This is a genomic window from Bifidobacterium callitrichos DSM 23973, from assembly GCF_000741175.1.
GTDB lineage: Bacteria > Actinomycetota > Actinomycetes > Actinomycetales > Bifidobacteriaceae > Bifidobacterium > Bifidobacterium callitrichos.
Genome location: NZ_JGYS01000001.1, coordinates 1 through 386721 on the forward strand (window position 1 = coordinate 1; position 386721 = coordinate 386721).

The following is a 386721-nucleotide window of genomic DNA, read 5'->3' on the forward strand; positions in this document are numbered from 1 at the left end:
CCACATCGTGTCCTGGGCGACCGACGCGCTCGACAAGGTACGAACCGCCGCATGGCGCGAGGCCCGGAAGAAAGGCGTCGCCAAAAAGGGCGCGAAGGACCCGGTCAAGGGCGCCAGATGGGCGCTGCTGAAGAACGAGGGCGACCTGACCGCCGGCCAGAAGGCCCAACTGGAATGCATCGCCAACACCAACGAGACCCTCTGGGAGGCGTACAAGCTCAAGGAACGCCTGCGCATGATCCTCAAACAGACCGCCGACAAAGCCGACCCCCTGCTGCGCCAATGGGCCGCGGACGCGTCCCTGTCCGGCATCCCCGGATTCGTCCAGCTCGGCGAGAAGATCGCCAGGCGCCACTTCGACATCCTCACGACCATCCGCAGAGGACTGTCCAACGCCAGGCTAGAGGCCGTGAACAACAAGATCAAGACCACCATCAAAATCGGCTACGGCTACCGCAACCTCGACAACCTCATCGGCCTCGTCATGCTCAAATGCGGCGGACTCAACCTACAACTCCCCGGACGCCAATAACCAGTAGGCCAAACCAGTGATCCACACCCACACAAACACCCGAAGAGCCTAAAAAAAAACGCTCTTGCACGCACAGGCCATCAGGTCCGTGAGAGACGGGACGGCGGCGACCCATATAACCATGAAATAACCATTAATCCTTATAACCATGGGGGTATACAGTCTGCACACCCTTTTGTATACAATCTGCGCCCTAAAGGGTATGCAGTTTGCGCCATCGTGGGTATACAGTCTGCGTACCCTTTTGTATACAGTCTGTATACCCTTTGTCGGTATCGATGGAATCGGGAGGACGGTTAGGGTATGCAAATCGTGCACCCTAACCGATGCCGCCCATTGTTCCTTATGCCCGGCGTAGGTATCGGCCTATTTCGGCGTTGTCCTCAGGGTAGGTTTGTTGCAGCAAGATACTTTGCACGGTTATCGCTTCGGCTATGCATAGTCGAAAGTCCCGAGCGTATCCGCTGTGAGCGCGGCCGCCGATAGGCATTATTAGCCCTTTGCCCTTTAGCTCCTTTATAGGCCGGTTCAAGTTTCTTGCCTTGCTGCTATCCCCGTATATTTCCTTAGCGAGAGCCGCACGGGAACGTTTACACAGCGCCGGGGGTAGCTCGTTGCCGTCCTTGTCCTTTGCCCCATAGTCGGCCGCACTATTCGCCATTACCGCAAGTACGTGCCGTGCAAGCGGAGTAAGTGAATACGGTTCGCCTAGACGGATGGCCCATTTCACTAAGTTATTGCCCATTGTTCGCAATCTCCGCCCAAGGGTCTAACGACATTGGGGGATGAAGACGACCACCCCCGGCTCTCTGCCGTACGGGCACGAATCCTAGACAACGATCTATGTAGTCGTCACCATATCGGCGTAAGAGTTTCGAGGGGGTGGCGGTCAGCAGCACGAGCACCGTGTTATAGGTGTGCGGCTTTACCGATATCCAGCGTTCACGCTCCAAGCGCTCAAGCCCCTCCCGCAATTGCACAATCACGGGCGCATTGCGACCACTAGTCAAGTCAAAATGCCACGGTAGCCCGACAAGGTGCGCCATCCTTGCATAGTCGAATTGCTGATATCCTTTGGTGCCCTTGACTTGTCTCGCAATGTACAAATACAGTTCCTTCACCGCGTAGTTCTTCAGTCGGCCGGTCTTATGGTCTATTGCGTCGCGCTTAGCCATCATTTCACCGCCTTTCCCATAGCGAGAACGGCGGCGGCGCTGCTGTTTTGCAGATCAGCGGCGGCGGAGACGGCGCGGCGGCGCGGCCTTGGTGCCGAGTCGGGGCCGTGCTGCTGCCTGATCGTGGTGTGCTCCTCGATAAAGCGCTTGAGATCAGCCACGGCATACATGTTGCGGGGCCGTCCCGCCCTACCGGTTCCGGGGACTGTCACCACAGGAAGAGCGCCTATAGCCGTCCACCTATCCACGGTCACGGCTTCCACGCCGAGCATCGCGGCGGCATTGGTTCGATTCACGAGCAAGGCGGGCACGCCCGAGGCTTGCTTAGACATGGTTGTTACTCCCTCATTGAGATGCGGGGGAGCGTCAGAGCGTCATACGTTTATGCCCTTAAGGCCGATGTGCGGGCACGTCTGATCTACTATCCCCCAAGATTCACGCCATTGAGGGGCGGAACTGAGGGGCACGCGGCGCGAGAATGGCCGAAGCGATCAACAGGGAGACGACGGGCGTGATGTCAAGTGGTTGCGGGCCGTCCGGGAATTGCAGCGTGGCGAGTTGCAGCAGCAGGACGGCGAGCAGCGCAAGCGCGGCGGCAACAGCGGCCGTGGGGGCCTTATACGCCCGGATGTCGGCAAGTTCGCGTACATAGTCGGCGCGGGCTTCCAGCATTCCAGCAGATACGTATTCCGTGGCGTATTGGATAAGTGCGGCTAAGGCGTGCGCACGCGCCCACTTGCGGGCGGTTGCAGCCGTTGCCGATGAATCCATGGTGAACAGTGCGATGGTTTCCGCGTTCGTTAGCTGTATGTCGTAATCGTCCATGAGATCAAGGGCGGCGGAAACGGAGATGTCGCCGTTTGCCATGCCGACGAACAGCGCGCAACGGTTGGCCGTATCGTCAAACGCATGCGACATAAGCGAGAATCCAGCACCCGGACGGTTGGGGGTGATGGTTCCGAACTGGATGACGGCGGGGGCAAACTTGATGGTTTGCAGCACCTTGGACAGTTGCGCCACGAGATCACGACACTGTGAGCCGTGGGCCGTCCCACCGTTTCGCAGCATGACGACACGAGCGATACGGCGGATATCGCTTGGCGTGACGGCATGCATGGTTTTCATGTGGACTAGATTACACGGGTTTTCCACCTAGACTGCACTATTCAAGACACGCATAGTTCGCTATTTTGAGGCGTTAGGGCACGCGGGGGGCACGGGGAGTGGTGTCACTATCCCAAAAACGTTGTAAAATAAGGCGTCAGAGATGATAACGGCAGAGACTTCTAATCTGTAGGTCGCCGGTTCGAGCCCGGCCGGGGTCACCGGCAAAGCCCTTGGAATCACTGTGTTCCAAGGCTTTTTCATTCCTTTTTCGGATCGCTTCGGGACAACATCGGACAACATCGGCAACTGTTTTTTTCGGAAACACCCCTAAGGGTGTAAGGGGTGCAAGAGCATCCTTCACGCTATAGACTGACCGTAAGTGTGCGCGACGAGAGATGCGCCGATGTCCGCCAATGGCGACGAATGCAAGGAGAAGGGTCATGCCACCATCACATCCGATGATCGAGGTGCGGCATCTGCGCAAGGAATATCCCACCGCGGATGAGACCGTAGTCGCGCTTGAGGATGTCAACCTCGCCATTCCCCGCGGCCAGATCTGCTGCATCTACGGCGAATCCGGCTCCGGCAAATCCACGCTGCTCAACCAGCTCGCAGGCATGGAGAAGCCCACGCGCGGAGGCGTGCGCATCGGGGGAGTGGTCGTCTCCGCACTAGATGAGAACGAGCTCGCCGCCTTCCGTCAGCGTCATCTGGGATTCGTCTTCCAGTCATACAACCTGCTGCCGAACCTCAACGCCGTCGAGAACGTCGCGATGCCGCTCATGTTCCGCGGCGTGCCGAAGGATCGTCGCGAGGCGGCGGCACGCGGCATCCTCAAGCGCGTCGGACTCGGCAAACGGCTCACGCACTATCCGACGCAGATGTCCGGCGGCCAGCAGCAGCGCGTCGGCATCGCCCGCGCGTTCGTCGCCAGACCCGAGGTGGTGTTCGCCGACGAACCGACCGGCAACCTCGACTCGAAGACCAAGGTCGACGTGATGGAGATGATCTGCTCGTTCGCACGCGACCTCAACCAGACCATCGTGCTGGTCACGCACGACGACAACATGGCGCAGTACGCCGACCGCATCGTCACCCTGCTTGATGGACGGGTCGTCGATGATCGACTCACCGGAAACTGACCGAATACGGAAACACAGGCACACGAAGCCAAGGAAGCAACCAAGGAAGAAGGAGAGACACACCATGACCACACGAGGAACGAAGGGCCCGGACTCCGGAGCCGCAGTGCCGATGGCGTCGGCATCACGTTCGGGCGCACGCATGCCGCGCACGCTGATCGCCCTGCTCATGACGCTCGCCATGGCGCTCATGCTCGCCGCCTCCCCGCTGGCGCCCGCGGTGCGCATCGCCCATGCGGAAGGCACGAACGTCGCCGCCGGACAGGCGGCGTCCGGCGGCTCCGGCGCAGCCTCGGGAGCCTCCGGAGCCTCGGGCGGTGAATCCGCCACACCGATCGCCGGTCCCGTGCCCAACGTCATCATCACCAACTTCACATACGGCGAGGGATCGGTCGCGGTCGGCAGCGACTTCACGCTTTCGTTCACGTTCCAGAACAAGGGCAAGGTGGCGGTGAGCAACATGGTCGTCACCGTGGATGGCGGTGAGAACTTCGCCATCGCCGGCGGCACGAACACGTTCTACTTCGACGCGCTCTCCGCCGGCCGTTCGGCCACGCAGAGCGTGCCGATGCAGGCCCTGCCGACCGCGAAGAGCGGCGCGCAGGGGGTGACCGTGAGCTTCCGCTACGAGTACGTGGACTCCGGCTCGCGCTCCTCCAGCTCCTCCGACATCAGGATCTCCGTACCGGTCTCCCAGCCCGACCGGTTCCAGCTCGACGCCCCCGTGCCGCCCGAGGACGCGATGGTCGGCAACGAGACCACCATCACGATGAACTACGTGAACAAGGGCAAGGGCGACATCGCCAACGTCGAGGCGTCGATCGAGGGCGACGGCTTCGACACCATGACCAAGACCCAGTACGTCGGCAACGTCGCCTCCGGCGCGAACGGTTCGATCGGCTTCGCGTTCACGCCCACGCAGTCCGGCGAGCTTCAGGCCAAGCTGCACATCGCCTATGAGGACTCCGACGGCAAGGCCCAGTCCAAGGACTTCCCGGTGACCGTGAACGTCGCCGACGCCGCCCCCATGCCCGACGACACGGCGATGGCCGTCGACGAGCAGTCGCAGCAGGGTGCGCCCGCGTGGGTGTGGGCTCTTGTCGCCGTGGTCGTGATCGGCGCGATCGTGCTCGTCGTCGTGCTCGTGCGTCGTCGTCGCAAGAAGAAGGCGAAGAAGAGCGAGATCGACGAGGAGTGGGACGAGTGGAACAAGCCCGACGGCGACGGCACGACGGGCCCGTCCGATCCGACCGTCCCCGTTCCGGCACCGTCCGCGGCCAGCCCCGCCGCCGATCCCGAGGCGACCCGGCTGATCGCCACGCCGCAGGCTCCACAGACCCCGTCCCCCGCCAAGGACGGGTCCGCGGATCAGGGCCAGGCGCGCCGCGCTCGCAGGGGACGCGCATGAACTTCGCCGACATCCTCAGACTGTGCGTGCAGAACCTGTTCCGCCGCAAGTCGCGCACGATCCTCACCGTCCTCGGCGTGATCGTCGGATGCTGCTCGATCGTGCTCATGGTCTCGTTCGGCCAGGGCATCAACGAGCAGAACGAGCGCAGCCTCAAGGCGATGGGCGACCTGTCGATCGTCACCGCGTACACGTCCGGCGGCGGCTACGGCATGGCCATGGCCTCCGGCGGCAGCTCGTCCTCCGGCGGTTCCGGCTCGGTCAAGCTTGACGACAAGGCGATCGAATCCTTCCGTTCGATCGCCGGCGTCGAAGGCGTCACCCCGGTGAAGAACCTGCAGTACACCGCCACGGCCAAGGCCGGCGCCGGCGGACGCTACATCGACGACGGCGTGCAGATCATGGGCATCGACATGAGCCAGCTCGACGCCATGGGGCTCAAGCTCACCGAAGGCGACAAGCCGGTGAACGAGAAGCAGATCCTCGCCGGCGAGCATGTGGTCTACGGGTTCATGGATTCGCTGCGCAACGGTGCGATGCGCAGCTACGCGGACGGCTCCTGCACCTACAGCGAGGCCACCGGCCAATGCGTGCCGACCGAAGGGGAGGACCCGTACTTCAACCTGCTCACCACGCCGATCACGCTCGTCACCGGCGCGAACTATCAGGGCGACCCCTACGTGCAGAACCTGTACTCGGGTGGCGCCGCGGGCATGGCCGGCGGGGCTTCCGGGGCCGGGGCGTCCGGCGCGGACGGCCAGTCGCAGAACGTCACCCTTGACTTCACGGTCACCGGCGTGCTCAAGGGCGACTACAACAAGGGCTACGCCACCACCGACGGCTTCGTCATGGACCTGAAGGTCATGCAGTCGCTGCTGAAGAAGATCGATCCGTCGTCCGCGGCCAAATCCATGACCTACGACCAGGCGCTCGTCAAGGTGGCGGACCTGAGTCAGGTGCCCGTGGTCGAGTCGCAGTTGAAGGCGATGGGCTACGAGACGTCGTCGTACGAGGACCTGCGCAAGTCGATGGAGGAGGGCACGCGTGTCATCCAGCTGATTCTCGGCGGCATCGGCGCGGTGTCGCTGCTCGTCGCCGCCATCGGCATCGCCAACACGATGGTCATGTCCGTGTCGGAGCGTACGCGCGAGATCGGCATCATGAAGGCGCTCGGCTGCTACGTGCGCGACATCCGCGTCATGTTCCTGACCGAGGCCGGTGCGATCGGCTTCTTCGGAGGAGTGATCGGCGCCGCGCTGAGCGCGTTCGTCTCGCTGGGCATCAACGTGGGCGGCATGTGGCTGTCCAGCATGTCGTCCTCCTCGTCCGACGGCTCAGGGTCAGGCGGCGGCGCGTCGTTCGGCACGATGGTCTGGCAGGCGATCGTCGGAGGCGAGGACGTGACCCGCTACTCGGTCATTCCGTGGTGGCTGTACCTGTTCGCGATCCTCTTCGCGACCTGCGTCGGCCTGCTGTTCGGATTCGGACCGGCCAACAAGGCCGTGAAGATCCCCGCGCTGGACGCCATCAAGAACGAGCAGTGAGCTCCTCGCGGATGCGTGCGATGATGCTCCCGACGGTCAGGCCGTAGCGTTCGTTCAGCTCGGCAAGCGGGATTCGGTCGGTGAACTCCTTGTCCGCGCCGAAGTTGAGGACGCGCGGGGAGCGCGGATCCCGGGCGGGATCGGATTGCGGCGCGTGGTGATTCGCGTAGTACGCGGTCACCTTCTCGCCCCAGCCGCCCTCGAGCTGACCGTCCTCCAACGTGACGACGAGCCGGTGATCCGCGCGCAGCGATTCCATCGTCACCGTGTCGAGCGAGGAGCACTGGCGTGGGTCGATGAGCGTCGCGTCGATGGGCGTGTCCGCGTAGGACAGCGTGTCGACCACCGCTTCGGCCAGTGGATACGTGTTGCCAAGCGCGATGATCGCCACGTCGGCTCCCTGATGGTCGATACGGTATCGCAGCATCTGCGCGGCATCGCCCGCCTCCGCAGTCGCGGATTCGCCGCGCAGCACCTCCTCGGGCGTCACTGCGCGTCCCAGCGCGCGCTCACGGTCGAGGATCGCCTGACCGGGCACGCGGATCACCACCGGGCCTTCCGGCGTGCCTTCCGCTCTCGTTGTGTCGGCTGGCATGGTCGCCCATGCGAGATCGGCCAGATAGTCGCGCGTCGAGGTCGGCACGAGCATCGTCACGCCGGGGATGTTCGCGAATATCGTCACGTCGTACGCGCCCGAATGCGTGTTGTCCGAACCGGACAGGCCGCCGAGGAAGTCGAGGACCGTCATGCGTGAGCGGTTGAGGCTCATCTCCTGGAAGAACTGGTCGTACGCGCGCTGGAAGAACGACGCGGTCGTCGCCACCACCGGCGTGCCGCCCGCCTTGGCGATGCCCGCGGCGAACGTCACCGCATGCGCCTCGGTGATGCCGGTATCCACGTAATGCGCGCCGGCGCGCTCGCGGAACTCGTGCGTGATGCCGTTCGAGCCCGGTGTCGCGGGGGAGATGACCACCAGCCCCGGCTCCGTGGGGAAACGGCGCTCCAGTGCGGCCATCGCGAGCTTGCCGTAATGCTTGCGCGGATCGTCCGGACGCCCGATCGCCCTGTCCGGCGTCTGCCAGTGCGACGCCTCGCACTGTCCCTCGTGCGGATCGTGGTCGGACAGGTTGCAGTGGTCCGAGTGCCACGGCTCGACGTGCGCGAGGTTGCCCGTCTCGTTGACGCCGGTATCGGTCGCGTGGGCGACCTCGCGGCTGGTGTCGTCCCCGGATTCGAGCCCCGCGCCCTTGAGCGTGTGGATGTGCACGACCACCGGGTGGTCGATGCCCTTGACCTCCTCGAACGCGGCGACCAGCGCATCCACGTCGTTGCCGTCGGCCACATACCGGTAGTCCAGTCCGAACGCGTTGAAGATGTTCGGCTGCGCGGTGCCGTTCGATTCGCGCAGACGCGCCAGCGGCCCGTACATGCCGCCGAAATCGCCCGCGATCGACATCTCGTTGTCGTTGAACACGATGATGAGGTTGCCGCCCTGCTCGGCCGCGTTGTTGAGTCCTTCGAACGCGATGCCGGAGCTGAGCGACCCGTCGCCGATCACCGCGATCACGTTGCCGATGCCGGCGTCGTCGTGGTTCGCCGCGGCCCGCATGTCGCGCGTCTTCGCCAATCCGCACGCCAGCGAGATCGACGTGCCGGTGTGACCGAGCACGAACTGGTCATGGACGCTCTCGTCCGGGTTCGTGAATCCCGTCACTTCGTCGAAGCGCGACGGGTTGAGGTACGCCTGCGCGCGTCCGGTGAGCATCTTGTGCACATAGCTCTGGTGCGAGACGTCGAAGACGATGCGGTCATACGGCGAATCGAAGACGCGATGCAGCGCGACCGTCGCCTCCACCATGCCGAGATTCGATCCGATGTGGCCGCCGTGCGCATGCCCATACGCGATCAGCGTGGAACGGATCTCGCCGCACAGCTCATGCAGCTCGCTATGGGACAGCGCCTTGACGTCGTCAGGGCCGATGATGCGGGACAGCACGTCGCAGCGCCCGGTGACCGCCGCATCGGGCCCTCCGCCAAGTCCGCCGTTGGCATCATCCACCGTACCGGTCATATCCATCCCCATACCTACCGTGCGCCCTTCCTCTCGAATGTCTTCCGAGGGCAACAGCCTAGACGATTCCCTCCGGCATTACACGCACGCATCGCAATGCGCCCAACATCTTCGTATATACATACACCCGCCGTATGTCTGGACCGCACATGGATCGAAACGGATCCTTACACGGCATCGCGATCGGACGTGAGACAATGAAACGGCAGGTGCGGCACCGAAGTCGCGCCGCACGCCGGAGTCATGCCCCATGCCGTCCCGTGTGCGGACATGTCGATCCGCCGCGCGATCGAAGGGCAACCCGAACGAAAGGAACTCCGATGAAGGCCGTATACGCAGCCGCAGTGAACAACGACAACCCGCTCTCCGCACTCGCCGTGGGCGATATGCCCGACCCCGAACCCAGGCCGTACTGGTCCAAGATCTCGGTCAAGGCCGTGACCGTCAACCACCACGACCTGTGGAGTCTCAGGGGCGTGGGACTCGCCGCCGAACAGACCCCGATGATCCTCGGCACCGACGCGGCCGGCATCCTCGACGAGGACATCCCCGTGCGCCACGGGCTCAAGGCCGGCAGCGAGGTCGTGCTCTACACGTTCGTCGGCACCGACGGCGCCGGCGTCATGCCGGGGGAGCGGCGCACGATCCTGTCGGAGAAGTACGCCGGCACGATGGCGGACAGGACGCAGGTGCCCAGCGCCAACGTCTTCGCCAAGCCCTCGAACCTCACCATGGTCGAGGCCGCTGCGCTCGGCACCAGCTGGCTGACCGCCTACTCGCTCGTCTTCACCGCCGCAGGCGTCAAACCCGGCGACACGATCCTCGTGCAGGGCGCGGGCGGCGGCGTCTCCACCGCGGCGATCCAGCTCGCGCACGCCGCCGGCCTCGAGGTGTTCGTCACCTCACGTTCCGCGGACAAGCGAGAGAAGGCGCTCGCGCTCGGCGCCGACGCCGCGTTCGAGACCGGCGCGCGGCTGCCTCGCAAGGTCGACGCCGTCATCGAATCGGTCGGCGCCGCCACATGGTCGCATTCGGTGAAGTCCGTGCGCCCCGGCGGCACGATCGCCATCTGCGGGGCCACCACCGGCGACCAGCCCGGCGCCGAACTGACCCGCGTGTTCTTCCAGGACATCCGCGTGCAAGGCAACACGATGGGCTCGCGCGAGGACTTCGCCCGCCTCCTGCGCTTCGTCGAGCACGCCGACCTGCACCCGGTCGTCGACTCGACCTTCGACGGCCTCGAATCCGCGCCCGAGGCGTTCGCGCGAGTGGTCGGCGGCGACATCTTCGGCAAGGTCGCGATCAGCCTGTAGGGCGCTTCCGCGCGGACCGCATAGAGGAGTACAGTAAGACCGTATTCTCAATAACGCGGAGGTAAATGATAATGACGGACACCAAGCCCGAAGTCGCCGTCGTCATGGGCTCTTCCAGTGACTGGGAGACCATGAAGCGCGCCTGTGACATCCTCGACCAGTTCGGAGTCGCCTACTTCAAGCAGGTGATCTCCGCGCATCGCACGCCGGAACTCATGGCCGACTTCGCGCACAACGCGCGCAAGAACGGTCTCAAGGTCATCATCGCCGGAGCCGGCGGCGCCGCCCACCTGCCCGGCATGATCGCCGCCCAGACCACCCTGCCCGTCATCGGCGTGCCGGTGCGCTCCCACGCGCTGTCCGGCTGGGACTCCCTGCTCTCCATCGTGCAGATGCCCGGCGGCATCCCCGTCGCCACCACCGCCGTCGGCAACTCCGGCGCCACCAACGCGGGCCTCTTGGCCGTGCAGATGCTCTCCGCATTCGACGAGGGGCTCGCCGCCAAGCTCGAGGACTACCGCAACGAACTCAAGGAGAAGGTGGCCGAATCCAATGCCCAGCTTGTTTGAGGAAACCCACGGCGCCACGCAGATGCTCCAGCCGGGCGCGACGATCGGCATCATCGGCGGCGGCCAGCTCGGCCGCATGATGGCGCTGTCCGCCAAGTACATGGGCTTCCGCATCGGCGTGCTCGACCCCACCCCGGACTGCCCGACCGCGCAGGTCGCCGACTTCCAGATCGTCGGCGAATACGACGACAAGACCGCCATCCACGATCTCGCCGAGAAGTCCGACGTCCTGACCTACGAGTTCGAGAACGTCGACGCCGAATCGATCGACGAGGTGCGCCATCTGGTCGCCGCCCCGCAAGGCACCGACCTGCTGCGCGTCACGCAGGACCGCATCAACGAGAAGACGTTCATCAACAAGCACGGCATCGAGACCGCTCCGTGGCGCGAGGTCAACGACTTCGACGAGCTCGAGGCCGCCATCGACGACCTCCACTACCCGTGCGTGCTCAAGACCCGCTCCGGTGGCTACGACGGCCACGGCCAGCATGTGCTCAGGAACGATATGGATCTGGAGAAGATCCGCGCCCGCGGCGATCGCGGCGGCGGCTTCCCGCCGTCCATCCTCGAAGGCTTCGTCGACTTCGCGTTCGAGGCGTCGATCCTCGTGTCCGGCAACGGCAAGGACTACGTCACCTTCCCGATCGTGCGCAACGACCACCGCAACAACATCCTGCACATGACGATCGCCCCGGCCGAGGTCGACCCCTCGATCGCCAAGACCGCGCACGAGATGGCGCTGGCCTTGGCGAAGGGCTTCGAACTGGCCGGCACGCTCGCCATCGAGCTGTTCGTCACCAAGGACAACCGCGTCATCGTCAACGAGCTCGCCCCGCGCCCGCACAACTCCGGCCACTACACCATCGAGGCGTGCTCGATCGACCAGTTCGACGCGCACATCCGCGGCATCGCCGGATGGCCGCTCATCCAGCCGAAGCTGCTGAGCCCGGCCGTCATGGTCAACGTGCTCGGCCAGCACGTCCTGCCCACGCGCGCGCAGATCGCCACGCATCCCGAGTGGAACGTGCACGACTACGGCAAGGCGCAGCTGCGCCACAACCGCAAGATGGGCCACATCACCGTCCTGACGGACGACACGGCCCGCACGGTCGCCGAGCTCGAGGCCACCGGCTGCTGGGATGATCTTCAAGCTTATGCGCGCCCGTTCGTCAAGCCCATGCCCGCTGGTGCTCCGGCCGCCGGGAAATCCGGGAAAGAGGCGTGACGGTTCGCATGGTTGAACACATCGAACGTCAGACCAAACAGAAGGACGCGATCCGAGCCGCGCTCGCCGACTGCGACGAGTTCATCTCCGCGCAGGACCTTCACCGTCGGCTTGAGGATTCGGGATTGCGGATCGGGCTGGCCACCGTGTACCGGCAGCTCAACGCGCTCGCCGACTCCGGCGCCGCCGACACGATCCGCCTCGACGGCCAGCAGCTGTTCCGCCTGTGCGGCGACGACGGGCATCACCATCATCTGGTGTGCCGCAAGTGCGGGCGGACCGTCGAGATAGACCCGCCGAGCGAGGCATGGCTGCGCAAGGTGGCCGAGGGCCACGGCTTCACCGTCGAAAGCCACACGCTGGAGGTCTTCGGCCTGTGCCCCGAGTGCCAGCGGGAGCAGTAAGCGACGGTCAGATAGCGGCATTAAACAGCGAGGCCTCGGCCATATGGTCGAGGCCTCGCTTATGTGGTGTGCAGTGCGGATTCGGACGATACGCGATCATGGCTCCTCGATGATGATGTGCTCGGGCTGCGGCTTTTCGATGAACATCGTCATATACCAAGGCATGTAGGTGATGGCCGGTTGATCGTCGTCGACGGATACGTTGTCTGCGCACAGCACGATCGCTTGGCCCAGCCCCCATTCCCTGACCGCCAGCAGATTGTTCAGGGCCGCATGCCTCGTGTAGTCCTTGCCTGATTTCGCTTCGATGGGAATGACCTGTCCGTTTTGCTCGATGAGAAAATCCACTTCGCCGATCCGCGCGCGGTCGTAATAGTAGGCTCGAGCCCATGGGCGAGCAATTCCTGGGCTATCAGATTCTCCAGGAAGCTGCCCCAGTTGATGCCGCGCATCACCGGTAAGCAGTTCGCGGCGCGCGTCTCCCATACCGAATGCGCTCAGCAGACCGACATCCGCCATGAACACCTTCATCAGGCTCCGGTGCTCGTTGATCTTCAGAGGGCTGACCGGTTCGGTCACGTTGCGGCAGGGAATGACCACGCCGGCGTCCGCGAGCCACATGAAATCGCTGGCGTAGCGTTCCATGCGTGCGCTTTTGGACAGGTCGGCGAGAACGAACCGCTTGTTTTTCTTGTCGAGCTGAGAGGGGATCGCGTCGAAGATGGAGCGGATGTGCATCTTGGTGGCGGCGTATTTGGCGATGTCCTGACGATACAGATCGAGAATGCCGCGCTGCACATTGAATACGGCACGCAGGTCATGTGTTTCGACGAAGGACGACACCGCGGCGGGCATGCCTCCCACGACCATGTAGCGACGGAACAATGTGAGCAGACGTTCATGCACGGGCGCCGGCACCGGCGTTTTGGATGTGAAGCATGCGTGGGTGCGATCGATGATGGGTTTCTGGATGCCGTTGGCGTAGAGGAATTCCTCCAGCGTCAGCGGGTACATGGTCAGCTTCTCCTCGTAGCCGACCGGGTATGAAGGGACCTCCTTGTATGAGACCCCGAGCATTGAACCGGATTCGATGTAGTCAAACCGTCCGTCATCCACGAGGAACTTGATCGCGGTGCGGGCTCTCGGACACTCCTGTATTTCATCTAGGAAGATCAGGGTGCGTCCGGGGGCGAAGGGACGGTTGCTGTAGACGGACAGGTTCGTGATGATGGTGTCGGCGTCGAGATCCCCGGCGAAGGCGTCAATGGCGCTCGGTGTCTCTAGGAAGTTGATTTCGAGCACTACGTCATAGTATTCCGCCGCGAACTGGCGAATGAGATATGTCTTGCCGACCTGCCGCGCGCCGTCGACGAGCAGAGCGCGTCTGCGCGGGTTTGCTTTCCACTCCACGAGTCGTTCCCAAACGGTTCTTCGCAATGTCATTGACGATCCTTGTTCTGTGACGTTTCACAAGTAATCGTATCTGTATATTGCGACGTTTTACGTTATATAAAGGATGGGTTATGCGACGTTATAATATATTTTCAGTGGATGATTTGCGACGTTTTTCATGATACGACATGATCCTATTGCACGAGTTCACCCATGCCTTGCGCTGTTGGTCGCATATGGTTACCGGTTTCGCTGCCCGTCGCCGTCGTGGGCACTGTCGATGACCTTCCGCGCGCAGCGGGGGCACGGGCCATAGATTTCCAGCTCATGGGCGACGTTGATGTAGTGCAGTTTGGCCGCCGCCTGATCGATCCACTGTTCCAGCCCTGGAATCTCGATTTCTATGGTCTTCCCGCAACTCCGGCACATGATGTGGTGGTGGTGACGATGGTCGGCGCAGGCGTGATACAGGGGGTTTCGCCGTTGATGTGAATGACGTCGAGCTTGCCTTGGCTGGCCATCATCTGCAGATTCCGGTATGCGGTGGTGGTGCCGATGCGCGTGCCTCGGTTGCGTAGTATGTCGGTGATTTCCTGGGCGGTGGCGAAGCGCGACAACTCCGACAGCGTCTGCTCGATCAGCATGCGTGGTCTGGTGATGCGGGGGTTGGGCGGCTGCGCTGTTCGCTCGTTGCGCTGTTGCTCCTCATGATCGCTCACTGCATTCCTCCCCTCCCCTGGATAGTGATAGTGGTTATCGTTTATGAGACAAGTCGAGTGGTGCTGCTGGGAATCCATGGGTCGGCCGCCACGACCGTATCGGTCCGGCGTGCCGGTGTCGCCATATCCGTAGGCTGGCGTGACATGATGATGCGCCCCGATCGGCGGAGAACGATGTATTCGATCGGGGCGCAAGTGGTGGTTCAGGGGCCGGCTCGGGACGACGCCGCGGGTATGGCTCAGTGAGCCAGGATCTCCGTGGCGATCTCCTTGCCGCTCATGGACGCCGGGTAGTAGGTGGGCCAGTTGTCCATCTCCTTCAGGGTCTCCTCTTGGGAGGCGTTACCCATGAAGATGTGGAAGTGCGCGGACTTGCCCGGTGCGATGCCGTGATCGGAGAACTGCACGACCTTCGGTGCGCCCTCGGGCACGTCGCCGGTGGCGGTGAACAGGAACCGCACGCCGCGGTTGCCCTTCTCGTAGTCGAGGATCCTGAATCCGTCGTACTTGTAGGTCGCGGTCGCGGTCTTGCCGCCGCGGGTGAAGCTCATCTGGTTGCCCTTGATGACGATCTTCTCTACGTCGGTCTTGTATCCGGTGTCGTAGTACTGCTTGTACTCCTCGGCGGTCATGTCGCCCTTCTTGGCCTTCGCCTCCATCACCGTGTCGAGCGTGCTGTCCTTGAGGAACGGGTACACCGACTGCCATTCGCCCTCGTAATCGGACAGGGTGCGGTCCTTGACGTCCTGCGTGAGGAAGAAGCCGTTCGTGGTGTCGGTCGCCAGCGCCTGCTTGGCGATCAGGGTGAGCCATCCGAGCAGCGTCTTCTGGTTCTCGGGTAGCTGCTCGGTGGCGGAGATGATCGTCTTGTTGCTGGAGATCGCGGCTTCGTTGAGCTTCTTGGCGAAGCCGCCCATCTCCTGCGGGTTGACGACGAGGATGTCCACGTCGTCGCCGGCCACGGTGTCCATCGCGCTCTTCAGATCGGCCGCGGAGGGCTCGGCCTCGCTGTTCATCGCGTTGGTGTAGGTTTCGGGGGTCTTGTCGGTCGCACCGATGTAATCAAGCAGGTAGCTGATGATCGACTCGGTCGCCACGTAGTTGCGTTCGACTCCCGCGGCGCGGCCCTTGTTCACGAGGGCGACGAAGTCGGCGTATTCACCGTTCCACTCGTTGAAGTGACGCTGCACGGTGGCGGCGGTCTTCGAGTTCTCTCCGGCCTCGGCGACGTAGGCGTCGTTGATCGCCTCGGCGGCCTTCAGCACGGCTTCGGGGCTGAACCACACGTGGGGGTTCGTGGAGCCGTGGTGATGGTGGTGATGACCCTCCTCGCCTTCGCCGCCCTCTTCGTGCTCGTGGGAGTGCTCCTCGGTGGCGGTGATGCCCATGAGGTCGCCCACGTTGACGATGCGCTGCCTGTTCTTGTCCAGCTGCGCCTTCTCGGCCCAGCCGTCGTATCCGGCGCCGTTGAGCACGACCACATCGGCCTTGGCGAGCTTGGCCAGGTCGGCGGCGGTCGCCTCATAGTCGTGCGGATCGGCGGAGGTCGAGTTGATCAGCGAGGTGACCTCCGCGCAGGAGCCGCCGAGCTGCTGGGCGAGCGAGCCCCACTGGTTCACCGAGGCGACCACCGTGAATGTCGTGTCGCAGGAGTCCTTGGCGCCGGCCGACGCTGCGGTCGCGTTACCTCCGGCTCCGTTCGAGGATGCCTCGTTTGGCCGCAGGAACGCCACGGCTCCCGCGATGAGCCCGGCGAGCAGCGCGCCGACGATGAACGCGACGATGACGTTGACCGTGCCGTTGCGGCGTGCGGTTCCGTCGACGGTCGGGGTGGTGTCCGTCTGGATGTTGTGATTGGTGTTGGGGCCGGGCTGACTGGTGTTCTGATCGGTCATGTCGGTCCTTCTTTCTACTTGTTTCCCTGATTCTTTGGTTTTTTGATTTCTTTGATTGGCGTTGTTGCGGCAAACCGTGTGGACTAGGCTTTGCCCTTACGGCTTCACGTATCCTTTGCGCACGGCTGGGGCGAGGTTCTGCGGAACCTGTACCGTCTCGCCTTCGGGGGTTATCACCGTGGCGAGCTGCGGTGCCTGCGCCTTCCACTGGGATCGGCGTGTGCGCGTGTTCGCGCGTGACTTCCTTTCTTTCGGCAGTGCCATCAGCCTTGCCTCGCTTTCCATCGGGGGTTCTTCTTGTTGATGACGTACAGATGCCCGCGCCTGCGCACGATGACGGAGCCGTCCTTGCGCGCCAGCGAGCGAATCGATGCCTTGACTTTCATGGTGTTGCTTCTTATCTACGGTTTGTGGTTCACCAGCTGGATTTGGTGACGCCGGGCAGTTCGCCCTTGTGTGCCTTTTCGCGCAGGTTGATGCGCGACAGCCCGAATTTGCGGTTGAAGCCGCGGGGGCGGCCGTCGATGGAATCGCGGTTGCGCAGTCTGGTGGGGCTGGCGTCACGCGGCAGGGCGTGTAGCTTGCGCATCGCCTCGGCGCGTTCCTCGGCCGTCAGGTGCGGGTCGACGCTGTCGTGCTTGTACTGCGCGCGTCGCTCCGCGAACTTGGCGACCATGCGCTCGCGTTGCAGTTGTCGGTTGATTTTGCTGGTTTTGGCCACTGTGATGCTCCTTGGGAATGGGCGGATTCATGTCTTAGGCAGATTTTTCGTTACTTAGGCACCTTGCCGTCGTGTCACGCACGGCCGATGGCTGTATTCGTACGGTTTTGCGTATGCGTTCCACGGCGGATGTGCCTAGGAAACGCAGAATCTGCCTAAGAAACGACGGCGTGGTGGATATGGAGACGGCTTATCGGGTTTCCCGGAAGACGACTCGTCTGCGTACCACCGGATCGAACTTCAGCAGTTCGAGTCGGTCCGGCGTGTTGCGTCGGTTCTTGCGGGTCGTGTAGGTGAAGCCGGTCCCCGCCGTTGACTTAAGGGTGATGACCGGTCGGATCTCCGATGATTTGCTTGACATGGTTGTCGCTTTCGTTGGTGTGGTTCTGCGGACGTGATCGTCGGTTGGTTGCCGTCGCGGGTTCAGCGTCCGTGTGACGCGCGGCGTTCGATGCGTGCCAAGGCCGCTTCGATGCCGATGCGGTCGATGGTCTTCATGCCTTTCGCGCTGACCGTCAGTGTGACGTAGCGCCCCTGCGAGGGAACCCAATACCGCTTGGATTGCAGGTTCGGGCTGAAGGTTCTGCGGGTTTTCCTATGCGAATGGGACACGGTGTTGCCTGTGGAGGCATGCGTGCCCAGCAGTTGACATTGTTTGGGCATGTCCACGAGTGTACCATAATGATAATCATTATCAACAAACGTGTGTCGTGAAAGGGAAACGCATGATTCATCCATCGCTGGGATATGGGGAAAATGAGGCCGGAAACGTCGAAGGCTTCACTCCGGTGGTGTTGCTCACCGGAGCTGACAGGCTGAGTCTTGACGCGGCGGTCTTCTCGCTGGTCGACTCGCATCCATCGGTCTGTTCCATCGTCTACGACGTGCGTCCGGACGAAGCCGCCGAATCTGGGATCGTTCTCGTGCGCAGCGTCTCGTACGCGGGTGTGGATGGCGTCCGGATCGGCGAGTCGGAGACGTTGTCTGTGGATGACTGCTGCCTGTCGTGCTCGGTCAAGCATGACGCCGGTCGGGCGCTTGGGCAATTGCGCGACCGTACCGACGCGTTCCTGATCGTCCTGCCCGTCGGCATGGAGGCGGTGCCGGTGATGCAGTATCTCGAGGACTCCTTCCGGCTGGACGCATGGGGCGAGGCGATGCGTGTCGCCGCTATCGCCGGTGTCGTCGGATTGGATGAATTCGAGGAGCGGTTCTTCGATGACGATCGCCTGTGCATGTATGGCGTGGGGGAAGAGGGTGTCTTCGACGATCGTTCCACGGGTGCCGTGGTCGTACGTCTGATTCACGAGGCCTCGCATGTGCTGCAGCTTCCCGTGGTCGGCGCCGGCTGCCTCACGCGCCATGTCGATGCGGTCGGCGAATGCCGCTGCCGCGAGATCGTCCGCGCCGTGGCGGCTCGCGGTGCCGTGGTGTACGAGGATGCGCACGATGTGTCGCTCGATGATCTGGTGGTGAGGTCGGAGGACGTCGTCGAGTCGGTCTGACGGCGTGTTCTCCTATAGGACTCCTATGGGACACGCCGATTACTAACGCAAATGATAATAATTCTCAATACGTGTTATGCTGTCGTGTCGGTGACCGGTTGAGGGAAGACCGAACGGCCTGTCCCAGGCCTCAGGGGTCCTTGGACCCTAGGCCTCTAGGCCCCAGTCTGGACCGATCGCGAAAGATGTCATTGCAGGTGCAATAGAGAGGAACGCATCATGACTGTCATGTCCAAAGCCAAGCGCGCGCTCGCGCTCGTCGTCGCTTCCGCCGCACTGTTCTCGGTGGCGGCATGCGGATCCGGATCATCCGCCTCCGCCGGAAACGCGGCCGACTCCGCCAAGTCCGATGCCGCCGCAAGCGGCAAGATCGAGGTCGTCGCCTCGATCAACCAGTGGGGCTCGCTCGCCCGCGACCTCGGCGGCGACCACGTCGAGGTCACCAACATCATGACCAAGACCGATGTGGAGGCCCACGACTACGAGCCCACCGCGCAGGACGTCGCCAAGTTCGGCTCCGCGAAGGTGGCCGTCGTCAACGGCGCCGACTACGACCCGTGGGCGTCGAAGGCCGCCGAATCCACCGACGCCACGCTGGTGGACGCCGCCGAGACCGCCGGCATCAAGGAGGGCGACAACCCGCACGTGTGGTTCTCCGCCGATGTGCGCGATTCCACCGCCGATGCGATCACCGCCGCCTACCAGAAGGCCGATCCCGACAACAAGGACGCCTACGCGGAGCTCAACAAGCAGTGGCATGACAAGGAGGACGAGCTCGAGAGCAAGATCGAGGAGACCTCGGCCAAGACCAAGGACCTGCCGTACGCCGCCACCGAATCGGTTGCCTGGTATCTGGCCGACGACCTCGGCATGAAGGATGCCACGCCGACCGGCTACGCGCAGGCGTCGGCCAACGAGAGCGAACCGTCCGCAGCCGACATCAAGGCGTTCCAGGACGCGCTGAAGGACGGCAAGTCCATCAAGGCGCTGGTCTTCAACTCGCAGGAGGCCAATTCCACCACCGACCAGATCACCTCCGCCGCCAAGGAGGGCGCCGTGCCGGTCATCGAACTGACCGAGCAGATGCCGCAGGAATATGATGACCTGCTCGATTGGATGAGCGCGCTCGTCGACGACTTCGCATCCGCGGTGAAGTAGTGAGGTAATCGGGGAAGAGCGGATCGAGAAGGGTCCACGGTCGAATATCAGGGGAAGGCCCCCATATGAATCAGGGTGTCTCGGGGATGGTCCGAGGCACCCTTTCCGTTAGAGTGAATGGTTGAGAAACCGTGTGGAAACCGTGTGGCCTATGGTTTTCCCAAGGTTAACGGAAGACAATATGCGACTGGACAACAGGTGAACCATGCTGTGCGGCGTCGTCGCACGGTTCCGTCATGCCATGTGGGGGCATGACCACATACACATATGAACGGCCATGAACGGAAACGGCAACCGAACGTAGGAGTGGAACGGGCAGTATGAAGCAGCAATCGGACGCGGAAACGATGGGTGACATGACGCGTGGGAGCAACGTCGCGGGCGCTGGACGCCGTTCCAGGGAGTTCCCCGGCTGGTTGTACGGTATCCTGTTCATCCTCTTCGACATTGCTGCCGTGGCGATCCTGGAGGTCGGCGTGAGTCTCGGCGCCTCCTCCCGCGTGACGCTCTCCAGCCCGGACGTCGGCTGGGACTTCGTCGGCAAGATGTTCAACGTGCACGGCCCGAACTTCGTCTTCCTGCTCAACGTCCTGCTGGTCGGCGTGCTGTATCTGGCGCTGCTCATGCTGTTCAACCGGTTCTGGATCGCGACTCCGGTGCTCGTTGCGGCCGCCATCGTCGTCGCGGTCATCGAGCATTTCAAGATCTCGATCCGATACGAGGCGATCCTGCCGTCCGACCTGAACTTCCTCAAGGCGGACGCCGGTAATCTCATGGGATTCATGCCGGCCGGCGCGCATTGGACGATCCTGCTGGCCATCGCGGTGTTCGCGGTGTTCGTCGGGCTGTTCGTGTTCCTCAACCACATCGACGCGCGTCGCGGCCGCATGTTCCGCGGTTCGGACCGTCAATCGAAGTCGATCAACGCGATCGCGCGACTGCTGCTCATCCTCGTGCCCGGCCTGTTCTTCGGCCTGTACGCGATGCAGGTGAGCACCGTCGGATCATGGGCGAAGAGCCTTGCCACCGCGATGGGCGACAAGCCCTCGATGTGGGATTCCGTCTACGACGCGCAGCGCAACGGCCCGCTCGTCGCGTTCATGCGTCAGGTCAATCCGAAGGTGATGGACAAGCCGTCCGATTACTCCGAGGAGACGATGAAGCAGGTCGTCGCGCGCTACGAGAAGGCCGCGAAACAGATCAACGCCTCCCGCAAGTCCAGCCTGACCGATTCGACCGTGATCTACGTGCTGTCCGAATCGTTCTCCGACACCTCCCGCGTGCCCGGGCTCAAGGTCAACAAGGATTCGATGCCGAAGATCCGTGCGATCAAGGAGAGCACCACCTCCGGGCTCATGCTCTCGTCCGGCTACGGCGGCGGCACCGCGAACCTCGAGTACATGGGCCTGACCGGCCTGTCGATGGCGAACTTCGACTCGTCCCTGACCAGCCCCTACCAGCAGCTCGTGCCCGGCGAGCACTGGACGCCGACCATCAACCAGATGTGGGGCGCCGCGAAGAACTCGATCGGTCTGCACCCGTACGAGTCGTCGATGTACTCGCGGGCCACGAACTACAAGAAGTTCGGCTTCTCGCACTTCTACACGCTCACCGGACCGGACGTCATCTCCCATCAGGACAGGATCGACGACAGTCCGTACGTCTCCGACGCCGCGACCTATCAGAGCACGCTGGAGGAGGTCGAGAAGAGCGACTCCAACCAGTTCCTGCAGGTCATCACCATGCAGAACCACATGCCCTACCACGAGTGGTACAAGGACAACGACTTCACCGCCGAATCCACCACCGGCGAGCCGCTCGGCAAGGACGAGCAGGAGTCGATCGAGACGTACCAGAAGGGTCAGGCGATCACCGACGAGGCCACCGCTGACTTCCTCGACAAGCTCGACAAGCTCGACAAGCCGGTCACCGTGGTCTTCTACGGCGATCACCTGCCTGGCATCTACTCGTCCGCCAGCGAGGACGACAACAACTCCCTCGCCCTGCATCTGACCGACTACTTCATCTGGTCGAACAAGGCGTCCGATTCGCAGGGCGTGAAGATCAACAACGCGGCCTACTCCTCGCCGAACTTCTTCGTGGCGCAGGCGGCCGAGCACATGGATGCGAAGGTCTCGCCCTATCTGGCGTTCCTGACCGAGATGCATGAGAAGATCGCCGCGATGGAACCGCCAGTCGTCAACAAGATCCAGGGCTGGGACCGCATCCCCGAAGGCCAGTCGATCTACCTCGATCACGCCGGCAACCCGATGGCGGAGAGTGATTTCGACGAAGAGACCAAGCAGCTCCTCGCCGACTACAAGCTCATCCAATACGACATCACCGACGGCAACAACTACCTGAAGGACACCGATTTCATGAGCCTGCCGTGACGTTTGCCACATGCGCACGCAGCGGGAACCACGTTGTGGCACGCCACCTACGCAAGGAACATTCGTGATGCCCTCGCGATGGCATCGTCCAGTGCCTTGAACCGTAAATTCGATGACAAACGGGGTTTGCGAACTGTGTCACAAGTCCGCAAACCCCGTTTGTCGTCATCTGCCTGTTACCGCCGATACCGTCATGGTCTCCGGCGGTCAGCGCTCCGGTATCACGCGTTCAGCGCCTTGGCGCCGATGTCGTGGCGGTAGAACATGCCCGTCGTGTCGAGTGCGTCGATGATCGCGTAGACCTTGTCCTGCGCGGCCTTGATGTCCGCGGCGGTGGTCTCGACGAGGAGCACGCGTCCGGAGGAGGCGACGAGGTTGCCGTCCGCGTCGTGGTCGACGCCGGCGTAGTAGACGTGCGAGGCGTCGTCGACCGGGATGGACGGGATGCGGGCGCCCTTGACGACGTGCGTCGGGTAGCCGTCGGCGGCGAGCACGACGCCGAGGGTGGCGTTCTCGCTGTCCCAAGTGAACTCCGGGGATTCCCCGACGAGGATGTCGGCGATGCCGCGTCCCAGATCGGAGGTGAGCTTCGGCAGGACGACCTCGGTTTCAGGATCGCCGAAGCGGGCGTTGAACTCGATGACCTTCGGGCCGTCGGCGGTGGCGATGAGACCCGCGTACAGGATGCCGGTGAACGGGGTCCCCTCCTCTGCCATGGCTTCGACGGTGGGGCGCACGATCGTCTCGATCGCCTGATCGACGACCTCCTGCGGAATCTGCGGCACCGGGCTGTAGGCGCCCATGCCGCCGGTGTTCGGTCCCTTGTCGCCGTCGTAGGCGCGCTTGTGATCCTGGGAGATCGGCATCGGCCAGAACCTGGTGCCGCTGACGAAGCTCATCAGGGAGAACTCCTGACCTTCGAGGAAGTCCTCGATGACGACCTTCGCGCCGGCGGAGCCGAAGCGATGATCGATGAAGATGTCGTCGAGCGCGGCGACGGCGGTGTCCTCGTCCATGGCGACGGTGACGCCCTTGCCTGCGGCCAGACCGTCGGCCTTGACGACGATCGGCGCGCCGTGCTCACGCACGTAGGTGACGGCCGGCTCGAGCGCGTCGAAGGTCGCATACTTCGCGGTGGGGATGCCGTGGCGCTCCATGAGTTGCTTGGCGAAGTCCTTGGAACCCTCGATCTGGGCGGCGGCCTTGTTCGGTCCGAACGCCTTGAGTCCGGCGGCGGCGAAGTCGTCGACGATTCCTTCGATGAGCGGCACCTCCGGGCCGACGAACGCCCAGTCGTAGTCGTTGTCCTTCATGAATTCGATCAGCGCCGCGTGGTTCGACTGGTCGATGTGCGTGGTGCGGATGCCGTCGAGATCCATGCCCGGGTTGCCGGGGGCGACGGTCACCTCCTCGACGCTTCCGCCGCGCTGAAGCGCGTGGGCGATGGCGTGCTCGCGCGCGCCGGAGCCGATGACGAGAACCTTCTGTCCCATGGTGATGTCCTTGTGTCCTTTCCGATGCTTCAATGCGATGAGGCTCCTCCTCTACGGGGGAACCTCATCGAAAACGTTGTGTGAATGCCGTCATCCGCGAACCGGAGGCTCCGGATGCGTCACAGACCCTTGTGCAGCTGCACGCGGGTGCCGTCGATGTCCTTGACGATCCTGCCGACGGTGTAGTGGCGCTCGTTCTCCGCGTCGAGCAGACGCTCGACCTCGGCGACCTTGTCCGGTTCGACGACAAGGACCATGCCGATGCCCATGTTGAAGATGTTGTACATCTCGAGCTCGTCCACCTCGCCCAGCTTCTGCAGCAGGCGGAAGATCGGCGGCACATCCCAGCTGGTGATGTCGAACGCGGCGGCCAGACCCTCGGGGATGATGCGCGGCACCTTCTCGACGAACGCGCCGCCGGTGATGTGCGCGACGCCGTGCAGCAGGTCGTCGCCGGCGAAGAGTGGCTTCAAGGGCTTGGCGTAGATGCGGGTGGGCTTCAAAATCTCCTCGCCCAGCGTCTCGCCGCCCAGCTCCTCGGGCTTGGAGTCGACGGTCAGGTCGTGGTCCTTGAACAGGATCTTGCGCACCAGCGAGTAGCCGTTGGAGTGGATGCCGGAGGACGGCAGGCCGATGAGCACATCACCTTCGGCGATCTTCGTGCCGTCGATGATCTTGGACTTCTCGACCACGCCGACCGTGAAACCGGCCAGGTCGTACTCGTCGGCGTCGTACATGTCGGGCATCTCGGCGGTCTCGCCGCCGACCAGCGCGGCGCCGGCGTCGACGCAGCCGTCGGCCACGCCCTTGACGACCTGCTCGAGCAGGGCCGGATCGTTCTTGCCGCAGGCGATGTAGTCGAGGAAGAACAGCGGCTCGGCGCCCTGGGCGAGGATGTCGTTGACGCACATGGCCACGCAGTCCTGGCCGATGGTGTCGTGCTTGTTCATCATCTTGGCGACCATGAGTTTGGTGCCCACGCCGTCGGTTCCGGAGACCAGCACCGGCTCCTTGTAGCCGAGGGAGGCGAGGTCGAACAGGCCGCCGAAGCCGCCGATGCCGCCGGCGCCCGGGCGGGCGGTGCGTGCGACGTGCGACTTGATGCGGTTGACGACTTCGTATCCGGCTTCGACGCTTACGCCGGCGTTCTCATATGCTTTTGGCATGTTGGGGTTGGCCTTTCTTGAGGGTTCTCTGAAGGGTTCTCGGGGGAAATCTGGTATTCGATCCGGTGCTCGCTAGACGAGGGCGTCCTCGGGCTCGTCGCCGTGCTTGGCGTCCTCGACGGGCGGCTGCACGGTGTTGTACTCGTTGCCGATGTACTTGCTCTTGTACAGCGCGAACTCGGGCAGGCGCACACGGTCTTCCGGCGTGAGGGACTTGAGGAAGTCGGCCTCGTAGTCGTCGAGCGCGGTGGGGTAGTCGCCGTTGAAGTAGGCGACGCACAGGCCGCCGTACGGAGCGTCGGCGTTGAGTCCGATCGATTCGATCAGACCGTCGAGCGACAGGAACGCGAGCGAGTCGGCACCGATGTACTGGCGGATCTCCTCCACTGACTTGTGTCCGGCGATGAGCTCGCGGGTGGTGGAGATGTCGATGCCGTAGAAGCACGGGTACTTGAGTGGCGGGGAGCTGATGCGCATGTGCACCTCGGCCGCACCGGCCTCCTTGAGCAGCTGGACGATGCGCTTGGAGGTGGTGCCGCGCACGATCGAATCGTCGATGACGACGACGCGCTTGCCCTTGACCACGCCGCGCACGGCGGACAGCTTCATGCGCACGCCCTGCTCGCGCAGCTCCTGCGTCGGCTGGATGAACGTGCGGGCCACGTACTGGTTCTTGATCAGGCCCATCTCGTTGGGTAGTCCGGACGCCTCGGCGTAGCCGGATGCGGCCGACAGCGAGGAGTTCGGCACGCCGATGACCATGTCCGCGTCGACGCCGGCCTCGGCGGCGAGCCTCGCGCCCATGCGCTTGCGGGCGGAGTGGACGTTGACGCCGTAGATATCGGAGTCGGGGCGGGCGAAGTAGATGAACTCCATCGAGCAGATCGCCAGCTGCGTGTTGTTGGTGTACTGCACGATGCGGTAGCCGTGCTCGTTGACCACGACGATCTCGCCCGGACGGATGTTGCGCACGAGTTCGGCGCCGACGACGTCGAGCGCGCAGGTCTCGGAGGCCAGCACGTAGGCGCCGTTCTTCATCTTGCCGAGGGAGAGCGGGCGGAAGCCGTTCGGATCGAGCGCGCCGATCATCGCGTTCTCGGTCATCAGCAGGTAGGCGAAGCCGCCGTGGACCGTGTTGAGCGCCTCCTTGAGCTTGTCCATGAAGGTGCGCTGCAGGGAGCGGCGGATGAGGTGCATGAGCACCTCCGTATCCGAATTGGAGTGGAAGATGGCGCCTTCGTCCTCGAGCTTGCGGCGCAGGGACGGGCAGTTGGTGAGGTTGCCGTTGTGGCACAGGGCCACGTCCCCGTCGTGGAAGCGGAAGATGAACGGCTGGATGTTGTCCGTGGTGCCGGATCCGGCGGTTGCGTACCGCACGTGGCCGATGGCGCGGTCGCCCTTGAGACGCTGGATCTCGCGCTCGTCTCCGAAGACCTGGGTCAGCAGACCCAGTCCGCGGTGTCCGATGAGGTGACCGTGATCGTTCGATACGATACCGGCGCCCTCCTGTCCGCGATGCTGCAAAGCGTGGAGTCCGAAGTAGGTGAGTCGAGCGGCGTCGGGGTGTCCCCATACGCCGAAGATGCCACATTCCTCATGAATGTCTTCGAGTTCAGCCGACAAGCCAAAGCTCCTTCTCAAACTGGGGGTTCACTAAGTGTTTACCCTACCAATTACCGGCTACATCGGGTGCGTTCCGTGCATCGCCGCCGCGGTTCAGCCACCGATTCTCGTCGCAGGTTTCCCCCGTTTTCTCCTCACCGCGTTTCCGTTGCATTCCGTTGTGTTCCTTCCCGACGCATCCTGACACGCCAGAGTCGAACAAATGTTCGACTTTTTGGTATGCTGGGGTGAGCATCGTTTCGATGTTGGTTTCCTGTCGGGCCGGCCCTCGAACAGCGCCGGCCCGCTTGTTCTCATGTGAAAGCGGGTGATGGCGATGGGTGGCGTCTCCGATGAGTCCGGCCGCGTCTACATCGCCATCGATCTGAAGTCCTTCTACGCCTCGGTCGAATGCGCCGCTCGCCACCTCGACCCGCTGACCACCCATCTGGTCGTGGCGGACGAGACGCGCACCGACAAGACCATATGCCTGGCCGTATCGCCCTCGCTCAAGGCGTACGGCATTCCCGGGCGCGATCGCCTCTTCGCCGTCAAACAGAGGCTTGCGCAGGTCAACGCGGAACGGATGCTCAAGGCGCCGGGGCATCGTTTCGTCGGTGAATCGTGGGATGCGACCGAACTCGCGCGTCATCCCGAATTCAAGGCGTCGATGATCATCGCCATGCCCCGCATGGCCAGATATCTGCAGGTCAGCGCGGACATCTACGCGATCTACCTCGAATATGCGGCCCCCGAACACATCCACGTCTATTCGGTGGATGAGGTCTTCATCGACGCCACGCCGTATCTGCGATCCTCCGGTCGCACGCCCCACGAGATGGCCCGGACCATCGTCGCGGAGATTCTGGAGAGGACTGGCATCACGGCCACCGCCGGCATCGGCACCAATCTGTACCTCGCCAAGATCGCGATGGACATCGTCGCCAAGCACATGCCTGCCGACGCCGACGGCGTGCGCGTGGCGGAACTCGACGAGGCGAGCTACCGGCGTCTGCTGTGGGGGCATCGACCGCTCACCGACTTCTGGCGCGTCGGGCGGGGGTACGCGCGGAAGCTCGAGAAGGCCGGTCTCATGACGATGGGAGACATCGCCCGGTGTTCGATCGGTCGCGCCTCCGACTACTACAACGAGGAACTGCTCTACCGCATGTTCGGTGTCAACGCCGAACTGCTCATCGATCACGCATGGGGGTGGGAGCCATGCACGATCGCCGACATCAAGGCGTACGAGCCGGATACGCACAGCACCAGCATCGGTCAGGTGCTCACCGGCCCGGCGGATCACGCCACCGCACTGCTGATCGTCAAGGAGATGGCCGACGCGCTCGCCCTCGACCTGACCGGCAAGGGCATGGCCACGAACCGCATCGCGCTCGCCGTCGGCTACGACTCCGGCAGTCTCGACCCGAATCGGCTCGACGACGGCGTCGAACCTCGTCTCCGGCGGCTCGCCGAACGTGCATCGACGGACTATCGGGGCCCATGCTCCATCGACCGGTATGGGCGCAGAGTGCCCAAGCCCGTCTCCGGGGAGATCGGACTGGGGGAATACACCGCCTCAGCCGAGCGCATACGCCGGTCGATGACCGCGCTGTTCAGGCGCATCGTCGATCCCGGTCTGCTGGTCCGACGTCTTACGGTGATCGCCGTCGACCTTGCCACGCCCGTCGATCTTGCTGCGGGAAAGCGGTATGAGCAGCTTGACCTGTTCTCGGACGTGGATGGAGATGGGAGCGCTTCGGTCGGCTTGGTCGGTTCGATCGGTAACTTCACGGAGAGAGCCGGCGGGGATTCCTGTGAAAGCGGCGATTCCGGGACCGCCGACGGTACGCCGACACTCCGTCCCGAACGCGCCGATCGCATCGAGGACATGCAGCGTGCGATGCTCGCCATCAAACACAGGTATGGGCGCAATGCCGTCGTCAAGGCGATGGACATGGAACCCGGCGCCACCGGGATCGAACGCAACAAGCAGATCGGAGGGCATCGCGCCAATGGCTTTGACTGAAACCCATCGGTACGACGACATCATCGCACTGCCTCATCACGTCTCCCGGAGGCATCCGCCGATGTCGAGACGCAACCGGGCCGCGCAGTTCATGCCCTTCGCGGCGCTCACCGGCTATGACCGGCTCATCGCCGATACGGCGAAACGCGCCGAAGCCGACATTGCCAAGGCCGAAGCCCAAGGCGATGACGATTTCGGCGCGTGATCGGATATGCCATGCATCGGGACATCGCAGAATGAGTGCTCAGCCGACGTGGCGCTCGAAGCGGTGGAATCCGGTGATCGCGTCGATCTCGGCCATCGCGTCGGCCGGGATCACGAAGCCCGCGGCCTTGAGATTGCTCTCCAGCTGACTCGGCTTGCTGGCGCCGTTGATCACGCAGCTGATCTCCGGATGCTGCAGGATCCACGCCATCGACAGCACCGGCAGGTTCGTGCCAAGCTCCTCGGCGACCTTGCGCAGACGCTCCACCTTGTCGAGGTTCTCGTCGGTGAGCAGATCGTTGATCTGGTGGTCGGGCTGCCACGTGGCGCGCGAACCGGCCGGAAGCGGCTGGCCCTTGCGGTACTTGCCGGTCAGCAGGCCCTGGGCGAGCGGCGAGAACGTGGTGATGCCGATGCCGAGCTTGCGGCAGGTGCCCATGATCTCGTGCTCGATGTAGCGGTCCTGCAGGTTGTACTGCGGCTGGACCACGGTGATCGGGTACAGGTTGTAGCGATCGATGATGCGCTGGGCCTCCTCGAGGCGCGCGGATCCCCACTCCTCGGACACGCCGTAGTAGAGGATCTTGCCCTGGGAGACGAGGTCGCTCAGTGCGCGAAGCGTCTCGGTCAGATCGGTCGTCGTGTCGAAGCGGTGGCAGTAGTAGAGATCGAGATAGTCGAGCTGCATGTTCCTCAGCGTCTGGTCGATGCTCTCGAAGATGTGCTTGCGGCTCAGGCCGCGGTCGTTGACGCCGGGGCCGGTGGGGAAGTAGACCTTGGAGGAGATGACCAGCTCCTTGCGCGGGTACGCCTTGAGCGTCTCGCCGAGGAAGCGCTCGGCGTCACCGCCCGAATAGGCGTCCGCGCAGTCGAAGAAGTTGACGCCGGACTCATAGGCGAGACGCACGATGTCTCGCGCCGTGTCCAGCTGCGCGTCGTTCGTCAGCTGGGTGACCCAGCTTCCCAGTGCGACCTCGCTGACCTTCAGTCCGGACTTGCCTACATTGCGGTACTTCATTGATGCTCCTTCCGCTGCAATCCGTTGCAGCACTGGTACGGCTCACATGGTTCCTGGTTCCGCCGGCGATCCGGGTATCTCCATCGCAACCGGCCGTGAACGCTAACACGTCCATGGAAACACCTCAACCACACTTGAACGCAAACCCACACCGCGCCACCGCGCGTGTTGCAAGGCGCCGTTGGGACAATGATGACCGTGGGATGGCTCACGATGGCTCCGTCCCGCACATTGGCATTCGCCTACGACCATGATTGGCTGACTGCCGGATTCAGCATCAGCCCTCTGTCGCTGCCACTGCGATCCGGCGTGTTCGTAGCCAAGCGCGACCCGCTCAACGGCATGTTCGGGGTGTTCGACGACAGCATGCCGGATGGTTGGGGAGAATTGTTGACCGATCGCATGCTACGGAAACGCGGTATTGATCCGTTCTCGGTCGGCCCGTTGACCCGATTGTCGATCGTGGGCACCGGCGGCATGGGAGCGCTTGAGTACGAGCCGGCCGCATCGATGGATGACAGCGTATTCCCGACGGATCTGGACGACATAGCAGCGGAATGCGCCAGCCTGTTGGAAACGGATTTTTCGGATGGTCTGGACACACTGTTCGCCCTCGGCGGTTCGTCCGGAGGCGCACGTCCCAAGATCCTGACGGAAATTGACGGCGAGGAATGGATCATCAAATTCCCGTCCTCCATGGATCCCGCGAATATCGGCGAACAGGAGTATGCGATCTCCCGATTGGCGGTCGCTTGCGGCATCGACATGCCGGAAACACGGCTGTTCCCATCGAAGCGGTGCGCCGGGTATTTCGGTACTCGGCGGTTCGACCGAGTGGGCGGGCCGAACCGTCCACGAACGAAGATCCATATGGTTTCGGCCGGAGGATTGTTGGAGACCTCCCACCGTCTCGCCAACCTCGATTACGGTCTGCTGATGCGGCTGACCATGCGCCTGTGCGACAGCGTGGAGGACTGCGAGCGTCTCTACAGGCTGATGTGCTTCAATGTATTCATCGGCAACCGGGATGATCATGCCAAGAACTTCTCATACCTGTATGACCGAGACAAAGGGGAGTGGCATCTGTCTCCCGGCTACGATCTGACCGAAAACCCCGGAATCAACAGCGAACACACCGCTGCCGTGAACGGCAAAGGGCGGGGAATCACGATTGGTGATCTGACGATGGTCGGCACACGTGCCGGCATCGCCCGTGCGCGGTGCATCTCCATAGCCAAGGACATCCGTGAACGTGTGGCCGATGCGGGATTCATGGCAAGTATGGGATGAACGCCTCACGGTAGACGGCGATGAGGCGGTCGAGGCTCATCGAGGCGTTGGCCGGGCTGGTCGAGGGCAGTGGCGTCATTGGCACGTCGATGCCGTTCGCCATCAACGTCGGCGCGATGAGACGGCGGTACAGCTGCGCGGCCTTGGCGCCGGTCGTGACGATGCGTGTGATCGGCGCGGCGGCGAGGATCGGCGTCGGATCGTTCGGCACAGCGTTGCGGATGCTCGCGTCGGACGCGCCCATGATGTCGCACGAGGCGATCACATCCCACAACGCGACGTGATGCCGCAGGGCGAACCCGCGACGCGACTGCGGCGTATCGCCCGCGATGTCCGTCGGATCGGCCGGATCGGCGAATACCGACTCCATCACCGGCCAGAACCGGTTGCGCGGATGCATGTAGTAGAACGACTCCTCGCGCGACTTCGGGCTCGGCATCGACCCCATCACCAGCACGCGCGACGTGCCGTCCCACACCGGCCCGAACCCATGCTCCACATGTTTCACACGTTGTTCCACGAGGTTGTCCATTGTTGTCATGTCTTTCACGGATGTACGAACACGGTCAGGGAGCCGGAGTGAAGATCGACGACCCGTGTCGGCTCGCCGCCCGAAACCATGCATGCTCATACGGTTCGTGCGTCCGTCCTCCGCCAGTCGCGGCGTGTTCTATGAGCGAACGGACGCGGATGAGCGAATAAGAGGCCGGTTTCCGCCAGAATGATGTGTCATCTGGCGGAAACCGGCCTCTTATGTCATGCGTCGATTATTGATGGCCTCAGGCGGCGAAGTACTCGACGCCGGCCTCGAAGATCGGCTGGTACTTGTCGCCGGGGACGTTCACGTACAGACCGCTGCCGGAGCGCTCCGAGTGACCCATCTTGCCGAACACGCGGCCGTCCGGGCTGGTGATGCCCTCGATCGCGAGCATCGAGCCGTTCGGGTTCACCGCGAGATCCATGCCGGGCACGCCGGACTCGTCCACGTACTGCGTGGCGATCTGGCCGTTGGCCCTAAGCTGCGCCAGCACCTCGTCGGAGGCGACGAAGCGGCCCTCGCCGTGCGAGATGGCGACCGTGTGCACGTCGCCGACCGACGTCTTCGCGAGCCACGGGGACAGGTCGGAGGCCACACGCGTGCGCACCAGACGGCTCTGGTGACGGCCGATCGTGTTGAACGTCAGCGTCGGGCAGTCGGCGTTCATGTCGACGATGTCGCCGAACGGCACCAGACCCAGCTTGATGAGCGCCTGGAAGCCGTTGCAGATGCCCAGCATCAGACCGTCGCGGTTCTTCAGCAGGTCGCGCACCGCCTCGGTGACGGCCGGGGCGCGGAAGAACGCGGTGATGAACTTGGCGGAACCGTCCGGCTCGTCGCCGCCGGAGAAGCCGCCCGGGATCATCACGATCTGGCTTTTGTTGATCTCCTCGACCAGCTTGGCGGTGGATTCGGCCACGGCCTCGGGCGTCAGGTTGTTGACGATGAGCGTCGAGACCTCGGCGCCGGCGCGTTCGAACGCGGCCGCGGAATCATACTCGCAGTTGTTGCCGGGGAACACGGGGATGATCACGCGCGGCTTGGCCACGCCGGCACCCGTGTACACGGTCTTCTTCGCGTCGTTGTCCTGCGCAACGTGGAAGTCGACCGTCTCGACGGTCTCGCCCTTCTCGGCACCGTAGGAACGGTACGGGAACACGGATTCGATGCCGCCCTCCCACGCGTTCTGCAGTTCGGCGAGGTCGATGGCCTCGCCGCCGGCGACGAACTCGTACTCGGAGGAGGTCACGCCGATCTCGCCCACCTCGACGAGGTTGGAGACGGCCGGGATCTTCTCGTTGTCCTTGAGCTCGACGATGAACGAGCCGTACGCCGGAGCGAACAGGTCGTCGATCGCGATGTCGTCGTTCAGGGTAAGGCCGATGCCGTTGCCCACCGTCATCTTGAACAGCGCCTCGGCGGTGCCGCCATAGCCCGGCGTGGACACGGCCAGCGCGGTGCCGAAGTCGGTGAGCTCTTCGATCAGGCCGAACGCGTCGAGCAGGGAGTCCTTGTCCGGCGTCAGACCGTCGGCGAGGTAGCGCGGCGCGATGCGCACGACGCGGTGTCCGGCGCCCTTGAACTCGGGGGAGGTGGCGCGCTTCATGTTGCCCACGGCCACGGCGAAGGAGATCAGCGTCGGCGGCACGTCGAGCGCCTCGAACGATCCGGACATGGAGTCCTTGCCGCCGATCGCGCCGGCGCCGAGGTCGATCTGCGCCATCAGGCGCCCAGCACGGCAGCCGTCGGCTTGCCCCAGCGCTCGGGCTCGTCGCGCAGCTTCTCGAAGTACTCCTGGAAGCTCAGGTATGCCTTCTCATGCTCGAAGCCGGCGGCGACCAGCTTGGCGAGCGATTCGACGACGGACAGGTATGCGCCGGTGAACTGGTTCCTCTCCATGATGTACGGGTTGAAGCCCCATGCCATCGCCGAGGCGGTGGTGGTCTCGCCGAACACCGGGAACTTGGCGACCATCGCCTCGTTCGGGGTGAGCTGCCTCGTGCCGCCGAACGGCATGAGCACGGTGCCTGCGCCGATCGTGGAGTCGAAGCGCTCGGACAGGCCCTTGTTGGACGCCACGTTGAGGTCGGTCACCAGGGCGTGCATGCGCTCGTTGAGGGAGCCGGAGCGCCATGCGGCCGGCACCTCGTACGCCTGCTGCGCCTCGACGTGCACGGCCTGATGCTTCGGCGCGCCGTTGGAGGCGAGGAACTCGCGCTTGAGGTTGACGATCTCGTCGCCGTTCCAGGTCATCACCATGCGCGGGTCCTCGGTGACGGTGGCGATCACCGTCGCCTCGAGGTTCTCCTCGCGGGCGTAGCCGAGGAACTCGTCGACGTCCTCGGCCGCGACGTCGACGGCCATGCGCTCCTGCGATTCGGAGATGGCCAGCTCGGTGCCGTCGAGACCCTCGTACTTCTTCGGCACGGTGTTGAGGTCCACGTACAGGCCGTCGGCCAGCTCGCCGACCGCCACGGACACGCCGCCGGCGCCGAAATCGTTGCAGCGCTTGATCAGACGGCAGGCGTCGCCGCGGCGGAACAGACGCTGCAGCTTGCGCTCGACCGGCGCGTTGCCCTTCTGTACCTCGGCGCCGTCGAGCTCGAGCGATTCGACGTTGTGCGCCTTCGAGGCGCCGGTCGCACCACCGATGCCGTCACGGCCGGTACGGCCGCCCAGGAGGATGATCCTGTCGCCGGGGGCGGGGGTCTCGCGGCGGACGTGGTCGGCCGGGGTGGCGGCCACGACCGCACCCACCTCCATGCGCTTGGCCACGTAGCCCGGGTGGTAGATCTCGTTGACCTGGCCGGTGGCCAGACCGATCTGGTTGCCGTAGGACGAGTAGCCGGCGGCGGCGGTCGTCACGAGCTTGCGCTGGGGGAGCTTGCCCTCGAGCGTCTCGGAGACCGGTACGGTCGGATCGGCGGCGCCGGTCACGCGCATCGCCTGATACACGTAGGAACGGCCGGACAGAGGATCACGGATGCAGCCGCCGATGCAGGTGGCCGCGCCGCCGAACGGTTCGATCTCCGTGGGGTGGTTGTGCGTCTCGTTCTTGAACAGGAACAGCCAGTCCTGCATCTCGCCGTTGACGTCGACCTTCACCTTGACGGTGCAGGCGTTGATCTCCTCGCTCTCGTCGAGGCCGGTGAGGATACCGTTCTTCCTGAGCCACTTCGCGCCGATCGTGCCCATGTCCATCAGACACACGGGCTTGTTCTCGCGGCCGAGCTCGCGGCGCAGCTCCAGATAGCGCTCGAACGCGTCCCTGACCGTGTCGTCGTCGATCGCGACGTCGGTCAGGCGGGTGCCGAACGTGGTGTGGCGGCAATGGTCGGACCAGTAGGTGTCGATCACCTTGATCTCGGTGATTGTGGGCTCGCGGCCCTCCTCGGCGAAGTACTTCTGGCAGAACTCGAGATCGGCCAGATCCATCGCGAGCCCACGCTCGTCGATGAAACGCTGTCCGGCCTCGGCGTCCATCTCGTTGAATCCGGCGATGACCTCGACCTTGCCCGGGGTGGGCACCTTGGTCTTCAGCGTCTCCTTGACGCCGAGATCTGCCTCGCGCGCCTCGACCGGGTTGATGACGTAGCGCTTGATCGCCTCGACGTCCGCGTCCGTCAGATCGCCCTCGAGGGCGTACAGCTTCGCGGAACGCACGGTCGGGCGCTCGCCCTGCGAGATCAGCTGAATGCATTCGGCGGCGGAGTCGGCGCGCTGGTCGAACTGGCCGGGCAGGAACTCGGTGGCGAACACCGAGGCCTTGCCGAAGTCCGGCAGGTCGGCGTACACGTCATCGACCTGCGGCTCGCTGAACACGGTGGGCGTGACCTTGTCGAACAGGGCCTTGTCGATGCCCTCCACGTCATAACGGTTGACGATGCGGATCCGCTTGAGGCCGGCGATGCCGAGAATGGTTTTGAGCTCGGTGTCCAGCTGCTGGGCCTCGACGTCGAAGCCGGGCTTCTTCTCCACGTACACGCGGAAAACCATGGGATTCCTTTCCACTGAAAGTTACTCGAAAACAGTGTTGCGAAGATGGAAGAACCGTAAGGGGTTCTGTGCGCAATCGAAACTGGCTCCCGTCGTCGGACCCGTACGCCCTGCAAGGCGTGACGATTCCATCAACGGGAGCCAGTGTACGGGTCACTCGGCGCGTTCGATGCCCTCGGCCTCGGCCAGCTTGAGCAGGCGACCGTAGATCTCCTCGTACGCGGGGATGATGTTGCCCAGATCGCGGCGGAACAGATCCTTGTCGAGGTGCTCGATCTTGCCGCTCTTGTCCTTGAGATCCCACAGGCGGCAGGTGTCCGGGGTGATCTCGTCGGCGAGCAGGATGGTGCCGTCGGAGGTCTTGCCCTCCTCGATCTTGAAGTCCACGAGCTGGACGTCGATCTTGGAGAAGATGTCCTTGAGGCCATCGTTCACGGCGCGGGCGATGCGGGAGATCTCGGCGAGCTCCTCCTCGGTGGCCAGTCCCAGCGCCACGATGCCGTCGTCGTTGATGAACGGGTCGTTCAGCGGATCGGACTTCAGGCAGAACTCGAGGATCGGCTTCTTGAGCGGGGTGCCCTCTTCGACGCCGTAGCGCTTGGCGAAGGAACCGGCGGCGGTGTTGCGCATGATGATCTCGAGCGGGAACATGTCCATCTTCTTCACCAGCTGCTCGGTGTCGGAAATGCGCTTGATGAAGTGGCTGTCCACTCCGCGGGCCTTGAGCAGGTCGAAGATGACGGAGGTGATGTGGTTGTTCAGGTTGCCCTTGCCGGCGATCTGTTCCTTCTTCTCGCCGTTGAACGCAGTCGCCTGGTTCATGTATTCGACCCAGAGCACATCCGGGTCATCGGTCGCGTACATCTTCTTGGCTTTGCCCTGGTAGAGCATGTCCAGTTTTTCCATTATCGCCTTCCAAATCGTGCTTGTGAAGCGGCATTTCTGGGTGAACTAACGGTAAAAAGGGTAGCAATCGGCGGTGACACTGCGGGGGTGCGTCGCGGGCTTACGCGAGCAGCGCCTCGGCCGTCGACTGGTCGGTGACGAGCGCGGAGATGAGCCCTCCGATCAGGCACGCGCGGATGGCCGGCGTCTTGACCGACCCCCATGCCACGCCGATGACCAGCGGGATGCGGTGGAGGCGTTCGATGTCGATCGAGATCGTCCGCTCGCACAGGTCGGTCGTGACGTGCCGCCCCTGCGCGTCGATGTGGTGGCCGCAGATGTGGCCGACCACGCCGTGGGCGTGCAGGTCTGCCGCCTTGCGCTGGTCGATGTATGCGTCGAAGATATGCCCGGAGCGTTCCGTGGTGACCGCGCCGACGCCGACGATCGCCACGTCCGCGCCGCCGCCCAAAGCCAGCGCGGTCGCGATCTGCGGTTCCTGACGCATCGCGCGTGCGAGCTCAGGACTCGACAGGATCATCGGCGCGGGCAGTATCGTGAACGTGCCGCCGATGCGCTGTGCGAGCATGCGGCAGATATCGGGGGAGTCGGTCATCGGATTGTCGGGGCTCAGGGTGCCGAGCATCTGTGCGACGTTCGATTTGGGCCAGTCGCACACCGGTACCTCACGCACGGTGGCGGCCACCGCATTGCCGTTCGACACGGTGATCAGCGAGTCGGGCGCACACGTCTCGGCAAACAGCGCGGCCGCGTAGCGGGGCACGATCGTTCTCGGGTCCTCGCCGGGCCGCACCTCGGCCACGCGCGCGTGCCTCAGGCCGTACCTGCGTTTGAGCCCATCCTCTAGGGAGCGCATGCGTTCGAGCGTGTGCCCGATCGTGATGTGCACGATGCCGCTTTCACGCGACTCCTTGAGCAGTCGGGAGACGGTCGGCCGGGAGTAGCCGATCTCCTTGGCGATTTCGGACTGGGTCTTGTCGTCCAGATAGTAGGCGCGGGCCACCTTGAGCATCAGATCGATGTGCTTGCGGGAGGTGGAAGTCGCCATCATGACGTCATCGTTGAACATATGTTCATGTTAGCTCCAATAGCATGGATTGGGCAAGATGGTATTTGAGTTGTTTTTCCTTGCGATTCCAGTATTTGTTGGTTGCTTGTATGGATGAACGATTGTGTCTATGAACATCTGTTCATTGGTGTCATGGTTATTCTGGCGTGTCGCACATAGATTGATAACCGTCAGCCGAACCAAGGGGAAACCCAAGGCGAGAAGAACCGGTGCCTCACAGCGGAAGACACCGCAGCAGACCACAACACAAAGCAACAAAGGAGTACAACCATGGCATTCGCACGTACGATCTTCGGAGACGTCGATCCCAGCACCCTCGGCGTGGTGGACTGCCACGACCACCTGATCCGCGTCGGCGCCGGCGAGGTCTACATTGACGGCGACCACCAGCTCGACTCCGTCGAGAAGGCCATCGAGGAGGGCGGCTACTTCGCCGAGGCCTCCAAGAAGTGGAGCCCGAACGGCGGCACCGTCGTCGACATGTGCCCGATCAACTGCGGCCGCGACCTGAACAAGCTGGCCGAGGTCACCAAGGCCGTCGACGGCCTGCAGGTCATCGCCGCCACCGGCTTCCACCGCGAACACGTCTACCTCGAGACCCAGTCCCACTGGATCAACCGCTACGACGTCGACAAGGTCGCCGAACTGGTCATCGCCGACATCCGTGAGGGCATCGACAAGAACGACTACTCCGGCCCGATCGTCGAGCGCACCCCGTACAAGGCCGGCGTCATCAAGGTCGGCACCGCGTACGGCAAGATCACCAAGTTCGAGCGCAAGTGCATGGAGGCCGCCGCCATCGCCGCCATCGAGACCGGCTGCCCGATCAACACCCACACCACCTACGGCACCTGCGGCCTCGAGCAGGCCGAGGGCTTCCTCGAGCTGGGCGTGCCGGCCAACCAGATCGCCATCGGCCACATCCAGCGCAACGCCGACGTGTACTACCTCGAGCAGATTTTGAAGCTCGGCGTCTACCTCGAGATCGACGGCACCAACCGCATCAAGTACCAGCCCGATTCCAACCGCATGATGGAGCTCAAGGCCTTCTACGAGGACGGCTTCGCCGACCGCATCCTGCTCGGCACCGACTCCGGCAAGCGCGGCTACCAGAAGGCGTACGGCGCCACCTCCGGCGTCGACTACAACCCGGCCGTCGACGGCCCGCGCATGGTCGACGAGGGCTTCGACCGCGAGTACATCGAGAAGCTGCTCATGAAGAACGCCCAGGAGTTCTTCACCTTCAAGAAGGAGGGCTGATCCACGATGACTGAGGCAACCGAAACGAAACTCCAGCGTCCGCGTCTGCAGATCGCACTCGACACCACTGACATGCCGAGCGCCCTGAGGCCCCTCAACAAGGCCATCAGCCAGATCGACGTCATCGAATGCGGCACGATCCTCATCATCGCCGAAGGCTCAAGGCCGTGCGTGAGATCCGCGCCCTCTACCCGGACAAGACGATCCTGGCCGACGTGCGCATCGCCGAGGCCGGCGCCCTGATCGCCCGCAACTGCTTCGAGGCCGGCGCCAACTGGGTGTCGGTCGTGGCCGGGGCCTCCCTGACCACCGTCGAGCAGGTCGTCAAGGTCGCCGACGAGTTCGGCGGCGAGGTGCAGATTGAGCTCGGCGAGGACTACGACGCCGACAAGGCGCGCAAGTGGAAGGAACTCGGCGCCAAGCACGTCATCGTCCACCGCTCGCGCGACGCCGAGGTCGCCGGCACCCTCAAGTGGGGGCCGAACGACATCGAGCGCATCAAGGAGCTGCACGCCATGGGCTTCACCGTCACCGTCACCGGTGGCGTGAACGTCAAGGACATCCCGTTCTTCCAAGGCGCTCCGGTCGGCGTGATCATCTCCGGCCGCGGCATCGTCAAGGCCGAGGATCCGCTCGCCGCCGCCACCGAACTGAAGAACACCATCAACGAGGTGTGGCCCGAGTAAGGCCGCCGCGGGATACCGGGGCCGCCCTCCAATGGAAAAGGGACATCCCCCTAGCCCGGGGATGTCCCTCACGAAACTCCCGACATTTTCGAACAATCCCAAGAATTTCCAACCCGATTATAGACACAAGGAAGTGCGACATGACCGCTAACGCCGCCAAGTCACCCAAGTACGATCTCTCCACCATCGGCGAAGGCCAGATCCGCCTCACCGTCGGACGCGGCGAACGACTGATGTTCACCCGCTCCGTCCACATGAACCCCGCATGCTCCGAGGCCAACGTCGCCGGCCTGCTCTCCCAACTCGGACGCGAAACCCTGTGGACCAGCTCCCTGCCCGAAGGCGACCTCGGCGACTACATCCTCGCCGAATACCGTTCCGTCGGCGTCCACATGGACACCATGGTCCGCCGTCCCGGCGGCCGCACCGCCCTGTACTTCATGGAGCCCGGCGAATACCCGATGCCCGCCAACGTCATCTACGACCGCGAATGGACCACCTTCCGCGCCACCGGCATCGACGACTACGACTGGGACGAGATCCTCAACACCAAGGTCATCTTCCTGACCGGCATCACCGCCGCCCTAACCGACACCACCGCCGAAGTCGTGCGCTACGCCGCCGACGAGGCCGTCAAGCGCGGCGTCGAGGTCATCCTCGACGTGAACTTCCGCCGCAAGCTGTGGAGCGGTGAGAAGGCCCGCGAGGTCCTCGAGCCCATCGCCAGGCAGGCGAGCGTCCTGTTCTGCTCCATTGCCGACGCCGAGAAGGTATTCGGCATCACCGGCACCCCCGAGGAGGTCACCGCCGAACTGCAGAACCGCTTCGGCTGCAAGTACGTCGTCTCCACCAACCACACCGAAGGCCCCTACCTGCGCGGCCGCGAGGGCTTCTACCCCTACCGCACCACCCCGGTGAACGTCATCGACCGTCCCGGCGCCGGCGACTCCTTCGTCTCCGCCACCATCCACGGCTATCTGTCCGGCGACATCCGCGAAGGCGTCAAGTGGGGCCAGTACGCCTCCAAGGTGGCCCTGACGCACAAGGGCGACCTGACCCGCGTACGCCCCGGCGAGCTCGACATCCCGCTCGGCACCGACATCGACCGCTGACGGCCGGGGAGCGTTGAACGTCATGACCTCACCAACCTCCGCCGCATCGTCGGCCGCCGCCGCGCCGATCGTCACCGCATACGAGCAGATCGACTCCCGCCCCCTCACCGGGCATCAGAAAAGCCTCGTCGCGCTCGCCGTCGTCGGCAACATCGCCGAGTTCTTCGACATCTTCATGGTCGGCTTCGTGATCGCCCTGCTGACCGGAGCCTGGAACCTGACCGGCGTACAGGCCGGCATCATCACCTCCTGCACGGGGCTCGGGACCGTGGCCGGCTCGATCCTGTGGGGACGCATGTCCGACCGCATCGGCCGGCGCGGCTCCTTCCGCTGGTGCGTGATCTTCTTCCTCGTGTTCACGGTGCTCACACTGTTCATTCCGAACGGCGCGTGGTACCTGTATGCGATCTGCCGTGTCGGCGTCGGCATGGGTGTGGGCGGCCTCAACATCACCTCCATCCCGTACGTCCAGGAGTTCGTGCCATCCAAGCAACGAGGTCTGCTCGCCGGCCTCGCCTCGGTGTTCATTCCGATGGGTCTGCTGCTCGGATCGATCTGCCAGCGCATCGTCGGCGACAACTGGCGTGTGCTCGTCTCGCTGAGCCTTGTGTCCGTGCTCCTGCTCGTCTGGATCCACTTCGTTCCCGAATCCCCGCGTTTCTACCTGCTCAAGGGGCGCAACGACGAGGCCCGCAAGTCGCTCGCCTGGGCGATGGACATCCCCGAGGACGAGGTCGGTGAACTGCCGGAGGTCAAGGTCGAGAGGAAGGCGTCCTACGGGGAGCTGTTCGCGCATCACCTGCGCCCGCTCGTCATCGTCTCGCTCGGCTCGTTCTGCTTCATCCTCGGCAGCTTCGCCATCCAGTCCTGGGGACAGACGCTGCTCAAGGACGCATTCGGATTCGACACCCAGATGGTCGCCTACCTGTTCATGGGCGTGGCCGTCGCCGACTGCCTCGGACGATTCGGCTCCGCATGGCTCGCCGACCGCATCGGCCGCCGCTGGACGATGTTCATGTACGGCATGATCGGTGCCGCCGCCTGCTTCGCCGCAGCGCTCTTCCATGACTCCGGCTGGGCGTTCTACGTCGAGGTGCTCATCATCATGATGTTCGCCGACGGCGTGTTCGGCATCATCAACGCCTTCGGATCCGAGCAGTTCTCCAACGAGGTGCGCTCCACCGGCATCGGCCTGGGCTATGGCCTCGGCGCGATCGCCAAGATCGTCGGCCCTTCCCTGATGGGCGTGCTCGTCGGCGGCAGCGCCGTCTCCCAGAACATCAGCCTGAACGTCATCACCACGGCCTTCACCTTCTTCGGATGCTGCCTCGTGGTCGGCGCGATCATCTACCTGTTCGCCCGCGAGACCAAGGGCAAGAACCTCGAGTCGCTCTGATCCGAGGCCCTGATTCCCGCTTCTGGTTCCCCCCTGATTTATTCCCTTATCCCCCATTTTTCCCAAAGGACTCATCATGACCGTCAACGCCGTAGGCATCTACGAAAAGGCCCTGCCCACGGGCCTGACATGGGAGGAGACCTTCGATCTCGTCCACGATCTGGGCTTCAACTTCCTTGAGTTCTCCATCGACGAAAGCGACGAACGCCTCGCCCGACTCGACTGGAACGAATCGGAGCGCGAGCTCTTCCGCAACGCCATGTGGAAGACCGGCAGTCGCATCAACACCCTGATGCTCTCCGGGCACCGCCGCTTCCCGCTCGGATCGGCCGATCCGGCCGTGCGCGCCAAGGCCCTCGACATGATGGCCAAGGCCATCGACCTGGCCGTCGACCTCGGCGTGCGCAACATCCAGATGGCCGGATACGACGTGTACTACGAGCCGAAAACCGAGTCGAGTCGCGAATGGTTCGTCGAGAACCTGCGCACCTGCGTCGAAATGGCCGCCAAGAAGATGGTCATGCTCTCCATCGAGACTATGGACGACCCGTTCCTCAACTCGCTGAGCAAGGTCGACTACCTCAAGACCCAGATCCACAGCCCGTTCCTCCAGGCCTACCCGGACGTCGGCAACCTCACCGCATGGCCGGAGAACGACGTCGCGCACGAGATCGAATCGAACATCGACAACATCGTCGCCGTGCACCTGAAGGACACCAAGCCGGTCACCCCCGACTTCCCCGGACAGTTCAAGGAGGTCCCGTTCGGCGACGGCACCGTTGACTTCGAGGCCGTGCTGCGCCTGTTCAACCGGCTTTGCTACAACGGCAGCTACACGGTCGAGATGTGGACCAGCAAGGCCGACGACCCGATCGCCGAGGTCAAAAAGGCCAAGGAGTACTTCGACTACCTCTTCGACAAGGTCGGCATCACTCAGGAGCCCGTCCTGCGCCGTGCCGCGTAATGGTCACCAACTTGGCTCCCCTTGTCAGGGAAGCTGGCCCGGGAAGCGGGTCTGGCAAGCAAAAGTGGAAAGACATTCGTCAATTCAAACAGTGGAAAGGAAATCCGATTATGGCTACTTTGGCTGATTATGGTCCGCAGGTGCGTGCCGAGGTCAAGCAGGTGCGTGAGGTGGTCTCGAATCTGCACCAGCAGCTGATCAAGTGGAATCTGGTCGTGTGGACGGCGGGCAATGTGTCGCAGCGTCTGCATACGGCGGATCTGATGGTGATCAAGCCGTCGGGCGTGCGTTATGAGAACCTGACGCCGAACTCGATGGTCGTCACCGATCTCGAGGGCAACGTGGTCGACGGCTCCGAGGCGCCGAGTTCGGATACGGCGTCGCATGCGTACATCTATCGCAACATGCCGGGCGTGTATGGTGTGGTGCACACGCATTCCACCTATGCGACGGCGTGGGCTGCGACGGGTCAGAACATTCCGTGTGGTCTGACGATGATGGGTGATGAGTTCGGTGGTCCGGTGCCGGTGGGTCCGTTCCGTCTGATCGGTTCGGAGGCGATCGGCAAGGGCGTGGTGGAGACGCTGGCGAAGTATCCGAAGTCTCCGGCTGTGTTGATGCAGAACCATGGTCCGTTCACGATCGGCAAGGATGCTGAGGCCGCGGTGAAGGCGGCGGCGATGACCGAGGAGGTGGCGCACACGATGTGGGCGGCGCGTCAGCTTGGTGAGATCATCGAGATCCCGCAGGCGGATATCGATAAGCTCAACGATCGTTACCAGAACGTCTACGGTCAGCACTGACCTGGCGGAGTGTCCGCGGCGTTGCTCCTCGGTCGACGTGCCTTCGCACGCCTTCCCTCGGTGCGCCTTGCGGACACACGCGCCAGGCCACCGCTGACTACGTCAGCACTGAGGGCTTGCAGCAAATCGTTCTCAATAACGAAAGTGTGAGCCTGCCGCACACAGACGCACAAACGAACAGGCGCCGGAATCGTTGAGATTCCGGCGCCTGTTCGCTTTTCATGTGCGATTGACAACGCGTCAATCCTCACACGTTTGTTATTGAGAACGATTCGCTGCAACGGTATGCAAGCGTCAACTCAGCATCGCTTCGATGTTGTTGCCGTCCGGGTCGTGGATGAACGCGGCGTAATAGGTCGGGCTGTAGTTCGGACGCGGTCCGGGCTGGCCGTTATCGACGCCGCCCGCGGCAAGACCCGCCTCATGGAACGCCTTGATCGCGTCCTCGCTCTTGGCACGGAACGCGACATGGGTCGGCACCACGGGGTTGCCGTCCTTCGGCGACTCCAGCCACACGCTGTCACCGTCCTCGGCGTTGGCGAAGCACACCGCACCCGGGAATTCATGCTTCTTCTCGTAGCCCAGCGGGGCCAGCAGCTTGGCGTAGAACTCCGCGCGCTCGTTCGCGTCGGCGACGAACAGTCCGATGTGATCGATCATGACAAACCTCCTTGTGGACGGGAAACATCCCGTAACCATTATCGGCCATGGAGCACAGGCATGGCATGCAAGGTCACGATTCGGCCTTAGGAGGGGGCTAGCGCACGTCGATCGTCAGCGCGTCGGCCACATGCGCGGCCCGGGAGCGCGCATCCGACTCGGATGCGCCGATCGCCAGCGCGACCGCCATACGGCGATGCCCATGCACCGCGGGCTTGGCGAAGATACGCAGATCGGTGCCCGGCTCGGCCAGTGCCTCGGCGAGGCCGGAGAACTCCGCCTCGCCATCGCCCTCGACGACGATCGCGTGGCTCGCCGCCACGGACCCGGCCGGCAGGGCCAGCGCCACGTGCCCCTCGGCGACCGGCAGACCGAGAATCGCGCGGGCGTGCAGCGCGAATTCGCTCAGGCGCTGCGAGGCCATCGTCACCATGCCCGTGTCATGCGGACGAGGGGAGACCTCGTTGAACAGCACACGACCGTCGGTCAGCACGAACAGCTCCACGCCGAACACGCCCCAGCCGGTCTCCCCAGTCGTCCTCGCCTTGGCCACCAGTCCCTCGACGGCCGTACGTGCGATGCGTCCGGCCTCGGCGAGCACGGCGTCCGTCGCCGAAGCCGGCTGCCACGACTCGCGGTAATCGCCCGACTCCTGACGTTGGCCGATCGGCGCGCACGTCACGATCCCGGCCGACGACGACACCGTCAGCACGGTCAGCTCGTAGTCCAACGGCGCCAGCGCCTCGACGATCACGCGCGACACATCGCCCTCATCGGCCGCGCGACGGCCCTCCTGCGCCTCCGTCCACGCCGCCCCGATCGCATCGGCCGATCGCACGACAGACTGACCGTGCCCGGACGAGCTCATCACCGGCTTGACCACGCATGGATAGCCGACCTCGGCGGCGCCCTCGCGCAGTTCGGCCAGCGAGCCGGCGAAACGATACGGCGTGGTGGGAAGACCCAGCTCCTCATGCGCGATCACGCGCAGACGTTCGCGATCCATGCAGATCGCCGCGATCTCGGCGCTCGGCACCACCTGGATGCCACGGGCGGCCGCATCCGCAAGCTCGGACGTGGCGATCGCCTCGACCTCCGGCACGACGATGTCCGGGCGAACCTCGTCGAACAATGCGCGCAGCTCGTCCGCATTCGCCATATCCAATACGCGATGCTCATGCGCGACCTGCTGCGCCGGCGCGCCCTCATACGAATCGGCGGCGCACACCCACGCGCCAAGCCGCATCAGCTCGATCGTGACCTCCTTGCCAAGCTCGCCCGAGCCGAGGAACAGCACGCGCGTCGGACGGTCGCCGAGCGGAGTGCCCAGCACGCGCTGCGAACCGGATTCGTGCGTGGAGGAAACGGAATCGTTGAGAATCTGTGCGTTATCGGTCATGTGCACATTCTCGCATCGCCCATAGAACACGTCGAAATCCGTCCGTCCGGCCCGGGAATCCACCCGCCATATGACATATGGCGCAGTGCAGCGCGTAACCGGTTATAACCAACGCGTATAGACGCGCCCTTGAGCATGAAACATGACCTGCCGTATGGTGGAACCACCGGTCGATGGAACACACGATCGGGCCAACGTCATAAACGTCATAGCAGAGTCAACATGCCAAGGGGTGTCTGAGGGGAAGAACATGGGCAGTGACACGCCGTCGTTCATCGAGCATCTGATCTCACGAAGGGCGGCCGGACTGCCCCCGAACCCGTTCGCCGAGGCCGACGCCCGCGCGGCCGCGGCGATCGCAGCCGGACGTCGCATCATCGACCTGTCCAAAGGCAATCCGGACGGAGCCCCGCCCTCGTTCATGCAGGATGCGCTCGCCCACGCCGCGCACGACCCCGCCTATTTCCGATACCCGCAGTTCGACGGCGTTCCCGTCTATCTCGACGCGATCCGTCATTGGTATGACAGCCGTCACGGCGTCGCCCTCGACACGACAACGCAGATCCTCGCCGTCGCCGGCGCGTCCGTCGGCATCTCCACGGTGATCGACGCACTGGTCGACGAGGACGATCTCGTCGTGGCGGTGGACCCGTACTACCCTCAGTACGAGGGCTCCACCGCCGTTGCGAAGGGCGATTTCACGTCGATTCCCGTCGACCCGGACCACGGGTATCTGCCCGATCTCGACGCCGTCGACCCGGCGCTATGGGATCGGGCGAAGCTTCTCATCCTCAACTATCCGAACAACCCCACCGGCGCCGTGGCCACACTGGCGTTCTATCGGCGGGCCGTGGTGCTCGCGCACCGTCATCACTTCGCGATCATGAACGACTTCGCCTACGCCGGCATCGAATTCGGCAGGGAGCAAGGCCACAGCCCCAGCATCCTTGAGATTCCGGGTGCGCTCGACGTGGCCGTCGAACTTGGATCCCTGTCGAAGATGTTCATGGTCGCCGGCTGGCGCGGCGGATGGATCGCCGGCAACACGCGGATCCTCGCCGCCGCCAAGGCTGTTCACCGTCAGACCACTGTGCTCGCCCCCAGCGTCATCCAACAGGCCGGAGCCATGGCACTGAACAGCGACCTGCATTCGGTCGCGCAGCTCGCCGCCGTCTACGGCCATCGGGCTCAGGTACTGACTCAGGGCCTGACCGAGGCCGGCATCGACGTGGCCGAGGTGCATGGCGGCCTATTCCTGTGGGCTCGGGTCCCGGAGGGCTTCGGCACCTCCTCAGAATTCACCACATGGCTGCTCGAACACGCCGGCGTCGCCGTGATCCCCGGATCCTGCTTCGGCCCCCATTCCGACGGCTACGTCCGCTTCAGTCTACTCAAGCCCGAGGCGGACCTCTACGAAGCCGCATCGCTCATCACGCGCGCACTGGCGTAACGACACAACCGAGGGGAGTGGTGGGCAAGCCAATGCATGATCGTAAAGACTTGGCCGGAGCGGCCCGGAGCGTGTCGTGCATTGGCTCGCCCACCACTCCCCGGCAATATGCACAATGCCGAACGATCAACGTAGTCGTACCATGGAGCAATGCGTGAACGTGAAATCAGGGAAGAGCACGAGGAAAGCATCGACCGTCCGCTGACCATCGCGCTGGTGGTGGACACGGTAGGCAATCAGGGCAACGGCACCTCCAATTCGGCGTTGCAATGGGCGGCCGAACTGCGGCGTCAGGGACATCACGTGCGACTCGTGGGCATCGGGGCGCCGGAGTATCCGGCGCACGTGAACAAGGTCCCGTTGGTGTCCTGGGTGGCGGCCAAGCAGCAGATGCAGTTCGCGCAGCCCAGCGACACGCTTTTCCGCACCGCCTTTCAGGGCGTTGACGTCGTGCATATCTACATGCCGTTCAAGTTCGGTCGTCGCGCGGCCAAGATCGCCCGGAGGATGGGCATTCCGGTGACGGCCGGATTCCATCTGCAGCCGGAGAACGTCCTGTATTCGGCTGGTCCGCTGCGCTATGTCCCCGGCATGGAGCGCTTCCTCTACTGGCTGTTCCGCCAGTGGCTGTACAAGCGCATCGATCACATTCACACGCCCACCGAGATGACCGCGAGCCTGTTACGCGAGCATGGCTACAAGGGTGTCATGCATGTGATCTCGAACGGGTATTCGCCACGCTTCGTCGCGCGTGAGCCCGTCGACCCGTCCGAGCCGGCACATGTGCCCTTCCGCATCGTTGCCTCCGGGCGTCTCGCGCATGAGAAGGATCAGATCACGCTGATCAAGGCGATCTCGATGAGCAGACACGCCAGCGACATCCAGCTGATCATCGCCGGCACCGGACCGCTCAAGCGTTATCTCACGTTCCGTGCGAACCGTCGGCTCAAGCGCAGGGCCGACATCGGTTTCCACCGTAATGCCGACATGCCGGCGCTGCTGCGCTCCTGCGACCTGTTCGTGCACTGCTCGATCGCCGACATCGAATCGGTGAGCGTGATCGAGGCGATGGCGAGCGGCCTTGTGCCGGTGATCGCCTCGTCGGAACTGTCCGCGGCGAGCCAGTTCGCGCTGCTTGATGAATCGCTGTTCCCGGTGCGTGACACCGCGATGCTCGCCCGGCGCATCGACTGGTGGATCGATCATCCCGATGAGCTCGCGCGATGGGGCGAGCGCTATGCGGTCCATACGCGCGAGCACTACTCCGTCGAGGCGTCCGTCCACAAGTTCGTCGACATGGAGCGCGAGGCGATCGCCACGGCGGGCGCATCGGCTACAGCAGTGCGATAAGCGCGTTGGTCTCCTCGTCGGTGGTGGCCCAGCTGGTGCAGATGCGCATCACGGTGTGCGTGTCGTCGGCCTTCTCCATGAAGCCGAGGCGCACGTGCTGTTCCAGCCGGTCGATGGTGGACTGGTCGAGCGTGATGAAGATCTGATTGGTGGGCGCGTCGAAGGTGAGCGTGTAGCCCTTGTCACGCAGCGCCTTGCGGATGCGGTCGGCCTGCTCATTGGCGTTGCGTGCGATGCGGAAGTACAGGTCGTCCGTGAACAGCGTGTCGAACTGCACGCCGAGGAGGAATCCCTTGGCGAGCAGGGCGCCATGCTGTTTGATGATTGTCAGGAAATGCTTCGGCGTGTTGCGTTTGGTGAAGACGACGGCCTCGCCGAACATGGCCCCCACCTTGGTGCCGCCGATGTAGAACACGTCGCAGATGTCCGCCAGCTCCGGCAGCGTCAGGTCGCATCCGGTCGCGGTCAGTCCGTATCCGAGGCGTGCGCCGTCGACGAAGAGCGGCATGTCGTATCGGTGCGCGACTTCGGCCAGACGCTCGAGCTCCGCCTTGGTGTACATCGTGCCGTATTCGGTGGAGATGGAGACGTACACGCATCCGGGGAAGACCATGTGCTCGTGGTTGTCGTCCGCATAGAACGTGGCGCAGTACTCGTCCAATTCGTCGGCGTCCATCTTGCCGTCGTGGTGGGGGAGGGTGAGCACCTTGTGCCCGGAGTATTCGATCGCCCCGGCCTCGTGCACGTTCGGATGCCCCGAGGAGACGGTGACGACGCCCGCGTAGGCGGGGGTGATCGCGTCGATGACGACCTGATTGGTCTGCGTGCCGCCGACCAGGAACCAAACGTCGGCATCCGGTTTGCCGCAGGCGGTGCGGATCTTGCATTTGGCGGACTCGCAGATCGGATCGGATCCGTATCCGGGGTAGAGGTTGTCGTTGATGCGGGCGAGCGCGTCGAGGATCGCGGGGTGCGCGGCGCGCGAATAGTCGTTTTCGAAGGAAAGCATGGTCACGAGTCTATGCCCGGGGCACGTCGGAAGGCGACCTCGGTGCCCGCGAGCCGGATCGGTTGGCAAGGAACGGCAAACGACGACAGGCGACGACAAAAAGCGGCCCCCGGAACCGAAGGGAAAAATTCCGGGGGCCGCCTGATATGGGGGAAGGAGGTGATGGAACGTTTCGCCTCATCCTGGTCGCCACGTTGGGGGAGCGTGGCGTTTTTAGCTCACACAGTACACATCGTTGGATGGATGCACGGCCCGGCGCCTGCGCCGTATGACCTCACCGTGCCTTGTCGCGAATCGTTATCGCCATATTCAGTTATTTCGAAGGCGTTGCGCCTGCGGTCTTACGACGTTCTGCGCTTCGTTGCGACCTGCCGAATTCTCGGCCGATCTTAAACTCCGGCCTTCACTTGCAGTATACCCTGATAATGAACATCGACACGCGGTCAGAAGGGCTGTAGATGTTGCTTGAAGCTAATCAGGAGTAGTGATTATTGAGTATAGGCGAAATAGAACAAAAACGAACATTGATGCAGTGTCTTTGTAGAGAAAGCGAACATTTTTCGTGTCGCTCGGTGTACTTGGACAAGCGCGACACGCCGAGGTTGGACAGCCTCGGAAACTCATGTATAGTATCCACTCGTTGTCCAACACCGACGCAAGCCGGTCAAGGAGAACGCCACATGGTGGATATAGCTCAGTTGGTAGAGCATCTGATTGTGGTTCAGAAGGTCGCGTGTTCGAGCCACGTTATCCACCCCACGAAATCCCCGAGGCGAAAGCCTCGGGGATTTTTCATTTCCGCGGACCGATCCACAAGGTGTCTTGCTCCAGAGCATGCGGGCCACGTGTGCCGTGTGTGGGGTATTCGCCGCGTGTGCGCCGCATGCCGTATGCACTCGAAGGGTACTCCGGCGTGTCGTTGTCGAGCTTGAACGTATTCTAGATTTCGTGTGTGCCAGCGGCATGCCTTATGTGACAGGCGTGCGGGCTGGGATATCCTGCGAATCGCATGCATCGCGCGCAGTAATGCGGCGGCGAGAGATGAGCGGGCCATCGGGCCGGTGGGCAGTGGCTGACTTTCCGATTCGGATGCGCATATGGGCGCGTCGGGGGAGTGCGGTTCACAGCGTCGCGGGCCTCACGAAAGCAAGAGATAACACTGAATCGGAGAATTCAAGTTGCCTACTATCGAACAGCTCGTCCGTAAGGGACGTTCGCCGAAGCCGAAGAAGTCGAAGACTTTGGCGCTCAAGGGCAGCCCGCTGCGTCGCGGCGTGTGCACCCGTGTCTACACCACCACCCCGAAGAAGCCGAACTCGGCACTGCGTAAGGTCGCCCGTGTCCGTCTGTCCTCCGGCATCGAAGTCACCGCCTATATCCCGGGCGAGGGCCACAACCTGCAGGAGCACTCCATCGTGCTCGTGCGCGGCGGCCGTGTGAAGGATCTGCCGGGTGTTCGTTACCACATCGTGCGCGGCGCGCTCGATACCCAGGGTGTCAAGGACCGCAAGCAGGGTCGTTCCCTGTACGGAGCAAAGAAGGCGAAGTAAGAGATATGTCACGTAAAGGACCCGCTAAGAAGCACGTCGTTCTGCCCGATCCGATCTACGGCTCGACCGTTGTGGCGCAGCTGATCAACAAGATCCTGCTCGACGGCAAGAAGTCGATCGCCGAGGACATCGTCTACTCCGCTCTCGACATCGTCAAGGAGAAGACCGAGCAGGAGCCGGTCGCCGTCCTCAAGCGCGCTCTGGACAACATCCGCCCGTCCCTCGAGGTGCGTTCCCGCCGTGTCGGTGGCGCCACCTACCAGGTCCCGGTCGAGGTCAAGCCGAACCGCGCCAACACCCTGTCCCTGCGCTGGCTGACCGACTTCTCCCGCGCCCGTCGCGAGAAGACGATGGCCGAGCGCCTCGCCAACGAGATCCTCGACGCCTCCAACGGCCTCGGCGCTTCTGTCAAGCGTCGCGAGGATACTCATAAGATGGCAGAGGCTAACAAGGCCTTCGCTCACTACCGCTGGTAATTCAAGTAGAACGAGAGTTAAGGAAAACTCATGGCGCTAGACGTCCTTTCGGATCTTCACATGATCCGCAACATCGGTATCATGGCTCACATCGATGCCGGTAAGACCACCACCACCGAGCGTATTCTGTACTACACCGGCAAGAGCTACAAGATCGGCGAGGTGCATGATGGCGCCGCGACGATGGACTTCATGGAGCAGGAGCAGGAGCGCGGCATCACCATTCAGTCCGCCGCCACCACCTGCTTCTGGAACCGTCAGACGCACGACACCGAGGACAAGTTCCAGATCAACATCATCGACACCCCCGGCCACGTGGACTTCACGGCCGAGGTCGAGCGCTCCCTGCGCGTGCTCGATGGTGCTGTCGCCGTCTTCGACGGCAAGGAGGGCGTGGAGCCCCAGTCCGAGACCGTGTGGCGTCAGGCCGACAAGTACGGCGTTCCGCGTATCTGCTTCATCAACAAGATGGATAAGCTGGGCGCGAACTTCTACTACTCGGTGGACACCATCAAGGAGAAGCTGGGCGCCAACCCGATCGTCATGCAGCTGCCGATGGGTGCCGAGAGCGACTTCACCGGCGTCATCGATCTGGTCGAGATGAAGGCCTACGACTGGAACACCGGCGACGAGCTGGGTGCCCACTACAACATGGACCCGATCCCGGAGGAGTACGCGGAGAAGGCTCAGGAGTACCACGAGAAGCTGGTCGAGGCCGCCGCCGAGGCGAACGACGAGCTGATGGACAAGTTCTTCGAGGAGGGCGACCTCTCCAAGGAGGAGATCCGCGCCGGTATCCGCGAGCTGACCATCTCCAAGCGTGCCTTCCCGGTCTTCTGCGGTTCCGCGTTCAAGGATAAGGGCGTTCAGCCGATGCTGGACGGCGTCATCGACTACCTGCCGTCCCCGGAGGACGTGCCGGCCATCAAGGGCTACAAGCCCGGCGACGAGTCCGTCGAGATTGACCGTCACCCCACCATCGACGATCCGTTCTCCGCGCTGGTCTTCAAGATCTCCACCCACCCGTTCTACGGCAAGCTCGTGTTCGTGCGCGTCTACTCCGGCGTTGTCAAGCCGGGCGACTCCGTCCTCGACTCCACCCGTGAGAAGAAGGAACGCGTCGGCAAGATCTTCCAGATGCACGCCGACAAGGAGAACCCGGTGGATGCCGCCGAGGCCGGCAACATCTACACCTTCGTTGGCCTCAAGAACGTCACCACCGGTGACACCCTGTGCGCCATCGACGCCCCGATCACCCTCGACTCCATGACCTTCCCGGAGCCGGTCATCCAGGTGGCCGTCGAGCCGAAGACCAAGGCCGATCAGGAGAAGATGGGCATCGCTCTGGCCAAGCTGGCCGAAGAGGATCCGACCTTCCAGGTCACCACGGACGAGGAGTCCGGCCAGACCCTGATCGCCGGCATGGGCGAGCTCCAGCTCGACATCATCGTCGACCGTATGCGTCGCGAGTTCAAGGTCGAGTGCAACCAGGGCAAGCCGCAGGTCGCCTACCGCGAGACCATCCGCAAGGCCGTCATGGATCAGGGCTACACGCACAAGAAGCAGACCGGTGGTTCCGGCCAGTTCGCAAAGGTCCTGATGAACTTCGAGCCGCTCGACACCACCGAGGGCAAGACCTTCGAGTTCGAGAACGCCGTCACCGGCGGTCACATCTCCCAGGAGTTCATCCCGTCCATCGAGGCCGGCGTCAAGGAGGCCATGGAGTCCGGTGTTCTGGCCGGCTTCCCGGTCGTGGGCGTCAAGGCCACCGTCACCGACGGCCAGATGCACCCGGTCGATTCCTCCGAGATGGCCTTCAAGCTCGCAGGCTCCATGTGCTTCAAGGAGGCCGCTCCGAAGGCCAAGCCGGTCATCCTCGAGCCGATCATGGCCGTCGAGGTCCGTACGCCTGAGGACTACATGGGCGAGGTCATCGGCGATCTGAACCAGCGTCGTGGCAACATCCAGTCCATGACCGACGCCACCGGCGTTAAGGTCATCGACGCCAAGGTCCCGCTGTCCGAGATGTTCGGCTACATCGGTGATCTGCGTTCCAAGACTCAGGGCCGCGCCATGTTCTCCATGCAGATGGATTCCTACGCCGAGGTCCCGAAGAACGTCTCCGACGAGATCATCAAGGCCCAGCGCGGCGAGTGACACGCGTGGCTACGTTGATTTGCGGTCAGTCTCCAGTCAGCGGTAATATCGTGTACCGCTGACTGGGTTCTGACTTCTCAATGTGGCACGAAACCCAGAAACCCAGTAAACCTACGAAACGTCCAGGAGGACAAAGTAATGGCAAAGGAAAAGTACGAGCGTACTAAGCCGCACGTTAACATTGGTACGATCGGCCACGTCGATCACGGTAAGACCACGCTGACCGCGGCCATCTCCAAGGTTCTGTACGAGGAGTACCCGGATCTCAACACCGAGTACGACTTCAACCAGATCGACTCCGCTCCGGAAGAGGCTGCTCGTGGTATCACGATCAACATCTCCCACATCGAGTACCAGACCGCGAAGCGCCACTACGCTCACGTGGACTGCCCGGGCCACGCCGACTTCGTGAAGAACATGATCACCGGTGCCGCCCAGATGGATGGCGCCATCCTCGTGGTCGCCGCCACCGATGGCCCGATGGCCCAGACCCGCGAGCACGTGCTGCTCGCCCGTCAGGTCGGCGTCCCGAAGATCCTGGTCGCTCTGAACAAGTGCGATATGGTCGAGGATGAGGAGCTCATCGAGCTCGTCGAGGAAGAGGTTCGTGACCTGCTCGACGAGAACGGCTTCGATCGTGACTGCCCGGTCATCCACGTGTCCGCCTACGGCGCTCTGCACGACGACGCTCCGGATCACGAGCACTGGGTCGAGCAGATCAAGAAGCTCATGGACGCCGTCGACGAGTACATCCCGACCCCGGTCCACGACCTGGACAAGCCGTTCCTGATGCCGATCGAGGATGTCTTCACCATCTCCGGTCGTGGTACCGTCGTCACCGGCCGTGTCGAGCGTGGCCAGCTGGCCGTCAACTCCCCGGTCGAGATCGTCGGCATCCGTCCGACCCAGAACACCACCGTGACCTCCATCGAGACCTTCCACAAGACGATGGACGCCTGCGAGGCCGGCGACAACACCGGTCTGCTGCTGCGTGGTCTCGGCCGTACGGACGTCGAGCGTGGCCAGGTCGTGGCCGCTCCGGGCTCCGTCACCCCGCACACCAAGTTCGAGGGTGAGGTCTACGTCCTGACCAAGGATGAGGGTGGCCGTCACTCGCCGTTCTTCTCCAACTACCGTCCGCAGTTCTACTTCCGCACCACCGACGTCACCGGCGTCATCGAGCTGCCGGAAGGCGTCGAGATGGTTCAGCCGGGCGATCACGCGACCTTCACGGTCGAGCTGATCCAGCCGATCGCTATGGAGGAGGGCCTGACCTTCGCTGTGCGTGAGGGTGGCCACACCGTCGGCTCGGGCCGTGTCACCAAGATCATCGACTGATTATCATCGGTTCGATCATCGACACGCTTGAACTAGCGTTCTAGGAGATCCCCCTTCGAGAGCAATCTCGGAGGGGGATTTTCCATATCAGAGATCGTATTGCACGGGGCATGCGCCATCGGTCGTGAGGCGCGCCACGCCACTGTATATACGTTGTGGCATAATTGCCAAGGCAAATTTTGGGCGCATCGCCCCAGCCCTAGAAGTTTGAATTTGAAAATAGGTGAGTAACTGTGGCACAGACTACCAATGACATCAAGAACGGTTCCGTTTTGAACCTTGACGGCCAGCTGTGGACCGTCCTGAAGTTCCAGCACGTCAAGCCGGGCAAGGGCCCTGCCTTCGTGCGCACCACCATCAAGAACGTCCTCTCCGGCAAGATCGTCGACAAGACCTTCAACGCGGGCATGAAGATCGAGTTCGAGACCGTCGACAACCGCAACCTGCAGTACTCCTACGAGGACGGTGACAGCCTCGTCTTCATGGACATGGAAACCTACGACCAGATCTATGTGCCGAAGGCCCTCGTCGACACCAAGTTCCTGCTCGAAGGCACCGACTGCGTCGTCTCCTTCCACGACGGCACTCCGCTGAACGTCGAGCTGCCGGCCTCCGTGGTCCTGACCATCACCCACACCGAGCCGGGCCTGCAGGGCAACCGCTCCAACGCGGGCACCAAGCCGGCCACCGTCGAGACCGGTGCCGAGATCCAGGTCCCGCTGTTCATCAACGAGGGCGAGAAGGTCAAGGTCAACACCGAGGACGGCTCCTACCTGGGTCGCGAGAACTGATTCCCACGGATCGGTTCTCCCAACGGGAAACTCGATACAACCAGTCGATACGGTAACCAAGCAGGCAACAGCTAAGCAAAGGACTTGAGAAGCTCATGGCACGTTCCACCGCCCGTAAGAGGGCTCTGAACACGTTGTACGAAGCGGACGAGAAGGGACAGGACATCCTGTCCCTGCTTGAGGAACGCATCCAGACCCCCGGCGCGCAGACGCCGCTGCCTGAATACGCCATCGAGATCGTCCGCGGCGTCGCCGAGCATCTGGATGAGATCGACGCCACCCTGGATACGCATTCCACCGGGTGGAAGGTCAAGCGTATGGGCGTGGTCGATCGCAACATTCTGCGTATCGCCACCTGGGAGATCCTCTTCAACGATGACGTGCCGGACAAGGTCGCCATCGACGAGGCGCTGTCGCTCGCCAAGACGTTGTGCGACGACGATTCCCCCGCATTCATCCACGGACTGCTGTCCGCCATCTGCACGGCTAAGGAAAAGCCGATCGACTGATTTTCCCTTCAACGCCTCCCCGCAATACGGGAGGCGTTTTTGTGAACGGAACGGAACGGTTCCGCGAACACGCCTTACGCCAGCGAGGCTTTGGATTGACACGTGTTTCCACCCGCGTGTGAGTCTGTGCTGGCCGATAACCTAAGTTACGAATACCCGAGTAGAAAAGGGGGTTTTGGTGAGCGAGAACGCGAACTATGGCAAGGACGATGCTGTCCTTGTGTTGGAGGATGGGCAGGTGTATGTGGGAGAGCCCTACGGTGCCCGAGGTGCTACCACGGGCGAGATCGTGTTCAACACGGGTATGACCGGATACCAGGAGACGCTCACCGACCCGAGCTACGACCGTCAGATCGTGGTGCAGACCTTCCCCCACATCGGCGACACCGGCGTGAACCATGAGGACCCGGAGTCCTCGCGCATCTGGGTCGCCGGATACGTCGTGCGCGATCCCTCCCCGAACGTGAGCAACTGGCGTGCCGACGGCAGCCTGGACGATGATCTCGTCGCCAACGGCATCGTCGGCCTTGCCGATATCGACACCCGCAAGCTGGTGCGCCATCTGCGCTCCGCCGGCGTCATGCGCGCCGGCATCTTCTCCGGCGACGCCCTGCTGGACGGCAACGGCCATCTCAAGGAGATCGACGAGCTGCTCGAACAGGTCAGGCAGACCCCGCAGATGCAGGGACTGAGCCTGTACGACGAGGTCTCCACCAAGGAGACCTACACCATCGAGCCGTGCGGCGAGTTCGAGGGCAAGGAGCCGCTGTACACCGTCGCCGCCGTGGACCTCGGCATCAAGGCGATGACCCCGCACCGCATGGCCGAGCGCGGATGCCGCGTGCACGTCGTGCCGTCCACCATCACGTTCAGCCAGATCGAGGAGCTCAACCCGGATGGTGTCTTCTTCTCCAACGGCCCGGGCGATCCGGAGCAGGCCGGACCGGAGGTCGAGCTGCTGCGTCAGGTGCTCGACGCGGGCTACCCGTTCTTCGGCATCTGCTTCGGCAACCAGCTGCTCGGCCGTGCGCTCGGCTTCGGCACCTACAAGCTCAAGTTCGGCCACCGTGGCGTCAACCAGCCGGTCAAGGACATGACCACCGGCAAGATCGAGATCACCGCCCACAACCACGGCTTCGCCGTCGACGCGCCGATCGGTGAGATGGTCGACGCCCCGTTCGAGAACGGCAGGTACGGCAAGGTGTTCGTCAGCCACATCGATCTCAACGACGATGTGGTCGAGGGCCTGCAGTGCGTGGACATCCCCGCGTTCTCCGTGCAGTATCACCCGGAGGCCGCCGCCGGCCCGCACGACGCCGCCTATCTGTTCGACCGATTCTGCGAGCTCATGAAGAACAATCCGCGCGACGAGCGCGCCAACTCCAAGGAAGGTAAGTGATATGCCGAAGCGCACCGACATCAAATCCGTGATGGTCATCGGATCCGGCCCGATCGTGATCGGTCAGGCCGCGGAGTTCGATTACTCGGGCACTCAGGCATGCCGCGTCCTCAAGGAGGAAGGCATCCGCGTCATCCTCGTCAACTCCAACCCGGCCACCATCATGACCGATCCGGAGATGGCCGACGCCACCTACATCGAGCCGATCGCCACGCCGATCCTCGAGCAGATCATCGCCAAGGAGCGTCCCGACGCGCTGCTGCCGACCCTCGGTGGCCAGACGGCGCTCAACGCCGCGATGGCCCTCGGCGAGGCCGGCGTGCTTAAGAAGTACAACGTCGAGCTGATCGGCGCCTCCCTCGAGGCCATCGACCGCGGTGAGGACCGTGAGTTGTTCAAGAAGGTCGTCGAGGAGGCCGGCGCCGAGTCGGCGCGAAGCGACATCGCCCACAGCCTCGAGGAGGTCGACCGCATCGCCGAAAGGTTCGGCTACCCGCTGGTCGTTCGCCCGAGCTTCACGATGGGTGGCCTCGGCTCCGGCATCGCCCACAACGAGGAGGAGCTGCACCGCATCGCCGGCGCCGGCATCCACTATTCGCCGACCGATGAGGTCCTGATCGAAGAGGGTATCGAGGGCTGGAAGGAATTCGAGCTCGAGCTCATGCGCGACCGCAAGGACAACGTCGTGGTCGTCTGCCCGATCGAGAACGTCGACCCGGTCGGCGTCCACACCGGCGACTCCATCACCGTGGCCCCCTGCTTCACGCTCACCGACCGCGAGTACCAGAAGCTGCGTGACATCGGCATCGCGATCATCCGCGGCGTCGGCGTCGACACCGGCGGCTGCAACATCCAGTTCGCCGTGCACCCCGAGACGGGCCGCATCATCGTCATCGAGATGAACCCGCGCGTTTCGCGCTCCTCCGCGCTCGCGTCGAAGGCCACCGGCTTCCCGATCGCCAAGATCGCCACCAAGCTGGCCCTCGGTTACACGCTCGACGAGATCCGCAACGACATCACCCAGTCGACGCCCGCCTCCTTCGAGCCGACCATCGACTATGTGGTCACCAAGGTGCCGCGCTTCGCGTTCGAGAAGTTCCCGGGCGCCGACCCCACTCTGACCACCTCGATGAAGTCCGTCGGCGAGACCATGGCACTGGCCGGCAACTTCCAGGAGTCCCTCGGCAAGGCCATGCGCTCCATCGACAAGCGTCACATGGGCTTCAGCTGGGACGGCGACAAGCCGACCGCCGAGGAGGTCGACGAGCTGCTCAAGGCCATCCACGTGCCCACCGAGCAGCGCTACCTGCAGCTCATGCGCGCCATCTGGGGCGGCGCCACCATCGAGCAGCTGTTCGAGGCAACCAAGATCGATCCGTGGTTCTTGAAGCAGCTCACGCTCATCAACGAGACCGCCCAGGCCGTGCACGAGGCTGAGACGCTGACCCGCAAACTGCTGCGCCGCGCCAAGCTCGCCGGCCTGTCCGACCTGCAGATCGCCCATCTGCGCGGTCTCGGCGACGAGGGCGAGAACACGATTCGCGAGCTGCGCTGGACCTACGGTCTCAAGCCCGTGTACAAGACGGTCGACACCTGCGCCGCCGAGTTCGACGCGGCCACGCCGTACTACTACTCCTGCTACGCGGACGAGAGCGAGGTCAAGCCGCGCGAGCGCGAGGCCGTGATCATCCTCGGCTCCGGCCCGAACCGCATCGGTCAGGGCATCGAGTTCGACTACACCTGCGTGCACGCGGTGCAGGAGCTCGGCAAGGACTATGACACGATCATGGTCAACTGCAACCCGGAGACCGTCTCCACCGACTACGACATCTCCGATCGCCTGTACTTCGAGCCGCTCACCTTCGAGGACGTGCTCGAGATCTACGAGGCCGAGAAGAGGATGGGACCGGTCAAGGGCGTCATCGTCCAGCTCGGCGGCCAGACGCCGCTCTCGCTTGCCGCGCGCCTCAAGGCCGCCGGCGTGCCGATCCTCGGCACCACACCGGAGGCCATTGATTTGGCCGAAAACCGCGAGCTGTTCGGCGAGGTCCTCAAGAAGGCCAGGATGAACGCGCCGCGCTACGGCACCGCCCTGAGCCTCGAGGAGGCGCAGGAGGCCGCGCACAACATCGGCTACCCGGTGCTCGTGCGTCCGTCCTACGTGCTCGGTGGCCGTGGCATGGAGATCGTCTACGACGACGCCCAGCTGGAGAAGTACGTCGACCGCGCCCTGGCCGAGGCCAAGGCGGACACGGTCGTCTCCGGACGTCTGCCCTCCCCGCTGCTCATCGACAAGTTCCTGCAGGACGCCATCGAGATCGACGTCGACGCGCTGTTCGACGGCAAGGATCTGTACATCGGCGGCATCATGGAGCACATCGAGGAGGCCGGCGTGCACTCCGGCGACGCCGCGTGCACCCTGCCGCCGTCCACCCTCTCCGACGACCAGATCCGCCGCCTTAGGGAGGGCACCTACGCCATCGCCAAGGGCTGCGACGTCAAGGGCCTGATCAACGTGCAGTATGCCTTCATGGCCAACACGCTGTACGTCATCGAGGCCAACCCGCGCGCCTCGCGCACCGTGCCGTTCGCCTCCAAGGCCACCGGCGTGGCGCTGGCCAAGGCCGCCGCGCGCATCATGGCGGGGGAGACCATCGCCGACCAGCGCGCCAACGGCCTGCTGTTGCCCAAGGGCGACGGCGGCGTCATGCACCGCGGCCAGCAGGTGGCGGTCAAGGAGTCCGTCCTGCCGTTTAAGCGCTTCCGCACGCCGGTCGGCAAGACCGTCGACATCCTGCTCGGACCCGAGATGCGCTCCACCGGCGAGGTCATGGGCTTCGACCGCGACTTCCCGCACGCGTTCGCCAAGAGCCAGCTCGCGGCGTACGAGGGCGGCCTGCCGACCCACGGCAACGTGTTCATCTCCGTCAACGACGCCGACAAGCGCCAGCTGCCGCTGATGGCCGTGCGTCTCGAGGAGCTCGGATTCACCATCTGGGCCACCGAGGGCACCGCCTCCGTGCTGCGTCGCTACGGCATCGAGTCGAAGATCGTCGACAAGATCTCCACCCGTGTGGATTCCGATCCGGAATCCCCGGTGAAGGTCATGCACGCCGAGGGCTCCGTCGGCAAGAACGTCGTCGAGCTCATCGAAGAGGGCAAGATCGACATGATCCTCAACACCCCGAACTCGCGCGGATCGCGCTCCGACGGCTACTCCATCCGAGCCGCCGCCATCGCCGCCGACCTGCCGCAGTTCACCACCATCACCGAGTTTTCCGCGGTGCTCCTGGCCATCGAGGCGGTCAAGCGCAACGATTACCAGATCATGAGCATCCAGGATCATTCCAAGCAGTTGTTCGAATTGGAAAGCAAGGATTTCTAAACACAGAATTCCCCAAGGTTCACACATATCAGGTTCACACCAAACGAAAGGAACCGCGATGAACGCCAGCACCCAAGAGGAACAGGATAAGGAACAACTTGCAAGGCGCTCGGACTTCGGTCTGCGCCTACGCAACTCGATGGACAAGTACGGTCCGTTGTGCGTGGGTATCGACCCACACCGAAAGCTCCTGACCGATTGGGGCTACAGCGTTGACGCCGACGGCGCGGAAATGTACTCCATGCGCATGCTGCAGGCTGTGAATGGCCGCGCCGCCGCCGTCAAGTTCCAGCTGCCGATGTTCGAACGGTACGGTTCGAAGGGATTCGCGGCGCTGGAACGCGTGCTGTACGCGGCACGGCAGATGGACGTCATTACGATCGTCGACTGCCTGCACGGCGGCCTGCCGACCACGATCTCGGCCATCGCCGACGCCTACTTCAAGCCCGAAGCGCCGCTGCGCGCCGACGCGATCACCCTGCTGCCGTACTACGGCGCTCGATCGCTGCAGGGGCTGATCGATGAGGCGCTCGACAATGGTCGCGGCGTGTTCATCGCCTCCCTGACCTCCAACGAGGAGGGCAAGAGCCTGCAAAGCGCCATCCGTCAGACCGGCGACTATGCGGGCAAGACCGTGGCCTACGGCATCGCGACCACCGCGCAGAAGCACAACGCCGACATCGACGGTATGGGTTCCGTGGGCCTGATCATCGGCGCGACCATCGGCCAGTGGATCAACGAGACCGGCGTCGACCCGGCCCGCTTCACCGGACCGATCCTGTCTCCGGGATACGGCTGGCAGGGTGCCGAGGCCAAGGACCTGCGCACCGTGTTCAAGGGCACCAAGGGCAACGTGCTGGTGACGGTCTCCCGCTTCATTGCCTCCCACGGCCCGGACATCTCCGCGCTGTCCGAGGCGACCGAGGCGATCGCGCTGGATGTGCGTCAGGCGCTGCTCGAGGCCACCCGAATCGGTGATAGGCACGAAGAACCGGAGGGGGAGAAGTCCTCTTCCACGGTGATCGATCTGGGCGCAAACGCCGCCGACACCGCCGACAAGCAAGGAGCACAATCCGTGACCGATACTTCCGCATCCTCCGACACCGCCGAAACCGCTGCCGCCGATACGACCGGCACCGCAACGCAGAGCGCATCCGCGCCGGCCTCGACCAGTACCGTCGAAACCGATACGCAGATCGATGACGCTGCCGTGCTGCACGGCAGCCGTCTGCTCGTGCTGACCGGCCCCGCCGGCGTCGGCAAGGGCACCGTCGAGGTGGCGCTGCGCAAGAAGCACCCCGAGGTGTGGGTGTCCGTCTCCGCCACCACGCGTGACCCCCGCCCCGGCGAGGTCAACGGCGTCAACTACTGGTTCATGAGCGAGGAGGAGTTCGCCGCCAAGGAGAAGGCGGGGGAGTTCCTTGAGACCGCGCTCGTGCACGGTCTGGCCCACTACGGCACGCCGCTCAAGCCTCTGGTGGACCACCTGTCCGTCGGCACCCCGACGATCCTCGAGATCGACCTGCAGGGTGCGCGCCGCGTCAAGCAGAAGGCCGCCGAACTTGGTCTCGAGGTGATGACCGTGTTCATCGCCCCGCCGAGCTTCGACGAGCTGGTGCGTCGTCTGACCGGCCGTGGCACCGAGACCGAGGAACAGCGCAAGCGTCGTCTGGAGACCGCGCACGTCGAGCTCGCCGCCGAAAACGAGTTCGATGTGACGATCGTCAACGACAACGTGCAGAAGGCCGCCGACGATCTGTGGAACGTCATCGCCAAGGAGTACGGCGCCAACGCCTGACAAGGCAATGAAACGCTCTGTATGAGATAGTGAAGGGGCTTCCTCTCGACGAGGAAGCCCCTTCACTATCTTCGGGGAAGCAAGCAGCAAGCGCCCTTTGTCTACTCCTTCTGCCGCGCGATGATCTCGTCGGCCAGCTTCGGCTTCTCCGTCAGCTGTCCGGTGAATCCGGGGCGGATATCCATGTGCAGCACGAGACTCGTGCGATAGCCCTGTTCGGCGAGCTTCTTGGCGGCCTCGCCCGCCACGTGCAGGATGTCGTCCAGATCGCCCTCGACGTCGGTGAACAGCGCGTTGGTCTCCTGCGGCAGACCGGAGTCGCGAATCACCGAGATCGCCTGCGCGACGTACGGGGAGACCTCGGAGCCGGTACCCGTCACCGACACCTGGATGGCGGCCACCGTATTGAGATACGGCTTGCCGGTTTCGGGATTGACCGGCACCTCCTGCCTGATCGCATTGCGGTCCGACACGGTGTTGAGCGTGGCGTCGGGAGTGGTGGAATCCTGCGGCATGCTTGTCGTCATGATCGATTCACCTCCATGCCCATGCGTGGTCCATCGGGCCGGAACCCTGACCAAGATCGAGCATCGCGTTCAACGCGCCGGTCAGATACTCCTTGGCATGGCGGATCGCCTCGGGCAGCGTCTCGCCCTTCGCGAGATTCGCCGCGATCGCCGAGCTCAGCGTGCAGCCGGTGCCGTGCGTGTTCGGATTGTCGACGCGCCTGCCCTCGAACCAGGTGATCGTGCCATCCGCTTCGGCCAGCACGTCGTTCGCATCGTTCGTGTGATGGCCGCCCTTGACGAGCGCCGCGCAGCCATAGCGTTCGGTCAGCGTCTTCGCCGCACGCTCCATCGAATCAGCGTCGGTGATCTCCATATCGGACAGCACCTGCGTTTCGGGGATGTTCGGCGTGATCACGGTCGCCAGCGGGAACAGCTTCGAGGTCAGGGCGGCGATCGCGTCGTCGCTGATGAGCTTCGCGCCGGAGGTCGCGACCATCACCGGATCAAGCACCACGTTCCTCGCGTGATGGAAGGTCAGACGGTCGGCGATCACGTCGATGATGTCGGTGGCCGAGACCATGCCGATCTTGACGGCGAGCGGCGGAATGTCCTCGAACACGGCATCGATCTGATCGGCGAGGATCTTGGGCTCGGTGTCCTGGATGGAACGCACGCCGGTGGTGTTCTGCGCGGTCAACGCGGTGATCGCGCTCATGCCGAACACGCCGTTGGCGAGCATGGTCTTGAGATCGGCCTGCATGCCGGCCCCGCCGGACGAGTCCGAACCGGAGATCGCGAGTACTGGGGGAAGGGTTGTCGTATGTTGTGCCATAGCCTCCAAGTCTAGTAGTCGAAGGCCGGAATATCACGCGGTTTTTCCTTGATTATTCGCCGTTCCTATGGTGTGATGGGGAAGGTTCCGCGAGAGGTTCGACATAAGGGACGGGAGGAATTATGGCCGGCAACGACGTGCTGCGGCGCGATGGCGTTCTGGCGCGCATCACCGGATTCGACGAGGGACGCGTCGCCTACTACGCGGTGATGCCGAACGGGCACACCACGCAGCTCACGTTCCCCCGTCAGGAGGTGTTCGACGTCGGCGACGTCCTGCTCGTCGGCGAGGACTTCTACACGAAGGTGCCGGCGGACGTGTGGCCGGTCAAACCGCGCGTCGGCATCGTGCGCCGCGCATTGGACGACTGCGTGGTATTGGAGACCTCCGACGGTCTGGAACTGCTGGAGGGCGATTACCCGCTCAACATCATGCCCGGCAACACCGTGGAGTTCACCGACCTGTTCGGCATCGAACGCGTGCTGTGGCCCACGGCCATCCGTCCCGGCGAATCCGACCACGATGACGACATCAAGCAGTACCGGATCACCCCCGGTGCCGATCCCACGCTCACCTTCGACTCGTTCGGCGGCTACGAACAGGTCATCACCCGCGCCAAGGAGCTCATCGAAACCCAGCTGGGCAACAGCGAGCAGATGCGCGCGATCGGCGCCAAACCCATCAAGGGCGTGATCTTCACCGGCGCGCCCGGCACCGGCAAGACGCATCTGGCGCGCATCATCGCCAACGTGGCCGACGCCCAGTTCTACCTCGTCTCCGGTCCGACGATCGTGAGCAAATACGTGGGCGACAGCGAGGAGACGCTGCGCATGATCTTCGCCGCCGCGCAGGCCGACCGGCGTGCGATCATCTTCTTCGACGAGATCGACTCGATCGCCTCGTCGCGCGACACCGACACGAACGGCGTCGGCAAGCGGCTCGTCGCCCAGCTGCTCACCCTGATGGACGGCTTCGAATCCAAGGGCAACGTGGTGGTCGTCGCCGCCACGAACCGCATCGAGGACGTGGACCCCGCCCTACTGCGCCCGGGACGCTTCGACTGGCAGATCCCGTTCCCGATGCCGAGCGAACACGACAGGCTTTCGATCCTTCAAGTGCAGGCACGCGCGCTCGCCACCGAGGGGGAACTGCCGCTCGCGGACATCGCGCGGCGCACCGAAGGATGGAGTGGCGCCGAGGTGTGCGCGATCTGGACCGAGGCCGCGCTCGTCGCCGCCAAGGACCGCCGCGGCGCGATTCGCGCGGCCGACCTTGCCACCGCGTTCGCACGCGTCGAACGCAGACCGGAGCTGCACGCACACCGGATGCCCTGAAAACGCAGATGAGCCCCTCGCATGCGAGGGGCTCATCGGGACGTCACCCGAGATATCACTCGGTAGATATCACTCGGTGGCGGTGGAGTACAGCTTGCCGCCCTGGGCGGTGTACTTCTCGCTCATCGCGTTCATGCCGGCGCGGATCTCCTCCGGGCTCAGCACGTTCGCGGACACGACGGTGTCGTCGTTGACGACGTTCGGGGTCGTGGTCGGGGTCACGCCGGCGATCGCCTCCTTGACGATCTGCTGCTGCGCGGCCTCGCCGCCGAACGCCTTGCGGATGTTCTGCGAGATGGCCATCGAGCAGAACTTCGGGCCGCACATCGAGCAGAAGTGCGCCATCTTGGCCGGCTCGGCGGGCAGCGTGTCGTCGTGGAACGCGATCGCGGTGTCCGGATCGTAGGAGAGGTTGAACTGGTCGAGCCAGCGGAACTCGAAGCGGGCCTTCGAGATCGCGTCGTCACGGTCCTGCGCGTGCGGGTGGTGCTTGGCGATGTCGGCGGCGTGGGCGGCGATCTTGTACGCGATCACGCCCTGCTTGACGTCGTCCTTGTTCGGCAGGCCCAGGTGCTCCTTCGGGGTCACGTAGCACAGCATGGCGGTGCCGTAGCGGCCGATCTCGGTGGCGCCGATCGCGGAGGTGATGTGGTCGTAGCCGGGGGCGGTATCGGTCGTCAGGGGGCCGAGCGTGTAGAACGGGGCGCCCTTGCACACGGCCTTCTCGAGCTCGATGTTCATGCGCACCGTGTCGAACGGCACGTGGCCCGGGCCCTCGATCATGACCTGCACGTCCTTGGCCCAGGCGCGTTCGGTGAGCTCGCCCAGGGTCATCAGCTCGGAGAGCTGGGCCGCGTCGTTGGCGTCCGCAAGGCAGCCGGGGCGAAGGCCGTCGCCCAGCGAGAACGCGACGTCGTACTTGGCGAAGATGTCGCACAGCTCGTCGAAGTGCGTGTACAGGAAGCTCTCCTGATGGTGGCGCAGGCACCAGTCGGCCATGATCGAGCCACCGCGCGAGACGATGCCGGTGACGCGGTTGGCGGTCAGCGGCACGTAGCGCAGCAGCACGCCGGCATGGATCGTCATGTAGTCGACGCCCTGCTCGCACTGTTCGATCACGGTGTCGCGGAACAGTTCCCAGCTGAGCTTGGAGGCGTCGTCCTCGACCTTCTCGAGAGCCTGGTACATCGGCACGGTGCCGATCGGCACGGGGGAGTTGCGCAAGATCCACTCGCGGGTGGTGTGGATGTCGTTGCCGGTGGACAGATCCATCACGGTGTCGGCGCCCCACTTGGTGGCCCATGTGAGCTTCTCCACCTCTTCGTCGATGGACGAGGTGACGGCCGAGTTGCCCATGTTCGCGTTGAGCTTGGTGAGGAACCGGGAGCCGATGATCATCGGCTCGGCCTCCGGGTGGTTGATGTTGCACGGCATGACCGCACGGCCCGCGGCGAGCTCGGAGCGCACGAGCTCCACGTCGCAGTTCTCGCGGGTGGCCACGTACTGCATCTCCGGGGTGACGATGCCGTGGCGGGCGTACCACATCTGGGTGATCGGGTGGTCCTTGGCGCGCATCGGCTGGTGCTTGCGTCCACGCCATTCCTTGCTGGCGCGGCCGCGCTTGATGGCGCGCTTGCCGTCATCCTCGAGGTTGCGGCGGCGGCCCTCGTACTCCTCGACGTCGCCGCGGTCGCGGATCCAGTCGATGCGCAGGGGCTTCAAGCCCTCCTTCGGATCGCACTTGGGGCCTTCGGTGTTGTAGTCGTGGAACGGCGGGTTCGGGCCCACGCCGGGGGTGTCGGACAGCTTGATCTCGGTGTACGGCACCTCGAGATCGTACGAACCGTACTCGTAGGAGAACGGCACGGACTTCGTCTTGCGGATGTGCGCCTTGTCGCGCTGCTTGGAGCCTCGGGCGGCGATGTCGACGCGCTGCTGCTTGGCGAGCTTCTGCGCCTCCTTGGCCTCCTTGGCGTTGGTGAACTTCTTTTCGGTGGCCTCGGCGCCCGGCTGTGCGGCGCCCTCCTGGGCGGCCTGCGTGTCGACGGCCGGGGTGTGGGTGACGATGCGCGGTGCGTAGCCGTGCTTCGCGTCCCCGCGCACGGCCTTCCAGCCCTCGACCATCGCACGGGTGGCCTCCTCGGGGTTCTCGGCACCGGCGATCGCGGACACCGCGAACCAGCCGGCCGCCTTCGTGCCGGCCAGCATGGCCATGTCGTCGGCGGTCACGCCGCCGCCGACGACCACCGGGAATTCGGAGGCTGCGCAGATCGTGTTGATCTGCTTGGCGTCCAGGGTCTTGCCGGAGCCGTCGTTGCCGCCCACGGAGGCCTCCGGCTTGGTGGTGGAGACGTGCAGCGGGCCGGCGCCGATGTAGTCGATGCAGCCGTCGGGCAGCTCGTTGATGAGACGCACCAGCGACTCGGTCTCGGCGGACAGACCCACGATCGCCTCGTCGCCCAGCAGGGCGCGGGCCTCGCGCGGCTCCATATCGGTCTGTCCGATGTGCACGCCGTCGACCTTGATACCCTTGCGGCGGGCCTGCCACACCACGTCGGCACGGTCGTCGATCACGAAGGCCACGGAGTCGGACTTGCCGTTGTCCTCGATGATCTGCGCGATGTCCTGCGCCATCGTCGTCAGCTCGGAGGCGTCGGCCTTCTTGGCGCGAAGCTGGATGAAGGTCGCGCCGCCGGTGAGGGCCTGATCGACCACGTCGGTCAGCGGTCGGCCCTTGCAGTCCTCCGGGCCGACCACGAAGTACGCGGACAGGTCGAAGCTGTCGCGCATCGACGCGTATGGGTATTCGTTGTTCATTGATTTGTTCCTTTGGTTGTTGGTGGAAGTGTCAGAACATGTGGATCTCGGAGGCGGCCACCTGATCGGCGGTCACGTTCCACAGGGCGTCGAGGAAGGCGACCTGGAACGAGCCGGGGCCGTTGGACTGCGTCTCGGCGATCTCGCCGGCGCGGTCGTACAGGGCGCTCGCCGCCAGCGCGGCGGTCAGCGGGTCGGCTACGGCGAGATAGGTGGCGGTCACGCCGCCGAGCGAACAGCCGGCGCCGGTGATCTTCGTCATCATCGCGCTGCCGCCGGGCAGCCGGTAGACGGTCCGTCCGTCGGTGACGAGATCGACCTTGCCGGAGACGGCCACGGCGGCCGTCTTGTCCGGGGCGGAGGCGGCGAGGAACTGCGCCAGACGTCTGGCTGGTTCGACGGCCGCGTCGACCTCGTCGACGGCCTCGGCGCCGGCCGGGCGGGTGGCGGGCTGGTTGCCGGGTTCGGCGTCGGCCGACAGACCCCACATGTCGGCAAGGGCGATGATCTCGGAGGCGTTGCCACGCACGATGGTCGGGGGAGTGGCGCGGAAGGCGCGCAGGATCTCGGTGCGGGTGCGGCCGATGCCTGCGGCCACCGGATCGAGCACCCACTTGTGCCCGGTCTTGTGGAAGGCGCGTGCGATCTTGGGCAGCGCGTCCTTGTAGAACGGCAGCAGCGTGCCCACGTTGATGTAGTCCGCGCCGGAGATCGGCGCCGTGTCGATCACGTCGTCGGGCAGGAAGCTCATCGCCGCGGCGCCGCCGGCCGCGAGCTGGGCGTTGGCCACGAGGTTGATCGTCACGAAGTTGGTGAACGACTGCGCCAGCGGGCGGGTGGCCCTCACCTGTTCGACGGCGGTTCGGATGCGGTCGCGCAGGTCGGCGAGATCGCCGTCGTCGTCGCCACAGCCGTCATAAGTGGAATCGATACCGCGTTCGTTGCGGATGGATGGCGAAACATCGCTCATATTCACTGCTCCCTACGCTGGTCTTAACCAACAGGTTCAAAGGGTCGGGCCATCGCCCATCTCAACCCGCCTAGTGGTGCGGGTTCCCCTGCATTTCGTTTGTTGTCTTCCGAAACTACGCGCCGATACGGACATGGTTGTTACAAAATCGCACAGACACGCCGAATCGGCCCGGCGTGGGTCTGGCGAGTCGCAGCTCGGCATGGTAAAGATCCGCGATCTCCCTGACGATCGACAGGCCCAGTCCGTTGCCGGGCCGGTTCTCGAGTCGGGACGCCCTCCCGCGATGGAACGGGATCAGCAGATCATCCAGATCGTGCCCGTCCGCCGACTCCGCAGCCTCCTCCGCCTCCGTGCTGTTGGTGACGGACAGCTCGACGCCCCCGCCGTCAATGCGCCGCACGTCGACTTCGATGTCGCCGCGGTCCACGTTGTGCACCACGGCGTTGCGGATGAGGTTGCCCGCCAGCAAGGCCAGCATCGTCGGGTCCGCATGCACCGTCGGCGCGGGGTCGATGCCGCAGCGCACGTCGAGGCCGCGTTCGTCGATCGCGTCCCACGAGGCATCCAGCGCGTGCTCCACAACCTCACCGAGCGACGTCTCGGGCGGTCGCTCATCGCCCGGATGCAACGCCATGCTCTGCACGCGCGACAGCGCCAGTAGCCCCTCCACCAGGTCGGCCGCGTTCCGGTCCGCCTCCAACGCCCGGCGCACCGCCGGCTCCACGTCCGCCGCGAACCGCCCCTGCGCGAGCGGGGCGTCCAGACTGGTTCCGATCACCGCGATCGGTGTGCGCAGCTCGTGCGAGGCGTTCGCGATGAACTGCCGCTGAGTGACCGCCGCCTGCTCGATGCGAGTGAGCATCGCGTTCACGTCGCCGGCCAGCGACGCCACCTCGTCCGAGCCGGCGATCGACACGCGCTCGCCGGTGGCCGCTGGGTCGAGCCGTCGCATCTGCGCGCCCAGCGAGGAGATGCGTCCGGCCAGTCTGCGGGAGATGAACCACGCCGCGACCATCGCCAGCACGGCGAACCCTGCGAACAGCGCCAGCGAGAACCACATGGCGCCCTGCATCATGGGCCCGCGCATGTCCGAGTCGCTGATCTCCATGATCGACCCCGGCGTCATCGGCCCGCAGCCCACGGCGTAGTCGGTGTAGTAGCAGCCGGTGGAGGACACATACAGTTCGCCGCCGTCGGGCGTGGGCAGCGTTCCGCCGCTGGCCACCTGATACAGCCGGTAGGACGACCGGTCGTAGATGCGGCCGAACAGCATGGTCTGCAACGCCAGGGCGATCCCGAGGAACACCGCCACCAGCAGGCCGATGGCGAGCGCGAGCTTGCCGCGGAAGGTGCGCGGGCGTAGATGGAACCGGCGTTTTCCGGACGGGCGGGACGGATCGGATGGGTCGGACGGGCTGGACGGGCTGGACGGGTCAGTCAGGCTGGACGGATGGTTCATGGCAGCCGGTATCCCTTCCCTCGCGCCGAGACGATGGCGCCCTTGCCGCCGGCGGCCTCGAGCTTGCGTCTGAGCGTGTAGACGAGCGTCTTGGCCGCCCCGGCGCTGGCCGTGCCGTCCGGCCATGCGGCGGCGATGAGTTCGTCGAGCGTGACCCATCCGCCGTCCGCTTCGACGATGCGGCGCAGCACTGCGAACTCCCGAGCGGTCAGGTCGAGCGGGGTGTCTCTCCAGTAGGCGAGTCGGCGGTCGTCGTCGATGACGACCGGTTGCGCGACGGCGCCGGAATCGTCGGAGGGCCCTGTTGGTGTGCGGCGTCTCGCGTCGTGGCGCAGCAGGGCGCGGATGCGCGCCGACAGCTCCCGGTAGACGAACGGTTTGGGCAGGTAGTCGTCGGCGCCGAGGTCCAGCCCCTCCACGCGCTGCTCCGGGCTGGCCGAGGCGGTGACCATGAGCACGCTCACGTCCAATCCGAGCGCGCGGATCGTCGTCATCACCGTGTCGCCGGACATGACCGGTAGATCGCGATCGAGCAGGACCACGTCGATGGCGTCCCGGTGCGCGGCGAGCAGTTCCAGCGCCTCGACGCCGGTTTCGGCCGTCCAGATGCGGTAGCCCTCATGCCGCAGTGCGTCGTCGAGCGAGGCGGCCATGCCCGTGTTGTCCTCGACGATCAGTATCCCCGCCATGATCTACCAGAGGTACTCCACGGGGTCGTCGGCGCTGCTTGACGACCAGCCTGCGCCGCCTTGCAGCCGCGCACGCGCGCGTCACCGAAATCGTAGCCGAGCTTGTCCTTCGCGTCCGTCCACCCCTCCGTCTGGAGCAGGGTCTGCCCGTCGTTGAAGTCCTTGACCGTGTAGCTCGGGGGCACCACGCCCTCGCGCCGCATGCAGTCGACGACCGCCTCGTCGACGTTGGCGTACAGGTTTGGGTTGCCTTGCTGCTGACCGTACAGTCCCTGCACATGGGAGAACCGCAGGTAGCAGTCGGCGTAGGCGTCGCGCCACCGCTCCTCCTGCTCGTCGGTGCCAACGGCGTGTTGCATGATGTCCATCATGCCGTTCGGGAATCGTTCGATCTTCGGCTCCGGGAAGCCGTGGTCGACCATGCACGTCTTGTAGTCCGACCAGACCTTCTCATAGATGGTCGTCGACACCCACCCCTCTTTCTTGGCCTGTTCGAGGAACGGGCGCTCGTAGTCCGACACGTACGGGTCGGCGAGCACCTCGTCGATGTATGCGGACAGCGAGCTCGCCAGACGCCCGTTGCCGTCGGCGTCGCGCAGCGTCGAGACCGGCCCCTGCTGCGGGGAATCCTGCCCCTGCGCCGACGAACCGTGATCCCCGGATGCGGATGATGCGGTCTGCGTGCCGTTCGTCGGCCCCGCGCAGCCCGCGAGCCCCGCGAGCAGCGCCGCCGCGGCCAGCGTCGCGGCCAGCAGGCGCGGGATGCGCGCAATTCCTTGCGATGATTGTCGTCCCATCTCAACCTCCTTGTCTGCAGAACCCCTGTGCCGCACGGCTTTGCAGCCTGTGCACCTTCCATCGTATGCGGCCCCGCCCTGACCTTCGCCTGACCGTGCGCGTGGACGGCGTGGAACGATGGAATCGGACACGACGCCGAAGCCGACGTCGGGATCGAAGCCCGATCGGACGCGAGGGCGAGCGCGAGGAGGGGAGGCCATCATGGCGAAGATATCGAAGACATCATCGGCATCATCGGGGCCGTCGACGGGGCGGGGAACGCCGCGCGGTACTTCACACGGCACCGTGCGCCGCAGGTTCCCCGTCGCCTGGCTGCTGATCGCCGTCATCCTCACCGCGGCCGTCAGCGTCGGCGCGGCCGCGTTCCTGCTGCCCGACCGGCACCCGGCGATACTGTCGAGCGCGAAGGAGGTCACCAGCGCGCCGGTCGGCATCCAGCGCTACGACGCGAACAGGCAGATCAGCGTCATCCCCACGCTCTCCGCCTCCCGCCAGGTGCTCATCAACACGTCCGGCACCGTGACCGCCGACCATTCCGGCGAGGGGCTCGTCTCCGGCAGAGCCGCGCTCGCGGTCGACGAACGGCCCATCGTCGCACTCGCCACCGCGACCCCGCTCTACCGCGACCTGAAATACGGCGACAAGGGCAGGGACGTGCGCGCGTTCAACGACGAACTCGCGCGGCTCGGATTCGGCGCGCCCGCCGACACCGACCGGTACACGACGCGTACGGTCAAGGCCGTCAAGGCCCTGTGGCGCGGGCTCGGCGTGACCTCGACTTTGGATGGCAACCTCGCCATCGCGGACGTGATCTGGCTGCCACAGCGCGAGGCGACCGTCTTCGACTGGAACGGCGTACCCGGCACCATGGTCACGGCCGGGACGCCGATCGGCCGGATCCCCGGTGCCCTGACCGCGATCAGCTTGAGGGACGGCGCCGCCGAGAACGCCGACCGGACGATCACCGTCTTCGGCCAGCAGGGCGTGCTCAAGGCCGGGGCCACGCGCATCGACGACCCGGAGTTCTGCGCGCGCGTCACCGCCTCGCCGGAATTCCGGATGTTCGCCCAATCCTCGTCGTCCAAGTCCGCGCAGGGCCAGTCGTCGGGCCAGTCATCTGGCCAATCCGCGTCGCAGGAGTCCGCGCAGGGGATCGACGCCACCGTGGCCCTGACGCAGCCTCTCGACGTGATGCGCGTGCCGGCCGCCGCCGTGTTCGGCGTCGACGGCAATACCGGATGCATCGCCTCCGACGGCAGAACGATCCCGGTGACGGTGATCGGCGCGGACCTGGGCGTGAGTCTCGTCAGACCCGCCGACGGCTCCGAACCGTCCGCCGGCCCCTCCACGGTGCAGGTGGGCGGGGCGATCAGGGGGCTGACATGTCCGCGAGGGTGACCGGCCACGACCTCGCCCACCGGTTCCCCGGCACGGACACGCTGTTCGAACACCTGTCGTTCACCCTCGAGGCGGGCACCACGACGGCGATCTGCGGGCCGAGCGGCTGCGGCAAGTCCACGCTGCTGTCGATTCTCGCCGGATGGGAGAAACCCTCCTCCGGCACGGTCACGCGCGACGGCGTGAACCGCGTCGGCTGGGTGTTCCAGAACCCGTACGGCGTCGCCGAACGCAGCGCGCTCGACCATGTCGTCTTCCCGTTGCTCGCACGGGGACTGCGCCGGCGTGAGGCGGAGCCGCAGGCGCTGGAGGCGATGGGCCTGTTCGACCTCGGGGCCGTCGCCGACCGCCCGTTCGCCGCGCTCTCCGGCGGCGAGGCGCAGCGGCTCATGCTCGCGAGGGCCGTCAGCTCGGCCCCGGACATGCTGCTCGTCGACGAACCCACGGCCCAGTTGGACACGCGCACCGCCCACAGCGTCTCGGGCGTGCTCGGCAACCTCGCCGGACACGGCATGATCGTCGTCGTCGCCACCCACGACCTCGCCACCCGCGACGCCTGCAGGCGGGTCATCGATCTCGCCGACTACGCGCCGGAAGAGGCGACGACGCAGTCGCGGCTAAGGAAGGAGCCGTCATGAGACTCGCGTCCATCCTCTCCGAGGCGATGCGCAACATCGGTTCCGGCGCCGCCCGCGCCGCGGTCTGGTTCCTCGCCGTGGCCGTGGCCGGCACGCTCATCGGCGGGTTCGAGGCGCTCGCCGTCATCGGCCAGGAGCGTGACGCCGTCACCCGCATCCGGGCCGCGGCGGACGTCACCACCATCGTCAGCCCCGTCTCCGTGATCGACGGCGCCGCCTGCGACCGTCTCGTCGACGCGGACGGCGGTCCGCAGGCCGCGGGCGCCATGCGCGAGGGCGACCAGATCACCCCGCGCTCGACCCCGGGACGCAGCATCGGCTCATACGAGGTCACCGCCGGCATGATCGGCCTGCTCGCGGCCGCCGACGCCGACCCCACCGGCGTATGGGTCTCCACGACCCTCGCCCACGACTTCGGCTGGGCCAGGGGCGTCACGATCGAGACCGACCACGGCGACATCCCCGTCGCCGGTGTCTTCGACTGGCCGAACGACGGACGCGACACCCGCTTCGCCTACGCGCTCGTCGTCCCCGCGGCGCCCGACGCCAAGCCGTTCAGTGAATGCTGGGCCAAGCAGTGGCCGCGCACCGACGCGGTCGAATCGCTGCTCACCACGACCGCCATCGCCGGCAAATCCACCACGCAGACTCTCCCCGGCACCACCATGCTCAACAAAAGCCTCGATCGCGGATGGAACGCCGCGGCGCTCTACGAGACGCGCATGACCCGCATGCTGCCCTGGGCGGCGCTCGCGGTCGGCCTCGTCATCGGCGTCGCATCCGTACGCCGTCGGCGTCTGGAATACGCGGGCGCCCTCCACTGCGGCCAACGCAAATCGGACCAGCTGCTCGCGGCGCTGATCGAGACCCTCGTATGGGCTGGCGGAGCCACGGCGGCGGGCCTGTCGCTGATCGCCGCGCTCTGCCTGCGCGCCTCCCCATCCGATCCGGCGGCGGTGCTCCTCGCCGCCGCCCGCTCGCCGCTCGCCCTGTTCGCCGGCGTCCTCGCCGCAACCGTCGTGAGCGTGCTCGCCGTGCGCGAATCCCGCCTGTTCCGCCTGTTCAAGGGGAGGTGATGCGGCGCGGAGGAGGTCCGGCCGCCACTGTCAGACTGTGCCGGTATCCTGAAGCGGTTGTAAAGACCCCAAACCGTTCATACCAGAAGGTGCATTGTGGCTCAGTCCAAACTTGATGAAGTCGTATCCCTCGCGAAGCGTCGCGGTTTCGTGTTCCCCGCCGGCGAGATCTACGGCGGAACCCGTTCCGCATGGGACTACGGTCCGCTCGGTGTCGCCCTGAAGGACAACATCAAGCGCGAATGGTGGCGTTCGATGGTCGTCACCCGTCCCGACGTCGTCGGCGTCGACACGTCCATCATCCTGCCGACCCCGGTGTGGGTCGCCTCCGGCCATGTCGCCGTGTTCAACGACCCGCTGGTCGAATGCCTCAACTGCCACAAGCGCAACCGCGCCGACAAGCTCCAGGAGAGCTACGCCGAGAAGCACGGCGACAAGCTGCCCGAGAACGGCATGGCCGACATCGTGTGCCCCGACTGCGGCACCCGCGGCAAGTGGACCGAGCCGCGCGACTTCAACATGATGCTGCGCACGCACCTCGGCCCGGTCGAGGACGAGAACAGCCTGCACTACCTGCGCCCGGAGACCGCGCAGGGCATCTTCGTCGACTTCAAGAACGTGATGACCTCCTCGCGCTCCAAGCCGCCGTTCGGCATCGCCAACATGGGCAAGTCCTTCCGCAACGAGATCACGCCCGGCAACTTCATCTTCCGCACCCGCGAGTTCGAGCAGATGGAGATGGAGTTCTTCGTCGAGCCCGGCACCGACGAGGAATGGCACCAGTACTGGATCGACGCCCGCACCCAGTGGTATCTGGACCTCGGCGTCAAGCCGGAGAACCTGCGTCACTACGAGCACCCGAAGGAGAAGCTGGCCCACTACTCCAAGCGTACCGTCGACATCGAGTACAAGTTCGGCTTCCAGGGCTCCGATTGGGGCGAGCTCGAGGGCGTGGCCAACCGCACCGACTTCGACCTGTCCGCGCATGCCAAGCACTCCGGCGAGGATCTGAGCTACTTCAACCAGGCCACCGGCGAGAAGTACGTGCCGTACGTCATCGAGCCGGCCGCGGGACTCACCCGCTCCCTGATGTGCTTCCTCGTCGACGCCTACGACGTGGACGAGGCCCCGAACACCAAGGGCGGCGTCGACAAGCGCACCGTCCTGCGCCTTGACCCGCGCCTCGCACCGGTCAAGGCCGCCGTCCTGCCGCTCTCCAAGAAGCCGGAGCTGCAGACCGTCGCCCAGGATCTGGCCGCCGACCTGCGCCAGCACGAGTGGATGATCGACTACGACGAGGCCGGCGCCATCGGCCGCCGCTACCGCCGCGAGGACGAGATCGGCACCCCGCTGTGTATCACTGTCGACTTCGACACCCTCGAGGATCACGCCGTCACCATCCGCGACCGCGACACGATGAACCAGGAGCGCGTCTCGCTGGACAAGGTCGCCGAGTACGTCGACTCCCGCATCGGCGAGCACCGCACCCGCGTGCCGATGAAGCCGGTCGCCATGGGCGGCGAGGCATGGCCCGACTCCGTGAAGATCAATGAGGCCGGCGGTCTGTACTGAGTTGACAGCCAACAGCGAAACCGTCATCGACGAGCGCGGCGACTCCCTTACGGGGGAGGATCCGCGCTCGCCGCGTCATACCGCCGCGCTCGACGCACCCGCACCGGCCATCAGGCCGGTCCGTCTCGGGCCGATCGACGTGCCCACCCCGGTCGTGCTCTCGCCGATGGCGGGCGTCACCAACTGGCCGTTCCGCGTGCTGTGCGAGGAGTACGGCCCCGACGGCCTGTACGTGGCCGAGATGATCACCGCCCGCGCGCTCGTCGCCCGCAACCCCAAGGCCCTGCGCCTGTGTCGGTTCGCGTCCACCGAGCGCGTGCGCTCGCTGCAGTTGTACGGCGTGAACCCGGCGATCGTCGAACAGGCCGCGCGGATCGTCGTCGACGAGCACATGGCCGACCACGTCGACCTCAACTTCGGATGCCCGGTGCCCAAGGTCACGCGCCGCGGCGGCGGCTCCGCCCTGCCATGGAAGACCGACATCTTCACCGAGCTCATCCGACGCGTCGTCAAGGTGTGCGAGCCGGCGAACATCCCGGTCACCGCGAAGATCCGCGTCGGCATCGATCACGAGCACGAGACGTTCCTCGAGGCCGGGCGCATCGCCCAGGAGGAGGGCTGCGCCGCCGTGACCCTCCACGCGCGCACCACCGCCGAATACTACGGAGGCCACTCGGACTGGAGCCGCATCGGCGAGCTCAAGGAGCATCTGACGATCCCCGTGTTCGGCAACGGCGACATCTGGGGCGCCGACGACGCCCTCGCGATGATCGCCGAGACCGGCTGCGACGGCGTGGCCATCGGACGCGGATGCCAGGGGCGCCCGTGGCTGTTCGCCGACATCAAGCACGCATTCGAGGGCTCCGACGAGCGGTTCAACCCGACCCTTGGCGAGGTGTGCCGCGTGATCGCCCGTCATGCGCGCTTGCTCGTCGAGTTCTACGACGGCGACGAGCGCATGGCAGTGCATGACCTGCGCAAGCACATCGCCTGGTACCTGAAGGGCTTCCCGGTCGGCGGGTCCACGCGCAAGGCGTTCATGGAATGCGAGAGCCTCGAGGACGTGGACCGTGAGATCGGCCGGCTCGACCCAACGGTCGAGTTCCCGCCCCGCGTGGTCGACAAGCCGCGCGGCCGCGTGCGCTTCGCCAAGAAGGTCCACCTGCCCTACGGCTGGCTCGAGTCGCGCACCACCAGCCACGAGGAGCGCGAGACCCTCTTCGGCGACGACCCGATGGACGCCAGTTACTAAGCTATAAATGTGCGCTACACGCGCGAAAATATCACACAATACGGCGTGGCCCTGCGCTAGTCTAGGGTGTAACCGTGAAGTGACAGGAGCACAACGTGAGCGAGATCGCCCAGAACGAGGAGTTGAACGACAGGACCAACATCAAGGTCGTCGGCGTAGGCGGTGCCGGTGGCAACGCCGTCAACCGCATGATCGCCGAGGGCTTGCAGAATGTCGAATTCATCGCAGTGAACACCGATGCCAAGGATCTGCTGCGCTCCGACGCCGATGTGAAGATCTCCCTGTCCGATCAGTCCAGCCGCGGCCTGGGAGCGGGCGCCGACCCCGAGAAGGGTGCCAAGGCCGCTCAGGACCACCAGTCCGACATCGAGGAGGCCGTCAAGGGCGCCGATATGGTCTTCGTCACCTGCGGCGAGGGCGGTGGTACCGGTACCGGCGCCAGCCCGATCGTCGCACGTGCAGCCCACCAGCAGGGCGCGCTGACCATCGCCGTGGTCACCCGCCCGTTCTCGTTCGAGGGTCCGCAGCGCTCCGCCTCCGCCGAACTCGGCATTGACAACCTGCGTCAGGAGGTCGACGCCCTCATCGTCATCCCGAACGATCGACTGCTGGAGCTGTCCGATCGTTCGATCACGATCATGGACGCCTTCAAGACCGCCGATTCCGCACTGCTCTCCGGCGTGCAGGGCATCACCGATCTGATCACTTCCAACTCCTACATTCACGTCGATTTCTCCGATGTCACCGCGATTCTGCGTGGCGCCGGCACCGCGCTGTTCGGCATCGGCTCCGCACGGGGCGAGGATCGCGCCACCCAGGCCGCCGAACTGGCCATCAGCTCCCCGCTGCTCGAGGAGAGCATCGAGGGCGCCCACGGTGCGCTCATCAACGTCGCCGGCCCGACCGACATCGGTCTGCAGGAGGCCTCCGCCGCCGTCGAACTGGTGCGCAAGGCCATCCACCCGGAGGCCCAGATCATTTGGGGTCTCGCGCTCGACGACGCCTATGGTGACGAGGTGCGTGTCACCGTCATCGCCGCCGGCTTCGACACCGCCAAGCAGGCCGCGGCCAATGCCGCCGCCGTGGGCATGCCCGTCGTGCCGCAGCGCGCCGCCGCCCAGGCCGCCCAGCAGCCCACCCGGCAGACTCCGGCCGCCCAGCCGCAGCAGCAGTCCGCTCCGGCCGACAATCCGGCTCCGGCACAGACCCAGAACCCCGCCCCGCAGTCGGCCCCGGTCGCTCCGGCCCAGCCGGCCGTGACGCAGACCGGTCAGATCCCGGTCCAGCAGCCGGTCGCTCCGGCCCAGCCGCAGCAGGTGCCGCCGAGCACGTCGCCGTTCACCTTCGCGCCGGCTCCCGGCTATCCGCAGCAGCCGTACCCCCAGTACCCGCAGACCACGTACACGCCGGACGCGAATGATCCGGGCGATCTGGACATCCCCGACTTCCTGCGCTGAAACCACCACGGACGAGACTAAAGAAAGGATTGAGGCATGGCTGGATTCATGAAGAACGCGATGTCCTATCTGGGCATGTCGGACGTGGCTGAGGACGATGACGATTTCGATGTCGCCGACGAGCCCGATACTCCGGTCTCCGCCGCGACGTCCGCGCCGGCGTTCGATTCGGATCGCGTGGTCACGCCGATGCCGGCGGCCAAGCCGGCCCAGTCCGGCCCCACGTTGTCCTCCGGCTCCACCACGCGTACGGCGAGCCCGTTCCAGAATCGCATGAACCGCATCACCACCATCCATCCGAAGTCCTATGAGGACGCGCAGATGGTCGGTCGTGCGATCCGTGACGGTGTGCCCGTCGTGCTCAATCTCACCGGCGTGCCCGAGGCCGTGGCCTATCGCATCGTCGACTTCTCTGCCGGTGTGGTGTTCGGCGTGCACGGTTCGATGGAGCGCGTCACCCCGCGCGTGTTCCTCCTGAGCCCCTCCCAGGTGAACATCAAGGTGGAGGAGCCCATCACCGCCAACAGCGCCCACGATCTGTTCACCGAGTGACCGGCGACCAGGGCGGGCGTCCACATCTGACGGACACGTTCATCGAAACGGGATCGGACCTTTACGCTCCGGTCCCGTTTCGCGTAATCGGACTTGATCCGGCTTGCATCCAGTCCGTTCACAGCGAACGTTGCGCGAACCTTCCATAAGGCTTGATACGGTGTCGTATATGCTTTTCATCATCTTGATGCGTCTGCTCGACGGTCTTATCGACGCCTACATCACCGTGCTGTTCATCCGCATGATCCTCGACTGGGTCGCGATGCTGTCCCCGATGTGGCGTCCGCGTGGCTTCGTCTACACGATCATCGACATCATCTATCGGATCACCGATCCGCCGCTCAACTGGCTGCGACGCTACATCCCGCCGCTCAGGCTCGGTCCGGTGGCGCTCGACCTGAGCTTCATCGTCCTGTACTTCCTGCTGGTGGTGCTGCGCGTGCTGATCTGATCGGGCCGCGTGCGAGGATATCGGGTGATATCGGGGGTATGTCGGCGTTTGCCCCCGATATTTTCACGGGATATGCCCTCAATCTTTTCGTAAAAGCCACGAAAACTCCATAAAGGCTCATGTCCGTGGTAAGGTCGTATCTGATACCAACGTAAGCGAGGCACAGCCCCAAAGCGAGGTGTAAGATTTATGGCTCTGTTGACGCCGAAAGACATCAGGGAGCGCACGTTCCAGACGGTGCGTTTCAAGGAAGGATATGACGTCGACGAGGTCGACGATTTCCTTGACCAGGTCACTGAAACCGTCGAAGCGCTCGGCAAGCAGGCCGTTGCGGGCGGTCAGGCGACTCAGTCGTTGGGTCCGGACGTTACCGCACTCAACAAGAAGATCTCCGATCTCAACGCTCAGGTTCAGCAGCTGCAGGATGAGAACAAGCAGCTGAAGGATGCAATGCAGCAGGGGGCCGGCAAGGGAGATCAGAACGCCCAGGTCGTGGCCGCCAAGCTGTCCGAGGCCGAGGAGTCCAACCGTGCGCTGACCTCCCAGAACGAGCAGCTCAAGGCGCAGACCGATCAGCTCAAGGCGCAGACCGATCAGCTCAACGCTCAGATCGACCAGCTGACCGCACAGGTCGCGCAGGCCTCCGGCAACCAGGATGCCGTCGCACAGCAGATCGCCGCCATCCAGAAGGAGCGCGACCAGTTCCGCTCCCAGAACGAGGATCTGTCCCGTCAGGTGGCCGCCTTCCAGCAGCAGGCCGCCGGCGTGCAGCAGCAGGCGCAGCAGATCGCCAACCTGACCCGCCAGCTCGAGGAATCCAAGCAGCGCGAGAACCAGCTGCGCGAGCAGGTCTCCAAGGTCGAGCCGAGCACTGAGACCGGCTCCCTGCAGAAGATCGCCGGCGCCGCAGCCGGTGCGGGCACTGAGCCCGAGCGCGCCACCGCCATGCTGACCCTGGCCATGCAGCTGCACGACCAGTACGTCGACAAGGGCAAGGCCAAGGCAAAGGAGATCTCCGAGAAGAGCCAGCGCGACTACAACGACCTTATCGGCAAGGCCAACGACTACAACGATCGCACCCGCACCGAGGCCGACGACTACAACAAGCGCGTCCACTCCGAGGCCGACGCCTACTCCGATCGCACCCGCTCCGAGGCCGACGCCTACTCCGTCAAGACCCGTCAGGATGCCGACACCTACCTCACCGAGAAGCACAACGAGGCCGATCAGTACGAGGCCGAGGTGCAGCGCCGCGCCGCCGACTACGACAAGAAGGTTCGTGCGGACGCCGTCGCGTACGACAAGAAGCTGCGCGCCGAGTCCGACGGCTACAGCAAGAAGACCCGTGCCGCCGCCGACGACTACGCCGATCAGGTGCGCACCAACCTCACCAATGAGTCCAAGCTCATCGAGGGCAACATCCAGGGTCTCAAGCAGTTCGAAGCCGAATACCGTGCCCGCCTGACCGACTTCCTCGGTCAGCTGGTCAATCAGGTCTCGGATACGAACAACTACAGCCGAACCGAGCAGTCCGGCGAGTGATTTCGGACTGAATCCGCTCTATGGAAACGATTCGAAAGGGACGGCTGCGCATACGCGTGGCCGTCTTTGCTTGTGTCGCCGTCGTCGCGCTGATCGTCGACCAGCTCACCAAACTGTGGGCGTTGGACGTGCTCGGCGACGGTCGTACGATTCCCGTCATCCCCGGTCTGCTGTCGTTCACGCTGGTGCGTAACCCGGGTGCCTCCCTCGGCTTCGGTTCGGGATCCACATGGATGATCTCGCTGCTCGCGATAGTCGCATGCATCGCACTGATCGTCGTGGCCGTGCGCACCATCTCCATGGCATGGACCACCGCGTTCGCGTTCGCGTTCGCCGGCGCCTTCGGCAATCTCATCGACCGCGTCGTCTATGCCGACGGGTTCCTCAACGGCAAGGTCGTCGACTTCCTCAACTACGGCTGGTCCGTCGGCAACGTGGCGGATGTGTATCTGGTCATCGCCGGCGTCGTCATCGTCGCGATGATCCTCGCGAACGTGCCGTTCAGCCAGAAGGACCTCGACGAGAAGCGGGGTGCGAGCGAGAAGGGCAGTGCGGCATGAGCCGTCTTGTCCCAGCCCCCGACGCGCTGGTCGGCAGGCGCTTCGACGTCGCGGTGGCGAAGATGCTGGGCGTCTCCCGCTCCAAGGCCGCCGAACTCATCGATTCCGGTCAGGCGCGCGTGCTCGACCGCAGCATCGCCAAGTCGGGCACGCTGCAGTCCGGTGAGACCGTGGAATTCGATCTCGCCGAAGAGCAGCAGACCCCCGAACCGATAGCCGATGACATGGCCGTCGTCTACGAGGATGATGACGTGGTGGTGGTCGACAAGCCGGTCGGCGTCGCCGCCCACGCCTCCGTCGGATGGACAGGCCCCACCGTGCTTGGCTCGCTGCGCGATCGCGGCGTGCACATCACCTCGTATGGCGCCGCCGGGCGCGAGGGCATCGTCTCCCGTCTCGACGTCGGCACATCCGGCTTGATGCTCGTATGCAAATCCGATCTGGCATACGTGGAGATGCGCCGTCAGTTCGCCGAACACGAAGTCGTCAAGACCTATCATGCGCTCGTGCAGGGTTCCCTCAAACAGGACAAGGCCACCATCGAGGCGCCGATCGGACGTGCGAAGGTGTCCGACTTCCGCTTCTGCGTGACGCCCGCCGGCAAACCGGCCGTCACGCACTGGGATGTGATGGAGCGATTCGGGGGAGAGGCGACGCTGGTGTCGGTCAACCTCGAGACCGGCCGCACGCACCAGATCCGCGTGCACTTCTCCTCGATCGGACATCCGCTCGTCGGCGACCACATGTACGGCGCGAACCCGGTGCTGGCCGAGGAGGTCGGCCTCGACCGCCAGTGGCTGCACGCGATGCAGCTCGAGTTCCGCCATCCGCGCACCCGCGTGTGGACGACCGTCACCTCGCAATACCCGGCCGATCTCGACCACGCCTTGGAGGTCATGCGCGCCCGCCACAAGAACGACGACGTGGTGGCCGCCGACTGACCTGCCGGGCGGGCCCGGCGGTATGCTGGAACGCATGGCTGATTCGGGAAACTTCGTTCATCTGCACAACCACACGCATTACTCGCTGCTCGATGGGGCGTCCAAGATCCCGGATCTGGCGAAGTATACGGCTGAACTGGGCATGCCGGCGGTCGCCATTACGGATCACGGCAACATGCATGGTGCGTACGAGATGTATACGAACTGCGTGGCCAACGGTGTCAAGCCGATCATCGGGATCGAGGCGTATGTGACGCCGGAGACGGCGCGTCAGGACAAGTCGCGCGTGCACTGGGGCACCGAGGAGCAGCGCAGCGACGACGTCTCCGGCGGCGGTCTGATCACGCACATGACGATGTGGGCGGAGAACGATGAGGGTCTGGTGAACCTCATCAAGGCGTCGTCGGTGGCGAACCTCGAAGGCCGAGTGCAGCGTTATCCGCGTATGGACAAGGAGGTGCTCGCGACCTATTCGAAGGGTGTGATTGCGTCGTCGGGTTGTCCGTCGGGCATCATCCAGACGAGGTTGCGTCTGGGGCAGTTCGATGAGGCGTTGCGTGCGGCGGGGGAGTTCCAGGACATCTTCGGGCGTGACAATTTCTATATCGAGCTGATGGATCATGGTCTGAGGATCGAGCAGCAGGTCACGTCCGGTCTGCTGGACATCGCCAGGCGGCTGAACGCGCCGCTGTTGGCCACGAACGATTCGCATTACGTGCATGCGGAGGACGCGGAGGCGCAGGATGCGATGCTGTGCATCAACTCGGGTTCGCATCTGGATGATCCGAACCGGTTCAAGTTCGATGGCACGGGCTATTACATCAAGCCCGCGGAGGAGATGCGCGAGTTGTTCCGCGAGTTTCCGGAGGCGTGCGATAACACGTTGGAGATCGCGGAGCGGTGCAATGTGATCTTTGATGATCACGAGGACGGTGCGTTCATGCCGCAGTTCGACTGTCCGGAGGGGTGGGATGAGGCGAGTCTGTTCCTCAGGAAGGTGGAGGAGGGGCTGGAGCGTCGGTATGACGGCAACGTGCCGGAGCATGTGTCCCGTCAGGCGGATTACGAGTGTGGTGTGATCTGTCAGATGCAGTTCTGCGGTTACTTTCTGGTGGTGGCGGATTACATCCAGTGGGCGAAGGATCACGGGATCATGGTGGGGCCGGGTCGTGGTTCGGCTGCGGGGTCGATGGTGGCGTATGCGATGGGCATCACGGAGCTGGATCCGTTGAAGCATGGTCTGATCTTCGAGAGGTTTCTGAATCCGGAGCGTGTGAGCTTGCCGGATATTGATGTGGACTTCGACCCGGAGGGGCGTCTGCATGTGATCGACTACTGCGGTGAGAAGTACGGGCGGGACAAGGTGGCGCAGTGCGTGATCTACGGTGTGATCAAGACGAAGCAGGCGTTGAAGGATTCGGCGCGCATCATGGGCTATGAGTTCGCGATGGGCACGAAGGTCACCGAGGCGCTGCCCCCGTCGAAGAACGGCAAGGACGCGAGTCTCAAGGAGATCTTCGATCCGACGTCGAAGCGGTATGCGGAGGCGCGTGAGTTCCGTGAGCTGTACGAGTCGGATCATGACGTGCACATGGTCGTCGACAAGGCGAAGACGATTGAGGGTCTGATTCGTCAGACGGGTGTGCATGCGTGTGCGACGATCATGGGTAGTGAGCCGATCACGGATACGTCGCCCCTGCTGGAGCGTACGGATGGCACGGTGACGACCACGTTCGAGTATCACACGTGCGAGACGCTGGGACTGGTGAAGATGGACTTCCTGGGGTTGTCCAACCTGACGATCATCCAGGACACGCTTCGGAACATCGAGGCGAACGGCAAGCCCGCGATCGACTACACGAGGATCCCGTTGGATGACAGGGCCACGTACGAGCTGCTGTCGCGTGGTGACACGCTGGGCGTGTTCCAGCTCGATTCCGACGGCATGCGCAGTCTGCTCAAGATGTTGAAGCCGGACAACTTCAACGACATCTCCGCTCTGATCGCGCTGTACCGTCCGGGTCCGATGTCGATGGAGTCGCATATCAACTACGCCAAGCGCAAGAACGGGTTGCAGAGGATCACGCCGATCCATCCGGAGCTGGACGAGCCGCTTCGTCAGGTGCTTGACGAGACGTATGGTCTGATCATCTATCAGGAGCAGGTGCAGTCGGCGGCGCGTATCCTGGCGGGGTATTCGCTGGGCAAGGCCGATGTGCTGCGGCGTGCGATGGGCAAGAAGAAGCCGGAGGTGCTGGCCAAGGAGAAGATCCCGTTCTTCGCGGGCATGAAGGAGCACGGCTATTCGGAGGAGGCGTCGCAGGCCGTGTGGGACGTGCTGGTCCCGTTCTCGGGGTATGCGTTCAACAAGGCGCATTCGGCCGCGTACGGTTTGATCTCGTATTGGACCGCGTACTTGAAGACGCATTATCCGGTGGAGTTCATGGCGGCCCTCCTGCAGGGTGCGAAGGGCAACAAGGACAAGACCGCGTTGTATCTGGGCGAGGCGCGGCGCATGGGCATCCAGGTGCTGTCGCCGGACGTCAACGAGTCCCAGTTCGCGTATTCGGCCGTGGGTGACGTGGTGCGTTTCGGTCTGGGTGCGATCCGTAACGTGGGCGAGAAGCCGGTGGCGGATATCATCGCGGAGCGTTCCGGCGGTCATGGCCGGTATGTGAACTTCATGGACTTCATCCGTCGCGTGCCCTTGACCGCGCTCAACAAGCGCCTTGTCGAATCCCTGATCAAGGCGGGCGCGTTCGATTCCATCGACCCCAACCGTCGCGCGCTCTACGAGATCCACGAAGCCGCCATCGATTCGGTCGTCAGCCTCAAACGCAAGCAGGCCGAGGGCCAGTTCGACCTGTTCTCCGACGATGAGGACGGTGGCGCCGAGGCGATGGGCGACGCGTCCATCACCGTGCCCGACGTGGAGGAGTGGGACAAGAAGACCAAGCTCAACTTCGAACGCGAGATGCTCGGCCTGTACGTCTCCGACCATCCGCTTTCCGGCATGTCCGCCGTGCTGGCGGGTCTGCGCGAGATGTCGATCGCGCACCTCATCGACCGTGCTCGCACCATGGGCGACGGCCAGCAGGTCACCCTCGCCGGACTCGTCACCAACGTGGACCGCCGCGTCTCCAAGAAGGGCAACGCGTGGGCGATCGTCACCATCGAGGATCTGGAAAGCTCCATCCAATGCCTGTTCTTCGGCAAAGTGTACGAAGCCGCGGCAGCCGAACTCACCGTCGACCAGATCGTCCAGATCCGCGGACAGGTGGAACTGCGCGACGAGACCGTCTCGCTGCGCGCCACCGAAATGCAGGTGCCGTCATTGGAGGCGGAGGACGAACGTCCGCTGGTCATCACCCTGCCCGAAGTGGCGGTCGACCGGCCGCACATGATGAAGCTCGGACAGGTGCTCACCAACCATCCGGGGTATTGTGAGGTCAGACTCGCGATCATGAACGAGAAGGGCGACGCCGAGGTCATGACCTTCGGCGACCGGTTCCGCGTCAAACGCGACACCTCGCTCTTCGCCGAACTCAAGATCCTGTTCGGACCTCGATGCCTGCCCGCCGCGTGAAAGCTCACACGTGTAGGATAAGGCGGTGAAGGGCGGTCCGGGGCAGACCCTCCCCGGACCGGCAGGCAGACCGGCATACGCATCGGCGCACAATCGTCGCACAGGTTGGGAGGACTTGTCATGACACTTGGGGAAGCAGCACTTCAATCGCCGGAAGTCACGTTGAACGACGCGAACCACACCGTCATTCCGCAGATCGGATTCGGCGTCTTCCAGATTCCGCCCGAGGACACGCAGCGGGCCGTCGAGGAGGCGCTCGCGATCGGCTACCGTCACATCGACACGGCCGCCGCCTACTACAACGAGAAGGAGGTCGGCGAGGCGCTCAAGGCCACCGGCATGGCCGGCAAGGTGTGGGTCACCACCAAGCTGCGCAACTGCGACCAGGGACGTGAACCCGCACGCATCGCCCTCGAACGCTCGCTTGACAAGCTCGGCCTCGACCACGTCGACATGTACCTGATCCACTGGCCGTTCGCCGCCGTCGACCTGTACCGCGAGACGTGGCGTTCGCTGCTCGAACTGCGCGACGCCGGACTCATCCGCGTGCCGGGCGTCAGCAACTTCCTGCCCGAGCATCTTGAGGCCATCATCGACGACTCCGGCGCGGCCCCGGCAGTCAACCAGATCGAGGTGCACCCGCGGTTCAGCCAGCCGGCGAACATCGCCTATTGCAAGGACCACGGCATCACCGTGGAGGCGTACAGCCCGCTCGGCCACGGTTCCGACATGAACGCGGAACCGGTGCTCGCCGCCGCGCAGGCGCATCAGGTCACGCCCGCCCAGGTCGTGTTGCGCTGGCACACGCAGGAGGGTCGCATCGTCATCCCGAAGTCCAAGCACCCCGACCGCATGCGTCAGAACCTCGCCGCGGCGTCGTTCGATCTCACCGACGCCGAACTGGCGGCCATCGACGCGCTCGACACGCCGGAGGGACGCGTGAGCGCGGATCCGGCCACGTTTGTTCAATCGCAGTCGTGGGCCAACCAGCACTCGCGCGGCAACATCTAGTCCTCTGTCGGATCGCCCCCGTTATGTGACGATGCACGACACACTCAAGGCCGTTCGGCCAAGCCTACGGTCGTGCATCGTCACATAACGGGGGCTCGGATAGTGACGAACTCACGTTCGCGCGCTGCTGGTTGAAAATCCCATTAAGCGCCAATCACCACGGTTTGGTGGTTTGGTTCTGGTTGGCCTTCTTGCTGGGGGTCTGCTGGGTGGAGGTGCTGGTGTCGGTGGACTGCTGGTTCGATTTGAGCAGCTGCTCCACCTGCGCCCTCTGCTGATCGGTGAGTGCCGGGCCATTGGAGGAGTTGTCCTGGTTGTTTGTGGCTGCGCCTGTATCGTCGGACCCACTGCCGGAGCCGTCCGTTCCGTTGCCGGACGAGGACGATCCCTGCTGTTCGGCGAGACGCCGCTCGATCAACGCGGTGAGCTGGCGGGAGATCTCTGTGTTCGTCTTCAGAGACGACCGCACGTTCGGCAGCAGCGCGGCTTCGAGCGTGGCGGCCTCCCTGAACTGGGCGTCGGTCTGCTGCTGACTCGCCTTGAGCGTGGCGAGGTCGGCGTCCTCCTTGTCCGCGGCCTTGATGTTGCGCGTCAGGGTGGCGGTCGCCTGATTGAACTGGCCGACCGCCACGAGGTTCGTCAGAGCGAGACCGGCCATGACCAGAGCCGCCACGGCCACGACGATGAGCAGGATACGCACGGGCAGTGCGGCCCGGGGTTTTGGCCCGGCCGTCCGTGCGGCGTTCGCGGCGTGCATATCGGTTCTATCGCTTCCGCGTGTCATATCAGTCTCCTCGACAGTACGATCTGTGCGCCGGCCTCCCATGCCAGCAGCAGAGCCATCACGATCGCCAACGGCCATACGACGGGCGTCGTACGGGTGCGGGACTTGGCTGTGGACGTGATCTTCCACTGGGTGGATGCCTTGGCCGACATCCCGTCCTTCATGGTTTTGGTGGCGGAGACGGGCAGATACGAGCCGCCCATCTCGTCGGCGATGTCCTTGAGGTTGCCTTCGTCCATCCTCGAGATGCCGGGCTGTCCGGTATCGGGATCCGTCACCCACTCCTGGGCGTTCTGGCCGTTCGACGTCTGTGCGCTCACCCCGTCATCGATCTTCGGGATCCTGCCGCCCTCCGTTGATCCGACGCCCACGGTGAACGCGTCGGTCAGATAGCTGCGCAGCGTCGAGAACGTGCGTCGCGTGCGCGCGGAGGTCTGCTCGCCGTCGGTGATCACATACAGTACGATCGCGTCGTCGGGATGCAGATCGCGCATCTGCTTCAATGTGGAGACCAACGAGTCGAGCGGCGCATCGAGCGACGAACCGCTCGACACGCTCGTCGCCTCGGGAGCGAGCGTCGCGGCCCAGTTGCGGATCGCCGGCGCATCCGGCGTGAGCGGCACGTCAAGCGTGCCGGACGCGCCGAACCGCATCGCGGCGAAACTCGCATCCGCATACAGGTTCGTCAGATCGTCCACGGCCCTGCGCGCCGCATCCAGACGCGTGATCGTCTCATCGGAACCGTATTTCGCATCCGAGACGGCCATCGAACCGGTCACATCGACCGCCACGACCACATCGGTGGCGTTCACCGCACGTGATGTGGTCGAAGAGACGACGCTCGGCGTGAGCATCATCAGCGCCGCGATCAGACAGACAAGCGTGCGCCTGACGCACGAGCCTATCGTCTCGTCGCCGGCACGCCCACGTGCATGCCGTACGATCTCGACGACGGCGAACACGATCATCAGCGCTGCGATCGCGCCGCCCGCAAGCCAGCCGAGCGCGGGGGAGAGGGTCAGCGACGTCAGTGCATGCAACGGATTCGTCATCGCTTCAACCTCCAGACGGTGATCAGCCACAGGCCGAGCGTGATGCTCAGGGCCAGCGTCCACCATTTCGGATCGTCGACGACGGCGGCCTGATGGGCCTGACGTTCCTGCGTCTCGCGTCTGCCGTCGATGTCACGCACCAGCTCGTCCACGCTCGACCCGTTCGCCTGGGTCAGGAAGACGCCGTCATGCGCCTCGATGAGCTGCCTCATGCGCATGGTCGTGTTCTCGCCCTCGCTGGCACGGGGGCCGGAGAACAGGCCGTCTACGGTGATCCCCGCCTGCGAGGTCAGATCCAGCGCCTGCTCGAGCGTATACGTGGGCGTGCCGGACACCACGTTATCGGTGGCGAGCACGATCGAGGCGGCGCGGCTGCGATTCGCCGATGCGTCGGCGGAGCCGGATGAACCGGAGGAGCCGTAGGTGAATCCGGGCAGCATCGCGGCGCAGGAGACGACGCCATCGCCGATCAGCGACGTCGTGTCCTTGCGGTTCTGCGTGCCCTCAAGCCAATCGGAGATCCTCTGATAGTCGGAGTCGCTCATCTTGTCGATATCATCCTGCGATTCGACGCCCTTGAGAATATCCGACGACTCCCTGAGCTGCCTGGAGACCAGATCGTAGTCGTCGGTCAGCGGAAAGACCGTACGCGAGGTCGAGTTGAAGATGCTCATCCCGATGCGCTCGCCCTGGAAGCGCGAGACGAGATCACGATACGTGTCGATCACCTGACGGTCGTACGGCAGCGTCGATCCGGACACGTCGAGACACAGGACGATGTCACGGCTTGCGGAACGCTCCTGACTGCTGTCCACCGTCGACGGACGCGCGATCATCGTGACCGAGAGCAGCGCGGCCGCCGCCAGCAGCGCCATCGCGACGCGGTTGAGCCAGCGCCACCGACGGAACAGGCGCGAGGCGAACTCGGTGTTGAGATCGTCATCCAACGAGAACACCCGTGCCGCATCGGATTCGTCACGCCCCCGGCGCGACATCGCGATCGTCAGGATGATGATCGCCGCTACGACGGTCACGCCTACCAGTGCGGCCCACGGCCATTGCCAGGACAGTTGCATCAGCGAGACCACCTTTCCACCAGATTCGACACCCATCCGGCGGCCTCCTCCACACTCGCCTCCCGGGCGGGGCCGTTGACCGTGCTATCCGCGAACTCCGGCGGATACAGCGCCGAAATCGTCAGACGCAGCATGTCGAACCCCTGCTTCGTCGACGACGTGCGCGGTTCGCGACGGATGTCGGCGAGCGTATGCGACTTGAGATCACGTCCCGACGCCTCGGACGCATAGTCGCGGGCGATGGACGCCAGTTCGGCGAACGCCTCGCCGCGTTCCAACGCTCCGGCCTGATGGCGCGACACCACGTCGTCGATACGCCGATGCCAACGTCGACGATCCTGCGCATCGGCATGCGCGCCACGCTGGCGCGCCGCGGCACGCACCCTTCTGGGACGGGACAGCAGCACCACGCCCACGACCAGTATGATCGCGGCCAGCACGCAGGCGACGGCGACGAGCGGCGTAGTCAGATCGATCGGACCGACGGGGGTGCCTAAAGCAACGTGTTCCGCGGCCGCGAAGACGAACGAACGCATGATCACGCCTCACCTCCCGACATCGACAGCGAGCCGCCGACCGCCGGATCGCGCGCAACGAGACGGACGCCGGAAGTGCCGGCCAGCGAGCGGGAGACCAACGCGACGAACGCGTCGAACATCGCCTCGCTGGAACCGGCATGGATCAGATGCCCTCCCACACGCGAGAGCTCATGCTCCAGCGAAGCCGCCAGAAACGCGCGATGCGTATCCACCTGTTCGGCCGCACGCGCGTCGACGAAGAACGCGGGCAGCCGTCTGCCGCCGAGCCCATCGAACACATGCGTTCCGGCCGCCACGGCGAACGGATTGACCGTCGCCACATCGATGAGCACCACCGGATGCGTGCGGGCGATGAGCCGGATCGACTTGATATGCCGTTCGACCAACGCCTGCTCGTCGGTGGCGATCACCACCAGCGCACGGCGATCCTTGATGCGCCGCGCGTAGTCGAGCAGTGCATCGATATTGCGACCATGACGCCACCTGCGGTTCAACGCGCCGTCCAGCGTGCGCTCGAACTGGGCGAACCCGCCGTTGAACGGCACTCGCGTGATGCTCGCCGCATCGCCGAACACCAGCGAGATGTCATCCGAACGGCGCAGCGACAACGCGGCGAACATGCGCAGCGCATTCGCCGCCACCTCATACGCGCGTTCCCCCGACTCGCATGAACCGGTCATCTCCAGACCGACATCAAGCAGCATCCACACGCGCGACGTGACCAGACGCTCACGATGCACCACCATCGGCCGGCCCATGCGGGCGCTGGTCTTCCATTCGATGAGACGCGCCTCGTCACCGGGCTCGTAGGCACGCACATCCATCAACTCGTCCGAGCCGCCCGCACGCCGAGAGGAATGCTCGCCCTCGATCACGCCCAGCGCCTTACGGACGGTGGGCATCGTCAGCTGCGTGCCCAACGCCTCGATCCTGGCCCTGATCGGATCGTCGATCATGGAACGGGGACCGCCTGGACGATGCGATCAACCACCTGATCGGCGTTCACGCCATCCGCCAGCGCCTCGAACGTCAGCAGCACGCGATGGCGCAGAATCTCACGCATGTGCGCCTTGAGATCCTCCGGCACCACGTAATCGCGGCCTGACAGCAGCGCGCTCGCCTGACCGATGCGGACCAGCGCGATGGAGGCGCGCGGCGAGGCGCCAAGCCTGACCAGCGACCCCAGACCCTGCACCGGATGCGAGCCGGCACCTCGGGAGGTCGCCGTCACATCGGCCGCATAACGCATGATCGCATCGGAGACATGCACGCGTCGGGCGGCATCGCGCAGGAACTCCACGTCACGGATCGACAGGCGCTCGGCGGTCAGCTGCGTGGGATCGAACACATCCGAGCCGCGACGGGTGAGCAGCGCCAGCATGCGCGTCTCCTCGTCCGGCGTCGGATAGGTCATCATCGCCTTCATCATGAAACGATCCATCTGCGCCTCGGGCAGCGTGAACGTGCCCTCCTCCTCGATCGGATTCTGCGTGGCGATCACCATGAACGGCTTCGGCAGCGCGATACGCTGGCCGCCGATCGTGGTCGCGCCCTCGGCCATCGCCTCGAGCATCGCCGACTGCGTCTTCGCGTTCGAGCGGTTGATCTCGTCGAGCAGCACGAAATTGGCGTGGATCGGACCGATCTGCGTGGTGAACTTCTGCGTGGCGAAATCGAAGACCTGCGTGCCGACCAGATCGGACGGCATGAGATCGGGCGTGCACTGCACGCGCTTGAACGTGCCGGAGACCGACGTCGCCAGCGTCTGTGCGGCGGTGGTCTTCGCCAGACCGGGCACGGATTCGATGAGGATATGGCCGCCGGCAACCAGTGTGAGGATCAGCGATTCACGCAGATTGTCCTGACCGACCAGCGTCTGCGCGAACCGTGAGCGGATGCGATCGGCAAGCGCCTTCGAGCGCGCGACATCATCGGCGCTCAGCGCGCTCGCCGACGCGGAGACCGGCGTCGGCGGCATCAGAGGCGATTGCGTAGGCTGCAGGGGCGTCTGCGGTTTGGGAGGGAAAAATGCCATGCGCTCCACTGTAACTAGGTGCGGTGACCGGGATCAGGGCAGCTGCCAGTTGACGGGGTCGGCGCCCATGGCGATGAGGGCCTGATTGGCCCGGGAGAAGGGGTGGGAGCCGAAGAAGCCGCGTGAGGCGGACAGTGGGCTTGGATGTGGGGATTTGATGATGACGGCGTTGGTCAGCAGAGGTTCCAGCGTCTGCGCATTGCGGCCCCACAGGATCGCGACCAGCGGACGCGGCTTGCCCGTCTGCGGATCGACGCGCGCGTTCAGGGCTCTGATCGCCGCCTCGGTGACCTGTTCCCAGCCCTTGCCCTGATGCGAGTTCGGACGGCCCACGCCGACCGTCAGACACCTGTTGAGCAGCAGCACGCCGCGTTCGGTCCATGGGGTCAGATCGCCGTTGCTTGGCATCGGCACCCCCAGATCGGAGACCAGCTCCTTATATATATTGATCAGGCTCTTGGGCAGCGGGCTGACGTCCGGGGCGACGCAGAAGCTCAGTCCCACCGGGTGCCCCGGAGTCGGGTAGGGGTCCTGACCGACGATCAGCACCTTGATCGAATCGAAGGGGATCGTGAACGCCCGGAGGATGTTATGGCTTGCGGGCAGCCAATGGCGTCCCGCGCGATTCTCCTCGCGCAGAAAATCTCCCATGTGGTGGATCGCCGGTTCGACATCCGCCAATGCGGCGGCCCAACCGGGTTCGACGAGTTCACTCAACGGTTTGACGCTCATGATGGTCTACTCTACGCGCTCCATGCGCCGTACACGAACGTGCACATCCGGTGGCGGCACGGGCGCATCATTGCGTATGGGGATGCGCTGACGTTACACTCTTGGATAGTTCACATGGATGGAGGAATGAGCAGTATGGCGAAGCGAGATCGAAAGCGGGACAACGGCGAATCCTATGAGCCGGACGTCTTCGACAATCCGCCGTCGGGCCCTGCCGGCGTCCATCGCGGCAACACATCCCTAGCCTCACGCCTGGTGCCGTTCGCGATCGTCGTGCTGGTGGCGGCGCTGTGCGGATTCGCCGCATGGGGATTCTTCTCCGGCGAAGTGAACAACATCACATGGCCGTGGTCCTCGCATTCCACCACGCAGAGCGCGGCCGACGCGTCGAGCGAGTCGAAGTCGTCGTCCTCCGACTCCACGGACTCCTCCGATTCATCCGATTCCTCGAAGTCCGACTCCTCGGCGTCAAAGGATTCGTCCTCTGATTCGTCCTCGAAGCAGGATTCCTCCGATCAGCAGACGAGCGATGCGCAGGCCCAGCAGGATGAGGCCGCCAAGCAGCAGGCGGCGCAGCAGCAGGCCGAGGCGGCCGCCCAGCCGAACAAGGCGACCGAGGTGCGGGTCGTCAACGGCACCAGAACCTCCGGATACGCCACCTCCCGGAAGAACACGCTCAATGCGGCCGGCTATACGAATGTCGTGGCCGCCAACCCGAGCGGCAGCCTGCCGAGCTCCACCGTGGTGTGGTACCAGTCCGAGTCGGACAAGGCCACGGCCGAGAACGTGGCCAGTACGCTGGGCATCTCCAATGTGCAGCAGGCGTCCGGCATCTCCGCCGCGATCGTGGTGGTGCTGATGAACTGAAATCCCATGAATCAGTTCCATGCGTGGAACCCGCCTTGTTGTTGTTTTGGGTCGCGTCTATACTGGCCCTTTAGTCGCGAGGCGGGGGGAGCGCGGTGTTGTGGTTGTATGTCCCTCCGTGTCGGGAGAGATATAGAGCTCACACAGCTAAGGGAAGTGCAAACATGGCGCAAGGAACCGTAAAGTTTTTCAGTAACGGCAAGGGGTATGGCTTCATCACGCCGGAAGGCGGAGGTGAGGACGTGTTCGTCCACTACTCGGTTATTCAGGGCGAGGGATTCAAGACTCTGGACGAGGGAGACAAGGTCGAATACGAGGCCGAGAAGGGCCCCAAGGGAATGCAGGCCACGAAGGTCACCAAGCTGTGAAAATGTGACCGCGTGCGAGTACAAGGCATCGCCCGCATATAAGTGAAGAGTTCGTGAGGTTGAGGATTCGGACCCCTCAGGTTCCCCCGGTCAGTACGACGGGGCTTTTTTCATGCCTTTTTTCCATCTTTTCCCTCGGCTGTTTCATGCCCAAAGCGCAATCGCCGAAACGAATGTTGGCACTCGACGATGCAGAGTGCTAATGTCTGGGTTAGCACTCGGAGGTCGAGAGTGATAACCCGCAGCTGACGGCGGGAGGTTGCTCCGGACCGTACGGGTGAATAACCGGAACCGAATAAAGCCATTTGGAGGAACACAACCATGGCAAAGATCATCGCGTATGATGAGGAAGCCCGTCAGGGCATGCTGGAGGGCCTCGACAAGCTCGCCAACACCGTCAAGGTCACGCTGGGCCCGAAGGGCCGCAATGTCGTGCTCGACAAGACCTACGGCGCTCCGACCATCACCAACGATGGCGTCTCCATCGCCAAGGAGATCGATCTCGAGGATCCGTACGAGCGCATCGGCGCCGAGCTGGTCAAGGAAGTCGCCAAGAAGACCGACGACGTCGCCGGCGATGGCACCACCACCGCTACCGTGCTGGCCCAGTCCCTCGTGCACGAAGGCCTGAAGAACGTGGTCGCCGGTTCCAACCCGATCGCGCTGCGTCGCGGCATTGAGAAGGCCGCCGACGCCATCGTCAAGGAACTCATCGCCGCCGCCAAGGACGTCGAGACCAAGGACCAGATCGCCGCTACCGCGACCATCTCCGCCGCCGATCCGGAGGTCGGTGAGAAGATCGCCGAGGCTCTGGACAAGGTCGGTCAGGACGGCGTCGTGACCGTCGAGGACAACAACCGCTTCGGTCTGGATCTCGAGTTCACCGAGGGCATGCGCTTCGACAAGGGCTACATCGCCCCGTACTTCGTCACCAACGCCGACGACCAGACCGCCGTGCTCGAGGATCCGTACATTCTTCTGACCTCCGGCAAGGTCTCCAGCCAGCAGGACGTCGTTCACGTCGCCGAGCTGGTCATGAAGACTGGCAAGCCGCTGCTGATCATCGCCGAGGACGTCGACGGTGAGGCTCTGCCGACCCTGATCCTGAACAACATCCGCGGTACCTTCAAGTCCTGCGCCGTCAAGGCCCCGGGCTTCGGCGACCGTCGCAAGGCCATGCTGCAGGATATGGCCATCCTCACCGGCGCTCAGGTCGTCTCCGATGAGCTGGGCCTCAAGCTCGACTCCATCGACACCTCCGTGCTCGGCCACGCCAAGAAGGTCATCGTCTCCAAGGACGAGACCACCATCGTTCAGGGTGCCGGCTCCAAGGAGGACATCGACGCCCGCGTTTCCCAGATCCGCGCCGAGATCGAGAACACCGATTCCGACTATGATCGCGAGAAGCTGCAGGAGCGTCTGGCCAAGCTGGCCGGCGGTGTCGCCGTCATCAAGGTCGGCGCTGCCACCGAGGTCGAGGCCAAGGAGCGCAAGCACCGCATCGAGGACGCCGTGCGCAATGCGAAGGCCGCCATCGAGGAGGGTCTGCTGCCCGGCGGTGGCGTCGCCCTCGTTCAGGCTGCCGCCAAGGCCGAGAAGGATGAGTCCGTCACGTCTCTGACGGGCGAGGAGGCCACCGGTGCGGCCATCGTGTTCCGCGCCATCGAGGCCCCGATCAAGCAGATCGCCGAGAACTCCGGTGTGTCTGGCGACGTCGTGATCAACAAGGTCCGCTCGCTGCCGGAGGGTGAGGGCTTCAACGCCGCCACCAACACCTACGAGGATCTGCTGGCTGCCGGCGTCACCGACCCGGTGAAGGTCACCCGCTCCGCTCTGCAGAACGCCGCCTCCATCGCCGGTCTGTTCCTGACCACCGAGGCCGTCGTCGCCAACAAGCCGGAGCCGAAGGCCGCCGCCCCGGCCGCCGGTGCCGACATGGGCTACTGATCGTCACCCCAAGGATAGACGGACAGTTACGTAGACGAATAGTCTGACGCAAGGGTCCCGGTTCCCGCTCATGGGAACCGGGACCCTTGTTGTCGTTCATGGGTTCACGCGGTTCATGGGTGTGTATGAGTTCGACGTGCGTGTCGGTCATGCCGGACCGTTCCCCGGCCGGAAGGCGCTAATGTGGGACATATGACTTTCGCTTTCGCACGATTCGCTGATCACGACGATTCGAGAACGTCGTCTTCGCGCCCGATCATGCTCCCGGTCGTGGCGGCGCTGCTGATGTGCCTTACCATGATCGTGCCGTCCATGGTGCTTGCTCCCGTCGCCGTGGCGGCGCAGACCGGAACGATGACCAACGAGATCACCGACCCGCAGAACCTGCTCGGCTCCAACGTCTCCACGGTCACCGACAAGATCAAGCAGACCGAGGAGACCACCGGAGTGCACGTGCATCTGCAATACGTGGAAAGCTTCGGATCAGACATCACGCCGTCCACATGGGCGAACCGCGTGCTGGAGGCGAGTAAGCCGGAACCCAACACCGTGCTGCTCGCGGTGGCCTCCGGCGACGGCAATCTCATTGTGGCTGTCTCGTCGAACTCCGACGAATGGCTGCGCGACGAGAACACCGTCGACGAGCTGAGCAAGGCGGCCACGGCCCCTCTGGCCAAGCAGAACGACCAGAACTGGTCGGGCGCGGCGATCGCCATGATGGACGAGATCGAACAGCAGAAGCGGACCTCGACCAACTCGCGCGCCATCAGAATCGGCGTCATCGTCATGGGCGTCGTGCTCATAGTGCTCGTCATCGTGATCGTGGTGACGCTGACCGTGCGTCGCCGTCGCAGGGGGCGCAGAGCCGCCGGCGGCTCCGGATCGAAGTCGTCGAAGAAGTCGGACAGGTCGTCGAAATCGCAGCCGGCGACCGGTGCCGGTGCCGAGCCCGCGGCGGAGGAGAAGGCCATGGCCGACCTGCTCAATGCGATCGAGAAGGATGAGAGGAACGAGGAGAGCGGCGGAGCCAGGCCGATGACCCGACGTCAGATGCGCGAGGCGCGCAAGGTCAAGCGGGGCCCGTTCGGCCGGAAGTAGGCAGGACAGGCCGCACATCGCCAGGCCGGTTCGATCGGCAAAGAACGCACAGACGCCTTTCAGGAAACCTCCAGACAGAGAGGCCAAGCTGGAAGCCATGAGCAAGCCTATTGAAGCAAACATCGTCGTCGTCGACGACGAGCCGTCCATCCGTGAATTGCTGGTCGCCTCGCTCCATTTCGCGGGCTTTGAGGTGAACACCGCAGCCTCCGGCTCCGAGGCCATCGAGGTCATCGAGAAGGTCAGGCCCGACCTCATCGTGCTCGACGTCATGCTGCCGGACATCGACGGATTCACCGTCACCCGCCGCATCCGTCAGGAGGGCATCGATTCCCCCGTCTTGTTCCTCACCGCACGTGACGACACTCAGGACAAGGTCATGGGACTGACCGTCGGCGGTGACGACTACGTCACCAAGCCGTTCAGCCTCGAGGAGGTCGTGGCGCGCATCCGCGCCATCCTGCGCCGCACCCGCGAGCAGGAGGAGGATGATCCGGTCATCCGTGTGGCGGATCTGGAGATCAACGAGGACTCCCACGATGTGACGCGTGCCGGTCAGACCATCGATCTGAGCCCCACCGAATACAAGCTGCTGCGCTACCTGATGGACAACGCCGGACGAGTGCTCTCCAAGCCGCAGATCCTCGATCACGTCTGGCAGTACGACTGGGGCGGCGACGCGGCCATCGTCGAAAGCTACATCTCCTACCTGCGCAAGAAGGTCGACGGCATCGAGGTCACCGACGAGAACGGAGAGAAGCATAAGGTCACGCCGCTTATTGAGACCAAGCGCGGCATCGGATACATGATTCGCGAACCGAAGTCATGATCGTACATCCCGCGAACACCGCCGGAACGTCGAAACCAACCGCAGCTGCAGGCGCTCCCGGAAGGCCCGCAGCCCCCGTCCCTGCGGCGGGCAAGGGCCCGTGGCATCGATTCACCCGACTGTTCCTCGACAGGATCGACCGCGTCTCGCTGAGCGCCAAGCTCGTCGCCTGCACGCTGGTCATCCTCATCGTCGGAACCGTCGGCATTTCGGCTACCATCCGCCAGCTCGTCAGCGGCTACATGCTGGAGAAGACCGACTCGCAGATCATCTCGCAGCGTGACATCGTCTTCCAGTACGTGCAGCAGAACCCCACACAGAACAGCGGTCTCAACAGCTACTTCGTGGAGGTCCGCTACGCGAAGGACGGCAAGCTGACGAACGTCTCCAGAACGCCATCCTACCCGGTGCTGGAGGGCAATGTCGTATCCATGCCCCAACTGCCGTCCAACGCGCAGATCACCGCGGACATGCTCGGCAAGCCGTTCACCACCAGCGCGAAGGTCGTCTCGCTGCAGACGATGAGCTCGAACTCGTCGGGCACAGTCCCCGGTACGGGCACGCCCGACGCCAGCGGGGGAGCTGCGGATGGCTCCGGATCGACCGGATCCGACGGCTCCTCCGACCAGTCCGCGAACGGCGCGGATCCCGGGCAGTCCCAGCAGTCGTCGCCGGACGGCCAGAGCTCTGATGCGTCGGGTTCCTCGCAGGCATCAGGGACACCGGTCACCAGCTCCCGCAAGACGCTGCAGGCGGCAAGTGCCCCGTGGCGCGTCGGCGTCTTCCAATGGGAGGACAAGGAGACGGGCGCATACAGGGGAGTCGTGTTCATCGGACTGTCCCTGGCCGATCAGATCGACACCATCAACACGCTCACCCGGTACTGCATCACGGTGGGCATCGCGATCGTGCTGCTCGGCGGATCCCTGTCGGCGCTGATCATCCAGCGCACGCTCGACCCGCTCAAGCGCATCGAGAAGACCGCCGCCAAGATCGCCGCCGGCGATCTGAGCCAGCGTGTCCCGTACGCGCCGGAGAACACCGAGGTCGGCTCGTTGTCGGCATCGCTGAACATGATGCTCACACGCATCGAACAGAGCTTCCACGAACAGGAACAGACCACGGCGAAGATGAAGCGGTTCGTCTCCGATGCCAGCCACGAGCTGCGCACACCGCTCGCGGCGATCCACGGCTATGCGGAGCTGTACACCATGCAGCGAGGCATGCCCGGGGCATTGGAGCGCGCCGACGAATCGATCGCGCACATCGAGCGTTCCAGCCAGCGCATGACCGTGCTCGTCGAGGACCTGCTGTCTCTGGCGAGACTCGACGAGGGTCGCGGCATCGACATGACCCAGACCGTCTCGCTCACCACGCTGGTCACCGATGCGGTCGACGACCTGCACGCGCTCGACCCGCAGCGCGAGGTCACCCGCGGCACGGTGGCGTTCGAGCCATCCAGCGACATGACGCATCCGAGCACCCTCGGCATCGAAGGCGACTCGATGGCGTCGATCACGATCACCGGCGACGCTTCGCGTCTGCGGCAGGTCGTCACCAACATCGTGGGCAATATCCACCGGTACACGCCCGATGATTCGCCCGCACGGGTGGGACTGGGAGTCGTGGCCGCGTCGATCACCCCCGAGCAGCTCTCCCGCATGCCCTCCAACGACGAATCGCTGCGGCGGTTCCTCGAGGCGGCCGAGGTCGGACACACGATGCACACCGGCACCAACTATGCGGTGCTGCGGTTCGAGGACCACGGACCCGGTGTGCCCGCCGAGTCTCGCGCGCAGATCTTCGAACGCTTCTACACGGCGGATCCCTCGCGCGCCCGCGAAAAAGGCGGCACTGGCCTCGGCCTTGCCATCGCGCAGTCCGTGGTCAAGGCGCATAGGGGACTCATCTGTGCCACCGAGACCTCGGGAGGCGGTCTGACGTTCACGATCATGCTGCCGCTGGGACCGGTGGATGCCAATGCGTCCAGCGAAGTCGGCGCTGCTGCCGCAACGGGCAAGAACGGCGGTGCGGCAGGCAGCGCCAAACAGGCTCGTCAGACCAAGCGAGGCAAGGACGGCAAAGGCGGCAAGGACGGCGGTAAGCGGGGATCGTGGTTCTCCCGTTCACGCTGATCGCGGTTTCCTTCGGCTTCGCCATCGGCGTGTGACGGGGTGATGCGGTAGAATAAATCGGCTTAGCAATACTGGAGTAGGAAAGTGAGAGTGTACGATGCCCACCGGTCGAGTTCGTTGGTTCGATGCCGCCAAGGGATATGGCTTCATCACCAGTGAGGAAGGCAAGGACGTGTTCCTGCCCGCGGCCGCGCTGCCGACTGGCGTCACCACGTTGCGCAAGGGCGCTAAGGTGGAGTATTCCGTCGTCGAAGGCCGCAAGGGACCGCAGGCCATGGATGTGAACGTCGTCGCCGCCGCGCCGTCGCTGGTCAAGGCCACGCGGCCGAAGCCGGACGATATGGCCGCCATCTGCGAGGATCTCATCAAGATGCTGGACTCCGCGGGCAACACGCTGCGCCGCCATCGCTATCCCTCCTCCGCCGAGAGCCGCAAGCTGGCAACCCTGCTGCGTGCGGTGGCGGACAACTTCGACGTACAGGACTGAAAACCGCATATGACCGATACGAGCGAAACCAACATCACCGACGACGAGGAGCAGGACATTGCCTCCCCGCAGCCGCGGATCGATCCTCGTGATCTTGCGCGCGCCGTGGCCATCGAGGTGGCCGAGGAGCCCGAACAGGTCGGTGATGTGGTGGACGCCATCGATTTGGGCGACGGCGTCACCGATTTCCGCATCGCCGCGCACATCCGCGGATACGAGGGCTGGCAGTGGTCGGTGACGCTGTACCATGACGAGGAACTCGATCACTGGACCGTCAATGAATCCTCGCTCATTCCCACGTCCGACGCGCTGGTTCCCCCGGCATGGATCCCGTGGAAGGATCGTCTGGAACCCACCGATCTGGCACCGACCGATTCGATCGGCACCGATCCCGACGACCCCCGTCTCGAGGAGGGATTCCGCAGGACCGATCCTGTCGTTTCCGTTGATGCGGCTGATGCGGTTGCTGACGCCGATGCCGCCGGTACTGTCGAAGAGCGACCGTCCAAGGACGGCGATGGCGACGGTGAAGGTGACGGTGATGGCAGCGATGAGCAGCGGGAGACAGCCGTCGATTCCAAGGAGGACGTCGATGAGGCGGTCGAGGAGTTCGATCTGTCCCGTCGGCATGTGTTGTCCTCGCTCGGCCGTGCGCAGGCCGCCAAACGCTGGTATGAGGGCCCGCGTGGCCCGAAGGCCATGAGCACGAAGACCGCTGATGGCAACCTGTGCTCGACGTGCGGGTTCTTCGTGCCGCTCAAGGGCGAACTGAACCTGCTGTTCGGCGTGTGCGCGAACAAGTGGAGCCCGGATGACGGTCGTGTCGTGTCCCTCGACCACGGCTGTGGCGAGCATTCGGAGATCGAGCCTCCGGAACCCAGTCGTCTGTGGGTGCAGTCGAAGCCCGCCTTCGACGATCTGCACATCGACATCATCGCCCAGCGCCCGCGCGAGGACCGTGCCCAGATCGAACTGCTCGAAGCGCAGGACGACGACACCGAAGACGTGAACGACGTCGACGTGAACGATGCGGATAAGGCGGCCGATGCCGCCGTCGATACGGACGCGCAGGACATCGCCGACGCGCAGGACATCGACGAGAACACCGAGATCGATGCCGATTCCGAGGACGTCGAGGAGAACACCGTCCCCGACGACGAGTCCGAGCCCGAGGTCGAGTCCACCGTCGATCTGAGCGGTGAGCCGGATATTCCGGGTACCGCGGATACCGCAGACGATGCAGGTGATGAGGATGAATCCGAAGAGGACGATTCCGAGGGGTCCGAGAAGAGTGATACCGAGGACGGCGGCGACAATACGTCCGACGGATTCAAGGACGATGATCCGGACTCCGTCGACAACGGCGATACCGTCGGCGACGATGACACCGTCGATGCCGGCGGTTCCGAGGAGTCCGAGCAGGTCGAATAGCGATCACGCCGATACGCACAAGGGCTGTGAATCGTTGGGATTCCAACGATTCACAGCCCTTTGTCGAACGTGCCCTCGGTGGGACTCGAACCCACACTGCGCAGATTTTGAGGCTGCTTCCTCTACCAATTGGGATACGAGGGCGATCCCGTGCTTCGACTCGGACATCGACCGCATTCATAGACCGATGCCCAAAAGCACTCGTGACAATGTACCACAACTCTCCGACCGCGTTCGCGCGACATGCCGGCCGAAGCCACGGCGCTGCGGCACGGAGACGAGTGCGGCCGACAGCGTACTCCAGCGTGGCTCACGACGAATGAACATTCGCGATCTACAATAAATTTGGAACGTTTCTCATGGAAAGGACCGAGGAGGGACCATGAACAACGAGACCTATCGTCAATTCGACCCGTGGCGTCCCGCGCCGCTCAAGGAGGAGTCGCGGACCCAGGTGATGACCAGCCACTACTTCAACATCGACAGCGTGACGCTCGAATCGGCGCAGGCCGGCAGCATCAAGCGTACCGTCGTCCACGTGAACAACGGCGATTCCGTGTCGGTCGTCGCTCTGACCGAGGATGGCAGAATCCCTCTGGTGGAGCAGTATCGCATCCCGATCCACCGTTGGACCCTGGAGATCCCCGGCGGCCACGCCAACACTCCGGACGAGCGTCCGCTCGACGTCGCCAAGCGCAAACTGCGCGAGGAGGCCGGATACGAGGCCAAGTCGTTCCGTCAGGTGATGCGCTACGCCAACACTCCGGGCTTCACCACCCAGTACACGTCCCTGTACTACGCGACCGGACTGACCTCCGTACCGGATGACCGCACCCAGATCGGGCCGGAGACCCCGCGTTCCGAGGTTCGCCTCTACACGATCGACGAGGCGTACCAGATGGTCGTCAACGGCACCATCATGGATGTGAACTCGATCATCGCGATCCTGCGCATGCATTCGGGACTCTCCGAGATCGAGGGCGACTGACCACTGCGATGAACGGCAACCGACGCCGGCACCGCACCGGTATTGTGCCGATGCAGTGCCGATATTGCGTTGCGGGCACGTCGTCCGCGGCCAATCGCGGTTATGCGTTAAAATCACGAAGCATACAGAATTCAGCCAAACAACGCACGTAGGAAAGGGACTGGCATGGTTGCTAGGAAGACCGCTGATCAGGCTCCGCAGATGGAACCGGTACTCACCGAGGAGGAGCTCGAGGCCGTGGCTCGCGGCGAAACCGACATCAAGGAGACGGCGGCTCCCGAAGTGGATGAGAACCGCAAGCGCACCGTCGTCGTGGCCGAGGACGAGTCCGTCAATCGCATGGACCTCGTCGGCATGCTCGAGGACAACGGATACGAGGTCGTCGGCGAGGCCGCCAACGGTGAGGAGGCCGTCGAACTGACCCGTGCCAAGCGTCCGGACGTGGTGTGCATGGACGTCAAGATGCCGCGAATGGACGGCATCACCGCCGCAGGCATCATCTGCGACGAGAACATCGCCCCCGTGGTGATGCTCACCGCCTTCTCCCAGCCCGATCTGGTCAAGAAGTCCACCGGCGCCGGCGCGATGGCGTACGTCACCAAGCCGTACGAGGAGTCCAAGCTCATCCCGGCGCTCGAGGTCGCGATGGGCCGCTTCGCCGAGATCAACGATCTGCTCGACAACGTCGAGCGCAGCGAGAACAAGCTCAAGGAGACCAAGGAGGAGCTCGCCAAGGCGCAGGCCGATCTGCAGAAGGCCCAGGACACGCTTGAGGAGCGCAAGCTCGTCGATCGCGCCAAGGGTCTGCTCATGGACAAGGCTGACTTCTCCGAGCAGGGTGCGTTCCGCTGGATCCAGAAGACCTCGATGGATCAGCGCATCCCGAAGAAGCGTCTGGCCATGGCCATCATCGCGAAGTACGGCGATCCCAAGCCTGAGCGCGACGAGCACTGACGGTTCAGGCCCCGATAAGCCCCGATAAGGAATCATGGCGGATATCGAATCCACTGAGACCACCGAGACGCGCGGAACGCTACTGGTCGTTGACGGCCATTCCTTGGCGTTCCGCGCGTTCTTCGCTCTTCCGGTCGAAAACTTCTCCACAGCCTCCGGTCAGGCCACCAACGCCGTATGGGGATTCGCCTCGATGCTCTCCCAGGTCATCGAGTCCGAAAAGCCCGATCGCCTCGCCGTCGCCTTCGACGTCAAGGGCGGCACGTTCCGCAATACGCTGCTGCCGCAGTACAAGGGCACGCGTGACGCCGCCCCCGAGGAGCTGCTCACCCAGTTGCCGCTCATCCAGCGGATGCTCGCCGCACTGGGCGTCACCTATATCGAGAAGCCCGGCTACGAGGGCGATGACGTGATCGGCACGCTCGCCACGATGGGCGATCACGCCGGATACCACACGCTCGTCCTCTCCGGCGATCGTGACGCGTTCCAGCTGATCGACGATCGCGTCACCGTGCTGTACCCCGGGCACCATTTCAAGGATCTCAAGCACATGACCCCACAGGCCGTCGTCGCCAAATACAAGGTGACGCCGGCCCAGTACCCGGATCTGGCCGCATTGCGAGGCGAGACCGCCGACAACATCCCCGGGGTTCCCGGCGTCGGCGATGGCTTCGCGGCCAAATGGATCAACCTGTACGGCTCATTGGACGGCATCCGTGAGCACGCTGATGAGATCGGCGGCAAGAAGGGCGAGGCCCTGCGCGCCAACATCGATCAGGTGATGCTCAACCGCAAGGTCAACGCGCTGGTGCGCGATCTGGATCTCGGCGTCACCGTCGATGATCTGACCTTCGGCGATCCCGATGTCGACGAACTCGACGCGCTGTTCAAGCAGCTCGAGTTCGGACCGCGCACGAAGAACCGTGTATTGAAGGTCTTCGTCAGCGGCCGCTCCGTGCACGGTACGGACGGCAAACGGACCGGAACCGGAGCCGCCGGATCGGCGGGAGCGAAGGCCGAGGACGAGTCAGGCCTGACGATTCCCGAGGCCACGCATGCCGCAGGCGCCGAGGACATCGCGCTGTGGGAACGCGAGAACCTGCCGGCTGCGGAGGATGGCGCGAATGATGACGCCGACGCGAACAACGTGCCGAACCTGATCATCCACGCGGAAGGCGACGACCGTCCCGGACGCGTCTCGCTCGAGGCGGTCACGCTGCTCGCCGCGGACCGGAACACGGCCCTCGTCCTCGATGCGCCGTTCGGCACCGACATGGCCGCAGCGTTGGAAGGACTGCTTGATCGTCATCGTTCGATCCTCGCGGTGCACGGGTACAAGGAGCATCTGCATCTGCTGGCGGCGTACGGGGTCGACGTGCCCCAGCCGGCGTTCGACACCAAGCTCGCCGGATACCTGATCCGACCGGATTTCCACGCGGACGGTCTGGAACAGGCCGCCTCCCAGTTCCTCGACCTGCATCTGGACGAGGAGCAGCCCAAGGCCACGCAGGGCCTGCTCGACTTCGACGCCGAGCCGGACGATTCCGCGGATTCCGGCGACGGCGAGTCGGACGAGAGGCGTAAGCAGGATGCGACGCTGCTGCGCCACGCCGCCATCGTCGCCGCGCTGACCCGTGAGCTCGGACCGAAGCTCGAGGCGTGCGAGCAGACGAAGCTGCTTTCCGCCATCGAACTGCCCGTCTCCCGTGTGCTGTTCGGCATGGAGAACGAGGGCGCGAAGCTCGACATGCGTCGTCTCGACGATCTGCGTGACATGTTCGCCGCCGAGGCGAATCAGGCGCAGGAGATCGCGTGGGACAACGCCGGATCGCGCGTCAACCTGCAAAGCCCCAAGCAGCTCGCCAAGGTGCTGTTCGAGGACATGGGACTGAAACCCACCAAGCGCACCAAAAGCGGTTCGTACACGACCAACGCGGATGCGCTGCAGACCCTGTATGTGCGCAACGCGGACAACGATCGCGCCAGCGGATTCCTCGGAGCACTGCTGCGCCATCGCGAGACCAACAAGCTTCGGCAGATCGTCGCCACGCTGATCGACGCGGTCAACCCGGCGGACGGGCGCATCCACACCACGTTCGAGCAGACGGTGGCCGCCACCGGACGCCTGAGCTCGGTCGACCCGAATCTGCAGAACATTCCGAACCGCAACGCGGCCGGACGCGAGATCAGATCCGCGTTCGTGCCCGGCGAGGGCTACGAATCGCTGATGAGCTGCGACTACTCGCAGGTCGAGCTGCGCATCATGGCCCACCTGTCCGGAGACGAGGCGCTGATCGAGGCGTTCCGTTCCGGCGCCGACTTCCACCGCTACGTGGCCAGTCTCGTCTACCAGCTGCCCGTCGACGAGATCAGCGCCGACCAGCGCAGCCACGTGAAGGCGATGAGCTACGGACTCGCCTACGGGCTGAGCACCTATGGCCTGTCCCAGCAGCTCAAGATCAGCCCGGGGGAGGCCGAAGGACTCAAGGCCAAGTACTTCGCGACCTTCGGCAAGGTGCATGACTTCCTGGAATCGTGCGTCTCCGAGGCGCGCGAACGCGGCTACACGGAGACGATGTTCGGCCGCCGTCGCTACTTCCCGGCGTTGAACTCGGTCAACCGCGTCGCACGCGACGCCGCCGAACGCGCGGCGCTCAACGCGCCGATCCAGGGCACGGCCGCCGACATCATGAAGATCGCCATGATCCATGCCGATGAGGCGCTGCGCTCCGCGGGTCTGAACAGCAGGATCATCCTGCAGATCCACGACGAACTCGTCGTGGAGATCGCGCCCGGCGAGGCCGAACAGGCCACACGTCTCGTGCGCGAGGCGATGGAGGGAGCCGTGTCCCTCGATGTGCCGTTGGACGTCTCCACCGGCATCGGATCGGATTGGCAGCTCGCCGCGCACTGAGCCATCACTGACTCAGCTCTGACCCATACGGGCCCGAGGAAGCCCGGACCAGATCAAGGGAGGACATCATGCCGAATCTCAAACAGGTCGTCGACGTACTTGAGAGCCTGTATCCGTTGCGATACGCCGAACAGTGGGATGAGCCGGGGCTCATCGTCGGAGATCCGGCCCGTCCGGTCACGCGCATCGTCTTCGCCGCCGATCCGACCTCGGCGATCGTCGACGAGGCGATCGCACATGGCGCCGACCTGCTCATCACCCACCATCCGCTGTTCTTCCGGTCGGTGCATCAGGTGTCCGGACTCGGCTTCCGCGGCGCCATCGTGGATCGTCTCGCACGCGCCGGCTGTGCGCTGTGGGTCGGGCATACCAACGCCGATGCGGCGTATCGCGGCGTCGCACAGGCCGCCGCGGACGGGTTCGGGCTCGTCGACCAGTGCCCGCTGGTTCCCATTGACGATCCCGCTTCGCCGCACGCCGTCGGTCTCGGACGTGTGGGACGTCTGGTCGAACCGGTCTCGTTCGAGGCGTTCGCCAGACGCGTGGCCACAGCCCTGCCCATCGATACCGCGCTCGGCGTGCAGGCGTGCGGCGATCCGGACGCGCCGGTCTCGACCGTAGCCGTGCTCCCCGGATCCGGCGACTCCCTGTTCGACGAGGTGCGCGCCGCCGGCGTCGACGTGTACGTGACCAGCGATCTTCGCCACCATCCCGTCACCGACGCCATCGAACAGGCGCGCTATGAGGCGTCGATGCGTGCCGCCGGCATCGTACTCGACAGGGGAGGGGAGCCGGGCGACGGACAGGTGCGCCCCTGCTTCGTCAACACCCCGCATTCGGCCATCGAATCGATGTGGTTCCGTTACGCCATCGAGGACGTTCCCACGGCAATCGAACGCGCCTTGGGGGAGCGGCCGGTCGTCGACTGGATCCGACGCAACACGGATCCGTGGACCTTCACCATCCATTCGGGACGGATCGTCACGCCACGCACGCCGGCCACGTCGGATACGGGTGTCGGCGACGGCAACGGCGATGCGAGGGAGGCTTGACATGGCGACGGATGCGCTGGACGCCAGTTCCGACGGCATCGACATGAACACGCCCGCGATGGTGATCGACAGCCGCGAGGTGTACCGCGGCGCGATCTTCCACGTGGACGACATGACCATCGGACTGACCACCAACACGGGCGGTCTCGTACGTATCAGACGGCAGGTGCTCCGGCACGCGCCATGCGTGGTCATGCTCGTGCACGATACGACGACGGACCGGTATCTGATCGAACGCGAATACCGTGCCGGTAGTGACATCTTCGCCTACGGACTGCCCGCAGGACTCATGGACTCGGGCGAGGACGTGGAGACGGCGGCGCTGCGCGAACTCGCCGAGGAGACCGGCGTCGTGCCGACATCCCGCGACGCACTCGACATCGACCACGTCGGCGACTACTACTCGTCGGAGGGGATGACTGATGAACTCGCGCACATCATGGTCCTCCATCTCGACTCATGGACGCATCGCGACACGCACTTCGACCCCGACGAGCACGTCGAATCCGCATGGGTGGACTGGGACGACCTTCTGTCCACGCGCATCACCGCGTCCAATTCGATCATCGCCATCCAGCACGAGACGATACGACGGCTCCGACACGAATCGAACCGTGTCTCCTGATCCCGCGTTCCACGCCGCTTCGTCCACGAAGAAACACCGACTGTTCATACAACAACACATTTCCATACGATTTGAGGTGCGATACTGGTGACTATGCAGATACGACCAGGTTTAACCTATCCGCTCGGCGCCAGCTACGACGGCGCCGGAGTCAACTTCGCATTGTTCTCTCAGGTTGCCGACAGCGTCGAGTTGTGTCTTTTCGACGACAACGACTATGAGACCCGCATCCAGATGACCGAGCAGAACTCGTACATCTGGCACAACTACATTCCCGGCCTCCAGCCGGGACAGCGCTACGGCTTCCGCGTGCACGGACCGTACGACCCCAATCAGGGTCTGCGCTGCAATCCCTCCAAGCTCCTGCTCGACCCGTACGCCAAGGCCATCGAAGGCAACATCGACGGTGACGAGAGTCTCTTCTCCTACCGGTTCTCCTCGCCCGACAACCCCTACAACGTCAACCTGCTCGACTCCGCGGCGCACACGATGAAGTCCGTGGTCGTCAACCCCTACTTCGACTGGGGCAACGACCAGCACCCGCGCATCCCGTACCACGACTCCGTGATCTACGAAGCCCACGTGCGTGGCATGACCAACCTCAACAGGGACGTGCCTCCGGACATCCGAGGCACCTACGCGGGCCTCGCATACCCGACGGTCATCGAGTACCTGAAGAAGCTCGGCGTCACCGCCATCGAGCTCATGCCGATCCACCAGTTCGTCAACGACTCCTTCCTGCAGGAGAAGGGGCTGTCCAACTACTGGGGATACAACACCATCGGCTTCTTCGCTCCGCACAACGCCTACTCGTCCGCAGGCGAGCGCGGCCAGCAGGTCAACGAGTTCAAGTCCATGGTCAAGGCCTACCATCAGGCCGGCATGGAGGTCATCCTCGACGTGGTGTACAACCACACCGCCGAAGGCAACCACATGGGTCCGACCCTGAGCTTCAAGGGCATCGACAACCGCTCCTACTACCGTCTGGTCGACAACGACCAGCAGCACTACTTCGACACCACCGGAACCGGCAACTCGCTGCTCATGCGTTCGCCGCACGCGCTGCAGCTCATCACCGACTCCCTGCGCTACTGGGTGTCCGAAATGCACGTCGACGGCTTCCGATTCGATCTTGCCGCGACGCTGGCCCGTCAGTTCCAGGAGGTCGACAAGCTCTCCGCGTTCTTCGACATCGTCGAGCAGGATCCGGTCATCAGCCGCGTCAAGCTCATCGCCGAACCGTGGGATCTGGGCTCCGGCGGCTATCAGGTGGGCGGCTTCCCGTCCAGCTGGTCCGAATGGAACGGCCGTTACCGCGACACCGTTCGTGACTTCTGGCGCTCGCAGCCGTCCACGCTGCCCGAGTTCGCGTCGCGCCTCATGGGCTCGTCCGACCTGTATCAGATGAACGGACGTCGTCCGGTCGCGTCGGTCAATTTCATCACCGCGCACGACGGTTTCACGATGAACGACCTCGTGTCGTACAACGGGAAGCACAACGACGCCAACGGCGAAGGCAACCGTGACGGCGAGTCGAACAACCGCTCGTGGAACTGCGGCGTGGAGGGTCCCACCACCATCCCCGACGTCAACGAGCTGCGTCAGCGTCAGATCCGCAACATGTTCTCCACGCTGCTGGTCAGCCAGGGCATTCCGATGATCTGCGGCGGCGACGAGGTCGAGCGTACCCAGCAGGGCAACAACAACGCCTACTGCCAGGACAACGAGATCTCGTGGACCGACTGGGATCTGGATGAGACGCGCGAGGACATGTTCGAGTTCGTCTCGAAGCTCATTCACCTGCGCCTCGATCATCCGGTGCTGCACCGGCGTCGCTTCTTCTCCGGACGTGAGCCGGGGGAGGACACCGAGACGATCCCGCAGGTCGAATGGTTCGATCACACCGGCTCCATCATGGACATGGAGGACTGGCAGAACACGCACGCCTTCTCGATGATGGTGTACCTCAACGGTTCGGATATCCCCGAGCTGGACTACTACGGCAACCCGATGGTGGACAACGACTTCATCCTCATCTTCAACGCGCACTACGAACCCATCCAGTTCACGCTGCCTGAGGAACGTTACGGCCACAAGTGGAAGCTGATTGTCGACACGCACAACCCGAAGGGTCCGGTGCTCAACTACGAGGCCGGGTTCACGATCACCGCGCAGTCGCGCAGCTTCATGCTGCTGATGAGCGCCGAAAAGCCCGTCCAGCCGCGCAACTTCTGATCGGTAGTCGATTTCTGTCCGTTTGTCGGCCCCCTCGTCAGAGGGGGCTGTCAGCGGCTGACTGGAGGAGAGAAGTCGACGGGGAACATCGGTGCGACACGCGGGTTGACGATTCGTCAAACTGTAGTAAACTCATCATCTGTTGTCTGATCGACACCTGCCCGGGTGGCGGAATGGTAGACGCGCTAGCTTGAGGTGCTAGTGCCTATTTTTAACGGGCGTACGGGTTCAAGTCCCGTCTCGGGCACGGATAACATACGGCTGAGGCCTCGTGGAAACACGGGGCCTCAGCCGTATTGCCGCTTCAGTTCCGTTTCCGGAATCCCGATCATCTCGAAGGCTCGTGGGCCCGGGGATTCAACGCCGAATCCGGTCGCAGTCGTGTTGAGTCCCGCGTATCCGGTGAACTCAACATGATTGTTCGCGTTTTGATCAGTTGCGTGATGCTGTTGTCTACTTCAGGTATTCATCGCTGTCGAAGTAGCCGGCGATGTACGGTCGGGCCGGCGGGATTTGGACCCGCGACATCCTGCTAGGGTTCGAGGTTTCTTGGCTCAGGCAGCTGGTCTTGGCTCACCTCGAAACCACTTCAATGATGGTCGTCACGGAAACGCTGCAATGTCATGTGATAGATGCCAACATGGCATTGATCTCACAGTCTTTGCGTCACCGTGAAATGTTCCAGCACCACAAGGGTGTCGTCGTCGAGAGGAAAGTTCGGGTCTCTGAACTCGGCACGGTATTCGTCAGAGTCCCAGAATATCTCGTGGGTGCGCCGCCATTCTGCCGCGGTCGTATCACCTTCGCCTTCGTCAATCGCATGCTGGTCAGTGACGTCGGCCAGCCGTATGACGGCCACATCGGTGGTGGCCAGCACTGCCACCCCATGGTCGTCGGAGTTCACCAGTACGGACCGGTTTCCGGTTCTCGGCAGTGGCTCGGCGCATTCGACATAGTCGAGGAGCAGTGCTGCAGTGGCGATCTTAGTGCCGTCGAGAATGAGTCCCACCAGCCGATCGCGTTCTGGTCCGGGCATCATGAATTCGGCCTTTGGTAGGTTTGCGAGGTCCGATGCTGAATGGAACGGGCGCAATTTACGCAATGTGGGCACACGGGATTGGCCGCGAATCCAGTCGGCGGCTTTCGGGTCGATGACGCGGGCAACCCATAGCAGATTTTCCCACTGGAAGTCGAGATACTCTCGTTCAGCGTTAGCATCCGGTCGAATAAGCGGTTCCTGATGGCTGCATCGGTTGCGCATATCCAGTAGTTGAACGATGTGTGTCTCGAATTCCTTGCGTCGACGCGATTTATAGTATGGCATACCGCCGTTGGCGCGGTCACGCAGTGCCTTCCATACGGTCGGCTCCAGTTTGCGCACCAGAAGGAACCGCCATGAATCCAGTGATAGTCCCGCAATCACGCGGTCCGGGGTGATGTTATGACCGGCGTAGCGGATACGTCGTTTGACGCGTTCGACGGCTTTGCAAAATTCGTAGTCGAAACCGAAATGATCTGTTTGGTCGAACCAGTCCTCCCGACCGCAGTCGGATGCAAGTCGCGTGGAAATAAAGTTGCGCAGCATGACCTCGACATGCGCGATGTCCTCAAGGTACGCTTTGGACATGCGTGTATTCCACACATACAGCGCGACCGGGTCCAACGCCGATTCCTCGTATCGGCGCATTCGTTCCGCGGAGAACCAGCTGCATAGATCGAAGGCTGTGACTTGCATATTCTCGGTCATAGTGTCTATACTATGCTGTGCAAGGCCCCGTGAAAGTCACTCATGCGAAACATCATGAAACTCCGGGGTCAACGTATATCCGCAGCGGCATTCGCGGTTCCTTTGATTTGGCTCTTCGGGTGTTTGTGTGGGTGTGGATGACTGGTTTGGCCTTCTGGTTATTAGCGTCCGGGGAGTTGTAGGCCGAGTCCTCCGCATTTGAGCATGACGAGGCTGATGAGGTTGTCGAGGTTCCTGTAGCCGTAGCCCATCTTGATGGTGGTCTTGATCTTGTTGTTGATGGCCTCGAGTCTGGCGTTGGACAGTCCGGAACGGATGGTTCTGAGGATGTCGAAGTGGCGTCTGGCGATCTTCTCGCCGAGTGGGACGGATCCCGGGATGCCGGACAGGAACGCGTCGGCGGCCCATTGGCGCAGCAGGGGCGCGGCCTTGTCCGCCGTCTGTTTGAGGATCATCCTGAGGCGTTCCTTGAGCTTGTACGCCTCCCAGAGGGTCTCGTTGGTGTTGGCGATGCATTCCAGTTGCGCCTTCTGCCCGGCGGCCAGGTCGCCCTCGTTCTTCAGCAGCGCCCAACGCGCGCCCCCTTGATCGGGTCCCTGGCGCCTTTCCGGGCCGTGCCGGTCTTTCTGGCCTCGCGCCATGCGGCGGTCCTGACCTTGTCGAGCGCGTCGGTGGCCCAGGAGACGATTGTGTGTGTTCAATTGAAAGTGGGCCGCCCGGGGATGCGTTCGGCCTGCGGGCACCAGCGGAACGCGCACTCGTCGATCCACCGGGCCCCGTCGCCGGTGATCACCCGGATGGAGGCACGCTGCTCCTCGGTGAGCGTCCGGAAGAACAGGTCGAACACCTTCTCCCCGTGCCTCTGGTGCATCCAGACCACGCGCCCGCGGTCGTGGTCGACGACGACCGTCATGTACCTGTGGCCCTTGCGGTAGCTGGTCTCGTCCACGCCGATGGAGCGCAGATGGTCGAACAGGCCAGCGCCCTGTTCGGCGCGCAGGTCGTCGGCGACCCTCTTGCACACGGGTCCCACGCTCTTCCAGTCGACGCGAGTCAGGGCCGACACGGCGCTGCGCGACGCGTGCACGCTCAGCCACGCGACCTGTTGTTCGAAGTCGTACGTGTACGCGCTCTTGCGTCTCGCCCACGGCACCATCGCGACCGTCACACCATGCCCGGCGCAGGTCACGCGCCGCGGCGCGTACTCCAGAAAAAGCCTCGCGCAGCCGATGTCGAGATGCCGCCATCGTCGCGTGGGTGTGTGTGTTCAATTGAAAGTGGGCCGTGTGAGCGTGTGGAAAGTCTCCGAATGAGCGGCAGGTTTTAGTCCATTTCAGCGTGTGGTGAGAGATGAACACCGGCCCGTCCTGCCCGGACTAGTTTCCCGAGTTGAAAGCAGACCATTCGGTTTCTCGGGAAAGGAAAGGAATGACGGTACCGGTGTCCGTGCAACAACGTATCAGGGTGCTTGACGCGCGCGGCGTGTCATGGAGAGGCATCGCGAAGGAGGTGGGCGTGGCCCGCGACACGGTCGCGAAATACGCGGGGAAGGAGGATTGCTCGCCCGGGCCGGAGCGTCACGTCTCGAGGCCGTCGAAGCTCGACCCGTTCAGGACGACGGTGGACGGTTGGCTGGAGGCGGACCGGTTCATGCCGCGCAAGCAGCGGCACACCGCCAAACGCGTGTACGACCGGCTCGTGGCGGAGAAAGGATACCAGGGCTCGTACTCGCCGGTGCAACGCTATGTGAAACGGTGGCGCGAGGAGCACCGGCTCCCGGAGGAGGGGTATCTCGAGCTCGAGTGGCATCCGGGCGAGGCGCAGGTCGATTTCGGTCTGGCCCAGGCCGTGATCGGCGGGAATCGCGTCGACGTGCATTGCCTGGTCGTCACGTTCCCGTGGTCGAACATGCGCTACTGCGTGGCGTTGCCGGGCGAGAACGCCGAATGCGTGTGTATGTGTTCAATTGGATGTTGAGGTTGTAGTCATGTAGTTTTTTCGGGTTTAGGCAGAAAGGCATGCCGACCACCCGTGGGCCTTAGCCTGATGGTGCTTCGAATCCATTCGGGAAAGGTCCGGAAAGGCAATGATCAGCATGCCCAAAATCCAGTCTATCCGTATGCGGCGCAGGAATGGCGAGTCCATCGCGTCGATCGCGCGCAGCGAGCAGGTCAGCGAGCCGACGGTGCGCAAGTATCTGAGGGTCGACGATTTATCGGCCAGGCCGCCCGTGAGGCGACGCCGTGGTTCGGTGATCGATGAGTGGGTTCCCGTGATCGAGGGGATGCTCGCCGAGGATCGGGAGACGTGGCATAAGCAGCGTCACACGGCGACGCGCATCCACGAGCGTCTGCGTGACGAGTACGGCGCCGCCGTGTCGTTGTCGACCGTTACGCGCAAGGTCGCGCAGCTCAGACGCGAGTCCGCGTTGGAGCGGGAGATGGGTTTCCTGGATCTGACGTGGCATCCGGGCGAATGCCAGGCTGATTTCGGCCAGGTCGACGTGCGCTGGCGTGGTTCGACGGAGCGGATGCGTCATTTCGTGTTGGATTTCCCGCATTCGAACATATCCCCGTGCCAGTTGATGCCCGGGGAGAACGCGGAGTGCACGTGCCAGGCGCTCCGTAACCTGTTCGAGTGGTTGGGCGGAGTGCCCCGGCGGATCGTGTACGACAACGCGGCCGGCGTGGGTCGCAGGGCATCCGGCGAAGTGCGTCTGACCCGTCTGTTCCAGGCGTTCCAGGCTCACTACGGGTTCGAGTACGCGTTCTGCAACCCGTATTCGGGTCATGAGAAGGGAGCGGTCGAGGCGCGGGTCGGCGCGGTGCGGCGCAGGCTGTTCGTGCCGGTTCCAAGCGTATGGAACCTCGAGAGCTTCAACCGGAGGTTGCCCGACAGGTGTCTGGAACTAGGGGCCAAGGAACACTATCGCAAGGGCGGCAAGGAGACGGACCTGTTCGCCGAGGACCGTGAGGCGCTGCTGCCCCTGCCGGCCAAACCCTTCGACGTGGTCACCTGGAAGCGCGTGAGGGCCGACAGGTACGGCAACATCGTCCTCGAGGGGCGCCACCGGTATGCGGCCGGTCCCGAGCATGCCGGCAGGGATATGATCGTCGGCCTGCGCGCGCTGGAGATCGAGATCCTCGATGCGGGCGGCGTCCACGTGGCCGCGCATCCCAGGGCCTACGGCGACAAACCCACCAGCAGCACCGACCCGTCAGGCCAGCTCGAGCTGCTGTGCACCCGTCCCGCGGCCTGGCGAAACAGCCGGGTGCGCGACGCGCTGCCCGACCCGTTGCGCGAATGGATCGACTCGCAGGACGAGGCCACGCGGCGCGCAAGCCTGCAGACGCTCAGACACGCGGACCATGAAAGCGGCTGGACGCACGCAGTGACGGGCATGCTCGAGATCCTCGAGGCCACCGGGGGCGTGGATCGGGCCGGCGTGTGCCTCGCCGCCGCCCGCCACGCCTCGGGCATGGAACCGGTCGAGTACGAGGATCCCGTCGATCTGAGCGAATACGACATCGCCTACACCAAGGAGACCGCATGAACCAGAAAACCGACATCGACCTGCTGCGGGAAAGGGCGCGCGGCCTGTTCATCTCCCAGGCGACCATCGACGCCACGCTCGAATGGGCGACCCCGCGCCAGATCGACGCCATCGACCGCATGCTCGCCACGGAACTGGCCAACCGGGAATCGTCCAAACGCGCCAGGCTCATGCGCCAGGCCAGGTTCCCCGTGCCCAAAAGCCTGGACGGATACGACTTCGCGAACGTGCGCCTGCCCGACGGATACGACAGGGAACAGATGACAGGACTCGACTTCATGGACAAGGCCCAGGACCTCGTGTTCTACGGCAGGACGGGAAGAGGCAAGACCCACCTGGCGACCGCGCTCGGCATGAAGGCCGTCGAGATGGGCAGAAGCGTGCGCTTCCGCCAGACCGCCGAACTGGTCCTCCAGCTCGGCAAGGCCAAACGCGACGGCACCCTCGACAACCTGCTCAAGGACCTCTCCAGAGCCGACCTGATCGTCCTCGACGAGTTCGGCTACGTGCCCTTCGACATCGACGGCGCACGACTCCTCTACCAGGTCATCGCCGGCAGCTACGAGCGGCGCAGCATCATCTTCACCACGAACATCGAGTTCAGCAAATGGGGCACGATCTTCGCGGACGACAAACTCGCCGCCGCGATCATCGACCGCATCGTCCACCACGGACGCCTCATCGAGTTCACCGGGCCAAGCCGACGCGTCAGCCAGGCCCTCATGTTCGGCAAAACCGACACCAGCCAATAAACCAACCAACCACCGGCCGGCACGCCCGACGCCGAAACCCGAAAAAAATCAGGGCTATTCGCTGTTTGTGGTGGGTTGTGGGGGGGGGGTAGGCGGTGACTGCTTTGAGGTCGAGTTTGCCGCAGGTCAGGTAGATCATGGTGGCGAAGTAGTCCATGTTCCTAAATCCGCGTGCTCGTCGTTTGACGTTCTGGATGACGCTGTTGACGCCCTCGAGGACCGCGTTGGTGTACGGGTGGGTGAAGTAGGCCAGGATCTCGTTCCAGTGCCTGCGGATCATGCGGGCGAGGTCCTTCATGGGTTCCAGTCGTGAGTGCATCATCCACGAGCACAGGCGGTGCAAGCGCACCCACGCCTCGCCTGACGTGCGGCTGGTCTCGTAGATGTCCTGCAGGGTCTCGCGCATCTGGCACGCCCGGCCGGTCTTCAGCCGCTGTTTCATGAGCGCGCGTTTGGTCTCCAACTGCAGCTCGCCCAGCCCGGACTCGTTGCGCAGCCACAGGTACTTCGTCCTCTTCAACAGCCCGTTGGAGCGTCCCTCGGCCTTCCGGACCTTGTCGACGGCCTCGTTGGCGTGCTTGACAACGTGGAACTTGTCGACGATCCGCTCCGCGTTGGGCAGGCATTCGCGGATGCCCTTCCGGAACCCCAGGCTCATGTCGCAGGTGACGAGCCGCACGTATCCGGGCACTCCGTTGTGCGCCGTGAAGTCGTCGACGAACCGCTTCACCGTGGACGAGTCCTTGCCGGCCGTCACGTTGATCACGTCGTGCTCGACGAGGTCGGCGACCACCGTGATGTAGTTGTGCCCCTTGCGGCTGGTCTCGTCGATGCCGATGGCCTCCACGCCCGTGTAGTCCTCGAGCCTGCGGGCCTCGTCCACGTAGTGCGCGATGAACCGCCACAGGCGGGTGTCGGTCTCGTCGACCTGCTCGGCGAGCGTGCTGACCGGCAGGTGGCGGGCCATCTCGACCGCCCACGCCTCGAACAGGAGCGTGAACCCACTGCCCGGTCTCGCCCACGGGACAGGCACGGTCCTCACGCCATGCTCCGGGCATGTCACGCGCGGCACGCCGGCATGGATGAACGCCTTGTACTGGAAGAAGTTCAGATGCCTCCACACGCGCCCGCGCGTGTCATGCACCGGGCACTCGTCCCGCCGGCACCCCGGCTCGGGACAACGGAACCGCGAGCCCGCCTCGAAACCGATCCCGATATGCAACTCCTGCCTGCCGTCGTCGCCGTCCCGGAAATCCACCGACTCGACCCTCCAAGGCTCCCGCAACTGAAGCGCGGCCGTGAACAAACGCGAGGTATCCATGCCTCCAACCTACCCGACAGACACCACACCGCACACCATCACCCACCACAAACAGCGAAAGGCCAAAATCAGTGACGAAACCCGAAACGCCGATTTGACGAAATACATGCGTGTGCGAGGGCCTGCGTATGGTGTTCGAGCATGCCGGCGCGGTCCCCTTGACGCTGGTTTTGGATAATGCGACCGGCGCCGGCCACCGGGTCGCCTGGGACAGGGTCACGGTCGTCAGGGTGTTCGAGCTGTTCGTGGCCCACTACCGGCTCGAGACCAGGTTCTGCAACCCGAACTCGGGCAACGAGAAGGGCAGCGTGGAGAACGCGGTCGGGTTCCTGCGCCGCAACATCATGGTGCCCCTGCTGAACGCGGAATCCTACGCCCAGCTGACCAGGTACATGCTCGAACGCTGCGACGCACTGGCCGGGAACAGCCATTACAGGAAGAACATCGACATCGGCGACCTGTTCGCCGAGGAGAAGACGGGGATGCAGCCCCTGCCCTCCAAACCGTTCGACGCGATCCGCTGGGAGACCAGGAAGGCCGACAAGGACGGGCGCGTGCGGATCGACGGCAATTATTATCTCGCCGGTCCCTCGTGGCGCGGCTGGACGCTGGACGTCGCCCTGCGCGCGTTCGACGTGACGATCCGCACCCAGGACGGGCGCACCTGCGCCAGACTGCCACGCGTGTACGGTGACGCCCCGGCCACGGTGCGCAACCCCGCCACGCTCCTGCCCGCACTGGGCCGCAAGACCAACGCGTGGCCCGATTCCACCATCCGCGGCGACTTCCCCGACAAGCTCAGGCTCGCGATCGACCGGATGGACGCCAAGGCGAGGCGGAACGCGTTCCGTCTCATCGCCAAGGCCAGCAACCAATCCGGTTTCGAGCCGGCGGTCCAGGCCGGCGAATACCTGGTCGAACAGGGACATCGACTCGACGAGGACAGCCTGACCGCCATGGCCCGGCGCATCGCCGCCGGCGAGCAGCCATACGAACAGACCGCGCCCGACCTGACCGGATACGACATCTTCATGAAACCCCATGAAACGACCATGAGGAAGGAGGCCTGACCATGGGAACCCACCGTCCGCCGGTCGTCATGCCCGACATGAAACGCAGGCGCGCGTCCACCGGCGAAAGAATCGAAACGGTCATGACCCTGGCCCGCCAACTGCCCCTGACCCGTCAGGTCCTCGCCGACCAGCTCGCCCAGGCAACGCCAAGCCAGATGGAGTTCATGGAATCATGGATGAACGCCGAGATCGACTCCCGGGAACGCTCCAAACGCACACGCCTGCTCAAAGCGGCCGGTTTCCCGGCCGACAAGGAACTCGACGGCTACGACTGGACCTCCATCCGCTTCCCCGTCGACTACGGGCGCGAACAGCTCACCGGCCTCGACTTCATCCATGAGCACGACGACCTCGTCCTGTTCGGCCCTCCCGGCACCGGCAAGACCCACCTCGCCATCGCGCTGGGACGGGCCGCATGCCGCAGGAGCACGCCCGTACGCTACTATACGGCCGCGGGCCTGGTCATGCGCCTGCTGCGCGCCCAGACGGACAACCGGCTCGACAGGGAACTCGCCATGATCGGCAAGGTCCCGCTCCTGATCATCGACGAGCTCGGCTACGTGCCCATCGACGAGGAAGGCAGCCGACTCCTGTTCCAGGTCGTCACCAACGCGTACGAGACCCAGAGCATCATCTACACCACCAACATCGAATTCAGCGGATGGGGCAGGATCTTCGGCGACCCCAACATGGCCGCCGCGATCATCGACCGCACCATCCACCACGGCAGGATGATCCGATTCGAGGGCGAATCCTGGCGCAAAACCCACGCCCTTATGCAATAACCAACAACCCGACAGGACCGGCCAACGCCCAAACGGCCTAAAAACAACCGCTCAAACGGACCAAAAAACACGCCGAAACGGCCCACCCCAGTTTGACAAAACACAGCGTGGGCAGACGGTCATACGGCCGGCCATGCCCGCCGCATTCGGCGCACCGGCCCATGTCCCTCGCATACGGGCGGACCGGGACGACGACGATCTCACGGCCGGCGCGATCCCGTTCGACGCGGGGCGTGCCGATCACGACATTGGCGGGCAGATGCAGCATGCGCTTGAGCGCGCCGGCTGATATGGTAGGCACAGGCGTTCCCCTGTTCTTCGGTTCTATTTCTTGGCGGAAACAAACCTAACAGGCGAACGCCCCTTCCATACCTGTATACACAAAAGCCCCGGCCACGACACCGAGGCCCAACACTCCACCACACAAACTGGCGAAGGCTCAAAAAGATCCGCAGGCGACGCCCCGACATCCTCAGGACGATGGAGCTTGACTACTCCAACGCTAGTCTCGAGGCGTTCAACAACCGCATCAAGGTCACCATCCGCATGGCCTACGGCTTCCACCACGTCACCAACCTCATGGCCCTGATCATGCTCCGATGCGGCGGCCTCAACATCCGACTACCCCAACCCACCAACTAACCCACGAAAACAACACAAGCCTCTTTTTCTTTCCTGCACAGTCAATTGAGGTTAAAGTCTGCGGTCATCGTTACCGAATCGTTACCACAGCGGCCTTCCGCCTCGAACGGTGAAACCCAAATTCCATGCGGGAGTAGGGCTCTCTGTCGGGCTAGCCGGATTTGAACTGGCGACATCCTTTTTGATAATTGTTGCTGTTTCTTTTATTCAGGTTCTCAAGAGTTTCCTCTTTATTTAAAATCCATGGAAACAACAACTTTTCCTTGTGTGTGAGAAGATACAATATAACGAATGGCTTCTTTTGTGTCCTGAACGGAATAGATCTTGTCTATATAAGGTAGCAATTTGCCGGTTTCTGCCAGCTCTTTTGCATAAGACAAATAATCATTTTGAGGCATAATAGGTCCAGCAAAATAAGAAAAATTCCTTGATATAAAGGAAAGGAGGAATGCTTTGCTTACTTGTTTCACATCTCCTCCCACACCTACGAAAATCCCGTTTGGTTTTAAAAGTCGTTTATAGTCTTTCATGGAATTGCAACCATTCACTCCTATAATTGCATCAAACTTTGTCTGCGTTTTCGTAAAATCTTCTTTTTTGTAGTCGATTACGTAATCGCACCCCATCTGTTTGGCTAGTTCAAGATTGCGGGTGCTGCATACACCAGTTACGTTTGCGCCCATACTTTTGGCTAATTGCACCGCATATAAACCGACGCCGCCCGAAGAGCCGTAAATCATAACTTGCTGTCCTGCTCTTACATTCCCTTTGCGAAGTGCGCCTAACGCGGTTTCAAAAGAAATGGAAATAGCAGATGCCTGTTCAAAAGTCATATTTTGAGGTTTTACGCAAACATGGTCTTTATCCATAAGAGCATATTCCGCAAAACCGCCTTTAGGAAATGTGCCTGCCGTTTTTCCGTATACACTATCTCCAACTTTCACATGGGTGATATTTTCCCCGACTTCGACAACTACACCTGCAATCTCTGCGCCGATTGGAGAACCTGCGAAGCCCATTAGAGTGGAAATTATTTGCGTCGAGAAAGAAACTTTTGAACTTAATGTTTTAAACCGTTCATAATCTGTGATACTTAAAGCGCAAGCCTTTACAGAAATGAGTACTTGATTGTCCTTTGGAGTAGGTTTATCTATTTCTTTTATTTGCAGTACATCCAAATCTCCGGTCTTCGTATAAATCAATGCCTTCATTTTTCTTCTTTCTGAAATACATGTTCAATCGTGTGGCATCCTGTGATCAAGACAGGCGCGTACTGAGCCTCCCAATGTCCGGCGCCATGCCGGTGCGGCATATCCTTGCGATTGGTCGTACCGCTCGGAATATGGCCGTCCTATGGCAGCGGCTCCTCAGACGTGCTTGCTGAAATCTTCGGTACCGGGATACATGAACTCATAGATGAGCGCTCCGTCACGGTGCAAGGTCTCTTTGCCGCCTTCGGTGACGGTCAGGTCTCCGGTCGCCTCGTAACGGACATAGCTGGGGTCCAGTCCCTTGAGCTTCAGCATCAGCACGGCCGGTGCCGACATCTTGCGCGCCTTGGCGTTCTGGGATTCCAGCACCTTGCGCTCCTCGAGCTCATATTCAATGTGCTTGCCGTTCACGTCGAACGTGTATTTGGAACGCCTGGGATAGTATTTGCCGCTGTCCGGATCTCGGTACTTCTCGATGAGCTGGTAATTGACATCCTTGGTGTTTTCGAAGACGATGTTGCCGTCCTTGTCTTGCAGGAACGCAATCGGGAAACGCTGGTAGCCGTATTTCTTGCTGGCCACCATGTCGAAGACCAGCAGCGAATGGTCCTCGAAGTTGTGACGGGCCCAGAGCCAGTTGTTCCACAAGCTCCAGAACAGCGCGCTGCCCCACTGATGGTCGTGGTAGCCGCGCCCATGCACCTCATGCGGCACGCCATCCAACGTAACGGTGCCGGTCACTTCACCCCGGGGGACGACGCAGAGCCACGTGTAATAATCGTCGCCGAACTCGAAGTAGGAGGTTCCGGGACGATACGGCTTGGACTGGCTTTTCAATGTGATGTCCACGCCGAATCCGTCATCCGACGAATCGACAAGGATCCGATAGGTTTCCAGGTCACCTTGGAACAGATTGCTCCCCAGCCGCACGTCGCAGGCCTCCTTGGCGAAACGGCACTGTTCCGGCCGGAACGCCGGATGCTTCTCGTAAGTCCTACCGTCCTTGGTCACCACCCTGGCCGTAAGGTGTGGACTATCCACACTCTCCTTGGTCCTCATGTTGTCTTTAGGGAAGAACTGGACGACCACGGAACTGCCATCGTCCAGAATCGAGTCGAAATACCACCATTCCCAATGGCCACGAGCGCTGGTATCACGTCGCCCATCCTCCCATTGCTCGACCTTGTCCGGGTTGATACCAAGCTTCACGAAGTCTTCCTTGGTGTCCATCAGTCGCACATCCGTCATGTCAGTCGTACCTTTCATCGATACTGTCCGTCGGTTTCCGGCGTCGCGTCCACCGCCGTATGCGAGCGGTCTCATGCCTATAAGTGAGACGATTCATATCGTCCACTATCAAGGCTAGGGCCCGGCGATCGTGTCGACGTCACGGTGACTGAGCCAATAATCGGCGATCTGACTCACCGGTGAAGATATCCCATCGGCGATTCATGGAATACTGGTTGAGACGATATGTTTCATACGATTCTCAACGAAGGGAGACATCGTGAGCCGGGGCTCTATGGAAAATGATCGCGTGCGCAGGCAGATCACCGAAGCTCTGTTCGCCCTGATGGAACGCAGACGATTTTCCGCCATCACCGTCACCGACATTGTCGCGGAGGCCGGGGTCGCCCGCGCTTCCTACTACCGCAATTTCAAATCAAAGGAGGACGTCATCAACGCATGGATGAGCGACCTGCACGACAGCATCCAGCCCTCCGACACCAAACCGAGGGAATACGACGTATTCGCCCGCGCCAACATCGCCGACGGGTTCGAGCGCTCGCTCACCCGATGCCTGACCGCCAAATCCTACATTCTCACACTGTATCGCAACGGGTTCGCCAGCCTAATCCAGGACATGATTAACGGATACGTACGAGGGATGGCCGGACGAGCACCCATGGGATCCATCGGCCAATACCGACTCTACTTTGTCGCCGGCGCCATGTTCAACATCCTCATCAAGTGGCTCGAGGGAGGTGCCGTCGAATCTCCGCGCGCCATCGCCCAAGCCTGCGCCGACTGGCTAGCGCTCGGTGTCTCCGACAAACCGTGCTGACTGCATTCCGTAAGCCGAACGTCATAACCGGCGATGGTCTGTGGTCATTGTTATCCAGTGTTACCATCAGCCTGTTCGAGGAAATATGACAAAGCCCCACATCCCAAGCGGGAGTAGGGCTTTTGGTCGGGCCGGCGGGATTTGAACCGGCGACATCCTGTTAGGATCGGGGGTTCTTGGCTCGGGCCGCCGGTCTTGGCTCAACTTGAAACCGTTGGAATTATGCCGTTCTTGAGTTTTGAGTTTCTTTGTTCAGACCACCCGGATTGGTAAATCGTGACGGTCATTGTTAGCAAAATGTTAGCGTCCCAGACCATCGAAACAGCTTAAACACTCGGCGCGTCGAAACACTGCTCCAGATGCTCTGTTAGCATCACTGCCCTTCATGATGACGATCTTCTCCGAACAGGTGATTGAAGAGAACTTGACCCGCTCTCCCCATTCACCCTAATTGGAGCTGAATGCGGAATAATCGACCCGTCTCCAACGACTGTCGTTCAAGTGTGGCGGATATCGCCATGAACGGGACACCCGAAGTCAGCGCTCAGCCCAGCGCAGCCGAGCGTAGGCGAATGCGCAGATGAGCAGCAGGGCGGCCGCGATGAACACGGCGCGCAGGGAGCCGTCAAGCGAGGGTGTGAAGGTGGCGACCACACCGAACACGGCCACGCCGATCGCGCCACCGACCTGACGGAACGTGTTGAACACCGCGCTGGCGATACCCGCCTGCTTCTGCTCCACGCTCACCAGCACCAGTCCGGACAGTGCCGGCGTGACCAGTGCGCCGCCAAGGCCGACGACGCTCAGGGCGACGGCGATCACCCATGCGGGCATTGGAGCCGGCACCAGCACCGCGGCAAGGAACCCGACGGCCATGGCAATCAGTCCAATGGACACGGTGAACCGGGTGCCCATCGAGTTGATGACCTGCCCGCTGAACACGTTGGTGACCACCATGACCACCGCGGAGGGAATGAACACCAGCCCAGCGGCGAACGGGCTCATGCCCTGCTCGCTTTGCAGGAACAGGGTGGAGATGAAGACCATGCCGAACCAGTTGAAGATCATGATGAAGCCCACGATCAGCGAGATGCGCATGCCGTCGTTGCGGAACAGGTTCAGCGGCACCATCGGATGCCCGACCTTGGCTTGTGCGATCACGAACAGCACGAGTGCGGCGACGCCGACAGACAGCAGCGCGAGCGTCACCGGCGAGGAGATGCCCAGGGAACCGATTTCGATGACGCCGGCCACCAGCGAGGCGAGGCCAATCAGCGCGAGCGTCTGGCCGAGCCAGTCGAACGAGATGGCACGGGTGGGCGATGGTGCAACCTTCGGTGCAAGAGCGAGCACAATCAGGCAGAACGGCACGTTGACCGCGAAAATCAGGCTCCAGTGGATTGGTGTGAGCAAACCGCCGAACAGTGGGCCGAACGCGGATGCCGAAGCCGAGCCGGCGCCCCACAGGCCGAGGGCGAACGCACGGCGGCGCGGATCGGGATTGGCCTCGTTAATCAAGGCCATCGACGCCGGCAAGATCAGGCTGCGGCCACGCCCATCAGGCAACGGCCGACGATGAGCACCAGCATGGTCCACGCGAAGGTGCTCAGCAGGGATGCCGCTCCGAACAATGCCGTGCCGAAGAAGAACATGCGCTTGGCGCCGAACTTGTCAGACAGACTGCCGGCGAGCAGCAGCAGCGAGGCGAACAGCAGAGTGTACCCGTCGATCATCCACTGCTGCAACGCCATATTGCCGCCAAGGTCGGCGGTGATGGTCGGCAGTGCCACGTTGACAATCATGGTGTCCATACCGGTCAGGAAGAACGCCAGCGAAGTGGCGAAAGTGGTCAGCCCGGCGCTGTAGCGGGCCGAGCGACGCGATGCGCGACGGGTTTCACGCTCGAGGCTTTCGTCTTCGCGCACGAGGCCGAGGGCTGCGGATTCGTTGATTGATGTCATACTCACCTATATCCCATTGGTTTACATGTTTCCGTTTGGTTATTGCAGTAGCTATGGTATGTCTTCAAGACATCAGTAAAACAGCGGTTTATAAATGCTTATGGCTTACATCATATAAACCTTTGGTTTATGGAGGTCGCAATGTACGACAGAAGACTGGACGCGGTGATCGCCGCCGCGCAGACCGGCAGCTTCGCCAAGGCCGGCCATCGCCTGCATATTTCCACGCCGGCGGTGGCCAAACAGGTCAATACGTTCGAAAGGGAATACGGCCTGACGTTGTTCGACCGATCGCGCAGCGGCGTGCAACTCACCAAAGCCGGCCGAGAGTTCGTCGAGGACGCGCGGATGATTGTGCGCCAATGCGAGGAGATCCTGCGCCGTGCGCAACAACGCGGCACCGACGGCATCGCCACCGTTCGTCTTGGCGTTTCCATCCTGCGCCCCGGCCGCCGTATCCTCGATCTATGGCAACGCGACGCCGGCAAGCACACCGACATCCGCCTGGAACTGGTGTCGATGCCCGACGACTCCGAAGCCATCAACGACATCATCACCCATCTCGGCGAAAACATCGACCTGGTCTCCACGGCGTTCGACACCGGCTATTGGAACGACACATGCAGCACCCTCGCCCTCGATTCCGAGCCACTATGCGTGGCCGTGCCACGCAACCACACGCTGGCGAGACGCGCACGACTCACATTGAAAGACCTCGAAGGCACGCGCATCCGCATCCTCATGCGCCATCGCGGCGCCAACGACACAGCTCGGGACTTGTTGGAACAATGCCCTGCCATCGATCTGATCGACATCGACCACTACGACCTTGACACGTTCAACGACTGCGCCGAATCCGGCGACCTGCTCATCTCCAAACCGATGTGGGCCGGCATTCACCCACAGCTCATCAACGTAGCCGTGGACTGGCCCGAACCGGTCATCATGCACTACGGGCTGCTCTATCCGCTCGATGCCACCCCGGCAATTCGCACGTTTATCTCCCGCATCACCGCACTATCCGGCCTTACTGGCGAACCCCGTGCACTACCTCATTCATGATCCTTGGGCCTTTGTCTTCCGGCTCCTGGCTTGCGGGATTGGTGACATCCGCCGTCTACTCGATAGACCGTGGCTCGTGTTCGAGCACGAGTTTCATCTTGCTGTTGTCCATCAGCCACGAGTACAGATTCCGGTCCAGAATCATCGCCAGATCGAAACAGGCCCGCACCGCGTCCGCCAGTGTGATGCGCCGGTTCTCGCCCGGCAGCGGGACGCCGTTGACGAGCGGCTCGTGGTGGGCGACCCGGTTGCGCAGGGCATGCGCGGTCTTGACAATGATCAGCGCTTAGTCTCTTGTCCACTTGGCGTTCGCGTCCGCTGCGTGCCGACGGCCGCCAGGGAAGGACTTGACGATGCCTTTGCGCCAGAGATCGTTCTCGTAATCGGCGCTGCCCTCGTCCGGCCAACGAGCATGGATTGCTCCGCCGTTCTCCAGCAGATTGCGCCAGAACCCGAACGTCAACGCCGCGACGAGATGGCCATGCGTGTGCCATTTCTTCTGCTGGATGGTGAGATGGCCCCATGCCTCACGGATCTGACGCTGAGTACGGTCGTCGAAACGCAGCCCCGCCATGTACCAGTCCTCGGTGCCGGCCTGCTCCAAGGCGATGAGGGACAGCTGCCGATCCATGTGGTTGCGCAAGGCGACTTCAAGGATGGCGATGTCGCCCATGCACGCGCTGGCCATGTCATGATCCCACAGGTACAGTCGCAAAGCCGGGCATGAACGTCTCCGTGCTTCGGAGTCATAGGATGAGAGCCGTTCGTCGGTGATGCACGAGCGTAACGCCTCTCCTGTGGACTGCCCTTCCGGGGAGTCTGTGAGAGGAAATCGGCTGCTGGGTTTGACTGTCGGCTCATAGCCCGTTATCATATTCCATGAAATCCCCCAAAGGGCCTCTCCGGACGGTCTTCGACTGAGCCGTGATGCACTGGGGGTTCTCTTTTATCCGGATGATTTGCCCGGATCCTGTTATCGATGTTATCGAAAGGCTTCCTTCCCGTAGAAGGCCATCTGCTCGTCTCCCCACCATGCAAGAAACCGCTCGGCTATCTCGCCGTTATGCCCGCTGCTGCCGAACGCCTCATCGGTGGAAGCCAAACGCCATTGGTTTCCTGGCCCTCGGCTTCCGCAACCTCGACAACTACATCACCCGCAGCCTGCTACACACCGGAGGATTCAGACACACCATCCAAACCCACCTATGGCAACCCACACCTACACACCAAAATGCGAAGAGCCGTTAAAATCTGCGGTCATTGTTACCGGATTGTTACTGCAGCGGCGTTCCGCATTGAATGGCAGGCTGCAAAACCCAATCGGGAGTAAGGCTTATGGTCGGGCCGGCGGGATTTGAACCCGCGACATCCTGCTCCCAAAGCAGGCGCGCTACCAAACTGCGCTACGGCCCGTATCCGTGCCTAGTATCAGGCACAACCAGTCATTGTACAATACAGGTGGACGTGACACGAAGGAGGTAGGACATGGGCCGTCATCAACGTGCGGAGACCGGCGGCCTGATCTCGTTCATCCTGTGCGCCTGCGTCGGTGCCATCGGCATGAACCTCTACCTGCGGTACGCCCCCGCCATCTGGCAGGTCTCGCAGCGCCGGTTCACCGTCTGCGCGGGCATCGTCGCCGCCTGCGCCGTAGTGTCGTTCTGCGTCGGATACATCTCCAACTCCCGCTCAATGACCCTGAAGAACGGCTGGCTCGCGCCGATCCGCCGCATCATCGAGACGCTGGCCCTCTCCACCGTGTACGCCGCGACCACGTTCCTGTCGTCGTTCGCGCTGCTCGGCGCGATCAACGAGATGATGGGCACGCTGTTCGTCGGATACATGTCGTCGGTGTGCGCCGCATTCGCCGGAGTCGTCGGCTATATGACGTTCGTGCAGGCGGAGATGATGAGCGCGAAGACCCTCGCCTCCCTGCTGCCGTTCTTCGTGATCGCCGGCGTGAGCGTCGCGGGACTGACCACGGACGACCCATACTGGTATCACAACAACTTCTCCCAGCTGGGGGACAGGACCACCTTCGCCGCCACGATGTTCAACTCCACGCTGATGCTGGCCGGCGTGTGTATCATCATCGTCAGCTACTTCGCGGTCTCCGAACTGCTGACCACCGAACGACTCATGCGCCTATGGCACGACCACACGCGTGACGACCCCAATCGCGGCTACGACATCCCGCATTTCGTCACGCGCATGACCGTACTCGCCGTGCTGCTCACCCTGTCCGGTCTCGCATTCATAGGCATCGGCGCGTTCCGCTACACGCCGCACAACCTGATGCACAACATCTGCGCGAAGGGACTGCCGTTCATCATGCTGCTGCTGTTCCTGCTGCTGCCATGGCTCGCGCCACGCATCGGCAAGGCGGTGATGGTCGTCTCCGATCTCGTCGCACTGGTGTGCGCGGGATTCTGGGCCAACATGATGCTCGGCCACAACACCCTGACCAACGTCGAGGCGCTTGCAGGTCTGCTCTTCCTCGGATGGTTCATCGTCTTCTCCAGGCAGATCGCCGCGATCGAGGCGGATCGTGTCACGATGCAGCTCGTGCGCCATCAGGCGCAGCTGCAGCTCGAGGACAATGGTGAGGGACAGTCGGACGACAACGCCCAGATCGACTCCGACGTCGATGCGAGCACCGGTACCGGATCGCAGACCGTTCCCATGAGCATCACGGCGAATGTTACGGCCGGCACCTCTATACACGCAGACGCGCACAAGCCGTCAACCGCCATGCCGGAGTCACGCATCGCCTCCGACCGCTGATCAACGTAGACCCGCGCTACGATGAACCCATGAGCAATTCGCAACGAGGTGCATCGTCGACAACCGGGGACTGACTCCCACCCGTGTCCCTGCTCATGTTCCTCATGATGCTGTGCGCCGGCGCCGCCGAGCAGGGCATGAGCGGCGATCTGGGATGTGCGGGAGGTCCGTCGTTGGTCGGTTTCGTCGCCTCCGCCAACGGCGACGATCTCAGGACGGGTCTGTTGTTCGGATCCCTCTTCGCGCTGATCCTGCTCGTGTGCGTCTTCGTCGCCGGACGGATGAGACGTGTCGGGCACGGATCTGCGGTGGTGACGCGAGACGGCGAATCCGCGGCTAGGCGATGAATCGCAGGTAGGTGCGGTCGTCGAACGACTTCAGGCCGGCCGTGAAACCCTTCGTGGAACGGTATTCGCGGATGAGCTGCGGGTCCTCACGGCGCAGCCGCTCCAGCTCGTGTTCCGAATCGTCCAACGTGGGTGCGAGTAGGGGATAGCCGTCCGAGGCGAGCACCACCTCGTCACCGGGACGGACAAGCACGACGTGGATCGGATACGTCGGATCGGTGAACCCGTCGAATACGAAATAGCCGTATTCGCCCCGTCGGTTCGCGAACTGCGACTGGAGCCGCAGGAACGGCAGGATCATCTCGCGTGCGGGATCGTCGGGTGGCATGCGTGCTCCGGCTGCGGTCTCGGCGTCACCGACATCGTCCAAGGTGTCCTGTTCGCCCTCCGCGTCCCGTTTCTTGCCTGCTTCCATGAGCCGCAAAGCCTGCGCCGCGAACGACCGCAGGTCGCCCAGCAGCTCGTCCACCTTTTTCAACGTGGGCGTTTGCACGCCGTTGACCATGATCTGGCAGTCGCCGAACAGCCACGCCTCGCCCTTCGACACGCTATACACCACGGCATTGGCCTGCAGACGTTCCAACGGCTCATGCTCGAAGAACGACGGGCCCAGCGGATGCGCCTGATACGCGGCCCGGAACCGTTCATCCACCAGATACTGGACGTCCCTCATGCCCGCATCTGCGGGCAGCGACGCCAGTACATCCAGCATCGCCTCCTTCGCCACCACGCCGCCGCTCGGATCCCACGGATGACGCACGCTCTTGCCGGTCACGCCATCCACCACCGCGGCGAACCGATCCGAGACGAACAGCCCGTCCTCATTGAGCGTCTGATCCGTATGCTTGCCTCGGCAGCATTGCTCGATGATTCTCATAAGACACCTCCGACGTCACGACGATTCCGTCATCCACCGTGATCCACTGTATCCATCGTGTATCCTCCGTGCATCCGTGCCCCACGGATGGCCGTTTCTTGGTCAGTCCTCCCGATTACCCTGAGAATGTTCACCACCGCATCGGACGGATTCGACCGGACGCTTTCGGCAGACGATTGCGATGACGGCCGATTTCCGCTGCGATTCCGCCATACGATGGCGCAAGCAAGGGAGACCGCATGACCGACGTGCAGGACAGGAACGTCACCGACGACGAACGTGACGAACACAACGAACGAAACGGCAGTCAGGTCGATATCGTGCCGCTGGACGCTCCCGGCATGCGTTCGCCGATCGAAGCGCCCGACTTCGACGAGCTCATTCGCCCGGTCGAGCTCAAACGCAGGCGTCCTCCGCTGCCGACCATCATCGGCACCATCGTCGCCGTAATCGCGGTCATCGCGGTGGTCGTGGCGCTGATCGTGCTCAAGCCGTTCTCCGCCGTACGCGCCTCCGACTATTCGACGGCTGCGCAGCAGACCTCCACGATGGCCAAGCAGTACGCGGCCACGTCGGCGGCCGTCGATGACGCGTTCAAGTTCCTCTACGCACAGGGCGTCTCCTATGACGCCTCCAAGGAGCAGACCCTCAAGGCGCAGGCCTCCAAACTCGGCAAATCGGTGGACGCATTCGCCGATCTGCGGGCGGCCAAGGATCCCGACGTACTCGCCGCGTACACCGTCTACGCCACGCAGGCCAAGCATTTCGTGCGATTGTCCGAGAACCTGGCGGATTCCGCACAGCCGCTGTCCGCAATGGTCACGGCATGCGGCAAGACCCCCAGCGGCACGATGTACGATGCCGATTTCATCACCAACTATGAGCAGTACATCGCCACGTGCAAGGCCGCGGTGGAGCCTCTGGACGACGCGAAGGCACAGGTCGTCTCCGAGTTCTCCTCCACCCTCGGACGCACGCTCGATCAGATGACCGCGATCATCAACCAGATGAAGGCGATCGGCGATCCCTCGTCGTATTCCTCCAGCTCCGATCAGGGCAAGCAGCTGAAGGATCTCTCCTCGCAGCTCGTCGACCTCGACACCTCCTACGGCGCGCTCAACACCCTTCAGGAGCAGCTGCGTCAGTCACGGGAGAACGCGGACCCGACCGCCCTGCTCGACAAACTCAACGTCGCGATCCAACAGGGATACCAGCGCAACGGCAAGTAGCGTCCGTTCGTCCCCACATGGGGCTTGGCGATGTTGATGGTCCGTCCGACGAATGCCTGAGACGAACGCCCGGCCGATAGTGACACTGCGGTGGACATGCGGCTTCTTCAGTTCGCAGACGCCTTATACGATGGGGCGTATGAGCGAAACGAAGCATGAGAGCCTGTGGGCCGCGCCCACGCCCGATGGCCCGATCGACGCGACCATCACCATCCCCGGCAGCAAGTCCCTGTCGAACCGGTATCTGATCCTCGCCGCATTGGGATCGAAGCCGGTCACGCTGGTGGGACTGCTGCGCTCCCGGGACACCGAATTGATGATGGGTGCCCTTGAGGCGCTTGGCGTGACCTGTGCCGTCGATCCGGACAACGACACCACCGTTACCGTGACGCCCCCGGCCTCCGGCCGCTTCCGCGGCAATGTGGACGTATTCTGCGGCCTCGCCGGAACCGTGATGCGATTTGTGCCCGGTCTCGCGCTGTTCGCAGACGATGCCGTGCGATTCGACGGCGACGAACAGGCGTACGCACGTCCGATGAAGCCCGTACTCGACGGACTCGAGCAGTTGGGTGCGACGATCGAATACCACGGTGAGGAGGGCTTCCTGCCGTTCACGGTCACGCCGCCGAAGACATTGCCGGATTCCCTTGCCAAGGTGTCGATCGACTCCTCCGGTTCGTCCCAGTTCATCTCCGGACTGCTGCTTGTCGGCTCGCGTCTGCCCGCAGGACTCGAACTGACGCACACGGGGGAGAGGACCCCGAGCCTGCCGCACATCCGCATGACCGTCGCCGACGTCAACGGCGCCGGCGGCCATGCCACGGCCGATGAGGCGCATCACCTGTGGAGTGTCGAACACCGCGAACTTCAGCTGCCCGAGCGCGTGGTCGTCGAACCGGACCTGTCGAACGCGGCGCCGTTCCTCGGAGCGGCGCTGATCGCCGGAGGGCGTGTCCGCGTGCCCCACTGGCCGGTCGAGACCACCCAGCCCGGCGGTCTCCTGCCCGGATATCTTGAGGCGATGGGCGCGCGCATCACGTTCCCCGAGGAGAACGGCGTGCGCTACTGTGCCGTGGAATCCGACGGGAGCATCCATGGCCTCGGCGACTTCGACCTGACTGCGGCCGGTGAGATCGCGCCCTCCCTGGCGGCGATCCTCGTCTTCGCCGACAAGCCCACGAACATGATCGGCATCGGACATCTGCGCGGCCATGAGACGAACAGACTCGCCGCACTCGTCACTGAGATCACGCGGATCGGCGGTCAGGCGGCCGAGCTTCCGGACGGCATCGCCATCACGCCGGTGCCGGCGGACCGGCTGCACGGCGCGGTGATGGAGACCTACGCCGATCACCGCATGGCCACGTTCGCCGCGATGGTCGGACTCAAGGTGCCCGGTGTGGATGTGGTCGACGTCGAAACCACCAGAAAGACGCTGCCCGACTTCGTGGGCATGTGGAACAGACTGCTCGGATAGCTGTTCGGAAATCCTGACAAGCAGCATCCGGAAACGGCAGGGGCCTGCATCGGAGTTCGGATGAACCCGATGCAGGCCCCTGCCTGTCTTCGCGTCGGATCGCCCGCTTCGGCGGCGACCTGACGGCTCAGGCGATCAGACTACTTACTTGGCGAACTTGTTGCCGTAGGTGTCCTCGCCGGCCTCGGCGATGGCGGCGGACTTGCGGGCGATGGCCAGCTCCTCGTTGGTCGGGATCACGGCGATGATCACGGAGGAATCCGGCGTGGAGATGATGCGCGGCTGCTTGGAACGGGTCGCGTTCTTCTCCTCGTCCAGCTTGACGCCGAACGGAGCGAGCTTGTCGCACACCATCTTGCGCACGATGTCATCGTTCTCGCCGACACCGGCGGTGAAGGTGATCACGTCGCAGCCACCCATCTGGTAGGTGTAGTTGCCGATGTAGCTGACGATGCGGTGCACGTAGACGTCGAGGGCCAGCTTGGCGTCCTCGTTGCCCTCGGCCACCAGACGGTGGACCTCGCGCAGATCGCCGAAGCCGGTCATGCCCATCATGCCGGAGCGCTTGTTGAACAGGGCGTCGAGCTCGTCGACGTTCATGTGGGCGTTGCGGATCAGGTGGAAGACCACGGCCGGGTCGATGTCACCGGTACGGCCGCCCATGACGAGGCCCTCGAGCGGGGTCAGACCCATGGAGGTCTCGACCGGCTTGCCGGACACCTCGGCGGAGGCGGAGGCACCGTTGCCGATGTGCAGGACGATCTGCTTGAGACCCTCGGCCGGCTTGCCGACGACCTCCGGCACCACGGAGGAGATGAACTCGTGGGAGGTGCCGTGGGCGCCGTAGCGGCGGATATGGTACTGATCGGCGATCTCCTTGTTCAGCGCGTAGGTGCTGGCGGCCTTCGGCAGCTGGAAGAAGAAGGAGGAGTCGAAGACGAAGATCTGCGGCACGTCCGGCAGCAGGGAGCGCATGACCTCGGCGCCCTTGGCCTCCGGGCCGTTGTGCAGCGGGGCGAGCACGGCAAGATCCTTGACCTGGTTGATGGTCTTGTCGGTGACCAGCGCCGGCTTCGGGAAGATGGAGCCGCCCTGGACGACGCGGTGGCCGACGGCCACGATGCCCGCCTCGGACAGGTTCGGACCATACTCCTCGAAGAAGCCGAGCACGCGCTTGAGGCCCTGCTCGTGATCGTGGATCGGCTCCTCGAGCTCGTGCTTCTCGCCGTTGTACTCGTGCTTGTAGTGGCCGTCGATCGGCTCGCCGATCTTCTCGACGAGGCCGGAAGCGAGGCCTTCGCCGGTTTCAAGGTCGACCAGCTGGTACTTGATAGAGCTGGAACCGGAATTGATGACAAGGACGGTTTTCGCCATTGTGGGCATCCTCCATTGTGATTTGTCTGTTTCCCGCTGACACGGGTTACCGTTAGTCAGACTACTCGCTACTTACTACAAACTACTGGGCTTCGATGGCGGTCAGGGCGATCGTGTTGATGATGTCCTGAACGAGGGCGCCGCGGCTCAGATCGTTGACAGGCTTGTTGAGACCCTGCAGGATCGGTCCGATGGCGAGTGCCCCGGAGGAGCGCTGCACGGCCTTGTACCCGATGTTGCCGGCGCACAGGTCCGGGAAGACGAACACGTTGACGTGACCCGCCACATCGTTGCCCTTGGCCTTGGTGGCGGCCACGGTCGGCGACCATGCGGCATCGAACTGGATGGAGCCGACGACCGGCAGATCCGGCGCCTTCTCCTTGAGCAGACGGGTGGCCTCCTCGACGACGTCCACATCCGGGCCCTTGCCCGAGCCGAGCGTGGAGTAGGAGAGCATGCCGACCTTCGGATCGATGCCGAACGCCCTTGCGGTCTCGGCGGACTGCAGCGCGATCTCGGAAAGCTGTTCGGCGTCCGGGTTCAAGTTGATCGCGCAGTCGGCGAACACGGCCACATGATCCTTGAAGCACATGAGGAACGAGCCGGAGACGAGCTTCTGGCCGGGCTTGGTCTTGATGACCTGCAGAGCCGGGCGCACGGTGTTAGCGGTGGAGTTGATCGAACCGGAGACGAGGCCATCGGCGTAGCCGAGCACGACAAGCATCGTGCCGAAGTAGCTCGCGTCCTTCAGCTGCTGGCGGGCCTGCTCCTCGGTCATGCCCTTCTTGGCGCGCAGTTCGCACAGCTTGGCGACCATCGGCATGAGCACGTTCTCGTCGTCGATCGCCTGGAAGCGGGCGCGGTCCAGATGGTTCAGCCCGAGCTCCCTGCCGCGGGCGAGGATCGCGTTCTTGTCGCCGACGATGATGAGGTTGACGATCTCGCGCTGGAGCAGGTAGTCGGCCGCCTTGATGATGCGGTCCTCCTCGCCTTCGGGCAGAACGATCGTCTTCTTGTTGGTCTTGGCCTTGCCGAGCAGGGAGAACTGGAAGGCGTACGGGGTGATGGGGAAGGTCACGTCCACGTTGAGCGCCGCGAGCACCTCCTCGGTGGGCACGTTCTTGCGGAACGTCTCCAGAGCCACGTCCTTGGTGGAGGCGTCGGTGAACTGCACCTGCGGGATCGTCCACACCGGCAGACCATACTTGGCGAGCGTCTCCTTGACGGAGAAGGCGTGGCGCGGCTCGCAGCCGGTCACGAAGATGCCGAGCACCTTGTTGCCGGCGGCCTCCATGCCCTCGATGGAAAGTTTGACGGTCTCGTCGAGCTCGTGCGGCCAGCGGTCGATGGTGGCGATGGTCAGGAACACGCCGGCCTCGAGATCGGCGGCCACGTTCGCGTTGAACTCGTAGGTGGTCGGATCGTTGACGTGGGACTTGTCCGTGCCGACGATCAGCGCGGCCTCGGCGCGGGAGACTTCGAGCGCGTCGTTGAAGGCGCCGACGATGTCGCCGCGGGCGGTCTCCTTGTCGCGCCTGACCTCATGGATGTCGAGGCCGGTCGACAGGGCCACGCCGAGTCCGGCGTTGGATGCGGCCAGCAGCACCGGGGTGAAGTCGTCGTGATTGGACACGGCGGGGCGGAACACCATCGTCTTGTACTTCGAGGTCAGTGCATTGAGCACGCCGTAGGCCACGACGTTGCGGCCATTGGCGCCTTCCGGGCTAGCGATATACACACGGGTTACGGTCACGATGTCTTGTCTCCTTTGATAACAGGTAGGGACCTCGCCCATTATAACGACGGTTTGTTGACGCCAACGGTATCGGGGGAGAGTTTTGTAGGACCGAACAACGAAAAATCCCGGACCGCTCTTGTAAAGCGATCCGGGATCCGTGATCGTGGAGCTAAGGGGATTCGAACCCCTGACCCTCTCCATGCCATGGAGATGCGCTACCAGCTGCGCCATAGCCCCGTGTTGAGTTATGTGGTGAACAAGTTCGACTGTGTCGGCTTGTTTCGTGGAGCTAAGGGGATTCGAACCCCTGACCCTCTCCATGCCATGGAGATGCGCTACCAGCTGCGCCATAGCCCCGTGTTCAATTGTTTGGCTTGCTTTTTGAGCCTCGTATACATTACGACGACATGCGGATTCCGGCAAATACGGCGTGTCGCGTGTGTGTCGCACACATGAACCGCAGTGCCGGAATCCTTTGTTTCCGGGCTTTTCCCAAGCCTTTCCTAGCGTTCGCGCTCCCATTCGGGGGTGTCGGCGACGGCGGGACCGTGGTTGTAGTCCGTCAGTCGCCAACGTACTGAACCGTCCGGCAGATCCATCGGATCGAGTCTGACCCAGTGCGCGTTGCGCATCGCTGTGAACGTCGAGAACGTGGGATCGACCTCGTTCACCCCAAGCAGGGTCTGCAGGGTCTGAGCGATCCATGCCCCGTGCGAGAAGACGAACAGGTCGGTGTCGTCCCCGGCGAGCGTGGACCAGTAGGAGAGCGCCTCGACGCCTCGGGAACCCACGTGCTCCTTGGGTTCGGCGCCGTACTTGAGTTCACCGCCCTGATGCAGCCTCCACGAGCGGAAGTCCTCGGGGTAGCGTTCGGCCAGTTCGGCCACGGCATGGCCGTCCCAGTCTCCGAAGCTGCGTTCGCGCACGCGCGTGTCGTCATGCACCTCGACTCCCGCCTCGACGCCACCGAGCACGTCGGCGAACGCCTGCGCGGTGGCGTGGGCGCGGGAGAGATCGGAGCATACGATCAGTCTGCTGCTTGTCTCGGGACGCTGATCGACATACACGGCCTTGAGCCATGCGGCGGTCTGGGCCACCTGCCAGCGGCCCACGGCGTCCAGCGGGATGTCGACCTGTCCCTGCAGCTTGTGCGCCGCGTTGTAAGAGGTGCGTCCGTGGCGCACCAAGAAGATGGAACGGACGTGTTTCATCGTTCCACGCTTTCCACCGCAATGTTCTCCGGATGCGCGCTCTCCGGATGCTCGAGTTCGAGATCGATCTGCGGGCAGTCGCGCCACAGGCGTTCGAGACCGTAGAACTCGCGCGACTCCTCGTGCATGACGTGGATCACGTAGTCGCCGTAGTCGAGCAGCACCCACTGGCCTTCGGTCAGTCCCTCACGCTCGCGCGGGCTGCGTCCGCCGCACTTGACGTACAGGTCCTTTTCGATCTCCTCGGCCACGGCGAGCACCTGGCGTTCGTTGGACGCGCCGGCGATCATCACGATGTCGGTGATGCCCAGAGGGCCGGTCACGTCGAAGGCGACGATGTCGGTGGCCTTGACTCGGTCGGCCGCCTGGGCGGCGATGCGGATGTCGTCGATGGATGACTGCAATGCGGGCATGGATCTCCTCTATGCGGTTGTATGTCTATGCGGTTATGTCGGTTATGTCGGTGCGTTCGCGTTGGTGCGCACGTATGGTCGGGCTGCGGCTCAGCGCTCCCAGGCGGGCTTCCAGCCCTCGACGTTGTGCTGCGTGTTCTCGGAGTAGACCATCGTGTCGTCGGGCACGGGATGACGGACGACGGATCCGGCGCCGGTGGTCACGTTGTCGCCGACCTCGACGGGGGCCACGAACAGGTTGCCGGCGCCGACGTGGCATCCGGCCCCGATGTGCGTCTTGTTCTTGTGCACGCCATCGTAGTTGGCGGTGATGGTGCCGCCGCCGATGTTGGTGTGGTCGCCGAGCGTGGCGTCGCCCATGTAGCTCAGGTGCGGCACCTTGGTGCCGTTGCCGATGTGCGCCTTCTTCATCTCGACGAACGCGCCGGCCTTCGATTCCTCGCCCAGTTCGTTGCCGGGACGCAGGTACGTCCACGGTCCGATGTTCGCGGCGCGGCCGATGTGCGTCTCCTGCACGCGGGAGCGCTCGACGGTGGCCTCGGCATCGACGGTGGCGTCGATGAGCGTGGTGTACGGGCCGACCACGGCCTCCTCGCCGATGACGGTATGACCCTGCAGGAAGCATCCGGGCAGGATCACCGCGTCACGGCCGATCTCGACCTCGTCGTCGATCCACGTGGTCTCCGGATCGAGGATCGTCACGCCGCCGCGCATCCATGCCTCGCACACGCGACGGTTGTGCGCCTTGGCGAGCGCGGCGAGCTGCACGCGGTCGTTCACGCCCTCGACGCTCAGCGGGTCGGGTGCGGTGAACGCGCCGACCTTGCCGGCCGAACGGGCGGTCTCGAGCGCGTCGGTCAGGTAGAACTCGCCCTGCGCGTTGTTGGACTTGAGATCCGCGATGGCGCGCGTGAGCAGTTCGGCGTCGAACACGTACACGGACGTGTTCACCTCCTGCACGGCCAGTTCGCTGCGATTGGCGTCCTTCTGTTCGACGATGCGCAGCACGTTGCCGTCACGATCGCGGATGATGCGGCCATAGCCGGTCGGGTCGTCGAGCACGGTCGTCAGGACCGTGGCGCCGTTGCCGGATTCGGTGTGGAAGGCGACGAGACGTTCCAGCGTGGCGGCGTCGAGCAGCGGCATGTCGGAGGCGGCGATGAGCACCGGGCCGGTGATCGGGCCGTGCTCGGTCAGCTGCGCCATCGCGCACTGCACGGCACGACCGGTGCCGGGGATGTCGTCCTGGTTGACGATGGTGACCGATTCGTCGTACGACCGGGCCGCCGCGGCGACGCGGTCGGCCTGGAAGTGGACCACGACCGCGAGGGTTGCCGGATCGAGCGCCCTGACGGAGGCCATCACACGGTTGAGGAAGGTGCGTCCGGCGAAGGTGTGCAGCACCTTCGGCTTGTTGGAACGCATGCGGGTGCCTTCTCCCGCGGCGAGAACGATTGCGGCGGTCAATGCCGAGGATGCCATGAGTGTGTCGTTTCCCTTCACTGGCTGGTTTGATACATGGTGCTTATCCAAGCACCTAACAATAGACGGCCGACCGGATGAGTACCGGTCGGCCGTCCTGACGGTGTTCCCCCACCTGGATTCGAACCAAGACAAAGGGTTCCAAAGGCCCGTGTGCTGCCATTACACCATGGGGGAGCGGCGGGCGAACCCGCCAAGTGTTCATTTATACCATAAGGTCAGGCGAACAGGAAACCCTGACCGTGGTGTTCGGGGTACGTGTCGAACAGCTCGGCCACGGAACCATCCTCGAACACGGCGCGGATGGCGCCGGCCAGCAGCGGGGCGATGGACAGGACGGTCAGGCCGTCCCAGCGCTTCTCCTCCGGGATCGGCACGGTGTCGGTCAGCACGACCTCGCGGGCGCCGCACGACTTGAGTCGTTCAACGGCGGGGCCGGAGAGCACGCCGTGCGTGGCGACGACGGTGACGGACCTGGCGCCGGCGTCCTTGAGCACGTTGCATGCGCCGACGATGGTGCCGGCCGTGTCGATGAGGTCGTCGACGAGCACGCAGTCCTTGCCCTTGACGTCGCCGACGACGCGGTTGGAGACGGCCTGGTTCGGACGGGTGATGTCACGCGTCTTGTGGACGAAGGCGAGGGGGCCGCCGCCGAGGCGCTGCGCCCACTGCTCGGCCACGCGGATGCGGCCGGCGTCGGGGGAGACGACCGCGACGTTGTCGAGGTGACCCTGGAAGCGGTCGCGGATGTAGTCGACGAGCACCGGCATGGCGATGAGATGATCGACCGGACCATCGAAGAAGCCCTGCGACTGCGCGGCATGCAGGTCGACCGACATGATGCGGTCGGCGCCGGCGGTCTTGAGCAGGTCGAAGACGAGACGGCAGGAGATGGGCTCGCGGCCGCGGTGCTTCTTGTCCTGCCGGGAGTAGCCCAGCATCGGGCATACGGCGGTGATGGAACGCGCGGATGCGCGCTTCAGGGCGTCGATCATGATGAGCTGTTCCATGATCGCCTTGTTGATCGGCTTGTAGTGGCTTTGCAGCACGAACACATCGGCGCCGCGCACCGATTCGGTGTAGCGCACGTACATCTCGCCATTGGCGAAGTCATAGGCGGTGGTTTCCAACAGGTCGATGCCGAGCTGTTCGGCGACGTCCTGCGCGAGTTTCGGATGAACCCTTCCCGTAACGAGTATCAGGTTCTTGTCGGGCTTCCCTTCGAGGATTGCGCTCACCGTATCTCCCAAACGTCATTTGAAGTTTTCGCTTGCGTCATCCAAGTGTAGTGGCTCGCGCCGACCGGCCGCGCGCCGCCCTTGCGAGGGTCTCTCGTACGAAAAGGAGCGCCGCCCGGGGACGGACGGCGCTCCTTATGTTATTCATGCTTCAGCCGTTGGTGCTGCACGCATGACGTCACTCCCATTCGATGGTTGCCGGCGGCTTGGACGTGCAGTCCAGCACCACGCGGTTGATCTGGCGGCATTCGTTGGTGATGCGCGTGGAGATGGCGGCGAGCACGTCGTAGGGCAGACGCGACCAGTCGGCGGTCATGGCGTCCTCGGAGGAGACGGGGCGCAGGACGATGGGGGAGCCGTAGGTGCGTTCGTCGCCCTGGACGCCGACGGAGTGGACGTCGGCGAGGAGCACGACGGGGCACTGCCAGATGTCGCGGTCGAGGCCGGCCTTGGTGAGCTCCTCACGGGCGATGGCGTCGGCCTCGCGCAGCAGATCGAGGCGCTCCCTGGTGATCTCGCCGATGATGCGGATGCCGAGGCCCGGTCCGGGGAACGGCTGGCGCCAGACGATCTCGTCGGGCAGGCCGAGCTCGGTGCCGATGGCGCGCACCTCGTCCTTGAACAGGGTGCGCAGCGGCTCGATGAGCTGGAACTTGATGTCCTTGGGCAGACCGCCGACGTTGTGGTGGCTCTTGATGTTGGCCGCGCCGTCGCCGCCGCCGGATTCGACGACGTCGGGGTAGAGGGTGCCCTGCACGAGGAACTTGACTTCCTTGCCGCGGGCGCCGGCCTCCTCGAGCACCTGACGCTGGGCCTTCTCGAAGGTGCGGATGAACTTCTCGCCGATGATCTTGCGCTTGCGCTCGGGCTCGGAGACGCCCTTGAGGGCCTCGAGGAAGTCGTCGGCGGCGTCGACGGTGATCAGGCGGATGCCGGTGGCCTCGACGAAGTCATGCTTGACCTGCTCGACCTCGCCCTTCCTGAGCAGGCCGTGGTCGACGAACACGCAGGTGAGCTGGTCGCCGATGGCCTTGTGCACGAGGGCGGCCGCGACGGCGGAGTCGACGCCGCCGGACAGGCCGCAGATGACCTCGGCGTCGCCGACCTGCTCGCGGATCTTCTTGACCTGGTCGTCGATGATGGAGGAGGCGTTCCAGTCGTCGGGCAGTCCGGCGCAGTCGTGCAGGAACGTCTCGATGAGCTCCTGGCCGCGCGGGGTGTGCTTGACCTCAGGGTGCCACTGCACGCCGTAGAGTCCGCGGGAGCGGTCCTCCATGGCGGCCACGGGGGCGCCCTCTGTGTGGGCGAGGACGTCGAAGCCTGCGGGGCGGTCTTGACGGCGACGCCGTGGCTCATCCACGTGCTCTGTTCGGACGGGGAGCCGGCGAGGATGCCCTCCGCCCTGTCGATGACGGTCTCGGTCTTGCCGTATTCGCCGAGGGCCGCCTTGTCGACGTCGGCGCCGAGGGCGTAGGCCATGGCCTGGAAGCCGTAGCAGATGCCGAGCACCGGGACGCCGGCCTCGAACAGCTTCGGGTCGACGCGCGGGGCGCCGGGCTCGAACACGGAGGCCGGGCCTCCGGAGAGGATGATCGCCTTCGGATCCTTCGCCAGCATCTCGTCGACCGGCATCGAATGGGGCACGAGCTCGGAATATACATTGGCCTCACGCACGCGGCGGGCGATGAGCTGGGCGTACTGGGCTCCGAAGTCGACGACGAGCACAGGACCTGTTGCCATGGAAATTCCCCTAACGTTTATCGTGATGTAACTTGGGTGGTGTCACGTTGATTATCCCTATCGAGCCAGACAAGGGTTAAAGGCGTAGTTTCTGTGCGAAAAACGCACAAACAACGTATGGGGATTCCGTCAACACGCCGATAGTGAACATGGCGAATCGAACGTCGGCTTTCGTTGCAAAATGGCGGATTGCCGCGATATTCCAACGTTTTCATTGCATGCCTGCGTTAAACCCATGCGCACAATCGATCGGCTAATTCACACAAAACCAGCAATTTTCGCAACATTTTCGAACACACCCGCAAGAAATCGTTCAAAAGTCGCGTTGTCCTCGTAACATGACTGGTGATTGGAAGCGGGAAACCGCGTAACCGCAAGGTTATGGAGGTCTCGCGACCGAAACAGAAATAATCAATCGCACATTACGTGCAGGAGTACAGGAGTACACATGACGAGTCCTGTTATTGGCACCCCTTGGAAGAAGCTGAACGCTCCGGTTTCCGAGGAAGCCCTCGAAGGCGTTGACAAGTACTGGCGCGCCGCCAACTACCTCTCCATCGGCCAGATCTACCTGCGTAGCAACCCGCTGATGAAGGAGCCCTTCACCCGCGAGGACGTCAAGCACCGTCTGGTCGGCCACTGGGGCACCACCCCGGGCCTGAACTTCCTGATCGGCCACATCAACCGCTTCATCGCCGACCACGGCCAGAACACCGTGATCATCATGGGCCCGGGCCACGGTGGCCCGGCCGGCACCTCGCAGTCCTACCTGGACGGCACCTACACCGAGACCTTCCCGAAGATCACCAAGGACGAGGCCGGTCTGCAGAAGTTCTTCCGCCAGTTCTCCTACCCGGGCGGCATCCCGTCCCACTTCGCTCCGGAGACCCCGGGCTCCATCCACGAGGGTGGCGAGCTGGGCTACGCCCTGTCTCACGCCTACGGCGCCATCATGGACAACCCGAGCCTGTTCGTCCCGGCCATCGTCGGCGACGGTGAGGCCGAGACCGGCCCGCTGGCCACCGGTTGGCAGTCCAACAAGCTCGTGAACCCGCGCACCGACGGTATCGTGCTGCCGATCCTGCACCTCAACGGCTACAAGATCGCCAACCCGACCATCCTGTCCCGCATCTCCGACGAGGAGCTCCACGAGTTCTTCCACGGCATGGGCTACGAGCCGTACGAGTTCGTCGCCGGCTTCGACGATGAGGACCACATGTCCATCCACCGTCGCTTCGCCGACCTGTGGGAGTCCATCTGGGACGAGATCTGCGACATCAAGGCGACCGCCCAGACCGACAACGTGCACCGTCCGTTCTACCCGATGCTGATTTTCCGCACCCCGAAGGGCTGGACCTGCCCGAAGTACATCGACGGCAAGAAGACCGAGGGCTCCTGGCGTTCCCACCAGGTGCCGCTGGCCTCCGCCCGCGACACCGAGGCCCACTTCGAGGTCCTCAAGAACTGGCTCGAGTCCTACAAGCCGGAGGAGCTGTTCGACGAGAACGGCGCCGTCAAGGAGGACGTCGTGTCCTTCATGCCGAAGGGCGAGCTGCGCATTGGCGCCAACCCGAACGCCAACGGTGGTGTCATCCGTGACGACCTGAAGCTGCCGAACATCGAGGACTACGCCGTCAAGGAAGTCGAGAAGTACGGCCACGGCTGGGGCCAGCTCGAGGCCACCCGTCGTCTGGGCGTCTACACCCGCGACATCATCAAGAACAACCCGCACGACTTCCGTATCTTCGGACCGGATGAGACCGCCTCCAACCGTCTGCAGGCCTCCTACGAGGTCACCAACAAGCAGTGGGACGCCGGCTACATCTCCGATGAGGTCGACGAGCACATGCACGTCTCCGGCCAGGTTGTCGAGCAGCTGTCCGAGCACCAGATGGAAGGCTTCCTCGAGGGCTACCTGCTGACCGGTCGTCACGGCATCTGGAGCTCCTACGAGTCCTTCGTCCACGTGATCGACTCCATGCTCAACCAGCACGCCAAGTGGCTTGAGGCTACCGTTCGTGAGATCCCGTGGCGCAAGCCGATCGCGTCCATGAACCTGCTGGTCTCCTCCCACGTCTGGCGTCAGGACCACAACGGCTTCTCGCACCAGGATCCGGGTGTCACCTCCCTGCTGCTGAACAAGTGCTTCCACAACGACCACGTCATCGGCATCTACTTCGCCACCGATGCGAACATGCTGCTGGCCATCGCCGAGAAGTGCTACAAGTCCACCAACAAGATCAACGCCATCATCGCCGGCAAGCAGCCGGCCGCCACCTGGCTGTCCCTCGACGAGGCTCGCGCCGAGCTCGAGAAGGGTGCCGCCGCTTGGGATTGGGCCTCCACTGCGAAGTCCAACGATGAGGCCGAGATCGTGCTTGCCGCCGCCGGCGATGTCCCGACTCAGGAGATCATGGCCGCCTCCGACAAGCTCAAGGAGCTGGGCATCAAGTTCAAGGTCGTCAACGTGGTTGATCTGCTCGCTCTGCAGTCCGCCAAGGAGAACGACGAGGCCCTGTCCGACGAGGAGTTCGCCGACATCTTCACCGCCGACAAGCCGGTCCTGTTCGCGTACCACTCCTACGCTCACGACGTGCGCGGCCTGATCTACGATCGCCCGAACCACGACAACTTCAACGTCCACGGCTACGAGGAGGAGGGCTCCACCACCACCCCGTACGACATGGTTCGCGTGAACGAGATCGACCGTTACGAGCTGACCGCTGAGGCTCTGCGCATGATCGACGCCGACAAGTACGCCGACAAGATCAACGAGCTCGAGGCCTTCCGCAACGAGGCCTTCCAGTTCGCTGTCGACCACGGCTACGATCACCCGGACTACACCGACTGGGTGTACTCCGGCCTGAACACCTCCGAGAAGGGCGCCATCACCGCCACCGCCGCTACCGCCGGCGACAACGAGTGAGTCTGACTCCTCCAACTCGTTAGTGTTCTAACGAAGGGGCTTGGGGATTTCCCCCAAGCCCCTTTTCGTATCTGTACTGGTTCGGTTGCGTACATGAATCCCCAGCTCCCCTGACAAGGGGAGCCGAAGGAGAGTTAAATGAATAGAGCCTCGGCAGGATGAATGCCTGCCGAGGCTCTATCGCGTATGCAAAGTATGGATCAGTTGGTCGAGCCGGTACCGGAGGAGGTTTCGCCGGATGAGGAGCCGGAGCCGGTGGAACCGGATGTCGAACCCGATCCCGAGTTCGATCCCGAGTTCGATCCCGAGCCGGTGGAACCATTGGAACCGGTGGATCCGGAGGAACCGGTCGATCCCGTGCCACTGGATGAGGAGGAGCCGTTCGACGTGCCCGAACCGGAATTGGTGGTGCCGGAGCCGGTGGAACCGGATTCATTGGAATTCGAGCCGGTGGAGCCGGTGCCGGAGGAATCGGAGGAACCCGAATGGTTCCCCGAACCGGATTCGGTTCCCGTCGTGCCCTCGGAGGAGCCGTTGGAATCGGTGGTGTTCGAATCGGTCGTCGAATCGCTGTCCGTGCCGTTGGAATCCGTGGATCCGGTGTCCTTGCCGGAATGCTCCTGCGGCTGGGATGGGGCGGTCGGCGTGGTGTCCGTGCCTGTTCCGTTCTCGGTCGTCGTGGTCTGCGTGGTGGTCGGATGCACCACGTCACGCACGACGGTATCGGTGCCGTTGCCGTTCGTGAACAGCAGCACCAGACCGGCAGCGAAGGCCACGCCGATCAGGCCGGAGACCACGGACACGATGATCGCCATGCGCTTGGGGTCGATCCGGCGTTTGCGCGTGCGACGGATCTCCTTGAGCGTGTAGGTGCTCGTCCTCGTGGCGGGCAGGCCACGGCGATCCGCGGTGGGAACGTTCGAACTGACCTCGCGGGGAGTCCGGACGGCACCGGCCGCACCGGCGATGACGGTCGTGGCATCGGACGGTTCGGCGTCGCCGTCCGTCGTCTTCGCGGCATCGGCGTCGGAGGTCGGCTTCTGCTCCTTGTCGGCCCCGTCGGCCCCATCGGAGGCATCGGACGCATCCGAGCCGTCGGACGAACCGGGGGTGATGGATTGGAGCTTCTCGCCGGAGACGTCGAGCACGTTCTTGTAGATGTTCGCCGCGACGGTGGAGATGATGTAACTGGCTGCGGCACCGATCACCGAACCGCCGACGCCGATCTTCGCCGATAGCAGGAACGACGTGATCGCGGCAAGGGATCCCGCAACAATCTGGGATATGGAAAGACCTTTGATAAACTTCATCACCCTTGAAGGTAACCGTTCTCGCCGCAAGATACCTGTGAAGCGCCATGATGGCGCAAAACACACACAAGCATCGCCGAAATCTCCACAACCCGTGCGAGGATGATCCGCATGCTAGGGACGCATGGCGGGGACGCATGCCGGGAATATATGGCGGGGACGCATACCGGGGGAATGCGGCCGGGACGCGCGCTTGGACGATGAGGTCAGTTGCGATGCAGCGAGTGACGCGTCGGTTTGATCACCGACAGCAGCACGGCCGCGAAGATCAGCGCGAAACCGACCAGCGAACTCCACGTGATGCGCTCTCCCCAGAACAGCGCCGAGAACGAGACCGCGAACAGGCTCTCCGTGCACATGATGATCGACGCCTGCGAGGGCGGCACATGCGCCAGACCGATGTTCTGCATGATCTGCGCGGACATCGTCGCGCCGAGGAACAGGTACAGCACGCTCGCCAGCACCGGCGGAGCGAGCCAGCCCGCGTTCGGAGCGGGTTCGGTGCATACGGCGCCGATCATGAACAGGACGCCGGCGACGGCGAATTGGACGAACGTCACGGCGATCGGGTCGAATCGCTTCGTGTACACGCCGAGACACGTGAGGTTGAACGAGAAGATCACGGCGGTCGCGATCGTCAGCCAATCGCCGACCGACAGGGACAGGGACGTCCCGTTCTTCAGCGAGACGAAGGCGACGCCAGCCAGACAGATCACGCCGGCGACCAGATTGACGGCCTTCGGACGGACCTTGGAAACGATCCAGGTGGCGAATGGCGTCAGCACGCAGTACGCGGCCGTCAGGAACGCGCTGCGACCCGGGTCGATGGTCTTGAGGCCGATGGTCTGCGTGACCATCGTGCCCCAGTAGGTCAGTCCGACCACCAGCGCCGGCACGATGATCGCAGGTTTCAGGGACGGAATGATATGACGATGGAACAGCGCCAGCATGCACAGGCAGGCGCCGATCATGCGCAGACCCATCAGCCACTGCGGGGGAATCGCCTCCATCGCGAATTTGGCCAGCAGATAGCTGCCGCCCCATAGCGCGGCGCAGGAGAGCAGCATCAGACGTGCGAGGTTCGGAGGGAAGGATCGTGACCAGCGACTGCGCAGTGCGCCGATTCGTGCCGACAGACCCATGAAGATGACCTCGCTTCCATTGCGTCCGGTGTCGTCGATACCTACGATACGGCCGGACGTGCCGGCGACATGCCTGCGGTGCAAAGGTGAACATACTCACAGCAGCTCACGGCGGACGATGCGGGCGGCGCGGCGGGCGAATGAGTAGAGTGGAATTCGGATAACGTATTCGCCGTACCATGAAAGGATGTCACTATGGCAACGCTCACCGAAGAGATGAAGACCTTCATCGAGAACAACCTGGGCTGGATCTCCACCGTCTCCAAGGACGGCGAGCTCGATCTGGGCCCGAAGATGTCGCTGTTCGTGCTGGACGACAACCACATCGCCTACCACGAGCGTACCGCCGGCCAGGCCTACGAGAACCTCAAGAACGGCTCCCCGCTGGTCATCGCCTTCGCGAACCTGGAGAAGAAGCAGGGCTACCGCTTCCGCGGTACCGTGACCCTGCACTCCGATGATGCGATCTACGAGGAGCAGGTCAAGGTCGCCGAGGAGAAGGGCACCAAGAAGCCGGCCGTCATCCCGGTCCTCGAGATCACCGAGATCCAGAACCTCGCCTCCGGCCCCACCGCCGGCAAGACCATCGTCAAGGACTGAGCCTCGACTGAGTCACCGGACGAGTCGACGCCAAGGTCGACGAAACGTCGGGAACGCCCGTATGCCGCATCCGAAAGGTCTCGGCGTACGGGCGTTCCCGACGTTTCCCGATACGATCTGCAGCACGATCTACAACGCCTTGCGGCACCGGATCACGAGATGCCGTCCGTCCGCGTCCGTCGTGGCGAACAGATAGGCGTCGCCGCCGTCCTTGAGTCTGAGCTTCCTGCGCAGTGCGGCGACCGGCATCGGGAAATTGCGCACGGCGATGTTGGCGTGCGTCAGATCGCCCAGCATCGTCCTCAGCTCACGTTTGTTCATCGTCGATACCTCTTCGACACGGAACGAACGCCCGGGAAAGTCCCCGACCGGCTCCGGCGAGACGAACAGGTGACTGTTCGGTCCGATCATCCGCACGCCGTAGTCGTCGGCAAGCGGGCCGAAGCATCCCGCCTTCATGATCGAGGCGTTCGGCTCGTACAGATACTTCCATTCGCCCTCGTCGCCGGTCGCCGCCACGGTGGATTTCGCGGCATCCGTCGCCTCGGACGGGCTGAAGGTGAGGATCTGGTCGTCGTTCACGCATGTGACACGCGGCGCGGCATGCATGTCGCGGTCGACGACGAGCAGCAGCTCCTTGCACTCGTTGCCGGTGGAGACGATATGCACCTCGGCCACGTGCCCGGCGAAATCGTCGACCGTCTTATGCCAGTCGAGCATCGGCGAGAGCTTGACCATCACCCGATGCGCCTTGGCGAGCAGACGATCCAGCATGCCCAGTACGTCCGGCGTGCAGTCGGCGATCGCATAGGTGCGAGCCCCATGCGTATCGCGCCTCGCCGGATCGAGGAAGACGAGCGTCGCCTCCGGCATCGCGTCCAGATACTCTTCGGCGTCCGCGTTGACGACCTGTGCGTATGACAGTCCCAAGGCGGGCATGTTGTGTTCGGCGATCGCGCACAGATGCGGCTGACGCTCCACATAGACCGCACGTCCGAACGCGCGTGCCATATACGAGAAGTCCGCGCCGAACCCGCCAGTCAGATCGACCAGCGTCGAGGACAAGGAGACGGAGGATTCGGGATCGTCCGCGACGAGACGCCGGGCGATACCCTCCTTGTACGTCGCCGTGAACTGCGATGAGCACTGCTCCATCGACAGATGCGGCGGATACCATACGCCGTCATGCGCCGCCCAATCGGGCAGCTTCGTACGCGCCGCCTGCCATCCGGCGATCTGCTCCAGCGCGATCGTCAGGTCGACGCCGTCCGGACGCCCCGCGTGCAGAGCCAGATCGCGTACGTCCTCGTTGCGGTGCGCGGCGACGAACGCGCGCGTCTCATCGGAAATCATCACCATGCCATTGTACGGAATGCCATTGCACGGAAGCCTCGCGTGCACGGAAACCTCGCATGCACGGAAGGACGCCGTCCGCGCGGTGCCGATGACCGGCGGATGTGGAACACTGGGGTGGGAACCGTTGCGTACCCGAATGACGGCGAACGAAAGGTGTCGACGATGATCGAAGAAGTGGTGATGCTCAGGCACGGACGCACGAACTACAACCTGACCCGGCGTCTGCAGGGGCAGATCGACGTGCCGCTCGACATCGTCGGCCAATGGCAGGCCGACCAGACGGGACTCGCGCTCGCCGGCCGATACTACTGGGCGAAGATCAGCCGGCTCGCCGCCGATCCCGAGCTGATCGCGCAGCCGGGGCCGGAGGCTGCCGAACGCAGCAGCATCGACGAGTACCGTGATGCGCCCGCCGCCCGCAAACGCATGGTCGTGGTCAGCTCCGACCTGTTCCGCGCCCTGCAGACGGCCCATGCCTTCGCCGACATCCTGGGACTCGAGGTCCATCCCGACGCACGTCTGCGCGAACGCAGCTTCGGACAGTGGGAGGGCATGACCCGTGACCAGATCAAGGCGGTGGACGCCGCCGCCTACGCCTCATGGAAGCACCATACGGGAGGCGAGCTCGCGTACGGCGTCGAAAGCCGCAAGGCACTGGGCGAGCGCGGGGCGAGCGCATTGCGCGAGATCCTCGCCGACCCCGCCTACGCCGATGCGACCCCCACCACGCTGATGCTCGTCGGACACGGATCGTGGATCATCGCCACGATCAGCGAACTGCTGGGCATCGACCCGGATGGGATGAATGCGCTCGGATCCATGCGCAACGCCTGCTGGAGCCGTCTCAAGGTGCGCTATACGGTCAACGGTGAGCCGGCGCCGGAGCCGCTGTGGGAGCTGGTGGAGCACAATCAGGCGCCGCAGATCGCGAATCTGTCCGACTGGGAGAACGGTCCCGACGAGCTGCGCGGCCCCGATATGCCTGCGTGGAGTCCGATCGCGTGGTGACGTGCACAGGTTACGTGGAATAATTCACGCCGAATTCAGAATTCTCCCGCCGTCGCGGTGGCGCCGAACGTGGCCGCGGACTAGACTTGACGAGGTTTCAGCCGGCAATCGGCTCGACCGGGTAAACGAACGTATCGAACATGCATTGGGCGCGGATTCGTCGCAGGTGGAAGGAACGAGGATATCGATGCCGGGAGGCGTCGGTGCGGCGACGCGTGGCGCACGGAAGGCGGGTGAGAAGACGATGTTGAGGATGTTCAGCACCATTAATGGTCAGGTGGAGCGCATAGACAAACCCGAGAACGGCTCATGGCTGTGCCTGAGCGAACCCACCGACGTCGAGCTGGCCACCGTCGCCTCCGAAACCGGCGTGGATCTGGCCGACCTGCGCGCCCCTCTGGATGACGAGGAACGTTCCCGCGTCGACGTCGAGGGCGACTACACGATGGTCATCGTCGACATCCCGACCGTCGAGGAGCGCGGCGGACGCGATTGGTACGAGACGATCCCGTTGTCGATCATCGTCACCGAGCATCTCATCATCACCGTGTGCATGCAGGACACCCCGGTGCTCCACCCGTTCATGGAGGGCACGATCCGCGGGTTCAACACGTACATGCACTCCCGTTTCATCCTGCAGATCCTCTACCGCAACGCCACCATGTACCTGCGGTACCTGCGCATCATCGACCGCGAGAGCGACAAGCTCGAACTGAAGCTGCGCCATTCGATGCAGAACCGCGAGATCATGATGCTCATGGAGCTGTCCAAGACCTTGGTCTACTTCACCACCTCCCTCAAATCGAACGAGATCGTGATGGAGAAGCTCAACACGCTGCAGCGCATCAAGCAGTATCCGGACGACGAGGACCTGCTCGACGACGTCATCACCGAGAACAAGCAGGCCATCGAGATGGCCAACATCTACAGCGGCGTTCTTGCGAACATGACCGACGCGTTCGCCTCGATCGTGTCCAACAACCTGAACAACGTGATGCGCATCTTCACGATCATCTCGATCACGCTGTCCATTCCGACGCTGATCTTCTCGATGTACGGCATGAACTTCGTGCCCGGCCAGCTGGGCATGCCCTTCACCGACAAGACCTGGGGATTCGCGCTCATCATCGTCATTTCCATCATCCTGTCGCTGTTGGTCACCTGGTTCCTCACCCGTTCGCGCATGTTCAAGTGACGATGAGACGATGAGCAGGTGACGATGCGGATGACCGGACGGATGACGCGACGGATGCGCGTGGCGTGCTCCATGCTGCTGTCCGTCGCGATGACGGCCGCGTTCGCCGGATGCGGGGAGGCCCCCCGGACGTTCGTCCAGCCCGAAGGACCGACCATCGCGATCGGAGTCGCCGCCGACGAGCCGGGACTCGCACGATGGCACGGCGGAGCCTACGAGGGCTTCGAAGTGGACGTCGCACGCTACATCGCCAAGAAACTCGGGTACGCGAACAAGCAGATCGTCTTCAAACAGGTGCTGCCGTCCAACCGACTCGATCTGCTGGACGACGGCACCGTCGACATGGTCGTCGCGTCGATGCCGATGCCACGGACCTCATCGTCCATCGCCTACGCAGGCCCGTATCTGCAGGTCGCGCAGGGACTGCTGGTGCGTCCCGACGACGCCGGGACGATCACGGAGCCCTCGGCGCTCGCCGGCAGGGACGTGTGCGTGGTCTCGGGATCCGGTGCGCGGGAGTCGCTGCTCGCCGTCCAGCCGAAGGCGCTGCCGCGCGAACGCGACACCTACCCGCAGTGCGTCACCGATCTGATGATCGGCACCGCCGATGCCATCGCCGGCGACGACGTCATCCTGTCCGGTCTGGCGCGTTCGCAGGGAGCCGATATCGCGGTGCGTGTGGACGGAGTGTCCTACGGGCGCAGGCGGTATGCCATCGCCCTGCCGTCCGGGGCGGGCACGCTGGCGCAGAACGTGGACGCCGCGTTGAAGGACATGCGCGATGACGGCACCTATGACGCTCTCCTGCGTACGCTCAGGGCCGATACGGGGTGGAGCAGGGGCCGCTGACGGCTCGTGTCGATGACCGTATCGGCGTCAATCTGCGCCCTCGGATAGGATGGGACGGTTTCGTCGGTCCGGATCCACAGGGAGAACGGAAGAAAGGGAGGGTCGAGATGCGACGTGGTCCGCTTGAGGCGGGGGAGAAGGTGCAGTTCACCGACCGTAGGAACAAGAAGATCACCGATCAGCTCGTGGTCGGAGGATCCACGCAGACCGACCATGGCCTGATCCTGCACGATGACGTGATAGGACTGACCGAGGGAACGGTGGTCACCACCGTCACGGCCAAGCGCGAGGCGCAGGTCAATCAGGTGCATCCCGAACGCGACGCCGCCAAACCATGGAAGGCGACACGCGCCATCGGCGGATGGCAGTACGCGGTGATGCGTCCCCGACTCGCCGACTACGTGCTTTCCATGCCCCGCGGTGCGCAGATCATGTATCCGAAGGACATCGCGCAGGTCATCCAGCTCGGCGACATCAGAACCGGTCACCGCGTGCTCGAATCGGGTGCCGGATCCGGTGCGATGAGCCTGAATCTCCTCGATGCGGTCGGTGAGGGCGGCGAGGTCACCACCATCGAGCTGCGGCCCGACTTCGCGCGAGTGGCCGAGGCCAACGCGACGCTCTACTACGGTCGCCGACCGGAATGGTGGAGCCTCAAGACCGGGGATTTCGACTCGATCGCCGCCGGACTGCCCGAACACTACTACGACCGCATCATGCTCGACATGCTCGACCCGTGGAATCGCCTCGAACAGGCGTATCGCGTGATCGCACCCGGCGGCGTGATCGTGGCCTACGTCACCACCACCACGCAGATGAGCCGCATGGTGGAGGCGCTGCGCGACGCCGGCGTATGGACCGAACCGGTCATCCAGGAGACGCTCGAACGCAGCTGGAAGGCGCAGGGACTCGCCGTGCGTCCCGATCATCAGATGATCGGACACACCGGATTCCTCATCGTCTCGCGGGCGATGGCCGAGGGCTTCACCGCCCTGAAGAAGCGGGAGCGCGCAGCCAAGGACACCGTCACCGATGTGGACGATCTGACGGACGAGGAGCGCGAGGCGCGGCTCGAGGATCTCGAGCTGCGCGATATCTCGGATCGCAAACTACGTAAGGTGCTGCGTGATCTTGATCGCATGGTCGATGCGCTCGAGGGCTGACCGGACTATAATTGGTCAGCATTGCGGATATGAGTGTTCGCCGATTGTTTCCCGGATGTTGGTCTGACGTTGACCGAGGGGTCGGCGGGTGTTCATGAGCGTATCCGCCATAAGTCCGAGGGGAGCTGTCATGGGAGTCAATCCGAACAAGGTCGCCAAGCGGGTCAAGGGGTACGACCACATCCTGATCATCATGCGTCACGCGAAGGCCGAGCCGTTCCATGCGGAGGGCGACTACGGCCGTGAACTGACGAACAAAGGGCTCAAGCAGGCCAAGAAGGTCGCCAAGGGGCTGACGGACATGAAGCTCGACCCGGATGTGATCGCCTGCTCGGCGGCCACCCGGGCCCGCCAGACCTGCGCGAAGATGCTCAAGACCTTCGGTGACAAGCCCAAGGTCGACTACCACCAGAGCCTGTACGAGGGGGGAGTACAGGCCGTGTTCGACGAGCTGGCGCACGCCAAGGAGAAGGATCGCGTGCTCATGGTGCTCGGCCATGAGCCCACCGTCTCGATCGCCAGCCAGTGGATCGCCTCGTCCGATTCCGATTCGGAGCGCCTCGACCTGCTCAATCTGGGATTGCAGACCGCGGGCGTGGTGATCTTCGGATCGGACAAGCCGTTCGACCAGTGGCAGGTGCATTCCGGCGATCTGCTCGCCGTGATGAGCTCCTCCGACTTCGACTGATGCTGTCGACTGATGTTTCGATATGTGGGCGCGATGGGTTTCTCCATCGCGCCCCAAGCGTATGATGTCCGCTATGCCGTTTGCCAGCTTGATTGATCGGTCTCACATACTGTAAAGAGGCGTGAAACGGCGGTATAAAGCCGATTTATGAGGCGGGAATAGTGTAGAACCGTTGAAAACATGGGCTTTCCCTGATATTCCAACGATTGGCGGTGGATTGGGCCGTGGCCTGTTTTATGCAAGTTCTGCGTCGTTCTGCGGCGTTTTACACCCACTTAAGGTGAACTGTAAGGTGCACTCCCAAGAGACGATATCGGGAGGCACGCATGACCAGAACGACACGCAGGACACGCGGCGCAGGCAGCATCTTCAAGGACGCAAGAGGACTATGGCACTTCCGTCGGCAGCTTGACCCCGACCCCGCCACGGGGGCACGCAGGACCATCGAGGCGACCGGCAAGGTCAAAAGCGAGGCGAGAGCCAGATTCGACGCCAAGGTCGAGGAATACGAGCGCACCGGCGTCATCCGCACCGCCAAAGGCCCCTATCTCAGGGACTACGCCGAACGGTGGCTCGACCAGCACCGCGCCGACGTCAAACCCAACACATGGGCCAACGAACGCAGCTGGACATCGCTCATCTGCCAGCACATCGGCGGACTGCGCCTGACCGAGCTGAGACCCGAGCACATCCAGACGATGATCCGCACGCTCTCACGCACCCGCAAGCCAAGCAGCATCAGATGCTACCTGTGCGTCCTGTCCTCCATGCTCGACGCCGCCGAACGCGAGGACCTCATCGCCGCCAACCCCATGCGCCGCGTCCAGGCACCGAAACTCCGCAAGCCCACGCGGGCCATCCTCGCCGACGACGAACCGCGACGACTCATCGAATCGGCCGGCGAACCCGTGAAACACCCCAGCCGATACGACGACACCCCCGAGGAACGCGAAATGTGGGGCCTCATGTTCGAACTCGCGTTCTCCACCGGCATGCGACCCGGCGAACGCTACGCGCTCATGCCGTACCAGCTCGAACGACGCCGAGACACGCCCGGCATCTACGTCTGCCAGCAGATCCAACTCTATCTCGACGGACCCAAGGCAAGGATCCCCGACTGGCTCGACGCCACCCACCTCACCGGCCGAGCATGGCTCACCACACCCAAGAGCCAATCCGGCAACCGGTTCATCCCCGTCAGCGAACAACTCTGGAACCGGCTCTGGGACCACATCGCCGCATGGGGCATCGGCCCCCACCAGCTCATATTCGCCAACGGATTCGGCCGACCGATACGCCGCGACAACGAGATCCTGCGATGGAAACGCGCGCTCGCCGACGCGGGCCTGCCCACGGACATCACCATCTACTCGGCCAGACACTGGCTGTCCACCGAGATCGCCGAGGCCGGAGCCAGCGACGACGAACGCATGCTCATCATGGGCCACGCCGACCTGTCCACCACCGCCCGATACACGCACTGGAGCCCGCAGGCGTTGGGCAGAGTCATCGGTCGGGCCATACCCGACCTCGCCGCAGCCGAATAAGCGATGCCCCCGGATCCATTGGGATTCGGGGGCATGATCTGTATGACAAAGGTCTTCTGGTCTAAGCCCAGTTGCCCTTGCTGACGGTGACGACCGTATACGGATCGGTGGTGATGTTTACGAGGCAGTTGACCGCGGCCTTCTCCTTGCCGGCACCTACCTTCACGTTGTATCGTGCCAGCCACTGGCCGGCGTCAAGTCCCTGCTGCCATGCCTGCTTGCCGAGGATGGGGTCGGAGTCGTACGCCATGTTCGGGAACAGCTGCTGCTTGGCAGCGTTATCGCAGACCTGCACGGCCTTGCCGTAATCAGCCTCGGCCGATTGCTTGGGCTTCGATGCGCTGTCGTCAGATGACTGCGTACTGTCTGATTGGACTTGCTTCAGATCATCCACTTGCTTCTGCAGATCCTTGCTCTTCTGCTTTTCGGTATCGAGTTGTGTCTGAAGTGTCCTGCTCTTCTGCTTCTCCACGTCGAGTTGCATTTGGATGGTACTGTACTGGGGCGTGATGGTCGGATCGATTGATAATGCAACACCGATGGAGGCGGTGCCGATCGCGCAACCCACGCAGAACACGACGAGATAGATCAGGATGCTGCGTACGATATGCCTCTTCGCCTTCGGCTTGCCGTGGGATCGTCTACGTCCGGATTGCGGTGGTAACGGTTGCGCGGGTGGGACCATGCTCATTTCTTCCTCTTTCCCTTCTTGGACCATATGGTCATGCAACATATTCTATGATCACCGATCACCTGCACGGCGTTCGATGATCATAGCGATGTGAAGTTCCGAGCATGATGCATCGTGATGTGTTGATCATGCGTCCTGCAGCGCGCTGACTCGCTGAGGGCTTACGCCGGTGACCGTGGCCACGTCGCGGACGGTCAGTCCCTCGCCGCGGAGTGCTGCGACGGTGGAACGGGCGAGTCTCGATGCCTCATCTTGCGCCTTTCGTGCGGCCGCGCGTTTTGCAAACAGGTCATCCACCATCCGTTGCGTGTCCTCGTCCAGCCGGGGGTCGATGGTCACGGATCCGACCGTCACGCCGAGCATGCCGGCGGCATCGCGCACCATGGCCTCCACCTGATCGAGGCGCCTCGCTTGGCTGAACAGGCCGGGGATTTCTGGGACCTCGATAGCCCACCAGCCGTCGCTGCGCGTGCAGACGGCAGTGGCGTTCGCTGCTTCGCTCATTTCATATTCCTTTCGATGTATCTCAGGATTCCCCTGGCGGTGAGCTCGTTGACCTCGCCATGTCTCGGCACCGTGGTCTGGGCCTTGCCGACGGTTACCTTGCTGTGGTTGCCGCCCTCGGTCCAGATGTCCTCGAGACCGTTGTCCTTTGCGAGCCTGTGGATTCGTCCTTCCAGTTCCTTGCGCTTCATAGTTATAGTCTATATGTATTTACTTATCAAGTCAAGTGGTATTGACTATGCCTGAGGGTGTGGTGCTGCCGACTCGCATCGACTAATGCGCGTCTGGGACGCGCTGTCGGTCGAGCAGTCCGACTAATTAATCCGAAAATGAAGGAGTCGCTGTCGCGGTAGGGGACATTCGATGCCTCCTACCGCGACAGACGCGTCCATGAGGCCCGCATTATGGACGCAGCAGCCGCTGTACTTCCGCCCGGATGTCGTCGGCGAATTGGTAGATGCCGTTCAGATCGTCGATCGGCTTGCGTTCACAGTTCCGATTATCGTCGAAGACTCCGATGTACTTCTGCTTCGTGTTGAAGAAAAGACGGGCGATGGGCTTGCGATTGTTGTCATCCAGGAAGATCGAGCAGTAGCTTTTCGCGTCTCGCATGGTGATCCGGGCCGGGTCCACATCACGGCATGCGATGGCCTTGATAATGCGGTATGCGGCGATCTCCTCCTCGGTGGTCACGATGCCGTCGTCGTTCGGCTCGGCATCATCGACGGGGATGTCCTCGGCCTGATCGGACTCGGCTTCCGGCGCGGACGCCATTTTGATGTCATCCGCACCGAGAGCGGTCTTCAGCCTGTCATTGACCTGATCGGAAAGGAACTGTTTCAGCGCCTTTGCCGCCAATGGGCGGAACTTGTCCATCACGGAGGCATAGAAAGCGCCCTCGTAGATATGGCCGGCAAGCAACTTCACAAACTCGTCGGATGGCTCCCTGAACTCGTCGCCGACGGCTCGCTTGAGCGCTCCGACGTACTTGAGCTCCTCGGCACTGCTGGCGATGGAGTCAAGATCGAACGCAGGCTTGGTGAGCTTCTCCAAAGCGGGAAGGACGGTGGGGTCGATATCGAGAAGATCGAGCACGAGGAAAGGCTTCGAGTCCATTTTGTTCGGCTCGTCGATGTCCATGTAGAAATTCCAGATCTGACCATTGGTCAGAATCCCGATGCGGGCATTCGTGGCGGCAAAATACCTATACAGCTGACTGGCGTTTTCAAGACTGAGCTGCGCGCCGATTTTCTTGCACTCGATGAGGATCTGCACCTGTCCGTCGCGGACGAGGGCGTAATCGACCTTCTCGCCTTTCTTGATGCCGACGTCGGCGGTGAATTCGGGAACGACCTCAGTCGGATTGAACACGTCGTAGCCGAGTACCTGACCGATGAAAGGCATGATGAACGCCGTCTTGGTGGCCTCTTCGGTTTCGATCCCGTCCTTCAGATCGCGGATCTTCGCTGCGACCTGGTTCAGGCTCTCCGCAAATTCCATTAGCTGTTCCTTTCCTTCATACTGCACGATCGTGCAGCCAAATCCTGTAATCGTTGATCACATCCACGGTGACGTTCAATTCGTCGGCCATCAGCCATGGATCGCCATCGTACATGAACTCGGCCCTGGCGTAGTCTCGCTCGTCGATGAGCCGGCGTGCCGTCTGGATCCTGCAACGCAGCTCCCGGCAGTGCCCCATGTCCCCATACGCCCTGTGGACAAGCTCGTGCACCAGAGTGCACCGCTTGCGCGTGTAAGTCATGGTCCGGTCAATGAGGATCACGTCTGTAGAGAACCGGTACAGGCCTTCGAGATCATCCGGCAGCAGGGCGCTCATGACCTTCAACTTGGGCGCGGCGCCGTACAGTCGCATACGCATCGGCCCGTAATTCAGATGCGTGTCCACCGGGATCGGCGCGATCATCACGCGCCCGGTTCAGGGTCAGGTTCATGCTTGTGGCTGCTGTGCGACGCCGCGAGATCCACGGGATTGTCACGATAGGCGCGCAACGTCTCCTCGATGGCGGACTGCTCATCGGCCGCGATGTCATCCAACGACACAATGCGCTCGCCGGCGTTGGCGGGACCCATTTCCTCGATGAGTCTTCTGTACGCGGCGTCGAAGATATTACGCGGATCGACTCCGATGAGCTCGCAGGTGTTGATCATGGCCTCCATCGGCATCGACGGCTTCGCATTCAACCAACGGGAGTAGCCGGATTTCGAATGTCCAAGCTTTTCGGCTACCTCGGCCTGCGACGTCTCGTGGCGAGCGAAGCTGGCTTTGAGCTCAAGTCCAATTAGCTGTGAGAATCGGTGGCTGCGTTCGTCTTGCGTGTTGCTCATGCGAGTACTTTACATCCCGAATGATGCAATTGCAATTCATGAAATGGGATCTGATTGCTCAAATGAGACACGCCCACATTGACTGTGGTTGAAATTGGTTATATCGTTGCTCACATGAGCAATCTTAATGCATGGGTCGGCCATCGGATCGAGACTTTGATCCGATCTAAGGGCATGACCAAGCGAGCCGTGTCGGAGAAATCCGGCATGCCCTACAGCAGCCTCAACAGCAAGATCAAAGGCTACCGAGGCTTCGACCTCGACGACATCCTCGCCCTCGCCGAAGCCATCGGAGAACCCCCATCCGAACTCCTGCCCCCACAATTCCATCCAGCCATCACAGCGCTCGCCGACTCGAAGGAGATGGAGTGATGAAGCAGGTCACCAGCATCCGCTACGGGGCTGAGCCGTTGGTTGTCATGCCCGAGGGCGATGGCCGGTATTCGCTGCGTTTCGACACCGCGGACGAGGCCGTGGTCATCACCGGTCTGAACAAGACCGCCCTGATCCGCAACAAGAGCCGTCTCACCGAGGCGCTCGGTCGTATCGAGAGGGGGAAGGCGTCATGAACGTGTTCACGTATGGCCGTCATTGCAGTGGCTATGAGCATCCGGTGCGGCCTCGTCGGCTGGTGGATCGGTATCCCGCGGTCCGTTGGGTGGCGGCGAATCTGGTGTTGGGCGTGGTGTGCGTGGTGTCGCTGTGGTGGCTGCTGACGCATATGGGCGTGCTGCATCCTGTATCGAACTTGATCGCTCTGGTCGCGTATGCGGGGTCGGCGACGTTGCTGCTGCTGCCACATGCGGCCAAATGGGTCGCGCGGCATCTGCCGCGTGATTGAAGTCTTGCCTGTCGGTCGCTTTCATTTCCTTCCCCTCCGGCGGGCGGCGGTAAAGGAGACCGTACAAATCCCAGATAACTGAAAAGTCAACCAAACCATACTAGGGGACCGTCGGTCCGTTGTCTTGTCGATTTCACTTCTGACGGTTCCTTCGGGCGGTGCGAGCAGCCCCCGGCCAAGATCGCGGTGTCATGTACGCGGCAACGGCCGGGACCGTGGTGCGATTCCACGGCCGTCCACGATCCGGCTGCTGCCGGTTTCCGATGACTCCCAGAGGAGGTGGAGTGATGCCGTTGACCGAGGAGGGCGTGCGGATCGATGCGAATCCGGTGCCGTTGTGGGCCCGGAAGGCGTGGACGTTGCCGCAGGCCGCGCAGGTGTTCAGTCTCGACTATCAGGGTGTCCGTTTGGCCGCGCTGAAGGGGGATCTGGACACGTTCCGGCCGCCGAACAAGCACGGCGACCCCGGTCGCCGTCACGTGACCGAGGAGGCGATGCTGTCGTGGATCAAGGGAATGGAGGAATAGGCATGGCGGGTGAGACCGTGTTGACGATCATCGGGAATCTGACTGCGGATCCGGAGGTGAGGACGACGTCGCATGGGACGAGCGTGGCGAGTTTCACGATCGCGGCGACGCCTCGTGTGCTGAACCGGCAGACGGGCCAGTTCGAGGACGGTCAGGCGTTGTTCATGCGTTGCAGCGCGTGGCGTGATCTGGCGGATCATTGCGCTCGGAGCCTGTCGAAGGGCATGCGCGTGATCGCGCAGGGTCGTCTGCAGCAGCGTTCGTACGAGGCGCAGGACGGGTCGAAACGGGTCGTGATCGATATGACGGTCGATGAGATCGGTCCGAGTCTGAGGTATGCGACCGCGGCCGTGGCGCGTCAGCAGTCGTCGCATGGCTTCCAAGGGCGGCAGCAGGGCGGTTATTCGGGTGGCGTGACCTACGGGACGGCCCAGCCGGCGCAGCCCGCTCAACCGGCCCAGCCTGTGAAGTCCGTGCCGTCGGATCCGTTCGCGGACGCGAACCCGAAGGATGAGCATGATCCGTGGGCCAACGATGGCACGGGCAGTGATTTCAAGCCGGACGCCGGCACTGACGATCCGGAATTCTAGGCGGAGGGAAAGCGATCATGGCGAGATTGAGTGCGGGGGAGCTGCGTGACCTGTGCGGCGTGCCCTGGAATGATCTGTCCGAGTCGGAGCGGCGCAGCGTGCGCCGGGCCAAGGCGAAGCAGTATGACGAGGACCTGAACTCCGCGGCCGAACGGCTCATCGAGCAGTTGCCGCGACTGTCGCTGGACGAGGCGTACACGCAGGCCGCTCAGGCCCTCAAACAGGCGCAACCGGCGCACGGCGACGCGGACGCGTCGACGATGCTCGACCACCTGTGGCGCGAGATCCCGGCAGACAGGCCGGAGGATGACGGGTTCCTGGCGGATTGGCCGGACGACATCATCCATCTTGACGGGTTCAACCCGAACGCCCGCTGGGGGTCGATCGCCGAACGGCTCAGGACGCGTCCTGATCGTCCCATGAGCGTTCAGGACAACCTGCCGTACAAGACCGCGCTCTCCCAGAGGAGCGCGCTGCGCTGCGGCGCACGCAAGGGCTGGACGCGCGGCGAGTATCGGGTCGAGATCGCCCCGGACCACGAGCATGAGGGCATGTACCGGCTGATCGCCGCCTACACGGGCAAGGGGGAGTGATGAGTTTTTTCGTCAGCATGGTGCTCCTCGCGCTCGCAGTCCTCATCGCGTGGGCAGGAGGCCGGAAATGACCGACACCAGGGTCGATGTGTGGTATCGGGTCGGTGACGGTCCGCGCAGGCGGATCACCGACACGATCGTGGGCGACGCCCTCGCGGTGGGCGCCGGCGTCAGCGCCTACGCGCTGACCGAACTGCTGAGACGCGTGCCGGAACGGGCGCACGTCACCGAAGTGATCATCGAAAGGAACGAGCCATGAGCCAGCAGGCAACGAACTGGGTAAACTATCAATCTCCGATCGACCTCGACCCGATCGAATTCCGACTGCTTCATGTCATCGCCGACAACGTCGACGTGAACGGCCGCGGCTACGGCAAGAGCGTGAAGACCACCATGGAGCTCTACCGCGCGCCCATCTGCGAGAAGACGGTGCGCGAAAAGTTCAAACACCTCGTCGAGATCGGCGTGCTGCGCTACGGCGACCAGCGGCTCGTCGCGTATCTGCCGGCCAACCGGCGTCCCAAGGTCTACGACATCGTCATGACCACCGGCGAGGACAGGGGTGTATATCATACACCCCTGGAAATCGAGGATCCCGCCGACGATGAGCCGACCCCTGCGCCTGCGGCCGACGCGGACCCGGAACCCTCCGTCGGCGCGTGGGCCGACGACGGCCAGGGGTGCAGCAGGGGTGTAGCTGGGGTGCAGCTGGGGTGTAGCAGGGGTGTACGTATGCGTACCGACAAATATATTAAATCCACTAAATCCACTAAATCCACTAAATCCACTAAATCCACTAAATCCTTAGAGAGAGTACGCGCGCGCAAAACCGAACAGCCACGAGCGGGATCCGAAGCCGAGTTCAACCAACGTGTCGACAGGCTCCTCGCCCTCACACCCGACGAGACCCATCTCGCGCTCGCCGCCCGGTACGGGCTCGACGCGGATCTGGAACTCGAGAAGTTCGTCGACCGCTGCCGTGCCGAGGGCAAACCGCCCGCGGACCCCGCGGCCGCGTTCCGCAACTGGCTGCGGCGCGCCCCCGAACTCGGCATCGGCGGCAACGGGACGAACGCGACCGCAGCGCTCGCCGGCATCGGTTCCGGCATTTCGGAGCCGGTGGACGGGGACGTGGAGCTGCGGCGCAGGGCGCGCAAGCTGCTGGAGTCGTCGAGGCCGATAGCGCGTCGGATTCCGGAGCGCGCGGCCCGGTTGGATCTGGTGCCGGGCGTGGCCCGTCTGCTGGACCGGGGCATGAGCCCGGTCGACATCGTGAATCTCATCGCGTCGGGCGACTCGCAGGAGCTGGCCGACGCGGGAATCGAACTGGACGATCTGGAGGCGATCGCATGAACAACAACAACATCAAGCAAACCCCTGAAATCACGCCGTCGAGGCAGGACGCGCTCCTGTGGCTGGACATCGAGACCACGGGTCTCGACCCGGACGCGGGTGTCCTCGAGGTGGGGATGCGCTGCACGAGCATGGACGCGGGCTCGGAACTGTCCGAGGGCGTGTGGCTGGTGCGCCCCTCGGAGTTGAGCGTGTACGACTTCGACGCGAGGACGCTGGCGATGCATACCGGCAACGGGCTGCTGCGCGAGGTCATGTGCTCGAGTCCGGACGTCACGGGCCCGGATGTCGTCGCCCGGGATCTCGAGGAGTTCGTGGCCGGTCTCGCCCGCGAGTACGTGCTGCATCCGGCCGGGTCGAACGTGCAGCATTTCGACCTGCCGGTCCTACGCGGATTCCTCGAGGCCGAGACCGGTTCCGTCATGGACTGGATGGACGAGTTCCTGTCCTACCGCGCGTTGGACGTGACCGCGCTGCGTCTCGCGCTCACGGCCGTGGGCGAGGATCCGTACGCGCATCGTGAGGGCAAGTCGCATCGCGTCATGGACTGCATCGACGGGGACGTCGCGTTCTACCGGCGGTTCATCCGGGAGCATCTCGCATGAGCGACAATCCCACCGACCAGACGCGTCGTCTCACCGCGATGCGCGACCACTACGAGTGCGTGCGCTGCGGCAACGAACTCGACCAGATCTGGGGCGGCCACAGCCTGCATCACCGGATCCCGCGCAGTCACCCGTTCCCGGGATTGCACGAGCCCGCGAACCTGATCCACCTATGCGGCTCCGGCACCACCGGCTGCCACGGCTGGGTCCACAACCACCCCCTCAGATCCTACGAAAACGGCTGGCTCGTCCACATGGACCAGGACCCCACGCTCATCCCCGTATGGAGCGCCCGCCACGGCTGGATCCTCCTCGACAACCAAGGCCACTACCACCTATGCGACCGTGACGGCAACCCCAGAACCACATTCACCTACCGAAAGCTCTACCGATGACCGAATTCCTCAAACACCAATGGGTAGCGTTATTGGTCACCCTTCTCTGGATCGGGTTCACGATCTACCACATCACCGCCGACAACACGACCGAGGCCGTATTCTCCGCCATCGTCGCCACGGTCGCGCTCACCACCGCCATCCACGTCCATCTCCTGACCCTCATGCAAACCGACTACGAAGACCTCGCCAACCGACACATGAACGCACTCGCCGAAAGCCTCCTCCTCGAACCCCTCCAACACGGCCTCCAACAGGACGGCGACAAAGCCTCATCACCCTCCACCAACACGACGACCACAACAGAACCTACCAGGTCGAATACATCCCCAACGACATCAACGAGAACATCCAATGAGCAAACCACCATACACCATCGACCAGTTCGAACGCGCCTGCGAAGCCCTCGACACCACCTACCAACTCGACACCGCCATCCGCAACACCATCATCGACCGAGTACTCACCGCAGCGCTCGCCGACGAGGAGGGAGCACAATGACCACCCAACCCGCCACCAGAGACGCGATCGTCATCGCACTCAGCAAACTCGACACCGGAACCAACGACGACGCGTTCACGATCCCCATCCAGCAGATGTCCGCGCTCGCCGACCTGCTGGAGCCGGAGTTCCGTCGGCTCATGGCCCTCGCGTGGTTCGTCGGCTGTGATCAGGGCATCAAATGGGCGCAGGGCAAGGCCGACAGGCCGTTGAGGAACCCGTACATGGACAAGGAGACGAAATGAGCATCATCACCAGAGAGGCCGAACTCAAATACCCGGACACGATCCCCGGCATGGACCCCACGCCACTGCGCAGCGGCTACGTTGACGGCGCGGACAGGGAGTGGACGGACATCGAAATCATGGCCGCTGCGGAGACGGCGGTCAACACGTGGAAGCTGCTCAGCCGGAATGCCGAACGCATTCGCCCGGCTGATGGTGAGAGCGTCGAACTGGGTATCGCGCGTGAGGCGGTTACTGCCGCGTGGCGGGCCGCGCACAATGTCGCAACGAAGGAGGAATCATGAGCATCGTCGAACAGGAAGCGGAGAAGCGGTATCCCGATCTGGTGTTCCCCGGCTATCCGAGGGACCAGAAGCATTTCCAGCAGGTCTACACGTCGGATGATTTGCAGGAGGCGTACATGCAGGGCGCGGACAGGGAACCCACCGACGCGGAGATCGAGGCAGCCGCCCGGGCTCTCTACGAGGCATGGAGACCCGCCAGCTACCCGAAATGGGACCAGTACAAGCGGTGCAGCCGCGTCGAGGACTACCTCGCCGCCGCAAGAGTCACCCTGACCGCCGCACGAAACAAAGCAACTGAGGAGACGGAATGAGCGACGTGCAGCAGATCATTCACGGTCGGATCGTCAGAGAGTCGAAATACGGGGTTGACGACGACTACACGGCAGGTCTCGTCGCCGGACTCTCGTTCGCGCTCCACCGCATCGTCGAACGGGATGGTGAGAACCGGACCGGATGTAAGGAATTCGACCTCAAAGAGGAAAACGCATGAACGTTGAACCTGTTGAATCGGTCCTGCGCGAAGGCCGTTGCACACCGAAATGTCTTCTCGCGCTCGGAGACGAGTCAAAGCAATGCCACTGCCGATGCCGAGGATCCTATCATGGCGTTCTCTCGGACAGCATTGTGGAAAGAAACCCTTCTGCCGGCATAGTCGATGAATGGTGGACGCACTTCTGCTGCCTTGGCCCGAAAAGGCGGATGTCGCGGCGAGAAATTCAACGCCTATATCCCGACATGACTGTTGAGCCTAGCATTATTCCTTTTGATGGGAATTATCACCTAGTCACCAATCTCGGAGATTCGTTTATGGTAGCGATAAACGATATAGGTGACTTCGATGAATATTGGTGGGGAGGTAGTGATTACTATCACAGTGAGGGGGAAGGCCCCAAGATTCTTGACCTGTTCCTACGCAGTCTAACAGAACAGCATCGAGCCTCTCGCTGCCATAGATCAAAAATCATCCAATGCGATGGCGATAATCCATATGGTGTGCATGTGGAAATAACCGGCATTCGCGATCTATGTGAGGCGATTGTAATCTGTGAGGCCATATGGCAGGCAATAGGCGTATCGTCTGGCGGCGGTTACTCCATGGATATGCTCATGAGTTCCATATGCCTCATAAACAATTATTGGGATGAATGCATCGAATCTCATCACGACTTGTTCATTTTCTCCCCATCAGAAGCGAACATCGATAAACGTGCCGTAATTCCCTTCGGGTTAAGCGATGAAGAGTCTGAGGAAAAGTGGGAAGACAGAAAGAAATATTACAAGGAGAAGCATCCATATGAGTAGGAAGTTTGAGTTCGAGAGCGTGGCCTATGACACGGTGTTCCGTGTCGTGGAACGCCGGAACGGCGAGGCTTTCGCCCGGTGGAACGCTCGCGTGATCAAAACCCCCTCATGGGACGAGACCGGCACGACGTACACGATCACCCTCGAACGCACGACGGACCCCGCCAACAGCGGCACCCTGTACCTCAACGAATGAGAGGAAATCATGAGTGAGACCAATCCTTTTTACGGTGACATGGATCATAGCATGATCACGCAGGATATGGGCGTATGCGACATCTGCGGCCGGAACTGTCTTCGGGCGCTCTGTCAGCAGGTGACCGTCGTCTACGGCACTCAGTCGAAGATCGCATCCAGCGTGTGCGCCGAATGCATGAACCGTATGCAATTCAAGCCACAGCGAGTGCTCGACGAGGACCAGTATCAGCGTCTCATGGACACGCTCACCATCGCAAAGGAGGAACGATGAACGACTGGATTCCCGACACCGACGATATATCGAGGTTCTTCACGCGGGGCGCTGAGGAAGCATACTCGCTTACCGCCGACCCCAATTTGATCAACCCCACCAGCGCATTCGCCCGATGGATAGCCGAACACGATCGACAAGTAGCCGAGAAAGCCTACCAAGCGGGCTATTCGTCCGGCTGGTATCGCGGCTGGGACGACGACGGCGACAACTGCTGTCCAGACAACCCATACAGGAAGGAACAATCATGACGATCAATACGATAGTCCACCGCAAACTCCGCGTCCTTATCGGCTGCGCGCTGATCATCGCAGTCGGGATCCTCGCCGGATGCGGCGACACCGAGACCGTGGACACCTCCACGAAAACGGTCGTGAAAAGCGAATGCTCCAGCACCCTCGCCGATTACCAGGCATGCACGATCACCATGCCGGACACGCGCCGCGTCACCTGCATCACTCGTGGCGGCACGCATGGTCTCGCCATGTCCTGCGACTGGATCCACGCCGACGGCTCGGACCGATTGGAATAGACGATGGTCTCACAGCAGATACGCGACAAGGTCCTCAAGGCCCACGCCCACGGGTACAGCGTCACCGAGATCGCCAAATGGCTCGGCATCACCATCGACGAGACCCGGGCCATCATCATCCACGGCGACAGACGACCACGCCCGGCGCTGAAACCCGAGTTCATCGAACCGAAACTGTTCTAGACAATTACCGAAGTTTTGGAATCAGGCCGTTTCCAGACCCTATGGGTCGGGGATGGCCTGTTCCGGTCGGATAGGAGATGGGGAGTATCGAATGGCGCATTGCCAGCATTGCGACGCCGTGATCAACGACGGATTCCGCCTATGCCGTGACTGCAGACGAGACTACTCGCGCCAGCTGCACGAGCTGCTGGGCAACATGGACGAGCTTCGCCGGCAGACGCTGCGTCAGACCAGGATAGACGCTCATGGCGGATCCCGGACGATCAGCAGCTCACCAAGCCTGATCGACATGTCCCGACAGGAGCTGTTCGACCATGCGACGGCGGAGATCAGCGAGATGGCACGCACCTCGGACTGCTACGGCGTCGACTGGAGACATCAACTGCGCATGATGATCGCCAAAGGCAGACGCACCTGCCAGACCCTTGAAGCCGGCCGCAACTATGCGAAATCCATCCTCCTCAACAAACGGATCGCGGGCAGGATCGAACGCCACGGTGCGCGGCCGTTCGTCGGAGTGTGCCCGGCCTGCGGCGCAGACATCGAGGCTGAACGCTGGCAGACCGTCACCATATGCGAATGCGGCCAGCCCATAGACCTCGCAAAACTGTCCGAGGCGACCCACAAGGCGCTAGACGCCACATACATCACCCGCACCCCGAAGGGCGCGGCGGAGTTCATCCGCGACCAGACCGGGATCCGTGTGGACCGCAATGCGGTCACCACATGGATCAAACGCGGACGCCTGCAGGCCGAACGTCTGGAGGACGGCTATTGGAGAATCCCCGTCGGCTCCCTGCTCAGGCTCGCCGAACGAAAAGCCAAGCGACAGTAGGCTGCCCGCGATATGTGATATGATGACCATGTCATACGTGTGAGGCCTTCGGGAATTATCCCGGAGGCCTTTCGCATACCCGGGAAAAACACCCCCCCGGGGGGTTGTCTTTTCCGGCGTCATCGCCCCGGACATGGCGGGGCGGCGTTCATACCCCGTCCGGGTTCGACTCCCGGATGACGCACCCGGGCCACGGGCACTCCTTCCCCCCCACCCCGCATGTGGCGCCTTTCCCACTGGGACATCTCGGCTCGTGGCCCCCTAAATTCTTAGAGCATCATCCCATGGCAACCAACAACCCCCGGCGTGCCAACGGTTCACGCAGACGCCAGCTCACCCAACGCATCCTCGCCAGCGAAACCACATGCTGGCTATGCGGACAGCCAGTCGACAAGACCCTGCCCGCAGGTCAGCCCGGGTCTCCCGAGATAGACGAGGACATACCGGTGAGCCGAGGCGGCGACCCATACAGTCGCGGCAACTGTCATCTCGTGCACCGCTGGTGCAACCGCATCAAATCCAACCATTCGACCGAATGGGCGAGACGGCGCATCCTCCTGCTCCTCGAACACCAGCAGCCGAAGGACTTCCGCCCCACCTCCCTGCCGCTCAACACGAGCGGCGAATGGTGAACGACGATCGAATCGACGCGAAAACCCAGGGGGAGTGACCCCGCCCACCCGCCAAGGGCCACCTCGGGCACAGTGCCGATATCTCCCCGAACGTTAACACCGTTAAGGGGCTGACCGTTAAACCTTCCGGAAAGGGGCTGATACCAATGGCTCAACGCCTGTGCGCCAACTGCGGCAAGCCCCTGCCGAAGAGCATGAGCGTGCGGGCGAAATACTGCTGCGACTCCTGCCGGGTCAAGGCATGCCAGCATCGCCGCAAGAACGGAGAACCGGCGGCCCCGAAACCCAAACCCCGCAAGAAAGCGCCGGTCATCGACAAACGCGAGTTCGAACGGATGATGGACGGCAGCATGGAGGACGTGCTGCGCCACAACCGCGACGTGCTCCGGAAGGCCCTGGACGATCCGGACACGCGCCCGCAGGACCTGCCCGCCATCAGCCGTCAGCTGATCGCAATCGCCCGGGAGCTCGACTCCATGTCGGGCGGCGATCCGCTGCTCGACGACCTCGACGACGAAACCACGGAGGTGAGCGAGGATGCCGGAGCGTCGATTGTCTGAGATCGCCCGGCATCTGATCCGCCCCACCGGCATCGCCGGCAGCGACTTCCCACGAATCCAGCGCGTCGCCCTCAAGGCCGGCATCCACTACGACCTCTGGCAGCAGGGATTCCTCTACCTGATGCTCGCCAAGCGCGCCGACGGCAAATACGCGTGCGGCGATGGCGGCACCGTGCTGAGCTCCTGCCGGCAGATAGGCAAGACGTTCACCGTCGGCACCGCCATGTTCATCAAGGCGATCCTGCACAAGGGACTGAAGGTCATCTGGACCGCACACCACACGAGAACCAGCGATGAGACGTTCGCGGACCTGTGCGATCTGGCGAAGAACCGTCTGCTGGCCCGCTACGTGGAGCGCATCCGCAGGGCGAACGGCCAGCAGGAGATCGTATTCCGCAACGGTTCGAGGATCATGTTCGGCGCCCGCGAGAACGGGTTCGGCCGAGGACTGCACTCGGTGGACGTGGAGATCTTCGACGAGGCCCAGATCCTCACCGTGCGAGCCCTGGACAACATGATCCCCATCGTCAACGTTTCACCCAATCCATTGGTGGTGTTTCTCGGCAACCCGCCCAAGCCCGGCGACCAGTGCGAGGCGTTCGAGGAGAAGCGCCGCACCGCATTGGCCGGAACCGACGGCATGGTGTACGTGGAACTGTCCGCGGACCCCGACGCGGACCCCGACGACCGCGACCAATGGGCCAAAGCCAATCCCAGCTACCCGAAACGCACGTCGGAGACCGCGATCCTGAGAATGCGCAACCTCCTCGCACCCGACAGTTTCCGCCGCGAGGCGCTCGGCATCTGGAACGAGACCACCAGCGCATACGCCATCAGCCCCGACCAATGGGCCGCAGCCACGATCGACCAACCGGACCGTGAGGGGCTGGTCGGCTACGCGCTCGACATGCCACCGGACCGCAGCTCGCTCGCGATAGGCGGCGCCATCAAACACCCGGACGGCAGCGCGCACATCGAACTGCGCGAATTCCGCGCCACCCAGTCCGCGGGCACCATGTGGGCCGTGGACTACATCGCCGAACACTGGCCGCGCACGGCGAGCGTGGTCATCGACTCGCAGTCGCCGGCCATGAGCCTGCTCACCGACCTCAAAACCCGCCACGTGCGCGTCATCGTCACGAACGCCAGCGACATGGGCCGCGCCTGCGGCCGACTCCTCGACATGCTGCGCGACCACACGCTCACGCACCTGCCCGACGACCAACAACCCGCCATGGCCACAGCCGTACGCAACGCCACCACACGCCCCATCGGCCAATCCGGCGCATTCGGCTGGAACAAGACCGGCAGCGACGTCGATTTGAGTCCGCTGGTCGCATGCACGCTCGCCCTCTACGGCACGTACATCACGAAACGCGACCCCAACCGCAGACAGGAGGTGATGATCTGACATGTCTGACTACTCCATCGCCTCCGGCACCCCGTACCTGAGCATCGCAAGCTCCCAGATCCGCCACATCGACGGCGTCCCCGACGACGACATGGACGCCATCCGCCAGCTGCTCAAGGTCTGGCGCGACCACTACCCGCGCAACCTCCTACGCAGCGCGTTCTACGACGCCAAGGAACAATTCAACAACCTCGGCATTTCGATCCCGAACATCGTCGCCCAAAAAGCCGGCATCGTGGTCGGCTGGCCACAGAAAAGCGTCCGCGCGCTCGCCGACAAATCCGTGTTCGAGGGATTCGAGCTCCCCAAGGGCGTCGACGATCACGGCATCCCCGAACTCGTCGACGGCAACGAACTGACCGACTCGGTCGGCGAGGCCATCATCAGCTGCTACAAGCACTCCTGCGCGTTTCTCACGGTCGACTACGATCCCGAGGACCCGACGGGGGAACGGATCCTGATCACCCCCCGCTCGGCCGACTGGTCCGCCGCGATCTGGGACAACACGCACCGCAGGATCGCCGCCGCGCTCACCGTGACCGACAACGACCGGTACGGCAACATGACCTCGTTCAATGTATGGCTGCCCGGCCGCAACTACGCGTGCGTCAAAAACGGCGGCTCGTGGACCGTCACGGACATACAGACCAACAAGCTGGACCGTGTCAGCGTCGTGCCGATCGTCTACGACCGGCAGATGGGCCGCCCTTTCGGCCGCAGCCGCATCAACCGCGCGCTCATGAACCTCACGGACATGGCCATGCGCACCATGGTCCGCATGGAGGCCAGCGCCGAATTCTATTCGGTGCCGAAGATCTGGTTCCTCGGCCTGTCCAAGGACGCGTTCAGCGCGGACACCTGGAACTCGCTCGTCAGCTCGATCAACGCGGTATCACGCGACCAGAACGGCGACATCCCCACACTGCAGCAGGTCACGCAGGCCTCGATGCAGCCGCACGGCGACATGCTCGAGACCATCGCCATGCTCGCCAGCAGCGAGACCGACATCCCCGCTGAAAACCTCGGCATCCGGCTCACGAACCCGACCAGCGCCGAGGCCCTCGCGGCCAGCGAGAACCAGCTGACGCGCGTGGCGAACCGGCAGAACCGGGCGTTCGGCGTGCAGCTGATGAACGCGATGCGCATCGCCTGCCAGCTCAGGGACAACACGGACTCGCCGCCGGACCTGACCGGCATCCGCCCACTGTGGGCTCCGACCCGCGAGGTGAGCGACGCTGCCCGCGCCGACTACTACGCCAAGGTCGCCGGCGTCAACGCCGATTGGGGCGACAGCGATGTGGGACTCGGCATGCTCGGCCTCAACGCCGACGAACTCAAATCGTTCCGCTCGTATCAGGCGCGGCAACGGGCCCAACGCAACGTGGACGCGCTCAAACAGCGCACGGCGCAGCAGGAGGTGACGGCGGATGGCGGACAGTCGACCGGCGTCGCCGGAACTGCAACGACTGCTGGATCAGGCGTACAGGGACTACCAGACCAATCTGGACAACCTGACTGACGCGGCCACCGACGACATCGAGACCGCCGTCAACGCCGGCGACCTTGACATCAAGGAGCTCGTACGATCCTACTCGCGTGACGCCTCCCAGTTGTCAAACGACTACTACGACCAGGTGCGCGAGCTCTGGCACGAATACGCCGGCGTCGACATCCCCGATTTCGACCACACCGACCTGCTGGACCCCGACCGCGCCCTGTGGCAGACCCAGCATGGGTTCAACAACACGGACTATGCCGGCCTGACCTACAGGCAGGTCAAAAACGGCCAATCCCGCGCCGGCCTGACGATCGACGACCTGTGGCCCGACCTGTCGAATACCGATGACGCGCAGCAGTTCATCGCCGACATGATCGAATCGTCCGCACGACTGACCACGCAGCGCAACCTGCGCATCGACCCGTCGAAACCGAAATGGGCCCGTGTGCCCAACGGCAAGGCCTGCGCGTTCTGCGTCATGCTTGCCTCCCGCGGATTCGTCTACACGAGCGAGGACACGGCCGGCCGGCAGATGCAATACCACGCCGACTGCCACTGCCGCATCATCCCAGCTGGGGCAGACAGACCCTCGACGGCTACGATCCCGACACGTACATGCAGATGTATCAGGAAGGAGTCAAAGCCGCAGGCAAGGGCAACGGATACCGTTCCGCACTGGCCGCCATGCGACGACTACACCCGGAGGATCTCAAGGACGGCGTGGTCCCGCAACCGCAGATCCGCTGGTCGCACGCCGTCATCAGGCCGACTGCCGATGAACTGACAAGACTATCCGATTTCACCGTTCGCATGCCATGGGACCAATACACCCCCGAACATAAACAGAAGACATTACGCGGCTGGACGGATGGCACATTCAAGGAAACCAACGGCGCTCTGTACGGTCGGATTCCCATGAGCGACGACGTACGGCAACGGATCGACGTCATCGATGAGGCCATAAGCGATCACTGGACCACCCATCAGTTCACCGTGGACCGACTCATGCCACTTGACACCTTCGAATTGAAGTCCATCGAAGGGGTCTTCGATCTCCAGAGGAACGATGTGTTTGGCCATGCAGGATACATGGCCACCTCTCTTCTCGAGGGCGGGGTGCTCGCCGACAAAAGCCTCGATCGCGTGGCGACCCGGATACTCGTGCCCTCCGGCACCAACGCCGTCTATCTCCAGCCCATCAGCAAAGCCGCAAAACGGCAGGAAGAAGTGCTCCTACCACGTGGCACTCGTCTTCAGGTCGACGGCGTCGGCAATACCCCGGATGGCCGATAGTGTTCATCAGACTGGTAGACTGGACGACATGAGCGACAACGAACACGATGAGGAATACGACCGCTTCGTCTTCCATCCTGGCGATCTCAAGCGTGTAACCGATCCTCAGCAGCTTGCCTCGATCTACGAAAAAACGGGTGTCCACCCATATGCGGAAGAAAAGCAGGACTGGATCTCCCATGAGGCGAAGCAACGATTCCGCGCCGGGCTGCTCTTTTCCACCAATGATCTGGCCGACGAATACGACCGTCTCAAAGCACAAGGAAAGCTATAGGGACGGTTCCTCCGCCATCGGCATATAGCCGAAAACCAATTTTCCAAGCCACCTCGATCGGGTGGCTTTTTTCATGCCCGAAATGGGCTGACGTAAGGAGATACAACATGTTCAACCTCGACATGCCCTGGCATCGCCACTACCGTGACCGCATCCGTCTCGCGGACGCCGGTACGGACGCGGGCGGCGCCGGTGATGACGCGGGCCAGTCCGCAACGGGCCAGTCCGACGCCGATCCGGCCGACACGATCGACTGGAAGGCCAAGTACGAGTCGATGCGCCAACACTCCCGCGACTGGGAGAAACGCGCCAAGGCCAACTCGGACGCGGCCGCGGAGCTGGAAAAGCTCAAGGAATCCCAGATGAGCGACGCGGAGAAGACCGCGAAACGCATCAGGGACCTCGAGGCCAGGAACGCCGCCTACGAGGCCGAGAAACAGCAGAACGAATGGAAGACGCAGGTCTCCAAGGAGACCGGCGTACCCGCGGACCTGCTGCACGGCGACACCCTCGACGACATGAAGGCATACGCGAAGGCCCTCGACCAGTGGGCGCACCCCAAACCCAAGGGCATGCCCAACCAGGGCAAGACCCCATCGACTCCCGCCTCCGGCACGGAGGAACGCTCCTGGGCGAACAGCCTCTTCGCCAACATCTAACCCGTAACCACAAATCGAAAGGACAACACCAATGGTGATGGACACCACACAGGTCCACCTGCCCAAGACGGTCGCCAGCGCGGTGATCGACAAGGTCAAGGACACCAGCACGATCGCGGCCCTCAGCCCGAGCACCCCGCAGATCTTCACCGACAAGGAATACATGGTGTTCAACGGCAAGGCCGAGGCGGACGTGACCGCCGAAGGCCAGACCAAGAGCACCTACGAGCAGGACCTCGACTACGTGACCGGCAAGCGATTCAAGGTCCAGACCACCACGCGAGTCTCCAGCGAGCTCAAATGGGAGGACGAGGACAACCGCTTCCAGATCATCTCCAGCATTCAGACCGACCAGGCGCAGGCCCTCGCCCGCGCCCTCGACTACGTCGTCTACCATGCGATCAACCCCAAGAGCGGCGAAAAGCTCACCGGATTCGACGCGCTCGCGGACCAGGCCGTGCAGGTCACCGCCGGCGACGACGAGGTCCAGAACGTGGACGCGCTGGCCGACGCCCTGAACCAGACGTACGACATCAACGGCGTCGCCCTGTCCCGCACGTGGGCGTCCCGCCTGCGCAAGGTCCGCGTGCCGAACACAGGCATGCGCTTCTACCCGGACATCCCGCTCAACCTCAACGTCGGCAACCTCGAAGGCATCGACGCGGCCACGTCCGGCACCGTCAACGGCACGCTCGCCAAGACCCCGACCAACGTGCTCGCGATCATGGGCGACTTCAGCCTGATCAAGTGGGGCATGATCCGCGACATCACGAGCGAGATCATCCCCTACGGCGACCCGGACCAGACCGGCGTCGACCTGAAGGCCCACAACCAGATCGCCTACCGCACCGAAGCGTTCTTCTCCTACGCGGTGCTGGAACCGAAGGCGTTCGCGGTCCTCAAGTCCGCGCCGGCCGCCTCCGCCAAGACCTCCCGCGCCAAGTGATCGGAGACCCACCATGGCTCTCTTCGTACCACAGAACCTGATCGCCCACCCGGGCGACGAGGAACACCACGAGCGAGGCGTGTTCGACAAGGACGTATACCTCTACGACCCGGACGGCAACCCGATCGACCTGACCGGCGGCGGAACGCCGTCCAACCCGGCCGAATACGTGCCCAAGGCCACCGACGCCGCCAGCGCGCAGACCACGGTCAACAAGCTGATCGACGCGCTGGTCGCATCCGGCCAGATGAAGCCGGAACCGCCGAAGGTCATCACGTCGGTCACCATCCAGCTCGCGGGCGACTGATTCGAGGCCGACATGCACGGCCCCGAATTCCTCGAACCCATCATCCCCAAGGCCACGGTCGAACCGCCGTTCGCAACGGTCTCGGATCTCGAATCACGCTGGCGCAAGCTCACGCCCGACGAGGCCGAAACGGCCGCATCGCTGCTCGACGACGCCAGCGACAAGATCATGACCGACTGCCCCGGATGGGTCAACGCATCCGCGAAGACCCTGCGGCGCATCGCCTGCGCGATGGTCAAACGGGCCATGATCGCCGGCGACTCGGCCGCACTGGGCATCACCCAATCCCAGCAGACCGTCGGCCCATTCTCGCAGATGTACTCGTACAGCAACCCCACCGGCGACCTGTACCTGACCGCGTCGGAGAAACAATCCCTCGGCCAGGGCGTGCAAACCGCCTACTCGGTCAGCCTCCTGACATCGGAGGCCGGCCGATGAAGGGTCGCGAGATCACCATCACCTACCGCACCGACTCCGGCCGACGCGACCCCGGCAACGACATCGTCTGGACCATCGACGACACCGAAACGGTGTCCGACGTGCTCGTCGCCCCCGGAACCAGCAGTGACGCGACCGAGACCACGCGCCCCGACGGGGTCGACAATCCGATGACGTTCTACATGCCCCGCAGCTGGACATGGCGGAGCCTGCGCAACGCGCTCATCCGCTACGAGGGCGTCACCTACCGCGTGATCGGCGACCCGCAACCCTACGGCGTGGACATGACACCCACCGACTGGGGACTCGCGGTCACCGCCACCATCTCGAAGGGATAGACACCATGGGCAGCAGCGTGAAACTCGATCTGGCGGGATTCCGCGCCTACCGCCGCCAGTGCGCGCCACTGGTCGACGAACAGGCCGACCGCATCGCCGCAGCAGCCAACGGCATGAAGCAGATCCCCGAGGCCGAATACAAGGCCGTGCCCGCGAGGGAATCCCCCGAGGGCACCATCGCCCTGGTCACCACCGGCAGGGACAGTACCACCGCAGGCTACACGGCCGTGGACAACATGCTCCACAACACGCTCGCCAAAGCCCTCGGCAGTGGGGGCGGCTGATGGCCAACATCGAAACGCTCCTCGTCCAATGGCTCAACACGGACCCCGCATTGCGGGACTATCCCGCGAGCATGGACGTGCCAGCCGACCGTCCGCAACGGTTCATCACGGTCGAACGCACCGGCGGGGACGACGGGCCGGTCGGAGGCCACCCCATGGTCGCCATACAGGTATGGGGCGTGAGCCGCTACGAGTGCTCGCAGACCGCCGGACTCGTCCGGCATCGCCTGCTCGCCATGCCCGCCGACCCCCTGCTGGACGCGGTCACCGGCGTCACCATCCAGTCGACCGTGAACTTCCCTCTCGGCGACATCCCCCGCTACCAGATCCTCATCACCGTCGATGTGAAGAACGACGGCCGATAACACCTCTATATTAAGGAGAACATCATGCTTTGGCCACCAGCGGCAACCCGCAGAACGTTTCGTTCGGCAAGGGCTTGAGTTCGGGCTGCGTGTACCGCGCACCCACCCGACTCGTCACCGACGACAAGCTCCCCAAGGACGCCGCCACACCGCTCGACGCGATCTTCAAGCCATGCGGCCTGATCGGCGAGGACGGCATCACCAACAGCTCCAGCACGGACACGACCAGCGTCACCGACATGGACGGCAACACCGTCATGACCGTCGTCTCAAGCTATTCGGAAACCTACGAGATCCCGTTCCTCGAACTCAACGAACAGGTCCTCAAAGCCTACTACGGCGAGGACAACGTGACCGTGGACGACGCGCAGCTCGACGAGCTCCTGCGCAAATACACCGCATGGCACACGTTCCCCGACACCGAGCCGACCACGTACGTGCTCGAACGCCTCATCACCGGCAACAGGGTCAAGCGCACCGTCATCGACCGCGGCACCCTCAACAGCCGTGGCGACATCCAGGAGCATTCCTCCGACCCGGTCATCTACGACGTGACCCTCAACGCGAACGCGTCGAGCCGCATCCCGTCCCCGACCGGCCAGCTCGCCACCAGCGTCGACTACATCGCCCCCATCGCCACCACGCCGGCCGGCACGCTGACCGCGCTCACCGTGACCGCCGCACCCCGCACCGGCGGACAGACCATCACCGTCACGCAGACCGCAGGAGAGGGACTGGCCCGCGTGTACCGCATCGACGATGCCGGCAAGGAACCCGCGATCACGTACGACGTGGAGCTCGGCGACCCGAAATGGGTCGCATTCCCCGCCAACGGACAGGTGACCGGCGCCGAAGGCCAGATCGCATCCGTCGCCGACATCACCACGGACAAACACGTCCGCGCATACGGCAAGGCCACGCTGCCCGCGGCGGGCAAGTGAGATAGGAGGATCGCATGGCTGACAATCCGATCATGCTGGCCGCCGACGGCACGCCCGTGCCCGGCCAGCTCGAACTCAACAAGACCATCAATCTGGTCGCGGTACCCCACTACTCGGACGGCACCACCGGCCAGCCGACCGCCAACGCCGAATGGGCGCTCGACCCTGCCGGCAACGGCACCATCACCGCAGGCGGCGCGCTCACCCTCACCAAACCCGGCGCCACCCAGATCACCGCCACCCTCGCCAACGACGACGGCACCCAGATCACCAGCACGCCGGTCACCATCACCGGCGTCCAGCTCTACGCGCTGACCGTGACCGCGGTCACCCGCAAGGGCGGCCAGACCGTCACCGTGGACCAGGCCCCCGCCAACGGGGAACTGCGACGCTACAAGATCACCAACGCGGACGCCAAACCGACCGTCGCGTACGATCAGGTGCTCGCCACGGCCGACGGCTGGGTCGAATGGCCCGAAAACGGTCAGATCACGGGCACGGCGGGACAGGTCATCACCGTCGTGCACGTCACCACGCAGGGCGCGAAGGCTCGCGCGGTCGGCACCGCGGTCCTGCCCGCCCCGTCGACCGGCACGGTCGAAAGCGTAGCGTTCACGGCGGATACCCCCGTGGCGGGCGTCCTGTCACACGACTACACGCTCGGCTGCGTGCTCACCCCGGCCGACGCAGACGACCAGGCGGTCACATGGACGTCAAGCGATAAAACCATCGCCGATTTCACCAAGACCGGCGCGGCCCCGCTGCACAAGATCCTGACCACCACCGCGAAGGCGGGCACGACCAAGATCACCGTGACCACGCACGACGGCAACCACACCGCCGAAATGACGTTCACCAACTCGGTCGCCCCGACCGGCATCGAGGTCACGCCCAACCCGATCACCATGCGAGTCGGCGAGGCATTGGACCCGGCGGTGAATATCCTGCCCGCCGAGGCGTATCAGGGCGTGGTCATTACCAGCGATGACCCGGACATCGTGAGCGTGGTGGACGACTCCAAGGCGGCCACCGTGGACGAGTCGCGCGTGGGCGAGGCGAGGATCGGATGAGCTACACGCCGCTGGGACTGCACTCCGGCGACGTGCTCACCGCACGGGCGCTGGCCCATATGGAGTCGGGGATCATCGACGCCGCCACACCCGCGCAGGTCGCACTGGGAATGATCTCGGCCGAGAGCATCGGCTGCCGCGCCAACGACCCCGATTTCGACAACGCCGTCCCGCTGAACGAGTATTTTTCCACGGCGGGCAGGAGCATCGCATTCGCGCAGGGCGACTACCATTTCCGCACACCGCTGGTCCTATCCAGCCCACGCCGCATCTCCTGTCCCCACGGCAGCCGGCTCGTGCTCGATGCGGACGTGGAGGGGCCGGCCGTGTCAATCCGCTACCGGTACGCGGACAAGGTCCCGGCGGACACCGGCATCAGCCTGCGCGTCGATCTGGACGGGCACGCCCGCGACGGGATCATGATGGACGGGGCGTACGGCGGGGATTTCAATCTCATGGCGCGCGATTTCACCGGCGTCGGCATCACCATCACCCACAGTCTGGGCCTGTCGGGTCGCTTGCAGGCGTCCAACACGAAAACGCTGGCCGACACTGGGCTGCTGCTCGACAGCACGGACGACCGGTGGGACAAGCTCGGCGCGGTCAACTGCCGTGTCGGCGTGCGATTGACCGGCGCGGACAGCTGGGCGGACGTGGTGCACTGCTGGTGCGACGGGGTGCGCGGCGACCAGACGGTGACCGGCGTGAGCGTGGAGGGAGACTATTACACGATCGGCATGCTCGTCAGCGACGGGCTCGTGCGTGCGATCCGCCTGACCGACCAGCCCATGTGCACGATCCTCGCGTACGTCGAGTACGCGACCCCCGACTCTGACCAGTCATGCGTCGCCTACCTCGACCCGCCCGTCGGATCGGGCTCCACGCATCCGGGCCTGTCGATCATGGACTCGCGCATCGGGACCGCGCCGGCGCATCTGCTCGACTCGTCCGACTGGACGCGCGCGGCCACGCACCGCATCGATCTCGGCCGGCTCCACATGCCCCACGCCTCCCCACTCACCCTGTCCGGCATCGCCTCCAAGCCCGGCATGCTCCCGGCATTGGAGACCGCGTTCGGCCGGGCCAACTGGGACAGTCTCGTCCCGTGCGCGCAATCAGACTGCCCGGGTGGTGTGCTGCGCGTCACCCCCATGGGAGGTCCCGGCGGTGACCCCGGCGCGGTGGGCCTGCTCGCCGAGATCACCACCCCCGACCGCTCATGGCGGGCCGTCCTGCCCGCCGGCGGCCCACTGACTGCGGACACGACATGGCGGCAGACCATTGCCGCGACCATCCCCAACCCCAACAACCAGTAAGGAGCACGCATATGAGTGTCATCGGCAACAAGACCGGCGACGCGGCCCTGAAGGTCGCGTCCGCCGCGGATCCCGCGGTCGCGGTCAGCATACCCGTACGCGTGAGGAGTAACCTGCTCACCGTCCCTGCCAGCATCAAATCGAACGGCTTGTCATGGGACCGCGAGGGCGAGGACTCGATCCACGCCACCGGCACGGTCCCAGCCGCCGGATGGACCAGCGTCGAATACTCAATGGGCCTCGATGCGGGCACGTATTACCTCGGCATCGACAAGCCCGACAAGGCGACGTTCGTGATCCGCACCGCGGGATCCAACACGTCGATCCTGTCCACGTCCGGCACCGTCGAGGGGCATCTGGACGCCGGCACCTACCGAATCATCGTCATGCTGATGAATGTCGAGGCCGGCCAGCAGATCGATCTCACCATCCGTCCGATGCTGGGCAAAATCAAGTAAGGGGAGTAGCAAGTCATGGTGGTTTCACATGTATGGAGGACGGGCGACGTGATCACCAGCGTCCGACTCAACTCACTCGAATCCCGAGCGCTCGACTCGGTGCCCGCCATGGCGTCCGCCGGCCTCACGTCGGGCGACGTGGTCGCCACGCGCGGCTGGGCGACGCCCGGTGACGGCGGCGCGGCCGCGTACGACATCCGCGCCCGACAGGCCAACGACCAGCTGGACGGATGGAGGCTCATCGCGGTAGGAGACACGCTCACGGCCGTGCTGCGGATCCCGCAGGACATGGACTGCCGGATCGCGGGAATATTCCCCAACATGGACACGGATATCTCCGGCCGGCTCAACAAGCTGTTCGCGATGCTGGTCGAGGGCGACAACACGAGCCGGCCCGTGGTGCGCATGCCCTCGGGATCCTACCGGTGCGACAGTCCCATCACCATGGGCACGGGCACGCGCCTGGTGGGCGAATACCCTCCTGTCGGCTGGTCCCAGGGCGTGCGCGTACCCGGCACTAAACTCAATTTCGCCCATGCCACTTTCACGGGCGTGGCGTGCGTGACGGGCGATGAGATCGAGGGTGTGTGGATCAACTGCGGCGCATGCACCATCAAGGACGACCGCACCAAGCTCAGACCGGGAGACTCCGCGTCGGACTATGGCGGATGGAGCGTGGAGACCGTGATCCGCAGCAACGTCGACGGTCTCAGGGTCGGCATCGGCGCACACCGGGTCGTGGTCACCGGCGCCTCGCGCACGGGCTACGTGGTCGGCACCGCCAAGGACCTGACTAACTGCGCCGCCTACGAATGCCACACCGGATTCGACATCGGCAACGACTGCATCATCTACGGGCTCTACGGATTCAACTTGGAGACGTTCATCCGCCTGTCGGGCGCAATCAGCACACTGATCGGCGTGCGATGTGACAGCGTGCACGGCGACGCGATCATTTTCGACGGCTTCGCAGAAACATTCACGCTGATCGGAGTGAATCTCGACTGGGTGGGCGGTGCTGCCATCCGCTTCGGAGACTCGGCCGTCGGCAACATGGTCGTCGCCCTGTCCTGCTCGCGCGTGGCCGCCCACGGATCCAGCCTGCAAAATGCCTTGCCCTTGCCTGGCTACGGGTGCGTGCGCTTCCAAGGCGGGGCGAGCGGCAACACGGTGTCCATGCTCACCGGCCGGGACACGATCCTCGACCATCCCGTCGAGGGCATACCCGACTACAAGAGCCCCGCCATCCCGGTCCTGTGCGACAACACGGCGGACGGCACGACCAACCTTATCGAACTGCGTGGCGGACCATACGGCATGTTCGAAACCGAGGGGTACGAGAATCCGGTCGCGACCAAGGTTTCGGGCAGCACGAACTCGGGTAGCCTCGTCATTGACAACGGACTGACCCGACGCACCATCAAACTCAACACCATCTGAACCATCTGACAGGAGGCATTTTCAATGATCCAGAACAGCATCGGGGGGGGGGGCTGATCGGCCGCCGTAAAGGCAATACCACAGTGCGCGTCGCTAGCATCCTCGACCCCACCAAAACCGTGGGCATCCCCGTTACCGTGCTCGCCCCGCTCAAAAACCTGTGGCACGCGCCACAGGAGCAGACGGCCGATGGAATCTCATGCACCGTGGCATCGGACGGCGGCATCCGCCTCAAAGGCGTGAGTACTCTGCCCGAGGGGATCAGCAATCGCACCGATTTCTACCCATTGAGCGACGGCCAGAAAATAGCACTGCCGGCTGGCGAGTACACGCTCTCCTGCAAGGACGACATGACCGGCATCATCCTGTTCTGCATCATGTCGGTCGACGATCAACCCGATCGGTACATGATCATCCCGACCTCGAACGGCAACGCGAAAACCCTCACGTTCACCCTGCCGGAGCATGCGAGCGTGACCCCGGTCGTGGGCGTGCAGGGCGGGGCCACGATCGATCTGACCGTGCATCCCATGCTCGAGGACGGCGACACGGCCCACGACTACATCCCATACCAATAACCCATCCCGCTCGGCATGGGATGGGCCCATTCGAAAGGATTCATCCTATGCCCAGCATCGGTATTACCGGCCGCGTCCTCGGTCAATCCAGCATCCGGGTCGCGTCCACGCTCGACCCGGCCATAAAGGCCGCCGTCCCCGTCAGGGTCGAGGGCGCGAACCTGTACACGCCCCAACTGCCCTTCACCTCGAAGGGCGTGACGTTCAGCCGCAACACGGATGGCAGCATCCACGTCGCCGGCACAGGCACAATCAACTGGGTCGCCCTCCCCATCAGCCTGAAGCTCGCCGAGGGCGACTACAAGGCCACCCTAAGCCGCAAGACCGGATCGAGCCTGACATCGAAGGTCTCGACAGACGATCAGACCAACCTGTGGATATTCGAGGAAGGCGAGCAAACCAGACATCTGACCGCCGGCGTCTACAATATCCTCATCCTGACCGGCGATGCGGGCCAAACATACGACGAGGACGTCACCCTCGACGTCCACCAAATCAACTAAGGAGCACAAAATGGCGGAACAAAAAGCAATCGGGGGGGGGGGTATACCCTCACAGGCTTGAAACCCGGCAGCACCACGGTCAAGATTACCAGCGTTGCGGACCCGGCGAAAAGCATTGAGGTCCCGGTGACGGTGACCGCTGAGCTCGCGGTTCATGCGGCTGCGTGGCCGGACGGTCAGCGGATCATCGTACCCGCGCCCCCGGCCGGCTACGAGGATCGGTATACGATCACCGACCCGGACGGTATCCCCACGGTCACACCGGGCGGCACGCTGCCGGACGGATGGTCGATCCTGCCCGCGTCCGGTGTGGTCAAGGAGCCCGAGGGACGTGTGATCACGGTCGCGGCCGTCAAAACGATCGACCGATCGATCCTGTACGCAGGCAACACCACGCTGCCGACACCGTTATCTCGCAACATCGCGTACATGCCGGCCATGGACAACGCGGCCGGCATCACTGTCGAACTCAACGAGGACGGATCCCTGAAACTGTCTGGCAAGAGCACCGTCATCGGATCCGGCCCGCACTATCCGATCAACGACGGCTTCCTCCTGCCGGGCGAGACGTACACGCTCAGCGCCTCGGGCATGCCCGAGGGCTACAAGCCGTCGATCTGCACTAACGATCTGGCAACGGTCATCCAGGACGACACCGGTACCTTCACCGTCCCTGTCGAGGGATATGCGACGCCGGTCGAACTGCTGATCGGCTCGAAATGGTATCCGTCCCTCGAGGATCTGCCGGAGGCGACCGCCGCATCAGTCAAAATCCAACTCGAGCGAGGATCCACGGCGAGCGAATGGGTCAAGCCCATCCAACCGCAGGGCGTCGCCTCCTTTCGTGACGCTTACGTCGGGTGAACCCTGCGATCTGCGACTGGCCGACGGGTACCACCGCCTGCGCATACTCTCCGGGCGGCTGTTCGACGGGCTGACGCTCGATAATGATGGCGTCGTCCGGGGCATCACCTATGACACCGGACGACGCCGACTGTTGCTGGACGACCGACTCAGCGTCCCCACGGAGATGACGCTCGCCGCGAAATACGCCGACACGTCCGATCCCGGCACCCGATGGACGCCCGCCGGGTACAGGCTGGCATGGTCGGACGAATTCGCGCAGGGCGACACGGCCGTATGGGCGTCGGCGAGCCCGGAGGACGCGCCCGCATACCCTCAGCTCCTGCCGCCATGGCGCACCATCGACGGCAACATGATCCGCTTCCATCTGACCGACGACGCGGGTGGCCCCCCATATCCGGGACGCGTACGCAACGCCGGCGCCATCAGCTCCAAAAACGGATTTGAATACCGGTACGGGTATCTCGAGACTCGCTTCCGCGCGAACCAGTCATATGGTGGATGGCCAAGCATCTGGATGCAATCCGATCCCGCCAACCCCGACGCCTCGGCGCGTGAAACCCTGGAACTGGATCTCATGGAGGGCGACGGCCAAGGCAGCCAGGCGACGACCATGCACAAATGGTGCAACGGTTACGACGGACTCAACACCCTTGGTGCCACGGACAGGGATCACGCCTATATCACCAGCCCAAGCCAGCTCATCGATAACATGTGGAGCGTACTCGGACTGCTATGGACACGCGATCTCATGATCTGTTACCTCAACGGCCACGAATACCGACGGTTCACCCGATCCGACATGCCCAAACCGGTCGGTGACACCACCGGGGACACATGCTGGGACGACCCGAGATACCTCATCCTCGACTACGTCGTCCATAGCGACGCTCCCGGAGTCAACAAAACCGCATTGATAGACCCGGCCCATGACCTGCTCGTCGACTACATACGCATCTACCAGGATCCCACCGACAGCGAGTCAGGCATATGGCTCGATTACAAACGACAATAACCCCCATATATAGAAAGGTCTCCCATGCCCAAATCCCCGTTGCATCCCTCTCCGAAAACCGTGACCGTCCACGGCGTCACCCTGACCATCGATCCGGAGCTGTTCGATGACTACGAGATCGTTGAGGATCTGTACGATGTCCAGTCAGGGGAGAACCCGCTCAAGGCGGTACCTCTGTTGCGTCGCCTGCTCGGTGACAAGTATGAGGAGGTCAAGGACGCGCTGCGCGGCGAGGATGGACGCATCACGAGCGAGGCGCTGGACACCTTCCTCACGGACCTCATGGAGGCGGCGAACCCAAACTCGTGACGCTCGTGGCGATGCTGGTGCACGGTCCGGATGCACTCCGGGCCGATTTCCAGCGTTTCTACGGGCTCGACCTCGACGAATTGGGCGGGACTCTGCGTGTGGGGCGGGTGGCGGATCTGGCCGCGAACCTGCCGCCGGACGCGATGGGCTGGCGTCGTCTCGACCCCCGTTTGGAGTGGCCGGCGTGGATGCAGCTGCTCGCGAACATGAGCGACCGGCTGGACTTCATCGCGTGGACGAAATCCGAGGCGGGCGCCAAGCGCGGTGCACGCTGGGACAACGCGATCCACAGGCCCGGCTTCGACCATGCGCCGACGACCACACGACAGCAGGCGTCGCATCGTCCGCGTGAGGCCGGCGTCGTCGCACTGCCGATCCCGGATCTGCTGGCGCGGTTGAGCGCGCCTCGTGGGGCGACTGAATAGGGTCGTCCCTTTTTGTTTGACAACTGAATAGTGAGGAGCCGCTGATGGCTGCTGGTACCCGTTTGGCTCAGGCGTATGTGCAGATCGTCCCGTCCATGCAGGGCGTGGGCACCGCGATCGAGAGGGCGTTCGGCTCGGCGAGCACGTCGGCCGGCAGCAAGGCCGGCATGGCGGCGGGCGGCGGCTTCTCGAGCGGCTTCGGTTCGAAGATCGGCGCGGTCGCCGGTATCGCCGGCAGCATCGCCGGCAAGGTGGTCGATTCGTTCGCCGGCCTGTCCGGCGAGATCATCGAGGCATCCGACTCCGCGCAGAAATTCGGCAGCACGCTGAGTTTTGCCGGAGTTTCGACCGAGCAGATCAAACGGCTCACCGAAAGCACGCAGGCGTACGCGGACAAGACCGTGTTCGGCCTGTCCGACATCCGCAACACGACCGCCCAGCTCGCCGCCAACGGCGTCCCCAACTACGACAAGCTGAGCGAGGCGGCGGGCAATCTCACCGCCGTCGCCGGCGGTGGCGCGAACGAATTCAGAAGCGTCGCCATGGCCCTCACCCAGACGGCCGGCGCCGGAAAGCTGACCACCGAGAATTGGAACCAGATCGCCGACGCGATCCCGGGTGCCTCCGGCAAACTGCAGGAGGCCATGAAGGCCAACGGCGCGTACACGGGTGATTTCCGCGACGCGATGGCTAAGGGCGAGATCACCGCCGACGAATTCAACCAGGCGCTCATGCAGCTCGGCATGAGCGACGTGGCGGTCAAGGCCGCGACCTCGGCCAGCACGATCGAGGGCGCGACCGGCAACCTCCAGGCGTCGATGGTCAAACTCGGCTCGACCATACTGGACGCTGTCAAACCCGCGCTGACCGGCGCGATGAACGCCATGGCGGACTTCGTCACCGGCGTGACCGACCGATTCACATCCCTCGTCAACTACCTCAAGAGCGGGGGCATCGGCACTGCGATCAGCAGCGCGCTGCATATCGACGGGGATTCGCCGATCATCGCGACGCTCCTGAAGATCCGGGACACGGCCATGCAGGTCGGGCAGGCAATACCGACGGCATTCGCGGGGATCGGCGGGAAACTGTCATCCGCGTTCTCGCAGGCGATCCCCGTCATCACCCAGGCGTTCACCGGGATCATCACCATCGTCAAACAGGTCGGCACTGCGTTCATGTCGGCGTTCAGCGCCGGCGGCGGCACCGTCACCGGACTGGTGACGGTCGGCACGACACTGATGAGTCTGATGAGCCCGCTCGGCGCGGTCCGACTGCTTGTCACCCAGTTCGGCGGCCAGCTGCAGCAGCTCGGCGCGGCGATCCTCCCGTCGCTGGTGAGCATCCTCACGAGCGTGGCGAGCGTGCTCGGCGGCGCGATAGCGGCGATCCTCCCGGGCATCCAGAGCATGATCGCCAGCCTGCTGCCGGTCATCGGACAGGTCATCGCCATGGTCGGCGGCATCGTCACGTCGATCATGCCTCTGCTGGCGTCCGCGATCCAGCAGCTCGTGCCCGTGATCCAGCAGATCACACCCGTCATCACGCAGATCATGCAGCTCGTCACGCAGGTCATGAACGCGGTCGCCCCGCTGATCACCCAGCTGATGAGCGCTCTGATGCCCGTGGTCCAGAGCATCATGAGCGCGCTCATGAACCTCGCGACCGCGATCATGCCGGCGATCAGCGGTCTGGCGACGATCATCTCGAATGTCGTGCAGATCATCGTCAGCGGCATCCAGATGATCATGCCGTTGATCCAGACGGTACTGTCCGTGGTCGTGTCCGTGGTCAGCGGCATCGTGTCCGCGATCGGCCTCGTGGTCACCACGGTGACGAACATCGTGGCCGTCGTCGCGTCGGTGATCTCCACGGTCATCAACGCGATCAGCGTCGTCACCTCGGCCGTCGCCGGCATGGCAAGCAACGTGAGCGCGATATTCCAGGGCATCTTCACCGTGATCGGCGGCATCGTCTCATCGATCGCCGCCGCGGTGAGTACCGCCTTCCAGACCGTCGTGAACGTGATCTCCACCGCGGTGAACTCCGCGGGCGCGGCCATCACCGGCTTCCAGTCGCTGGTCAGCAAGGCGTTCAACATGATCGCCACCGTGATCAGCACGGTGATGACCGCGGTCGGCAACGGCATCCGCAGCGCCGTCAACGGCATCCAGAGCTCGTTCAACGCCATGGTCTCCGCAGCCAGCTCGCTGGTCGGCCGAATCCAGTCCACGATCGGCTCGATCCCCGGCAAAATCCGCGGATGGTTCGGCAACGCGGGCAGCCTGCTCGTATCCGCCGGACGCAACATCATCGCCGGTCTGTGGAACGGCATCAACAGCGCGATCGGCGGACTGTACTCGAAGATCAAAAGCGCGTTGAGCGGCATGGTCAACGCGGCCAAATCCGCGTTGGGCATCCACTCGCCATCACGAGTGTTCCGAGACCAGGTAGGCCTCATGATCGGCGCGGGCCTCGCGGACGGCCTGACCAGGGGCATGCCGCAGGTCACCAAGGCCATGACGAGTCTCAACGGTCTGCTGGCCACGCAGGCGGACAGCCTCGACATCAGCCCGCACGTCCAGTGGGATACGCGGAACCTACCGAGCATCGACCCGTCGCTCACCCGGCCGATCACCGCCACCACACCCGCAACCACGGCGGATAATACGGCGATCAGCGACGAGCGGCTCGCCACGGCGTTCGCCGCCGCGTTGCAACGGCTGCCGGTGGTGACCACGTACTCGGGTCCGCGCGCCGCCGCGATCGCGTTGGCGCCGGCCATGAACGACCAGCTCGGAGTGCTGAGGGGGATGGGATACTGATGGACTACGTGCCCCGTGACACAAGCATGCTGATCGACGGGCGTCCCCTGTCGGATTGGGCATGCATCATCGGCTCCGACGGAGTGCAGGTCGCCGCCGTCGAATCCCGCACCTCCTACGTGAGCGTGCCCGGACGGCACGGGCGCATCGACCAGACGCTGCGCGACCCGATGGGCCACGCCTACGACGACGGACGCGACATCACGATCAACCTGACCATGCTCGCCTCCGCCTACGACCGGCCACGGCTCATGGCCGACCTCGGCGGACTGCACGGCCGACACGTGGCGATCGCATGGCCCAGCATGTGGCTGGGCGAATACCGTGGCACCCTGCAGGTCGGCGAATGGCAGGACGTGTTCTCCCCGGCCGGCTACGTGTACTCGTCCGGCATGCTCACCCTGCACACGGACGACGCCCTGCAGCACGGGCGCCGAACCCGCGTCACCCTCGCATGGGGAACGAACCGGTTCTCGATCGACGGCAACCGGCCCGCATGGCCGGTGATCACGCTCCAACCCGATCCCACGGCCGAGACCGTGAGCATCGCCATCGGCGGGCGGACCATCGCATACCGGTTCACCCGCGCGCAGACCAGGACCATCACGTCGGTCAGCATTCAACCGGCCGGCGAATACACGGGCAGCCTCCTCACGATCGACTGCGCGGCGGAGACATCCACGTACGGGTCGAACCCGATCCAGCCGACCCTCGACAGCGACTACCCCATGCTCTCGCCCCGACTGGTCGAGGCGACCGTGACCGGTGCCGGTGGCTGGATTGAATACGAGCCCCTCTGGCTCATGTAAACCACAAGGGAGAAACCGTGCTTTTCCATCACTACGACGGGCGGAACCGTCCCGCGTCGAATCTGACGGTGTTGTCGGCGGTACGCACGCAGGCCACGGACGGATCCGACTCGCTCGACCTGACCGTGATCGGCGACATCCAACGCAACGACATCATCCTCTACCAGGACGCCGGCACGTGGCATGAGACCATATGCGCGAGCGTGAAAAGCACTCGCGCGGAGGGCATGCCGGTCACCGTGGCCAGACTCGTCCCATCGATGCGCGAACTCGACGACAGCGTGTACCTCACGGGCTGGGACCCTGAGAACATCACCCCGCAGGCGATGCTGGAACGCATCCTGTCCGGCTCCCGCTGGCAGGCAGGCCATATCGACGAGCCAAGCCTCGCCACGAGCGCGTCGTTCGAGTTCGAGCATGCGAGCGGACTCGAGGCGCTCCAGCAGCTCACGGACACGTTCGGCTACGAGATCGACCAGCACGTCACCCTCGACCCCGGGCACACGACCGTCACCGGCCGGTACGTGGACCTGCACAGACACAGGGGAGGCGACACCGGCAAACGCTTCACCTACGGCAAGGACCTGACCGAGGTGGAGCGCGTGGTCGGCGACCATCCGGTCATCACCCGCCTGTACGCGTACGGCAAGGAGATCGACACCACGACCGGCAGCGGCGACGAGCAGACCACACGATCCAAGCTCACCATCGAATCGGTCAACAACGGCAAACCCTATCTCGACGCCGACCGGAGCGTACAGGAGGCATTCGGCGTACCCGGCCCCGACGGCACGCCCCAACCGCGCATCGGCTACGTCGAGGACACCGACATCGACGACCCGAACCAGCTGCTCGCCTACGCGCAGGCGCAGCTCGCGCAACGCACCGTCCCGCAGATCACCTACACCGCGTCGGTCGCGGTCATGGGCCTGACCGGCGTGGGCGTCGGCGACACCGTGCAGATCGTCGACACCAGCTGGCCCGAACCCCTGCGCCTGTCCGGCAGAATCCTCAAATTGAAACGCGACCTGATGGGCGGCGCGGACGACGCGGAGATCACACTCGGCAGCATCATCCCCTCCCTGAGCCGACACCAATCGCAGGTCGAAGCCGACGTGCAGAAGATATGGAACAGCAAGGGCTCGTGGGATGCGGCCGCGAACGTCGACTCCAGCTGGCTGGACGGCGTCATCAACGGCCTCAACACGCTCATGAACCAGACCGGCGGCTACACGTACCTCGTACCCAACGAGGGCATCTACGTGTACGACAAGCCCAAGGACCAGAACCCCACGCAGGTCATCCAAATCGGCGGCGGATACTACAGGGTCGCCAACAGCCGAAAATCCGACGGCACATGGGACTGGCGGACCATGGCCACCGGCAGCGGACTCGTCGCCGACCTCATCTACACCGGCACCATCAAGGGCAGGAACCTCACCATCAACCTGAGCACGGGCGAGGTGAATTTCCAGGGCGGGCGCATCAGCGACGACCAGGGCCACTACTGGGACCTCAACAGCGGCACCATGGACCTCGGCACCGGCGAGATCCGCATCGACGGCACCATGGCCGGACACAGTTTCACCACCATCATCGACGGCAGCGGATTCCGCATCACCGAAGGCGGCAGCGAGGTCGGCGGACTCATGATCGACGACCAGGGCGAACTCGCCCTGCGAGGCGTCACCCTCGGCAACAGCGACAACGACTACATCCAGAACAACAACAACTCGATCGACATGTACTCCAACGGGTCGAAACTGTTCAGCATCGAGGGATCTGCCAGCAGCTACAACGGGTGGCTCAACATGATCTGCGCCAACTACAGCCCATTCCTCTTCACCGGAGACAAAGGCGGCTACCCCAACTCGACCATCATCTACCCAGGCAACGGAGACACCGGCAGCAGCATCGTCCTCGAACCCAACGCCATCAACCTCCAACAATCCAGCGCAGGCCTCACCCTCTCCACGGACGGATGGGCCGGCGTATACGGCCTCGAACTCTCCTACGGCAGCACCAACCGCCTCGACATGAAGGACGGCAGCACCAACCTCATCCACGACAGCGACTCACGCGTCGACCTCGCCGGCAGCTACGCCGCACTCGTCTACGGCAACAACCACGTCCAGGTCACCGGCAGCGGCATCGGATTCACCCCATCCATCAGCAACGCCAGCCTCACCATGCAAAACCGACTCGACACCCAACTCACCACCCTCGCCGACAACGGCGTGGACCTCGACCAACCCGACATCGCCTACAACCAACTCCCCATCAGCGTCACCGAAATCGACATCCCCACCATCCACGACGCACTCCGCGCGCTCGCCGACGGGGACACCGCGACCGCGAAGCAGCTGCTGGACGAGTTCGAGGCGAACGCTCCGACCCTGTCCCAGAGCGATCTCGACAAGATGAACATCCCGCGGCCGGATCCGAGCCTGTCGCACACGCTCGCCTTCCGCAGCTGAGAAGAGAGAGGAGATTCTTATGGCTTTGGACGACTACCGGACCATCGTCCTGCACCTGGATTCCAGCACCCAGTACGTGCCCGACGTGACCGTCAACGGCGCCGACCTCAACGGCACCATCCTGCGCGCCGTCTACACGGACAACGGGGTCGACGACCCCGGTGAGGGGCTCGACGCGCGTCTCCTGTACAACACGGGCGACGCGACCGGCGACTTCCGCGACATGACCCGCGTCGACGGCGAGGCGACCGCCACGTTCGAGACGATCATCCCCCGACCCGCGATGAAGAGCGGCAGCACGCGCATGAGCATCCAGCTCGTCAACCAGGACCACACGCAGATCGTCTCCACCCGCACGTTCACCATGCGCGTCGAGACGCCGGTCATGCACGTCGAGGACCCCGATGCCATGACCCAGTTCGAACTGTACGTGACCGCCGCATCCGACGCGGCGAAGCAATCCGAGACCAGCGCCACCGCGGCCAAGACCAGCGAAACCAACGCGGCCGCCAGCGCCACGGCCGCGAAGGCCTCTCAGGACGCGGCCAAGGCCAGCGAGACCAACGCCAACGCCAGCGCCGCGGCCGCGGAACAGTCCAAGGCGGACGCGAAGACCAGCGAAACCAACGCAGCCGCGTCGGCATCCGCCGCGGCCGGCAGCGCGACCGCCGCCAAGACATCTCAGGACGCCGCCAAGACATCTCAGGACGCGGCGGCCACGTCGGCGACCGCGGCCGCACAATCCGCGAAGGACGCGTTCGACGCCGTCAACTCGTTCGGCCTGTTCGTCGACGACACGACCACCGGCGAGGCCGGCACGAAGGCCACGGTCACCGTCACCCGGCAGAACACCGCCTACCACCTCGGATTCACGATCCCCACCGGAGCGCCCGGACCAGCCGGACCGGCCGGCATCAGCATGCACCTGGCGAACGTCGACGTGCCCAGCGGTGGCACGGTCGGATTCGCAAACATCTTCCCGTCACCGGTTTCCACGCCCGCGAAGGACATCCACGAGGGCGCGATCATCGTCGACTCGCACGGCGACGGCTACCTCGTCCAAACCGTCGACGCCACCAAGCAGACCATCACCGTCGGCAACGCGCTGCCCAACTGGGCCCTGCGCAGCGCGATCGCCACCGCCAGCACGGCCGGCGTCGTCAAACCCGGCACCGGCCTGCAGGTCACGGACGACGGCACCCTCAACCTGCGCACCCACGGCGCGGGCAGCACGTCCGGACTCGCCCTGGCCGCAGGAGACGACGGCATGGCCCGACTGATGATCGGGACGGGCCTCGAGAAAACCGGCGACACGGTGGACACGCTGCGCTGCCATAGTGCGGACGTGACCACGCCCGCCAACGGGTGCAAGCTCGTCGTCGTCAACAACGTCGCCACCCTCTACGTGGAGCGCACGCTGCCGACCAGCGGCACGACCAGACTGTTCACCCTCGACGAGACGCTGCGCCCGAAGGTACAGCTGGAGACCGCCATGGTCATCCAGGATCTCACATACATGGATCAGGAGGGCTACGTCGGCCTGTCCGTCACAACCGCCGGCGTGGTCGCACTGTACGTGCGCGGCGGCTACATGTCACAGGACTACAACGGACGCGGCAGCCTGTCATGGGGAGTGTGAGCCGTGGACGAGATCACCACCAGCGTCGTCGCCGGACTGATCATCGCCGTGGTCGGATGGATCGCCGGCGGCCTCTGGCGTCAGCTGAAGATGGCGCGGGCCGCCCTGAAGGAGGACGTGCAGCGCAAACGCGAGCATGAGGAGCTCATGGCCTACATGCGCGGCCGACAGGCCCACGACCGGCTCGTCGACGAGGGCCTGCGCACCCTGCTCCTGTGCAACCTCGAAACCATGCAGGACCACATGGTCTACGACAACCATGGCATCGCCAGCAACGACATGAAATTCCGCGCCCAACGCATCTACGACGCATACCACTCGCTCGGCGGCAACGGGCACGGCACACAGGTCAACGCGGACATACAGGACGCGCCCATCGCGCCCAAACCGTCCACACCGGACAACCCCACCAACCCGACTCCATAGATATAGATAAGGAGACAATCATGACCAACACCACAGGCACCCCCGACCACAAGGCCGACACCATCCCCGGTCTGACCACGGAACGCATCAAATCGATCGTACTGCTCGCAGTCCAGCTCTACAGCCTTATCCAGACCGGACTCTCCCTCGCCGGCATCGCCATCCTCCCATTCACCAGCTACCAGGTCAGCACGGCGATCACCGGCGTGATCGCCCTCATCACCGGCGTCTACGCATGGTGGCGCAACAACAGCATCACCGAGGCGGGCTACGCCGGCAGCCAGCTCACCGCGAGCATCAAGAACGGCAGCATCGCCGCCGTGCAGGGCGACAGCCCCGCACCGGACGTCACGCCCGTGAATGATGATGCGAGCCTGTATGCGACGGATGCGGACGGCAGGATCGTCACCGACACGGTGACCGGCACGCCCGTCATCAACGTGGAGTGACCCCATGGGCGACATCAACACGCTCATCACCCGGATGCGCTACTGGTGCGCGTCCGCGAACCTCGGCTACGACCAGTCACAACGCTGGAACATATACCCCGGCGGCGAATGCGACTGCTCCTCGCTGGTCATCCACTGCCTCAAGGAGGCCGGATTCGACACCGGCTCCTCGAGCTACACAGGCAACATGAGCTCGCAGCTCACAGCCCGCGGATGGCGGCGCCTGCCCAACAACGGCAACCCGCAGCCGGGCGACATCCTCCTCAACGACATCCACCACGTCGCCGTCTACTTGGGTAATGGTCAGCTTGCTCAGGCGTCGATCGACGAACGCGGACGCGGATCCGGCGGCCGCTCCGGCGACCAGACCGACCACGAGACCAACATCCGCCGCTACTACAACTATCCATGGAACGCGTACCTCAGATACGCGGGACCAATCGAAGGAGCATCAATGACCAGCGCACAGGACGTCTGGAACTACGACTGGAATCACACCGCCAACGGCGGCAACACCTACAACGCCCTCATGGGAGCCGCGACCAACACGGCCCACATCTGGAACTACCTCCAGCCCCGATTCATCGGCGCGAAGGATACGCACGCACGCCTCCTCTGGATCCCCGGACAGGGCATCATCCCCATGTACGAGCCCAGGGAGATGCAGGAGATGAGCGAGGACTACCGCAACATCACCGGCCACCAGATCCCCACCGTCCTCTACCGCACCGAGCGGCAGATGCGCTACGCCATCGCGATCCTCAACAACGAGTCGGCAGAGGACCGCAGACGCCTACGTCCGTAGACCCGCATAACGTCCTACCCGATACCGCCCCGTCCTCCATCTTGGAGGCGGGGCGGTTTTCGCACTTTGCGGGAACCCATACGGCTTTGTCTTCATGGCGCGATCCCGCGTTTCGGATCCCGTGCAGTGGATATACTGTCCTCAACAATCAAAAGAGTGCACATAGAGTACACCGCAAAAGCGGATGCCTTACGACAGTAAGAGAGGCGTGAAACGGCGGTATAAAGCCGATTTATAGCGACACTTCCATGTCATTGATGACTTTGTTTTAGGACGTGTTTGATAGGCTGGGCGGGTTGAAAAGCCGTTTCGCTAACGAAGCAGTATGGAGGATTCATGACTGCACTCACGTCCGTGTCCGGGTTCCCGCGCATCGGTCAGAACCGAGAGCTCAAGAAGATCATCGAAGCCTATTGGAAGGGCAACGCCACCCTTGACGAGGTGCACTCCACCGCCAAGGAGCTGCGCGCCAAGCACTGGAGGATCCAGGCCGAGGCCGGCGTCGACCTGATCCCGAGCAACGACTTCAGCTACTTCGACCAGCTGCTCGACACGGCGATCCTGCTCAACGTCATTCCGGAGCGCTACCAGCGCCTCTCCTTCGAAAATCCGGAGGAGACGCTGTTCGCCATGTCCCGCGGCTACCAGGGCGAGCGCGGCGACGTTACCGCCCTGCCGATGAAGAAGTGGTTCACCACCAACTATCACTACATCGTGCCGGAGATCGAGCCGTCCACCGAGATCAAGCTCAACGGCACCAAGCCGTTCGACGAGTTCAATGAGGCCAAGGAGCTCGGCATCACCACCAAGCCGGTGCTCATCGGCCCCTACACCTTCCTCAAGCTCTCCCGCGACGACAACGCCCAGGAGCTCACCTACGACAAGGGCCTCGTCAACGCCGTGGCCGCCGTCTACGCCGAGGTCATCACGAAGTTCGCCGAGCTCGGCGCCGAATGGATCCAGATCGACGAGCCGTTCCTCGTGCTCGACAAGCAGCCGGGAGACGTGGAGCTCTTCAAGAGCCTGTACGCCAAGATCCTGCCCGCCCGCAAGAACGGCATCAAGGTGCTGCTCAACACCTACTTCGGCCACATCGCCGACGTGTACGAGACCGTCAACCTGCTCGGCTTCGACGGCATCGGCCTCGACCTGAACGAAGGCAAGGAGGAGAACCTCGAGGCTGTCGCCAAGTACGGCGTCGCCGACGGCACCACGATCTTCGCCGGCGTGGTCAACGGCCGCAACATCTGGCGCAACAACTACGCCGTGAGCCTCGGCCTCGTCGACGCCCTCAGGCAGGTCACCGACAACGTGGCCGTCTCCACCGCCAGCTCCCTGCTGCACGTGCCGTTCAGCACCGAAGGCGAAAACGCCCTCAAGCCGGAGGTCCTCAAGCACTTCGCGTTCGCCGTCGAGAAGCTCGGCGAACTCAAGGAGATAGCCACCCTGGCCGACGCCTCCGACGAGGAGCGCAAGGCCTCCACCGAGCTCGCCGCCAACCAGGCCCTGTTCGACGGCACCCGCGTGGCCGCCGATCCGGCCGTCGCCGAGCGCATCTCCAAGCTCACCGACGCCGACTTCGTGCGCCAGCCCGCCCGCGCCGAGCGCCAGAAGCTCCAGCGCGAGGCCCTCGGCCTGCCGCTGCTGCCGACCACCACCATCGGCTCCTTCCCGCAGACCCGCGAGATCCGCGCCGAGCGCGCCAAGTTCCGCAAGGGCGAGATCACCAAGGAGGCGTACGACCAGTTCATCAAGGACCAGATCGACGCCTGCATCAGGCACCAGGAGGAGATCGGCCTCGACGTGCTCGTCCACGGCGAGTTCGAGCGCAACGACATGGTCGAGTACTTCGGCCAGAACCTCAACGGCTTCCTGTTCACCAAGAACGCCTGGGTGCAGTCCTACGGCACCCGCTGCGTCAAGCCCCCGATCGTCTGGGGCGACGTCTCCCGCGCCAAGCCGATCACCGTCGAATGGTCCGCATACGCGCAGAGCCGCACCGACCACGTCATGAAGGGCATGCTCACCGGCCCGGTGACCATCCTCAACTGGTCCTGGCCGCGCGAGGACATCACCCACGAGGAGCAGACCAAGCAGCTCGCCCTCGCCATCCGCGACGAGGTCCTCGATCTCGAGGCCGCCGGCATCAGGGTCATCCAGATCGATGAGGCCGCCCTGCGCGAGAAGCTGCCGCTGCGCAAGACCGACTGGCACTCCAAGTACCTCGACTGGGCCGTCCCGGCGTTCCGTCTGGTCCACTCCGCGGTCAAGCCGACCACGCAGATCCACACGCACATGTGCTACTCGGAGTTCAACGACATCATCCGCGACATCGATGCGATGGACGCCGACGTGATCTCCTTCGAGGCGTCCCGTGGCGATCTGGTCGTGCTCGACGCCATCCACGAGGCCAACTTCGAGACCGAGGCCGGCCCGGGCGTCTACGACATCCACTCCCCGCGCATCCCCTCCGAGAAGGAGATCGAGGAGCGCATCTACGAGATCCTCAAGAAGATGGACGTCGAGAAGGTGTGGATCAACCCCGACTGCGGTCTCAAGACCCGTGGCGACGCGGAGACCTGGCCGAGCCTCGAGCACCTGGTCGCCGCCGCCAAGGCCGTGCGCGCCAAGCTCGCATGAAAACAGCTGAATAGTTTCCGATAGTTCCAGCGGGGGAGGCTGGGCGTTGCATGCGATACGCGACACACTCAAGGCCGTTCGGCCAAGCCTACGGTAGCGCATCGCATGCAACGCCCAGCCTCTGTTTGTGTAGACGTGGCACCTGTGTGTGATCTGTGATCCGCGGGTGTGTGATCCGGGCGCATGGCGCGCCGGGGATAAGGGAAGGGAAGAACAATGCATAAGCCGATGTTTTCGCTTGAAGTGTTTCCGCCGAAGAGGGATGCTCCGGTGGGTACCATCTACGACACGCTGGACGGGCTTCAGGGGCTTGACCCCGATTTCATCTCGGTGACCTATGGCCACGGCACGCACGCCGACCGTACGGCCACGGCGCGCATCGCCAATACGATCCGCAACGAGTACCGCATTCCGACGGTGGCGCACCTGACCGCCCTGTATTCGGACGAGGCGAAGATCGACGAGGCGCTCGACATGTTCGAGCATGCCGGCGTGTCCGCGGTGCTCGCCCTGCGCGGCGACTACATCGACGGCGAGGAGCCGGTCGGCGTGTTCGAGCACGCCAGCGATCTCGTGCGTTATATCCGCTCGCGCAAGCCCGATCTCAAGGTGTTCGGCGCCTGCTACCCGGAGGGGCACATCCAGTCCGAGTCGCTCGATGAGGACATCGAACACCTGAAGGAGAAGGTGGATGCCGGTGCCACACACCTGATCTCCCAGCTGTTCTACGACAACGAGGACTTCTACCGCTTCCTCGACAAGGCCCGCGCCGCCGGCATCGACGTGCCGATCGAAGCGGGCATCATGCCGATCAACGGCGCGAAGTCGCTGCGTTCGATGGCGGCGAAGAACCGCACACGCGTCCCCAAGGCCGTCGAGTCGCTGCTCGACAAGTGGGGGAGCGACGTGCCCACGCTGCGTGAGGCCGGCATCAACTACGCGTCGGCGCAGATCACCGATCTGGTCGCGCACGGCGTCGACGGCGTGCACCTGTACACGATGAACCGTCCCGCCACCACGCGCCGCATCTGGCGTAACGTGCGTCCCCTGTTCCAGACCGCGGAGTGATGAATTGGCTCCCTCTGACGAGGGGGCTGTCAGCGAAGCTGACTGGGGGAGAGAAAACCCACTGGGAAAACCAGCTACTTGCGCTTCTTGCCGCCCTTGCCGGCCGGCTTGGCGCGCTTCAACGGGCTCTTCGGCTTGGCCGGGGCCATCCACGGGAACTGCTCAAGCCCCCAGCGGTGCAGCGGCGGGATCTTGGCGATGAGCACGCCGGCCAGCATCGCGAAGATCGCCGCCCATGAGGCGAAATCCTGCTTGGTGAAGATCAGGACGATCACCAGACCGACGCCGATGATGCCGAGGACCTGCGAGTACCTGTTCTGCTCCTCGGTGGTCTGCTCGACCCTCAGCGGGATCAGACCGAAGTAGAGGCCGATCACCACCGAGATGATCACGACGATGACGGTGACCGTGATTTCCAGACTGCTCATGACGAATCGACTCCCTTGTATCGTGTGAACCGGCGAACTGCGTCCCAGTCTAACCCACCGGGATGGGCGCGCCGGTCATTGACGGCCCCTACTCGTTGCCGGCCCAGTACCCTTTGGCGTTCCTGTCCAATGCGGCGCTCATCGTGCGGTCGATGAGCTTGCGCTCGCGCACCATGTTGCCGTACTTCGGGCTTTCGGTGATCTCCTCGTATTCGTGTTCGGTCACGACGCCGGCGATTTCGGCGATGATCTCCTCGTACGAGGTCTCCACCGTGCGATGCACGCCGCTGATGCGCCCCTGACGGATGACGACGATGCGGTCGGCGACGGCGAACACGTCCGGCAGATCGTGGCAGACCATCACCACCGTGCGCCCCTCGGAGCGCAGTCGCTTGATGTACGAGAGCACTTCCGCGGTCTGCATCACCGACAGGGCCGCGGTCGGCTCGTCCAGGAGGATCAGCTGCGGGTCGTTGAGCAGTGTGCGTGCGATCGCGACGGTCTGCCGCTGACCGGTGGACAGCGCCGAGATGGGAGATCCCACGCGGATCGCCGAGCTCAGGGTCTTGAGCACCGATCGGGCTCGGGAGTTCATCTCCTCGTCGTTGCGCACGCCGCCGATGTTGACCTCCTTGCCGAGGAACAGGTTGGCGGCCACGTTGAGGTTGTCGCAGAACTCCTGCCCCTGGAACACCGAGGCGATGCCCATGCGGTCCGCGGCGCGGATCGAGGGGATCGTCACCTCCTCGCCGTTGAGGTAGATATGTCCGAAGCCGGGTTGGAGGAATCCGGCGATGATCTTGACCAGCGTGGATTTGCCGGCGCCGTTGTCGCCGACGATGGCGACGACCTCCTGCCGGTTGATGTCGAGGCTGACCGATTTGAGCGCCTCGACGAAGCCGAATTTGATGCAGATGTCCTCGAGCCGCAGCAGCGGCGGATCGGACTGTCGCTTCCCGTCGGATGAATGAACGTGTGTGTTCCCTCGTGCCATCTCGTCCTCCACGCGGCCGCCGCGTGCCGAATGCCTGTCCATGTCAACCATAGTCGATCCCGATCGTTGTCCGCCGTGCACCGTCATTGCGCTGCGGCCGTTGCGGATGTCGCGGATGCGACGGGGTTGCGATCCGAGTATTCGATGGCGACCAGCGCCCCGCCGAGTGCGGCGCCGTCTATCGGATGCGCCGACACGCGCACTTCGATGGGGGAGACCGCGTCCGGGAACAGCATGCGTTGCAGCGCCTCGTCGAAGGGTTGGGAGAACGTCTCGCCGGCGAGGGCGAGCTTGCCTCCCAGCACCACGATCTCGGGGTCGACGCTGATGCACAGGTCGGCGACCACCTGTCCGATGCGTATCGCGGCGTCGGAGATGACGCGACGGCATCCCGGATCGCCATCGTTGGCCTTGGCGACGAGATCCTCGAGGGTCATGTTGCCGTGCGTGACGCTCAGCAGCTGTACGAGGCGGTTCTCGGAGACCACGGTGTTGAGGCATCCGCGGTTGCCGCATGCGCAGATCGAGCCGAGCGGATCGATCTGAATGTGCCCGATCTCGCCGGCGAGCCCGGTGACGCCGTGCAGTATGGCTCCGCCGATCATGATGCCGGCCCCCACGCCGTCTCCGGTGCCGATGTACACGAAGTTGCGTCTGCCGGGGGCGACTCCCATGCGCGCCTCGCAGAACGCCGAGAGGTTCGCGTCGTTGTCGACGTAGACGGGACAGTTGAACGCGGTCTTCAGCGGCGAGGCGATGTCGACGCCGTCCCAGCCAGGCAGGATGCCGGGGATGGCGATCATGTGGTCCGTGGTCGCGACGGGGGCAGCCACGGCCACGCCGATGCCGACGATCTCGTTGGCGTCGGCGTCGATGTTGTTCAGGGTCTCGTTGATGAGCACCATCGCGCGTTCGAGCGTGGTGTCGGCCTTGTGTCCGAAGGCGAGAGGCAGTACGTGCTTGGCGATGATTGACTTCGAGAAGTCAACGAAGACGAGGGTGAGCTGTCTGCGTTCGACCCACAGGCCGATGCCCATGCCCTGATGGCGGGCGAGGGCGACCAGCGTGGCGCGGCGTCCGTTGCGCGTGGTGCCCTTGGTCTCCAGCAGGCCCTCGTCGACGAGCTGATGGACCAGCGTCGAGACCGTCGCCGTCGACAGTCCCGTGACTTCGGCGAGCTCGACCTGCGTCATCGCGCCGAACCTGTGGAGGCTGTCCATGAGATTCGCGCGGTTGGCCTCGCGCAGTGAGGTCTGCGATCCGAATAATCGTCGTGTCATACCGATCCAGTGTAGTCGAAGCGTTTCAAGCGGCGGTCATGATGATTCGTCCTCCGATGGCCGTCGGAGGTGGTCATCGGACGATTGGTCGTGACCGTTCACGGCGTGTCGAGCATCCGTGTTTCGGGAATGGCGTATTTCCGCCATTGAGTTCATATCTCAAACTCAAAAAGGCGTGATTGCCGATTTATGAGTTTGACAACTTAATTCAACTTGGTATTCTGTTACGTGAACCTGAGGAAACACCAAGGTTCGGGGGAACAACGGTTGTTCACCCGCCCTCAATGAAGAAGGAGAGCACATGAAGTTCACCAAGAAGATCGTGGCCCTGGTGGCCGGTGTCGCCATGATGGCGGGCCTCGCGGCCTGCGGCGGCGGAAGCCGTACCGGACAGGCCGCCGGCGGCGACGAGAAGATCGAGAAGGGCGCCACCATCGGCATCTCGATGCCGACCAAGTCCGAGGAACGCTGGAACAAGGACGGCAACAACCTCAAGGCCAAGCTGGAGAAGGCCGGCTACAAGGTCATCCTCTCCTTCGCCGACGACAAGCCCGCACAGCAGAACGCCGACATCGAGAACATGGTCAACAACGACGCGAAGATCGTCGTCGTCGCCTCCAAGGACGGCACCGCCGTCGGCCCCGCGGTCGAGAAGGCCCGCGACGCCGGCGCCAAGGTCATCGCCTACGACCGCCTCATCATGAACACCGAGGCCGTCGACTACTACGCCACCTTCCAGCTGGAGCAGGTCGGCGTGCTCGAGGCCACCTGGCTGATCGACAAGCTCGGCCTCGAGAAGGGCGCCACCGGCCCGTTCAACATCGAGCTGTTCACCGGCTCCCCGGACGACAACAACGCCAAGTACTTCTTCAAGGGCGCCTGGGATCTCCTCCAGCCGTACTTCGAGAAGGGCGTCCTCGTCTCCCCGTCCCAGCACGGCCAGGGCGGCGTGACCAAGGACTTCACCGTCGAGGACTGGCAGAAGATCTCCGTCATGAGCTGGAAGACCGAGCAGTCGCAGAAGGACATGGAGTCCATCCTCGACTCCACCTACGCGCACGGTGAGAAGCTCGACGCGGTCCTCACCCCGTACGACGGCATCGCCCAGGGCGTCATCAACGCCATCGAGTCCAAGCGTCCGGACATGAAGCCCGGCACCGACACCTGGCCCTACATCACCGGCCAGGACGCCATGGAGATCGCGGTGGCCAACATCGCCAAGGACAAGCAGGGCGAGACCGTCTTCAAGGACGTCAACAAGCTCGCCGACGCCGTCTACGACATGATCGTCGAGATCGCGGAGAACAAGGAGGTCTCGGGCATCAACGGCAAGTTCAACAACAACAACATCGACGTGCCGTCCAAGCTCCTCGACCCGCAGAACATCACCAAGGACAACCTCGACGACCTCGTCAAGGCCAACTACATCACCCAGGATCGTTTCGACGAGCTGACCAAGTAGCGTCCCGAAAAGATTCCCACGAATCCCAACGACATGCGGCGTATGGCGCAACCGTGCGCCGCATGTCCATGAAACCAGCACTGTGAACGAGGAGTGATGACATGTCAGACAATGACACCATTTTGACGATGGAGAACATCACGAAGACGTTCGGACCGGTCAAGGCGCTCACCAACGTGAACCTCGAAGTGGGGCGTGGCGAGATCCACGCCATCTGCGGCGAGAACGGCGCGGGCAAATCGACCCTGATGAACGTGCTTTCGGGTGTCTACCCCTACGGCAGCTATTCCGGCAGGATCACCTTTGACGGCAAGGAATGCAAATACCACACGATCAACGACTCCGAGGCCGACGGCATCGTGATCATCCACCAGGAGCTCGCGCTGAGCCCGTTCCTGTCGATCGCCGAGAACATCTTCATCGGCAACGAACGCGCCAAGGGCGGCGTCATCGACTGGGACGAGACCCGCGCCGAGGCCAAGAAGCTGCTCGACCGCGTCGGCCTTCCCGAGGACCCGGACACCAAGGTCATGGACATCGGCGTCGGCAAGCAGCAGCTCGTCGAGATCGCCAAGGCCCTGTCCAAGGACGTCAAGCTGCTCATCCTCGACGAGCCCACCGCGGCCCTGAACGACGAGGACTCCGCCCATTTGCTCGACCTGGTGCGTCAGCTGCGCGACAAGCAGGGCGTGACGAGCATCATCATCACGCACAAGCTCAACGAGGTCGCCGCCATCGCGGACACCGTCACCATCATCCGAGACGGCTCCACCGTCGGCGTCATGTACGTCACCCCGGAGACGCCGCTTGATCAGGAGGAGCTCATCCGCAAGATGGTCGGACGTCCGCTGCACAACCTGTATCCGGACCATCCCTCCAACAAGCCCGGCGCCGAGTTCCTGCGCGTCGAGGACTGGACCGTCCACCATCCGCTCGACTCCGAGCGCGTCATCGTCGACCACGCGAACATCAACGTGCACGCCGGCGAGATCGTCGGACTCGCGGGCCTGATGGGCGCGGGCCGCACCGAGATGGCGATGTCGATCTTCGGACACTCCTACGGATCCAACATCTCCGGCAAGGTGTTCGTCAAGGGCAAGGAGGTCCACCTGCCCAACGTGCAGTCCGCCATCGACGCCGGCCTCGCCTACGCCACCGAGGACCGCAAGGGCAACGGCCTGAACCTGCTGCAGAACATCCGCGAGAACGCCTCCCTGGCGAGTCTGACGAAGATGAGCAAGTACGGCGTGATGGACGACAACATCGAGCGCAAGGAAGTCGAGCAGTACCGCAAGGACTTCAACATCAAGTGCCACGACATCGACGTGAACGTCTCCACCCTCTCCGGCGGCAACCAGCAGAAGGTGCTGCTCGCCAAATGGGTCATCTCGCAGCCGGACATCCTCATCCTCGATGAGCCGACCCGAGGCATCGACGTCGGCGCGAAGTACGAGATCTACGAGATCATCGACAAGCTGGCGGACGCCGGCAAGGCCGTCATCGTGATCTCCTCCGAGCTGCCCGAGCTCATCGGCATCTGCGACCGCATCTACACGGTCTCCTACGGTGTCGTCACCGACAATGTTGAGAAGAATGGATTCACCCAGGAATACCTGATGAAGGGTATGACCAAGGAAAGGGAGGTGGCAGCCTGATGAGCGCCGCAACCGCAACACCTGCTAAGAAAGAAGAGAAGGTCGGCCTGCTGGCCACCGTCGCCAACAACGCCCGCCAGTACGGCATCGTCGGCGCACTGCTGGTCATCGTCGTCGCGTTCCAGATCCTCACCGGAGGCGTCCTGCTCAAGCCGAACTCCTTCGTGTCGCTGATCCAGCAGAACGCGTACGTGATCATCCTCGCCATCGGCATGGTGATGGTCATCATCGCCACGCACATCGACCTGTCCGTCGGCTCGCTGGTCGCCTTCATCGGCGGCGTGTGCGCCCTGCTCATGGAACGTCAGGGCGTCAACTGGATGGTCGCCATCCTCGTGGCCCTGATCGTCGGCCTCATCGTCGGTGTCTGGCAGGGCTTCTGGGTCGCCGTCGTCGGCATCCCCGGCTTCATCACCACGCTGGCCGGCATGCTGATCTTCCGCGGTCTCGCCACCGTCATCGTCGGCGAGTCCGTCCCGATCACATCCCTCGAGTTCCGTGGCATCGCCCGCAACTACCTGCCGAACGTCCTCGGCTGGTGGGGTCCGTTCGACGGTCTGACGATCGTCCTCGGCATCCTGTGCATCGTCGCCTTCGCCTGGAGCCAGCTGCGCAAGCGCGCCCGCGTCGCCAAGGTCGGTCTCGTGCCCGAGCCGATGAGCCTGACGATCCTCAAGATCGTGCTCGCCACCATCGTCATCATCTTCGTGACCTACCTGCTCGCCTCTTCCGGCAACGCGGATCAGGGCGGCACCCCGATCATGCTCGTCATCGTCGGCGTGCTCGTGTTCATCAACAACTTCATCCTGACCAAGACCGTGTTCGGACGCCACGTGTACGCCGTCGGCGGCAACCGCAAGGCCGCCATCCTCTCCGGCATCAACACCCGCCGCGTGGACTTCCTCCTGTTCGTCCACATGGGCTTCCTGTCCGCCGTGGCCGCGGTGTGCATGCTCTCCCGTCTCGCCTCCGCGACAGCTCAGGCCGGCATGGAGTTCGAGATGGACGCCATCGCCGCCTGCTTCATCGGCGGCACGGCCGTCACCGGTGGTATCGGCACCATCCCGGGCGCCGTGGTCGGTGCGTTCGTGATGGGCGTCATCAACCAGGGCCTGTCCATCATGGGCGTCGACACCGCGGTGGTCAAGACCATCAAGGGCCTCGTGCTCCTGCTGGCCGTCGCCGTTGACATCATGTCCAAGAAGAAGAGCTGAGCCGTCCGGCTTCATCCCGCTCCTCCTCCTAGAATGGGGTCCGTGCATCGGGGCTTCGGTCCCGGGCGCGGACCCCATTCGCCTGCATTCGGCTCGGCCCCGAACCGCCCGCCAGATCCATCGGGTATCCACAGGAAGGGAATCGCACGTCATGAAACTCAACAAGAAATCGACCGCGCGCCTCTACGCGCTCACCTGCGTCGCCTGCGTGGCGTGGCTCGTCCAGTCGCTCATGGAGGCCAATGCGGATGGATCCCTGACCAACTGGGCCACCATCGTCTTCTCCCTGTGCCTGCTCGTCGTCATCGGATGGACCGGATACAGCGCCATCAGCGGCTGGAACGCCAAGGACGACGACGATGACGAGGACGGCGGGGACGGGAGCGACGGCAGGTGACGGACGGTTCCGCGCGGATGGTCCGACATCGCGGACATGACACTCCGGAACGCCGTTTGCTCCGTGTACATTAGCTAAGTATGAATGCAAGAGACGCCTTCCACCCTTCCGCGATGGACCTGATCCGCGCGGGATTGCAGAATCTCGACGAGGCACGCGACATGCTCGACCGGCTCAGGGCGGACGGCGTGCCGGACGGGCGGCTGAGATTCGTCCTGAAGGCCCTTGCGGAGGCATGCGATCCGGACTGCGCGCTCGCCAACCTCGTCAGCATCACTAACGCCGTGCAGAGCCAGGGGCGCGACTTCGACCGCATGGTGCCCGACGCCAAGGCCTTCGAACGGCTCATCACCGTGCTCGGCGTCTCCGACGAACTCGGCAAGCTCATGCGCTTCCGCCCCGAACTGGTCGAGGCCGCCTCCACCGACGCCTGCAACAGCCACCTGTACACGCGCGAGCAGCGACGCGCCCACGTGCTCAAGGCCGTCGGCGCGGACCCGGACGACATGGTCGCGCCCGTCGCCACCAAGGAGCTCGCCGACGCGGCCACCGCCCTGCGCGGCACCTACCGCCGTCAGCTCGCCGCCATCATGGCACAGGACGCCACCGCGCCGGATCCGTGCGACATCCAGCCGACGATCAGCCGCAGCCTGTCCGATCTCGCCGACGCGGCGCTCGAAGGCGCGCTCGCCATCGCCCGACACGAGGTCAAGGGCAGCGAGCACGTGCGCTTCGTCATCATCGGCATGGGCAAGCTCGGCGCCCAGGAACTCAACTACGTCTCCGACGTGGACCTCATCTACGCGGTCGAACCCGCCGACAAGGAGATCGGGCGCCAGGAGCTGCTGCGCACCGGCACGAAGATGGCCACCACGATGCAGCGCGTATGCCAATCCATCATCATGGGCGTCGCCGAACCCACCCTGTGGCAGATCGACGGTGGCTACGCCCCGAAGGCAAGGACGGCCCGCTCGTGCGCACCATCGAATCGCATGAGGCTACTACCAGCAGTGGGCCGAGAACTGGGAGTTCCAGGCGCTGCTCAAGGCACGTCCCGTCGCCGGCGATCCGGATCTGGGCCGCCAGTACATGGACATGACCCGCCCGTTCGTATGGACCGCCTCCAAGCGGGACAACTTCGTCTACGACTGCCAGCAGATGCGCAAGCGCGTCGAGGATCTGATCCCCGCGCCGTTGAAGGACCGCGAGATCAAACTCGGACGCGGCGGCCTGCGCGACGTGGAGTTCACCGTCCAGATGCTCCAGCTCGTCCACGGGCGAGCCGACGAGACGCTGCGCACCCGTTCCACGCTCGAATCCCTGGCGAGGCTCGCCGAAGGCGGCTACGTCTCGCGCAAACAGGCGGCGAGGCTCTCCGCCGACTACCGGTTCGAGCGCGTGCTCGAACACCGACAGCAGATGTGGGCCTTGAAACGCACCCACCTGTTCCCCGACCTCGGCGCCACGGCCAACCTCGGCGGACTTGAACGCAAGCGCGACGTCGACGTCGACGCGCTGAACCAGAACCAGGAGCTGCGCCGCGTGGCGCGTGCCTTCCACATGCACCCCGAACAGCTCGTCGAACGCTACGACGAGACCCGCCGCGAGGTGCGCCATCTGCATCTCGACATCTACTACCGTCCGATGCTGCCCGTCTCCGCACAGCTCGAGGACGATCAGATCGACCTGAGCAAGACCGCCGCGCAGGAGCGCTTCAGCTCCATCGGCTTCGGCGACCCGGACGCCGCCATGCGCCACGTCGCCGCCCTGACCTCCGGCATCGGACGCGCCGCCAAGATCAACCGCATCATCCTGCCCGCCGTGCTCGAATGGCTCGGACAGGGCCAGAACCCGGACATGGGACTGCTCAACTGGCGCAAGCTCGAGGAGCACTTCGGCACCGAAAGCGAATACCTCGGCTTCCTGCGCGACTCCAACTCCGCGGCACAGCGCCTGTGCCACGTGCTGTCCAACTCGCGATTCCTCGGAGACGCGCTCAACAAGTCGGTCGAATCGGTCACATGGCTGGGCGACGACGAGCGGCTCAGGGCACGCACGCGCGAGAGCCTCGACGTGCAATGCCGCTCATCGCTGGAACGCAACTCCGAGAACATCAACGACTTCGCCACCTCGATGCGCGCGATGCGCCGCCACGAGATCGAACGCATCGGACTGGCGTGGATGAGCGGCGTGATGGACGACGCCGCAAGCCTCAAGGGCATGACCGACGTGTACGACGCGATCATCGAGGCGTCGCTCGAATGGGCGGTCGGCCGGCGCGTGCGCGAAGGCGGGCTGGCGTCCGCGCCGGCGGCGCTCGCGGTCATCGGCATGGGCCGTTACGGCGGACGCGAGGTCAACTTCAGCTCCGACGCCGACGCGATCCTTATCTACCGTCCGATTCCGGCCGGCTCCGGCGACATCGACGAGGGGACGGCGAACCTGTTCGCGCGCAAGGTCGTCGAGGACCTGCGCGCCATCCTGCAGGGGCCCACCACGCTGGAACCGCAGATCGAACTCGACTTGGACCTGCGTCCCGAAGGCAAGAACGGTCCGCTCGTGCGCTCCTACGCCTCGTGCGAGGAGTACTACCGTTCGTGGGCGAGCACATGGGAGCATCAGGCGCTGCTGCGCGCCCGGTACGCGGCCGGAGACAAGGAGCTCGCGCACGACTTCCTGGCCAACATCGCCGACCCGCTGCGCTACCCGCACGTGGACCTGACCGACACCGAGATCGGCGACATCCGCAAGCTCAAGGCGCGCATGGAGGCCGAGCGCCTGCCGCGAGGAGTGCGCCGCGACCGGCACCTGAAGCTCGGCAAGGGCGGACTGTCCGACGTCGAATGGACCGTGCAGCTCATGCAGCTCGAGCACGCCGGCGACATCGCCGATCTGCGCGTCAACGGCACGCTGCCGGCGCTCGATGTGCTCGAGGCGCGCAAGATCATCTCCAAGGCCGACGCGTTCACCCTGCGTCGCGCGTGGACGATGTGCACGGCCGCGCGCAACGGCAACTACCTGTGGAGCGGACGTGCGCGTCAGGCGGACATCCTGCCCGACGACATGTACTCGCTCGGCGGCATCGCCGTATACCTCGGATACGACGCGAACCGCGGTCAGCATTTCGAGAACGACCTGCTCGCCGTGATGCGCAAGGCGCGCGAGGTGACCGAACGCCTGTTCTATGGTCGCTGAGCGTCGTAGCGGGCGGCATCGGGAAGGAGAACAAATGGTTTCCAGCAAGCTGGTGTTCATCGACATCGACGGCACGTTGGCCGACGAACGGCACATCGTGCCCGATTCCGCGATCCGGGCGTGCCATGAGGCGCAGCAGAACGGCCACAGGCTGTTCATCTGCACCGGACGCTCCATACCGAAGATCGAGAGGAGCATCCTCGACCTCGGCTTCGACGGCGTGGTGTCGGTCGCGGGCGCGCAGGCGAACATGGGAGACGAGATACTGTTCCAGCATTTCGTCTCCCCGGAGGCGATCGACGCAGCCGACAGGTATTTCCGCGAGCATCACATCGAGGCCTACCAGTGGCAGGGCCCCGATGGCATGTACATCTCGGAAGGCTATCGCCGTCATCTCGAGGAGAAGGGATCGGCGTGGAACCGCGGCGAGTTCGCTCGATTCTGGCATCGCCTCGACCAGATCGAGATTCCGGAGGGCTCCACGCTCGGCCATGTGATCCACGTGTGCAAGGGATCGTACTTCATCCTCGGCGATCATCCCGAGGTGAGTTTCGAGGAGACCAGGCGCGACCTGTCCGACTGGTTCGAGACCGTGCACGGTTCGTACGACAGGATCTCGGCGAACAACGGCGAACTGCTCATCAACGGCGTCGACAAGGGTACCGCCGTACGCGACGTGGCGGCGCATCTCGGCTATGACATCGCCGATACGATCGCGATCGGCGACAGCGACAACGACACCGCGATGCTCAAGGCGGCCGGCACATCCGTGGCGATGGGCAACGCGATCCACGGCATCAAGGACTTCTGCGATCTCGTCACCACTGACATCCACGACGACGGACTGGCGAACGCCTTCCGCACGCTGGGGCTGATCGATGGCGATGATGCCGGTGCCGATGATGCCGGTGTCGACGATGCGCCCAGAGGAAAGGACGGTCGATGATGCCTGTTGCCGTTGCCCACTGCGGATCCGTATCCGCGCTGACGCTGGGGTTGCCCACGTCGATGGCGGTGCCTGAAGCCAAAGGCGTGCTGCCCAAGGCGATGTTCCTCAAACTGCCGATCTCCGCCAAACTGAAGCAGCGGCTGAACACGGAGGTCGAGTCGATCACGATGCTCGCGCTGATGCGCCCGGCCAACACCGGGCTCGAGGCGGACGGCGGCAGGATCCCGGAGGTGCTCGTCATCGGACTGAAGCTCACCGGCAAGACCGACGTGGTGCCGGCCGAGATCGTCGAGCTCATCTCCTCGATCCGCAGCAAGTCGGGCATTGTGTTCGCGTGCGTGAGGGACGTGCCGTTCGAGGGCGCGACGCGCGAGGAGTGCGCATTCGCCGTGCGCCGCGCCGTGCCGGTCAAGCCCGGCAGACCGGCCGCTGCGAAGGTGTATGCCGGGCGGTGGATGCCCGCTGGCGAGGCACAGCTGGAGGTCGATGCGGGTGATGACGGTTCCAAGGAGGCCGCGCCGCGGACGATGGACGCGCTGTGGCACTCGCTGTGCGCGCAGGCCGTACTAGGGGAAACGGACGGCACGGATCTTGACGCGCGCATCGCGCGGCGGGACATGCTCGCCCGACTCAGGGCCGACGAGGCCAAGCTCTCGCGCGACCATCAGCGTGCGAAGAACCCCGCGCAGCGCAACGAGATCTACGCGAAACTACACAAGGTGCGTGTGCAGATCGCCCAGATGGAGGGTTGAGCGTCTTCTTTGGAAGTCGGAGCTTCGGAACGGGACTACCGCGCGTCCGTGAGGAACGCGCGGATGTCGCGGATCTCCTCGTCGCGGATCGCGTGACCCATGCCCGCGTACTCGCGGTAGGTGAGATGACCGGCGGACTCGAGGACCCGGCGCGCGTTGCGCTGGTCGTCGAGCGGGATCGTATGGTCCTTGGAGCCGTAGGCGAGCAGGAAGCGGGTGGGGGAGTCGAGCGTCGCGCCCTCCTCGCCCTTGAACGACGGGCTCATGAGGATGGCCGCGTCGAACGCATCCGGATGCTCAAGGACGAGCCGGTAGGAGAGATACCCGCCCTGCGAGAAGCCGACGAGAACCTTGCGGCGGCCGGCGAACAGCGGGTTGTCGAGCAGCGGGATCAGCGCGTCGCCGACCGCCGTGCAGGCGTTGCGACGTTCCTCGACCCCGCAGCCGTCCGGATACCAGTACGCGCCGCCCATGTACGGACGATCGTAGGTGCCGCGGAATGAAAGGTAGCTCGGAGTCGCGGCGAGACCGCCGTCGGCGTAGACCGCGTCGATGATGCGGATCATCTCGTGCTCGTCGTTGCCGTACCCGTGGAACATGACGAACAGCGGGTCGTCGAACGACGATCCGTCCTGTGGAACATTGATCCGGCTGGTCATACGCAACTGCATCGTCGATCCTCCCTCACCCATCGGCTCCGTTTTCCCGGTTCGATTCCAGTGTAGGCAGTGTCATGGGCAGCGCAGACGTCAGGTTCTCTCGGGATCGACCGGTATGTACGTTTGTACACACCGAAGGGCGTGTTGTTCGAATAACTTTTGGTTATGGGGTATAGTTTGACGTGAGATCACGCTCAGGTCGGACGATGGCCGTCAAAGCCGCGAGGGCTTCCAGGGAGGGATTCATGGCTCGGGACTACCGCAAGCTTGCACAGCAGCTACGTGACCGTATAGCATCCGGCGAATTCGCTCAGGGAGGCAAGCTTCCCACCGAGGATCAGCTCATCGAGGAATACAAGACCACGCGCTACGGCGTCCGTAACGCCATAGCGTTGCTTGCCGAGGCCGGCGATGTGTTCCCCGTGCGAGGCAGCGGGGTGTTCGTGCGGGAGGATCGCGGCGAGGGGGATTACCTGTCCATCGGCACCACGCGCGGCATCTCCGGCGAATACCCGGGGCGTAAGGTGACGTCCGTCGTCTACGAGCTGTCGCTGCTGCGTGCGGACGAGACGCTTGCCAAGCGTCTGCGATGCTCGGAGGGCGATCAGGCATGGAAGGTCGTGCGTCTCCGTCTCGTCGACGGTGAACCGCTGGCGTATGAGACCGCATGGTATCTCAAGGAATTCGTCCCCTTCATCAATGAGCAGATCGCCGAGGGTTCGTTGTTCGGATATGCCCGCAATGACCTGGGACTGAACTTCGGATATGTGGACAAGGTGATCCGCGCCGGAGAGCTTAACGCCGTTGAAGCCAAGGCACTCGGTCTTGAGGCGGGACAGCCCGCACTGTATCTCGATGATGACTCGTTCCTGACGAATGGCAGGCTGTTCAATTCCTCCCATATCGCCTACCACTACCGAAACGCGCGCTTCTTCACGATGACGTCCATGAAGTGAACCGCCTGTGCACAATGCATGGCGCAATGATCCGCGGCACGCGTGCAGTCGATGAAACGGAACGGGGAGGACGGAACAAGGAGAAAGGACGATGATGCCCAGAATCATCCTGCTCGATGTCGACGGGACGCTGGTCGACTACGAGAACAACCTGCCGGTCTCCGCGGTCGAGGCGATCCGCAGGGCGCGGGCGAACGGCCACAAGGTGTACATCTGCACCGGCCGCAGCAAGGCCGAGGTGTATCCGCCACTGTGGGGGATCGGCCTTGACGGCATGATCGGTGGCAACGGCAGCTATGTGGAGAGCGGCGGCGAGGTCGTCATGCATAGGACGCTCACCCTCGAGCAGTGCACGCGGGCGGTCGATTGGCTCAACTCGCGCGGACTCGCCTTCTACCTTGAAAGCAACAGCGGACTGTACGCCAGCGTGGGTTTCGAGGAAGGGGCGCTCGCCGCCGTGCGCGAGTACTCCGCGCGCAAGGGCGGGGAGGGCGCCTGTACGATGACCGTGCGCGACGGCTACCCGGAGATGATCTACGGCGGCGAACTGTACCGCGATGACGTCAACAAGATCAGTTATGTGCTCGGCTCCTATCAGGACTTCCTTGATACCAGGGAACGGTTCGACGACCTGCAGAACGGCACATGGGGCGGCAGGGGCGCCACGGCGCTCTGGGGTGACCTCGGTGTCAGGGGCATCACGAAGGCCCATGCCATCGACGTACTGCTGGCGCATCTCGGAGCGGACAGGGCCGACACCGTCGCATTCGGCGACGCGACCATCGACGTGCCGATGCTCGAGTACTGCGCGTTCGGCGTCGCGATGGGCAACGGGTCGGACGACGTCAAGGCGGCGGCCGATCTCGTCACCGATGACGTCGAGGCCGACGGGCTCGCGCACGCCTTCGAGCGGCTGGGGCTGGGGTGAGAATGCGTGGATGACGTGATCGCACGTCGGAGCGATCGGATTGCATGGGGGCGGGCCACCGTGGGCGGGCTGCCCCTTGTGTTTTTGGACCCAGCTGCACCGTAAGCTATGCGAATATCACGTTCTTATTCGAATAAATTTATCGTTCGGCGTGTCGCGAGTTCGGCAGGTGAGCGCTAACAGTAGTGCGTTTGCAAGGGTTTATGACTGATTGTAGAGGGGATGGCCCACATTTGACACTTTCTTCGGAAAACGTATACTGGAGGCATAAGTTATTCGAACAACATGAAAACCAACGAATAACTAAGGCTCACAAGGCCAAGGAACAAGGAAAAACAAAAAAGGTGCGGGCTACGAAAGCCCGCAAAGTCCGAGGAAGGACCCCTTTGATGAAGGAATGGTTCACCAACGCGGCGCAGAAGGCGCTTGACGTGTTCGTGAAGTTCGCGAGCACCAAGGCCATCACCGCGCTCAAGGACGGCTTCGTCCTGTCCATGCCGGCGACACTCGTCGGTTCGATCTTCCTGCTGCTCGCCAATCTGCCGATCAACGGTTACACCGAATTCATGGCCAGGACGTTCGGCGCGGACTGGAACATCGGCCTCAATCAGATCAACAACGCCACGTTCAACATCCTGGCGATCATCATCGCCGTGGGCATCGGCTACTCCTACGCCCGCAACGAGAAGCTCGACGGCATCTCCTGCGGTATCCTGACGCTCATCTCCTTCCTGATCGTCTCCCCGTCCTCCCTGCAGATCACGGGCGACACGGTCAAGGCCCTGGGGGACAGGACCGCCGAGGTCTCCGGCGTGCTGCCGACCACATGGATGGGCGGCAACGGCATCATCTCCGCCATCATCATGGGTCTGATCGGTTCGTGGGTCTACTGCACCTGCATCCAGAGGAACCTCCGCATCAAGATGCCCGACGCGGTCCCCGAGGGCGTGTCCAACGCGTTCTCCGCCATGATCCCGGGCTTCTTCATCATGTGCTATTCCGCCGTGATCTACCAGCTGTGCCAGATGTTCGGAGGCGTGTCCCTGACCGAGCTCATCTTCAAGATCATCCAGACCCCGTTGCAGGGCCTTACCGACAACTGGGCCGGCGCCATCATCATCGTCCTGCTCATGTCCCTGCTGTTCTGGTGCGGCATCCACGGTCCGAACGTGGTCTCCGGCATCATCTACCCGGTCCTCACCGCGAACTCCCTGGTCAATCAGGACCTGATGAGCAAGGGCATCGAAGTCACCCAGGCCAACGGCGGCCACTATCTTGTCCCGCAGCTCATCGACTGCTTCTGCAAGTTCGGAGGCGTCGGCCTGACCCTTGGATTCATCGTCTCCGGTCTGCTGGTCGCCAAATCCGCGCAGATCCGCGAGATGTCCAAGTTCGCCCTGGTGCCGGGTCTCTTCAACGTCAATGAGCCGATCATCTTCGGTCTGCCGATCGTCTATAACCCGATCATGCTCATCCCGTTCATTCTTGGCCCGCTGGTGGCCGTGATCCTCACCTACGGCGCGATGGTCATCGGCTTCCTGCCCGCCTTCGGAGCCATGCAGGTGCCGTGGACGACTCCGCCGATCATCTCCGGCTTCCTGCTCGGCGGCTGGCGGGGCGTGGTCATCCAGCTGGTGATCTTCGTCGCCTCCGTCGCGATCTGGTTCCCGTTCGTCAAGATGCAGGACAAGGTCTACGTCGAGCAGGAGCAGGCCAACGCCGAGGCGGAAGCCTGATCCGAACCGGACGTCTCTCAATTCACATATAACCAACACAACCATTCGCGGTTCCTGAAGATGGAACCGTGCAACTGAAAGGAACAATGATCATGACCCACATCGTGCTGTGCTGCAACCAGGGCATGTCCACCTCCATCCTCGTCAAGAAGATGCGCGAGGCCGCCGCCAAGGAAGGCGTCGAGGACGTGCAGATCGATGCCTACCCGATCTCCGAGATCGAGGAGAAGGCTCCGGACGCGGCGGTCATCCTGCTCGGACCGCAGGTCCGCTTCGAACTGGGACGAGTCCAGAAGCTTTTCCCGAACACCCCGGCCGAAGCCATCAATCCGCAGGATTACGGTCTGGCCCGCGGCGGCAACGTGCTGAAGCACGCGCTCGAGCTGGCAGGTAGGTGATGCAGTCGCCGGCGTCGCCGGTTTCGGTCGGCGCCGGCGTTTTTCGCAACTGAACGGTTGCACTCCCGAAATACGACAAAGAGACCCAAGGGAATCCCCGCCCGGCGAGAACAGCTGGGCGGAATCATGAAAGGAACCAATGATGGCTGACGAACCCATGGATATGGAAGTCCTGTGCATGCAGATGATCGTGGCGGCCGGCTCCGCCAAGTCGGATTACATGGAGGCCCTGCAGGCTGCCAAGGCCGGCGACTACGAGACCGCCGCAGCGAAGATGAGGTCCGGCGATGAGAACTACGCGGTCGGGCATGAGCAGCACGCCCGCATGGTCCAACAGGAGGCCGCCGGTGACCCCGTGGCCATGACCCTGCTGCTCACCCACGTCGAGGACCAGATGATGAGCACCGAGACCATCAAGACGATGGTCACCGAACTCATCGAACTGTACAGGAAAGTCAATGCCTGATCGGGAATGCTCCCGGCATCGGACAGTAACATTCACGGATAAGGACAACGACAATGGGTTTCCCCGATAACTTCCTGTGGGGCGGCGCGGTGGCCGCCCACCAGCTCGAAGGCGCATGGAACGAGGACGGACGCGGCCCCAGCATCTGCGACGTGCTCACCGGAGGCGCTGCCGGAGTCGCTCGCAGGATCACGGACGGCGTGATCGACGGCCTCAACTACCCGAACCATCGCGGCATCGACTACTACCACACGTTCCGCGAGGACGACGCCCTGTTCCAGGAGATGGGCTTCAAGTGCTTCCGCACGTCGATCTCCTGGTCGCGCATCTTCCCGAACGGCGACGACGAGGAGCCGAACGAGGCGGGCCTCAAGTTCTACGAGGAGCTGTTCTCCGACTACCGCGCCAAGGGCATGGAGCCGGTCGTCACGCTCTCGCACTTCGAGATGCCGCTGCACCTCGCCAAGATGGGCGGCTTCACCAACCGCAAGGTCGTCGACTGCTTCGTGCGGTTCGCGACGACGGTGATGGAGCGCTACAAGGACCTCGTCACCTACTGGCTGACCTTCAACGAGGTCGACAACCAGATGAACATGCACACGCCGATCTTCCCGTACACGAACTCCGGCATCATCCCCAATCCGGATGATGATCCGCATACCGTCGAGCGGAAGGTGTGGCAGGCGATCCACAACGAGTTCGTCGCCGCGGCATTGGCGGTCAAGAAGGGACGTGAGATCAATCCGGACTTCCGGATCGGCTGCATGCTCTCCTTCGTGCCCATCTACCCGGAGACCTGCCGCCCGGACGACGTGATGCTCGCCCAGACCGAGATGCGCAACCGCTATCTGTTCGGTGACGTGTACGTTCATGGCGAGTATCCGCGTTACCTGCGCAAGCGTTGGGAGCGCGAGGGCATCGATATCGCGATGGAGCCGGGTGACCTTGAGATCATCAGGGAAGGCACGGTCGATTTCGTCTCGCTGAGCTACTACATGTCCGTGGCCGTCAGCTCGCAGGGATCCAGGCTCGACGTCATGGAGCACGGCCTCGATGGACTCGTGCCGAACCCGTACATCAAGGCCACCGATTGGGGATGGCAGATCGATCCGGTCGGTCTGCGCTATTCCCTGTGCGAGATGTACGAGCGCTGGAACAAGCCGCTGTTCATCGTCGAAAACGGCGTCGGCATGTATGAGACCCCCGATTCCGACGGCTATATCGCCGACGATTCTCGTATCGAGTATCTCAGGAGCCACATCGCGGAGGTCAAGAAGGCCATCGACCTCGACGGCGTCCCCGTCATGGGATACACCGTCTGGGGGTGCATCGATGTGGTGAGCTTCACCACCGGCGAGATGAAGAAGCGCTACGGACTGATCTACGTCGACGCGGACGACGAGGGCCACGGCACCTTCGAGCGTCGCCGCAAGAAGTCCTTCGGCTGGTACAAGAAGGTCATCGAAAGCAACGGCGAGGAGCTGTGAACCCGATGAGCGGCCATGCCGCGCTCCACAGTGCGTGACGACGTACGAAATCCTCCCTTCGCATACGCGGCGGGAGGATTTCGTCATATAGATCATGTTCATCGACGCCAACCGGTCCCATCCGGAGATCGACGACGAGGCGTTCGTCCCGGATTCAATGGCAGCCGGAATGGTGAACGCGAGGTGACGCGCGGGTGACGCGGTGTTGCGGCATGCGTCGGCGAAATGGTCTATAGTCGGATAGGTCACGTTAGTGGCCACCTTATCCGCTTCACGCACGAAAGGTGAGCCGTGTCAACTCCACAAGAGCCGGCGGAGACGCCGATGATCGGTAAGAGCGTTATTTCGCTGGATGATCTGTCCATCGCCCAGATTCGGGATCTGCTGCACAAGGCGCAGTACATCGATTCGCACCGCAAGGAAGTGGCGCACACCTGCGACGGCAGGGTGCTCGCCACTCTTTTTTACGAGCCCTCGACCCGCACGCGTCTGAGCTTCGAGACCGCGATGCTGCGTCTCGGCGGTCAGGTGATCGGCTTCGCCGGCGCTCAGCTCGCCTCCGTCACCAAGGGCGAATCCATCGCCGACACCCTCAAGACCGTCTCCAACTACGTCGACGTGGTCGCGATCCGCCATCCGAAGGAGGGCGCCGCACTGGTCGCCTCCCGTGCCGCCTCCGTGCCGGTCATCAACGCCGGCGACGGCGGCCACATGCACCCGACGCAGACGCTCGCGGACCTTGCGACCCTCCAGTCGCGCTTCGGCCGCGTCACGAACCTGACCGTCGGCCTATGCGGCGACCTCATGTTCGGCCGCACCGTGCACTCGCTGATCGAGACGCTGTGCCGCTTCGGCAACGTGAACTTCGTGCTCATCAGTCCCGACGAGCTCAAGACCCCGCAGTACGTGCTCGACCGCATCGACGCCACGCCGTCCTGCTCCTACACCGAGGTCAAGGACCTCGTCTCCGTGATCGGCGATCTCGACGTGCTGTACATGACGCGCGTGCAGAAGGAACGCTTCTTCAACGAGGACGACTACCTGCGTCTGCGCGATACGTACATCCTCGACGAGGACAAGCTCTCCCACGCGAAGAAGGACATGGCCGTGCTCCACCCGCTGCCGCGCGTCAACGAGATCGCCGTCGAGGTCGACGACGATCCGCGTGCCGCGTACTTCGAGCAGGTCAAGAACGGCATGCTCATGCGCATGGCGCTCGAAAGCTCCGTGGTGGGCGACGAGCTGCCCGGATACGAACCGCTCGAATCCAAGGAGGTCCAGGCCTGATGGAGGTCACCAGCATCCAAAACGGCATCATCATCGATCACGTGCCGGCCGGCACTGCGCTCAAGGTGCTCGAATACCTGAAGATCGATCCGGCGAAGACCAAGCTCGCCTGATCATGAACACCGACAGCCACCTGTACGGCTCGAAGGACATCATCAAGATCGAGGATCGCGACGGCGAGGACAACCCGGCCATCGACCTCGACGTGCTCGGCCTCGTGGCCCGCACCGCGACGGTCGGCATCGTGCGCGGCGGCACCATCGTCGAGAAGAAGACCCCGACGCTGCCCGAGCACGTGGTCAACATCCTCACCTGCAGGAACCCCCGCTGCGTGACCACCACCGAACGCGGCATCGACCAGATGTTCCACCTGACGCACTCCGGTCGTCAGGAGTACCGCTGCGACTACTGCGACGAGGAAGCCAAGCTGTAAGGGCCTGCATAGGCAGGTAAGGAGGACGCCATGCTCACGCTGCGCAACATCAAGGTGTGGGACACCGACGAGATCATCGATCTCAAGGTGCCTACGGACGGGACGCTGTTCGAGGACGGCGCAAGAGGCGCGGAAGGCGGGAACGCCGACGTCGAGATCGACGCCACGGGCCTGACCCTCGCGCCCGGATTCGCCGATCCGCACGTCCACTTCCGTGATCCCGGCCAGACCTACAAGGAGTCGATGGTCTCCGGTTGCGCGGCGGCGGCCTCCGGCGGATATACCGACGTGCTCATCATGCCGAACACCGTGCCCGCCATGGACGGCGAGACGATCACCGATCCGGACGCCCCCGGCGCGAAGGAGGTGCTCGACTCCGGCTACGACACCGTCATCGACTACCTGCAGCACTACGAGGCCATCCACGGCGTCCGCCTGCCGGTGCGCTACGACCTGTGCGTGTGCGCATCCAAGGGGCGCGCGGGGCGCGAGGCCACCGAACTCGAACACTGGCGTCGCTATATGCCGGGCGTCGACGACGAATCGAAGGACGACGCCCAGCTCGCCCATCCCGTCACCGCGATCAGCGACGACGGTTCCGCCGTCACCCCCGAGATCCTCGACGACGTGCTCGAACTGGCCCACGAGAGCGGACTATGCCTGATCGAGCACTGCGAGCACCACGACACCGGAGCCGTCAACGAAGGCCCCGTCTCACGCGAACTCGGCGTGCCCGGCATCCCCGAGGACACCGAGCTCAAGGTCGTCGCACGCGACATCGCCAAGGCGCGCGAGACCGGCGTGCACGTCCACTTCCAGCATGTGAGCACCGCGATCTCGTTCGACGCGATCCGCGAAGCCAAGGCCGAGGGCCTGCCGATCACCTGCGAGACCGCGCCGCACTACCTCGCGCTGAGCGACGAGGCGCTTCTCAAGTACGGTACGCTCGCCAAGATGAACCCGCCGCTGCGCTCCGAAGCCGATCGCAAGGCCACCATCGCGGCCATCGCCGACGGCACGGTGGACCTGCTCGCCACCGATCACGCCCCGCACACGATGGAGGAGAAGGACCTCGGCTTCCTCGAGGCGCCCAACGGCATCATCGGACTGGAATGCGCTTACGGCGTGTGCCACGCGAAGCTCGTCGACGGCGGCTTCATCTCCGACAGGCGACTCATCGAACTGATGAGCGTCGAACCGATGCGACTCATGGGCCACGAGCCCACCGACATCACCGCGCTGCTCGATCGCGAGACCGACGCCTCCCGCGAGCCGGATGCCAAGCGCGTGCTCGACCTGACGCAGCCCGGCGAGACGGACGGCATCGGACTGGTCGTGCTCGACACGGCCGCCGCATGGACCGTCGATCCGGAGGCCTTCCACTCCAAGGCCCGCAACACCCCGTTCGGCGGATGGCATGTCACCGGTCGTCCGATGGCCACGATCATCGGACGGAACCTGACGTTCAGTCGACTGTAGAGGAACCGCGCACACGGAAAGCAACGTAGAAAAGTAGAGAAAGGGATCATCATGGACCGTCTGATCGACGCGATCGAGGCGACGCAGAATCCGAGCGTCGTCGGACTCGACCCCACCGAAGCGCTGGTGCCGCCGCAGGTCGTCGCCAGCTTCGCCGAGGAGGTGCGCGACTCCGTCGACACCCCCGAGGAGGTGCCCGCCGCACAGCTCGCCGTCGCCTGCTACGAGTTCAACCGTACGATCATCGACGCGATCAGGGGCATCGTGCCTGCGGTCAAGCCGCAGATCGCCATGTACGAGGCGCTCGGCCCCGCCGGCATCGACGTGTACACGATGACCTGCGAATACGCGGCCGCGCAGGGCCTCTACGTGCTCGCCGACGTCAAGCGCGGCGACATCGGCTCGACCGCCTCCGCCTACGCGCACATGCTCTCCGGCGTCGAGGGCCACGATCCGTGGCATGTGGACGCCGTGACCGTCAACCCGTACCTCGGCACCGACGGCATCACCCCGTTCGTCGACGCCGCCAAGGAGTCCGACAAGGACCTCTTCGTGCTGGTGCGCACGTCCAACCCGTCGTCGAGCGAACTGCAGATGCTCGACCTCGCCGACGGCTCCAAGGTATACGAGCACGTCGCCGATCTCGTCGAAGGCTGGGGCGCCGATACGATCGGATCCCACGGATACTCGCGCGTCGGCGCGGTCGTCGGCGCCACCCACCCCGAGGAGGGCAGGGCACTGCGCGCACGCATGCCGCACACCTTCTTCCTCGTACCCGGATACGGCGCCCAGGGCGGCACCGCAGCCGACGTGCGAGGCATGTTCGACAAGGATGGCTCCGGCGCCATCGTCAACTCCTCGCGTGGCATCATCGGCGCGTGGAAGAAGCACGGCGGTTACTCCAAGTCCATGTCCGCCGACGACGCGCTCGCGCTGGTCTTCGACACTGCGCGCGAGGCCGCCGAATCCATGCGCGACGACCTGCGCGCCGTGCTGTAACGCCACAGGAGCCCGATTTCCCGGCATCGTCATACGGTTCACAGGCCTCACAGGCCATAATCCACAAGTCACCCAAGTCACAAGGAGCATGATGACCTCCACCTTCACCCCCACATACGACGTGGTGGACGAAGCCGTAGCGGCCGGGTACTTCCCGCCGCGTCACCCCGTCGAGATCACCGACGTCACGACGCTCGCCGACCGAGTAGTACGTCTCACCTTCCGCGACCCGTACATCGCGAAGCACGCGCGTCCGGCGCAGTTCGTGAACCTGTTCACCAACGATCCGCTGATGCCGATGCCCCGTCCGTTCGGCGTGAGCGAGGTCGACGGCGACGAGGTGAGCGTGATCTTTGCGGTCGTCGGCAAGGGCACCGCAGAATTCGCCGAGCTGCGCGCCGGGGACACGCTGCAGGTGCTCGGCCCCCTCGGACGTCCGTTCAGGACCAAGCAGGCCGCCCACTACGTGCTGGTGGCCGGCGGTCTCGGCGTGCCGCCGCTCATCTACGCCGCACAGTGCCTCGCCGCCGATCCGGCCGTACGCACCACCGCCGTGTTCGGCTACCGCAACGATCATTTCGCCGACCGCTTCGTCGAACCGTATGCGGACGCCACGCTGAGCATCGACGAATCCGAAGGCAACGTCATCACGCTGCTCGACCGGCTCGAGGCGTCCGGCGGGCTTCACGTCGGCGGACTCGACACCGTGATCCTCTCCTGCGGCCCTCTGCCGATGATGAAGGCCGTGGCATCGTGGGCCGCCAGGCGCGACCTCGCCTGTCAGCTGAGCATGGAGCAGCGTATGGGCTGCGGCTACGGCACCTGCGTGCTGTGCACCGTCGACACCGTGGACGGACGACTCAAGGTGTGCGCCGACGGACCGGTGTTCACCCGCGAACAGCTCGGATGGGGGGAGTGAGCATGACGGAACGCAACGATCACATCAACCTGTACGAGGCCCACGAGTGGAAGCACCCCACCAAGGTCGCCGGCGTCACATGGAAGAACCCGGTGGGCACCGCCTCCGGCACCTTCCAGTACGCGGCCGTCCGCTGGTTCTACGACGTCAGTCAGCTCGGCGCCGTGTGCACCAAGGGATGCTCACCCGTACCGTGGGAGGGCAACCCGTCGCCGCGCACCGCCGAGGGGCCGGCCTCCAACATCAACGCCGTCGGTCTGCAGAACCCCGGCGTCGACCACTATCTCGTCGACGACCTGCCCAAGCTCAAGGAGGCGGGCGCCATGGTCATCGCCAACGTCGCCGGGCACAGCGACGACGACTACGCGGCGGTCGTGGAAAAGCTCGCCGACTCCGCAGCCGACATGCTGGAGATCAACGTGAGCTGCCCGAACGTGACCCACGGCGGCATGAGCGTCGGCACCGACCCGGTCGCGCTCGCCAAACTCATGGACCGTCTGCGTCCGATGACCGACAAGCCGATCATCGTCAAGCTCACCCCGAACGTCACCGACATCACGGTGCCGGCGCGTGCGGCCGTCGAACACGGCGCCGACGCGCTGAGCATGATCAACACGCTGCTCGGCATGCGCATCGACATCCGCACCGGCGAGCCGATCATCGCGCACGTCACCGGCGGCGTGTCCGGACCGGCCGTGCTGCCCGTCGGACTCGTGGCCGTCTACCGTACGCGCACCGTGCTGCCCGACACCCCGATCATCGGCATCGGCGGCGTCGACTCCGGCGAGAAGGCCCTGGAATACCTGTACGCCGGCGCGAACGCCGTCGAAGTGGGTGCGGCCGCGCTCTTCGACCCCGTGGCGCCCCTGCGCGTCGCCCGCGAACTCGACGACCTGCTCGACGATCGCCCCGAACTCGCCGCCAAGCTCGCCGCGGGCGAGACCTGGCGTTGAGCCGGGACCATCGAATCCCATACGCTTCGCATCAGCTTCGCACCAACGCAAAGAAGGAGATACCAGATACCATGACCGACGCCACGTCGCTCGACATCCGCTTCACCCAGTTCCTGCTCGAGGCGCAGGCCCTGAAATTCGGTGAGTTCACCCTGAAGTCCGGACGCAAGTCCCCGTACTTCATCAACGCCGGCGCGTTCAACGACGGCACCAAGATCGCCACGCTCGGCGCGTTCTACGCCGAGAAGATCGCCGCCGAGATCGAGGCGGGCCGTCTGCCGAAGGACATCGACACCGTGTTCGGCCCCGCCTACAAGGGCATCCCGCTGGCCGTCTCCACCGCCATCGCGCTCGTCAGCGCGCACGGCACGGAGATCGGCTACACGTTCGATCGCAAGGAGAAGAAGGACCACGGCGACGGCGGCATGATGGTCGGCACCCAGCTGAAGGACGGCATGAAGGTCCTGCTCGTCGATGACGTGATGACCGCCGGCACCGCCGTGCGCGAGGTCATCCCCAAGCTCAAGGCCGAGGCGGACGTCGAGGTCGTCGGCCTCGTGCTGTCCGTCGACCGCATGGAGAAGACGAAGGATTCCGACACCTCCGCCGTCAGGGCGGTCGAGGCTGAATTCGGCTTCCCGGTGTTCGCCATCGCCAACGTGCGCGAGATCTTCGAGGCCGGCCAGCACATCGCCGCCGCCTCCGGCGAGCCGTACGTGACGCCCGAGATCAAGGCCGCCGCCGACGCCTACCTCGCGCAGTACGGCGCCTGACAGACCCCGCGCCAGCGCGGCAGAGATTTGGGCTAGGGCGCGCCATCGCGAGACAAATTACTGGAAGCCGTGATCCTTCTGATGTATTCGGGGAGGGATCACGGCTTTCGTTGTCTCTCGCATGTCCTTGGAGCCATCACATCGATTCCCCGTCGACGATGAATTCTTGATGACATCGCTGTTCGAGACTGTCCGAATCGAGCCCGGATCACTACAGTTGATGATATGAGAGATAGGAATACGGCGCAGGTGCCGATTGAAGGGGTCAAAAACACGCAGGTCAATCCGGTCATCGTCGTGGTGGCGACGGCGGTCGTTGCGATGATGATGTTCGCCGGCGCGTACGCCGCCGGGCGTTCCGCCACCAAACCGACGGACAGCCCCGAATACCGTGCTCTGGTGTCGGACATCGCCGACGTGAAGAAGCGTACGGCGGCCAACAAGGCCAGGGCGAAGGAGCTCACCGACGAGGTGGAACAGCTGGAGGAGAAGCAGCAGGCCGCGGACAAACGGCTTGAGGAGGCCAAGCAGGCGTATCAGCGGTATGTGCCCGCAGGCAGTGTCAAGGACCAGCCGCTGACCGTCGAATCGCTCGACGTGGCGTTCGACAACTCCGACGGCACGGGGATGCACGTGCATCCTAGGTTCGTCGTGCGCAACACGTCTGGGCACATCATCACCAAGATCGAGATCGTCGGCGAGATCGTGCGTCCCGATGGCAGTGTGGTCTCCGACGATCAATTCGTCTCCGCCGACGACATCCGCCTTATGCCCGGCAGGACCGCCGTCATCGAGAAGGTCCTCTTTTCGAAGGTCGGCGGCAGGGGAGATCTGTTCAAGCCGAAGCACTACTACTATCAGATCGCCTCGGACAGCCAATCCAAGGACGTGCAGTTCGGCGGCGACGTGACGGCGAAGGTGATCTCATGAACGACCTCATGAACGACAGGAGGGCAAAGACCGCGATCGTCGCTGCCATCTGCCTGATCGCCGTAATCGCGGCCGGAATCATGGGCTGGAACATGGGAGGCCGCTCCATCGACGTACGTGCCAGCGCGGAATACCAGGTCAGGACGAAGGAGCTCAGGCGCGCCGAAACGGCGTTGACCGAATCGCAGCAGGACATCGACAACCGCAACACGCAGCTCAACGAGACGGACGATGCCATCGGGAAGACCGAGCGGGAGATGGAACGGTATCAGGATTTCGCCAAGGAGTTCGGCCCCTCGGCCGGCGACGCCAACCCGCAGATCACCGTGAAGAGCATCGGCGCAGTGGATGCGGCGTACGGATACTATAAGATCCCGATCACCGTGCACAACAACACCTCGGCCACACTCACCTACTACGAGGTGCGGTACCAGCTCACCGATGACGCCGGGAACATCACCAACACTCATTTCGCAAACAGCGTCAACGGTTGCGCCGGCAATGCCGATTGCACTTTCATGGGCTACGGTCGGTTCAACCCGGCGGGCATGACGCTCACGCCGATCTCGTGGACCACCGGTTCGGCGGAGAACAGCTACGGGCACTACGGCACCGACGTGGTGACACGGAAATTCTAGACGGACCGTTGATTGTGTGTCTGCGCGACCGTGTATCCACGGCATTTCCACGGATGCAGATGCGGTGTGGGCTCGCGGTATGACCAATGTGCCGGGGTATGCCGTTTCTGAACGACTCAGGAACGGCTTAGGAGTACCTGTGCGCGTTTCTTAGGCACTTTTTGCGTTTCTTAGGCAGGTCTCGTTTGAAAGCTGCCCGTTGGGCTTTTTCTGTTCCTTGATTTATCAGGGATTTTGATGTCACATGGAGATATGCACGGCAGACCATCTGCCTAAGAATTGAGAAAAGTGCCTAAGAAATGAGGGACAGAGTTCTGAAGTGGCTCCAAGCTGGCTTCCAAGCCAGTCAAGCCGCCCAAAACCAAAGCTTGGCATGTTGGATGCGGTCTATGTCGGGTTCGGCCTTCCATATATGGCACGTCTGGCCGTTGTCATTGTAGACAGCGCGGTTGCTGAGGTCAGCCTCCGTTTTTGCGTCTGCCAATCTCCTGAGCGATCATGGCCAGAAAGGCGTTTAGATTGTGTGAGTTGGCCATGGTTACTTTTGTCGCGACGAAGGTTGTCTTGCCGAGCGCGGAGAGGCGGTTCCGCTTCGCCAGATCCGCTTCCCACCGCTCCATCGTGTAATGATGCCTGCCGTCATATTCGATAACGATGTCGTATTCCGGCAGAGCCATATCCACGACGTATGCCTTACCCAACTCATAGTCCATGATAGGCATATTCACCGTCAGCTTCGGAATCCCATATTTCTCCGCGGATAGCCTCAGCAGCGATTCCTGAGGGGAATCGGTTCCTTCGCGGCTGTAGGAGAGGGCTTGGCGGCACAGTCGTACGCCGGGGAACCGTCCAAGCCCCTGCACATGCTCCGCCAATTCGGCATGGGACATCATCTTCATATCCGGATTACGGCAGGTGAGCCAGTCCATCGCAATGACCAGACTGGTCAGATCGGTGTATGACGCCATCTGGCAGATGGCGTCCGCGGCCGGCATGCAGTTCACCAACTCGTCGAGTATGACCGGCGATGGGTCCTTCGACCACAGGTGAAACCGGACGTCTCGTAGGTGTGAGAGTCTTCCCGCCTGCGAGACGCTGACATGCAGCTTGTTCTCGTCGAATCCGGGGCGGAGATCCATTGAAGCGGCCATGCCGTGGAGCTTGAGAGCCGTGATATGGCTGAAGCATAGGGGTTGCGTGGTGTGCATGGCGATATCGCGGCATGCGGCGTGGGTCTGCCTTGCCAACGACGCGGCCTGTTCCAACGTGAAGAAGGTGTTCTGAGGCATATCCATGTGCCCACGGTATTGGCGATTCGCAATGAATCGCAAGATGGCCAGGCGCCGTTGTGGATAACACCTCTGAAATGGTGATGAGATTGTGTCGACGACGGACCGGATGAGATGTGTCCCCGAGGATGCATAGTGCAACAACAGTAGGATGAGAAAAAGGTATGACCTTGTTAATTGGGAGGCTCCCATGGGCAATATCACCGATGACATCCGCATACGGTTCGCGACGTTCGACGAGGATGCGTTCAACGAGACCGATTCCCTGGCGCTTTCGCAGCTGGCGTATGCGCGCATGCCCGATAACGTGCCCCGATGGCGTGATGATGAACGGGGGAGTGGGGCCATTCCCATGGTTCCCGTCCGTGACCTATTGCGCGCCGAATGCTATGACGCGATGTTCGGCAAGGTGTGGTCGCCCGACATGAACGTCGACCTGCTGCGCGCGATGGCCGAAAGCCCCCGGTGGCGCGACCTGCGTATCGGCGCGTATGTGGACGAGTTCGATCCCGAGACCACGAAGCAGTTCTCCGCATGCGCGTTCGATCTCGGCGACGGCACGCTCTACATCGCCTTCCGCGGCACCGACAGTTCGATCGTCGGGTGGAAGGAGGACTTCATGATGGCCTTCCGCCGCCCGGTTTCCTCGCAGAAGGCCGCGTCGCGCTATCTGGCCGACGTTGCCTCGAGGTGGGATGGGTCGATTATGGTCGGAGGTCATTCCAAAGGAGGCAACCTCGCTGTGTACGCCGCCGCATGCACGTCCGAGGATGCCCAAAGGCGTATCACGACCGTGTACTCGCATGACGGCCCCGGTTTCGACGAGGCGTTCTTCGCCGCTGACGGCTATGCCCGGATCTCCGCGAGGATCCACAAGTCGGTGCCGGGCTCATCGATCATCGGCATGCTGTTCGAGACGCGGGAGAACGCGGCGGACGGCTATACGATCGTCAACAGCGACGGCGTGGGCATCATGCAGCATTTCGCGCTCCACTGGCAGGTCAAGGACGGCGCCTTCGTCCGGGCGGACGGGCTCACCGCCGGCGCCCGATACGCCGCACGCACGCTGAACGACTGGATGGCGCGGTACGACGACGAGCATCGACGGCTGTTCATCGAGAACCTGTTCGCCATCCTCGAGGCGGGCGCGGCCTCCGGCGGGTATGCGACCTTCGGCGAACTCACCGCGCACTGGACGCAGTCATTGCCCGCCATGCTCGTCGCGATGCGCGACGTCGACCCCGCCGACCGGGCCGTCATGATTGAGGTCGTCAAGGGGTTCGCCGCCACCGCGGCCGGCGCCGCAACCACCGTGATTCCCGCGATCGCGCGATAACTAGTCGATGAGCTTGTAGCCGTGGTCGGAGACGACGGACTTGAGCTTCTCGAGGTAGTTCTCGGCCGCCGAGGAGAGCTTGGCGCGCTCGTTGGTGATCCAGCCGACGAGCATCGTCTCGTCCGAGTCGAGAGGGACGGTGCAGATCTTCTCGTTGTTGAGGTCGCCGTTGTCGATGCCGGTGCACACGGTGTAGCCGTTGAGGCCAATGATGAAGTTGAGGATCGTGGCGCGGTCGGTCACGTTGATCTGCTTGGGGGAGTAGTCCGGCCAGACCGCCTCCTCGGCGAAGTAGAAGGAGCCGTCCTCGCCCTGCTCGTACTGGATGAACGGGAAGGGCTTCAGATCCTTCATCGTGACCATCTTCTTCGTGGCGAGCGGGTTGGTGCGCGCCAGGAACACATGCAACGGGGCGCGGAAGAGCGCATGGAACTCCAGATGCTTCTCGCGCAGCAGCTTGCCGATCACGTCCTTGTTGAAGTCCGACAGGTAGATGATGCCGACGTCCGAACGCATGTTGGCGACCGAGTCGATGATGTCGCGCGTGCGGGTCTCGCGGATCGTGAACTCATACTCGTCGGACTTGATCGAATTGATCATCTCGACGAACGCCTCGACGGCGAACATGTAGTGCTGCGTGGAGACGGTGCACAGATGCTTGCGGGGCTTCGCGTTCTTGTAACGCTCCTCGAGGAGCGCCGCCTGATCGAGCACCTGACGCGCGTAGGTGAGGAACTCGGCGCCGTCCACGGTCAGGGCGATGCCCTGCGAGGAACGGGTGAAGATCTCGATGCCGAGCTCCTTCTCCAGTTCCTTGACGGAGGAGCTCAGGGCGGGCTGCGAGACGTAGAGCTCGTGGGAGGCCTCGTTCATCGAACCGCATTCGACGATCTTGACGATGTATTTGAGTTGCAGAAGCGTCATAAGCCACAGTTATAGCAGTCAGGATGGTCGAAGAGAGAGGTTATAGCCGATTACTTCCACGACGGCGGACGCCATGTGAGACGGAGTTGGGGCACACCACGGCTGACGGAGGGCCTGGCATGACATGCATCGTTTCGATGGAATATATGCCACCGGTTCCACGATTTGGCTGCTAACCTGTTGGGGTCGAAATCCTTCGACCTTCAGACTGTAAAAGGAAGGTGGCTCGGGTGGGAACCGTCAGAGTACTGATGCGGCACATCGGGGAGTTCAGACGGGATGCCGTCATCACCCCGCTGGTGATGATCGGCGAGGTCGTGTGCGAGATGATCGTCCCGCTGCTCATGGCCACGCTCATCGACGACGGCGTCGAGAAGGGGAACATGGGCGTCATCGTGCGCACGTCCCTGATCATGCTCGTTGTCGTGCTGTGCGGACTCACGGTCGGATGCCTCGGATCGGTGTTCGGCTCGAAGGCCGCCGCAGGTTTCGCGAGGAACCTGAGGCAGGACCAGTATGACAACATCCAGACCTTCTCCTTCACCAACATCGACCGCTTCTCCACGCCGAGCCTCGTCACGCGACTGACCACGGACGTGATGAACATCCAGAACGCGTTCATGATGATCCTGAGGATGGTGCCGCGCGCGGCCAGCTCCCTGCTCGTCGCGATGTGCATGGCGTTCGTCGTCTCCGGGCGCATGGCTCTGATCTACCTTGCGGCCGTGATCTTCCTCGGCATCGTCCTCGGCGTGCTCATGAACGTCGCGGCCCGCTTCTTCCGCCGCGCGTTCCCCGAGTACGACGTGCTCAACGAGAACACCGAGGAGAACATCACCGCCATCCGCGTGGTCAAGGCGTTCGATCGCGGCGACATGCAGAACGAGCTGTTCCGCACGGTCTCCAAACGCATTTACGACATCTTCCTCAAGGCCGAGCTGACGCTCGCCTCCGTCAACCCGGTCATCCAGTTCACCATCTGGGCCTCGATGCTGCTCATCAGCTGGTTCGGCGCGAACCTCATCGTCGCCGGCGACCTGACCACCGGAGACCTGACGTCCCTGCTCATGTACTGCATGAACATCCTCATGAGCCTCGTCATGCTCTCGATGACCATCGTCATGATCACGATGTCGTCCGCATCCGCCCGACGCGTGGCCGAAGTGCTCACCGAACGGGCCGACATGCCCGTGGCCGAGCATCCCGTCATGGCCGTCAAGGATGGGTCCATCGACTTCAACGACGTCGACTTCAGTTATCCGGAGGTCACGCTCTCCGACAACGATCCCACCGCCAAGCGCAGAGCCGCCATGGCCGCGAAACTCACTGGCGCTCGGCGCCGCGAGCGCGTGCTCGACGACATCGATCTGCACATCCCCTCCGGCGCGGTCGTCGGCGTGATCGGCGGCACCGGATCGGCCAAGACCACGCTCGTCAACCTCATCCCGCGCCTGTACGACGTGACCGGCGGCTCGGTCATGGTCGGCGGCGTCGACGTGCGCGACTACGACCTCGACACCCTGCGCGACAACGTCGCCGTCGTCCTGCAGAAGAACGTGCTGTTCTCCGGCACCATCGCCTCAAACCTGAAATGGGGAGACCCGAACGCCACGATCGAGGACATGCGCAGGGCATGCCGCATCGCCTGCGCCGACGAGTTCATCGACCGCATGCCCGACGGCTACGACACCGTCGTCGAACAGGGCGGACAGAACCTCTCCGGCGGCCAGCGCCAGCGTCTGTGCATCGCCCGCGCCCTGCTCAAACATCCCAAGGTGCTCATCCTCGACGATTCCACCTCCGCGGTCGACACCGCCACCGACGCGCGCATCCGCCGCGCCTTCGCCAACGAAATGCCCGAGGTCACCAAGATCATCATCGCCCAACGCATCTCCAGCGTGCAGGATGCCGACATGATCGTCGTCATGGACGACGGACGCATCCATGGCGTGGGCACGCACGCCGAACTCGTCGGCAGCGACGAGATCTACGCGAGCATCGTCGAACTGCAGACTAGGGGCGGCGGCGACTTCGACGAGGCCGCCGCGAACACGAACGAACCGGAGGTGAAGTGATGCCGGGACCAAGGGGCAATGCGGCGAAGAACGCCGCGGCGGCGAAGGACTACCTGAAGATGGGCCATCCGTGGCGCACGTTCACACGTCTCATGGGTGACCTGTTCGCCAGATACGGCGTGCAGTACGCCATCATCATGGCGTGCATCCTCGTCACCGTGCTCGCCAACGTGCGCGGCAATCTGTTCATCCAGCGACTCATCGACGACTACATCATGCCGCTCGTCCATGCGAAGCCGGCGGAACGCGACTTCGGCCCGCTGCTCGGCGCCATCCTCGCGCTCGCCGGCCTCTACGCGGTCGGCGTCGTGGCCGCGGGCGTCCAGGCCGTCCTCATGGCATTCGTCACCCAAGGATTCATGCGTCGGCTGCGCAACCGCATGTTCGGGCACATGCAGAAGCTGCCGCTCGGCTATTTCGACACGAACTCGCGCGGCGACGTGATGAGCCTGTACACCAACGACATCGACACGCTGCGCCAGATGGTCTCCCAGTCCATCCCGCAGATCCTCACCTCGGTGCTCCAGATCGTCATGGTCCTGGCCTCGATGATCTACCTGAGCGTGCCGCTGACCGGTGTGATGCTCGTCATCGCCGCGGTCATGGTGCTCCTGACCAAGGTGCTGACCGGCCGCTCCGGCGCGCACTTCTCGCAGCAGCAGCGGTCCGTCGGCAAGCTCAACGGCTTCGTCGAGGAGATGATGACCGGGCAGAAGGTCGTCAAGGTGTTCACGCACGAGGAGGCCGCCAAACACGACTTCCGTGAGGTCAACGACCGTCTGTATGACGCCTCCAACAAGGCCAACAAGTTCGCCGGCTATCTGGGCCCCATCAACAACCAGCTCGGCTACATCGGCTACGTGATCTGCGCGCTGGTCGGCGGCGCGCTCGCGATGACCGGCGCCACCGGTCTCACGCTGGGCGCGCTCGTGAGCTTCCTGACGTTCGTCAAAAGCTTCACGATGCCGATCTCGCAGGTCTCGCAGCAGCTCAACGCCATCGTCATGGCGCTGGCGGGCGGCGAGCGCGTCTTCGATCTGCTCGACGAGCGCATCGAGGAGGATGACGGCCGGGTCGCGCTCGTCAACGTCACGCACGACGCGGACGGACGATTGGTCGAGTCGCGCGAGCGCACCGACGACTGGGGTTGGAAGGATCCGTCCGACGGCCGTATCACGCCGATGCGCGGCGACATCCGTCTCGATCACGTGAACTTCAGCTATGTGAAGGGCAAGGAAGTGCTTCACGACATGACGATGTTCGCCAAGCCCGGGCAGAAGATCGCGCTCGTCGGATCCACCGGCGCCGGCAAGACGACGATCACCAACCTCATCACCCGCTTCTACGACATCGATTCCGGTTCGATCACCTATGACGGCATCGATATCCGCGATATGCGCAAGGGCGATCTGCGCAGGTCGCTGGGCATGGTGCTGCAGGACACGCACCTGTTCTCCGGTTCGATCATGGACAACATCCGCTTCGGGCGTCTCGACGCCACCGATGAGGAGGTGAGGGCCGCGGCGCGCCTCGCCAATGCGGATGCCTTCATCGAGAAGCTGCCCGACGGCTACGACACGCAGCTGACAGCGGACGGCGCCGCCCTGAGTCAGGGCCAGCGGCAGCTGCTCGCCATCGCGCGTGCCGCCGTCGCCGATCCGCCGGCGCTGATCCTCGATGAGGCGACCTCGTCGATCGACACCCGCACCGAGTCGCTCGTCCAGCATGGCATGGACCGGCTCATGAAGGGGCGCACCACGTTCGTCATCGCGCATCGTCTGTCGACGATCCGCAACGCGGACTGCATCATGGTCATCGAAGCCGGCCGCATCATCGAACGCGGCACTCATGACGAGCTCATCGCGATGAAGGGTCGGTACTACACGCTCTACACCGGACTCAAGGGCGACGCCGACTGACCGGGGCTGACCGGTGACGCTGACTGACCGGGGCTGGCCATACTGGCCAGCCAGTATGGCCGATTGGAAGCGTATTAGAGGCGCACGCCCAGCGCGGCGAGCGCCTCGCGGGCTCCGAGTGCGTTCTCGAACAGTCGGCCGTGGATGCCGACCTCGTTCGCGCCGACCACGTTCTTCGCGGTGTCGTCGAAGAACACGCAGCGCGAAGCCGTAAGACCAAAGCGGGAGAGCGCCAGTTCGTAGATGTCGGCGTTCGGCTTGTGCATCTTCTCGATGCCGGAGACGACGGTGCCGTCCAGCAGATCGTTGAGGACCGGGTATTTGTCGAAGGCGATGTGGATCGTCTCGTGCGACCAGTTCGTCAGACCCCATACGCCGTAGCCGTGCGCCTTGAGATCGCGCAGTAGCTGCTCCATGCCGGGCAGCATGCGCGGCAGGGCATCGCCGTAGTGCTCGATGTAGTACCTGAAGATCCGTGCGATGTCCTCGCCCTGCTCGCGCACCACGTCCGGGTAGATGTCGGCGAAGTCCTCGCCGGCGTCCATGCGGTCCTCGTAGCGGAAGAAGCCGTGCGGGTCGTCGTCGGCGCAGATCGCATCCACACGTCATCGGGGAAGTGCCCGGTCAGGCAGGCGCGCGTGTTCCAGTCGAACAGGACGCCGCAGAAGTCGAAGATCACGTCGGTGACGGGGGAGTCGGTGTGGGGGGAGGTCATGCAAAGCTCCTTGGACGAGTCGGCGGACATGGGGGATGTCCGACGACAGCCAGACGTCCCCGCTGATCACATACCTATATATACGCGATGCAGCGGCCAACGCGAGGGTGGCCTAAGGTAAACGGACACGGGGAACTACGTTGACCAATGGCGTTAGCAAAGCGTTAGCGAATCGCCATGCGTCGTTGTTGCGGTCGTATGTAACCCGTAAAAACCGTTTCATCTCCTTCACATTCCCAATAGCATGAAGAGCTGTAATGACCCGACGGTGATGTCTGACCGCTCTGCACAGCCTTACGGCTGCGTTGCGGGGTGGGAAGGTTCAGCACCGTCGGGTTTGTTCAATGATAAGGAGAAAGACATGCCCTGGTGGGTAGATGTTGCCTATGTCGTGGGCACGATCGTCATCTTCGTCCTCTTCGATCTGTTCGGAAAGTGGGTTGACAAGCTATGATGACGTTCTTCACCGTGCTGGGTGTTGTGCTGGGAATCGTGGGAATCGCCTACATGATCTATTCCCTGTGCCGTCCCGAGAAATTCTGACAGGCCCTTAAGAGAAAGCAGTCTAGGGAACAAAGGTTCATCACATGGTATATCTTTTTGCGATCATGGCATTCGCGCTGATTGCCATCATCCTGGCGGCGATCTACAAGCCGCTGGGCGACTACATGTACAACGTGTTCACGTCCGACAAGGATCTTTTCTTCGAGAAGTGGATCTACAAGATCATCGGCGTGGATTCCAAGAAGGGGCAGACCTGGAAGGCGTATCTGCGCGGTCTGCTTGGCTTCTCCCTCATGAGCGTCCTGGTGCTCTACCTGCTCCAGCGCGTGCAGCAGTGGCTGCCGTTCTCGCTGGGCTTCCCGAACGTCGAAGGTCCGCTTGCGTTCAACACCGCGGCCTCGTTCGTCACCAACACCAACTGGCAGTCCTATTCGCCTGATGTGACGCTCGGCTACACCGTCCAGTTCGCCGGCCTCGCCGTGCAGAACTTCGTCTCCGCCGCCGTCGGCATCGCCGTGTCGATCGCCCTCGTTCGCGGCTTCGCCTGGCGCAAGTCCGAGACCATCGGCAACTTCTGGGTCGATCTGACCCGTGGCACGCTGCGCCTGCTCATGCCGATCTCCATCGTCATGGGCATCATCCTCATCGCCCTCGGCGTCGCCCAGAACTTCGCCGGCTTCGTCGACGTGAACACCATCGCCGGCGGCACCCAGAAGATCATGCAGGGCCCGGTCGCCTCCCAGGAGGTCATCAAGGAGCTCGGCACGAACGGTGGTGGCTTCTTCAACGCCAACTCCTCGCACCCGTACGAGAACCCGAACATGTGGACCAACCTCATCGAGATCCTCCTCATGCTGTGCATTCCGGTCGCGCTCACCCGCACCTTCGGCCGCATGGTCGGCGACGTGCGCCAGGGCTACGCGATCCTCGGCGCGATGGTCATCCTCTTCGGCGTGAGCTTCCTGTGCGTCGTGACCGCCGAGTCCTTCTCCAATGACGCGATCGTCAACCTGACCGGCGGTTCGATGGAAGGCAAGGAGACCCGCTTCGGCATCGTGTGGTCCGGCCTGTTCGGCACCACCTCCACCTCCACCTCCACCGGCGCCGTCAACTCGATGCACGATTCGTACACGGCACTGGGCGGCATGATGTACATGCTCAACATGATGCTCGGCGAGGTCTCGCCGGGTGGCGTGGGCGCCGGCCTCTACGGCATCCTCGTGATGGCCGTCGTCGCCGTGTTCATCGCAGGCCTCATGGTCGGCCGTACGCCTGAGTACATCGGCAAGAAGATCGGTCCGCGCGAGATGAAGATGGCCTCGCTGTACTTCCTCGTCATGCCGATCACCGTGGTCGTGGGCGTCTCGCTGAGCTTCGCCCTGCCGTTCGCACGTCAGTCCATCTTCGACACGTCGCTGAACAACTCCGGCAACCACGGCTTCTCCGAGGTCGTCTACGCGTTCACCTCCGCCGCGAACAACAACGGTTCCGCGTTCGCCGGCATCACCGCCGACACCCCGTGGCTCGACACCGCGCTGGGTCTGGCCGTGCTGCTCGGCCGCTTCCTGCCGATCGCCCTGGTGATCGCTCTGGCCGGCTCGCTGGCCAAGCAGGACAAGGTGCCGGTCACCGCCGGCACGATGAAGACCGACAACGGTCTGTTCGTCATCCTGCTCGTGTTTGTTATCGTCCTTATTTCCGCGCTGACGTTCTTCCCGACGCTTGCTCTGGGACCGTTGGCAGAAGGTTTGGTGGCGTGATATGACTTCCGCAACTGCGAACGACGTCACGAACGACGCGACTTCCCTCGCGAACGACGTCAAGAATTCCAACAACCAGTCCCTCGGCGTGATGCTCGGCAAGAGCCTGCCGAACGCGTTCCGCAAGTTCGACCCGCGCAACATGTGGCACAACCCCGTCATGTTCATCGTGTGGGTGGGCGCCGCGTTCCTGACGCTGCTCGGCATCTGCCAGCTGTTCGACGCCTCGCTGACCAACGGCGAGCCGGTCTACTTCACGTGGATCGTCGCCATCGTCCTGTGGGCCACCGTGCTCTTCGCCAACCTCGCCGAGGCCGTGGCCGAGGGCCGCGGCAAGGCGCAGGCCGACGCGCTGCGCAAGACCCGCACCACCACGCCGGCCCGAATCGTGCGCGGCTACGACGAGAAGAACGATCCGGACGTGCAGGGCCCCGAGAAGGGTGAGGGCCCGGCCTACATCGAGGAGATCCCGAGCTCCGATCTGAAGCTCGGCGACGTGGTCGTCGTCTCCGCCGGCGAGCTGATCCCGGGTGATGGCGACATCATCTCCGGCATCGCCTCCGTCGACGAATCCGCCATCACCGGCGAGTCCGCCCCCGTCATCCGCGAGTCCGGCGGCGACCGTTCGTCCGTCACCGGCGGCACTCGCGTGCTCTCCGACCGCATCGTCGTGCGCATCACCCAGAAGCCTGGCGAGAGCTTCGTCGACAAGATGATCGCCCTGGTCGAAGGCGCCAACCGCCAGAAGACCCCGAACGAGATCGCCCTCGACGTGCTCCTGAGCTCCCTGACCATCATCTTCCTGGTCGTCGTGCTGTGCATCAACCCGCAGGCCTCCTCCGTCAACGCCTCCGTGAGCCTGACGGTCCTCATCTCCCTGCTCGTCTGCCTCATCCCGACCACCATCGGCGCCCTCCTGTCCGCCATCGGCATCGCCGGCATGGACCGTCTGGTCCAGCGCAACGTGCTCGCCACCTCCGGCCGTGCCATCGAGGCGGCAGGCGACGTGACCACCCTGCTGCTCGACAAGACCGGCACCATCACGTACGGCAACCGTCAGGCCTCCGAGTTCCACGCGCTGCCCGGCATCGACCACGACGAGATCGTCAAGGCCGCCGCCCTGAGCTCGCTCGCCGACTCCACCCCTGAAGGCCAGTCCATCGTGGCCCTCGCCAAGACCGAGGGCTTCGACCTCGACGAGGTCCCGGGCGCCGTCTCCGTTCCGTTCACCGCCGAGACCCGCATGTCCGGCCTCGACCTGCCCAACGGCGACCGCATCCGCAAGGGTGCCACCTCCGCCGTCGAGGCGTGGATCGACAAGGAGGGCGGCAACATGTCCTCCGAGGTGCGCGATGCGCTGCACGACCGTGTGGCCGCCATCTCCGGCCAGGGCGGCACGCCGCTCGTCGTCGCCGAGCAGAACGCCGCCGGCGTGGCGCGCGTCCTCGGCGTCGTCCAGCTCAAGGACGTCGTCAAGGCCGGCCTCAAGGAGCGTTTCGCCGATCTGCGCAAGATGGGCATTCGCACCGTCATGGTCACCGGCGACAACCCGCTGACCGCCAAGGCCATCGCCGCCGAGGCCGGTGTCGACGACTTCATCGCCGAGGCCAAGCCCGAGGACAAGCTCGCCTACATCAAGAAGGAGCAGGCCAGCGGCCAGCTCGTCGCCATGACCGGTGACGGCACCAACGACGCCCCGGCCCTCGCCCAGTCCGATGTCGGCGTCGCGATGAACTCCGGCACGTCGGCCGCGAAGGAGGCCGGCAACATGGTCGACCTCGACTCCGACCCGACCAAGCTCATCGACATCGTCGCCATCGGCAAGCAGCTGCTCATCACCCGTGGCGCCCTGACCACCTTCTCCATCGCCAACGATGTCGCGAAGTACTTCGCCATCATCCCGGCCATGTTCATGGAGAAGTTCCCGGGCCTCGGCGTGCTCAACATCATGGGTCTGCACAGCTCGCTGTCCGCGGTGCTCTCCGCGATCATCTTCAACGCGATCATCATCGTGCTGCTGATCCCGCTGGCGCTCAAGGGCGTCAAGTACCGCGCCGAATCCGGTGAGAAGATCCTCGGCCGCAACCTCAAGATCTATGGTCTGGGCGGCATCATCGCACCGTTCATCGGCATTTGGATCATCGACCTGTTCATCCGCCTGATCCCGGGCTTCTGATCGGTCCCGAGACACTAGGCAATTGAAGGAGCGAATGAAATGAATTCCTCGATGTCACTGAACCTGCGCAGCTACTGGGCCGGTTTCAAGGCAGTGATCGTCTTCACCGTCATCGTCATCGTCTACACGTTCGTGATGACCGGCGTCGGCCAGCTCGGCATGCCCGACAAGGCCAACGGTTCGATGGTCACCAACTCCCAGGGTGAGGTCGTCGGCTCGTCGCTGATCGGCCAGTCCTTCACCGACGAGAACGGCGACGCCCTGCCGCAGTACTTCCAGTCCCGTCCGTCCGCGGCCTCCGACCCGAACAAGGAGGAGGACAACCAGGCTACTACGCCGCCGCGTCGTCCGGCACCAACAAGGGCCACGCCGACGAGGACCTCATCAAGAGCACGACCGAGCTGCGCAAGGCCATCGCCAAGCGCGAGGGCGTGAGCGTCAAGGACGTGCCCGCCGACGCGGTGTCCGCCTCGTCCTCGGGCCTTGACCCGGAGATCAGCCCCGAGTACGCGGCCATTCAGGTCAAGCGCGTCGCCAAGGAGCGCGGTCTGAGCCAGGAGAAGGTCGAGTCGCTGGTCAAGAAGTACACCACCGGCCGCGGTCTCGGCTTCATCGGCGAGTCCACCGTCAACGTGGTCAAGCTGAACCTCGCACTCGATGAGCTCAAGTAGCCATTACGAGTGATCGACATCCTTCAGGGGTGATGGCGTGAGTGTCCGACGCCATCACCCCTGAAGGTGTTTTATAACGTATAGTCGAAGGCAACGGGATAAGGGGAAGGCGGGAAACGCATATGGCAGAGGCGCGAGGAACGTTCACGGTGCTGCTCGGCGCCGCGCCGGGCGTCGGCAAGACCTTCGCGATGCTCAAGGAGGGGCATCGCCTCAAGGACGAAGGCAAGGACGTCGTCATCGCACTGCTGGAGACGCACGGCCGCAAGAACACCGCCGAGGCGGCCTACGGACTCGAGATGGTCCCACGCAGGCACGTGCGCTATCGCGGCATGTGGCTCGACGAGATGGACCTGTTCAAGATCATCGAACGTCACCCGCAGGTCGCGCTCGTCGACGAGCTCGCCCACACCAACGTCCCCGGGTCCGTCCACGAGAAGCGCTGGCAGGACGTAGAGGACCTGCTCGACGCCGGCATCGACGTCATCACCACGATCAACGTCCAGCACATCGAATCGCTCAACGACGTCGTCCGTGAGATCACCGGCAGCACGCAGAAGGAGACCGTACCCGACAAGGTGCTGCGCTCCGCCTCGCAGGTCAAGCTCGTCGACCTGCCGCCCGAGGGCCTGCGCGAGCGTCTCTCCGCGGGCCTCGTCTACAAGCCGGACCGCGTCGACGCCGCGCTGAGCAACTACTTCCGTGTGGGCAACCTCACCGCACTGCGCGAGCTTGCGCTGCTGTGGCTCGCCGGCCGCGTCGACGAGACGCTCAACACGTATCGCACTGAGCACCACATCCGCGCCAAATGGGAGACCCGAGAACGCGTCATCGTCGCCCTGTCCGGCGGCCCCGAGGGCGAGCAGCTGCTGCGCCGTGGCGCTCGAGTCGCCCGTGCATCCGGCGGCGGCGACCTGATCGCCGTGCACGTCACACCCGAGGACGGTCTCGCCGGCTCCAACCCCGCCCTGCTGATCAAGCAGCGCGAGCTCGTCGAGAAGCTCGGCGGCACCTATCATCAGATCGTCGGCGAGGACATCGCCGACGCCCTGCTCGACTACGCGCGTGCCAACAACGCCACGCAGGTGATCGTCGGCGTCTCCCGGCGCGGCTTCCTCGCGCGGTGGTTCGGCCGTCCCTCGACCCCCAACGGGATCATCGAGAAATCCGGCGACATCGACGTCCACATCGTCACGCACACATTCGCGAACCGTGGTCTGGCAGGTCTGCGCATGCCCTCGAGGCACCAGTCGCCGATCGCCCTCGGACGGACGGTCGCAGGTCTCGTGTTCTCCGTACTATCCGTGCCGATCGCCGCATGGGTGCTCGCGAACTTCAGTTCGGTCGACTTCGCGCAGCGTGACGCGCTCATCCTGCAGCTGCTCGTCGTGATCTCGGCGGTCATCGGCGGATTCATCCCCGCGACGGTCTCGGCCGTGCTCAGCGGACTGGTGCTCGACTTCCTCTATACGGAGCCCATAGGCACCCTCCATGTGATGCACGCCTCGGACGTGGTCACCATCATCCTGTACGTCGTGGTAGGCCTCATCGTCTCCGCCGTGGTCGACCGCGCCGACTCCCATACGCGTCAGGCGCAGCGTGCCAGCGCCGAATCGGAGATCCTGGCTTCCGTGGCGGGCTCCGTGCTGCGCAGCGACGATCCGCTCGAGGCCATCGTGCACCGTACGCGTGAGGCGTTCGGCTTCAGCTGCGTGCGCGTCGTTCAGGACGGACACGTCATCATCTCCGACGGCGAGCCGGGCACGCTGTCCGACGAGGACGGCAAGGAGAGCGCGGGCTCCCGCGACTCCATCGCCGTCGAGGAGCCGGAGACCATCGCCCATGACGACCACGGTCCGGCCCTCAAGCTCTACGGCAGGTCGGTGGAGGCCTCCGACCAGCGCATGCTCATGGCCATCCTCTCCCAGATCGAGACCGTCATCGAACACAACGATCTCGAACGCAAGGCGCAGGAGATCGGTCCGCTCGCCCAGGCCGAGAAGATCCGCACGGGTCTGCTCAACGCCGTCAGCCACGACCTGCGCAGGCCGCTGGCCTCCGCCACGGCCGCCGTCTCCGGCCTGCAGCGCATGGGCGACACGATGGACGAACGCGATCGCGCCGAACTGCTCTCCGTCGCCTCCAATGGTCTGAACCAGCTGACCAAGCTCGTCACCGACCTGCTGGACGTCTCGCGCATCCGCGAGGGTGCGCTGCCGTTGTCGCTCGTCGCCACCGACGTGGGGGAGGAGATCATCCCCCTGTTCGACGAGCTGGGCATCGGTCCGTGGACCGTGGACCTCGACATCGCCCCCGATCTGCCGCTGGTGGTCGCCGATCCGCCGCTGCTGCGGCGCGCACTGTCGAACGTGGTGGTCAACGCGCTGCGCTTCACCCCGAAGAACAAGCGGGTGCGCATCGCCGCCTCCGCGTTCAACGGCGTGGTCGAGATCCGCGTCGCCGATCAGGGGCCGGGCGTACCGGACGACCGCAAGAACGACATCTTCCTGCCGTTCCACCGGCTCGGGGACACGGACAACAGCACGGGCCTCGGCCTCGGCATGGCGCTGTCCAAGGGCTTCGTCGAATCGATGGGCGGCTCCATCACTCCGGAGGACACTCCGGGAGGCGGACTGACCATCGTCATCACCCTGCGTGCCGCCGACCGCGTGCTGCGCGTCGGCCAGCTCATCCCGAAGAACGAGCGGCCCGACCCGTCGGACATTCTCGAGCAGGATACGCTCAAGGTGTCCGGAGCGGTCTCGGATGTGATCCTGCCGCTGCCCGGCAAGGGCAATTCGGATGAGCGCGGGCTCGACCGCTTCATCACCTACGGCATCATGCGAGGCGGGGGGAAGGATCGCGATGACGACAAACGGGCCTCGAGTTCCGAGGCCACAGAAAAGGACGCGAATGACGCGAAGAACGGCGCCCGGCGAGCCGACCGCGGCGAGGAGACCATGAAGAACACGACCGATCAGACCGATCACGGGAAAGGGAGCGACGCATGATGAAGATTCTGGTTGCCGATGACGACCCCCAATTCCTCAAGGCGCTGAAGATCACCCTGCATTCGCAGGGATACGACATCGTCACCGCACGTGACGGCGTCGAATGCATCACGGTTGCGGTCAAGGAGCATCCGGACCTGTTCGTCCTCGACCTCGGCATGCGAGGATGGACGGCATGGGGGTGATCCAGGGCGTGCGCGGATGGACCGAGGCGCCGATCCTCGTCGTCTCTGGCCGCACCGATGCGCGCGAGAAGGTCGCCGCGCTCGATGCGGGCGCCGACGACTACGTGACCAAGCCGGTGTCGATCGACGAGCTGCTGGCCCGTATCCGAGCGCTGCTGCGCCGCGTCGCCCTCGAGGGAGCGTCCGAAAGCGCGGCGCCCCTGACCCGTTTCGGTGACGTGACCGTTGACCTCAACGCCAAGGCCGTCTTCCGCGGCGGCTCGGGCAGGCAGACCCGCATCAGGCTCACGCCCACCGAATGGAAGGTGCTGGAGGTGCTGGTGCGCAACGCGGGCAAGCTGGTCACGCGTCAGGATCTGCTCACCGAGATCTGGGGAGCCCAGCATGTCAAGGACACCGGCTATCTGCGCCTGTACATCTCGCAGCTGCGCAAGAAGATCGAGCCGAACCCCGCCCATCCCCGGTATCTGAAGACCGAACCGGGAATGGGCTACCGTCTCGACATCGGCGGCACCGATGGTGCCTCGGAGGCTCCCGAGGCTAGCCGATGAGATCGGCGATCGAATCGGGGATGGCGTCGATCACGTCCGAGGCGACGATCGGATGGCCGATCGTGTTGAACCGGGCGGTGCGCGTCATGCCGAACAGCTCCGGCGTCTGCCAGCCGTACTGTTCCGACTCGCTGGCCAGCCCCGCTGCCATGCCGTGCAGATAGGCCGCGGCCGCGGCGGTATCGGCGACGAGCGCGGCGTCATAGGAGAGCGGGGCGTCCGTGGCGCCATCCAGATCATCATCCATCTGCGCGAGCAGCGCGCCGGTGATGCCGGCGAGCACATCACCGGCGCCGGCCGTCCCCAGCCATGCGGGGGCGCTGCCCGAAACCATCGGATGGCCGTCCTCGCCCACGACGATGGTCGCCGCTCCCTTGAGCAGCACCGTCGCACCGGTGCGCTCATGCGCCTCCACGGCGCATCTGAGCGGCTCGTGCTCCACCTGCTCGCGGCTCACGCCCAGCACTCGCGCCAGTTCGCCGGCATGGGGCGTGATCACCACCTGCGGCGAGACGCGGTCGGGCATGAGATCGAGCGCACCCGCATCGACGACGATCGGCGGCATCACCCGGCAGTCCGCGGCATCGACGGCGTAGTAGGCGAGCAGCGCCGCGATCGTCTGACGCTGGATGTCCTTCAACTCGGGGTCGCCGTCATTGTCCGGCACACCGGAACCCACCACCCACGACTGCACGTGGCCCTTGCCGATCACGGCCTCCGGCAGGGCGTTGAGCACCATGTCCTGCGCGCGTTCCGGGCCGAGATAGCGCACCATGCCGACGTTCGTGCGCGCCGCGGCCCTCGCCGTCAGCACCGCGGCACCCGGATAGCGCGACGATCCGGTGACGAGCCCCACCACGCCGCGCGAGTACTTCGCGTCCGTGACCCGCGGCAGACGGATCGCCTCGGCGGCCAGATCGCGCGACATCGCCTCGACCGACGGTTCGACGCCGTCGAGATCGAAACCGAAGTCGACCAGCGTGATACGCCCACAGGCGAACGTCGCCGGCGGCAGTATCGCGCACGGCTTCATCGCGCCGAACATCACCGTCTCATCGGCCGGAATGTACGCGCCCGACAGCGCCCCATCGTCCACGCCGACGCCGGAGGGGGTGTCCACCGCCAGCACCAGAGGGAAATCGACGTCGGCGTTACGGTTCGGCAGCGCCGGACGATCCGGCAGCGGGGAGGCGTCCTCGTCCTCGGCGGCATCGTCCCGGGACTGCGAGTCGTCCGCCGTCTCGTTCCTCCATGGCTTCATGCCCAGTGAGGCTGCGATCGCCGCGGGAATGCCGCGAAGATCGCCGGCGACGCCGATGCCGGTCATCGCGTCGATGATCAGATGGGAGCGGCGCGCCAGTCGTATGGCCGCCTGCAGTCGTTCGCCGGCCTCGCCCGCGGTGAATCCGGAGGAGCATCCGGGAATCTCGGCCTCGGGATCCAGTACCAGCACCTTGCCGCCGGCCTGCACGAATGCGGTGAAACCGGCGTCATGCAGCGCGCGTCCGGTAGCCACCGCGGTCACCTGGGCGCCCTCGTCGGCCAGTGCGGCCGCCGCGAACAGGCCGTCGCCGCCGTTGTCGCCGGAGCCCGCCAGCAGCGTGACCGCCGCGTCCTCGATGTCGACGTCCGCGTCGTCGAGCATGCGCGCGGCCACATGTGCGGCGGCGTTGGCGGCCATGCGCATCAGCGGCACGCCGTCGTCGAGCAGAGGTCGTTCCATGTCGCGCACGTCGGCGGTGGCATACGCGTTGTGCAGCAGGGTGTCGCGGCGTTCCGAATCGTTGCGGGTGTCCATGTGTGGCCTCCTTGACCATTCGATCCTTCGGGTCCAGTTTAGTCCGCATGGGGGCGGCGGGGTTCTCGCGTGTAGGGTGACGTGGTGTTGTTCTCGCCTTGCCGTTATAGTGGTTAGTCGGCAAAACGCCGGATACGGCGGTATGCGTGAGAACGACAACGGGCGCGATGGTTATTCGCGATGGTGATTCCAAGGAAAGCGGCAGGTGGGGTATGGCGATCGATGCACAGGGTCTGGAGATTCAGATCGGCGCGCGCACGTTGTTGCATCCCACCGACTTCCACGTCGCCAAGGGCGACAAGATCGGTCTGGTCGGCCGCAACGGCGCCGGCAAGACGACGCTGACGCGCGTGATCACCGGCGACATGCTGCCGACGTCGGGCAAGGTGCGCGTCTCCGGCAAGCTCGGCTACCTGCCGCAGGACACGCATGCGGCCGATCCGGAGCAGACCGCGCTCGACCGCATGATGAGCGCCCGCGACATCGCGACGATCATCGACCGGCTGCGCAAGGCGGAGAAGGAGATGACCGATCCGGATCCGGATGTCATGTCCAAGGCGATGAACCGCTATGACAAGGCCATGCAGGACTTCGAGAAGGCCGGCGGCTACGCGGCCCAGTCGGAGGCGGTCACCATGGCCGCGTCGCTGGGACTTCCCCAGGGCGTCATGGAGCAGAAGCTCGGCACCCTCTCCGGTGGTCAGCGCCGTCGTATCGAGCTGGCGCGCATCCTCTACTCGGATGCCGATACGCTGATCCTCGACGAGCCCACCAACCATCTGGACGCCGATTCGATCGAATGGCTTCGCGGATACCTCAAAAAGTACGAGGGCGGATTCCTCGTCATCTCCCACTCGACCGAGCTGCTCGACGAGGTCGTCAACAAGGTGTGGCATCTCGACGCGCAGACCGGCAGCATCGACATGTATTCGCTCGGCTGGAAGGCGTACCTGCATCAGCGCGTCGTCGACGAGGAGCGTCGCCGCCGTGAGCGCGAGGTCGCCGAGAAGAAGGCCGAACGCCTCATGAAGCAGGGCATCCGCCTGCACGCCAAGGCCACGAAGGCCGTCGCCGCGCAGAACATGATGCGCCGCGCCGAGAAGCTGCTCGAGAACACCTCCGAGGCGCAGAAGGCCGAGAAGGTCGCCGACATCCGCTTCCCCGAACCCGCCCCCTGCGGCAGGACGCCGATCATGGCCAAGGACATCTCCAAGGCGTACGGGTCGAACATCGTGTTCGCCGGCGTCAATCTCGCCATCGACAAGGGTTCGCGCGTCGTCATCCTCGGTTACAACGGCGCCGGCAAGACCACCACGCTGCGTCTTCTGGCGCACATCGAACAGCCGGACACCGGTTCGGTGGAGTACGGCCACGGCTGCAAGATCGGCTATTTCGCGCAGGAGCACGACACGCTCGACCTGGACGCCACCGTGTTGGAGAACCTCACGCACGTGGCCCCCGATCTCAACGACACGCAGGCCCGCTCCATCCTCGGCTCGTTCCTGTTCTCCGGCGACGATGCGTTGAAGCCCGCGCGCGTGCTCTCCGGCGGCGAGAAGACCAGGCTCGCCCTGGCCACGCTTGTCACCTCCCGCGCCAACGTGCTGCTGCTCGACGAGCCGACCAACAACCTCGACCCGGCCTCGCGCGACGAGATCCTCAAGGCGATCGCCAAGTACGAGGGCGCGATCGTGCTGGTCACCCACGATGAGGGCGCCGTCGAGGCGCTGAACCCCGAACGCGTGCTGCTCATGCCCGACGGCGACGAGGATCTGTGGAACGACTCCTACCTCGAACTGGTGGCCGAGGAGTAACGGGTAACGACCGGGCAGCCGCCGGGGGCGGCCGTTGATTCAGTCGAAGAAGCCGCTCGGACGGTTCCCGTTCCGATGCGGGGTGCGATGCGCGTACGTGAACACCTCCGATTCGCTCGGCTCGGGCTGACGCATCCAGGCGAGATCGCCGGCGACCAGCGGATCCTGCTCGTCGATGCAGGCACGCATCGCGTTGATGTCGCGCAGCATGCCCTCCTGCTCCGCGGCGTCGTCGTAGGTGCGCTGCGCGAGCGAGCATTCGACCTTGTCAAGGTAGGAGCGCTGCCGTTGCAGACGATCATGCCTCGACACGTCCTCGCACAGGGCTGCATACATCCGTTCCCGTCGGAAATCGTGTTTGGCGGCGGCAGAGCGTCTGCGCTCCTCGGCCGTTCTGCGCCTGACCTCGCGGCATCTGACCATCTCCCCGGTAAGCGCGTCGAACAGGTTCGGCACACGCGTCTCCACAGGCGTGTTGACGGTGTCCTTGCTGGTCTTGAGCCGATAGTGCGCCATGTCGCTGTCCACGCGGATCGTCATGACTCCGGTGGGTGCGAACCGGGTGGAACGCTGCGCCTTCCAGATCGGCGCGTCATCGGCCATGCGCCGATCCTCCAGCGTGCGCGTCTTGGCCTCGGTGCCATGGCGCGAACGCTCCGAAAGATGAAACGAGAGCATGTGCCCATCCTCGGTGCCCACGACGATGTGCGGCCATGACCACCTGGCCTGTTTCGCCTTGGCGAACAGTCGTGCGCATGGTTCCCGGACGGTGAACCCCCGGTCCAGCGCATGTCCGCCGATCGTCTCGATCAACGCCGTCGATCGTCCGATCAGGTCGGCGGACACATACTGATGGTCGACGTCGCGGCCGAACAGTTCGGACCATCGGCGGATGTTTTCGTCGCTCGCAGTCATGATGATTCCCTTTCCGTTCGAGGGTCTTGCGGCCGGCATGCCCGCCCCCATTGGCGGGACATGCCAACCACCATCCCACGCCGGCGCCGATGACGGCAAATCCTCCTCGCCCGTATGTGCACAATCACGTCGACGATGTGTATAACGTGATGCGCGTCGTCATCGCGGGAATCACGTGGCGGATCATCGCTGGTCGGACAGCATGACGATGCGGTCGCACCATCCGGCCGCCAGCTCCTCGTCATGGGTGACGACCAGCAGCGTGCGTCCACTGTCCGCCAGACGGCGCAGCAGCCTGCCGACCTGCTCCATATGCAGCCGGTCCAGACCGCTGGTCGGCTCGTCGAGGACGATGAGATCCTTGCCGCACATGAGCGCCGAACCGATCGCCACGCGCTGCTTCTGACCGCCGGACAGGCTCATCGGGTGACGGTCGGCGAACGCCGTCAGATCCAGCTCGTCGAGGATCGAATCGCATCGGGTCCGGGCGTCCGCGTCATCCTCGTCGAAGCCGAGCATGAGCTCCTCGCGCACCGACGCGGAGAACAGCTGATAGTTGACGTCCTGCATGACCATGAACCCCGCCCGGGTCAGTGCATGCGCGTTGGCCACACGCCCGTCGAGCTCGATCTGTCCACTCAATGGGCGCATCAGCCCCGTCAGCGTGCGCACCAGCGTCGTCTTGCCGGCCCCGTTGCGCCCCATCAGCCCGACGATCTGCCCGCGGTACAACGTCAGATCGTCGACGGCGCGTCTGAACGGCATGCTCCGGTCCTGAACGCCACGATGATCGCGTCCGTTAGCGCGTCCTGCGCCGGCAAGACCGAAACGCAGCCCCGTGCGGCGACGATCATGGCCGATGACCAGATCGCGCGTGCGCAGCAGCGGGACGCCGGACGCGCCGTCGGCGCCCCGACCTGATGCCGCCTCGGATGCGACAAGCCCGCGAACCCGCTGCCGGTACGGTTCCAGATCCAATGCGCGCAACCCCATGCCGGCCACCGTATCGGGGGAGAGCGCCAGAAACTCATCCGCCGCACACGAGCGGACGATGCGTCCGGACTTGAACACCACATACCGATCGGCCACGCCGTTGAGCCACGCAAGACGATGCTCGGCGACCAGCACCGCCACGCCATCGGCCTTCATCCTCGCGACCAGAAGCCGCATGTCGTCGATCGCCGACGAGTCAAGATTGCTCGTTGGCTCGTCGAGCACCACCAGACGTGGCTCGAGCATGTTTGCCGCGGCCATCGCGATGCGCTGACGCTGTCCGCCGGACAGGCGCAGCACGTCACGCTCCAGCAGGTCGGCCACGCCGAAGCGCTCGGCCACCTCGGACACGCGCCGGTTGATCTCGGCCGTCTCCATGCCCATGTTCTCGCACGGAAACGCCAGCTCGTCGGTCGAATTCGCGTTGAAGTACTGCGTCTTCGGATTCTGGAACACGCTGCCCGTCAACGGCGTCAGACGGTCGATCGGCACCTGCGTCGTATCGAGACCGCACGTCAGACACGATCCCGTGAACACGCCATGGAAGAACGAGGGGATCAACCCATTGGCCACACGGGTCAGTGTCGTCTTGCCGCAGCCGCTCCCGCCACACAGCACCACGCACTCGCCCGGGGCAAGACGCAGCGACGCATCATCCAATGCCGGAGGCGATGCGGTCTGTCGCGCGTCGGCGAACGCATCCGGCGGCACCTCGGCGGCATCGGCGGCGTCACCGGCATCGTAGCGGAACGACACCTCGCGCATGTCGAGCGCCGTTCTCGAAACGACATCGGCCATCTCAGATCACCCCCGCGATATCCAGAACAAGCGGGGCCGTCGCCGCCGACATCATCACCCAATCGGCCGCGCGCATGCGGATCGCCGTACGCGACGTATGCGCGCCCTTACGCCCAAGCCCCTTCGTCAGCGCCGCCACCGACAGATCCTGCGCCACCGTCGTCGCGTTCATCAGCAACGGCACCACCACGTACTCCAGCGACTGCGCCGGATGACGGATCCACGCGAACGCGCCCGAGGCGATGCCCCGCAACGCCATCGCCTCGCGGATGCGCCGATAATCCGGCAGGATCGTCGGAAAGAACCGGATGATCACCACGCACGGGATCACCACCGTCTCCGGCACGCGCATACGACGCATCGCGCACACGAACGCGCTCGCCGACGTGGTGGTGAACGCGTACGCGCCCGTCATGAAGCACGGCAGCATCATCGAGACGCCAACAGCCAGCGCCGCGACGACATGCAGCTGCGGGACGCCCATCGCATCCGGGTCGAGCATGCCGAGCGCGGTGAGAGCCGCATACAGCACGGCGAATCGTGCGGCCATGCGCAGGCGTCCCGCGGCCGCCAGCGGCGTCAGGAACAGGACGACCATGACGATCTGCGTGACGAGCCCCACGTGGAAGAACAGCATGAGGTTCGCGAGCAGCAGCAGGTAGAGTTTCGCGCGCGGGTCGAGCCCCATCAGGCGATGCCGGCCTTGACGAAGTGCTTTCTCATCAGACGCTGTCCGAACCACCCGCCGATCAGCGCGCACACGAGGATCGCGACCATCGCCAGCACGAACGTGCCCATGTTGATGTTCGCGAACACGCCGTCGATGTACGCCGCGTCCTTGCCGCGCGCCTCGAGGCTCGCCACATACGCGTCCTTCATGAACCACAACGGCAGGATCGGGCCGGTCAGACCGTACGAGAACACGACGTAGGAGACCAGAAGCAGCACCTTGTTGCGGTATGCGCCGGCCCGTGCGATGAGATCGGCGGCCAGCGGGAAGACGATGCTCGCGACGAACGAGAGGGCGAAATGGCCGGAGACGAACAGGAACAGGCCGATCACCAGACCCATCACCGTGATGCCGCCGAACTTGCGCAGGCGAGCGTCGAGCAGCATGAACACGGGGCCGGAGATCAGCGCCGCGATGGCGGGCAGGAAGATCGAACCGAAGCCTCCGGTGAACAGCGTGCTGACCAGCGTGGCGATGCACACCATCACGAAATACAGTGCGGAGAACACGCCGATCGTGATGAGATCGGCGGTGGCGAGTCCCCTCTTCGCTCGAGTGTCGGGGGATTCGGCTTCGGAGGACGGGGTCGTGGGGGTGGTGACGGGGGCGTTCGGTGCGGTCAAGACTGTTCTTCCGTTTCCTGTGATTCCTGTACTTCGCATCGTCCGCGGCGGTTGCGGCGGACGTGCCATACTCGCCAATGTAACGGGGAAGCGGAGCAAAGGCAATACCCAATTTTCCACGATTTCCCCGACACGCCATCGAACAACTGTTCGAATTGTGTCGGGGAATCGGGTATCCTTGGGGCAGGTTTGACGTATTGACACACATAGGAACAGGGACGAGGAAGGCGGGGCGCTGTGGCGGCGACGCGGACTGATACTCATGCACGGGAGGACGTCGGGGAAGACGGGAAGGTCGGCGGTCACGCCGTCGGAGGCGTCATGGGCGCGGCGGTCGCCGGAGAGGAGTCGTTCCTCTCGCGCGAGATCGCGAAGGCGCCGCTCGTCGAGCGTGGCGGTTCGCTGATCGCGGACATCTCGCACATTCCGAATGATCTCAAGATCACGATCCAGGGCGCCCGCGAGCACAATCTGAAGAACGTGGATCTCGCGATCCCGCGCAACCGCATGGTCGTGTTCACCGGCCTGTCCGGCTCGGGCAAGTCGTCGCTCGCGTTCGACACCCTCTTCGCCGAAGGACAGCGCCGATACGTCGAGTCGCTCTCCGCCTACGCCCGTCAGTTCCTCGGGCAGATGGACAAGCCCGACGTCGACTTCATCGAAGGTCTGAGCCCGGCCGTCTCCATCGACCAGAAGACCACCAACAGGAACCCCCGCTCCACCGTCGGCACCATCACCGAGATCTATGACTACCTCAGGCTCCTGTTCGCGCGCACCGGCGTGCCGCACTGCCCCGAATGCGGCGAGCCCGTCGCCTCGCAGACCCCGCAGCAGATCGTCGACGCGCTGATGGCCTACCCCGAGCGCACGCGCTTCCAGATCCTCGCTCCCGTCGTCAGGGGGCGCAAGGGAGAGTTCGTCGACATGCTCGAGCTACTGCGCTCCGACGGCTACGCCCGAGCGCTCATCGACGGCGAGATGAGGCAGCTGTCCGACGACATCACGCTCGCCAAGCAGAGGAAGCACACCATCGAGGTGGTCGTCGACCGTCTCGTCGTCAAGGACGGCATGCGCCAGCGCCTCACCGATTCGGTCGAGACCGCGTTGAGGCTCGCCAACGGATCCATCGTCATCGACTTCGTCGACGAGGAGGAGGGGTCGCCGGCGCGCCGACGTCCGTTCTCCGAGCATCGCAGCTGCCCCAACGGGCATACGCTCGAACTTGACGAGATCGAGCCGCGCACCTTCTCCTTCAACGCGCCCTACGGCGCATGCCCGGCCTGCACGGGTCTGGGATTCAAGCTGGAGATCGACCCGGAGCTCGTCATCTCCGATCCTGACAAGTCGCTCGCCGAAGGCGTCATCGAGCCGTGGAGCGGCACCAAGATGGCCTCCCAGTACTACGGGCACGTCCTCGAGGGGCTCGCCAGGGAGATGGGATTCTCGATGCGCACCCCGTGGAAGGACCTTCCCGAGGACGTGCGCCACGACATCCTCTATGGCCACGATTTCAAGGTCGACGTCTCCTACCGCAACCGCTGGGGGCGCCTGCGGGAGTACTCCACCGGTTTCGAAGGGGTCGTGCGCACGCTGATGCGCCGTCACGAGGAGACCGATTCGCAGTCGATGAAGGAGTACTACGAGTCGTACATGCGCGAGGTGCCCTGCCAGGTGTGCAAGGGCAGGAGGCTCAAGCCCGAGGTGCTCGCGGTCACCGTGGACGGCAAGTCCATCTTCGACGTGTGCGACATGCCCGTCGTGCGCGAGCTCGCATGGATCAACGGTCTGCACCTCGAGGGCTCCGCGCTGAAGATCGCCGGCGAGGTGCTCAAGGAGATCAGGGCGCGTCTCGGCTTCCTCAACGACGTCGGCCTCGACTACCTCACCCTCTCACGCGCCGCGGCCACGCTCTCCGGCGGCGAGGCGCAGCGCATCCGCCTCGCCACGCAGATCGGCTCCGGCCTCGTCGGCGTCATGTACGTGCTCGACGAGCCGTCCATCGGCCTGCATCAGCGCGACAACGCCCGGCTCATCGAGACCCTGCACCACCTGCGCGACCTCGGCAACACGCTCATCGTCGTAGAGCACGACGAGGACACGATCCGCGGTGCCGACTGGCTCGTCGACATCGGCCCCGGGGCGGGCGAGCACGGCGGCGAGGTCGTCTACTCCGGCCCCGCCTCGCACCTGATCGAGGCGAAACGCTCCATCACCGGCGACTACATCGCCCGCCGCCGTGAGATCGCCGTGCCCGCGCATCGCCGCAAGATCACGCGCACCGCGAAGCTCAGGGTCGTTGGCGCGCGCGAGAACAACCTGAAGAACATCGACGTGGACTTCCCGCTCGGCGTCTTCACCGTCGTCACCGGCGTCTCCGGCTCCGGCAAGTCGTCGCTCGTCAACTCGATCCTCTACCCGGTCCTCGCCGACAGGCTCAACGGCGCACGCATCGTGCCCGGCAAGCATCGCCGCGTCGAGGGACTCGACCAGGTGCGCAAGGTCATCCACGTCGACCAGAACCCGATCGGACGCACCCCGCGATCCAACCCCGCCACCTACACCGGCGTGTGGGACAAGATCCGCACCCTCTTCGCCAAGACCCCCGAGGCGCAGGTGCGCGGCTACGGGCCGGGGCGCTTCTCGTTCAACGTCAAGGGCGGCCGATGCGAGGCCTGCCACGGCGACGGCACGCTCAAGATCGAGATGAACTTCCTGCCCGACGTGTACGTCGAATGCGAGACCTGCCACGGCAAACGCTACAACCGCGAGACCCTCGAGGTGAAGTACAACGGCAAGACGGTCTCCGACATCCTCGACATGCCCATCGAGGAGGCCGCCGACTTCTTCAAGGCGTACACCGGCATCTCCCGGTACCTCAAGACCCTGGTCGACGTCGGCCTCGGCTACATCCGTCTCGGACAGCCCGCGCCCACGCTCTCCGGAGGCGAATCGCAGCGTGTCAAGCTCGCCACCGAACTCCAGCGCCGCTCCGACGGCAGGACCGTGTACATCCTCGACGAGCCGACCACGGGCCTGCACTTCGAGGACGTCAACAAGCTGCTCAAGGTGCTGCAGGGTCTCGTCGACAAGGGCAACACGGTGATCGTCATCGAACACAACCTCGACGTCGTCAAGTCGGCCGACTGGATCATCGATCTGGGGCCCGAAGGCGGCGACGGCGGCGGCACGATCGTCACGCAGGGCACACCGGAACAGGTGGCGGCGTGCGAAGAGTCGTGGACGGGGAAGTTCCTCAAGGGCATGCTGTGACGAACGACATTGAACGGCATTCGCCGGAGGTGTGGCGCAGGACCGCCGACGCCCTGCTCGGCGAGCATGGGGCGAGCGCGGACGACGTCGGTGAGGGCACGGCGCGCGTGAACCGCAACGGGGCTCCGCTGCTGGGGGACTCGCGCGACCTGTTCCGTCCCAGAACCTCGGACATCCCCGCGAAGCCGGGAGTGTACAAGTGGCGCGACGGCGAGGGGCGCGTCATCTACGTGGGCAAGGCGAAGAACCTGCGCAACAGGCTGACCAACTACTTCCAGCCGCTCTACCTCCTGCACCCGCGCACGCAGACGATGGTGCTCACCGCCCGCAGTCTCGAATGGACGGTGGTGGGCACCGAACTGGAGTCGCTCACGCTCGAATACACGTGGATCAAGGAGTTCGACCCGCGGTTCAACGTGCAGTTCCGCGACGACAAGACCTACCCGTATCTGGCGATCTCGGCGGGGGAGCCCGTTCCCCGCGTGTGGGTGACGCGCAGCCGCAAACGGCGCGACACCCGGTATTTCGGCCCCTACGCGAAGGTGTGGGATCTGCGGCACGGGCTCGACAGGCTGCTGCGCACCTTCCCGGTGCGCACCTGCACGACGAACGTCTACCACAAGGCCGAGCTGACCGGGCGGCCCTGTCTGCTCGCCTCCATCGGCAAATGCTCGGCGCCCTGCGTCGGGCGCATCGCCCCGGACGAGCATCGGCGCATGTGCGAGCAGCTCATCGGCGTGATGACCGGGCGCCTCGGCAGGTCGTACATCACCCAGCTGACGCGTGACATGAAGGCCGCGGCAGCCGACCTCGAATTCGAGAGGGCCGCGCGGCTGCGCGACGAGATCGCCATGCTCTCCACCGTCGTCGAACAGAACGCCGTCGTCTTCGACCAGGACGTGGACGCCGACGTGTTCGGCTTCGCCACCGACGAGCTCGAGGCGTCCGTGCACGCGTTCCACGTACGTGCCGGTTCGATCCGCGGAGAACGCAACTGGAGCGTCGAACGCGTCGAGGACATCGACGACGCCGATCTGATGGCCGACCTCATCGTGCAGGTCTACTCCGAACTGACCGGGGACCAGACACGGGCCGCGGATGGGGACGCGGTTGGCGAGTCCGATGGACTCGTGCGGGAACGACGAGAAGCGGTCGGCTCCACGCAGAGCGTCACGGCGGTGGACGCGCAGGCGCGTGCGAAGGCCACCCGTGAGCGCAACGCGAGACAGGAAGTCACCGGACGCGCCGACCTGCTCGCGCCGATCGCACCCGTGCCGCGCGAGGTGATCGTGCCGGTCGAACCGTCGCGCCGCGAGGAGCTCGAGGGCTGGCTGACGACCCTGCGCGGGGGAGCGGTGTCGATCCGCGTCGCCTCGCGCGGCGACAAGCGCCAGCTCATGGACCGTGCGAACGAGAACGCCTCCCAGGCGCTTGAGCGCAGCAAGCTCAGCCGCATCTCCGACATGGGCGCGCGCACGCGGGCCATGAACGACGTGGCCGATGCGCTGGGACTCGACGAGGCGCCGCTGCGCATCGAATGCTACGACATCTCGAACACCGTCGGCGGGGCGTTCCAGGTCGCCTCGATGGTCGTGTTCGAGGACGCCGTCGCGAAGAAGTCGGAATACCGCCGCTTCGCCATCCGCGGCAGGGACGGCCGGGGTGCGCTCGACGATCTGTCCGCACTCTACGAGACGCTCACCCGCCGGTTCCGTCACGGCAACATCGCCGGCGACTCCGGCGAGAGCATCGACGCGGAACGGCGCATGACCGAGGCCGGCATCCCGGTCGGACCGGATGCGGCGCGCGGCGACGGCGACGCGCTCGTCCAGCAGAACACGGACCGGCACCACTTCGCCTACAAGCCGAATCTCGTCGTGGTCGACGGCGGACAGCCGCAGGTCATGGCCGCCGCCAGGGCGCTGCGTGACTGCGGCGTCGACGACGTGGCCGTCTGCGGGCTCGCCAAGCGGCTCGAGGAGGTGTGGGTGCCGGACGACGACTATCCGATCATCCTCAAACGCCAGTCCGAAGGCATGTACCTGCTGCAGCGCGTGCGTGACGAATCCCATCGGTTCGCCATCACCTACCATCGCCAGACCCGGCGCAGAGGGGCGCTGCGCAGCGCGCTCGACGACATCCCCGGAATCGGCGAAACCTATCAGAAACGTCTGCTCGCGCACTTCGGGTCCGTGCGCGCGATGCGCACGGCGAGCGTCGAGGAGCTGGAGGCCGTCAAGGGCATCGGGCACGCCAAGGCGCAGGCCATCCATGACGCTCTGGCGAAGGAAAGCGGAAAAGTGAGGGACGCGGGAACGCAAAGCGCGGGGCGGTAGCATCCGTTCCACATAGTCCGAGTAGGATGGGGTCCAGCGAACTCCAAGGAGGCATGGATGACGATCGACAACCGATGCGCGGTGCTGGGCAAGCCCATCGCGCACTCGCTGTCCCCGGTGCTGCACAATGCGGCGTACCGTGCGCTGGGACTGAAGGACTGGGCCTATGACAGGCACGAGGTGGGCGAGGACGATCTGGACGCCTTCCTCAAGGGTCTCGACCCCACCTGGCGCGGTCTGAGCCTGACGATGCCGCTCAAGAGGACCATCCAGCCCTACGGGGTGCCCAGCAACGTGTGGGCGCGCGAGCTCAAGGTGGCCAACACCGCGATCCTCGACTGGTCTGCGGCGGACCATGACGACCCCGCCTGGCCCAACGGCAGACCGGGCATCAAGCTCTACAACACCGACGTGGTCGGCATCCAGCTCGCCTTCGACCATGCCAACCGCGAGCTCGGCGTCCATCACGCCGACGGCGAATCGGGCCGCGCGCTCATCATCGGCAACGGCAACACGGCCACGTCGGCCGCCGCCGCATGCCTGATGATGAGCGAGATCGGACGCATCACCGTAGCCTCGCGGCACCCCGGCAGGAGCCTCGGGCTCGACTCCGCCTCCCGGATCTTCAACGGCGACGGCCGTCGTCCGTACGACGAGATCGACCTGAACGACGAGGAAGCCATGATTCGGGCGGCGTGCGAGGCGACCTACGTCATCAGCACCATCCCCGGGCGTGCGGCGGACGGACTCGCCGCCATGCTCGACGCATCGTCGGCGTCGTTCGACGGCCTGCTGCTCGACGTGGTCTACGATCCACGGCCCACGAAACTCATGCAGGCATGGCGCGACCGCGGTGGACATGCGATCGGCGGCGAGGAGATGCTGCTCTACCAGGCCGTCATCCAGGTGCTGCTCATGACCGGAATATGGGACGGCGACCCGCCCTCGGACGCCGACAGGCGTCTGCAGGACGTCACCACCGACGACGACCAGTTGGAAATGGCGATGCGACGGGCCCTCGAGGAGGCGTTGTGATGAGAAACCGGCGACTGATGACGATGATCAACCAGGCCGAACCGGGCGAGGAGAACAAGCCCGCGCCCGCCGACGCGTTCGAGGTGCTGCTCATCACCGGCATGTCCGGCGCGGGGCGCTCGCACGCCGCCGACTGCCTGGAGGACATGGGCTGGTACGTGGTTGACAACCTGCCGCCCAAGCTGCTCGTGCCGCTCGTCGACATGATGACCAATGCGCGCGGCGGCGACGGCGTGCACAAGCTCGCCGCCGTCATCGACGTGCGCTCGCGCTCCTACTTCGACGATCTCAACGAGGTGCTGAGTCATCTGGACGATCTCGGCGTCAAGACCCGCATCCTGTTCCTTGACGCGCGTGACGACGTGCTCGTCAAGCGCTACGAGTCGGTGCGCAGGCCGCATCCGCTCCAGCGCGGCAACCGTCTGATCGATGGCATCAACGAGGAGCGCGTGCTGCTGTCCGATCTCAAGGAGCGTGCGGACATGGTGATCGACACCTCCGCGCTCTCCATCCACCAGCTGTCCACCAAGCTCTACGAGGCGATGATCGGCAAGGGGCCGTCCACGGTCTCCGTGCACGTCTTCAGCTTCGGGTTCAAATACGGCACGCCCACCGACGCCGACTTCGTGGCCGACGTGCGCTTCCTGCCCAACCCGTTCTGGGTGCCGAGCCTGAGGGAGCTCACCGGACGGGACAAGCCCGTCGCCGACTACGTGCTCGGCTCCAAAGGGGCCACGGAGTTCCTCGACGCCTACGAGAAGGCGCTGGTGACGGCCATCGAGGGGTACGCGAAGGAGGACAAGCACTTCGTGACCATCGCCGTCGGCTGCACCGGAGGACAGCACCGGTCCGTGGCGATGAGCGAGGAGCTGGCCCGCCGTTTGCGTTCACATGGGCTTGATGTCACCGTTTCGGCGCGCGAGCTGCAACGTAGGCGATGATCGCGGGCTGACCATATCCCGAGACGGCACCGTCGAAAAGGTGAAAAAGGTAAGAATGTTGTCCAAGATGGTCGGTATCACAGAAGTTCGGCGGACGGCAGGAGTATCCATCCTTCAGGGCCGGGCCTGAGACCATTGAGAGGGACGAGACTTAGGAGGTTGGCTCTTGGCTCTTCTGGATGATGTGAAAAGCGAGCTGGCGGCGTTGGAGGATGAGAAGGCGGATGCGCGCAAGGCGCAGGTGACCGCCATGATCCGCTTCGCCGGCGGCTTCACGAACAATGCCCAGAAGCAGATCGTCATGCTCGCCACATTCGATTCGCTGATCGCCGCACAATGGCTGCAAAGGAACATCGAGGACCTGTACAACCTCGAGGCACGGCTCATCACGTCGAGCCGCACCACGCCCAAGGGGACGCACCAGTACCATGTCGTCAAGGTCGAGCGCGGTGCCGTGAACCTTGCGGTGGCCACTGGCCTGATCGATCGCAACAAGGCGGTGCGCGGCCTTCCCGTCAAGATCGTGCAGGGCAAGATCGCCCAGGTCCGCGCCGCATGGCGAGGCGCGTTCATGGCCAAGGGCATCCTGTCCGATCTGGGCAAGAACCCGTACATGGAGATCATCTGCCCGGGCAACGAGGCCGCCATGGCGCTGGCGGGTCTCGCTCGCAGGCTCGGCATCACCGCCAAGCCGCGTCAGCTGAGCAAGTCGTACCGCGTCACGCTCACCGACCCCGATTCGATCGAACGCATGCTCAACTCGCTGGGCGCGCTGCGCTCCGCACGCGAGTGGACCGGCAAGCGCACCGACGGGGAGACCCGATCCAAGGCCAATCGACTGGCCAACTTCGACGACGCCAACATGCGTCGGTCCGCCAAGGCCGCTGCCGAGGCGTGCGAGAAGGTGCGCAAGGCGTTCGAACTGTTCGAGGAGGCCGGCGTCGAGGTGCCCGACAATCTTCTGGCCGCGGGCAAGCTGCGTCTGGAGCACGGCGACGCGAGCCTCGAGGAGCTCGGACGTCTCGCCGAGCCGCCGATCTCGAAGGACGCCATCGCCGGCCGCATCCGCAGGCTGCTTCAGCTCGCGGAGAAGACCGCCAAGTCGCGTTCCTGATCGCGAACACACGGAAACGTTTGTCAAAAAACATGTGTCAGGCCTGCCGTCCGCGGCAGGCCTGTTGTATTATGCGAAGTGGCAAGAACTCGCCACTTTCCCGCGCGAGCGGTTCAGAAAGGATACACATGAAGACACTCAAGGATCTTGGAGATCTCAAGGGCAAGCGCGTTCTGATGCGCGCCGATTTCAACGTCCCGCTGGACGGCACCACGATCACCGACGACGGTCGTATCAAGGCCGCCCTGCCGACGATCAAGACCCTGCGCGAGGAAGGCGCCAAGGTCATCCTGATGGCCCACCTCGGCCGTCCGAAGGGCAAGGTCGTCCCGGAGCTGTCCCTGGCCCCGGTTGCCAAGCGTCTGGGCGAGCTGCTCGGCATCGAGGTCCCGCTGGCCAAGGATACCTACGGCGAGGACGCCCAGGCCAAGGTCGCCGCGATGAACGACGGTGACGTCGTCCTGCTCGAGAACGTGCGCTTCAACCCGGAGGAGACCAGCAAGGACCCGGCCGTGCGCGCCCCGTACGCCAAGAAGATCGCCGCCCTCGGCGAGGTCTTCGTCTCCGACGGCTTCGGCGTCGTGCACCGTGCCCAGGGCTCCGACTACGACGTGGCCGCCGATCTGCCGGCCGCCGCCGGCCTGCTGGTCGAGAAGGAAGTCAAGGCCCTGTCCAAGGCCACCGAGAACCCGGAGCGCCCGTTCACCGTCGTGCTCGGCGGCTCCAAGGTCTCCGACAAGCTCGGCGTCATCGAGAACCTGCTCGACAAGGCCAACCGTCTCGTCATCGGCGGCGGCATGGTCTTCACCTTCCTCAAGGCCAAGGGCTACGAGGTCGGCACCTCCCTGCTCGAGGAGGACCAGCTCGACAAGGTCAAGGGCTACATCGAGACCGCCGAGAAGAACGGCGTCGAGCTCGTGCTGCCGACCGACATCGTCGTGAACCCCGGCTTCCCGGCCGGTGACACCCCGGTCGCCCCGGAGGTCGTCCCCGCTGACGCCATCCCGGCCGACAAGATGGGCCTCGATATCGGCCCGGACTCCCAGAAGCTGTTCCACGACAAGATCGTCGACTCCAAGACCGTCGTGTGGAACGGCCCGATGGGCGTGTTCGAGATCGCCGCGTTCGCGGACGGCACCAAGGCCGTTGCCCAGGGTCTGGTCGACGCGACCGCCGCTGGTGCCTTCACCATCGTCGGTGGCGGCGACTCCGCCTCCGCGGTGCGTAACCTCGGCTTCCCGGAGGACGGCTTCTCGCACATCTCCACCGGTGGCGGCGCCTCCCTCGAGTTCCTCGAGGGCAAGGAGCTCCCGGGCCTGAAGGTGCTCGAGTAGTCATCACGATTTCGTGAGGAAGGGGCGGCGTCAGGCCGCCCCTTTCGCTTGACGGCGTCTTTCGCCGTCCCTTACTCTTTACGTTCTCACCGCTTCCCAACCACTCCACATGCAGCGCGATGTGCTGCATCATCGCAACCCGCGCAACGGAAGGAAACCCATGGCGTCCAAACGCATCCCGCTGGTGGCCGGCAACTGGAAGATGAACTTCGATCATCTCGAGGCCACCTATTTCGTGCAGAAGCTCGCATGGCTGCTGCGAGACGCCCATTTCGACTTCCGGTCCGTCGAAGTGGCGCTGTTCCCCTCCTTCACGTCGCTGCGCAGCGTCCAGGTGCTTGTCGAGGCAGACAAGCTCAGGATCCGCTACGGCGCGCAATCCGTATCCGTCACCAACCAGGGTGCGTTCACCGGCGACATCTCCGCGGACATGATCGCGCACCTCGGCTGCTCGTACGTCATCATCGGCCACTCGGAACGCCGCAAATACCATCCCGAGGACGACGCCAACATCGTCGATCAGGTGCGTGCCGTGCTCGCCGCCGGCATGCAGCCCATCCTGTGCGTCGGCGAAAGCTTCGAGGAGCGCCGTCAGGGCATCGAGCTCGACTTTGCCGTCGGGCAGGTCCACGACGTGACCCGGGACCTCAACGAGGACGAGGCGGCCAAGCTCATCATCGCCTACGAGCCGGTCTGGGCGATCGGCACCGGCATGGTCGCCACCCCCGAATCGGCGCAGGACGCCGCTCAGGCCATCCGAGCGACATGAGGTCGACGTTCGGCGCCGACGTGGCCGACACCGTGCGCATCCTCTACGGCGGCTCCGTCAGCTCGAAGAACGCGGTCGAGCTCATCGGCGAGCCGGACGTGGACGGCTTCCTCATCGGCGGCGCCGCGCTCGACGCGGACGAGCTGGCCCGCATCTGCCGTCTCACCGAGCGGACCGTGCGCTGATCATCACAGATCATCACATGTTTTTCAACACGTTGCGCTATGCTTAGGCGCAGCATTAGTAGAACCCGGAGGTATACACACCTTGACCGCTGTCAAAATCGCCCTTGAAATCATCGTCGTCATCCTGAGCTGCCTGCTCACCCTGCTCATCCTCATGCACAAGGGCAAGGGCGGCGGCCTGTCCGACATGTTCGGCGGTGGCCTGACCCAGAACGCGGGCACCTCCGGCGTCGCCGAGAAGAACCTGAACCGTTGGACCGTCTTCATCGCCCTCATCTGGGTGGCGATCATCATCGCCTTGGGTCTGATGACCAAGTTCAACCTCATCTGAACCATCCGATGAACCATTCGGGCTTCGGCTCGAGCTCCCCGAGTATCGCATAGGGACATACATACGGCGTACAAGGGCATATCCGCAATCGACCCATGACCCAACGGCCATGGGTCGCATTCGTATGCGTCCGCATGCGCTGGAAACGCTCAAAATGGTCGCGCCCGCAACAGGAGAAAAGGAACAATCCATGGTCACCATGAACCGCAACAAGGTCGTCATCGTCGGCACAGGACAGGTCGGCTCCACCGCCGCGTTCGCCATCGTCACGCACGGCCTGTGCAACGAGCTCGTGCTCATCGACCACAATCCGGACAAGGCGTCGGGGGAGAGCCACGACCTCGACGACGGCAGCGAGTTCTGGGACCGTCACATCCGGGTCCACTCCGGCGACTACTCCGACTGCCGCGACGCCGACATCGTCGTCATCACCGTCGGCCGCAAGCCTCCGGCCAACTCCACGCGCCTGGCCGAACTCGGCTTCACCGTGGGCCTCGTCGGCGACGTCGTCGACCATGTCATGGCCTCCGGCTTCGACGGCGTGATCGTCATGGTCTCCAATCCGGTCGACGTCATGGCTTGGTACGCGTGGAAGCGCTCCGGACTGCCCCGCACGCAGGTGCTCGGCACCGGCACCGCGCTCGACACATCCCGCCTCAAGACCATCATCGGCGAGGAGACCGGTCTCGACCCGCGCAACGTCGGCGGATTCGTCATGGGCGAGCACGGAGACTCCCAGTTCACCGCATGGTCCACCGTCGCGCTCGGCGGCAAGCCGTTCGACCGGTTTCTCGCCGACAACCAGAGCCGCTTCTCCTCCGTCTCCACCGAGGAGATCGAGCGCAAGACGCGCATGCGCGGCAATGAGATCGTCGCCGTCAAGCATGGCACCAACTTCGGCATCGCCTCCACCGTCGCCGGCATCGTACAGACGATCCTGTGGGACGAACGCCGCATCGTGCCCGTCTCCACGCTGCTCGACGGCGAATACGGCGAGCATGACGTCTTCCTCGGCGTGCCCACCGAGCTGCGCGCCAACGGCGCCAACGAGATCGTCCAACTCGACCTGACCGACGAGGAACACGCCAAGCTCCACCGTTCCGCCGAGATCGTGCGCTCCTACTGCGAGGGACTGCTGTGACCGCCATCGCCACGACCACTACCGTAACCGCCCAGCCGAAGCTCATCGTCGCCGACCTCGACGGCACGCTCCTGCACGGCGCGCCCACGTTCGAGCAGCGCTACATCACCGACCGTTCCGTCGAGGCGGTGGAGCGCCTGCACGACGCCGGATACCGATTCGCGATCGCCACGGCCCGCCCGGTGAGCACCGGTTACGAGTACGCCGAGAGACTGCCCGTGGACGCCTGCATCTACCTCAACGGCGCGCTGATCGACTTCGATCCCGCGAAATCCGACTACGACATGCTCACCTCGGGCGTCATGCCGGCCGACGGGCATCTCATGAAGATCGGCTTCCCCTCGTCGCGCGCCTGCGAGGTATGCCGCTTCCTGCTGGAGGAGATGCCGGGGCTGAAGCTCGGCATCGTCATGGACGACGTGCGGTACACGAACTTCGACGTGAGCGTCTACTGGAAGACGCAGACGTGGCGTCCCACCGACTTCACCGACGTGCCCGACGGCGTGGCCGACAAGCTCATCATCTTCCCCGAGCCCGAACAGTGGACGCGTTTGAAGACACTCGTGCCGCCGGACTTCGACGTGGCGATCTCCGAGGGCTCGATGTGGATGCTCATGAACCCGCTCGCCAACAAGCGTCATGCGCTCCAGACCCTGTGCGAGCGCATGGACGTGCCGCTCGAGTCGAGCGTGAGCTTCGGTGACGACCTCATCGACATCGACATGATGACCGCCTCCGGCATCGGCGTCGCCGTAGCCAACGCCAACCCCGAGGTCTTGAGGATCGCCGACCAGATCTGCCCTCCCAACGACGACGACGGCGTCGCCCAGTGGATCGACGCCCACCTGCTCGGCTAGCGGTCTGTATCCGTACGTTCCGTGGGACTCAGCACGAAAAACCGTGGCAATCACCGCGGCAATCACACTGAGTCCCTCGGATTCGCGGAACTCAAGAGCAGAATCGGCCATGGCCGCACTGAGTCCCGCTGAACAAATCTGAGTCTTCTGTTGTTTTCGTGGGGTTGGTTGGCTGGTTGGGGTAGCCGGATGTCGAGGCCGTCGCATCGGAGCATGACGAGGCTGATGAGGTTGTAGACGTGGCGAAAAGCCGTCGGCCATCCGGATGGCCGACCATGATCCGGTTGTCGGGCGCCTCGAGCCTCGCGTTCGAGCGGCCGGCTTGATCGTCTCGAGGATGTCGGGGCGGCGTCGTCTGATCTTCTTGGCCGGCTCTGCCTGTCCCGGGGAATTCAGCACGAAAAACATGGGGAATCGTGCTGAGTCCCCCGGATTTGCGGGACTCAGCACGGTTGCGGGCGGTTCCGTCGCTGAGTCCCGCGGCTTGAACGCCGATCCCCGCGGCCGCCTGTCGGCCGTGGAATAGAAACCATTGGAATTCCAATGTTTACGGTGGTATTGGCGGGGCGTTTCCGGTCCGGTGTTGGGGTGGTCGGGTGTTGCCGGGGGACTCGGCGTGACAATCGCGGGGAATCGTGCTGAGTCCCCCGGATTTGCGGGACTCAGGGCCGGAATCGGCTTTGGCCGCGCTGAGTCCCCGCGGGTTGCCGAGACGGACCATGGGGAAGCGCACACAACGGCGGGAACAATCAGGCCGATCGAAAAATCGAGTATTGGAAAGCCGTTTCAGCAATGAAAGGGCCCTTTTTCCTGAGGCTCAATGGCTCAACGGCAAACAACCGCCCACGAAAACAGCAATAGCGCCACAAATCTGTCCTCATGTCGGGGACAAGACCTTGTCCAGAACTCCTGTCTTGTGGTGTAATACAAGAGCATTGTTCAGCACTACAAAGGAGTTGATCATGAACACAATGCGTAAGACGGTTATCGGAATTATCGCTGCTGGTGCCATTTCTTCCGCTGCAATAATTCCTGCTGCTGTGGCTTCGACCTTGGAACTTGAAGGTGTAAGTAATACATGCCGGTTTATTGCCACAAAGCCTAAAATTGATTATGGCAATGCGAAAAGGCTTACCGCTACGGTTGGCCGGACCGGGTGCGTGAATGAAGTTGTTTGGTTCCATGGCTCTTTGCGTCGCGATATGCCTGGTGCCAATGATCAGATTCTCGCAAGAACGGATCCCGGACGCGTGAATGAGTATTCGAAGAATTTATCTTCATGGGCAACGGAAGGTCATACATATTTTTCATTTGTCTCTAGTTCTACAGGTGGCAGTAAGGTTTCGGCAAAAACTACCTGTAATTGATTCCTATAGGTGAACAACATTATCTCAAGAATGTGTGAGTATGATCGTATGCGACGATTCGATTCGGTGAGGTTCGAGGATGTGAGCTACCGTTATGGGCGTCGTCGCACCGCCTTGGATCATGTGTCGTTCCGGCTCGGCATCGGGATGACGGTGCTGCTTGGTCCGAACGGAGCAGGAAAATCGACGCTGATCGGCATCCTTTCGACGTTGCTGACGCCCGGTTCGGGAACCGTGTCATACGGTCGGATCGTCAATCCCAAGGCGAGTGCGATGGAGACCGTTCGATCGTCGATCGGCTATCTGCCGCAGGATTTCGAAGCCATTGAATGGTCCTCCGTGCGCCGCAATGTGGAATATGCCGCATGGGCGCACGGAGTGCCCGGACGATCCTGCGCGCAGGCCGCCGAAACGGCCATACGTGACATGGGTCTCACCTCGCAGACGGATACCCGGGCGAGGGAACTGTCCGGCGGCATGCGACAACGGCTTGGTCTAGCCTGCGCGATCGCCCACAGGCCATCCCTGCTGATTCTGGACGAGCCGACGGTGGGCATAGATCCCATGCAGCGCGTGCACGTCCGGGAGATGATCCGCCGGTATGCCCGGCGCTCGATGGTGATCATGAGCACGCACATGGTCGAGGAGCTGCATGGATCCGCATCCCATGTACTGGTCCTCAACGAGGGCGGACTGGTCTTCGACGGTGATCTGACGTCGTTCGCGGCCATCGGGAACAACGGTATGACAGCGCATCAGACCGATCGGGAGGACGTATTCGGCGGGTCGGAGTTGGAGTCTTCCTACATCGCTCTCATGCGCTCATCGGCACGGGGGCAGGAGTCGCGGCGATGAACAATGTCACGGATCATCGTAACCGTGCGCCATGGTTCCCACTGTCCACGGGGCCACTGGTCATGATGATGCTTGTGACGGCATGCTCGGCTGCGGTCATGTCGGAGTTTCTCATCGCGTGGCCGCCGCCGACATGGGTCGGATGGCAGGCGCATTTCCGCGATGGGCAGATCGGAGCCGCGGCCGCGGGATCCTTCATGGGAGCCGTGATCGCGAGATCATTCGACGTGCGGTCGGTGATCGCCCCACCCTGCGCCTCCCGACCGAAGGCGGGAGCCGTCATCCAACTGCTCGGATGGCCGTGTCTGGCCAACGCGTTCGCCTATTGTCTCGGCATGGCGCCATTGACCGTCATCACCGCAATGCACGCGTCCTACGGAACTCCCGATATGCTGGCCGTTTCGGGGACTCTGGTCAATGTGGCGGCATGGCCCGCGTTCGGCGCCATGGTCGCGATGATGGTCGTTCACCCGCTCAGTGCGCTGTTCGCGCTTGCGGCCAGTGAGATCGTCATCATGGCGCCGATTGTGCTGAGCAATACGATTCCGGGTTTCTCGGCTTTGTCGGTCGCCCCGATCTGGCAGTTGGATTTTCCCTTTGTAGGGGAGCAGGCCAATCCGTGGGTTGCGGTATCGCGCCTTACGCTGTTCCTCGTCGTATTCTGCTGTCTGATCGTCGTGGTCGTTGTACGTGCGTCGGATGGGTGCCGGGAAGGAATGCATCTTCGAGCGTATTCGTGGCTTGCTCTTCCGGCGGCGTTGTCCGCCATCATCGTGGCGTTCCAGCCGAACATCATCGCGATCGACCATCGGCTGTCCGCGGTATGTGCGACGGAGGGTCGCATCACCGCGTGCGTCGCCGAAAGCTATAGGGACACGTTGCCGACTCATCTCGGGACGGCTCATGATGTGTACGATGCGTTCGGTCCTCTCGGCCCGATCACCATCATCGGTATGGGTTTGGAAGGGCGGGATCTGAAGTCGATGCCGGGAATCGAACCGCGGATGCTGGATGCCGGCGAAGTGATCCAACCCACCAATGCGATCGTCGAAACCAAACATGCGTTCGAGATGGATCTGCGTGGTAGCCTTATCGATTACGTTTCCGGCGGCCCCGCCTGCGATGAGTACGGCAGCATGTTCTCCAGACTGTCGGCCTTCGCCTTGGGAGAGCATATCGACGAATATCTTCGCTTGGGGAAGCAGCGTTATATGCAGTCTCAGACACAGGAATCGCGACGAACACGGGATACCGGCTCCGACAGATCGGATTCGTTCGATACTGATGCCGATACCTACGATCTTGCGGCATGGTATGACGCTCATCGTTCCGATGTGCTGTCGTGCGCATTGAATGAGAAGGATTTCTCATGAGAACGTGGATGGAAGGCAGACATGCGATGGCCGTCTATGCGGCGGCGATATTGGGATTGGCGACGGCTTGCCCATGGATGGATATCGTGCTGGTGTTGGGCCCCTCCAAGGGGGCCGGAAGCCATCTCATGATCTCGCTGGCGGACATGATGCTTCTGGTATGCACGCACGTCATGACGTGGGCGTTTATCCCCTGCATGACCCATGTGGATGCGCTTGGCGGAAAGCCGATTGCGCTGGATTCCGCCATGGCGTCCGTCGCGATGCTGGTCTACGCGATCGCCGTCCCGTGGCTGAGGTTCGTGTACTCGCCTACGGTGGATGACGCATACACGTCGGTGTTCGGTTCGCTGCTGGTCGGCACGGCGACCGCCATGACGATGCTGATGGTCGCCTGCATCGGCGCGGATGGCGCATTGGTGGGAGCGGTCGTGGTCGTACTGCTGATAGGTGGCGAAAGCTGGCAGACGCGTCTCTTCGGGTTCAGCGCGTTGCCCGGGGATATCAATCAGATGACGAAGCTGCGCGCTGTGCTGCTGATCGTGCTGGCTGCGGCGGTATGCTGGTCGTGGTGGTCGTCCCGAGCCGGTGCACGGCCGTTGCTGGGAAGGACCCTATGGGAGCGGCGATGATGAGTGCGTCCGACGTCATCCGCATCGGCGTCGTCGACAATGATGAGCTCGCCTTGGGTGCGTTGCGGTCGGTGATCGCATCCTCCGACGCATGGTTCCGGGTGATCTGGACGTGCGCTCTCGGATCGGTCGCAGTGCGCCGATGCCTGTCCTCCGCGACGCGTCCGCAGGTGCTGGTCGTCGATATGGCTATGGAGGAGATGAGCGGCGTGGAGCTGTGCGCCAAGATCCGACGTCTCAACGCGGGCATCGGCATCGTCGGCGTCACGTCGTACGCGCTGGGCCCGTATAGGCGGGATCTGGCCGCCGCGGGGGCGCAGGCGCTGGTGTCGAAGACCGATTTCCGGGGATTGTGCGAGGCGATACGTTCGGCCGCTGAAGGCAGGGGAGTGGGAGCCGGTTGCCGATCCTCCGCGTATGATGCCATGGCGTTCCCCGATGTCGAGGATGCGGAACGTGACGTGGAACGCGCGATGAACGCGCACGCCGATTCGACTCGCGCACCTCGGGAGGGTGGATTGTTCTTCTCCGCGAAACTGTCCGCGAGCGAATTGCGCGCCCTGCGCCTCTATGCGTCGGGGGCCTCCACGGCCGACATCGCGGCGTTGATGGGGGTCAAGGAGTCGACGGTGCGCACGTTCGAGAAGCGCGGCATCGCCAAACTCGGCGCGCGTTCGCGCGCGCATGCGATCGCGCTGTGCCTGACACGGCACCTATGGTAGGCACAGCATGAGCTGGGAGTGGTTCGAAGGGCATTGGCGACGATATTCGGCCGTGGCGGTCGGCCTCGCCGTCATGATCTCGTGCATTCGCGAACTGATGTGGACCGATGCTGTGTACCCGGCGTCCGCGCCGTTCACCGGCGGCGTGTACGTGGCGTGCGTGCTGCTGATGGCGGTGCTGCCGACCGTCGGAGCGTGGATGACGCTGGTGCTGTCGATCGCCGGCATGCTGTCGTCGGGGTTCGTGGACGCCGTCAACGATGGTCTGACCCTTATCGGCGCGCATGCCGTTTCGGTGCCGTGGATGCCGCCGCTGATGATGCCCGCTGCGGGACTGTCCCTGCTCATGCTGGGCTACGCGGGCGGCTTGCATATGCTTTTGGCTGCAATCGCGGTGCTGATCGCTGCGGGATGGGGCTGGCTCCACGGAATTCCGCCGTTCTCGGTGCCGGTCGTGTCCGTCGTGATGACGGCGACGATGGCGCTGCTGCTGATCGGGGCCACGATACGCTGGCGCGGACAGCGTATCCGTGCGGTCGCGGAGGAGCGTCGCATCGCCAGCGAGATGACGGTACGGGATGAGCGACACAGGATGGCGGCCCGTCTGCATGATGATGTGACCAACAAGCTGGCGTTTCTCATCACGGATCTCGAGTGCATGCGCTCCGATCCCCATGGGATCACGGGTGAGCGTCTTGCGCTGTCTCAACGGATGGCGCGTGAGGCGCTGGACCGGGTTCATGAGGTGATCGTAATGATGGAGGGGAACGTCGATGACAGGTCGGAGACGATTCCGGCGGCAGCGCATCCCGATGCTCGGGACGATGCTCGGGACTCCATTCAGGACGACATGGGCGAACGCATAGTGGAGCATGACGTCACGGCCCTGCTGGCCGAACTCGATGACCGACTGCGGATACTGGGCTTCGAGGGCGGCTCCTCGGTGGAGTGCCGCTTCGCGTGCGCCCTGCACGCTGATGCCGCCGACGTTCTCATGGCGCTGATCCGCGAACTGTACACGAATATGGCCCGTCATGCGAGGCCCGATGGCGGATACGACGTGAACGTCGCGTTCGACGAGCATCGCGTCATCGTCACGGCCTGCGACGTGGCGAACGCGGAGGATACCCACGGTGCCGGCACCGGGCTGGAACGACTGCGACGGGAGCTCGCCCCGCTGGGCGGGACCATCGATGTCGTTGCGGGCGGCGGTGGCAACGAGGCGATCCCCGGCGAATGGTCAGTCACCGCGGTGATTCCATACGATCCCCAAAAGTTCAATTCACGATGTGAGATGACGCCGGGATCAAATTGAACTTGTCTTGAACTGGGTCTAGCTTTTGAACCAATGTTCAATATAAATTGAACTTTATGGTTTGGAGGAAGCCATGACCACTACGGTGTTCGCCGACCGTCTGCGCAACGCGATGATCGACAGGGGAATGAAGCAGATCGATCTCGTCCACGCCGCCGAACGCAGCGGCGTCAAGATGGGTAAGAGCCACATCAGCCAGTACGTGGCCGGCAAGACCATGCCCCGCGAGGACGTGCTCGACTTCCTCGCCGGCGAGCTCAAGGTGGATGCGGCCTGGCTCAGGGGGGATCTGGGTGTCTCGTCCGACGCCGGCGCGGCCCCTGGTCCGGAAGTCGCGTCGTCCTCCTTGGTGGATGACGGGGACGCCATCGATCCCGAATCCACGGCCGATACCGATCCGATCGTCGAACCGTTCCCCGAACCGACCCACGCCGTGCGTCCGGTCGACGATGCCGCCATGGCGTCCGCCGAGACGGGATCGAACGGTTCGACGGCATCTCCGTCCGCATCGCCGTCCTCGCCGAGCTCCTCGACGCCGCGTCGCCGCACGTTCGGCAAGTCGCACAAGCTCGACCATGTGCTCTACGACGTGCGCGGCCCGGTCGTCGACGAGGCGGCCCGCATGGAGGCCGACGGCACCCATATCCTCAAGCTCAACATCGGCAACCCTGCGCCGTTCGGATTCCGCACCCCGGACGAGGTCGTCTACGACATGGCCCACCAGCTGACCGAGACCGAGGGCTACTCGCCGTCCAAGGGCCTGTTCTCCGCCCGCAAGGCCATCATGCAGTACGCGCAGCTCAAGAACCTGCCGAACGTCACCATCGACGACATCTACACCGGCAACGGCGTGAGTGAGCTCATCAACCTGTGCATGTCCGCGCTGCTCGACGACGGCGACGAGGTGCTCATCCCGAGCCCCGACTACCCGCTGTGGACCGCCTGCGTGAACCTCGCCGGCGGCACCGCCGTCCACTACGTGTGCGACGAATCCTCCGAATGGTATCCGGACATCGACGACATGCGCGCGAAGATCACCGACCGCACCGTCGCCATCGTGCTCATCAACCCGAACAACCCGACCGGTGCACTCTACCCGAAGGAGGTGCTCGAACAGATCGTCGAACTCGCCCGCGAGCACCATCTCATGATCTTCTCCGACGAGATCTACGACCGCCTGGTCATGGACGGCCTGAAGCACACGTCCATCGCCTCGCTCGCCCCCGACCTGTTCTGCGTGACGTTCTCCGGCCTGTCCAAGTCGCACATGATCGCCGGCTACCGTGTCGGCTGGATGGTGCTTTCCGGCAACAAGCGCATCGCCCGCGACTACATCGAGGGCATCAACATGCTCGCGAACATGCGCATCTGCTCCAACGTGCCCGCCCAGTCGATCGTGCAGACCGCGCTCGGCGGCCACCAGAGCGTCAACGACTACATCGTGCCCGGCGGCCGTCTCTACGAGCAGCGCGAGTACATCTACAACGCGATCAACTCGATCCCCGGCCTGACCGCCGTCAAGCCGAAGGCCGCGTTCTACATCTTCCCGAAGATCGACGTGAAGCGGTTCCACATCCACGACGACGAGCAGTTCGCGCTCGACCTGCTGCACGACCAGCGCATCCTCATCACGCGCGGCGGTGGCTTCAACTGGGGTGAGCCGGACCATTTCCGCATCGTCTACCTGCCGCGCATCGAGGTGCTCAAGGACGCCACCGCCAAGATCGCCGACTTCTTCAGCTACTACTGGCAGAGCTGATCCTGCGCGCCCCGCGCAGCTCCGGCAGCATCACCACGAACAGCACCACCGCCAGGATCGCCGTCACGAGATCGGCCAACGCCTGCGCGGCGATCACGCCGTCATAGCCCGCCACGCGCGATCCGATGAACAGCGTCACGGCGAGGATCACGCCCTGACGTCCGATCGACAGCAGGAACGCGCCCAGCGCCTTGCCGGTCGACTGGAACGTGCATGTCGTGACCATGACGATCGCCACGCACACGAGGCTCAGCAGCTGCACGCGCAGGATGCCCGCGCCGAGCGTGATGATCGTCTCGTCGGCGATGAAGAAGCGCATGAGCTGACGGTCGAAGACGCTTAAGGCCACCGTCATCACCAGCGCGAACGAGCACAGGAACGCGTACGCGAACCGCATGATCCCGGCGAGCCTGACCATGTTCCGCGCGCCGTAGTTGTAGCCGATGAGCGGCTGTGCGCCGAACGCGAAGCCGACGAACACGAGCACGGCGATCATCACGATCTTGAGCGCGATGCCCATCGCCGCCACCGCGTCGGTGCCGTAGGGCAGCAGGAACAGGTTCATCATGACGATGCCGACGCTCTGCGTGAGGTTCGTGATCGCCGAGGGAATGCCGATGACGAGGATGTCGCGCACCTCGGCGCCGGTGATGTCGAGGCGGCCCCGCGCTGGTGCCATGCGAGTCGGTGTTGGCAAGTTCTCCGCCGTCTCCTCCGCCGTCGTGCGCGATGCATCGCCCTTGCGGAACATGAGCCGCGGGTCGATCGACAGGTTCGGGCTGCGCTTCAGCAGGAACCACACGAAATACGCGTCGGTGAGGATGTTCGCGATCACCGTGGCTCCCGCGGAGCCGGCCGCACCCCAGCCGAACACGTGGATGAACAGGGGATTGAGCACCACGTTGATCGCGGTGCCGGCGATCGAGCCGATCATCGACTGCACCGCATGGCCTTCGGTGCGCAGCATGTTCGTCGGCGTCATCGACACGATGATGAACGGCGATCCGATGATGATCAGCGTGTAGAACTCGCTCGCCGGCACCCACGTATCGCTGGTCGCGCCGAGCAGCGTGAGCATCTGATCGCGGAAGACGAGACCCAGCACCACGATGAGGATGCCGGTCAGAACCGCCGCATAGAAGCAGAACACGCTCAGCCGCCTGCCGTCGGCGAACCGGTGCTGGCCGAACAGCCGGGAGATGACCGAGCTGCCGCCGAGACCGAAGATGTCTCCCAGTGCGATCATCACCGTGAACACCGGGGCGGTCAGGGAGACGCCTGCCACCATGTTCGTGTCGCCGGTGTGCGCGATGAAGTAAGTATCGACCATGTTGTACACGAGCGTGACCAGCATGCTCAGCACCACCGGCATCGCAAGACTGAAATACGCCTTCGGAATCGGCGCCCTCTCGAACAGTTCGCTGTCCATGACCGCTTGGCTCCTCCCCATGTCCGTTCGTTCTCTTCCACTGCCCGTCGCACTCGGGCCGTGGGCATTGTATCCGCAACAGTGCGGACAAACGACACGCTGGACGACCGTTGACCTTCAGCGCTTGAAGTCCATAGGGTGGGAGTCATACGTCCACGCATGTCAAGGGAAAGGAACCCTATGTTCGGAACCAGAAAGGGTGGTCTGTTCGCCGACAACAAGCCGACGCTCGGCCAGTGCGACCCGGAGTTCATCGACCTGTTCACCCGATTCGCCTACGACGAGGTCATCCACGAGCCGGGCGCCAACCACCCCGATCTCGACGACGTCACCCGTTCGATGGCGATCCTCGCCACGCTCATCGGGTGCCAGGGCACGGACGCGTTCGCCACGATGCTGCCGGTCGCACTTGATGGGGGAGCGACGCCCGTCCAGGTCAAGGAGATCGTCTACCAGGCCGTCGCCTACCTCGGATTCGGGCGTGTCCTGCCGTTCCTCAACATCGTCAACGAAGTGCTGACCGACCGCGGCGTCACCCTGCCGCTCGAAGGACAGTCCACCACGACGCCCGAGACGCGCGCCGAGGCGGGCGAGCGCTCGCAGATCGAGATCTTCGGCGAGGGGATGCGCGGTTTCGCCTCGTCCGGCCCTGAGGAGACCCGTCACATCAACAAGTGGCTGGCTGACAACTGCTTCGGCGACTACTACACGCGCGGCGGCCTCGACACGCGCCACCGCGAGATGATCACGCTGTGCTTCCTCGCCGCGCAGGGCGGCTGCGAACCCCAGCTCGTCGCCCATGCGAAGGCCAATCTGCGCGTCGGCAACGAGAAGGCGTTCCTCATCGCCGTCGTCTCGCAGACGGTGCCCTACATCGGCTATCCGCGCACGCTGAACGCGATCCGCTGCATCAACGAGGCCGCCGCAGCCGTCGCCGATTGATCATTGATCGTTGTCCCGGCTCCCTTGGAATCGGCCAGTCGGTCCGGACACTAGTGGCGTTGTTTCCGCACCAGCGAGTCGACGACGCCGCAGATGATGCCCAGCACGGCCGGCAGCACCCATCCGAGCTGGGCGTCATGCAACGGCAGCAGCGCCAGCGTCGCATCCAGCCAGGGGAGCGAGCCGCCGAACACCGCGACCAGTGAGGATACGCATCCGGCGAACGTCACGATGCCGACCAGCAGCACGGTCCAGAAGTACACGCGCGGCAGACGCGCACCCAGTATGCGATGCGTGAGCGCCAGCAGCACCAGCACGATCGAGATCGGATACAGTGCGGAGAGCACCGGCACGGACACCTTGATGATGAGGCTCAGTCCGGCGTTCGACACGACGAAGCTGAATACGGTGAACAGCAGCTGCCAGGTGCGGTAGCTCACCGTGCGCCCGCCGACGGTGGGGAACTTCGTGTGGAAGTACGTGGCGCACGTGCAGATCAGTCCGGTGCACACGTTGAGGCATGCGATGACGAACACGATGCCAAGAAACGCGGTGCCTGCCGTGCCGAACACCGACTGGGTGAGGTTGGTGAGCACCGTGGCGCCCGTGTCGCCGGACGGGTCGATTGCGGTGATCGCGCCGGAGACCACGCCCACGTAGCTCAGCGCGCCGTAGATGAGGATGAGCAGCACGCCGGTGCCGACGCCCGCGTACGCGGTCTCGATCTGCACCTGCCGTTCGTCGTCGATCCTCAGCGCACGGATGTTCGCCGAGATCACGATGCCGAAGTACAGGGCGGCGAGCAGATCCATCGTCTGATAGCCGTCGAGGAAGCCGCGAGCCAGCTGTCCGGACGTGTAGTCGCCGATCGGTGCCACGTTCCGACCGATGCCGTGCACGAGACAGGCGACGAACAGTACGGCGATGAGCGTGATCAGCAACGGTCCCATGAATCGTCCCAGCACCTTGGAGAGCTTCTCCGGATGCTGCGCGAAGAGGAACGACAATGTGAAGAACACCAGCGAATAGACAAGCTGTGCGATCCATCTGGAGTCGGATGCGACGTACGGCGCGACCATCATCTCGAACGAGGTGGTCGCCGTGCGCGGGATCGCGAAGCACGGTCCGATCGTCAGGATGATGGCGATTCCCAGCAGCAGCGCGAATCTGGGGGAGACCCGGCCGGCCAGCGCGTCGAATCCGCCCGCGAACGTGACGGCCAGCACGCCGAGGATCGGCAGTCCGACCGCCGATACGATGAAGCCGACGGCCGCGGGCAGGGCGGCGGATCCCGCCTGCGCGCCCACGAACGGCGGGAAGATGAGGTTGCCCGCTCCGAAGAACATCGAGAAGAACGTGAAGGTCATCACCAGTCGCTGGCGTGCGTTCAGTTGCGTGTTCAATGGCATGGAGCATCGTCCTCTCTGTTTTTCTTGGATTCGCGCGGCTCGCTGCGATTCGCGCGAATCCACCATACTCCACCATACGCATTGAGGCTCCCGACCCGTGGGGTCGGAAGCCTCAATGGTTCAGCTATTCAGCCGATATGTGGACGCGCGATGTGCGACCGAGAGGATCTCAGGCGTTGACGCGGTCGATGCCGGACTGGACGTCGGCGAGGACGGAGTCCCAGGACTTGATGAAGGCGGCGACACCGTCGGCCTCGAGCTTGTCGGTGACGTCCTTGAGGTTGATGCCCAGCTCAGCCAGCTTGTTGATGATGGCGTGGGACTCCTCGTAGGTGCCCTCGATGGACGGAGCGCCGTTGCCGTGGTCGGCCAGAGCGTTCAGGGTCTTCTCCGGCATCGTGTTGACGATGTGCGGGGCGACCAGCTCGTCGACGTACTTGCAGTCGGAGTAGGCCGGGTTCTTGGTGCCGGTGGAGGCCCACAGCGGACGCTGGACCTTGGCGCCCTTGGCGGCCAGCTCGGCCCAGCGCGGATCCTCGGCGAACTTCTTCTCGAACAGCTCGTAGGCGAGGCGAGCGTTGGCGACGGCGGCCTTGCCCTCGAGGGCCTTGGCCTCATCGGAGCCGTTGGCTTCGAGCAGCTTGTCGACCGCGGTGTCCACGCGGGAGACGAAGAAGGAGGCGACGGAGCCGATGTGCTTGAGGTCGTGGCCGTTGGCGGCAGCCTGGGCGATGCCCTCGATGTAGGCGTCGATGACCTGCTCGTAGCGCTCGAGCGAGAAGATCAGGGTGACGTTGACGGAGATGCCCTTGGCCAGGGTGGCGGTGATGGCCGGCAGGCCCTCGAGGGTCGCCGGGATCTTGATCATCGCGTTCGGACGGTTGACCTTCTCCCACAGCTCAACAGCCTGCTTGGCGGTGTTCTCGGTGTCGTGGGCCAGACGCGGGTCGACCTCGATGGAGACGCGGCCGTCGACGAAGTCGGTCTTCTCGGCGATCTCACGGAAGATGTCGGTGGCGTTGCGCACATCGGTGGTGGTGAGCTCACGCACGGCGGTCTCGACGTCGACCTTGCCCAGCTCCTTGAGCTGCGCGTCGTACGGACCGACCTGGCTCAGGGCCTTCTGGAAGATGGACGGGTTGGTGGTGACGCCGACCACGTTCTTGTTGGCGATGAGGTCCTGCAGGGAGCCGGACTCGATGCGGGAGCGGGACAGATCGTCCAGCCAGATGGAAACGCCGTTGTCGGACGTGCGCTGAGTTGCTTCAGTCATTTATTTTCTCCTTGATACCTTATTGGATCAAACTTCGAAATCTATTGTTGGTGGGCGGATCGGTGGCCTTCGGCACGGCCGCTATGGCGTGCCGAAGGCCACCGATCGACGGGTCACTTGGCGGCTTCGACTTCCGCGATGGAGGCCTTGGCGGCCTCGACCACGTGCTCGGCGGTGATGCCGAGGTCGATCATGTTCTGCGCGCCGTTGCCCTGCAGGCCGAACTGCTCGATGGAGACGGGCTTGCCGTAGGAGCCGAGGTACTTGTACCACGGCATCGCCACGCCGGCCTCGACGGAGACGCGGGCCTTGACGGCGGCCGGAAGCACGGCCTCCTTGTACTCGGCGTCCTGCTCCTCGAACCACTCCATGGACGGCACGGAGACGACGCGGGCCTTGACGCCCTCGTCGGCCAGGGTCTTGGCGGCGGCCACGGCCCACTGGACCTCGGAACCGGAGGCCAGAAGGATGACGTCCGGGGTGCCCTCGGTGTCGACCAGGACGTAGGCGCCTTGCGGACACCGTCCTTGGCCTTGGCGGCGGTCTCGGCGAGCACCGGCACGCCCTGACGGGTCAGCACCATGGCGCCCGGCAGCGTGTTCTTCTTCTCGAAGAAGTAACGGTAGGCCTCGGCGGTCTCGAAGGCGTCCGCCGGGCGGATGACCTCGAGCTGCGGGATGGCGCGGAAGGAGGCCAGGTGCTCGATCGGCTGGTGGGTCGGGCCATCCTCGCCGACGGCGACGGAGTCGTGGGACCAGATGTACAGGTTCGGGATCTCCATGAGGGCGGCCAGACGGACGGCGGAGCGCTCGTAGTCGGAGAACATGAAGAAGGTGCCGCCGAACGGACGGGTGTGGGAGCCCAGCAGGATGCCGTTGGTGATGCAGCCCATGGTGAACTCGCGCACGCCGAAGTGCAGCTGGCGACCGAACTCGTTGCAGTTCGGCCACTGAGCGGTGGCGCACTCGGCCGGGGCGAAGGTGGCGGCGCCCTTGAGGTCGGTCTTGTTGGAGCCGCCGAGGTCGGCGGAGCCGCCCCACAGTTCCGGCATGACGGCCGCGATGGCGTTGAGGACGGAGCCGGAGGCGCCACGGGTGGCGACGCCCTTGCCGACCTCGAAGGTGGCCTCGAGATCATCGATGGCCTTGTCGAAGCCCTCCGGCAGCTCGCCGGCCTTCAGACGGTCGTACAGGGCGGCCTTGTCCGGGTTGGCCTTGCGCCAGGCGTCGAACTTCTCGTCCCATTCCTTGTGGGCCTCGAGGCCGCGCTCGGCGACCTTGCGGGCGTGGGCGAGGGCCTCCTCGTCGACGTGGAAGGACTCCTCCGGGTCGTAGCCGAGGAGCTTCTTGAGGCCGGCGACGGCCTCGGCGCCCAGCTTGGAGCCGTGGGAGGACGGATCGTTGGTCTTGCCCGGGGTCGGCCAGGCGATCAGGGAGTGGACCTTGATGAGCTTCGGCTGGTCCGGAGCGGCGGCCTCGGCCTTGGCGATGACGTCGGCCAGGCCCTCGATGTCCTCCTTGTAGGAGCCATCGGGCTGGATGAAGCTGAACTCGTCGGTGTACCAGCCGTAGGCCTGGAAGCGCTTGAGCACGTCCTCGGCCAGCACCAGGTTGGTGTCGCCCTCGATCTGGATGCGGTTGGCGTCGAAGATCACGGTCAGGTTGCCGAGCTTCTGGTTGGCGGCCAGCGAGGCGGCCTCGCCGGAGATGCCCTCCTCGATGTCGCCCTCACCGCAGATCGCCCAGATCTTGTGGTAGAAGGGGGACTCTTCCTTCGGGGTGTTCGGGTCGAGCAGGCCGCGCTGGAAGCGCTCGCCGTAGGCGAAGCCGATGGCGGAGGCGAAGCCCTGGCCCAGCGGGCCGGTGGTCATCTCGATGCCCGGGGTCAGACCGTACTCCGGGTGGCCCGGGGTGCGGGTGTCCGCGCCGCCGCGGAAGTGCTTGAGGTCGTCCAGGGTCACGCCGTAGCCGGAGAAGTACAGCTGAACGTACTGGGTGAGGGATGCGTGACCGCCCGAAAGGATGAAGCGATCGCGGCCTTCCCAGTTGGGATCGTTCGGATCATGCTTGATGAAGTGCTGGTACAGGGTGTAGGCGACGGGCGCCAGGGAGATGGGGGAACCGGGGTGGCCGGAACCGGCCTTCTCAACCGCGTCGGCCGACAGGACCTTCGCCATCTTGATGGCGCGTTCGTCCAGTTCGGTCTCCTTGAATTCGGTCATGGATTACTTTCCTTCCAATTGGTCGGGCCGCGTATCCGGCTTGTGCCGAGCGCAAGACGCCCTCACATTGCGATGCCTATGTTACCGTCATTTCACGACGTAGTGGTGTGATTTTGGCGTGTTTTGGTAGCTTCTGTTCCGTTAGCGTTCACAGAATGTGCCACTTCGCTGCCGACGAACGCGTTAGCACTCGACATATAGGAGTGCTAATACAATGAATACGTGCGAAAAGGCCATTTTCGACGGCGTGTCGACGCCGGAGGCCGCATTGCATGAAGCGAGATGAATTGTTGATGAACGTTTGTCCGGCGGGCGCGGACCGCTGCCCATCGGGCCGTATCTGAAGGAGGTGCGCATGCCTCAATCGAGGCGCATGCTGGTCCTGCGCGCCGTCGTCGAGGACTACATCCGTTCCCAGGAGCCGGTCGGATCGGGGGCGTTGACCAAACAGCACGATCTCGGGGTGAGCTCGGCCACCGTGCGCAACGACATGGCCGCGCTCGAGGACGAGGGCTATCTGATCCAGCCGCACACCTCGGCCGGCCGCGTCCCCACCGAGAAGGGATACCGATACTTCGTGGACCGGCTCGCCACCGTCGTGCCTCTGTCCAAGGCGCAGCGGCGCGGCATCGACAGCTTCTTGTCCGGATCGGCAAGCCTGCAGGACACCCTGCAGCGGGCCGCACGACTGCTCTCGCAGATCACCGGACAGGTGGCCGTCGTCGCATCGCCGTCGCTCGCCCGCGCCACGCTGCGCCATGTCGAACTGGTGCCCGTGGCCATGAGCACGCTCCTCGCCGTAGTCATCACCGACACCGGACGCGTCGCCCAGCACACGCTTGCCGTCACGACCATGCCCCCGACCGGCGCCCTCAACGACCTCACCGACGCGATCAACGCCGGATGCTCCGGTTCGTCACTGCTCGCCGCCGCCCAGATGGTGCGCGCGCTCGCCAGGGACGCGCGCTTCCGCGACCTCGCCCCGCTGGCCGAGGAACTGGCCGGAGCGTTCACTTCGATGTCCGACGATGAACGCGCCAGCGAACTGTACATGTCCGGCGCCTCCAGGCTCGCGCACCGGCGCACGATGGCCGACCTCGCGCCGCTCTTCGACGCATTGGAGGAACAGGTCGTCCTCATGAAGCTCATGAGCGCGCTGAGCGAGCAGAGCGCGCGCGCCGACGGGGCCGACGGCGTCGGCGTCGCCATCGGATCCGAGACCCACACCCCGGGACTGCTGCACGCCGCGGTCGTCTCCGGCGGATACGGCCACGCCGAATCGGAGCCATCCGCACTTGAGCCGGTACGAAACGAATCCGGCGAACCGGTCGCGTTCGTCGGCTCGATCGGCCCAACCCACATGGACTACGCCGCCACCATCGCCGCCGTGCGCGCGGTGGCCCGATACCTCACCGCCTTCCTCGGCGGCGACGAGCCCGCCGACGGATCCGGGGACGACCCATCCCGATCCGCACCATCCGCATCATCCGGACGGCCGAACGGAACGGACGGCGAACCGGCCTCCTGACCGAGCCTCTGACCGAGCCTTGTGACACAATAACCCGCTAGCAACCAACCAGAATAAAGGACCAAACGAACCGTGGCAGATTACTACGAGGTGCTGGGAGTCGAACGCACCGCGAGCGAAGAGGAAATCAAGAAGGCCTATCGCAAGATGAGTCGCAAATACCATCCAGACATCGCCGGACCCGAGTTCGAGGACAAGTTCAAGGAGGTCAACAACGCCTACGAGGTGCTGCGTGACCCCGACAAGCGGCGCATGTACGATTCCGGCGTCGACCCGAACGATCCCAACGCCGCGGCATCCGGCTTCGGACAGGCCGGCTTCGGCGACATGGGCGACGTGTTCAGCACGTTCTTCGGCGGCGCGTTCGGAGGCGGCGCACAGGGGCCGACGCCGCGCACCCAACCCGGACGCGACGCGCTCGCCAGCATGTCCATCGATCTGAAGACCGCGGTGTTCGGTGGCACCGAACAGGTGCGCATCACCACGTTCGGTCTGTGCCCCGACTGCTCCGGCACCGGATCGGCCGACGGCTCCAAGCCCACGACGTGCCCCGACTGCCACGGCAGCGGCTTCAGGCAGAAGGTCGTGCGCACGATGCTCGGCCAGATGATGACCTCCGCGCCGTGCGAGCGCTGCGAGGGCCACGGGGACATCATCTCCAAGCCGTGCCCCTCGTGCATGGGCCACGGTCGTGTGCGCGTCACGCGCAACGTAGGCGTCAAGGTGCCCGCCGGCATCCGCGACGAATCCCGCATCCGTCTGGCCAATCAGGGCGAGGTCGGCGAGGGCGGCGGCGCGGCCGGCGACCTCTACGTCGACATCCGCATCAAGGCGAACAAGGAGTTCACCCGCGACGGCGACGACCTGCACTGCTGGGTGCGTGTACCGATGAGCTGGGCCGTGCTCGGCCATGATCTCGAGATCGAGACCTTCGACGGGCCGCAGACCGTCTCCGTGCCCGCCGGATGCCAGCCCGAGGACACCGTCACCCTGAAGGGTCTGGGCGTGGCCCGCATGCGCGAGCAGGGCGAGCGTGGCGATCTTGTCGCCCATATCGCCGTGGAGATCCCCACCAAGCTGTCCGACGAGGAACGCGACCTGATCGAACGCTTCGCCTCCTCGCACGACAACGGCGCCACCCATGTGGCGCAGAGCTCGCGTCCCGCCACCGGCGGCGCCTCCGGCAAGAAGGGTTTCTTCTCGAAGCTGAAGGACGCCTTGAGCTGAGCTAAAGCGATTCTGACGATTCCGGACGATAACGAGTGAGGGCCGCATCCCCGCGCGCATTGCGCAACGGGATGCGGCCCTCACTCATGAAAGCATGGTTCACCGCCGGTCATGTCCGGCGGTGAACGTCGTCATCCGGCAACGGACGGATCGATCGCCGGCAGTACGCCGGTCAGCAGCAGAATCGCCACCACGACGGCCAGACCGATGCGGTAGATCGCGAATGCCCTGTAGGAGAACGTCGAGACGAACTTCAGGAAGCCGATGATCACGATGTAGCCGACGAAGAACGCCACGATCGTCGCGGCGATCGTCGGACCCCAGCCCGGCCAGGCCGCGCCACCGATCGCCGCGCACGCGTCGGCGGCCTTGGTTGCGGCGCACTCGTTCACGTCCTTGATCGCGGAGACGGACTCGAGGATGCCCGCGCCGAACACGGCCGGAATGGCCATCAGGAAGCTCACACGCACGGCCGCCTCGCGGGTGTAGCCCATCGCACGGCCGAAGGTGATGGTGCCGCCGGAGCGGGAGACGCCGGGGATCAGGGCGAGCATCTGGCCCACGCCGAAGATGATGGCGTCCTTGACGGTCATCTGGCTCATCGACTTGACCTGCTTGGCGCGCGAATCGAAGATCCACAGCAGCACGCCGAACACGGCGAGCACGGTCACTGTGATCCACAGGTTACGCAGCGTGGTCTCGATGACGTCCTTGAACAGCAGGCCCGCGATCAGGATCGGCATGGTGCCGATGATGATGAACCAGCCCATCTGCGTATCCGGGTTCTTGGCGCCCAGACGCGATTTGAGATCCGTGCCCTCCTTGCCGAACAGCGAACCGAACCATGCGCCGAGAATGCGGATGATGTCACGGCGGTAGTACAGAATCACGGCCAGCTCGGTGCCGATCTGGATGATGGCGGTGAATGCGGCGCCCGGATCGGAGCCGATCATCAGATCTCCGATGATGCGGATGTGCGCGCTGGAGGAGACCGGCAGATATTCGGTCAACGCCTGGACGAGACCGAGGAAAATCGCCTGAAAGAAATTCATATCCCTTTACTTACCTTCTATGATCTTCGGGCAAATCGTCAATTGCGTTGTCCACTGTACTCATTGGGGGCTAAGACCACGCTCACGACGGGGGGTATATGTGGATATCTTGCACAAAGCACACATTGGAGCCGACTATCGTGGAATGCGGAACGCGGCATGGTCGTCGTCACGCACTGCGCGGCCATGGAGAAGCGTAACAGCAGCATTGAAAGGAGTCGTCATGGACACGTATCGCAAAAGCAGGGCCTTCAGTCCGAAGGGATTCTTCGAATGCGAGGGCAGGGGACTGCAATGGCTCGGCGAGGCGATGGAGCAGGGCGGCCCCCGGGTCGTCAAGGTGATCGGCTGGGGTGACGACCATCTCGACATCGAACGCGTGCATTCGGCGATGCCGACCGTCAAGGCCGCGCACGACTTCGGCGCGGCGCTGGCTCGGATGCATGACGCCGGCGCACCACACTTCGGTTCGGCTCCGGCCGGCTACGAAGGCACCTGCTACTTCGGACCGCTGCAGGACCCGGTGCCGATGGACACCGGCACGTGGGACGACCCCGCCACCTACTTCGCCGAGGGGCGGCTTCTGCCGATGGTCGAGCTCGGCATGCGCCGTGGCGAACTCGACAGGCATGACATGGAACTGACCGAACGCGTCATCGATGCGCTGCCCGATCTGCTGGGGCGCGCCGCGAACGACAAGCCGGCGCGTGTGCACGGCGACCTGTGGAGCGGCAACGTGATGTGGACCGCGGATCGTGGATACAGCGAGGCGGTGCTCATCGACCCGGCGGCACACGGCGGGCACCGCGAGGAGGATCTCGCCATGCTGGGTCTGTTCGGCATGACCTATCTGCGTGACATCCTCGACGGCTACCAGTCCGTGCATCCGCTCAAGGCCGGATGGGAGGAGCGCATGACGCTGTGGCGTCTGTATCCGATCGCCGGGCACTGCGTGTTCTTCGGCGGAGGATACGTGAGCGAATATCGCTCGATGTGCCGTTCGCTGCTCGGATGATCAGAACCTCTGATCAGAGGTTCTGATCAGAGGTTCTTGAGGAAGTCCTCGGCTTCCTTGACCAGTTGTTCGGCCTGGGCGGGGTTGGCGGCGGCGGTCCGGCGGGCCTCCTCGGCGGCGTCCCAGTCCCGCTCGAGGTGATGCACGTACTCGGCGAGCTGGTCGCTGCAGTGCAGCAGCATCGACGCCTTGGCCTCCCAGACGCGGGTCTCGGCCTCCAGATCGCCGGGATCGAACGTAAGGCCCAACTCGTCGCCCAGGCGATCGAGCAGCGCCAGCGTGGCCTTCGGGCAATCGTCGTTGCCGGTGTACTGGGGGATGGACGCCCACAGGGACGTGGTGTCGAACGACTGCTCGCGGGCCATGTCGTCGAGCACCGTGGGGATGCCGACCGGACCCGTATAGCCCTCCGAGGGGTTCTCGACCTCGAGATCGTGGGAGACGTCCACCGGCACCGGACGCGTATGCGGGCAGTTGGCGAACATCGAGCCGAGCGTCACGATATGGTCTACGTCGAGCTCGTCGGCGATATGCAGGCTCTGACGGCAGTATTCGCGCCACCGGTAGTTGGGCTCGGGCGCGATCTGCGCGAAGATGCGGCGCGTGGGGGAGAGGGTGATCTCGTAGAACGTGGTCTGCGGCCATATGATGCGCGGTGAGCCGAGTGCCCGGCAGAGCATCGGGCGCGACACCTGATAGTCGTAGTAGCCGTCGCAGCTGATGTGCCTGATCTCGCGGGCGTCGTACCGGTCCACCAGATGACGGACCGCGTTCGTGGCGGCCTGGCATGCGTCATTCCAACCTTCGAATGCCGCGATCAGCACATTCGGATGTTCGTCTCGTTCTTCGCTCATATCTCCTACAGTAACCGGCGAATATGTCGGAAAGGGCGGTTTCATGCGGTTTTCGCCGTGGGCGTTCCCGCATGCTCCCGACCTGTTCTCCTGCCGATCAGGAGCGCGACACGCCGTGCTTGCAAAACAGAAGGATGTCGTTATAGTAGTTACTCGTGCTTCGGCGGGAACAACCGCTGGAAATCACGCGGACATAGCTTAGTTGGTAAAGCGCAACCTTGCCAAGGTTGAGACCGCGGGTTCGAGTCCCGTTGTCCGCTCTAAGGTCCGAAGAGTTGACGAACCTTACGGTGGGTTAGCCAAGCGGTTAGGCAGCGGCCTGCAAAGCCGTATAGACGAGTTCGACTCTCGTACCCACCTCTCGGACGGCTGATGCGCATCAGCCGAATGACATGCAGGCCCGGGCGGTTGGCGCAGTGGTAGCGCACTTCCCTGACACGGAAGGGGTCACAAGTTCGAATCTTGTATCGCCCACGAAATCGGAGCAATCCGGTGGATATAACTGAATACCGAATTTTTTCGGGCGATTGGCGCAGCGGCTAGCGCACTTCGTTCACACCGAAGGGGTCGTAGGTTCGATTCCTACATCGCCCACTGGAATCCCGCTTCTCACGGCGGGAATCCTATGCGGACATAGCTTAGTTGGTAAAGCGCAACCTTGCCAAGGTTGAGACCGCGGGTTCGAGTCCCGTTGTCCGCTCCATCATTACCCCGCTTTGAGCGGGTTTTTCTGTTTGCGCAGAGTTCTGTTTGTGAAGATTTTCGCAGGTTTCATCCACATTCTCCGTTCGACTGGATTCCTCCCGGTCTTCGTGTGCATCGTGGACGGGACCATCCATCGATGGGGACCATCCATCACGTGGCAAAGGAGCCCGATTATGAACACCATGAACCCACTGCGTCGTATATACGACGCATGCAAGGCATATATGACGCAAGCAGGTCGCGATCGTCGCGATCGTAGAGGTCGATCGGATGAGAGGAACGACGAACGTCGACGCCGCGGAGAACGTCGGTATCACGGATCCGGTCCGAATCACGGTCCCGGTGAAGGAGGCAATGGAGGAGGCATGGGCCCCAGACGACGTCTCATGGCGGCGATGCTGACGGCAACGGGGATGATGACGCTGATGATGACGACGATCCCGGCCGGCGAGATCGCACTGGCGAATGCGGCATCATCCGGCATGTCATCCGGCAACGGCGATGACAACGGCGATGACGTCGGCGGCTCCATGGGTGCGTGCCGCGTTGGTATGGCCTGGCCGTTGGAAGCGCCCGTAGCCGTCGCCCCGTTCGACGCTCCCGACAGCCCATGGCTCGCCGGACATCGCGGCATCGATCTTGAGGCTCAGGAGGGGGATCGGCTGATCGCCCCGGCGCGGGGCGTCATCGCGTTCGCCGGCCAGGTCGCCGGCAAGCAGGTGGTCAGCATCCGCACCGACGACGGCCTCATCCTCACCTTCGAACCGGCGTCCACCGATCTGCCGGTCGGCACGGAGGTGACCCGCGGTGAGCCGTTCGGTCAGGTGGCGGTGGCGTCGGACCATTGCCATGACGGCTGTCTGCACTGGGGTGTTCGTCGAGGCAGACGCGACTATCTCGATCCGCAGCCGTTGACGGGCAGGCGACGCATCGGTCTCAAACCGGCCGTCCTTCCGTCGGGCTGGCTACAATCGGGGACGAAGCATTAGGTACAACTCGTAGGGGAGCATATGATCAAGGAATACCTGCGGCCGTTGGAACAGCCGATCGACACCGACGGCAATCTGTTCTCGATCCTCGATGACCGTGCCGCGCGTACGCCGGACAAGTCGCTCGTCGAATACAAGGATCCGAAGACCGGTGAATGGAAGTCGTTCACCGCCGTCGAATTCCGCGACAAGGTCATCGCCCTGGCCAAGGGACTGATCGCGCGCGGCGTCATGCCCGGCGACTGCGTGTCCGTGATCTCCAAGACCCGTTGGGAGTGGACCGCGCTCGACATGGCCATCATGTCCATCGGCGCGCTCACCGTGCCGGTGTACGAGACCAACTCGTCCGTGCAGGTGAGCACGATCTTCAACGATTCCAATGTGAAGATGGCCTTCGCCGAGAACGACATGCAGCGCGACAAGATCGAATCCGTGCGTGATCGCTGCCCGGATCTGGGTGACGTGTACGTCATCGACTTCGGTGCGCTCGACACCATCGAGGAGTACGGCAGGACCGTCACCGACGCGGAGTTCCGCGAACGCGAGCAGGCGGTGCGCGGCACCGATCTGGCGACCATCGTGTACACGTCCGGATCCACCGGAACGCCGAAGGGCATCGAGCTGAGCCATGGCAACTTCCTGTTCATCACCTACTCCGGCGTGCGTTCGATGCCGGACATCGCGATGCCGGAATACGCGCGTCTGTGGCTGTTCCTGCCGCTTGCGCACGTCTTCGCCCGGTACATGCAGTTCTTCTGCTTCGCCGGCAACGTCACGCTGGGCCTGTCCGGCAACCTGAAGACGATCCTGGCCGACTTCGCCGCATTCAAGCCGACGTTCATCCTCGCCGTGCCGCGCATCTTCGAGAAGATCTACAACGCCGCCTCGCAGAAGGCAGGCGCGGGTCTCAAGGGCCGCATCTTCGCGGGCGCCACCGGCGTTGCGCGTGAGTGGAGCGTCGCCCAGCAGTCCGGGGACCCGATCCCGTTCTGGCTGGGCGTCAGGCATGCGGCGTACTCCAAGCTCGTCTACAAGTCGATCATGCAGGTGTTCGGCGGCCACGTCGAATACGCGGTGTGCGGCGGCGCTCCGCTCGACAAGTCGATCGCGCACTTCTTCAACGGCATCGGCCTGCCGCTGCTCGAGGGCTATGGCATGACCGAGACCTGCGCGCCGGCCTCCGTCAATCCGACCTCCGGCTATAGGATCGGCACGATCGGCCTGCCGATGCAGGGCACCGCGGTCGGCATCGCCGAGGACGGCGAATTGTGCATCAAGAGTCCCGCCGTGTGCGTCGGCTACCATAACCATCCGGAGATCACCGCACAGCAGATCGTCGACGGATGGCTGCACACCGGTGACCTGGGCTCGCTCGACGATGACGGCTTCGTCACCGTGACCGGACGCAAGAAGGACCTCATCATCACGGCCGGCGGCAAGAACGTCAGCCCCGGCGAACTCGAGGCGTCGGTGATGACCTCGCCGGTCGTCAACCAATGCGTGGTCGTCGGCGACCGCAAGCCGTTCATCGCCGCGATCATCGCACTCGATCTGGCCGAGACGAACGCGTGGCTGGAATCGCAGGGAGCCGCACCGTGCAGGGATCTGGCCGAGGCCTCGAGGAACCCGATCGTGCACGCGGAGGTCGAACGTGCCGTCAACCAGGCGGACGAGCTGGTCTCCCGCGCGGAATCGATCCGCAAGTTCGAGATCGTGCCCGACGACTTCACCGAGGACAACGGTCTGGTCACCGCGTCGATGAAGGCCCGCCGCGAGGCGATCACCGAACGCTACCGCGACCTCATCGACAACGTGATCTACGCCGGCAAGCGCTGAATCGCAACAATAAAGCCCCCTCGTTACGAGGGGGGCTTCGTCGTATGGAAGGCCGTCAGCCGTCACTGACGCGGGGCGGTCTTCTTCGTGTACATCTGCGTGGCGAGCAGTGTGGCGTAGCGCTTGATCACCTTCGGACGGATGACCTTCAGAGACGCGGTCATCAGCCCGTTCTCCTGCGTGAACTCCTCGGGCAGGATGATGAACTTGCGCACGGACTCGGCGCGGGAGACTCCCTCGTTGGCCTGATCGACCCACTTCTGCACTTCGGCGCGCACGGCCGCGTTGTTGGCCGCGTCCTCCATCGACATGTTGCGGTCCAGTCCCTTGGCCTCGAGCCACGGGCGCAGCGTCTCCTCGTCAAGCGTGATCAGCGCGGAGATGAACGGACGCTTGTCGCCCAGCACCAGCGCCTGCGAGACGATCTCGCAACGCTGGATGACCTCCTCGATCGGACCGGGCGCCACGTTCTTGCCGCCGGCGGTGATGATGAGATCCTTCTTGCGTCCGGTGATGTACAGGAAGCCGTCGTTGTCGAGTCGGCCCAGATCGCCGGTCATATGCCAGCCGTCCGGCGTGAACGCGTTCTCGGTGGCCTCGTCGTTCTTGTGGTAGCGATGGAACACCACCGGGCCGGCCACCTGAATCTCGCCGTCCTCGGCGATGCGAAGCCTGAAGCTCGGGAACGGAATGCCGACCGAACCCTCGTGGAACGGCACGCCCAGCGGGTTGAACGCGCACGGGGCGGTCGTCTCGGTCAGACCGTAGCCCTCGTACACCGGCACGTTCGCGCCGCGGAAGAAGGCGAGCAGCTCGGGGTCGAGCGGCGCGCCGCCGGTGACGATCCAGCGCATGCGTCCGCCGAGCACCTCGCGCAGCGACTTGTAGACGATCGGGTCGAAGGAGGAGCGGCGCATCGCGGTGAGCGCACCGGCCTTGCCGTTCTCGCTGACCTCCTTCATGTACTTCTGCGCGGAGGTCACGGCGGCGGCGAACAGCATGCCCTTGGCACCGTGTCCAGCCTTCTGCGAGGCCGCGTTGTACACCTTCTCCAGCACGCGCGGCACGACGATCATCACGGTGGGCCTGGCGACCTGAAGATCGGTGAGCAGCGTCTTGATGCCGGTGGCGATGTAGATGCGCAGGTCGCTGGCCACGCAGATGTAGTTGATCGCACGGGCGAACGTGTGCGCCTGCGGCAGGAAGAGCAGGATGGATCCGTGCTTGTCGTTCTTGAGCAGGTCGGGCATGTAGTCGCGCAGATTGAACGCATCGGTGCAGTAGTTCTCGTGGGTCATCTCGACGCCCTTCGGGGCGGAGGTGGATCCGGAGGTGTAGATGATCGAGCACAGGTCGGTCTTGCGCAGGGAGTCGATGCGCTCGTCGAGCTCCTCGTCGCTCACCGAATCGCCGTATGCGGCGATCTCGTCGAGGCCGCCGGTCTCGATGCATACGATCTGCTCGAGCGAGGGGCAGTCCTCGATCGCCCCGTCCGCCTTGTCGCGCATCGCCGTGTCCTGGACGATGAGCAGACGGGCGTCGGAGTTGTTGACGATGTTGCGGATCTGTTCGGCCGAATCGGTGTCGTAGATGGAGGCGAGCACGCCGCCGCACGCCATGATCGCCGCGTCGGCCAGATCCCACTCGTAGGAGGTGCGGCACATGAACGCGACCGCATCGCCCTTCTTCAATCCGTAGTGCAGCAGGCCCTTGGCCACTTTGCGCACTTCGACGAGGAACTCGTTGGCGGTCTTCGAGACCCACTCACCGTTTTCCTTGTACGTGTACAGCGGCTCGTCGCCCATGCGGCGCGCACGGTCCTCGTAGATGCTGTAGATCGTCGTGTGATCGTCGAGCGGCGGATTGCCGGCGGTCTCGGAGGTGAGCAGACCGGTCTTCTCGTCGATGAAGGTGGTGGTCGGGTATCCCGGGCCCCACTCGTCGGTGTGCGGCAGGGTGATGTTCTTCTCGCGGGAGATGCCCTCCTGGGCCTCGTCCTCGGAGACGTAGTCGGGCTCCATACCCGAATCGTCACCCACCGGGTGCACGAAATCGGTGCCGAGACGCAACGCCTTCCGCGTGATGTTCGTGGTCTGCTGTTTCAACGTGGAGAAAACCGACACGTGACGCTCCTTGCCAATGCTGCTATGTCCTGTCTCAACCAAGCCAGTGTAGCCGTCACGTCGCGACACGTCACCTTACGGTAGCGTAGGGAAAACGCCGGTGGGAAGCCCGTTTGACGGATGATATCCGGGCGCGGCGCGCTTTTTCGATTACACTGGTCGGCGTATGGCCAGTTATGGTGCTGGTCTAAAGCTAATGTCAGAAAGGGCTCTCATGGCTGGAAGCAAGGAAGCCACGGTGGCTTTCGGTGTGCTCAGCGAGACGTCGGATGTCGAATCCCGTGTCGCGCTGACCCCGGATATCGTCACCAGACTAGGGCGGAGCGGGGTCTCCTGCCTGATCGAAGGCGGCGCTGGCGCCGCCGCGCACTACACGGATGACGACTACACGAAGGCGGGAGCGACCGTCGCGACGCGGGACGAGGTGATCGCCGGAGCGGATGCGCTCGGATTCGTCGACAGGCCCGACGCCGATACGCTCGCCAAACTTCGTAAGGGGCAGTGGGTGATCGGTATGCTCGGCTCGTTCACCGACGCCGAATACGTCGCCGCGCTCGAGGACGCGGGTCTCGTCGGCGTCGCCATGGAGAGACTGCCCCGCCAGCTCTCAAGCGCGCAGTCGATGGACGAGATGACCTCCCAGAACTCGGTGATGGGCTACAAGGCCGCGATCCTCGCCGCCGACGCCTACGGCTCGTTCCTGCCGATGATGACCACCGCCGCGGGAACGATACGACCGGCCAAGGCGCTCGTACTCGGCGCCGGCATCGCCGGTCTGCAGGCCATCGGCACGCTGCGCCGTCTCGGCGCGGTCGTCACCGCCTACGACGTGCGCCCCGCCTCCAAGAGCGAGGTCGAATCGCTGGGTGCGAAGTTCCTCGATCTGGGACTCGACTTCTCCAAGGGGCAGGGCGAAGGCGGCTACGCGCGTGCCCTGACGCCCGAGGAGCAAGCGCAGCAGCAGGCCGCCGTCGATGAGAAGGCCGCCGGCTTCGACATCGTCATCACCACCGCGAAGGTTCCGGGCAGGAAGCCTCCGGTCCTGCTCACCAAGGCCGGCGTCGACGGGCTCAAGCGTGGTGCCGTCATCGTCGACTGCGCGGCCTCCGATCTCGGCGGCAACGTCGAGGGATCCGCGGTCGGCACGCACGTGACCGACGGGGGAGTCACCATCATCGGCGCCCCCTATTTGGCTTCGGGAGTGGCGACCACCGCCTCCAACCTGCTCTCTCGTAACGTGGCCGACGTGCTCGCCCACTTCGTGCGCGACGGCAGACTCGCGCAGGACCTTAATGAGGAGCTGGATTCCGCGCTGATCGTGGCGGGACGCGCCGAGGCGCCGACGCCCACGGCGTCCGGAGCGTCCGCGGCGGAAGAGAAGAAGTAAAGGAAGGGAATAAGGATGCCTACGCTCGTCGTTTCCATCACACTGTTCGTACTCGCCCTGCTCATCGGCATCGAGGTGATCGGCAAGGTGCCCGCCACCCTGCATACGCCGCTCATGTCCGGAGCGAACTCCATCCACGGCATCGTCATCGTCGGCGTCGTGATCGTCGCCGCCGAGGCCAACTCGCCGCTCGCCTACGCGTTCATCTTCCTCGCCGCTGTACTCGGCACGATGAACGTCGTCGGCGGCTACGTGGTCACCGATCGCATGCTCGAGATGTTCAAGTCCAACAAGAAGAAGGGGGAGGAGAAGTAAATGGCCTCCGCAACCGTGGGAACCATCGACATCGTCGCATGGTTCGTCTATCTGTTCTCCGCCGTCATGTTCGTGGTGGGTCTGCACTTCATGAACTCGCCCAAGACCGCGCGCAAGGGCAACCAGATCTCCGCGTTCGGCATGGTCGTCGCCGTGCTCATGGCGTTCATCGTGCTGTTCGCCAAGGGCTTCATCAACACGATCGCCGTCGTCGTGCTCGTCGTCGGCATCGCCATCGGCGCGATCGCCGGCGTCGTGTCCGCCAAGAAGGTCAAGATGACCGATATGCCGCAGCTCGTCTCCGTGTTCAACACGGTCGGCGGCGGCGCGGCCGCCCTCGTGGCCCTGAACGACATCCTCACCAAGGAGGGGCTGCCGGACATCGTGGTGCTCATCACCGCGGGCCTGGGCATCCTCATCGGCTCCGTGACGTTCACCGGCTCGCTCATCGCCGCCGGCAAGCTGCAGGGCATCAGGTGGGTCAAGAAGCTCGCCCTGCCCGGCAAGGGCGTATGGAACGTGCTGTTCGCCGTGCTGTCCATCGCCGCGCTCGTCATGCTGTGCGTCCAGCCCGAGCAGCGACTCCTGTGGTCGATTCTGACCACCGTGTTCGCCCTCGCCTACGGTCTGGTGTTCGTCATCCCGATCGGCGGCGCCGACATGCCCGTCGTCATCTCCGTGCTCAACGCCTGCACCGGTACGGCTGTGGCCATGTCCGGCCTCGCCATCGACAACGTGGCTCTGATCGTCGCCGGTGCGCTCGTCGGCTCGGCCGGCGTGACCCTGTCCATCCTCATGGCCCAGGCCATGAACCGTCCGCTGATCTCCGTCCTCGCCGGCGGCTTCGGCGGTGGCTCGGGTGCCGCGGCCGCGGGCGAGGGCCCCGAGGGCACGATGAAGGAGACCTCGCCGGACGACCTCGCCGTCCAGCTCGTCTACGCCGAGAAGGTCATCTTCGTGCCGGGCTTCGGCCTCGCCCAGGCGCAGGCCCAGCGCGAGCTCGCCGACCTCGGCGAGCTGCTCAAGGCCCACGGCGTCGAGGTCTCCTACGCGATCCACCCGGTGGCCGGCCGTATGCCGGGCCACATGAACGTGCTGCTCGCCGAGGCCAACGTGCCCTACGAGGAGCTGGTGGACCTCGAGGAGATCAACCCGCAGTTCCCGCAGGCCAATGTGGCCCTGGTCGTCGGCGCGAACGATGTGACCAACCCGGCCGCACGCCGCCCCGGCACCCCGGTCTCCGGCATGCCGATCCTCGACGTGGACAAGGCGCAGAACGTGGTCGTCATGAAGCGCGGCCGCGGCATGGGCTACGCCGGCATCCAGAACGAGCTCTACTTCGAGGACAACACGCAGATGCTGTTCGGCGACGCGAAGAAGAGCCTGCAGGCCGTCATCGCCGCCGTCAAGGAACTGCTGGCGTAGGGGAGGCTGGGCGCGTCCTGCGTGCCGTATCAGATTCGAAGCATGCGGCTTCATCTGCGTGCGGCACACAGACGCGTGCATCAATGCCATGCTTTCTCCCACTCGTGGGACTCAAGCGGGACTCAACGCGACTGCAGCCGGATTCGGTGTTGAGTCCCACGGAATACCAAATGAGGCTAGAGAAATAGACCGGTAGTCGATCACAGCGTGTGGCGGAACGGGGGAGCGGGGAGGGCGTCGCCGTTGAACAGTGGAGCGGGACCCCAACTGCGCCACGCGTAGCGCACCTGCGTGGGTCGGTCCCCCTGCTCGGTTCGCACGGTGACGGTGCCGTGCTCGGCGTCGATGGTCGCCTCGGCCGGATGGAAGTCGCCGTCGGTGCCCGCCAATTCGAAGCCGGATTCCGCTGCATCACGGTGGAATCGGGAACACGTATCGCCCATATCCGCCCCGACTTCGGCCGTATTCGACGCCGCCGGTGCGGTGATGGCGATGTCGTGTCTGAATGTGCCCGGCACGGTGCCGTCGAAATGCAGTCCTGCGGCGTGACCGTAGTGCAACGTCACCGCTGCGCCCTCGCCTTTGCCGTCATGCGCGGCGCTGCCGCTTGCGTCGTCGGTCTCGGCCGCGGCGTGCACGACGACGGACGTGACCTCCGGTCCATCGACGGCGATGTCGCCGCGGTCGTATACGTCGTGCAGCGCGCAATCGGCCAGACGCTCGCCCGGCGTGCGCTTGTCGGTGGGGTGGAGATTGTCGAACTCGCCACAGTCAATCAACGTGATCATGGACACGTCTGCGATCGTGCGCGCCGCGTCTTGCTGTGCCTCGCGGATCAGCGGCCAACGTAGCGGGTCATTGCCGGCCTCGGCCGTCGCCTTGTCGATCCACTGCGGCAACTGCACGATAAGGAACGGCAGCGGCTTGCCGTTCGCGCTCCCCGCATCCGATCCCGCGCCGGGAACCGTCCACAGCCCACGCCATTCGTCGATGAGCATGCCCAGCAGATGACGGTAGCTTTCAGGACAACCCTCATCCGACTCGCCCTGATACCACAGGAATCCCGCAATGCCATACGGCGCGACTCGCTCGACCATCGTGCCGTACGCGCCGGTCGGACGCCACTGTGAGGTCGGCGTTTCCGGCGGCGGCCACGGGCATTCACCGTACTGCGCGGTCAACTTTTCCCACGCCACACCCGGGTCCGCCTTGCGCGCCGTGTCGATGTCGTGGTTCCACTGGTCGAACTTCGTCTGCCACTCCTCGGTTTCGGCCCGGAACTGCTCGTCCGTTTTGCCTGCGATCGCCGCGTCGAACCGCTCCAGATAGTCGCGTCCGGCTTTGCACTGTTCCACGCTCGATCGACTCATCCACGCCGTGATCGACGTGCCGCCGATATAGCAGTCCACAATGCCCACCGGCACGTTTGGGCCGAGTTCGGCGCGCAGCTTCCGCGCGAAGTAGTAGCCGATCGCGGACATCGACCCGCTGGTATCCGGTCCGGCGACCTGCCAGCGGGCGTGACGCTCGAGCTCCTCGCTGACGACACCGGTTTTCGGCGTGTTGTAGAAGCGCAGCAGCGGGTCGGTGCTCGCGGCGATGGCCGCGTCCGCGCCTGCGCTGGAGTGCAGTTCGAGCTCCATGTTGCTTTGTCCGCCGGCGAGCCACACTTCGCCCACGACCACGCGACGGTAGACGAGCGTCACGTGGTCGCCCGACGAGGTGATTTCCAGCCGGTACGGCCCGCTTGCCTCCACCGCGGGCAGCAGCGCCAGCCAGTCGCCGTGTGCGTTGACGACGGAGGTCGCTTCGGCAACGCACACGGCGGCCGTCCCGGCAACGTCAGTTGCTGCCGACTCGCCCGGTTCCTCCTCGGTCAGCCGCACACGCACGTCGATGCCGGGCTTACCGGTGCCGAATACGGGGATCGGGCGTCGTCGTTGCAGTACCATGTCATGCGAGAAGATGGCAGCGGCGCGCAACGCGTCCGTGCCCAGCGGTTTCGCGTCGTTCGCCGCGTCGCCGTGATCGTTTAATCCGGAAAGGTTGGCGCCGGGCGCAGGCCCGGTGACCAGAACAGTGGTTTCGGTCATGATGATCCTTAGAGGATGGGTAGGGTGTGATTGGTTGATGTGGAGTATCTGTCGTTCAGTCCGGCCCGTTCGATCAGTCTTGCCACACGTCCTCGCCGAGGGATTCGATGAACGCGGTCAATTCGCGCGCCATCTCCTTATGCTCGGCGACGCGCGGGTGGCCCGGCGTGGCCGAACCGTTACGCGTGAACAGGAAATGATGCGCTACGGCGTGAGAGCCGGCATCGCGCACGGCGCCGATCTCGTCGTTCGTCGTGCCGCCGGCAATGGGTGCATCACTTTCGGTGAACTTGCCGTACGCTGCGCTGACCGGCGCGTCCGGCGCAGCGTTGAACGTGCGCACCGCCTCGTCGATGGCGCGATCCCACGCCGGATCATGCTGCAGCACCGTGGTGAGACACACGATGACGGCCTTCGGATAACGCGCATGCAGCGACTTGAGGAAGTCGACGTAGCGCGTGCGCCAATGCCGCGCGCGTTCGCCGTCGTAATCGGAGGCCATGAAATCGTCGGGATGCGCGTCGTTCTGCCCGATCGCGACGACCACGACGTGTGGCGTGTACCGGGAGAAATCCCACGGCTTCGATTCGCCGAGCGCGGGGTTGTACTGGATGCAGTCCCACGCGCTTTCCTGCCCCACGTAGTCAGGGCCCGCGAACCAGCCGATGCCGTCAAGCAGTGAAATGCCGCCCTGCGAAGTGTCATGCAGCTGCGCGCCGAGATTGCGTGCGGTGATGGCCGCATACGAGTACCACGCGTTGCTGTATCCGCTCAGGTCCGCGGCCGGGTCGAGCTTGCCGACGTACAGGGACGCCTCGTTACGCTCGCCGCAGGACACGGAGTCGCCGAACACTTCGATGCGTCGCGTCGGTTCAGGGGTTGCCGGCGGCAGGATGGTTGCGCCCGCGTCCATCCTGTAGTCGAGCACTTCGAGGTAGTGCATGCCGTCCTGTCGTTTGAACAGTGTCACCTCGTGTTCGATGTCCGGCAGCCGGTCCGCCAGGGTCACTGTAACCGGTCCATACGTTGGCGCGGTGCCGCCTGTGTCGGCCGCGACGTCCGCTTGCGCGGCGTCGTCGGCCTCGACGGCGGTTGCCGGCGCCGAGGCCGCGCCTTCAGCGGTGCTGCTGTTAGGCATGTCGTTCGCGCCGATGAAACCGGAGGGGATGCGTACGGCGGTCTGCACGCCGTCGATGATGACGCCGAGTTTGGTGTCTCCGTAGTTCCAATGGTTGACGACAGTGACGCTGAGCGAGGTTCCGGTGAAGCGGAAGGAGACCTGCGTGTAGGGGTACACCCACACCGGTCGGGTCGGGTCGGTCAGGTCGCTGCGGCCCATGGCACGCAACGCCGGATGATCGGGACTGATGATGGTGCGGTCGCCGTCCCGTGTGACATCCGCATCGGCGGCGGAAGTGGGAACGTCCGTAAAAGCGGTCGTGTCTGGTAGGTGTGACATGGCGATTCGTGGCTCCTCGTTGACTGAATCGATGCGGTTCTAGGTCTTTCTCCGGTTCCTTCGATGCGGCGTGGGCATGAAACGTTTGCGCTCGCAACGCCTTAACCGGTTCATGTTTTTATGATACACTACTGCCGGACGGGCCGACACCCGGCCGTTACCACAGCAATCACATACGCACCTGACGTCAGGCCGATGAAGGCCTCGACGACGCATAACCCCAAGAAAGGACATGGCAATCATGCGATTCCCCGAAGGATTCCGATTCGGCACGGCCACCGCCTCCTACCAGATCGAAGGTGCCGCAAAGGAAGGCGGGCGTACCCCTTCCATCTGGGACACGTTCTCGCACACCCCTGGAAAGACGGTCAACGGCGATACCGGCGACGTGGCCTGCGACTCCTACCATCGCTGGCGTGAGGATATCGCCTTGCTCGCCGATCTCGGCGTCAACTCCTACCGCTTCTCGGTGGCCATGCCGCGCGTACTGCCCACCGAGGGGGGTCCGGTGAACGAGGAGGGCCTCGACTTCTACGAGCGCATCGTCGACGAACTGCTCGCCAAGGGCATCGAACCCACGGTGACGCTCTACCATTGGGACCTACCGCAGTATCTGGGCGACAAAGACGGCTGGCTGAACCGTTCCACCGCCTATAAACTCGCCGATTACGCCGGTGTCGTGGCCCATCGTCTGGGCGACCGCGTGCGGACCTACACCACGCTGAACGAGCCGTGGTGCTCCTCCTACCTGAGCTACGGCGCCACCGAGCATGCGCCCGGCCTGGGGCTCGGTCCGGGCGCCTTCCCCGCCGTGCACCATCTCAACCTTGCGCACGGCCTGATGGCGCAGGCCGTGCGCGCCGAAGTCGGCGACCGTTCGGACGTGTCGGTCACATGCAACCTCCAGCTCAACCGCGGCGACGCCGACGCCGTGCACCGTCTCGACCTCATCGCCAACCGTGTGTGGCTCGATCCGATGCTGCGCGGCTACTACCCGGACGAACTGTTCGCCATCACCAAGGGCATCTGCGATTGGGAGTTCATCAAGGACGGCGATCTGGAGCAGATCCACCAGCCGATCGACGTGCTCGGCGTCAACTACTACAACACCTCGCTGCTCGCGATGAGCGACCGGCCGCAGTTCCCGCAATCCACTGCCGCCTCCACCGCGCCGGGCGCCAGTGATGTGGATTGGCTGCCGACCGAGGGGCCGCACACCGCGATGGGCTGGAACATCGACCCGGACGGACTGTACGACCTGCTGATGCGCGTGCACAACGACTACCCTGAGATGCCGCTGATGGTCACCGAAAACGGCATGGCCTGCGACGATCATCTGGTTTCCGAAGCCGATCCCTCCACGGGCGAGACGGTCAAGGCCGTGCACGACGCCGACCGCATCGACTACCTGCGCCGTCACTTCGAGGCCGCCGGCCGCGCGATGGACGCTGGCGTTGATCTGCGCGGCTATTTCGTGTGGTCGCTGCTCGACAACTTCGAATGGGCGTTCGGCTACACCAAGCGTTTCGGCATCGTCTACATGGACTACGAGACGCTGGAGCGCACCCCGAAGGACAGCTTCAAGTGGTACAGGAAGCTCATCGCCGACCGTGCCATCCCGCAGGCGTAGCGCTTCCTTACGGGATTCCCGAGGAGCGTCGCGGATAAGCGGCTTGGTCCGCATGACAGACGACACGCCGAGTGGCGCAACTTAACCGGTTGAGTTATAGTAAAGGCAACTCAACCGGTTAAGTCACATGATCGGCAAGAGCGGTCGGCGAAGTCGCCGGCATAGAGAGAATCAACCAATCGAAAGGATTGACGATGACGTCGAAAGTGAGGAAAGCCCTGCGCCGAACAATCGCCGCGGTGGCCGCGCTTGCCTCCCTGATGTCCGTCGCGGCCTGCGGCGGGACCTCGTCAAGCACCGCACAGGACGGCACGGTGGTCAGCATCTTCAACGGCACGACGGGTACGTTCAACGAGAACTTCAATCCGTTCTCGCCCACCGCACTCGGCCCCACCCTGGGTGTGATCTACGAGACGCTGTACTGGTACAACTTGGCCACTGACGAGGATCCGACCCCGATGCTCGCCACCGGCTACGAGTGGAACGAGGACGGCTCCGAACTGACCATCACCACCCGTGAGGGCGTCAAGTGGCATGATGGCGAACCGTTCTCCGCTCGGGACGTGGCGTTCACATTCAACCTGATTCACAACACCCCGGCCCTGAACACGAACGGCACCGCATGTACGGCGGAACTGATCGACGACAATCACGTCAAGCTCATCTTCCCGACCAAGAACGCCGATGGCACGCCGTTTGACGAGCCGTTCAAGGGCGCCTACATGCAGGAAGGCGGCATCCTCGGCGGTCAGGCCATCGTGCCCGAGCATATCTGGAAGAATGTCAAGGATCCGATGAACTACACGAACGCCAACCCGATCGGCACGGGCGCGTTCAAGCTCAGCAGGTTCACCAACCAGTCCTACAGTTTCTCTGCGTTCAAGGACTACTGGAACGGTGCCCCGAAGATCGACGGCGTGCGCTACATCGCCTTGAACGACGCCTCCGCCGCCACCAGCACGCTGATGGCCGGACAGGTCGACTGGATGAGCGCCTACATCCCCAGCTACCAGATGCTGCTCAAGAACTACCCGCGCATCTCGGCCGTGAACACGCCGCGACTGACCACCGTGGTCATGACCTGCTCGAACACCGAAGCCGGATGCAAGGGCCCGCAGACCGACACGGCCGTGCGCCAGGCCATGTACTACGGCATGAACCGCACGCAGCTCAACAAGCTCGCCGGCGCCGGCGCGGGCGCCATCGGCTCGCCGACGATGCTCATGCCGGACCGAGACCGTAAATGGATCACCGACAAGAACCTCGTCACCACGCCGGAGACCGAGGATCAGGAGAAGGCCAAGCAGATCCTCGAGGACGCCGGCTGGAAGATGGGTGACGACGGCTACCGCCACAAGGACGGAGTCAAGCTCAGCATGACCATCCAGACCGTGGCCGGCTGGTCCGACTACATTCTGATCAACGACACGTTGAAGCAGCAGATGAAGCCGCTGGGTATCGAGATCATCTCCACGCAGATGGCATGGAACCAGTGGAACGAAAACGAGCAGAAGGGCAACTACCAGCTCTCCCTTGACTCGCTGGGCTTGGGTGTCACCGCCGACCCGTACTACACCTACAACCCGCGCTACAGCTCCCTGCAGATGGCCAAGGTGGGTGAGACCTCCGGCGGCCAGAACTACGCCCGCTACTCGAACCCGAAGGTCGACGATGCCATCGAGGCCGCCGCCGGCACGGAGGACGAGGCCGAGCGCAAGGCGCAGTATGCGATCGTGCAGAAGGAGATCGCGAACGACGTGCCCTACATCCCGGTCTACATCAACTCGATGCTCACCGAATTCAACGACTCCAAGGTGACCGGCTGGCCCACCGAGGACAACATGTACGCGCTGCCCGCAGCTTGGAAGGCGTGGGACATGGGCATCATCCTGCAGCATCTCGAACCGAAGCAGTGACGGCAGTAAGGAACCAATCATGAAATATGTCCTGAGAAAGCTGGGCTTCTACTTGGTGGCCCTGTGGGCGGCACTGACGCTCAACTTCTTCCTGCCGCGCATCATGCCCGGCAACCCGGTCGACCAGATGATCTCCAAGCTCGCGCAGAAGGGCCAGGTCACCCCGGCCACTCGCCACGCTATCGAGCTCATGCTCGGCTCCGACTCCTCGGTGCCGATGTGGCAGCAGTACCTCAACTACTTCGGCAACATCTTCCGCGGCGATCTGGGCGTCTCCGTCACCTACTTCCCGAACTCCGTCTCCTCCGTGATCGGCAGTACCCTGCCGTGGACCGTCGGTCTGGTCGGTATCTCCACCATCCTCGCCTTCCTCATCGGCACGCTGCTTGGCACACTCGCCGGCTGGAAGCGCGGTTCCTGGATCGACAACCTCATCCCGGTGACCACGCTGTTGCAGTCGATCCCGTACTTCTGGCTCGCGTTGATCCTCCTGTACTTCTTCGGCCTGCTCAACCCGATCTTCCCGCTGTTCGGCGGCTACGACGTGTGGAGCGTCACTCCCGGCTGGAGCTGGGAGTTCATCGGCTCGGTCATCAAATACGGCACGCTGCCGGCCATCACCATCGTGCTGTCCTCCGTGGGCGGCTGGATGCTCGGCATGCGCAACATGATGGTCGCCACCCTCTCCGAGGACTACATCCTGACCGCCGAGGCCAAGGGCCTGTCCCGGTTCAAGATCATGACCTCCTACGCGGCGCGCAACGCCATCCTGCCGTCCATCTCCGGCTTCGCGATCTCCCTCGGCTTCGTCGTCGCGGGCTCGATCGTCGCCGAATCCGTGTTCTCCTATCCGGGCATCGGCTTCGCGCTGCTGACCGCCGTGCAGAACAACGACTACGCGCTCATGCAGGGCATCTTCATGATCATCACGGTCTCCGTGCTCGGCGCGAACCTGTTCATGGACCTGATCTACGGCTTCATCGACCCGCGCACCCGGGCCCAGGGCTGAGGAAAGGACTGAAAGACAATGGCTGCAACAACCACCAAAGCCGGCAAGGCCCGCAAATCCCGCGCCGACTCCATGCTTCCCCCGATGACGCCGAAGCTGGCCGTCGGTCTGACGATCGTCGCTCTCATCGCCGCGTTCGCCATCTTCGTGCCGTTCTTCGTGGACGACCCGAACAAGGTCAGCGACATCGGCATGACCGGCCCCAGCGCCGAACACTGGCTCGGCACCACGCAGACCGGACAGGACGTGTTCGCCCAGCTCGCCTACGCCTGCCGTGGCTCCCTGTTCATCGGACTGACCGTCGGCGTGCTCGCCGTGGCCCTCTCCAGCTTCTTCGGCATCCTCGGCGCCTACGTGGGCGGCGCCACCGACGAGGCGTTCTCCCTCCTGTCCAACGTGATGCTCGTCATCCCGGGCCTGCCGCTGATGATCGTCATCGCCAGCTACATGCCCTCCAAGTCGTCCGTGCTCGTCGCCGGCGTGCTCGCCCTGACCTCCTGGGCAGGACCCGCCCGAGTGCTGCGCGGCTACACGATGTCCGTCCGCTCCCGCGACTACGTGCTCGCCGCACGCGTCGCCGGCGAGAAGCCGTGGCGCATCCTGTTCGTCGAGATCTTCCCGAATCTCATCCCGCTGCTCGCCTCCCAGGCCATGAGCGCCATCATCGCCGCCATCCTCGGCGAGGCCGGCCTGTCCTACCTCGGCCTCGGCGCCACCGACTCGTACACCTGGGGCACGATGCTCTACTACGCGCAGAACGGCATGGCGCTGATCCTCGGCGCATGGTGGTGGTTCATCCCGCCGGGACTGTGCATCGCCCTGTTCGGCGCGGCCCTCGCGCTCATCAACTTCTCGGTCGATGAGATCGTCAACCCGAAGCTCAAGGCCGCGACCCGTAGCCAGATCAAGAAGTGGAAGCTCGAGGAGAAGGCCGGCAAAGCCAAGACCGACGCCGAGTTCACCCCGGCTGCCAACGTCAACGGCAACATCATCAACGGTACGAAGGAGGCCGTGGCATCATGACCGAGACGACTGAGATCAAGACCAACGTCATCCCGCCCGTCTACGAAACGGACCCGGTGCTCGAGATCGACGACTTCTGCGTCGAATACCGCGCCGAGAAAACCGTGCAGGCCGTCAAGCACGTGAACCTGCAGCTCGGCCGCGGTGAGGTCCTCGGCCTCGCCGGCGAATCCGGCTGCGGCAAGTCCACGCTTGCCTACGGCGTCAACCGGCTCCTGAAGCCGCCGGCGGTCGTCACCTCCGGCCGTGTGGTCTTCAACTCCCGTGAAGGCTACCCGATCGACGTGCGAGCCCTCGAAGGCGACGACCTGCGCATGTTCCGCTGGGAGAAGATCTCCATGGTCTTCCAGGGCGCGATGAACTCGCTCAACCCGGTCAAGAAGATCAAGGACCAGCTGGGCGACGTGTTCACCACCCACCGTCCGGAAATGAGCAAGAAGGAACGCCTCGACAAGTGCGGCGAACTGCTCGAGCGCGTCGGCGTGGACCGCAACCGCCTCAACGCCTACCCGCACGAGCTGTCCGGCGGCATGCGCCAGCGCGTGATGATCGCGATGGCGCATGGCCCTCGACCCGCAGGTCATGATCATGGACGAGCCCACCACCGCCCTCGACGTCGTGGTCCAGCGCGAGATCCTGCGCGAGATCACCCGTCTCAAGGACGAGTTCGGCTTCGCGGTGATCTTCATCACCCACGACCTGCCGCTGCTGCTGGAGATCTCCGACCGCATCGCCGTGATGCGCAAGGGCGAGATCATCGAACTGAACGACGCGATGAGCCTGTACACCAACCCGCAGCAGGAATACACCGCCAAGCTGCTCTCCAGCTTCCCCTCCCTGATCGGAGACCGAGGTTCGTTCATCCGCACCGGTTCCGAGGACCTCGCCGAAGGTGCCTCGCCGTTCGCCACCAAGGAGTGAGCATCATGACTACGCTGCAACTCAAGGACGTCACCAAGCAGTTCGACCTGCGTTCCGGCCTCAAGACCACGAAGTTCACGGCCGTAAGCCACGCGAACTTCACGCTCGAATCCGGCAAGACCGTGGCGCTGGTCGGCCAGTCCGGCTCCGGCAAGTCCACGATCGCGAAGATGATCCTCGGTCTAGAGATCCCCACCGAAGGACAGATCCTCATCGACGGCAAGCCGGTCGACCATCATGGCCGCAAAGCGGACCACATCTTCCGCAAAACCGTGCAGATGGTCTTCCAGGACCCGTACGCCTCGCTCAACCCGTTCCACACCGTGGAGCACCATATCGCCAGGCCGATGAAGCTGCATCACCCGGGCATGAGCAACGAGGAAGTGCACAAGCGCGTCATCGAACTGCTCGACCGTGTGCGTCTCACCCCCGGCGAGGACTTCGCCAAGCGCCTGCCCAGCGAACTGTCCGGCGGCCAGCGCCAGCGCGTCGCCATCGCCCGCGCGCTCGCCCCGGAGCCGAGCATCCTCATCGCGGACGAGCCGGTCTCCGCGCTCGACGTGTCCATCCGACTCGGCGTGCTCAACCTGCTCGCCCGACTCCAGCGCGAGGAGAACCTCGGCGTGCTGTACATCACGCACGACATGGCCACCGCACGCCACTTCTCCGACGAGATCATGGTGATGCGCCGCGGCGAGATCGTGGAACGCGGCCCCGCCGACGACGTGATCCTCAATCCGAAGAGCGACTATACGAAGACCCTCATCGGCGCCGCGCCCGACCCGGAGCGCCGCCTCAAGGAGCTCGCCGCCGCCCGCGCCGCCCACTGAAACCGCAAACCGTCATCATCATCGCAAGGAACACCATGACGACCATCACCACCCCGCGCACGTTCTCCGCACTCGAGAGCGGATGGACGCTCACCGCGCTCAACCCCGAACTCGCGCCGGAGGAACTGCGCGAACGTCTCACCGCAGGCATCCCCGCCACCGTGCCGGGAGAGGCAACCATCGACCTGTTCCACGCAGGTCTCATCGACGACCCCTTCGACGGCGACAACGAGACCCGGCAGCAGTGGATCGGCGACATCGTCTGGCGATTCACCTGCGAATTCGACTGGCATGACGATGGCAACGCGCGCCACGATCTCGTCGCCTATGGACTCGACACTGTTGCGTACGTCGCACTCAACGGCATCATCGTCGGCGAAACGCGCAACTTCCACCGCACATACCGTTGGGACGCGCGCCCGTACCTGCGCGACGGAGCCAACCGTCTGAGCGTCACGTTCCTGTCGCTTGTGGCAAGCTCCGACGACGCCGAACGCCGTCGCGGCTACTACCCGCATACCGAACACCACGCATTCAACCAGATCCGCAAGCCCAGCTACTCCTTCGGTTGGGACTGGGGCATCGACGTCGCCAATGCCGGCATCTGGCGTCCAATCGGCATCGACTCGTGGAGCGGCGCGCGCATCGCCTCCGTCCGCCCGCTTGTCGACGTCCGTCCGGATGGCACCGGCGTGCTCGACGTTCACGTCGAGGTCGAACGCGCCGGACGCGGCCGCGTGATGACCGTGGCCGACGCGCTGGACCTCAACGGCGTGACCGGCGACGGCCGCGGCGCGCTGCCCGTGACTGTCACCGTCGGCGGCTACGACGTCAACCTCGAAGTGGCCGGAGTCGTCGAGGAAGGACGCGACGAGGCCGTACTCACCGTCGAAATCCCCGAAGTGCGGCGCTGGTGGCCGCGCGGCTACGGCGAGCAGCCGCTGTATGACGTGCACGTGGCGGTCGGCGGCATCGCCACGGAAGCCGAGTGGCACGGCCACGTCGGCTTCCGCACCCTCACCGTCGACACCCGCGCCGACATGACCGGGCGCCCGTTCCGGATCGCCGTCAACGACGTGTCGGTGCACGCGCGCGGCTACAACTGGATCCCCGATTCCGCGTTTCCCTCTCAGGTGGACGACGCGCGCTACCGTCGCGGCATCGCCGACCTCATCGAATCGAACTCGAACATGGTGCGCGTGTGGGGCGGCGGCATCTATGAAGCCGACGAATTCTACGACATGTGCGACCGCGAAGGCATCATGGTCTGGCAGGACTTCATGCTCGCCTGTGCCGCCTACCCGGAAGACGCCGAAACGAAGGCCGAAGTGGAAGCCGAAGCCCGCGAACAGATCGCGCGCCTGAGCTCCCACGTCAGCCTCACCGTGTGGAACGGCTCCAACGAGAACTACGTGGCCTACAGCGAATGGTGGGGCTTCAAGCAGGCCCTGCGCGCCGACGACCTGCCCGCCAACGAGCACGGCTACGGCGAAAAGGGCTGGGGCGACTACTACTACTCCGAACTGTTCCCCGCGTTGCTCGCCGAACTCGACCCGGTCCACGTGTACCTGCCGAGCTCCCCGATGAGCTTCACCCCGTTCACCGACGCCAACAAGGACGTGGACGGCACCATGCACATCTGGGACGTGTGGAACCGTCAGGACTACCGCAAATACCTCGACTACACGCCGCGCTTCGCCGACGAATTCGGCTATCAGGCGCCGCCCGCCTGGAGCACGCTCACCAGCGTGGTCCACGATGAGAAGCTCGACCCGTTCGGCACGCAGATGCTTGTTCACCAGAAAGCGTCCGGAGGCAACGTCAAACTCGCCCGCGGCATGCGCTCGCATCTGACCCCCGGCCGTTTCGACGACGTGAGCTACAACGCCGACGGCACGCGCGACTGGCTCATCCCCACTGACCGTTGGGACGACATCGAGGACTGGCATTGGGCATGCCAGCTGCAGCAGGCACAGGCCATCCGCTTCGGCGTCGAGCACATGCGCTCGCTGGAACCGGTCAACGCCGGCGCGCTGATCTGGCAGATCAACGATGACTGGCCGGTCGTCTCCTGGGCGGCCGTCGACTACAACGGTCACCGCAAACCGCTGTGGTACGCCTCGCGCGACTTCTTCGCGCCGCGCTTCGCCACGATCCAGCCGCGCGTCTCCGCTCAGGCGCAGGCCGACCTGAGCTGGGAAGGCAAGAAAGTCAAGCCGGACACGCTCGCGCTCGTCGTCGTCAACGACACCTGCTCGCCGTGGCATGGCTCGTGGACGGTCGAACGCCGTACGCTCGCCGGCGAGACGCTCGCCTCGCAGACCTTCGACGATGTCACGTTGGAGGAGACGTCATCGGTCACGCTGACGCTCGACGCGTCCGTCGCCGCGTTCCGCGACGCGACGGACGAGATCCTCGTCGCGACGCCCGCCGGTGATGACGGCTTCGCCCGCGTCATCCACAACCCGGCCGAAGTCATCGAACAGAAGCTCGACCGTGCGCCGTTCACGGCGACGGTCGAGGCCGTCGACGAGGGATACACGCTGAAGGTGACGGCGCATGCCTACGCCCGCGACGTGTTCTGCATGGTCGACAAGGTCGATGCGGCCGCGTCGATCGATGGCGGACTGGTGACGCTGCTGCCCGGCGAGACGGTCGTCTGGCATATCGCCTCGGACGGCGTCGACGATCCGCAGGCGTTCACGGCGGACAACGTGCTGCGTTCGGCCAACGATCTCAAACGAGACTGGGCTGCGGCGTGACGGAACTGAACGCCCTCGGCCTCGGTCTGGGTGGAGCAGTGGGCGCGTGGTGCGCCGCATGGATGGCGTAAGGCTAGTATGGAGAACAACTGTACGGGTTCAGTGCTACGGCATGGAACCCGTACGGCGCACCTGAACGGGAATATGCCGGGATGGGATGCGCCTCGCGTAATCGCGCGTAAATCGCGTGTAAATCGCGTGTAATCGGTTCGGATGAATCATACGAACCGGTGTGATACGTGGCAGGGTCCCGGTGCATGAGGAGAGTGGAGAACCATGGCGAAAGGCACCATCACCATCGCTGATGTGGCGAAGGCTTCCGGTGTATCGAAAAGCGCGGTGTCGTACGCGCTGAACGGCAAGCCCGGCGTCTCCGAGGAAACCCGCGACAAGGTGCTCAAATTGGCACGTTCCATGGGGTGGAAGCCGAACAGTGCCGCGAAATCTCTTTCCGATGCCTGCACTAGGTCCATTGGCGTGGTGCTGATGGTGGCCGATGCCGAGGATTTCGGCTCGGGCATGTTCGGCATGGACTGCCTCGCCGGTTTGAGCAAAGCCATGGACCCGCGCGACTATTCCATCGTGCTGCGCATGACCGCGGGCGGCGCCGCGGCTGCCTGCCGCATCTACGAGGATTGGATCGCCTCCGGCAAGGTGGACGCGCATCTCATCATGGGTGTCGAACTTGGAGACCCGCGACTGGCGCTGTTCCGTGAACACCCCGAAGCCAAGGCCCTGTTCATCTCCCAGCGTGAGATCACCAGCGGGCTGCCCACGCTCTACAGTTCCGACGACGAAGGCGCGCGCATGGTCGTTCGATACCTGCACGGTTTGGGCCATCGCAACATCGCGCGCATCGCCGGCCCCGAGGAATACGTGCACACGTTGGCGCGCGACAATGCCACCGCCGATGAATGTTCCAAACTGGGCATGCGCTGCACCACCCTGCATGGCAAGTACATGGCTGAAACTGGCGAACGGCTGTGCAACGCGATTCTGGACTTTGGACACCGTCCCACCGCGATCGTATGCGATACGGATATTACAGCGGTCGGCGCGCTGCATACGGCCTTGGCCCGTGGAATATCCGTGCCGGAGGATCTTTCCATCGTGGCCTGGGATGATTCCGCCGCATGCGTTTCGGCCACGCCCGCGCTCACTGCCCTGCACCGCGATGTCCGAGCGATCGGACTGAAAGCGGGGAAGATGCTGTTGCGCATGATCGACGGGGAGACCGTCGGTGATGAGCCGGAGCCGCCATACCGTCTGGTGGAGCGGGCTTCCACAGGTCCGGTGGCGTAGGGGCGCCTCTGAGGTCATCGATATGGGGACGTCGTGTTGATCGTCACGATCGACTCGTCCGTCTATTCCGTGGCGACGTTCTAGAAACTGAACCGGTAAAGTACGCAATTGCAGGTCCTCGCGCTGGGCGTGACTCTACACTTCGCGCCTTACCTGCCGCTTCTCGACATACTTCGCTATATCTTTCCCAAATCTAGTATGAAAGGCAACATAATCATGTCAATCGCACCTCAATACACGCTCGGCACGCCGGAGAACAAGGTCTGGCTGGACTCCCAGCGCGACTCCCTGATGGCCTTCGGCCACGCGTTCCCCGCCCCGACAGGCGGTTCCTACTGGCTTGGCGACGACGGCACCCCGTGGAAGGACCGCAATCGCGAAACGTGGATCACCTGCCGCATGACCCACGTCTACTCGCTCGCCGCGTTCACCGGACATGACGGCGCCGAGGCGCTTGTGGACGCCGGATTGAAGGGCCTCACGGGTGAGCTCCACGACGACGCCAACGGCGGCTGGTATGCGGCCGTCACCCCGGAAGGCGGCCACATCGGCACCAAGCAGTGCTACGCGCACGCCTTCGTGCTGCTCGCCGCATCCTCCGCCACGCTGCTCGGCCGTCCCGGCGCCGCCGAACTGCTCGCCGACGCGCAGCAGGTGTTCCTCAAGCGATTCTGGGACGACGAAATCGGCCTGTCCGTCGACACGTGGAACGAGGACTTCACCGAGCTTGACCCGTACCGCGGACTCAACGCCAACATGCACTCGGTCGAGGCGTTCCTCGCCGTGGCCGACGTCACCGGCGACGAAACGTGGCGCACGCGCGCCGGTCGCATCATCGATCACGTCATCGGCTGGGCTGAAAACAACGAATGGCGCATCCCCGAGCACTTCCATGAGGACTGGTCGCTGGATCTCGAATGCAACGCCGACAAGAAGGACGATCAGTTCAAGCCGTACGGCGCCACCCCGGGCCACGGCATCGAATGGGCGCGACTCATCACCCAGTACGCGCTGAGCGCCCCCGGCCTCGCCGAGTCGAAGAAGGCGCAGCTGGTCGACGTCGCCGAAAACCTGTTCCGTCGCGCCGTGGCCGATGGTTGGGACGCCGACGGCGCGCCCGGCATCGTCTACACCACCGACTGGAACGGCGTGCCCGTCGTGCACGACCGCATGCACTGGACACTCGCCGAGGCGATCAACACCTCGTCCGTGCTGGCCCGTGTGACCGGCAAGGCGGAATACGCCGACCTGTACTCGACCTTCCTCAAGTACGCCGACGATTGCGTCATCGACCACGTCAACGGTTCCTGGTTCCACCAGCTCGACCGCGCCAACCAGCCGATCGGCACCGTCTGGCCGGGCAAGTCCGACCTGTACCACGCCACCCAGTCGATGATGATCCCGTTGTACGACCCGTCGCTGTCCATCGCCGTCGCCGCCAAGGAGACGCGCGGCTGATCTACAGCCCGAACACCCGTTCCACGAACGCCGTGACCCGGCTCCAATAGAGGTCGGGATCAATGCTCGCGCTCATCGCATGACCCGCGCCGGGCACGAGCAGGCGTTCGCGGTCGGGGCCGGCGCACGCCGCGATGTTGCGGTCGAGGAACCCCGGATCCACGAAGGTGTCCGCGGCGCCGTGGATGAACATCATCGGAATGATCGTGTGCCGCAGCGAGGCGACGCTCGACGCCTCCTTGAATCCGTATCCGGCCCTCCTCCGCGCGATCGCGGACATCGCGGAGACGACCGGCACGCCCATCCAGCGATACGGCAGATGGTACATGTGCTTCGCATTGAACAGGAACTGGTCCCACGCCGACGTGTAGCCGCAGTCCTCGATCGCCGCGACCACGTTGCGCGGCAGCTGCGGCTCGCCGGTGGTCATCATCACCGTCGCGGCCCCCATCGATACACCCTGCAGCAGGATGCGCGCCTCCGGATCGCTTGCGACGATGAGCGTGATCCATCCCATGAGATCGCGACGCTCCAGCCATCCCATGCCGATGTAGCGGCCCTCGCTCCTCTCGTGGCACCGCTGCGCGGGCACGAGCACGGTGAAGCCCATGCGCGCGAAGCGATGCGCATACTTCGCCATCTCCGCCGGGCCTCCGGTGTATCCATGCATGGTGATCGCATACAGATGCGGGGCGGGGGAGGCGCAGTCCGGGTCGAACAGCCATCCGTTGAGCTTCAGGCCATCCTCGCTGCGCAGGCAGACCGGCTGCTTCGCCGTCTCGAACCAACGTGCGGCCTCCGCCTCCTCGGCGGCATCGCGATGCGGCGTCTCGAGATACGGGGCCGCGGCCGGAGCCGACATCAGACGCGCCATCCAATGCGAGTATTTGACGTCCAACGACAGGCGGAACATCAGCTCGGCCGTCGACAGCAATCCTGCGCCAAGGACTCCGGCCGCGACGCCGGACCCGATAAGCGCGTCTCTGGTGATTCGCTTCATCGCAACTCGATTCCCTCGAAGCAACATCAATCCCCTCCAGTCTAGTCGTTACCGGTACCTTGTCCCGTCCCCGGATATACTTGAATGCTGTTGCTTTGGCAGGCCGAGCCGTGAAGCGAACAATCCAGTGGATTGCTCGTAGGCGAGGGGAACGCGGTTTACCGCGTGACCTTGTACCGAGCCAAAGCGTGTTGCTTTGGCGAGGGAGGATGCAGTCCCGCAAGGGATCCGCGTTCTCCGTTATCGACTCGGCGTGAATACCTTCCCTCCTTAGGGGATCGTTCTGCGGCGCGTCGTGGCGTCAAACAAGACAGAACGACAAGTGACACAACACTGTTAACCAACCTAAGGAGTCCAGCAATGGCCAACAAGATCACCCTCAACGGTGAAGTCCGTAACGAGTTCGGCAAGGGCGTTGCCCGCCGTATGCGCGTCGCCAAGCGCATCCCCGCCACCATCTACGCCGGTGGCACCGAGCCGAAGTTCATCACCCTCCCGATGAAGGAGACCACCAACGCCCTGCGCCACACCAACGCCCTGTTCGAGCTGACCTTCGGCGAGGACAAGGCCATGGCCGTCGTCAAGGACGTCCAGCGCAACCCCGTCAAGCGCATCGTCGAACACATCGACTTCTACGAGGTCAAGGCCGGCGAGAAGATCGACGTCGAGGTGCCGGTCTTCGTCGAGGGCACCCCGAAGGGCGCCGCCGTCGCGTTCGTCGACATCCAGGAGCTCAAGGTCCGCGCCGATGTCGCCAACCTGCCGGAGAAGATCGTCATCAACGTCGACGGCCTGGCCGACGGCGCCAAGGTGTTCGCCAAGGACGTCGTCCTGCCGGAGGGCGCCGAGCTGGACATCGAGGATCCGGAGGAGTCCGTCGTCTCCGTCGAGGTTCCGGAGGACGCCACCGAGTCCACCGCCGCTCCGGAGGCCGCTCCGGCCGCCGACGCCGCTGCCGCTCCGGCTGCGGACGCCGCTGCCACCAAGTGATCGATGCCGGAGCGAATCCGGCCGACGACATGACGGACCTCGCGTCCGTCGTGCCACATGAGATCGACATCGAATCGACCCGCGACCTTGAACCGTCGCGGGTCTTTTCATCTCTTTTCAGAATGTGAACCAGACCATATTCTGGATGACGGGATGTGACAAAGTATCCTTCAGCACCGCGTGCCACGAGCGCGCGACCGAATCTTCGCAACGAACACCGCCTCCGGCGGCCTGATACCAAAAGAAGTGAACATGACTGAAAACACGCATCACGATCCTGCGGAACTCGACAAGCTTGCCGAGCCCTTCACCGTACTGCCGAACGAGAACCCCGCATCCGACGCCAAGCGTCAGGAGCTGATCGACAAGCCGGCGTTCGGACAGGTCTTTTCCGACAACATGACCCACATGACCTGGACCAAGGGCGAGGGATGGTCCGATCGTCGCGTCGAGCCGTACGCACCGCTCAAGCTGGACCCGGGCGCCTCCGTGCTGCACTACGCGCAGGAGGTCTTCGAGGGCCTCAAGGCGTACCGCCACGCCGACGGCTCCACTTGGCTGTTCCGCCCGGACGCGAACGCCGAGCGTTTCCAGAACTCCGCCAAGCGCCTCTACCTGCCTGAGCTGTCCATCGACGACTTCCTTGGCTCCGTCGCCGCGCTCGTCAAGCGTGACGTCAACTGGGTGCCGTCCCGTCGCGAATACACGCTGTACATGCGTCCGTTCATGTTCGCCTCCGAACCGTTCCTCGGCGTGCGCGCCCCGCAGGAGGTCGACTACTGCGTGATCGCCTCCCCGTCCGGCCCGTACTTCCCGGGCGGCGTCAAGCCCGTGAGCATCTGGGTCGAGGACAAGTGGTTCCGCACCGGCCCCGGCGGCACCGGCTTCGCCAAGTGCGGCGGCAACTACGCCGCCTCCCTGCTCGGCGAGTACACCGGCATCGACAACGGATGCCAGCAGGTGTGCTTCGTCGACGCCGCCACCAAGACCTACCTTGAGGAGCTCGGCGGCATGAACATGATGGTCGTGCACAAGGACGGCCACGTGGAGACCCCGTCCCTGACCGGCAACATCCTGCCGGGCGTGACCCGTCGCTCCCTGATCCAGCTCATGCAGGACCGCGGCATCGACGTCGTCGAGACCATGATCCCGCTCAAGCAGCTGCTTGAGGACATCAAGTCCGGCGAGGTCACCGAGGTGTTCGCCTGCGGCACCGCCGCCATCATCACCCCGATCGGCCGCTTCAAGTCCAAGGACTTCGACGTGACCGTCGCCGACGGCGAATCCGGCAAGCTCACCGTCGACCTGCGCGACGAGCTGCTCGGCATCCAGCTGGGCGAGCGTGAGGATCCGCACAACTGGATGTGGAAAGTGTGCTGAGATAGCCTAGGTTGCTTGGCTTGGGGACCCCTTGGAATCGCAATGGTTCCAAGGGGTCTTCGTGTATCTGGACAAGGTGCGGAAAACCCTTCCGGGTAAAAGGCGGCGTTGGTCCCTGTGGTGTTGGTCCCCGGCGTCGGCCTCTGTGACGTCAGCCTCTGTGACGTCGGCCCCTGGTCAGCGTCATATATTCCCGGGATTTCTCCAGTGCTCGGTAAAAGGTGACGCTGACATCGGGATAGAGTCACTTATTCCCGGGAGATGGGCTTATTTCGGGAATAAGTGACGCTGAGAGACGGAAATGGGGACGCAGATGGGAGGTATTGGGTGGAAGGTGCTCAACCCGACATCAGGCCAGCCGGACCTGCGCACGATTATCGCCGTCCATAACGCCCGATCCAGTTCGTTTCGCTGACATGTGACATGCGGTCGGCTTGCGGAACGCGCCGGGGCGCCGGCGGCCTGTGGTAGCTTGTTGTGCGGTTCCATGAGGTCCCATGTCTATGAGGGTTTCACCGGAGGGAGGAAGACGCCATGCAGCTGGCGCTGGAGAGCAACATGTTCTTCATGCTGGTGGAATACCTTGCGGTGTTCTGCTGCGGACTGGTCGGCGGACTTGCGGCCGTGCACAAGAACTACGACCTGTTCGCCATCCTCGTGACCGCGTGGCTGACCGCGTTGGGAGGCGGTATCCTGCGTGACGTGCTCCTCGAGGTGCCGCCGGTGGGCATCACCGACCGGTGGTCCGTGCTCTCCGCGCTGGCTTCCGGAGTTGCCATCGCCGTGCTGCACCTCGAGGTCGACAAGCTCAAATGGTCGATGCTGACCTTGGATGCTCTGGCGCTTGGTCTGTTCGCCGTGATCGGCACGTCCAAGGCCATGTATCTCGGCGCCTCCGGCATGACCTCGGTGTTCCTTGGCATGGCGACCGCGCTCGGCGGCGGATTGGTGCGCGACATGCTGCTCAACGACGTGCCGATGATCATCCGCGACAAGCACTGGTATGCCGTGCCCTCGGCCGTCGGATGCATCATCGACGTGTTCGTGTGCAAGGGGCGCATGGCCGGTCTGCTCAACGCGGAGCAGGAGATCGCGCTCGATCTGGTCATCATCGCCTTGGTCGTCGGCATGCGTCTGTCGTCGGTGATCTTCAACATCAAACTTCCCGGTGCGATGGAGCGCCATACCGTCTACCTGCCCGGCGAGGCCCGGTACCTCAGGCGTCCGGACATCACTCCCCACAAGACGGATAAGAAGACGGATAAGACCGGTCAGGGCCGGCGCACGGGACGTGACGACAAATCCCGTCGAGGGGGAGACTGATACCCGCAACGGCAAGGTGCGAGTGTCGCGTCGTTTATCCTCGCCGCGTGCTATCATCTACGTCTCGTATGTCCTTATAGCAAACGTCGTTTGGAGTTACATTGGCAAACATCAAGTCGCAGAAGAAGCGCGTCATCACCAACGAGAAGGCGCACAAGCGTAACGTGGCCGTCAAGTCCGCGCTGAAGACCGCGATCCGCAACACCCGCAAGGCCATCGAGTCCGGTGACAAGGCCGCCGCCGAGGCCGCCTTCAAGGTCGCCGCCCAGAAGCTCGACAAGGCCGCCGGCGCCGGCGTGATCCACAAGAACCAGGCCGCGAACCGCAAGTCCGGCCTCGCCGTCGCGATCAACGCTCTGTGAGTGAACACCCGGTGATCCTGTAAGGGTGTGAGTCGCCGTCAACGGCGACATTGCCGTAAAGACCCCGTGAACCCGTCCGGTTCGCGGGGTCTTTCGCGTCGAGTACACTGGTTTCGTTTGACTTGAGTAAGGCTTGACAAGCAAGGTAGGAGGCACGTTCAGTGGTCAGCCAGCACAACCAGCCCGGTTCCACCGATCAGTCGTTGATCCGTAATTTCTGCATCATCGCGCACATCGACCACGGCAAGTCCACCGTGGCCGACCGCATCCTGCAGTTGAGCGGCATCGTGCCCGAACGCGAGATGCGAGACCGCTTCCTCGATCGCATGGATATCGAGCAGGAACGCGGCATCACCATCAAATCGCAGGCCGTGCGTGTGCCGTGGACCTTCGACGGCACCGAATACACGCTTGGCATGATCGACACCCCCGGCCACGTCGACTTCACCTACGAGGTCTCCCGAGCGCTCGCCGCGTGCGAGGGCGCGGTCCTCCTCGTCGACGCCACGCAGGGCATCGAGGCGCAGACGCTGTCCAACCTGTACATGGCCGTCGACCACGACCTGACCATCATTCCGGTGCTCAACAAGATCGACCTGCCCAGCGCCGAACCGGACAAGCACGCCGAGGAGATCGCCGGCCTCATCGGCTGTGAGCCTAGCGATGTGCTGCGTGTCTCCGGCAAGACCGGCGAGGGCGTGGCGGATCTGCTCGACCGCATCGTCATGGAGGTCCCCGCGCCTCACGGCGACCCCGAGGCTCCGGCGCGAGCCCTGATCTTCGACTCCGTGTACGACTCCTACCGCGGCATCGTCACCTACATTCGTATGGAGGACGGCGAACTGCACGATCGTGAAAAAGTGCACATGATGGGCATCGGCATGACCCACGATCCGATCGAGATCGGCGTGATCAGCCCCGACATGACCCGCACCAAGGCGCTCGGCGCCGGCGAGGTCGGCTACATCATCACCGGCGCGAAGGACGTGAGCCAGTCCAAGGTCGGCGACACCCTGACCTCCGCCGTGCGCCCGGCCACCGAGCCGCTGCCCGGCTACCGCGACCCCAAGCCGATGGTGTATGCCGGCCTGTTCCCGATCGATAACGCCCAGTTCCCGGAACTGCGCGACGCGCTCGACAAGCTCAAGCTCAACGACGCCGCGCTCATCTACACGCCGGAGACGTCCGTGGCGCTGGGCTTCGGCTTCCGCTGTGGCTTCTTGGGCCTGTTGCACATGGAGATCGTCAACGAACGTCTCTCCCGTGAGTTCGGCTTGGACCTCATCCAGACCGCTCCCAACGTCACCTACGACGTGACCGCCGAGGACGGTTCCGAGCATCACGTGACCAACCCGAGCGAGTTCCCGGACGGCAAGATCAAGAAGATCGTCGAGCCGATGGTCGCCGCCGACATCATCACCCCCAAGGAATTCATCGGCTCGGTCATGGACCTGTGCCAGGATCACCGCGGCCAGATGGGCACGATGGAGTACATCTCCACCGACCGCGTCGAGATGCACTACCGCATTCCGCTCGCAGAGATCGTCTTCGACTTCTTCGACCAGCTGAAGTCCCGCACCAAGGGCTACGCCTCGCTGGACTACCACGAGGACGGCGAGCAGTCGGCCGACCTCGTCAAGGTCGACATCCTCATCCAGGGCGAGAAGGTCGACGCGTTCAGCGCCATCGTCCACCGCGACAAGGCATACAGCTACGGCGTGATGATGACCAAGAAGCTGCGCGAGCTCATTCCGCGCCAGCAGTTCGAGATCCCGATTCAAGCTGCGATCGGCTCGCGCATCATCGCGCGCGAGAACATCCGCGCCTTGCGCAAGGACGTGCTCGCCAAGTGCTACGGCGGCGACATCACCCGTAAGCGCAAGCTCCTCGAGAAGCAGAAGGCCGGCAAGAAGCGCATGAAGATGCTCGGCCATGTCGAGGTGCCGCAGGAGGCGTTCATCGCCGCCCTGTCCACCGGCGATGATTCCAACGACCGAGACACCAAGGACAAGATCCGCGCCGCTCAGAAGACTGAAGGCTGAGCCGGAACGGATTTGCAAAACTTAGGCATTTTTATCGTTTCCTAGGCAGGTGTTGGTCCGGAGACGGTTCAAAATCCCTGTCTTTCCAAGGGTGTTCGTATCTGTATCCGGGGAGCTCCTGCCTAGGAAACGCGAAATCTGCCTAGGAAATGAGGGGAGGGCATTCGGAATGTCGTTTGAGGTGTACATTCATGTGCCGTTCTGCCTTCGGCGTTGCGGCTACTGCGACTTCAACACATATACGGCGGTTGATTTAGGCGCCGGGGCCTCACGCGGCAACTATGCGAACATGGTCATCCGCGAGATGGAGCTCGTGCGCGTGTGGCAGGAGGCGCACGGCGTCGACGAACCGCCGGCGGATACCGTGTTCTTTGGTGGCGGTACGCCCACCATCCTCGCCGCGGATGATCTGGTGGCCATGCTGGATGCGATCCGACGCATCTGGGGACTCGCGCCCGGCGCGGAGATCACCACTGAAGCCAATCCGGACACCGTCAACGAGTACTACATCAACCGTCTCGCCGAGGGCGGCTTCACGCGCGTCTCCTTCGGCATGCAGTCGGCGGTGCCGCATGTGCTGAAGACCTTGGACCGCACGCACACGCCCACGAACGTCGAGGCGGGCGTACGCGCCGCGGACGCCGCCGGCCTTCGAACCAGCGTCGACCTCATCTACGGGGCGCCGGGGGAGAGTCTCGACGACTGGCGCACCTCGGTCGAGACGGCCATTGGCCTCGGCGTCAACCATATCTCCGCCTACGCGCTGACCGTCGAACCGACCACGAAGATGGGGCGTCGGATCGCCGCGGGCACACTGCCCAAGCCGGATGACGACGACGAGGCCGCCAAGTACGAGATCGCTGACGACCTGTTTTCCGCCGCCGGTCTCGAATGGTATGAGGTCTCGAACTGGGCGCGGCCCGGATACGAGAGCCGTCACAACCTCGGCTACTGGAGGAACGTCGACTGGTCGGGACTCGGACCCGGCGCCCACTCGCACTACAACGCGTGCGCCGATGCGGGTGCCCTGCCCCCTCTGACGAGGGGGCTGTCAGCGCAGCTGACTGGGGGAGAGACGGCGTCGACCCAACCGAGGGAACAGATCGCGGGCATGAACGCCCTGCGTGCATGGGACATCGCGCACCCGCGCCTGTGGGGCACGGCCATCAACGAAGGCCGTGTGCCGTGGGCGGGCAGCGAGGAGATCACCCCGGACGAGAACCTCGAAGAGCTCATCATGCTGGGCCTGCGCATCCGTGAAGGGCTCGATCTGGACCGCATCAACCGTGCCATCGCCTCAGCCGCTGGTGGCGGGGCGGCCGTCTCCTCGAGCCTCAAGCCCATCGACCCCGCGCAGCTCATGCCGATGGTCGACGAGGGACTCATCACTTTGACCCAGGATTCCCGTGATGCCGGAGACTCCGGGGCCCGCGTCGTTCCCACCCGCAAGGGCCGTCTGCTCAACGACGCCGTTATCGAACGCCTCTTCGACCTCGCCGGCGTGTGAGTCCTCCGGATTCGGGGGCTCAGTGTGATTGCGTGAGGATCCGTCGCTGAGTCCCGCGGCACGGCCCTTTCTGTTGATCTCAACCATTCCCACCTTCCTGTACTTCCCTCATGGAAAGCAAATATGGCATATTATATAGATGAGATACACAAAGAAGTATGCCGAAACAATGTGACGGTGGAAAGGAATCGACGATGATGACGGCAACACGCGAACTCAATTGGGCAACTCTGGGATGTGGCGTCATCGCCAACCAGCTCGAGCAGGCGTTGGAATCCAGCGGCCGCAGGCTGTACTCGGTGGCCAACCGCACGCATGCCAAGGGGGTCGCCTTCGCTGAGAAATACGGCATCGGCAAGGTCTACGAGCACATCGACGACGTGTTCGACGACCCGGACGTGGACGTGATCTACATCTCCACCCCGCACAACACGCATATCGGGTTCCTGCGCAAGGCGCTCGCAGCCGGCAAGCACGTGCTGTGCGAGAAGTCCATCACGCTCAATGCCGACGAACTGGATGAGGCGGTCGCGCTCGCCGAGGCCAACCATGTGGTGCTCGCCGAGGCCATGACCATCTACCATATGCCGCTCTTCAGGAAGCTCAGCGAGATCATCGACTCCGGTGCGCTCGGCGAGCTGAAGCTCCTGCAGATGAACTTCGGCTCCTACAAGGAGTACGACATGGCCAACCGCTTCTTCAACCGCAACCTCGCGGGCGGCGCCATGCTCGATATCGGCGTGTATGCGCTTTCCTTCGTCCGCTGGTTCATGGATTCCAAGCCTGACCGGATTCTCTCGCAGGTCAAGACCGCTCCCACCGGCGTGGACGAGCAGGCCGGCATCCTTCTGACCAATCCTCACGGCCAGATGGCCACGGTCACGCTGTCGCTGCATGCCAAGCAGCCCAAGCGCGGGCTCGCCGTGTTTGACAGGGCCTATGTGGAGGTCGTCGATTATCCGCGCGGTGAGCGCGCCACCATCACCTGGGTGGACGACGGCCGCACGGAGGTGGTGGAAGCGGGGCGTACCGCCGATGCGCTCTCCTATGAGGTGGCCGACATGGAGACGGCCATCGCCGGCGACCCGTCCGTCATGCATCTGGACTACACGCGCGACGTAATGGCCATGATGACCGAGATCCGCGTCGGCCAGTGGAAGATGACCTACCCGGAGGAGGAGCGGTAGCTCAGTCTCCCAGCCGCTTGATGAGCGAATCCACGTGTCCCTTGGCGCGCACGTTGTAACGCGCCAAGGCGATGACGCCGTGCTCGTCGATGGCGAACGTGGAGCGGATGACCCCGACGTGCGTCTTACCGTACAGTTTCTTCTCGCCCCATGCGGCGTATGCCTTATGTACGGTGAGCTCCGGGTCGGAAAGCAGTGGGAACGACAGGTGATCGCGCTCGCGGAACCGCTGCAGCTTGGTCATCGAATCCTTCGAGACGCCCAGCACCGTGTATCCGAGCGTGCCCAGGCGGGCCATGTTGTCGCGGAAATCGCACGCTTCGGTGGTGCAGCCGGGCGTCATCGCCGCCGGATAGAAGTAGAGGATCACCTTGCGGCCCTGCTTGGTCAGATCGGCAAGTGAGATCGTCGATTCCGTGCCGTCCGATTCGACCGCCGGAAGCGTGAAGTCCGGTGCTGTCTGACCCGCCTCGAGCCTGATCGGCAGGTCTTCCGCGGGAGTCTGGTTTACGGTGTCTGTGGTGCTATCGGTCATATGCGTCATCGTAGTCCTGCCGTGGTCCTGCCGATTGTCGCTGTGATTGAGAATTGTCGTGCCGAAACATGGCTGCGCTACCATCGGCGCCATACTTGCGATACGCAATAACGCAATATCTGCAGTTATCAGTTCGGGGAGGACGCAGCAGCCATGCCGGAGATATCGAACCGCGCCCGCGAGGCGCTGTACCCGTCGGTGCGCGAGATGTTCGAACTCGCCTCGCATGTGCCCGATGCGATCTCCTTCGCGATCGGCGAGCCGGGATTCGACACGCCCCGGCCGATGATCGACGCGGCATACCGGGCGGCGCTCGCCGGCGACACGCATTACACGCCGAACAGGGGAGCGGAGGCGCTGCGCCGTGCATGGTGTGAAGCTCGTGAACGAGTCGACGGCACGCGCTTCGACCCCGAGTCGGAGATCATCGTCACCGCCGGAGGCATGGAGGGCGTGTTCCTCGCGATGACCGCCACGATGGATCCGGGCGATGACATCCTCATCCCCGATCCCGGATACGCGAACTACTTCGGTCAGGCGCAGATGACGCAGACGCGCGTCGTACCGGTGCCGCTGCATGAGAACAACGGATGGCGCATGCGGGCCGAGGACGTGGAGGCCGCGGTGACTCCGCGGTCGCGCGCCCTGCTGCTCAACTCCCCGTCCAATCCGACCGGTGCGATCATCGAGCCCGGCGAGCTCGCGCGCATCGCCGATGTGGCGAAACGGCACGATCTGTGGGTGATCAGCGACGAGGTGTACCGCGCATTCGTCTACGACGATGGCACTCCTTGCATGTCCATCGCGCAGATTCCCGGCATGAAGGAACGCACGCTCGTCGTGGACTCCTTCTCCAAGACATACGCGATGACCGGCTGGCGCATCGGCTGCGTCCTCGGCCCGAAGAAGGTCATCGACCGGATGACGGTGATGCAGGAGAACGTCGTCTCCTGCGTGCCCGGCGCGCTGCAGGCCGGTGCGGTCGCGGCTCTTGAAGGCTCGTCGGACATCCTTGCGACGATGAAGAACGCTTACCATGCCAACCGCGACATGGTGGTCGATGCGATCGCCGATATGCCGCTGGTCCGCTGCGATGTTCCGGATGGCGCGTTCTACGTGCTCGTCAACGTCACGGCGACAGGCATGGATGACCATACGTTCGCGGTGCGTCTGCTCGGCGAAGGCAAGGTCGTGGTCACGCCGGCATCCGGCTTCGGCGCTCGCGGCGCCGGGTATGTGCGATTGTCCTACGTGGGTACGCGGGAGGACACCGCCGAAGGCCTGAACCGTATGCGTATATGGCTCGAAGGACTTGCCTCCGGGCGTCGATCCGGGCGTTGATCCGTGATCGTGTTTGGCGGGGCGCTCCGGCGGGTGGCACTCGTGACGCTCGCGATGCTCACCACAGGATGTCCACCGGTGCGGTGGTCTTGTTGACCTCGATGATCCGGCAGATCTCCTCCGGGCTTTCCTTGCATCCGCGGCGGATCCACAGCCAGATGATCGAGGAGACCGCGGAGACGAGGATCTCCATCGCGTAGTCGGCAGGGATGCCGTTGTAATCGGTCTTCGGTTCGGCACCGAACCGTGTCGCCTGCGCGACGATGAGACGCTTGAGCACCTCCTTCATGCGGTCGTAGAGCTGCATGTCGTTGCCGGAGCGGGAGACGACGCTGAAGAAGGCGTAGTCGTCGCGGATGTAGCGCAGGGCGTCGGCTATGGATGCCGGCTGGAACGCGTCGCAGATGGCCTTGCCCCGGTGCGATGCGATGGTGTTCCCGCCGGGGGAGACGGCCCTCCGGTCAGGGGTTCGGTCAGGGGCGGCGGCGTCGGTGACGAGGATGCGCGTCAGATCCTCGATGGCGTCGTCGACGAGCTGCTGGCGCAGGTCCATCTTGTCGAGATAGTGCATGTAGAAGGTGCCGCGGTTGATGCCCGCGGTGCGGGCGATGTCGCTGACCGTCATCGCGTCGAAGCCCTTGGCCTGCATCAGCGTGGTGAAGGCCGCCTTGATCTTGGCCTCGGTCTTCGTGTTGCGCTTTGCCGGCGTGCTCGCGGATACTGGGGTGTGTGTGGTGGAAGGCATGTGGTGCTCCTTGGATTCGTGCGGTCGACTGTGGCCGCGCCGTGGGGTCTGCAGGGGTCTGCATTGCTGCTTGGGGATGCTGATACCGATGCATTATATCAACATGTTGTCTTTTTAATGGGTGATTCATGGTGATATGAACGATTTGGGGGACAGTGTTCAATCTGAACGGATCGTCGGAAGTTGTTGATTGACCTGATATGCCGACGCTTCCTATCATCGACATCATTATATCAACATGTTGTTTATTTAGTGGTTGAGGCAACCATAAGGAACACAAGGAGGCGAAGGGCCTGTGGCATATATCGAGATGGTGCACAGCTGCAAGCGCTACCACATGGGAGACACCGTCATCGTCGCCAACAATGACGTGAGCTTCGGCATCGAGAAGGGTGAACTGGCAATCATCCTCGGTTCGTCCGGCGCAGGGAAATCGACCGTACTCAACATTTTGGGCGGCATGGACACCAACAGCGAGGGACAGGTGATCATCGACGGCAAGGACATCTCGAACTACACCGCACGTCAGTTGACCGACTACCGCCGCACCGACATCGGGTTCGTATTCCAGTTCTACAACCTCGTGGCCAACCTCACCGCCCGGGAGAACGTGGAACTCGCCTCCGAGATCGTGCGCGATGCGCAGGACCCGGTTCAAGCGCTCGTGGATGTGGGGCTGAAGGACCGCATCGACAACTTCCCGGCGCAGCTCTCCGGCGGTGAGCAGCAGCGCGTCGCCATCGCCCGTGCCGTGGCCAAGAACCCCAAGATCCTCCTGTGCGACGAGCCGACCGGTGCGCTCGACTACAACACCGGCAAGCAGGTGCTGCGCATCCTGCAGGACCAGAGCCGAATCAAGGGCGCCACCGTGGTGATCGTCACCCACAACTCCGCCATTGCGCCCATCGCCGATCGCGTGATCCACATGCATGACGCGCGAGTTAAATCCATCGAGGTCAACGAGCACCCCATGGACATCGAGGACCTGGAATGGTGAGCGCTATGACGTCTCGCAGGCTTCGCAGACCTCGCAAACGCATGTTGTGGCGCGACATCCGTGCCACCCTCGCCAAATCCAAGGGGAGGTTCGCCTCCATCGTGAGCCTCATGGCCCTAGGATCGTTCGCCCTCGTGGGTCTGTTCGCCACCGCGCCCGACATGCGGGCCACAGGCCGCGCGTTCTACGACGAGCACAATCTCGCGGATGTGACCGTGATCAGCGACTACGGCCTAACCGCCGACGATGAGGCGATCATCCGCGAAACAGCCGGCGTGAAGGACGCCGAATTCGGCTACTTCAAAGATGTGACGATCGCGGGCAGCGACCACAGCCTGCGCGTCCACTCGCTGCCCGAAACCGTCTCCACCTATGCGGTCGTGGAGGGCCGGCTGCCGCAAGCGACCGGGGAGATCGCGCTTGACACAGGGGAGCGCGACCGGTTCGCCGTGGGCAGCTCCATCAGCGTGACCGAACTGCCGGACATCGCCGGCGATACCGTGCTCAAACGGACCGACTTCACCGTGGTCGGCTTCGTAGAGGCCAGCGACATCGTCTCCAACCTCAACATGGGACAGTCCACCGCCGGATCCGGCGAACTTGACGGATACGCCGTGGTCACTGCGGGCACGTTCGACTCGTCAGTGGCAATGATCGGCCGCGTCACCTTTGAGGACACAGCCGGACTGAACTACTGGGATGACGCCTACCGCGACCGCGTGCAGGACCACAAGACCATGCTCTCCCGGCGGCTCGCCAACCAGCCCGCCGCCCGCCGCGACTCCATCCGCTCCGAACGCCGTGAGCAGATCGCCAAGGCGCAGGAGCAGGTGGACGATGCCAAACAGCAGCTCGCGGACGCCCAAACTCAGCTCGATGACGCCAAGGCGCAGATCGAATCCGGCAAGGACCAGATTACCCAAGGCCAGCTCGACGCCGTCGACCAGGCATCCTCCGCAGCCGCCGAACTCGCCGGCGCAACCTCGCAGATCGCTTCCGCCAACTCCACGCTCTCCGCCGCCCAAACCCAGCTCGCCGCCGGCGCCCAGCAACTCAATCAGGGCCAAGGCAGTCTCGAACTCGCCTGGCTGCAGCTCAATCAGGCCGGCAAGCAGCTCACCGTGGCCCGCGCGGCGCTCGACGCATCCAAGACAGCGCTCGACGCCACCGGCCGTCTCCTCGCTTCATGGGAGAAAACCGGAATAACCGGCAAGGCATACCAAAGCCTCAAGGGGCGGTACGATCAGGCGCTCGCCGACTGGAACACGGCCGCGGACACATACAACGCCATGCTGAACCAATACAACAGCGGCCTTGAACAGTTCAACGAAGGGGCCGCCAAGCTCGATCAGGGATCCGAGGAGTACCAAAAGAACGCGGCCGCGATCGCGGAAGCCCAAAAACTGCTTGCATCCAAGCAGACCGAACTCGGGCACGCCGTCTCCACGGCCGCATCAGGATCGGCGTCCGACGGTGCCTCACAGATGATCCAAGGCCAGCGCGACCTCGAGAAAGCCGAGGACGAATACGACCAGAAGCTCAAGGAATTCAATGACGCCAAGCCCGAGGCCGAGAAGCAGATCGCTGACGCGGAACGTCAGATCAAACTGGCGAGCGAAAAGGTGGACACCCTCGAAGTGCCCGCGTACTCGATCGACGGACGGCGTGAGGGACTCACCTCCGAGGGATATCGCGTGTACGAGATCATCGCGGACATCGTCATGAAGCTCGCGCGCATCTTCCCGATCTTCCTGTACTTCGTGGCCGCGCTGGTCACCTTCACCACTATGGGCCGCATGGTGGACGAGGAACGCACCAATTCCGGGACCCTTAAGGCGTTGGGATATGGGAACGCGGACATCATGAAGAAATTCCTCGTCTACGGCTTCTCCGCCTCCACGGCCGGCACGATTCTGGGCGTGGCGGCCGGGCACACCATCCTGCCGCTCATCGTCTACCACGCCTATGATTCCGGATTCACCATGCCGCGCATCGAGCTGCACTTCCACTTGGGCGTGACCGCCGCCGCGTTCCTACTCGCATGGGCGAGCGCCGTGGCCCCCGCGTGGATCGCCGCGTCCCGCGAGCTCAAGGAGAGGCCCGCCGCGCTGCTCCTGCCCAAGCCTCCTGCCAAGGGCTCGAAGATCTTCCTCGAGCGGATCGCGCCCGTGTGGGAGCACCTGAACTTCACCCGTAAGGTCACGGCCCGCAACCTGTTCCGTTACAAGTCGCGCGGCTTCATGACCATCTTCGGCGTGGCCGGCGCGGTGTCGCTGCTCACCGCGGGACTGGGCGTGCAGGCGTCGATCGGCCAGATCGGCGAGCACCAGTTCGGCGGCATCATACACTACGACCTGATCGTGGCGGAGAAATCAGACAACAACGCGGACCAGCGCGACGCCGTATCCAAGGCCGTCGCCCCGGCGGACGGGGATGACGGCAACAGGGAGATCGACCAATCCGCGCCAATCCGCTACGAGGAGCTCACCACCACCGCCGGCAAACAGGGCGACAAGCAGACGATCACGCTCATCGTCACCGACGACGCCTACAACTTCGGAGACTACATCACCCTGCGCGACCGTGTCTCGCACGACCCGCAGGTCCTGACCGACCGAGGCGCGATCATCTCCGAACGCATGGCGGACATGCTCGGCGCCAAGGCCGGGGACACCATATCCGTGACGGATCCCGACGGTGCGAAGCGCAAGGTGCGCGTGGACGGCGTGACCGAAATGTACATCGGCCACTTCATGTTCATGTCCTCCGGCGGCTACGGTCGCGCGTTCGACGCCGACTACCAGTCCAACGCCTACGTGGTCCGACTCAAGGACTCATCCGTGGACAACGCCAACAGGCAGGGAGCGGACCTTATGACTGTGGACGGGGTCAGGGGCGTGGTGCAGAACATCACCATGAGGAACCAGGTGGCCACGATCGTCGACTCGCTCGACCAGATCATGGAGGTGCTCATCCTAGTGGCCGCGCTGCTCGCGGTGGTGATCCTCTACAACCTCACCAACCTCAACGTGTCCGAACGCATCCGCGAACTGTCCACCATCAAGGTGCTCGGCTTCCACACCGGGGAGACGACCATGTACATCTACCGCGAAACGATCGTCCTGTCCGCGTTCGGAGTGCTGGCCGGATACGGGTTCGGGGCCGTCCTACACCGTTACATCATCACCGAGGTGCCGCCCGACGAGGTCATGTTCGACCCGGCCCTCGCCTGGCCCGCGTTCGCCGTGCCGCTCGCCGTGGTGGTCGCGGTGCTCGCCATGCTCGGCTGGGTGGTGTACCGCCGTCTCAAGGACGTGGACATGCTCGGCGCGTTGAAGAGCGTGGAATGAGCCGGGAATGGAGAAAGAAAGGAAAACAATGAACCATCCGGTCGAATCGAATGATGCCGCCCCGCTGCGCTTCCGCGGCAAGATCGACTTCCAGTCGCACTACCTGCCTCCCGCGTACCTGGAATTCCTGCGTGCGCATTATCCCGGCAACCCGGACGGCTATCCCACGCCCGACTACTGGACTCCCGACTGGCAGCGCGACAAGATGGACCTGCTCGGCATCGCCTACGCACATCTGGAACTCTCCTCGCCGAACATCTTCCTGCCGCAGGCGGACGACTGCCTGCGGCTGGCACGGAAGATCAACGACCAGGGAGCGGCGATCGCCGCCGAGGACCCAACCCGGTTCGGACTGATCGCCACACTGCCCCTGCCATGGGCCGAGGCATCCGCAGAAGAGGCCCGGCGTGCGCTCGACGAGCTCAAGGCCGACGGCGTGGGACTGACGACCAACCACCATGGCGTGTATCTGGGTGACCCCCGACTCGATCCGGTGATGCGCGAACTGGACGACCGCGGCGCAATGGCGATCGTCCATCCCACCGCGCCGCCCGTGTCCGTGCCCGGCGCATGCGAGGGCCTGTCCCTTCCTGCTTTCGAATACTTCGTGGAAACCACACGGGCCTTCACCAACATGGTGCTGGAGGACACGTTCGTCAAGTTCCCGAACATCCGCTGGGTGATACCGCACGCCGGCGCGTTCGTCTCCATCCTCGCCGACCGGTTCGAAAGCTTCGCGTTCATGCTGCGCTTCGCCGACCCGGACCGCCGTGTCGACTATATGGACGCCATGTCCCACGTGTATTACGACCTCGCCGGATTCAGTGAGCCCAAGCAGCTCGCCGACCTTCTACGCAACGTGCCGGACACCCACCTGCTGTACGGGTCGGACACCCCCTACACGCCCATCGAGGCCGTGCTCGGTCAGGCCCGGGCGCTGGAGGGAACCGACAAGCTCACCGAGGAGCAGAAGCGCATGGCGTTCACCGGCAACGCGCTCGCCATCAACCCGAAGCTTGCGAGGATCCCGGCATTGGCCCGGGCGGCCTCCGAACCCGCGGGGGATGTTGCGGTGAAGCGGGACGGACGGTGGCATGTGCGACTCCTGCACGATCTCTTCCCGCATAGGCATGTGGCCGTGCGCGTGCCCGTCCCGCCGCACGAGGCCGCCCCAAAGATCGCCGGGGCCGTTCGTGATGCCGCCGCCGCGCGTCTTGCGCCCGATTCCGGCGACGACCCGGCACTCACCGCCCGCTATGACGTGCGGCTCAACTCGCCGGTGGGTGTAATCGCGATCCCTGTGATCGTCTCCTACGATGACGCGACCCGAACCTCGTTCCATGGCAAGGCAAAGGTCATGGGAATCGTGGCATCCTACCGTGATGGCGTGCGCGACGGGACGCGGCATTCGTTCGACATTCGCGTGCGTCTGCCGTTCGGCCCGCTCGCCGTCCACCTCGATGCTGACGTGTCCGAACCCGACGGCTCGGTCACGGGCACGGCCGTCGCGCCCCATCGCAGGCCCATGGCCTTCACTGGCCGGCGGCGCTGATCGATCTCGCATGTGCTTGTCTTCGAGCGCTTGAGGCGGGTATTACTGAAATCGAACGACAGACTGCCCGTATCGGGATGAAGGAAAGGAACCCATCATGTCCAAGCGCATGCTCGTCACGTATTTCTCCGCCACCGGCACCACCCGTGAGGTCGCCGAACGTCTCGCGCACGCGATCGGCGCCGACCTCAAGGAGATCGAACCCGCCGAACCGTATACCGCCGCCGACCTCGACTGGCGCGACTCCGGCAGCCGCTCCAGCGTGGAGCATCGCGACCGCGCCATTCGTCCGGCGTTGAAGACGCCGATTGACGTAAGCGGCTACGACGTCGTGTTCGTCGGGTACCCGCTGTGGTGGGAGACCGCGCCGCGCGTGGTGCGCACGTTCCTCGAAAGCGAGGACTGGGAGGGCAGGACCATCGTCACGTTCGCGACCTCCGGATCCAGCACGCGAGGTGCCGACGGCGTGCAGTTGCACGATTCGGCCCCCGCCGCCCATTGGGTGCCGGATCGTCGCGTGGGCGCAAACGAAAGCGAGGCCAAGCTCTCCAAGTGGGTCGAGGGGCTGGCTCTGTAAATTTACTGACTCACGAAAGTGGTTTGATTCGGTCGAACGGGCGGCCGGACACCGCTTCGTTCCATGCCTTGTACAGCTCGTCCTCATGCAGAACAAGCCACGCAACAACCAGCTTGTACTGTTTCGCAGGCAACGATCCGGCCAACAACTCGCCATCAATGCCAATCAATGGTTCGGTCACATGTTCAGTATGACGTGGCCCTAAGCCATCGACTGGATGCGACGCAGGTCAGCCTGAACCCGTGACGGTTGGTCGGACGGATTGCCTCCGCTCTCCGCGTGGATGTTCTGTGTGGGGTCTCGGTATGGGTTGTTGATGGGGATGGATTCGGTGGTCTCAGTGGTCGGCATGATCGGCCGCCCTGCCCGTGCCATGCCCGATTATTCGGCCGGCTGGAGCGGGCCGTAGAAATAGCTGGCGGTGGCGCCGCCGTCCACGAGCACATCGGTGCCGGTGATGAACGCGCCGCGCTCGCTCATGAGCAGCTCGGCCACGTTGGCGATCTCGTCGGCGGTGCCGGGGCGTCCTGCAGGACACTTGGCGAACATGTTCTTGTAGAAGTCGCCGCGCGGTCCGTTGAATTCATCGATGGCCAGCGGCGTGACGACGATGCCGGGGGAGATCGAGTTGAGTCGCGCGCCGCGCTCGCCCCACGCCACGGCCTGAGCCATCACGCGCTTCTCGTTGCAGCGTTTGGCCATTTGGTAGGCGTGCAGCGTGTCCGCGATGTTGCCGGGCTGCAGCATGTCGAGTTCGAGCAGCTCCTCGGTGGGTGTGGTGGCGAGCAGCCGGTCCTCCTCGGCTGTCAGCTGCTTCATGCGATGGCCGGATTGGCTGGAGATCGTCACGCCCACGCCTCCGGGGGCGATGATCTTGCCCACTTCCTCGAGCAGTACGGCCGTGCCGTACAGGTCCACGTTGAGAATCGTCTCGATGGACGCCTGGCTGGGGGAAACGCCGGCCGCGTTGACCAACATGGTGACGTCGCCGAGGGAGGTTGCCATGTTGATGAGTTTGGTGATGGACTCGCGCGAGGCGAGGTCCACGGTTTCGGGGCGGGCGTCGAAGCCGGCGTTCGTCATGGTCTGCGCGATGTCGGCGGCGTGGTCGGGGTTCTTGTCCGCCACGAGGATGGACATGCCGTATCCCATGCGGCGGGCGATGGCCATGCCGATCTGCCCGGCGCCGACCAGGATCATGATGTCGCGAGTGGAATGGGGTGATGCCATGTTGTGGTCCTTTCGCTGTTGTCGGAGGGGATGACAGCAACGATAGGAGGGGTGAGAATGAATAACAAATACGGCTGATTAATGAAATTATATAACTATAATGCATATAGTTTCGATTGGTGTGCCTTAAATCGGCGTGAGGACGGTGAAGTGAACATGGAACTGCGGATATTGCGGAATTTCCTGACGGTGGTGGAGGAGGGCGGCGTGACCGCGGCGGCCGACGTCCTCCTCCTCAGCCAGCCGGCGTTGTCGCGGCAGATCAAGGAACTGGAGGAGGAGCTGGGCTCGTCTCTGTTCGTGAGGGGCAACAGGGCGAGGGAACTCGAACTGACGGACGCCGGATGGCTGATGTATCGCCGCGCACAGGAAATCGTCGACCTTTCGGACCGTGCCAAAGCGGAGATCCTCGCCGGTCGTGTCATAGTCGGCGATGTGCGCATCGCCGCAGCCCAGAGCGCGGTGATGCGCGTCGTCGCCCGCGCGGCGGTGCTGATGCGTGAACGTCATCCGCGAGTCACCGTGTGCCTGCATGACGACTTCGGCGCCAACATCGTGGAACGGCTCGACAGCGGACTTGCCGATTTCGGCGTGCTCGTACAGCCGGTGGACATGGGCCGGTATGGGTCACTGCCATTGCCGGGAGGTGATCCGATGGGATTGCTCATGCGACATGACCATCCGTTCGCCTCCCGGACGGCGGTCACCGCGAAAGACCTCGAGGAGGTGCCGCTGATTATGCCGAAAGGAGTGCTCGGTCGGGGCGATCTGTCCGGTTGGCTCGGACGGTACGCCAAGCGCATCAATGTGGTCGGCACCATGAATCTGATGTACAACGCCAGCTGCTTCGTGCGGGAGGGTTTCGCCTGCGCCGTGGGGCCACAGGACATGGTCGATACCTCGCCGGACAGCGGGCTATGCTTCAGACCATTTGAGCCGGCAGTATCCACGCGTCTCGCGATCGCATGGAAGAACGGCCAGCCGCTGTCTCCCGCCGCAGAGGCGTTCCTTGAGGCTTTGCAGGACGTGCTGAAACCGAGACGGATGAGCTGACTATCCACGCACCCATATCATCACGGCATCGAGCCGGTTCAATGCCGTGATGACTGATATCCCTCATCCGCCGTGCGTACGACCGGTTGTTTCTCGGCTATCTGTCATGGATGTTCACTGATGGCCCTTGCGGCGGCGAGGCGTCAGGGCCGCGGGGCCGTGCTTTCCGATCGCGAAGCACAGCGCGCGCAATCCGCCGATCCTCGGATCGGGACGTAGCCCGCGTCCGATGCGGTTCATCTGCAGCTCGAACCAGCTGATGACGAGGATGCCGCCGAATGCACGGTCGAGCGCCTTGACTCCGGTCGTCACCCACGGCAGGTCCACGCTGCCGTCCCAACGGTCGCGGATGATCCGCTTCGGCAGGTCGGGCACGAGGGCCAGCGGGCGTGCGATGCCGATCATCTGCGTGATTCCCTCGTCGAGCGCGCGCTCCATGTCCCGCGCGTTGCGGAACCCGCCGGTCAGCGCCACCGGCACGGTGAGCTCGCCCTTGACGCGTCTGGCGAATTCGGTGAAGTACACGCCGCGCCTGCGGTCCTCGAGTGCGCCACTGTTGGTTTGGATGACCGGCTTCTCGAGTGTGCCGCCGGAGATGTCGATCAGGTCGACGCCGCGCTTCTCGAGCTGCTTCATGACCCAGATGGATTCCTCTTCATCGAAGCCTGCGAACGACCCGCCGCGATCGTCGATCTTTGCGGCGATCGGCACGTCGCTGGAGTTGAGTTTCACCGCGACCGGGAACTTCGGCCCCACCGCCGCGCGCACCGCGTCGAACACCTCGAACAGGAAGCGTGCTCGATGCTCGATGTCGCCGCCGTATTCGTCGGTTCGCCGGTTGTCCTCGGGTGAGAGGAACTGGTTGATGAGGTAGCCGTGCGCCGCGTGGATCTCCACGCCGGTGAACCCGGCCTTCTTCGCGATCCGCGCCGTCGTGGCGAATCGGTGCACGATGTCGTGGATCTGCTCGACGGTGAGCGCGGTCGGTTCGGCGAAGAACCGTCCGTAGTCCCCTTCCAGTTTGCCGTCGCTGGGCGCGTACGGATGCTGGTTGATGGTGATGGGGGATTGGCGTCCTGGGTGGTTGATCTGCATCCAGCAATGGGCCCCGTTGCGGGTTCCCGCGGCGGCCCAGCGGCGCAGCATGTTCAGATCGCGTTCGTCCTCGACCGCGACGTTGCCGGGTTCGCCGAGCTGCGTGCGGTCGACCATCACATTGCCGGTGACGAGCACGCCGGCGCCACCCTCCGCCCATGTGCGGTAGAGGCGGACGTGCCGTTCGGTCGGCGCGCAGTCGCGCCCGGCCATCGCCTCGTTCATGGCCGACTTGTAGAAGCGGTTCTTCACCGTGACCCCGCAGGGCAGGGTGAGTGGCGTTGCGATCCCCGAGACGGTCCCCGAGGTGGTTCCGGGGTTGATTTCCGAAGTGCGGTCTGCGTTCATGATGTTCCTTTCCTGTGTATGAACGTCCAAGTTTTTGCACTTGTCTAACTTCATCTGATCTGTACGATAATCCATTTTTGGACATTTGCTAAATTCTGGACGATAGGTTAGGGTAAAGCCGTTGGCATCATTGGCAACACGCCGGCGTCCCCCGTGTCGTTGCCGATTGGCCCCGAATGGATGAGTGAGAAAAACGAAATGGACGTGACGTGAAAAAGGATCTGAATGCAAAACTCTCCCGCGGCGCGCTGCGCACGCTCGACGCCTTCTCCGGTGCGATGATGGACCTGCTGCGCACCAAGCCGCTCGCGTCGATCAGTGTCAACGAGCTGTGCGAACGCAGCTCGTATCCGCGCGCCACGTTCTACAACTACTTCGACGACCGCGATGATCTGCTGACCTATTGCTGGACCGCCCTGTCCGGAAAATCAAGGATCGGTGACCTCCAGTCGGCCGAGCCGGAGCGCCGTGTGGACCTCGCGCTCGACATGATGGCCGACATGCTCGAGGACAACGCCGCCCTGCTGCAGGAGGTGCTCGAGCACAATCCGGTCGACGGGCCGATGTTCACCAGCCTGCGAGCCTTCATCACCGAACGCTCGCGAGACCTCATGCGCACCTGCGTCGACCGGGAGCGCCACGCGCTACCGGCCGAACTGATCGCCGATCACTATGCCAACACCTTGATGCTCGTGCTCGACTGGTCGTACCTGCGCGGGCACACGCTGACGCGCCCCGAACTGCATGACTATGTTCGCGCTCTGCTCGAAGGCGTGGAACGGCCGAAACTGCGAACCGCATTGTGAACGCGCTCAGCGCGCCGGGGTCGGTGAGTCGCGTAAAATTGGGTATTGACTTTTTCGCCAATTCGGTATATGGACAGCGAAACGTGAACGATACACCGCGACGCTACGCTGTCAACAGCAATAAGCCCAAGAGTCGCGTCTCAACGCGCGCTCGCGAATAATTGAGGTGATTTCGGTGACACTTAAAGCCCCGCTTGATCTCACGGTCCATGCTCCGGACGGCATGTATGACCCTTCCAACGAGCATGACGCCTGTGGTGTGGGTATGGTCACCACCCTCAACAAGCGCCCTGAGCACAAGATCGTCAAGGACGCCATTGAGGTGCTGGTCAATCTCGACCACCGTGGAGCCGTGGGCGCCGAGGAGAACACGGGTGACGGCGCCGGCATCCTGATGAGCATGCCGGACGAGTTCATGCGCGCCACCGTGCCCGCGGAACTGCCTGAGGCCGGTCACTACGCCGCCGGCATCGCGTTCCTTGACCGCGACATCGAAACCTCCGGCCAGCAGGAGCAGGCCATCGCCAGGATCGTGCGCGAGGAGGGCCTCGACGTCCTCGCTTGGCGCGTCGTGCCGACCAACCCGGATGGCCTCGGCCTGCAGGCGCTCGCCGCGATGCCGAGCTTCAAGACGCTGGTCGTCGCCGATCCGGAAGGCGGCCTCGCCGGCATCGAGCTGGATCGCAAGACGTTCCGAATCCGCAAGCGCGTCGAACACGAGGTGGGTGTCTACTTCGCCTCCCTGTCCGCGCGCACCATCACCTACAAGGGCATGCTGACCACCATGCAGCTGACCCACTTCTTCCCGGATCTGGTGGACGAGCGCATGAAGGCCGTCATCGCCATCGTGCACTCCCGCTTCTCCACGAACACGTTCCCGAGCTGGCCGCTGGCCCAGCCGTTCCGCCTGCTCGCGCACAACGGCGAGATCAACACGATCCAGGGCAACCGCAACTGGCTGTCCGCCCGCGAGGGGCGTCTGAGCTCCGAACTGCTCGGCGAGTTCGAGCCGCTGCTGCCGATCGCCACGCCCGGCTACTCCGACTCCGGCACCTTCGACGAGTGCCTCGAGCTGCTGCACCTCGCCGGCCGTTCCCTGCCGCACGCGATCAGCATGATGCTGCCGCCGGCATGGGAGAAGAACGACCAGCTCGATCCGGATCTCAAGGCCTTCTACGAGTACAACAACACGCTCATCGAGCCGTGGGACGGCCCGGCCGACATCGTCTTCACCGACGGCACCCAGGTCGGCGCTCTGCTCGACCGCAACGGCTTCCGTCCCGGCCGCTGGCAGCTCACCGATGACGGCTACCTCGTCCTCGCCTCCGAGGCGGGCGTCCTGCCCGAGATCGAGCAGGAGCACATCGTCTCCAAGGGTCGTCTCGAGCCCGGCAAGATGTTCCTCGTTGACACCGCCGAGGGTCGCATCATCCCCGATGAGGAGATCAAGAGGACGCTCGCCTCCCAGCACCCGTACCGCAAGTGGGTCGAGGGCAACTCCGTGGAGATGAGCGACCTGCCCGCCCGCGAGCACGTCAACCACTCCGGCCAGTCCGTCCAGCGCCGTCAGCGCGCCTTCGGCTACACCGAGGAGGATCTCAAGATCGTCCTGACGCCGATGGCCAACACCGGCAAGGAGCCGCTGGGCTCGATGGGCAACGACACCCCGTTGCCGGTGCTCTCCAAGCGCAGCCGCATGCTGTTCGACTACTTCCACCAGAAGTTCGCGCAGGTCACCAACCCGCCGCTCGACTGGGAGCGCGAGGAGGTCGTCACCTGCCTCGAGTCCGCGATCGGTCCGGAGCCGAACCTGCTGTCCGACACCGAGCTGCACGCCAAGAAGATCCTCATCCCGCTGCCGGTCATTAACTCCGACGAAATGGCCCAGTTGAAGCGCCTCGACAAGGCGCGCATCCTTGGCGGCTACTACCGCCCGTACGTCGTCAAGGGCCTCTATCAGGTGGCTGGCGGCGGCGAGGCCCTTCAGCAGCGTCTCGACGAGATCTTCGCCGAGATCGACGAGGCGATCGACAACGGCAAGAACTTCATCGTCCTGTCCGACCGCGACTCCAACCACACGTGGGGCCCGATCCCGTCCCTGCTGCTCACCTCCGCCGTGCAGCACCACCTGCTGCGCCGCCACACCCGCACGCAGATCTCCATGGCCGTCGAGGCCGGCGACGTGCGCGAGATCCACCATGTCGCGCTGCTCATCGCCTACGGCGCGGCCTGTGTGAACCCGTATCTCGCGTTCGAGTCGGTCGAGAACCTCTCGCGCGAAGGCTACGTGAAGGTCGATCCGGCCACCGCCGTGAAGAACCTCACCAAGGCCCTGTCCACCGGCGTGCTCAAGATCATGGCCAAGATGGGCGTCTCCACGATCATGAGCTACCGCGGCTCCCAGCTGTTCGAGGCCGTGGGCCTGAGCCAGGAGGTCGTCGACGAGTACTTCACCGGCACCACCACCCGCGTGGGTGGCGTCGGCCTCGACGAGATCGCCGAGGAGGTCGCCTCCCGCCACCGCGTCGCCTATCCGAACCAGTGGACCGCCTCCCCGCACAGGAACCTGAGGACCGGCGGCATCTACAAGTGGCGTCGCACCGGCGAGGACCACCTGAACGACCCCGAGGCCATCTTCCTGCTGCAGCAGTCCACCCAGCGCGGCGACTACAGCATGTTCAAGAAGTACTCGACGCACATCAACGACACCTCCAACAGGATCATGACGCTGCGCGGCCTGATGAAGTTCAACGCCAGCCGCAAGCCGATCGACATCTCCGAGGTCGAGCCGGCCAGCGAGATCGTCAAGCGCTTCTCCACCGGCGCGATGAGCTACGGCTCCATCTCGCAGGAGGCGCACGAGACGCTCGCCATCGCCATGAACCAGATCGGCGCCCGCTCCAACTCCGGCGAGGGCGGCGAGTCCGACGACCGTATCGAGGACCCGCGCCGCTACAGCCGCATCAAGCAGATCGCCTCCGCACGCTTCGGTGTCACCTCCGACTACCTCGTGCACGCCACCGACCTGCAGATCAAGCTCGCCCAGGGCGCCAAGCCGGGCGAGGGCGGTCACCTGCCGGGCGCCAAGGTTCCGCCGTGGATCGCCAAGGTCCGCCACGCCACCCCGGGCGTCGAGCTCATCTCCCCGCCGCCTCACCACGACATCTACTCCATCGAGGATCTCAAGCAGCTGATCTACGATGCGAAGATGGCCAACCCGAAGGCCCGCGTCCACGTCAAGCTCGTCTCCGAGTTCGGCGTCGGCACCATCGCGGCCGGCGTGGCCAAGTGCCATGCCGACGTGGTGCTGATCTCCGGCTACGACGGCGGCACCGGCGCGGCCCCGCTCAACGCGATCCGCCACGCGGGCACCCCGTGGGAGATCGGTTTGTCCGAAACGCAGCAGACGCTGATCCTCAACGGCCTGCGCTCGCGCATCGTCGTCCAGTGCGACGGCGAGCTCAAGACCGGCCGTGATGTGGTCATCGCCGCGCTGCTGGGCGCCGAGGAGTTCGGCTTCGCCACGGCCGCGCTGATCGTCGAGGGCTGCGTCATGATGCGTGCCTGCCAGAAGAACACCTGCCCGCAGGGCATCGCCACCCAGGATCCGGAGCTTCGCGCCCGCTTCCGCGGCAAGCCCGAAAGCGTCGTGAACTTCTTCATGTTCATCGCCGAGGAGGTGCGCGAGATCCTCGCCCAGCTCGGCTTCCGCACGCTCGAGGAGGCCGTCGGCCACGTCGAGTGTCTGGATCAGGATGAGGCGATCAAGCGCTGGAAGTCCGACGGCGTCGACCTGACCAACGTGTTGAAGCAGTCCGGCCCCGTGCCCGGCACCATCCTGCACAACACCGAGCCGCAGAACCACGAGCTGGAGAAGGCGCTCGACAACAAGCTCATCGAGCTCGCCGAGCCCGCGCTCGACCACAAGGAGCCGGTGCGCATCGAGATGCCGATCCGCAACGTCAACCGCACCGTCGGCACGATGGTCGGCTACGAGATCACCCGCCGCTACGGCGCCGAGGGTCTGCCCGACGACACCATCGACATGACCCTGCACGGTTCCGGAGGCCAGTCGATCGGCGCGTTCATCCCGCGCGGCGAGACCATCCGCGTCTATGGCGAGGTCAACGACTACGCCGGCAAGGGCCTGTCCGGCGGCCGTCTCATCGTGCGTCCGGAGAACGACATCACCTTCGACCCGCATGAGGATGTCATCGCGGGCAACGTCACCGGCTTCGGCGCCACCTCCGGCGAGATGTTCGTCGCCGGCAAGGCGGGCGAACGATTCGCCGTGCGCAACTCCGGCGCGACCTTCGTCGTGGAGGGCGTCGGCGACCACGGCTGCGAGTACATGACCGGCGGCACGGTCGTCGTGCTCGGCCCCACCGGCCGCAACTTCGGCGCCGGCTTCTCCGGAGGCAACACGTATGTGCTCGACCTCGACATGAAGCAGGTCAACCCCGAGGCGGTCGAGTCCGGTGCGCTGCTCTTCGAGCCGCTCGACGCCGAGACCTCCGATCTCGTGCGCGGGCTCGTCAAGCGCCACGCCGAGGAGACAGGCTCCGCGTTCGCCGCGGGCCTGCTCGAGGACTGGGACGCGGCCGCGAAGCGCTTCACGCACGTCGTGCCGAAGCACTTCCTCGCCATGACCAAGGCCATGGCCGAGGCCGAAGCGGAACACATCGATTTCAATACGCCCGGTGCCTGGGAGCAGGTGTACGAGCACGTTATGGAAGGAGCGCACTGAGATGGGCGACCCGAGAGGATTCCTGAAAGTCCGCACCCGTAGGGAGTTGGCGGAGCGCCCCGTCCAGGAGCGTATCAAGGACTGGTTCGACGTCCACGCCGAATCCGGTCTGCAGCCGTGGACCACCGAGCAGGCAGCCCGCTGCATGGACTGCGGCACCCCGTTCTGCATGACCGGCTGCCCGCTGGGCAACCTCATCCCGGAGTTCAACGATCTGGTCCGCCAGGAGCAGTGGGAGGACGCCTACCAGCGTCTGAGCCTGACCAACAACTTCCCCGAGGTCACGGGCCGCATCTGCCCGGCTCTGTGCGAACAGGCCTGCGTGCTGGGCATTCACCAGCCGCCGACGATGATCAAGAACGACGAGTGCACGATCATCGATCAGGCGTGGGATCTCGACTACGTCAAGCCGATGCCGCCGCAGCGTCTGACCGACCAGACCGTCGCGGTCGTCGGATCCGGCCCCGCAGGCCTCGCCGCCGCGCAGCAGCTCACGCGCGCCGGCCACACCGTCGTCGTCTATGAGAAGGACGATGCGCTGGGTGGCCTCATGCGCTACGGCATCCCGAACTTCAAGCTCGAGAAGACGCTCATCGACCGCCGCATCGAGCAGATGGAGGCCGAGGGCACCCGTTTCGAGACCAACGTCGAGATCGGCAAGGACATCACGTGGGACGACCTGCGCGACCGGTATGACGCGGTCGTCGTGGCCATCGGTTCCCGCGTGCCGCGCGACATGAAGATCCCGGGCCGTGAGCTCAAGGGCATCCACTTCGCCCTCGACTTCCTGCCCGACGCCACCCGTCGCATCTACGGCGTCAAGCCGGTCAACGACATCACCGCCAAGGACAAGCACGTCATCGTCATCGGCGGTGGTGATACAGGCTCCGACTGCCTCGGCACGTCGATCCGTCAGGGCGCGAAGGACGTCACCGTCCTGCAGATCATGCCGAAGGAGCCGTCCACCCGTCCGGACAACCAGCCGTGGCCGACCTTCGCCCGCACCTACCAGAAGACCACGTCGATGGCCGAAGGCGGCGAATACCTGTACTCCACCGACTCGGTGAACTTCATCGGTTCGGACGAGGAGCAGGGGCGCATCCACGTCGAGAATTCCACCACCGCGGAGGGCTTCATCGCCGACGAGACCGGTCATGTCACCGGTTTGAAGGTCGTCTCCGTGGCCCCCGGCGAGAACGGTCCGTTCACCCGTCAGCCGGGCACCGAACGCGTGCTGCCCGCCGATCTGGTGCTCATCTCCGTCGGCTTCCTGCACCCGGACACCACAACGATGCTCGACCAGCTGCCCGTCGATCTCGACAAGCGCGGCAACATCGCCCGCAACGACAAGTTCGCCACCTCGCAGGACGGCGTCTTCGTGTGCGGCGACGCCGGCCGCGGCCAGAGCCTCGTCGTGTGGGCCATCGCGGAGGGCCGCTCCTGCGCCGCCGCCGTTGACGAGTACCTCTCCAGCGAGCACGTCAGCGAGCTGCCGGCCCCGATCACGGCCTCTCAGCGCCCGATGATGCTGCCGCGCTGAGCCGGTTCATTGGAATCCGGATCATAGCGAAAACCTCTGCGGTTGGGAACAGGCACTGGCAGTGCTCCCCAACCGCAGAGGTTTTCGTATCATAGGATGTGCTCCTTGACGCAGATGCGAATAGCTTCGGCCCGGCTATGCACCCCCATTTTCCTATAGGCGTTATTCATATGGGTTTTGACCGTACCTTCACTGACATGAAGCAGTCGAGCTGTCGAAGCCGTTGTTCGCCCTTTGAGATATTCGCGGAGTATCTCGATTTCTCTATCTGTGAGCATCATACGTTGGAAGTCAAGTGAACGTTCTTGCCAATGAGCGACTTCATCATTTCCGAGTATTTTTCCAATGAGCTGTACGTATTCCTGAAGTGGTGCCTCTTTACGGATGACTGCGTGAATGCCTGCCTTCATGAGTTCGTCGGTCGTATAGGTCAATTGGAATGCAGTCATTGCAAGAACCGGGATACCGATACGTTGCAGATGCTCAGCCAATTCCTTTCCATCCATTTGGGGAATTTGAAGATCGGATAGGACAAGCATGGGTCTGGTCGTCAAGTTTTTGCAGAGGTCTAAAGCGAGCATAGGTTGATTGACGGACCATAGCATATGAAGAGGCGTAGATCGATCGGCAATCATGGATGTGAGTGCTTGAAGCACAAGCGGATCATTGTCTACAACACCGATGGTTATGCAATCTGGAATAGACATGTGAGTTAGCTCCTTTGAGTAGTTGTAGTTGGCACTTCGATATAAATAGTCCATTCGTTGCCGTCAATGGCATAGGAAATAAAACCGCCAAAAGAATAGATATCATTACGCAGGAGAGTCAGTCCATTATCTGATTGATGTTGATTCATTTGCATTTGATCAGTAGATACACGGTTTGAAGAAAGAACGATGATTGAATCATCGGTGATTTCAACGGAAAGTGCGTACTCTTCCGGAGAGCCATGTTTGAGGATATTGCCGCCGAGTTCTCGAATGCAATTAATTATAAAAAGAACGTGTGCTGTGTCAAGTCCATTTGCATCTCCTATGAACTGCGGATGGCCTTTGAATCCGCATTCGTGGAGTTGACGTGCAATGGTTAGGTTCGTTCTTCTGATTCTCGTCGCAGGAGTTGACTGGATGATTTGGATATCAGAAGAGCATTGCTCACTTTGGAAGACTTGCTCCCTAAGTGGCAGTATCACTTGGCTTCGTAGTTGTTCCAGTACACTCTCCAAGGTTTCTGTCACACTGCTTAAATAGTTGTTTTGAGATTCGTTTGATTGGGAATTCAACTTACGTATTTCCAGTATTGCATATACGAGGTCATTGGCAATTGAGTCGTGAAGAATATGAAGCAATGCTAGCTGGTTCTTCCGTTGTGCTTCTTTCTCTTGCATTATTGATTGTTGACGCGCTTGATTAAGTCCGTATCGGAGTAGTGTACCAACGCACCATGCCATGCTGATTGGTTGCAATATGTAAGGAATTCCCTGTATTGCGGTCTGTATGACAACGAAAGGCGAAATTTGTTCAAGGATTAACAGAGACTGTGCTGCCGCTATGAATATAAGAGAGGTGGCAATCTTTCCCCAGTGAAATGCAATGATGGTAATAGATAATAGAAAAGGGTAGGAAGATAACCAATAGGAATCTGTGCTCCCATAAAAAACAATACATGTAGCTAAAATGAAAAATGATGTGATAAAAGGGTAGAAGGGGAGTGCGATAAGCAATACTAGAATGACGGCATACTTGACGTGCTCCGACGTTGGTGGGTTAATTGAGTTGGACCAATCTACAATATGGAGCAACATGCAACATGCTGTAACAATGAGGTAAATTAGTTTTTGTCTCTTGAATAGTGACTTTAATGACTTCATTCTATCTGACCACTATTCTAGTTACCGTTCCAGAGATAAAAAAAGATCTATTTGGAATTAGCATTGTGGTATTAATCTTATTGTCAGCTCCATGCCAAGTGACAGTGACGTTCCATTGGCCAGAATATATTCGACGGATATTATTCCATGAGCCGGTATACACCCCTTTTTTCGAAAAGCAGAATCTTCCATGTCCATATATACATGCGTCTCCTGCGGATGTAACGTTGTTGTATGAATACAGATAATGGTTTGAAGTAGATCCCATTTCTTGTGTAGTAGGGTAAGGGGTGAACGTGAGTATCATTGAGGTAATGATGCTGATAATTATTTTCATTGTGCCTCATGTAATTACTATTTTAGGATTTGCATGCTTATGCATGTGTCAAGAGTCAGATGTTCATGTGTAATTGAAAAATTAAGATGGTGATGAGTATAATTTTTACTCATTTCCATTGCTGGTATATTTGTAGCTCGTTATTGTGCTTGTCTTGTTAAATATACATTTTCATTGTATCATAAGTTCAGACTGTTTAGAGTGTCCACTGGTCCGTCGTTTGATGCGATTTCGGATACGGCGTTCCACTTTAGATGGCTCTTCGGGTGTTTGTGTGGGTGTGGATCATTGGTCTGGGATAGTGACGTTTTTTGGACTTCGTTGTCTGAATGGTCGTCCTGAACGTTATCACATGTGTTTCAGGCGACGAGCCCGAGACAGCCCCGGTCCGAGTGGATGACGGGCGCCCGGCCGATCTCGCCCCTGTACGAGCTGTTGCGTTTCGCGCTTTTGAACACGGGCAACGAGCCCGTGCATGGTCATCAGCCGCATGATCCGCTTCGCCGACGCGATGACGCCCGCGCTCCTGAGCTCCTGATGGATGCGCTTGTACCCGTATCGTCTCCTGCTGTTCTCGAACGCCTCGCGTACCAGGGCCAGCAGGTCACGGTCCCTGTCGGGCCGGTTCATGGGCTTCAACTGGTAGTAGTACGTGCTGCGCGCGATACCGACCCGTCCCAGCAGGTCCTCGGCCCGGACGCCGTGCTCCTCACTGACGGCCCTGATCAGCGTCGCCTTTTCTCGGTTGGTCAGGTTGTCCGGGTCTGCGCCCGGCTTTTTTCCCACCAGCTCCGCGGACTTGCGCATGATCGCGAGGCGGTGCCGTTTTCTTGGACTTGGTTTCCGGGAGGCGGACTATGGCGAAGTACACGAGGGAGCGGCGGCGGCGTGCATTGGAGTTGCATACTTGGTACGGGCGTTGCGTTGCGGATATGATCCGGGAGTTGGGTCATACCAGTAGGGATGCGTTGCGCATGTGGCACCGGGGCTGGCTCGAGGAACAGAAAACCGGGCTGTGTCAGCGAGGGGTGATGAACTGTCCATTCGTATGAGGTGTTTCTCGCGCGGAGATGGGAGTCGTTCTGTATACTATCTGATACATAGAGGCCAATGCTTCTGTGCTACTCCAACGACATCGTTGTCGTCGATACTTGTTTCATGGTTGAAGGCGATATGCGTGACTATATCAAACATGAATAGGTTTCTGCACTAAGGATATCATCATGGGTGCCATCAAGAGATTTGTCGCATTGATTATGGCGTCGTTTCTTTCTCTTTTTATCGGATCTCCAGCATTTGCTGTCGAAAGTAGCGGCAATGTTGAGCTTCGGTCATGTCCCGAGGTTGGTCAGACATCGGTTACCGCTACCATCGCCAACCGTAACTATCATATCGGTGTGGGGCCGATTTTCCGTGCCGGCCCTGGTGGAACAGTCACTGCCTCGACCGCAAAAAGTTATACAATAAGTGTTACGTCCAACGTATCGGGCAGTATAACTGCTGGGCAAATCGTTCAGGCTTCGGTTTCCGCAGGGGTCTCTGGTGCAGCGTCTTCCACTAGTTCGACTTCGTACCAGTATTCGCGCGATATCTCTCCTGGGCGATACGGAAACATGCAATACGGCAACTTTGGAACTCGAGTGAACGTCAAGAAAACCACCATAGTCGCTCCTTGCAACGTTAAAGTTCTTGCTTCCGGAAGCGCTGTTGTGCCAAGTTCGAATGTATGGGGTTATAATTACTGGGAGAGTTAGGGCATCATGAATGATCGAAAGAACGTAAGGACGAAGGCGGCGATTGTAGTTGCCGTGATCGTCCTGCTGACAGTTGTGATCGGCGCCATGTGGGTTGGTTTCTTCAACGGCGGTAACGGCGAGGGGAATTCCCGCGGTTCGACGACGGCGAAGACTCCAAACTCCTCCTCCGAATCGGACACTGCGCATGTTCTTGATGAGAAAAGCGTGGCCAAACTCAACAAGACTGTGAAAGACGCTGCCGAAATCGATTCGATACACTATCGCATGCGTGCCGGCGCGCGTCCTAGTTACCGGACTGACAATCACGGCAAGCGACAGACCATGGCCATCCTCGATGTCGATAATTCGACATGGGACGCTGGGGACTACCAGCTCACGGTCTACTGCATGGGTACCGGGACGCTTGACGTGTCCTTCTCCATCGGGGAGACGCACGAGGAACGCTCCATGACCTGTTCGAAAGACATCGCACAGGAGTCATTGAACGTGCATACCGAAGGTGCTGACAAAGGGCAGGTCGGCATCACACCGTCCGAAGATTCAAAGTGCGAAATCGCCTATCTGACCTACCAGTCTGTCTCGTGAAACGGTACGCGTCGGTACTGATGCCGTCATGTGAGGGAATCCTGCGGTACTATCTACCGCAGGATTCTTTTTACCAAAGGAGTGGTTTGAATGCCGAATCGTGCGGAACGTCGCGCCAAGGCGAAGGCCGATCGTAGGGGAGTGCCGTCGCAGTACGACTCCACCCGCGGCCGCGGCCGGTCGGGAATGATCGATGAGTACCAGCTGCAGGAGCGTTCCCGCAGACTGCAGGAGGGCGAGTCCGTAGGCCCGTGGAAGCCGACCGGCGGCACGATCGAGGCCGACGCCGAGACCGCGACGCTCACCACCAATCCCAACTACCGGGATCCGCAGGCGTTCCGCGCCCCGCATTCGACCCGCCAGTGGTTTCGCGTGGGCAGCTGGACGCTGATCACGCTCGCCGTCATCGCGTTCTTCGTGGTCATGTGGCTGCCGAGCGCCGCCCGCCCGATGTGGCTCGTCGCCACCGTCGCCGGCGTGTTCATCGTCGGCGTGGTGAGCCTGTTCTTCACCGCCGGCGACTCGAAGCACAATCCGAATCTCGACCAGAACGGCACCGCCGTCTGATCAGTCCGACCGTCGTCCGGAATCCGTTGGCGGAATCGCAGGACCCGCAAATGACGCGAATATGAGAAAAGCGCACGATATGATGTCGTGCGCTTTTCTCATATAGTTCGTCTACTTCGTGCCGCCGTTCATATAGTCGATGTCGAAGCCGGCGGCCGTATTGTACGTGATCACATGCTCGTCTATCGACCCGTCGGACGTGCGAATGTCCACATCCACCGTACGGGGAAGCAGCTCGTCGCCCGTATACCGCGGGGTCGCCATATACTCGATCGTGCCGTTCCTGTGCGAACGCAGCCAGTCACGTGCCCTGGACTCCGTGTAGGCCATGCCGCCCGGCGTCGCGTCATTGTCACCCACGTTCTGCGTTCGGGTGCCGGTGACCATGTTGCGTTCCGCATCCTCGCCGCCGAGGCTCTTGGCGATCAGGTGCGAACGGTTGAACAGATAGCCGTGGTACTTGTCGCCGTCGGAGAAGACGATCTCGACCTTCGGATTGTGCTCCGGCCATCCGGCGATGGTGTCCGGCATGTCACGCTCCCTGTCGGAGCCCGACTGCATGAGCTGGTATGTGACGACGCCGACCGCCATGCCAGCCCGACCCAGCGAGTCAAGCTCCGAGTAGCGGATCTCGCCGGCCGAGGGCATGGTCCCGGCTGCGGAGAAATCGGCCTTGCCAGTCACCTTGTAGTAGTTGGGCGCGTCCGTCTCGGACCAGGTGCCGTCACTGCCGGATGATGTCGAAGAACTCGACTGCGATGCACTCGACTGCGAACTGTTCGCATAGTTGCGCGCCTCGTCGATCAGCGACTGCGCGTCGGACGCTGAGCATCCGCCGGCCGTGATCGTCAATAGACCGGCAAGCAGTCCGGCAATGACCTTGTTGAACAATGCATGCTTGTGCGACACGATGGTATTCCTCTCTGACGTCGTGATGCATAGATTCGTCATCCTACAACCTGATTGCCGAAACCAGGTGCCTGACTCACGAGACGTTCACGATCACGTTCACGTTCACAGCCAGAAGGCGGACGGGTAAGTAATCGAGTGCAATGCGGGGATACTGTATCGCGGAATCAGGAAACGCAGGATGCAAGGTTGTGCGTTTTTCCGTATGTCGTGCCGTAGAGTGGGAACTGCTGGATTCTCTAATCGTCAAAGAGAGGTAGGAACCAATGAAGGTCGACATTCTCACCCGCGAATACCCGCCGCACGTCTACGGTGGAGCCGGCGTGCATGCCGAGGAGCTGTCCAAGGTACTGGCCGAGCGCGTCGACGTGACCGTGCGCGCGTTCGACGGTCCCCGCACCGAGGCTGATGTTCCGGCCATCCCCAACGCCGCCGAGGCGAAGGGATMGCTCAAGGGCGCGTCGCCGATCGCGAGGAAGATCGTGTACACGGAGCTCTTGGAGTCCATCCAGCCGAGCATGGAGAACAGGGAGAGCAGCGCCTTGAGCACGCCGCCGCCGGCGATGGCCGGGACGAGCGGCTGGAACACGGCGATGAAGAAGTCGAGCGCGGCCCTGCCCGCACGCTTCATGTTGAAACGGCCGGGCTTCGCGTCCGCGGGGGCGGCGGCCGCGTTGGACGGGGAGTCCGATCCGATGCCGGGCATTTTCATGATCTCGTCGTACACTTCGACGACGTCGTTGCCGATGATGACCTGGAACTGGCCTCCCATGGCCACGCCCAGCACGCCGGGCACTTGTTTGAGGGCCTCCGGGTCGGCCTTGGACTGGTCTTTCAGGGTGAAGCGCAGTCGGGTGGAGCAGTGTTCGAGCTGCTGCACGTTGCCTGTGCCGCCGACCAGTTCGACGACGGCCGACGCTGTCTTACGGTAATCCATGACGAACTCCTTTATTCGTGGAATGGTGGTGTGGTCTGCTTGTCTGTCGGTTGCCCCGCTCCCGGTTCGGGCATGGCTTGCGCCGGCCCATGCGGTCGGACCGCGTGGGAACAGGGTGTGTGTGGTTGATTCCTTATGCCGGTTGGGCGGTGGGGGAGTCGAACGCGTTGGGGCGGACGTCGCGCACCACGTTGGCGATGTGGTAGGCGAGGTAGCCTTTCTCGGCGTCGGTGACCTTGGCCTTGTAGTTCATTTCGATGAACAGGGCGATCTTCGACGCGCAGTCCGCGGCCTGCGGGTACTCCGTCAGGGAGAGCCGGTACAGCATGGTGTCCGCGTTCTCCTGGGATTCGCGCTTGTCGAGCACGCGTTTGACGAAGAACTGCAGGTGGCGCATGAACCGCTCGTAGTGCAGTGACGTCTCGTCGAACTCGATCGAGAAACGCACGCGGATGATCTCGAGGATCGTGGCGATGAGCCTCGGGGCGCGCATGGTCACGTCGAAGTCGTGGTTCATGGACGCGTTGACGATGTGCAACGCGATGGACCCGACCTCGCTGTCCGAGATGCGCACGTCCATGTGCCGTTCGATGATCGCCCTCGCCTTCGAAGCCAGGGCGTACTCCCGCCGGTAGATCTGCTTGATTTCCATGAGGAACGGGTTCTGCAGGACAAGGCCGCGCTTCTCGCGCTCCAACGACAGGCAGATATGGTCCATCAGCGTGATGTAGATGTTCTCGCTGAGTTCCAGATCGGACTCCCGTCGGATCATGGCGACGATCTCCTCGGTGATGGTGAAGTAGACGTCCGGGACCGTGTCGAGCAGTTCCTCGACCCGGTTGAGCACCGTCTTGTCCTCGGGCAGGAAACGCTTCTCCACCTTGGACTCGTCCAGTTCGTCACCGTTGCGTCGGTTGAAGCAGATGCCCTTGCCGGTGACGACCATCTCCTGACCGTCCTCGGACAGCACCACCGCGACGTTGTTATTGCAGACCCTGAGAATCCTCATCGGGCGACCTCCTCTCCACCAAGAGGGGAGACACGGACGACCGCACATGGCATACCGGGAGACACAGGGTTGATGTTCGGCATGATTCACCTCCTCGTCAAAAAGACTTCGTTATCTTTCTGTTCAAGAAGCCAGATCACGCCCACTGAAGGTAACAATTCTCAGCAACTTCGAAAGTGAATATAGCATGAACGCCGATATCGGGCAATCCCGGCGTGTCCACATGGGAAAGGCGGCATACTGGCCGTTTTAGTGCGGGTCGTCGTCCGGGAACCACAGGTTGAACGGGTCGGCGGGGTCGGGCCATCACACGTGGTCGTGCGTGCACGCCCACCCGTCCATACGCCCGTCGGGATCGTGGTGCATGGTCAGGGCGTCCGCAGTCGGCGCACCGCCATGCGTGGACGGGCAATGGCGGGGACGGGGCGCGCTTGGGATGGTGTCGCGTGACGCCGGTCGGTCGTGTGGTCAGGGTTGACGTCGCCGTTCGTGAACGTCATGCAGATCCAGTTGTTGACGGCGGCCATGCGGGCGGTCAGGAACGCGTCATGTTCCCTTGAACGACCGGTTGGACACGTCCAATGCGATGAAGTCAAGGTCGGTCAACGGTTCCCTTGTCGTCGGTGAAGTCGCCGAGGCCGCGCCCGTTCACCTCGTCGGGGAGCGGCTCGTCGCCCTGCGTGTGCAGGAACATGGCGCGCCCGTCGCGGCGGCGCACGCCGATGCAGGTGACGTCGAACCCGGCGCCGGGGTAGAGGGTGTCGAGCGCGTCATGCAGTTCGCGTCGCGCCCGGTATCTGCCGTTCGCCGTCCTGGACAGTCCTCCCGATCCCTTGTCGCGTCTCGTCGATTCGTTCCGTCGCGCCATTCGCGTTCCTTTCGCCGTGTGTCCCCGGGGTGTTTCCACGACCCCTTATGCGTCCAACGTCGTGTGACTATCGTGTGATTATCCGAGCCGAAAATAGCCGTTCTCAGCCGAAAATAGCCAACACGCCCATAATGGCGATACGAGACGGAACCCTCGGAAACATTGACGTTCCAAGGGATGCGGGGGATTCACCCAAATCCTTTCTGACATAACGTACATTATCGGCTAACTTGGTATGGGGGTGAAATACAAGCTCTCTCATGGTTATTGTGCGTTGCGTTATGTGCGGACCGTCGCATCGATTGCGCTGAGTATGCCACGTCGTCTTCCGTCTACCCCGGTATCACCGGCGCTGGGTCGATCATATCCGCCACGGCGAGGAATCCGATGAACGCAACCGGCAATGCGACTATCGCCAATATCCACTCGGCGAGCACACGCGCTATCCCGACGATCATGCGCCGACGCAATTCGGCTGGGTTAGCCGGTGCGTCATCCAGAAACGACATAAAGAATGAGATGATCCAGCAAAGCAGACCAAGCGCATAGCATATGAACGCCATGACTGCGGCCGTCTGCCCCAGCTGTGCCACCATGTCGAAGAACGGCGGAATCCAGAACGCCGCGACCGGCGCAATCAGCGCGAAACCGGCGATGCGAAGACCGCGGACGATGAGAGACTTGCTGATGTGCGGCATCTTTAAGAAACGATACGGCTCACGCGTCCACGATCTCCGCACCGAACGGCCAGAGGGCGAGCTTGGCCATCTTGAACGATTGGATGCCGAACGGGATGCCGATGATCGTGATGCAGTTGAGTAGTCCGGCGACCACATACCCGATCGCCATCCAGATTCCAACGAGCACGACCCAGATGATGTTCGCGAACGTCGATCCCGCTCCCCCGCCGTATCGCACGGTCTTGCCGAACGGTGTCAGGGTTAGTCCCGCCATCTTGAACGCCTGCAGCCCGAGCGGGATGCCGACGATCGTGACGCACAGCACGAACCCGATGACTGCCCAGCCGATGGCGATCTCGATGCCGCCGAGCACGATCCACAGAATATTGCCGATCAGTCGCATACATGAACTCTCTTGCCCGTCACCGGTTCGCCCATGCGGCGGTCCAGTCCTCGGCGTCGGACAGACGATCGAAGCTCTGGTGCAGGATCCCGTCCACGCCGAACGGCTGGACCGGCATGTCAGCCGGGATCAGCCGGCGAGGCACCTTGACCGACGCGTCATACGGCAGGTTCGGCGAAAGCTTGGCGATACGTGCGGTCACACCGTTCCTTGCTCCCGTCAGATGGGCGGCGAACGTGAACGGATGGGACTCGTCGATGATGAAATTCAACATGATGAAACCCCTTTCAAGAACAGGGTATGAAAGTCAAACGTAAACGGCGGACATTCCAGCGGTGTCTCGGCGGTGTCTCGTGGAAAAGCAGAAAGTGTTGTAGAAGTAAGAAACACCGCGGACCCGTGCATATTCATGAAATCACCCGCGTAAGCGGAACACACTGTATGTATGTTTGTCCTTACCATAATCCTGACCGGGGACGACCGGAACGGACCACGACCGCGAACAAAACGCGTGCCGAACGTATTTCAGCCGTCCGCCTGTCCGGAATGCCACGCCACCTAGCGACCTGCGGCTACAGTAACGTGACCGTCGACAATTCGACACCGATCGCCAACAGCGGAGCACCAGCCCCTATCTTCAGCATCGGACCGACGTATGACGGCCGATCGGCATCCAATCGCGCCGTATGCGGACGGGACGGGTCGCACACGACGGTGACGGTCTGGCCGGGGCGGAACCGCACGTCCTGCCCCCACCCCTTCGAAACGATCGTATATGGCACGCCTCGGATCAGATACCGGACCACGAGATTCCATGTGCCGTCACGCGTATTGCGCAGACGACGGACGATCACGCCGGTCATGGCCAGCCGGCATCCCGACCGCAGCCGACGCACACGAGCAAGCCCGATGGCACCGGCTGCGACGGGTATGGTGCCGATGAGCATGAGGGCCACGCCCAAGGCGAACATCGGGATCTCACGCACTGGCGGCGGCAAGCGCCGCACCAGCCACCAGGCAGACGGCGCCCGCGGCCGTCAGGGTACATGCCATGGAACCGACGTGCCGGTCGGCAGGCAGGTAGGCGACATCCGGGTGAGTGGGATCATAGGCGACGTCGGTCCGCTCGTCCAGATGCATGTCAGGCAACCCGGCCGTGGCCGCGGCCAGCACCGTGCGTTCACGACCGTCGGCGTCATATCGGATCTCCGGCGTCAACGTGAGATTCCAGTCATTCTCATGCTCGACGAAGCGAATGACCGTGCCGCGCGTACGGGCGGTGCAACGGGAATGCAGCATGCGGATACGCTGCAAGACGACAAGTGCGATGAGCAGAACAATAAGACCGGCTGCGAACAGCACGCCACCGACGATGGCCGACGACGAACCGAACATGGTGAATCACTCCTTTGTGGGTTTTCATGGACTATTCTTCCACATGATCTTGACCATGATCCTTCGGAAGATCAGCGCCCGAGGTGATGCCTCGCGCGTGATGCACGCCACAGTCGATTCGGGTGCGCGAAACGTGCGGATATGCGATGATTGAGAGACGACGGTCGTGGTGGGAGCCGTCGATACGGCACGATCGATAAAGGAATCGACCATGACCAATTCAATCAAACGTAAGTTCACCATTCTCGCCGGAGCGGCCGCGGCATTGCTGCTGGTGCTGGGCGTATCCGCATGCGGGACCACGTCCTCGCCTCAACCGGCGTCCGGAGGCACGCAGAACGAACAATCCACGTCGAACGGCGACGATCAGGATGACGTCGGCGATGAGTCGGATGACGATGCAGATGACGCCGACGATGCGTCGGATAATACGGGAGACGACACCAATGACGGTTCCGACGATCGGGATGATGACCAGGATGACGGCAACGACTCAGATGATTCGTCGGACGACGATGCCAACGATGATAACGACGACGATCAGAATGACACCGACGATGATAACGACGACGGGGATGATACGGATGACGACAACTGACCTTTCATAGACGCCGTCCGTACCCGCGATCGATCTCGATCCGACGAGACGCAGCAGATGCATGCCCCCGTCGGATCGAAACCGGTCAGGCTGCAGATCAGGCCGCGACGGTCTGATGTAGCGATCCGGTGAGCCGATCCACCCAAGCGCAGGCCTCGTGCAATCCAGCGAAGGAACCGTGTACGATGACGCGTTTCTTGTCCACAGTGGACGCGTCGCGTGTGACCATCTCCGGCAGCTCATAGAACCCCGGGATGACCACCGTCGCATCATAGGCGAGACTGGGCGCCAGGCGGGTGATCTTCGCGGTGACCCCGGCGGGACCGCCGATCATCGTAGCCGCATAATCAAGATTCGTATGCTGTTTGACGAACATAGTGTGAACGGTAACAACCCATTGTTACGTAACGGCCGACACATATCCATAATGTCGTCCATATCACATAACAGGTCCACATTACGCACATCCATGGCGCATACGACGAATCCGAAAACCGAAGGCACCCGCGCAGTACCAGTACGATCCGACGCGATTCCGCGTAGACTGGAACCGTACCGGATACTTCGGGAAGGGAACCGGCATGGACACAAACAATGATGTGACGACGATTGAAGGACTGTCCTCGACGATCGCGGACATGATACGGGAACGCACTTCGATTTCGGCTGTGGCCCTGCATGTGCAGGCGGCGGACGGCAACGCGATCCTCGATCCACAGACGTTGCGCGACATCGACAATAAGGATCTCGCTTCGCCTGCCCTGACGGACACGAAATACGGTGGCTCCTACCTGGTGCCGACGGAGTGGAACGATCCGGTCGATGCCGACGGAGCGCCCCCTGTTCCTGTTGGCGCAGTGGAATTTCGCGGATCTGCCGCATATGGATGGGTATCCAACGGACGGGTTGTTGCAGCTGTTCATCGTCGAGGACGTCGAGGCGGAGCATTCGTGGGAGATCCGCTATCTGCCTGCGTCGTTGCTCAGCGACGTGCGCGAGGTAGCGCCGTCATGGACGTCCGGCCTCAATGACCTGCCGTTCAACGGTCCCGACGTCACTTTCAAACTCGTCGGCGCCCCTATCTGCAATCCCATGGACATGAGCGACCGAGGAATCGAGGATCTCATTGACGAGTGCCTCGACCAGCTCGGGGACGAGGCTCGCGACTTCTATGACGACAACGACGCGGACATCGACGATCTGCTGTTCGAACTGTTGGGGACGGGCGGACACCTGCTCGGCGGTCATCCCACGTTCACGCAAAATGATCCGCGTGACTGGCTCGATGACGACGATGACCTCGTCCAGCTCGCCCAGATCGACAGCATCGAGTTCTCGATGATGCTCGGCGACAACGGCATCGGCCACATCCTCATCCCCCGCGACGCGTTGCGCGCCTGGGACCTGTCCCGCGCCGTCTATCAGTGGGACTGCTACTGAATCCTGCTGTCGAGGCTGCCGACACACGCCACAGACAACATTTCTCCAGCTCCTCACAAGATCGTGAGGAGCTTTTTTATGTTTTCATAATGTTTTATAATCTTTATGAATGTTTCATAATTCTCCTGAAAGGACTGCCATGGTCAGGACGAATGGGAATCCCTTCAAGCCCAGTGCAGGCCATACTCCCCCATTGCTGATAGGCAGGGATGAAGTCATCGACGATTTCACGGAGGGACTGGACGATGGCCCCGGCGCCCCATCACGTCTGATGCGCATCACCGGCGCCAGAGGTGTAGGAAAGACCGTGCTGCTGTCGGAGTTCACCCGCATAGCGGATGGCCGCGGATGGAAGACCATCCGCGAGTCGGCCTCCAAAGGACTGGCCGCGCGTTTGGTCACTCGTCTGCACTCCGGGAAAGGATCCTTCGGATTCACCATCAATCCGAGCGCGAATATCGCGAACGTTGCAGGAGGCAGCCTTGGAGAATTCCATTACGAATCGCCGCAACAAATGCCGCTGACACTGTCCGATGCGCTACGGAACGTTCTGGACGATGTCGAAAAACACGGTCACGGATTGCTGATCACCATCGACGAGGCCCAAGCCACGGACAAGGACGATATGATCGCCATCGCGACAGCCGCACAGGACATGAACACCGAGAACCGCAACTTCGCGTTCGTGTTCGCCGGATTGCCCTCCATGTCGTCGAAGTGGCTCAATGACGACGCGACCACATTCATGCGCCGCGCCGAACCGCATACCTTGGCGGATGTCTCACTGGACGACGTGGCGGAAGCATTTGAGGACACCTTCTCCGAATCCGGCATGACGATTGCCGGTCAGGCGCTGAGCACCGCCACCGAAGCCACCTATGGCTACCCGTTCATGGTGCAACTGGTCGGCTACCACATCTGGCGGCTCGCCAGCCGCCGGCATCCTCTGGATCCCGTCATCTCCATGGAGGACGCGGAGCCGGGCATTGCCAAGGCGCTTTCCCGACTGGGAGACACGGTGCACGGTCCGGAACTGGACAGCCTCTCCCCCGTGGACAAGACATACCTATTGGCGATGGCCCAGGATGACGGTCCTTCCTCAACATCGGTGATAGCCAACCGCATGGGCAAGGATCTCGGCTACGCCAGCACGTACCGAGCCCGACTGCTGGAGGCTCAGGTCATCGAGGACAAAGGCTATGGTCTCGTTGATTTCGCGATTCCATATTTACGCGAATACCTGCGCGAGCATGCCGCCTACATCCGCATGAGCATCGATCCGGGCAACTGACGGGATGTCACCACCAACGGAATGTCACTGCCGCAACTCTACTTCGCGAAGTACTCCTCGACCGCGGCGCTCAGGTCGGCGATGTCGTCGATGATGCGGTAGCAGCCGTGCTCCTTGAGCTCGCCGGGTTCGGCGTATCCCCAACCGCAGCCGAGGCAGTCGAGCCCGCAGGCGACTGCGCCGTCGGCGTCGGTCCAACGGTCGCCGACCATGAGCGCCTTGTCGCCGGCTGCCGCGTCGAAGTCGATATGCTCGAAGCAGTAGCGGATGACCTGCTCCTTGGTCAGACGTGAGTTGTCCTTGCTGGCGCCGTAGATGCCGGAGACCATCGGGGTCACGCCGAAGCGGTCGCAGATCGGCTTGGCCTGGTATTCGGGCTTGCACGTGGCCACGGCAAGGTAATAGCCGTCGGCGCGCAGGATGTCGAGCTGCTCGGCGATACCGTCGAACACCTTGTTGACGTACCGGCCGGCAACCTTCTGACCGGGGTTGTTCGGGTCGTCGAACACGTTCTGGTTGGCGTAGTAGTCGCGGTAGATGTCGACGGCCTCGTCCAGCCTATCCTCCGGGACATGATTGCGACGTAGCGAGGTGATGATGGCGGGACCCACGAAGCGGTGCAGCTCCTCGTCATCTGGCACCGTCATGCCGATCTTCTTGAAGGTCTCGGTCACGGCCGCGATGATGCCGGGCGCGGAATCGGTGAGCGTGCCGTCCAGATCAAGCAGGACCACGTTCCTCGGATGTTCAGCCATCGGTGTCACTCCCCTGATTATCTCGTCATTTCCTTGTCGGTCACGGGATCATGTTCTTGTACCCCGGGCCGCTTGCCTAGAATAGATTACGTTGTAGCACGGAAGAAAAGTGCCCGGTCCATCGGGCCGGGCACAACGTTCATGCACTGTTCACTCATGACACTCGTTCGCGGTACTCGTATCGCTTATACGTTGCCATTCGTGAATTGCCTAGGGAATCACTCGTAATCTGGGATCCAGCCGTCACGATGCATCTGCAGGCGCTTCTCGAGCAGCTCCTTGAGCTCCTCCTCGCTACGACGTTCAAGCAGCATGTCCCAGTGGGTACGCGTTGGCTTGGCGATCTCGTTGGCCTCGGCGTCCTCTCCCTCGCGATGCGCGGTCGAACCGCAACGGCACTCCCATTCGTCCGGGATCTCGGCTCCCTCGGCGAACGGCAGAATGGTGCGGTGTCCATTCGGGCACACGTAGGCGACCTCTTCGCGCGCGGCGAAGTCGACGTTGGAATCGGATTCCAACGACTTCGCACCGATGCTCATGCCACGCAGACTGCGTTCTGCCATAGTTCACGTCCTCCTTATACGACCTATCAACATTACGAAACAGCTCGGACGAGCGTTATATTCCGGTCTGAGGGAAAACTCAGTCGACGCCGGAATAGGATACGACACCTCGATTGACCATTTCGACCGCTCTACGCGCCCGTTTTGCAAGAGATTCGCTGCCAGGGCCGAGATATGCTTCGGCCGCCGCGATCTGCTGCAGCACGTCGGCAAGCCGCTTGGCATTGCGCACGAAGTCGCCACCGGTCAGTTCGACGCCGTGTAGGACGTCCGCCAGATCCCTTCCATCGGCCCATTCGTACATGATGTCGAGAATGCCGGCATCAAGATCGGGAAGCGGATCGAGTCCGTGATCCTCGCACAGTGCGTTGACCTGGTTGCGGATCGCCTTGAGCTCTCCGGCGGCCACGGCGATCGGACCATGCACCGATCCGGGATAGTAACGCGGCTCGCCACCGAGCCCGCGACGCGCCTCATACACCAGCAGCGACAGCACCGCAGCAAGACCTGCCGGGGGAAGCAGATCAAGAGCGCCGGTGAGGATCGCCTGTGCAAGCACCACATCCTGTTCGCTGTACAGGCGGCGCAGCAGCTGTCCGTGCTCGGTGAGCACAAGATCATGCTCACCCGATTGCTCCAGATATCCGAGTTCGGTAAGCACGTCGCAGATGCGATCGAACTGACGCGCCACGGAACCGGTGCGTGAATCGTAGCGTTCCTGCGTACGCATCAGTTCGCGCATCTCGCGAGTCCATCGGTGCCCCCATTTGAGATGCTGCTGCAGGTCGGGGCATTCGCGACACGGATGCTGCTGCTCCTGCCTGCGCAGATCGCCGATGCGCCGATCCAGATCGCGGAACGCGTCGGAACGCGCCTGGTCGGAGGAGAAGGCCGTGTGTTTGAGTCGATTGCGTTCGGTTTTCTCAAGATCGCTCAGCTGCATGCGAAGGGTCATGAACTGTCTGAAATCACCGTGATCGCATGCAAAGGCGCGCTCGTAGCCCTCGATAGCCTCACGGAGCGTGGCCATGCGCGATTCCAGCTGCCATGCGGAGGCGTTCGCCTCCCATTGCGCGAAGGAATGATCGAGCGTGATGCGGCTGGTCTCATAATCACTGGCGTTGAGCAGGTTCACCGCCATGTTGAACGTGGCCTTGAAGCTCGAGTGCAGCGGATAGACGCGCTTGCTGGAGAGCGCCGCCGCCGTGGCTGGGACGAATCCTCGATGATCGACGACGATCGCGTGTCCGATGGTGTCGATGCCGCGGCGTCCGGCGCGGCCGGTCAGCTGGGTGAACTCCCCCGGCGTCAGCGCCACGTGTCCGGTGCCGTCGAACTTCTCCAGTTTCTCGACCACGACGCATCGTGCGGGCATGTTGATGCCAAGGGCCAGCGTCTCGGTGGCGAAGACCATCTTGACGAGTCCCTCCTCGAACAGTCGTTCGACGATCTGTCGGAACAGGGCCACCATGCCGGCATGGTGGGAAGCGAACCCCTCCTCGAGTGCGAATCGGAAGCGGGAGAAGCCCAACGCCTTGAGATCATCCTGCGAGAGCTGCCCTTCGACCATCTCGTCGACGATGGCGCGGATACGCTTCGCCTCCTGTTCGCTAGTGAGCTCGAGCCCGGCGTTGATGCACTGCTCGACGGCCTGATCGCATCCGTTGCGGGAGAAGATGAAGTAGATTCCGGGCAGCATATCGAGGAAGTTGAGTTCGTCGACGACGGCCCACCGACGCGGCGTATGCCGTTCCGGCTTGCGAGCCGGCGCCCCCGCTCGCCCCCGACCCTTGCCACCGTGGCCATGATCATGGCCCTTGTGAGGACGCTCCGCGCCGGCACGTCTTGCAGCACGCCGGTCGAGCTGGTCGAGGCGATTGGCGAGTTCGGGATTGACCTTGGTGGTCTGCTCACCTGAGTCGTCACGCTGATACAGGTCGATAATCTCCGGCTCGGTGCGGTCGTCCTGCTGAACGATGACATGCTGTTCGAGGGGAACCGGACGGCGCTCGGAGACGACCAGTTCGGTGTCTCCCCTGACCGATGAGATCCATTTGCCGAAATCCTCGACGTTGGAGACCGTTGCGGACAGTGCCACGATGCGTACGCGCTCGGGCAGATGGATGATGACCTCCTCCCACACCGGTCCGCGGAACCGATCGGCGAGGTAGTGCACTTCGTCGAGGATCACGTAATGGAGCGCATCGAGTGTGGTGGAGTGCTCATAGAGCATATTGCGCAGCACCTCGGTGGTCATCACGACGATGTCCGCCTCGGAGTTGATCGAGGTGTCGCCGGTGAGCAGACCCACCTTGTCCTGACCGTACACGTCGACGAGATCGTGGTATTTCTGATTGCTCAGCGCCTTGATCGGCGTGGTGTAGAACGCCTTGACGTTGCGCTCCTGCGCAAGATAGACGGCGAAGTCGGCCACGACCGTCTTGCCGGCTCCGGTGGGTGCCGCGACGAGGACGTTTTTGCCGGCCTCAAGCGCTTCGTCGGCTTGCGTCTGGAAGTCGTCGAGTTCGAACGGCAGGGTACGCGCGAAGCGTGACGCCACACTCGAGGTGCGGATCTGACGCTTCCTGAACGCGGCGTACCGTGCGGCGGGCGAGGACATGACCGCATCGTGATCGCCGTTGCGGTGTTTCTTTGTGATATTGCTCTTTGTGCTCATTTATCCGAGAATGCCGTGACGCCAACGCCGCCATGCCTGAACATGGCGGTCTCGTCTGGCTTCCTTCCTGAGGATCACGCCGACGTGCGCCTCTTCGTAGCGCTCGGCGGCGACCTTCAACGGTTGCGTGAATATCGGTGCCTCGTCAGGATTCTCCTGATCGACCGGCTCGCTCATACGTGTGAGCCGATCTCCGATCCGTGCACCGGTTTCGGAGATCACCGACAATGCGGCGAGGGCACGCCGGAATACGTAGATGCCACCGATGACGAGCATGGCGATCATGAACAGCGCCAGCAGCAGCCAGATCCACCAAGGCATGACTCTTCCCCTTCCGTCTGCGTATGTTCTACGACGATCGTAGAACATACGCGCAAAGCGTCCTGTCGGTCCGTCAATCCGCGTCGCGTGCGGCGATACTCAGCTCGCGCTGTGCACGGGCCACGATCATCGTACGCAGCGTCTCGGGCGCAACGGCGACGATATGACGTGCATGTGCGATGCAGAACGCCACAAACCACGAATCGGATGAGACGATGAGATTCACCTTCTCGCCGTCACCACACGGCGTAACGGTGGCGCCGGGCAGGTTCTTGACGAAGGACATATCCTTCGTGTCGGTGATGAACGCCGCAGCGGTTCCGTTGTCGAAGCTCCACTTGCGCAGCTCGCTCAACGGCATGTCCGGAATATCCAGACGCGTGGTCGGCTCGACGAGCTTCGCCTGTTCGATGCGGGCGATGCGAAGCACCTGCCAGGTGCGCGGCTTGCCGTTGGCCTTGTTGATGGCGGGGTTCTTCAGGATGATGTCCTGCTTGTCCGCCGGAGCCGCTTTGGCCACATCGGTCCATACGGCCACGTAGTACACGCCTTCATCCACATAGATCTTGACCGGTGCCACGAGACGGCGACGATTGTTGCCGGCACCGTCCGTGTAGGTCATGTCAAGCAGGGACTGCGACGTGATGGCTCGTTTGACCATGCCGAAGTTGTGTGGTTCGAGTTCGTAACCGGTCAGGCTCAGCCACGGGGTCTGACCGGGCTTGACATGCTGATGCAGACGATGATAAAGGCTTTCGGCCTGGGCACGTTGATCATCCGGGAGCAGCGGCGAATGGGCCAGATAGCTGACGGATGCGGTGAGCATGCTCAGATACTGGGGTGAGATGCCGGCAAGCCGTTCCAGACCGAGCGAATTGGTTGCCGATACGATGCCCTCGGCATCCAGCAGCGACCAGTCGATGTCGAAGAACTGGCTTCCGGCCATCTCGCCGTCATCGGAAACGGTGGTGAGCGTGTTGATGTCCTTGTGGATCACATTGACGGACTTCTTGAGCTCCTCCGGGGTGCGGGGGCGGCCGATGAACCGTTCGGCGAGCTCCTCGAGCGAGAACTCCTCACCCAGATGCGCGGAGAGGAACAGCATCAGCCGGAGACGACGATCCACCTCGCTGCCGGTCTGGAACGACGACTTCTTGGAACGCTGCTTGGAACCGTCATCCTCATCCATCTCCCGGTCGTTGTCAGTTCGCGTGGCGTCGGCGGTACCGACGGCCTTCTTCTCGGCGTCGGCGTCGGCCAGAGCAAGTGCCTCGGCGGCGACGAGACGGCGGTGGAACGCGTCGGCCGCCTCCTGAGGGCTGACGATCGAAGCGCCCGGATGCTCGAGCACGTACATGGCCAGATCATCTGAATCGGTGTACGCAACGTTGATGTGCTCGCCGTCCACGTCGATGGTGGCGGCGAAACGGCGTGAGTCGATGACCTTGACGAGCGCATCCGGAATGGTCTGCGTGCCCAGCCCCGGGGCGATCGAATCGAGGCCGAGACCCGGAATCGGGGTCTGGGGAACCCTAGGCGCCGTGCGGGAGGCATGGCTGCTTGCCGCCGACTGATCGGATTCGCTGGACATCGACATGGATCGTGCCAGATAGTTCGCTGCGGCCAGCACTGGCATGTCCTCCGGATCGAAGCGCAGTCGAACTCGTGGTTCGTCTCCCAGCTGAAGCCTATAGGAGGCGAAGTCCTGACCTTCGGATTTGGACGAATACTCGGGCTGACGCGATTCGATGGCGATGCCCATGGCCGCCAGCTTGGCTCGATCGCGCTGGAACTGCTTGGCGAAAGCGGCCTTGGCGGCCTGATCGGCCAGCTCCCCGTAGGAGTCGGCGTACGCCTTGACTCGTTGCGCGATCTGACGTGAGGTGAGCCACTGCGGGAATGCGGATGACAACACGGCCAGCACATCGAGCTCGTGCTTACCCCACTTGTCCGAAAACCGCCGCCTTCCGGTACTACCTTCTGCCATTAGTCCTCACGTATCGTTAATCTTAAATTTCAACTGCGTGCATGACGCAACTTCCATCTATATTAACTGTGTTTTCAGGCCATGAGGTGCCTTTCACTAAATTTCGGTCTCAAATTTTTGCCTGACGCCGGTTCGGTGCCGGTTCGATGGGCCGGATCCCGCTGTTCGGACCCCGACAATATCCGCTTCACACGGTATATGGCCGATGGGTGGACGCGTATCCGCTGCACGCGTCCGGGACATGCCGAACGGCGTGTCGCAACGGGGCGAGTGCAGTTTCCGAGAGAGGCGCGATGACGGGGATTCAGGCGGTCGTGACCAGATCGTTCACCCATGTGCGGGCGTCGTGCAACGCGTCGAACGACCGGTGGACGACTTTGCGGTCCATCGAGGTGATGACCACCTTATCCTCGATGGATGCGGGAAGACCATACGATTCGGGAACGATCACCGTGACGTCGTAGGTGAGATTGGGGGTCAGTCGCGTGATGCGCGCCTCGACGCCGTTCGGCGCATCCGCAAGGATCGCCTGATAGTCGAAGACGGAACGCTGTTTGATGAACATGCTTGGTCCTTTCGAAAAATGGGAAACAGGGCCGACACCCTAGGAGGGTTGGTCCGCCCGATGCTAAAAATGGGATAACAGGTGCAGAAAGCAGCAGAATCGACGATATTGAAATCGATGGTGGCCAAGTTAGCCCACCGTCGAGACAAACGGCGATTAAGCTGGATGAAGAACGAATCGACGTCAGTCAGGGAGGTTGTTGATGACGGCGAAACCAATGAGCCGTGATGAGATGCTCAGGATGTTGCGTGTTCACGACGGCGAGGTGCCGAGCCAATGCTCGATGCTCGAAGGACTCGAGTCGGCCCGGAGCACGCTCTCGTCCATGCCCACGCTTGAGGAGCTGTCCCGCAGGGAGCAGGGCAGGCTCGGTGCCACCCGGCACTGAGCTCTGGTCGTCGGGTCCGTTGACGTGGTTGCTGGCGGAGAACCCATTGCATTGTTCATTCGACAGTTATTCGACGATCATCATTTCAGCGCTGTGATAAGCGCCTGCATGGCCTGATTGCCGGGAAGCTCGGCCACGTCCGTGACCTGATCCACGACGCCGTTCACGCCGAACCGCGCGATGGAGTCGTCACCGGTGTAATCGACGGACCGGAATCCGTGACGTCTCCACGCGAGACGTTGCACGTCGGAGGAGGTGAGCAGATCAAGCAGTCTCTCCCCCTTCTCATCCAGAGCCATGAGCGTATGCGTGCTCCAGACTGTGGGCGTGGGATAGGCGATGACGATATCGTCCTTGACCTGCTTGAACGCGTCCGGCTTGTTGACCGCAAGATCAAGTATCTGGCTTTCGTATCCCACGGTCATGGGTTTGGAACCGACCCCGAGAGTGAGGAACTGACTGAACGAATCCTCGCTGGAGGTCTCCATCCACCCCGATTTCTCGAAGATGGCCTTCACGCGTGGGCCGTCTCGTGTGACCGATTCGGTGGTGGCGGGTGCGCCGCCGTTCATGACGGTGGCGATGAGGGCCGCGTATTCGTTACCGGAGTTCGATTGGACGGGATCGGTCGAGTCGATGCGGAACTGTCCGTAGCCGGCGGCGTACCCCACGTCCGTCCATGATCTGTTCGCCTCCATGGCCGTGACCGCCTTGGCCATGTCGATGCGATACACACCGTCCTTCACGCTCATGAGCCCCGTGGACACCAGACCGTCGGCGACGGCCTTATGCGTGTAGATGACGATCGGCGAGTTGAACACGATATCGCTGCGCACGGCCTTCACTCCCTGCGCCTTGCCGTATTCGACGGCGATGCGGGAGGAGGGGAACAGATAGTCGAGGCCCTTTCGATCGGCGTCCATCATCGCAAGGCTTCCGGCTTTGCGATACGAGACATCGAGACCCTGTGCGGCGGCTATCCTGCCGAACTCGGGATCGTCGAACAGACCGATCTTCTCTCCTCCGAGATATCCGTCGACCGTGACGGTTCTGGTCGGTTGGGAGGTCGTGGGGGCGGGACGGGAGGCGTTCCATACGACCAGCCCGAACACGATGGCGACCGCCGCCAGCAGGGCGATCAGTCCGATGAGTTTTGCCGGGATTCGTTTCGTCTCCATGTGGCTTCCCTCCCCTATCCGTACGGGTTCATGCGATGATTCCAACGATACGCGAGATGCGGCGAGTCGATGTATCCGGTCGCGTATCGTGAAGCGCATGGATCGCGTGCGTATAATCTTCGATTTTCCCGATAGGGCCTCCGCGCGCGCATGGCTGTTCCGTCTGCGCGAGTTGGGATTGGAATCGCCGAAGGCGACCGTGGAGGACGAACAGCAGCTCAACGTCAAGCGCAATGGGCCCAAGCTTGCCCGCTGGCTGCTCACCCACGAGGGATGGCATCTCGTCGCGGACGCCGCGAACCGTTCGGCGGCGCGCAAGGCCGCATACAAGATCAATAACGGCATTCGCCGCGGATTCGAGACGGGGGCCTTCGAGGCTAGGGCGCGGCTGGACGAAAGCGGTTCATGGATCGTTGAGGCGCGCGTCCGCCCCCGTGCCGATGCGATCGGCGAATCGGGGGCGGACATGGATCCGTTGTTCTGATTCGTTCGTCACTCGGGGCTCTTCAATGCGCCGACCATGTCGATGCTGTCAAGGGAGCGGTTCGTGGCGAGTTCGACCAGCACGGTGAACAGCAACGCCAGCAGTGCGGCAGCGGCATAGCAGTACCATGCCACGTTCGGCACGATGTTCATGCCCGGCAGGTCGAGCTGGCTCAGGAGGAATCCGAGCAGGCCGCGGCCGCACGGCAGACCGATCGCGATGCCTAAGCAGGCGAGCAGCAGCATCTCCTTGTTCACATACCCGTGCACTTCGCGCTTGCGGAAGCCCAGCACCTTGATGGTGGCGAGCTCGCGCTCGCGCTCGGAGATGTTCGTGGAAGCGAGCGTGTAGAGCACCACCACCGCGAGGATCGCCGCCATGACCACGATGAAGCCGATCATCACGAAGAAGATGAGGAAGCTCTTGGTGAAGTCGCGCGTCTGCTTGGCGGTGCTCACCACTGTCAGGTACTCGTCCTGTCCGGCCAGGTCGTCGGCGAACGCGATCTGCGCGTCGTCGTCGCCCTTTACCTTGATGAGGTCGGCGTTGAGCGCGAGGTCCGTATCGTTGTTCACGTCGAACGCGGCACGGTAGGCGGCTTCGGACATGACCACGATGTTGCCGGTGTAGTACTGGGCCACGCCGGTGACCTTCACTTGGGCGGTATCCATCATCGCATCAGCGAGCTCAACCGTGGCGCCGGTGTCCAAACCGAAGGTCTTCGCGGCGTTTGCGGTGACGACCGCCGTGGCCTCGCTCCCCTCATCCAGCACGATGGTCCGGCCGTCCGTCGTATGCAGATCGAGGTAGCCATCGAGCGACTCGCCGTCCGGGATGACCATGAGCTGCACGGTCAGCTTGCTATCCTCGGCTGCTCCGCCATTACCGGAACCGCTGTTATCGGCGTCACCGTTACCGCCAACGGCATCGCCCGCGGACAGCGTCGCGCTTTCCAGATGAATCGGGACCGACGATTCCACCGCATCGTCGCCGTCCAGCGCCTTCTGCGCCTTGTCGTGGTCGGCGGCCTTGGTCACGGCCATTACGTCGTAGGTGGCGATCTCGCCGAACTGGCGGGGCATCATCGTCATCGCGGAGGAGGCCATGCCGAAACCGGCGGTCATGAGCGCGGTGCATCCGAGCACGCCGATGATGACCATGAGTGCACGGGACTTGTAGCGGAACAGGTTGCGCGCGGTCACCTTGCCGAGGAAACTCAAATGGTTCCAGACGAATCCGATGCGCTGCAGCACGATGGTCTTGCCGGCCTTCGGCGCCTTCGGGCGCAGCAGTTCGGCCGGCTGCAAGCGCAGCGAGCCCGCGCACACGGCCATCGCACTGCCGCAGATGAGCACGAGGAACAGCAGGATGCCACCGATGCCGATACGCCAGTCGATGATGAGCGGATAGGTCGGGATCACATAGAGGATGTGCAGCATACGCTTGGTGAACACGAACGGCAGCCCCGCCAAGCCGATGAGGTCGCCGACCACACCGCCCGCGAGCACCGCCGCGGACGAGTAGATGAGATACTTGAGCATCGTCTCGCCGCGCGTGTAGCCGAGCGCCTTATATGTGCCGATGAGCTGACGGTCCTCCTCCACCATGCGGGCCACGGCAGTCAGACTCACGAGGATCGCGATGACGAGGAACAGGATCGGGAACAGCTTGCCGAGACGACTGATCATCTCGGATTCGGTCTTGACGTCCTCATAACTGGTCAGGGCGCTGCGGTCGCGGATGATCCATGTGGCGTCCGGCAGTGCGTCGAGCTTCGATTCCAGCTGGGATTGCGCTTCGGTGATCTTCTGCTCGGCGGCGGTTTTCATCGGGTTGCCGTCGGGCAGGGCCTCGATGGTTCGCTTCTGTTCGTCCAATTTGCTTTCAACCGGTTCGCGCACGGCGTCTTTGATGGCAGCTGTGCGGGCCTGTTCACGGGATGATTGGATCTTCTCGATACCGTCCTGCGTCCGTTTGACCAGCGTCAGGTAATCGCCGTCATACGTGTTGAGGTTGGCGGCGCCGTCCACGCTGATGAGCGCGGACGTATACGGCGCATCCGTCGCGGCCGCGGCCTCGGACGAAACGAACAGCGGGTAGACGGTTTTGGCGCCGGAGATCAACGCCATCGGACCGGATGGGTTGACGATGTCGTTCGGATCGATGACGGTTCCGACGATGGTGTAGTCGCCGGTCGCGAACGTGCCGGAATCGGATTCGCTCGACGCATCGGACGAATCAGCAGAAGACGCCCCGGAAATCAGCTGCGCCACGGACGTGGATTCGCCCAGCGTGAACGTGAGTGTATCCCCCAGCGCCTTGCCGCTGTCGGCCAGATACTGCTCGGTGACGGCGATCTCATGTGCGGCCTTGGGCAGACGGCCATCAGTCAGGTACGGCTGATCAAGGCCCTGGTCGTTCAGCTCGGTCACCGTGGCGGACGACTGCTTGCCATTGATCTTGGTGTACGCGCTGGCCGACCGCTGGCCGGCGACCGAGCCCACGCCGTCCACGTCGGACAGGGCCTTGATGTCGTCATCGTCGAAGCCGAACGTGGAGACGATGCTCAGATCGTGCATGTCGGTTTTGTCAAAGAAACCGTCGAGACCGCCGCGCAAATCGTTGCTGATGGACGAAAGCGCGCCCATCATCATCACGCCGACCGCGACGATCACCGCGATCGCCGCGAATCGCTTGCCGTTGGAGGCGACGGCCCGCCAGGCGTCCTTGTAGAGCGCGGTGCGTTTCACTCGCGCCCGACTCCCGGACCGCCGCTTCGCGTGCTGTTGTGCATGTGCCATAGCGTTCACTCCTTTACCATTCGATGTCCGCGATGGGCGTCGGGCTGGCGTTCGTCATGATTTCGGTGACCTTGCCGGAGCGGAAGCGGATCAGGCGGTCGCCCATCGGGGCCAGTGCGGAGTTGTGCGTGACAAGGGCGACGGTGATGCCGCGGTCGCGGCAGGCGTCCTGCAGCAGCTGGAGGATCTGCTTGCCGGTGTTGTAGTCGAGCGCGCCGGTCGGTTCGTCGCACAAGAGGAGCTTCGGGTTCTTGGCGAGGGCGCGCGCGATGGCGACACGCTGCTGCTCGCCGCCGGAGAGCTGCGCCGGGAAGTTGTTTAGGCGCTCGCCGAGTCCGACTTTCTCCAAGGTCTCGCGGGCGTCGAGTGCGTCGGGGCAGATCTGCGAGGCGAGCTCCACGTTCTCAAGGGCCGTGAGATTGGGCACGAGGTTATAGAACTGGAACACGAATCCGACGTCGAAGCGGCGGTAATCGGTGAGTTCCGCCTCGCTGGCCTTGACGATGTCCTTGCCGTCGATGGTGACGGTGCCCGAAGTCGCGCGGTCCATGCCGCCGAGGATGTTGAGCGTGGTGGACTTGCCGGCGCCGGATGCGCCGAGGATGATGGCGAGTTCGCCCTTCTCGATGTCGAAGGAGGCGTGGTTGAGCGCCAGAACGGCCGACTCGCCGCTGCCGTATCGGCGCACGACGTCATGGAATTCCAGGAATGACATGGTGGTTGGTTCCTCTCGTTAATCACTCGACACTATGTCGTCGGATAACAAGATAATGAGGTCACCAGCATTCATCAATCGACAATTCCGGTGGATTCATCGAGTGATTCTCGACGGGCGCGACGAGCGCTGCGAATCCGCCTCCATCAAGGAGCGGGACCATGGCCAAGAAGAATCCGGAACAGACCGGGCAGACCATTCGCAACATCAAGGAGGCGTTCTGGAAGCTCTATGAGGAGAAGCCCATCGAAAAGATCAGCGTCAAGCAGATCACCGATATGGCTGGCTATAACAGGGCCACGTTCTACCTGTACTTCTCGTCGGTGCGGGACGTGCGCGACCAGATCGAGGACGACCTGATCGCGCAGCGCGATGCGATGCTCTCCGCATCGATGCGCGACGGCAAGCTTGCCATCACGCCCGAACTGACGGATGTACCCATGACGCTGTTCCGCTATGGCAGGGTGCTGCTCGGCCCGCATGGAGATCCGAAGTTCGTGGAACGAGCCGAAAACAGCGTATGGCCGTACATCCAGCCGATCCTGTTCCCGGACACCCCGAACGTCGAGGACATCAAAGACCCGCAGGAACGCCGTCGGCTGGAGCTGCTCAAACATTTTTATCTTTCGGGCATTCTCGGCATCTTCCGTGCGGCGCTCAACAATCCCGATCTCATCGCCCCCACCGAGGTCGGCCGGTTCATGTCCGAAGAGCTCCTCCCCCGCATCGTGCCGCGGGACGCGGACGCCCGCGAAAACCAAGCAGCCAAGCCCAACGAGCATGCCGCCCCGATAGGTGTGGACGGCGCCGGATGCGGCTCAGGTTCGCGCGGATACGCCACGCCGGGTCAAATACAGCACGTACCAAGCTACGGGCAAGGTGAGCAGGCCTCCGGCGATGAACACCCACGCGATCGAAATCACGTCGGCGAGCGGGGCGAAGATCAGCATGCCCAACGGCATGCCGAACGTGGCGAACGTGTTGTCCAGGCCGAACACGCGGCCGGTCATCGACTCGTCTGATTCGGACTGCATGATCGTGCGCATAGGACTGACGCACATGGCTGAGGCGACGCCGTTCAGCACGTCGATGACGAGATACGCGAGCAGGTTGGAAGCGATGCCCAATCCGATGACGGTGACGCCGACCATGGCGATGCCGAACGACACCATGAGCATCTGCGTACGCGCTCCCCGCAGCAGTTTCGATCCAAACGCGGACATGAGCGCGCCGCCGAGCAGCATGCCTATGCTCAAACCGAGCTCGTTGGCGGCGAGCTTGTCGGAGGCGGTGGTGAGGTTCACGAACCCCAAGTTCAGGTCGATGCCCTCGTATTCGCGGGTCATGAGCAGCAGCGTCAGGTTCATCGGCGCGACCGACATGAAGCAGGTGAACGCGTCGCCCAGGATCACGCCCTTGAGGAACGGACGCCCCATCGCATACGTGAATCCGTTCTTGACGTCCGCGAACGTGCGTTTGAGGACGGCGAGCGGCAGCGGTCCGTCCGGCAGTGACTCGCCTGCCGCGTCTGACGCGGCCTTCGTCCGTCCGTCGTCCGTAGTGGTTTCCATCTGACGTTTCGCCGGCACGCGGATCAGTGCAACGAAGCCGACGCCAATGACCGCGGTCGTCACGTCGACCAGCAGGATCGACCACAACGGCACCATGTTGATGAGCACGGCGGCGATCGCCGGCGCGACGATCATGTTCGCCGAATTGATGACGCCGTAGATCGAGTTGACACGCAGCAACTTGCCCGTAGGCGTCACATCGGGGATGAACGATTGGACCGCGGGCATCTGGATGCCGCCGCCCGCCGAGCGGATGAACAGGACCGCGAAGATCACCGCGAGGTTCGCCCATCCCAGCGCAAAGCTCACGGACAGGAACACAGTGACGGCCGCGATGATGAGATCGGGCAGCATGATGAGGATCTTGCGGTTGTATCGGTCGGCCATGGGGCCGCCGAACATGGAGACGATGGCCTGCGGCACCACGCCGAACAGGGTGGCGAACAGCATGGACGCGCCGGTGCGCGATTCGAGGACGATCCACCACCACAGGGCGTATTGGACGATGCTGGAGCCGAGCAGGGAGAACGCCTGGCCGGCGAGCAGGAGCGCGACGCGGCGCTTCCAGCCGTCCTCGCGCGGGTCATGTGCGATTGACGTTTCCGGTGCGACGGCAGGGTCGTTCTGAGACATGAATGTGTTCTCGGACTTTCTTCGTTGGGCGCATACGTGGGAAACGTGGCGTATCGCGCCGTTTACTTGATGACAATGATGGATGGCGATGATCGGGCGTGCCTTACGCGCATTTGGGTACGGCTTCGCTTGGGCTCGAACGGTCGCGGTTCGGGCCTCAGTACTCGTATCGGCCCAGCAGACCATCGGTCTGCGGGCACATGGTCATCAGTAGGGAACACATGGGTTCAGAGCGTATACGTATATGGCGACCACATGGGCGTGAACGTTGATGCCCATGTCGTCGCCATAAACGCCGTGATTCGGCACGCGCCCTCGTCAGCCGCGTGATGTTCCGTCAGGCAAGGTCAATCGGTGTTGCCGACCCGTCCAGATACGCTGCGCACGCCTTCGCACAATACTCCCAGACAGCCTTCTCCCCTTGCGGAGAGATCCATTTCGGGTTGATGCGCTTGGGCTTGCGGCTGCCCCAGAACTCGCCGCTCACCCCTTCGACGCTCGAAGAGGTAGCCATCAGCACGCTGGTTCTAGCCCCGTGCGCGGCGGTTCGCATGAACGGCATCCACAGGATGACGAGCGGTAGCATGAACGGCGACTTGCGCAACGATTCGCGCTGCAATCCGGTGACGGCCGATCCGGGTTCGACGGTGTTCACGGTGATGTTGGCGACGCCGGCCGCTTTGAGCCGCGCATCGAACTGCCGCATCAGCCACCATACATACAGTTTCGAGGAACCATAGGCGCGCACGAGCGAATAGGAGTGTTCGAGTTCGATGTCATCGAGCCGGGGTGCGCCGCTTTGCCGGTATGATTCGCTGGACACGGTGACGATGCGTGCGGACGGGCTGTTCGCCAGCATCGGTAGGAGCAGGTTGGTGAGCAGGAACGGCGCCAACGTGTTGATCGCGAACGTGCGCTCGTGCCCTTCGGCCGTGGTCTCGCGCTCGTTTCCGAATTGCCCTCCGGCGTTGTTGACGAGCACGTCGAGACGGCCGTACCGTTCGTTGATTTCGACAGCGAAGCGCGCCACCTCCCTCATCAGCGACAGATCGGCAACGTGACAGGTCACGTTGGGGTTTCCGGTTTGTTCGATGACCCAATCGCACGCGTGTCGAGTCTTGTCCGGGTTACGTCCGTGCATGATGACGGTGTGACCCTGCGAGGCGAGCGCAAGCGCCGTCCGTTTACCGATGCCTCCGGATGCGCCGGTGACGAGTATGATCTTCGCGCCTTCCCTGCTCTCCGGGTGTCCGATCGCGTGATTCATGGTGCCATCGTTCATGGTGGTTCCGTCCTCCGTTCCGTCCGTTGCGGTGGCCGTATCCTGCGTGTCCCGCGCGGATGCGCCGCCGATGTGATGTAACATGTGTGACACCATCGACGCTATCGGACATCGACGCCGCAGTGCAAGCGAGCCGGCGTCGGACATGACAGAAGACGGGGAACTGTGACATGGCAACCGACCGCAGACTCATCACCCTCCACCGCAACAACGAGGAGTCGAACGCGTTCGTGCGCGAGTGCATCGAAGGCGCACTCATCCGCCTTATGGAGACGAAACCGTTCGCCACGATTACTGTGACGGACATTGCGCGGCAGGCTGGGGTCTCACGCAACGCCTACTACCGCAACTACGCGTCGAAGGAGGCGATACTCGCCGAATACCTGAACGGTCTCATCGAAGCGGTCGACCGCACCCTGAACGCATACGACCCGCTCACGCAGACGCGCGACGCGTGGATGGCGATGCTCGCCGCCGTGCGCGACGTCGCACCGCAATATCGTCTGCTGTTGGAGGCCGGCTACGGCGGGCGGATCGCTGACGCGATGCAACGCAACATGAACCGTGGGCCCGCCGCGGGCGAGACCGGACCACGCTACGCGAGCCGGTTCTGGGCGGGCGCGATCTACGCGGTAATCGAACAATGGGTCCTTTCGGACCTGGACGCGCCGGAGGAGGAACTGGCGGACATCATGACCGCGCTGATGCACCGTGGCGTGGCGACCGCCGCCGAATTCGGCACCGGCTGCACGGCGAATGCCGATGCCGACGAGGCTGTGGCCGACTGACCAGGACGGATGCGAATGCCGCCTATGCGACTTGCGGACGCAGGCTGCCGTGTTCGCCTACGACGTAGCGCAGTGCGTGGCCGCCGTGCTGTCTGCGACACTGGTGACTGGCATCGGGATGCCGGGCAACGGTCTAACGAAACCATATGCGACCGTCGACATCGTCGACGACAACACATCGAAGACAAGGAGCATGATATGAAGAAGACGCTGGTTCTGGTGTTCCATCCGGATCTGGGCGGACAGTCCCACGTGAACAAGGCGCTGGCCAAGGCCGCCGGCGAACTGGAGAACGTGACAGTGCGCGACGAGTACGCGCTCTACCCGGACGGCAACATCGACGTGAAGGCCGAGCAGCAGGCCGTCGAGGCCGCCGACCGTGTCGTGTTCCAGTTCCCGCTCTACTGGTTCTCCTCTCCCGCGCTCCTCAAGGAGTGGGAGGACGTGGTGCTCGAGCACGGCTGGGCGTACGGCTCCGAAGGCCACGCGTTCGAAGGCAAGGAGTTCGTCGTCGCCGTGTCCACCGGATCGCCGGAGTCGAAGTACCAGCCGGACGGCGACAACCGCTTCACCATCGACCAGGTGCTCGTGCCGTTCGAAGGCACCGCCAACCACATCAACGCCACGTGGGTCAAGCCGTTCGTCACGTTCGCGTCCTTCGGCATCAGCGACGAGGCGCTGGCCGAGCAGGCCGAGGCGTACAAGGCGTTCCTGACCAAGTGAGTTGATCGAGAGACGCCGGTTCCCGGGACTCGACGATGTGATCCCGGGGAACGGCGTCAATCAATTTCCACTTGCCTCAAGAGAAAACACGCCGACAATCGCATGCACAGCAGGCGAAGATGGACTGAGGCCATACACGAACAGACGAAAAGTCAGCGTTCAAAATGATAGTCATCGCCAAAGAACATGCGCCAGACGGCAAGCACATCCCCATAGTTCGAGGTGAGGAAGAACTGGAGTCTGCGAATGCTTTTCGCAGACAGTCCGCCCTTGTTGTGTGCCAGCGAGACCGTTCCATCGGCATTCAACACGAACCGTGCGAGGTCGTGTCGGGAGCCTTGCGCGACATGTACATGCACACCATGGTCACGGTCGAGAGCCGTGAAATAGATGGAATAGCCAGCGAAGCTGAAGATCTCAGGCATTGGCGTATTCGCGATCAATGGCACGAAGCCCGTCCACAGTAGGCTTCACCCGATTGAACCAGTGATGGAGGAACGACTCCCCCTCGACACCGAACGTGGAGGAAAGTATCCGGCCATCATTGGTTAACACCGCTTTACGGGAATAACCATCTTCGCTGATGACGATGGTGTCGTCATCCCATTGCGTTGTGATGCCCATCATGGTGAATGTGTTTTCCGCGTTCATTGATGCTCCCGTCATCCGCTTACTTTCAGCATAGTCTCGTGAGCGGCGTGCCGTCGAGTCCGCGGATCCCAGGAACCGGCTTATCTCCTGCGGCAGAAGAGGACGGTCATGACAAAGCCGGCTGCCGTCAACGCGATCATGGCCCAAAACGCCACGTTCACACGGGTCGGATCGTTGCCGCAGGCGACCATGACGGCGACGAACACGGCAGAACCCAGCGCTCCGGCGATCGTTCTGAGCGAGGTCAGCAGGGCGCTTGCGTCGCTGGCATGCGCGCGGGCCTTCCGTAGCAGCTTCGAGCCGAACGCGGACATGAGCGCGCCGCCGAGCAGCATGGCCGAGCCGGTGCGGGTCTGCATGACTATCCACCACCAGATGGCATACTGCACGATGCTGGAACCCAAAAGCGAGAGGGCCTGGCCGGCGAGCAGCAACGTGACGCGGAGAAGCCAGCCGTCCTCCTTGGGGATGTCTTTGGGAGCGTCCTTGAGGTCGTGCGTCACGATGGCGGTCGAATCGTCGGTGATATGTGTGTTATGAGCGTGATCGTTCTAAGACATATATGTGTTGTTTGTTCCTTGTCTCCCCTATTGCCTGTGACGACCGTCTTCCGGCCGATCATCTACGATACGGGGAAATCGCGGGCGAAGAACGACGGGCGCGTCGTTCGCGGCACCGGTTTTCCTCGGCGTAACCGGCCCGTGACATGGGGTGAGGTTTGCGCATCTACCGTACGGGCCATGAGCGAAAACAAGGATGCGGCCTCGGTGCCGCTGCCCGTCCTCTCCCCGACCGGCGTCGCCGGAGACAACACGGAAGGCGATCTCTACGACGCTGTCATCATCGGCGGCGGCCCCGCCGGATTGTCGGCGGCGATCTACATGACGCGCGCCGGCTACCGCACGCTGGTCGTCGAGGCCGGTTCGTACGGCGGCCAGATCACGCTCACCTCCGAGGTGCGCAACTATCCGGGCATCGAGCGGGCGACCGGCCAATGGCTCGCCGAGTCGATGCACCGCCAGGCGGCCGGGTTCGGCGCGGAGTTCCTCGAGGCGAAGGTGCAGATGATCGACCCCCGCGGGGACGTCAAGGTCGTCGCTACATCCAAGGGTGTGGTGCGCGCGTTCAGCGTATTGATCGCGACCGGGGCGGTGCCGCGTCGCGCCGGGTTCGCGGGCGAGCGGGAGTTCGCCGACCGATCGGTGGCCTACTGCGCGACCTCGGCGGGCAACATCTACAACGGCTACGAGGTGTTCGTCATCGGCGGCGGCTATTCGGCCGCCGAGGAGGCGGTGTACCTGACTCAGTTCGCCGATCATGTCACCGTGCTGGTGCGCGGACACGGGTTCACCTGCGCCGCGCAGGTGGCCGAGAAGTGCATGCACCATCCGAAGATCGACGTCCGGTTCGACACGGTGCTCGAAGCGGTTGGCTCATCACCCGACGGGGAGTCGGGCGATGACGGTTCCGTTGGTGACGGCTGTCTGCGATGGGCCCGACTGCGGGATCGGGCGACCGGCGAAACCATCGAATACCGGGCACGTCGCGGCATGACGTTCGGCGTGTTCGTGTTCGCCGGGTTCATCCCCAACACCACGCTGGTCCGCGACTTCGCCGACCTCGACGATCGCGGGTACATCAGGGTCGACGCGAAGCAGCGCACCAACGTCCCGGGCGTCTATGCGGCCGGCGACGTGTGCGCCAAGGACCTGCGTCAGGTCGTCACCGCTGTCGCGGACGGCGCGGTGGCCGCCCTCGACATGCAGTATCTCGCCTCCGACATGCAGGGTAAAACCGGCCAGATCCCACCCGCGCCCGTACCGCGGTATTAGATTCCAGCGGAAGTGTCCACGCTTTCGGTCTCTCCTCTTTCACTGCAGCTGCGCCCACATCTTCGTTTGTGTTCGATGAAGATAGAAGTCAATCTTCATCGAACACAGATGAAGATGTGATAGCATCTTCATTGCAGGCAGAAGAAGATGGAGAGCTACATGTCACTGTCGTCACTCATCGCCGAATATCTCGATTTCCAGATTCCGGACTACATCATGCGAGACAGCGCGGCCGTCGAGGTCCCCAAGCCGGCTCGCAACAATGTGATCCACACCATCACCGGAGTTCGTCGATGCGGGAAAACCTACGCCATGTACCAGCTTATGGATAGGCTTCTTACCGCCGGAACACCACGCACAAGGCTATTCCATTTCTCATTCGATGACGAACGCATCATGCCATTCACTGACCACACCCTCACCGACCTGCTTGACGCCTATTACCGCATGGTGCCCGAAGCATTGAACGGCTGCTACCTCCTCTTCGACGAAATTCAGGAAGCGCCATACTGGACGAATTTCATCCGTCGCGTGGCCGAACAGCATAATGTCACCATCGTGCTCACCGGCTCCTCATCGAAACTGCTGTCTTCGGACATTCCCACGAACCTGCGCGGCCGATCCCTGTCAAGGGAGATGTGGCCTCTGAGTTTCAAGGAGTATTGCCTGTTCCACGATATTCCGACGACCCGGATCGCCGGGGAGTATTCCGCGAACACACGTCGCCCGCTGCAATCCGCGTTCGTTGAATATCTCAACGTGGGAGGATTCCCCGCCGTGCAGCGCATGGGTACGCTTGACCGCATGCGCATGCTTCAGGCTATGCGGATGAGATTGTCATCAAGGATGTCCTGGAACGATTCGGCACCACCTCGATGCGAGTCGCCACACGTTTTTCCCGCAACGCCATGCGATCCACAGGACTCAAATTCTCCGTCAACGCCCAGATCAAAGCCCTGCGCGGCATGCAGGTTCCGGTCTCCGGCCCCAAGCTGTATGACCTGATGGACGATTTTGAAGATGCACACCTGCTATTCAAGGTGAGCGACTTCACCCTCTCCATTCGCGACAACCCCAAATCCTCGTACAAGGTCTACTCCGTCGACCCCGGCCTCTCATTGGCCGTGGCACCCGCCAATCATCTCGACCTCGGGCAACGGCTGGAAACGGCGGTGTTCATAGAACTCAAACGACGATACGGCGACAACCGAAGCAACGCGATCGCCTCATATTCAGCCAAAAACTGCCCGGAAGTGGACTTCGTCGTCGGAGACGAGGCGACCGGCGAGCCATATCAACTGATCCAGGTCGCAGTACGGACCGGCATTGACAGCACAAGCGTCGCCGACTTCGCGGACCCGTCGTTGAGCGACAAATTCCGCAGCGAGATGGGCAACCTCACGGCAGCTATGTCTAATACGGCCCTACGACACGGAACGCTTATCTCATTGGATGAGGAGGAGGGAAGCGTTACCACTCCTGCGGGAACCATCGACGTGGTTCCCGCATGGCGTTGGTTCCTGCAATAGACGATGCCCCACAAGGCTACGCGAGCCTGCGGTATTCCTCCTTGTCGACGGGCTCGAGCCATTCGTTGGAGGCACCATCGCGTTTCGGCATGATGGCGATGTGCGCGAACACCTCGGTGGGTGCGGCGCCGTGCCAGTGCTTGGTCTCCGGCGGGATGTAGGCCACGTCGCCGGGCTTCATCTCGACCGGATCGTGCCCTTCGATCTGGTAGTAGCCGCGGCCGCCCACGGCGAGCAGGATCTGGCACACGCCGTGGTGCACATGCCAATGGTTCGTGCAGCCGGCCTCGAACGTCACGTTCGCGACGTTCACCTGAGCGTCGCCGGCGAGCGCAGCCAGATAGCTTTGTCCTTCGAAGTACTGCGCGTAGGCGTCGTTCGGTTCCCCGATTGGGAATGCGCTTGGATTGTCCATGATCGTCCTTTCCTTATGCTCTTTGTGTCGGCCGGCGTCGCGGCCGGCCGTGCATCATGCCGTGTCCGGGTGCACGGTTTTGTACGCTACGGACCTCAAGCGCTCGAAGTCAATACCGGAAGGCGTCGGCGCCTCACATGAACAGACGGATGACCGCCACGACGGACAGCACGTAGACGAGCATGCTGAACGTGGACTGGCTCACGCGCCGGGCCACCCAACGCCCGCAGAGCACCGCGGCGACCACCAGCGGGATCGTCCACGCCATCGCCGTGAAGTTCGTCCATGTGATCATGCCCAGGCCGATGGAGAACGGCAGTTTGACCAGATTGATGATGAGATAGAACCATGCGGTGGTGCCCAGGAACCGCATGACGCTCAGGTTCTCGGACAGGAAGTAGATGGACGTGATCGGCCCGCCCGCGTTGGCCACCATCGTGGTGAACCCGGCGAGTGCGCCGCATACCACGCGTTTGGCGAGGGAGAGCGTCGTCTTCCCGTTTCCGGCATGGTCGTCGGTGGCCGGTTCCGTCCCCTGCCTCCGGCCGGCATGCGCCGTCCGACCCGCTCCCGCCATCCGTTTGCGTGCGAGCGATAGGAAGTACATCGACACGAACACCGCGAGGATCACGCCGATCGTCAGGCGCGTGACGGTGTTGTCCGCCACGAACAGGAATCCGGCCCCCGCCGCGATGCCTATGGCGACGAACGGGAACAGGCGGATGAGCGAACGACGCGACACGTTGCCGCGGTACGCCCAGATGGCGCTCCAGTCGGCCACGATCGCCATGATGAGCGTGATGCCGGTGGCCTCCTTGGCGGGCATGACGGCGGTGAGCGTGGCCACGGCGAGGATGCCCGCGCCGGGAGCCAGCGACTTGTCCAATCCGTACAGCACCGCGGCGAAAGCCACCGCGGCCATCACGCCAACCGTCATCATCGTCATTCCCCTCTTCCTCTTCCGTGTTTTGCCTCGCATTCATGCCGCAGGGGTTTCCCGCACATAAACGTGACGTGTGGGTGCCCATACGGGCGAGCACGGTGCTCCATCCTACGCCCGAAAGCCGGCCCGCTTCCCGCATGTTTGGGAATCGACCGAATATCGGGACCGGGGCCGGTCTTTTCATGCCGTTTCGCCGGAGTCACACCTCGGTCATCTCGGGCGGGCGGCGTGTGGAGAAGCGGAACATGAGCGCGGCGAGGATGATGCCGGCCACGGCCAACCCGGCGATGACCCACATGCTCGACGCGAACCCTTCAAGATACGAGTCGGACTGCGAGGCTCCGGAGCGCGCGGCGGAGGCGGCGAACTCGGTGATCAGAGCGCTGGCCGCGGCGGTGCCGATCGCGCCGGCCAGCTGCTGGACGGTGTTCATCACGGCCGAACCGTCCGCGTTGAGCCGCGCAGGCAATTGGTTCAGGGCGTGCGTCTGGTCGGGCACGAGCACGAAGCCGGAGGACGCCATGAACAGCGCGTACGCGACGGCCACCATCCAAACGTTCGCGTGTCCCACGATGAGCGCGATGTCCATCACGGTGACGCCGACGAATCCGCACAGAATGAACTTCGGCGGGAAATGGCTCTTTAGTGCGCCGCCGATCATCGGGGCCGCGATGGCGCCGGCGACCGCGCCCGGCAGCAGGATCAGCGCCGCGACGAGCGAGCCATGGCCGAAGCCGCGCTGCAACAGGATCGGCAGCAGGAAGTTCAATCCCAGCACGCCGCCCGAGGCCATGAGCAGGATGAGCATGCCGAGTGAGAACCCCGCGTAGCCGAACACGCGCACCTCGATGAGCGGATGCTCCATGCGAAGCTGTACGGCCACGAATACGGCGAGCACCGCCACGGCCGCGACAAGCGTGGCCCAGAACCGCCGGTCGCCGTTCCATTCGGCGAAGAAGCTCACCGCCACGATGAGGCCGGCGAGGCCCAACGCCACCAGTATGAGCGACGGCATGCTGATCGAGGCATGCTCCTTGTCGCCGGGGTGGCGGATCTCGGGCACCGAAACCATGCCGAGCGCGAACGAGAGCACGAGGAACGGCAGCATCGTGTAGAAGATCCAATGCCAGTCGAGATACTCCATGACCACGCCTCCGAACACCGGCCCCACGGCGGGGGCGGCGCAGGTGACGAGGCTGACGATGCCGAGCATCGCTCCTCGTTGTTCGAGCGGCGCCTTCTCCAGGATGATGTTGGTGATGAGCGGCAGCGAGATGCCGGTGCCGAGCGCCATGACCAGACGCGCGGCCAGCAGCATCGGGAAGCTCGAGGCGAGCGCGCCGATCAGCGTGCCGAGCGTGAAGATCGCGACGGCTGCGACGAACAGGGCGCGGGTGGCGAAACGGCGCACCATGAACGGAGAGCTCGGGATCGCGATGGACAATAGCAGCAGGTAGCCGGTGGTGAGCCATTGCACGACGGACGCGCCGATCGAGAACTCCTCCATGAGCGTGGAGTAGGCGATGTTGAGCGAGGTCTCGGACAGGATGCCGAGGAAGGTGAGGATGGAGAGCGCGATGACGGCGACGGTAAGCCTCGCGCCGACGGGGCGTTTGGCGTCGGCCGCCGTCCGGGGCGCTCGCGGTGTCTGCGTGTGCGGCGTGGTTCGTTCGTTCATGATTCGTTGTCGTCCTTTCCGTCCGTCGTTCGTTGGATATCCGTCTCCTGATCGTTCTCGGTCGCCTGCCAGTCGTCGTCCCGCATGAGCCGCAGCGTACGGCTCATCACGCGCGCCACGGTCTCGCATTCCTCTTGGGTGATGCCGGCGAGCAGTTCGCCCAGATGCGCGTGATAGTCCGCCACATACGCCTTGCGGATGGCGAGTCCCCGTTCGGTGAGCGTGAGCGTGACCGCGCGACGGTCGGTGTCGTCCGCGTGTTTGACAAGCAGTCCTCGACCGGTCATTTCGCCGATGAGTTTGGCGACGCTTGGCGTGGTGACGCCGAGGAACGCGCTCACGTCGCCCACACGCGCCGTGGCCGTGTCCTGTCCGTGTGGCGCGTTGATGTGCCAGACCGCGTCTATGACGTGCACGTAGCGCGGTTTCATGCCTTTGGGCAGTTCGGGCATGAGCTCGGTGACGCTTTTCGCCTTCCAGCAGGCGTCCAGCAGCAGCCGCACGTAAGCGGCCGGCAGTCCTTCGGATGCCGGCCGCGTGTTCGGATCGTCCATCAGCAGCCCCCATATAGTTACCAAAGATAATGACCATTGGTAACTATATGGGGGCACTGGACAACCCGACGCCCCATATGGCGGGGCTCTCTGACGCTAGTCGAACACCACGGTCCAGTCGGGGTCGCGTCGGGCGGCGAAGCATATGGCGATCTGATCAGCGGTGTTCTTCGCCACGGCGAGTTCGGGCAGTTCGTCCTCGGCGAAGTACCCGGATTGGAGGGTCTCGATGTTCGGCTCGAAGTGTCCGCCCACGGCCCTCCCCACTGTACCGCTATTTGACGGCCGTGAAGAAGAATCGCGGGAACGGGAAGATGATGCTGCCGTCGGACTGCGTGGGATACTCATTACGAACGCGGTCGAACACCAGCCGTTCGAAATCCGCCCGTTCGGCGCCGTCGGCGAGCGCCTGGAGGTAGGGGCGCAGTCCGGTGCCGCGGTACCAGTCCATGATGGCCTCATGCGAGGGCAGGGTGTGCATGTAGGTGGTCTTCCACATGCGGAACCGTACGGCGTGCGCGTGCAGGAGCTCCCAGTAGTCGGGCGGCGTGAGGTTGAAGAACTCGCGCTGCTGGGGCAGACGGTCGGCGTATCGGGGCGAGTGGACGAGTTCGGCGATGATCCGGTGGATGGGCTCCTCGTAGTTCATGGGCGTCTGCACGGCGAGCGTGCCGCCTTCGCGCAGCAGGCCGAGCAGGTTCGGGATGAGGTGCGGGTGGTCGGGCACCCATTGGATGCACGCGTTGGAGAAGACGACGTCGAAGTCGTGTGGCAGGGCGTCAAGTTGGCTCTTCTGCGAGACGTCGCACAGCGCGAAGTCGATGTCGGGGTGGGCGGCGCGCGCGGCGGCGATCATGTCGGGTGAGCTGTCAACGCCGAGGATGCGCGCATGCGGGTATCGTTCGCGCAGCACGGCGGTGCTGTTGCCCGGCCCGCAGCCGATGTCGAGCACGCGCATGATGGCGTCGGCGGCGGGCAGTTGGGCGGCGAGATCGCGCGACGGCTGCGTGCGTTCCGTGTTGAAGCGCAGGTACTGTTCGGAATCCCATGTGACCATGCGGTTCATGGTAACGACGCGGCCCGGCAGCCGCTGTCCGTCGGTTGCATGGCGGAACGCGCTCGCCGCCGCCCGGCTTCGCGATCGGCTTCCGGCCCCTTCAGCCCTGGACGGGATCGGACGGCTTGCGTGCGGGTTTCGCGTTGAGGTACCAGTAGGCCAGTGCGACGAACAGGGAGCCGCCGAGGACGTTGCCCAGCGTGGCGGCGGACAGGTTGTACGCGATGGCTCCCACGTTCAATGCGCCCGCGCCGGCGGCACCGGCGCCGAACCCCATGAGCTTGGCCGCCAATCCCATGGGCAGGAAGAACATGTTGGCCACGCAGTGTTCGAAACCCATGGCCACGAAGCCCGCGATGGGCAACAGGATGCCCAGCACCTTGTCCGCCACGGACCGTGCGGCGAACCCGATGCGCACCGCCAGACACACGAGCACGTTGCACAGGATGCCGCGGACGAACAGCGTGCCCCATCCGGGCGTGACCTTCGCCGCGGCGGTCGCCACCGCGAGATCGCCCACCGCGCCGTCGGCGAGCCCCATCGTGCCGGCCAGGGCGACCAGCGACACCAACAGCAAGGCGCCGGCCAGATTGCCGAACCAGACGATGATCCAGTTGCGCAGCATCTGCCTGAGCGTGACCTTATGCGCGGCGAGGTCGGAGACCATCAGCGAGTTGCCGGTGAACAGCTCCGCCCCGCAGCACAGCACGAGCACGAGCCCCATGCAGAAGGCGAGTCCGCCCACGAACCGCTTCGGCCCCCATGTCATCGCCGGGTCGGCGGTGACGATCAGGAAGAACAACGCCCCGAAGCCGATGAACGCGCCCGCGAACATGGCCGAGACGAAGGCGCGCCGGCCGGTCAGCCGCGTCTTGGCGACGCCGGCGTCCTCCACCGCCTCCTCGGTCTCCACCGGGGTAAGCGCGTTGATGCTGAGTCGGGGCGCCGGCGACGCGGCCCGCCCCGGCCGCCCCGCACCCATCGTGTCCGTTCCCATCCGCACGTCCTTCCTCAGTTTCACGACTTGGGCCGATGCACAGCCCGTAGCCCAGCTCCTTTTATTAGGCTCTTCGGGTGTTTGTGTGGGTGTGGATCACTGGTTTGGCCTACTGGTTATTGGCGTCCGGGGAGTTGTAGGTTGAGTCCGCCGCATTTGAGCATGACGAGGCCGATGAGGTTGTCGAGGTTGCGGTAGCCGTAGCCGATTTTGATGGTGGTCTTGATCTTGTTGTTCACGGCCTCTAGCCTGGCGTTGGACAGTCCTCTGCGGATGGTCGTGAGGATGTCGAAGTGGCGCCTGGCGATCTTCTCGCCGAGCTGGACGAATCCGGGGATGCCGGACAGGGACGCGTCCGCGGCCCATTGGCGCAGCAGGGGGTCGGCTTTGTCGGCGGTCTGTTTGAGGATCATGCGCAGGCGTTCCTTGAGCTTGTACGCCTCCCAGAGGGTCTCGTTGGTGTTGGCGATGCATTCCAGTTGGGCCTTCTGGCCGGCGGTCAGGTCGCCCTCGTTCTTCAGCAGCGCCCATCTGGCGCCCTTGACCGGGTCCTTCGCGCCCTTTTTGGCGACGCCTTTCTTCCGGGCCTCGCGCCATGCGGCGGTTCGTACCTTGTCGAGCGCGTCGGTCGCCCAGGACACGATGTGGAACCCGTCGAGGATGCGTTCGGCCTGCGGGCACCAGCGGAACGCGCACTCGTCGATCCACCGGGCCCCGTCGCCGGTGACGACCCGGATGGAGGCGCGCTGCGCCTCGGTGAGCGTCTCGAAGAACAGGTCGAACACCTTCTCCCCGTGCCCCTCGTGCATCCATACGACCCTGCCGCGGTCGTGGTCGACGACCACGGTCATGTACTTGTGGCCCTTGCGGTAGCTGGTCTCGTCCACGCCGATGGAACGCAGATGGTCGAACAGGCCCGCCCCCTGTTCGTCCCGCAGGTCGTCGGCGACCCTTTTGCACACGTGGCCCACGCTCTTCCAGTCGATGCGCATCAGCGCCGACACGGCGCTTCTGGGCGCGTGCACGCTCAACCACGCGACCTGCTGCTCGAAGTCGCGCGTGTACGCGCTCTTCCTGCGCGCCCACGGCACCATCGCGACCGTCACCCCGTGCTCGCGGCACATGACGCGCCGGGGCGCGTACTCCAACAGGAGCCTGGCGCACCCGAGGTCGAGGTGGCGCCAGCGCCGCACGCCCAACCGGTCGTACGGCCGGCCGTGCCCGCCGCATCTGGCGCACCGGTCCATGTCGTCCGCGTACGGG

346 protein-coding genes, 12 tRNA genes, 21 pseudogenes and 1 riboswitch are annotated in these 386721 nt (G+C 63.5%); of the genes and pseudogenes, 246 read left to right on the plus strand and 133 right to left on the minus strand.

Annotated elements, in window-relative coordinates:
* The coding region (locus BCAL_RS00005; protein WP_043259945.1) for an ISL3 family transposase at positions 1–532 on the plus strand (532 nt) is incomplete at its 5' end.
* A gap of 734 nt (positions 533–1266) precedes the next feature.
* Here BCAL_RS00005 and BCAL_RS00010 read toward each other — a convergent pair.
* The 3 genes from BCAL_RS00010 to BCAL_RS00020 form a co-directional block, all read right to left on the minus strand.
* Positions 1267–1710, minus strand: a complete 444-nt coding sequence (locus tag BCAL_RS00010) for a hypothetical protein (protein ID WP_043167056.1) — start codon at positions 1708–1710, stop codon at positions 1267–1269.
* Entirely contained in the window at positions 1707–2039 is a 333-nt protein-coding gene (locus BCAL_RS00015; RefSeq protein WP_043167057.1) for a MerR family transcriptional regulator, read from the minus strand. The genes BCAL_RS00010 and BCAL_RS00015 overlap by 4 nt, the downstream gene beginning before the upstream one ends.
* A gap of 103 nt (positions 2040–2142) precedes the next feature.
* Entirely contained in the window at positions 2143–2832 is a 690-nt protein-coding gene (locus tag BCAL_RS00020; RefSeq protein WP_043167059.1) for a hypothetical protein, read from the minus strand.
* A 422-nt stretch (positions 2833–3254) separates the two neighbouring features.
* On the opposite strand from BCAL_RS00020, the gene BCAL_RS00025 reads away from it, so the two are divergent.
* From BCAL_RS00025 to BCAL_RS00035, 3 genes are all read left to right on the plus strand, one after another.
* Positions 3255–3956 carry an ABC transporter ATP-binding protein gene (locus BCAL_RS00025; RefSeq protein WP_052401174.1) on the plus strand — a complete coding sequence of 234 codons (702 nt, stop codon included), beginning with the start codon at positions 3255–3257 and terminating at the stop codon, positions 3954–3956.
* A gap of 112 nt (positions 3957–4068) precedes the next feature.
* Entirely contained in the window at positions 4069–5364 is a 1296-nt protein-coding gene (locus BCAL_RS00030) for a COG1361 family protein (RefSeq protein WP_420796797.1), read from the plus strand.
* Positions 5361–6908 (plus strand): ABC transporter permease, encoded by a 1548-nt coding sequence (locus BCAL_RS00035; protein WP_043167066.1) that lies wholly within the window; start codon positions 5361–5363, stop codon positions 6906–6908. The genes BCAL_RS00030 and BCAL_RS00035 overlap by 4 nt, the downstream gene beginning before the upstream one ends.
* Here the strand turns inward: BCAL_RS00035 and BCAL_RS00040 are convergent.
* On the minus strand, positions 6892–8979 hold the full coding sequence (locus BCAL_RS00040) for a 1-deoxy-D-xylulose-5-phosphate synthase (protein WP_223847537.1): 2088 nt from the start codon (positions 8977–8979) through the stop codon (positions 6892–6894). The two genes, BCAL_RS00035 and BCAL_RS00040, sit on opposite strands and share 17 nt — an antisense overlap.
* Positions 8980–9299: 320 nt before the next feature.
* Here BCAL_RS00040 and BCAL_RS00045 point away from each other — a divergent pair, with 320 nt between their 5' ends.
* The 4 genes from BCAL_RS00045 to BCAL_RS00060 all read left to right on the plus strand — a co-directional run bounded on the left by BCAL_RS00045 (position 9300) and on the right by BCAL_RS00060 (position 12490).
* The gene (locus BCAL_RS00045; RefSeq protein ID WP_043167068.1) at positions 9300–10292 is read left to right on the plus strand and encodes a zinc-binding dehydrogenase; all 993 of its coding nucleotides are present in this window, start codon (positions 9300–9302) and stop codon (positions 10290–10292) included.
* 71 nt (positions 10293–10363) lie between these two features.
* The gene (gene purE, locus BCAL_RS00050; RefSeq protein ID WP_043167070.1) at positions 10364–10861 is read left to right on the plus strand and encodes a 5-(carboxyamino)imidazole ribonucleotide mutase; all 498 of its coding nucleotides are present in this window, start codon (positions 10364–10366) and stop codon (positions 10859–10861) included.
* A complete protein-coding gene (gene purK / locus BCAL_RS00055; protein WP_223847536.1) occupies positions 10845–12086 on the plus strand; it encodes a 5-(carboxyamino)imidazole ribonucleotide synthase in 1242 nt (413 codons plus the stop codon). Before purE ends, purK begins: the two co-directional genes overlap by 17 nt.
* An 8-nt stretch (positions 12087–12094) precedes the next feature.
* A complete protein-coding gene (locus BCAL_RS00060; RefSeq protein ID WP_043167072.1) occupies positions 12095–12490 on the plus strand; it encodes a Fur family transcriptional regulator in 396 nt (131 codons plus the stop codon).
* 96 nt (positions 12491–12586) lie between these two features.
* On the opposite strand, the gene BCAL_RS00065 is transcribed toward BCAL_RS00060, so the two are convergent.
* The 9 genes from BCAL_RS00065 to rpmB all read right to left on the minus strand — a co-directional run bounded on the left by BCAL_RS00065 (position 12587) and on the right by rpmB (position 17880).
* A complete protein-coding gene (locus BCAL_RS00065; protein ID WP_043259946.1) occupies positions 12587–13933 on the minus strand; it encodes an ATP-binding protein in 1347 nt (448 codons plus the stop codon).
* Between the two features lie 189 nt (positions 13934–14122).
* Positions 14123–14311 (minus strand): hypothetical protein, encoded by a 189-nt coding sequence (locus tag BCAL_RS13865; RefSeq protein WP_263390618.1) that lies wholly within the window; start codon positions 14309–14311, stop codon positions 14123–14125.
* A complete protein-coding gene (locus BCAL_RS13870) occupies positions 14284–14601 on the minus strand; it encodes a transcriptional repressor (protein ID WP_263390617.1) in 318 nt (105 codons plus the stop codon). Before BCAL_RS13870 ends, BCAL_RS13865 begins: the two co-directional genes overlap by 28 nt.
* Before the next feature lie 239 nt (positions 14602–14840).
* Positions 14841–16496 carry a metal ABC transporter substrate-binding protein gene (locus BCAL_RS00080; RefSeq protein WP_081887148.1) on the minus strand — a complete coding sequence of 552 codons (1656 nt, stop codon included), beginning with the start codon at positions 16494–16496 and terminating at the stop codon, positions 14841–14843.
* Positions 16497–16592: 96 nt separating this feature from the next.
* A complete protein-coding gene (rpmF, locus tag BCAL_RS00085; protein WP_043167075.1) occupies positions 16593–16760 on the minus strand; it encodes a 50S ribosomal protein L32 in 168 nt (55 codons plus the stop codon).
* A complete protein-coding gene (gene ykgO / locus BCAL_RS00090) occupies positions 16760–16882 on the minus strand; it encodes a type B 50S ribosomal protein L36 (protein WP_043167076.1) in 123 nt (40 codons plus the stop codon). The genes rpmF and ykgO overlap by 1 nt, the downstream gene beginning before the upstream one ends.
* Positions 16883–16911: 29 nt before the next feature.
* Positions 16912–17217, minus strand: coding sequence for a 30S ribosomal protein S14 (gene rpsN / locus BCAL_RS00095; protein ID WP_043167078.1), 306 nt, complete (start codon positions 17215–17217; stop codon positions 16912–16914).
* Between the two features lie 190 nt (positions 17218–17407).
* Positions 17408–17578 carry a 50S ribosomal protein L33 gene (rpmG, locus tag BCAL_RS00100; protein WP_043167080.1) on the minus strand — a complete coding sequence of 57 codons (171 nt, stop codon included), beginning with the start codon at positions 17576–17578 and terminating at the stop codon, positions 17408–17410.
* 62 nt (positions 17579–17640) lie between these two features.
* Entirely contained in the window at positions 17641–17880 is a 240-nt protein-coding gene (gene rpmB, locus BCAL_RS00105; RefSeq protein WP_043167117.1) for a 50S ribosomal protein L28, read from the minus strand.
* A gap of 62 nt (positions 17881–17942) precedes the next feature.
* Here rpmB and BCAL_RS00110 point away from each other — a divergent pair, with 62 nt between their 5' ends.
* The 3 genes from BCAL_RS00110 to BCAL_RS00125 all read left to right on the plus strand — a co-directional run bounded on the left by BCAL_RS00110 (position 17943) and on the right by BCAL_RS00125 (position 22273).
* The gene (locus tag BCAL_RS00110) at positions 17943–18722 is read left to right on the plus strand and encodes a hypothetical protein (protein WP_043167081.1); all 780 of its coding nucleotides are present in this window, start codon (positions 17943–17945) and stop codon (positions 18720–18722) included.
* Between the two features lie 219 nt (positions 18723–18941).
* Positions 18942–19880, plus strand: a complete 939-nt coding sequence (locus BCAL_RS00115; RefSeq protein ID WP_043167083.1) for a metal ABC transporter solute-binding protein — start codon at positions 18942–18944, stop codon at positions 19878–19880.
* 347 nt (positions 19881–20227) lie between these two features.
* Entirely contained in the window at positions 20228–22273 is a 2046-nt protein-coding gene (locus BCAL_RS00125) for an LTA synthase family protein (protein ID WP_052119270.1), read from the plus strand.
* A gap of 221 nt (positions 22274–22494) precedes the next feature.
* On the opposite strand, the gene purD is transcribed toward BCAL_RS00125, so the two are convergent.
* From purD to purF, 3 genes are all read right to left on the minus strand, one after another.
* A complete protein-coding gene (gene purD, locus BCAL_RS00130; protein WP_043167088.1) occupies positions 22495–23766 on the minus strand; it encodes a phosphoribosylamine--glycine ligase in 1272 nt (423 codons plus the stop codon).
* A 119-nt stretch (positions 23767–23885) separates the two neighbouring features.
* Positions 23886–24932: a phosphoribosylformylglycinamidine cyclo-ligase gene (gene purM, locus BCAL_RS00135; RefSeq protein ID WP_043167090.1), complete on the minus strand. Its 1047-nt coding sequence runs from the start codon at positions 24930–24932 to the stop codon at positions 23886–23888.
* A gap of 72 nt (positions 24933–25004) precedes the next feature.
* The gene (purF, locus tag BCAL_RS00140; protein ID WP_052119266.1) at positions 25005–26555 is read right to left on the minus strand and encodes an amidophosphoribosyltransferase; all 1551 of its coding nucleotides are present in this window, start codon (positions 26553–26555) and stop codon (positions 25005–25007) included.
* A gap of 310 nt (positions 26556–26865) precedes the next feature.
* On the opposite strand from purF, the gene BCAL_RS00145 reads away from it, so the two are divergent.
* Both BCAL_RS00145 and BCAL_RS00150 read left to right on the plus strand, forming a co-directional pair.
* Entirely contained in the window at positions 26866–28563 is a 1698-nt protein-coding gene (locus BCAL_RS00145) for a Y-family DNA polymerase (RefSeq protein ID WP_052119267.1), read from the plus strand.
* Complete coding sequence (locus tag BCAL_RS00150; RefSeq protein WP_043167092.1) at positions 28550–28768, plus strand: hypothetical protein; 219 nt, start codon at positions 28550–28552, stop codon at positions 28766–28768. The genes BCAL_RS00145 and BCAL_RS00150 overlap by 14 nt, the downstream gene beginning before the upstream one ends.
* Before the next feature lie 39 nt (positions 28769–28807).
* On the opposite strand, the gene BCAL_RS00155 is transcribed toward BCAL_RS00150, so the two are convergent.
* A complete protein-coding gene (locus tag BCAL_RS00155; protein ID WP_043167093.1) occupies positions 28808–29785 on the minus strand; it encodes an aldo/keto reductase family protein in 978 nt (325 codons plus the stop codon).
* Between the two features lie 189 nt (positions 29786–29974).
* Here BCAL_RS00155 and BCAL_RS00160 point away from each other — a divergent pair, with 189 nt between their 5' ends.
* Positions 29975–31075, plus strand: a complete 1101-nt coding sequence (locus BCAL_RS00160; protein ID WP_052119268.1) for a type II toxin-antitoxin system HipA family toxin — start codon at positions 29975–29977, stop codon at positions 31073–31075.
* Here the strand turns inward: BCAL_RS00160 and BCAL_RS00165 are convergent.
* The 4 genes and pseudogenes from BCAL_RS00165 to BCAL_RS00180 all read right to left on the minus strand — a co-directional run bounded on the left by BCAL_RS00165 (position 31056) and on the right by BCAL_RS00180 (position 37584).
* Positions 31056–31583 (minus strand): DNA-deoxyinosine glycosylase, encoded by a 528-nt coding sequence (locus tag BCAL_RS00165; RefSeq protein WP_420796795.1) that lies wholly within the window; start codon positions 31581–31583, stop codon positions 31056–31058. The genes BCAL_RS00160 and BCAL_RS00165 overlap by 20 nt on opposite strands.
* Before the next feature lie 271 nt (positions 31584–31854).
* Positions 31855–35609, minus strand: a pseudogene (locus tag BCAL_RS00170) (phosphoribosylformylglycinamidine synthase).
* Between the two features lie 153 nt (positions 35610–35762).
* Positions 35763–36515, minus strand: a complete 753-nt coding sequence (purC, locus tag BCAL_RS00175) for a phosphoribosylaminoimidazolesuccinocarboxamide synthase (protein WP_043167102.1) — start codon at positions 36513–36515, stop codon at positions 35763–35765.
* Between the two features lie 100 nt (positions 36516–36615).
* Positions 36616–37584, minus strand: coding sequence for a sugar-binding transcriptional regulator (locus BCAL_RS00180; protein WP_043167103.1), 969 nt, complete (start codon positions 37582–37584; stop codon positions 36616–36618).
* A gap of 270 nt (positions 37585–37854) precedes the next feature.
* Between BCAL_RS00180 and BCAL_RS00185 the strand changes: the two genes are divergently transcribed.
* From BCAL_RS00185 to BCAL_RS00210, 7 genes are all read left to right on the plus strand, one after another.
* Positions 37855–38844: a phosphotriesterase family protein gene (locus tag BCAL_RS00185; RefSeq protein WP_043167105.1), complete on the plus strand. Its 990-nt coding sequence runs from the start codon at positions 37855–37857 to the stop codon at positions 38842–38844.
* Between the two features lie 6 nt (positions 38845–38850).
* Entirely contained in the window at positions 38851–39087 is a 237-nt protein-coding gene (locus tag BCAL_RS13535) for a beta/alpha barrel domain-containing protein (RefSeq protein ID WP_202961909.1), read from the plus strand.
* Complete coding sequence (locus BCAL_RS00190) at positions 39012–39530, plus strand: orotidine 5'-phosphate decarboxylase / HUMPS family protein (protein ID WP_202961913.1); 519 nt, start codon at positions 39012–39014, stop codon at positions 39528–39530. The genes BCAL_RS13535 and BCAL_RS00190 overlap by 76 nt, the downstream gene beginning before the upstream one ends.
* A gap of 140 nt (positions 39531–39670) precedes the next feature.
* Positions 39671–40642: a sugar kinase gene (locus BCAL_RS00195; RefSeq protein ID WP_043167109.1), complete on the plus strand. Its 972-nt coding sequence runs from the start codon at positions 39671–39673 to the stop codon at positions 40640–40642.
* Between the two features lie 22 nt (positions 40643–40664).
* Positions 40665–42038 (plus strand): MFS transporter, encoded by a 1374-nt coding sequence (locus tag BCAL_RS00200; protein WP_052119269.1) that lies wholly within the window; start codon positions 40665–40667, stop codon positions 42036–42038.
* 76 nt (positions 42039–42114) lie between these two features.
* The gene (locus BCAL_RS00205; RefSeq protein WP_043167110.1) at positions 42115–43002 is read left to right on the plus strand and encodes an L-ribulose-5-phosphate 3-epimerase; all 888 of its coding nucleotides are present in this window, start codon (positions 42115–42117) and stop codon (positions 43000–43002) included.
* Between the two features lie 110 nt (positions 43003–43112).
* Positions 43113–43805: an L-ribulose-5-phosphate 4-epimerase gene (locus tag BCAL_RS00210; protein WP_043259947.1), complete on the plus strand. Its 693-nt coding sequence runs from the start codon at positions 43113–43115 to the stop codon at positions 43803–43805.
* A 294-nt stretch (positions 43806–44099) separates the two neighbouring features.
* Here the strand turns inward: BCAL_RS00210 and BCAL_RS00215 are convergent, their stop codons facing one another.
* Entirely contained in the window at positions 44100–44465 is a 366-nt protein-coding gene (locus BCAL_RS00215; protein ID WP_043167129.1) for a VOC family protein, read from the minus strand.
* Positions 44466–44562: 97 nt separating this feature from the next.
* A complete protein-coding gene (gene purT, locus BCAL_RS00220; protein ID WP_052119271.1) occupies positions 44563–45864 on the minus strand; it encodes a formate-dependent phosphoribosylglycinamide formyltransferase in 1302 nt (433 codons plus the stop codon).
* A 250-nt stretch (positions 45865–46114) separates the two neighbouring features.
* Between purT and BCAL_RS00225 the strand changes: the two genes are divergently transcribed.
* Both BCAL_RS00225 and BCAL_RS00230 read left to right on the plus strand, forming a co-directional pair.
* The gene (locus tag BCAL_RS00225; RefSeq protein WP_043167131.1) at positions 46115–47314 is read left to right on the plus strand and encodes a pyridoxal phosphate-dependent aminotransferase; all 1200 of its coding nucleotides are present in this window, start codon (positions 46115–46117) and stop codon (positions 47312–47314) included.
* A gap of 150 nt (positions 47315–47464) precedes the next feature.
* Positions 47465–48664: a glycosyltransferase gene (locus BCAL_RS00230; RefSeq protein WP_043167133.1), complete on the plus strand. Its 1200-nt coding sequence runs from the start codon at positions 47465–47467 to the stop codon at positions 48662–48664.
* Here BCAL_RS00230 and BCAL_RS00235 read toward each other — a convergent pair.
* Positions 48648–49673 (minus strand): threonine aldolase family protein, encoded by a 1026-nt coding sequence (locus BCAL_RS00235; protein WP_043167136.1) that lies wholly within the window; start codon positions 49671–49673, stop codon positions 48648–48650. The genes BCAL_RS00230 and BCAL_RS00235 overlap by 17 nt on opposite strands.
* A gap of 683 nt (positions 49674–50356) precedes the next feature.
* Here BCAL_RS00235 and BCAL_RS00240 point away from each other — a divergent pair.
* The 11 genes and pseudogenes from BCAL_RS00240 (at position 50357) to gmk (ending at position 63076) form a co-directional block, all read left to right on the plus strand.
* Positions 50357–50432: transfer RNA gene (locus BCAL_RS00240), tRNA-His, on the plus strand.
* Between the two features lie 419 nt (positions 50433–50851).
* On the plus strand, positions 50852–51223 hold the full coding sequence (gene rpsL, locus BCAL_RS00245) for a 30S ribosomal protein S12 (RefSeq protein WP_003825774.1): 372 nt from the start codon (positions 50852–50854) through the stop codon (positions 51221–51223).
* Positions 51224–51228: 5 nt separating this feature from the next.
* Positions 51229–51699 (plus strand): 30S ribosomal protein S7, encoded by a 471-nt coding sequence (gene rpsG, locus BCAL_RS00250; RefSeq protein ID WP_043167139.1) that lies wholly within the window; start codon positions 51229–51231, stop codon positions 51697–51699.
* A gap of 30 nt (positions 51700–51729) precedes the next feature.
* Positions 51730–53856 (plus strand): elongation factor G, encoded by a 2127-nt coding sequence (fusA, locus tag BCAL_RS00255; RefSeq protein ID WP_043167140.1) that lies wholly within the window; start codon positions 51730–51732, stop codon positions 53854–53856.
* A gap of 138 nt (positions 53857–53994) precedes the next feature.
* Complete coding sequence (gene tuf, locus BCAL_RS00260) at positions 53995–55194, plus strand: elongation factor Tu (protein ID WP_043167142.1); 1200 nt, start codon at positions 53995–53997, stop codon at positions 55192–55194.
* Positions 55195–55427: 233 nt separating this feature from the next.
* Entirely contained in the window at positions 55428–55985 is a 558-nt protein-coding gene (gene efp, locus BCAL_RS00265) for an elongation factor P (protein WP_043167144.1), read from the plus strand.
* A gap of 95 nt (positions 55986–56080) precedes the next feature.
* Positions 56081–56494: a transcription antitermination factor NusB gene (nusB, locus tag BCAL_RS00270; protein WP_043167145.1), complete on the plus strand. Its 414-nt coding sequence runs from the start codon at positions 56081–56083 to the stop codon at positions 56492–56494.
* A gap of 178 nt (positions 56495–56672) precedes the next feature.
* Entirely contained in the window at positions 56673–57893 is a 1221-nt protein-coding gene (gene carA / locus BCAL_RS00275; RefSeq protein ID WP_238549563.1) for a glutamine-hydrolyzing carbamoyl-phosphate synthase small subunit, read from the plus strand.
* Position 57894: 1 nt separating this feature from the next.
* Positions 57895–61278, plus strand: coding sequence for a carbamoyl-phosphate synthase large subunit (gene carB / locus BCAL_RS00280; protein ID WP_043167147.1), 3384 nt, complete (start codon positions 57895–57897; stop codon positions 61276–61278).
* Positions 61279–61417: 139 nt separating this feature from the next.
* Positions 61418–62266, plus strand: a pseudogene (gene pyrF / locus BCAL_RS12965) (orotidine-5'-phosphate decarboxylase); the annotation flags it as partial.
* 222 nt (positions 62267–62488) lie between these two features.
* Complete coding sequence (gene gmk, locus BCAL_RS12970) at positions 62489–63076, plus strand: guanylate kinase (protein WP_420796798.1); 588 nt, start codon at positions 62489–62491, stop codon at positions 63074–63076.
* A gap of 101 nt (positions 63077–63177) precedes the next feature.
* Here the strand turns inward: gmk and BCAL_RS00290 are convergent, their stop codons facing one another.
* Both BCAL_RS00290 and thiD read right to left on the minus strand, forming a co-directional pair.
* Positions 63178–63603, minus strand: a complete 426-nt coding sequence (locus BCAL_RS00290; protein WP_238549564.1) for a thiamine-binding protein — start codon at positions 63601–63603, stop codon at positions 63178–63180.
* A 7-nt stretch (positions 63604–63610) separates the two neighbouring features.
* Complete coding sequence (gene thiD, locus BCAL_RS00295) at positions 63611–64417, minus strand: bifunctional hydroxymethylpyrimidine kinase/phosphomethylpyrimidine kinase (RefSeq protein ID WP_043167148.1); 807 nt, start codon at positions 64415–64417, stop codon at positions 63611–63613.
* 122 nt (positions 64418–64539) lie between these two features.
* On the opposite strand from thiD, the gene BCAL_RS00300 reads away from it, so the two are divergent.
* Positions 64540–65751, plus strand: a complete 1212-nt coding sequence (locus BCAL_RS00300) for an ATP-binding protein (RefSeq protein ID WP_043167150.1) — start codon at positions 64540–64542, stop codon at positions 65749–65751.
* A 69-nt stretch (positions 65752–65820) separates the two neighbouring features.
* Here BCAL_RS00300 and thiC read toward each other — a convergent pair whose 3' ends face one another.
* From thiC to BCAL_RS00325, 5 genes are all read right to left on the minus strand, one after another.
* Complete coding sequence (gene thiC, locus BCAL_RS00305) at positions 65821–68568, minus strand: phosphomethylpyrimidine synthase ThiC (protein WP_043167152.1); 2748 nt, start codon at positions 68566–68568, stop codon at positions 65821–65823.
* Positions 68569–68599: 31 nt separating this feature from the next.
* Positions 68600–69538, minus strand: coding sequence for a hydroxyethylthiazole kinase (thiM, locus tag BCAL_RS00310; protein WP_081887150.1), 939 nt, complete (start codon positions 69536–69538; stop codon positions 68600–68602).
* Positions 69531–69638: riboswitch (TPP riboswitch) on the minus strand. It overlaps the preceding gene by 8 nt.
* A 15-nt stretch (positions 69639–69653) precedes the next feature.
* Complete coding sequence (locus BCAL_RS11985; protein ID WP_052119272.1) at positions 69654–71000, minus strand: sensor histidine kinase; 1347 nt, start codon at positions 70998–71000, stop codon at positions 69654–69656.
* On the minus strand, positions 70997–71689 hold the full coding sequence (locus tag BCAL_RS00320; protein WP_043167154.1) for a response regulator transcription factor: 693 nt from the start codon (positions 71687–71689) through the stop codon (positions 70997–70999). Before BCAL_RS00320 ends, BCAL_RS11985 begins: the two co-directional genes overlap by 4 nt.
* Positions 71674–72486 (minus strand): hypothetical protein, encoded by an 813-nt coding sequence (locus BCAL_RS00325; RefSeq protein ID WP_043259948.1) that lies wholly within the window; start codon positions 72484–72486, stop codon positions 71674–71676. The genes BCAL_RS00320 and BCAL_RS00325 overlap by 16 nt, the downstream gene beginning before the upstream one ends.
* 202 nt (positions 72487–72688) lie before the next feature.
* Here BCAL_RS00325 and BCAL_RS00330 point away from each other — a divergent pair, with 202 nt between their 5' ends.
* The 13 genes from BCAL_RS00330 to BCAL_RS00390 all read left to right on the plus strand — a co-directional run bounded on the left by BCAL_RS00330 (position 72689) and on the right by BCAL_RS00390 (position 88523).
* Positions 72689–73885 carry a peptidoglycan-binding domain-containing protein gene (locus BCAL_RS00330; protein WP_043167158.1) on the plus strand — a complete coding sequence of 399 codons (1197 nt, stop codon included), beginning with the start codon at positions 72689–72691 and terminating at the stop codon, positions 73883–73885.
* Positions 73870–74523, plus strand: a complete 654-nt coding sequence (locus tag BCAL_RS00335) for an ABC transporter ATP-binding protein (RefSeq protein ID WP_043167160.1) — start codon at positions 73870–73872, stop codon at positions 74521–74523. The genes BCAL_RS00330 and BCAL_RS00335 overlap by 16 nt, the downstream gene beginning before the upstream one ends.
* Positions 74520–75599, plus strand: coding sequence for a hypothetical protein (locus tag BCAL_RS00340; protein WP_043167162.1), 1080 nt, complete (start codon positions 74520–74522; stop codon positions 75597–75599). Before BCAL_RS00335 ends, BCAL_RS00340 begins: the two co-directional genes overlap by 4 nt.
* A 96-nt stretch (positions 75600–75695) precedes the next feature.
* Positions 75696–77171 (plus strand): glycine--tRNA ligase, encoded by a 1476-nt coding sequence (locus BCAL_RS00345; RefSeq protein ID WP_043167164.1) that lies wholly within the window; start codon positions 75696–75698, stop codon positions 77169–77171.
* The gene (dusB, locus tag BCAL_RS00350) at positions 77149–78423 is read left to right on the plus strand and encodes a tRNA dihydrouridine synthase DusB (protein WP_081887151.1); all 1275 of its coding nucleotides are present in this window, start codon (positions 77149–77151) and stop codon (positions 78421–78423) included. The genes BCAL_RS00345 and dusB overlap by 23 nt, the downstream gene beginning before the upstream one ends.
* Before the next feature lie 95 nt (positions 78424–78518).
* Entirely contained in the window at positions 78519–79880 is a 1362-nt protein-coding gene (ftsZ, locus tag BCAL_RS00355; protein WP_043167166.1) for a cell division protein FtsZ, read from the plus strand.
* A gap of 36 nt (positions 79881–79916) precedes the next feature.
* A complete protein-coding gene (locus BCAL_RS00360; protein ID WP_043167168.1) occupies positions 79917–80432 on the plus strand; it encodes a cell division protein SepF in 516 nt (171 codons plus the stop codon).
* Between the two features lie 169 nt (positions 80433–80601).
* The gene (locus BCAL_RS00365) at positions 80602–80883 is read left to right on the plus strand and encodes a YggT family protein (protein ID WP_043167171.1); all 282 of its coding nucleotides are present in this window, start codon (positions 80602–80604) and stop codon (positions 80881–80883) included.
* Positions 80884–81072: 189 nt separating this feature from the next.
* Entirely contained in the window at positions 81073–82425 is a 1353-nt protein-coding gene (locus BCAL_RS00370) for a DivIVA domain-containing protein (RefSeq protein WP_043167172.1), read from the plus strand.
* 20 nt (positions 82426–82445) lie between these two features.
* Positions 82446–82985: a signal peptidase II gene (gene lspA, locus BCAL_RS00375; RefSeq protein ID WP_043167174.1), complete on the plus strand. Its 540-nt coding sequence runs from the start codon at positions 82446–82448 to the stop codon at positions 82983–82985.
* Positions 82982–83926 (plus strand): RluA family pseudouridine synthase, encoded by a 945-nt coding sequence (locus tag BCAL_RS00380; protein ID WP_043167176.1) that lies wholly within the window; start codon positions 82982–82984, stop codon positions 83924–83926. The genes lspA and BCAL_RS00380 overlap by 4 nt, the downstream gene beginning before the upstream one ends.
* Positions 83927–83960: 34 nt before the next feature.
* Positions 83961–87512, plus strand: a complete 3552-nt coding sequence (gene dnaE / locus BCAL_RS00385) for a DNA polymerase III subunit alpha (RefSeq protein ID WP_043259965.1) — start codon at positions 83961–83963, stop codon at positions 87510–87512.
* Between the two features lie 120 nt (positions 87513–87632).
* Entirely contained in the window at positions 87633–88523 is an 891-nt protein-coding gene (locus BCAL_RS00390) for an aldo/keto reductase (protein WP_043167561.1), read from the plus strand.
* A gap of 154 nt (positions 88524–88677) precedes the next feature.
* Here BCAL_RS00390 and BCAL_RS00395 read toward each other — a convergent pair whose 3' ends face one another.
* The 7 genes from BCAL_RS00395 to BCAL_RS00425 are packed head-to-tail and all read right to left on the minus strand — an operon-like array spanning position 88678 to position 94741.
* Complete coding sequence (locus tag BCAL_RS00395; protein WP_238549565.1) at positions 88678–89307, minus strand: DUF6466 family protein; 630 nt, start codon at positions 89305–89307, stop codon at positions 88678–88680.
* Positions 89304–90338 (minus strand): VWA domain-containing protein, encoded by a 1035-nt coding sequence (locus BCAL_RS00400; protein WP_152600431.1) that lies wholly within the window; start codon positions 90336–90338, stop codon positions 89304–89306. The genes BCAL_RS00395 and BCAL_RS00400 overlap by 4 nt, the downstream gene beginning before the upstream one ends.
* A 17-nt stretch (positions 90339–90355) precedes the next feature.
* A complete protein-coding gene (locus BCAL_RS00405) occupies positions 90356–91435 on the minus strand; it encodes a vWA domain-containing protein (protein ID WP_043167577.1) in 1080 nt (359 codons plus the stop codon).
* Positions 91435–91971 (minus strand): hypothetical protein, encoded by a 537-nt coding sequence (locus BCAL_RS00410; RefSeq protein WP_043167557.1) that lies wholly within the window; start codon positions 91969–91971, stop codon positions 91435–91437. Before BCAL_RS00410 ends, BCAL_RS00405 begins: the two co-directional genes overlap by 1 nt.
* A 2-nt stretch (positions 91972–91973) precedes the next feature.
* Positions 91974–92930, minus strand: a complete 957-nt coding sequence (locus BCAL_RS00415; RefSeq protein ID WP_043167554.1) for a DUF58 domain-containing protein — start codon at positions 92928–92930, stop codon at positions 91974–91976.
* Positions 92927–94009, minus strand: a complete 1083-nt coding sequence (locus BCAL_RS00420) for an AAA family ATPase (protein ID WP_043167552.1) — start codon at positions 94007–94009, stop codon at positions 92927–92929. Before BCAL_RS00420 ends, BCAL_RS00415 begins: the two co-directional genes overlap by 4 nt.
* Before the next feature lie 33 nt (positions 94010–94042).
* Positions 94043–94741, minus strand: a complete 699-nt coding sequence (locus BCAL_RS00425; RefSeq protein WP_043167549.1) for a uracil-DNA glycosylase — start codon at positions 94739–94741, stop codon at positions 94043–94045.
* A gap of 135 nt (positions 94742–94876) precedes the next feature.
* Between BCAL_RS00425 and BCAL_RS00430 the strand changes: the two genes are divergently transcribed.
* From BCAL_RS00430 to BCAL_RS00465, 8 genes are all read left to right on the plus strand, one after another.
* Positions 94877–95608 carry a LytR C-terminal domain-containing protein gene (locus BCAL_RS00430; RefSeq protein WP_043167547.1) on the plus strand — a complete coding sequence of 244 codons (732 nt, stop codon included), beginning with the start codon at positions 94877–94879 and terminating at the stop codon, positions 95606–95608.
* A 164-nt stretch (positions 95609–95772) separates the two neighbouring features.
* Positions 95773–95976, plus strand: coding sequence for a cold-shock protein (locus BCAL_RS00435; protein ID WP_043167546.1), 204 nt, complete (start codon positions 95773–95775; stop codon positions 95974–95976).
* A gap of 321 nt (positions 95977–96297) precedes the next feature.
* Complete coding sequence (groL, locus tag BCAL_RS00440) at positions 96298–97923, plus strand: chaperonin GroEL (protein ID WP_043167545.1); 1626 nt, start codon at positions 96298–96300, stop codon at positions 97921–97923.
* Between the two features lie 192 nt (positions 97924–98115).
* Positions 98116–99021 carry a TPM domain-containing protein gene (locus BCAL_RS11990; protein ID WP_052119322.1) on the plus strand — a complete coding sequence of 302 codons (906 nt, stop codon included), beginning with the start codon at positions 98116–98118 and terminating at the stop codon, positions 99019–99021.
* Positions 99022–99118: 97 nt separating this feature from the next.
* The gene (locus BCAL_RS00450; protein ID WP_043167544.1) at positions 99119–99850 is read left to right on the plus strand and encodes a response regulator transcription factor; all 732 of its coding nucleotides are present in this window, start codon (positions 99119–99121) and stop codon (positions 99848–99850) included.
* Between the two features lie 242 nt (positions 99851–100092).
* A complete protein-coding gene (locus BCAL_RS00455) occupies positions 100093–101985 on the plus strand; it encodes a sensor histidine kinase (RefSeq protein WP_420796799.1) in 1893 nt (630 codons plus the stop codon).
* Positions 101986–102082: 97 nt separating this feature from the next.
* Entirely contained in the window at positions 102083–102472 is a 390-nt protein-coding gene (locus tag BCAL_RS00460) for a cold-shock protein (RefSeq protein ID WP_043167542.1), read from the plus strand.
* Between the two features lie 9 nt (positions 102473–102481).
* Entirely contained in the window at positions 102482–103903 is a 1422-nt protein-coding gene (locus BCAL_RS00465) for a DUF3027 domain-containing protein (RefSeq protein ID WP_081887153.1), read from the plus strand.
* Between the two features lie 70 nt (positions 103904–103973).
* Here BCAL_RS00465 and BCAL_RS00470 read toward each other — a convergent pair.
* A tRNA-Leu gene (locus BCAL_RS00470) sits at positions 103974–104047 on the minus strand.
* Between the two features lie 238 nt (positions 104048–104285).
* Here BCAL_RS00470 and BCAL_RS00475 point away from each other — a divergent pair.
* From BCAL_RS00475 to BCAL_RS00505, 7 genes are all read left to right on the plus strand, one after another.
* The gene (locus tag BCAL_RS00475; protein ID WP_043167540.1) at positions 104286–104891 is read left to right on the plus strand and encodes an NUDIX domain-containing protein; all 606 of its coding nucleotides are present in this window, start codon (positions 104286–104288) and stop codon (positions 104889–104891) included.
* 165 nt (positions 104892–105056) lie between these two features.
* Positions 105057–105845, plus strand: a complete 789-nt coding sequence (locus BCAL_RS00480; RefSeq protein WP_043167538.1) for an ANTAR domain-containing response regulator — start codon at positions 105057–105059, stop codon at positions 105843–105845.
* 34 nt (positions 105846–105879) lie between these two features.
* On the plus strand, positions 105880–108759 hold the full coding sequence (gene polA, locus BCAL_RS00485; protein ID WP_043167536.1) for a DNA polymerase I: 2880 nt from the start codon (positions 105880–105882) through the stop codon (positions 108757–108759).
* Positions 108760–108827: 68 nt separating this feature from the next.
* A complete protein-coding gene (locus BCAL_RS00490) occupies positions 108828–109811 on the plus strand; it encodes a Nif3-like dinuclear metal center hexameric protein (RefSeq protein ID WP_081887154.1) in 984 nt (327 codons plus the stop codon).
* Position 109812: 1 nt separating this feature from the next.
* Positions 109813–110436: an NUDIX hydrolase gene (locus BCAL_RS00495; protein WP_081887155.1), complete on the plus strand. Its 624-nt coding sequence runs from the start codon at positions 109813–109815 to the stop codon at positions 110434–110436.
* Positions 110437–110529: 93 nt separating this feature from the next.
* Entirely contained in the window at positions 110530–112671 is a 2142-nt protein-coding gene (gene glgX, locus BCAL_RS00500; protein WP_043167531.1) for a glycogen debranching protein GlgX, read from the plus strand.
* 159 nt (positions 112672–112830) lie between these two features.
* Positions 112831–112918: transfer RNA gene (locus BCAL_RS00505), tRNA-Leu, on the plus strand.
* A gap of 405 nt (positions 112919–113323) precedes the next feature.
* On the opposite strand, the gene BCAL_RS13590 is transcribed toward BCAL_RS00505, so the two are convergent.
* The 3 genes from BCAL_RS13590 to BCAL_RS13880 form a co-directional block, all read right to left on the minus strand.
* A complete protein-coding gene (locus BCAL_RS13590; RefSeq protein WP_238549566.1) occupies positions 113324–114418 on the minus strand; it encodes an ASCH domain-containing protein in 1095 nt (364 codons plus the stop codon).
* Between the two features lie 161 nt (positions 114419–114579).
* Positions 114580–115059 (minus strand): transposase, encoded by a 480-nt coding sequence (locus tag BCAL_RS13875; protein WP_152600429.1) that lies wholly within the window; start codon positions 115057–115059, stop codon positions 114580–114582.
* Positions 115060–115115: 56 nt separating this feature from the next.
* Positions 115116–115586, minus strand: a complete 471-nt coding sequence (locus tag BCAL_RS13880; RefSeq protein ID WP_156101941.1) for a transposase — start codon at positions 115584–115586, stop codon at positions 115116–115118.
* A gap of 260 nt (positions 115587–115846) precedes the next feature.
* Here BCAL_RS13880 and BCAL_RS00525 point away from each other — a divergent pair, with 260 nt between their 5' ends.
* The 3 genes from BCAL_RS00525 to istB (BCAL_RS00535) all read left to right on the plus strand — a co-directional run bounded on the left by BCAL_RS00525 (position 115847) and on the right by istB (BCAL_RS00535) (position 118723).
* Entirely contained in the window at positions 115847–116395 is a 549-nt protein-coding gene (locus BCAL_RS00525) for a hypothetical protein (RefSeq protein WP_238549567.1), read from the plus strand.
* Between the two features lie 118 nt (positions 116396–116513).
* A complete protein-coding gene (istA, locus tag BCAL_RS00530; RefSeq protein WP_081887181.1) occupies positions 116514–117971 on the plus strand; it encodes an IS21 family transposase in 1458 nt (485 codons plus the stop codon).
* Complete coding sequence (gene istB / locus BCAL_RS00535) at positions 117968–118723, plus strand: IS21-like element helper ATPase IstB (protein WP_043167527.1); 756 nt, start codon at positions 117968–117970, stop codon at positions 118721–118723. Before istA ends, istB (BCAL_RS00535) begins: the two co-directional genes overlap by 4 nt.
* 94 nt (positions 118724–118817) lie before the next feature.
* Here istB (BCAL_RS00535) and BCAL_RS00540 read toward each other — a convergent pair.
* Positions 118818–120044, minus strand: a pseudogene (locus tag BCAL_RS00540) (ISL3 family transposase); the annotation flags it as partial.
* Positions 120045–120172: 128 nt separating this feature from the next.
* Between BCAL_RS00540 and BCAL_RS00545 the strand changes: the two are divergent.
* From BCAL_RS00545 to BCAL_RS00555, 4 genes are all read left to right on the plus strand, one after another.
* Positions 120173–121114: a Mu transposase domain-containing protein gene (locus tag BCAL_RS00545; RefSeq protein ID WP_238549568.1), complete on the plus strand. Its 942-nt coding sequence runs from the start codon at positions 120173–120175 to the stop codon at positions 121112–121114.
* 2 nt (positions 121115–121116) lie between these two features.
* Positions 121117–121902 (plus strand): IS21-like element helper ATPase IstB, encoded by a 786-nt coding sequence (istB, locus tag BCAL_RS00550; RefSeq protein ID WP_043167665.1) that lies wholly within the window; start codon positions 121117–121119, stop codon positions 121900–121902.
* 133 nt (positions 121903–122035) lie between these two features.
* Positions 122036–122191 carry a hypothetical protein gene (locus BCAL_RS12985; protein WP_156101942.1) on the plus strand — a complete coding sequence of 52 codons (156 nt, stop codon included), beginning with the start codon at positions 122036–122038 and terminating at the stop codon, positions 122189–122191.
* Between the two features lie 191 nt (positions 122192–122382).
* On the plus strand, positions 122383–122544 hold the full coding sequence (locus tag BCAL_RS00555; RefSeq protein ID WP_238549569.1) for a transposase: 162 nt from the start codon (positions 122383–122385) through the stop codon (positions 122542–122544).
* Between the two features lie 230 nt (positions 122545–122774).
* On the opposite strand, the gene BCAL_RS12495 is transcribed toward BCAL_RS00555, so the two are convergent.
* Complete coding sequence (locus BCAL_RS12495) at positions 122775–123755, minus strand: NAD(P)-dependent alcohol dehydrogenase (RefSeq protein ID WP_081887156.1); 981 nt, start codon at positions 123753–123755, stop codon at positions 122775–122777.
* 156 nt (positions 123756–123911) lie between these two features.
* A complete protein-coding gene (locus BCAL_RS00560; protein WP_043167664.1) occupies positions 123912–125003 on the minus strand; it encodes a lipocalin-like domain-containing protein in 1092 nt (363 codons plus the stop codon).
* A gap of 274 nt (positions 125004–125277) precedes the next feature.
* Between BCAL_RS00560 and BCAL_RS00565 the strand changes: the two genes are divergently transcribed.
* Positions 125278–125820, plus strand: coding sequence for a TetR/AcrR family transcriptional regulator (locus BCAL_RS00565; protein WP_043167662.1), 543 nt, complete (start codon positions 125278–125280; stop codon positions 125818–125820).
* Positions 125821–126357: 537 nt separating this feature from the next.
* Here BCAL_RS00565 and BCAL_RS00570 read toward each other — a convergent pair.
* Positions 126358–127781 (minus strand): annotated as a pseudogene (locus tag BCAL_RS00570) (MFS transporter).
* A 141-nt stretch (positions 127782–127922) separates the two neighbouring features.
* Between BCAL_RS00570 and BCAL_RS00575 the strand changes: the two are divergent.
* Positions 127923–128843: a LysR family transcriptional regulator gene (locus BCAL_RS00575; RefSeq protein ID WP_152600438.1), complete on the plus strand. Its 921-nt coding sequence runs from the start codon at positions 127923–127925 to the stop codon at positions 128841–128843.
* A gap of 286 nt (positions 128844–129129) precedes the next feature.
* Here the strand turns inward: BCAL_RS00575 and BCAL_RS13605 are convergent, their stop codons facing one another.
* Together BCAL_RS13605 and BCAL_RS00585 are read right to left on the minus strand one after the other, a co-directional pair.
* Positions 129130–129516 (minus strand): hypothetical protein, encoded by a 387-nt coding sequence (locus BCAL_RS13605; protein WP_238549572.1) that lies wholly within the window; start codon positions 129514–129516, stop codon positions 129130–129132.
* A gap of 663 nt (positions 129517–130179) precedes the next feature.
* Positions 130180–130256: transfer RNA gene (locus BCAL_RS00585), tRNA-Pro, on the minus strand.
* 72 nt (positions 130257–130328) lie between these two features.
* Here BCAL_RS00585 and BCAL_RS00590 point away from each other — a divergent pair.
* Together BCAL_RS00590 and BCAL_RS13610 are read left to right on the plus strand one after the other, a co-directional pair.
* Complete coding sequence (locus BCAL_RS00590) at positions 130329–131627, plus strand: ABC transporter permease (protein WP_081887158.1); 1299 nt, start codon at positions 130329–130331, stop codon at positions 131625–131627.
* Positions 131628–131710: 83 nt separating this feature from the next.
* Positions 131711–131974: a hypothetical protein gene (locus BCAL_RS13610; protein WP_043167658.1), complete on the plus strand. Its 264-nt coding sequence runs from the start codon at positions 131711–131713 to the stop codon at positions 131972–131974.
* On the opposite strand, the gene BCAL_RS00600 is transcribed toward BCAL_RS13610, so the two are convergent.
* Positions 131964–132851 (minus strand): hypothetical protein, encoded by an 888-nt coding sequence (locus tag BCAL_RS00600; protein WP_043167656.1) that lies wholly within the window; start codon positions 132849–132851, stop codon positions 131964–131966. The genes BCAL_RS13610 and BCAL_RS00600 overlap by 11 nt on opposite strands.
* A 239-nt stretch (positions 132852–133090) precedes the next feature.
* Between BCAL_RS00600 and BCAL_RS00605 the strand changes: the two genes are divergently transcribed.
* Together BCAL_RS00605 and aroA are read left to right on the plus strand one after the other, a co-directional pair.
* Positions 133091–134080, plus strand: a complete 990-nt coding sequence (locus tag BCAL_RS00605) for a hypothetical protein (RefSeq protein WP_043167654.1) — start codon at positions 133091–133093, stop codon at positions 134078–134080.
* A gap of 139 nt (positions 134081–134219) precedes the next feature.
* Complete coding sequence (aroA, locus tag BCAL_RS00610) at positions 134220–135557, plus strand: 3-phosphoshikimate 1-carboxyvinyltransferase (protein WP_043167651.1); 1338 nt, start codon at positions 134220–134222, stop codon at positions 135555–135557.
* A gap of 144 nt (positions 135558–135701) precedes the next feature.
* Here aroA and BCAL_RS00615 read toward each other — a convergent pair whose 3' ends face one another.
* From BCAL_RS00615 to guaA, 10 genes and pseudogenes are all read right to left on the minus strand, one after another.
* Complete coding sequence (locus BCAL_RS00615; protein WP_043167649.1) at positions 135702–136931, minus strand: acetate/propionate family kinase; 1230 nt, start codon at positions 136929–136931, stop codon at positions 135702–135704.
* Positions 136932–137013: 82 nt separating this feature from the next.
* Positions 137014–138669: a phosphate acetyltransferase gene (gene pta / locus BCAL_RS00620; protein WP_162178533.1), complete on the minus strand. Its 1656-nt coding sequence runs from the start codon at positions 138667–138669 to the stop codon at positions 137014–137016.
* Positions 138670–138833: 164 nt separating this feature from the next.
* A tRNA-Ala gene (locus tag BCAL_RS00625) sits at positions 138834–138906 on the minus strand.
* A 47-nt stretch (positions 138907–138953) separates the two neighbouring features.
* A tRNA-Ala gene (locus tag BCAL_RS00630) sits at positions 138954–139026 on the minus strand.
* A gap of 146 nt (positions 139027–139172) precedes the next feature.
* A complete protein-coding gene (locus BCAL_RS00635; protein ID WP_043167675.1) occupies positions 139173–139880 on the minus strand; it encodes a histidine phosphatase family protein in 708 nt (235 codons plus the stop codon).
* The gene (rsfS, locus tag BCAL_RS00640; protein WP_043167677.1) at positions 139877–140293 is read right to left on the minus strand and encodes a ribosome silencing factor; all 417 of its coding nucleotides are present in this window, start codon (positions 140291–140293) and stop codon (positions 139877–139879) included. The genes BCAL_RS00635 and rsfS overlap by 4 nt, the downstream gene beginning before the upstream one ends.
* Before the next feature lie 90 nt (positions 140294–140383).
* Positions 140384–141775, minus strand: a complete 1392-nt coding sequence (glmU, locus tag BCAL_RS00645) for a bifunctional UDP-N-acetylglucosamine diphosphorylase/glucosamine-1-phosphate N-acetyltransferase GlmU (RefSeq protein ID WP_043167679.1) — start codon at positions 141773–141775, stop codon at positions 140384–140386.
* Positions 141776–141881: 106 nt separating this feature from the next.
* Positions 141882–141952 (minus strand) — tRNA-Gln (locus tag BCAL_RS00650).
* Positions 141953–141993: 41 nt separating this feature from the next.
* Positions 141994–143013: a ribose-phosphate diphosphokinase gene (locus tag BCAL_RS00655; RefSeq protein ID WP_043167681.1), complete on the minus strand. Its 1020-nt coding sequence runs from the start codon at positions 143011–143013 to the stop codon at positions 141994–141996.
* Positions 143014–143191: 178 nt separating this feature from the next.
* Positions 143192–144753 (minus strand): annotated as a pseudogene (guaA, locus tag BCAL_RS00660) (glutamine-hydrolyzing GMP synthase).
* Between the two features lie 448 nt (positions 144754–145201).
* Between guaA and BCAL_RS00665 the strand changes: the two are divergent.
* Complete coding sequence (locus tag BCAL_RS00665) at positions 145202–147679, plus strand: phosphoketolase (protein WP_043167683.1); 2478 nt, start codon at positions 145202–145204, stop codon at positions 147677–147679.
* 200 nt (positions 147680–147879) lie between these two features.
* On the opposite strand, the gene BCAL_RS00670 is transcribed toward BCAL_RS00665, so the two are convergent.
* Together BCAL_RS00670 and BCAL_RS00675 are read right to left on the minus strand one after the other, a co-directional pair.
* Entirely contained in the window at positions 147880–148989 is a 1110-nt protein-coding gene (locus BCAL_RS00670) for a hypothetical protein (protein ID WP_052119335.1), read from the minus strand.
* Between the two features lie 206 nt (positions 148990–149195).
* Positions 149196–150131 carry a DMT family transporter gene (locus tag BCAL_RS00675; RefSeq protein WP_043167685.1) on the minus strand — a complete coding sequence of 312 codons (936 nt, stop codon included), beginning with the start codon at positions 150129–150131 and terminating at the stop codon, positions 149196–149198.
* Positions 150132–150326: 195 nt separating this feature from the next.
* Here BCAL_RS00675 and BCAL_RS00680 point away from each other — a divergent pair, with 195 nt between their 5' ends.
* Entirely contained in the window at positions 150327–150731 is a 405-nt protein-coding gene (locus BCAL_RS00680) for a pyridoxamine 5'-phosphate oxidase family protein (protein ID WP_043167686.1), read from the plus strand.
* A 129-nt stretch (positions 150732–150860) separates the two neighbouring features.
* Here BCAL_RS00680 and BCAL_RS00685 read toward each other — a convergent pair whose 3' ends face one another.
* The gene (locus tag BCAL_RS00685; protein WP_152600439.1) at positions 150861–152087 is read right to left on the minus strand and encodes a THUMP-like domain-containing protein; all 1227 of its coding nucleotides are present in this window, start codon (positions 152085–152087) and stop codon (positions 150861–150863) included.
* 162 nt (positions 152088–152249) lie between these two features.
* Between BCAL_RS00685 and BCAL_RS00690 the strand changes: the two genes are divergently transcribed.
* The 6 genes from BCAL_RS00690 (at position 152250) to BCAL_RS00715 (ending at position 158537) form a co-directional block, all read left to right on the plus strand.
* Complete coding sequence (locus tag BCAL_RS00690) at positions 152250–153095, plus strand: histidine phosphatase family protein (protein WP_043167693.1); 846 nt, start codon at positions 152250–152252, stop codon at positions 153093–153095.
* A 244-nt stretch (positions 153096–153339) separates the two neighbouring features.
* Positions 153340–154290 (plus strand): magnesium transporter CorA family protein, encoded by a 951-nt coding sequence (locus BCAL_RS00695; protein ID WP_043167694.1) that lies wholly within the window; start codon positions 153340–153342, stop codon positions 154288–154290.
* A 30-nt stretch (positions 154291–154320) separates the two neighbouring features.
* On the plus strand, positions 154321–155139 hold the full coding sequence (locus tag BCAL_RS00700; protein WP_052119336.1) for a transporter substrate-binding domain-containing protein: 819 nt from the start codon (positions 154321–154323) through the stop codon (positions 155137–155139).
* A 107-nt stretch (positions 155140–155246) separates the two neighbouring features.
* Positions 155247–156302, plus strand: a complete 1056-nt coding sequence (locus BCAL_RS00705) for a tRNA (adenine-N1)-methyltransferase (protein WP_043167689.1) — start codon at positions 155247–155249, stop codon at positions 156300–156302.
* Positions 156303–156432: 130 nt separating this feature from the next.
* Entirely contained in the window at positions 156433–156990 is a 558-nt protein-coding gene (locus tag BCAL_RS00710) for a SixA phosphatase family protein (protein ID WP_043167691.1), read from the plus strand.
* Between the two features lie 326 nt (positions 156991–157316).
* The gene (locus tag BCAL_RS00715; protein WP_043167816.1) at positions 157317–158537 is read left to right on the plus strand and encodes a tyrosine-type recombinase/integrase; all 1221 of its coding nucleotides are present in this window, start codon (positions 157317–157319) and stop codon (positions 158535–158537) included.
* A gap of 61 nt (positions 158538–158598) precedes the next feature.
* Here BCAL_RS00715 and BCAL_RS00720 read toward each other — a convergent pair whose 3' ends face one another.
* The 6 genes from BCAL_RS00720 to BCAL_RS12990 all read right to left on the minus strand — a co-directional run bounded on the left by BCAL_RS00720 (position 158599) and on the right by BCAL_RS12990 (position 162078).
* On the minus strand, positions 158599–159228 hold the full coding sequence (locus tag BCAL_RS00720) for a hypothetical protein (protein WP_152600448.1): 630 nt from the start codon (positions 159226–159228) through the stop codon (positions 158599–158601).
* Between the two features lie 126 nt (positions 159229–159354).
* Positions 159355–159732, minus strand: coding sequence for a type II toxin-antitoxin system HicB family antitoxin (locus BCAL_RS00725; protein WP_043167818.1), 378 nt, complete (start codon positions 159730–159732; stop codon positions 159355–159357).
* Complete coding sequence (locus tag BCAL_RS00730) at positions 159729–159923, minus strand: hypothetical protein (RefSeq protein ID WP_043167819.1); 195 nt, start codon at positions 159921–159923, stop codon at positions 159729–159731. The genes BCAL_RS00725 and BCAL_RS00730 overlap by 4 nt, the downstream gene beginning before the upstream one ends.
* Positions 159924–160134: 211 nt before the next feature.
* On the minus strand, positions 160135–161232 hold the full coding sequence (locus BCAL_RS00735) for a type I restriction enzyme HsdR N-terminal domain-containing protein (protein WP_043167820.1): 1098 nt from the start codon (positions 161230–161232) through the stop codon (positions 160135–160137).
* Between the two features lie 16 nt (positions 161233–161248).
* Complete coding sequence (locus BCAL_RS00740) at positions 161249–161656, minus strand: ImmA/IrrE family metallo-endopeptidase (RefSeq protein ID WP_193350953.1); 408 nt, start codon at positions 161654–161656, stop codon at positions 161249–161251.
* The gene (locus BCAL_RS12990) at positions 161656–162078 is read right to left on the minus strand and encodes a helix-turn-helix domain-containing protein (protein WP_152600449.1); all 423 of its coding nucleotides are present in this window, start codon (positions 162076–162078) and stop codon (positions 161656–161658) included. The genes BCAL_RS00740 and BCAL_RS12990 overlap by 1 nt, the downstream gene beginning before the upstream one ends.
* 114 nt (positions 162079–162192) lie before the next feature.
* Between BCAL_RS12990 and BCAL_RS00750 the strand changes: the two genes are divergently transcribed.
* From BCAL_RS00750 to BCAL_RS00795, 10 genes are all read left to right on the plus strand, one after another.
* Complete coding sequence (locus tag BCAL_RS00750; protein WP_043167838.1) at positions 162193–162450, plus strand: helix-turn-helix domain-containing protein; 258 nt, start codon at positions 162193–162195, stop codon at positions 162448–162450.
* Positions 162450–162647, plus strand: coding sequence for a hypothetical protein (locus BCAL_RS00755; RefSeq protein WP_052119352.1), 198 nt, complete (start codon positions 162450–162452; stop codon positions 162645–162647). The genes BCAL_RS00750 and BCAL_RS00755 overlap by 1 nt, the downstream gene beginning before the upstream one ends.
* Positions 162644–162919 carry a hypothetical protein gene (locus BCAL_RS00760; protein WP_043167822.1) on the plus strand — a complete coding sequence of 92 codons (276 nt, stop codon included), beginning with the start codon at positions 162644–162646 and terminating at the stop codon, positions 162917–162919. The genes BCAL_RS00755 and BCAL_RS00760 overlap by 4 nt, the downstream gene beginning before the upstream one ends.
* Positions 162920–163206: 287 nt before the next feature.
* Positions 163207–163446, plus strand: a complete 240-nt coding sequence (locus BCAL_RS00765; protein WP_043167825.1) for a hypothetical protein — start codon at positions 163207–163209, stop codon at positions 163444–163446.
* A gap of 2 nt (positions 163447–163448) precedes the next feature.
* The gene (locus BCAL_RS00770; protein ID WP_043167828.1) at positions 163449–164036 is read left to right on the plus strand and encodes a single-stranded DNA-binding protein; all 588 of its coding nucleotides are present in this window, start codon (positions 163449–163451) and stop codon (positions 164034–164036) included.
* A 17-nt stretch (positions 164037–164053) separates the two neighbouring features.
* Complete coding sequence (locus BCAL_RS00775) at positions 164054–164629, plus strand: hypothetical protein (protein ID WP_043167830.1); 576 nt, start codon at positions 164054–164056, stop codon at positions 164627–164629.
* Positions 164630–164696: 67 nt separating this feature from the next.
* Positions 164697–164888, plus strand: a complete 192-nt coding sequence (locus BCAL_RS00780) for a hypothetical protein (RefSeq protein ID WP_043167832.1) — start codon at positions 164697–164699, stop codon at positions 164886–164888.
* Positions 164885–165982, plus strand: coding sequence for a hypothetical protein (locus BCAL_RS12005; RefSeq protein WP_052401175.1), 1098 nt, complete (start codon positions 164885–164887; stop codon positions 165980–165982). The genes BCAL_RS00780 and BCAL_RS12005 overlap by 4 nt, the downstream gene beginning before the upstream one ends.
* Complete coding sequence (locus BCAL_RS00790; protein WP_052119312.1) at positions 165979–166587, plus strand: 3'-5' exonuclease family protein; 609 nt, start codon at positions 165979–165981, stop codon at positions 166585–166587. Before BCAL_RS12005 ends, BCAL_RS00790 begins: the two co-directional genes overlap by 4 nt.
* Positions 166584–166982: an HNH endonuclease gene (locus tag BCAL_RS00795; protein WP_043167453.1), complete on the plus strand. Its 399-nt coding sequence runs from the start codon at positions 166584–166586 to the stop codon at positions 166980–166982. The genes BCAL_RS00790 and BCAL_RS00795 overlap by 4 nt, the downstream gene beginning before the upstream one ends.
* Before the next feature lie 29 nt (positions 166983–167011).
* Here the strand turns inward: BCAL_RS00795 and BCAL_RS00800 are convergent, their stop codons facing one another.
* Positions 167012–167224: a hypothetical protein gene (locus BCAL_RS00800; RefSeq protein ID WP_156101943.1), complete on the minus strand. Its 213-nt coding sequence runs from the start codon at positions 167222–167224 to the stop codon at positions 167012–167014.
* A 112-nt stretch (positions 167225–167336) separates the two neighbouring features.
* Here BCAL_RS00800 and BCAL_RS12995 point away from each other — a divergent pair, with 112 nt between their 5' ends.
* The 46 genes from BCAL_RS12995 to metF all read left to right on the plus strand — a co-directional run bounded on the left by BCAL_RS12995 (position 167337) and on the right by metF (position 202395).
* Positions 167337–167483 carry a hypothetical protein gene (locus BCAL_RS12995; RefSeq protein ID WP_156101944.1) on the plus strand — a complete coding sequence of 49 codons (147 nt, stop codon included), beginning with the start codon at positions 167337–167339 and terminating at the stop codon, positions 167481–167483.
* Positions 167480–167728 carry a hypothetical protein gene (locus BCAL_RS00805; RefSeq protein ID WP_043167449.1) on the plus strand — a complete coding sequence of 83 codons (249 nt, stop codon included), beginning with the start codon at positions 167480–167482 and terminating at the stop codon, positions 167726–167728. The genes BCAL_RS12995 and BCAL_RS00805 overlap by 4 nt, the downstream gene beginning before the upstream one ends.
* Positions 167725–168012: a hypothetical protein gene (locus BCAL_RS00810; protein ID WP_043167447.1), complete on the plus strand. Its 288-nt coding sequence runs from the start codon at positions 167725–167727 to the stop codon at positions 168010–168012. Before BCAL_RS00805 ends, BCAL_RS00810 begins: the two co-directional genes overlap by 4 nt.
* Complete coding sequence (locus BCAL_RS12010) at positions 168009–168323, plus strand: hypothetical protein (RefSeq protein ID WP_052119311.1); 315 nt, start codon at positions 168009–168011, stop codon at positions 168321–168323. Before BCAL_RS00810 ends, BCAL_RS12010 begins: the two co-directional genes overlap by 4 nt.
* Entirely contained in the window at positions 168320–168502 is a 183-nt protein-coding gene (locus BCAL_RS00820; RefSeq protein ID WP_043167445.1) for a hypothetical protein, read from the plus strand. Before BCAL_RS12010 ends, BCAL_RS00820 begins: the two co-directional genes overlap by 4 nt.
* Positions 168499–169314: a hypothetical protein gene (locus BCAL_RS13000; RefSeq protein ID WP_152600423.1), complete on the plus strand. Its 816-nt coding sequence runs from the start codon at positions 168499–168501 to the stop codon at positions 169312–169314. The genes BCAL_RS00820 and BCAL_RS13000 overlap by 4 nt, the downstream gene beginning before the upstream one ends.
* Positions 169307–169510 (plus strand): hypothetical protein, encoded by a 204-nt coding sequence (locus BCAL_RS00830; RefSeq protein WP_043167440.1) that lies wholly within the window; start codon positions 169307–169309, stop codon positions 169508–169510. The genes BCAL_RS13000 and BCAL_RS00830 overlap by 8 nt, the downstream gene beginning before the upstream one ends.
* A gap of 51 nt (positions 169511–169561) precedes the next feature.
* The gene (locus BCAL_RS00835; protein ID WP_043167438.1) at positions 169562–169783 is read left to right on the plus strand and encodes a hypothetical protein; all 222 of its coding nucleotides are present in this window, start codon (positions 169562–169564) and stop codon (positions 169781–169783) included.
* A complete protein-coding gene (locus BCAL_RS00840; RefSeq protein ID WP_043167436.1) occupies positions 169780–170034 on the plus strand; it encodes a hypothetical protein in 255 nt (84 codons plus the stop codon). The genes BCAL_RS00835 and BCAL_RS00840 overlap by 4 nt, the downstream gene beginning before the upstream one ends.
* Positions 170031–170315 (plus strand): hypothetical protein, encoded by a 285-nt coding sequence (locus tag BCAL_RS00845; protein ID WP_052119310.1) that lies wholly within the window; start codon positions 170031–170033, stop codon positions 170313–170315. Before BCAL_RS00840 ends, BCAL_RS00845 begins: the two co-directional genes overlap by 4 nt.
* 3 nt (positions 170316–170318) lie before the next feature.
* Complete coding sequence (locus tag BCAL_RS00850) at positions 170319–170498, plus strand: hypothetical protein (RefSeq protein WP_043167434.1); 180 nt, start codon at positions 170319–170321, stop codon at positions 170496–170498.
* 91 nt (positions 170499–170589) lie between these two features.
* Complete coding sequence (locus BCAL_RS00855; protein ID WP_043167432.1) at positions 170590–171333, plus strand: MerR family transcriptional regulator; 744 nt, start codon at positions 170590–170592, stop codon at positions 171331–171333.
* Between the two features lie 284 nt (positions 171334–171617).
* Positions 171618–171965, plus strand: a complete 348-nt coding sequence (locus BCAL_RS00860; protein WP_043167429.1) for an HNH endonuclease — start codon at positions 171618–171620, stop codon at positions 171963–171965.
* Between the two features lie 146 nt (positions 171966–172111).
* Complete coding sequence (locus BCAL_RS00865; protein ID WP_043167427.1) at positions 172112–172525, plus strand: hypothetical protein; 414 nt, start codon at positions 172112–172114, stop codon at positions 172523–172525.
* Positions 172518–173936, plus strand: coding sequence for a terminase (locus tag BCAL_RS00870; protein WP_043167425.1), 1419 nt, complete (start codon positions 172518–172520; stop codon positions 173934–173936). The genes BCAL_RS00865 and BCAL_RS00870 overlap by 8 nt, the downstream gene beginning before the upstream one ends.
* Position 173937: 1 nt before the next feature.
* Positions 173938–175455 carry a phage portal protein gene (locus BCAL_RS00875; RefSeq protein WP_043167423.1) on the plus strand — a complete coding sequence of 506 codons (1518 nt, stop codon included), beginning with the start codon at positions 173938–173940 and terminating at the stop codon, positions 175453–175455.
* Positions 175364–176218, plus strand: coding sequence for a VG15 protein (locus BCAL_RS13005; RefSeq protein WP_156101945.1), 855 nt, complete (start codon positions 175364–175366; stop codon positions 176216–176218). Before BCAL_RS00875 ends, BCAL_RS13005 begins: the two co-directional genes overlap by 92 nt.
* Positions 176219–176244: 26 nt before the next feature.
* Positions 176245–176727, plus strand: a complete 483-nt coding sequence (locus tag BCAL_RS12505) for an ADP-ribosyltransferase (protein ID WP_238549585.1) — start codon at positions 176245–176247, stop codon at positions 176725–176727.
* A 28-nt stretch (positions 176728–176755) separates the two neighbouring features.
* A complete protein-coding gene (locus BCAL_RS00890) occupies positions 176756–177001 on the plus strand; it encodes a hypothetical protein (RefSeq protein WP_043167421.1) in 246 nt (81 codons plus the stop codon).
* A 107-nt stretch (positions 177002–177108) separates the two neighbouring features.
* Entirely contained in the window at positions 177109–177660 is a 552-nt protein-coding gene (locus BCAL_RS00895; RefSeq protein ID WP_043167419.1) for a heavy metal transporter, read from the plus strand.
* A 31-nt stretch (positions 177661–177691) separates the two neighbouring features.
* Complete coding sequence (locus tag BCAL_RS00900; protein WP_043167417.1) at positions 177692–178606, plus strand: phage major capsid family protein; 915 nt, start codon at positions 177692–177694, stop codon at positions 178604–178606.
* 13 nt (positions 178607–178619) lie between these two features.
* Complete coding sequence (locus BCAL_RS00905; RefSeq protein WP_043167416.1) at positions 178620–178913, plus strand: hypothetical protein; 294 nt, start codon at positions 178620–178622, stop codon at positions 178911–178913.
* A gap of 12 nt (positions 178914–178925) precedes the next feature.
* On the plus strand, positions 178926–179351 hold the full coding sequence (locus BCAL_RS00910; RefSeq protein ID WP_052119307.1) for a Gp19/Gp15/Gp42 family protein: 426 nt from the start codon (positions 178926–178928) through the stop codon (positions 179349–179351).
* Complete coding sequence (locus BCAL_RS00915; protein ID WP_043167415.1) at positions 179348–179689, plus strand: hypothetical protein; 342 nt, start codon at positions 179348–179350, stop codon at positions 179687–179689. The genes BCAL_RS00910 and BCAL_RS00915 overlap by 4 nt, the downstream gene beginning before the upstream one ends.
* 5 nt (positions 179690–179694) lie before the next feature.
* Positions 179695–179973, plus strand: a complete 279-nt coding sequence (locus BCAL_RS00920) for a hypothetical protein (RefSeq protein WP_043167414.1) — start codon at positions 179695–179697, stop codon at positions 179971–179973.
* Positions 179973–180338 carry a hypothetical protein gene (locus tag BCAL_RS00925; protein WP_043167413.1) on the plus strand — a complete coding sequence of 122 codons (366 nt, stop codon included), beginning with the start codon at positions 179973–179975 and terminating at the stop codon, positions 180336–180338. Before BCAL_RS00920 ends, BCAL_RS00925 begins: the two co-directional genes overlap by 1 nt.
* Positions 180339–180367: 29 nt before the next feature.
* The gene (locus BCAL_RS12020; protein ID WP_052401179.1) at positions 180368–181279 is read left to right on the plus strand and encodes an HAD family hydrolase; all 912 of its coding nucleotides are present in this window, start codon (positions 180368–180370) and stop codon (positions 181277–181279) included.
* 14 nt (positions 181280–181293) lie between these two features.
* Positions 181294–182349, plus strand: coding sequence for an Ig-like domain-containing protein (locus BCAL_RS13370; RefSeq protein ID WP_081976599.1), 1056 nt, complete (start codon positions 181294–181296; stop codon positions 182347–182349).
* Positions 182346–183665, plus strand: a complete 1320-nt coding sequence (locus BCAL_RS00945) for a hypothetical protein (protein ID WP_043167412.1) — start codon at positions 182346–182348, stop codon at positions 183663–183665. Before BCAL_RS13370 ends, BCAL_RS00945 begins: the two co-directional genes overlap by 4 nt.
* 11 nt (positions 183666–183676) lie before the next feature.
* The gene (locus BCAL_RS00950) at positions 183677–184123 is read left to right on the plus strand and encodes a hypothetical protein (protein WP_043167410.1); all 447 of its coding nucleotides are present in this window, start codon (positions 183677–183679) and stop codon (positions 184121–184123) included.
* A gap of 15 nt (positions 184124–184138) precedes the next feature.
* Entirely contained in the window at positions 184139–185563 is a 1425-nt protein-coding gene (locus BCAL_RS00955) for a hypothetical protein (RefSeq protein WP_152600422.1), read from the plus strand.
* Positions 185564–185646: 83 nt separating this feature from the next.
* Complete coding sequence (locus BCAL_RS00960) at positions 185647–186141, plus strand: hypothetical protein (RefSeq protein ID WP_043167407.1); 495 nt, start codon at positions 185647–185649, stop codon at positions 186139–186141.
* A gap of 47 nt (positions 186142–186188) precedes the next feature.
* Positions 186189–186644: a hypothetical protein gene (locus BCAL_RS00965; protein ID WP_043167405.1), complete on the plus strand. Its 456-nt coding sequence runs from the start codon at positions 186189–186191 to the stop codon at positions 186642–186644.
* A 126-nt stretch (positions 186645–186770) separates the two neighbouring features.
* Entirely contained in the window at positions 186771–187508 is a 738-nt protein-coding gene (locus tag BCAL_RS00970; RefSeq protein WP_043167403.1) for a hypothetical protein, read from the plus strand.
* Entirely contained in the window at positions 187489–188523 is a 1035-nt protein-coding gene (locus BCAL_RS00975) for a glycoside hydrolase family 16 protein (RefSeq protein WP_043167401.1), read from the plus strand. Before BCAL_RS00970 ends, BCAL_RS00975 begins: the two co-directional genes overlap by 20 nt.
* A 24-nt stretch (positions 188524–188547) precedes the next feature.
* A complete protein-coding gene (locus tag BCAL_RS00980; RefSeq protein ID WP_043167399.1) occupies positions 188548–188832 on the plus strand; it encodes a hypothetical protein in 285 nt (94 codons plus the stop codon).
* 11 nt (positions 188833–188843) lie between these two features.
* Positions 188844–189257 carry a hypothetical protein gene (locus BCAL_RS00985; RefSeq protein WP_043167465.1) on the plus strand — a complete coding sequence of 138 codons (414 nt, stop codon included), beginning with the start codon at positions 188844–188846 and terminating at the stop codon, positions 189255–189257.
* A gap of 44 nt (positions 189258–189301) precedes the next feature.
* A complete protein-coding gene (locus BCAL_RS13540) occupies positions 189302–192082 on the plus strand; it encodes a tape measure protein (protein ID WP_081887163.1) in 2781 nt (926 codons plus the stop codon).
* Complete coding sequence (locus BCAL_RS00995) at positions 192082–192891, plus strand: hypothetical protein (RefSeq protein WP_043167397.1); 810 nt, start codon at positions 192082–192084, stop codon at positions 192889–192891. Before BCAL_RS13540 ends, BCAL_RS00995 begins: the two co-directional genes overlap by 1 nt.
* Positions 192892–192908: 17 nt before the next feature.
* Positions 192909–195368: a phage tail spike protein gene (locus BCAL_RS12030; protein ID WP_052119303.1), complete on the plus strand. Its 2460-nt coding sequence runs from the start codon at positions 192909–192911 to the stop codon at positions 195366–195368.
* A 19-nt stretch (positions 195369–195387) separates the two neighbouring features.
* Positions 195388–197007, plus strand: a complete 1620-nt coding sequence (locus BCAL_RS12035) for a hypothetical protein (RefSeq protein WP_052119302.1) — start codon at positions 195388–195390, stop codon at positions 197005–197007.
* Positions 197008–197010: 3 nt separating this feature from the next.
* Complete coding sequence (locus BCAL_RS01010) at positions 197011–197433, plus strand: hypothetical protein (protein WP_043167395.1); 423 nt, start codon at positions 197011–197013, stop codon at positions 197431–197433.
* A gap of 20 nt (positions 197434–197453) precedes the next feature.
* Positions 197454–197882 carry a phage holin gene (locus BCAL_RS01015; protein ID WP_052119301.1) on the plus strand — a complete coding sequence of 143 codons (429 nt, stop codon included), beginning with the start codon at positions 197454–197456 and terminating at the stop codon, positions 197880–197882.
* A gap of 4 nt (positions 197883–197886) precedes the next feature.
* Positions 197887–198687, plus strand: a complete 801-nt coding sequence (locus tag BCAL_RS12510) for an endolysin-like domain-containing protein (protein ID WP_081887164.1) — start codon at positions 197887–197889, stop codon at positions 198685–198687.
* A gap of 336 nt (positions 198688–199023) precedes the next feature.
* Complete coding sequence (gene metE, locus BCAL_RS01025) at positions 199024–201327, plus strand: 5-methyltetrahydropteroyltriglutamate--homocysteine S-methyltransferase (protein WP_043167891.1); 2304 nt, start codon at positions 199024–199026, stop codon at positions 201325–201327.
* 216 nt (positions 201328–201543) lie between these two features.
* Positions 201544–202395: a methylenetetrahydrofolate reductase [NAD(P)H] gene (metF, locus tag BCAL_RS01030; protein ID WP_043163640.1), complete on the plus strand. Its 852-nt coding sequence runs from the start codon at positions 201544–201546 to the stop codon at positions 202393–202395.
* Positions 202396–202469: 74 nt separating this feature from the next.
* Here the strand turns inward: metF and BCAL_RS01035 are convergent, their stop codons facing one another.
* The 3 genes from BCAL_RS01035 to BCAL_RS01045 all read right to left on the minus strand — a co-directional run bounded on the left by BCAL_RS01035 (position 202470) and on the right by BCAL_RS01045 (position 205097).
* Entirely contained in the window at positions 202470–202823 is a 354-nt protein-coding gene (locus tag BCAL_RS01035; protein ID WP_043163641.1) for a hypothetical protein, read from the minus strand.
* Between the two features lie 88 nt (positions 202824–202911).
* A complete protein-coding gene (locus BCAL_RS01040) occupies positions 202912–203733 on the minus strand; it encodes an ATP-binding cassette domain-containing protein (protein WP_238549586.1) in 822 nt (273 codons plus the stop codon).
* A gap of 167 nt (positions 203734–203900) precedes the next feature.
* Positions 203901–205097 (minus strand): ROK family transcriptional regulator, encoded by a 1197-nt coding sequence (locus BCAL_RS01045; RefSeq protein ID WP_043163642.1) that lies wholly within the window; start codon positions 205095–205097, stop codon positions 203901–203903.
* A gap of 301 nt (positions 205098–205398) precedes the next feature.
* On the opposite strand from BCAL_RS01045, the gene BCAL_RS01050 reads away from it, so the two are divergent.
* The 7 genes and pseudogenes from BCAL_RS01050 (at position 205399) to BCAL_RS01080 (ending at position 214721) form a co-directional block, all read left to right on the plus strand.
* Positions 205399–206559 carry a substrate-binding domain-containing protein gene (locus tag BCAL_RS01050; protein WP_043163644.1) on the plus strand — a complete coding sequence of 387 codons (1161 nt, stop codon included), beginning with the start codon at positions 205399–205401 and terminating at the stop codon, positions 206557–206559.
* Positions 206560–206660: 101 nt separating this feature from the next.
* Positions 206661–208214 carry a sugar ABC transporter ATP-binding protein gene (locus tag BCAL_RS01055; protein ID WP_043163646.1) on the plus strand — a complete coding sequence of 518 codons (1554 nt, stop codon included), beginning with the start codon at positions 206661–206663 and terminating at the stop codon, positions 208212–208214.
* Positions 208214–209428 (plus strand): multiple monosaccharide ABC transporter permease, encoded by a 1215-nt coding sequence (gene mmsB / locus BCAL_RS01060; protein ID WP_043259955.1) that lies wholly within the window; start codon positions 208214–208216, stop codon positions 209426–209428. The genes BCAL_RS01055 and mmsB overlap by 1 nt, the downstream gene beginning before the upstream one ends.
* 151 nt (positions 209429–209579) lie before the next feature.
* Entirely contained in the window at positions 209580–209825 is a 246-nt protein-coding gene (locus BCAL_RS01065; protein ID WP_043163649.1) for a hypothetical protein, read from the plus strand.
* 80 nt (positions 209826–209905) lie between these two features.
* Positions 209906–213020, plus strand: a pseudogene (locus tag BCAL_RS01070) (bifunctional [glutamine synthetase] adenylyltransferase/[glutamine synthetase]-adenylyl-L-tyrosine phosphorylase).
* A 34-nt stretch (positions 213021–213054) separates the two neighbouring features.
* A pseudogene (locus tag BCAL_RS01075) lies at positions 213055–213897 on the plus strand (HAD family hydrolase); the annotation flags it as partial.
* 65 nt (positions 213898–213962) lie between these two features.
* Complete coding sequence (locus tag BCAL_RS01080; protein WP_043163653.1) at positions 213963–214721, plus strand: DUF4391 domain-containing protein; 759 nt, start codon at positions 213963–213965, stop codon at positions 214719–214721.
* 35 nt (positions 214722–214756) lie between these two features.
* Here BCAL_RS01080 and BCAL_RS01085 read toward each other — a convergent pair whose 3' ends face one another.
* A complete protein-coding gene (locus BCAL_RS01085; RefSeq protein WP_043163908.1) occupies positions 214757–215392 on the minus strand; it encodes an alpha/beta hydrolase in 636 nt (211 codons plus the stop codon).
* Positions 215393–215625: 233 nt separating this feature from the next.
* Here BCAL_RS01085 and BCAL_RS01090 point away from each other — a divergent pair, with 233 nt between their 5' ends.
* The 15 genes and pseudogenes from BCAL_RS01090 (at position 215626) to BCAL_RS01160 (ending at position 229762) form a co-directional block, all read left to right on the plus strand.
* Entirely contained in the window at positions 215626–216336 is a 711-nt protein-coding gene (locus tag BCAL_RS01090) for a GntR family transcriptional regulator (RefSeq protein WP_043163655.1), read from the plus strand.
* Between the two features lie 91 nt (positions 216337–216427).
* Positions 216428–217264, plus strand: coding sequence for a Cof-type HAD-IIB family hydrolase (locus BCAL_RS01095; RefSeq protein WP_043163657.1), 837 nt, complete (start codon positions 216428–216430; stop codon positions 217262–217264).
* Between the two features lie 389 nt (positions 217265–217653).
* Positions 217654–219000 carry a PTS sugar transporter subunit IIC gene (locus tag BCAL_RS01100; RefSeq protein ID WP_043163659.1) on the plus strand — a complete coding sequence of 449 codons (1347 nt, stop codon included), beginning with the start codon at positions 217654–217656 and terminating at the stop codon, positions 218998–219000.
* Positions 219001–219092: 92 nt separating this feature from the next.
* The gene (locus tag BCAL_RS01105; RefSeq protein WP_043163911.1) at positions 219093–219398 is read left to right on the plus strand and encodes a PTS sugar transporter subunit IIB; all 306 of its coding nucleotides are present in this window, start codon (positions 219093–219095) and stop codon (positions 219396–219398) included.
* A 142-nt stretch (positions 219399–219540) separates the two neighbouring features.
* Positions 219541–219864, plus strand: coding sequence for a PTS sugar transporter subunit IIA (locus tag BCAL_RS01110; RefSeq protein ID WP_043163912.1), 324 nt, complete (start codon positions 219541–219543; stop codon positions 219862–219864).
* 53 nt (positions 219865–219917) lie between these two features.
* Complete coding sequence (locus tag BCAL_RS01115) at positions 219918–221351, plus strand: 6-phospho-beta-glucosidase (RefSeq protein WP_043163661.1); 1434 nt, start codon at positions 219918–219920, stop codon at positions 221349–221351.
* Between the two features lie 324 nt (positions 221352–221675).
* The gene (pyrB, locus tag BCAL_RS01120) at positions 221676–222638 is read left to right on the plus strand and encodes an aspartate carbamoyltransferase (RefSeq protein ID WP_043163663.1); all 963 of its coding nucleotides are present in this window, start codon (positions 221676–221678) and stop codon (positions 222636–222638) included.
* Positions 222638–223071 (plus strand): annotated as a pseudogene (locus tag BCAL_RS01125) (aspartate carbamoyltransferase regulatory subunit). Before pyrB ends, BCAL_RS01125 begins: the two are co-directional and overlap by 1 nt.
* Positions 223072–223101: 30 nt before the next feature.
* Complete coding sequence (locus BCAL_RS01130) at positions 223102–224550, plus strand: dihydroorotase (RefSeq protein WP_043163667.1); 1449 nt, start codon at positions 223102–223104, stop codon at positions 224548–224550.
* Positions 224551–224601: 51 nt separating this feature from the next.
* Positions 224602–225549 carry an orotidine-5'-phosphate decarboxylase gene (gene pyrF / locus BCAL_RS01135; RefSeq protein WP_043163669.1) on the plus strand — a complete coding sequence of 316 codons (948 nt, stop codon included), beginning with the start codon at positions 224602–224604 and terminating at the stop codon, positions 225547–225549.
* Positions 225550–225637: 88 nt separating this feature from the next.
* Positions 225638–226468 carry a dihydroorotate dehydrogenase electron transfer subunit gene (locus tag BCAL_RS01140; protein WP_043163671.1) on the plus strand — a complete coding sequence of 277 codons (831 nt, stop codon included), beginning with the start codon at positions 225638–225640 and terminating at the stop codon, positions 226466–226468.
* Positions 226456–227421, plus strand: coding sequence for a dihydroorotate dehydrogenase (locus tag BCAL_RS01145; RefSeq protein ID WP_081887166.1), 966 nt, complete (start codon positions 226456–226458; stop codon positions 227419–227421). The genes BCAL_RS01140 and BCAL_RS01145 overlap by 13 nt, the downstream gene beginning before the upstream one ends.
* A gap of 71 nt (positions 227422–227492) precedes the next feature.
* Positions 227493–228194, plus strand: coding sequence for an orotate phosphoribosyltransferase (gene pyrE, locus BCAL_RS01150; RefSeq protein WP_043163673.1), 702 nt, complete (start codon positions 227493–227495; stop codon positions 228192–228194).
* Between the two features lie 225 nt (positions 228195–228419).
* The gene (locus BCAL_RS01155) at positions 228420–229124 is read left to right on the plus strand and encodes a hypothetical protein (protein ID WP_152600271.1); all 705 of its coding nucleotides are present in this window, start codon (positions 228420–228422) and stop codon (positions 229122–229124) included.
* Positions 229121–229762: an FxLYD domain-containing protein gene (locus BCAL_RS01160; RefSeq protein WP_043163675.1), complete on the plus strand. Its 642-nt coding sequence runs from the start codon at positions 229121–229123 to the stop codon at positions 229760–229762. Before BCAL_RS01155 ends, BCAL_RS01160 begins: the two co-directional genes overlap by 4 nt.
* A gap of 458 nt (positions 229763–230220) precedes the next feature.
* Here the strand turns inward: BCAL_RS01160 and BCAL_RS01165 are convergent, their stop codons facing one another.
* Complete coding sequence (locus tag BCAL_RS01165; RefSeq protein WP_043163678.1) at positions 230221–231057, minus strand: PDDEXK family nuclease; 837 nt, start codon at positions 231055–231057, stop codon at positions 230221–230223.
* A 184-nt stretch (positions 231058–231241) separates the two neighbouring features.
* Here BCAL_RS01165 and BCAL_RS01170 point away from each other — a divergent pair, with 184 nt between their 5' ends.
* Complete coding sequence (locus BCAL_RS01170; RefSeq protein ID WP_043163680.1) at positions 231242–232387, plus strand: DUF2974 domain-containing protein; 1146 nt, start codon at positions 231242–231244, stop codon at positions 232385–232387.
* Here the strand turns inward: BCAL_RS01170 and BCAL_RS01175 are convergent, their stop codons facing one another.
* A complete protein-coding gene (locus BCAL_RS01175) occupies positions 232388–233311 on the minus strand; it encodes a LysR family transcriptional regulator (protein ID WP_043259956.1) in 924 nt (307 codons plus the stop codon).
* A gap of 230 nt (positions 233312–233541) precedes the next feature.
* Here BCAL_RS01175 and BCAL_RS01180 point away from each other — a divergent pair, with 230 nt between their 5' ends.
* Both BCAL_RS01180 and BCAL_RS01185 read left to right on the plus strand, forming a co-directional pair.
* Positions 233542–235386 (plus strand): ABC transporter ATP-binding protein, encoded by a 1845-nt coding sequence (locus BCAL_RS01180; RefSeq protein WP_238549574.1) that lies wholly within the window; start codon positions 233542–233544, stop codon positions 235384–235386.
* Between the two features lie 59 nt (positions 235387–235445).
* Complete coding sequence (locus BCAL_RS01185; RefSeq protein WP_420796800.1) at positions 235446–237305, plus strand: ABC transporter ATP-binding protein; 1860 nt, start codon at positions 235446–235448, stop codon at positions 237303–237305.
* Positions 237306–237379: 74 nt separating this feature from the next.
* Here BCAL_RS01185 and BCAL_RS01190 read toward each other — a convergent pair.
* Positions 237380–238020 (minus strand): annotated as a pseudogene (locus BCAL_RS01190) (HAD family hydrolase).
* Positions 238021–238264: 244 nt separating this feature from the next.
* On the opposite strand from BCAL_RS01190, the gene BCAL_RS13015 reads away from it, so the two are divergent.
* The 8 genes and pseudogenes from BCAL_RS13015 (at position 238265) to BCAL_RS13625 (ending at position 246878) form a co-directional block, all read left to right on the plus strand.
* The gene (locus tag BCAL_RS13015) at positions 238265–238474 is read left to right on the plus strand and encodes a hypothetical protein (protein ID WP_152600272.1); all 210 of its coding nucleotides are present in this window, start codon (positions 238265–238267) and stop codon (positions 238472–238474) included.
* Positions 238475–238607: 133 nt separating this feature from the next.
* A complete protein-coding gene (kdpA, locus tag BCAL_RS01195; RefSeq protein ID WP_043163689.1) occupies positions 238608–240284 on the plus strand; it encodes a potassium-transporting ATPase subunit KdpA in 1677 nt (558 codons plus the stop codon).
* 1 nt (position 240285) lies between these two features.
* Positions 240286–242460, plus strand: a complete 2175-nt coding sequence (gene kdpB, locus BCAL_RS01200) for a potassium-transporting ATPase subunit KdpB (RefSeq protein WP_043163691.1) — start codon at positions 240286–240288, stop codon at positions 242458–242460.
* A 135-nt stretch (positions 242461–242595) separates the two neighbouring features.
* Positions 242596–242895 (plus strand): potassium-transporting ATPase subunit C, encoded by a 300-nt coding sequence (locus tag BCAL_RS13885; RefSeq protein ID WP_274518240.1) that lies wholly within the window; start codon positions 242596–242598, stop codon positions 242893–242895.
* Positions 242820–243131, plus strand: a pseudogene (locus tag BCAL_RS13890) (potassium-transporting ATPase subunit C); the annotation flags it as partial. The gene BCAL_RS13885 and the pseudogene BCAL_RS13890, both read left to right, overlap by 76 nt.
* Positions 243132–243253: 122 nt before the next feature.
* The gene (locus tag BCAL_RS01210; RefSeq protein WP_081887167.1) at positions 243254–246142 is read left to right on the plus strand and encodes an ATP-binding protein; all 2889 of its coding nucleotides are present in this window, start codon (positions 243254–243256) and stop codon (positions 246140–246142) included.
* Positions 246142–246416: pseudogene (locus BCAL_RS13620) on the plus strand (response regulator); the annotation flags it as partial. The gene BCAL_RS01210 and the pseudogene BCAL_RS13620, both read left to right, overlap by 1 nt.
* A 231-nt stretch (positions 246417–246647) precedes the next feature.
* Positions 246648–246878, plus strand: coding sequence for a winged helix-turn-helix domain-containing protein (locus BCAL_RS13625; RefSeq protein ID WP_238549587.1), 231 nt, complete (start codon positions 246648–246650; stop codon positions 246876–246878).
* On the opposite strand, the gene BCAL_RS01220 is transcribed toward BCAL_RS13625, so the two are convergent.
* On the minus strand, positions 246868–248676 hold the full coding sequence (locus tag BCAL_RS01220; protein WP_043163695.1) for a bifunctional ADP-dependent NAD(P)H-hydrate dehydratase/NAD(P)H-hydrate epimerase: 1809 nt from the start codon (positions 248674–248676) through the stop codon (positions 246868–246870). The genes BCAL_RS13625 and BCAL_RS01220 overlap by 11 nt on opposite strands.
* Positions 248677–248888: 212 nt before the next feature.
* Here BCAL_RS01220 and BCAL_RS01225 point away from each other — a divergent pair, with 212 nt between their 5' ends.
* Positions 248889–250490, plus strand: coding sequence for an ABC-F family ATP-binding cassette domain-containing protein (locus BCAL_RS01225; protein ID WP_043163697.1), 1602 nt, complete (start codon positions 248889–248891; stop codon positions 250488–250490).
* A 39-nt stretch (positions 250491–250529) separates the two neighbouring features.
* Here the strand turns inward: BCAL_RS01225 and BCAL_RS01230 are convergent, their stop codons facing one another.
* From BCAL_RS01230 to BCAL_RS01245, 4 genes are all read right to left on the minus strand, one after another.
* A complete protein-coding gene (locus BCAL_RS01230; protein ID WP_043163699.1) occupies positions 250530–251405 on the minus strand; it encodes a hypothetical protein in 876 nt (291 codons plus the stop codon).
* A gap of 183 nt (positions 251406–251588) precedes the next feature.
* Positions 251589–253196, minus strand: coding sequence for an ABC transporter ATP-binding protein (locus BCAL_RS01235; RefSeq protein WP_238549575.1), 1608 nt, complete (start codon positions 253194–253196; stop codon positions 251589–251591).
* Between the two features lies 1 nt (position 253197).
* A complete protein-coding gene (locus tag BCAL_RS01240) occupies positions 253198–253884 on the minus strand; it encodes an energy-coupling factor transporter transmembrane component T (protein WP_043163701.1) in 687 nt (228 codons plus the stop codon).
* On the minus strand, positions 253884–254549 hold the full coding sequence (locus BCAL_RS01245) for an MptD family putative ECF transporter S component (protein WP_043163703.1): 666 nt from the start codon (positions 254547–254549) through the stop codon (positions 253884–253886). Before BCAL_RS01245 ends, BCAL_RS01240 begins: the two co-directional genes overlap by 1 nt.
* A gap of 321 nt (positions 254550–254870) precedes the next feature.
* Here BCAL_RS01245 and uvrA point away from each other — a divergent pair, with 321 nt between their 5' ends.
* The 17 genes and pseudogenes from uvrA to BCAL_RS01325 all read left to right on the plus strand — a co-directional run bounded on the left by uvrA (position 254871) and on the right by BCAL_RS01325 (position 275885).
* The gene (gene uvrA, locus BCAL_RS01250) at positions 254871–257819 is read left to right on the plus strand and encodes an excinuclease ABC subunit UvrA (RefSeq protein ID WP_043163920.1); all 2949 of its coding nucleotides are present in this window, start codon (positions 254871–254873) and stop codon (positions 257817–257819) included.
* On the plus strand, positions 257774–260155 hold the full coding sequence (uvrC, locus tag BCAL_RS01255; protein ID WP_420796796.1) for an excinuclease ABC subunit UvrC: 2382 nt from the start codon (positions 257774–257776) through the stop codon (positions 260153–260155). Before uvrA ends, uvrC begins: the two co-directional genes overlap by 46 nt.
* 57 nt (positions 260156–260212) lie before the next feature.
* On the plus strand, positions 260213–261190 hold the full coding sequence (locus BCAL_RS01260; protein WP_043163707.1) for a shikimate dehydrogenase family protein: 978 nt from the start codon (positions 260213–260215) through the stop codon (positions 261188–261190).
* Between the two features lie 17 nt (positions 261191–261207).
* A complete protein-coding gene (gene rapZ / locus BCAL_RS01265; RefSeq protein WP_043163709.1) occupies positions 261208–262131 on the plus strand; it encodes an RNase adapter RapZ in 924 nt (307 codons plus the stop codon).
* 166 nt (positions 262132–262297) lie between these two features.
* On the plus strand, positions 262298–263245 hold the full coding sequence (gene whiA / locus BCAL_RS01270; RefSeq protein WP_043163711.1) for a DNA-binding protein WhiA: 948 nt from the start codon (positions 262298–262300) through the stop codon (positions 263243–263245).
* A 128-nt stretch (positions 263246–263373) separates the two neighbouring features.
* A complete protein-coding gene (locus tag BCAL_RS01275; RefSeq protein WP_043163713.1) occupies positions 263374–264579 on the plus strand; it encodes a phosphoglycerate kinase in 1206 nt (401 codons plus the stop codon).
* 160 nt (positions 264580–264739) lie between these two features.
* Positions 264740–265533 (plus strand): annotated as a pseudogene (tpiA, locus tag BCAL_RS01280) (triose-phosphate isomerase).
* 82 nt (positions 265534–265615) lie between these two features.
* Complete coding sequence (gene secG, locus BCAL_RS01285; RefSeq protein ID WP_043163717.1) at positions 265616–265864, plus strand: preprotein translocase subunit SecG; 249 nt, start codon at positions 265616–265618, stop codon at positions 265862–265864.
* A gap of 190 nt (positions 265865–266054) precedes the next feature.
* Positions 266055–267005 (plus strand): L-lactate dehydrogenase, encoded by a 951-nt coding sequence (locus BCAL_RS01290; RefSeq protein WP_043163719.1) that lies wholly within the window; start codon positions 266055–266057, stop codon positions 267003–267005.
* 5 nt (positions 267006–267010) lie between these two features.
* Positions 267011–267862, plus strand: a complete 852-nt coding sequence (locus BCAL_RS01295; RefSeq protein WP_043163922.1) for an HAD family hydrolase — start codon at positions 267011–267013, stop codon at positions 267860–267862.
* 962 nt (positions 267863–268824) lie between these two features.
* On the plus strand, positions 268825–269229 hold the full coding sequence (locus tag BCAL_RS13020; protein ID WP_152600273.1) for a hypothetical protein: 405 nt from the start codon (positions 268825–268827) through the stop codon (positions 269227–269229).
* A gap of 48 nt (positions 269230–269277) precedes the next feature.
* Positions 269278–270084, plus strand: a complete 807-nt coding sequence (locus BCAL_RS01300; RefSeq protein WP_043163721.1) for an ABC transporter ATP-binding protein — start codon at positions 269278–269280, stop codon at positions 270082–270084.
* The gene (locus tag BCAL_RS01305; RefSeq protein WP_043163723.1) at positions 270081–271457 is read left to right on the plus strand and encodes a hypothetical protein; all 1377 of its coding nucleotides are present in this window, start codon (positions 270081–270083) and stop codon (positions 271455–271457) included. Before BCAL_RS01300 ends, BCAL_RS01305 begins: the two co-directional genes overlap by 4 nt.
* Positions 271454–272089 carry a hypothetical protein gene (locus tag BCAL_RS12040; protein ID WP_052118927.1) on the plus strand — a complete coding sequence of 212 codons (636 nt, stop codon included), beginning with the start codon at positions 271454–271456 and terminating at the stop codon, positions 272087–272089. Before BCAL_RS01305 ends, BCAL_RS12040 begins: the two co-directional genes overlap by 4 nt.
* Entirely contained in the window at positions 272086–272811 is a 726-nt protein-coding gene (locus tag BCAL_RS01315) for a response regulator transcription factor (RefSeq protein ID WP_238549576.1), read from the plus strand. The genes BCAL_RS12040 and BCAL_RS01315 overlap by 4 nt, the downstream gene beginning before the upstream one ends.
* 160 nt (positions 272812–272971) lie before the next feature.
* Complete coding sequence (locus tag BCAL_RS01320) at positions 272972–274126, plus strand: sensor histidine kinase (RefSeq protein ID WP_204368060.1); 1155 nt, start codon at positions 272972–272974, stop codon at positions 274124–274126.
* 73 nt (positions 274127–274199) lie between these two features.
* A complete protein-coding gene (locus BCAL_RS01325; RefSeq protein ID WP_152600275.1) occupies positions 274200–275885 on the plus strand; it encodes an aminotransferase class I/II-fold pyridoxal phosphate-dependent enzyme in 1686 nt (561 codons plus the stop codon).
* On the opposite strand, the gene BCAL_RS01330 is transcribed toward BCAL_RS01325, so the two are convergent.
* On the minus strand, positions 275863–277314 hold the full coding sequence (locus BCAL_RS01330; RefSeq protein ID WP_043163733.1) for an MATE family efflux transporter: 1452 nt from the start codon (positions 277312–277314) through the stop codon (positions 275863–275865). The two genes, BCAL_RS01325 and BCAL_RS01330, sit on opposite strands and share 23 nt — an antisense overlap.
* 180 nt (positions 277315–277494) lie before the next feature.
* On the opposite strand from BCAL_RS01330, the gene BCAL_RS01335 reads away from it, so the two are divergent.
* Positions 277495–278256, plus strand: a complete 762-nt coding sequence (locus BCAL_RS01335) for a carboxymuconolactone decarboxylase family protein (RefSeq protein WP_043163734.1) — start codon at positions 277495–277497, stop codon at positions 278254–278256.
* A 50-nt stretch (positions 278257–278306) separates the two neighbouring features.
* On the opposite strand, the gene brnQ is transcribed toward BCAL_RS01335, so the two are convergent.
* From brnQ to tkt, 3 genes and pseudogenes are all read right to left on the minus strand, one after another.
* Positions 278307–279665 carry a branched-chain amino acid transport system II carrier protein gene (gene brnQ / locus BCAL_RS01340; protein WP_043163736.1) on the minus strand — a complete coding sequence of 453 codons (1359 nt, stop codon included), beginning with the start codon at positions 279663–279665 and terminating at the stop codon, positions 278307–278309.
* Between the two features lie 169 nt (positions 279666–279834).
* Positions 279835–280938 (minus strand): transaldolase, encoded by a 1104-nt coding sequence (gene tal, locus BCAL_RS01345; RefSeq protein WP_043163737.1) that lies wholly within the window; start codon positions 280936–280938, stop codon positions 279835–279837.
* Positions 280939–281051: 113 nt separating this feature from the next.
* Positions 281052–283163, minus strand: a pseudogene (tkt, locus tag BCAL_RS01350) (transketolase).
* 351 nt (positions 283164–283514) lie between these two features.
* Between tkt and hrcA the strand changes: the two are divergent.
* Both hrcA and dnaJ read left to right on the plus strand, forming a co-directional pair.
* Complete coding sequence (gene hrcA / locus BCAL_RS01355; protein ID WP_081887169.1) at positions 283515–284687, plus strand: heat-inducible transcriptional repressor HrcA; 1173 nt, start codon at positions 283515–283517, stop codon at positions 284685–284687.
* A gap of 72 nt (positions 284688–284759) precedes the next feature.
* Positions 284760–285914: a molecular chaperone DnaJ gene (dnaJ, locus tag BCAL_RS01360; protein WP_043163740.1), complete on the plus strand. Its 1155-nt coding sequence runs from the start codon at positions 284760–284762 to the stop codon at positions 285912–285914.
* Positions 285915–286045: 131 nt separating this feature from the next.
* On the opposite strand, the gene BCAL_RS01365 is transcribed toward dnaJ, so the two are convergent.
* On the minus strand, positions 286046–286966 hold the full coding sequence (locus tag BCAL_RS01365) for an undecaprenyl-diphosphate phosphatase (protein WP_043163741.1): 921 nt from the start codon (positions 286964–286966) through the stop codon (positions 286046–286048).
* A gap of 223 nt (positions 286967–287189) precedes the next feature.
* Between BCAL_RS01365 and BCAL_RS01370 the strand changes: the two genes are divergently transcribed.
* The gene (locus tag BCAL_RS01370) at positions 287190–287981 is read left to right on the plus strand and encodes a fructosamine kinase family protein (protein WP_043163742.1); all 792 of its coding nucleotides are present in this window, start codon (positions 287190–287192) and stop codon (positions 287979–287981) included.
* A gap of 26 nt (positions 287982–288007) precedes the next feature.
* Here BCAL_RS01370 and BCAL_RS01375 read toward each other — a convergent pair whose 3' ends face one another.
* Entirely contained in the window at positions 288008–288835 is an 828-nt protein-coding gene (locus tag BCAL_RS01375; protein ID WP_043163743.1) for a PAC2 family protein, read from the minus strand.
* Positions 288836–289022: 187 nt separating this feature from the next.
* Here BCAL_RS01375 and BCAL_RS01380 point away from each other — a divergent pair.
* The 7 genes from BCAL_RS01380 (at position 289023) to BCAL_RS01410 (ending at position 292365) form a co-directional block, all read left to right on the plus strand.
* Positions 289023–289095: transfer RNA gene (locus BCAL_RS01380), tRNA-Gly, on the plus strand.
* 29 nt (positions 289096–289124) lie between these two features.
* Positions 289125–289195 (plus strand) — tRNA-Cys (locus BCAL_RS01385).
* Between the two features lie 42 nt (positions 289196–289237).
* Positions 289238–289309 (plus strand) — tRNA-Val (locus tag BCAL_RS01390).
* Between the two features lie 47 nt (positions 289310–289356).
* A tRNA-Val gene (locus tag BCAL_RS01395) sits at positions 289357–289429 on the plus strand.
* A 33-nt stretch (positions 289430–289462) separates the two neighbouring features.
* Positions 289463–289538, plus strand: a tRNA-Gly gene (locus tag BCAL_RS01400).
* A gap of 367 nt (positions 289539–289905) precedes the next feature.
* Positions 289906–290529 carry a M23 family metallopeptidase gene (locus tag BCAL_RS01405; protein WP_052118928.1) on the plus strand — a complete coding sequence of 208 codons (624 nt, stop codon included), beginning with the start codon at positions 289906–289908 and terminating at the stop codon, positions 290527–290529.
* A 21-nt stretch (positions 290530–290550) separates the two neighbouring features.
* Positions 290551–292365, plus strand: a complete 1815-nt coding sequence (locus tag BCAL_RS01410) for an AMP-dependent synthetase/ligase (RefSeq protein WP_043163744.1) — start codon at positions 290551–290553, stop codon at positions 292363–292365.
* Positions 292366–292427: 62 nt separating this feature from the next.
* Here the strand turns inward: BCAL_RS01410 and BCAL_RS01415 are convergent, their stop codons facing one another.
* Positions 292428–294488, minus strand: coding sequence for an AMP-dependent synthetase/ligase (locus tag BCAL_RS01415; RefSeq protein WP_043163745.1), 2061 nt, complete (start codon positions 294486–294488; stop codon positions 292428–292430).
* 214 nt (positions 294489–294702) lie between these two features.
* Between BCAL_RS01415 and BCAL_RS01420 the strand changes: the two genes are divergently transcribed.
* The 3 genes from BCAL_RS01420 to BCAL_RS01430 are packed head-to-tail and all read left to right on the plus strand — an operon-like array spanning position 294703 to position 297615.
* Positions 294703–295875, plus strand: a complete 1173-nt coding sequence (locus tag BCAL_RS01420) for an NAD(P) transhydrogenase subunit alpha (RefSeq protein WP_043163749.1) — start codon at positions 294703–294705, stop codon at positions 295873–295875.
* Positions 295876–295890: 15 nt separating this feature from the next.
* Complete coding sequence (locus BCAL_RS01425) at positions 295891–296190, plus strand: NAD(P) transhydrogenase subunit alpha part 2 (protein WP_043163752.1); 300 nt, start codon at positions 295891–295893, stop codon at positions 296188–296190.
* The gene (locus BCAL_RS01430) at positions 296191–297615 is read left to right on the plus strand and encodes an NAD(P)(+) transhydrogenase (Re/Si-specific) subunit beta (RefSeq protein WP_043163754.1); all 1425 of its coding nucleotides are present in this window, start codon (positions 296191–296193) and stop codon (positions 297613–297615) included. It begins immediately after the preceding gene.
* A 200-nt stretch (positions 297616–297815) separates the two neighbouring features.
* Here BCAL_RS01430 and BCAL_RS01435 read toward each other — a convergent pair whose 3' ends face one another.
* Together BCAL_RS01435 and BCAL_RS01440 are read right to left on the minus strand one after the other, a co-directional pair.
* Complete coding sequence (locus BCAL_RS01435; protein WP_043163756.1) at positions 297816–299708, minus strand: sialate O-acetylesterase; 1893 nt, start codon at positions 299706–299708, stop codon at positions 297816–297818.
* Between the two features lie 73 nt (positions 299709–299781).
* The gene (locus tag BCAL_RS01440; protein WP_052118957.1) at positions 299782–301047 is read right to left on the minus strand and encodes a GDSL-type esterase/lipase family protein; all 1266 of its coding nucleotides are present in this window, start codon (positions 301045–301047) and stop codon (positions 299782–299784) included.
* A gap of 361 nt (positions 301048–301408) precedes the next feature.
* On the opposite strand from BCAL_RS01440, the gene BCAL_RS01445 reads away from it, so the two are divergent.
* The 10 genes and pseudogenes from BCAL_RS01445 to BCAL_RS01485 all read left to right on the plus strand — a co-directional run bounded on the left by BCAL_RS01445 (position 301409) and on the right by BCAL_RS01485 (position 314018).
* A complete protein-coding gene (locus tag BCAL_RS01445) occupies positions 301409–302797 on the plus strand; it encodes a GH1 family beta-glucosidase (RefSeq protein ID WP_043163931.1) in 1389 nt (462 codons plus the stop codon).
* A 194-nt stretch (positions 302798–302991) separates the two neighbouring features.
* Positions 302992–304713: an ABC transporter substrate-binding protein gene (locus BCAL_RS01450; RefSeq protein ID WP_043163758.1), complete on the plus strand. Its 1722-nt coding sequence runs from the start codon at positions 302992–302994 to the stop codon at positions 304711–304713.
* 19 nt (positions 304714–304732) lie between these two features.
* On the plus strand, positions 304733–305722 hold the full coding sequence (locus BCAL_RS01455) for an ABC transporter permease (protein ID WP_043163760.1): 990 nt from the start codon (positions 304733–304735) through the stop codon (positions 305720–305722).
* A gap of 18 nt (positions 305723–305740) precedes the next feature.
* A complete protein-coding gene (locus BCAL_RS01460) occupies positions 305741–306745 on the plus strand; it encodes an ABC transporter permease (protein WP_107043597.1) in 1005 nt (334 codons plus the stop codon).
* Positions 306742–307245: pseudogene (locus BCAL_RS13630) on the plus strand (ATP-binding cassette domain-containing protein); the annotation flags it as partial. The gene BCAL_RS01460 and the pseudogene BCAL_RS13630, both read left to right, overlap by 4 nt.
* Before the next feature lie 61 nt (positions 307246–307306).
* Positions 307307–307666 carry an ABC transporter ATP-binding protein gene (locus BCAL_RS13635; protein WP_238549591.1) on the plus strand — a complete coding sequence of 120 codons (360 nt, stop codon included), beginning with the start codon at positions 307307–307309 and terminating at the stop codon, positions 307664–307666.
* Positions 307667–307671: 5 nt separating this feature from the next.
* Positions 307672–308496: an ABC transporter ATP-binding protein gene (locus tag BCAL_RS01470; RefSeq protein WP_043163762.1), complete on the plus strand. Its 825-nt coding sequence runs from the start codon at positions 307672–307674 to the stop codon at positions 308494–308496.
* A 35-nt stretch (positions 308497–308531) separates the two neighbouring features.
* Positions 308532–311258 (plus strand): glycoside hydrolase family 2 protein, encoded by a 2727-nt coding sequence (locus BCAL_RS01475; protein WP_043163763.1) that lies wholly within the window; start codon positions 308532–308534, stop codon positions 311256–311258.
* Between the two features lie 276 nt (positions 311259–311534).
* Positions 311535–312560: a LacI family DNA-binding transcriptional regulator gene (locus BCAL_RS01480; RefSeq protein ID WP_043163765.1), complete on the plus strand. Its 1026-nt coding sequence runs from the start codon at positions 311535–311537 to the stop codon at positions 312558–312560.
* A 216-nt stretch (positions 312561–312776) separates the two neighbouring features.
* Entirely contained in the window at positions 312777–314018 is a 1242-nt protein-coding gene (locus BCAL_RS01485) for an AGE family epimerase/isomerase (RefSeq protein ID WP_202961916.1), read from the plus strand.
* 1 nt (position 314019) lies between these two features.
* Here the strand turns inward: BCAL_RS01485 and BCAL_RS01490 are convergent, their stop codons facing one another.
* Complete coding sequence (locus tag BCAL_RS01490; protein ID WP_043163767.1) at positions 314020–315018, minus strand: alpha/beta hydrolase; 999 nt, start codon at positions 315016–315018, stop codon at positions 314020–314022.
* Between the two features lie 360 nt (positions 315019–315378).
* On the opposite strand from BCAL_RS01490, the gene BCAL_RS01495 reads away from it, so the two are divergent.
* The 7 genes from BCAL_RS01495 (at position 315379) to BCAL_RS01525 (ending at position 323809) form a co-directional block, all read left to right on the plus strand.
* Complete coding sequence (locus tag BCAL_RS01495) at positions 315379–316008, plus strand: 50S ribosomal protein L25/general stress protein Ctc (protein ID WP_043163768.1); 630 nt, start codon at positions 315379–315381, stop codon at positions 316006–316008.
* Positions 316009–316260: 252 nt separating this feature from the next.
* Complete coding sequence (locus BCAL_RS01500; protein WP_043163769.1) at positions 316261–317388, plus strand: branched-chain amino acid aminotransferase; 1128 nt, start codon at positions 316261–316263, stop codon at positions 317386–317388.
* A 534-nt stretch (positions 317389–317922) separates the two neighbouring features.
* Positions 317923–318711 carry a trimeric intracellular cation channel family protein gene (locus tag BCAL_RS01505; RefSeq protein WP_052118929.1) on the plus strand — a complete coding sequence of 263 codons (789 nt, stop codon included), beginning with the start codon at positions 317923–317925 and terminating at the stop codon, positions 318709–318711.
* 101 nt (positions 318712–318812) lie between these two features.
* Entirely contained in the window at positions 318813–319073 is a 261-nt protein-coding gene (gene rpsT / locus BCAL_RS01510; protein WP_043163770.1) for a 30S ribosomal protein S20, read from the plus strand.
* A gap of 161 nt (positions 319074–319234) precedes the next feature.
* Positions 319235–321115, plus strand: coding sequence for a translation elongation factor 4 (lepA, locus tag BCAL_RS01515; protein ID WP_043163771.1), 1881 nt, complete (start codon positions 319235–319237; stop codon positions 321113–321115).
* A gap of 169 nt (positions 321116–321284) precedes the next feature.
* Positions 321285–322622 (plus strand): radical SAM family heme chaperone HemW, encoded by a 1338-nt coding sequence (gene hemW, locus BCAL_RS01520; protein WP_043163773.1) that lies wholly within the window; start codon positions 321285–321287, stop codon positions 322620–322622.
* 194 nt (positions 322623–322816) lie between these two features.
* On the plus strand, positions 322817–323809 hold the full coding sequence (locus BCAL_RS01525; RefSeq protein WP_202961918.1) for a Gfo/Idh/MocA family protein: 993 nt from the start codon (positions 322817–322819) through the stop codon (positions 323807–323809).
* 1 nt (position 323810) lies between these two features.
* Here BCAL_RS01525 and bcp read toward each other — a convergent pair whose 3' ends face one another.
* Positions 323811–324353 (minus strand): thioredoxin-dependent thiol peroxidase, encoded by a 543-nt coding sequence (gene bcp, locus BCAL_RS01530; RefSeq protein WP_162178535.1) that lies wholly within the window; start codon positions 324351–324353, stop codon positions 323811–323813.
* Positions 324354–324497: 144 nt separating this feature from the next.
* On the opposite strand from bcp, the gene BCAL_RS01535 reads away from it, so the two are divergent.
* Positions 324498–325685, plus strand: coding sequence for a pyridoxal phosphate-dependent aminotransferase (locus BCAL_RS01535; RefSeq protein ID WP_052118930.1), 1188 nt, complete (start codon positions 324498–324500; stop codon positions 325683–325685).
* A 58-nt stretch (positions 325686–325743) separates the two neighbouring features.
* On the opposite strand, the gene BCAL_RS12045 is transcribed toward BCAL_RS01535, so the two are convergent.
* Entirely contained in the window at positions 325744–326430 is a 687-nt protein-coding gene (locus tag BCAL_RS12045; protein WP_052118931.1) for a TetR/AcrR family transcriptional regulator, read from the minus strand.
* Positions 326431–326725: 295 nt separating this feature from the next.
* Here BCAL_RS12045 and BCAL_RS01550 point away from each other — a divergent pair, with 295 nt between their 5' ends.
* From BCAL_RS01550 to BCAL_RS01565, 4 genes are all read left to right on the plus strand, one after another.
* On the plus strand, positions 326726–327427 hold the full coding sequence (locus tag BCAL_RS01550; protein ID WP_043163777.1) for an ABC transporter ATP-binding protein: 702 nt from the start codon (positions 326726–326728) through the stop codon (positions 327425–327427).
* The gene (locus BCAL_RS01555) at positions 327421–330777 is read left to right on the plus strand and encodes an ABC transporter permease (RefSeq protein WP_238549578.1); all 3357 of its coding nucleotides are present in this window, start codon (positions 327421–327423) and stop codon (positions 330775–330777) included. The genes BCAL_RS01550 and BCAL_RS01555 overlap by 7 nt, the downstream gene beginning before the upstream one ends.
* Positions 330778–330805: 28 nt before the next feature.
* Positions 330806–332329, plus strand: a complete 1524-nt coding sequence (locus BCAL_RS12050; protein ID WP_052118932.1) for an amidohydrolase family protein — start codon at positions 330806–330808, stop codon at positions 332327–332329.
* Between the two features lie 97 nt (positions 332330–332426).
* Entirely contained in the window at positions 332427–332906 is a 480-nt protein-coding gene (locus BCAL_RS01565; RefSeq protein WP_043163781.1) for a flavodoxin, read from the plus strand.
* Between the two features lie 10 nt (positions 332907–332916).
* Here BCAL_RS01565 and BCAL_RS12520 read toward each other — a convergent pair whose 3' ends face one another.
* From BCAL_RS12520 to BCAL_RS01570, 3 genes are read right to left on the minus strand one after another with little or no spacing between them, the layout of a single operon-like run.
* Positions 332917–333087 carry a DUF4160 domain-containing protein gene (locus BCAL_RS12520; RefSeq protein ID WP_081887171.1) on the minus strand — a complete coding sequence of 57 codons (171 nt, stop codon included), beginning with the start codon at positions 333085–333087 and terminating at the stop codon, positions 332917–332919.
* A 20-nt stretch (positions 333088–333107) separates the two neighbouring features.
* Entirely contained in the window at positions 333108–333257 is a 150-nt protein-coding gene (locus BCAL_RS13025; protein WP_156101947.1) for a hypothetical protein, read from the minus strand.
* 30 nt (positions 333258–333287) lie between these two features.
* The gene (locus BCAL_RS01570; RefSeq protein WP_043163783.1) at positions 333288–334136 is read right to left on the minus strand and encodes an SDR family oxidoreductase; all 849 of its coding nucleotides are present in this window, start codon (positions 334134–334136) and stop codon (positions 333288–333290) included.
* Between the two features lie 156 nt (positions 334137–334292).
* Here BCAL_RS01570 and BCAL_RS01575 point away from each other — a divergent pair, with 156 nt between their 5' ends.
* Positions 334293–335189, plus strand: a complete 897-nt coding sequence (locus BCAL_RS01575) for a LysR family transcriptional regulator (protein WP_043163948.1) — start codon at positions 334293–334295, stop codon at positions 335187–335189.
* Between the two features lie 114 nt (positions 335190–335303).
* On the opposite strand, the gene BCAL_RS01580 is transcribed toward BCAL_RS01575, so the two are convergent.
* Positions 335304–336632 (minus strand): NADH:flavin oxidoreductase/NADH oxidase family protein, encoded by a 1329-nt coding sequence (locus BCAL_RS01580; protein WP_052118933.1) that lies wholly within the window; start codon positions 336630–336632, stop codon positions 335304–335306.
* Between the two features lie 209 nt (positions 336633–336841).
* Here BCAL_RS01580 and BCAL_RS01585 point away from each other — a divergent pair, with 209 nt between their 5' ends.
* The 3 genes from BCAL_RS01585 (at position 336842) to BCAL_RS01595 (ending at position 343725) form a co-directional block, all read left to right on the plus strand.
* Complete coding sequence (locus tag BCAL_RS01585) at positions 336842–337438, plus strand: TetR/AcrR family transcriptional regulator (RefSeq protein ID WP_043163785.1); 597 nt, start codon at positions 336842–336844, stop codon at positions 337436–337438.
* Positions 337439–337613: 175 nt separating this feature from the next.
* Entirely contained in the window at positions 337614–342185 is a 4572-nt protein-coding gene (gltB, locus tag BCAL_RS01590; protein WP_043163786.1) for a glutamate synthase large subunit, read from the plus strand.
* A 1-nt stretch (position 342186) separates the two neighbouring features.
* Entirely contained in the window at positions 342187–343725 is a 1539-nt protein-coding gene (locus BCAL_RS01595) for a glutamate synthase subunit beta (protein WP_043163788.1), read from the plus strand.
* Positions 343726–343814: 89 nt separating this feature from the next.
* On the opposite strand, the gene BCAL_RS12055 is transcribed toward BCAL_RS01595, so the two are convergent.
* From BCAL_RS12055 to BCAL_RS13035, 3 genes are all read right to left on the minus strand, one after another.
* The gene (locus BCAL_RS12055) at positions 343815–344432 is read right to left on the minus strand and encodes a response regulator transcription factor (protein ID WP_052118934.1); all 618 of its coding nucleotides are present in this window, start codon (positions 344430–344432) and stop codon (positions 343815–343817) included.
* Positions 344433–344437: 5 nt separating this feature from the next.
* On the minus strand, positions 344438–345448 hold the full coding sequence (locus BCAL_RS13030; RefSeq protein WP_238549579.1) for a sensor histidine kinase: 1011 nt from the start codon (positions 345446–345448) through the stop codon (positions 344438–344440).
* Between the two features lie 832 nt (positions 345449–346280).
* Positions 346281–346739, minus strand: a complete 459-nt coding sequence (locus tag BCAL_RS13035; protein WP_238549580.1) for an IS3 family transposase — start codon at positions 346737–346739, stop codon at positions 346281–346283.
* A 416-nt stretch (positions 346740–347155) separates the two neighbouring features.
* On the opposite strand from BCAL_RS13035, the gene BCAL_RS13040 reads away from it, so the two are divergent.
* The 3 genes from BCAL_RS13040 to BCAL_RS01615 all read left to right on the plus strand — a co-directional run bounded on the left by BCAL_RS13040 (position 347156) and on the right by BCAL_RS01615 (position 348841).
* Positions 347156–347686 carry a hypothetical protein gene (locus tag BCAL_RS13040; RefSeq protein ID WP_152600278.1) on the plus strand — a complete coding sequence of 177 codons (531 nt, stop codon included), beginning with the start codon at positions 347156–347158 and terminating at the stop codon, positions 347684–347686.
* A 6-nt stretch (positions 347687–347692) separates the two neighbouring features.
* Positions 347693–348274 carry a hypothetical protein gene (locus tag BCAL_RS01610; protein WP_043163790.1) on the plus strand — a complete coding sequence of 194 codons (582 nt, stop codon included), beginning with the start codon at positions 347693–347695 and terminating at the stop codon, positions 348272–348274.
* Positions 348275–348364: 90 nt separating this feature from the next.
* Positions 348365–348841: a membrane protein gene (locus BCAL_RS01615; protein ID WP_043163792.1), complete on the plus strand. Its 477-nt coding sequence runs from the start codon at positions 348365–348367 to the stop codon at positions 348839–348841.
* 111 nt (positions 348842–348952) lie between these two features.
* Here BCAL_RS01615 and BCAL_RS01620 read toward each other — a convergent pair whose 3' ends face one another.
* Positions 348953–349750, minus strand: coding sequence for a DNA/RNA non-specific endonuclease (locus BCAL_RS01620; RefSeq protein ID WP_052118935.1), 798 nt, complete (start codon positions 349748–349750; stop codon positions 348953–348955).
* Positions 349751–350016: 266 nt separating this feature from the next.
* Between BCAL_RS01620 and BCAL_RS13045 the strand changes: the two are divergent.
* Positions 350017–350205, plus strand: a pseudogene (locus tag BCAL_RS13045) (glycogen synthase); the annotation flags it as partial.
* 371 nt (positions 350206–350576) lie between these two features.
* Here BCAL_RS13045 and BCAL_RS13895 read toward each other — a convergent pair.
* The 8 genes and pseudogenes from BCAL_RS13895 to BCAL_RS01660 all read right to left on the minus strand — a co-directional run.
* A pseudogene (locus BCAL_RS13895) lies at positions 350577–350687 on the minus strand (PTS sugar transporter subunit IIB); the annotation flags it as partial.
* Between the two features lie 133 nt (positions 350688–350820).
* Positions 350821–351696 (minus strand): PRD domain-containing protein, encoded by an 876-nt coding sequence (locus BCAL_RS01630; protein ID WP_043166499.1) that lies wholly within the window; start codon positions 351694–351696, stop codon positions 350821–350823.
* 592 nt (positions 351697–352288) lie between these two features.
* Positions 352289–352564, minus strand: a complete 276-nt coding sequence (locus BCAL_RS01635; protein ID WP_043166497.1) for a hypothetical protein — start codon at positions 352562–352564, stop codon at positions 352289–352291.
* 332 nt (positions 352565–352896) lie between these two features.
* Entirely contained in the window at positions 352897–353262 is a 366-nt protein-coding gene (locus BCAL_RS01640; RefSeq protein ID WP_043166495.1) for a hypothetical protein, read from the minus strand.
* Between the two features lie 19 nt (positions 353263–353281).
* Positions 353282–353647 carry a YccF domain-containing protein gene (locus BCAL_RS01645; RefSeq protein WP_043166493.1) on the minus strand — a complete coding sequence of 122 codons (366 nt, stop codon included), beginning with the start codon at positions 353645–353647 and terminating at the stop codon, positions 353282–353284.
* A 19-nt stretch (positions 353648–353666) separates the two neighbouring features.
* The gene (locus BCAL_RS01650; RefSeq protein ID WP_043166491.1) at positions 353667–353921 is read right to left on the minus strand and encodes a hypothetical protein; all 255 of its coding nucleotides are present in this window, start codon (positions 353919–353921) and stop codon (positions 353667–353669) included.
* A gap of 298 nt (positions 353922–354219) precedes the next feature.
* Positions 354220–354645, minus strand: a complete 426-nt coding sequence (locus BCAL_RS01655; RefSeq protein ID WP_152600381.1) for a DUF3592 domain-containing protein — start codon at positions 354643–354645, stop codon at positions 354220–354222.
* A complete protein-coding gene (locus BCAL_RS01660; RefSeq protein WP_043166487.1) occupies positions 354626–355042 on the minus strand; it encodes a DUF3592 domain-containing protein in 417 nt (138 codons plus the stop codon). Before BCAL_RS01660 ends, BCAL_RS01655 begins: the two co-directional genes overlap by 20 nt.
* A 211-nt stretch (positions 355043–355253) precedes the next feature.
* Between BCAL_RS01660 and BCAL_RS01665 the strand changes: the two genes are divergently transcribed.
* Positions 355254–355640 carry a hypothetical protein gene (locus BCAL_RS01665; RefSeq protein ID WP_043166571.1) on the plus strand — a complete coding sequence of 129 codons (387 nt, stop codon included), beginning with the start codon at positions 355254–355256 and terminating at the stop codon, positions 355638–355640.
* Between the two features lie 97 nt (positions 355641–355737).
* On the opposite strand, the gene BCAL_RS01670 is transcribed toward BCAL_RS01665, so the two are convergent.
* The gene (locus BCAL_RS01670; RefSeq protein WP_043166484.1) at positions 355738–356016 is read right to left on the minus strand and encodes a hypothetical protein; all 279 of its coding nucleotides are present in this window, start codon (positions 356014–356016) and stop codon (positions 355738–355740) included.
* A 446-nt stretch (positions 356017–356462) separates the two neighbouring features.
* On the opposite strand from BCAL_RS01670, the gene BCAL_RS01675 reads away from it, so the two are divergent.
* The gene (locus tag BCAL_RS01675) at positions 356463–357080 is read left to right on the plus strand and encodes a DUF1963 domain-containing protein (RefSeq protein WP_043166482.1); all 618 of its coding nucleotides are present in this window, start codon (positions 356463–356465) and stop codon (positions 357078–357080) included.
* Positions 357081–357189: 109 nt separating this feature from the next.
* Complete coding sequence (locus BCAL_RS01680) at positions 357190–358371, plus strand: ATP-binding protein (protein ID WP_238549581.1); 1182 nt, start codon at positions 357190–357192, stop codon at positions 358369–358371.
* Between the two features lie 38 nt (positions 358372–358409).
* Here the strand turns inward: BCAL_RS01680 and BCAL_RS01685 are convergent, their stop codons facing one another.
* The 7 genes and pseudogenes from BCAL_RS01685 to BCAL_RS01710 form a co-directional block, all read right to left on the minus strand.
* On the minus strand, positions 358410–359126 hold the full coding sequence (locus BCAL_RS01685) for an HAD hydrolase-like protein (protein WP_043166478.1): 717 nt from the start codon (positions 359124–359126) through the stop codon (positions 358410–358412).
* Positions 359127–359344: 218 nt separating this feature from the next.
* On the minus strand, positions 359345–359689 hold the full coding sequence (locus tag BCAL_RS01690; protein WP_043166477.1) for an RNA polymerase-binding protein RbpA: 345 nt from the start codon (positions 359687–359689) through the stop codon (positions 359345–359347).
* 79 nt (positions 359690–359768) lie between these two features.
* Entirely contained in the window at positions 359769–362309 is a 2541-nt protein-coding gene (locus BCAL_RS01695) for a DEAD/DEAH box helicase (protein ID WP_238549590.1), read from the minus strand.
* Between the two features lie 57 nt (positions 362310–362366).
* Positions 362367–362687, minus strand: coding sequence for a hypothetical protein (locus tag BCAL_RS01700; protein ID WP_043166473.1), 321 nt, complete (start codon positions 362685–362687; stop codon positions 362367–362369).
* 73 nt (positions 362688–362760) lie between these two features.
* Positions 362761–363843, minus strand: a pseudogene (locus BCAL_RS14015) (helix-turn-helix transcriptional regulator); the annotation flags it as partial.
* 86 nt (positions 363844–363929) lie between these two features.
* A pseudogene (locus BCAL_RS14020) lies at positions 363930–364674 on the minus strand (helix-turn-helix transcriptional regulator); the annotation flags it as partial.
* Between the two features lie 304 nt (positions 364675–364978).
* Complete coding sequence (locus BCAL_RS01710; RefSeq protein WP_043166468.1) at positions 364979–365239, minus strand: hypothetical protein; 261 nt, start codon at positions 365237–365239, stop codon at positions 364979–364981.
* A gap of 202 nt (positions 365240–365441) precedes the next feature.
* Here BCAL_RS01710 and BCAL_RS01715 point away from each other — a divergent pair, with 202 nt between their 5' ends.
* Complete coding sequence (locus tag BCAL_RS01715) at positions 365442–365627, plus strand: hypothetical protein (protein WP_043166467.1); 186 nt, start codon at positions 365442–365444, stop codon at positions 365625–365627.
* Between the two features lie 80 nt (positions 365628–365707).
* Here BCAL_RS01715 and BCAL_RS12535 read toward each other — a convergent pair whose 3' ends face one another.
* Positions 365708–366805 (minus strand): substrate-binding domain-containing protein, encoded by a 1098-nt coding sequence (locus tag BCAL_RS12535; protein WP_043166465.1) that lies wholly within the window; start codon positions 366803–366805, stop codon positions 365708–365710.
* Positions 366806–366902: 97 nt separating this feature from the next.
* On the opposite strand from BCAL_RS12535, the gene BCAL_RS01725 reads away from it, so the two are divergent.
* Positions 366903–367289, plus strand: a complete 387-nt coding sequence (locus tag BCAL_RS01725) for a hypothetical protein (protein ID WP_052119221.1) — start codon at positions 366903–366905, stop codon at positions 367287–367289.
* Between the two features lie 8 nt (positions 367290–367297).
* On the opposite strand, the gene BCAL_RS01730 is transcribed toward BCAL_RS01725, so the two are convergent.
* Both BCAL_RS01730 and BCAL_RS01735 read right to left on the minus strand, forming a co-directional pair.
* Entirely contained in the window at positions 367298–370090 is a 2793-nt protein-coding gene (locus tag BCAL_RS01730; protein ID WP_081887175.1) for an ABC transporter permease, read from the minus strand.
* Positions 370091–370103: 13 nt separating this feature from the next.
* Positions 370104–370805, minus strand: coding sequence for an ABC transporter ATP-binding protein (locus tag BCAL_RS01735; protein WP_043166462.1), 702 nt, complete (start codon positions 370803–370805; stop codon positions 370104–370106).
* Positions 370806–370966: 161 nt separating this feature from the next.
* Here BCAL_RS01735 and BCAL_RS13640 point away from each other — a divergent pair.
* Positions 370967–371116, plus strand: a pseudogene (locus tag BCAL_RS13640) (TetR/AcrR family transcriptional regulator); the annotation flags it as partial.
* A gap of 507 nt (positions 371117–371623) precedes the next feature.
* On the opposite strand, the gene BCAL_RS01740 reads toward BCAL_RS13640, so the two are convergent.
* Both BCAL_RS01740 and BCAL_RS01745 read right to left on the minus strand, forming a co-directional pair.
* Positions 371624–373009: an MFS transporter gene (locus BCAL_RS01740; RefSeq protein WP_052119220.1), complete on the minus strand. Its 1386-nt coding sequence runs from the start codon at positions 373007–373009 to the stop codon at positions 371624–371626.
* A 337-nt stretch (positions 373010–373346) separates the two neighbouring features.
* Positions 373347–374291 carry an SDR family NAD(P)-dependent oxidoreductase gene (locus BCAL_RS01745; protein WP_202961920.1) on the minus strand — a complete coding sequence of 315 codons (945 nt, stop codon included), beginning with the start codon at positions 374289–374291 and terminating at the stop codon, positions 373347–373349.
* A gap of 170 nt (positions 374292–374461) precedes the next feature.
* On the opposite strand from BCAL_RS01745, the gene BCAL_RS12070 reads away from it, so the two are divergent.
* Positions 374462–375079 carry a TetR/AcrR family transcriptional regulator gene (locus BCAL_RS12070; protein ID WP_052119219.1) on the plus strand — a complete coding sequence of 206 codons (618 nt, stop codon included), beginning with the start codon at positions 374462–374464 and terminating at the stop codon, positions 375077–375079.
* Positions 375080–375277: 198 nt separating this feature from the next.
* Positions 375278–375802 (plus strand): NAD(P)H-dependent oxidoreductase, encoded by a 525-nt coding sequence (locus tag BCAL_RS01760; protein WP_043166456.1) that lies wholly within the window; start codon positions 375278–375280, stop codon positions 375800–375802.
* A gap of 152 nt (positions 375803–375954) precedes the next feature.
* Here the strand turns inward: BCAL_RS01760 and BCAL_RS01765 are convergent, their stop codons facing one another.
* The 3 genes and pseudogenes from BCAL_RS01765 to BCAL_RS14025 all read right to left on the minus strand — a co-directional run.
* Positions 375955–376227: a DUF4160 domain-containing protein gene (locus BCAL_RS01765; RefSeq protein ID WP_043166453.1), complete on the minus strand. Its 273-nt coding sequence runs from the start codon at positions 376225–376227 to the stop codon at positions 375955–375957.
* Complete coding sequence (locus tag BCAL_RS01770; protein WP_043166451.1) at positions 376220–376453, minus strand: hypothetical protein; 234 nt, start codon at positions 376451–376453, stop codon at positions 376220–376222. The genes BCAL_RS01765 and BCAL_RS01770 overlap by 8 nt, the downstream gene beginning before the upstream one ends.
* A gap of 326 nt (positions 376454–376779) precedes the next feature.
* Positions 376780–376959 (minus strand): annotated as a pseudogene (locus tag BCAL_RS14025) (hypothetical protein); the annotation flags it as partial.
* Between the two features lie 234 nt (positions 376960–377193).
* Between BCAL_RS14025 and BCAL_RS01780 the strand changes: the two are divergent.
* The 3 genes and pseudogenes from BCAL_RS01780 to BCAL_RS01790 all read left to right on the plus strand — a co-directional run bounded on the left by BCAL_RS01780 (position 377194) and on the right by BCAL_RS01790 (position 379814).
* Positions 377194–378285, plus strand: coding sequence for an FAD-dependent oxidoreductase (locus BCAL_RS01780; RefSeq protein WP_052119218.1), 1092 nt, complete (start codon positions 377194–377196; stop codon positions 378283–378285).
* Positions 378286–378501: 216 nt separating this feature from the next.
* Positions 378502–378939: pseudogene (locus tag BCAL_RS14030) on the plus strand (ATP-binding protein); the annotation flags it as partial.
* Between the two features lie 221 nt (positions 378940–379160).
* On the plus strand, positions 379161–379814 hold the full coding sequence (locus tag BCAL_RS01790) for a DUF4143 domain-containing protein (protein WP_156101948.1): 654 nt from the start codon (positions 379161–379163) through the stop codon (positions 379812–379814).
* 16 nt (positions 379815–379830) lie between these two features.
* Here BCAL_RS01790 and BCAL_RS01795 read toward each other — a convergent pair whose 3' ends face one another.
* The 8 genes from BCAL_RS01795 to BCAL_RS01825 all read right to left on the minus strand — a co-directional run.
* The gene (locus tag BCAL_RS01795) at positions 379831–380229 is read right to left on the minus strand and encodes a cupin domain-containing protein (protein ID WP_043166446.1); all 399 of its coding nucleotides are present in this window, start codon (positions 380227–380229) and stop codon (positions 379831–379833) included.
* Between the two features lie 133 nt (positions 380230–380362).
* Positions 380363–381175, minus strand: a complete 813-nt coding sequence (locus BCAL_RS01800) for a sulfite exporter TauE/SafE family protein (RefSeq protein WP_052119217.1) — start codon at positions 381173–381175, stop codon at positions 380363–380365.
* A gap of 196 nt (positions 381176–381371) precedes the next feature.
* Positions 381372–382850, minus strand: coding sequence for a DHA2 family efflux MFS transporter permease subunit (locus BCAL_RS01805; protein ID WP_081887179.1), 1479 nt, complete (start codon positions 382848–382850; stop codon positions 381372–381374).
* On the minus strand, positions 382847–383404 hold the full coding sequence (locus BCAL_RS01810; protein WP_052119216.1) for a MarR family winged helix-turn-helix transcriptional regulator: 558 nt from the start codon (positions 383402–383404) through the stop codon (positions 382847–382849). The genes BCAL_RS01805 and BCAL_RS01810 overlap by 4 nt, the downstream gene beginning before the upstream one ends.
* Positions 383405–383500: 96 nt before the next feature.
* Complete coding sequence (locus tag BCAL_RS13055) at positions 383501–383659, minus strand: NUDIX hydrolase (protein ID WP_156101949.1); 159 nt, start codon at positions 383657–383659, stop codon at positions 383501–383503.
* Between the two features lie 19 nt (positions 383660–383678).
* Positions 383679–384461, minus strand: a complete 783-nt coding sequence (locus BCAL_RS01815) for a methyltransferase domain-containing protein (RefSeq protein ID WP_043166555.1) — start codon at positions 384459–384461, stop codon at positions 383679–383681.
* A 100-nt stretch (positions 384462–384561) separates the two neighbouring features.
* Positions 384562–385458: a formate/nitrite transporter family protein gene (locus BCAL_RS01820; protein WP_202961921.1), complete on the minus strand. Its 897-nt coding sequence runs from the start codon at positions 385456–385458 to the stop codon at positions 384562–384564.
* A 116-nt stretch (positions 385459–385574) separates the two neighbouring features.
* Positions 385575–386721 (minus strand): ISL3 family transposase (locus BCAL_RS01825; protein ID WP_043259969.1); only part of this gene is annotated, 1147 nt, incomplete at its 5' end.

Coding starts and splice junctions, on each gene's coding strand:
- BCAL_RS00010 (WP_043167056.1), bottom strand. CDS start 1,710: ATGATGGCTAAGCGCGACGCAATAGACCATAAGACCGGCCGACTGAAG.
- BCAL_RS00015 (WP_043167057.1), bottom strand. CDS start 2,039: ATGTCTAAGCAAGCCTCGGGCGTGCCCGCCTTGCTCGTGAATCGAACC.
- BCAL_RS00020 (WP_043167059.1), bottom strand. CDS start 2,832: ATGAAAACCATGCATGCCGTCACGCCAAGCGATATCCGCCGTATCGCT.
- BCAL_RS00025 (WP_052401174.1), top strand. CDS start 3,255: ATGCCACCATCACATCCGATGATCGAGGTGCGGCATCTGCGCAAGGAA.
- BCAL_RS00030 (WP_420796797.1), top strand. CDS start 4,069: ATGGCGTCGGCATCACGTTCGGGCGCACGCATGCCGCGCACGCTGATC.
- BCAL_RS00035 (WP_043167066.1), top strand. CDS start 5,361: ATGAACTTCGCCGACATCCTCAGACTGTGCGTGCAGAACCTGTTCCGC.
- BCAL_RS00040 (WP_223847537.1), bottom strand. CDS start 8,979: ATGACCGGTACGGTGGATGATGCCAACGGCGGACTTGGCGGAGGGCCC.
- BCAL_RS00045 (WP_043167068.1), top strand. CDS start 9,300: ATGAAGGCCGTATACGCAGCCGCAGTGAACAACGACAACCCGCTCTCC.
- purE (WP_043167070.1), top strand. CDS start 10,364: ATGACGGACACCAAGCCCGAAGTCGCCGTCGTCATGGGCTCTTCCAGT.
- purK (WP_223847536.1), top strand. CDS start 10,845: ATGCCCAGCTTGTTTGAGGAAACCCACGGCGCCACGCAGATGCTCCAG.
- BCAL_RS00060 (WP_043167072.1), top strand. CDS start 12,095: ATGGTTGAACACATCGAACGTCAGACCAAACAGAAGGACGCGATCCGA.
- BCAL_RS00065 (WP_043259946.1), bottom strand. CDS start 13,933: ATGACATTGCGAAGAACCGTTTGGGAACGACTCGTGGAGTGGAAAGCA.
- BCAL_RS13865 (WP_263390618.1), bottom strand. CDS start 14,311: ATGTGCCGGAGTTGCGGGAAGACCATAGAAATCGAGATTCCAGGGCTG.
- BCAL_RS00080 (WP_081887148.1), bottom strand. CDS start 16,496: ATGACCGATCAGAACACCAGTCAGCCCGGCCCCAACACCAATCACAAC.
- rpmF (WP_043167075.1), bottom strand. CDS start 16,760: ATGGCACTGCCGAAAGAAAGGAAGTCACGCGCGAACACGCGCACACGC.
- ykgO (WP_043167076.1), bottom strand. CDS start 16,882: ATGAAAGTCAAGGCATCGATTCGCTCGCTGGCGCGCAAGGACGGCTCC.
- rpmG (WP_043167080.1), bottom strand. CDS start 17,578: ATGTCAAGCAAATCATCGGAGATCCGACCGGTCATCACCCTTAAGTCA.
- rpmB (WP_043167117.1), bottom strand. CDS start 17,880: ATGCCCAAACAATGTCAACTGCTGGGCACGCATGCCTCCACAGGCAAC.
- BCAL_RS00110 (WP_043167081.1), top strand. CDS start 17,943: ATGATTCATCCATCGCTGGGATATGGGGAAAATGAGGCCGGAAACGTC.
- BCAL_RS00115 (WP_043167083.1), top strand. CDS start 18,942: ATGACTGTCATGTCCAAAGCCAAGCGCGCGCTCGCGCTCGTCGTCGCT.
- BCAL_RS00125 (WP_052119270.1), top strand. CDS start 20,228: ATGGGTGACATGACGCGTGGGAGCAACGTCGCGGGCGCTGGACGCCGT.
- purD (WP_043167088.1), bottom strand. CDS start 23,766: ATGGGACAGAAGGTTCTCGTCATCGGCTCCGGCGCGCGCGAGCACGCC.
- purM (WP_043167090.1), bottom strand. CDS start 24,932: ATGCCAAAAGCATATGAGAACGCCGGCGTAAGCGTCGAAGCCGGATAC.
- BCAL_RS00145 (WP_052119267.1), top strand. CDS start 26,866: ATGGCGATGGGTGGCGTCTCCGATGAGTCCGGCCGCGTCTACATCGCC.
- BCAL_RS00150 (WP_043167092.1), top strand. CDS start 28,550: ATGGCTTTGACTGAAACCCATCGGTACGACGACATCATCGCACTGCCT.
- BCAL_RS00155 (WP_043167093.1), bottom strand. CDS start 29,785: ATGAAGTACCGCAATGTAGGCAAGTCCGGACTGAAGGTCAGCGAGGTC.
- BCAL_RS00160 (WP_052119268.1), top strand. CDS start 29,975: ATGATGACCGTGGGATGGCTCACGATGGCTCCGTCCCGCACATTGGCA.
- purC (WP_043167102.1), bottom strand. CDS start 36,515: ATGGAAAAACTGGACATGCTCTACCAGGGCAAAGCCAAGAAGATGTAC.
- BCAL_RS00180 (WP_043167103.1), bottom strand. CDS start 37,584: ATGTTCAACGATGACGTCATGATGGCGACTTCCACCTCCCGCAAGCAC.
- BCAL_RS00185 (WP_043167105.1), top strand. CDS start 37,855: ATGGCATTCGCACGTACGATCTTCGGAGACGTCGATCCCAGCACCCTC.
- BCAL_RS13535 (WP_202961909.1), top strand. CDS start 38,851: ATGACTGAGGCAACCGAAACGAAACTCCAGCGTCCGCGTCTGCAGATC.
- BCAL_RS00195 (WP_043167109.1), top strand. CDS start 39,671: ATGACCGCTAACGCCGCCAAGTCACCCAAGTACGATCTCTCCACCATC.
- BCAL_RS00200 (WP_052119269.1), top strand. CDS start 40,665: ATGACCTCACCAACCTCCGCCGCATCGTCGGCCGCCGCCGCGCCGATC.
- BCAL_RS00205 (WP_043167110.1), top strand. CDS start 42,115: ATGACCGTCAACGCCGTAGGCATCTACGAAAAGGCCCTGCCCACGGGC.
- BCAL_RS00210 (WP_043259947.1), top strand. CDS start 43,113: ATGGCTACTTTGGCTGATTATGGTCCGCAGGTGCGTGCCGAGGTCAAG.
- BCAL_RS00215 (WP_043167129.1), bottom strand. CDS start 44,465: ATGATCGATCACATCGGACTGTTCGTCGCCGACGCGAACGAGCGCGCG.
- purT (WP_052119271.1), bottom strand. CDS start 45,864: ATGACCGATAACGCACAGATTCTCAACGATTCCGTTTCCTCCACGCAC.
- BCAL_RS00225 (WP_043167131.1), top strand. CDS start 46,115: ATGGGCAGTGACACGCCGTCGTTCATCGAGCATCTGATCTCACGAAGG.
- BCAL_RS00230 (WP_043167133.1), top strand. CDS start 47,465: ATGCGTGAACGTGAAATCAGGGAAGAGCACGAGGAAAGCATCGACCGT.
- BCAL_RS00235 (WP_043167136.1), bottom strand. CDS start 49,673: ATGCTTTCCTTCGAAAACGACTATTCGCGCGCCGCGCACCCCGCGATC.
- rpsG (WP_043167139.1), top strand. CDS start 51,229: ATGTCACGTAAAGGACCCGCTAAGAAGCACGTCGTTCTGCCCGATCCG.
- fusA (WP_043167140.1), top strand. CDS start 51,730: ATGGCGCTAGACGTCCTTTCGGATCTTCACATGATCCGCAACATCGGT.
- tuf (WP_043167142.1), top strand. CDS start 53,995: ATGGCAAAGGAAAAGTACGAGCGTACTAAGCCGCACGTTAACATTGGT.
- nusB (WP_043167145.1), top strand. CDS start 56,081: ATGGCACGTTCCACCGCCCGTAAGAGGGCTCTGAACACGTTGTACGAA.
- carB (WP_043167147.1), top strand. CDS start 57,895: ATGCCGAAGCGCACCGACATCAAATCCGTGATGGTCATCGGATCCGGC.
- BCAL_RS00290 (WP_238549564.1), bottom strand. CDS start 63,603: ATGACGACAAGCATGCCGCAGGATTCCACCACTCCCGACGCCACGCTC.
- thiD (WP_043167148.1), bottom strand. CDS start 64,417: ATGGCACAACATACGACAACCCTTCCCCCAGTACTCGCGATCTCCGGT.
- BCAL_RS00300 (WP_043167150.1), top strand. CDS start 64,540: ATGGCCGGCAACGACGTGCTGCGGCGCGATGGCGTTCTGGCGCGCATC.
- thiC (WP_043167152.1), bottom strand. CDS start 68,568: ATGAACAACGAATACCCATACGCGTCGATGCGCGACAGCTTCGACCTG.
- thiM (WP_081887150.1), bottom strand. CDS start 69,538: ATGAGCGATGTTTCGCCATCCATCCGCAACGAACGCGGTATCGATTCC.
- BCAL_RS11985 (WP_052119272.1), bottom strand. CDS start 71,000: ATGAACCATCCGTCCAGCCTGACTGACCCGTCCAGCCCGTCCAGCCCG.
- BCAL_RS00320 (WP_043167154.1), bottom strand. CDS start 71,689: ATGGCGGGGATACTGATCGTCGAGGACAACACGGGCATGGCCGCCTCG.
- BCAL_RS00325 (WP_043259948.1), bottom strand. CDS start 72,486: ATGGGACGACAATCATCGCAAGGAATTGCGCGCATCCCGCGCCTGCTG.
- BCAL_RS00330 (WP_043167158.1), top strand. CDS start 72,689: ATGGCGAAGATATCGAAGACATCATCGGCATCATCGGGGCCGTCGACG.
- BCAL_RS00335 (WP_043167160.1), top strand. CDS start 73,870: ATGTCCGCGAGGGTGACCGGCCACGACCTCGCCCACCGGTTCCCCGGC.
- BCAL_RS00340 (WP_043167162.1), top strand. CDS start 74,520: ATGAGACTCGCGTCCATCCTCTCCGAGGCGATGCGCAACATCGGTTCC.
- dusB (WP_081887151.1), top strand. CDS start 77,149: ATGAGGCCGGCGGTCTGTACTGAGTTGACAGCCAACAGCGAAACCGTC.
- BCAL_RS00360 (WP_043167168.1), top strand. CDS start 79,917: ATGGCTGGATTCATGAAGAACGCGATGTCCTATCTGGGCATGTCGGAC.
- BCAL_RS00365 (WP_043167171.1), top strand. CDS start 80,602: ATGCTTTTCATCATCTTGATGCGTCTGCTCGACGGTCTTATCGACGCC.
- BCAL_RS00370 (WP_043167172.1), top strand. CDS start 81,073: ATGGCTCTGTTGACGCCGAAAGACATCAGGGAGCGCACGTTCCAGACG.
- lspA (WP_043167174.1), top strand. CDS start 82,446: ATGGAAACGATTCGAAAGGGACGGCTGCGCATACGCGTGGCCGTCTTT.
- BCAL_RS00380 (WP_043167176.1), top strand. CDS start 82,982: ATGAGCCGTCTTGTCCCAGCCCCCGACGCGCTGGTCGGCAGGCGCTTC.
- dnaE (WP_043259965.1), top strand. CDS start 83,961: ATGGCTGATTCGGGAAACTTCGTTCATCTGCACAACCACACGCATTAC.
- BCAL_RS00390 (WP_043167561.1), top strand. CDS start 87,633: ATGACACTTGGGGAAGCAGCACTTCAATCGCCGGAAGTCACGTTGAAC.
- BCAL_RS00395 (WP_238549565.1), bottom strand. CDS start 89,307: ATGACACGCGGAAGCGATAGAACCGATATGCACGCCGCGAACGCCGCA.
- BCAL_RS00405 (WP_043167577.1), bottom strand. CDS start 91,435: ATGCAACTGTCCTGGCAATGGCCGTGGGCCGCACTGGTAGGCGTGACC.
- BCAL_RS00410 (WP_043167557.1), bottom strand. CDS start 91,971: ATGCGTTCGTTCGTCTTCGCGGCCGCGGAACACGTTGCTTTAGGCACC.
- BCAL_RS00415 (WP_043167554.1), bottom strand. CDS start 92,930: ATGATCGACGATCCGATCAGGGCCAGGATCGAGGCGTTGGGCACGCAG.
- BCAL_RS00420 (WP_043167552.1), bottom strand. CDS start 94,009: ATGGCATTTTTCCCTCCCAAACCGCAGACGCCCCTGCAGCCTACGCAA.
- BCAL_RS00425 (WP_043167549.1), bottom strand. CDS start 94,741: ATGAGCGTCAAACCGTTGAGTGAACTCGTCGAACCCGGTTGGGCCGCC.
- BCAL_RS00430 (WP_043167547.1), top strand. CDS start 94,877: ATGGCGAAGCGAGATCGAAAGCGGGACAACGGCGAATCCTATGAGCCG.
- BCAL_RS00435 (WP_043167546.1), top strand. CDS start 95,773: ATGGCGCAAGGAACCGTAAAGTTTTTCAGTAACGGCAAGGGGTATGGC.
- groL (WP_043167545.1), top strand. CDS start 96,298: ATGGCAAAGATCATCGCGTATGATGAGGAAGCCCGTCAGGGCATGCTG.
- BCAL_RS11990 (WP_052119322.1), top strand. CDS start 98,116: ATGACTTTCGCTTTCGCACGATTCGCTGATCACGACGATTCGAGAACG.
- BCAL_RS00450 (WP_043167544.1), top strand. CDS start 99,119: ATGAGCAAGCCTATTGAAGCAAACATCGTCGTCGTCGACGACGAGCCG.
- BCAL_RS00455 (WP_420796799.1), top strand. CDS start 100,093: ATGCTGGAGAAGACCGACTCGCAGATCATCTCGCAGCGTGACATCGTC.
- BCAL_RS00460 (WP_043167542.1), top strand. CDS start 102,083: ATGCCCACCGGTCGAGTTCGTTGGTTCGATGCCGCCAAGGGATATGGC.
- BCAL_RS00465 (WP_081887153.1), top strand. CDS start 102,482: ATGACCGATACGAGCGAAACCAACATCACCGACGACGAGGAGCAGGAC.
- BCAL_RS00475 (WP_043167540.1), top strand. CDS start 104,286: ATGAACAACGAGACCTATCGTCAATTCGACCCGTGGCGTCCCGCGCCG.
- BCAL_RS00480 (WP_043167538.1), top strand. CDS start 105,057: ATGGTTGCTAGGAAGACCGCTGATCAGGCTCCGCAGATGGAACCGGTA.
- polA (WP_043167536.1), top strand. CDS start 105,880: ATGGCGGATATCGAATCCACTGAGACCACCGAGACGCGCGGAACGCTA.
- BCAL_RS00490 (WP_081887154.1), top strand. CDS start 108,828: ATGCCGAATCTCAAACAGGTCGTCGACGTACTTGAGAGCCTGTATCCG.
- BCAL_RS00495 (WP_081887155.1), top strand. CDS start 109,813: ATGGCGACGGATGCGCTGGACGCCAGTTCCGACGGCATCGACATGAAC.
- glgX (WP_043167531.1), top strand. CDS start 110,530: ATGCAGATACGACCAGGTTTAACCTATCCGCTCGGCGCCAGCTACGAC.
- BCAL_RS13590 (WP_238549566.1), bottom strand. CDS start 114,418: ATGACCGAGAATATGCAAGTCACAGCCTTCGATCTATGCAGCTGGTTC.
- BCAL_RS13875 (WP_152600429.1), bottom strand. CDS start 115,059: ATGGCGCGAGGCCAGAAAGACCGGCACGGCCCGGAAAGGCGCCAGGGA.
- BCAL_RS00525 (WP_238549567.1), top strand. CDS start 115,847: ATGACGGTACCGGTGTCCGTGCAACAACGTATCAGGGTGCTTGACGCG.
- istA (WP_081887181.1), top strand. CDS start 116,514: ATGCCCAAAATCCAGTCTATCCGTATGCGGCGCAGGAATGGCGAGTCC.
- istB (WP_043167527.1), top strand. CDS start 117,968: ATGAACCAGAAAACCGACATCGACCTGCTGCGGGAAAGGGCGCGCGGC.
- BCAL_RS00545 (WP_238549568.1), top strand. CDS start 120,173: ATGGTGTTCGAGCATGCCGGCGCGGTCCCCTTGACGCTGGTTTTGGAT.
- istB (WP_043167665.1), top strand. CDS start 121,117: ATGGGAACCCACCGTCCGCCGGTCGTCATGCCCGACATGAAACGCAGG.
- BCAL_RS12985 (WP_156101942.1), top strand. CDS start 122,036: ATGCCCGCCGCATTCGGCGCACCGGCCCATGTCCCTCGCATACGGGCG.
- BCAL_RS00555 (WP_238549569.1), top strand. CDS start 122,383: ATGGAGCTTGACTACTCCAACGCTAGTCTCGAGGCGTTCAACAACCGC.
- BCAL_RS12495 (WP_081887156.1), bottom strand. CDS start 123,755: ATGAAGGCATTGATTTATACGAAGACCGGAGATTTGGATGTACTGCAA.
- BCAL_RS00560 (WP_043167664.1), bottom strand. CDS start 125,003: ATGACGGATGTGCGACTGATGGACACCAAGGAAGACTTCGTGAAGCTT.
- BCAL_RS00565 (WP_043167662.1), top strand. CDS start 125,278: ATGGAAAATGATCGCGTGCGCAGGCAGATCACCGAAGCTCTGTTCGCC.
- BCAL_RS00575 (WP_152600438.1), top strand. CDS start 127,923: ATGTACGACAGAAGACTGGACGCGGTGATCGCCGCCGCGCAGACCGGC.
- BCAL_RS13605 (WP_238549572.1), bottom strand. CDS start 129,516: ATGGGCGACATCGCCATCCTTGAAGTCGCCTTGCGCAACCACATGGAT.
- BCAL_RS00590 (WP_081887158.1), top strand. CDS start 130,329: ATGGGCCGTCATCAACGTGCGGAGACCGGCGGCCTGATCTCGTTCATC.
- BCAL_RS00600 (WP_043167656.1), bottom strand. CDS start 132,851: ATGAGAATCATCGAGCAATGCTGCCGAGGCAAGCATACGGATCAGACG.
- BCAL_RS00605 (WP_043167654.1), top strand. CDS start 133,091: ATGACCGACGTGCAGGACAGGAACGTCACCGACGACGAACGTGACGAA.
- aroA (WP_043167651.1), top strand. CDS start 134,220: ATGAGCGAAACGAAGCATGAGAGCCTGTGGGCCGCGCCCACGCCCGAT.
- BCAL_RS00615 (WP_043167649.1), bottom strand. CDS start 136,931: ATGGCGAAAACCGTCCTTGTCATCAATTCCGGTTCCAGCTCTATCAAG.
- BCAL_RS00635 (WP_043167675.1), bottom strand. CDS start 139,880: ATGAAACACGTCCGTTCCATCTTCTTGGTGCGCCACGGACGCACCTCT.
- rsfS (WP_043167677.1), bottom strand. CDS start 140,293: ATGCCCGCATTGCAGTCATCCATCGACGACATCCGCATCGCCGCCCAG.
- glmU (WP_043167679.1), bottom strand. CDS start 141,775: ATGGCATCCTCGGCATTGACCGCCGCAATCGTTCTCGCCGCGGGAGAA.
- BCAL_RS00665 (WP_043167683.1), top strand. CDS start 145,202: ATGACGAGTCCTGTTATTGGCACCCCTTGGAAGAAGCTGAACGCTCCG.
- BCAL_RS00670 (WP_052119335.1), bottom strand. CDS start 148,989: ATGAAGTTTATCAAAGGTCTTTCCATATCCCAGATTGTTGCGGGATCC.
- BCAL_RS00675 (WP_043167685.1), bottom strand. CDS start 150,131: ATGGGTCTGTCGGCACGAATCGGCGCACTGCGCAGTCGCTGGTCACGA.
- BCAL_RS00680 (WP_043167686.1), top strand. CDS start 150,327: ATGGCAACGCTCACCGAAGAGATGAAGACCTTCATCGAGAACAACCTG.
- BCAL_RS00690 (WP_043167693.1), top strand. CDS start 152,250: ATGATCGAAGAAGTGGTGATGCTCAGGCACGGACGCACGAACTACAAC.
- BCAL_RS00695 (WP_043167694.1), top strand. CDS start 153,340: ATGTTGAGGATGTTCAGCACCATTAATGGTCAGGTGGAGCGCATAGAC.
- BCAL_RS00700 (WP_052119336.1), top strand. CDS start 154,321: ATGACCGGACGGATGACGCGACGGATGCGCGTGGCGTGCTCCATGCTG.
- BCAL_RS00705 (WP_043167689.1), top strand. CDS start 155,247: ATGCGACGTGGTCCGCTTGAGGCGGGGGAGAAGGTGCAGTTCACCGAC.
- BCAL_RS00710 (WP_043167691.1), top strand. CDS start 156,433: ATGGGAGTCAATCCGAACAAGGTCGCCAAGCGGGTCAAGGGGTACGAC.
- BCAL_RS00715 (WP_043167816.1), top strand. CDS start 157,317: ATGACCAGAACGACACGCAGGACACGCGGCGCAGGCAGCATCTTCAAG.
- BCAL_RS00720 (WP_152600448.1), bottom strand. CDS start 159,228: ATGAGCATGGTCCCACCCGCGCAACCGTTACCACCGCAATCCGGACGT.
- BCAL_RS00725 (WP_043167818.1), bottom strand. CDS start 159,732: ATGAGCGAAGCAGCGAACGCCACTGCCGTCTGCACGCGCAGCGACGGC.
- BCAL_RS00730 (WP_043167819.1), bottom strand. CDS start 159,923: ATGAAGCGCAAGGAACTGGAAGGACGAATCCACAGGCTCGCAAAGGAC.
- BCAL_RS00735 (WP_043167820.1), bottom strand. CDS start 161,232: ATGGAATTTGCGGAGAGCCTGAACCAGGTCGCAGCGAAGATCCGCGAT.
- BCAL_RS00740 (WP_193350953.1), bottom strand. CDS start 161,656: ATGATCGCGCCGATCCCGGTGGACACGCATCTGAATTACGGGCCGATG.
- BCAL_RS12990 (WP_152600449.1), bottom strand. CDS start 162,078: ATGAGCAACACGCAAGACGAACGCAGCCACCGATTCTCACAGCTAATT.
- BCAL_RS00750 (WP_043167838.1), top strand. CDS start 162,193: ATGAGCAATCTTAATGCATGGGTCGGCCATCGGATCGAGACTTTGATC.
- BCAL_RS00755 (WP_052119352.1), top strand. CDS start 162,450: ATGAAGCAGGTCACCAGCATCCGCTACGGGGCTGAGCCGTTGGTTGTC.
- BCAL_RS00760 (WP_043167822.1), top strand. CDS start 162,644: ATGAACGTGTTCACGTATGGCCGTCATTGCAGTGGCTATGAGCATCCG.
- BCAL_RS00765 (WP_043167825.1), top strand. CDS start 163,207: ATGCCGTTGACCGAGGAGGGCGTGCGGATCGATGCGAATCCGGTGCCG.
- BCAL_RS00770 (WP_043167828.1), top strand. CDS start 163,449: ATGGCGGGTGAGACCGTGTTGACGATCATCGGGAATCTGACTGCGGAT.
- BCAL_RS00775 (WP_043167830.1), top strand. CDS start 164,054: ATGGCGAGATTGAGTGCGGGGGAGCTGCGTGACCTGTGCGGCGTGCCC.
- BCAL_RS00780 (WP_043167832.1), top strand. CDS start 164,697: ATGACCGACACCAGGGTCGATGTGTGGTATCGGGTCGGTGACGGTCCG.
- BCAL_RS12005 (WP_052401175.1), top strand. CDS start 164,885: ATGAGCCAGCAGGCAACGAACTGGGTAAACTATCAATCTCCGATCGAC.
- BCAL_RS00790 (WP_052119312.1), top strand. CDS start 165,979: ATGAACAACAACAACATCAAGCAAACCCCTGAAATCACGCCGTCGAGG.
- BCAL_RS00795 (WP_043167453.1), top strand. CDS start 166,584: ATGAGCGACAATCCCACCGACCAGACGCGTCGTCTCACCGCGATGCGC.
- BCAL_RS12995 (WP_156101944.1), top strand. CDS start 167,337: ATGAGCAAACCACCATACACCATCGACCAGTTCGAACGCGCCTGCGAA.
- BCAL_RS00805 (WP_043167449.1), top strand. CDS start 167,480: ATGACCACCCAACCCGCCACCAGAGACGCGATCGTCATCGCACTCAGC.
- BCAL_RS00810 (WP_043167447.1), top strand. CDS start 167,725: ATGAGCATCATCACCAGAGAGGCCGAACTCAAATACCCGGACACGATC.
- BCAL_RS12010 (WP_052119311.1), top strand. CDS start 168,009: ATGAGCATCGTCGAACAGGAAGCGGAGAAGCGGTATCCCGATCTGGTG.
- BCAL_RS00820 (WP_043167445.1), top strand. CDS start 168,320: ATGAGCGACGTGCAGCAGATCATTCACGGTCGGATCGTCAGAGAGTCG.
- BCAL_RS13000 (WP_152600423.1), top strand. CDS start 168,499: ATGAACGTTGAACCTGTTGAATCGGTCCTGCGCGAAGGCCGTTGCACA.
- BCAL_RS00830 (WP_043167440.1), top strand. CDS start 169,307: ATGAGTAGGAAGTTTGAGTTCGAGAGCGTGGCCTATGACACGGTGTTC.
- BCAL_RS00835 (WP_043167438.1), top strand. CDS start 169,562: ATGATCACGCAGGATATGGGCGTATGCGACATCTGCGGCCGGAACTGT.
- BCAL_RS00840 (WP_043167436.1), top strand. CDS start 169,780: ATGAACGACTGGATTCCCGACACCGACGATATATCGAGGTTCTTCACG.
- BCAL_RS00845 (WP_052119310.1), top strand. CDS start 170,031: ATGACGATCAATACGATAGTCCACCGCAAACTCCGCGTCCTTATCGGC.
- BCAL_RS00850 (WP_043167434.1), top strand. CDS start 170,319: ATGGTCTCACAGCAGATACGCGACAAGGTCCTCAAGGCCCACGCCCAC.
- BCAL_RS00855 (WP_043167432.1), top strand. CDS start 170,590: ATGGCGCATTGCCAGCATTGCGACGCCGTGATCAACGACGGATTCCGC.
- BCAL_RS00860 (WP_043167429.1), top strand. CDS start 171,618: ATGGCAACCAACAACCCCCGGCGTGCCAACGGTTCACGCAGACGCCAG.
- BCAL_RS00865 (WP_043167427.1), top strand. CDS start 172,112: ATGGCTCAACGCCTGTGCGCCAACTGCGGCAAGCCCCTGCCGAAGAGC.
- BCAL_RS00875 (WP_043167423.1), top strand. CDS start 173,938: ATGTCTGACTACTCCATCGCCTCCGGCACCCCGTACCTGAGCATCGCA.
- BCAL_RS13005 (WP_156101945.1), top strand. CDS start 175,364: ATGGCGGACAGTCGACCGGCGTCGCCGGAACTGCAACGACTGCTGGAT.
- BCAL_RS12505 (WP_238549585.1), top strand. CDS start 176,245: ATGCCATGGGACCAATACACCCCCGAACATAAACAGAAGACATTACGC.
- BCAL_RS00890 (WP_043167421.1), top strand. CDS start 176,756: ATGAGCGACAACGAACACGATGAGGAATACGACCGCTTCGTCTTCCAT.
- BCAL_RS00895 (WP_043167419.1), top strand. CDS start 177,109: ATGTTCAACCTCGACATGCCCTGGCATCGCCACTACCGTGACCGCATC.
- BCAL_RS00900 (WP_043167417.1), top strand. CDS start 177,692: ATGGTGATGGACACCACACAGGTCCACCTGCCCAAGACGGTCGCCAGC.
- BCAL_RS00905 (WP_043167416.1), top strand. CDS start 178,620: ATGGCTCTCTTCGTACCACAGAACCTGATCGCCCACCCGGGCGACGAG.
- BCAL_RS00910 (WP_052119307.1), top strand. CDS start 178,926: ATGCACGGCCCCGAATTCCTCGAACCCATCATCCCCAAGGCCACGGTC.
- BCAL_RS00915 (WP_043167415.1), top strand. CDS start 179,348: ATGAAGGGTCGCGAGATCACCATCACCTACCGCACCGACTCCGGCCGA.
- BCAL_RS00920 (WP_043167414.1), top strand. CDS start 179,695: ATGGGCAGCAGCGTGAAACTCGATCTGGCGGGATTCCGCGCCTACCGC.
- BCAL_RS00925 (WP_043167413.1), top strand. CDS start 179,973: ATGGCCAACATCGAAACGCTCCTCGTCCAATGGCTCAACACGGACCCC.
- BCAL_RS13370 (WP_081976599.1), top strand. CDS start 181,294: ATGGCTGACAATCCGATCATGCTGGCCGCCGACGGCACGCCCGTGCCC.
- BCAL_RS00945 (WP_043167412.1), top strand. CDS start 182,346: ATGAGCTACACGCCGCTGGGACTGCACTCCGGCGACGTGCTCACCGCA.
- BCAL_RS00950 (WP_043167410.1), top strand. CDS start 183,677: ATGAGTGTCATCGGCAACAAGACCGGCGACGCGGCCCTGAAGGTCGCG.
- BCAL_RS00955 (WP_152600422.1), top strand. CDS start 184,139: ATGGTGGTTTCACATGTATGGAGGACGGGCGACGTGATCACCAGCGTC.
- BCAL_RS00965 (WP_043167405.1), top strand. CDS start 186,189: ATGCCCAGCATCGGTATTACCGGCCGCGTCCTCGGTCAATCCAGCATC.
- BCAL_RS00980 (WP_043167399.1), top strand. CDS start 188,548: ATGCCCAAATCCCCGTTGCATCCCTCTCCGAAAACCGTGACCGTCCAC.
- BCAL_RS00985 (WP_043167465.1), top strand. CDS start 188,844: ATGCTGGTGCACGGTCCGGATGCACTCCGGGCCGATTTCCAGCGTTTC.
- BCAL_RS13540 (WP_081887163.1), top strand. CDS start 189,302: ATGGCTGCTGGTACCCGTTTGGCTCAGGCGTATGTGCAGATCGTCCCG.
- BCAL_RS00995 (WP_043167397.1), top strand. CDS start 192,082: ATGGACTACGTGCCCCGTGACACAAGCATGCTGATCGACGGGCGTCCC.
- BCAL_RS12035 (WP_052119302.1), top strand. CDS start 195,388: ATGGCTTTGGACGACTACCGGACCATCGTCCTGCACCTGGATTCCAGC.
- BCAL_RS01015 (WP_052119301.1), top strand. CDS start 197,454: ATGACCAACACCACAGGCACCCCCGACCACAAGGCCGACACCATCCCC.
- BCAL_RS12510 (WP_081887164.1), top strand. CDS start 197,887: ATGGGCGACATCAACACGCTCATCACCCGGATGCGCTACTGGTGCGCG.
- metE (WP_043167891.1), top strand. CDS start 199,024: ATGACTGCACTCACGTCCGTGTCCGGGTTCCCGCGCATCGGTCAGAAC.
- metF (WP_043163640.1), top strand. CDS start 201,544: ATGCATAAGCCGATGTTTTCGCTTGAAGTGTTTCCGCCGAAGAGGGAT.
- BCAL_RS01035 (WP_043163641.1), bottom strand. CDS start 202,823: ATGAGCAGTCTGGAAATCACGGTCACCGTCATCGTCGTGATCATCTCG.
- BCAL_RS01045 (WP_043163642.1), bottom strand. CDS start 205,097: ATGACACGACGATTATTCGGATCGCAGACCTCACTGCGCGAGGCCAAC.
- BCAL_RS01050 (WP_043163644.1), top strand. CDS start 205,399: ATGAAGTTCACCAAGAAGATCGTGGCCCTGGTGGCCGGTGTCGCCATG.
- BCAL_RS01055 (WP_043163646.1), top strand. CDS start 206,661: ATGTCAGACAATGACACCATTTTGACGATGGAGAACATCACGAAGACG.
- mmsB (WP_043259955.1), top strand. CDS start 208,214: ATGAGCGCCGCAACCGCAACACCTGCTAAGAAAGAAGAGAAGGTCGGC.
- BCAL_RS01065 (WP_043163649.1), top strand. CDS start 209,580: ATGAAACTCAACAAGAAATCGACCGCGCGCCTCTACGCGCTCACCTGC.
- BCAL_RS01080 (WP_043163653.1), top strand. CDS start 213,963: ATGATGCCTGTTGCCGTTGCCCACTGCGGATCCGTATCCGCGCTGACG.
- BCAL_RS01085 (WP_043163908.1), bottom strand. CDS start 215,392: ATGCAGTTGCGTATGACCAGCCGGATCAATGTTCCACAGGACGGATCG.
- BCAL_RS01090 (WP_043163655.1), top strand. CDS start 215,626: ATGGCTCGGGACTACCGCAAGCTTGCACAGCAGCTACGTGACCGTATA.
- BCAL_RS01095 (WP_043163657.1), top strand. CDS start 216,428: ATGATGCCCAGAATCATCCTGCTCGATGTCGACGGGACGCTGGTCGAC.
- BCAL_RS01100 (WP_043163659.1), top strand. CDS start 217,654: ATGAAGGAATGGTTCACCAACGCGGCGCAGAAGGCGCTTGACGTGTTC.
- BCAL_RS01105 (WP_043163911.1), top strand. CDS start 219,093: ATGACCCACATCGTGCTGTGCTGCAACCAGGGCATGTCCACCTCCATC.
- BCAL_RS01110 (WP_043163912.1), top strand. CDS start 219,541: ATGGCTGACGAACCCATGGATATGGAAGTCCTGTGCATGCAGATGATC.
- BCAL_RS01115 (WP_043163661.1), top strand. CDS start 219,918: ATGGGTTTCCCCGATAACTTCCTGTGGGGCGGCGCGGTGGCCGCCCAC.
- pyrB (WP_043163663.1), top strand. CDS start 221,676: ATGATCGGTAAGAGCGTTATTTCGCTGGATGATCTGTCCATCGCCCAG.
- BCAL_RS01130 (WP_043163667.1), top strand. CDS start 223,102: ATGCTCACGCTGCGCAACATCAAGGTGTGGGACACCGACGAGATCATC.
- pyrF (WP_043163669.1), top strand. CDS start 224,602: ATGGACCGTCTGATCGACGCGATCGAGGCGACGCAGAATCCGAGCGTC.
- BCAL_RS01140 (WP_043163671.1), top strand. CDS start 225,638: ATGATGACCTCCACCTTCACCCCCACATACGACGTGGTGGACGAAGCC.
- BCAL_RS01145 (WP_081887166.1), top strand. CDS start 226,456: ATGGGGGGAGTGAGCATGACGGAACGCAACGATCACATCAACCTGTAC.
- pyrE (WP_043163673.1), top strand. CDS start 227,493: ATGACCGACGCCACGTCGCTCGACATCCGCTTCACCCAGTTCCTGCTC.
- BCAL_RS01155 (WP_152600271.1), top strand. CDS start 228,420: ATGAGAGATAGGAATACGGCGCAGGTGCCGATTGAAGGGGTCAAAAAC.
- BCAL_RS01160 (WP_043163675.1), top strand. CDS start 229,121: ATGAACGACCTCATGAACGACAGGAGGGCAAAGACCGCGATCGTCGCT.
- BCAL_RS01165 (WP_043163678.1), bottom strand. CDS start 231,057: ATGGATATGCCTCAGAACACCTTCTTCACGTTGGAACAGGCCGCGTCG.
- BCAL_RS01170 (WP_043163680.1), top strand. CDS start 231,242: ATGGGCAATATCACCGATGACATCCGCATACGGTTCGCGACGTTCGAC.
- BCAL_RS01175 (WP_043259956.1), bottom strand. CDS start 233,311: ATGACGCTTCTGCAACTCAAATACATCGTCAAGATCGTCGAATGCGGT.
- BCAL_RS01185 (WP_420796800.1), top strand. CDS start 235,446: ATGGGCCATCCGTGGCGCACGTTCACACGTCTCATGGGTGACCTGTTC.
- BCAL_RS13015 (WP_152600272.1), top strand. CDS start 238,265: ATGAAGAGCTGTAATGACCCGACGGTGATGTCTGACCGCTCTGCACAG.
- kdpA (WP_043163689.1), top strand. CDS start 238,608: ATGGTATATCTTTTTGCGATCATGGCATTCGCGCTGATTGCCATCATC.
- kdpB (WP_043163691.1), top strand. CDS start 240,286: ATGACTTCCGCAACTGCGAACGACGTCACGAACGACGCGACTTCCCTC.
- BCAL_RS13885 (WP_274518240.1), top strand. CDS start 242,596: ATGACCGGCGTCGGCCAGCTCGGCATGCCCGACAAGGCCAACGGTTCG.
- BCAL_RS01210 (WP_081887167.1), top strand. CDS start 243,254: ATGGCAGAGGCGCGAGGAACGTTCACGGTGCTGCTCGGCGCCGCGCCG.
- BCAL_RS01220 (WP_043163695.1), bottom strand. CDS start 248,676: ATGGACACCCGCAACGATTCGGAACGCCGCGACACCCTGCTGCACAAC.
- BCAL_RS01225 (WP_043163697.1), top strand. CDS start 248,889: ATGGCGATCGATGCACAGGGTCTGGAGATTCAGATCGGCGCGCGCACG.
- BCAL_RS01230 (WP_043163699.1), bottom strand. CDS start 251,405: ATGACTGCGAGCGACGAAAACATCCGCCGATGGTCCGAACTGTTCGGC.
- BCAL_RS01235 (WP_238549575.1), bottom strand. CDS start 253,196: ATGGCCGATGTCGTTTCGAGAACGGCGCTCGACATGCGCGAGGTGTCG.
- BCAL_RS01240 (WP_043163701.1), bottom strand. CDS start 253,884: ATGGGGCTCGACCCGCGCGCGAAACTCTACCTGCTGCTGCTCGCGAAC.
- uvrA (WP_043163920.1), top strand. CDS start 254,871: ATGGGCGCGGCGGTCGCCGGAGAGGAGTCGTTCCTCTCGCGCGAGATC.
- BCAL_RS01260 (WP_043163707.1), top strand. CDS start 260,213: ATGACGATCGACAACCGATGCGCGGTGCTGGGCAAGCCCATCGCGCAC.
- rapZ (WP_043163709.1), top strand. CDS start 261,208: ATGACGATGATCAACCAGGCCGAACCGGGCGAGGAGAACAAGCCCGCG.
- BCAL_RS01275 (WP_043163713.1), top strand. CDS start 263,374: ATGAAGACACTCAAGGATCTTGGAGATCTCAAGGGCAAGCGCGTTCTG.
- BCAL_RS01290 (WP_043163719.1), top strand. CDS start 266,055: ATGGTCACCATGAACCGCAACAAGGTCGTCATCGTCGGCACAGGACAG.
- BCAL_RS13020 (WP_152600273.1), top strand. CDS start 268,825: ATGAACACAATGCGTAAGACGGTTATCGGAATTATCGCTGCTGGTGCC.
- BCAL_RS01300 (WP_043163721.1), top strand. CDS start 269,278: ATGCGACGATTCGATTCGGTGAGGTTCGAGGATGTGAGCTACCGTTAT.
- BCAL_RS01305 (WP_043163723.1), top strand. CDS start 270,081: ATGAACAATGTCACGGATCATCGTAACCGTGCGCCATGGTTCCCACTG.
- BCAL_RS12040 (WP_052118927.1), top strand. CDS start 271,454: ATGAGAACGTGGATGGAAGGCAGACATGCGATGGCCGTCTATGCGGCG.
- BCAL_RS01315 (WP_238549576.1), top strand. CDS start 272,086: ATGATGAGTGCGTCCGACGTCATCCGCATCGGCGTCGTCGACAATGAT.
- BCAL_RS01325 (WP_152600275.1), top strand. CDS start 274,200: ATGACCACTACGGTGTTCGCCGACCGTCTGCGCAACGCGATGATCGAC.
- BCAL_RS01330 (WP_043163733.1), bottom strand. CDS start 277,314: ATGGACAGCGAACTGTTCGAGAGGGCGCCGATTCCGAAGGCGTATTTC.
- BCAL_RS01335 (WP_043163734.1), top strand. CDS start 277,495: ATGTTCGGAACCAGAAAGGGTGGTCTGTTCGCCGACAACAAGCCGACG.
- brnQ (WP_043163736.1), bottom strand. CDS start 279,665: ATGCCATTGAACACGCAACTGAACGCACGCCAGCGACTGGTGATGACC.
- tal (WP_043163737.1), bottom strand. CDS start 280,938: ATGACTGAAGCAACTCAGCGCACGTCCGACAACGGCGTTTCCATCTGG.
- hrcA (WP_081887169.1), top strand. CDS start 283,515: ATGCCTCAATCGAGGCGCATGCTGGTCCTGCGCGCCGTCGTCGAGGAC.
- BCAL_RS01365 (WP_043163741.1), bottom strand. CDS start 286,966: ATGAATTTCTTTCAGGCGATTTTCCTCGGTCTCGTCCAGGCGTTGACC.
- BCAL_RS01370 (WP_043163742.1), top strand. CDS start 287,190: ATGGACACGTATCGCAAAAGCAGGGCCTTCAGTCCGAAGGGATTCTTC.
- BCAL_RS01375 (WP_043163743.1), bottom strand. CDS start 288,835: ATGAGCGAAGAACGAGACGAACATCCGAATGTGCTGATCGCGGCATTC.
- BCAL_RS01405 (WP_052118928.1), top strand. CDS start 289,906: ATGGGCCCCAGACGACGTCTCATGGCGGCGATGCTGACGGCAACGGGG.
- BCAL_RS01410 (WP_043163744.1), top strand. CDS start 290,551: ATGATCAAGGAATACCTGCGGCCGTTGGAACAGCCGATCGACACCGAC.
- BCAL_RS01420 (WP_043163749.1), top strand. CDS start 294,703: ATGGCTGGAAGCAAGGAAGCCACGGTGGCTTTCGGTGTGCTCAGCGAG.
- BCAL_RS01425 (WP_043163752.1), top strand. CDS start 295,891: ATGCCTACGCTCGTCGTTTCCATCACACTGTTCGTACTCGCCCTGCTC.
- BCAL_RS01430 (WP_043163754.1), top strand. CDS start 296,191: ATGGCCTCCGCAACCGTGGGAACCATCGACATCGTCGCATGGTTCGTC.
- BCAL_RS01435 (WP_043163756.1), bottom strand. CDS start 299,708: ATGACCGAAACCACTGTTCTGGTCACCGGGCCTGCGCCCGGCGCCAAC.
- BCAL_RS01440 (WP_052118957.1), bottom strand. CDS start 301,047: ATGGGCCGCAGCGACCTGACCGACCCGACCCGACCGGTGTGGGTGTAC.
- BCAL_RS01445 (WP_043163931.1), top strand. CDS start 301,409: ATGCGATTCCCCGAAGGATTCCGATTCGGCACGGCCACCGCCTCCTAC.
- BCAL_RS01450 (WP_043163758.1), top strand. CDS start 302,992: ATGACGTCGAAAGTGAGGAAAGCCCTGCGCCGAACAATCGCCGCGGTG.
- BCAL_RS01455 (WP_043163760.1), top strand. CDS start 304,733: ATGAAATATGTCCTGAGAAAGCTGGGCTTCTACTTGGTGGCCCTGTGG.
- BCAL_RS01460 (WP_107043597.1), top strand. CDS start 305,741: ATGGCTGCAACAACCACCAAAGCCGGCAAGGCCCGCAAATCCCGCGCC.
- BCAL_RS13635 (WP_238549591.1), top strand. CDS start 307,307: ATGGCCCTCGACCCGCAGGTCATGATCATGGACGAGCCCACCACCGCC.
- BCAL_RS01470 (WP_043163762.1), top strand. CDS start 307,672: ATGACTACGCTGCAACTCAAGGACGTCACCAAGCAGTTCGACCTGCGT.
- BCAL_RS01475 (WP_043163763.1), top strand. CDS start 308,532: ATGACGACCATCACCACCCCGCGCACGTTCTCCGCACTCGAGAGCGGA.
- BCAL_RS01480 (WP_043163765.1), top strand. CDS start 311,535: ATGGCGAAAGGCACCATCACCATCGCTGATGTGGCGAAGGCTTCCGGT.
- BCAL_RS01485 (WP_202961916.1), top strand. CDS start 312,777: ATGTCAATCGCACCTCAATACACGCTCGGCACGCCGGAGAACAAGGTC.
- BCAL_RS01490 (WP_043163767.1), bottom strand. CDS start 315,018: ATGAAGCGAATCACCAGAGACGCGCTTATCGGGTCCGGCGTCGCGGCC.
- BCAL_RS01495 (WP_043163768.1), top strand. CDS start 315,379: ATGGCCAACAAGATCACCCTCAACGGTGAAGTCCGTAACGAGTTCGGC.
- BCAL_RS01500 (WP_043163769.1), top strand. CDS start 316,261: ATGACTGAAAACACGCATCACGATCCTGCGGAACTCGACAAGCTTGCC.
- BCAL_RS01505 (WP_052118929.1), top strand. CDS start 317,923: ATGCAGCTGGCGCTGGAGAGCAACATGTTCTTCATGCTGGTGGAATAC.
- hemW (WP_043163773.1), top strand. CDS start 321,285: ATGTCGTTTGAGGTGTACATTCATGTGCCGTTCTGCCTTCGGCGTTGC.
- BCAL_RS01525 (WP_202961918.1), top strand. CDS start 322,817: ATGATGACGGCAACACGCGAACTCAATTGGGCAACTCTGGGATGTGGC.
- bcp (WP_162178535.1), bottom strand. CDS start 324,353: ATGACGCATATGACCGATAGCACCACAGACACCGTAAACCAGACTCCC.
- BCAL_RS01535 (WP_052118930.1), top strand. CDS start 324,498: ATGCCGGAGATATCGAACCGCGCCCGCGAGGCGCTGTACCCGTCGGTG.
- BCAL_RS12045 (WP_052118931.1), bottom strand. CDS start 326,430: ATGCCTTCCACCACACACACCCCAGTATCCGCGAGCACGCCGGCAAAG.
- BCAL_RS01555 (WP_238549578.1), top strand. CDS start 327,421: ATGGTGAGCGCTATGACGTCTCGCAGGCTTCGCAGACCTCGCAAACGC.
- BCAL_RS12050 (WP_052118932.1), top strand. CDS start 330,806: ATGAACCATCCGGTCGAATCGAATGATGCCGCCCCGCTGCGCTTCCGC.
- BCAL_RS01565 (WP_043163781.1), top strand. CDS start 332,427: ATGTCCAAGCGCATGCTCGTCACGTATTTCTCCGCCACCGGCACCACC.
- BCAL_RS13025 (WP_156101947.1), bottom strand. CDS start 333,257: ATGCCGACCACTGAGACCACCGAATCCATCCCCATCAACAACCCATAC.
- BCAL_RS01570 (WP_043163783.1), bottom strand. CDS start 334,136: ATGGCATCACCCCATTCCACTCGCGACATCATGATCCTGGTCGGCGCC.
- BCAL_RS01575 (WP_043163948.1), top strand. CDS start 334,293: ATGGAACTGCGGATATTGCGGAATTTCCTGACGGTGGTGGAGGAGGGC.
- BCAL_RS01580 (WP_052118933.1), bottom strand. CDS start 336,632: ATGAACGCAGACCGCACTTCGGAAATCAACCCCGGAACCACCTCGGGG.
- BCAL_RS01595 (WP_043163788.1), top strand. CDS start 342,187: ATGGGCGACCCGAGAGGATTCCTGAAAGTCCGCACCCGTAGGGAGTTG.
- BCAL_RS12055 (WP_052118934.1), bottom strand. CDS start 344,432: ATGTCTATTCCAGATTGCATAACCATCGGTGTTGTAGACAATGATCCG.
- BCAL_RS13035 (WP_238549580.1), bottom strand. CDS start 346,739: ATGCGCAAGTCCGCGGAGCTGGTGGGAAAAAAGCCGGGCGCAGACCCG.
- BCAL_RS13040 (WP_152600278.1), top strand. CDS start 347,156: ATGGGTGCCATCAAGAGATTTGTCGCATTGATTATGGCGTCGTTTCTT.
- BCAL_RS01610 (WP_043163790.1), top strand. CDS start 347,693: ATGAATGATCGAAAGAACGTAAGGACGAAGGCGGCGATTGTAGTTGCC.
- BCAL_RS01615 (WP_043163792.1), top strand. CDS start 348,365: ATGCCGAATCGTGCGGAACGTCGCGCCAAGGCGAAGGCCGATCGTAGG.
- BCAL_RS01630 (WP_043166499.1), bottom strand. CDS start 351,696: ATGAGGATTCTCAGGGTCTGCAATAACAACGTCGCGGTGGTGCTGTCC.
- BCAL_RS01635 (WP_043166497.1), bottom strand. CDS start 352,564: ATGGCGCGACGGAACGAATCGACGAGACGCGACAAGGGATCGGGAGGA.
- BCAL_RS01640 (WP_043166495.1), bottom strand. CDS start 353,262: ATGCCGCACATCAGCAAGTCTCTCATCGTCCGCGGTCTTCGCATCGCC.
- BCAL_RS01645 (WP_043166493.1), bottom strand. CDS start 353,647: ATGCGACTGATCGGCAATATTCTGTGGATCGTGCTCGGCGGCATCGAG.
- BCAL_RS01650 (WP_043166491.1), bottom strand. CDS start 353,921: ATGTTGAATTTCATCATCGACGAGTCCCATCCGTTCACGTTCGCCGCC.
- BCAL_RS01660 (WP_043166487.1), bottom strand. CDS start 355,042: ATGTTCGGTTCGTCGTCGGCCATCGTCGGTGGCGTGCTGTTCGCAGCC.
- BCAL_RS01665 (WP_043166571.1), top strand. CDS start 355,254: ATGACCAATTCAATCAAACGTAAGTTCACCATTCTCGCCGGAGCGGCC.
- BCAL_RS01670 (WP_043166484.1), bottom strand. CDS start 356,016: ATGTTCGTCAAACAGCATACGAATCTTGATTATGCGGCTACGATGATC.
- BCAL_RS01675 (WP_043166482.1), top strand. CDS start 356,463: ATGCCGACGGAGCGCCCCCTGTTCCTGTTGGCGCAGTGGAATTTCGCG.
- BCAL_RS01680 (WP_238549581.1), top strand. CDS start 357,190: ATGTTTCATAATTCTCCTGAAAGGACTGCCATGGTCAGGACGAATGGG.
- BCAL_RS01685 (WP_043166478.1), bottom strand. CDS start 359,126: ATGGCTGAACATCCGAGGAACGTGGTCCTGCTTGATCTGGACGGCACG.
- BCAL_RS01690 (WP_043166477.1), bottom strand. CDS start 359,689: ATGGCAGAACGCAGTCTGCGTGGCATGAGCATCGGTGCGAAGTCGTTG.
- BCAL_RS01695 (WP_238549590.1), bottom strand. CDS start 362,309: ATGTCCTCGCCCGCCGCACGGTACGCCGCGTTCAGGAAGCGTCAGATC.
- BCAL_RS01700 (WP_043166473.1), bottom strand. CDS start 362,687: ATGCCTTGGTGGATCTGGCTGCTGCTGGCGCTGTTCATGATCGCCATG.
- BCAL_RS01710 (WP_043166468.1), bottom strand. CDS start 365,239: ATGTTCATCAAACAGCGTTCCGTCTTCGACTATCAGGCGATCCTTGCG.
- BCAL_RS01715 (WP_043166467.1), top strand. CDS start 365,442: ATGACGGCGAAACCAATGAGCCGTGATGAGATGCTCAGGATGTTGCGT.
- BCAL_RS12535 (WP_043166465.1), bottom strand. CDS start 366,805: ATGGAGACGAAACGAATCCCGGCAAAACTCATCGGACTGATCGCCCTG.
- BCAL_RS01725 (WP_052119221.1), top strand. CDS start 366,903: ATGGATCGCGTGCGTATAATCTTCGATTTTCCCGATAGGGCCTCCGCG.
- BCAL_RS01730 (WP_081887175.1), bottom strand. CDS start 370,090: ATGGCACATGCACAACAGCACGCGAAGCGGCGGTCCGGGAGTCGGGCG.
- BCAL_RS01735 (WP_043166462.1), bottom strand. CDS start 370,805: ATGTCATTCCTGGAATTCCATGACGTCGTGCGCCGATACGGCAGCGGC.
- BCAL_RS01740 (WP_052119220.1), bottom strand. CDS start 373,009: ATGTCTCAGAACGACCCTGCCGTCGCACCGGAAACGTCAATCGCACAT.
- BCAL_RS01745 (WP_202961920.1), bottom strand. CDS start 374,291: ATGAACGATGGCACCATGAATCACGCGATCGGACACCCGGAGAGCAGG.
- BCAL_RS12070 (WP_052119219.1), top strand. CDS start 374,462: ATGGCAACCGACCGCAGACTCATCACCCTCCACCGCAACAACGAGGAG.
- BCAL_RS01760 (WP_043166456.1), top strand. CDS start 375,278: ATGAAGAAGACGCTGGTTCTGGTGTTCCATCCGGATCTGGGCGGACAG.
- BCAL_RS01765 (WP_043166453.1), bottom strand. CDS start 376,227: ATGCCTGAGATCTTCAGCTTCGCTGGCTATTCCATCTATTTCACGGCT.
- BCAL_RS01770 (WP_043166451.1), bottom strand. CDS start 376,453: ATGAACGCGGAAAACACATTCACCATGATGGGCATCACAACGCAATGG.
- BCAL_RS01780 (WP_052119218.1), top strand. CDS start 377,194: ATGAGCGAAAACAAGGATGCGGCCTCGGTGCCGCTGCCCGTCCTCTCC.
- BCAL_RS01790 (WP_156101948.1), top strand. CDS start 379,161: ATGCGAGTCGCCACACGTTTTTCCCGCAACGCCATGCGATCCACAGGA.
- BCAL_RS01795 (WP_043166446.1), bottom strand. CDS start 380,229: ATGGACAATCCAAGCGCATTCCCAATCGGGGAACCGAACGACGCCTAC.
- BCAL_RS01800 (WP_052119217.1), bottom strand. CDS start 381,175: ATGACGATGATGACGGTTGGCGTGATGGCCGCGGTGGCTTTCGCCGCG.
- BCAL_RS01805 (WP_081887179.1), bottom strand. CDS start 382,850: ATGAACGAACGAACCACGCCGCACACGCAGACACCGCGAGCGCCCCGG.
- BCAL_RS01810 (WP_052119216.1), bottom strand. CDS start 383,404: ATGGACGATCCGAACACGCGGCCGGCATCCGAAGGACTGCCGGCCGCT.
- BCAL_RS01815 (WP_043166555.1), bottom strand. CDS start 384,461: ATGGTCACATGGGATTCCGAACAGTACCTGCGCTTCAACACGGAACGC.
- BCAL_RS01820 (WP_202961921.1), bottom strand. CDS start 385,458: ATGGGAACGGACACGATGGGTGCGGGGCGGCCGGGGCGGGCCGCGTCG.